The sequence below is a fragment of the Micromonospora maris AB-18-032 genome, from assembly GCF_000204155.1.
Taxonomy (GTDB): Bacteria; Actinomycetota; Actinomycetes; order Mycobacteriales; family Micromonosporaceae; genus Micromonospora; species Micromonospora gifhornensis.
Genome location: NC_015434.1, coordinates 3,718,243 through 4,179,615, shown reverse-complemented (window position 1 = coordinate 4,179,615; position 461,373 = coordinate 3,718,243). Strand labels below are relative to the sequence as shown.

Annotated in this window: 402 protein-coding genes, 1 tRNA gene, 3 pseudogenes and 2 riboswitches (2 of these 408 cut by a window edge); of the genes and pseudogenes, 223 read left to right on the top strand and 183 right to left on the bottom strand. The window is 70.9% G+C overall.

Translation table 11 applies throughout. The features are described 5' to 3' along the window. The 5 genes from VAB18032_RS31850 to VAB18032_RS18505 all read right to left on the bottom strand — a co-directional run. A protein-coding gene (locus tag VAB18032_RS31850) for a hypothetical protein (protein WP_013734414.1) crosses the window boundary here: on the bottom strand, positions 1-171 show its start. It extends 1,998 nt beyond the left edge of the window; 171 of the gene's 2,169 nt are visible here — the first part of the coding sequence; the start codon lies at positions 169-171; its stop codon lies beyond the left edge, outside the window. Continuing rightward, positions 168-986: a hypothetical protein gene (locus VAB18032_RS31845; protein WP_148272307.1), complete on the bottom strand. Its 819-nt coding sequence runs from the start codon at positions 984-986 to the stop codon at positions 168-170. The genes VAB18032_RS31850 and VAB18032_RS31845 overlap by 4 nt, the downstream gene beginning before the upstream one ends. A 106-nt stretch (positions 987-1,092) precedes the next feature. Continuing rightward, positions 1,093-1,917 carry a hypothetical protein gene (locus tag VAB18032_RS31840; protein ID WP_148272306.1) on the bottom strand — a complete coding sequence of 275 codons (825 nt, stop codon included), beginning with the start codon at positions 1,915-1,917 and terminating at the stop codon, positions 1,093-1,095. 151 nt (positions 1,918-2,068) lie between these two features. Beyond that, positions 2,069-2,650, bottom strand: a complete 582-nt coding sequence (locus tag VAB18032_RS18510) for an HD domain-containing protein (RefSeq protein ID WP_013734413.1) — start codon at positions 2,648-2,650, stop codon at positions 2,069-2,071. Continuing rightward, on the bottom strand, positions 2,647-3,774 hold the full coding sequence (locus VAB18032_RS18505; RefSeq protein ID WP_043721219.1) for a helix-turn-helix domain-containing protein: 1,128 nt from the start codon (positions 3,772-3,774) through the stop codon (positions 2,647-2,649). The genes VAB18032_RS18510 and VAB18032_RS18505 overlap by 4 nt, the downstream gene beginning before the upstream one ends. 200 nt (positions 3,775-3,974) lie before the next feature. Here VAB18032_RS18505 and VAB18032_RS32355 point away from each other — a divergent pair, with 200 nt between their 5' ends. Together VAB18032_RS32355 and VAB18032_RS18500 are read left to right on the top strand one after the other, a co-directional pair. Beyond that, positions 3,975-4,148 carry a hypothetical protein gene (locus tag VAB18032_RS32355; RefSeq protein ID WP_013734410.1) on the top strand — a complete coding sequence of 58 codons (174 nt, stop codon included), beginning with the start codon at positions 3,975-3,977 and terminating at the stop codon, positions 4,146-4,148. Continuing rightward, complete coding sequence (locus VAB18032_RS18500; protein WP_013734409.1) at positions 4,132-5,337, top strand: helix-turn-helix domain-containing protein; 1,206 nt, start codon at positions 4,132-4,134, stop codon at positions 5,335-5,337. The genes VAB18032_RS32355 and VAB18032_RS18500 overlap by 17 nt, the downstream gene beginning before the upstream one ends. 40 nt (positions 5,338-5,377) lie before the next feature. Here VAB18032_RS18500 and VAB18032_RS18495 read toward each other — a convergent pair whose 3' ends face one another. Both VAB18032_RS18495 and VAB18032_RS30185 read right to left on the bottom strand, forming a co-directional pair. Beyond that, positions 5,378-6,661, bottom strand: a complete 1,284-nt coding sequence (locus VAB18032_RS18495; RefSeq protein ID WP_081476153.1) for a hypothetical protein — start codon at positions 6,659-6,661, stop codon at positions 5,378-5,380. After that, positions 6,607-7,485 (bottom strand): inositol monophosphatase family protein, encoded by an 879-nt coding sequence (locus tag VAB18032_RS30185; RefSeq protein ID WP_013734407.1) that lies wholly within the window; start codon positions 7,483-7,485, stop codon positions 6,607-6,609. Before VAB18032_RS30185 ends, VAB18032_RS18495 begins: the two co-directional genes overlap by 55 nt. A gap of 334 nt (positions 7,486-7,819) precedes the next feature. Between VAB18032_RS30185 and VAB18032_RS18485 the strand changes: the two genes are divergently transcribed. Next, positions 7,820-8,407 (top strand): hemerythrin domain-containing protein, encoded by a 588-nt coding sequence (locus tag VAB18032_RS18485; RefSeq protein ID WP_013734406.1) that lies wholly within the window; start codon positions 7,820-7,822, stop codon positions 8,405-8,407. A gap of 117 nt (positions 8,408-8,524) precedes the next feature. On the opposite strand, the gene VAB18032_RS18480 is transcribed toward VAB18032_RS18485, so the two are convergent. Continuing rightward, complete coding sequence (locus VAB18032_RS18480) at positions 8,525-9,523, bottom strand: sulfite exporter TauE/SafE family protein (protein WP_013734405.1); 999 nt, start codon at positions 9,521-9,523, stop codon at positions 8,525-8,527. Between the two features lie 179 nt (positions 9,524-9,702). On the opposite strand from VAB18032_RS18480, the gene argG reads away from it, so the two are divergent. Then, positions 9,703-11,154 carry an argininosuccinate synthase gene (argG, locus tag VAB18032_RS18475; RefSeq protein WP_013734404.1) on the top strand — a complete coding sequence of 484 codons (1,452 nt, stop codon included), beginning with the start codon at positions 9,703-9,705 and terminating at the stop codon, positions 11,152-11,154. Positions 11,155-11,231: 77 nt separating this feature from the next. Here argG and VAB18032_RS18470 read toward each other — a convergent pair whose 3' ends face one another. Genes VAB18032_RS18470 through VAB18032_RS18460 form a run of 3 tightly spaced genes read right to left on the bottom strand, consistent with a single transcriptional unit; the run spans position 11,232 to position 12,861 of the window. Next, the gene (locus VAB18032_RS18470; protein ID WP_013734403.1) at positions 11,232-12,209 is read right to left on the bottom strand and encodes an NAD(P)-dependent alcohol dehydrogenase; all 978 of its coding nucleotides are present in this window, start codon (positions 12,207-12,209) and stop codon (positions 11,232-11,234) included. Continuing rightward, entirely contained in the window at positions 12,206-12,439 is a 234-nt protein-coding gene (locus VAB18032_RS18465; RefSeq protein ID WP_013734402.1) for a helix-turn-helix transcriptional regulator, read from the bottom strand. Before VAB18032_RS18465 ends, VAB18032_RS18470 begins: the two co-directional genes overlap by 4 nt. Continuing rightward, positions 12,433-12,861 carry a hypothetical protein gene (locus VAB18032_RS18460; RefSeq protein ID WP_013734401.1) on the bottom strand — a complete coding sequence of 143 codons (429 nt, stop codon included), beginning with the start codon at positions 12,859-12,861 and terminating at the stop codon, positions 12,433-12,435. The genes VAB18032_RS18465 and VAB18032_RS18460 overlap by 7 nt, the downstream gene beginning before the upstream one ends. Before the next feature lie 223 nt (positions 12,862-13,084). Between VAB18032_RS18460 and VAB18032_RS18455 the strand changes: the two genes are divergently transcribed. Genes VAB18032_RS18455 through VAB18032_RS18445 form a run of 3 tightly spaced genes read left to right on the top strand, consistent with a single transcriptional unit; the run spans position 13,085 to position 16,381 of the window. Beyond that, positions 13,085-14,002 (top strand): polyphosphate polymerase domain-containing protein, encoded by a 918-nt coding sequence (locus VAB18032_RS18455; protein WP_013734400.1) that lies wholly within the window; start codon positions 13,085-13,087, stop codon positions 14,000-14,002. A 4-nt stretch (positions 14,003-14,006) separates the two neighbouring features. Continuing rightward, positions 14,007-14,684 carry a DUF4956 domain-containing protein gene (locus VAB18032_RS18450; protein WP_013734399.1) on the top strand — a complete coding sequence of 226 codons (678 nt, stop codon included), beginning with the start codon at positions 14,007-14,009 and terminating at the stop codon, positions 14,682-14,684. Further along, complete coding sequence (locus tag VAB18032_RS18445; RefSeq protein ID WP_013734398.1) at positions 14,684-16,381, top strand: CotH kinase family protein; 1,698 nt, start codon at positions 14,684-14,686, stop codon at positions 16,379-16,381. Before VAB18032_RS18450 ends, VAB18032_RS18445 begins: the two co-directional genes overlap by 1 nt. Before the next feature lie 7 nt (positions 16,382-16,388). Here VAB18032_RS18445 and VAB18032_RS18440 read toward each other — a convergent pair whose 3' ends face one another. Continuing rightward, positions 16,389-16,961, bottom strand: a complete 573-nt coding sequence (locus VAB18032_RS18440) for a TetR/AcrR family transcriptional regulator (protein ID WP_013734397.1) — start codon at positions 16,959-16,961, stop codon at positions 16,389-16,391. 76 nt (positions 16,962-17,037) lie between these two features. Here VAB18032_RS18440 and VAB18032_RS18435 point away from each other — a divergent pair, with 76 nt between their 5' ends. Both VAB18032_RS18435 and bla read left to right on the top strand, forming a co-directional pair. Next, the gene (locus tag VAB18032_RS18435) at positions 17,038-17,529 is read left to right on the top strand and encodes an FBP domain-containing protein (RefSeq protein ID WP_013734396.1); all 492 of its coding nucleotides are present in this window, start codon (positions 17,038-17,040) and stop codon (positions 17,527-17,529) included. Positions 17,530-17,567: 38 nt separating this feature from the next. Beyond that, positions 17,568-18,497, top strand: coding sequence for a class A beta-lactamase (gene bla / locus VAB18032_RS18430; protein WP_013734395.1), 930 nt, complete (start codon positions 17,568-17,570; stop codon positions 18,495-18,497). 8 nt (positions 18,498-18,505) lie between these two features. On the opposite strand, the gene VAB18032_RS33215 is transcribed toward bla, so the two are convergent. Together VAB18032_RS33215 and VAB18032_RS18420 are read right to left on the bottom strand one after the other, a co-directional pair. After that, a complete protein-coding gene (locus VAB18032_RS33215) occupies positions 18,506-19,627 on the bottom strand; it encodes a carboxypeptidase-like regulatory domain-containing protein (protein WP_013734394.1) in 1,122 nt (373 codons plus the stop codon). Between the two features lie 85 nt (positions 19,628-19,712). After that, positions 19,713-21,190 (bottom strand): annotated as a pseudogene (locus VAB18032_RS18420) (glutamate-cysteine ligase family protein). 152 nt (positions 21,191-21,342) lie between these two features. Between VAB18032_RS18420 and VAB18032_RS18415 the strand changes: the two are divergent. Further along, positions 21,343-21,687: a DUF3817 domain-containing protein gene (locus VAB18032_RS18415; RefSeq protein WP_013734393.1), complete on the top strand. Its 345-nt coding sequence runs from the start codon at positions 21,343-21,345 to the stop codon at positions 21,685-21,687. A 28-nt stretch (positions 21,688-21,715) separates the two neighbouring features. Here VAB18032_RS18415 and VAB18032_RS18410 read toward each other — a convergent pair whose 3' ends face one another. Then, on the bottom strand, positions 21,716-22,255 hold the full coding sequence (locus VAB18032_RS18410) for a hypothetical protein (RefSeq protein WP_013734392.1): 540 nt from the start codon (positions 22,253-22,255) through the stop codon (positions 21,716-21,718). A 148-nt stretch (positions 22,256-22,403) separates the two neighbouring features. Between VAB18032_RS18410 and VAB18032_RS18405 the strand changes: the two genes are divergently transcribed. The 4 genes from VAB18032_RS18405 to VAB18032_RS18390 all read left to right on the top strand — a co-directional run bounded on the left by VAB18032_RS18405 (position 22,404) and on the right by VAB18032_RS18390 (position 27,588). Beyond that, complete coding sequence (locus VAB18032_RS18405) at positions 22,404-23,522, top strand: baeRF2 domain-containing protein (RefSeq protein WP_013734391.1); 1,119 nt, start codon at positions 22,404-22,406, stop codon at positions 23,520-23,522. After that, positions 23,515-24,804: a thiamine pyrophosphate-binding protein gene (locus VAB18032_RS18400; RefSeq protein WP_013734390.1), complete on the top strand. Its 1,290-nt coding sequence runs from the start codon at positions 23,515-23,517 to the stop codon at positions 24,802-24,804. Before VAB18032_RS18405 ends, VAB18032_RS18400 begins: the two co-directional genes overlap by 8 nt. 269 nt (positions 24,805-25,073) lie before the next feature. Continuing rightward, positions 25,074-26,486 carry a hypothetical protein gene (locus tag VAB18032_RS18395; RefSeq protein ID WP_013734389.1) on the top strand — a complete coding sequence of 471 codons (1,413 nt, stop codon included), beginning with the start codon at positions 25,074-25,076 and terminating at the stop codon, positions 26,484-26,486. A gap of 223 nt (positions 26,487-26,709) precedes the next feature. Further along, positions 26,710-27,588, top strand: a complete 879-nt coding sequence (locus VAB18032_RS18390; RefSeq protein ID WP_013734388.1) for a SigB/SigF/SigG family RNA polymerase sigma factor — start codon at positions 26,710-26,712, stop codon at positions 27,586-27,588. Between the two features lie 118 nt (positions 27,589-27,706). On the opposite strand, the gene ctaD is transcribed toward VAB18032_RS18390, so the two are convergent. The 3 genes from ctaD to VAB18032_RS18375 all read right to left on the bottom strand — a co-directional run bounded on the left by ctaD (position 27,707) and on the right by VAB18032_RS18375 (position 31,636). Then, positions 27,707-29,713, bottom strand: coding sequence for an aa3-type cytochrome oxidase subunit I (ctaD, locus tag VAB18032_RS18385; RefSeq protein WP_013734387.1), 2,007 nt, complete (start codon positions 29,711-29,713; stop codon positions 27,707-27,709). 86 nt (positions 29,714-29,799) lie between these two features. Further along, positions 29,800-30,528 carry an ATP-binding protein gene (locus VAB18032_RS18380; protein WP_013734386.1) on the bottom strand — a complete coding sequence of 243 codons (729 nt, stop codon included), beginning with the start codon at positions 30,526-30,528 and terminating at the stop codon, positions 29,800-29,802. 79 nt (positions 30,529-30,607) lie between these two features. Further along, positions 30,608-31,636, bottom strand: coding sequence for a glucosyl-3-phosphoglycerate synthase (locus tag VAB18032_RS18375; RefSeq protein WP_193386261.1), 1,029 nt, complete (start codon positions 31,634-31,636; stop codon positions 30,608-30,610). Between the two features lie 289 nt (positions 31,637-31,925). On the opposite strand from VAB18032_RS18375, the gene secA2 reads away from it, so the two are divergent. From secA2 to VAB18032_RS18355, 4 genes are all read left to right on the top strand, one after another. Further along, a complete protein-coding gene (gene secA2, locus VAB18032_RS18370; protein ID WP_013734384.1) occupies positions 31,926-34,220 on the top strand; it encodes an accessory Sec system translocase SecA2 in 2,295 nt (764 codons plus the stop codon). A gap of 206 nt (positions 34,221-34,426) precedes the next feature. Beyond that, positions 34,427-35,167, top strand: a complete 741-nt coding sequence (locus VAB18032_RS18365) for a GAF and ANTAR domain-containing protein (RefSeq protein ID WP_013734383.1) — start codon at positions 34,427-34,429, stop codon at positions 35,165-35,167. A gap of 77 nt (positions 35,168-35,244) precedes the next feature. Beyond that, positions 35,245-35,799, top strand: a complete 555-nt coding sequence (locus VAB18032_RS18360) for a DUF2231 domain-containing protein (RefSeq protein WP_013734382.1) — start codon at positions 35,245-35,247, stop codon at positions 35,797-35,799. A gap of 69 nt (positions 35,800-35,868) precedes the next feature. Continuing rightward, complete coding sequence (locus VAB18032_RS18355) at positions 35,869-36,624, top strand: class I SAM-dependent methyltransferase (RefSeq protein ID WP_013734381.1); 756 nt, start codon at positions 35,869-35,871, stop codon at positions 36,622-36,624. 158 nt (positions 36,625-36,782) lie between these two features. On the opposite strand, the gene VAB18032_RS18350 is transcribed toward VAB18032_RS18355, so the two are convergent. Beyond that, positions 36,783-37,175, bottom strand: a complete 393-nt coding sequence (locus tag VAB18032_RS18350) for an ankyrin repeat domain-containing protein (protein ID WP_013734380.1) — start codon at positions 37,173-37,175, stop codon at positions 36,783-36,785. Positions 37,176-37,522: 347 nt separating this feature from the next. On the opposite strand from VAB18032_RS18350, the gene VAB18032_RS18345 reads away from it, so the two are divergent. From VAB18032_RS18345 to VAB18032_RS18310, 8 genes are all read left to right on the top strand, one after another. After that, a complete protein-coding gene (locus VAB18032_RS18345; RefSeq protein ID WP_013734379.1) occupies positions 37,523-37,987 on the top strand; it encodes a cysteine dioxygenase in 465 nt (154 codons plus the stop codon). A 37-nt stretch (positions 37,988-38,024) separates the two neighbouring features. Then, positions 38,025-38,516, top strand: a complete 492-nt coding sequence (locus tag VAB18032_RS18340; RefSeq protein WP_013734378.1) for a rhodanese-like domain-containing protein — start codon at positions 38,025-38,027, stop codon at positions 38,514-38,516. A gap of 45 nt (positions 38,517-38,561) precedes the next feature. After that, positions 38,562-39,089 carry a winged helix-turn-helix domain-containing protein gene (locus VAB18032_RS18335; RefSeq protein WP_013734377.1) on the top strand — a complete coding sequence of 176 codons (528 nt, stop codon included), beginning with the start codon at positions 38,562-38,564 and terminating at the stop codon, positions 39,087-39,089. A gap of 260 nt (positions 39,090-39,349) precedes the next feature. Beyond that, positions 39,350-39,961: a winged helix-turn-helix domain-containing protein gene (locus VAB18032_RS18330; protein ID WP_013734376.1), complete on the top strand. Its 612-nt coding sequence runs from the start codon at positions 39,350-39,352 to the stop codon at positions 39,959-39,961. Between the two features lie 57 nt (positions 39,962-40,018). Then, the gene (locus VAB18032_RS18325) at positions 40,019-40,660 is read left to right on the top strand and encodes a nucleoside/nucleotide kinase family protein (protein WP_013734375.1); all 642 of its coding nucleotides are present in this window, start codon (positions 40,019-40,021) and stop codon (positions 40,658-40,660) included. Between the two features lie 122 nt (positions 40,661-40,782). After that, entirely contained in the window at positions 40,783-41,181 is a 399-nt protein-coding gene (locus VAB18032_RS18320; RefSeq protein WP_013734374.1) for a TraR/DksA family transcriptional regulator, read from the top strand. Between the two features lie 43 nt (positions 41,182-41,224). Beyond that, complete coding sequence (locus VAB18032_RS18315) at positions 41,225-42,100, top strand: DUF72 domain-containing protein (RefSeq protein ID WP_043721204.1); 876 nt, start codon at positions 41,225-41,227, stop codon at positions 42,098-42,100. 298 nt (positions 42,101-42,398) lie between these two features. Further along, the gene (locus tag VAB18032_RS18310; RefSeq protein ID WP_013734372.1) at positions 42,399-42,827 is read left to right on the top strand and encodes a DUF2267 domain-containing protein; all 429 of its coding nucleotides are present in this window, start codon (positions 42,399-42,401) and stop codon (positions 42,825-42,827) included. 133 nt (positions 42,828-42,960) lie between these two features. Here the strand turns inward: VAB18032_RS18310 and VAB18032_RS18305 are convergent, their stop codons facing one another. Further along, entirely contained in the window at positions 42,961-43,707 is a 747-nt protein-coding gene (locus tag VAB18032_RS18305; RefSeq protein WP_013734371.1) for a PIG-L deacetylase family protein, read from the bottom strand. 252 nt (positions 43,708-43,959) lie between these two features. On the opposite strand from VAB18032_RS18305, the gene VAB18032_RS18300 reads away from it, so the two are divergent. Both VAB18032_RS18300 and VAB18032_RS18295 read left to right on the top strand, forming a co-directional pair. Continuing rightward, positions 43,960-44,265, top strand: coding sequence for a hypothetical protein (locus VAB18032_RS18300; RefSeq protein WP_013734370.1), 306 nt, complete (start codon positions 43,960-43,962; stop codon positions 44,263-44,265). 9 nt (positions 44,266-44,274) lie between these two features. Next, positions 44,275-45,537, top strand: a complete 1,263-nt coding sequence (locus VAB18032_RS18295; protein WP_013734369.1) for a cupin domain-containing protein — start codon at positions 44,275-44,277, stop codon at positions 45,535-45,537. On the opposite strand, the gene VAB18032_RS18290 is transcribed toward VAB18032_RS18295, so the two are convergent. From VAB18032_RS18290 to VAB18032_RS18265, 6 genes are all read right to left on the bottom strand, one after another. After that, on the bottom strand, positions 45,534-46,034 hold the full coding sequence (locus tag VAB18032_RS18290) for a GNAT family N-acetyltransferase (protein ID WP_415878003.1): 501 nt from the start codon (positions 46,032-46,034) through the stop codon (positions 45,534-45,536). The two genes, VAB18032_RS18295 and VAB18032_RS18290, sit on opposite strands and share 4 nt — an antisense overlap. Positions 46,035-46,228: 194 nt before the next feature. After that, positions 46,229-46,891 (bottom strand): hypothetical protein, encoded by a 663-nt coding sequence (locus VAB18032_RS18285; protein WP_013734367.1) that lies wholly within the window; start codon positions 46,889-46,891, stop codon positions 46,229-46,231. Further along, positions 46,888-49,551, bottom strand: coding sequence for an FtsK/SpoIIIE domain-containing protein (locus VAB18032_RS18280; RefSeq protein ID WP_013734366.1), 2,664 nt, complete (start codon positions 49,549-49,551; stop codon positions 46,888-46,890). The genes VAB18032_RS18285 and VAB18032_RS18280 overlap by 4 nt, the downstream gene beginning before the upstream one ends. Next, a complete protein-coding gene (locus VAB18032_RS18275; protein WP_013734365.1) occupies positions 49,544-50,560 on the bottom strand; it encodes a hypothetical protein in 1,017 nt (338 codons plus the stop codon). The genes VAB18032_RS18280 and VAB18032_RS18275 overlap by 8 nt, the downstream gene beginning before the upstream one ends. A gap of 8 nt (positions 50,561-50,568) precedes the next feature. After that, positions 50,569-50,829 (bottom strand): hypothetical protein, encoded by a 261-nt coding sequence (locus VAB18032_RS18270; RefSeq protein ID WP_013734364.1) that lies wholly within the window; start codon positions 50,827-50,829, stop codon positions 50,569-50,571. Positions 50,830-51,069: 240 nt separating this feature from the next. After that, positions 51,070-51,447: a hypothetical protein gene (locus VAB18032_RS18265; RefSeq protein WP_013734363.1), complete on the bottom strand. Its 378-nt coding sequence runs from the start codon at positions 51,445-51,447 to the stop codon at positions 51,070-51,072. Positions 51,448-51,805: 358 nt separating this feature from the next. Between VAB18032_RS18265 and VAB18032_RS18260 the strand changes: the two genes are divergently transcribed. Genes VAB18032_RS18260 through VAB18032_RS18255 form a run of 3 tightly spaced genes read left to right on the top strand, consistent with a single transcriptional unit; the run spans position 51,806 to position 54,906 of the window. Next, positions 51,806-54,361, top strand: a complete 2,556-nt coding sequence (locus VAB18032_RS18260) for an ATP-dependent Clp protease ATP-binding subunit (protein WP_013734362.1) — start codon at positions 51,806-51,808, stop codon at positions 54,359-54,361. A gap of 30 nt (positions 54,362-54,391) precedes the next feature. Further along, on the top strand, positions 54,392-54,556 hold the full coding sequence (locus VAB18032_RS32350) for a hypothetical protein (protein ID WP_013734361.1): 165 nt from the start codon (positions 54,392-54,394) through the stop codon (positions 54,554-54,556). Continuing rightward, the gene (locus tag VAB18032_RS18255; protein WP_013734360.1) at positions 54,556-54,906 is read left to right on the top strand and encodes a DUF3140 domain-containing protein; all 351 of its coding nucleotides are present in this window, start codon (positions 54,556-54,558) and stop codon (positions 54,904-54,906) included. Before VAB18032_RS32350 ends, VAB18032_RS18255 begins: the two co-directional genes overlap by 1 nt. A gap of 58 nt (positions 54,907-54,964) precedes the next feature. Here the strand turns inward: VAB18032_RS18255 and VAB18032_RS18250 are convergent, their stop codons facing one another. From VAB18032_RS18250 to VAB18032_RS18240, 3 genes are all read right to left on the bottom strand, one after another. Continuing rightward, entirely contained in the window at positions 54,965-55,201 is a 237-nt protein-coding gene (locus VAB18032_RS18250) for a hypothetical protein (RefSeq protein WP_013734359.1), read from the bottom strand. 19 nt (positions 55,202-55,220) lie between these two features. After that, entirely contained in the window at positions 55,221-56,219 is a 999-nt protein-coding gene (locus VAB18032_RS18245) for a LysR family transcriptional regulator (RefSeq protein WP_013734358.1), read from the bottom strand. 77 nt (positions 56,220-56,296) lie between these two features. Continuing rightward, entirely contained in the window at positions 56,297-56,896 is a 600-nt protein-coding gene (locus tag VAB18032_RS18240) for a hemerythrin domain-containing protein (protein WP_013734357.1), read from the bottom strand. 153 nt (positions 56,897-57,049) lie between these two features. Between VAB18032_RS18240 and VAB18032_RS18235 the strand changes: the two genes are divergently transcribed. Together VAB18032_RS18235 and VAB18032_RS18230 are read left to right on the top strand one after the other, a co-directional pair. Further along, positions 57,050-58,378, top strand: a complete 1,329-nt coding sequence (locus VAB18032_RS18235) for a M20/M25/M40 family metallo-hydrolase (RefSeq protein ID WP_013734356.1) — start codon at positions 57,050-57,052, stop codon at positions 58,376-58,378. 56 nt (positions 58,379-58,434) lie between these two features. Next, positions 58,435-59,082 carry a hypothetical protein gene (locus VAB18032_RS18230; RefSeq protein ID WP_013734355.1) on the top strand — a complete coding sequence of 216 codons (648 nt, stop codon included), beginning with the start codon at positions 58,435-58,437 and terminating at the stop codon, positions 59,080-59,082. Positions 59,083-59,153: 71 nt separating this feature from the next. On the opposite strand, the gene VAB18032_RS18225 is transcribed toward VAB18032_RS18230, so the two are convergent. Continuing rightward, positions 59,154-59,804 carry a DUF1275 family protein gene (locus VAB18032_RS18225; RefSeq protein ID WP_232510822.1) on the bottom strand — a complete coding sequence of 217 codons (651 nt, stop codon included), beginning with the start codon at positions 59,802-59,804 and terminating at the stop codon, positions 59,154-59,156. Between the two features lie 319 nt (positions 59,805-60,123). Between VAB18032_RS18225 and VAB18032_RS18220 the strand changes: the two genes are divergently transcribed. Together VAB18032_RS18220 and VAB18032_RS18215 are read left to right on the top strand one after the other, a co-directional pair. Then, positions 60,124-60,369 carry a hypothetical protein gene (locus VAB18032_RS18220; protein ID WP_013734353.1) on the top strand — a complete coding sequence of 82 codons (246 nt, stop codon included), beginning with the start codon at positions 60,124-60,126 and terminating at the stop codon, positions 60,367-60,369. Next, positions 60,353-61,498 carry a cupin domain-containing protein gene (locus VAB18032_RS18215; RefSeq protein WP_013734352.1) on the top strand — a complete coding sequence of 382 codons (1,146 nt, stop codon included), beginning with the start codon at positions 60,353-60,355 and terminating at the stop codon, positions 61,496-61,498. The genes VAB18032_RS18220 and VAB18032_RS18215 overlap by 17 nt, the downstream gene beginning before the upstream one ends. 74 nt (positions 61,499-61,572) lie before the next feature. Here the strand turns inward: VAB18032_RS18215 and VAB18032_RS18210 are convergent, their stop codons facing one another. Beyond that, entirely contained in the window at positions 61,573-63,591 is a 2,019-nt protein-coding gene (locus VAB18032_RS18210) for a helix-turn-helix transcriptional regulator (protein WP_013734351.1), read from the bottom strand. Between the two features lie 287 nt (positions 63,592-63,878). Between VAB18032_RS18210 and VAB18032_RS18205 the strand changes: the two genes are divergently transcribed. Beyond that, a complete protein-coding gene (locus VAB18032_RS18205; RefSeq protein WP_013734350.1) occupies positions 63,879-64,604 on the top strand; it encodes a YoaK family protein in 726 nt (241 codons plus the stop codon). Between the two features lie 24 nt (positions 64,605-64,628). On the opposite strand, the gene VAB18032_RS18200 is transcribed toward VAB18032_RS18205, so the two are convergent. After that, positions 64,629-64,820 (bottom strand): DUF5703 family protein, encoded by a 192-nt coding sequence (locus VAB18032_RS18200; RefSeq protein WP_013734349.1) that lies wholly within the window; start codon positions 64,818-64,820, stop codon positions 64,629-64,631. Between the two features lie 69 nt (positions 64,821-64,889). Next, on the bottom strand, positions 64,890-65,861 hold the full coding sequence (locus VAB18032_RS18195; RefSeq protein ID WP_013734348.1) for an aldo/keto reductase: 972 nt from the start codon (positions 65,859-65,861) through the stop codon (positions 64,890-64,892). A gap of 138 nt (positions 65,862-65,999) precedes the next feature. On the opposite strand from VAB18032_RS18195, the gene VAB18032_RS18190 reads away from it, so the two are divergent. After that, the gene (locus VAB18032_RS18190) at positions 66,000-67,052 is read left to right on the top strand and encodes an LLM class F420-dependent oxidoreductase (RefSeq protein WP_013734347.1); all 1,053 of its coding nucleotides are present in this window, start codon (positions 66,000-66,002) and stop codon (positions 67,050-67,052) included. Continuing rightward, the gene (locus VAB18032_RS18185) at positions 67,049-67,885 is read left to right on the top strand and encodes an undecaprenyl-diphosphate phosphatase (RefSeq protein ID WP_013734346.1); all 837 of its coding nucleotides are present in this window, start codon (positions 67,049-67,051) and stop codon (positions 67,883-67,885) included. The genes VAB18032_RS18190 and VAB18032_RS18185 overlap by 4 nt, the downstream gene beginning before the upstream one ends. 105 nt (positions 67,886-67,990) lie before the next feature. Here the strand turns inward: VAB18032_RS18185 and VAB18032_RS18180 are convergent, their stop codons facing one another. Further along, positions 67,991-68,572 carry a hypothetical protein gene (locus tag VAB18032_RS18180; protein ID WP_013734345.1) on the bottom strand — a complete coding sequence of 194 codons (582 nt, stop codon included), beginning with the start codon at positions 68,570-68,572 and terminating at the stop codon, positions 67,991-67,993. 440 nt (positions 68,573-69,012) lie between these two features. On the opposite strand from VAB18032_RS18180, the gene VAB18032_RS18175 reads away from it, so the two are divergent. From VAB18032_RS18175 to mshC, 4 genes are all read left to right on the top strand, one after another. Then, positions 69,013-69,717: a histidine phosphatase family protein gene (locus VAB18032_RS18175; protein WP_013734344.1), complete on the top strand. Its 705-nt coding sequence runs from the start codon at positions 69,013-69,015 to the stop codon at positions 69,715-69,717. Between the two features lie 133 nt (positions 69,718-69,850). Then, positions 69,851-70,426 (top strand): DUF3090 domain-containing protein, encoded by a 576-nt coding sequence (locus tag VAB18032_RS18170; protein ID WP_013734343.1) that lies wholly within the window; start codon positions 69,851-69,853, stop codon positions 70,424-70,426. Positions 70,427-70,467: 41 nt separating this feature from the next. Next, positions 70,468-71,241 (top strand): SCO1664 family protein, encoded by a 774-nt coding sequence (locus VAB18032_RS18165; RefSeq protein WP_081476286.1) that lies wholly within the window; start codon positions 70,468-70,470, stop codon positions 71,239-71,241. Between the two features lie 64 nt (positions 71,242-71,305). After that, positions 71,306-72,553 (top strand): cysteine--1-D-myo-inosityl 2-amino-2-deoxy-alpha-D-glucopyranoside ligase, encoded by a 1,248-nt coding sequence (gene mshC / locus VAB18032_RS18160; RefSeq protein ID WP_043721196.1) that lies wholly within the window; start codon positions 71,306-71,308, stop codon positions 72,551-72,553. Positions 72,554-72,717: 164 nt separating this feature from the next. Here mshC and VAB18032_RS18155 read toward each other — a convergent pair whose 3' ends face one another. Together VAB18032_RS18155 and VAB18032_RS18150 are read right to left on the bottom strand one after the other, a co-directional pair. Continuing rightward, complete coding sequence (locus VAB18032_RS18155) at positions 72,718-73,509, bottom strand: GntR family transcriptional regulator (protein WP_013734340.1); 792 nt, start codon at positions 73,507-73,509, stop codon at positions 72,718-72,720. Positions 73,510-73,660: 151 nt separating this feature from the next. Further along, the gene (locus VAB18032_RS18150) at positions 73,661-74,530 is read right to left on the bottom strand and encodes a PAC2 family protein (RefSeq protein ID WP_013734339.1); all 870 of its coding nucleotides are present in this window, start codon (positions 74,528-74,530) and stop codon (positions 73,661-73,663) included. Between the two features lie 321 nt (positions 74,531-74,851). Here VAB18032_RS18150 and metH point away from each other — a divergent pair, with 321 nt between their 5' ends. After that, entirely contained in the window at positions 74,852-78,367 is a 3,516-nt protein-coding gene (gene metH / locus VAB18032_RS18145) for a methionine synthase (RefSeq protein WP_193386260.1), read from the top strand. A 57-nt stretch (positions 78,368-78,424) separates the two neighbouring features. Here the strand turns inward: metH and VAB18032_RS18140 are convergent, their stop codons facing one another. Continuing rightward, entirely contained in the window at positions 78,425-79,117 is a 693-nt protein-coding gene (locus tag VAB18032_RS18140) for a tyrosine-type recombinase/integrase (RefSeq protein WP_013734337.1), read from the bottom strand. A gap of 16 nt (positions 79,118-79,133) precedes the next feature. Beyond that, the gene (locus VAB18032_RS18135) at positions 79,134-79,892 is read right to left on the bottom strand and encodes a hypothetical protein (protein ID WP_013734336.1); all 759 of its coding nucleotides are present in this window, start codon (positions 79,890-79,892) and stop codon (positions 79,134-79,136) included. Between the two features lie 1,035 nt (positions 79,893-80,927). Here VAB18032_RS18135 and VAB18032_RS18130 point away from each other — a divergent pair. The 4 genes from VAB18032_RS18130 (at position 80,928) to VAB18032_RS18115 (ending at position 84,518) form a co-directional block, all read left to right on the top strand. Further along, complete coding sequence (locus VAB18032_RS18130) at positions 80,928-81,506, top strand: hypothetical protein (RefSeq protein ID WP_148272304.1); 579 nt, start codon at positions 80,928-80,930, stop codon at positions 81,504-81,506. A 228-nt stretch (positions 81,507-81,734) separates the two neighbouring features. Then, positions 81,735-82,832, top strand: a complete 1,098-nt coding sequence (locus VAB18032_RS18125; RefSeq protein WP_013734334.1) for a calcium:cation antiporter — start codon at positions 81,735-81,737, stop codon at positions 82,830-82,832. 203 nt (positions 82,833-83,035) lie between these two features. Then, positions 83,036-83,773 (top strand): neutral zinc metallopeptidase, encoded by a 738-nt coding sequence (locus VAB18032_RS18120; RefSeq protein WP_013734333.1) that lies wholly within the window; start codon positions 83,036-83,038, stop codon positions 83,771-83,773. A gap of 97 nt (positions 83,774-83,870) precedes the next feature. After that, entirely contained in the window at positions 83,871-84,518 is a 648-nt protein-coding gene (locus VAB18032_RS18115) for an HAD family hydrolase (RefSeq protein WP_043721191.1), read from the top strand. Positions 84,519-84,603: 85 nt separating this feature from the next. On the opposite strand, the gene VAB18032_RS18110 is transcribed toward VAB18032_RS18115, so the two are convergent. The 5 genes from VAB18032_RS18110 to VAB18032_RS18090 all read right to left on the bottom strand — a co-directional run bounded on the left by VAB18032_RS18110 (position 84,604) and on the right by VAB18032_RS18090 (position 91,109). Continuing rightward, complete coding sequence (locus VAB18032_RS18110; protein ID WP_013734331.1) at positions 84,604-87,159, bottom strand: ABC transporter permease; 2,556 nt, start codon at positions 87,157-87,159, stop codon at positions 84,604-84,606. Continuing rightward, entirely contained in the window at positions 87,159-87,926 is a 768-nt protein-coding gene (locus VAB18032_RS18105) for an ABC transporter ATP-binding protein (protein ID WP_043721187.1), read from the bottom strand. The genes VAB18032_RS18110 and VAB18032_RS18105 overlap by 1 nt, the downstream gene beginning before the upstream one ends. 285 nt (positions 87,927-88,211) lie before the next feature. After that, positions 88,212-88,901: a response regulator gene (locus VAB18032_RS18100; RefSeq protein WP_013734329.1), complete on the bottom strand. Its 690-nt coding sequence runs from the start codon at positions 88,899-88,901 to the stop codon at positions 88,212-88,214. 14 nt (positions 88,902-88,915) lie between these two features. Further along, a complete protein-coding gene (locus VAB18032_RS18095; protein ID WP_013734328.1) occupies positions 88,916-90,118 on the bottom strand; it encodes a sensor histidine kinase in 1,203 nt (400 codons plus the stop codon). A gap of 76 nt (positions 90,119-90,194) precedes the next feature. Then, positions 90,195-91,109 carry a RecB family exonuclease gene (locus VAB18032_RS18090; protein WP_043721185.1) on the bottom strand — a complete coding sequence of 305 codons (915 nt, stop codon included), beginning with the start codon at positions 91,107-91,109 and terminating at the stop codon, positions 90,195-90,197. Positions 91,110-91,191: 82 nt separating this feature from the next. Between VAB18032_RS18090 and VAB18032_RS18085 the strand changes: the two genes are divergently transcribed. The 3 genes from VAB18032_RS18085 (at position 91,192) to VAB18032_RS18075 (ending at position 93,995) form a co-directional block, all read left to right on the top strand. Then, positions 91,192-92,343: a M50 family metallopeptidase gene (locus VAB18032_RS18085; protein WP_013734326.1), complete on the top strand. Its 1,152-nt coding sequence runs from the start codon at positions 91,192-91,194 to the stop codon at positions 92,341-92,343. Next, positions 92,340-93,350: a tRNA (adenine-N1)-methyltransferase gene (locus VAB18032_RS18080; RefSeq protein ID WP_013734325.1), complete on the top strand. Its 1,011-nt coding sequence runs from the start codon at positions 92,340-92,342 to the stop codon at positions 93,348-93,350. The genes VAB18032_RS18085 and VAB18032_RS18080 overlap by 4 nt, the downstream gene beginning before the upstream one ends. A 72-nt stretch (positions 93,351-93,422) precedes the next feature. After that, complete coding sequence (locus tag VAB18032_RS18075) at positions 93,423-93,995, top strand: hypothetical protein (protein ID WP_013734324.1); 573 nt, start codon at positions 93,423-93,425, stop codon at positions 93,993-93,995. A gap of 38 nt (positions 93,996-94,033) precedes the next feature. Here VAB18032_RS18075 and VAB18032_RS18070 read toward each other — a convergent pair whose 3' ends face one another. After that, the gene (locus tag VAB18032_RS18070) at positions 94,034-94,327 is read right to left on the bottom strand and encodes a ferredoxin (protein WP_013734323.1); all 294 of its coding nucleotides are present in this window, start codon (positions 94,325-94,327) and stop codon (positions 94,034-94,036) included. A 178-nt stretch (positions 94,328-94,505) separates the two neighbouring features. Between VAB18032_RS18070 and arc the strand changes: the two genes are divergently transcribed. The 7 genes from arc to prcA all read left to right on the top strand — a co-directional run bounded on the left by arc (position 94,506) and on the right by prcA (position 102,703). Continuing rightward, positions 94,506-96,287, top strand: a complete 1,782-nt coding sequence (gene arc, locus VAB18032_RS18065) for a proteasome ATPase (RefSeq protein ID WP_013734322.1) — start codon at positions 94,506-94,508, stop codon at positions 96,285-96,287. A gap of 131 nt (positions 96,288-96,418) precedes the next feature. Further along, positions 96,419-98,392, top strand: a complete 1,974-nt coding sequence (locus tag VAB18032_RS18060) for a hypothetical protein (protein WP_013734321.1) — start codon at positions 96,419-96,421, stop codon at positions 98,390-98,392. A 110-nt stretch (positions 98,393-98,502) separates the two neighbouring features. Beyond that, entirely contained in the window at positions 98,503-100,020 is a 1,518-nt protein-coding gene (dop, locus tag VAB18032_RS18055) for a depupylase/deamidase Dop (RefSeq protein WP_013734320.1), read from the top strand. A 106-nt stretch (positions 100,021-100,126) separates the two neighbouring features. Beyond that, positions 100,127-100,342 (top strand): ubiquitin-like protein Pup, encoded by a 216-nt coding sequence (locus tag VAB18032_RS18050; RefSeq protein WP_013734319.1) that lies wholly within the window; start codon positions 100,127-100,129, stop codon positions 100,340-100,342. A 186-nt stretch (positions 100,343-100,528) separates the two neighbouring features. Beyond that, complete coding sequence (locus VAB18032_RS30850; protein WP_232510821.1) at positions 100,529-101,050, top strand: endonuclease VII domain-containing protein; 522 nt, start codon at positions 100,529-100,531, stop codon at positions 101,048-101,050. After that, positions 100,969-101,808 (top strand): proteasome subunit beta, encoded by an 840-nt coding sequence (gene prcB, locus VAB18032_RS18040; protein WP_043721183.1) that lies wholly within the window; start codon positions 100,969-100,971, stop codon positions 101,806-101,808. Before VAB18032_RS30850 ends, prcB begins: the two co-directional genes overlap by 82 nt. 64 nt (positions 101,809-101,872) lie before the next feature. Further along, a complete protein-coding gene (gene prcA / locus VAB18032_RS18035; RefSeq protein WP_013734317.1) occupies positions 101,873-102,703 on the top strand; it encodes a proteasome subunit alpha in 831 nt (276 codons plus the stop codon). A 225-nt stretch (positions 102,704-102,928) separates the two neighbouring features. Here prcA and VAB18032_RS18030 read toward each other — a convergent pair whose 3' ends face one another. Genes VAB18032_RS18030 through rfbB form a run of 6 tightly spaced genes read right to left on the bottom strand, consistent with a single transcriptional unit; the run spans position 102,929 to position 108,208 of the window. After that, the gene (locus tag VAB18032_RS18030; protein ID WP_013734316.1) at positions 102,929-103,957 is read right to left on the bottom strand and encodes a glycosyltransferase family 2 protein; all 1,029 of its coding nucleotides are present in this window, start codon (positions 103,955-103,957) and stop codon (positions 102,929-102,931) included. Next, on the bottom strand, positions 103,954-105,258 hold the full coding sequence (locus VAB18032_RS18025) for a lipopolysaccharide biosynthesis protein (RefSeq protein ID WP_013734315.1): 1,305 nt from the start codon (positions 105,256-105,258) through the stop codon (positions 103,954-103,956). The genes VAB18032_RS18030 and VAB18032_RS18025 overlap by 4 nt, the downstream gene beginning before the upstream one ends. Then, positions 105,255-105,956, bottom strand: a complete 702-nt coding sequence (locus VAB18032_RS18020) for a glycosyltransferase family 2 protein (RefSeq protein WP_013734314.1) — start codon at positions 105,954-105,956, stop codon at positions 105,255-105,257. The genes VAB18032_RS18025 and VAB18032_RS18020 overlap by 4 nt, the downstream gene beginning before the upstream one ends. Next, entirely contained in the window at positions 105,949-106,329 is a 381-nt protein-coding gene (locus VAB18032_RS18015) for a DUF2304 domain-containing protein (RefSeq protein ID WP_013734313.1), read from the bottom strand. Before VAB18032_RS18015 ends, VAB18032_RS18020 begins: the two co-directional genes overlap by 8 nt. After that, complete coding sequence (gene rfbD, locus VAB18032_RS18010; RefSeq protein ID WP_043724851.1) at positions 106,326-107,210, bottom strand: dTDP-4-dehydrorhamnose reductase; 885 nt, start codon at positions 107,208-107,210, stop codon at positions 106,326-106,328. The genes VAB18032_RS18015 and rfbD overlap by 4 nt, the downstream gene beginning before the upstream one ends. Further along, a complete protein-coding gene (gene rfbB / locus VAB18032_RS18005) occupies positions 107,207-108,208 on the bottom strand; it encodes a dTDP-glucose 4,6-dehydratase (RefSeq protein WP_013734311.1) in 1,002 nt (333 codons plus the stop codon). Before rfbB ends, rfbD begins: the two co-directional genes overlap by 4 nt. An 86-nt stretch (positions 108,209-108,294) precedes the next feature. Between rfbB and rfbA the strand changes: the two genes are divergently transcribed. The 4 genes from rfbA to VAB18032_RS17985 all read left to right on the top strand — a co-directional run bounded on the left by rfbA (position 108,295) and on the right by VAB18032_RS17985 (position 111,475). After that, positions 108,295-109,194, top strand: coding sequence for a glucose-1-phosphate thymidylyltransferase RfbA (rfbA, locus tag VAB18032_RS18000; protein ID WP_043721179.1), 900 nt, complete (start codon positions 108,295-108,297; stop codon positions 109,192-109,194). Further along, positions 109,191-109,805: a dTDP-4-dehydrorhamnose 3,5-epimerase family protein gene (locus VAB18032_RS17995; protein WP_013734309.1), complete on the top strand. Its 615-nt coding sequence runs from the start codon at positions 109,191-109,193 to the stop codon at positions 109,803-109,805. The genes rfbA and VAB18032_RS17995 overlap by 4 nt, the downstream gene beginning before the upstream one ends. Positions 109,806-109,876: 71 nt before the next feature. After that, entirely contained in the window at positions 109,877-111,235 is a 1,359-nt protein-coding gene (pafA, locus tag VAB18032_RS17990; protein ID WP_013734308.1) for a Pup--protein ligase, read from the top strand. 54 nt (positions 111,236-111,289) lie between these two features. Beyond that, complete coding sequence (locus VAB18032_RS17985) at positions 111,290-111,475, top strand: hypothetical protein (RefSeq protein WP_013734307.1); 186 nt, start codon at positions 111,290-111,292, stop codon at positions 111,473-111,475. Positions 111,476-111,549: 74 nt separating this feature from the next. Here VAB18032_RS17985 and VAB18032_RS17980 read toward each other — a convergent pair whose 3' ends face one another. Further along, positions 111,550-112,647, bottom strand: coding sequence for a DUF3866 family protein (locus tag VAB18032_RS17980; RefSeq protein WP_043721173.1), 1,098 nt, complete (start codon positions 112,645-112,647; stop codon positions 111,550-111,552). Positions 112,648-112,936: 289 nt separating this feature from the next. Here VAB18032_RS17980 and VAB18032_RS17975 point away from each other — a divergent pair, with 289 nt between their 5' ends. From VAB18032_RS17975 to VAB18032_RS30840, 8 genes are all read left to right on the top strand, one after another. Then, on the top strand, positions 112,937-113,983 hold the full coding sequence (locus VAB18032_RS17975; protein WP_013734305.1) for a helix-turn-helix transcriptional regulator: 1,047 nt from the start codon (positions 112,937-112,939) through the stop codon (positions 113,981-113,983). A 52-nt stretch (positions 113,984-114,035) separates the two neighbouring features. After that, positions 114,036-115,040, top strand: coding sequence for a helix-turn-helix transcriptional regulator (locus VAB18032_RS17970; protein ID WP_013734304.1), 1,005 nt, complete (start codon positions 114,036-114,038; stop codon positions 115,038-115,040). A 9-nt stretch (positions 115,041-115,049) separates the two neighbouring features. Beyond that, positions 115,050-115,298 (top strand): hypothetical protein, encoded by a 249-nt coding sequence (locus VAB18032_RS17965; protein WP_013734303.1) that lies wholly within the window; start codon positions 115,050-115,052, stop codon positions 115,296-115,298. 224 nt (positions 115,299-115,522) lie between these two features. After that, positions 115,523-115,810 carry a Sec-independent protein translocase subunit TatA gene (tatA, locus tag VAB18032_RS17960; protein ID WP_013734302.1) on the top strand — a complete coding sequence of 96 codons (288 nt, stop codon included), beginning with the start codon at positions 115,523-115,525 and terminating at the stop codon, positions 115,808-115,810. 18 nt (positions 115,811-115,828) lie between these two features. After that, on the top strand, positions 115,829-116,779 hold the full coding sequence (gene tatC, locus VAB18032_RS17955) for a twin-arginine translocase subunit TatC (RefSeq protein ID WP_013734301.1): 951 nt from the start codon (positions 115,829-115,831) through the stop codon (positions 116,777-116,779). Between the two features lie 482 nt (positions 116,780-117,261). After that, positions 117,262-117,867 (top strand): response regulator transcription factor, encoded by a 606-nt coding sequence (locus tag VAB18032_RS17950; RefSeq protein ID WP_043721166.1) that lies wholly within the window; start codon positions 117,262-117,264, stop codon positions 117,865-117,867. An 89-nt stretch (positions 117,868-117,956) separates the two neighbouring features. Then, the gene (locus VAB18032_RS17945; protein WP_013734299.1) at positions 117,957-118,535 is read left to right on the top strand and encodes a response regulator transcription factor; all 579 of its coding nucleotides are present in this window, start codon (positions 117,957-117,959) and stop codon (positions 118,533-118,535) included. A 6-nt stretch (positions 118,536-118,541) separates the two neighbouring features. Beyond that, positions 118,542-119,054, top strand: a complete 513-nt coding sequence (locus VAB18032_RS30840; protein ID WP_232510820.1) for a hypothetical protein — start codon at positions 118,542-118,544, stop codon at positions 119,052-119,054. A 117-nt stretch (positions 119,055-119,171) separates the two neighbouring features. Here VAB18032_RS30840 and VAB18032_RS17940 read toward each other — a convergent pair whose 3' ends face one another. From VAB18032_RS17940 to lanKC, 4 genes are all read right to left on the bottom strand, one after another. After that, a complete protein-coding gene (locus VAB18032_RS17940; RefSeq protein WP_013734297.1) occupies positions 119,172-120,980 on the bottom strand; it encodes an ATP-binding cassette domain-containing protein in 1,809 nt (602 codons plus the stop codon). After that, positions 120,977-122,704 carry an ABC transporter ATP-binding protein gene (locus VAB18032_RS17935; protein ID WP_013734296.1) on the bottom strand — a complete coding sequence of 576 codons (1,728 nt, stop codon included), beginning with the start codon at positions 122,702-122,704 and terminating at the stop codon, positions 120,977-120,979. The genes VAB18032_RS17940 and VAB18032_RS17935 overlap by 4 nt, the downstream gene beginning before the upstream one ends. A 74-nt stretch (positions 122,705-122,778) precedes the next feature. Next, a complete protein-coding gene (locus tag VAB18032_RS17930; RefSeq protein WP_013734295.1) occupies positions 122,779-122,898 on the bottom strand; it encodes a SapB/AmfS family lanthipeptide in 120 nt (39 codons plus the stop codon). A 6-nt stretch (positions 122,899-122,904) separates the two neighbouring features. Beyond that, entirely contained in the window at positions 122,905-125,505 is a 2,601-nt protein-coding gene (gene lanKC, locus VAB18032_RS17925; RefSeq protein ID WP_043724847.1) for a class III lanthionine synthetase LanKC, read from the bottom strand. Positions 125,506-125,844: 339 nt separating this feature from the next. Between lanKC and VAB18032_RS17920 the strand changes: the two genes are divergently transcribed. Continuing rightward, on the top strand, positions 125,845-126,771 hold the full coding sequence (locus VAB18032_RS17920) for a diacylglycerol kinase (protein ID WP_043721159.1): 927 nt from the start codon (positions 125,845-125,847) through the stop codon (positions 126,769-126,771). 254 nt (positions 126,772-127,025) lie between these two features. Here the strand turns inward: VAB18032_RS17920 and VAB18032_RS17915 are convergent, their stop codons facing one another. After that, positions 127,026-127,775 (bottom strand): HAD family hydrolase, encoded by a 750-nt coding sequence (locus tag VAB18032_RS17915; protein ID WP_415878002.1) that lies wholly within the window; start codon positions 127,773-127,775, stop codon positions 127,026-127,028. Positions 127,776-127,861: 86 nt separating this feature from the next. On the opposite strand from VAB18032_RS17915, the gene VAB18032_RS17910 reads away from it, so the two are divergent. From VAB18032_RS17910 to VAB18032_RS17890, 5 genes are all read left to right on the top strand, one after another. Continuing rightward, a complete protein-coding gene (locus tag VAB18032_RS17910; protein ID WP_013734291.1) occupies positions 127,862-130,639 on the top strand; it encodes a DEAD/DEAH box helicase in 2,778 nt (925 codons plus the stop codon). A gap of 165 nt (positions 130,640-130,804) precedes the next feature. Next, on the top strand, positions 130,805-131,686 hold the full coding sequence (locus VAB18032_RS17905) for an MHYT domain-containing protein (protein ID WP_013734290.1): 882 nt from the start codon (positions 130,805-130,807) through the stop codon (positions 131,684-131,686). A 75-nt stretch (positions 131,687-131,761) separates the two neighbouring features. Next, positions 131,762-132,172, top strand: a complete 411-nt coding sequence (locus VAB18032_RS17900; RefSeq protein WP_013734289.1) for a type II toxin-antitoxin system Phd/YefM family antitoxin — start codon at positions 131,762-131,764, stop codon at positions 132,170-132,172. 164 nt (positions 132,173-132,336) lie between these two features. After that, on the top strand, positions 132,337-133,392 hold the full coding sequence (locus tag VAB18032_RS17895; RefSeq protein ID WP_013734288.1) for a glutamate ABC transporter substrate-binding protein: 1,056 nt from the start codon (positions 132,337-132,339) through the stop codon (positions 133,390-133,392). After that, entirely contained in the window at positions 133,296-134,366 is a 1,071-nt protein-coding gene (locus tag VAB18032_RS17890) for a hypothetical protein (protein WP_013734287.1), read from the top strand. The genes VAB18032_RS17895 and VAB18032_RS17890 overlap by 97 nt, the downstream gene beginning before the upstream one ends. Here VAB18032_RS17890 and smpB read toward each other — a convergent pair. Together smpB and VAB18032_RS17880 are read right to left on the bottom strand one after the other, a co-directional pair. Next, complete coding sequence (gene smpB / locus VAB18032_RS17885) at positions 134,352-134,843, bottom strand: SsrA-binding protein SmpB (RefSeq protein WP_013734286.1); 492 nt, start codon at positions 134,841-134,843, stop codon at positions 134,352-134,354. The genes VAB18032_RS17890 and smpB overlap by 15 nt on opposite strands. A gap of 51 nt (positions 134,844-134,894) precedes the next feature. Continuing rightward, positions 134,895-137,195, bottom strand: coding sequence for a hypothetical protein (locus tag VAB18032_RS17880; protein ID WP_013734285.1), 2,301 nt, complete (start codon positions 137,193-137,195; stop codon positions 134,895-134,897). Between the two features lie 278 nt (positions 137,196-137,473). On the opposite strand from VAB18032_RS17880, the gene VAB18032_RS32345 reads away from it, so the two are divergent. Together VAB18032_RS32345 and VAB18032_RS17875 are read left to right on the top strand one after the other, a co-directional pair. Further along, positions 137,474-137,617: a hypothetical protein gene (locus VAB18032_RS32345; RefSeq protein WP_013734284.1), complete on the top strand. Its 144-nt coding sequence runs from the start codon at positions 137,474-137,476 to the stop codon at positions 137,615-137,617. Next, positions 137,617-138,768, top strand: a complete 1,152-nt coding sequence (locus tag VAB18032_RS17875; protein WP_013734283.1) for a YeiH family protein — start codon at positions 137,617-137,619, stop codon at positions 138,766-138,768. Before VAB18032_RS32345 ends, VAB18032_RS17875 begins: the two co-directional genes overlap by 1 nt. A gap of 60 nt (positions 138,769-138,828) precedes the next feature. Here VAB18032_RS17875 and VAB18032_RS17870 read toward each other — a convergent pair whose 3' ends face one another. From VAB18032_RS17870 to VAB18032_RS17860, 3 genes are read right to left on the bottom strand one after another with little or no spacing between them, the layout of a single operon-like run. Then, positions 138,829-139,554: an ABC transporter ATP-binding protein gene (locus tag VAB18032_RS17870; protein WP_013734282.1), complete on the bottom strand. Its 726-nt coding sequence runs from the start codon at positions 139,552-139,554 to the stop codon at positions 138,829-138,831. Next, on the bottom strand, positions 139,527-140,363 hold the full coding sequence (locus VAB18032_RS17865) for an ABC transporter permease subunit (RefSeq protein ID WP_013734281.1): 837 nt from the start codon (positions 140,361-140,363) through the stop codon (positions 139,527-139,529). Before VAB18032_RS17865 ends, VAB18032_RS17870 begins: the two co-directional genes overlap by 28 nt. Then, complete coding sequence (locus VAB18032_RS17860; RefSeq protein WP_013734280.1) at positions 140,360-141,328, bottom strand: aliphatic sulfonate ABC transporter substrate-binding protein; 969 nt, start codon at positions 141,326-141,328, stop codon at positions 140,360-140,362. Before VAB18032_RS17860 ends, VAB18032_RS17865 begins: the two co-directional genes overlap by 4 nt. A 169-nt stretch (positions 141,329-141,497) precedes the next feature. Here VAB18032_RS17860 and VAB18032_RS17855 point away from each other — a divergent pair, with 169 nt between their 5' ends. Then, entirely contained in the window at positions 141,498-142,667 is a 1,170-nt protein-coding gene (locus VAB18032_RS17855) for an LLM class flavin-dependent oxidoreductase (protein WP_013734279.1), read from the top strand. 26 nt (positions 142,668-142,693) lie between these two features. Here VAB18032_RS17855 and VAB18032_RS17850 read toward each other — a convergent pair whose 3' ends face one another. From VAB18032_RS17850 to VAB18032_RS31830, 4 genes are all read right to left on the bottom strand, one after another. After that, entirely contained in the window at positions 142,694-143,206 is a 513-nt protein-coding gene (locus VAB18032_RS17850; protein ID WP_043721148.1) for an NUDIX domain-containing protein, read from the bottom strand. Between the two features lie 68 nt (positions 143,207-143,274). Further along, complete coding sequence (locus VAB18032_RS17845) at positions 143,275-145,317, bottom strand: amylo-alpha-1,6-glucosidase (protein WP_013734277.1); 2,043 nt, start codon at positions 145,315-145,317, stop codon at positions 143,275-143,277. Next, the gene (locus VAB18032_RS17840) at positions 145,314-145,703 is read right to left on the bottom strand and encodes an SCP2 sterol-binding domain-containing protein (protein ID WP_013734276.1); all 390 of its coding nucleotides are present in this window, start codon (positions 145,701-145,703) and stop codon (positions 145,314-145,316) included. The genes VAB18032_RS17845 and VAB18032_RS17840 overlap by 4 nt, the downstream gene beginning before the upstream one ends. A gap of 105 nt (positions 145,704-145,808) precedes the next feature. Continuing rightward, entirely contained in the window at positions 145,809-146,021 is a 213-nt protein-coding gene (locus tag VAB18032_RS31830) for a hypothetical protein (protein ID WP_126710831.1), read from the bottom strand. 114 nt (positions 146,022-146,135) lie between these two features. Between VAB18032_RS31830 and VAB18032_RS17835 the strand changes: the two genes are divergently transcribed. Continuing rightward, the gene (locus VAB18032_RS17835; RefSeq protein ID WP_013734275.1) at positions 146,136-146,450 is read left to right on the top strand and encodes a TraR/DksA family transcriptional regulator; all 315 of its coding nucleotides are present in this window, start codon (positions 146,136-146,138) and stop codon (positions 146,448-146,450) included. 24 nt (positions 146,451-146,474) lie between these two features. Here the strand turns inward: VAB18032_RS17835 and VAB18032_RS17830 are convergent, their stop codons facing one another. Further along, positions 146,475-146,981 (bottom strand): ATP-binding protein, encoded by a 507-nt coding sequence (locus VAB18032_RS17830; RefSeq protein WP_013734274.1) that lies wholly within the window; start codon positions 146,979-146,981, stop codon positions 146,475-146,477. 257 nt (positions 146,982-147,238) lie between these two features. Here VAB18032_RS17830 and glpK point away from each other — a divergent pair, with 257 nt between their 5' ends. Then, positions 147,239-148,756, top strand: coding sequence for a glycerol kinase GlpK (gene glpK / locus VAB18032_RS17825; protein WP_013734273.1), 1,518 nt, complete (start codon positions 147,239-147,241; stop codon positions 148,754-148,756). A gap of 127 nt (positions 148,757-148,883) precedes the next feature. Beyond that, a complete protein-coding gene (locus VAB18032_RS17820; RefSeq protein ID WP_013734272.1) occupies positions 148,884-150,215 on the top strand; it encodes a carbohydrate-binding domain-containing protein in 1,332 nt (443 codons plus the stop codon). Positions 150,216-150,237: 22 nt separating this feature from the next. On the opposite strand, the gene VAB18032_RS17815 is transcribed toward VAB18032_RS17820, so the two are convergent. After that, complete coding sequence (locus VAB18032_RS17815) at positions 150,238-151,014, bottom strand: TetR family transcriptional regulator (RefSeq protein ID WP_013734271.1); 777 nt, start codon at positions 151,012-151,014, stop codon at positions 150,238-150,240. Positions 151,015-151,118: 104 nt separating this feature from the next. Here VAB18032_RS17815 and VAB18032_RS17810 point away from each other — a divergent pair, with 104 nt between their 5' ends. The 4 genes from VAB18032_RS17810 to VAB18032_RS17795 all read left to right on the top strand — a co-directional run bounded on the left by VAB18032_RS17810 (position 151,119) and on the right by VAB18032_RS17795 (position 156,534). Continuing rightward, entirely contained in the window at positions 151,119-152,021 is a 903-nt protein-coding gene (locus tag VAB18032_RS17810; protein WP_013734270.1) for an ABC transporter ATP-binding protein, read from the top strand. After that, positions 152,018-153,643 (top strand): ABC transporter permease, encoded by a 1,626-nt coding sequence (locus VAB18032_RS17805; protein ID WP_013734269.1) that lies wholly within the window; start codon positions 152,018-152,020, stop codon positions 153,641-153,643. Before VAB18032_RS17810 ends, VAB18032_RS17805 begins: the two co-directional genes overlap by 4 nt. A gap of 82 nt (positions 153,644-153,725) precedes the next feature. Further along, positions 153,726-155,885, top strand: coding sequence for an ATP-binding protein (locus VAB18032_RS17800; protein ID WP_148272302.1), 2,160 nt, complete (start codon positions 153,726-153,728; stop codon positions 155,883-155,885). Between the two features lie 139 nt (positions 155,886-156,024). Beyond that, positions 156,025-156,534 (top strand): hypothetical protein, encoded by a 510-nt coding sequence (locus VAB18032_RS17795; protein WP_013734267.1) that lies wholly within the window; start codon positions 156,025-156,027, stop codon positions 156,532-156,534. Between the two features lie 64 nt (positions 156,535-156,598). Here VAB18032_RS17795 and VAB18032_RS17790 read toward each other — a convergent pair whose 3' ends face one another. The 3 genes from VAB18032_RS17790 to VAB18032_RS17780 are packed head-to-tail and all read right to left on the bottom strand — an operon-like array spanning position 156,599 to position 159,005. Beyond that, positions 156,599-157,330 carry an amino acid ABC transporter ATP-binding protein gene (locus VAB18032_RS17790; protein ID WP_013734266.1) on the bottom strand — a complete coding sequence of 244 codons (732 nt, stop codon included), beginning with the start codon at positions 157,328-157,330 and terminating at the stop codon, positions 156,599-156,601. Further along, a complete protein-coding gene (locus tag VAB18032_RS17785; protein WP_013734265.1) occupies positions 157,327-158,109 on the bottom strand; it encodes an amino acid ABC transporter permease in 783 nt (260 codons plus the stop codon). The genes VAB18032_RS17790 and VAB18032_RS17785 overlap by 4 nt, the downstream gene beginning before the upstream one ends. A gap of 35 nt (positions 158,110-158,144) precedes the next feature. Further along, positions 158,145-159,005 (bottom strand): ABC transporter substrate-binding protein, encoded by an 861-nt coding sequence (locus VAB18032_RS17780; protein ID WP_013734264.1) that lies wholly within the window; start codon positions 159,003-159,005, stop codon positions 158,145-158,147. A gap of 283 nt (positions 159,006-159,288) precedes the next feature. Next, positions 159,289-159,401: riboswitch (SAM riboswitch) on the bottom strand. 411 nt (positions 159,402-159,812) lie between these two features. On the opposite strand from VAB18032_RS17780, the gene VAB18032_RS17770 reads away from it, so the two are divergent. Genes VAB18032_RS17770 through VAB18032_RS17735 form a run of 8 tightly spaced genes read left to right on the top strand, consistent with a single transcriptional unit; the run spans position 159,813 to position 165,525 of the window. Then, positions 159,813-160,115, top strand: a complete 303-nt coding sequence (locus tag VAB18032_RS17770) for an urease subunit gamma (RefSeq protein WP_013734263.1) — start codon at positions 159,813-159,815, stop codon at positions 160,113-160,115. Continuing rightward, positions 160,112-160,441: an urease subunit beta gene (locus tag VAB18032_RS17765; RefSeq protein ID WP_013734262.1), complete on the top strand. Its 330-nt coding sequence runs from the start codon at positions 160,112-160,114 to the stop codon at positions 160,439-160,441. Before VAB18032_RS17770 ends, VAB18032_RS17765 begins: the two co-directional genes overlap by 4 nt. After that, entirely contained in the window at positions 160,438-162,141 is a 1,704-nt protein-coding gene (locus VAB18032_RS17760; protein WP_013734261.1) for an urease subunit alpha, read from the top strand. Before VAB18032_RS17765 ends, VAB18032_RS17760 begins: the two co-directional genes overlap by 4 nt. After that, complete coding sequence (locus tag VAB18032_RS17755) at positions 162,141-162,845, top strand: urease accessory protein UreF (protein WP_013734260.1); 705 nt, start codon at positions 162,141-162,143, stop codon at positions 162,843-162,845. Before VAB18032_RS17760 ends, VAB18032_RS17755 begins: the two co-directional genes overlap by 1 nt. After that, the gene (gene ureG / locus VAB18032_RS17750) at positions 162,835-163,590 is read left to right on the top strand and encodes an urease accessory protein UreG (RefSeq protein ID WP_013734259.1); all 756 of its coding nucleotides are present in this window, start codon (positions 162,835-162,837) and stop codon (positions 163,588-163,590) included. The genes VAB18032_RS17755 and ureG overlap by 11 nt, the downstream gene beginning before the upstream one ends. Next, a complete protein-coding gene (locus tag VAB18032_RS17745; protein WP_013734258.1) occupies positions 163,590-164,387 on the top strand; it encodes an urease accessory protein UreD in 798 nt (265 codons plus the stop codon). The genes ureG and VAB18032_RS17745 overlap by 1 nt, the downstream gene beginning before the upstream one ends. Then, complete coding sequence (locus VAB18032_RS30175) at positions 164,371-164,718, top strand: DUF6968 family protein (protein ID WP_013734257.1); 348 nt, start codon at positions 164,371-164,373, stop codon at positions 164,716-164,718. The genes VAB18032_RS17745 and VAB18032_RS30175 overlap by 17 nt, the downstream gene beginning before the upstream one ends. A gap of 60 nt (positions 164,719-164,778) precedes the next feature. Next, positions 164,779-165,525 carry an SAM-dependent methyltransferase gene (locus VAB18032_RS17735; protein WP_013734256.1) on the top strand — a complete coding sequence of 249 codons (747 nt, stop codon included), beginning with the start codon at positions 164,779-164,781 and terminating at the stop codon, positions 165,523-165,525. Between the two features lie 112 nt (positions 165,526-165,637). On the opposite strand, the gene VAB18032_RS17730 is transcribed toward VAB18032_RS17735, so the two are convergent. Together VAB18032_RS17730 and VAB18032_RS17725 are read right to left on the bottom strand one after the other, a co-directional pair. Continuing rightward, on the bottom strand, positions 165,638-165,958 hold the full coding sequence (locus VAB18032_RS17730; protein WP_013734255.1) for a hypothetical protein: 321 nt from the start codon (positions 165,956-165,958) through the stop codon (positions 165,638-165,640). 270 nt (positions 165,959-166,228) lie between these two features. Further along, positions 166,229-166,678: a MarR family winged helix-turn-helix transcriptional regulator gene (locus VAB18032_RS17725; protein ID WP_013734254.1), complete on the bottom strand. Its 450-nt coding sequence runs from the start codon at positions 166,676-166,678 to the stop codon at positions 166,229-166,231. Between the two features lie 97 nt (positions 166,679-166,775). Between VAB18032_RS17725 and VAB18032_RS17720 the strand changes: the two genes are divergently transcribed. From VAB18032_RS17720 to VAB18032_RS17690, 7 genes are all read left to right on the top strand, one after another. Next, a complete protein-coding gene (locus tag VAB18032_RS17720; RefSeq protein WP_081476284.1) occupies positions 166,776-167,903 on the top strand; it encodes a substrate-binding domain-containing protein in 1,128 nt (375 codons plus the stop codon). Between the two features lie 480 nt (positions 167,904-168,383). Then, entirely contained in the window at positions 168,384-169,628 is a 1,245-nt protein-coding gene (gene urtA, locus VAB18032_RS17715) for an urea ABC transporter substrate-binding protein (protein WP_013734252.1), read from the top strand. 71 nt (positions 169,629-169,699) lie between these two features. After that, positions 169,700-170,587, top strand: coding sequence for an urea ABC transporter permease subunit UrtB (urtB, locus tag VAB18032_RS17710; RefSeq protein ID WP_013734251.1), 888 nt, complete (start codon positions 169,700-169,702; stop codon positions 170,585-170,587). Continuing rightward, positions 170,584-171,744, top strand: coding sequence for an urea ABC transporter permease subunit UrtC (urtC, locus tag VAB18032_RS17705; RefSeq protein WP_013734250.1), 1,161 nt, complete (start codon positions 170,584-170,586; stop codon positions 171,742-171,744). Before urtB ends, urtC begins: the two co-directional genes overlap by 4 nt. Next, positions 171,741-172,508 (top strand): urea ABC transporter ATP-binding protein UrtD, encoded by a 768-nt coding sequence (gene urtD, locus VAB18032_RS17700; RefSeq protein WP_013734249.1) that lies wholly within the window; start codon positions 171,741-171,743, stop codon positions 172,506-172,508. Before urtC ends, urtD begins: the two co-directional genes overlap by 4 nt. Continuing rightward, on the top strand, positions 172,508-173,200 hold the full coding sequence (gene urtE, locus VAB18032_RS17695; protein ID WP_013734248.1) for an urea ABC transporter ATP-binding subunit UrtE: 693 nt from the start codon (positions 172,508-172,510) through the stop codon (positions 173,198-173,200). Before urtD ends, urtE begins: the two co-directional genes overlap by 1 nt. 166 nt (positions 173,201-173,366) lie before the next feature. Continuing rightward, positions 173,367-175,346, top strand: a complete 1,980-nt coding sequence (locus VAB18032_RS17690) for a cellulase family glycosylhydrolase (protein ID WP_013734247.1) — start codon at positions 173,367-173,369, stop codon at positions 175,344-175,346. Positions 175,347-175,455: 109 nt separating this feature from the next. Here the strand turns inward: VAB18032_RS17690 and VAB18032_RS17685 are convergent, their stop codons facing one another. The 6 genes and pseudogenes from VAB18032_RS17685 to VAB18032_RS17660 all read right to left on the bottom strand — a co-directional run bounded on the left by VAB18032_RS17685 (position 175,456) and on the right by VAB18032_RS17660 (position 179,035). Next, a complete protein-coding gene (locus VAB18032_RS17685) occupies positions 175,456-175,971 on the bottom strand; it encodes a Rieske (2Fe-2S) protein (RefSeq protein WP_013734246.1) in 516 nt (171 codons plus the stop codon). Between the two features lie 25 nt (positions 175,972-175,996). Continuing rightward, positions 175,997-176,509 (bottom strand): DUF6529 family protein, encoded by a 513-nt coding sequence (locus tag VAB18032_RS17680; protein WP_043724824.1) that lies wholly within the window; start codon positions 176,507-176,509, stop codon positions 175,997-175,999. A 113-nt stretch (positions 176,510-176,622) separates the two neighbouring features. Next, entirely contained in the window at positions 176,623-177,396 is a 774-nt protein-coding gene (locus tag VAB18032_RS17675; RefSeq protein WP_013734244.1) for a hypothetical protein, read from the bottom strand. Between the two features lie 259 nt (positions 177,397-177,655). Further along, positions 177,656-178,216, bottom strand: a pseudogene (locus tag VAB18032_RS17670) (STAS domain-containing protein); the annotation flags it as partial. Between the two features lie 86 nt (positions 178,217-178,302). Beyond that, a complete protein-coding gene (locus tag VAB18032_RS17665) occupies positions 178,303-178,572 on the bottom strand; it encodes a hypothetical protein (protein ID WP_013734242.1) in 270 nt (89 codons plus the stop codon). A gap of 37 nt (positions 178,573-178,609) precedes the next feature. After that, positions 178,610-179,035: an STAS domain-containing protein gene (locus VAB18032_RS17660; RefSeq protein WP_013734241.1), complete on the bottom strand. Its 426-nt coding sequence runs from the start codon at positions 179,033-179,035 to the stop codon at positions 178,610-178,612. Positions 179,036-179,188: 153 nt separating this feature from the next. On the opposite strand from VAB18032_RS17660, the gene VAB18032_RS17655 reads away from it, so the two are divergent. The 5 genes from VAB18032_RS17655 to htpG all read left to right on the top strand — a co-directional run bounded on the left by VAB18032_RS17655 (position 179,189) and on the right by htpG (position 184,265). Then, positions 179,189-179,872, top strand: coding sequence for a response regulator transcription factor (locus VAB18032_RS17655; protein WP_013734240.1), 684 nt, complete (start codon positions 179,189-179,191; stop codon positions 179,870-179,872). Continuing rightward, positions 179,869-181,224 carry a sensor histidine kinase gene (locus tag VAB18032_RS17650; protein WP_013734239.1) on the top strand — a complete coding sequence of 452 codons (1,356 nt, stop codon included), beginning with the start codon at positions 179,869-179,871 and terminating at the stop codon, positions 181,222-181,224. Before VAB18032_RS17655 ends, VAB18032_RS17650 begins: the two co-directional genes overlap by 4 nt. Then, on the top strand, positions 181,221-181,799 hold the full coding sequence (locus VAB18032_RS17645; protein WP_013734238.1) for a GerMN domain-containing protein: 579 nt from the start codon (positions 181,221-181,223) through the stop codon (positions 181,797-181,799). The genes VAB18032_RS17650 and VAB18032_RS17645 overlap by 4 nt, the downstream gene beginning before the upstream one ends. Before the next feature lie 136 nt (positions 181,800-181,935). Continuing rightward, positions 181,936-182,202, top strand: a complete 267-nt coding sequence (locus VAB18032_RS17640) for a GlsB/YeaQ/YmgE family stress response membrane protein (RefSeq protein WP_013734237.1) — start codon at positions 181,936-181,938, stop codon at positions 182,200-182,202. Positions 182,203-182,348: 146 nt separating this feature from the next. Next, positions 182,349-184,265 (top strand): molecular chaperone HtpG, encoded by a 1,917-nt coding sequence (gene htpG / locus VAB18032_RS17635; protein ID WP_013734236.1) that lies wholly within the window; start codon positions 182,349-182,351, stop codon positions 184,263-184,265. A gap of 379 nt (positions 184,266-184,644) precedes the next feature. Here htpG and VAB18032_RS32905 read toward each other — a convergent pair whose 3' ends face one another. Beyond that, a complete protein-coding gene (locus VAB18032_RS32905; RefSeq protein WP_232510819.1) occupies positions 184,645-184,887 on the bottom strand; it encodes a hypothetical protein in 243 nt (80 codons plus the stop codon). Between the two features lie 13 nt (positions 184,888-184,900). Between VAB18032_RS32905 and VAB18032_RS17630 the strand changes: the two genes are divergently transcribed. Next, positions 184,901-185,443 carry an RICIN domain-containing protein gene (locus VAB18032_RS17630; RefSeq protein WP_013734235.1) on the top strand — a complete coding sequence of 181 codons (543 nt, stop codon included), beginning with the start codon at positions 184,901-184,903 and terminating at the stop codon, positions 185,441-185,443. 101 nt (positions 185,444-185,544) lie between these two features. On the opposite strand, the gene VAB18032_RS17625 is transcribed toward VAB18032_RS17630, so the two are convergent. Beyond that, a complete protein-coding gene (locus tag VAB18032_RS17625) occupies positions 185,545-186,165 on the bottom strand; it encodes a hypothetical protein (RefSeq protein ID WP_013734234.1) in 621 nt (206 codons plus the stop codon). A gap of 152 nt (positions 186,166-186,317) precedes the next feature. On the opposite strand from VAB18032_RS17625, the gene VAB18032_RS17620 reads away from it, so the two are divergent. After that, entirely contained in the window at positions 186,318-187,157 is an 840-nt protein-coding gene (locus VAB18032_RS17620; RefSeq protein ID WP_050814629.1) for an SAM-dependent methyltransferase, read from the top strand. Between the two features lie 15 nt (positions 187,158-187,172). Here the strand turns inward: VAB18032_RS17620 and VAB18032_RS17615 are convergent, their stop codons facing one another. The 3 genes from VAB18032_RS17615 to VAB18032_RS17605 form a co-directional block, all read right to left on the bottom strand. Further along, on the bottom strand, positions 187,173-188,381 hold the full coding sequence (locus VAB18032_RS17615; protein ID WP_043724819.1) for an MFS transporter: 1,209 nt from the start codon (positions 188,379-188,381) through the stop codon (positions 187,173-187,175). A gap of 77 nt (positions 188,382-188,458) precedes the next feature. Then, the gene (locus tag VAB18032_RS17610; RefSeq protein ID WP_013734231.1) at positions 188,459-188,938 is read right to left on the bottom strand and encodes a hypothetical protein; all 480 of its coding nucleotides are present in this window, start codon (positions 188,936-188,938) and stop codon (positions 188,459-188,461) included. A gap of 105 nt (positions 188,939-189,043) precedes the next feature. Beyond that, positions 189,044-189,361, bottom strand: coding sequence for a hypothetical protein (locus VAB18032_RS17605; protein ID WP_013734230.1), 318 nt, complete (start codon positions 189,359-189,361; stop codon positions 189,044-189,046). Between the two features lie 318 nt (positions 189,362-189,679). On the opposite strand from VAB18032_RS17605, the gene VAB18032_RS17600 reads away from it, so the two are divergent. The 3 genes from VAB18032_RS17600 to pdxY all read left to right on the top strand — a co-directional run bounded on the left by VAB18032_RS17600 (position 189,680) and on the right by pdxY (position 194,084). Continuing rightward, a complete protein-coding gene (locus tag VAB18032_RS17600) occupies positions 189,680-192,436 on the top strand; it encodes a M14 family metallopeptidase (protein WP_013734229.1) in 2,757 nt (918 codons plus the stop codon). Between the two features lie 25 nt (positions 192,437-192,461). Then, a complete protein-coding gene (locus tag VAB18032_RS17595) occupies positions 192,462-193,094 on the top strand; it encodes a hypothetical protein (protein WP_013733488.1) in 633 nt (210 codons plus the stop codon). Positions 193,095-193,232: 138 nt separating this feature from the next. Further along, positions 193,233-194,084, top strand: coding sequence for a pyridoxal kinase PdxY (gene pdxY / locus VAB18032_RS17590; protein ID WP_013734228.1), 852 nt, complete (start codon positions 193,233-193,235; stop codon positions 194,082-194,084). Between the two features lie 167 nt (positions 194,085-194,251). Here pdxY and VAB18032_RS17585 read toward each other — a convergent pair whose 3' ends face one another. From VAB18032_RS17585 to VAB18032_RS17555, 7 genes are all read right to left on the bottom strand, one after another. Continuing rightward, on the bottom strand, positions 194,252-196,633 hold the full coding sequence (locus tag VAB18032_RS17585) for a WD40/YVTN/BNR-like repeat-containing protein (RefSeq protein WP_126710859.1): 2,382 nt from the start codon (positions 196,631-196,633) through the stop codon (positions 194,252-194,254). A gap of 122 nt (positions 196,634-196,755) precedes the next feature. Further along, positions 196,756-197,226: a hypothetical protein gene (locus tag VAB18032_RS17580; RefSeq protein ID WP_013734226.1), complete on the bottom strand. Its 471-nt coding sequence runs from the start codon at positions 197,224-197,226 to the stop codon at positions 196,756-196,758. Positions 197,227-197,243: 17 nt separating this feature from the next. Next, positions 197,244-198,119 (bottom strand): carbohydrate ABC transporter permease, encoded by an 876-nt coding sequence (locus VAB18032_RS17575; protein WP_013734225.1) that lies wholly within the window; start codon positions 198,117-198,119, stop codon positions 197,244-197,246. Beyond that, a complete protein-coding gene (locus VAB18032_RS17570) occupies positions 198,116-199,114 on the bottom strand; it encodes an ABC transporter ATP-binding protein (RefSeq protein ID WP_013734224.1) in 999 nt (332 codons plus the stop codon). Before VAB18032_RS17570 ends, VAB18032_RS17575 begins: the two co-directional genes overlap by 4 nt. After that, on the bottom strand, positions 199,111-200,391 hold the full coding sequence (locus tag VAB18032_RS17565; protein ID WP_013734223.1) for an ABC transporter substrate-binding protein: 1,281 nt from the start codon (positions 200,389-200,391) through the stop codon (positions 199,111-199,113). The genes VAB18032_RS17570 and VAB18032_RS17565 overlap by 4 nt, the downstream gene beginning before the upstream one ends. After that, entirely contained in the window at positions 200,388-201,221 is an 834-nt protein-coding gene (locus VAB18032_RS17560) for a carbohydrate ABC transporter permease (RefSeq protein ID WP_013734222.1), read from the bottom strand. Before VAB18032_RS17560 ends, VAB18032_RS17565 begins: the two co-directional genes overlap by 4 nt. A gap of 116 nt (positions 201,222-201,337) precedes the next feature. Continuing rightward, entirely contained in the window at positions 201,338-202,582 is a 1,245-nt protein-coding gene (locus VAB18032_RS17555) for a PucR family transcriptional regulator (RefSeq protein ID WP_086011286.1), read from the bottom strand. Between the two features lie 151 nt (positions 202,583-202,733). Here VAB18032_RS17555 and VAB18032_RS17550 point away from each other — a divergent pair, with 151 nt between their 5' ends. The 3 genes from VAB18032_RS17550 to VAB18032_RS17540 all read left to right on the top strand — a co-directional run bounded on the left by VAB18032_RS17550 (position 202,734) and on the right by VAB18032_RS17540 (position 204,506). Further along, positions 202,734-203,165, top strand: coding sequence for a helix-turn-helix transcriptional regulator (locus tag VAB18032_RS17550; RefSeq protein WP_043721121.1), 432 nt, complete (start codon positions 202,734-202,736; stop codon positions 203,163-203,165). Between the two features lie 41 nt (positions 203,166-203,206). Next, positions 203,207-203,638 carry a VOC family protein gene (locus tag VAB18032_RS17545; protein ID WP_013734219.1) on the top strand — a complete coding sequence of 144 codons (432 nt, stop codon included), beginning with the start codon at positions 203,207-203,209 and terminating at the stop codon, positions 203,636-203,638. Between the two features lie 130 nt (positions 203,639-203,768). Next, positions 203,769-204,506: a maleylpyruvate isomerase family mycothiol-dependent enzyme gene (locus VAB18032_RS17540; RefSeq protein ID WP_158309507.1), complete on the top strand. Its 738-nt coding sequence runs from the start codon at positions 203,769-203,771 to the stop codon at positions 204,504-204,506. Positions 204,507-204,542: 36 nt separating this feature from the next. Here the strand turns inward: VAB18032_RS17540 and VAB18032_RS17535 are convergent, their stop codons facing one another. Genes VAB18032_RS17535 through VAB18032_RS17525 form a run of 3 tightly spaced genes read right to left on the bottom strand, consistent with a single transcriptional unit; the run spans position 204,543 to position 207,041 of the window. Next, positions 204,543-205,091 (bottom strand): carboxymuconolactone decarboxylase family protein, encoded by a 549-nt coding sequence (locus tag VAB18032_RS17535; RefSeq protein ID WP_013734217.1) that lies wholly within the window; start codon positions 205,089-205,091, stop codon positions 204,543-204,545. 51 nt (positions 205,092-205,142) lie between these two features. Then, positions 205,143-205,697 (bottom strand): carboxymuconolactone decarboxylase family protein, encoded by a 555-nt coding sequence (locus VAB18032_RS17530; protein ID WP_043721114.1) that lies wholly within the window; start codon positions 205,695-205,697, stop codon positions 205,143-205,145. Between the two features lie 39 nt (positions 205,698-205,736). Next, a complete protein-coding gene (locus VAB18032_RS17525) occupies positions 205,737-207,041 on the bottom strand; it encodes a cation:proton antiporter (RefSeq protein WP_013734215.1) in 1,305 nt (434 codons plus the stop codon). Between the two features lie 429 nt (positions 207,042-207,470). Between VAB18032_RS17525 and VAB18032_RS17520 the strand changes: the two genes are divergently transcribed. Further along, positions 207,471-215,549, top strand: coding sequence for a non-ribosomal peptide synthetase (locus VAB18032_RS17520; RefSeq protein ID WP_013734214.1), 8,079 nt, complete (start codon positions 207,471-207,473; stop codon positions 215,547-215,549). A 79-nt stretch (positions 215,550-215,628) separates the two neighbouring features. Here the strand turns inward: VAB18032_RS17520 and VAB18032_RS17515 are convergent, their stop codons facing one another. From VAB18032_RS17515 to VAB18032_RS17505, 3 genes are read right to left on the bottom strand one after another with little or no spacing between them, the layout of a single operon-like run. Beyond that, the gene (locus VAB18032_RS17515; protein ID WP_043724764.1) at positions 215,629-216,000 is read right to left on the bottom strand and encodes an FAS1-like dehydratase domain-containing protein; all 372 of its coding nucleotides are present in this window, start codon (positions 215,998-216,000) and stop codon (positions 215,629-215,631) included. Between the two features lie 29 nt (positions 216,001-216,029). Beyond that, positions 216,030-216,317 carry an acyl carrier protein gene (locus VAB18032_RS17510; RefSeq protein ID WP_013734211.1) on the bottom strand — a complete coding sequence of 96 codons (288 nt, stop codon included), beginning with the start codon at positions 216,315-216,317 and terminating at the stop codon, positions 216,030-216,032. After that, the gene (locus VAB18032_RS17505) at positions 216,314-218,962 is read right to left on the bottom strand and encodes a condensation domain-containing protein (protein WP_013734210.1); all 2,649 of its coding nucleotides are present in this window, start codon (positions 218,960-218,962) and stop codon (positions 216,314-216,316) included. The genes VAB18032_RS17510 and VAB18032_RS17505 overlap by 4 nt, the downstream gene beginning before the upstream one ends. An 84-nt stretch (positions 218,963-219,046) precedes the next feature. Here VAB18032_RS17505 and VAB18032_RS17500 point away from each other — a divergent pair, with 84 nt between their 5' ends. Together VAB18032_RS17500 and VAB18032_RS17495 are read left to right on the top strand one after the other, a co-directional pair. Beyond that, positions 219,047-219,409, top strand: coding sequence for an acyl carrier protein (locus tag VAB18032_RS17500; RefSeq protein ID WP_158309506.1), 363 nt, complete (start codon positions 219,047-219,049; stop codon positions 219,407-219,409). Between the two features lie 14 nt (positions 219,410-219,423). Beyond that, positions 219,424-220,194, top strand: coding sequence for an SDR family NAD(P)-dependent oxidoreductase (locus VAB18032_RS17495; RefSeq protein ID WP_013734208.1), 771 nt, complete (start codon positions 219,424-219,426; stop codon positions 220,192-220,194). A 2-nt stretch (positions 220,195-220,196) separates the two neighbouring features. Here the strand turns inward: VAB18032_RS17495 and VAB18032_RS17490 are convergent, their stop codons facing one another. The 8 genes from VAB18032_RS17490 to VAB18032_RS17455 are packed head-to-tail and all read right to left on the bottom strand — an operon-like array spanning position 220,197 to position 229,699. Continuing rightward, positions 220,197-220,976, bottom strand: a complete 780-nt coding sequence (locus VAB18032_RS17490) for a maleylpyruvate isomerase family mycothiol-dependent enzyme (RefSeq protein ID WP_013734207.1) — start codon at positions 220,974-220,976, stop codon at positions 220,197-220,199. Positions 220,977-220,983: 7 nt separating this feature from the next. Further along, positions 220,984-222,132, bottom strand: coding sequence for an aminotransferase class I/II-fold pyridoxal phosphate-dependent enzyme (locus tag VAB18032_RS17485; RefSeq protein ID WP_013734206.1), 1,149 nt, complete (start codon positions 222,130-222,132; stop codon positions 220,984-220,986). Then, a complete protein-coding gene (locus VAB18032_RS17480) occupies positions 222,129-223,553 on the bottom strand; it encodes an FAD-binding oxidoreductase (protein WP_013734205.1) in 1,425 nt (474 codons plus the stop codon). The genes VAB18032_RS17485 and VAB18032_RS17480 overlap by 4 nt, the downstream gene beginning before the upstream one ends. Continuing rightward, positions 223,550-225,208, bottom strand: coding sequence for a thiamine pyrophosphate-dependent enzyme (locus VAB18032_RS17475; RefSeq protein WP_013734204.1), 1,659 nt, complete (start codon positions 225,206-225,208; stop codon positions 223,550-223,552). Before VAB18032_RS17475 ends, VAB18032_RS17480 begins: the two co-directional genes overlap by 4 nt. Next, entirely contained in the window at positions 225,205-226,440 is a 1,236-nt protein-coding gene (locus VAB18032_RS17470; RefSeq protein WP_013734203.1) for an ABC transporter substrate-binding protein, read from the bottom strand. The genes VAB18032_RS17475 and VAB18032_RS17470 overlap by 4 nt, the downstream gene beginning before the upstream one ends. Before the next feature lie 48 nt (positions 226,441-226,488). Then, positions 226,489-227,613, bottom strand: a complete 1,125-nt coding sequence (locus VAB18032_RS17465) for a sulfotransferase family protein (protein ID WP_013734202.1) — start codon at positions 227,611-227,613, stop codon at positions 226,489-226,491. After that, entirely contained in the window at positions 227,610-228,542 is a 933-nt protein-coding gene (locus tag VAB18032_RS17460; RefSeq protein WP_050814627.1) for an NAD(P)-dependent oxidoreductase, read from the bottom strand. The genes VAB18032_RS17465 and VAB18032_RS17460 overlap by 4 nt, the downstream gene beginning before the upstream one ends. Before the next feature lie 29 nt (positions 228,543-228,571). Then, the gene (locus VAB18032_RS17455) at positions 228,572-229,699 is read right to left on the bottom strand and encodes a Glu/Leu/Phe/Val dehydrogenase dimerization domain-containing protein (protein ID WP_013734200.1); all 1,128 of its coding nucleotides are present in this window, start codon (positions 229,697-229,699) and stop codon (positions 228,572-228,574) included. A gap of 163 nt (positions 229,700-229,862) precedes the next feature. Between VAB18032_RS17455 and hppD the strand changes: the two genes are divergently transcribed. Genes hppD through VAB18032_RS17435 form a run of 4 tightly spaced genes read left to right on the top strand, consistent with a single transcriptional unit; the run spans position 229,863 to position 235,537 of the window. Next, positions 229,863-230,900, top strand: a complete 1,038-nt coding sequence (gene hppD, locus VAB18032_RS17450) for a 4-hydroxyphenylpyruvate dioxygenase (RefSeq protein ID WP_050814760.1) — start codon at positions 229,863-229,865, stop codon at positions 230,898-230,900. Next, positions 230,897-233,296: an aminotransferase class I/II-fold pyridoxal phosphate-dependent enzyme gene (locus tag VAB18032_RS17445; RefSeq protein WP_013734198.1), complete on the top strand. Its 2,400-nt coding sequence runs from the start codon at positions 230,897-230,899 to the stop codon at positions 233,294-233,296. The genes hppD and VAB18032_RS17445 overlap by 4 nt, the downstream gene beginning before the upstream one ends. Then, positions 233,293-234,789 carry an amino acid adenylation domain-containing protein gene (locus VAB18032_RS17440; RefSeq protein ID WP_013734197.1) on the top strand — a complete coding sequence of 499 codons (1,497 nt, stop codon included), beginning with the start codon at positions 233,293-233,295 and terminating at the stop codon, positions 234,787-234,789. Before VAB18032_RS17445 ends, VAB18032_RS17440 begins: the two co-directional genes overlap by 4 nt. A 13-nt stretch (positions 234,790-234,802) precedes the next feature. After that, positions 234,803-235,537 (top strand): thioesterase II family protein, encoded by a 735-nt coding sequence (locus VAB18032_RS17435; RefSeq protein ID WP_013734196.1) that lies wholly within the window; start codon positions 234,803-234,805, stop codon positions 235,535-235,537. A 20-nt stretch (positions 235,538-235,557) separates the two neighbouring features. Here the strand turns inward: VAB18032_RS17435 and VAB18032_RS17430 are convergent, their stop codons facing one another. Genes VAB18032_RS17430 through VAB18032_RS17420 form a run of 3 tightly spaced genes read right to left on the bottom strand, consistent with a single transcriptional unit; the run spans position 235,558 to position 240,045 of the window. Further along, positions 235,558-238,065 carry a non-ribosomal peptide synthetase gene (locus VAB18032_RS17430; protein ID WP_013734195.1) on the bottom strand — a complete coding sequence of 836 codons (2,508 nt, stop codon included), beginning with the start codon at positions 238,063-238,065 and terminating at the stop codon, positions 235,558-235,560. Further along, positions 238,058-239,284 carry a cytochrome P450 gene (locus tag VAB18032_RS17425; RefSeq protein WP_013734194.1) on the bottom strand — a complete coding sequence of 409 codons (1,227 nt, stop codon included), beginning with the start codon at positions 239,282-239,284 and terminating at the stop codon, positions 238,058-238,060. The genes VAB18032_RS17430 and VAB18032_RS17425 overlap by 8 nt, the downstream gene beginning before the upstream one ends. Beyond that, positions 239,281-240,045, bottom strand: a complete 765-nt coding sequence (locus tag VAB18032_RS17420) for an FkbM family methyltransferase (protein WP_043724737.1) — start codon at positions 240,043-240,045, stop codon at positions 239,281-239,283. The genes VAB18032_RS17425 and VAB18032_RS17420 overlap by 4 nt, the downstream gene beginning before the upstream one ends. A 238-nt stretch (positions 240,046-240,283) precedes the next feature. On the opposite strand from VAB18032_RS17420, the gene VAB18032_RS17415 reads away from it, so the two are divergent. The 12 genes from VAB18032_RS17415 (at position 240,284) to VAB18032_RS17360 (ending at position 258,338) form a co-directional block, all read left to right on the top strand. After that, complete coding sequence (locus tag VAB18032_RS17415; protein WP_050814625.1) at positions 240,284-243,112, top strand: amino acid adenylation domain-containing protein; 2,829 nt, start codon at positions 240,284-240,286, stop codon at positions 243,110-243,112. Beyond that, on the top strand, positions 243,109-244,644 hold the full coding sequence (locus VAB18032_RS17410) for an argininosuccinate lyase (RefSeq protein WP_013734191.1): 1,536 nt from the start codon (positions 243,109-243,111) through the stop codon (positions 244,642-244,644). Before VAB18032_RS17415 ends, VAB18032_RS17410 begins: the two co-directional genes overlap by 4 nt. Beyond that, positions 244,641-245,537 (top strand): GHMP family kinase ATP-binding protein, encoded by an 897-nt coding sequence (locus VAB18032_RS17405; protein ID WP_013734190.1) that lies wholly within the window; start codon positions 244,641-244,643, stop codon positions 245,535-245,537. The genes VAB18032_RS17410 and VAB18032_RS17405 overlap by 4 nt, the downstream gene beginning before the upstream one ends. An 8-nt stretch (positions 245,538-245,545) precedes the next feature. Next, the gene (locus tag VAB18032_RS17400; protein WP_013734189.1) at positions 245,546-247,816 is read left to right on the top strand and encodes a pyridoxal-phosphate dependent enzyme; all 2,271 of its coding nucleotides are present in this window, start codon (positions 245,546-245,548) and stop codon (positions 247,814-247,816) included. Then, the gene (locus VAB18032_RS17395; RefSeq protein WP_013734188.1) at positions 247,813-248,844 is read left to right on the top strand and encodes a GntG family PLP-dependent aldolase; all 1,032 of its coding nucleotides are present in this window, start codon (positions 247,813-247,815) and stop codon (positions 248,842-248,844) included. Before VAB18032_RS17400 ends, VAB18032_RS17395 begins: the two co-directional genes overlap by 4 nt. Further along, positions 248,841-249,788, top strand: a complete 948-nt coding sequence (locus VAB18032_RS17390; RefSeq protein ID WP_013734187.1) for a TauD/TfdA family dioxygenase — start codon at positions 248,841-248,843, stop codon at positions 249,786-249,788. Before VAB18032_RS17395 ends, VAB18032_RS17390 begins: the two co-directional genes overlap by 4 nt. Before the next feature lie 74 nt (positions 249,789-249,862). After that, positions 249,863-250,603, top strand: coding sequence for a thioesterase II family protein (locus tag VAB18032_RS17385; protein ID WP_013734186.1), 741 nt, complete (start codon positions 249,863-249,865; stop codon positions 250,601-250,603). Positions 250,604-250,608: 5 nt separating this feature from the next. Continuing rightward, positions 250,609-251,865: a DegT/DnrJ/EryC1/StrS family aminotransferase gene (locus VAB18032_RS30170; protein WP_050814623.1), complete on the top strand. Its 1,257-nt coding sequence runs from the start codon at positions 250,609-250,611 to the stop codon at positions 251,863-251,865. Continuing rightward, entirely contained in the window at positions 251,862-252,920 is a 1,059-nt protein-coding gene (locus tag VAB18032_RS17375) for an ATP-binding protein (protein ID WP_013734184.1), read from the top strand. Before VAB18032_RS30170 ends, VAB18032_RS17375 begins: the two co-directional genes overlap by 4 nt. Then, complete coding sequence (locus VAB18032_RS17370) at positions 252,917-254,227, top strand: MFS transporter (protein ID WP_013734183.1); 1,311 nt, start codon at positions 252,917-252,919, stop codon at positions 254,225-254,227. The genes VAB18032_RS17375 and VAB18032_RS17370 overlap by 4 nt, the downstream gene beginning before the upstream one ends. Further along, positions 254,224-254,862, top strand: coding sequence for a class I SAM-dependent methyltransferase (locus VAB18032_RS17365; protein WP_013734182.1), 639 nt, complete (start codon positions 254,224-254,226; stop codon positions 254,860-254,862). The genes VAB18032_RS17370 and VAB18032_RS17365 overlap by 4 nt, the downstream gene beginning before the upstream one ends. After that, entirely contained in the window at positions 254,859-258,338 is a 3,480-nt protein-coding gene (locus VAB18032_RS17360) for a condensation domain-containing protein (protein ID WP_013734181.1), read from the top strand. The genes VAB18032_RS17365 and VAB18032_RS17360 overlap by 4 nt, the downstream gene beginning before the upstream one ends. Positions 258,339-258,396: 58 nt before the next feature. On the opposite strand, the gene pyrF is transcribed toward VAB18032_RS17360, so the two are convergent. The 3 genes from pyrF to VAB18032_RS17345 are packed head-to-tail and all read right to left on the bottom strand — an operon-like array spanning position 258,397 to position 260,185. Next, positions 258,397-259,254: an orotidine-5'-phosphate decarboxylase gene (pyrF, locus tag VAB18032_RS17355; protein ID WP_013734180.1), complete on the bottom strand. Its 858-nt coding sequence runs from the start codon at positions 259,252-259,254 to the stop codon at positions 258,397-258,399. After that, entirely contained in the window at positions 259,254-259,973 is a 720-nt protein-coding gene (locus VAB18032_RS17350) for an HAD family hydrolase (protein ID WP_013734179.1), read from the bottom strand. Before VAB18032_RS17350 ends, pyrF begins: the two co-directional genes overlap by 1 nt. Then, the gene (locus VAB18032_RS17345) at positions 259,970-260,185 is read right to left on the bottom strand and encodes an MbtH family protein (RefSeq protein ID WP_013734178.1); all 216 of its coding nucleotides are present in this window, start codon (positions 260,183-260,185) and stop codon (positions 259,970-259,972) included. Before VAB18032_RS17345 ends, VAB18032_RS17350 begins: the two co-directional genes overlap by 4 nt. A 174-nt stretch (positions 260,186-260,359) precedes the next feature. Between VAB18032_RS17345 and VAB18032_RS17340 the strand changes: the two genes are divergently transcribed. Both VAB18032_RS17340 and VAB18032_RS17335 read left to right on the top strand, forming a co-directional pair. Then, the gene (locus VAB18032_RS17340) at positions 260,360-262,651 is read left to right on the top strand and encodes a non-ribosomal peptide synthetase (RefSeq protein WP_013734177.1); all 2,292 of its coding nucleotides are present in this window, start codon (positions 260,360-260,362) and stop codon (positions 262,649-262,651) included. A 3-nt stretch (positions 262,652-262,654) separates the two neighbouring features. Further along, the gene (locus tag VAB18032_RS17335) at positions 262,655-263,680 is read left to right on the top strand and encodes a phospho-2-dehydro-3-deoxyheptonate aldolase (protein WP_013734176.1); all 1,026 of its coding nucleotides are present in this window, start codon (positions 262,655-262,657) and stop codon (positions 263,678-263,680) included. Between the two features lie 42 nt (positions 263,681-263,722). On the opposite strand, the gene VAB18032_RS17330 is transcribed toward VAB18032_RS17335, so the two are convergent. The 5 genes from VAB18032_RS17330 to VAB18032_RS17310 all read right to left on the bottom strand — a co-directional run bounded on the left by VAB18032_RS17330 (position 263,723) and on the right by VAB18032_RS17310 (position 269,990). Beyond that, on the bottom strand, positions 263,723-265,510 hold the full coding sequence (locus VAB18032_RS17330) for a condensation domain-containing protein (RefSeq protein WP_013734175.1): 1,788 nt from the start codon (positions 265,508-265,510) through the stop codon (positions 263,723-263,725). Between the two features lie 8 nt (positions 265,511-265,518). Further along, positions 265,519-266,844 (bottom strand): helix-turn-helix domain-containing protein, encoded by a 1,326-nt coding sequence (locus VAB18032_RS17325; RefSeq protein ID WP_013734174.1) that lies wholly within the window; start codon positions 266,842-266,844, stop codon positions 265,519-265,521. Positions 266,845-267,085: 241 nt separating this feature from the next. Next, entirely contained in the window at positions 267,086-268,252 is a 1,167-nt protein-coding gene (locus VAB18032_RS17320; protein WP_043721103.1) for a winged helix DNA-binding domain-containing protein, read from the bottom strand. Between the two features lie 104 nt (positions 268,253-268,356). After that, positions 268,357-269,376 carry a winged helix-turn-helix domain-containing protein gene (locus tag VAB18032_RS17315; RefSeq protein ID WP_013734172.1) on the bottom strand — a complete coding sequence of 340 codons (1,020 nt, stop codon included), beginning with the start codon at positions 269,374-269,376 and terminating at the stop codon, positions 268,357-268,359. Beyond that, positions 269,373-269,990 carry a TOMM precursor leader peptide-binding protein gene (locus VAB18032_RS17310; protein WP_013734171.1) on the bottom strand — a complete coding sequence of 206 codons (618 nt, stop codon included), beginning with the start codon at positions 269,988-269,990 and terminating at the stop codon, positions 269,373-269,375. Before VAB18032_RS17310 ends, VAB18032_RS17315 begins: the two co-directional genes overlap by 4 nt. Before the next feature lie 123 nt (positions 269,991-270,113). Here VAB18032_RS17310 and VAB18032_RS17305 point away from each other — a divergent pair, with 123 nt between their 5' ends. Then, a complete protein-coding gene (locus VAB18032_RS17305; protein WP_013734170.1) occupies positions 270,114-272,939 on the top strand; it encodes an AfsR/SARP family transcriptional regulator in 2,826 nt (941 codons plus the stop codon). Between the two features lies 1 nt (position 272,940). Here the strand turns inward: VAB18032_RS17305 and VAB18032_RS17300 are convergent, their stop codons facing one another. Further along, positions 272,941-273,897 carry a LysR family transcriptional regulator gene (locus tag VAB18032_RS17300; RefSeq protein WP_013734169.1) on the bottom strand — a complete coding sequence of 319 codons (957 nt, stop codon included), beginning with the start codon at positions 273,895-273,897 and terminating at the stop codon, positions 272,941-272,943. Positions 273,898-273,967: 70 nt separating this feature from the next. Between VAB18032_RS17300 and VAB18032_RS17295 the strand changes: the two genes are divergently transcribed. Further along, complete coding sequence (locus tag VAB18032_RS17295; protein ID WP_013734168.1) at positions 273,968-274,978, top strand: YeiH family protein; 1,011 nt, start codon at positions 273,968-273,970, stop codon at positions 274,976-274,978. A gap of 173 nt (positions 274,979-275,151) precedes the next feature. Here the strand turns inward: VAB18032_RS17295 and VAB18032_RS17290 are convergent, their stop codons facing one another. After that, positions 275,152-275,784 carry a DUF998 domain-containing protein gene (locus VAB18032_RS17290; RefSeq protein WP_013734167.1) on the bottom strand — a complete coding sequence of 211 codons (633 nt, stop codon included), beginning with the start codon at positions 275,782-275,784 and terminating at the stop codon, positions 275,152-275,154. 265 nt (positions 275,785-276,049) lie between these two features. Between VAB18032_RS17290 and VAB18032_RS17285 the strand changes: the two genes are divergently transcribed. Continuing rightward, complete coding sequence (locus VAB18032_RS17285; protein WP_013734166.1) at positions 276,050-277,018, top strand: hypothetical protein; 969 nt, start codon at positions 276,050-276,052, stop codon at positions 277,016-277,018. A gap of 87 nt (positions 277,019-277,105) precedes the next feature. Here VAB18032_RS17285 and VAB18032_RS17280 read toward each other — a convergent pair whose 3' ends face one another. After that, on the bottom strand, positions 277,106-277,657 hold the full coding sequence (locus VAB18032_RS17280) for a winged helix-turn-helix transcriptional regulator (protein WP_013734165.1): 552 nt from the start codon (positions 277,655-277,657) through the stop codon (positions 277,106-277,108). Between the two features lie 128 nt (positions 277,658-277,785). Between VAB18032_RS17280 and VAB18032_RS17275 the strand changes: the two genes are divergently transcribed. Continuing rightward, entirely contained in the window at positions 277,786-278,490 is a 705-nt protein-coding gene (locus VAB18032_RS17275) for an SDR family oxidoreductase (RefSeq protein ID WP_013734164.1), read from the top strand. Between the two features lie 15 nt (positions 278,491-278,505). Here VAB18032_RS17275 and VAB18032_RS17270 read toward each other — a convergent pair whose 3' ends face one another. The 3 genes from VAB18032_RS17270 to VAB18032_RS17260 all read right to left on the bottom strand — a co-directional run bounded on the left by VAB18032_RS17270 (position 278,506) and on the right by VAB18032_RS17260 (position 281,618). Further along, on the bottom strand, positions 278,506-278,925 hold the full coding sequence (locus VAB18032_RS17270; RefSeq protein WP_013734163.1) for a DUF4259 domain-containing protein: 420 nt from the start codon (positions 278,923-278,925) through the stop codon (positions 278,506-278,508). A 114-nt stretch (positions 278,926-279,039) separates the two neighbouring features. After that, on the bottom strand, positions 279,040-280,992 hold the full coding sequence (locus VAB18032_RS17265) for an ABC transporter ATP-binding protein (protein ID WP_013734162.1): 1,953 nt from the start codon (positions 280,990-280,992) through the stop codon (positions 279,040-279,042). Positions 280,993-281,255: 263 nt separating this feature from the next. Next, positions 281,256-281,618 (bottom strand): barstar family protein, encoded by a 363-nt coding sequence (locus VAB18032_RS17260; RefSeq protein ID WP_081476142.1) that lies wholly within the window; start codon positions 281,616-281,618, stop codon positions 281,256-281,258. 35 nt (positions 281,619-281,653) lie between these two features. Between VAB18032_RS17260 and VAB18032_RS30830 the strand changes: the two genes are divergently transcribed. Continuing rightward, positions 281,654-281,770 (top strand): DUF4241 domain-containing protein, encoded by a 117-nt coding sequence (locus tag VAB18032_RS30830; protein WP_013734160.1) that lies wholly within the window; start codon positions 281,654-281,656, stop codon positions 281,768-281,770. A 136-nt stretch (positions 281,771-281,906) separates the two neighbouring features. Here the strand turns inward: VAB18032_RS30830 and VAB18032_RS17255 are convergent, their stop codons facing one another. Next, positions 281,907-282,503: an SDR family NAD(P)-dependent oxidoreductase gene (locus tag VAB18032_RS17255; protein ID WP_198408972.1), complete on the bottom strand. Its 597-nt coding sequence runs from the start codon at positions 282,501-282,503 to the stop codon at positions 281,907-281,909. A 336-nt stretch (positions 282,504-282,839) separates the two neighbouring features. Here VAB18032_RS17255 and VAB18032_RS17250 point away from each other — a divergent pair, with 336 nt between their 5' ends. The 5 genes from VAB18032_RS17250 to VAB18032_RS17230 all read left to right on the top strand — a co-directional run bounded on the left by VAB18032_RS17250 (position 282,840) and on the right by VAB18032_RS17230 (position 287,937). Beyond that, positions 282,840-283,742, top strand: a complete 903-nt coding sequence (locus tag VAB18032_RS17250; RefSeq protein WP_043721100.1) for an AraC family transcriptional regulator — start codon at positions 282,840-282,842, stop codon at positions 283,740-283,742. A 123-nt stretch (positions 283,743-283,865) separates the two neighbouring features. Further along, positions 283,866-285,443, top strand: coding sequence for a phenylacetate--CoA ligase family protein (locus VAB18032_RS17245; RefSeq protein WP_013734157.1), 1,578 nt, complete (start codon positions 283,866-283,868; stop codon positions 285,441-285,443). A 2-nt stretch (positions 285,444-285,445) separates the two neighbouring features. Then, positions 285,446-285,886 carry a hypothetical protein gene (locus VAB18032_RS17240; RefSeq protein WP_043721097.1) on the top strand — a complete coding sequence of 147 codons (441 nt, stop codon included), beginning with the start codon at positions 285,446-285,448 and terminating at the stop codon, positions 285,884-285,886. Further along, positions 285,883-286,962 (top strand): GNAT family N-acetyltransferase, encoded by a 1,080-nt coding sequence (locus tag VAB18032_RS17235; protein WP_013734155.1) that lies wholly within the window; start codon positions 285,883-285,885, stop codon positions 286,960-286,962. Before VAB18032_RS17240 ends, VAB18032_RS17235 begins: the two co-directional genes overlap by 4 nt. Continuing rightward, the gene (locus VAB18032_RS17230) at positions 286,963-287,937 is read left to right on the top strand and encodes a nitroreductase family protein (protein WP_013734154.1); all 975 of its coding nucleotides are present in this window, start codon (positions 286,963-286,965) and stop codon (positions 287,935-287,937) included. 34 nt (positions 287,938-287,971) lie between these two features. Here the strand turns inward: VAB18032_RS17230 and VAB18032_RS17225 are convergent, their stop codons facing one another. Both VAB18032_RS17225 and VAB18032_RS17220 read right to left on the bottom strand, forming a co-directional pair. After that, positions 287,972-288,544, bottom strand: a complete 573-nt coding sequence (locus tag VAB18032_RS17225) for a riboflavin biosynthesis intermediates N-glycosidase (protein ID WP_013734153.1) — start codon at positions 288,542-288,544, stop codon at positions 287,972-287,974. Positions 288,545-288,585: 41 nt separating this feature from the next. Beyond that, on the bottom strand, positions 288,586-288,993 hold the full coding sequence (locus tag VAB18032_RS17220) for a MerR family transcriptional regulator (RefSeq protein ID WP_193386259.1): 408 nt from the start codon (positions 288,991-288,993) through the stop codon (positions 288,586-288,588). Between the two features lie 25 nt (positions 288,994-289,018). Between VAB18032_RS17220 and VAB18032_RS17215 the strand changes: the two genes are divergently transcribed. Beyond that, on the top strand, positions 289,019-289,822 hold the full coding sequence (locus VAB18032_RS17215; RefSeq protein ID WP_013734151.1) for an aminotransferase class IV: 804 nt from the start codon (positions 289,019-289,021) through the stop codon (positions 289,820-289,822). A gap of 181 nt (positions 289,823-290,003) precedes the next feature. Beyond that, positions 290,004-290,086, top strand: a riboswitch (ZMP/ZTP riboswitch). Positions 290,087-290,096: 10 nt separating this feature from the next. Beyond that, entirely contained in the window at positions 290,097-290,960 is an 864-nt protein-coding gene (locus VAB18032_RS17210) for a bifunctional 5,10-methylenetetrahydrofolate dehydrogenase/5,10-methenyltetrahydrofolate cyclohydrolase (protein ID WP_013734150.1), read from the top strand. 86 nt (positions 290,961-291,046) lie between these two features. Here VAB18032_RS17210 and VAB18032_RS17205 read toward each other — a convergent pair whose 3' ends face one another. Beyond that, entirely contained in the window at positions 291,047-291,475 is a 429-nt protein-coding gene (locus VAB18032_RS17205) for a hypothetical protein (protein ID WP_013734149.1), read from the bottom strand. Positions 291,476-291,827: 352 nt separating this feature from the next. Between VAB18032_RS17205 and VAB18032_RS17200 the strand changes: the two genes are divergently transcribed. The 4 genes from VAB18032_RS17200 to VAB18032_RS17185 all read left to right on the top strand — a co-directional run bounded on the left by VAB18032_RS17200 (position 291,828) and on the right by VAB18032_RS17185 (position 294,517). After that, the gene (locus tag VAB18032_RS17200) at positions 291,828-292,172 is read left to right on the top strand and encodes a hypothetical protein (protein ID WP_043721092.1); all 345 of its coding nucleotides are present in this window, start codon (positions 291,828-291,830) and stop codon (positions 292,170-292,172) included. 91 nt (positions 292,173-292,263) lie between these two features. Continuing rightward, positions 292,264-292,659, top strand: a complete 396-nt coding sequence (locus tag VAB18032_RS17195; RefSeq protein ID WP_013734147.1) for a GntR family transcriptional regulator — start codon at positions 292,264-292,266, stop codon at positions 292,657-292,659. Then, a complete protein-coding gene (locus VAB18032_RS17190) occupies positions 292,656-293,555 on the top strand; it encodes an ABC transporter ATP-binding protein (protein ID WP_013734146.1) in 900 nt (299 codons plus the stop codon). The genes VAB18032_RS17195 and VAB18032_RS17190 overlap by 4 nt, the downstream gene beginning before the upstream one ends. Then, positions 293,552-294,517, top strand: a complete 966-nt coding sequence (locus VAB18032_RS17185; RefSeq protein ID WP_013734145.1) for an ABC transporter permease subunit — start codon at positions 293,552-293,554, stop codon at positions 294,515-294,517. Before VAB18032_RS17190 ends, VAB18032_RS17185 begins: the two co-directional genes overlap by 4 nt. Positions 294,518-294,538: 21 nt before the next feature. On the opposite strand, the gene VAB18032_RS17180 is transcribed toward VAB18032_RS17185, so the two are convergent. After that, positions 294,539-295,423, bottom strand: coding sequence for an alpha/beta hydrolase family protein (locus VAB18032_RS17180; protein WP_013734144.1), 885 nt, complete (start codon positions 295,421-295,423; stop codon positions 294,539-294,541). 65 nt (positions 295,424-295,488) lie between these two features. Between VAB18032_RS17180 and VAB18032_RS30825 the strand changes: the two genes are divergently transcribed. Then, positions 295,489-296,304: a metallophosphoesterase gene (locus tag VAB18032_RS30825; RefSeq protein ID WP_013734143.1), complete on the top strand. Its 816-nt coding sequence runs from the start codon at positions 295,489-295,491 to the stop codon at positions 296,302-296,304. Between the two features lie 83 nt (positions 296,305-296,387). Continuing rightward, positions 296,388-296,807 (top strand): helix-turn-helix domain-containing protein, encoded by a 420-nt coding sequence (locus VAB18032_RS17170; RefSeq protein ID WP_013734142.1) that lies wholly within the window; start codon positions 296,388-296,390, stop codon positions 296,805-296,807. 9 nt (positions 296,808-296,816) lie between these two features. On the opposite strand, the gene VAB18032_RS17165 is transcribed toward VAB18032_RS17170, so the two are convergent. Then, positions 296,817-297,332 carry a phosphatase PAP2 family protein gene (locus VAB18032_RS17165; RefSeq protein WP_158309505.1) on the bottom strand — a complete coding sequence of 172 codons (516 nt, stop codon included), beginning with the start codon at positions 297,330-297,332 and terminating at the stop codon, positions 296,817-296,819. A gap of 313 nt (positions 297,333-297,645) precedes the next feature. On the opposite strand from VAB18032_RS17165, the gene VAB18032_RS17160 reads away from it, so the two are divergent. Both VAB18032_RS17160 and VAB18032_RS17155 read left to right on the top strand, forming a co-directional pair. Further along, positions 297,646-298,161, top strand: a complete 516-nt coding sequence (locus VAB18032_RS17160; RefSeq protein ID WP_013734140.1) for a hypothetical protein — start codon at positions 297,646-297,648, stop codon at positions 298,159-298,161. 15 nt (positions 298,162-298,176) lie between these two features. Then, positions 298,177-299,415 (top strand): MAB_1171c family putative transporter, encoded by a 1,239-nt coding sequence (locus VAB18032_RS17155; RefSeq protein WP_148272301.1) that lies wholly within the window; start codon positions 298,177-298,179, stop codon positions 299,413-299,415. 216 nt (positions 299,416-299,631) lie between these two features. Here VAB18032_RS17155 and VAB18032_RS30165 read toward each other — a convergent pair whose 3' ends face one another. Further along, on the bottom strand, positions 299,632-300,438 hold the full coding sequence (locus VAB18032_RS30165; RefSeq protein WP_013734138.1) for a MerR family transcriptional regulator: 807 nt from the start codon (positions 300,436-300,438) through the stop codon (positions 299,632-299,634). 42 nt (positions 300,439-300,480) lie between these two features. Between VAB18032_RS30165 and VAB18032_RS17145 the strand changes: the two genes are divergently transcribed. Continuing rightward, positions 300,481-301,146 (top strand): hypothetical protein, encoded by a 666-nt coding sequence (locus tag VAB18032_RS17145; protein ID WP_013734137.1) that lies wholly within the window; start codon positions 300,481-300,483, stop codon positions 301,144-301,146. Positions 301,147-301,220: 74 nt separating this feature from the next. Here VAB18032_RS17145 and VAB18032_RS30820 read toward each other — a convergent pair whose 3' ends face one another. Together VAB18032_RS30820 and VAB18032_RS17135 are read right to left on the bottom strand one after the other, a co-directional pair. After that, on the bottom strand, positions 301,221-303,860 hold the full coding sequence (locus VAB18032_RS30820; protein ID WP_158309504.1) for a S8 family serine peptidase: 2,640 nt from the start codon (positions 303,858-303,860) through the stop codon (positions 301,221-301,223). 287 nt (positions 303,861-304,147) lie between these two features. After that, a complete protein-coding gene (locus tag VAB18032_RS17135; protein ID WP_013734135.1) occupies positions 304,148-305,164 on the bottom strand; it encodes a helix-turn-helix transcriptional regulator in 1,017 nt (338 codons plus the stop codon). A gap of 108 nt (positions 305,165-305,272) precedes the next feature. On the opposite strand from VAB18032_RS17135, the gene VAB18032_RS17130 reads away from it, so the two are divergent. Continuing rightward, positions 305,273-305,740 carry a VOC family protein gene (locus VAB18032_RS17130; protein ID WP_013734134.1) on the top strand — a complete coding sequence of 156 codons (468 nt, stop codon included), beginning with the start codon at positions 305,273-305,275 and terminating at the stop codon, positions 305,738-305,740. Positions 305,741-305,779: 39 nt separating this feature from the next. Here VAB18032_RS17130 and VAB18032_RS17125 read toward each other — a convergent pair whose 3' ends face one another. The 6 genes from VAB18032_RS17125 to kdpF all read right to left on the bottom strand — a co-directional run bounded on the left by VAB18032_RS17125 (position 305,780) and on the right by kdpF (position 313,917). After that, the gene (locus tag VAB18032_RS17125) at positions 305,780-306,472 is read right to left on the bottom strand and encodes a response regulator (protein WP_013734133.1); all 693 of its coding nucleotides are present in this window, start codon (positions 306,470-306,472) and stop codon (positions 305,780-305,782) included. Next, the gene (locus VAB18032_RS17120; protein ID WP_013734132.1) at positions 306,469-309,021 is read right to left on the bottom strand and encodes a sensor histidine kinase; all 2,553 of its coding nucleotides are present in this window, start codon (positions 309,019-309,021) and stop codon (positions 306,469-306,471) included. Before VAB18032_RS17120 ends, VAB18032_RS17125 begins: the two co-directional genes overlap by 4 nt. Before the next feature lie 78 nt (positions 309,022-309,099). Further along, positions 309,100-309,981, bottom strand: coding sequence for a potassium-transporting ATPase subunit C (locus VAB18032_RS17115; RefSeq protein ID WP_013734131.1), 882 nt, complete (start codon positions 309,979-309,981; stop codon positions 309,100-309,102). Continuing rightward, the gene (gene kdpB / locus VAB18032_RS17110) at positions 309,981-312,152 is read right to left on the bottom strand and encodes a potassium-transporting ATPase subunit KdpB (protein ID WP_013734130.1); all 2,172 of its coding nucleotides are present in this window, start codon (positions 312,150-312,152) and stop codon (positions 309,981-309,983) included. Before kdpB ends, VAB18032_RS17115 begins: the two co-directional genes overlap by 1 nt. Before the next feature lie 20 nt (positions 312,153-312,172). Beyond that, positions 312,173-313,828 (bottom strand): potassium-transporting ATPase subunit KdpA, encoded by a 1,656-nt coding sequence (gene kdpA, locus VAB18032_RS17105; RefSeq protein ID WP_013734129.1) that lies wholly within the window; start codon positions 313,826-313,828, stop codon positions 312,173-312,175. Continuing rightward, a complete protein-coding gene (kdpF, locus tag VAB18032_RS30155) occupies positions 313,828-313,917 on the bottom strand; it encodes a K(+)-transporting ATPase subunit F (RefSeq protein WP_050814620.1) in 90 nt (29 codons plus the stop codon). Before kdpF ends, kdpA begins: the two co-directional genes overlap by 1 nt. Before the next feature lie 230 nt (positions 313,918-314,147). On the opposite strand from kdpF, the gene VAB18032_RS17095 reads away from it, so the two are divergent. Both VAB18032_RS17095 and VAB18032_RS17090 read left to right on the top strand, forming a co-directional pair. Further along, a complete protein-coding gene (locus VAB18032_RS17095) occupies positions 314,148-314,630 on the top strand; it encodes a GNAT family N-acetyltransferase (protein WP_013734128.1) in 483 nt (160 codons plus the stop codon). 195 nt (positions 314,631-314,825) lie between these two features. Continuing rightward, positions 314,826-315,491 carry a Type 1 glutamine amidotransferase-like domain-containing protein gene (locus VAB18032_RS17090; protein ID WP_013734127.1) on the top strand — a complete coding sequence of 222 codons (666 nt, stop codon included), beginning with the start codon at positions 314,826-314,828 and terminating at the stop codon, positions 315,489-315,491. An 81-nt stretch (positions 315,492-315,572) separates the two neighbouring features. Here the strand turns inward: VAB18032_RS17090 and VAB18032_RS17085 are convergent, their stop codons facing one another. Further along, positions 315,573-317,162: a DUF6194 family protein gene (locus tag VAB18032_RS17085; RefSeq protein WP_013734126.1), complete on the bottom strand. Its 1,590-nt coding sequence runs from the start codon at positions 317,160-317,162 to the stop codon at positions 315,573-315,575. A 54-nt stretch (positions 317,163-317,216) separates the two neighbouring features. Between VAB18032_RS17085 and VAB18032_RS17080 the strand changes: the two genes are divergently transcribed. From VAB18032_RS17080 to VAB18032_RS17010, 15 genes are all read left to right on the top strand, one after another. Beyond that, entirely contained in the window at positions 317,217-317,969 is a 753-nt protein-coding gene (locus VAB18032_RS17080) for a TioE family transcriptional regulator (protein ID WP_043721082.1), read from the top strand. 74 nt (positions 317,970-318,043) lie between these two features. Next, on the top strand, positions 318,044-318,883 hold the full coding sequence (locus tag VAB18032_RS17075; protein ID WP_013734124.1) for an SDR family NAD(P)-dependent oxidoreductase: 840 nt from the start codon (positions 318,044-318,046) through the stop codon (positions 318,881-318,883). Positions 318,884-318,989: 106 nt separating this feature from the next. Then, a complete protein-coding gene (locus VAB18032_RS17070; RefSeq protein ID WP_013734123.1) occupies positions 318,990-319,808 on the top strand; it encodes a MerR family transcriptional regulator in 819 nt (272 codons plus the stop codon). A 58-nt stretch (positions 319,809-319,866) separates the two neighbouring features. Further along, positions 319,867-320,232 carry a nuclear transport factor 2 family protein gene (locus tag VAB18032_RS17065; protein ID WP_043721079.1) on the top strand — a complete coding sequence of 122 codons (366 nt, stop codon included), beginning with the start codon at positions 319,867-319,869 and terminating at the stop codon, positions 320,230-320,232. A gap of 164 nt (positions 320,233-320,396) precedes the next feature. Continuing rightward, positions 320,397-321,794 carry a hypothetical protein gene (locus VAB18032_RS17060; protein WP_013734121.1) on the top strand — a complete coding sequence of 466 codons (1,398 nt, stop codon included), beginning with the start codon at positions 320,397-320,399 and terminating at the stop codon, positions 321,792-321,794. A gap of 70 nt (positions 321,795-321,864) precedes the next feature. Then, positions 321,865-323,109 (top strand): AAA family ATPase, encoded by a 1,245-nt coding sequence (locus VAB18032_RS17055; protein WP_013734120.1) that lies wholly within the window; start codon positions 321,865-321,867, stop codon positions 323,107-323,109. Continuing rightward, on the top strand, positions 323,106-324,356 hold the full coding sequence (locus VAB18032_RS17050) for a vWA domain-containing protein (protein WP_013734119.1): 1,251 nt from the start codon (positions 323,106-323,108) through the stop codon (positions 324,354-324,356). The genes VAB18032_RS17055 and VAB18032_RS17050 overlap by 4 nt, the downstream gene beginning before the upstream one ends. A gap of 204 nt (positions 324,357-324,560) precedes the next feature. Then, positions 324,561-325,247: a tryptophan 2,3-dioxygenase family protein gene (locus VAB18032_RS17045; protein WP_043721074.1), complete on the top strand. Its 687-nt coding sequence runs from the start codon at positions 324,561-324,563 to the stop codon at positions 325,245-325,247. 68 nt (positions 325,248-325,315) lie between these two features. Further along, positions 325,316-326,578 (top strand): tryptophan 2,3-dioxygenase family protein, encoded by a 1,263-nt coding sequence (locus tag VAB18032_RS17040; RefSeq protein WP_050814619.1) that lies wholly within the window; start codon positions 325,316-325,318, stop codon positions 326,576-326,578. Beyond that, positions 326,575-327,738 (top strand): aminotransferase class V-fold PLP-dependent enzyme, encoded by a 1,164-nt coding sequence (locus VAB18032_RS17035; RefSeq protein WP_148272300.1) that lies wholly within the window; start codon positions 326,575-326,577, stop codon positions 327,736-327,738. Before VAB18032_RS17040 ends, VAB18032_RS17035 begins: the two co-directional genes overlap by 4 nt. Continuing rightward, positions 327,735-328,763 (top strand): methyltransferase, encoded by a 1,029-nt coding sequence (locus VAB18032_RS17030; RefSeq protein ID WP_013734115.1) that lies wholly within the window; start codon positions 327,735-327,737, stop codon positions 328,761-328,763. The genes VAB18032_RS17035 and VAB18032_RS17030 overlap by 4 nt, the downstream gene beginning before the upstream one ends. 204 nt (positions 328,764-328,967) lie before the next feature. Further along, positions 328,968-329,240, top strand: a complete 273-nt coding sequence (locus VAB18032_RS17025; protein ID WP_148272299.1) for a hypothetical protein — start codon at positions 328,968-328,970, stop codon at positions 329,238-329,240. Beyond that, a complete protein-coding gene (locus tag VAB18032_RS17020) occupies positions 329,200-329,820 on the top strand; it encodes an RNA polymerase sigma factor (RefSeq protein ID WP_013734113.1) in 621 nt (206 codons plus the stop codon). Before VAB18032_RS17025 ends, VAB18032_RS17020 begins: the two co-directional genes overlap by 41 nt. A gap of 20 nt (positions 329,821-329,840) precedes the next feature. Then, positions 329,841-331,949 (top strand): tetratricopeptide repeat protein, encoded by a 2,109-nt coding sequence (locus VAB18032_RS17015; protein ID WP_158309503.1) that lies wholly within the window; start codon positions 329,841-329,843, stop codon positions 331,947-331,949. Positions 331,950-331,965: 16 nt separating this feature from the next. After that, complete coding sequence (locus tag VAB18032_RS17010) at positions 331,966-332,817, top strand: AAC(3) family N-acetyltransferase (protein ID WP_050814758.1); 852 nt, start codon at positions 331,966-331,968, stop codon at positions 332,815-332,817. Between the two features lie 203 nt (positions 332,818-333,020). Here the strand turns inward: VAB18032_RS17010 and VAB18032_RS17005 are convergent, their stop codons facing one another. Beyond that, a complete protein-coding gene (locus tag VAB18032_RS17005) occupies positions 333,021-333,524 on the bottom strand; it encodes a MarR family winged helix-turn-helix transcriptional regulator (protein WP_013734110.1) in 504 nt (167 codons plus the stop codon). Between the two features lie 113 nt (positions 333,525-333,637). On the opposite strand from VAB18032_RS17005, the gene VAB18032_RS17000 reads away from it, so the two are divergent. The 3 genes from VAB18032_RS17000 (at position 333,638) to VAB18032_RS16990 (ending at position 337,433) form a co-directional block, all read left to right on the top strand. Further along, positions 333,638-334,315 carry a hypothetical protein gene (locus tag VAB18032_RS17000; RefSeq protein ID WP_013734109.1) on the top strand — a complete coding sequence of 226 codons (678 nt, stop codon included), beginning with the start codon at positions 333,638-333,640 and terminating at the stop codon, positions 334,313-334,315. Between the two features lie 289 nt (positions 334,316-334,604). After that, on the top strand, positions 334,605-335,714 hold the full coding sequence (locus tag VAB18032_RS16995) for a peptidoglycan recognition protein family protein (RefSeq protein ID WP_013734108.1): 1,110 nt from the start codon (positions 334,605-334,607) through the stop codon (positions 335,712-335,714). Positions 335,715-335,861: 147 nt separating this feature from the next. Next, entirely contained in the window at positions 335,862-337,433 is a 1,572-nt protein-coding gene (locus tag VAB18032_RS16990; protein WP_043721064.1) for a nucleotidyl transferase AbiEii/AbiGii toxin family protein, read from the top strand. Positions 337,434-337,470: 37 nt separating this feature from the next. On the opposite strand, the gene VAB18032_RS16985 is transcribed toward VAB18032_RS16990, so the two are convergent. Then, positions 337,471-337,887 (bottom strand): mycothiol transferase, encoded by a 417-nt coding sequence (locus tag VAB18032_RS16985; RefSeq protein WP_013734106.1) that lies wholly within the window; start codon positions 337,885-337,887, stop codon positions 337,471-337,473. An 18-nt stretch (positions 337,888-337,905) separates the two neighbouring features. Beyond that, positions 337,906-338,973 (bottom strand): DUF2855 family protein, encoded by a 1,068-nt coding sequence (locus VAB18032_RS16980; RefSeq protein ID WP_013734105.1) that lies wholly within the window; start codon positions 338,971-338,973, stop codon positions 337,906-337,908. Positions 338,974-339,369: 396 nt separating this feature from the next. On the opposite strand from VAB18032_RS16980, the gene VAB18032_RS30150 reads away from it, so the two are divergent. From VAB18032_RS30150 to VAB18032_RS16965, 3 genes are all read left to right on the top strand, one after another. Next, a complete protein-coding gene (locus VAB18032_RS30150) occupies positions 339,370-340,380 on the top strand; it encodes a peptidoglycan-binding domain-containing protein (protein WP_013734103.1) in 1,011 nt (336 codons plus the stop codon). Positions 340,381-340,490: 110 nt separating this feature from the next. Beyond that, positions 340,491-342,689 carry a sensor histidine kinase gene (locus tag VAB18032_RS16970; RefSeq protein ID WP_148272297.1) on the top strand — a complete coding sequence of 733 codons (2,199 nt, stop codon included), beginning with the start codon at positions 340,491-340,493 and terminating at the stop codon, positions 342,687-342,689. After that, the gene (locus VAB18032_RS16965) at positions 342,686-343,345 is read left to right on the top strand and encodes a response regulator transcription factor (protein WP_013734101.1); all 660 of its coding nucleotides are present in this window, start codon (positions 342,686-342,688) and stop codon (positions 343,343-343,345) included. The genes VAB18032_RS16970 and VAB18032_RS16965 overlap by 4 nt, the downstream gene beginning before the upstream one ends. 109 nt (positions 343,346-343,454) lie before the next feature. Here VAB18032_RS16965 and VAB18032_RS16960 read toward each other — a convergent pair whose 3' ends face one another. The 13 genes from VAB18032_RS16960 to rpsD all read right to left on the bottom strand — a co-directional run bounded on the left by VAB18032_RS16960 (position 343,455) and on the right by rpsD (position 370,748). Next, positions 343,455-346,241 carry a peptidoglycan-binding domain-containing protein gene (locus VAB18032_RS16960; protein WP_013734100.1) on the bottom strand — a complete coding sequence of 929 codons (2,787 nt, stop codon included), beginning with the start codon at positions 346,239-346,241 and terminating at the stop codon, positions 343,455-343,457. Between the two features lie 61 nt (positions 346,242-346,302). After that, entirely contained in the window at positions 346,303-349,416 is a 3,114-nt protein-coding gene (locus tag VAB18032_RS30815; RefSeq protein WP_013734099.1) for a peptidoglycan-binding protein, read from the bottom strand. After that, on the bottom strand, positions 349,413-351,284 hold the full coding sequence (locus VAB18032_RS31815) for a hypothetical protein (RefSeq protein ID WP_013734098.1): 1,872 nt from the start codon (positions 351,282-351,284) through the stop codon (positions 349,413-349,415). The genes VAB18032_RS30815 and VAB18032_RS31815 overlap by 4 nt, the downstream gene beginning before the upstream one ends. A 13-nt stretch (positions 351,285-351,297) precedes the next feature. Next, entirely contained in the window at positions 351,298-356,277 is a 4,980-nt protein-coding gene (locus tag VAB18032_RS16950) for a hypothetical protein (RefSeq protein WP_013734097.1), read from the bottom strand. A 19-nt stretch (positions 356,278-356,296) separates the two neighbouring features. After that, positions 356,297-358,510, bottom strand: a complete 2,214-nt coding sequence (locus VAB18032_RS16945) for a hypothetical protein (RefSeq protein WP_148272296.1) — start codon at positions 358,508-358,510, stop codon at positions 356,297-356,299. A 2-nt stretch (positions 358,511-358,512) separates the two neighbouring features. After that, the gene (locus VAB18032_RS16940; protein ID WP_013734095.1) at positions 358,513-362,121 is read right to left on the bottom strand and encodes a DUF6603 domain-containing protein; all 3,609 of its coding nucleotides are present in this window, start codon (positions 362,119-362,121) and stop codon (positions 358,513-358,515) included. Between the two features lie 1,121 nt (positions 362,122-363,242). After that, on the bottom strand, positions 363,243-363,842 hold the full coding sequence (locus tag VAB18032_RS16935; RefSeq protein ID WP_013734094.1) for a hypothetical protein: 600 nt from the start codon (positions 363,840-363,842) through the stop codon (positions 363,243-363,245). Next, positions 363,839-365,173 carry a hypothetical protein gene (locus VAB18032_RS16930; protein WP_013734093.1) on the bottom strand — a complete coding sequence of 445 codons (1,335 nt, stop codon included), beginning with the start codon at positions 365,171-365,173 and terminating at the stop codon, positions 363,839-363,841. Before VAB18032_RS16930 ends, VAB18032_RS16935 begins: the two co-directional genes overlap by 4 nt. Next, entirely contained in the window at positions 365,170-365,973 is an 804-nt protein-coding gene (locus VAB18032_RS16925) for an ABC transporter ATP-binding protein (protein ID WP_043724659.1), read from the bottom strand. Before VAB18032_RS16925 ends, VAB18032_RS16930 begins: the two co-directional genes overlap by 4 nt. A gap of 51 nt (positions 365,974-366,024) precedes the next feature. Continuing rightward, positions 366,025-366,828: a zf-HC2 domain-containing protein gene (locus VAB18032_RS16920; protein ID WP_013734091.1), complete on the bottom strand. Its 804-nt coding sequence runs from the start codon at positions 366,826-366,828 to the stop codon at positions 366,025-366,027. Then, positions 366,825-367,364 carry an RNA polymerase sigma factor gene (locus VAB18032_RS16915; protein ID WP_013734090.1) on the bottom strand — a complete coding sequence of 180 codons (540 nt, stop codon included), beginning with the start codon at positions 367,362-367,364 and terminating at the stop codon, positions 366,825-366,827. The genes VAB18032_RS16920 and VAB18032_RS16915 overlap by 4 nt, the downstream gene beginning before the upstream one ends. Before the next feature lie 254 nt (positions 367,365-367,618). Next, on the bottom strand, positions 367,619-369,883 hold the full coding sequence (locus VAB18032_RS16910) for a hypothetical protein (protein WP_013734089.1): 2,265 nt from the start codon (positions 369,881-369,883) through the stop codon (positions 367,619-367,621). Positions 369,884-370,139: 256 nt separating this feature from the next. After that, positions 370,140-370,748 (bottom strand): 30S ribosomal protein S4, encoded by a 609-nt coding sequence (rpsD, locus tag VAB18032_RS16905; protein WP_013734088.1) that lies wholly within the window; start codon positions 370,746-370,748, stop codon positions 370,140-370,142. Between the two features lie 72 nt (positions 370,749-370,820). On the opposite strand from rpsD, the gene VAB18032_RS16900 reads away from it, so the two are divergent. Beyond that, entirely contained in the window at positions 370,821-371,552 is a 732-nt protein-coding gene (locus VAB18032_RS16900) for a DUF2470 domain-containing protein (protein WP_013734087.1), read from the top strand. A gap of 125 nt (positions 371,553-371,677) precedes the next feature. Continuing rightward, a complete protein-coding gene (locus tag VAB18032_RS33550) occupies positions 371,678-371,971 on the top strand; it encodes a hypothetical protein (RefSeq protein WP_198408910.1) in 294 nt (97 codons plus the stop codon). Here the strand turns inward: VAB18032_RS33550 and VAB18032_RS32340 are convergent. Beyond that, on the bottom strand, positions 371,958-372,515 hold the full coding sequence (locus tag VAB18032_RS32340; RefSeq protein ID WP_013734086.1) for a hypothetical protein: 558 nt from the start codon (positions 372,513-372,515) through the stop codon (positions 371,958-371,960). The two genes, VAB18032_RS33550 and VAB18032_RS32340, sit on opposite strands and share 14 nt — an antisense overlap. Before the next feature lie 91 nt (positions 372,516-372,606). Next, positions 372,607-372,768, bottom strand: a pseudogene (locus tag VAB18032_RS30800) (helix-turn-helix domain-containing protein); the annotation flags it as partial. A gap of 230 nt (positions 372,769-372,998) precedes the next feature. Here VAB18032_RS30800 and VAB18032_RS16890 point away from each other — a divergent pair. The 16 genes from VAB18032_RS16890 (at position 372,999) to VAB18032_RS16825 (ending at position 389,169) form a co-directional block, all read left to right on the top strand. Continuing rightward, on the top strand, positions 372,999-373,574 hold the full coding sequence (locus VAB18032_RS16890) for a GNAT family N-acetyltransferase (RefSeq protein ID WP_013734085.1): 576 nt from the start codon (positions 372,999-373,001) through the stop codon (positions 373,572-373,574). 109 nt (positions 373,575-373,683) lie between these two features. Then, positions 373,684-374,397 carry a siderophore-interacting protein gene (locus VAB18032_RS16885; protein ID WP_013734084.1) on the top strand — a complete coding sequence of 238 codons (714 nt, stop codon included), beginning with the start codon at positions 373,684-373,686 and terminating at the stop codon, positions 374,395-374,397. Positions 374,398-374,483: 86 nt separating this feature from the next. Further along, positions 374,484-375,260 carry an FGGY-family carbohydrate kinase gene (locus VAB18032_RS16880; RefSeq protein WP_081476139.1) on the top strand — a complete coding sequence of 259 codons (777 nt, stop codon included), beginning with the start codon at positions 374,484-374,486 and terminating at the stop codon, positions 375,258-375,260. Between the two features lie 140 nt (positions 375,261-375,400). Next, positions 375,401-376,528: a hypothetical protein gene (locus VAB18032_RS16875; RefSeq protein ID WP_148272295.1), complete on the top strand. Its 1,128-nt coding sequence runs from the start codon at positions 375,401-375,403 to the stop codon at positions 376,526-376,528. 407 nt (positions 376,529-376,935) lie between these two features. Beyond that, on the top strand, positions 376,936-377,301 hold the full coding sequence (locus VAB18032_RS33360) for a helix-turn-helix domain-containing protein (RefSeq protein ID WP_223165711.1): 366 nt from the start codon (positions 376,936-376,938) through the stop codon (positions 377,299-377,301). Next, positions 377,249-377,554 carry a GNAT family N-acetyltransferase gene (locus tag VAB18032_RS16870; protein WP_013734079.1) on the top strand — a complete coding sequence of 102 codons (306 nt, stop codon included), beginning with the start codon at positions 377,249-377,251 and terminating at the stop codon, positions 377,552-377,554. The genes VAB18032_RS33360 and VAB18032_RS16870 overlap by 53 nt, the downstream gene beginning before the upstream one ends. Before the next feature lie 51 nt (positions 377,555-377,605). Continuing rightward, a tRNA-Ala gene (locus VAB18032_RS31810) sits at positions 377,606-377,678 on the top strand. A gap of 1 nt (position 377,679) precedes the next feature. Next, positions 377,680-379,956 (top strand): hypothetical protein, encoded by a 2,277-nt coding sequence (locus VAB18032_RS16865; RefSeq protein ID WP_013734078.1) that lies wholly within the window; start codon positions 377,680-377,682, stop codon positions 379,954-379,956. Positions 379,957-380,137: 181 nt separating this feature from the next. Further along, on the top strand, positions 380,138-380,920 hold the full coding sequence (locus VAB18032_RS16860; RefSeq protein WP_013734077.1) for a GntR family transcriptional regulator: 783 nt from the start codon (positions 380,138-380,140) through the stop codon (positions 380,918-380,920). Positions 380,921-381,025: 105 nt separating this feature from the next. Then, positions 381,026-382,402 carry an ABC transporter substrate-binding protein gene (locus VAB18032_RS16855; RefSeq protein ID WP_013734076.1) on the top strand — a complete coding sequence of 459 codons (1,377 nt, stop codon included), beginning with the start codon at positions 381,026-381,028 and terminating at the stop codon, positions 382,400-382,402. A 55-nt stretch (positions 382,403-382,457) separates the two neighbouring features. Next, complete coding sequence (locus VAB18032_RS16850) at positions 382,458-383,426, top strand: carbohydrate ABC transporter permease (RefSeq protein ID WP_148272294.1); 969 nt, start codon at positions 382,458-382,460, stop codon at positions 383,424-383,426. After that, a complete protein-coding gene (locus VAB18032_RS16845) occupies positions 383,426-384,250 on the top strand; it encodes a carbohydrate ABC transporter permease (protein ID WP_148272293.1) in 825 nt (274 codons plus the stop codon). The genes VAB18032_RS16850 and VAB18032_RS16845 overlap by 1 nt, the downstream gene beginning before the upstream one ends. Beyond that, complete coding sequence (locus VAB18032_RS16840) at positions 384,247-385,731, top strand: xylulokinase (protein WP_013734073.1); 1,485 nt, start codon at positions 384,247-384,249, stop codon at positions 385,729-385,731. The genes VAB18032_RS16845 and VAB18032_RS16840 overlap by 4 nt, the downstream gene beginning before the upstream one ends. A 26-nt stretch (positions 385,732-385,757) precedes the next feature. Beyond that, entirely contained in the window at positions 385,758-386,807 is a 1,050-nt protein-coding gene (locus VAB18032_RS16835) for a zinc-dependent alcohol dehydrogenase (protein ID WP_013734072.1), read from the top strand. Positions 386,808-386,939: 132 nt separating this feature from the next. Next, positions 386,940-387,650: a deoxyribose-phosphate aldolase gene (gene deoC, locus VAB18032_RS16830; RefSeq protein ID WP_013734071.1), complete on the top strand. Its 711-nt coding sequence runs from the start codon at positions 386,940-386,942 to the stop codon at positions 387,648-387,650. Between the two features lie 229 nt (positions 387,651-387,879). Next, entirely contained in the window at positions 387,880-389,169 is a 1,290-nt protein-coding gene (locus VAB18032_RS16825; RefSeq protein ID WP_013734070.1) for an MFS transporter, read from the top strand. Positions 389,170-389,427: 258 nt separating this feature from the next. Here the strand turns inward: VAB18032_RS16825 and VAB18032_RS16820 are convergent, their stop codons facing one another. Then, a complete protein-coding gene (locus VAB18032_RS16820) occupies positions 389,428-389,820 on the bottom strand; it encodes a nuclear transport factor 2 family protein (protein ID WP_013734069.1) in 393 nt (130 codons plus the stop codon). 135 nt (positions 389,821-389,955) lie between these two features. On the opposite strand from VAB18032_RS16820, the gene VAB18032_RS16815 reads away from it, so the two are divergent. Continuing rightward, positions 389,956-390,744, top strand: coding sequence for a helix-turn-helix transcriptional regulator (locus VAB18032_RS16815; RefSeq protein ID WP_013734068.1), 789 nt, complete (start codon positions 389,956-389,958; stop codon positions 390,742-390,744). Positions 390,745-390,755: 11 nt separating this feature from the next. Here VAB18032_RS16815 and VAB18032_RS16810 read toward each other — a convergent pair whose 3' ends face one another. The 9 genes from VAB18032_RS16810 to VAB18032_RS16770 form a co-directional block, all read right to left on the bottom strand. Beyond that, positions 390,756-391,244 (bottom strand): MarR family transcriptional regulator, encoded by a 489-nt coding sequence (locus VAB18032_RS16810; protein WP_013734067.1) that lies wholly within the window; start codon positions 391,242-391,244, stop codon positions 390,756-390,758. Positions 391,245-391,252: 8 nt separating this feature from the next. After that, positions 391,253-392,500: an FAD-dependent oxidoreductase gene (locus tag VAB18032_RS16805; protein WP_043721035.1), complete on the bottom strand. Its 1,248-nt coding sequence runs from the start codon at positions 392,498-392,500 to the stop codon at positions 391,253-391,255. Between the two features lie 82 nt (positions 392,501-392,582). Further along, on the bottom strand, positions 392,583-393,215 hold the full coding sequence (locus VAB18032_RS16800) for a hypothetical protein (RefSeq protein WP_232510818.1): 633 nt from the start codon (positions 393,213-393,215) through the stop codon (positions 392,583-392,585). 145 nt (positions 393,216-393,360) lie between these two features. After that, complete coding sequence (locus VAB18032_RS16795) at positions 393,361-394,686, bottom strand: TIGR04013 family B12-binding domain/radical SAM domain-containing protein (RefSeq protein WP_043721027.1); 1,326 nt, start codon at positions 394,684-394,686, stop codon at positions 393,361-393,363. 83 nt (positions 394,687-394,769) lie between these two features. Beyond that, positions 394,770-395,777: a sugar phosphate isomerase/epimerase family protein gene (locus tag VAB18032_RS16790; RefSeq protein ID WP_013734063.1), complete on the bottom strand. Its 1,008-nt coding sequence runs from the start codon at positions 395,775-395,777 to the stop codon at positions 394,770-394,772. Between the two features lie 80 nt (positions 395,778-395,857). Beyond that, positions 395,858-397,969 carry a PQQ-dependent sugar dehydrogenase gene (locus VAB18032_RS16785; protein WP_043721025.1) on the bottom strand — a complete coding sequence of 704 codons (2,112 nt, stop codon included), beginning with the start codon at positions 397,967-397,969 and terminating at the stop codon, positions 395,858-395,860. 381 nt (positions 397,970-398,350) lie between these two features. Beyond that, positions 398,351-398,617: a hypothetical protein gene (locus VAB18032_RS16780; RefSeq protein ID WP_013734061.1), complete on the bottom strand. Its 267-nt coding sequence runs from the start codon at positions 398,615-398,617 to the stop codon at positions 398,351-398,353. 36 nt (positions 398,618-398,653) lie between these two features. Beyond that, positions 398,654-399,445, bottom strand: a complete 792-nt coding sequence (locus tag VAB18032_RS16775) for a ribonuclease HI (protein ID WP_013734060.1) — start codon at positions 399,443-399,445, stop codon at positions 398,654-398,656. 104 nt (positions 399,446-399,549) lie between these two features. Next, the gene (locus VAB18032_RS16770) at positions 399,550-400,095 is read right to left on the bottom strand and encodes a DUF4352 domain-containing protein (RefSeq protein WP_013734059.1); all 546 of its coding nucleotides are present in this window, start codon (positions 400,093-400,095) and stop codon (positions 399,550-399,552) included. Between the two features lie 98 nt (positions 400,096-400,193). On the opposite strand from VAB18032_RS16770, the gene VAB18032_RS16765 reads away from it, so the two are divergent. The 5 genes from VAB18032_RS16765 (at position 400,194) to VAB18032_RS16745 (ending at position 411,846) form a co-directional block, all read left to right on the top strand. After that, positions 400,194-402,155, top strand: coding sequence for an HsdM family class I SAM-dependent methyltransferase (locus VAB18032_RS16765; RefSeq protein WP_013734058.1), 1,962 nt, complete (start codon positions 400,194-400,196; stop codon positions 402,153-402,155). 238 nt (positions 402,156-402,393) lie between these two features. Then, positions 402,394-403,494, top strand: a complete 1,101-nt coding sequence (locus VAB18032_RS16760; protein WP_013734057.1) for a serine/threonine-protein kinase — start codon at positions 402,394-402,396, stop codon at positions 403,492-403,494. Between the two features lie 16 nt (positions 403,495-403,510). Continuing rightward, positions 403,511-406,330: an SNF2-related protein gene (locus VAB18032_RS16755; protein WP_013734056.1), complete on the top strand. Its 2,820-nt coding sequence runs from the start codon at positions 403,511-403,513 to the stop codon at positions 406,328-406,330. Continuing rightward, positions 406,327-411,363, top strand: a complete 5,037-nt coding sequence (locus tag VAB18032_RS16750; protein ID WP_013734055.1) for a DNA methyltransferase family protein — start codon at positions 406,327-406,329, stop codon at positions 411,361-411,363. Before VAB18032_RS16755 ends, VAB18032_RS16750 begins: the two co-directional genes overlap by 4 nt. A 39-nt stretch (positions 411,364-411,402) precedes the next feature. Then, positions 411,403-411,846 (top strand): hypothetical protein, encoded by a 444-nt coding sequence (locus VAB18032_RS16745; RefSeq protein ID WP_148272292.1) that lies wholly within the window; start codon positions 411,403-411,405, stop codon positions 411,844-411,846. Positions 411,847-411,903: 57 nt separating this feature from the next. Here the strand turns inward: VAB18032_RS16745 and VAB18032_RS16740 are convergent, their stop codons facing one another. Both VAB18032_RS16740 and VAB18032_RS16735 read right to left on the bottom strand, forming a co-directional pair. Further along, positions 411,904-412,098 carry a DUF397 domain-containing protein gene (locus tag VAB18032_RS16740; protein ID WP_013734054.1) on the bottom strand — a complete coding sequence of 65 codons (195 nt, stop codon included), beginning with the start codon at positions 412,096-412,098 and terminating at the stop codon, positions 411,904-411,906. Then, positions 412,091-412,972: a helix-turn-helix domain-containing protein gene (locus VAB18032_RS16735; RefSeq protein ID WP_013734053.1), complete on the bottom strand. Its 882-nt coding sequence runs from the start codon at positions 412,970-412,972 to the stop codon at positions 412,091-412,093. Before VAB18032_RS16735 ends, VAB18032_RS16740 begins: the two co-directional genes overlap by 8 nt. Positions 412,973-413,394: 422 nt before the next feature. Between VAB18032_RS16735 and VAB18032_RS16730 the strand changes: the two genes are divergently transcribed. Continuing rightward, on the top strand, positions 413,395-413,664 hold the full coding sequence (locus tag VAB18032_RS16730; protein WP_013734052.1) for a hypothetical protein: 270 nt from the start codon (positions 413,395-413,397) through the stop codon (positions 413,662-413,664). Then, entirely contained in the window at positions 413,661-414,032 is a 372-nt protein-coding gene (locus tag VAB18032_RS16725) for a hypothetical protein (RefSeq protein WP_013734051.1), read from the top strand. The genes VAB18032_RS16730 and VAB18032_RS16725 overlap by 4 nt, the downstream gene beginning before the upstream one ends. 34 nt (positions 414,033-414,066) lie before the next feature. On the opposite strand, the gene VAB18032_RS30140 is transcribed toward VAB18032_RS16725, so the two are convergent. The 3 genes from VAB18032_RS30140 to VAB18032_RS16710 form a co-directional block, all read right to left on the bottom strand. Further along, complete coding sequence (locus VAB18032_RS30140) at positions 414,067-414,693, bottom strand: G5 domain-containing protein (protein ID WP_013734050.1); 627 nt, start codon at positions 414,691-414,693, stop codon at positions 414,067-414,069. Positions 414,694-415,134: 441 nt separating this feature from the next. Beyond that, complete coding sequence (locus VAB18032_RS16715) at positions 415,135-416,538, bottom strand: restriction system modified-DNA reader domain-containing protein (RefSeq protein WP_043724624.1); 1,404 nt, start codon at positions 416,536-416,538, stop codon at positions 415,135-415,137. 45 nt (positions 416,539-416,583) lie between these two features. Further along, on the bottom strand, positions 416,584-417,276 hold the full coding sequence (locus VAB18032_RS16710) for a hypothetical protein (RefSeq protein ID WP_043721016.1): 693 nt from the start codon (positions 417,274-417,276) through the stop codon (positions 416,584-416,586). 354 nt (positions 417,277-417,630) lie between these two features. Between VAB18032_RS16710 and VAB18032_RS16705 the strand changes: the two genes are divergently transcribed. From VAB18032_RS16705 to VAB18032_RS16690, 4 genes are all read left to right on the top strand, one after another. Next, positions 417,631-424,056 (top strand): DEAD/DEAH box helicase, encoded by a 6,426-nt coding sequence (locus tag VAB18032_RS16705; protein WP_013734047.1) that lies wholly within the window; start codon positions 417,631-417,633, stop codon positions 424,054-424,056. Then, positions 424,053-426,278 (top strand): UvrD-helicase domain-containing protein, encoded by a 2,226-nt coding sequence (locus VAB18032_RS16700; protein ID WP_043721012.1) that lies wholly within the window; start codon positions 424,053-424,055, stop codon positions 426,276-426,278. The genes VAB18032_RS16705 and VAB18032_RS16700 overlap by 4 nt, the downstream gene beginning before the upstream one ends. A gap of 81 nt (positions 426,279-426,359) precedes the next feature. Beyond that, the gene (locus VAB18032_RS16695; RefSeq protein WP_013734045.1) at positions 426,360-427,628 is read left to right on the top strand and encodes a serine/threonine-protein kinase; all 1,269 of its coding nucleotides are present in this window, start codon (positions 426,360-426,362) and stop codon (positions 427,626-427,628) included. A gap of 318 nt (positions 427,629-427,946) precedes the next feature. Beyond that, positions 427,947-429,236, top strand: a complete 1,290-nt coding sequence (locus tag VAB18032_RS16690; RefSeq protein WP_043721011.1) for a serpin family protein — start codon at positions 427,947-427,949, stop codon at positions 429,234-429,236. Positions 429,237-429,303: 67 nt separating this feature from the next. On the opposite strand, the gene VAB18032_RS16685 is transcribed toward VAB18032_RS16690, so the two are convergent. Next, entirely contained in the window at positions 429,304-429,738 is a 435-nt protein-coding gene (locus VAB18032_RS16685) for a MerR family transcriptional regulator (protein WP_013734043.1), read from the bottom strand. Between VAB18032_RS16685 and VAB18032_RS30790 the strand changes: the two genes are divergently transcribed. Genes VAB18032_RS30790 through VAB18032_RS16670 form a run of 3 tightly spaced genes read left to right on the top strand, consistent with a single transcriptional unit; the run spans position 429,737 to position 431,700 of the window. Next, entirely contained in the window at positions 429,737-429,991 is a 255-nt protein-coding gene (locus tag VAB18032_RS30790; protein ID WP_232510817.1) for a helix-turn-helix domain-containing protein, read from the top strand. The two genes, VAB18032_RS16685 and VAB18032_RS30790, sit on opposite strands and share 2 nt — an antisense overlap. A 37-nt stretch (positions 429,992-430,028) precedes the next feature. Then, entirely contained in the window at positions 430,029-431,078 is a 1,050-nt protein-coding gene (locus VAB18032_RS16675; protein ID WP_013734041.1) for a sigma-70 family RNA polymerase sigma factor, read from the top strand. 58 nt (positions 431,079-431,136) lie between these two features. Then, positions 431,137-431,700 carry a dihydrofolate reductase family protein gene (locus VAB18032_RS16670; protein WP_013734040.1) on the top strand — a complete coding sequence of 188 codons (564 nt, stop codon included), beginning with the start codon at positions 431,137-431,139 and terminating at the stop codon, positions 431,698-431,700. A gap of 58 nt (positions 431,701-431,758) precedes the next feature. Here VAB18032_RS16670 and VAB18032_RS16665 read toward each other — a convergent pair whose 3' ends face one another. Next, positions 431,759-433,033, bottom strand: a complete 1,275-nt coding sequence (locus VAB18032_RS16665) for a hypothetical protein (protein WP_013734039.1) — start codon at positions 433,031-433,033, stop codon at positions 431,759-431,761. Positions 433,034-433,170: 137 nt separating this feature from the next. On the opposite strand from VAB18032_RS16665, the gene VAB18032_RS16660 reads away from it, so the two are divergent. Next, a complete protein-coding gene (locus tag VAB18032_RS16660) occupies positions 433,171-434,721 on the top strand; it encodes an NAD(P)/FAD-dependent oxidoreductase (RefSeq protein WP_013734038.1) in 1,551 nt (516 codons plus the stop codon). Between the two features lie 11 nt (positions 434,722-434,732). Here the strand turns inward: VAB18032_RS16660 and VAB18032_RS16655 are convergent, their stop codons facing one another. Further along, complete coding sequence (locus tag VAB18032_RS16655) at positions 434,733-435,950, bottom strand: MFS transporter (RefSeq protein ID WP_081476136.1); 1,218 nt, start codon at positions 435,948-435,950, stop codon at positions 434,733-434,735. 89 nt (positions 435,951-436,039) lie between these two features. Between VAB18032_RS16655 and VAB18032_RS16650 the strand changes: the two genes are divergently transcribed. Then, positions 436,040-436,660, top strand: a complete 621-nt coding sequence (locus VAB18032_RS16650) for a CGNR zinc finger domain-containing protein (protein ID WP_050814617.1) — start codon at positions 436,040-436,042, stop codon at positions 436,658-436,660. A 104-nt stretch (positions 436,661-436,764) separates the two neighbouring features. Next, complete coding sequence (locus VAB18032_RS16645; protein WP_013734035.1) at positions 436,765-438,381, top strand: flavin monoamine oxidase family protein; 1,617 nt, start codon at positions 436,765-436,767, stop codon at positions 438,379-438,381. 30 nt (positions 438,382-438,411) lie between these two features. Here VAB18032_RS16645 and VAB18032_RS30135 read toward each other — a convergent pair whose 3' ends face one another. From VAB18032_RS30135 to VAB18032_RS16630, 3 genes are read right to left on the bottom strand one after another with little or no spacing between them, the layout of a single operon-like run. Then, complete coding sequence (locus tag VAB18032_RS30135) at positions 438,412-439,197, bottom strand: hypothetical protein (RefSeq protein ID WP_050814616.1); 786 nt, start codon at positions 439,195-439,197, stop codon at positions 438,412-438,414. Positions 439,198-439,232: 35 nt separating this feature from the next. After that, entirely contained in the window at positions 439,233-440,546 is a 1,314-nt protein-coding gene (locus VAB18032_RS16635; protein WP_013734033.1) for an HEXXH motif domain-containing protein, read from the bottom strand. Continuing rightward, a complete protein-coding gene (locus VAB18032_RS16630) occupies positions 440,543-441,742 on the bottom strand; it encodes an FxsB family cyclophane-forming radical SAM/SPASM peptide maturase (RefSeq protein WP_013734032.1) in 1,200 nt (399 codons plus the stop codon). Before VAB18032_RS16630 ends, VAB18032_RS16635 begins: the two co-directional genes overlap by 4 nt. A 274-nt stretch (positions 441,743-442,016) precedes the next feature. Here VAB18032_RS16630 and fxsA point away from each other — a divergent pair, with 274 nt between their 5' ends. The 3 genes from fxsA to VAB18032_RS16615 are packed head-to-tail and all read left to right on the top strand — an operon-like array spanning position 442,017 to position 447,041. After that, the gene (gene fxsA, locus VAB18032_RS16625) at positions 442,017-442,199 is read left to right on the top strand and encodes an FxSxx-COOH cyclophane-containing RiPP peptide (RefSeq protein ID WP_126710996.1); all 183 of its coding nucleotides are present in this window, start codon (positions 442,017-442,019) and stop codon (positions 442,197-442,199) included. Continuing rightward, on the top strand, positions 442,186-446,040 hold the full coding sequence (gene fxsT, locus VAB18032_RS16620; protein ID WP_013734030.1) for an FxSxx-COOH system tetratricopeptide repeat protein: 3,855 nt from the start codon (positions 442,186-442,188) through the stop codon (positions 446,038-446,040). The genes fxsA and fxsT overlap by 14 nt, the downstream gene beginning before the upstream one ends. 11 nt (positions 446,041-446,051) lie before the next feature. Beyond that, on the top strand, positions 446,052-447,041 hold the full coding sequence (locus VAB18032_RS16615) for a hypothetical protein (protein ID WP_013734029.1): 990 nt from the start codon (positions 446,052-446,054) through the stop codon (positions 447,039-447,041). A 51-nt stretch (positions 447,042-447,092) separates the two neighbouring features. Here VAB18032_RS16615 and VAB18032_RS16610 read toward each other — a convergent pair whose 3' ends face one another. Continuing rightward, on the bottom strand, positions 447,093-449,264 hold the full coding sequence (locus VAB18032_RS16610) for an ATP-binding protein (protein ID WP_013734028.1): 2,172 nt from the start codon (positions 449,262-449,264) through the stop codon (positions 447,093-447,095). 314 nt (positions 449,265-449,578) lie between these two features. On the opposite strand from VAB18032_RS16610, the gene VAB18032_RS16605 reads away from it, so the two are divergent. Together VAB18032_RS16605 and VAB18032_RS16600 are read left to right on the top strand one after the other, a co-directional pair. Continuing rightward, on the top strand, positions 449,579-451,381 hold the full coding sequence (locus VAB18032_RS16605; RefSeq protein WP_013734027.1) for a RyR domain-containing protein: 1,803 nt from the start codon (positions 449,579-449,581) through the stop codon (positions 451,379-451,381). Further along, a complete protein-coding gene (locus tag VAB18032_RS16600) occupies positions 451,371-451,868 on the top strand; it encodes a hypothetical protein (protein ID WP_013734026.1) in 498 nt (165 codons plus the stop codon). The genes VAB18032_RS16605 and VAB18032_RS16600 overlap by 11 nt, the downstream gene beginning before the upstream one ends. An 18-nt stretch (positions 451,869-451,886) precedes the next feature. On the opposite strand, the gene VAB18032_RS16595 is transcribed toward VAB18032_RS16600, so the two are convergent. From VAB18032_RS16595 to VAB18032_RS16575, 5 genes are all read right to left on the bottom strand, one after another. Next, entirely contained in the window at positions 451,887-452,513 is a 627-nt protein-coding gene (locus tag VAB18032_RS16595; RefSeq protein WP_013734025.1) for a response regulator transcription factor, read from the bottom strand. Beyond that, positions 452,510-453,694, bottom strand: a complete 1,185-nt coding sequence (locus VAB18032_RS16590) for a sensor histidine kinase (protein WP_043724588.1) — start codon at positions 453,692-453,694, stop codon at positions 452,510-452,512. The genes VAB18032_RS16595 and VAB18032_RS16590 overlap by 4 nt, the downstream gene beginning before the upstream one ends. A gap of 10 nt (positions 453,695-453,704) precedes the next feature. Then, entirely contained in the window at positions 453,705-454,142 is a 438-nt protein-coding gene (locus tag VAB18032_RS16585; protein WP_013734023.1) for an ABA4-like family protein, read from the bottom strand. Positions 454,143-454,203: 61 nt separating this feature from the next. After that, the gene (locus VAB18032_RS16580; protein WP_013734022.1) at positions 454,204-455,088 is read right to left on the bottom strand and encodes a hypothetical protein; all 885 of its coding nucleotides are present in this window, start codon (positions 455,086-455,088) and stop codon (positions 454,204-454,206) included. Positions 455,089-455,238: 150 nt separating this feature from the next. Next, positions 455,239-456,300, bottom strand: a complete 1,062-nt coding sequence (locus VAB18032_RS16575) for an FAD-binding oxidoreductase (RefSeq protein ID WP_013734021.1) — start codon at positions 456,298-456,300, stop codon at positions 455,239-455,241. A 301-nt stretch (positions 456,301-456,601) separates the two neighbouring features. Here VAB18032_RS16575 and VAB18032_RS32605 point away from each other — a divergent pair, with 301 nt between their 5' ends. Together VAB18032_RS32605 and VAB18032_RS16565 are read left to right on the top strand one after the other, a co-directional pair. Continuing rightward, positions 456,602-458,071, top strand: a complete 1,470-nt coding sequence (locus VAB18032_RS32605; protein WP_013734020.1) for a helix-turn-helix domain-containing protein — start codon at positions 456,602-456,604, stop codon at positions 458,069-458,071. Next, positions 458,068-458,508: a GNAT family N-acetyltransferase gene (locus VAB18032_RS16565; RefSeq protein ID WP_013734019.1), complete on the top strand. Its 441-nt coding sequence runs from the start codon at positions 458,068-458,070 to the stop codon at positions 458,506-458,508. Before VAB18032_RS32605 ends, VAB18032_RS16565 begins: the two co-directional genes overlap by 4 nt. Positions 458,509-458,632: 124 nt before the next feature. On the opposite strand, the gene VAB18032_RS16560 is transcribed toward VAB18032_RS16565, so the two are convergent. Beyond that, a complete protein-coding gene (locus tag VAB18032_RS16560) occupies positions 458,633-459,808 on the bottom strand; it encodes an IS701 family transposase (RefSeq protein WP_081476280.1) in 1,176 nt (391 codons plus the stop codon). Between the two features lie 287 nt (positions 459,809-460,095). Between VAB18032_RS16560 and VAB18032_RS16555 the strand changes: the two genes are divergently transcribed. Continuing rightward, a protein-coding gene (locus tag VAB18032_RS16555; protein WP_415877999.1) for an IS701 family transposase crosses the window boundary here: on the top strand, positions 460,096-461,373 show its 5' portion. Its footprint extends 6 nt past the window's final position; only the first 1,278 of its 1,284 coding nucleotides appear in the window; the start codon lies at positions 460,096-460,098; its stop codon lies beyond the right edge, outside the window.

Genomic DNA, 461,373 nt, shown 5'->3' with positions numbered 1-461,373 from the left:
GCCTGCGCTAGGCTTTTCGGTAACCGCGCCATCAAGAAGATAGCGATCTAGTAACAAGGTTGCACGGCGGACAGCATCGGTGGAGATAGTGGGAAAGGAGTCAGCATCGAGCGATGAAAATCGCGCGACAGCCGACGAGGGGAACGGATTGGCGGTACCGGGTTGGCTCATAGAGCACCGTTCCTCAAGTAGTAGGCCGAAAAGTCACTGAATTCGATTGTCGTGCGGGAGTTTTGCTGCGCGTCGGCGAAGACTGCCGCGAGGATCAGATTCAGTTCGCGGATCGTCGTCGTTCCTCGACCTTTGATGCGTTCATCCATGTAGCGCCGTACAGTTTGTTCGTCGATCGTTGGGGCGGTCTCAGTTAGCGTCGCCGCTGCTAGTCGCCTCTCAACGAAGACCCAGCCGTCGTCCACGCTGAGGACCCCCACTTCCAGTTCTACAACTGAGTTAAGACCTGGTGTACCCGGTACACGAAGTGCCCGCCGAAGGTCCTCGCTAGTGCTCTCAGTGTAGAGTTTCATGTAAGGACGGGCCAGGCTCGCGAGTAAAGTAGCCTCATTCAGGAATTCGATTTCAGGGAGGATGACGTGAAGCACCTTCGAGGTACTTTCGAGAAGATCGCCGAGAAACGGCAAGGCGATTCGCGGGTCGCCCTTCCGGTCGGACAAATCCTTCTGTAGCGCGGGTGGCAAGGTGTTTTTGATCCCGAGCCGATCAACTAGTCGTTCGGTCCAGTGCCGTAACCTTGCGTCTGACGCCAGACCAAGACCGGTCTCATCCGTCAAATCGACAATTTGGCTCTCGAGTCCGCAACCCTGCAACTGGGTATGGAGCCAATGTGCACAGCGATGCAACAAGGCAGTCTTGCCGCAGCCCTCACCGCCGGTGGCTATAAGCATCGTCGACCGACTCAATGACGTCTTCGCGCCGCCGACCTTATTGCAGAAGTCTTGAAACGCGTCCTCGGTGTGGTCGACCGGCACGTAGTAGTTGCTGTGCTCAGTATGTTTCCACGGGCACAACGGTCGTCGGTCATCCCAACTCCGCTGTGGCACGACGAAGGGGTTTGCTGGCAAGTTGTTCCTCACCTTAAATTGTCTGCCCGGGCGCTGATTGTCTATTACGCCCAGTTGCGAAGGGAAAATGCCATGGCCACAGGCGCTGAACCAGTGCCGCGACGCGTATAGAATCGGCCTCGACAGTGGTTAACCACTGTGACACCTCTAGTTGCTTGACCTTTTTGCCAACATTGTCATCAGGCCACCGGGCAACAACGTCACTAGCGTTGGTGCTGAAGATTTCTTCGATCAGAGCGGCGCCCAGGGCGGAGTCGCGTATGACTGCCGCCTCGTGGATTTTGCTGGCGAGTTCATCCCTCGCGGTGTAGTAGGCGCGATCATCGGCTTGAGCCATCGGTGCTGACAAGGCCCGTGCGATCGCATTGCCTTCCCTTACGAACGCCGCGGCCGCACCACGCAGCGCCAGCGCGGCCTGCACCTGCCGGTCGCGGCGTGATTTCCACTCGCCCCCGACCATGGTAAGAATTGCTCCGACGAATCCGGAAGTCAGAATCGTCCATAGATTGACGGTTGCGCCAGTCGGCTTGACGGTAGGAGTAGCGGAATCAAGACGGTTGGCCGCAATCAGGGCGTCGCAGGCGCGGTTGAAGTCCTGTGGGTAGTTGTGACGCCAGTCCTCAAATGACATTGAGCCGGCGTCCGGCACAACGAATTCCGGCGTTGGCGCTGGCAACGTCAGCCCTAGAGCTGTCGCAGCTTCACTCAAGGCCTGGCGGTGGGTGAGGAAAGCGCAGTAAACCTTCCGGTCATCGCCGGCAGTAGCTGTTGGCGCTGGGGCGGCGGGTCCAGCAAGTATGGTGAATGATGCCGCAACGCTGGCAACGGTCGTGAACAACGGTCCCCTGGTTGGCTCGGTACGTGTGAGACCTCCTGCTTAGCCAATGTGGACGATCCGAGTCAACTGTCGAACGGAAATTTGTTGGTTCGCGCTGGCAGAACCTCTGGCCTGGAGTTGACGCGGAAATCGACAGGACGCGTCGGGCCGTTCACCGGTGAAGGGGCGGCGGCGTGAGCCAGGCGATAGGTTGACCGGCGAGGGCGGCGTCGGCGAGGCGGTGTGCCGTGGCGGTTTTGAGGGCGGCGCGGGAGCTGTCGATCCACCGCTGGACGGTGTCGATGCCCTGGTGGCGGTACTCGACGGCCTGAACGAGGCATTCGAGTTTGTCGGCGTCGCGGGCCACGATAGCTTCAAGAGTCTCGCCGGCTTCGTACTCGGCGACGGCGGCGTTGATTAGGTCAGCCACGGGGGGCGGGCAGCCAGCGACTTGGTCCGCGGTGACGGTGGTGTTGGGTACAGCGGTAAGGTATCGCTTCGCGATGTGCGGGATATCCGTGATCCGGGTTTCCTGGGTGTCGTGCAGGACGCAGAGCATGGACACCCGGGCTGGGTCGGCCCCCTCCATGGCGGCGAGCATCATCCCAATGAGGGCGGTACGAAACGAGTGCTCGGCGATCGACTCGGGGTGCTTGACTCCGGCGAACCACCAGCCGGTACGGGCTGCGCGCTTGAGGACGCCCGCCTCGAAGATGAAGTTGACGGCACCCGCAGCTTCTTGGTCGTCGCTCATCTACCCGCCCCTGTGCCGGTGATTCCGTCTGCCCTCAGGCTGTAGACGATAGACGTTAGTTCCTGCCGGGACTGCATAGAGATGTCGTCACTGTCGAGCAAGACGGCGGCGCGGGCGACCAGTGCGTGGCCGGTGCCAGGGTCGTCGGCCGAGAGCCCTCGACGGGCGGCGAGCAGAGCCCAGGCGTTGTGGATGTTGAGGTCTATGAACGGATGCCCTGGCCTGAGACGGGCGACCAGGTGGCGGAGCAGGTGTAAGCCCCGCCAGTCGGCCCGGACGGATGGCATGAACGAGTCGTCCCGCTGTCGGTAGGGGATTTCGCCAACCCAGTAGGCCGAGTAGTTCAAAGCTGCGCGCTGGCAGGAGTCGTCGGGGTGAGCGTGGGCTATGAAGTAGCGCAGTGGCTCGGGATCGCCCTGGTTAGCCAGCGAGGTGACCACCGATCGAGCGTTGGGCCACAGCGGTGACCAGGTGTGGAGGCTGGTCATGCGTGCTGTCCGGGTGCTTCCGTGCGTGAGCCAGGAGGCTGATTCCTTCGTAGGGTCTGCTCCGGCGAGGAAGCATGCTTGTCGGTGCAGCAGGAAGTTCGGATTACGTCCGGCGACAGCACGCTCGGCAAGTACATGTAGGTGGGCGAAGAAGGCGCGCCGCTGGTCAACGGACAGAATCGGCCCCGCGGCAACCGGTCCGCGCCGGGTGGGGCTGGCTGGGAGATCCCTGACGAAGCTGGGTGCTCTGTCGACGATCGGCCAGAGAATCAGTTCGCTCAGTCGATGTGTGAGCACCGACCAACCGAGCGGTTGTTCAAGCAGGTCGGCCCGCTCCGCTTGATGATCGAGGATCTTAGTGAGGATGAAGTCTGCTTCGGCGGCGTCGTCAACAGCGGCAAGCAGGCGGGTGTCGGCTCCGAGCCTACCGAGCCTCTGACGAATGGCGAGTGCCTGTCCGAAGGGCACCGCCATGAATGATCGCCGACCGGATTCCCAGCTCTGGACGGTTGTACGGTCCACGCTCAACTCGGCGGAGAGTTGTTCCTGAGTGAGAGGTATCGACTCACGGATGAGCTTCAGCAGATATCCCGTTACGACGCCATGCTGCGTTGATGCCTGCCCGCGTACTGCCATCTGAAATCCCTACGCTGACCGACGGTCGACGTTGCCCGCTGAGAACGTCTCCTGGCACCACATTCGGCCTGCGTACTCGTACTGCGTGTGAGTCCAACGGCCGTCGTCGCGATCGTAGCGTCGCAGTTACCGAACGTACTAGACCTGGCTCCGTGATTCGGACCCGGCGATTCGGTGACGCCTTTGGAGAGGACACAGCGATGAGGGACGGGCACGACGAACCGGCGATGAGTCGGGGTGAGCAGATTCAGGCGGCGGAGCGGGAAGCGGCGAAGCGGCGGCTGTTGGAGCAGGCCGAGGCGGAGCGCGTACCGATGGAGGAGACCACTCGGGCGGTGCCGGATCGGCGGTGGCGGCGTGACCGGCCGCAGTGAGGTGCCGATCGGGCGGCGGGTGGCGCAGTGGCGGATGCGGCGGCGGATGACGCAGCAGTGCCTCGCCGACCGGCTGGGGAAGTCGAAGAGCTGGGTGGACAAGGTGGAGCGGGGTGCCCGTCGACTCGACAGGTTCTCGGTGATCCAGGCTATCGCCGAGGTGCTGCGCATCGACCCGGCGGTGCTGCTCGGCCAGCATCCGCCGCCGGCCGGTGGCGACGTACGCGACGGGTTCGATGGGGTACGCGCGGCGCTCGCGCGGTACGGGGTTTTCGAGGCGTCAGCGCGTCAGGTGCCGGTGGCAGAGCTGCGTCGGCGGGTGGGTCATGCCTGGTTGAGCTTTCAGCATGGGCAGTACGCCCAGGTGGTGCGGGCGCTGCCCGGGCTGCTGGACGCCGTGCAACTGTCGTCGGGGTCGGAGCACGGCGAGTTGCCGGTGCAGGCGTACCGGGTCGCCTCGTCGGTGCTGGTGAAGCTGGGCGAGGCCGACCTCGGGTGGCTGACCGCCGATCGGGCGGTGGCGGCGGCCGGCGAGGACGCGGTGTTGGCGGGTGCGGCGGCCATCTCGATCGGGCAGGCGCTGCGGCTCGCCGGTCGGCAGCGGCTGGCGCTGGCGGCCACCGTTGCCGCCGCGCAGCGGCTGACCGGGGTTGCGGCGCGACCGGCGGGGGATGGGGTGTCGTCGGGTCGGCGGGCGCAGGAGTTGGCGGTGGGTGGGACGCTGCTGCTGCAGGCGGCTCTCGCCGCTGCGAGTTGCGGCGAGCCTGGGCAGGCCGGGGTGCTGCTCGACCAGGCCGCGGACGTGGCGAGCCGGGTCGAGGTCGTTGACGATCCGTACGGTACGAGTTTCGGGCCGGTCGCCGTGGAGTTGGCGCGGGTGGTGGTGGCGGTCGAGCGGGGCGCTGCGGCCGAGGCGGTCGGTCGGCACGAGCTGCTGATCCGGCGGGACGGGTGGCGGCGGTTGCCGGCCGAGTACCGGGGTGCCTACCTGGTGGACGCCGCGCGGGCGTACCTGTTGGCCGGTGACCTGTCCGGGGCGGGGCGGATGCTGGTCGCGGCGGATGGTGTCGCGCCCGCTGAGGTCCGGTTGCGCCCCTCGGCGCGTACCCTCCTCGCCGAGCTTGCCCGTGGCCACCCCGCCCCACCCGGCGTGACCCGCCTGGCCGCCCTCGTCGGCCTGACCCGCTGACCCACCGCTGACCAACGACGCTCGTCGCCCCGATGATGGTTCAGCGGCCGGCGCGTTTCCAGGCGCGGTAGAACTCCTTGTAGAGGAAGCGCTGCACCGGCGTGCCCGTGGTGGTGACCTGCTTGCCGAGCACCCGTGCTCCAATCCACATGCCGGCGACCTTGGGGACACCGGGCACCGATTCGGTCACCGAGGCCACCCCGTTGACCAGTTCCTGCTCTACCGGCGACAGCGCGACCTTGCGCAGGCCGAGGCGTTCGAGTAGCTGTCGTTTCGCGCCGTTGATGTCGCGAGCGAGGCGAAGGTAGTCCTCGTCGGTGACACAGCGGGCCACAGCAGCGCGTAGGTCGGCGGCCTTGTCGCGATATTCGGCGATGCGGGCGACGACAAGGTCGACCCAGGCACGATCGTTCATCTGGCCGATTTCGCCCGCCTGCCAGAGCCGGCCCCCGAGTAGTGGTAGTTCTAGTTCGAGCAGCTGCACTCGGTGGGTGTCGCTGTCATCCGCCGCCGTGACGAGCGACTGATGGATGCCCCGAATGGCCTTGATGACGTCCAACACCACCGTCTCGGTGGCACCCTCGGTGGAGAGGTCAAAGGTCAGCAGGAAGTCGCGTCTGACGGGGTGCGCCTGGTAGGAGAGACGGGTGGCATCCGCGCGCGCCTGATATTTGAGCCCACGCGCCAGGGTTGCCGCGACGTAGACCTCCTCACCGGTGGGCGCCATGGACTGAAGGGGGCCTCGCAGCACGATCGATGCCGCTCGCGCCCAAGCGCCGAAAGGGTCGTCCTCCACCCCGTCGGGTGTGGCGATACGATCCGAGTGGTGGCCGGCCACGCGGACATTGGCCGCCTGGAAAGCGCACCAGCCGTGAATACGCTTCGATAGTGAGTTGCGCTGATCAGGCAGGGCATCGTCGCAGGCGACCGCCTGCTCGATGAACTGGCCGAGGACCTTGTGGCCGCGCCAACTCTGCAACTCGTGCAGCGCCAGGTCCTCGGCGTCGCGCACCCGGCTGCTCTCGTCGACATCCAACTGCAATGGATGCAGCAGCCCAGCGTCGGCCAACGCTCGGAGGAGGTATGGCTTACCACCGAAATCAGCGGCCGAAGGGCGAGCGAGCACCGGGTGGGCCACCCATACCCGTTCCATGAAGATCAGGGACTGGATCAGCTCGACAAATGCCTGACGGGCGAACGGATCGTCAGGCCGGCTGACCCGGTTCTGCGCAACGACGAAGTCCTCGGCACTGATGATCGATGTGACGTCTACGAGGACTTCCGTATTGCGGTGGGGGAGCCCTGCGCCTGCTCTACGAACCACTTGACGGCCTCCGGGCGACCCATCACGGTGCTGGCGAACGTCGGCTCTGGTTGGGCAAGTGTTTCCATGGATACGGGGAGATGCCGAACCCCTTTCGCATCCGTGGACATTAGACCGACGATCTCACCGAGACACAAGCCTGCGAGACCGTCCCAGACCTTCTGTCGAGGACGGTAGAAGAGGTCGAAGCGCGGCGCATCGGCCGCGAAATCGGTGAGATCCACGGCGGTACGCAGCATGTCCAGCGTCTGTGACGTGGTCCGCGTCTTCAGGGTGTAGCCAGCCGCAGCCATAGCGGTTTCGTGTGGTGGGGCTTCGGAACGAGCGCTACGAGTCAGGGATGCGACACGAACCGGTTCGTTGATGTGTCTCGCCGGCCTGCCGTTGACCGTGATCGTGCGCTCAGCGTGGGACGCGACCACCACGATCGGTGTGCGGTCGGTCCCCAACTCGGGTGCGACGATGAGCGTGGCGACCGGTTCCCGTCGTTCTAGCAGGCAGATCACGGAACAGAACTCCGCGCTGCTGGGATTGACGAACTCGGCCGTGCCGTCGATCGGGTCGATCACCCAGATCCGCTCGGGCTCCTCGTCCTCACCGGGCCGCCAGGTACCGCTGCCGGACTCCTCCGCCAGCACCCGAGCAGCTGGATCCAGGGCCCGGATCCGGTTGATAATCAACTCTTCAACCGCGAGATCGGCCTCGGTGAGCAGGGTTCGATCAGCCTTCTCCCGCACGTCCAAGTCGGCCACCCGCGACCGGTACGCCGTGAGTACGCCCAACAGTTCTGTGGCTAGGTCGGTCCACAGCTTGTCAAGATTCATCGGCTCGACTCTCCTCGCGACCAACTCGACGGGGCCACTCGATGGACGGGGTCATCATTTCACCCTGGCACTGATCCGCCGAGTGACAGATGAGGGTCACAGCTCGGGGCGCATTCCCCATCGCGCCGATTGCCTACCGATGCCGGGCTCCCGGAACACGAGCCCCATCGTCGCCTGACCTCGTCACAAGATCGTGCTCGATGTGGGATCGAGTCGCTTGACGCCGCGCTGAGATCACTCGATCCCACATCGAGCGTGACCATGACCGCGTGTGGGCTCGTCCAGGTCGGGTAGGGGTGACGACAAGGACGAGTTCGACAAGCGGAGGTTGATGATGACCGTGACGAAGCCGGACCAGGATGTCATTGATCTGCTCGTCGACCAGCATGAGCAGATCAGGTCGCTGTTCGCGGAGGTCAGGGAGAGCGAGGGGGAGGCCAAGCAGCAGGCCTTCCAGGATCTCGTACGCCTGCTGGCCGTGCACGAGAGCGCCGAGGAGCAGGTGGTGCATCCGGCGGCGCGGGCCGACGCGGGGGACGCGGTGGTCGACGCGCGGCTGCGGGAGGAGAGTGAGGCCAAGCGCGAACTCTCCGAGCTGTACGACATGGGTACCTCGGCGCCGGGGTTCGACGCCCGGTTCGCCGCGTTCGAGCAGGCGGTGCTGGAGCATGCGCGGCACGAGGAGCAGGAGGAGTTTCCGCAGTTGCGGCGCGACACCGATCCGCAGCGGCTGCGTCAGATGGCCGGTGCCGTGCGGGCTGCCGAGGCGATCTCGCCCACCCGGCCGCATCCGGCGGCGGGTGAGTCGCCGGTGAGCAACCTGCTGCTCGGGCCGCCGGTGGCGGTCTTCGACCGGATGCGGGACGCGGTCCGTGACTGGCGCCAGTCCCACGACAGCGAGCATCAGTCGCACGGCAGGTGACCTGAGGGTCGGGCGTGCGGGGGCACGTTCGTGCTCGATCCCGGATCGAGTGGCATCCCTACGGAGGTGAGGCCACTCGATCCGGGATCGAGCGTGATCATGGGGGTGGCCAGGTGGCTAGACCCAGGGAGCCACCGGGTACCAGGGGATGATCTCCCGGCGGGCGAGCAGGCGGACGTCCCAGTAGAGGAACATGAAGGCACCCGCGATGATGAACGCCACCGCGATGGTGGCGGCCAGTCGGGACGGCTTGGCGGCGAACCAGCGCTGGAGTCGGCTGCCGACGAACCAGCTCAGCAGCAGGAACATGATCGCCATGATCACGATGTTGCCGATCGACTGGAGGGTGAACGCGGCCGCACCGTACAGCGGGTTGCCGCTCTCGGCGGCGTCGCGGAACATCTGCCGGAACAGCGGGAACGGCCGTCCGATCAGGAAGCCGGCGATGAGCGCGCCCATGAAGACAAGCGGGGCGTTCGGGTAGCGCTGCGAGATCCGGGCGAACGGGTCCGGCACCACCTTCAACGCGGCAAGTCCCAGGTAGATCATGACCAGGCCGATGATGCCGTAGACGACCATGGACTGGATGCTGCGCGGTGACAGTGAGCCGGGCACGTTCGGCGCGGTGGAGAACTGCGGCATCGCGGTGCCGACCAGGCCGACGATCGCACCGTAGAGGGCGGAGATCGCGATCATGCCGACCGCCATCCAGCCGAGTGGACGCAGCGGTGCCAGGAAGCGGCTCATCCGGCTGTCGGCCGTGCCGGTCAGGGGAGCGAGAGCGCCGAAGGCGGCGATGTTGCAGGCGGTGAAGGTGCCGGCGACCCCGGAGACGAACGCGAAGATCACGCCCGCCACCGCCCCGCTGATCGGCGTTTCCTTCGCGTCGTGGCCCAGCAGGGTGTTGGCGACGTTGTCGCCGATTGTCGAATCGACGAATTCGGCGGACCAGACGACGGTGAGCAGGAACCCGCCCAGCAGGCTGAGCAGGATGATCAACCCGCGTCGGCGGGGGACGTCTCCGGGAGCGAACAGGGAGGTGGCGCGGGAGTCGGACGGTAGCTGGATCTTGTCGGCGGCCTGCGGAGGGCGGGTACGGCGTTCGGCCTGTGTCACGGAAAGACTCCTCAGCATCACAGAGGGTGAGGAATCGATGATGCTGGATTGTTCGAGCGTGCCGTTCTCTTGGATTGCGCTATGTCCTGCCGGGAAGGTCGATGGCGCAGGTCCGCCGAATCGGTGACACCACCCACCCCGGCTTGCATGGGTATGCGCCGTCGTGCATACTCTTCCTTGTGTCCAAGGTTCTGACCTCCCTGCCCATCGGTGAACGTGTCGGCATCGCCTTCTCCGGCGGCCTCGACACCTCGGTCGCGGTCGCGTGGATGCGCGACAAGGGCGCGATTCCCTGCGCCTACACGGCCGACATCGGCCAGTACGACGAGCCCGACATCGCCTCCGTGCCCGGCCGCGCCCTCAACTACGGCGCCGAGCTGGCCCGGCTGGTCGACTGCCGTGCCGCCCTGGTCGAGGAGGGGCTGGCGGCGCTGACCTGCGGCGCCTTCCACATCCGTTCGGGCGGGCGGGCCTACTTCAACACCACTCCGCTGGGCCGGGCGGTCACCGGGACGCTGCTGGTGCGGGCCATGGTCGAGGACGACGTTCAGATCTGGGGTGACGGCTCCACCTTCAAGGGCAACGACATCGAGCGGTTCTACCGCTACGGCCTGCTGGCCAACCCGCAGCTGCGCATCTACAAGCCGTGGCTGGACGCCGACTTCGTCACCGAGCTCGGCGGGCGCAAGGAGATGTCGGAGTGGCTGCTGGAACGCGACCTGCCGTACCGGGACAGCACCGAGAAGGCGTACTCCACCGACGCCAACATCTGGGGCGCCACGCACGAGGCGAAGACCCTGGAACACCTGGACACCGGCATCGAGACGGTCAACCCGATCATGGGCGTCCGGTTCTGGGACCTGTCGGTGGAGATCCCCACCGAGGACGTCACCATCGGCTTCGACCAGGGCCGCCCGGTGACGATCAACGGCAAGGAGTTCGCCAGCGCGGTCGACCTGGTGCTGGAGGCCAACGCCATCGGCGGCCGGCACGGGCTGGGCATGTCCGACCAGATCGAGAACCGGATCATCGAGGCCAAGAGCCGCGGCATCTACGAGGCCCCCGGCATGGCGCTGCTGCACGCCGCGTACGAGCGGCTGGTCAACGCCATCCACAACGAGGACACCCTGGCCAACTACCACAACGAGGGTCGTCGCCTGGGTCGGCTGATGTACGAGGGCCGCTGGCTGGACCCGCAGGCGCTGATGCTGCGCGAGTCGTTGCAGCGGTGGGTCGGCACGGCGATCACCGGTGAGGTGACGCTGCGGCTGCGCCGGGGCGAGGACTACTCGATCCTGGACACCACCGGCCCGTCCTTCAGCTACCACCCAGACAAGCTGTCGATGGAGCGTACCGAGGATTCGGCGTTCGGTCCGCAGGACCGCATCGGTCAGCTCACCATGCGTAACCTGGACATCGCCGACTCGCGGGCCAAGTTGGAGCAGTACGCGAACCTCGGCATGGTCGGCGGCGGATCCCCGCAGCGGATGGTCGGCGCCGCGCAGGCGGCCTCGACCGGGCTGATCGGCGCGATGCCGCAGGGTGGCGCCGAGGCGATCGCCTCCCGGGGCGTGGCCCCGGCGGAGGACGAGGCCCTCGACCGGGCCGCCATGGAGTTCGGCGTCGACTGACCGTCGCCGCCGGGACCGACTCGTCACCGGTCAGCCCTGTCGCGGCTGACCGGTGAAGTCGTCGGTGGACGAGACGGTCAGATGGTGACCACGATCTTGCCCGCCGGGTGCCCGGTGCGCAGATGGCGGATGGCGTCGGCCGCCTCGGCCAGCGGATAGCAGCGGTCGATCGGCGGGGTGAGTGCGCCCGAGGCGATGAGCTCGCGCAGTTCGTCGAGGTCCTCGCTGCGCTCCACGGCACTGACGTTGCGCAGGCGATGGCCGACGAACAGGGACAGCAGCGGTGCGCCGAACATCTGCCGGCCGTACCCGCCGAGCAGCCCACCCCGGGTGTACGTGCCACCGACCAGGGCCAGGGTGCCGCGTGGGGTGAGCGCACGGCGCATCAACGACAGCGGGCGGTCGCCGCCGGTGTCGATGACCACGTCGTACACCGGACCGTCCCGGTCGACCTCCTCGCGGGTGTAGTCGAGCACGTCGTCGGCGCCGAGGGAGCGGACGAGGTCGGCCTTGGCGGGGGCGCAGACGCCGGTGACGGTGGCACCGTACGCCTTGGCGATCTGCACCGCCTGTGATCCGACCCCGCCGGAGGCCCCGATCACCATGACCCGCTGCCCCGGACGCACCTTGCCGCTGTCACGTACGGCGCGCAACGCCGTCAACCCGGAGACCGGGGCCGCGGCGGCCTGGGCGAAGGACAGGTTCGCCGGCTTGTGGGCCAACCGCCGCGCAGAGGTGCTCGCGAACTCGGCGTACGACCCGCGCAGGCAGGTGCCGAACACCTCGTCGCCCGGGCGGAACCGGGTCACCCGGGCGCCGACCTCGGCCACCACGCCGGCCAGGTCCCGGCCGCGTACCGTCACCCGGGGTCGGCGCAGCCCGCTGGCCAGGCGCACCAGGTAGGGCTGACCGACCATGAAGATCCAGACTCCGGGGTCCACCGCCGCCGCGCGTACCTGCACGAGCACCTCGTCGTCGCCGACGCGGGGCCGGTCGACCTCGCCCAGCCGCAGTACGTCGGCCGGGCCGTAGCTGTCCTGAACGATGGCCCTCACGGTGCCACCTCCTCGGTGTCGGGGTACTGGAACACGTCGTCGAGCCGTACGCCGAACACCCGGGCGATCCGGAACGCCATCTCCAGGGAGGGGGAGTAGCGGCCCTGCTCGATGGCGATCACTGTCTGCCGGGTCACTCCGACCCGCTCGGCGAGATCGGCCTGGGTCATCTCGTCGTGGGCGAAGCGCAACGCCCGGATGTTGTTGGTGACGCGTGTCGGTTTCACCACTGCGGAACGCCCCTGCGGTAGACGATCACCTTCGCCAGGGAGCCGATCACGGCCGACAGGACGAAGCAGAGGTAGATGACGTTGGCGATCCAGAACCAGTCCCACTCGGCCATCGCCATGAGCAACGCCGACACCGCGCCGATGACCACGAACGCGTGGCCGACGTGGTCGCCGAGGCGCCCGATCTCCCGGTCGCGGTCATCCTTGACCCGCGAGGCCCGCGGACTGGCCATCCCCATCCCGATCTCGGCCACGATGCTCGCGACCATGGCCCCGCCCACCGTCCAGAGCAGCGCGCCGACATAGGGCACCGCGGTGAGCGACCCGCCGTCGTGCCGGCCCAGCACGACCGCCACATAACCGGCGTACGCGATCACGCTGACCACCAGCATGATCCACGCGCGTTTCTCCTCGTGCGTCACGACGACCTCCCCGAGGTAAAGAATCTTTGACATCCTCAGAGTAAGGCCTTCTTGACATCATGTCTAGAAAGCTTTACATAGCCGATCTTGTGGGCGGGCGAGACGTCGCGGAGGGCTCGGTGGTGCCAGTTCACCGCTGGTTCATCCGGAACGCAAAGCTGATTCATAGCCTCGCCCGCTTGGATGTGCTGGTCCCCGTCGTCACAGAGATCGGCCATGTCGTATGCGTTCGTGGCTCCGCCGGGCTGCGTCCCAGGCCCCAGACCCGCAGTCGTCCTCCCGGCCACAGTCGACCCCGCAGGTCGGGCCGGAGACCGGTGACGACCGGGGCGGGCATGCGCTGCGGGCGCCGAGCAGGTTGCACGCCTTCAACCGGTACGAGATCAAGTATCTGGTGCCGACCGGCGACGTCCCGGCGTTGCGCGAGCACTTCGCCGCCCGGATGGACCGCGACAGTCACGGCGGCGACACCGGGTACGGCGTGTGGAGCGTCTACTACGACACCGCTGAGTTGCGCTTCTACTGGGAGAAGATCGAAGGGCTGAAGTTCCGCCGCAAGCTGCGGGTGCGGCACTACGGCGAGGCGTCCACGGTCACCGACGACAGCATCGTGCACGTCGAGATCAAGCAGCGGGTCAACCGGGTCACCCAGAAACGGCGGGTGGCGTTGCCGTACCACCTGGCCCGTGACCTGTGCGACCGGCGACAGTTGGTCGAGCACACCCCGGAGCAGCGCGCCTTCCTCGACGAGGTGCTGGAACTGCTCTGCGGCCTGGACCTGCGGCCGGTGGCGATGACCGGCTACCAGCGCGAGGCGTTCATCGGCCGGGACGCCGACCTCGGCCTGCGGGTCACCCTCGACCACCGGGTACGCGGCCGGGACCGCGACTTCCACCTCGGCGCGGACGCCGAGAACCGGCTCATCGTGCCGGCGACGTTCTCCGTGCTGGAGATCAAGGCCAACGAGCGGGTGCCGTACTGGCTGACCGACCTGGCCGCCCGGACGAACCTGTCAATCGTCCGCATGTCGAAGTACTGCCAGAGCGTCGAGGCGTTCGGTCGCGCCCCCCGCTCCCTCTTCCACGTCCCCGACGACGCCGACCCGGCTGCCGCCGGCAGCCCGTTGAAAAGTGAGGTCTGAGCCCATGCCGTTCGAGTTCCAGGATCTGTCCGGCACCTTCAGTGTCGGCGACATCGCCCTGGCCCTGTCGCTGTCGTTCCTGCTCAGCGCCATGATCGGTTGGGTCTACCGGTTCACCCACCGCAACGTGTCGTACAGCCAGTCGTACGTGCAGACGCTTGTCATCCTCGGCATGCTCATCTCGCTGATCATGCTTGTCGTCGGCTCCAACATCGCCCGCGCCTTCGCCCTGGTGGGCGCGCTGTCGGTGGTGCGGTTCCGCAACGCCATCAAGGAGACCCGTGACGTCGGGTTCATCTTCCTGGTGATGGGCGTGGGCATGGCCTGTGGCACCCGCTTCTACCTGCTGGCGGTGGTCGCCGCCGTGACGATCAGCCTGATCATCGTGCTGATGTACCGCTTCAACTGGTTCGCCTCGAACGTCCAGCGTCAGGTGGTCAAGGTGCAGGTGCCGCCGACGGGCAGTCACACCACCCACATTCAGGACGTGCTGATCCGCTTCACCAGCGAATTCGAGCTGGTCAGCATGGAGACCATCCGGGGCGGCGCGCTGACCGAGATCATGTACACGGTGCGGTTGAAGAAGGGCACCGAGCCCGCCGACCTGATCAACGCGCTGGCCGAGCGGACCGGCGGCCAGCGGGTGACCGTGCTGACCGGCTACGACCAGACGGATCTGTGATGCGCTGGAAGCACCGGATTCCGGTCCGGATCCGGCACTACTGGAAGTTCCTGGCAGGCTGCCTCGCGTTCGCGCTGGTGCTCGCCGTGACGCTCAGCTCGGTGCCGATCCGCCCGTACGTGACAAGCACCAGCGCCAGCGGCGGTGACCTGGTCACCCAGAACATCGCCGGCACCGTCGACCTCTTCGACGAGACGGTCGCGCACCGCATCGAGCTGGTCTTCCGCGACGCCGACTACGAACGCATGCTGGACGCCTTCTACGCCGAGGGGGAGAAGGAGTACCTGGAGGCCGACCTGGTCATCGACGGCACCGCCATCCCGAGCGTCGGCATCCGACTCAAGGGCAACTCCACCCTGCGCAGCCTGACCCGCAACGGCCAGACTCCGCAACGCGGCGGCGGCCCGGACGGCCCCGAGGGCCCAGGCGGAACGGATGGTCAACGCTGGCCGGGCGGCCAGAACGGACCGCGCGGCCCCGGCTGGCCAGGCGGCCAGGCCGGGCCGGGTCAGTTCGGCCCGCCGGATGGTGTTCAGGGCCCGCCGGGTGGTGCTCAGGTCCCGCCCGGCGGGCAGACCGCGCCCGATGGCCAGGCTGGGCCCGGTGGCCAGGTCGCGCCCGGCGGGCTTTCGCGGACGTCGTTGCGAGCCGAGGAGCCGGAGACCTTGCCCTGGCTGATCCGCTTCGACGAGTACGTCGAGGGCCGCCGGTACCAGGGGCACCGCGAGATCGCGGTGCGCGTCGCCGGGATGGGCGGCGGGACCACCGTGCTCAACGAGGCGGTCACCCTCAACCTGCTCGCCGCCGCCGGCGAGGTGGCCCAGGAGTACGCCTACACCAGCTTCACGGTCAACGACCGGCCGACCACCGCCCGGCTGGTCGTGGAGCATCCCGACGAGCACTTCGCCGAGGACTTCGACACCGCGGGGGTGCTCTACAAGGCGCTGGCCACCAGCGAGTTCGCCGACCAGGGCGACGACCAGACCGCGTACGCCGACGACTTCAAGCAGATCACCATGAAGGGCAGCCAGGACCTGCAACCGGTCATCGACCTGATCAGGTGGGTCGACACGGCCAGCGACTCCGAGTTCGACGAGCAGCTCGCTGACCGGCTCGACGTGACGTCCTTCGCCCGGTACGTGGCCTGGCAGAACCTGCTGCTCAACTTCGACGACATGTCCGGTCCCGGCCGCAACTACTACCTCTGGTACGACCTGGGTGCGAAACGGTTCACGGTGATCGGCTGGGACCACAACCTGGCCTTCAGCGGCAGCGCCGAGCAGGGGCCGCACGAGCAGGGCCGGTTCGGCGGTGGCCGGAGCAACGCGGGCGGTGCCGGCCCTGGCGGTGCTGGCCCTGGCAATGGCGGCCCTGGCGGTGCTGGCCCTGGCGGTGCTGGCCCTGGCAATGGCGGTCCGGGCGGTGCCGGCCCTGGGGGTGGCGGCCACAAGCTCAAGGAACGCTTCCTGGCCAGCGAGAAGTTCACCCAGCTGTACGAGGACACGTACCGCGACCTCTATCAGCGGGTCTACGGCGACGGTGCGGCGTTGGCCGCGGTGGACGCGATCAGCGGGGTGCTGGCCACCGTGGACGGATACGACGCGTCGGCCGCCACCGGCGACGCGCAGCGCCTGCGTACCCTGATCGAGCAGCGCACCGCGAGCCTCGCCACCAACGAGGTGATCACCCGCAGCTGAGTCAGGGTCAGCCGCTTGTCGACCGGGACGACAGCAGCGTGTCGAGGGCGTTGAGCGTCCACGACCAGGATTCCTCGCTGTCGGGAACGCTGTGGCTGAACGCGCCACCCAGGTCCAGGCTGGCGAAGCCGTGGAACACGCTGCCGAGCAGGCGTACCGCATGGGTCTGCTCCGGCTCGCCCAGCCGGTAGCCGCGCAGGACCGCGCGGGCCAGTTGGGAGTGCCGGGGCCCGGCGCTGCCCGCTGCCGTCGCCGGGTCGAGTCGCAGTTGACTGGCGGCGTACCGGCCGGGGTGTTCGCGGGCGTAGTCGCGGTAGACGTTGCCGAGCGCGACCAGGGCGTCCTTGCCGGCCCGGCCGGCCACGGCCTCGGTGGCCCGGTCGGCCAGCTCGTTCAGCGCGAACAGCGCGATGCGCACCTTGAGGTCCTGGGTGCTGCGGATGTGCGCGTACAGGCTGGCCACCTTGACGCCGCAGCGCTGCGCCAGCGCGGAGGCGGTGACCTGGTCGAAGCCGACCTCGTCGGCCAGCTCCGCACCTTCGGCCGCCAGGCGCTGCGGGGTCAGTCCCAGCCGTGCCATGTTCCCTCCAGGGTCCGTGTGTCATGACACTCTTAATGACTTTGCCTAAAGTCTTTAGGAAAAATACCATGGCGTTATGGAAGCACTGACCGAGTCAGAGATCCGTGCCGCTTTCGTCAACTGCAGCAAGGGGGAGGCGAAGCGCCTGTTCGTGCCGCGCGACCTGGCCACTCGGCCCTGGGCCGACCTGGATTATCTGGGCTGGCGTGACCCGAAGGCGGAGGACCGCGCCTATCTGGTCACCGAGCAGGCGGGCCGCCCGACGGCGCTGGTCCTGCGCCGCCCGAGCGCGGCGGCCGGGCGGGGCAGTCGCAACATGTGCTCGATCTGCCTGACCTCCCCGGAGGCCGGGGTCAGCCTGCTCGTCGCTCCCAGGGCCGGTCGAGCCGGCCGGGACGGCGGTTCGGTGGGCACCTACCTGTGCAGCGACCTATCCTGCTCGCTCTACCTGCGCGGCAAGAAGGACGCCGGGGCGGGCGCGCGGCTGCACGAGACGATCAGCCTGGACGAGAAAATTGCCCGTACCACCACCAATTTGGCAGGCTTCATAGCGAAGGTGATGAACTGACCGGTTCGTCGTCACCTGCCGACTGGAAGGATGCGATCTTGTTCAGCACCACCCGCCGTACCCGTGCCGGTGTGCTCGCCGCCGCGGTGACGGCTGCGCTGCTCACCGCCTGCTCGACCGACACCCCGGCCGCGCCCGCGTCACCGGACACCTCGTCGGCCACCCCGCCGGGCACTCCGTCCGCCGCGCCGGTCGCCGTCGACTTCGGCCCACTGGAGCAGGAGTTCGACGCCCGCCTCGGCGTGTACGCCGTCGACACCGGCACCGGCCGCACGATCGAGCACCGGGCCGACGAGCGCTTCGCGTACGCCTCGACGTTCAAGGCCCTGGCCGCCGCCGCGGTGCTGAAGGCGACCACCGCCGAGGAACTGGACCAGGTCGTCCGCTACTCCCGCGACGACCTGGTCACCTACTCGCCGATCACCGAGCAGCACGTGGCGACCGGCATGACGCTGCGCGCGATCGCCGACGCGGCGGTGCGCTACAGCGACAACACCGCCGGCAACCTGCTCTTCGACCGCCTCGGCGGTCCGGCCGGCTTCAAGCAGGCACTGCGCGACATCGGCGACGACGTCACCGAGCCGGCGCGGATCGAGACGGCCCTCAACGCGGCCACTCCGGGCGACGTCCGCGACACCAGCACGCCCCGCGCGCTGGCCACCTCGCTGCGGGCGTACGCGGTCGACGACGCGCTCCCCACCGAGGACCGGGACGTGCTTGTCGACTGGCTCAAGCGCAACACCACCGGGGAGAAGGTGATCCGGGCCGGCACGCCCGACGGCTGGGTGGTCGGCGACAAGACCGGCTCCGGCGGCTACGGCACCCGCAACGACATCGCGGTGATCTGGCCGCCGGACCGGGAGCCCATCGTGCTGGCCGTGCTCTCCAGCCGGGACGCCGAGGACGCCGGCACGGACGACGCCCTTCTCGCCCGTGCCGCCGAACTCACCCTGAACGCCCTGCGCTGAGACGCGGATCAGGGCGCGGCGGGGCCGGTCAGGTCGAAGTGCGCGGTGACCGGCGCGTTGCGCACCCGCAGTGTCCGGGCGTCGTCGATGCCGGCGGCGTTCGGATACCAGCGGCTCGGCGTGTACACGCAGTCGCAGCGCAGCAGCACCCGTTGCCCGGGCAGCAGCCGCAGCAGGTAGTTCTCGGCGGCGTCGGCCACACCCACTACCTCGCCGGTGCGCGCGTGGAAGGCGACGACCTGCGAGTAGAACGGCATCTCGGCGGTGGTGATCGTGCCGCTGACCACCGTGCCAGCGGTGAGGGCCGTATCGGCGGTGACGGTGGCACCGGCGCGTACCCGCACCGTGGTGGCCCGCAGCCGGTCGGCGGTCGCCCCGGACCACTGGCTGGCCAGCCCGTAACCGCTGAAGTACAACGGCCAGCGGTACGGCCCGAGGCCGGTCATCGTGTAGCGGCCGTCGTCGTCGGTGAGCACGCCCTGACTGCCGTACTTGGGGTGCTGGATCTCCGGCAGCAGCAGTACGGCGGCAGCGGACACCGGGGTGCCGTCCGCGACCCGGGTCACTCGGCCGGTCACCGTGCCGGGCGGGTCGAGGCGTACCCGGGGTGTGGTGACGACCCGGCCCGGTCGCACGTGGATGATCGCCGCCCGCTCCCGCTGACCCGTGCCGCCGTGCGGGCCGACCCACTGCGCGCCGTACCGGGCGCTGTCGTAGGGGCGGGCCAGCAGGTGGTAGCGGCCAGGTGCCACGTCAGTGCTGACCACCGGGCCGCCGTCGAGGTCGGAGCAGCCGCCGGACCGGCCCTGCTGCACCTCGCCCAGGCCCACGACGGTGAGCGGGTCACGGTCGGCGGGAACCAGGTTGAGGCAGGCCCGCGCGGCGGCGCCGGTGACGGCGTCCCGGACGACGGTACGCACCTCGCCGGTGCCGGCCGTGCCGGGTTTCCCGGCGGCGACATGTTGACCGCCGAGGCCGGCACTGGCAGGTCGGCTGCCGGGGAGGGCACTGGCAGGTTGGCCGCCGGGGACGGCGCTGGCCGGTTGGGTGGCGGCGGCGGGCAGCGGATGGCCGAGCCCGATGAGGAGCGCGAGGGCGGTGAACGCGACGGCGGGACGTGACAGCGACATCGGCGGATCCTCTCGACCCGGCGGAGGGAAACGCACTCACCGTAATCGTTGTATCCCCACCGTCACGCAGAGTGTCAGGAGTCGGTCAGGGGATCGGCCACTCGTGCACCGGGCGGTTGCTGTGCATCAGCTCCACATAGTGCCGGACGACCTCGCGCAACGCCGTCGGCCGGTCGAGCTGGTCGGTCGACTCCAGCCGGTGCAGGGTGGCGATCTGCCAGGTCGCGCCGTTGCGTCCGGTCAGGCACCGTTGCTCGATGATGCCCAGCAGGCGGTCCCGCTCGTCCGGATCCAGACCCCACCGGTCCAGGCCGTACTGCGCCAGCGGCAACAGCCGCCGCAGCACCAGCTCGGTGACGGGCAGGTAGCCCAGGCCCGGCCAGAAGACGTGCGCGTCGATGCCGTGTCGGGCGCAGGTGTTGAAGTTCTCCTCGGCGGCGCTGAACGACATCTGCGACCACAGTGGCCGGTCGGCCTCGGCCAGTGCCCGGACCAGTCCGAAGTAGAACGCCCCGTTGGCGACCGTGTCCAGCACGGTCGGCCCGGCAGGCAGCACCGGTTCTCCACCCGCAGGTGCGGGCGACCCCGGAACACGTCGTAGACCGGCCGGTTCCACCGGTAGACGGTGCCGTTGTGCAGCCGCAACTCGGCAAGCGTCGGCACGCCACCGCTGGCGAGGGTCTCCGACGGGTCCTCCGCATCGCAGACCGGCAGCAGCGCCGGGAAGTACCGCACGTTCTCCTCGAACAGATCGAACACCGAGGTGATCCACCGTTCACCGAACCACACCCGAGGGCGTACGCCCTGGGTCTTGATCTCCTCGGCGCGGGTGTCGGTGGCCTGCTGGAACAGCGGGATGCGGGTCTCGCGCCACAGCTCCCGGCCGAAGAACAGCGGCGAGTTCGCGCCGAGCGCCACCTGGACCCCGGCGATGGCCTGGGCCGCGTTCCAGTAGTCGGCGAACTGGTTCGGCCCGACCTGGACGTGGAACTGGGTGCTGGTGCAGGCCGCCTCCGGCGTGATGGTGTCGGCGGTGACCGCCAGCCGTTCCACCCCGTTGATGGCGATCCGCAGGTCCTCACCCCGGGCCGCGAAGATCTGCTCGTTGAGCAATGCGTACCGGGGGTTCGCCGACAGGGCGGCCGCGGTCAGATGCTCGGGCAGCACGGTCGGCAGGATGCCGATCATCACCAGGTGCGCGCCGACCGTGCGGGCCCGTTGGTCGGCGGCGTTGAGGGTGGCCCGGAGGTGCTCCTCGAACTCGACCGTGCCGGTGCCGTTCAGCCGGCGGGGCGTCACGTTGATCTCGATGTTGAACTGGCCCAACTCGGTCTGGAAGCTCGGATCGGCGATCGCCTGCAGCACATCGGCGTTGCGCATCGCCGGCATCGAGTTCTCGTCGACCAGGTTCAACTCGATTTCCAGGCCGGTCATCGGTCGTTCGATCTCGAAGCGGGACTCGCGCAGCATCTCGGCGAAGACGTCGAGGCAACGGCGCACCTTGTCCCGGTAGCGAGCCCGATCCTGGCGGCTGAACGTCTGTACGCCGACTTCCTCGCCCATGGTCACCACCTTGTCACCACTGGTACCCCCAACGTCGCATGTCCATGCACTCTGTGAAAAGTCCTGACGTCCGGTTACCCACCATCCGGTACGCGGTGACCCGCGTCGCCTCTGCGCCAGGCAGCCCGAGCCGCACCGCCGCCGGCATTACCATGGCCGTCGTGCGTGACAAGGTGACCCGGTTGTTCGTGGTGGCGGCGATCGCGGAGGCGATCTCCTGGGCCGGCCTGCTCGCCGGCATGGCGGCCAAGTACGGCCCGCCCGGCAACGAACTGGGGGTGCAGATCTTCGGCCCGATCCACGGCGCGCTCTTCGTGATCTACGGGGCGCTGGTGCTCGCGGTGGCCCGGGTACGCCGGTGGAGCCTGCTGGCCGCGGTCGTGGCGCTGGCCTGTGCGGTGCCGCCGTTCGCCACCATCGCCTTCGAGCGCTGGGCCCGTCGGCGCGGCATGCTGGACACCACCGAGCCGGTCCGCGAGCCCGCCCCGGTCGGCTGACCCGGCCGCCTTCGGCGGCAGCGAGGGCTCAGGTGAGCGCGGTGCAGGCGGCCAGCCCGGCGAGCAGCAGCGCACCCAGCACGGCCTGCAACAGCAGTGGCGGCCCGAGATGCGACCACATGGTCGCGGTACGCGGACGCAACAGCTGACCGGTGGTCAGGTTGACGATCCGTTCGATCTTCGGCGGCAGGTCGGGGTCGCCCTGGTCGCGCAGCGTCAACTGGACCAGGTCGGCCGGATGCAGCGCGCTCTGCGGCAGGTGCCCGTGCAGCTCGACCTCGTACAGCCGGCCGTTGTCGTCGCGCAGCCGGATCGGGGTGACCAGGTACTCCGGGCCCTTCTTCAGCTCCTTGAACTTGCGTCGGCCGGTGCCCGAACCGGCGGAGAGCGCGGCGCGCACCAGCTTGGCGAGCAGACCGACCACCCCCGCCGCGGCCAGCACCATCACCAGCACCGGCTGTCCCACCCGTACCTCCCGGGGGTAGCCGTCCATCAGGCGGGCGACCCGGGCGGTGAGGATGCGGCCGGTGGGGTGGAGGCTGCGCCGGGAATACGATGTCACGTCCATTTCCACCACCCTGAGTCCGCATCCGTGCACAGATCGTATCGACCCTTCGGGTTGAACGGCGTGAATGAAATCCGGTCACGCGGTGACAGGCAGGTGACATGCCGGGTGAGGCGGGTAAGCGCGGGGCCGAGCTGGAAAGGGGTCGAGCATGCAGCTGTCCTTCCTGCGCCCGCTCTACGACCGTCCCGGGCCGTGGTGCTCGGTCTATCTGGACGCCTCCCTGGACACGGAGGACGCACACGCGGCGCTCGATCTGCGCTGGCGTGACCTGCAACGCCGACTGGCCGAGCAGGGCGCCGACGAGCCGACCGTCGCCGCGATCGACCGGGTGATCCGGGGTCACGACCCGATGCCCGGCGACTACGGGCTGGCCGTGTTCGGCACCCGGGGCCGGGTGGTGCTCTCCGAGTACCTGTCCGCCCCGCCGCGCCGCGACCTGGCCGCGTACGCGCCACTGCCGCACGTGATGCCGTTGCTGGCCCAGCGCGGCGAGCAGGTGGCCTGGGTACGGGTTGTCGCCGACCGCACGGGTGCCGACGCGATGTCGGTAAGCGCCGGCGGCGTACCGCGTCGGGCCCACGTCGTCGGCCGGGAGAGCCACCAGCTGCGTCGGGTCCAGCCCGGCGGCTGGTCGCAGTCGCGCTACCAGCGGGCGGCGATGGAGGCGTGGCACCACAACGCCGGTGACGTCACCGCGGCGACCGTGGAACTGGCCGAACGGGTCGGTGCCGAAGTGGTCGTGGTGGCCGGCGACGTCCGCGCCACCGGCATGATCGCGGCACAGATGCCCGACCGCTGGCAGGACATGGTGGTGCGTACCGACGCCGGCTCACGGGCCGGGGGTGCCGACCAGACCCTGCTGGACGATCTCACCGTGCAGACCATCGCCGAGGTCGCCGACCAGCGGATCAGCGCGGCGCTGGACCGCTTCGGCATGCAGGAGGACGTCGGGGCCGGACTCGACGCCGTGGTGGCCGCGTTGCAACGCAACCAGGTCGACACCATGCTGATCGTGGACGACCCGTCCGCCGACGGCGAGCTGTGGATCGGCCCCGCCGCCACCGACATCGCCACCGAGCCGGGTCAGCTTCCCGGCGTCGGCGACCTGGAGCGGGTACGCGCCGACGCGGCGCTGGTCCGCGCCCTGGTCGGCACCGACGCCGAGCTGACCGTGCTCGGCCCCGACGAGGCCCCGCAGCTGACCGACGGCGTCGGCGCGGTACTGCGGTACGTCGACCCGTCCACGCCGGGACGGGGCGGTGCCTGACCCGCGTCTGGCACAGACGGCGGTGCCCGATCCGTATCCGGCGGAGACGGCGATACCCGACCCGCATCTGGCGGAGACGGTTGTCGCGCGGCTCGCGGCCTGGCGGGTACCACGGGTGTTCGGCATCGCGGGGGAGCCGGTCGCGGCGCTGGTCGAGGCGTTGCACTCGGCCGGTGGCGAACCCGAATTCGTGCCCGTACGCCACGGTGAGAGCGCGGCGTCCATGGCGATCGGGCATGCCCGGCTCACCGGCGGGGTCGGCGTCTGCCTGAGCCCCGCCGGCCCGGCCGCGTTCGGCCTGCTGGCCGGCCTCGACGCCGCCCGGCGGGCCACGCTGCCCGTCCTGGCGATCATCGACGGGGTCGACGGGGTCAGTGGTGGCGATGGGGCCGGTGGGGTCGACCAGATGCTCGCCGGGCTGTGTCGGCAGGTGTGGCACCTTGATGACCTGCGGCGTGTTCCGGCCCTGGTGGACGCGGCGGTTCGCGGCGCGCTGGCCGGTCACGGCCCCGCCTGCCTGCTGCTCCCCGGCACCTCGGGTCGGCCCTCGGCACTGGCGGAGGTCAGTGCCGAAAGCGTCGCTGTCGATCCGGGCCGACCGCCGGCGGTTCCGCAGGTTGGTGCCGGGATGGTCTTCGTCGAATCGACCCGACCGCTGGCCGCTCCGGATGCCGGGACGGTCTTCGTCGACTCGGTCCCACCGTCGGTCGTTCCGGAGGTCGACGCTGAGCCTGACTTCACCGAATCGGGGCGACCATCCGCCGTTGCGGGGGTCGACATCGGGTTGGTCGTCGACGAGCTTTCCGCCCGTGTACCGCCGGAGGCCGCCGTGACGATGGACGGTGCGCCCGGCCTGAGCCGCCACGCCAGCCGCCTGCCGCCTGGCATCGCCGTACTGGCCTGCGACGCCCACGAGGTCTCCGGGGCCGCGCTGCCGTACGCCGTGGCCGTCAAACTGGTCGACCCGCAGCGGCCGGTGCTCGCACTGCTCACCGACGACGGCATGCGGTCACACGGACTCTCCGAGCTGGTCACCATCGCCCGGGACTGGCCGCACTGGCCCGACCCGAGGCTGGTGGTGCTGGTTCTCAACACCCGGGCCGGCTACCCCGGGCGTCAGGTGGCCGACGACGTGCCGTACGCGGGCTGGGCCCGGCTGCTGGGCCTGCGCGGCGTACGCGTCGACCGCCCGGAGCTGGTCGGCCCAGCCTGGGACGAAGCCCTCGCCGCCGACCGCCCCTGCCTGCTGGACCTGATCGTCACCCCCCACTCCTCTCCCTGACCCCCCCTCCCCTCACACACCCCTCCCCACCCCCGCGCGATCTTGCGCTTGTGGTCGCCTTTTCGCGGCATTCACACCCTTTATCCCGACACCAAGTGCATGATCGCCGCGTAGAGGGGTGTGGGGGAGGGGTGTGGGGAGGGTGTGTCGGGGTTGTCGGGAACGGTCAAGATCAGAGGGTTGATGCCGGTCGGTGGGGTGATGCCCTGTTTAACCGGCAAGTGGGCGGGAAGCCGGGCTGCGTGAGCGAACGGGGCAGGGTGGGGCCGGTGCGTAAGGTGCGTCGGGAAATCACGGCGTCGGGCGCCGGATTGACCGGCGACCGGATCGTCGCGACGGGCAGTACCGCCCGGATCCTCGTCGCGGCCATCGCCCGGGCCCTGCGGGGGGCGGACTGCGCCGACATCAGCCATGTGGGGCCGGCGTCGCGGTTCGTGGGTACGCCCGATCCGGTCCGTCGGGCGGTGGCCATCCGCTCGGCCGGTCGGGTGGCCCTGACCGCCGGACAGGCGGCGGAGCTGGACGCGGGTCAGGTCGCCGAGTGGTTCGTCGGGCAGTATCCGAGCGGCCGCTATCCGGGCGTGTTGCTGGGCTCGCCGCACGGTGCCGCCGCACATCTGGCGGTGGCGCTGGGGGTGCCGTGGCTGCCCGCCGGGTTCGAGATGATCGCGCACTGGCCGAAGGGGTCCGTGGATCGGCCCCTTGCGGCCCTGGACCATGGTGCCGGGCTCGCCGGTCGGATGCTCGCCGGCAACCCCGACCTGCACCTACGGCAGGTGCACTGCCCGGCCAGCCGGGGTGCCCTGGCGGCGGCGACGGTGGCGCTGGCCGGGCGGTGGCACCGGCTACCGCAGGCGTACCGGCGCTTTCTCGCCGACCGGCTGGAACCAGGGGCACCGGTGATGGTGCTGCGTGACACGCGGACCTGGCCGGTGTACGAGGCCGCCGACGGCCACAGCTTCCAGGTGGGCTGCCCGGCCAGTGGACTCGATCCGGTGGACTTCCACCCCGACAGCCACACCCTGCGTCAGGTGCTGCGTTCCGCCGGTGGCGACGGGTCGCACTGGGAACCACCGGAGATCTCCACTCCGCCGGGTGTCGCCGAGCACGGGGTGGAGCCCGGTTTCGACCGTGACGTCGCCCAGTGGACGACCCGCGAGGGACATCCCCTGCGTCAGATTGTCGTCCCCGCGCCGGCCGCGTTGAGCGCGGCCACCGCCGACCTGTACCGCCGCTGGCTGCGGGCCGCCGGCAAGACCGGGAACCGGCTGGTGGTCGAGTGCGGCCGGCTGCTCGACCCCTGGCAGGTGGTACGCGCCGGGCTGGTGCCGTACTGGTGCGAGAACGCGACCCGTCGGTGCGTGGAGCAGGCCGAGTGGTGGTTGGCCGGCAGCGAAGCGTTCAGTTCGGTGGACGTCCTGCCCGAGCCGCCGGGTGTGCGGTCACCGGCGCTCGCCGGGCTGCCGCAATGGCTGGCCGTCGCCGGCTTCGGACGCCGCCGTCGGGCCCTGGACCGTTCGGCGGCCCGGGGGTACCCGGTCACCTCGGTACCCACCCGCCGGGCCACCGAGGTGCTCCGTGCCCAACCGTACGACCTGCCCACTCCGCCGCGGATCGAGGTGACGGACGCCCTCGCCGCGTTGCGGGACAGCGGCGCCCCGCACGGCCTGCTGGTCTGTTGACACCAGGCTGGCGAAACATCCTCGCGAAGCCGCGATCCCGTGATTGAGTACCTACGGAGCGGGAACACCGCCGGCTGCGACAAGCTGATCACCTTGGCGTGGCACGGGGCCGACGCCCGTTTCGATCCCAGTCATGTAACCCACTGAGCCGGCCTGCGCGTGTCCACGCGCGGGGTCCGGTGCCGGCCGAATCCGGGCGGGGTCCTTCCTGAGGGAGGCGCGGATGTTCGGACAGACCACCACAACCACACCACCATCCACCGATCGGGGTCTGGAGGACCTCGACGCGGCGGCGTTGGCGTACGCGGCACGGATCGCGGGAATGCCACCGGAACGCCGCCACGAGGCGCGGGACGACCTGGTGCGTTTCGCCCTGCCGTTCGCCGGCCGCCTGGCGCGCCGCTACCGGGGGCGCGGCGAGCCGCTGGAGGATCTGGAACAGGTGGCCCGGTTGGGTCTGGTCAATGCGGTTGACCGGTACGACCCGGAACGGGGCTCGTTCACCGCGTACGCCGCGATCACCATCGTGGGCGAGATCAAACGGCATTTCCGGGACCGCACCTGGGGTGTGCACGTGCCACGCCGGCTGCGTGACCTGATCCTGGAGGTCGGACAGGCGACCGCGGCGCTGACCAGCGAGCTGTCCCGGGCACCGACGGTCGCCGAGCTGTCGAAGCGGCTGGACACGCCGGAAGAGGAGATCCTCGCCGCGTTGGAGTCCGCCGCCGGCTACAGCCCGGCGTCGCTGAACGCGCCGGTGGGCGGGGAGAGTTCCGCCGAGTTCGGTGACCTGGTGGGGGAGTCGGACATCGCGCTGGAATCGGTCGACGACCGGGTCACGGTCAGCGGGCTGTTGCACCGTCTGCCCTGGCGGGAGCGGCGAATCCTGGCCATGCGGTTCTACGGCAACCAGACCCAGGCCGAGATCGCCGCCCGGTTCGGCATCTCCCAGATGCACGTGTCGCGGTTGCTGTCGCGGGCGTTGACCTGGCTGCGTCAGGCGATGCTCGCCGATGCGCCGCCACCGTGGCAGAACGGGGTCGCCGAGTCCGAGTCGACGACGGCGAACCAGACACGTCCCGCCTCCGCGCGGGCCCGCTGACCACACGGGACGCACGCGTTGACCATGGGGCACACGCGCTGACCACTGGACGCAGCCGGGGCGGCACCGATCGGTGCCGCCCCGGTCGTTCGTAGCCGGATCAGGTCGTACACCCGGATCAGTTCTCCGGGGTGTCGCCTCCGCTGCGCGGATGCCGCCACCGGTCGTCGTCGGTCTCCGAGCGACGCTCGGCGCCCAGCGGGTTGTCCTCCGGTTCGTCGGTGTCGTCGAAGCTGGGCCGGCGCACGTTCTGCGGGTCCGGCACCTCGACCGGTCGGGCCCCGGACTGAGGTGCCGGGTGGTAGGCGGTGGCCTCCGGCGCGCCGTGCGCTCCCTCGGCGCTCGGCGACTCGCGGTGGTGCTTCTCGCGGTGCAGTTCGTCGCGTAAACCCTGCGGGGGTTTCGTGGTCCGCTGCGGCAGGTCCCGACCCAGGTCGGAGACCAGTTCACCGTATTTGGCGTCGAACGCCGGGCGCTCGGAACGGATCCGGGGCATCCGGTCGAAGTTGCGCAGCGGTGGCGGGCAGGTGGTGGCCCATTCCAACGAGTTGCCGAAGCCCCACGGGTCGTCCACCGTGACCAGGGCACCGAATCGCCAGGACTTCCAGGCGTTCCAGATGAAGAACAGGGTGGAGGCGCCGAGCACGAAGGAGAAGATGCTGGAGATCGTGTTCAGCGTGGTGAAGCCGTCGCTGGGCAGATAGTCGGCGTACCGGCGGGGCATGCCCTCGTTGCCCAGCCAGTGCTGCACCAGGAAGGTGCCGTGGAAGCCGATGAACATGGTCCAGAAGTGCAGCTTGCCGAGCCGTTCGTCGAGCAGCCGCCCGGTCATCTTCGGCCACCAGAAATAGAAGCCGCCGAAGAGGGCGAACACCACAGTGCCGAACAGGACGTAGTGGAAGTGCGCCACCACGAAGTAGCTGTCGTGGGTGTGGAAGTCGGCCGGCGGGCTGGCCAGCAGTACGCCGGTGAGTCCACCCAGCAGGAAGGTCACCAGGAAGCCGATGGCGAACAGCATCGGCGTCTCGAAGGTGATCTGTCCTTTCCACATCGTGCCGATCCAGTTGAAGAACTTGACCCCGGTCGGTACGGCGATGAGGTAACTGAGGATGGCGAAGAACGGCAGCAGCACCTGGCCGGTGGTGAACATGTGGTGCGCCCACACCGTCATCGACAACACGGTGATCGCGGCGGTGGCGAGCACCAGACCGGTGTAGCCGAACAGCGGCTTGCGGGAGAAGACCGGGATGATCTCGGTGATGATGCCGAAGAACGGCAACGCGATGATGTAGACCTCGGGATGGCCGAAGAACCAGAAGAGGTGTTGCCACAGCATCGGCCCGGCGGTGGCGGGGCTGTAGACGTGCGCGTCGAGCAGTCGGTCGGCGCTCAACGCCAGCAGCGCGGCGGCCAGCAGCGGGAAGACCAGGATCACCAGCACGCTTGTGAACAGCATGTTCCAGGTGAAGATCGGCATCCGGAACATGGTCATGCCGGGCGCCCGCAGGGTCAGGATCGTGGTGATCAGGTTGACCGCGCCGAGGATGGTGCCCAGACCGGAGACGACCAGGCCGATCACCCACATGTTCGCCCCGACGCCGGGGGAGTGCTGGGCGGTGCTCAGCGGCGTGTACGCGGTCCAGCCGAAGTCGGCGCTGCCCTGCGGGGTGAGGAATCCACCGATGACCATCAGCCCGCCGAACAGGTACAGCCAGTAGGCCAGGGCGTTCAGCCGGGGAAAGGACACGTCCGGCGCGCCGATCTGGATCGGCACGATGTAGTTGCCGAACCCGAACGCCGCCGGGGTGGCGAACAGCAGCAGCATCACTGCGCCGTGCGAGGTGAACAACTGGTTGTACTGCTCGGGGGCGAGGAACTGCATGCCCGGCCGGGCCAGTTCCGCGCGGATCAGCATCGCCTCGATCCCGGCCACCACGAAGAAGCCGAACGAGGTCATCAGGTAGAGCAGGCCGATCTGTTTGTGATCGGTGGTGGCCAGGAACCGGAGCAGCTTGCTGCCAGGCAGCGACTTGTTCAGGGAGCCGGGATAGCCGCCGAACCGGGCCGGCGCGAGGATGGCCGGCCCCCGGTCCTGTCCGGTTTCGGTGGGTACCCGCTTGGGCATCAGTTCTCACCCCGCTGACGACGAAAAGGACGGGCGTAACTACCCGGCCTTCCGACCATGTAACCAGGCGACAGCGGTAATTTCGGTCAATTCGCCGGTAGTGTTGCCCAGACGGCCTTTCCGTCACCAGCCGGCGCGCTGCCCCACCGCGCGGCCAGTTCGCGCACCAGCAGCAGGCCCCGACCGCCCTCGTCGTGCTCACCGGGCCGGCCGGGCTCGGCCGCCGCGGGGCTGCCGTCCACCACGGCCAGGTGCAGCCACGGCCGGCGCAGCGTCACGGTCACCTGCATCGGGGTGCCGGCGTGCCGGACCACGTTGCCGACCAGCTCACTGAGCACCACCGAGGCCGGTTCGACCGCCGCCGGCAGGTCCCACCGCGCGCAGGCGTCGACCACCAGCTCCCGGGCGCGCCGGCAGGCCGCCGCGACCGGTTCGAGCCGGACCCGCATCCGAGCTACGGCCGAGGCGTCGGCCACCCGGGTCGCCTCGTCGCAGTCGTGGCGTACCGGCACCACCCGAGCGGCGGTGGAGGCGGCCAGCGACGTGGCCGGATCCGGATGCGGCGCGCAGATCACCATCGGCACCACCGGCCAGCCCTCGGCCCGGCGCGCCGCCGCGGTGAACACCGCCACGGCCAGTTGGTCGTGCACGGTCAGCCCGGTCAGGTCGACCACGAGCGCGTCGGGCTGGGTGGACAGGCAGCGCTCCAGCACGGCGTACACCTGGCGGGTGGTGGTCAGGTCGAGGCCGCCGGCGACGCGGACGACGGTGACCGGGGTCCCGTCATCCACATCGCAGGTGATCCGGCTCGTCATCTCCGCCCTCTTCCACCGGTGTCGAGAGCTGCCAACTACCCGGCGTCCGGCCGGCCGAAACAGCCGCGCTGCCGGCCGGTCAGGCCGCGGCGACCCGGCGGCGCGGCAGCCGGTGTCGCAGTTCGGCCAGCGGAGGGCGTTCCTCGACGGTCACGTCACTGACCACGATCTCCCGGTCGAGGTTCGGCAGCGCCTCGGAGCCACCCCGGCGGAACTGGGTCAGCAGGGCGCTGGGCAGCACATCGGGGCTGGCCCAGCCCCGGCGCTGCAACCGCGACCAGACGGTGAGCATGATCTGGGCGGACATCCGGCCCAGCGCCGCGGTGTCCTGGTGCCGGTGCTTGCGCTCGCCCAGGTCGACCTGGGCCAGCGCGTCCAGGCCGACGAGTTCGAGCAGATCGATAAGCATGGCGGTCTCGACGCCGTAGCCGGAGACGAACGGCACCTGCGCCAGCACCTCACGGCGACCCGCGTACTCACCGGCGAGCGGCTGGACGAAACCGGCCAGTTCCGGCCAGAACAGGTTGAGCATGGGACGGGCCATCAGCTCCGTCACCCGGCCCCCACCGTCGGCCTCCACCCCGGTCGTGCCGATCAGCGGCCGATGGTAGAAGCCCTTCACGAAGTCGACCGACGGGTCGGTGAGCAGTGGGCCGAGCAGCCCGGTGACGAAGTGCGGGCGGAACTCCCGCAGGTCGGCGTCGACGAAGGCCACCACGTCGCCCTCGGCGGCGGCCAGGCCGGCCCACAGCGCGTCGCCCTTGCCGGTCAGCTGCGGCAGCCCGTGGGTCATCGCATCCTGGCTGACCACCTCCGCGCCCGCGGCCCGGGCCACCTGCGCGGTCCGGTCGGTCGAACGGGAGTCCACCACGATCAACTCGTCCACCAGCGGGACCCGGTCCACCAGGTGCTCGCGGATGGTCGACACGATCGCCCCGACGGTGGCCTCCTCGTTGTGGGCCGGCAACACCACGCTGACCCGGCTGTCCCCCTTTGCCCGCAGCAGCCGTCGGGTCGGCCAGTCGGCGGCGGAGCTGGTCCGATAGGTGGCCCAGGCCTCGACCACCGGCGAGACCACAGATTCGGTGTTCCGCACAGGCACCCCCATCGCGCCGAAGACCGGGAGTGGGATTTCCCGGCACTCGGCTAGCTAACCGGATCGATCCCACCAGCTTGATCACGGCCCTGCGCCGGGCACGTTCCCGGTTGATGAACGTTTGATTGCGGTGCTGCCACCGCGAAGCTTCGGCCCTGTTCATCGAACCATCACGGCGGCCTCGGCAGCCGATCACGGCACCGGTCCGCGGTGCGGCGGGACGGCCCGGCGGACAGCGCGGAACGGAAGGCACGCCGGGGAGGGCGCGAAAGGGGCCGTCGGTCGCGTACCGTTGCCGCTCATGGGTGTGTCGCAACGGTTGAAGACCAGGTTCCGCCGGTTCCTCCAGCGCCCGGGAACCACGGTAGATCTGGCCCCGCTGGAGAAGCTGCTGCCGGCCATCGAGGCCCGCGAGGAGAAGGTTCAGGCCTTCGACGACGCGGAGCTGACCGAGGCGGCAGCCGTGGCATCGACCTACGAGGAGATCTGTGCGCTCGGCCGTGAGGCTGCCCGCCGCGGGCTCGACCAGCGGCCGTACGACGTGCAGCTGCTCGGCGCGATGTCGCTGCTGTCCGGCAAGGTCGCCGAGATGGCCACCGGTGAGGGCAAGACACTGACCGCGGCGATCGCCGCGTACGGGCACGTCCGGCTCGGCAACGGCCCGGTGCACGTGCTGACCGTCAACGACTACCTGGCCCGCCGCGACGCGCAGTGGATGGAGCCGGTGTACACCCTCCTCGGGCTCACCGTCGGCTGGGTCAACGAGGCGTCGACCCCGGCGGAGCGGCGGGCCGCGTACGCCTGCGACGTGACCTACGTGGCGGTCAGCGAGGCCGGTTTCGACTTCCTGCGCGACCAGCTCGTCACCGACGTGGCCGACCGGGTCCAGCCGGCGCTACGCACCGCGATCGTCGACGAGGCGGACTCGATCCTGATCGACGAGGCCCGGGTGCCGATGGTCCTCGCCGGCTCGGTCGCCAGCGAGCAGGACCCGGTGCACGCCGCCGCCGCGCTGGTGCGCGGCCTGCGCAAGGGCAAGCACTACACGGTGGCCGAGGACGGCCGCAGCGTGGCCTTCACCTCCGCCGGCCTGGCCGCCGTCGAGGCCAAGCTCGGCATCGACCTGTACGACGAGGAGAACGTCGAGCAGCTCTCCGCGGTGAACGTGGCGTTGCACGCGCACGCCCTGCTGCACCGCGACGTCGACTACATCGTCCGCGACGGCACCGTCGAGCTGATCGACGAGATGCGCGGCCGGGTGGCCCAGCGCCGCCGCTGGCCCGACGGGCTGCAGGCGGCGGTCGAGGCCAAGGAAGGTCTGGACGCCACCGCCGAAGGTGAGGTGCTGGGCACCATCGCTGTGCAGGCGTACATCGGTCTCTACCCGACCGTGTGCGGGATGACCGCCACCGCCGTGCTGGTCGGCGACCAGCTGCGGGAGTTCTTCGGGCTGGAGGTCGCGGTGATCCCGCCGAACACCCCGTGTGTGCGGGTGGACGAGCCGGACCGCATCTACGCCACCCGGGCGGAGAAGGACGAGGCGCTTGTCGACGAGATCCAGCGCTGCCACGCCGCCGGGCGGCCGGTCCTGGTCGGCACCCTGGACGTCAAGGAATCCGAGCAGCTGGCCGCCGGGCTCAACGCCGTCGGCGTGCCCTGCGTGGTGCTCAACGCCAAGAACGACGACGAGGAGGCGGCGATCATCGCCGAGGCCGGCGCGTACGGCGCGGTGACCGTCTCCACCCAGATGGCCGGCCGGGGCGTGGACATCCGGCTCGGCGGCAGCGAGCAGATCGACCGGGAGCGGGTCGCCGAACTCGGCGGCCTCTACGTGATCGGCAGCGGCCGGCACGACAGCCGCCGGGTCGACGACCAGCTGCGCGGGCGGGCCGGCCGACAGGGCGACCCGGGCGGGTCGGTCTTCTTCGTCAGCCTGGAGGACGACCTGGTCGCCCGGCACGCCGGTGACACCGTCCCGCCGTCGCCCCGGATGAACGCCGACGGTCTGGTCACCGACCCGCAGGTCGACTACGCGGTGGAGCACGCCCAGCGGGTCGCCGAGGGCGTCAACCACGAGATCCACCGCAACACCTGGCGCTACAGCGTGGTGATCGAACAGCAGCGCAAGGCGCTCGCCGAACGCCGGGAACGGCTGCTGACCAGCGACGTCGCGGCGCTGATGCTGCTGGACAAGATGCCGGAGAAGGCCGGCGAGATGGACGAGGACCTGCTCGCCCGGGTGGCCCGGTCGATCGCCCTCTACCACCTCGACCGCCTCTGGGCCGACCACCTGGCCGAGCTGTCGGAGGTCCGCGAGGGCGTACACCTGCGCGCCCTGGGCCGACTCGACCCGCTCGACGAGTTCCACCGGGCGGCGGTGCCCGCGTTCACCGACCTGGTCCCGGAGATCGAGGCGCGCACGCTGGCCACCTTCGCCGAGACCGAGTTCGACGAGGACTGGGAGCCGGACGCGGCGGAGCTGGTGCGGCCGAGCGCCACCTGGACGTACCTGGTGCACGACAACCCGTTCGGCTCCGAGCTGGACCGGCTGATCGCCTCGGTCGGCCGGCGGCTCAGCGGGGGCGGCGGGCGCTGACGCGTACCCACTGATCCGGTCGCGGCCCCTCCCAGCGGTACCCGTACCCTGGGAGGGGCCCCGCTTTGCACCGTTTCGACCGTTGTTGCAGCGGGTAGTAGGGCGGGTCGTCACGTCAGGGCTGCCGTCGGAGCTGCCCTCGTGTCCGGTCGTAGCGAGGAGGAGACCGTGAGGACGCTGGCCAGGCGTACGGGGGCTCGGGCTCGGTGAACCTGGAAACGAGTCCACCGCTGGCGGAGACCCTCGGCGTGTTGGAGACGGCGGCCCTGTTGCGCGAACTGACCGCCGGGTTGATCGCCCTGGACGACTTCGACGAGGCACTGTCCGCCCTGGTCCGGATCACCAGGGACGCCATCGCCGGGGTCAACTGGTGCGGGTTCACCGCCCTGCGGGCCGGTGAGCCGGCCGGAGTGGCCGCCTCCGACGCGCCGATGAGCGGGCTGGACGACCTGCGCTACGGCGCGGACACCCCGGCGATGGACGCGATCCGGCTGCGGGAGATGGTCCGCGCGGAGAACCTCGCCACCGAACGTCGCTGGCCGGACTGGACGGCCCGGGCCGGCGAGCTCGGTGTACTCGGGGTGATCTCCGCACCGGTCGACGTCGACGAGCAGGTGATCGGGGCGATCAACCTCTACGCCGGCCGACCCGACGCGCTGACCACCGGCCACCAACTCACCGCCATGCTCCTCGCCGAACACGCCGGCCTGCTGCTCGCCGCCGTACGGGACCGCCAGCGCCGCAGCGCGCAGGCCGACGCCCAGGACGTCGCGTTGCTCGGTGACGGCGTGATCGGCCAGGCCATCGGCGTGATCATGACGCAGCGCGGCTGCCCGCCGGAGGACGCCCTCGAGGTGCTGCGCAGCGCGGCATCGTCGTTGTCGATCCCGCTGCGCCAGGTGGCCGAGCGGCTGGTCAGCACCGTCTCCCGACCACGGGACAACTGAGCACCGCTCTCGTTTCGCCGCGGTGGCACCCGGGTAGCACCCTGGACTGGTGAGCTGATTCCAATCCAGGGGGACCGATGCAGAGCCGACTGCGGGTGCAGGGGCACCCCATTCAACCGATGCTTGTGACGTTCCCGTACGGGCTCTTCGTCTGTGCGACCATCTTCGACTTCGCCCAGGTGGTCGGCGGCCCCGCGCTGTTCGGCGAGGTCGGCTACTGGACGGTGGTGGCCGCCCTGGTGGCGGCGGGGCTGACCACGATGGCCGGGATGGTCGACCTGTGGGACGTGCCGCCGGACCGGACCCGTCGCACCGCGATCAGCTTCAACCTCGTCAACGCCGGGATGGCGGGGCTGTTCCTGCTCTCCTGCCTGGTACGGGCGGACGCGCCGAACCGGGGCGCCACCGCCGTACTGCTGGTCGTCGAGCTGCTCGCGCTGGCCGTCGGCGGTCTCGGTGTGGCGCTGGGCGCGCGCCTGATGCGCCACTACGAGCCCGGACGGGCTGAACCGACCAGCTTCGACGCCCTCCGCGGCACCGGCACCCCGCGCAGCGCTGTCGCGCCGCGTGGTGCGGCCGTCCTGGGTGGCGTAGACGCCCGGACCGTCGAGATCGTCCGCCCCCGTCCGTAGCGGGCTCGGCCCGGGTCCTCAGGGGAAATGGCGTTGCCACGGTCGAGGCAGGTCGGACACGCTGAGCCCGTGTCAGGGGAAGCGAGCTTCGACGAGTTGGTCGCCGACGGTGCCGCCGCGCCGGTCGAGGGCTGGGCCTTCGACCGGCTCGCCGGGCGGGCCACCGAGGAGCGTCCACCCTGGGGGTACGCCCGCCTGATGGCGGCGCGGATGGCGACCGTCGACGCGGCGCTGGACATCGACACCGGCGGGGGAGAGGTGCTCGCCGAGGTGCCGCACCCGCCCCGGCTGCTGGTGGCGACCGAGGCGTGGCCGCCCAACGTGCCGGTGGCCCGGGCCAGGCTCCGCCCGATCGGGGCGACCGTGGTCGCGGTGAGCCCCGACGCCCCGCTGCCGTTGCGCAGCGCCACCTTCGACCTGGTGGTCAGCCGGCATCCGGTGCGCACCGACTGGCCCGAGGTGGCACGGGTACTGCGGCCCGGTGGCACGTTCCTGTCGCAGCAGATCGGGCCGGGCACCGTCCGTGAACTCAGTGAGGCGATCCTCGGGCCGCTGCCGCCACCGGCCCACCGGCACCCGGAGCAGGCGGTCGCCGCCGCCGAAGCGGCCGGGCTGACCGTCGTCGACCTGCGTACGGCCACCCTGCGCACCGTGTTCCACGACGTCGGCGCCGTGGTGTGGTTCCTGCGCAAGGTGGTCTGGACGGTGCCCGGCTTCACGGTTGCGGCGCACCGGCCGGCGCTGGCTCGCCTGCACGAGCGCATCCGCACCGAAGGCCCGTTCGTCGCCCACGCCCAGCGCTTCCTCATCGAGGCCCGCCGTTAGCCCGGCCCCGATCTGCGGGGTTCGATCCACGCGCGGAGTCGCCCGGTACCGATGGGCGGGGTCGATCTGGGCTCGGTGTCAGCCGGCGCTGACGGGCGGGTCGACAGGCCTTGGTGTCAGCCCGGCACCAGGGCCGGTCGCACTGGCGCGGGCGTCGGTCAGGCGGGACGCAGCAGGGTGAGCATCTCCGACAGGTCGAAGAACTGGGCGGTCTCCACCGCGGACGGGTTGCCGTGGTCGGGGTCCGCGCCGGCGGTGAGCAGGGCGCGTACCGCGTCACCGCTGCTGCGGAACACCGCCGCCGCCAAGGCGGTCTGGCCCCGGTCGTTGGTCCTGGTGTGGTCGGCGCCCCGATCGAGCAGCGCGGCCACCGTCGCCGGGTGGGCGTGGTACGCCGCCAGGATCAGGAGCGTGTCGCCCTTCTCGTTGGTCAGGTTGACCGGCAGCCCCGCATCGACGTACCCGGCCAGTTCGGTGGTCGCACCGTCGCGCGCCAGGTCGAACATCCGGTGCGCGAACTCCAGGGTCTCGGCGTCGAGTTCCTCACTCACCGGCTCAGGCTAGTCGGCGTCGCCACGCCGCTCATCCCGACCGGTCCGACAGCCCTGCCCCGGCACTCCTACCTGGGGCGTCGAGTCGATCGCCCTCGCCCCGGTGCTCGGGCCCTGGCCGCCCGTCACGCCACGAGGTGTCGAATGGGCGTCCAGGGTCGCCCGTAGGCGCAAGATCGCGCTCGAGATCGTATTGAGTGGCTGGGTCGCGCCACCGAGCCACTCGATCCGGGATCGAGCGCGATCATGAGGAAGATGTCCCAGCATGTGAGATTACCTACTAACCCTATAGGGTTTACCGCCTAGTCTGGGTGGAGACCACAGCCGTTGAAACTCGTGAGGAAGCCATGCCTGCTCTGCCTGTCTCCGAGCGGTCGGACCTGCTCGCCGTCGCCCGGCGCTGGGCCGGCGACCCCGGGAGTTGGCCGGTGCCGCTGCGCTTCGACCCGGCCAGCCGGTGGTACGCCCGGCTCGCCGCGGACGACGACCACGAGGTGTGGGCGTTGAGTTGGCTGCCCGGTCAGGGCACCGATCTGCACGACCACGGGGGCTCGTCCGGTGCCTTTCTGGTCTGCTCGGGGGTGCTCACCGAGGAGACGGTCAGCGGCGGGCGGCTGCGTCCGCATCTGCTCGACGCCGGCTCCGGCCGCCGCTTCGGCCCCCGGCACGTGCACGTGGTGACCAACCGGCACGCCGAACCGGCGGTCAGCGTGCACGTCTACCGTCCGGCCCTGCGTCGGATGACCCGCTACCACCTCGACGGGGGTCGGCTGAGGGCCGCCGAGGTGGCCGAGGCCGGCGTGGCATGGTGAACCCCCCTGGCACCAGCCGACACACCTGGAAGGAACGATGATGCCGCAGACCGACCCCGCCGCCCACTGTCAGGTACCGCCGCCGGGCTCCCGGGGGATCGACGAGATCCTCTCCGCCGCCCGGGCCCGGTTGGACCGCCTCGACCCGGAGCAGGCACATCTGGCGTACCGGGCGGGGGCGCTGCTGGTCGACATCCGGCCGGCCGCGCAACGGGCCGCGCACGGGACGGTGCCCGGCGCCCTCGCCGTCGAGCGCAACGTGCTCGAGTGGCGCTTCGATCCGCGTTGCCCGGCCCGGTTGCCGCAGGCGGTCGGTTACGACCTGCCCGTGGTGGTGCTCTGTCAGGAGGGCTACACCTCGTCCCTGGCCGCCGCGTCGTTGCAGGATCTCGGCCTGTTCCGGGCCACCGACGTGATCGGTGGCTTCGCCGCCTGGCGGATCGCCGGCCTGCCGGTGCTGGGTCCCACCCCACCGATCCGCCCGTCCACTCCCGCGCCCCCGGCGACCGCCGGTCGGGTGTCCCACTGATCAGCCACGCCCACCCGGCGTGGCGGAGTCCCCCAGGAGGCCGCCGTGTCCGTCGTCGCCATCAGCCCGCGCCAACACCCGTCCGGCCGTACCAGCCGCAGCCGCCTCGTCCGTCGGCGCGCCAACCCGACCCTGACCATCACCGTCGACCTTGCCGCCGCAGCGGCGAGCCCGCGACTGAACCGGTTGCTGGAACTGCTCGGCGAACTGGCCGCCTCGGGCGAGGGGAGGCTGTCGCGCGACGACGCCGATCACCCGCCGATCGCGGCTGACCCGAGCGTCATCCGTATCCTCACCGGACCCCGCAGCGTCCAGCAGGGCGATCGGGTGGTCCCGCTGACCCGGATCGAGTACGACCTGCTGTTGTTCATGGCCGAGCGGCCCCGGCGGGTCTTCACCCGGATCCAGTTGCTCAACCAGGTCTGGGGTTACGACCACGCGGTGGCGCGTACCGTCGACGTGCACGTCCGTCGGTTGCGCGCCAAGCTCGGTGTCGACACGCCGTTGCTGACCACCGTCCACGGCGTCGGCTACCGCCTGGCCGACGAGGCCCGGGTGAGCGTCGAACGCTGATCTCCGGCGCCGGGGGCTGTGCCACGCCGTCCCGCACGAAAGGTGAACTCCGGTGTCGACCCCCCGTATCGGGTCAAGTTGGCGACTCTGCTGTAATCATCTGGCCTCGTACGCAGAGCGAGCATCCGGCTCCGAAGTGTCGGTCAATTGTCACATTCACACAACGCAGCCGCCCCTTGACCCGCACACCGGCGCCGGGAAGCATCGATAGAGCGGCGTCCCGGGGCCGTGGGGAAAACCCGGACCAGCCTAGGAGGACCATGTCGGTCAGCCCCGCTTCGTCGCGCGCCGGATGGCATACGTCCCAACCAGCGGTCCCCGGTCGGCCACCGGGCGGCCAACGCCGTCCGACCAGCACAGCCGCCCCGGTCATCACCGTCACCCTGTCGATTCCGCTGGCCAGTGAGGAGTCTCTGACACCGGCCGCGCGTCAGCTGCTGGAAGCGGCCCGGGAGCTGCTGGAGCACGGCGAGGGCACGATCATCAGCGGTGGCCCGGTGGTGCCCGAGCGGCGCACCGAGGTCGTGCCGGCGGGGCGGACGCCGGCACGGCCGCTCGCGCCGACCATCCCCAGCCTGCACATTCTGGCCTCCTCACGGTCGGTGCTGCGCGACGGCGAGCCACTGCCGCTGACCCGGCTCGAATTCGACCTGCTGCTGCATCTGGTGGTGCATCCGCGCCGGGTGTTCACCCGGCTCCAGCTGCTCAACGCGGTCTGGGGTTACGAACACGCGGGGGTGCGTACGGTCGACGTGCACGTGCGCCGGCTGCGCGGCAAGGTCGGGGTGGACGTACCCCTGGTCACCACGGTCTACGGCGTCGGCTACCGGCTGGCCGACGAGGCCCGGGTCACCCTCGACCAGACCGGCTGAGCGCTCGCGTCGGGCGGTCGGCGGCGGTGACGGTCGGGCGCCGGGCACGATGGTCGGATGCGTGTGCGTCCCATCTCACCGCAGCGACTGGTCACCGAGCTGGCGCAGCGACTCGCCGACACCAGGTCGGCCGGGCGGCTGCGGGTCGCTGTGGACGGTCCCGCCGCCGCCCACCCCGACGAGTTGGCCGCCGCCCTGGTCGACCCGCTGCGGGCGTACGGCCGACCGGCCCGGCACATCCGCTCCGACGACTTCCTGCGCCCGGCGTCCGTACGCCTGGAACGTGGCCGGACCAACCCGGACGCCTACTACGAAGGCTGGGTCGACGAGGCCGGACTGCGTCGGGAGGTGCTCGACCCGGCGGGGCCGGCGGGTGACGGGCGGATCCTGCCCTCGCTCTGGGACGCTCGGACCGACCGGGCCAGCCGGGCGGCGTACGTCGAGGTGCCGCCCGGCGGGGTGGTCCTGATCAGTGGCGCCTTCCTGCTCGGCGGAGGACTGCCCTTCGACGTCACCGTGCATCTGGAGATGTCCGCCGCCGCGCTGAGTCGGCGTACCGCTGCCGAACTGGCCTGGACCCTGCCCGCGTACGCCCGGTACGCCGAGGAGGTCGCACCGGCCACCTTCGCCGATCTGGTGGTCCGGGTGGACGACCCGCGTCACCCGGCGATCGTGGAATCCGCCGACGACCCGGTTTGATCCCCGGGGTGCGGGGGTAATCGCGGGGCTCACAGCGCCCGGGTGATCACCCGCCTGGGCGGTATGACCGGGTGGGGTGGTCCCACCCGTGATGACGATGATGCCCAGGAAGGCAGGCAGCCATGCTCGTCCACGACACGGTCGGCACGGGCCGATCCCAGGCGGAGATCGACCAGATTCGACTCTCCCTTCAGGCCCGCTACGCCGAACTGTCCGAGGAGTACGAGCAGGCCGTGCAGCAGAGCCAGGTGCTCCGGCTGGTCGAGGTCGGCGACACCGCGGGCGACGACCAGGCCGACAGCGGCACCAAGACCGCCGAGCGGGACACCGCGCAGTCGCTGCTGCGCACCATCCTGGACCGGCGGGCGCAGTTCGAGCATGCGCTGACCCGGCTCGACGAGGGCACCTACGGCTTCTGCGAGGGCTGCTCGGCTCCCATTCCGGTGGAACGGCTGGAGATCTTCCCGTCGGCGACCACCTGTGTGGCGTGCAAGCAGACCCGGGAGCGTCGGGCCGCTTGAGCCACAGCTTGCCGGTCGGTCCGGGACGCGGTGCACTTCACCCATGGGCGAGATCAGAGTGGGTACCGCCTCCTGGACCGACCGTACGCTGCTCGACTCGGGGTGGTACCCGCAGACGGCGGACACGCCGGAGAAGCGGCTGGCCTACTACGCCCGGCAGTTCCCGCTTGTCGAGGTCGACGCCACCTACTACTCGCCGCCGGCCGAACGTACCGCCCGGCTCTGGGCCGAACGCACCCCGCCCGGCTTCACCTTCAACATCAAGGCGTTCAGCCTGCTCACCGGCCACCCGACCAAGGTCAGCGCGATCTACAAGGATCTGCGGCCGGCCACCGACAAACGCAACCTCTACCCGGACGACCTGCCGCCGCAGGCGTACGAGGAGGTCTGGACCCGCTTCCTCAGCGCCCTGGACCCGCTGGTCGAGACGGGCAAGCTCGGCGCGCTGCTGTTCCAGTTCCCGCCCTGGTTCACCATTCGCCGGAACAACAAGCAGTACCTGCTGGAGGTGACCCGGCGCTGTGCGCCGCTGCGTCCGGTCTTCGAGTTCCGGCACGCCTCCTGGTTCGACGGGGACAACGCCACCGAGACCCTCGACTTCCTGCGCGAGCACCAGTTGGCGTACGTCGGCGTGGACATGCCGCAGGGGCACCGCTCGTCCGTACCGCCGGTGCTGGCGGCCACCTCGGATCTCGCGGTGGTCCGCTTCCACGGCCACAGCGACAAGTGGACCAGTCGGGACATTCACGAGAAGTTCGGCTACCGCTACTCCAAGCGTGAACTGGCCGACTGGGCGCCCAGACTGCGCGAACTGGCCGACCAGACGCAGCAGACCCACGTCCTGATGAACAACTGTTACCGGGACTACGCCCAGGTCAACGCCCAGCAACTCCAGGCGCTGCTGACCGAGTCCGACTGAACCGTCCGCGCCGGCGCTGTCATCTCGTCCGCACAGGGTGAGGATGGGTCACCTTCGACCGGCGGAAGGTGGTGGTAGCGGAGATCGTCCGCGTGAGACGACCGGAGGTGAATGGCGATGACGGTGGTACCGCATCGACGGCGCGACGCCGTCCTGCGCGTCGTCGGGGACCGCGACCAGGCTCGGCGGGCACCACGCTTCGGGCGGGCCAGCCCGATCCGGCCACGGCCCGGTCCGGTAGGTCCGCCGCGACGTCACGACGATCGACGCTGGGAGACCGACCTACGGGGGTGGACAGATGGCTGAGCAGTTCCAGTCGGCAATTGAGTCCTCGGTGGACAAGACCAACCTGATCCTCAAGGACATCGAGCAGGCGTACGGCTGGCCGAAGGCACAGCGCAACCAGTCGTACGCGGCGCTGCGCACCGTGCTGCACCTGCTGCGCGACCGGATGCCGGTGCAGGAGAGCGTGGAGTTCTCCGCACAACTGCCGATGCTGGTGCGGGGCATCTACTTCGACGGCTGGCAGCCGGAGAACGTACCGATCAAGCTCAACCGGGACGACTTCCTCTACGAGGTCCGGCAGGGCTTCCCCTACGACGCGGAGGGCGGCCCGCAGCGGGTGGTCCAGGTGGTGCTGGAAACCCTGCGTCGGCACATCACCCAGGGCGAATGGGACGACGTGCGGGCCACGATGCCCGACGACCTCGTCCAGATCATGCCCTGACCGTCGCGGGTTCGCGGCGCGCCGTCCGGCTCATCCGGACGGCGCGCCCGGGCGTCCGCAGCTACCCGACCGATCGGTCGGGTAGCTGCGGCCCCGCCAGTCCCGGCACTGCCAGCCCGAGGTGGGGCCGGCCCTACCAGAGGTCGAAGTGGAACACCTCGAACGAGGTGCCGTAGCGCACGCCCAGCCGGGTGCCGACCAGGCGGGCACCGCCCTCCAGGAACTCCTGCGCGTCGAAGCTGCCGTCACCCAGCCCGGTCAGGTACGCCTCGTGCGCCAGCAACGACGCCACGCCCTTGTCGAACGTCTCGGTGGTGTCGACCCCATGCTTCGATCGGGGCGAGGAAGCCGCCCAGACCTGGCGTACGCCGTTCCACGGCTCGACGCCGTCGATCAGTTGCTCCGGGAAGATCCACCGGTTGCCGGCGTCGCGGACCGCGTCCAGGGTGGCCCGCCCGACCGCGATGTGGTCGGCCTGGTTGAGGGTGAGCCCGCCGTCCCAGGTCTCCCGGAAGTTGTTGGTGATCACGATGTCCGGACGGTGTCGACGGACGACCGCGGCCAACTCCCGGCGCAGGGCCACGCCGTACTCCAGAATCCCGTCGGGCAGGCCCAGGAAGTCGACCGTGTCCACGCCGACCAGCGCGGCGGAGTCGCGTTGCTCCTGCTCGCGTACCTGTCGGGCGCGTGCCGGTGGCATCCCGTCGATGCCCGCCTCGCCGCTGGTGACCAGACAGTAGACCACCTGTTTGCCCTGTCCGGTCCAGCGCGCGACGGCGGCTGCGGCACCGAATTCGAGGTCGTCGGGATGAGCCACGATCGCCAGGGCGCGCTGCCAGTCCTCGGTCACCGGCTCCAGCGGTTCCAGTGCTTCGGTCATCGCCACCTCCGTTTTGATCGGCTCGGTCCCATCTTGTCACCGGGTCAGGCCCGCAGCAGCCCAGCGGCCTGGTGGCGGGAGCCCACCGGGGTGGCATCGCCCGGTAGTGCCGAGCGCGGCGAAGCGGGCGTGTCGCGGGGCACCGGCGTCTACGGTGGGTTGCACTGGTTTAGAGAAGATCGCGCGCGGGGTACCACGCGCGGCACGGCACACCCCACCGATGGCGGGGTCGGGTTCATCCGAGGGAGCACGATGCCACTCAACGACGACGACATCCAGAGCACCAGCGGCGGCGGCCTGGAAGGCCCGGCCGACGGCGGCGCGACCCCCGGCCAGCACGACGGCGGCGCCGATGGCAGCGCCGAGGGTCCGGCCGATGGTGGTGCGACGCCGGGTCAGCACGACGGTGGTGCGGACGGCAGCGCCGAGGGTCCGGCCGATGGTGGTGCGACGCCGGGTCAGCACGACGGTGGTGCGGACGGCAGCGCCGAGGGTCCGGCCGATGGTGGTGCGACGCCGGGTCAGCACGACGGTGGCGCCGACGGTGCCGCCCGGTAGCCGAGCACGATGACGCAACTCGATCCGCCGGGCGGCATGGTCCGCCCGGCGGTGGCGTACCCGTCCGCGCTGGCGCGCTGTGTCAGCGTCGAGCCGGAGAAGTTCGCCGCCGCCCACTGGGGACAGACACCGCTGCTGTCCCGCGCCGCCGAGCTGCCCAATCCGGCCGGCTTCACCGACCTGCTCAGCCCGGACGACGCCGACGAACTGCTCAGCCGGCGTGGTCTGCGTACCCCGTTTCTGCGGGTTGCCAAGGACGGCCAGGTGCTGCCGGCGGCGCGCTACACCGGCGGCGGCGGGGCCGGCGCCGAGATCGGCGACCAGGTCCTCGACGAGAAGATCCTTCAGCTGTACGCCGGCGGCGCCACCCTGGTGCTTCAGGGTCTGCACCGCAACTGGCCACCACTTGTCGACTTCACCCGCGAGTTGAGCCTCGCGGTGGGGCAGCCGTTGCAGGTCAACGCCTACCTCACTCCGCCCGGCAGCCAGGGCTTCGCCACCCACTACGACACCCACGACGTGTTCGTGCTCCAGGTCGACGGGCGCAAACACTGGCGGATCCACCCGCCGGTGCTGCCCGACCCGCTGGAACGCCAACCGTGGGGCGGGCGGGCCGACGAGGTCACCGCCACCGCCCTGGGACCGGCCGCCCTGGACGTGGTGCTCGAACCGGGTGACGCGCTCTACCTGCCGCGCGGCTGGCTGCACAGCGCCCAAGCCCAGGAGTCCAGCTCGCTGCACCTCACCGTCGGCATCCGGGCACTGACCCGGTACGCCCTGGTCGAGGAGTTGCTCGCGCTGGCCACCGAGGACCGCCGGCTGCGGGCCACCCTGCCCTTCGGCATCGACCTGGCCGACCCCGAGGCGATCGAGCCGGAACTCACCGAGACCGTCGAGGCGCTGCGCGACTGGTTGTCGCACGCCGACCCGGCTGCGGTGGCGGGCCGGCTGCGGCAGCGGGCCTGGTCGGCGTCGCGTCCCGCCCCGATCCGTCCCCTGGCGCAGGCCGCCGCGCTGGCCACGTTGACCGTCGACAGTCACGTCACCGTCCGGCCGGGCCTGCGCTGGCAGCTCACCGCCACCGGTGACCAGGCCACCCTGCGCCTGTTCGACCGCACCATCACCCTGCCCGCGTACTGCGAACCCGCCGTACGCGCCCTGCTCACCGGCGAGATCACCCGCGTGGGTGACCTCCCCGCCCTGGACACCGACGCCGACCGCCTCACCCTCGCCCGCCGCCTCCTCCAGGAAGCCGCCCTGATCCCTGGCTAGGGTTCGGTGAGGGTGATCCGCCAATCGTTGCTGCGCATCAGGATGCCGCTGCCCGGCGGGTACTCGAAATCGCAGGGGCCGAGGAGGGTGAAGCCGAGCCGGCGGCAGAGTGCGTTGGAGGCGGTGTTCTCGACCGACGGGAACGCGTGCAGGCTGTCGGGCGCGTCGTGGTGGCGGGCGGCCTCGCGCAGCATGCTGATCAGGGCGGTCCCGGCTGCGGAGGCGGCACCTCGGCCCTGCCAGGGCGGTAGGACGTTCCACCCTGTCTCGTAGATCTGCTCGCCCTGCCAGTCACGCTTGTGGTACCCGATACTGCCGACCATCTCGTCGCCCAGCAGCACGACGAACATCTCACCGCGGCCAGTTGCCGGCATGGCAAGGTACCGCCCGTGCCGGGCAAGCATCTGCTCCTCCGACTCAGCCCCGCCGACATGCCGCCGCATGTCCGCGGTATTGATCCGCCGCAACAGCCCGAGCGCAGCCCCCGACCAAGGCACAAGCCGAACCTCCACACCCCACCCTCCCACCCCACCCTCCCTCTCCCACCCACCCCTCCCCTCCCACCCCTCCCCGGCACATCACACGCGATCTTGCAGTTTCGGTCGCCGACTTGCCCCTGTCTGCCCCTATTGCGGCGACACAAAGTGCAAGATCGACGGGCGCTGCGGCGGGGCGGGGCGGGGGCGGGGGGTTAGAGGGTGAGGAGGAGGAGGAGGGTGGTGGTCAGGCCGGCGGCTATGACCAGGAGGACGGGGCGGGGGGTGAGGGTGGCGTGGCGGCGGTCGGCGATCAGGCGGGCCGGAATCAGGCCCAGCACCGGGCCGAGGAGCGTGATCACCAGGGCCAGCACGGGTAGGCCGACGGCGAGTTCACCGTCGGTGCGGTCGCCGAGGGCGCGGGCGCCGGCCCCCAGGGCGTACGCCAGCACGGCGCCGCCCAGCCCGCACAGCAGCATCAGCGGGTTGACATTGCCCGGCAGCTCGCCCCGCTGACGGGTACGGCGCAGCAGGTCGCGTGCCCCCTCCAGCAGCGGCAACGGGTCGCCGGTGGCGTCGGGTGTCGGTGCCGGGGGTGCGCCCGCCCGTCGTCCGCCACCGCCGAGCCGGGCGTTGAGTTCCTGCCACAGCACGGCGACCTCGGCGTCGACCCGCTCCTGCGTCTCCCGCGCCGCGGCCAACTCCCGCTCGGCCCGGTTGACCTCCTCGGCCGACTCGGCCACCGCCCGGTCGGCCGCCGCGCACTGCTGCTCGTACCAGGCGTGCGCCTCGTCCCGCTGTTGCTGCACCCGCGCGCTCAGTTCGGCGAGCCGCCGCAGCTGGGCCGCGTACGTCTGGCTGGTCACCGGTTCGTTCATCGGGACGGTCCATAGGGGATTATGGTCTGCCCGGTGCGGTGGACCGCCCGGTCGAAGAAGAGCCCGCGCCAGGGCCGGGGATACCAGTCCGGCCCCGTGCCGGGGTACAGCGAGCCCAACTCCCCGCCGTGGGTGTCCAGCGCCACCCAGGCCCCGATCTGGTCGACGCGGGCGGTCGGTCCGCCCAGGTCCGCGCGCATCCGGGCCACCCCCCGCCACCACGCCAGCACATGCGTACGCCGTTCGGGGCCGTCGTGCAGGATCCGGCGCAGGTGTGCCGCCCCGGTCGCCCGTCCGGTGCGGGCGGCCAGCGCGCCGGCCGCCGCGTCGACGGCGAACAGCAGCAGGTAGTGCGGTGCGCTGCTGGATCCCGGCGCGCCCAGCCCGTCGGCGGTCTCGGCCAACAGTTCGGCCACGCTCTCCTCGTCGTACCAGGCGGCGTCGTCGGCGAGGTCCTCGTACAGGGCTCGGGTCGCCGGGTCGGCGTCCTGGTCCAGGCAGGCGATGGAGAACCGGGCGGTACCGGGGCGGTGCTGTCGGGCCAGGGACCGGGCGGCGGCGTCCAGCACCGCGCACGCCTCGTCGACCCGGGTGCCGAGCACGGCCAGGTTCCGCCCGGGAGCGCGGGGCAGTCGCAGCGCCGCCGACCGCGCCTGTACGTCGATGATCTCGCCGAGCAACGCGACCGGGTTGCGGGGTGTGCCGACCTCCGGTGCCGTCAACGCCCGGAAGTCCGGCGCGTCGGCCAACCGGGGGATCGCGTCGCCGTCGAACAGCCGCGCCGGTGCCGCCTCGGCCGGCCGCATCCGCCACAGCCGGTGTTGAAGCTCGCTCCAGGTCTCCCAGTCGCTGGCCGACGGGATCCGGGCCACCTCGTTGCCGTCGGGCAGGCCCGACTCGGCGTTGACCACCGCGTGGAACTTCGGCAGCGACTGCGCGGCGTCGTTGGACTCGGCCAGGATCCGCAGCGCCTTGGGCAGCGCGATGCGCAGCGTGAACTGGGCGACCAACGCGGGGCGGCCCCACAACGCCTCGATGCCGCGTACGTCCTGGGAGGCCAGCACCAGGTGGATGCCCTGGGAACGACCGCGCCGGGCCAGGTCCTCCAGCAGGTCGGCGGCCTCCCGGGCCACCGCGTCCCGCCCGGCCAGCAGCATCTGGAACTCGTCCACCACCGCCACGATCCGGGGCCAGTGGCCGGTCGGGTCCACCGCACGCAGCTCGGCCAGCTTGGTGACCTCGTGCTTCTTCGCCGCGTCGGCGCGTCGGCGCAGCTCCTCGGCGAGGAACCGCAGCAGCGCCAGACCGAACTCCCGGTCGGTGTTGACGTTGATGCCGACCAGCCGCATGTGCGGCAACCAGCTCGGGTCCCGCCGGCCCTGCGCGAACCGGGCGAAGGACACCCCCTCCTTGAAGTCGAGCAGGTAGAACTCCAACTCGGCGGGGGAGTAGCGGGCGGCGAGCGCGCCGATCCAGGCGAAGATCAGATTGGTCTTGCCGGTGCCGGACGGGCCGCCGATCAGCGCGTGCGGTGGATAGTCGCCGAGGGTGACCAGCACCGGCCGCCCGTGCGGCCCCTCGCCGATCGGCGCGGTCAGCCCGGTCGCCGAGTCCTCCTGCCACATCTGCTCCGGCGCGGGCAGCAGGTCGGTGAACGGGGTGGGGGCGGGACCGGCGCTGACCACTGTGGCGATCTGACGGCAGGTCTCGGTGACCAGGGTGGCAGGTGGGGGCGGGTCCAGGCGTACCGGCAGGGTGCCGATCCGGGCCTCGGCCCCGGTGACGCGCACCCGGGTGACCGTCGGATCCTCCGGCAGCGGCACCCCCCGCACGATCAGGTGTACGCCGCACGCGGCACCGGCCCGGACCACCCGGTCGAGTTGCCCGCGTTCGTGCCGGGACAGCTCCTCCCCGCCGAGCAGCACCGCCACCCGCCACGGCTCCGGTCGGCGACCGGTGGCGGCGGCCAACTCGCGCAGTGTGGCGTGCTCCCCGGCGAGCACCGTCTCGTTGATCCGGCGGATCTGCTCCACCAGGTCGTCCAGCAGCCGACCCAGTCCACCCGGCCCGACGAAGGTGAGCAGCCCGGCGGTGCCCAGCGGGGCGAATCCGGCCAGTCCGCCGCCCAGATGATCGGGGTCGTAGCCGACCACCCGCACGTCGCCGGGCGCGGCCCGGCCGAGGCTGCGCAGCAGCAGCGCGGACACCACGGCGGCACACCCCTCGGCGTCCCCGTCGAGGGCGACGTGGCCACCGTCGAGCAGCGCCACCAGCGCCGGTACCGGCTCGGCCTCGGGCAGCAGCACCGTACCGATGCGGGTCGCGCCCGGCGGTTCCCCCCGCCCGGCGGGGCTCCGTCGCCACTGCGTCCACGGGGCCGAACCCGCCCCGGGCGCCTCCCGGGTCGCGGCCTCGGCCGCCTGCCGGGCCAGGGCCGCGAGCCGCGACGTGTGCTGGGCGTCGATCTCGGCGAGCCGCCGGTCGCGTTCGGCACCCACCCGCTGCGGTACGCCCAACGCGGCCCGACGTACCCGCACCGCCCGCTCCCGGGCGGTCGCCACGGCGGTCTGTGCGGCGGCCGACCTGTTCCGGGACGCGCCGAGTGCGTCGGCGAGCAGTTCCCGGACCCGGGCGACCAGCTGGTTGCGCCGGTCAGCCATCGATCCCGTTCCCGGACCGGCCGGCCATCCCGTGCTCGGCGATGGGCCGTCTCGGCGGCCCATCCCACGGTGCCTCGCGCCTGGGCGGACGCTGGCCGGCGGGCCTGGTCGCGTCCGGTGTCGACGGGGTGCCGCCCGTGTTGGTTGTCGGCTGGGTGCTGCCTGCATCCGGCAGGTCACGGCCGAGGCGGTCGAGCAGCACGCCGGTGAGCACACCGGCGGTGACTGCCGGGTCGGCGGCATGCGGCTGGTCGTCGTTGCCGCGACGCGGCGGCGGCATTCGGCAGACCCGGGTCAGCAGGGTGTCCAGCACCGGAGGGGGCAGGCCGGGCAGCAGGTCACGGACCCGGCCGTCCAGCTCGCGGTGCAGCCGAGGCAGATCGTCGCCGCGCGGCGGGTGGCCGAGCAACTGCCCGGCGAGGTCGCGCAGCAGCGGCGGCGCCACCGCGGCCAGGCCCATGCCCACGTCCGCGTGGGCCCCGCGCAGCTCCCGGTGCAGCCGGTCGCGGTCGCCGGCGCGTACCCCACGCACCACCCGGCGCAGCAGTTCCTGGGAGTCGGTGACCCGGTCGTCGGGTTGCTCGGCCGGGCCCTCGCGTCCACCTGTCAGCTCCGCCACCCGTACCGCCCACCAGCGGCGCAGCCGCACGTCGCCGGCGGGCTCCGGCGCGGCGTCGGCCACCGGCCCGGCTGCCCGCGGATCGTCGTGCACGCCTCGACGCTCCGGCGCCCCGGCCGGCGGTGCGGCCCCGTCGGGTGCCAGTCCGATCGCCGCCAGGTACGCGGTCAGCTGCTCCTGGGCGACCCGCAGCGCGTAGCCGGCGGTCTCGGCGTGCTCGGTGGCGGCGGACAGCTCCGGCACCCCCATCGGGTTGGCGGACTCCTGGCGTACCCAGCGCAGCCGCTCGGTGGCCAGCCCGAACTTCTCCAACGCCTGCGTCAGCAGTCCCAGGGGCAGTTCCTCGGCGGCGGCCCGGACCTGCGCGCCGACATCCTCGACGATGGACACGCCGGCCCCTACAGCGTCGCGACGTACTGCTGGGCCTGCTCGACCGCGACGAGCGTCGCGGCGAGGCACTCCTCAAGCTCCTGACTGGCCTGGGTCAGCGACGCCTGCGCCGCCTCGACGGTGGTGTGTCCACTGCCCTCCAACGCGCCGGCGAGCGTCTGCTGCGCCTCGGCCAGTTTCTCGCCGGCAGCCTGCACGGCGCTCTGGCCGTCACCGATCTGTTGGAGCGCTATGTCGATGGCTGCCTTGAGCTCGGCGACGCTCGCCACGCGGGAACCTCCTGGGGGCGGGGAGGACTCCATTAGAGCCTATGCCGGTTGGGAAACGAACATCCGCCCTGTCAGTGTTGCTGCCCAGCTGACCGGTTGTCGACCACGGGAGACGTGAGTCCGATTCGTGGGACCCGGGGTCGGAAGATCACCAACAGTGATCGAGACACGGTCGGCAGCCGGTCCGGGCCGAAGCCACCGCGGGCCGGACTGGCGGGGCCGCAGTCGACGCGGGCCGGGTCAGGGGCGGAGCCAGCGTGGGCCGTACACCTCGGCACCGAGCACGGTGACCCGGTCCCGCAACGCGCGGTCGGCGGTGACCACCAGACGACGGCGGTCGCCGGCTCCGGCAACCAACTCGACCACCGCGTCGTCGCCGGAGCCGGCGGCGGAGACCACCCGCACCCCGTCGACCCCGGGTACCTCGCGGGCCGCACCCTCCACGACCAGCACCACTTCGACCGGCGGGGGTAGTTCCGGCGGCACGCCCTGCCCACCCAGCGGCACCAGGGTGTCGCGCAGTCGGGCGGTCGCCCCGGCGCGGTCCCGCCACCAGCCGTCCGGCCGGGATCCGACCACGTTGGCGGCGTCCACGATGAGCAGCGGAGTCGCGTTCATCGGCTCACCATGCCACCCGGCCGGTCGTCCCGCGCGAGCGCCGCGCCGAGCGACCAACCGGTGCCCGCCGTATCGGCGTGATGGCGGCATCCCGCTCCGGCGGACATCGCCATGGGCGACGACCGGCCGTTGTGCGCCGACAGTTTCGGCGTAGTGGCGGTATCCCGCTGCCGTGGATACCGCCACTACGGCGAAACCGAGTCGATCATGCCCGCTGCCCTGCCCGCCGGCAGCGAGTCGATCAAGACTTCTGCCGGCGGCCTCGCTCGTGCCGGTGGTGCGGGCGGGCGGCGTTTGTCCGGCCGAGGGCCGGGTAGCCGGTGCCGACCCGTCTCGCGCCCGACCGCGGAGGACAGACATGATTGGACCCGGCGACTTCGGTTCGGACCCGTGGGACGAGTTCCTGGCCCGGTACTTCGGCCGGGGCGAGGGCGGGCGGCGGCCCGCGCACCGGGTCGACATCACCCGGCTGATGACCGCCGACGCCCGGGAGATGCTGGCCGACGCCGCACGCCGGGCGGCGCAGAAGAAGAGCAACGACCTGGACACCGACCACCTGCTCTGGGCCGCGCTGCAACGCGAACCGCTGCGGGACCTGGTACGCCGCGCCGGCGCGGACCCGGACACCCTGATCAACGCCCTGGGTGGGCGCGGTGACGGTGCCCCACAGGGTGAGGTGCCGCCGAACCTGTCGTTGACCCCGGCAGCCAAGCGGGCTCTGCTGGACGCCCACCAACTGTCCCGGGCGATGGGTGCGAACTACATCGGCCCCGAGCACATCCTGATGGCGCTGCCGCTGAATCCGGAGTCGCCGGCCGGGCGGATGCTCGCCGCGGGCCGGATCCAGCCGGAGTCGTTGCAGGCCGCCAACGCCGAGCGCGGCCCGATGACCAACCCGCGCCCGGATCGCGGCACCCCCACCCTCGACCAGTACGGCCAGGATCTCACCGAGTTGGCCCGTAACGACCAGATCGACCCGGTCATCGGGCGGGCCGCCGAGATCGAGCAGGCGGTGGAGATCCTGTCCCGGCGGACCAAGAACAACCCGGTGCTCATCGGTGAGGCCGGCGTCGGCAAGACCGCGATCGTGGAGGGCCTGGCCGAGCGGATCTGCGACGGTGACGTGCCGCAGACCCTGCTCGGCAAGCGGGTCATCCAACTCGACCTGGCCGGTCTGGTGGCCGGCACCCGCTACCGGGGCGACTTCGAGGAGCGGCTGAAGAAGGTGATCGACGAGATCCGGGCGCACCGGGAGGAGCTGATCATCTTCCTGGACGAGATCCACACCCTGGTCGGTGCGGGCGGCGCCGGCAGCGAGGGCGGCATGGACGCCTCGAACATGCTCAAACCGGCCCTGGCCCGGGGCGAGTTGCGGGTGATCGGCGCGACCACCCTCGACGAGTACCGGCGCAGCATCGAGAAGGACGCCGCGCTGGCCCGCCGCTTCCAGCCGGTGTTCGTACCCGAGCCCAGCGTCGAGGACACCGTGGCCATCCTGCGCGGCCTGCGCGACCGCTACGAGGCGCACCACCAGGTGCGGTTCACCGACGAGGCGCTGGTCGCCGCCGCCGAACTCTCCGACCGCTACATCACCGACCGGTACCTGCCGGACAAGGCGATCGACCTGATCGACCAGGCCGGCGCCCGGGTGCGGCTGCGCACCCGCACCCCCGCGGCCGACGTCCGCGACCTGGAACAGCAACTCGAAGAGGTACGCCGGGACAAGGAGCAGGCGGTCGCCGACGAGCAGTACGAGCGCGCCTCCGCCCTGCGTGACCGGGTCGCCGAGTTGGAGGAGCAGGTCGGCCGCGCCCGCGGCGACGAAGGCACCGGCAGCCAGGTGCCCGAGGTGGGGCCGGACGAGATCGCCGAGGTGGTCTCCCGGGCCACCGGCATCCCCGCCAGCCAGCTCACCGAGGAGGAACGGGACCGGCTGCTGCGCCTGGAGGGCCACCTGCACGAGAAGGTCATCGGGCAGGACGACGCGGTCAACGCGGTCGCCGAGGCGGTACGCAGGTCGCGTACCGGGTTGGCCGACCCGCACCGTCCGATGGGCAGCTTCCTGTTCCTCGGGCCCACCGGCGTGGGCAAGACCGAACTGGCCCGAGCGTTGGCCGAGGCGTTGTTCGGCGAGGCGGACCGGATGGTCCGGGTGGACATGAGCGAGTTCCAGGAACGCCACACGGTCAGCCGGCTCGTCGGCGCCCCACCCGGCTACGTCGGGTACGAGGAGGCCGGCCAGCTCACCGAGGCGGTGCGCCGCCGCCCGTACGCGGTGGTGCTGCTCGACGAGATCGAGAAGGCGCACCCCGACGTGTTCAACATCCTGTTGCAGGTGCTCGACGACGGGCGGCTCACCGACAGCCAGGGTCGGACGGTCAATTTCAAGAACACCGTCCTGATCATGACGAGCAACCTCGGCTCCGAGCTGATCACCGGTAGTCAGCGGGCCGTCGGCTTCGGTGCCGGCGCGCCCGGCAGCGACCAGGAGAGCGACGAGCTGCGGGAACGCCTGATGCGCCGGTTGCAGGAGAACTTCCGTCCGGAGTTCCTCAACCGCATCGACGAAGTGATCATCTTCCGGCGGTTGGAGGCCGCGCAGCTGCGCCAGATCACCGGGCTGCTGCTGGAGGAGACCCGCCGCCGGTTGCACGCCCAGGACATCGAGGTGGACTTCACCACCGCCGGTGTCGACTGGCTCGCCGAGCACGGCTACCAACCGGAGTTCGGCGCCCGACCGTTGCGCCGGATCATCCAGCGCGAGGTGGACAACCAGCTGTCCCGGATGCTGCTGGAACAGCAACTCTCCCCGGGCCAGAAGGTCACCGTCGACGCCCAGGACGGTCAGCTCAGCTTCGACGTGTCGGCCGGGTCACGCGCCCACACGGCCGCCTCGACCACGCATCCGCGCTGACCGGAATGTCCCTGCACGGGGAGGGAACAGATGACCGAACCGGAGGAGATCCGCGACGACGACCGTGCCGACCCGATCGTGGCGCCGCCGACGGCCAACCCCGCCCGGGTGCAGGTGCCGGCGGAGGGGCCGGACGGGCGGATCGACAAAGGGCACCCGGAGACACCCGGGTTGCCGTCGGCAGAGGAGGGCTGATGGTACGCGAACAGCGACTCGACCCCGAGGTGGAAGTGCTCTGGGAAGACTTCCACGCCGAGGTCAACGTGCCGTCCGAACAGCTTCGGCAGTGGCTGCTGACCCGCGGCTCCGGCGAGGAGGCGTTCGGCCCGAACCCGGACCTGGACCTGCCCGAACCGGGCCGGCAGATCCTCGCCGTGCTGCGCAAACGCAAGGTCGACCTGACGCCGGAGGACATCGAGGTGATGCGCGAGGCGGTGGACCGCATCCGGGATCTGACCGCCGCCAGACCCAGCCGGGGCAACGCCGACGACGAGTGGCGGCACTCCCTGCTCGACCTCGGACACGACGTACTCGTCGAGCGGTAGGCCGACCCACGACACCGCCGTCACGGCCCCGGTTCGGGCCGCGACGGCGGTGTCGGCGCTACTCGGTGCCCAGGCTGGGGAAGTCCAGCCCGGCCGCGTCCGCGGCGGCCTGCCGGTCGGCGCGGGCCTGCTCCTCACGGGTGATCAGGTTGGCGTACTCGGTCAGGTCGGCCGGGTCGGGCACCTCCGGCAACCGGCGGAGGAACGCTTCCACGTCCCGCACCGCGGTGGTGTGCCGCGCGGCCGCCTCGCGCAGGACCTCGCGGTCGTCGGCGGCGGGATAGAGGTCGGTCATGGCCGCCCTTTACCCACCATCAGGCCGTTCGCACCCGCGGGTCGACCACCACCGGCACCGTCGACCGCAAACCGAACGACGGGTTGCGCAACAACCAGGCCAGGTACGCCGGATGCGGGGCGAGCGAGTCGGTGTACGAGGTCAGCGCCGTCTCCAGCACCAGGTCGGCCATCCGGGCGGCGGGAGACTCGGGATGCCAGCCCAGCATCAGCCGCCAACGCAGCGGCGTACCGGCCAACCGCCGGGTCACCAACCCGGCCACCGGCCGGAACGTGGCCTGGCACAACGCCACCGCCTCACCGGCGTCCACCAGGTCGATGCAGCCGCGCACATCGGCCTCGTACACCTTGCGGGGGGTGAAGCCGGCGCGGGCGCAGGCAGCGGCGAAGCAGTCGCCGAAGCAGCCGTCGCCCGGCGCCGCCACCCACTGTTCGTGGCGCAGGTCGGCCAGCGCCACATCGTCCTGCTCGGCCTGCGGATGCGTCTCCGGCAGCAGCACCATGACCGGGTCGACGGCGACCTCCCGCCAGCTCAACCCGTAGTCGGCCGACGGGGTGGAGTCGCCGCACACCCCGGTCAACGCGTAGTCCAACCGCCCACCGGCGACCAGTTGGGCCAACTCGTCCACCGACCAGGACGCGTACGTGGTGATCTGGGCCTGTGGCTGCTCGGCGGCGAGCCGGTGCACCAGCCGTCCCAGGATCGGGCTGTTCACCCCGCCGAAGCGGTAGCGGCGCGGCGCGTCCCCCGCGCCGGCCAGCCGGGCCGCCTCGTCCTGCAGGCCCTTCATCGCCGGCAGCAGCACCCGGGCCCGGGCCAGCACCAGCTCGCCGAGCGCGGTGGGCCGGGCCCCTCGGCGGTCCCGTTCGAACAGCGGCCCGCCCAGGGTCCGCTCGATGCGCTGGAGCTGGGCGGTCAGCGCCGGTTGAGCCAGGCCGAGAGTCGAGGCCGCCTTGGTCACGCTCCCGGTCTCCGCGATCGCGCAGACCACCCGCAGGTGGCGCAACTCCAGATTCATAGCGTGACGGTAGGGCCACGGAGCAGTTGGCGGTAGTGCCTGGACGAATCAACGACCATGAACATGTCCTGGCTCACTCAGCGTGGTGGCAGATCCTTCAACTCGCTCAGCTGTGTGTGTCGACCGGTGACCGCGTCGCGGAGCTTGTCGACAAGCGCCACCGCCGGCTCGACGATGCGGTTCCACGGCGGGGTGTGCGGGACGCCGGGGTGCGGGCGGGTGGGCGCGGCCTCCTCGGCGATCTCCAGCCGGTTGCCGAGCCGAACCAGCTCCTCCTCGGTGGCGGCGTCACACAACCGCTGCACCAGCGCGTCGACCGCCGTCACGTGCGTCTCGACCAGTTGGGCGACCATCGCCAGCCGGTCGTCGGTCAGCCCTCGCAGCGCCATCAGCAGGGCGGTGTCACCGGCCAGCACCTCGGCGACCGGTTCGTCGGCGTCGGGCAGTGCCTGGCGGACGGCGGGCAGCAGGTACTGCTCCTCGGCCGACAGGTGCCGGGACAGGGCGGCGACGAGGATCTCCCGCCCGTGCGCGGGATCCGGGCCGGGCTCGACCAGCCGGTGGGTCAACGCCAGCAGCTGCTGGTGCTCCTCGGCGATGGTGGCGGCGATGCTACGCCCGGCGGGCTGGTAGCCGTCGCCGGGAGTGGGGGGTAGCGGCGGCAGGTGGACGGACACGGTCCCTCCTCGGCGGGCGGGTGGAGCGCCGATGATATTGCAACCTCGGCGCGGGGCAGTACCCGCACCCGTCCGCCCCGAAACGCCTCCCGCCGAGGGGGCGGGCTGGACCGGCGCTGCCTGGGCGTGACCTGCGGCTGGTATGAAGAGGCGATGACGAGTGACGCCCACCCCGCCCTTCCCGCGCCGACCGACGAGGTCGTCGACCTCTGCCGGGACCTGCTGCGTATCGACACCACGAACACGGGCGACAACGCCACCAGCACGGGCGAGCGGCTCGCCGCCGAGTACGTCGCGGAGAAGCTGGCGGAGGTCGGCGTCGAATCGGTGCTGCACGAGTCCGCGCCGGGTCGGGCCAACGTGATCGCCCGGATCCCCGGCACCGATCCCAGTCGGGGAGCGCTGCTCGTGCACGGCCACCTGGACGTCGTGCCGGCCGACCCCGACGAGTGGTCGGTGCACCCCTTCTCCGGCGAGCTGCGCGACGGCTACCTGTGGGGTCGGGGCGCCATCGACATGAAGGACTTCGACGCGATGGTCCTGGCGGTGGTACGCCACTGGCAGCGCACCGGCGTGCGCCCGCCCCGCGACATCGTGCTGGCGTACACCGCCGACGAGGAGGCGGGCAGTGACTACGGCGCGCACTTCCTCGCCAGCCGGCACCGCGAGCTGTTCGACGGCTGCACCGAGGCCATCGGCGAGGTCGGCGGCTTCTCGTACACGGTGGACGAGTCACGGCGGCTGTATCTGATCGAGACCGCCGAGAAGGGCATCGACTGGCTGCGCCTGCACGCCAAGGGGCGGCCCGGGCACGGCTCGATGGTGCACGACGACAACGCGGTCACCGCGCTGGCCGAGGCGGTGGCCCGGATCGGGCGGCACCGCTTCCCGGTGGTGGTCACCGACACCGTCCGGGCTTTCCTGGAAGAGGTGTCCGAGCTGCTCGGCATCGAGCTGGACCCGGAGGACCCGGAGACGGCGATCGCCAAGCTCGGCCCGATCGCCAACATCATCGGCGCGACCATCCGCAACACGGCCAACCCCACCCGGCTCGCCGCCGGGTACAAGGAGAACGTCATCCCCGGCAGCGCCAGCGCCACCATCGACTGCCGTAGCCTGCCCGGGCAGTCCGAGCTGCTGGAGCGGCAGCTGCGGGAGCTGATCGGCCCGGACATCGCGATCGAGTACATCCAACGTCAGCCGGCGCTGGAGACCACCTTCGACGGCGACCTGGTCGAGGCCATGTCGGCCGCGCTGCGCGCCGAGGATCCGGGTGCGCACCCGGTGCCGTACATGCTCTCCGGCGGCACCGATGCCAAGGCGTTCTCGCAACTGGGCATCCGCTGCTTCGGCTTCGCGCCGCTGCGACTGCCGGCCGACCTGAACTTCTCGGCGTTGTTCCATGGCATCGACGAGCGGGTTCCGGTGGACGGACTACAGTTCGGCGTGCGGGTTCTCGACCGGTTCCTGCGTACCTGCTGATGTCACGCCCGGTTGGGGCAGGACATCACGGAAACAGCCTGAAAGGGACGCCTCCTATGACCGACCAGCACGGTGAGCTGGATGCCGCTCTCGAGCGCGTGATCGAAGCGGCCCGTCACCACCTGGCCGCCGTCCGCGCCGCGCAGGGCCGGATCGACGATGACGACGTCTGGCGGGCGTACGTCGCGCTGAACAACGCGTCCTTCGCCTACGACGAGCAACTCATGGACGCCTTCGGTGAGGTCACCCCGTGGGATGTCGAGTCGATCGACCCGGACGAGGTCGACCAGCGCTTCGCCGGGGCCGACGGGGTCGAGCCCACCGACCCGCACCCCCAGGTGATCTCGGTACGGCAGCGGCGTGACTACCGGGTGCCGAGCGTCTCCGCGCTGATCCGCGTCGCCGAGGCGGCCCGGCGCGAGGGCATCCCGGCCGAGGAGGAGGTGCCGCCGGTGGAGGGCGTCGGCGAGGCGGTGCTGGAGCTGTTGCAGAGCGGCGACGGCTCGCTGTCCGCGCTGGACGTGCCCGAGCTGGAGCCGCTCGACGGCGTCGTCATGGTCAGCGAGGTCGGCACCCCGGTCGACCTGGAGTCGTTCGACGACGACGACCCGGTCGGCCCGTTTCAGCCGGCCGCTGACGACCGGCTCGTCGGGCGTCTCGACGAGCACCCGTTCCTCGACGACGAGGCCGAGCACGCGCACTGACACCGATACCGCCGAGCCGGCGTCGTCCGCGAGGACGGCGCCGGCTCGGCGTCGGTGCGGTGTCGCTCGTCTCAGGGCGTTCGCGACTGTCGCTTCAACAGCGCAAGGACGAACATCACCACGATCAGCGCCCAGGCGATCACGTAGGTGACGATCGGGCGTTGCTCGCTGGCCGCGCCGACGTAACCGCCGATCGCGTAGCTCGCCAGACACAGCAGGCCGAGCCCGGCGATCCGTCGGGCACCGCTGGTGTCACCGCGCTCGAAGATCCAGTCGGCGAGACCCCGGGTGGTCCGCAGCACCGTACCGGTCTGGAACGACGTGGCGGTCTGCACCCCGAAGGTACGGGTGACCAGCCCACCGAGGATGCCGACGGGGAAGGCGCACAGGGCGGTCAGGATCGTGCGTTCGGTCAACGAGTCCCGACCCGAGTCGAGCGACCGGTCGACCAGACCCCAGAGGACCAGCAGGGCCAGCAGGGCCAGCAGTTCCCACCCGGGTGGCCGCAGCGGACCGATCGAGGGGAACTTCCGCAACCCGGCACCGAGCAGACCACCCAGGCCGAATGCGACGAGCGACGCCACCGCGGACGGCCACGCCGGAAGGTGCCCGGCCAGACCCATGCCGACGAAGGCCACATTGCCGGTCTGGATCCCGACGAACACCTTGTACCGCAGAAACGCGAAGGCGTCGACCACGCCAGCCAGGCCGGTGCCCAACATCAGGGCGAACAACGGAAACCGAAAGTCGAGTTGCGTGGTGTTCCATCGTTGCGGTGACGGCCGGCCTGATGGTCCGGTTCTGTTCTGGCGACTGGACATTGCGCACACTACCCGACCGGTAATCGCGTAAACGGCGTCGATTCGCCCACGCCCCGCAATGGTCTGCGCGCCAGGTCGCAATCGGCCGAATGGCGCGATCGCGTTATTCCGTATCGGTCGCCTCCGCGTCAGGATCGCAGTTGTGGGCGCTGGTTGGCGTGCCTTGACTCCCGGACGTCTGTCGTTTTCGGCGTTTTCTCCACGACGAAGGAGGTCCGCGATGGATGTGGTTTCCATGGCCGGACTGCGTGTCAAGTTCTATTCGTTCGCCGCTCTGGCCGCTGTCGGAGTCGTCATCGACGCGCCGATCTGGAGCATCGCGGCAGCCGCCTTCCTCTGTGCCGCGATCCCACTCGCGGTCGCGCTCCAGGGCACTGGGCGGGTCCGCGCGCTCTTCGTCCCATCCCGGGTCGCCAAGATGGCTGCCCCTCAACGAGAGGTTGTTCGCGATGCGCAAGTCCGATGAGTTCGGGATGCACTCGAACGGCAACGGGTCACTTGTCGGAACCCTTCCGCGTAACCCGGCAATCGACGACACCCATCCCGACCTGGTCACCCCGCCGTCGACCGACGACGGTCTGCTGCCCAACATGGTGTTCCCGTTCTCGCTGGCCCACACCCGGCGGGAAAGCGGCGGCTGGACCCGGGAGGTCACCGACCGACTCCTGCCGATCGCGCACGACCTGGCGATCATCGACATGAAGCTCGACCCGGGGGCGTACCGGGAACTGCACTGGCACATCCAGTCCGAGTGGTCGATCATCCTCAAGGGCAGCGGCCGCATCGGCGCGGTGGACCAGGAGGGACGCAACTTCCTCGAAGACGTCAAGGAAGGCGACCTCTGGTACTTCCCGGCGGGCATCCCGCACTACATCCAGGCCTTCGAGGAGGGCATGGAGTTCCTCCTGGTCTTCGACGACGGGTGCTACTCCGAGGACGCCACCTTCCAGCTGACCGACTTCCTCGCGCACGTGCCCAGGTCGGTGATCGCGAAGAACTTCGGCTGGACCGAGGAACAGATGCGCAACCTGCCGGAACGCGAGAAGTACATGTTCCACGGGCAGGTGCCTCCGCCGCTGGCCGAGCAGCGGGTCTTCAGCCCCACCGGCGACGTGCCGCGGACCTTCAAGCACGCGTTCCTCGCCCAGACGCCGGAGCGGTTCGAGGGCGGCAGCGTACGCATCGCCGACTCGACCAACTTCGCCGCCGCGACCACCACGACGGTGGCGATGGTGGAGTTGGAGCCGGGCGCGATGCGGGAACTGCACTGGCACCCCAACGGCGCCGAGATGCAGTACGTCATCTCCGGCCAGGGCCGGATGGGGGTCTTCAGCGGCGGCTCCACGGCCCGGACGTTCAACCTGCAACGCGGTGACGTCGGCTACGTGCCGATCTCGCTGGGCCACTACATCGAGAACCTCGGCGACGAGCCGTTCGTCTACCTGGAACTGTTCCGCACCGCGAAGTTCGAGGACATGTCACTGGCACAGTGGCTGGCCAACGTGCCGCCGCAGGTCGTGGCCGACACCCTCAACATGCAGCGGCAGGTCATCGAGGTGCTGCCGAAGGTGAAGAACGCCGTGCAGCGGCACTGAGGACGAGCCGCGTACGCGGACACCACGACCAGCACGCCCGGTCGTGGTGTCCGCGCGTCCGCGTCCGTCGGGGGTCAGGAGGGCGGGCGGGCGTCCCAGAGGCGGGCCAGCTGTACCCGACTCCGGATGCCGAGCTTGGTGTAGATCGCCCGTAGGTGGGTGTCCACGGTGTGGAACGAGATGAAGAGTTCGGCGGCGGCCTGCTGTTTCGTCGCGCCACCGGCGAGCAGTTCGGCGACCCGCGCCTCGGCGGGGGTCAGTGCGGCAGGCCCGTCGGGTCGGACCGCGTTGCGGGTGCGCGTACCGGCGCCGAGCTGCTGGCGGTGCTGCCGTGCCCGGTCGTGGTCGCCGGTGGCGCCGAGCCGCGCGTAGAGGGCGGCGCACTCGTCGAGGACGTCGATCGCCTCCTCCCGCGGTACGCGTGCCGACCGGCCCAACTCGAACAGCGCATCGGCCAGCGCCGGACGTGCCGCCGTGGTACGCAGCCGGGCCACCGCCGTGGCCAGCGCCGCGGGATCACCGGTGATGATCCCGTCGGCATGATGGGCGATGCCCTGCCAGAGCCGGTTGTTCACCGTGCCGGCGACCCGTTTCAGGTGGCTGGAGAGGATCTGGGCGTGCTGCCGGTCGCCGAGCAGCAGGGCGGTGCGGACCAGTCGCGGGCCGTGGTGCGGCACCAGCAGCAGGGGAGCCGCCGACCGGTTCGACATCTCCAGGATCGCCCTGAGCAGGGGAGCGTGCCGTTCGGGTTCGGGGTCTGCGGCCGCGGCGGCGCCCAGGTGGAACCACTGGAGGCCGTCCGGCCAGGCCAATGCCGGCTTCTCCGGCGTCAGCAGGGCCCGGGCCATCGAGACTTCGCCGCGACGCAGCAGGTCCTCCACGACGGTGGCGAGCAGGGTGGCGCGGGCTTCGTCGGTCAGCGCGTCGGCCTGCGGCCCGTCGAGGGCCAGCCGGGCTCGTGCCCCGGCCTCGGCGAACTCGCCCACCGCCAGGCGAGCAACGCAGTCCAGCGCGGTGACCAGCGGTCGAGCCACGCCACCGAGCGTGTCGATCTCGTCGGTGACGGCATCGAGGGCGCTTCGTGCGTCGGTGTACCGGCCGAGGGAGAGCTGGTTGGCGATCCGGTCGACCCGCAGGAAGACCAGTTGGCTGCGGGCTGCTGGCGCGTCGGCGTCGACGTCCTGCAGGATCCGGCTGGCGCTGGGCAGGTCGGCGGCGGCCGTGGCCCGGGCCGCCCGCGCCAGGGCCAGCCGGATCTCGCCGTCGGCGGTGGGAACGGCACGATGTGCCTGCTGCGCCTCGGCCAGCAGATCACCGCTGTCGTCGTAGCCGAACCGGGCGGCCACCGACGCCCGCATGGCGAGCGTCCAGCTGCGCTGCGCGCCGTCCAGGTGTTGGTCCAGCGCCCGTTCCAGGTAGGTCATCGACAGCGAGGGACGCCGGGTGGCGTAGTAGGCGCCGAGCCGGCCCAGCAGCAGGGCGCGCTGGCATGGGCCGTACCGGTCGACGGCCAGTTCGGTGCGCAGCAGGTGCATGGCCTCGGCGAGCCGCCCGGCGAGGAAGAGGTTGTCGGCGGTGGCGACGAGCCAGTCCAGGAGTCGATCGGCCGTGCCGGGTGGCCCGCCCGCGAGCAGCAGGTCCGCCGAGAGGGTCGGACCCACCGCCGGATCGGTCGCCAGTCGGGCGGCCAGTGCGCGGGCGCGCTGCGCCGTCGTCGGCATGGCCCGCAGCAGGTGGCGGGCGGCCTGGGCCGGGCGGCCGGCGTCGGCCAGCGCCTCGGCGGCGCTCTCCCGCAGTCCCCGCTGGGTCGACACCGGAGTCTCGGCCAGCACCGCGTCGCGCAGTCGCGGCGAGGCCAGTCGCAGGCCGGCCGGGCTGTCGACGAGCGTTCCCCGACAGAGCAGGTCTTCCAGCGTGGCGTCCAGCGTCGGCCAGGTCGGTACGCCCGCGTGGGCCAGCAGCCGGTCGAGGAACCAGAGTTCGCAGGGCGCGTCGGCGATGGCGACCACCCGCAGGACGTACCGCTCGATATCGCTTGTCGCCGGTGACCCGCCGGTGGACATCTTGGGACGTTGCACGGATGCCTCGGGCATCGCAATCACCTTTGGTCAGTGCCTCCCCGAATTCGACTCTCGGACCGCCACTGACAGTCGGGAGCCGTTATGGCGAGGCTAACCACACGAGGGTCGGATTCGGACCGGAAACCGAGATGCACGCGAGGAAAATTCGGCCGGTCCGCCGTTTTCGGTACCCCGGCTATTCGGTGGTATCCACCCATTCGGTAACCGTGGTTCGGTAAGTTGCGAAGTCATCGGCACCCGTCGCAACGACGCCGAACCCCACGGGACCGCCCGAACGGACAGCCAGGTGTGGAGAACCGATGTCACGTGCCGAACCGCCTGCTGAGGCGAATCGGTCCGGGCCGGACCTGGAGGACACGTACCGCGAGTTCCGCCATCCGATGGTGGTGCTGGGCGTGACCACGGTGGTCGCCGGTTTCCTGGACGCCTTCGCTTTCCTGCGTTACGGGGCCTTCGTGGGTAACCAGTCCAGCAACGTCCTGTTCCTGGGCGTCGGACCGGCCGGTGGGCATCCGGCCTGGCCGACGGCGGCCGCGTCGATGCTGGCGTTCATCGTCGGAACGGGCCTGACCAGCCGGCTACGCGCGGTGGACAGTCGATGGTCGCCGGTGTCCCGTGGGCTTGCCGTCGCCGTGGCCGCCGTCGCGCTGTGGACGGCGCTCAACGTGGTGTTCGAGTACGGCCGGGACAGTCCGCAGCTCCGGGCGCTGCTGGCGGCTGTCGGCGGGTTCGCGATGGGTGCCCTGGCCACGCTGTTCGTCCGCACCGCCGGGGTGGCCACCACCATCACCTACCAGTCGGGCACGGTGGCGAAGACCGGCGAACGGATCGTGGGCTGGCTGCTCGGCCCACCGACGGGTCGGACCAGGGCCAGGAAGGGCTTCCTGCTCGGTGTGTGGACGCTCGCCGGTTACGCGGTGGGTGGTGCGTTCGGGACTGTGGCACAGCACCGACCGCTGTGGGTGCCGGCCTGGGCGACCGTCGCCCTGCTGGCCGTGGCACCCCTGGTGCGGCACCGGTCGTGACCCACCCGTGGGCCGCGCCCACTCTCAGTACGACAGTCCCGGCTGTGGCTGGTTGACCCGGCGGCGGCGCAGTACCACCTGTCGGGTGCCGTCCCGGTACAGCCGTACCCGGGCCAACTCCCAGCCGGAGAATTCCGCCTGAATCGCCAACTGCGCCGCGGCGGTCAACCGGTCGACGTTCGGCGGCAGCCGCAGCGGCGCGTACTCGTAGTCCATGAGCCCTATGCTGCCCAGCCCGACCCCCATACCGCCACCCTGGGGCTGACCTCGCCTCGGACGTGCGGGTCAGCCGTCGCGCTCGGGGTAGCCGACCTCCACCGCCGAGACGTCGTCCAGCGCCGTGGTGATCTCCTCGGGCAGGGTCATCCGCTCCACCTGCAGCGCACCGAGCAGCTGCCCGCAGGTGCGGGCGCCGAGGATCGGCGCGGTCACCCCGGGCCGGTCCCGGATCCAGGCCAGCGCCACCTCCAACGGCGACACCCCCAGGCCCCCCGCCGCGGTCGCCACCGCCTCCACGATGCTGGAGCAGCGCGGCTCCAGATAGGTGGCGACGAACCGCTCGAAATGGGGCGAGACCGCCCGGGAGTCGGCCGGCCGACCGTGCCGGTACTTACCGGTCAGCACCCCTCGACCCAGCGGCGACCACGGCAGCACACCCAGCCCGAGCGCGTCGCAGGCCGGCAGCACCTCCCGCTCCACCCCCCGCTCCAGCAGCGAGTACTCCACCTGAGCGGCCACCACCGGCGCCCGCCCCGGCCAGGCCGCCTGCCAGGCCGCCGCCCGGGCCGTCTGCCAACCGGAGAAGTTCGACACGCCGACGTAGCGGACCCGACCGCTGGCCACCGCGTGGTCCAGCGCGGCCAGGGTCTCCTCCAGCGGGGTCTGCGGGTCGTAGCCGTGCACCTGGAACAGGTCGACGTAGTCGGTGCCCAGCCGCCGCAGCGAGGCGTCCAGCGTACGCAGCAGATGCCCCCGGGAACCGTCCCGGCGCCGGCTGCCGCCGGGCCGCAGGCCGGCCTTGGTGGCGATGAGCAACTCCTCGCGCGGCACCAGACCGCCCAGCAGCGAGCCGATCACCGACTCGGCGTCACCGTCGCCGTACACGTCTGCGGTGTCGACGAGGTTTCCACCCGCGTCGAGGTAACTCTTCAGTTGGGCGGCCGCGTCGTCGGCGTCGGTGTCCCGACCCCAGGTCATGGTGCCGAGCGCGAGCCGGGAAACCGCCAGCCCGCTTCGGCCGAGCGGTCGCTGCTGCATGGTTGAACCTTATTTCGAACCGGGCCAGACCGATATCCTCGCTCCTGCCGAGTCTGCTCGCGATTCGGGGTGAGCCGGTGATCGTCCCTACCGCCACCATTGCGTAACCTGATGCGACTGCGGATAGGGGAGGACTCTGTGCGACTCGGGCTAAGCCTCGGATACCAGACAGCGTGGAGCACGCCGGCTGATCATCTGGCCCTGGCTCAGGAGGCGGACCGGCTCGGTTACTCCGTGGTGTGGGCGGCGGAGGCGTACGGCTCCGACTCGCCGAGCATGCTCGCCTGGATGGCCGGGCAGACCGAGCGGATCGACATCGGCAGCGCCGTGATGCAGATTCCCGCCCGGACACCGGCGATGACCGCGATGACCGCCGCCACCATCGACACCCTCTCCGGCGGCCGGTTCCGGCTCGGCCTGGGCGTCTCCGGGCCGCAGGTCTCCGAGGGCTGGCACGGCGTACGCTTCGGCAAGCCCCTGGCCCGCACCCGGGAGTACGTCGACATCGTCAAGCTGGCGGTGGCCCGCAAGGAAGTCAGCTACGACGGCCAGTTCTACACCCTGCCGCTGCCCGACGGGCCCGGCAAGGCGCTGCGGCTGGGTTTCCACCCGCCGCGCGAGCACATCCCGATCTACCTGGCCGCGGTCGGGCCGAAGAACCTGGAACTGGCCGGCGAGATCGCCGACGGCTGGCTGGCCATCTTCTATGCCCCCGAGTACGCCCAGGAGCAACTCGCCTCGGTGACCGCCGGTCGGGCCCGCGCCGGTAAGGAACTCGCCGGCTTCGACGTGGTGCCCTCCGTGCCGGTCGTGGTCGGCGACGACGTCGCCTCCTGCGCCGAACTGGTCCGCTGGTACGCCGCCCTGTACGTCGGCGGCATGGGCAGCCGGGAGCAGAACTTCTACAACCAGCTCGCCACCCGGATGGGCTACGGCGACGCCGCCCGCGAGGTCCAGGACCTCTACCTGGCCAAGCGGCAGCGCGACGCCGCCGCCGCGGTGCCGCTGGAGTTCATCGACCGGACGTCGCTGCTCGGGCCGAAGGAGCGCATCGCCGAGCGGATGCGCGAGTACGCCGAGGCCGGCGTGACCACCCTGTCGGTGACGCTCTTCGTGGCCGATCGGGACAGCGGGGTGCAGACGCTGCGTACCGTCGCCGAAGCCCTGGAGCTCTCGGGAGTCGGGGAGTGACCTGGATCGAAGCCATCGTCCTGGGCATCGTCCAGGGCCTGACCGAGTTCCTGCCGGTCAGCTCCTCGGGGCACCTGCGGATCACCTCGGCGATCTTCTTCGACCAGGACGCGGGCGCCTCCTTCACCGCGGTGACCCAGCTGGGCACCGAGGCGGCCGTCCTGCTCTACTTCGCCAAGGACATCTGGCGCATCGGCCGGACCTGGACGGTCGGGATCTGGGACTCGTCGGTCCGTTCCAGCCTCGACTACCGGATGGGCTGGTACGTGATCGTCGGCTCCATCCCGATCGGTCTGTTCGGCTTCCTGTTCAAGGATCAGATCCGGGAGACCGCCCGCAACCTGTGGGTGGTCGCCACCACCCTGATCGTGTTCGCCTTCATCCTGGCCTTCGCCGAGTACTGGGGCCGGCAGACCCGGACCCTGAAGGACTTCCGGATGCGCGACGGCGTGGTCATGGGTTTCGCCCAGGCGCTGGCGCTCATCCCCGGTGTGTCCCGCTCCGGCGCGACGCTGACCTTCGGCCTGTTCCTCAACCTGACCCGGGAGACGGCCGCCAGGTACTCGTTCCTGCTGGCCATCCCGGCAGTGGTGATGTCCGGGATCTTCAGCCTCGGTGACGTCTTCGAGCCCGCCGCCCCGGGTACCTCGGTGCCCAGCGTCGCGCAGATGGTCGTCGCCACGCTCATCGCGTTCGCGGTCGGCTACGCGGCCATCGCCTGGCTGTTGCGCTACGTCGCCCACCACACGTTGTACGTCTTCGTGCTCTACCGGGTGGCGGTCGGCACCCTCGTCCTCGCCCTCCTGATGACCGGGACGATCAGCGCTACCTGACCGGTTCGCGGGTGGTTTGGTGGGAGTGAAGACGCTGATGGCCGGCACCCGGGTGCGGGTGCCGGCCATCGGTCTTGTTCCCCCTGTACGAGGAAGGTCTTCGGGTCAGCTGTTCCAGTGTTCGGCGACGAGGTCGGCGGCCTGCTGTTCCCACTGGGCGTAGTGGAAGGGGTAGGCGGAGACCTGGACGGTCTGGGCGGCTTCGGTCAGGGGCATGTTCTGCCAGCCGTCGACCTGCTGGAGGCCCTTGAGGAAGGCGGTGGTGGAGTATTCGGGGTCGGTGATCTGTTCGACGGTGCCCCAGCCGCTGGACGGGCGCTGCTGGAACAGGCCTTGGGAGTCGTGGTCGTTGCGGTCGCCGAGGTGGCCGAGGTTTTCCAGCTTCGACTCCTGCAGGGCGGTGGCGATGGAGACGACGGCGGCGCGTTCGTCCATGCCGGTCTTCTTGGTGGCGGCGATGATGGCCTTGGTGTTGGCGACCTGTTCGTCGTTGAGGTCGATGTGCGACTGGTTGCCCTGGACGCCGTGGGGGATGAGCTTGGCGGTGTCGGGCTTGGTGGCCTGCGCGACGGTGGCGGTGCTGGTGTTCGTGGTGGTGTCGGTGTGGTTGAGCGGGCCGGCGGCGAGGCCACCGGCGACGGTGAGACCGGCGATGGCGAGGACGCTCTTACGCAGCATGGTGTTCATGATCAAAGCTCCATTCGGGGGTCGGGCGTCACCGACGAGGGATCGGCAAGGTGACACCAGCGCCGTCATGGCGCACAGAGCATGAGAGGAAAGACTTGGGGGATGTCCGGCGGCGGACCTGAGGTCTTTCGCGGCACCGGACCAGGTATAACGACCTACCGGGGCGGGTCATTCCCGCCGGCCGTGCCGCCTGGATGGGGGATCGTGGCTTGCCCGGCCCTGCTCGGTCGGCCACCGATCACAACGCCGGGCACCCCCTCGACATTCCGTCGAGGGGACGCGGGTGAATCCGGCATAACGCCCAACGGTTCGCTTGGGTCCTGACACGGACCGCAGCCAGGCAGACAGACCCCACAACGGCATGGAAGGCGCGAGACGGGTGTCGGCGCCGCGAACGGTGTGCGGACCATCGGGGGGCGTCGGCGGCCTAGGGTGGGTACGTGGCCACACTTCTGCTCCTGCGGCACGGACGTACCACCGCGAACGCCGACGGCGGACTGGCCGGTCGACAACCGGTCGACCTCGACGAGACCGGTCAGGCCCAGGCCACGGCGGTGGGTGAGCGCCTACGTGCGCTGCCCCTGGCCGCGGTGGTGAGCAGCCCGCTGGTCCGCTGCCGGCGCACCCTCGAACTGGCGCTGCCGCAGGCGTCGCCGGTGCCCGACGACGGGCTCATCGAGTGCGGATACGGCACCTGGGAAGGACAACCGCTGAAGAAGCTGGCCAAGGAGCCGCTCTGGCCCGTGGTGCAGCAGCATCCCAGCGCCGCAGTCTTCCCCGAGGGGGAGTCGATGGCACAGATGGCGGCCCGCGCCGTCGCCACGGTACGCGCCTGGGACGCCCGGGTGACCGCCGAGCACGGCCCCGAGGCGGTCTGGCTGGCCTGCAGCCACGGCGATGTGATCAAGGCGATCGTGGCGGACGCGCTCGGCGTACACCTTGATCTTTTTCAGCGGATCGTGGTGGACCCGGCGTCGGTGACCGCGATCCGCTACACCCCGCTGCGCCCGTTCCTGCTGCGCCTCAACGATGTCGGCGGTGACCTGGCCGGGCTGGTCCCGCCGCAGCGTAAGCGGCGTCGGCGGGCCAGCCGGCCCACCGACTCGGACGCCGCGGTGGGCGGTGGGGCCGGAGGGACCCGGTGAGCCGCCCGCCCCGGGCCGACGACAGGCCCCCGAACCGCACGAGCGCAAGGGCGGCGCGGCGGGCCGGGGAGCGTACCGGAAATCGGGTCGGTGGGGTGCGCGGTGCCCGGGGCCGCCGGATAGGGTCGTGGGTATGACGCACCAGGTGCACGCCTTCGAGCCGCCGGAGCGGTTCGTCGCCGGGACCGTCGGGCCGCCGGGGGAGCGCACGTTCTTCCTCCAGGCGCGCGGCGGTGGCCGACTGGTCAGCGTCGCGTTGGAGAAGGTCCAGGTCTCCCTGCTCGCCGAGAAGCTGGAGGAGCTGCTCACCGAGGCCCAGCGACGGTTCGGGGTGGAGTTGCCCGAGGCGCCGGCCTCGGTCGGCGACAACGAGCCGCTGGAGACGCCGGTCGACGAGGAGTTCCGGGTCGGCACGCTGGGCCTGGCCTTCGACGCGGACACCGCGACCGTGGTGATCGAGGCGATCGCGGTCGGCGAAGTCGAGGCCGAGATGGAGTTGGGCGAGTCCGAGGAGGACGAGGCCGACGACGTCGAGCCGGACGAGGACCTCGACCGACTCCGGGTGCGGTTGACCCCCGAGGCGACCCGCGAGTTCATCGAACGGGCCCGGCGCGTGGTCAACGCCGGCCGTCCACCCTGCCCACTCTGCGGCCAGCCGCTCGACCCGGCGGGTCACCTCTGCCCCCGAAACAACGGCTATCACCGGTGACGGCGTCCGGCGTGACCCCCCGACAGGACGGTGTCGCCGCGATGCGCCTGCTGCGCGACGGTGAACTGACCGTGGAGGGTCGGCTGGTCGACGCGTCGAACACCACCCTGCGCGGCATTCTCACCCTCGACGGCACGACTGCCCGCTGCGTGTACAAGCCGGTGCGCGGTGAGCGTCCGTTGTGGGACTTCCCGGACGGGACCCTGGCGGGGCGGGAGGTCGCCGCCTACCTGGTGTCCGCGGCCACCGGCTGGGACCTGGTACCGCCGACCGTGCTGCGGGACGGGCCGTTCGGGCCGGGCTCGTGTCAGCTGTGGATCGACGAGCCCGACGACGCCGAGCCGCTTGTCGGGTTCGTCCCGGCCGACGCCGTACCACCGCGCTGGTTCCCGATCGCCGCCGCCCGCGACGACGACGGCACACCGTACGCCCTGGCCCACGCCGACGACCCCCGGCTGGCCCGGCTCGCGGTGCTCGACGCGGTGATCAACAATGCGGACCGTAAGGGCGGCCACGTCCTGCTCGGCCCCGACGACCGGATCTACGGGGTCGACCACGGCGTCAGCTTCCACGTGGAGGAGAAGCTGCGTACGGTGCTCTGGGGCTGGGCCGGGCGGCCGTTGCCCACCGACGCCCTTGAGGTGCTCGACCGGCTCGCCGGTCAGGTTCGTGGCCCGCTCGGCACCGAACTCGCCGAGCATCTCACGCTCAGTGAGATAACCGAGTTGGCGGCGCGCATCGACCGGCTGTGCCGCCGCGGCCGTTTTCCCCAGCCGTCCCGGGACTGGCCGGCAGTGCCCTGGCCGCCCCTGTGAGCTGAGGCGTTGATCACCCCTGGCTGGCCATGGCCACGCCCCCGGGCTGGTTAGGCTGACGGTCATGGAGTCTTGGGTGGGGCACGAGGTGCCGCGTTTGCCGGGCAGGAGCAAGGCGCTGAGGTTGTACGACTCGGCACGGCAGGCTGTGCACCCGACCGATCCGCCCGGCACGGCGACCATGTACGTCTGCGGCATCACCCCGTACGACGCCACCCACCTCGGCCACGCCGCCACGATGATCACGTTCGACCTGGTGCAGCGGATGTGGCGCGACGCCGGCCACGAGGTGCGGTACGTGCAGAACGTCACCGACATCGACGACCCCCTGCTGGAACGCGCCGAGCGGGACGGCGAGGACTGGAAGGTCCTGGCCATGCGGGAGACCGCGCTGTTCCGGGAGGACATGGAGGCGCTGCGGATCATCCCGCCGGCGCACTACATCGGTGCCGTCGAGTCGATTCCGGAGATCGCCGAGAAGGTGCTGGTGCTGCTCAAGGACGACGCCGCGTACCGGCTGGACGACGGCACCGGCGACGTCTACTTCGACATCTCCGCCGCGCCCCGCTTCGGCTACGAGTCCAACCTGTCCCGCGCCGAGATGCTGGAACTCTTCCCCGAGCGCGGCGGCGACCCGGACCGGGCCGGCAAACGTGACCCGCTCGACCCGCTGCTGTGGCGGGGCGCCCGCGAGGGCGAACCCTCCTGGCCCGGCGGCGAACTGGGCCCGGGCCGGCCCGGCTGGCACATCGAGTGCACCGTCATCGCCCTGGCGCTGCTCGGCAACACCATCGACGTGCAGGGCGGCGGCAACGACCTGATCTTCCCGCACCACGAGTGTTCCGCCGCGCACGCCGAGCGGCTGACCGGCGCGGCACCCTTCGCCGGGCACTACGTGCACGCCGGGATGATCGGCCTGGACGGCGAGAAGATGTCCAAGTCGCTGGGCAACCTGGTCTTCGTCTCCCGGCTGCGCGCCGACAAGGTGGACCCGATGGCGGTACGCCTGGCGTTGCTCTCCGGCCACTACCGCGCCGACCGGTCGTGGACCGACGACCTGCTGGCCACCGCGCACCAGCGCCTGGACCGCTGGCGACGGGCCGCCGCCGCCCCTGCCGGCCCGTCCGGGGAGGCCTTCCTGGCAGCCGTACGCGACCGCCTCAGCGACGACCTCGACTCGCCCGGCGCCCTGCGCCTCGCCGACGAGTGGGCCGACCAGACCCTGACCCCCTCGCCGGACACCCCCACCGACCCCACCGCCCCCGCCCTCTTCTCCCGAACCCTCGACGCCCTCCTCGGCATCCGCCTCTAACAGTTCCCTTCCCTCCCCCCGTGCGCGCCCTCGCCCCGTGCGCGCCCTCGCCCCGTGCGCGCCCTCGCCCCGTCGATCTTGCAGTTTTGGTCGAGGATACGAGGCTTTCGGGGCTTATGTGGCGACAGGAAGTGCAAGATCGACGGGGGAAGGGCGGGCGGGGGTTAGCCGAGGATGAGGCCTGGGTCGGGGTGGGGGTCTGGGGTGGGGGCGGGGATCTTGTATTCCTCGGTGAGGGTGGTGACCGGGCCGGGCCAGGTGGCCTGGGCGACCTCGATGGGCTTGCGGTGGGCGTCGTACGCCACGTGCAGCAGGTGCAGCACGGGAGTGTCGGGACGGATCTGGAGGGTTTCCGCCTCCTCCCGACTGGGCTGGCGGGCGGTGATCGTGTCGGTGGCCGTGGCGTACCGTCGGCCGGTGGCCTCCTCGGCCTCCTGGTAGAGCGGGCGGCCGAAGGCCTCGGCGCGTTCCAGGGTGGTGCCGGCGGTGTCGGCGGGCAGGAACCAGGAGGCGCCCACCTCGACCGGTGAGTCCTCGGTACGGACCAGATGTCGGCGGCAGAGCAACTCGGTGCCGTCCGGTACGCCGAACGCGTCCGCCACCTCGGGTGGGGCGGGGGAGCGGCCGACGGAGACGAGTTGCTGCCGGTAGCGGGCGGCCAGATCGGTGTGGTAGCCGCGGAAGCCGCCGTAGCGCCCCCGGGACAGCCGGTTGAGCCGTCGCCGGGTGCCGCGGACGTACGTACCGGAGCCGGGTTTGGTGATCAGGACGCCCTCGACGCGCAGTTGGTCGACGGCGCGCTGCACGGTCTGCTTCGCCACGCCGAACATCTCGGCGATGGCCGGGATCGAGGGCAGGCGCTCGCCCGGACCCCAGTCGCCGCGCCGGATCTGCGACTTGAGCTGCGCGGCGATCTGTCGGTGCGGGAACTCCGCCGCCCCCGGGTTGATCTGCATCCCGACCCCCTATCAGCTAGGTTCCTAGGATGCCCTACGCGTGGTGATCCGCGCCACCCCGACACTCCAGTGCATCAGGCGCTGGGGGAGAGGTGATCAGAAACAGGCCCCAGGCGATACCGCCTGGGGCCTGCGAAATTTACGAGGGTGACTACCAGGAGCCGGCGGTGGGGCCGGCGGAGCCGCCTCGACGGCGGAGGTACTTCTCGAACTCCTGGGCGATCTCGTCCCCGGTCAACGGGGTGATGCCCGCGTCGCCGACCCGCTCCTCCAGCTCACGGACGTACTCGCCGAGTTCGGCGTCCTGCTCGGCGGCGCTGCGTACCCGCTGCTCCCACTCGGCGGCCTCCTCGGCCAGGTCGGCCATCGGCACCGGCAGGTCGACGACCTCCTCGACCCGGTGCAGCAGGGCCAGGGTCGCCTTCGGGCAGGGCGGGTTGTTGGCGTAGTGCGGCACGTGTACCCAGAACGAGACCGCGTCGACCTCGGCGCGGGTGCAGGCGTCGTGCAGGACACCGACGATGCCGGTCGGCCCGTCGTACCGGGTCGGGGTGAGCTGGTAACGCTTGGCGGCGTCGGCATCGGAGGCGCTGCCGCTGATCGGCAGCGGTCGGGTGTACGGCACATCGGCCAGCAGCGCGCCGAGCAGCACCACCCGCTCGACCTCGAGGCTGTGGCAGATCTCCAGCACCTGTTCGCAGAAGGTGCGCCACCGCATGCTCGGCTCGATGCCCCGGATCAGCACCACGTCCCGCTCGGTGCCGGACGGGCTGGCCACGGTGAACCGGGTGGTGGGCCATTCCACCCGCCGGGTGGCGCCGTCGGACATCGCGATGGTGGGCCGGCTGACCTGAAAGTCGTAGAAGTCCTCCGGGTCGAGCTCGGTGATCGGTCTGGCCTGCCACACCTGTTCCAGGTGTTCGACTGCGGCGGTCGAGGCGTCGGCGGCGTCGTTCCACCCCTCGAAGGCGGCTATGGCCACCGGAGACCGCAGCACCGGCAGCCCGTCGAATTCGGTCACGCCGTCACCTCACCCCGTGCCTCACCGGCGCGACCCAGGCTCGCCCCGGTCGTGCGCCCGTCGTGCATGGTGGTGTCGCTGTAGTCCCTCACATTGGTAGCCTACGTGCCTTGTCCGGACAGGGCCCGCCGGCCGCGCCGGATCGCCACCGACACGCCTCCGGATCGGTACGACACCCCGCCGGACGCCGGGCCGCTCGCTCCGTCCGATCTCCGGGTTGCCGGCCGGCGCAGCACAGTGGGGCAGCTGTCATCGATGGCACGATGTGGGATGGCACGCTGCGATGGCTCAGTTCGCGCCGGAGCGGACTAACCTGACAATGTGCGGACTTCGTTGCTCGATGCGTTGGCAGACCGGATCCTCATCACCGACGGGGCGATGGGGACGATGCTCCAGGCCGCCGACCTGAGCCTGGACGACTTCGATGGCCTTGAGGGCTGCAACGAGATCCTCAACGTCACCCGACCGGACGTGGTGCGCGGAGTCCACGAGGCGTACCTCGCGGCGGGCGCCGACTGCATCGAGACGAACACCTTCGGTGCCAACCTGCCCAACCTCGCCGAGTACGACATCGCCGACCGGATCTGGGAGCTGTCCGAGGCCGGCGCGCGGCTGGCCCGGGAGGCCGCCGACGCGTACGAGACGCCGGAGCGCCCCCGCTGGGTGCTGGGTTCCATCGGACCGGGTACGAAGCTGCCCACCCTGGGGCACGCCTCCTACGCCAGCCTGCGCGACGCGTACCAGCAGAATGCCGGTGGTCTGATCGCCGGTGGGGCGGACGCCCTGATCATCGAGACCTGCCAGGACCTGCTCCAGGTGAAGGCCGCGGTGATCGGGTCGAAGCGGGCGATGGCCGAGGCGGGCCGGCAGGTGCCGATCATCTGTCACGTGGCTGTCGAAACCACCGGAACGATGCTGCTGGGCAGCGAGATCGGGGCGGCGCTCACCGCGATCGAGCCGCTCGGGGTCGACCTGATCGGCCTCAACTGCTCGACCGGCCCGGCCGAGATGGGTGAGCACCTGCGCTACCTGTCCCAGCACTCCACCGTGCCAGTGTCGGTGATGCCCAACGCCGGGCTGCCGGTGCTCACCTCCGACGGCGCGTACTTCCCACTCGGGCCCGAGGACATGGCCGAGGCGCTGGAACGCTTCGTCGTCGACTACGGCGTGGCGCTGGTCGGTGGTTGTTGCGGCACCACCCCCGAACACATCCGGGTGCTCGCCGAACGGCTGCGCGACGTCGCGCCGGTGGCCCGTGAGCCGCGTATCGACGCGGGTGTCTCCTCGATCTACCACCACGTGCCGTTCGCGCAGGACGCGAGTGTGCTGATGGTGGGGGAGCGGACCAACGCCAACGGCTCGAAGGCGTTCCGGGAGGCGATGCTCGCCGCTGACTGGCAGGCGTGCGTGGAGATCGCCCGCAGCCAGGCCCGCGACGGCTCGCACCTGCTGGATCTCTGCGTCGACTACGTCGGTCGCGACGGCACCGTCGACATGCGGGAGTTGGCCGGCCGGTTCGCCACCGCCTCCACCCTGCCGATCATGCTCGACTCGACCGAGCCGGCGGTGATCGAGGCCGGGCTGGAGATGCTCGGCGGCCGGTGCGTGGTCAACTCGGTCAACTTCGAGGACGGCGACGGCCCCGATTCCCGGTACGCGCGGGTGATGCCGGTGGTCGCCGAGCACGGCGCCGCCGTGGTCGCCCTGCTCATCGACGAGGAGGGCCAGGCGCGTACGGCGGAGTGGAAGGTCCGGGTCGCCGAGCGTCTGATCAATGACCTGACCGAGCGGTGGGGGCTGCGCCGCGCGGACATCCTCATCGACGCGCTGACCTTCCCGATCGCCACCGGGCAGGAAGAGACCCGACGCGACGGCATCGAGACCATCGAGGCGATCCGGGAGATCGCCCGCCGCTGGCCCGGGGTCAACTTCACCCTGGGCATCTCGAACGTCTCCTTCGGCCTCAACCCGGCCGCCCGGCAGGTGCTCAACTCGGTCTTCCTGCACGAGTGCGTACAGGCCGGGCTCACCTCGGCGATCGTGCACGCCAGCAAGATCCTGCCGATGGCGAAGATCCCCGAGCAGCAGCGGGAGATCGCCCTCGACCTGATCTACGACCGGCGTCGGGAGGGCTACGACCCGGTGCAGCGGTTCATCGAGGTCTTCGAGGGCGTCGACGCGGCGTCCGCGCGGGCCACCCGGGCCGAGGAACTGGCCGCCCTGCCGCTCAACGAGCGGCTCAAGCGGCGGATCATCGACGGTGAACGCAACGGCCTGGAGGCCGACCTGGACGCCGCGATGGCCGCCGGCACCGCGCCGCTGGCCATCATCAACGACATCCTGCTCGACGGCATGAAGGTCGTCGGTGAGCTGTTCGGCTCCGGGCAGATGCAGTTGCCGTTCGTGCTCCAGTCCGCCGAGGTGATGAAGACCGCGGTGGCGTACCTCGAACCGCACATGGAGAAGGCCGACGACGGTGGCAAGGGCCGCATCGTGCTTGCCACCGTCAAGGGCGACGTGCACGACATCGGCAAGAACCTGGTCGACATCATCCTGTCCAACAACGGCTACGAGGTGGTGAACATCGGCATCAAGCAGCCGATCTCCGCCATCCTCGACGCCGCCGAGCAGCACCGCGCCGACGCCATCGGCATGTCCGGCCTGCTGGTCAAGAGCACGGTCATCATGAAGGAGAACCTGGCCGAGATGGCGTCGCGCGGGGTCGCGGAGCGCTGGCCGGTCCTGCTCGGTGGCGCGGCGCTGACCCGGGCGTACGTCGAGGACGACCTGCGGTCGATGTTCCCCGGCCAGGTGCACTACGCCCGTGACGCCTTCGAGGGACTGTCCCTGATGGACCGGGTGATGACCGCCAAGCGTGGCGGCGCGCCGGTGATCGATCCCGAGCGGGAGGCGGCCCTGGCCGCCCGCCGGGCCCGCCGTGAACGCCAGCGCGCCGTGGTCGCCGAGTCGCTGCCGGAGTTGACGGACACCTCGGTCCGCTCCGACGTGGCCGCCGACGTGCCGGTGCCGACCGCCCCGTTCTACGGCACCCGGGTGGTCAAGGGGGTGCCGCTGGCCGACTATGCGGCGCTGCTGGACGAACGGGCCACCTTCATGGGCCAGTGGGGGCTGCGCGGTGCGCGCGGTGGCAAGGGCCCGTCGTACGTGGAACTGGTGGAGACCGAGGGTCGGCCCCGGCTGCGCTACTGGCTGGACCGCCTGATCGCCGACCAGGTGCTGGAGGCGGCCGTGGTGTACGGCTACTTCCCGGCGTACTCCGAGGGCAACGACTTGGTGGTGCTGGACGAGAACGGGCATGCCGAGCGGGCCCGGTTCACCTTCCCCCGGCAGCGGCAGGAGCGGCGGCTCTGCCTGGCCGACTTCTTCCGCCCCCGCGGCGAAGAACTGGACGTGGTCGCGCTGCAACTGGTCACCGTGGGTCAGCCGGTCAGCGAGTACGCGGCCAAGCTGTTCGCCCGCAACGAGTACCGCGACTACCTGGAGGTGCACGGCCTGTCCGTGCAGCTCACCGAGGCTCTCGCCGAGTACTGGCACAAGCGGGTACGCGCCGAGCTGACCCTGCCCGACGGTCGTACCGTCGCCGACGACGATCCGACCGACCTGGCTGGCCTGCTGCGCACCGACTACCGGGGCTGCCGGTACGCGTTCGGCTACCCGGCCTGCCCCGACCTGGAGGACCGGGCAAAGATCGTGGAACTGCTCGGCGCGGAGCGGATCGGCGTGCAACTGTCCGAGGAGTTCCAGCTCATGCCCGAGCAGGCCACCGACGCCATCGTCGTCCACCACCCCGAGGCCAGCTACTTCAACGCCAAGTGATGACCGCAGGTGCCGTGACCTGCACTTCCGGCACCTGCGGTAGGCGTTGAACCATGATCATGCCGTCCCCAGGCCGTCACTGGGTTCCGGACCGTCATCGTCGGCCTGGTCCTCACCGAACGCCTTGTCGATGGCGCGGCGGGTGCGGTCCTCACTGCTGGGCAGCAGATGGGTGTAGGTCCGCAGGGTGAATCCGGGGTCGGCGTGGCCCAGGTACGTCGACAGGGCCTTGATGCTCTCCCCGGCATCCAGGAGGACCGAGGCGTAGGTGTGCCGCAGGACGTGCATCCCGTTGCGCCGGTCGTCCGGGATGCCGGTGGCCCGGATCGCGTGCTTCCAGACGCCAGGGTTGAACTTCGAGCGGCTGAGCGGCAGGTCGTCCGCGTCGGTCAGGTAGAGCGTGACCGACACCGGGTCACCAGTCGGAGTTGCCCAGGGCAAGGCGACCTCTACCGGCGGGTACTGCTCGGCATGTTCGGCAAGGCGGCGCGACACCGAGGCGGGGAGAGGAACTTCCCGAGTCTTGCCGCCCTTGGGCGGGGCGAAGATCAGCGCCCCGCGTACGAGCTTCACCTGTCGGACCACTTGGAGAACGGGCCGTGTCGGGTCGAGGTCGGTGGGGCTCACGCCGAAGATCTCTCCCTGCCGCAGGCCGCAGCCCGCGCCCAAGTCGACACTGACCCGGTAGCGGTCCGGCATCTTCGCGCGAAACGCGGTGAGTTGGTCGACGGACCACGGCCGTCCCAGCAACTGTTTGACAGTGGGTTTAGTAGGCGTGTCCATGGCCGGGGCCAGTGGGCGAAGATGTCAACGCATGCAAGAGCCGTTGGTACTCGGCTGGTTCGCCGATCGCGGCCCTGTGCTGTGGGTGGTCGACGTAGTGGCGGATCGTGTCGGCGATGAACCAGGGGTGGATGTTGTCGATGCGCAGCCGCCGCCGGCCGTGCGGCAGTATGCCACGGCGGCGTACCAGGTCCGGTTGTGCGTAGGTCAGGGCCATGGTGGATGCCCTGACTGCGGGCTGGGAAGGGCGGCCGGGTGCCAGGGCCTCCCACGGCACCATCAAGGAGCCGGTGAAGTCGCGTTGACAGATACCGTCCGGTCGCAGCTCGACCGAAACACCACGCCAGCCGCCGGCAACGTGTACACCGACGCCGACCAGGAGCAGCAACGGCAACACCATGGACGGGTGGCCCCCGTAAATTTCGTCAAGGTCGCGAGCCCCCAGCGGCAGTGAGGCCAAGAACATGTACGCCACGGCTATATAGACCTGGAACGCGCTCGGTTCAGTGGCGAACGCCCGAACCTCGGGCTTGACCAGAAAGACCGCCTGCCGTGGCCGAAGCAGGGCGAGTATGGCCAGCGACAACGCCAGCATCCCGGCGAGGATGGTCGCGATGCCCAGGATCGAGCCCAACTGATCGGACAGCCGACGGCCCACGGCCAGGACCACAGCCAAAACAAGCGCAATGGTGAGGATCGGCCGCCGGTATCGGACCGTCACGGCGGAGAACGCGGCCAACATGCCAGGAGCGTAGTCGACCTTATCCACAGCTTTGGCCCCTCGATTCCCGGATCTCCCCAAGCATCTGGTGGGACGCCCCGTCAAGCATGTCCCGTGACGGGGCAGGAAGGGAGGCTTCGAGCGGGAGGCTTCGGGAGGCCACTTCGGGAGGCTTCGGGAGGCTTCGAGCGTGTGAGAACTTCTGTACGAGATCAAGGCGGCCCGCTTCGCAGGCCGCCCGCGCCGCCGAACCAGGGCCGGGCCTGCCGGCCCGCCGCGTTGCCTCTGGCCTTCGGCCGCCGGCACGCGGTTACCAGCCCGCCGCCGGCGCGACATACGACGAAGCCCCGGGCCGCCATGGGTGGTGGCAGATCCGGGGCTTCGTGTTGTTCAGTTCAAGGGCAGTGCCTCCGGCGGGGTCCTCAGGCACTCCAGGATGGCTGAAGGCAGCTGGGGTGTGGTGAGTGAAATCGGAGTCAGGACTGTTTAGCCGTCCGGCTCTTCCTCGGCGCCTTGGCGTTGAACCGTTTCGGCGTTTTCAGCTGCTGCCGTCGCTGCTGCCACTGCCGGATCGTCGGTGGACCACCATGCGGGCGGCCAGCCCGGCGTCGGCGGTGAGAGCAACTAGGGGCGGCAAGCTTTGGCAACTGCCGACAACTACCGCCCTGGCCAGGGCTTCGAAGGATCTGATTGATGATGTTCTTTCGACATGCTGGGTGTAAGGGGTTCAGACCCCCTCGAAGTCGGCGGTTTGCCTCACCAAGATCATGCCGTCGCCAGGCCGTGCGAGGTGAACCAGCGGCGACCAATGCTGACCGATGATGACTGCCCGCGTCCGAGGTGGCGCGGCGTGGCGTCCGCCTTTGATCGCCGATGCCTGCCAGCGAGATCAGTACAACGCCAAGTAGGGCGCAAGGGCGTCACGGCGCCCTGTCGAGCTGAGTGCCCAACCGCACCAGGCGGTGTGGTGGGGCGTGGTTGCTGCTGGGCTCCGGGACGTCCGCGCGTCGATCTGCCCCTTCACGCCGTTCGGGGGGTCTGGCACACTCACGCGCCGTGACGATCTTTCCTGCTCGTGTGGCGCTGACCGCGGTGGCCGGCGTTGTGCTACCGGTTCTGTTGCTGGCGGGCTGCGCCAGCGACGGAGCGCCGGATGCGACGGCGTCGTCCGACGCGATTCGTGCCGTGCCGGAGGACTTATGCGACCGCGTCGATTACGCGCTCGCCACGTCAGCCTTCGACGGCGGGCCGATGCCGATACCGCCGGCGGACGACGATCGTGGCCCCAACTTCCGGTGCCACAAGGGCTTCTTCGAGGGGGATGAGTTCCGCGGCGGGTTCGTGTTCCTGAAGGTGCAGAGCTTTGGTGGGGCGGGCGAGGCTCGTACCGGGTTCGAGCGTTCCGTCACCGTGACTTCGGCAGAGCCGTTCGAGGGCGGTTCGGAGATCGTCGCCGATGCAGTCCGCTATCAGCAGCTCCGGGACGATGTCAGGATCGAGATCCTGGACGCCAACGTGATCATGGAGGTCCGGCTGGCAGTGGTGAGTGCGGTGAGCGACGAGCAGGCGGCGGCGATGCGGCCGACAGCGGTCCGGCTGGCGGTGCACGCGCTGGATCTGATCCGTGCCGGCTGATCACCGCCGGGTTGTCTCGCCGAGGCCCGGCTGGCCTAGTCGCGGTGCAATGATCGACTCCGTTTCGGCGAAACGGTGGTATCGGGCGGGGGCGGTAGGCGCCGTTTCGGCGTAACGGTGGCACCGATTGTGCCGGTGGCCGGGCTGGCGCATGGCGCGCCCGCGCGGACGGGGGACTGTGAGGAGGCTTCGCCGTTGATGATCATCATGGCTGGCAGGATGTAGATCATGCTCGCGTTGCGCCGCACCCTGACCACGTGGACTGTGTCCGTACCGATCGCTGCCCTTGTGGTGCTCGCGCTGACCTGGAACCAGAAGCTCGACGGCATCATGGTCGTGATCGTGGGCCTGTTCCTGGCCGGCGCGGTGCTGGCGGCGGTGCATCACGCCGAGGTGGTCGCGCACAAGGTCGGTGAGCCGTACGGGTCACTGGTGCTCGCGGTGGCGGTCACGGTGATCGAGGTGGCCCTGATCGTCACGCTGATGATCAGTGGTGGGGAGAAGACGCAGTCGCTGGCGCGGGACACGGTCTTCGCCGCCGTGATGATCACCTGCAACGGCATCCTCGGCTTGTCGTTGCTGATCGGTGCGCTGCGCCGCCGGTTGGCCGTGTTCAATCCGGAGGGTACGGGTGGCGCGTTGGCGACCGTGGCGACTCTCGCCACGCTCAGTCTGGTGGTGCCGACGTTCACCATAGGCCGCGCCGGTCCGCAGTTCAGCCCGGCCCAGTTGACCTTTGCGGCGGTGGTGTCGCTGGCCCTGTACGCCCTGTTCGTGATGGTGCAGACCGGCCGGCACCGGGACTATTTCCTGCCGGTGGGCAGTGAAGGGGAGACGCTGCCGGAGGAGGTGCACGCCGATCCGCCGTCGACCCGGCAGGCGCTGATCAGCCTCGGGCTGCTGCTTGTCGCGCTGGTGGCGGTGGTCGGTGACGCGAAGTCGGTGTCCCCGGCGATCGAGGCGGGTGTCGCGGCGGTGAACCTGCCGCCGGCGTTCGTCGGGGTGATAATCGCGCTGCTGGTGCTGCTGCCGGAGACCCTGGCGGCGGCCCGCGCCGCCCGCCGTGACCGGGTGCAGATCAGCCTCAACCTGTCGCTCGGTTCGGCGATGGCCAGCATCGGTCTGACCATCCCGGCCATCGCGATCGCCTCGATCTGGCTGGAAGGGCCGCTGCTGCTCGGCCTCGGCGGCACCCAGGTCACCCTGCTCGCGTTGACGGTGATAACCGGCGTGCTGACCGTGGTGCCGGGGCGGGCCACCCTGTTGCAGGGCGGGGTGCACCTGGTGCTGTTCGCCGCCTTCGTCTTCCTCGCCGCCAGCCCGTGACATCCCGCCGGCACCCGCCACACCGGCCCGCCGGCACCACGCCACGTCGGCACACCACGCCGGCACCACAGCGGCCCGTTAACACACGCCAGACCGGTCCCACAGTGAACCGGTGCGGGCGATACGGCGTACCAGACGGCGACGGGCATGCCGGTCGTACCGTGGGGGTATGGAAGCTGGCATCGCCGAGGCGGGAGGATGCGGTGGCGGCAGACGGGCGGGAGCGGCGTCGGGGCAGGTTCGCCGGTCTGGTGGTGGCGCTGGTCGCGGCGACCGCGTGCATGGTCGACCCGGTGGGTCAGCCGGGTGAGCCGACCGAACAGCGGGAACCGGCGTCGCCGAGCGAAGAGGTGACCCGGGCCGACGGCACCGACACGGTCGAGGAGTTCCAGGAGGACGTGGAGGTCGCCCGGCGTACCGCCGAACGCTACTGGGCGGCGCAGTTCGAGGCGTCCGGGAGTTCGTTCCGGCCGATCCGGCAGGTGATCGCCTACCAGCGTGACGGTGAGGTGTCCTGCGGTGGGCAGGAGGTGCCCCGCAACAACGCCGTCTACTGCACGGTCAGCGACTTCATCGCGTACGACATCAACTGGTCGTTCGGGGCGTTCCGGCAGGTGGGGGACGCGTTCGTGTACTACCTGATCGGCCACGAGTACGCCCACGGGATCCAGACCCGCCTCGGGGTCCAGTACGACTTCACCATCCAGCAGGAGTTGCAGGCCGACTGCATGGCCGGGGCGTACCTGGGTGGTTCGGTGGAAGCCGGTTGGCTCACCCTCGACGACGGTGATCTGGACGAGTTCCACGAGGGTCTGCTCGCCGTCGGCGACGACCCGGGTCAGCCCTGGTTCGCCGAGGGCTCGCACGGCACCCCGGAGCAGCGCGCCGAGGCGTTCTTCCGGGGCTACGAGCGGTCGCTGTCGGCCTGCGGGCTCGGTTGAGAAAGGTCACCGACCCGGGCATACGGCGGTGACGGGCTGACAGGATTCACCGGGTACCCGACGCGAGGAGGATCCGGTGACGAGTCACCCCGCGGCCGTGCTGTTCGACATGGACGGCACCCTGGTCGACAGTGAGCGACTGTGGGACGTCGCGTTGGCCGAGCTCGCCGAGGCGTACGGCGGCAGCCTTTCCGCCGAGGCGCGGCGGGCGATCGTCGGCACCGGGATGGCCGACTCGATGCGGATTCTGCACGACGATCTGGGTCAGCCGCACCGGGATCCGGCGGCCAGCGCGGAGTGGATCAACAGACGGATTCTCGAACTGTTCCGTACCGGGCTGCAGTGGCGTCCGGGCGCACTGGCGTTGCTGGCGGCGGTGCGGGCGGCACAGGTCCCGACGGCCCTGGTCACCTCCAGCGGCCGGGCGTTGGTCGAGATCGCTCTGGACACCTTGGGTCGGGACAGCTTCGACGTGGTGGTCTGCGGTGACGAGGTCGAGGCGACCAAGCCGCACCCGGAGCCGTACCTGACGGCTGCCCGGCTGCTCGGCGTACCGATCGACAGGTGTGTGGCGATCGAGGATTCGGCCACCGGGGTGGCCAGCGCGGTCGCCGCCGGAGCGGCGGTGCTGGCCGTGCCGGCGGAGGTGCCGGTCGCGCCGCGCGACGGCGTACACCAGGTGGAGAGCCTGCTCGCGGCGGACCTGGAGTTGTTGGCGGCGCTGCTCGCCCGCTCCGCCGCCTGACGTCTGCACCGACGCTGCCGACGCTTGTGTTAAAAAGGGCCCCCTGTACCGCGCTAGGCGTTAACAGGGGGCCCTTCCTTACAGGTCAGTCGTGGGCGATGGCGCCCAGGACGTTGATGCGGGCGGCGCGGATCGCGGGCAGGACCGCCGCGATCACGCCGATCAGCGCGGCCAGGCCGAGGAAGACCCCCATCTGACCCCACGGCAGCACCAGGTCGGTGATGCCCTCGTCGCGCAGGGCCTCCACCACGGCGGCGCCCAGGCCGGTGCCGACGACCACGCCGAGCAGCGCGCCGAACACCGAGATCACCACCGCCTCCACCGTGATCATGCCCATGGTCTGCGACCGCTTCAGGCCGATGGCGCGCAGCAGGCCCAGCTCGCGGGTCCGCTCCAGCACCGACAGGGCCAGGGTGTTGATGATGCCGAGTACGGCGATCACGATGGCCAGCGCCAGCAGGATGCGGATCATCGTGAGCAGGCTGTCGAGCTGACCGGCCTGCTGCTCGATGTACGCGTCGAGGCTGACCACCGACACCTCGGGGCTGTTGGCCAGCAGCGCCTCGACGCGCGGCTGCACCTGGTCGACCGCCGTGCCGGGCTCCAGCTGGACGAAACCCTGAATGGGCTGCGGGATGGTGAAGTCGGCGGCCGACTGGGTCGGCACCACCATCTGCACCCCGGTGAACAGCGGCGAGTCGTCGAAGATGCCGGTGACGGTGAAGGTCTGCGCCTCACCGCGGGCGAACTGGATCGGCACGGTCGAGCCGACCGACAGACCCCGGTCCTTCGCGGTGTCCGTGCTGACCAGCAGCTCACCGGGGCCCAGCCGGTCGATGTTCCCGGCGGAGGCGGTCAGGCTGTAGACCTGGCGCAGGGCGGCCGGTTCGGTCACCGCTCCGGTGTAGGTGCGCTTGCCGTCGACCAGGGACATGTCGCCGTAGAGGCCGTCGACCAGCCGTACCCCGGGGATCGTCTTCGCCTCGTCCAGCACCGCCGGATCGAAGGTCGGCGGGCGGGGCCCGGACTGCGCACCGGCGATCACCAGTTCCGCCTTGACGGTGTCCTGGGCCAGACCGCTGATGCTGCTCTTGGCCGAGTCCAGGATGACGGTGATGCCGGTGACCAGGGCGATGCCGACCATCAGCGCGGCGGCGGTGATCGCGGTACGGCGCGGGTTGCGGCCGGAGTTGAGCCGGCCCAGCTTGCCCGGCACCCAGCCGGAGAAGATCGCGCCGAGGGCCGCCACCACCGGCTTGCTGATCAGCGGCGTCAGCAGGGCCACCCCGATGAAGGCGAACAGCACGCCACCGAGGATGGTGGCAAGCGTGTTGCTGTCGGCGTAGCCGCCCAGGCCGAGGAAGAGCAGGGTGGCGCCGATCGCGGTGACCACCGCCCCGGCGATGGTGATCTTCGTCAGGGGGCGGTCCGGCGTGGCGACGTCCTGCATCGCCGCGATCGGGGGGATCCGCGCGGCCCGTAGCGCCGGCAGCAGCGCCGCCAGCACGGTGATCACCAGGCCGACACCGAACGCACCGATCACCGCCGACGCGGGCACCGCGATCCCGGCCAGGGTCATCCCACCGGCGAGGTTGCTGAACAGGTACGCCAGCAGCGCGCCGATGCCGATGCCGGCGGCCAGGCCGAACACCGCGGCGATCAGGCCGATGGCGATCGCCTCCATCACCACCGAGCCGATGATCTGCTTGCCGCTGGCACCCACGGCCCGCAGCAACGCCAGTTCCCGGGTGCGCTGCGCCACGATGATCGAGAACGTGTTGAGGATCAGGAAGGTGCCGACCAGCAGCGCTACCGCGGCGAAGCCGAGCAGGATCCGGTTGAAGAAGGACAGGCCCTCCTTCAACCCGGCGGCGGCGTCGGCGGAGAGCTGCTCGCCGGTCTTCACGTCGTAGGCGTCGCCGACCGCGGCGGCCACCGCGTCACGCAACTGCTCGTCCGAGACGCCGGTGGCGGCGGTGGCCACGATGTTGGTGTAGACGTCCGGCTCGCCGAGCATCAGTTCCTGCGCCGCCGGCGTGGTGAACATGATCTCGTTGGCGCCGCCCATGGAGTCCCGGTCGCCGCTGTAGCCGAAGATGCCGACGATGGTGAAGTCCTTGCGCGGCTGGAGGGTGAGCACGCCCACCCGGTCGCCGACGGCCACGTCGGCCGTGGTCGCCAGACCCTTGTTGATCACGATCTCGTCGTCGGTCTGCGGTTCGCGGCCCTCGCGCAGCTGCACCAGGTCGCTCTCGCCGACCCAGTTGCCGCCGAGCTGCGGCGGACCGAACGAGGCGACCACCTTGCCGTTGCTGCCGATCAGTCGGGCACCGTCGGCGGCCACCACACCGGTCGCCTCGGCCACCCCGTCGACCGACTGCACCGTCTGCAGAGCGGCAGCCGGCACCGGCCCGGCGAGCTGCGGGCCCTCGAACTCGTTGCCCTGCACCTTCGGCTTGGCGGCGACGCTGACGTCGACCTCTTCGTAGGCGTCGGCGAAGATCTGGTCGAAGGTGCGACCGAGGGTGTCGGTGAGCACGAACGCACCGGAGACGAACATCACGCCCAGCACCACGGCCAGGCCGGACAACATCAGCCGGACCTTGCGGGCCAGCAGGCTCTTCAGTGTCGCCCGAAACATCAGGGAGCCACCTCGGTCAGGGTGTCCAGCTTCTTCATCGTGTCCAGCACCGTGTCGGCGGTCGGCTCGATCAACTCGGAGACGATCTGCCCGTCGGCCAGGAAGACCACCCGGTCGGCGTACGCGGCGGCGGTCGGGTCGTGGGTGACCATCACGATGGTCTGACCGTGCTCGCGTACCGAGTTGCGCAGGAAGTTCAGCACCTCGGCGCCGGCCCGCGAGTCCAGGTTGCCGGTCGGTTCGTCGGCGAAGATGACCTCGGGGCGGGCCACCAGGGCCCGCGCGCACGCCACCCGCTGCTGCTGGCCGCCGGAGAGCTGCGCCGGCCGGTGGTCGAGCCGGTCGCGCAGCCCGACCGTGTCGATGACGATGTCGTACCAGGCCTGGTCGGGCTTGCGGCCGGCGATGGAGAGCGGCAGCAGGATGTTTTCCTTGGCGGTCAGCGTCGGCAGCAGGTTGAACTGCTGAAAGATGAAGCCGATCTTGTCGCGCCGCAGCTTCGTCAGACCGGCGTCACCGAGACCGGTGACCGTGGTGTCGCCGACGTGCACGGTGCCTCGGGTGACCGTGTCCAACCCGGCCAGGCAGTGCATGAGCGTCGACTTGCCGGAGCCCGAGGGGCCCATGATCGCAGTGAACCGTCCGCGCTCGAACTCGGCGCTCACCCCCTGCAGCGCGATGACCTGAGCCTCGCCGCTGCCGTACACCTTCCACACGTCGCTCGCCCGGGCTGCGGCCTCTGCCGACCGGCCTGTCGTAGCGGTCACGTTATAACCTCTCCGTCGCTGTTCAGATCGTGCCGCCCTCCCGTGGATCTCGGCACGAGTTCCATCATCTGCGCCGTGTGCCGGCGATCCCTACGACTCCTGGGGGAGTGGGTGCGGATTTCCGGCTGCGGGTAGTCCCCCACCCGGGGTCAGGGTTATCCCGGATCAGCGCTGTGAGCAGCGACGAAGCTCGTCACCACACGATAGTCCGCGACTCTGGCCCCCGCGAGAGACAACCGTTCTCGGTGCAGACCGTCACGGTAGGTGACGGATGCAACGGTCACGTTACGCCCCCGGCCGGACCAGACCCGACTCGTACGCCAAGACCACCGCCTGCACCCGGTCGCGCAGCCCGAGCTTGGTCAACACGTTCCCGACGTGGGTTTTGATGGTGGTCTCGCTGACCGACAGGGCGCGGGCGATCTCGGCGTTGGACAACCCGCGGGCCACCTGCCCCAGCACCTCCCGTTCCCGGTCGGTGAGCGTGCTCAGCGCCTTCGGCGGTGACGCTGCGGGATCGGGCAGCACGTCGGCGAAGCGGTCCAGCAGCCGCCGCAGGATGCGGGGGGCCACCACCGCGTCGCCGGCGGCCACGGTACGGATCGCGGTGATCAGATCCTCGGCGGGCACGTCCTTGGACAGGAATCCACTCGCCCCGGCCCGCAGCCCACCCACCACGTACTCGTCGAGTTCGAAGGTGGTCAGGATGAGCACCCGGACCGGCAGCCGGGCGTCGACGATCGCCCGGGTGGCGCTCACCCCGTCCATCCGCGGCATCCGGATGTCCATCAGCACCACGTCGGGCAGCAGCCGGCGGGACAACTCCACCGCCTCCGCGCCGTCGCCGGCCTCCGCCACGATGTCCAGGTCCGGCTCGGCGCCGAGCACCATCCGGAAGCCGGTACGCAGCAACGGCTGGTCGTCGGCGAGCAGGATGCGCACCGGACGGGTCGTCGACGGCGTCGGATCGGTCATCTCATCCTCCGGGGTCAGGGTGCCGCAAAGCGGGTCTCGGGCAGTGGTTCGACCGGAATGCGCGCGTACACCCGGTAGCCGCCGCCGGCGCGGGCCCCGGTCCGCAGGACACCACCGTAGAGGGCGACCCGCTCACGCATCCCCACCAGGCCGTGCCCGACCCGCTGCCGGTCCGGTGACGGCCCTCGACCGGTGTCGGTGATCTCCACCTCGACGGCGTCACCGGGGTAGCTGACGTGCACCTGCGCGGTGGCCCGGCCAGCGTGCTTGAGGGCGTTGGTCAGTGCTTCCTGCACGATCCGGTACACGGTCAACGCCACGCCCTGCTCCACCGGCCCCGGCGTGCCGGTCACCGCGAAGGTTACCGGCAACCCGGCCTCGCGGACCTGTTCGACGAGCATCTCGATGCCGGCGAGACCGGGCTGGGGGGCCAGGTCGGCGGCCGGCTCGGCCTCGGTGCGCAGCACGTCCAGCAGCCGCCGCAGCTCCCGCAGGGTGGCCCGGCTGGTCTCCTCGATGGTGGCGACCGCCTCGTCGGCGGCCTTGGGATCGCGGGGCAGCACCCGCCGGACCCCGGTGGCCAGCACCCCCATCACGCTGACGTGGTGGGCCACCACGTCGTGCAGTTCCCGGGCGATGCGTCGCCGCTCGTCGGCGACCGCCTGCTCGGCGAGGGCGCGCTGGTTGGCCTCGGCGACCCGGGCCCGTTCCCGCAGCGCCGCCGTGGTGGACCGGCGGGCGTGCACCGTACGGCCCACGGAGAACGACACGATCCCGACCAGCAGGTTGTTCGCCACCACGTACGCCGCGCCGACCTGCGGCAGACCCTCGGTGGGCAGCAGGGGCGCCAGCACCGCCACCGGCACCCACAGTGCCACCGCGGTCGCCAGCGCCGGGCGTATCGGCTGGCAGGCGGCCACGGTGTAGGTGAGCACGACCAGGGTGAGGCCCTGGGTGGCCGGCACCACCTCGATCACGACCGGCAGGGCCAGCGACGCCAGCGCGGCCAGCACGGCGGGCCACGGCGCGATCCGCCGCAACAGCACGGGGCTGGCACAGAGCAGGCTCCAGCCCAGCGCCTCCGGCAGCGACCGGGGCCAGAACTCCCGGGGGGACAGCAGGGTGAACAGCGCCTCACCCAGCACCAGCCCGACGGTCAACAACGCGTCGCCGGCCAGCGGGCGTGCCCGTAGCCACTGCCTCAGCTGCCTACCCATGCCACGACGCTAGCCGCCCATGCCGGTGAGAGATCATCTCGGATGGTGAGCTGCCTGTCCTTCCTGAGGAGGAGAGCTACTCGTCCGCGCCCGGGGTGGCGGGGCGGGTGCGGGCGTCGCGCAGCGGATCCGCGCCGGGCAGGTGCTCGGGGAAGGGCGGCGGGGTGCCGCCGTAGCTCGGGCAGAGCGCCTGGTGGCTGCACCAGTCGCAGAGCCGGCTCGGCCGGGGCCGGAAGTCCTGGGCGGCGGTGGCCTGCTCGATCGCCCGCCACAGCGCCACCACCGTGCGTTCGAAGCGCACCAACTCCTCGGCGTCCGGGCTGTAGTCGCACACCTCGGCGTCGCGTAGATAGAGCAGCCGCAGCACCCGGGGCACCACGCCCCGGGTGCGCCAGAGCACCAGCGCGTAGAACTTGAGCTGGAACAACGCCCGCGCCTCGAACGCCTCGCGGGGCGCACCACCGGTCTTGTAGTCCACCACCCGCAGCGCGCCGTCGGGGGCGACGTCGAGCCGGTCGAGGTAGCCGCGGATGAGCAACTCCTCGTCGATCACGGCGGAGATCAGGCTCTCCCGTTCGGCCGGCTCCAGTCGACGCGGATCCTCCACCGAGAAGTAGCCCTCCAGCAGGGTCGCCGCCGAGCGCAGGAACTCGACCGCGTCGACCGTGCCGTCGTCGGTGAACAGTCCGGCCAGTTCCGGCTGCTCGGTGACCAGCCGGTCCCACTGCGGTGCGACGAGGTCACCGGCCGCCTGCGGGGTGCGCCCGGCCGCCGGCAGGTCGAACAACCGCTCCAGCACCGCGTGCACAAGCGTGCCGCGCGCCTGCTCGACGGTGGGCCGCTCGGGCAGCCGGTCGATGCTGCGGAACCGGTAGAGCAGCGGGCAGGTCTTGAAATCCGCGGCGCGTGAGGGTGACAGCGAGGCCCGCACCGTTGGCGGCAACGGGGTCGAAGTCGGAGCCTGCTGGGTGATCACCGGATCCGCGGTCATGCCGTGGAAGACTAGGGCACCGGTACGACAGGGCAGCCGCCGCCGCACCGAAGGTGATCTCCCGCCGCGTAGCATCGGCTCGGTGGAGCAGAGCAGGCAGTCACGGCCGGGCCGGCGTCCCGGCCTGCAGGTCGGTCGGATCTTCGGGGTGCCGCTGTACCTGAACGCCTCGATCCTGCTGCTGGCCGTGTTGATCATCGTGCTCTACGGCGAACTTGCCGGCCAGCGACTGGCGCTCTCGCCGACCCTCGGCTACCTGGTCGGCGCCGGCTTCGTGGTCTCGCTGCTCGGCTCGGTGCTGGCCCACGAGCTCGGCCACGCGCTCACCGCACGACACTTCGGCATCGGTGTGCGGGGGATCACCCTCGAACTGCTCGGCGGGTACACCGAGATGGACCGGGACGCGCCGTCGCCCCGGGTGGACCTGCTGGTGTCGCTGGCCGGGCCGGCGGTCTCCGCGCTGCTCGGCGTGGCCGCCGTCGCCGCGACCGTGGCGCTGCCCGACCGCACCGTGGCCCACCAGCTCGCCTTCCAACTGGCGGTGAGCAACGTCATCGTCGCCGTGTTCAACAGCCTGCCCGGGCTGCCGTTGGACGGCGGGCGGGCGTTGCGGGCGGTCATCTGGGCGGTCACCCGGGACCGGCACCGGGCCACCGAGGTGGCCGGCTGGGTCGGCCGGGTCCTCGCCGTGGCCACCGTGGCGCTTGTCGGTCTGCTCTACGCCGCCGACCTGCTGAGCCTGCTGGCGCTGCCGCTGACCGCCCTGGTCGCGCTCACTATCTGGCACGGCGCCGGACAGTCGATCCGGTTGGCCCGGATCGGCCGGCGACTGCCCCTGATCGACCTGGCCCGGCTGGCCCGGCCGGTGTTCGCCGTACCCACCGCCACCCCGCTGGCCGAGGCCCAGCGCCGGGCCGACGAGTCGGCCCCGGACCGGCCGGTGGCGCTGCTGGTGACCGACGCCGCGGACCGACCGGTGGCGGTGGTCGATCCGGCCGCGGCGGCGGCCGTGCCGCCGCACCGCCGGCCCTGGCTCGCCGTGGACGCGGTCGCCCGCGCGGTCGCCGACCTGCCGCGCATGTCGGTGGCCACGGACGGGGAACGGGTGCTGGAGACGGTGCAGGCCCACCCGGGCGCGCAGTACCTCGTGACGGCAGGCGAAGATGTCGTCGGCATTCTGCACATCGCGGATCTGGCGCACCTGCTCGAACCTCACCGGAAGATGAACACGTGACCGTGACCCACTCCCACCCGGCGACCCCGGGCGACGCCGTGCCCGCCGAGACCCCGGAGCTGCCCCCGGTGCACCGTGGGCCGTTCCGGCCCGGTGACCGGGTGCAGCTGACCGACCCCAAGGGCCGGATGCACACGGTCACCCTGGAGCCGGGCAAGCAGTTCCACACCCACCGGGGCATCCTGGCGCACGACGAGCTGATCGGGCTGCCCGACGGCAGCGTGGTCACCACCTCCGGCGGGGGTACGGCCTTCCTGGCGCTGCGTCCGCTGCTGTCGGACTACGTGCTGTCCATGCCCCGTGGCGCCCAGGTGATCTACCCCAAGGACTCGGCGCAGATCGTCGCCATGGGCGACATCTTCCCCGGCGCCAAGGTGCTCGAGGCCGGCGCCGGCTCCGGCGCGCTGAGCTGCTCGCTGCTGCGCGCGGTCGGCACCAGCGGCGAACTGCACTCCTACGAGCTGCGCGACGACTTCGCCCAGATCGCCCGGCGCAACGTGGAGGCGTTCTTCAACGGGCCGCACCCCGCGTGGCACCTGCACGTCGGTGACGTCGGCGAGTGCACCGAGACGGGTTTCGACCGCATCATCCTGGACATGCTGGCCCCGTGGGAGAACCTCGACATGGTCGAACGGGCGTTGCTGCCCGGCGGGGTCTTCATCGGCTACGTCGCGACCACTCCGCAGCTGTCCGAGCTGGTCGAGGCGCTGCGGGAACGGGGCGGCTGGACCGAGCCGCGGGCCTGGGAGTCGCTGGTGCGCGACTGGCACGCCGAAGGGCTCGCGGTGCGACCCGACCACCGGATGATCGCGCACACCGCGTTCCTCGTCTCCGCGCGTAAGCTCGCCCCCGGAGTGACCGCGCCGCCGCGCCGGCGCAAGCCCAGCAAGGGCACCGAGGCGTACGTGCAGCGCCGGCAGGCGCTACGCGAGGCGGAGGCGGCCCGACAGGCGAGTACGGCGTCGCAGACGCAACCGGACACGACGCAGGAGACGGGCAGGCCGTGACGGCGGAATGGGGCGGCTGGCAGTGAACGGGCTGAACCTGGATGCGGGTTGGCGGTGGCCGGGGGTGGCCGCATGAGTCGGCCCGGGTTCGGCGGCGGCGACCTGCCGGCGGTCTTCCCCGACTGGTCGCCCTACACCGACCTCGAATCGGCGGCGCGGGCGTACCTGCGTGACCCGGACGTCGCGCTGGAGGCGCTCGGCGGTGTGCTGCGGGGGGCCTCGGTGCTCGGCTTCACCCTGGAACGCTTCGTCAACGAGGTAAACGGGGTGTGGCAGGAGGTCGTCGTCTGCGACGGCAGTCGGCTGGTGCTCTGGCACGGCGAGGACGTGCCGCCGGGGGAGGGCCCGCCCGGGTCGATGACCTCGTCGCTGCGGGTGGTGCCGGTCTCCTCGGTCACCGAGGTCGGCTGCCGCCGCCGGCTGTTCCGGCACGACAACGGTGAGATCCGGGTCGACAGCATCGACGTGTACCTGCTGCTGACCTCGCTCGACGAGACCCCGCCCAGCGAGGAGACGGCCGGCGGGCCACGCCACGACGCGCTGCGCTTCGGCAAGACCCTCGACGACGGCGGCGCCGGGCAGATCGCCCGGCTGGAGGAGTTCGCCCGCCTGGTCGCCTCGGTGGTCGGCCGCCCGCTGCTGTGAGTGGTCGGTCGCCCGCTGCGGTACGGCGGGCAGCGGGCTCAGTCCTCGGCGTCGGGGCCGGCCACCTCCACGCCGTCGCTGGCGCGGACGACGTGGATGCACTCGCCCGGGCACTCCCGCGCCGAGTCGATCACCTCGAGGCGCAGGTGCTCCGGTACGCCGACGCGGGCACCCGGGGCCTGCTGGAGCTCACCGTCGGGGCCCTTGACGTACGCCAGGCCGTCGACGTCGAACTCGAATACCTCGGGCGCGTACTGCACGCACAGCCCGTCGCCCGTGCACAGATCCTGGTCCACCCAGACCTGCACCTCGTCGGTCGCGACCTCGGCCACCGGTGCACCCCCCATGTTCTCGCGTCCCACCCCCCGACGGTACCCGAATGCCCGTACCCGCCCGCCAACCCACCCTTGGCGATCAAGCTTCGGTGACGGGCGCGTTGCGGAGGACCGAATCGGGCTCATAGCGGCTAGTGTTAGGTCAGAACGTTCAAGCCCCCCGGGGAGGTGGGACGTGGCACGCAGCGACGACGCGGACTCGCGCGCCGCACGGTGGGAGAAGGAGGCCCACGATCTCTCCACGCAGGTCGCGTTCCTTCAAGAGGAACTCGCTCTGGTGCGGCGCAAGTTGACCGAAAGCCCCCGACACGTGCGGCAGCTCGAAGAGCGACTGTCCGCCACCCAGGCGCAGTTGGCGCGGCTGACCGAGAACAACGAGCGGCTCGTGAGCACCCTCAAGGAGGCTCGCGCGCAGATCGTGACGCTCAAGGAGGAGATCGACCGGCTGGCCCAGCCACCCAGTGGCTACGGCGTCTTCCTGGCCAGACACGACGACGGCACGGTGGATGTCTTCACCGGCGGGCGCAAGCTGCGCGTGGCCGTCTCGCCCTCGCTCGACGTGGGTGAACTCCAGCGCGGCCAGGAGGTCCTGCTCAACGACGCGCTCAACATCGTGGACGCGTTCGGCTACGAGCGGGTCGGCGAGGTGGTCATGCTCAAGGAGATCCTGGCGGGCCCCGAAGGCGCGCCGGGTGACCGGGCACTGGTGGTCTCGCACTCCGACGAGGAACGGATCGTGCACCTCGCCGAGACATTGATCGGCAGCGCGATCCGGGCCGGCGACTCGCTCATGATCGAACCGCGTTCGGCGTACGCGTACGAGCGGATTCCCAAGAGCGAGGTCGAGGAGCTGGTGCTGGAGGAGGTGCCCGACGTCGACTACAGCGACATCGGTGGCCTGCACTCCCAGATCGAGCAGATCCGTGACGCGGTGGAACTGCCGTTCCTGCACGCGGACCTGTTCCGTGAGCACCAGTTGCGTCCGCCGAAGGGCATCCTGCTCTACGGCCCGCCCGGCTGCGGCAAGACGCTGATCGCCAAGGCGGTGGCCAACTCGCTGGCGAAGAAGATCGCCGAGCGGCGGGGCGAGGAGAAGCACACCAGTTTCTTCCTCAACATCAAGGGCCCGGAGCTGCTCAACAAGTACGTCGGCGAGACCGAGCGGCACATCCGGCTGATCTTCCAGCGGGCCCGGGAGAAGGCCGGCGAGGGCACGCCGGTCATCGTCTTCTTCGACGAGATGGACTCGGTCTTCCGGACCCGTGGCTCCGGTGTCTCCTCCGACGTGGAGAACACCATCGTGCCGCAGCTGCTCAGCGAGATCGACGGCGTGGAGGGTCTGGAGAACGTCATCGTCATCGGCGCCTCCAACCGGGAAGACATGATCGACCCGGCGATCCTGCGTCCGGGGCGACTCGACGTCAAGATCAAGATTGAGCGTCCGGACGCCGAGGCGGCCAAGGACATCTTCTCCAAGTACATCCTCTCCGGTCTGCCGCTGCACGCCGACGACCTGGCCGAACACGGCGGAGACGCCCAGGCCACCGTCGCCGCGATGATCGACGCGGTGGTCCTGCGGATGTACTCCGAGACGGAGGAGAACCGCTTCCTGGAAGTCACCTACGCCAACGGTGACAAGGAAGTCCTGTACTTCAAGGACTTCAACTCCGGCGCGATGATCCAGAACATCGTCGACCGGGGCAAGAAGATGGCCATCAAGGAGTTCCTCACCTCCGGCCGCAAGGGGCTGCGTCTGCAGCACCTGCTCGACGCCTGCGTCGACGAGTTCCGCGAGAACGAGGACCTGCCCAACACCACCAACCCCGACGACTGGGCCCGCATCTCCGGCAAGAAGGGCGAGCGGATCGTCTACATCCGTACGCTCGTCTCCGGAGGCAAGGGCACCGAGGCCGGTCGCTCCATCGAGACCGCCAGCAACACCGGCCAGTACCTCTGACCGCTACCCGCAGGGCCCGTGACGGTGTCGTCACGGGCCCTGCGTCTGCGTGCGGCACCGCGCCACGTCCCGCACAAGTCGGGCGGCAGGGCTAGACTCCGGACAACCCTCCTCGTATGCAAGGATTTCGCGTGCCCGCCGAGCAGCACACCGTGGCCCCGCTGATCGTCCCGAGTCTGACCGCCAGCCCTGGCAAGCCGTACCGTCGATGGAACCTCGCCGTGCTGGCCGCGCTGCCGGCGGCCTGGCTGCTGCCGCTCGCCGCGGTCGCCCTCGACGCCCGCTGGGTCTTGCCCCCGCTGGTGCTGCTCGCCACCGCCAGCCTGCTGCGCGGCGGCCGTACCCTGCTCGACCGGCTGTTGCTGGCCACCATCCTGCTGGTCTGCCTCACCACCGCGGCCGGTCTGCTCTTCGCGGTCTGGCCCTGGGGGATGAACCCGGTGGCGGTCAGCGGCACCGCCCTCACCGCCCTCGTGCTGACCGCCCTGATCACCGGGCGGCGTCCCACCCTGCCGCGCCCGGCCTGGCCCGACCTGCTGCCCGTCATCGGCACCACCGGCCTGCTCTGGTATCTCGCCCAACCCCTGCTGCGCGCCGGCGACCTGGGCGGCCGGCTGAGCATCCTCCACCGAGGTGAGGACTACCTGCGGCACCTGAGCCTGGTCGACGTCATCGGTCGGCACGGCGGCTACCTCTTCGTCGACCCCGCCGCCGTCCGCGACGACCTGTTCTCCGCACTCGTGCACTACCCGCAGGGCTGGCACCTGCTCGTCGCCCTGCTCGACAGCCACCGCACCCCGCCCGGCGGTGGGCCGGCCGGCGCAGCCGCCGTGGAGCCGTTCCTCTGGTGGAACTTTGCCACCTTCGGGCTGCTGGTCCTCGTCCTGCTCTGGGCCGCACAGCGGCTCCCCGGCCCGCTGCACCCGCTGAGCCGCCTCGTGCTGACCGTCGTGGTCGGCGCACTCGTGCTCGGCAGCCAGATGCCCCGGATGCTGGTCTCCGGATACCCCACCGAGACGCTCGGACTGACCCTCACCATCGTGCTCGCCGTGCTCGTCGCCCGGCCGGTCGGCGCACCCCGGGAACACTTCCTGCTGCTCGGTGCCCTGCTCGTCGGCATCGGCTACAGCTACTACCTGTTCCTGCCCGCCGCCGCACTCCTCGCCCTCGGGTCGCTGCTGGCGCGGCGTCGCGAAGTACGCCGACTGCGCGGCACCACGCTCGTCGTCGGCCTGGCCACCGCCGTGCTCGCCCCGGTGCCGATCCTGCTCGGCGTGTTCCGTGCCAACCAGACCGAGTCGCTGGCCGCCACCGTCGGGCCGGACCTGACCGAGACCTGGCTCGCCCTCGGCGGCCTCGGCGTGTTCGTGGTGCCCGCCCTGCTGGTGCACGCGGTACGACGCGGGCGGGCCGATCCGGCCTGGCGACGCTGGCTGTTCGCGCTGCTGGTCAGCGTGGTGCTCACGCTGGCCATCGGTCAGGCCAGCATCAGCGTCGGTGGTCAGGCCGGCTACTACTTCAACAAGGCCGGTCACCTCACCACCGTGCTGCTCATCATCGGCACCGCCGCGGTGGTGCGACTGCTGCCGGTGCCGCCCCGGGGCCGTCCGCTGCGCACGGCCGTGGCCGGTCTCACCGCCGTCACGGTCGCCGCCGCCACCGTCTGGTTCGCCGGGGTCACCGGCGGGCAGCGCAGCCTGCTCGTCGTCACCCCGCAGAGCTGGGCGCAGCGCTGGGTCCACCAGGACCTCGACCGACCCGGCCGGGCCACCGCCGTGTGCGAGCAGGTCCTCCAGCGCTACCCGGCCGCCGACGGTGTCACCACGCTCATCCTCGACCGCCGGCCGTACCAGTCCTACCTGGCGAACATCTGCGTCTCCACGCTGCAGGGCACCACCGCCCAGACCGAGGCCGGCATCTACGAGATGGTCTTCGTCGAACCGGGCCGGACCTGGCAGATGCTGCACCGCGTACCCGGTGAGATCCGGCTGGTGGCGGTCACCGACGGGGCCCGGGTACGGACCAACCGGATCCTGCGCGCCGTGCCTGAACTGGCCGCAAGGGTGAGTATGGAGACGATGATCATTGATGATCCGCCGAGCTGATCCCCGCGACTTGCGACGCACCGACCACCACGGCAGGCCCCCGTGCGCTCACATGCCGACTACGCTCGGATGTGACGGGGATCGGTCGGGCAAGCGAAGCGGGTAGGTCGATGAGCGTAAGACGGATCATGGGCACCGAAGTCGAGTACGGCATCTCCGTGCCCGGTCAGGCCGGGGCCAACCCGATGGTCACCTCGTCCCAGGTGGTGAACGCCTACGGCGCCCGCCCGGAACTGAACCGGGGCGGTCGGGCGCGCTGGGACTACGAGGAGGAATCGCCACTGCGCGACGCCCGGGGCTTCACCTACTCCGGTGCGGTGTACGACCCGGCCGAGGCGCTCGCCGACGAGGATCTCGGGCTGGCCAACGTCATTCTCACCAACGGGGCTCGGCTCTACGTGGACCACGCCCACCCCGAATACTCCACTCCGGAGGTCACCAACCCGCGTGACGTGGTCCGCTGGGACAAGGCGGGGGAGCGGGTGATGGCGGAGGCCGCGCGTCGGGCCGCCACCATTCCCGGCACCGCACCGATCCACCTCTACAAGAACAACACCGACAACAAGGGCGCCAGCTACGGCGCGCACGAGAACTACCTGATGCGCCGGCAGACGCCGTTCGCCGACATCGTGGCGTACCTGACCCCGTTCTTCGTGACCCGTCAGATCGTCTGCGGCGCCGGCCGGGTCGGCATCGGGCAGGACGGCGGCCAGAACGGCTTCCAGATCTCCCAGCGAGCCGACTTCTTCGAGGTCGAGGTGGGGCTGGAGACCACCCTGAAGCGGCCGATCATCAACACCCGGGACGAGCCGCACGCCGACGCCGACAAGTACCGCCGGCTGCACGTCATCATCGGCGACGCCAACCTCTCGGAGATCTCCACGTACCTCAAGGTCGGCACCACCGCGCTGATCCTGACGATGATCGAGGAGAAGGCGCTCGGCGCGGACCTCGGCATCGCCGACCCGGTCGGTGAGCTGCGTGCCGTCAGCCACGACCCGTCGCTGACCCACCGGATGCGGTTGCGCGACGGCCGCCGGCTCACCGCGCTGGACGTGCAGTGGGCCTACCTGGAGCGGGTACGCGCCTTCGTCGAGGACCGCTACGGCAGCGACGTCGACGAACAGACCGCCGACGTGCTGGACCGCTGGGAGTCCGTGCTGGACCGTCTCGGCCGCGACGTGATGCTCTGCGCCGACGAACTCGACTGGGTGGCCAAGCTGCGATTGTTGGAGGGCTACCGGGAGCGGGAGAAGCTCGCCTGGGGTTCGCACAAGCTGCAACTGGTCGACCTTCAGTACTCCGACGTGCGCCCGGAGAAGGGGCTCTACCACCGGCTGGTCTCCCGGGGCGCGATGAAGACGCTGCTCAGCGACGAGGAGAGTCGCTCGGCGATGACCGAGCCGCCGGAGGACACCCGCGCCTACTTCCGGGGCCGCTGCCTGGCGCAGTACGCCTCCGAGGTGGTCGCCGCCAGCTGGGACTCGGTCATCTTCGACGTCGGCCGGGAGTCGCTGGTGCGGGTGCCGATGATGGAGCCGGAGCGCGGCACCAGGGCGCATGTCGGGGCGCTGTTCGACAGGTGCGCCAGCGCCAAGGACCTGCTGGAGAGCCTGACCGGCGGCTGAGTGGCCGGTGGTTGTCGCCGTGTGCGGTTTCCGTACCGGCGCGCGTGAGGGATTCGTCGCTCCCGCGAGGTAAGTTCATCGCAGGGAGATCGTGGAGGAGGCAACAGTGGCCACTCGTGACAGCGGCGGTCAGTCGCAGTCGGGCAAGTCCCGCCAGGGCGAAGAGGTCGAGGACGTCACCGTCGAGGCGAACCCGGAGGTCGCCGAGCGGCACGCCGAGATCACCGAGGACGTCGACGACCTGCTCGACGAGATCGACTCCGTCCTTGAGGAGAACGCCGAAGAGTTCGTGAGAGGATACGTGCAAAAAGGAGGCCAGTGATCATACCGGCTTAAATTGGACATGGCGGGAATGCGGTACGACGGAAGCGGTCAGCTTCGCTGCCGTGACTGCGGTCAGTGGAAGGCACCTGAGGAATTCTGCTCGAACAGCAAGCGTCCCAATGGTCGAGGTAGCTACTGCAAGCCATGTTTCAACATCCGGTCGAAGGCCAGTTACGCCAAACGGGTGAAGCTTCAGCATGGCCGGGAAGTGAAGCCAGCCCGAGAGGTGCCTGACGGGCACCGATTCTGCGCGGACTGTGGCAGCGTCAAACCGCTTGCCGCGTTTCCCCGCAACCGCGCCGACAGTTCGGGCTACGCCACCTACTGCAAGCCCTGCCACAACACCCGAACGCATGAGACGAAGCAGCGGCTCTACGGTGGGACCCGCGAGTACCACCTGCGGCGTCGCTACGGCATCGGGCAGGCGGAGTTCGACGAGCTGTTGGCCGAGCAGGGTGGGGTTTGCGGGGTGTGCGGTGACCCCGATCCGGAACATGTGGACCACGATCATGCCACCGGGTGGGTGCGCGGGATACTCTGCTTCAACTGCAACGGTGGTCTTGGCCAGTTCCGTGACAGTCCCATGAGGCTGGCCAGGGCCATCACGTATCTGAGAGGAACCACGTGGCAGCGGGTTTTGATCCATCCGGGCGTCTACCAGATGTGTTCACCAACGCGGGGACGTCCTCCTTCACGTCGTTTCTGAGCAAGGTGGCCCCCGAGATGCTGCCCGGCCGCCGGCCGCTGCCCCCGGGCATGGCCGCCGACCTCGCCCCACACGCCACCACGATCGTGGCCATCTCCGCGGCCGGTGGCGTCGTGATGGCCGGCGACCGGCGGGCCACCATGGGCAACCTGATCGCCCAGCGGGACATCGAGAAGGTGCACCCGGCCGACGCGTACTCGCTGGTGGGTATCGCCGGCACCGCCGGCATCGGCATCGAGCTGATGCGACTGTTCCAGGTGGAGTTGGAGCACTACGAGAAGATCGAGGGCGCCATGCTCTCGCTCGACGGCAAGGCCAATCGTCTCGCCTCGATGATCCGGGGCAACCTCGGCGCCGCGATGCAGGGGCTGGCGGTGATCCCGCTGTTCGCCGGGTTCGACCTGGCCGCCAAGGACCCGGCCCGGGCCGGTCGGATCTTCAGCTTCGACGTCACCGGCGGCCCGTACGAGGAGACCGGCTACGACGCGATCGGCTCGGGTTCGCTGTTCGCCCGGTCGGCGTTGAAGAAGCGGTTCCGGGCCGGCCTGTCGATCGACGACGCGGTGCGGTTGGCGGTGGAGGCGCTCTACGACGCCGCCGACGACGACACCGCCACCGGTGGCCCGGACCTGACCCGGCGGATCTACCCGGTGGTGATGACCGCGACGGCGGAGGGGACGCACCGGCTGACCGACGCGGAGACGTCGGCGATCGCCGAGAGCGTCGTCGCCGGCCGGATGGAAAACCCGGGCGGCTGAGCCGGTCCCGCAATCCCACCTGATCGCAGTTGCCCAGCACAGCGCCTGAAGGAGAGCCGCCGCCGTGGCCATGCAGTTCTACGCCTCGCCCGAACAGATCATGCGCGACCGTTCCGAGCTGGCCCGCAAGGGCATCGCCCGGGGACGCAGCGCGGTGGTCCTGAGCTACGCCGGCGGGGTCCTCTTCGTTGCGGAGAATCTCTCCAGCACCCTGCACAAGGTCAGTGAGATCTACGACCGCATCGGGTTCGCCGCGGTCGGCAAGTACAACGAGTTCGAGAACCTGCGCCGCGCCGGGGTGCGGATGGCCGACCTGAACGGCCTCAGCTACGACCGGCGCGACGTCACCGGCCTGGCCCTGGCCAACGCGTACGCGCAGACCCTCGGCGCCATCTTCACCGAACAGTCCAAGCCGTTCGAGGTGGAGATCTGCGTGGCCGAGGTGGGGGCCACGCCGGAGGAGGACTCGCTGTACCGGCTCACCTACGACGGCTCGGTCAACGACGAGCCCGGCCGGATGGCGATGGGTGGCCAGTCCGAGGCGATCGCCGGGGTGCTGAAGTCGCACCACCAGCCGGACATGTCGCTCGGCGACGCGGTGAAGGTGGCGGTTCAGGCGCTGAGCAGCGTCGGTGGTGAGGGCGGTGCCGCCCGGACGATAGCCGCCAACCAGCTGGAGGTGGCGGTCCTGGACCGCAGCCGGGTGGGGCGTACCTTCCGGCGAATCACCGGCGCGGCGCTGACCGCGCTGCTCGACGGCAGCGCGGCGGGTGAGGCCGCCGACGAGGACCGGGCGAAGACCCCGACGACGCCGACCGAGGAGGCCCACAAGCCGACCACCTCGGCGGGCTCGGCCGACCTGGAGGACAAGCCCGGCAACCCGTCCGAGGCCTGACCCCACCCCGGTCCGGCCGATCCGACTCGGCCCGACCACGCTCTGCGCGGCGCTCGGCAGCTTTCCGCTGCCGAGCGCCGCACCCTTTGTCGGTCCACCTGCCCGGCCCAACACCCACCGAGACCGGGCCGTACGCCCGACCCGACCCTCCACGAACTCGACTCGGCCCTCCGCGCGCTGATGCACGGACTGCGCCGTCTCGAGGGGTGAGCGGGCCGGGGTGGGTCAGGGGCGGGCGAGCAGGGGGCGGACCAGGGTCCACCAGGCGGCGGCGATCGCGTTGAACACGCCCATTCCGGGTGGGGCGTCCACGTTCGACGGTGCCACCCGGGCGGTGATCAGGTGGGCGAGGGTGCCGTCGCCGACTGTGCGTTCGGACTGGAGTTGGCGGCGGCGGGTGCGTACCCAGGTGCGGTGCTGCCACAGCCAGGCCCAGCCGCGTACCTTCTGTCGGCCCCAGCCGCCGGCGAGGGCGGCGGCGAGCATGGCGGCCTCGGTGAGCAGCAGCATCGGTGCCAGCAGCGCCAGGGTCCGTCCCTGGTACGCGGTGAGCAGGGTGACCAGCCGGTTGCGTTCTACCAGGTAGAGCTTGAGGGCGTTGCGGGAGAACTCGTAGTGGTGGCGGACCACCGCGTCGGGCACGTACTCCAGCCGTAGGCCACGGTGCCACAGCCGGAGGCTGAGTTCGGTGTCCTCGTGGTAGGCGAAGTACTCGGTGGCGAAGCCGCCCAACTCCTCCCAGCGTTCCCGGCTGATCACGAAGCAGCAGCCGCTGAGCGACGGTACGGCGGTGCGGCGAGCGTGGGCGGCGGCCGGCTCGCCGTTGCCGCCGGCCCAGGACAGGCCGGTGAAGTGCAGCGGGTTGCCGGAGGTGTTGATCAGCTCGGGGTTGTCGGCGAGGCGGATGGAGGCCATCGCGGCACCCACGCCGGGCTCGGCGGCCACCGCGGTGACCTTGGCGAGCGCGTCGGGGGCGACCACCGCGTCGGAGTTGACGAAGGCCAGCCAGTCGCCGCCGGCCTCGGCGGCGCCGAGGTTGCAGCCGCCGGAGAAGCCGGTGTTCTGCTCCGGGCGGATCACCCGTACGCCGGGCAGGCCCTTGACCACGTCGATGCCGTCGCTGGTGCACCCGTTGTCGACCACGATCAGCTCCACGTCGACTCCGGTGCTGGCCAGCACCGCCTGTGCGGCGTCGACCAGCCAGGGTTCGGGGCCGTAGGCGAGCATCACCGCGGTCACTCGGGCCGGGCTCATCGGACACCTCCGGGGGCGGTCGCGGGCAGCGTCACCGCGACGGGTGGGTTCGGATCGGACTGACGACGGCGGCGCAGCAGGGCGAGCATGACGGCGGCGACCACCACCGAGCCCACGGTGTAGCCGAGTTCGACCCGCAGGGCGACCGACAGCGGGGCCAGGGTCGCGGCGGCCAGCGCGGCGACGCCGAGGGTCCAGGCCACCGCCTGGGCGCGGTGCCGGTCGCGGGCCAGCAGCGCCTGGCCGAGCACCATCGCCCACAGGTACGCCTGGGTGGCCACGGCGAGCCAGGCGAAGTCGCCGTGGCCGAGGATCGCCGGCGCGTCGAAGAGGGCGGTTACGAGCCAGGGCCCGAGCAGCACGGTCAGCACTCCGCCGCCGACGCCCAGGGCGGTGACGACCGCCAGGGCGCGCCGCAGCAGACCGCCGAAGGCCGCCTTGTCGTCGGTGGCGGCGGCGGTGGACAGGCCGGGTAGCAGCGCGGCCTGCATCGAGCCGAAGACGAACAGCGGGATGCGGACCAGCACCAGCGCCGACAGCAGCGCGCCGGCGGTGGCGACGTCGTCCGGGGCCAGCAGCCGTACGTTGATCACACCGACGTTGACCACGACCTGCGACAACAGGCTGGAGACGGTGAGCAGGGCCAGTCCGCGCAGCAGCGGCGGCCAGGGCATCGGCGTCCCGCCCCCGACGGCGCGGGCCACCGGCGGGGCGGTGAGGGCGACCGCCAGCAGCGGCGCGGCGACCAGCACGAGGGCGTACGCCACGGGAGAGTCGACTCCGGCCGCGGCGAGGGCGGTGACCCCGCCGATGCGCAGCCCACCGTCGAGCCCGAGCTGGCTGCCGTACCAGGTGAACTGGCCCAGCCCGGCGAGCACCCCACGGGTGGTGTGCGCCAGCGCCAGCGCGACAAGCGCGCCGACCAGCGTGGCCACCATGGCGCGGTCGCCGTCGAAGAGGCGCTCGGCGAGGGTGTCCGTGGCGGCGGTGACGGCCAGGACGAGCAGGGTGAGCACGGCGGCGGCGACGGTCGCGCCCCGCGCCAGCACCGGGCCCGGTGGCAGGTCACGGGTACGCCGGGCGGCGACCAGCCGGGCGACCTCCTGCTCGACCGGCAGGAACACGCCGATGCCGACGGTGAAGACGATCGACCAGAGCACCGACAGCGACGAGTAGTCGCCGGGGGTGAGGGTGTGCCCGGCCACGGCCAGATGCACGTACGAGGCCACCCCCACCAGGGCCAGCCCGGCCCCGACGGGGACGGTGCCGGGTGGGACGAGGCGGAGCAGTCGGCGGATCACCGGCGGATGAGCGCCAGGGTGAGGACCGCCAGCGCCCGCCCGAGGTAGATCATCGCCTTGGCGGGGGAGTGGCTGGGGGTGCCGGCCATCCGTCGTCGCATCGCCACCGGGACCTGCTGGATGCGGTAGCCGCGGCGGGCGGCGTGCACAAGCGTCTCGACCGTGTCGCCGAGGTACTCCGCCGGGTACCAGCGGGCGAACATCTCGATCATGCGGCGGTTGGCGGCGCGGAACCCGGAGGTGGTGTCGGTCAGCGTGGTGCCGGCCAGGCCGGACAGCACCATCGACAGCATGCCCATCGCCCAGCGGCGCGGTCCGCGTACGGCGTAGTCGCCCTCCCCGGCGAACCGGGCCCCGATGACCAGGTCGTAGTCGTCGAGCAGGTCCACCAGCTTCGGCACGTACCGGGGGTCGTGCTGTCCGTCGGCGTCGATCTGCACCGCGACGTCGTAGTCGTGGTCGTGGGCGTAGCGGTAGCCCAGCCGCATCGCCCCGCCGACCCCGAGGTTGTACGGCAGCCGGGCGACGCGGGCACCGGCGGCGGCGGCGACGGCGGCGGTACGGTCGGCCGATCCGTCGTCGACGACCAGCACGTCCACGCCGGGCAGTTCGCCTCGGATCTCGCGGACCACGTCGGCGATCGAACCGGCCTCGTTCAGCGCCGGGATGATGACGAGCAGTCGTTTGCCGTTAACCATCGCGGCTCACCAGTTCCTGCCGGTCGGCCCGTTCCGCCCGGTCGGCCTCGACCTCGGCGCGGAGCAGGGCGAACTCCTCGGCCAATGTCCGGGTCTCCTCCTCCAGGGCGCTGACCTCCCAGCTGAGGTGGATGCAGACCAGCAGCAGGAAGACGATGCCGAGGAAGAGCACCAGAGAGACGCCGGAGGCCACGCCGACCAGGTCGGCCACGCCGTCGAGCAGCCGGGGGAACAGCGACAGCGGGATCACCACGAACAGCAGCCCGAGCCAGAGCATGCCGTACTTCTCCCGCAGCTGCCGCCGGCGCAACAGCTCGACGATCGTGGCCAGCAGGACGAGTCCGGTCAGGCCGGTGACCAGGGTGAGCTTCATGCGACCTTCCACGGGGAGGGTGGAGCGGCGGGGGTGAACGCTTCGGTCAGCGTGGTGTGCCAGTCCGGCAGGGGGGACAGGCCGGCCTCGGTCCATCGGCCGTGCCGCAGCACACTGTACGCCGGTCGCGCGGCCGGACGCGGAAACCGACTGCTGGTGGTGGGTCGGATCCGGTCGGGGTCGAGCCCGTGCAGGGCGAACACCGCCCGGGCCAGGCCGTACCAGGTGGTCTCGCCGGTGCAGGTGCCGTGCCAGATGCCGGGCCGCGCCCGGCCGTCCCGGGCCGCCTCGGCGAGCCTGACCAACTGCTCCGCCAGCGCGTACGACCAGGTGGGTTGGCCGCGCTGGTCGTCGACGACGTCGAGGAAGTCGCGCTGTTGCGCCAGGCCGAGCATGGTGGTGACGAAGTTGCGGCCGTGGGTGCCGTACAGCCAGGCGGTACGCACCACGTGGCCACGGTCGGGCAGCAACCGGCGCACGGCCTGTTCCCCGACCAGCTTGCTGCGACCGTACGCGTTGACCGGGGCGGTCGGCGCGTCCTCCGGGTAGGGGGTGTCGGCGTCACCGGCGAAGACGTAGTCGGTGGAGACGTGCAGCAGGTATGCGCCGTGGGTGGCGCACGCGGTGGCGAGATGGGCCACGGCGGCGCCGTTGACCGCGGTCGCCGCCGCCTCGTCCTGCTCGGCGCCGTCGACGTCGGTCCACGCGGCGGCGTTGAGCACCACGTCGTGGCCGGCCACCGCGTCGGCGACGGCGGCCGCGTCGGTGACGTCGAGTTGGGTGCGGGTGACGGCCGTCACCGTGTGGTCGGGGTGGCCGGCGAGCACCTCGACGGCGTCCCGCCCGAGCATCCCGCCGGCACCGGTCACCAGGAATCTCATCCGGCCGACGCCTTCCGCAGCGGCTCCCACCAGGAGCGGTTGTCGCGGTACCAGTCGACGGTGTCGGCGAGCCCGTCGTCGAGACCGACGGTGGGCGCGTACCCGAGCTCCTTGTTGATCTTGTTGATGTCCAGCGAGTAGCGGCGATCGTGGCCCTTGCGGTCGGCGACCAGGGTGACCCGGTCCCAGTCCGCGCCGCACGCCTGCAGCAGCCGGCCGGTCAGCTCCTTGTTGGTCAACTCCGTGCCACCGCCGATGTGATAGACCTCGCCGGCCCGCCCGCCCTGCTGGACCATCGCCACGCCCCGACAGTGGTCGTGCACGTGCAGCCAGTCCCGCACGTTGCCGCCGTCGCCGTACAGCGGCACGGTCCGGCCGTCGAGCAGATTTGTCACGAACAGCGGAATGACCTTCTCGGGGTACTGGTAGGGGCCGTAGTTGTTGGAGCAGCGGGTCACCACCACGTCCAGGCCGTGGGTGCGGTGGTAGGCCAGGGCGAGCAGGTCGGAGCCGGCCTTCGAGGCCGAGTACGGCGAGTTCGGCGCCAACGGCCAGTCCTCGGTCCACGAGCCCTCGGCGATCGAGCCGTACACCTCGTCGGTGGAGACGTGCACGAATCGACGCACCCCGTGCCGCAGCGCGGCGTCGAGCAGTGTCTGCGTACCCAGCACGTTGGTGCAGACGAACGGCCCGGCGCCGGAGATCGAACGGTCGACGTGCGACTCGGCGGCGAAATGCACGATGACGTCTTGCCCCGCGACGACCTCGTCGACAACCTCGGCGTGACGGATGTCACCGTGTACGAACCGAAGCCGGGGATCGTCCGCCACCGGTGCCAGGTTGGCCCGGTTGCCCGAGTAGGTGAGCGCGTCGAGCACCGTCACCTGGGACGGCTGGATCGGGGGCACCCCCTCGGCGCTGCCCCCGGGCGCGCCCAGCAGCATGCGCACGTACTCCGAACCGATGAAGCCGGCGCCGCCGGTGACCAGGATCCTCACGGGTCCGGAAGTCTACGCGAAACACCCGCATTCGCCTCCGCTCGCGCCCGCGTGCCGGTTGCGGCACCTGTCGGTACGCTCCCCAGGTGCGTGGAATATTGCTGGCCGGTGGCACCGGATCGCGGCTGTGGCCGATCACCCGGGCGGTGTCGAAGCAGCTGATGCCGGTCTTCGACAAGCCGATGATCTACTACCCGCTCTCCACCCTGGTGATGTCCGGGGTGCGCGAGATCCTGGTGATCACCACGCCGGATGAGCAGGCCCAGTTCCAGCGACTGCTCGGCGACGGCAGCCAGTTCGGGCTGCGGCTGGAGTACGTCGCCCAGCCCCGACCGGAGGGCATCGCCCAGGCGTTCGTGCTCGGCGCGGACTTCATCGGCGACGAGGGGGTGGCGCTGATCCTCGGCGACAACATCTTCCACGGCGTCGGTCTCGGTCGACAGCTCGCCGCCGCCGGTGACCCGGTCGGCGGACGGATCTTCGCCTACCCGGTGGCGAACCCGCAGGCGTACGGGGTGGTGCACTTCGCCCCGGACGGCCGGGTGCTGTCGATCGAGGAGAAGCCGGACCAGCCCCGGTCCCGGTACGCGGTGCCCGGCCTGTACTTCTACGACAACCGGGTGGTGGAGATCGCGCGTGGCCTCACTCCCAGCAGCCGGGGCGAGCTGGAGATCACCGCGGTCAACGAGGCGTACCGCCGCTGGGGTGAGCTGTCGGTGACCGTCCTGGACCGGGGCACCGCGTGGCTGGACACCGGCACCTTCACCTCGCTGATGCAGGCCGCCGAGTTCGTCCGGGTGATCGAGGAACGGCAGGGCATGAAGATCGGCTGTATCGAGGAGGTCGTCTGGCGGGCCGGGCTCATCGACGACGACCAGTTGCGGGCCCTGGCCGAGCCGCTGACCAAGAGCGGGTACGGCGACTACCTGCTCGACCTGCTCGCCGGTGAGCGTCACGAGCTGATCAGCCCGGGAGAGGTGCGATGAAGCTGCGACAGTTGGGCATCGAGGGCGCCTGGGAGATCACGCCACAGCAGCACGGCGACTCCCGGGGGCTGTTCCTGGAGTGGTACCGCTTCGACCGGCTCGCCGAGGAGGTCGGTCATCCGCTGCGGCTGGCCCAGGGCAACCTGTCGGTCTCCGCCCGCCACGTGGTGCGCGGCATCCACTTCGCCGACGTGCCACCCGGCCAGGCGAAGTACGTGACGTGTGTGCGCGGCGCGGTCCTGGACGTGGTGGTGGACCTGCGGGTCGGCTCGCCCACCTTCGGCGAGTGGGAGAGCGTGCGCCTCGACGACGTGGACCGGCGGGCGGTCTACCTCGCCGAAGGGCTCGGCCACGGCTTCTGCGCGCTGACCGACGACGCCACCCTGAGCTACCTCTGCTCGACCACCTACAACCCGACGGCCGAGCATGCGGTGCATCCGCTGGACGAGGAGCTGGGCATCGAGTGGCCGACCGGCACACCGCTGCTGTCCGCCCGCGACGCCGCCGCGCCGAACCTGGCGCAGGTGCGCGCGGCAGGTCTGCTGCCGGAGTACGAGACGTGCCGACGGTACGCCGCCGAGCTGGACGCCGAGGCGCCCGACGGGTGCTGACGTCGCGAACGCGGCAAGCGTACGTGTCACGACAGTGACGAATCGGGGCTCCGTACGGCTAATGTCTCATCATGGAACGGCGAATCTTCGGTCTGGAGACCGAGTACGGCGTCACCTGCACCTACCGCGGACAGCGCAGGCTGTCCCCCGACGAGGTTGCCCGGTACCTCTTCCGCCGGGTCGTGTCCTGGGGCCGGTCGAGCAACGTCTTCCTGCGTAACGGCGCTCGGCTCTACCTGGACGTCGGCTCGCACCCGGAGTACGCCACCCCGGAATGCGACTCGGTGATCGACCTGGTGGCCCACGACCGGGCCGGTGAGCGCATCCTGGAAGGGCTGCTCATCGACGCGGAGAAGCGGCTGCACGACGAGGGCATCGCTGGCGAGATCTACCTGTTCAAGAACAACACCGACTCGGCCGGCAACTCGTACGGCTGCCACGAGAACTACCTGGTCTCCCGGCACGGGGAGTTCGGCCGGCTGGCCGACGTGTTGATCCCGTTCCTGGTCACCCGGCAGTTGATCTGTGGCGCGGGCAAGGTGCTGCAGACTCCACGGGGCGCGGTGTACTGCCTGTCGCAGCGCGCCGAGCACATCTGGGAGGGGGTCTCCTCGGCCACCACCCGCAGCCGTCCGATCATCAACACCCGCGACGAGCCGCACGCCGACGCCGAGCGGTACCGCCGGCTGCACGTCATCGTCGGCGACTCCAACATGAACGAGGTCACCACGCTGCTGAAGGTCGGCAGCGCCGACATCGTGCTGCGGATGATCGAGGCCGGGGTGGTGATGCGCGACCTCACCCTGGAGAACCCGATCCGGGCCATCCGGGAGGTGTCGCACGACATCACCGGCCGGCGGAAGGTGCGGCTGGCCTCGGGCAAGGAGATCAGCGCCCTGGAGATCCAGCAGGAGTACCTGGCCAAGGCGACCGAGTTCGTCGAGCGCCGGGGCGGCGACCAGACCGCCAAGCGGGTGGTCGAGCTGTGGGGCCGGGTGCTGCGGGCGGTGGAGACCGGCGACCTGGAACCGGTCTCCCGGGAGATCGACTGGGTGACCAAGCTGCGGCTGATCGAGCGCTACCAGCGCAAGCACGACCTGCCGCTGTCGCATGCCCGGGTGGCGCAGATGGATCTCGCCTACCACGACCTGCGTCGGGGTCGGGGCCTCTACGCCCTGATGGAGCGGCGCGGCGACGTGGACCGGGTGGCCACCGACCCGGAGATCTTCGAGGCGAAGGAGACGCCGCCCCAAACCACTCGGGCCCGGCTGCGCGGGGAGTTCATCCGGCACGCCCAGGAGAAGCGGCGGGACTTCACCGTCGACTGGGTGCACCTGAAGCTCAACGACCAGGCGCAACGCACCGTGCTCTGCAAGGACCCGTTCCGGGCGTACGACGAGCGGGTCGAGCGGCTGATCGCCAGCATGTGACCGGCTGCACCGGGCCCGTCCGCTCCGGACGGGCCCGGGTAGGCTGGCCGGACCATGTTTCCTTCCGAACCTCCCACCCCCGGCGCCCAGCGGCAGGGCTGGCTCGAACGCCGTCGCGACAAGGTCCGCGCCGAGATCGAGCGCAATCGCCGAGGCGAGTACACCGTCCCGACCTGGGTGCTGGCGGCCGCGCTGGCACTGATCGTCGGCGCCTGGCTCGCCTTGATCATCCTCGCCTGAGGTGTAAGGAAGGGCACCTTATTAACGCCTGCGGTAGAGCAGGGGCCCCCTTTTAACACGTACGCCCGGTCAGCTCAGGCCGTGCCGCTGCCGAGCAGGCGGGCGGCGTGCCGACCGGCCGCGGCGGCGGCCAGGAAGTAGGCGTGATCGGCGTCGAGCCCGCGGCCCATCGTCGACAGCGGCACCGGACTGCGCCGTAGCGCGGCGTCCAGCCCGGCGGTGTCCACCCGCAGCACGGTGTGCCGGTCGACGAGCGGCGTCAGCGCGGCGTCGACCTCGGCGGCCAGCGCCGGGTCCAGACCGTCGGGGACCACCAGCTCCGCGCGGGCCAGCGCCACCCGGCCGTACGCGGTCAGGCTGTGATGCGACACGCCACGGTGCCTCGGCCGAGGGTCGGCGTCGGAGATGCGCAGTGAGCCGACCGGCCGGCCGCCCAGCGTGGCGACCGCGTTGACCGCCTCGCCCACCGCCACGCCGGAGAAGCCCCACCGGGTACCGGTGCCCAGGTTGCCCGGGCCCTGCGCCACCACCGCCACGTCGGCGTGCAGCACGTGCCGGGCGGCGAGCAGACCGCTGTGCAGCGTCGACGCTTCCAGGTCACCGCCGAACGCCTGCCCGACGCTGATCGTGCCGACCAACTCGTCGCGCAGGGCGGACAGCGTCCGGGAGAACCAGGCGGGCAGCGCCCCACCGTCGGTGAGCAGGTACGCCACCCGGGCCTGCGGGGCGTCGGCGCGGATGCCGGCGAGGATGGCCGGCAGCGCCGAGTGCAGGTCGGCGGTCACCACCGGCAGGCCGCCCAGATCCTCGGCGGTGGCCAGCACTTCGTGATGCGGTGACGCCTCCTCGTCGACGCCGAGCAGGATCGGCTGCAGCGGGGTGTACCGGGCCTTCACCAGATGGCCGGCGTCGCGACTGTCGAGTGCCTGCGGCGGATCCGGCGGCAGCCGGTCCGGCACCGCCACGACCAGGGCGTACCCGCCGGTGCCCAACCCCATCAGCAGCGCCCCGGCGTTGAGCAGCACCCGGTCGCCCACCTCCGGCACGCCCACCAGCTCCGGGTACGCCAACGCCCGCATCGACGTCCCGTCGACGAGCGTGACATCCAACTCCACGGCCCCCGCCCACCGCCGCCGTACCCCCGCCACCGTCCCCACCCGCCACCGCACCATGCCCCGCACGCTAACCCACCCCACCCCACCCCTCTGCCCCACCACCCCCACCCCCACGCCCCGCCACGCCCCACGCCCCGCCACCCCCACGCCCCACCACCCCCACGCCCCGCCACCCCCACGCCCGTCCACCGCCCCGTCGATCTTGCACTTATGGTCGGGGCATAACGTGTCAAAAGGGGTGAATCGGCGACCAAAAGTGCAAGATCGGCGGGGTTGGATGAGGGAGGGGGTTGAGGTGTCGGCGGGGGTGCATGGGTGGGGCGGGTTGGCTGCTAGCGTCTACGGGGTGTCGCGCAGCCGCACCGAACGCCTGGTCAACCTGGTGATCTGTCTGCTGTCTACGCGGCGGTTCCTGACCGCCGCGCAGATCGCCGCGACCGTGCCCGGTTACGAGCACGATCCGGACGATGCCCGTGAGCACGAGGCGTTCCAGCGCAAGTTCGAGCGGGACAAGGCCGAGCTGCGGGAGTTGGGCGTGCCGCTGGAGACCGGCACGGCGAGCGCCTTCGACACGGAGCCGGGATATCGGATCGCCCGCAGGGAGTACGCCCTTCCGGAGATTCCGCTCAAACCCGACGAGGCCGCCGCGGTGGGCATCGCCGCCCGGCTGTGGCAGCACGCGGGGTTGGCGGCCGCCGCGTCGTCCGGCCTGGCGAAGCTTCGCGCGGCCGGCGTCGACGTGGACCCCCATGCCACCCTCGGGCTCGAACCGATGGTCAACGTCGATCCGGCGTTCGCGCCGCTGACCGCCGCCGCCCGGGACCGGCGCGAGGTCCGCTTCGACTACCGGGTACCGGACCGGGACGCACCCGATCACCGTCGACTCCAGCCGTGGGGCGTGGTCTGCTGGCGGGGACGCTGGTACGTGGTCGGCCACGACCTGGATCGTGACGCCACCCGCTGTTTCCGGCTGTCCCGGGTGGTCGGCCAGGTGCGCGCCACGGGTACGCCGGGCGCCTATCAGCCGCCCGTCGGTGTCGACCTGATCAGCCACGTGGCCCGCTGGTCCGGCCCGACCGAACACGCCGGACGGGCCACCGTGCTGGTCGCCCCCGGGCGGGCCGCCGGGCTACGTCGGGTGGCTGTCGAGGCGACTCTCGGGCCGGAGGCGGACCGCCTGGTCCTGCCGTACACCGACGTGGACCTGATCGCCGGTCACCTGGTCGGCTACGGACCCGAGGTGCGGGTGCTGGACCCACCGGAGGTGCGCGACGCGGTCATTCAGCGCCTCAAGGAGATCGCCGCCCACCACGACCTCCCGCCCGCCGTCCCGGTACGCGCGAGGAGTGAGCTTGCGAGCCCGGCAGTCGCGAACGGAAGGTTGAGCCGGTGAGCGCGAGGAGTGAGCTTGCGAGCCCCGCAGTCGCGAACGGAAGGTTGAGCCGGTGAGCGCGAAGGCTGGCACGCGGACCTCGGCCGACCGGTTGGCGCGGCTGCTCAACCTGGTGCCGTACCTGCTCGCCCGGCCCGGCATCGAGATCGCCGAGGCGGCCGGCGATCTCGGGGTGACCGAGCGGCAGCTGCGGGAGGACCTGGAGCTGCTCTGGGTGTGCGGTCTGCCGGGCTACGGTCCGGGCGACCTCATCGACATGGCCTTCGACGGCGACCGGGTGACCATCACCTACGACGCGGGTATCGACCGGCCACTGCGGCTCACTCCGGACGAGGCGCTCGCCCTGGTCGTCGCGCTGCGGATGCTGGCCGAGACGCCCGGGGTGGCCAACCGGGAGGCCGTCGAGCGGGCCCTCGCGAAGATCGAGGATGCCGGCGGTGACCTGGTGGCGGCGCCGGTCGAGGTGCGGTTGCCCGGTGACGCCCGCCGGGTCGAGCAGTTGCGGGCCGCGGTGGAGGGTGGGCGCGCGTTGCGCATCACCTACTACACGCGGGCGCGCGACGAGACCACCGAGCGGGTGATCGACCCGCTGCGGATGCTGATGGCCGGTGGTCGGGCGTACGTCGAGGCGTGGTGTCGGCGGGCCGAGGCGGTACGACTGTTCCGGGCCGACCGCATCGACGCGGTCACCGAGTTGAACGAGCCGGCCGTGGTGCCGCCGCAGGCCCGCCCCCAGGATCTCAGCGAGGGCGTGTTCCGCCCCTCGCCGGATCTGCCGTTGATCACGTTGCGGATCGGTCGGGGCGAGCGGTGGATCACCGAGTACTACCCGTGCGAGCGGGTGGAGTCCGACGGCGAGCGGTGGGTGGTCTCGTTGCGGGTCACCGACCTCGGCTGGGCCCGGCGGTTCGTGCTGGGCCTGGGTTCGGAGGTCACCGTGCTGGCTCCGGCGGAGCTGGCCGAGCAGGTCCGGGACACGGCGGTGGCGGCCCTGGAGGCGTACGCGACGCCGGTGCTGCCCGGCGCGGACCCGGCGGCGACGGTGCCGTGGCAGTAGGCTGACGCCGTGCTGAAGTGGATCGTGCTCGCGCTGGTGCTGGTGCCGTTGGTCGTCCTCGCGCTGGCGGTCCGTCCGCTGCTCGCCCGGTTGCCGCAGCTGCGTCGGGCCGCGGTGCGCCTGCAACGGCGGGCCGACGAGGCGACGGCGTTGCGGGTGGCCGCGGAGAGCCTCCAGCAGCGGGCCGAAGGATTGCAGGGGCGGCTGGAGACGACCCAGCGTCGCCTCGCCGTGATCAGGGCCCGCCGAGGCGACTGAGCTGGGGTGCTGTGGATGTGGGCCGCCACGCCGATCGTTCGCGCAGCGGGACCGGCTTTCGGTCCGAAGATCGGAGTCAACTAGTTGACGAGACACTTGCGGGTGGCTGAGACTTCACCCGCCGGAACGGATCCACCACCGCCCCGGTGGGTGGCAACAGCCCGTGTCGCACGTACGATGGGCTGCGGAACCACCCCCGTTGACACAAGCGACTGGAGCTTCACATGGGTGCCCTCAGGCCCTGGCACATCGCCGTACTCGTGGTCGTGATGATCCTGCTCTTCGGCGCGAAGCGGCTCCCGGACGCGGCGCGTTCCCTGGGCCGCTCGCTGCGCATCATCAAGGCCGAGACCAAGAGCCTGGCCGACGACGACGACCGCGACCTGGCCGGTAAGGCCGACGCTCAGGCCGGCTACCAGCCGCTCCCGCCGCAGCCCCCGCAGCAGCAGCCGTACCAGGGCACGGTGCAGCAGCCGGTCGTCGACCCGGTGCAGCGCGTCCGCGACAACTGAGCGACGGGCCCGACCACCGTGGCCTTCGCCCTGCGTAAGCGTGGCCCGAGCCAGTTCGAACGGGCCGCCGACGGCTCGATGACGCTCGTCGAGCACTTCCGCGAGCTGCGTACCCGACTGTTCCGGGCGTCGCTGGCGATCGTGGTCGGGCTGATCGTCGGTTACCTGCTCGCTCAGCCGGCCTTCGACCTGCTGGCCCAGCCGTACTGCCGGCTGCCCGGCATGACTGTCGACGGCGAGTGTCAACAGTTCCTGATGCTCGCGCCCGCCGACGGCTTCATCCTCAAACTCAAGCTGGCGCTCTGGATCGGGCTCATCGTCGGTGCCCCGGTCTGGTTGTTCCAGCTGTGGGCGTTCATCGCGCCCGGCCTGCACCGGCACGAGCGCAAGTGGGCGTACGTCTTCGTCACGATCGCGGCGCCGCTGTTCGCCGCCGGCGCGGTGCTCGCCTACTTCGTGGTCGACAAGGGCCTGGCCTTCCTGATGGAGGCCGGCGTCACCGGCACCGATCAGCAGCTCGAGGTGACCCGCTACATCAGCTTCGTCACCACCATGATCCTGCTGTTCGGGGTGGCCTTCGAGTTCCCGCTCACCCTGCTGATGCTCAACTTCACCGGGGTGGTCAGCGCCAAGCGGCTGCTGAGCTGGTGGCGGGTGGTGGTGTTCATCTGCTTCGCGTTCGCGGCGGTGGCCACGCCCGACCCGGGTCCGTTCGGGATGACGCTGCTGGCGCTCTGCCTCAGCCTGCTCTACTTCATCGCGGTCGGGGTGGCGTTCCTCAACGACCGGCGCAAGGGTCGCGGCAAGGAGGTCTACGCCGGCATCGGCGACGACGAGGCCTCCCCGCTGGAGGTCGACCGCGAGCAGGTGGCGGCGGGACAGCCGGTGGAGGCGGTCAGCCCGATCGAGGCACCGGAGCCGGTCGCCGCACCGAAGCCGATCGAGCGGCGCTACGACGACGTGACCTGACGGTCGTCGAGGTGGCCCGTCCGCGCGAGTGATGCCGCGGGCGGGTCGCCGTGTCGTTGGCGGCCCTCCGCCGCGGCGGGCTCCTAGCGCATGGCGTGTTGGCTGTCAGCGATGGAGTCGGTAATCCGTCATCGGGCCTACTCGGCGCAACGGGCGGGTAATAACGCCTTAACGATGTGTTGTCGCACTTCGACGAGGAAGGTCGTTGCCACGTGCGCCGTACGTTGCGTTATCGCTCGCCGACTTGACCTGCTCGTGCACGGGTGACGCGACCGGCTCGACCGCGTGCGTCCCGGCCGTGTGGTGGTGGGCCCTGGCATGGCGGAGGGTCAGCGTGGCTGCCCGCGCGTCCGTCGGTGCCGCCCGCCTCGTCACGGCGCCCGTGCCCTGCGAAGAATCCGGCCTACCGCTGTGCCGCCCATGGGAGTCCCATCAGCGGGACCCCGATGGCGGCGGGTGTGTTTCCCGATCGGAGCCAGGCATTGATTCGCGTCGTCGTCGCCGAGGAGATGAGTCTGCTGCGCAGCGCGCTCTGCGTCGCGCTGTCGAGCGAGGATGAGATCGAGGTGGTGGCCCAGGTCGCCCGGGCGTTGGAGCTGTCCGACGTCCTGCGACGGCACCGCCCCGACGTCGTACTGGTCGACTTGGCCTCGGAGGTCGCGCCGTCGGTCGAGGTGGTCGCCGAGATCGCGGGTGCGGCACCCGACGCCGCGGTGCTGGCGATGGGCCGCCGGTGGAGTCCGGCGGTGGTCGGGGAGCTGTTGGCGGCCGGCGCGCACGGGCTGATCGGCATGGATGCGCCGGTGGAGGCGCTGGTCGGGGCGGTACGGGAGGTGGCGACGGGCGGACGGGTGATAGACGCGGAGGTCGCGGTGACCGCGCTGCTGCCCCCGGGCAGCCCGCTGACCCGTCGGGAGGCGGAGGTGCTACGGGCCGCCGCCGAAGGGCTGCCGCTCAAGGAGATCGCCCGCCGGCTGTTCCTGGCGCACGGCACGGTGCGTAACCACCTGTCCGCGGTGATGCGCAAGACGGGCACCCGCAACCGGATGGAGGCGGTATGGCAGGCCCGCCGCCACGGCTGGATCTAGGCCCGAGACGCCGTCGCCCCGTACCGGCCGGTACGTGTTTGAATGCTGACGGTTCGTGATCCGCCTGGCGATTTCCGGGAAGGTCCACCGTGATCCGTACCCTGCTTGCCCTCGACGGTGCTCTGGTCCGTGGCGCGCTCTCCCTCGTGCTCACCGCCGAGGCGGACATCAGTGTGGTGGCGGAGGTGGACCGGGGGGACGGCCTGGCTCGGCTGATCAGGGCCCGGCGTCCCGATGTGGCGGTCATCGACCTCGACCTGGTCGGCACGGCCAACGTCGCGGGATGGTGTCCGTTGCTGGTGCTCGTCGACCAACGCCGGGCACGCCGCCTGCACCGGGTGCTGGTGCCGGGGCGTCCCCTCGGCATCCTCGGCAGGGATGTCGCCCCGCACCGGGTGCTGGACGGGCTCCGGCGGCTCGCACGCGGGGAGTCGGTGATCGATGTCGACCTGGTGATGGCGGCGTTGACCCGGGGGAGTCCGCTCACCTCCCGGGAGACCCAGATCCTCGATCTGACCGCAGCGGGCGCTCCGGTCGCGGAGGTCGCCCGGGCGCTCGGCCTCGCGCCGGGCACGGTACGCAATCATCTCGGTCGGATCACCCGCAAGGTCGGTGCCCGCACCAGGGTGGAAGCGGTCCGGGTGGCCCACGAGGCGGGCTGGATCTGACCTCAGGTGACGCTTTACGGCTGGGATGCGAGCGACTACGACGTCGGCCGGGGTCTGACGACCGGCCGGATCCGCGATGCCCGCGCGGCGGGAATCTCCTTCATGACGTACAAGGGCACGGAGCAGTCCGCCGCCGGCACCTTCCACAGCCAGTACTACGGCGTCATGCTGACCGCCGCAAAGGACGCCGGCATTCCCTTCCTCGGCATGTACGTCGTGGTGCACTCCCAGGTCACCGCCGAGGAGCAGGCCACCACGGCCATCGACTACGCCGACGACCACACACCTGGTGGCGCGCGGCCGGTTCTTCTGGCAGATCGACCTGGAACGCTGGCCGACGGACGACGTGCCGTCGACGGTCGGTGTCGCGGTCGCCCGGGAGTTGAGCGCACGCACCGACCGTCGGGTCGTCATGTACGCCTCACGGGGTCAGTACGGCTCGAACGAGTTGGGCAGCTATCCACGGTGGAACGCCAACTACCCCTATCAGGTGGCGGAGGACTTCAAGGCCGCGTATGAGCATGGTGCTGTTCCGGCTTCCCAGCTGACGCCGACCGCCGGGCCGCCAGCCTGCCGCGCCGCTGGGCCAGCAGCTTGCCGGGCTGCCTGGTTGCCGGAGCGACGGGCGGTCGGCGGTCATGTCCGGGTGAGCGGCCGGTGGGCCGGGATCGTCAGTTCCTGCCAGTGGCCGACCAGTTCCCGGTAGGTGGGCGAGCGGCGCAACAGTTCCTCGTGGCTTCCGGCCAGTGGCCGGTCGTCGTCGAACACCAGCACCCGACGGGCGCGGATCGCCGAACTGATCCGGTGTGCGATAACCACCAGGCTGCCGGGGCGGCGGGCGAACGCCTCTTCCACCGTGGCCTCCAGCGTCGGGTCGAGGTGGCACGTCGCCTCGTCGAGGATGACCAACGGTGCCGGGGCGAGGTAGGCCCGGACCGCGGCGATGAGCTGCCGTTCCCCGGCCGAGAGACGGCCGGGCTCGACCTCGGCCGCCAGGCCGCCGAGGCGCTCGACCAGCGGCCCGGCCCCGAGCGCGTCCACAGCGGCCGCCACGGTCGCCTGGTCGGCGTCCGGGCGCAGGTACCGCAGGTTGTCGGCGAGGGTGCCGGAGCGGACGTACGCCTCCTGCGGCACCAGCACCCGCAGCCGGGCCAGTGTCTCCGGCGCGACGGCGGCGACCGGCGTGTCGGCCAGGTGCACGCTGCCGGAATCCGGCGGCACCAGCCCGGCGATCAGCGCGGCCAGGGTGGATTTGCCGGCGCCGCTCGGCCCGACCACGGCCAGGTGCTCACCGCCGGCCACGGTCAGGGTGAAGTCGGCGAGGACCGGCCGGGCGTGCGGACCGTACCGGAAGGTCAGCCCGCGGACCCGCACCGCCGGCACCACACCGCCGTCCGCCGTCGCACCACCCGCCGTGCCGCCACCCGCCGTGCCGCCACCCGCCGTGCCGCCACCCGCCGTGGCGGCGGTTCGACCGGCGGCGGCGCTCGGGTCGGTCGGCGGGCAGCCGCGCAGGATCCGGTCGAGGGTGACGGCGTAGCGCAGGCCGCCGCCCCCTACGCCCTGCACCAGGGCGTGCAGGGCGGGTTGCAGCCCGGTGGTGACGTAGACCAGCGCGCCCAGTACCGCACCCGTGCTGAGGCCGCGCCCCACCAGCCACGGCGCGGCCAGCAGCAGGACCACCACCGGCAGCCAGCCGCCCAGCCCGAGACTGAGGGAGCGCAGCGCCGCCATCCGGGCCAGTGTCCGTTCGGCGTCGGCCTGTGCCACGACCCGCCGGTCGACCGCGGCCACGACCCGCTCCTGCCCACCGCAGGCGGTCACGTCACGATGCCCGGTCAGCGCGGCGGCCGCCGATCGGCCGAGTTCCTCACCGGCCGCCACCTGGGCGCGCTGGTGGGCGACCATCGACGGCAGGGCCGCCGCGAACACGGTCAGCCCGAGCACCAGCGGCGCGGCCACCGCCGCGGCCAGCGGTGGCGACAGGGCGAGCAGGCCGAGCAGCGCCGCGCCGGCGCTGAACAGGAAACCGCGGACCACCAGCAGCAGCCCACCGAAGGTGTCCCGCACCACCTCCACCTGCTGGGTCAGTCGGGCCACGGCGGCGCTGTCCGGGCGACCACCGGCCCGGGTGGCCTCGCGCAGCGCACCGTCGACCACCCGGGCGGCCAACTCGTCGCGGTACGGCTCCACCACGGCACCGAGACTGCGGTACACCCGCCCGGTGGCGACCGCCCCGACCAGTACGGCGACGGCCAGCCCGGCCAGCCACGCCAGGCCGGTACCGAACTCACCGGCCAGGAAACCCCGGTCGACCGCGCGGGCCACGATCAGGCCGCTGAGCAGCGCTGGCAGTGACTCGGCCACCGACCAGGCGGCCAGTCGCCCCAGCGGGCGGCGGCGGGCCCGCAGGGCATCCCAGGTGGTGCGGCGTACGCCGGTCATCGGAGGTCACCGCCGGGGGTGAAGACCGCGCGGTAGTCCGGGTCGGCCCACAGCCGGCGATGCGGCCCCACGGCCCGTACCCGACCGCCGTCGAGCCAGGCGACCAGGTCGGCTGTGGCCGCCGTCGCCGCACGGTGGGTCACCACCAGCCGGGTACGACCGCCGACCCCCTCGGTCACCGCTCGGCTGATCCGGTGCTCGGTGGCGGTGTCCAGGCTGGACGTGGCGTCGTCGAGGATCAGCAGCCGCTGCGCCGGGAACGCGCGGGCCAACCCGAGGCGCTGTGCCTCACCGCCGGACAGCGGCGCGTCGGTCAGCCGGGTGCGGAACCCGTCGGGCAGGCGGGCCACCACGTCGGCCACCTGGGCGGCCCGTGCCACGGCCAGCACCTCGGCGGTCGCCGGGGCGGCACCGGCGGGCGGGCCGGCCGACTCGTCGGGCAGGGCGAGACCGATCGCGTCATGCACCGTCTCGCCGACCAGGACCGGACGGTCGAACGCCTGCCCGATACCCCGGCGCAGCGCTTGCGGGCTCAACCGGTGCAGCGGCACCCCGTCCAGCAACACCTCACCGGCGTCCGGGTCGTGCAGTCGGCCCGCCACGGCGGCCAGGGTCGACTTGCCGACGCCGGAACGCCCGACGACGGCGAGCGTGGCACCGGCCGGCACCAGCAGGTCGATGTCCCGCAGCACCGGCCGCCCGTCCGCGCCGTGTACGCCGACCCCGCGCATTCGCAGTTCGCCCTGGCCGGACGGCAGTGGCTCGTCGCCGTACCGGCGGGTCGGGTGGGCCAGGGGTTCGGCGATCCGGTTGGCCGCCGCCCTCGCGCGTACCAGCCGGTTGAGCGTGGCCAGCACCGCGCCCAGTCCGGCGCCGAGGGCCGCGTACTGCATCGCGGCGACCAGTTGCCCGGGGGTGAGCCAGCCGGCGGTGAGCGCGTACCCGCCGACGGCCACGACGGCCGCCTGCAACAGCGGACCCACGGCTGCGGTACGGGCGCTCGCCCGCGCCAGTAGCCGCCAGCCGAGCAGCCCGTACCCGCGCAGTTCCGGTAGTGCGCTCAGCACCCGGTCGCGTTCCTGGTCGACGGTGGCCGCGGCGGCGATGGTGCGGGCCCCACCGAGCGCCTCCAGCAGCCGCCCGGCGATGGCGCCCAGCACGCGCTGGTATCCGGTCACGGCGGCGGAGGCGTCGGTGACGAAGGCCCGCATGAGCACCGCGAGCACCGCCAGCCCGCCGAGGAGGGTGAGCCCCAGCAGCGGCTCGATCAGGGTGAGCGCCACGACGCTGCCCACCGGGGGCAGCAGCGCGACGACCCCGAACACCACGGCAGTCCCGGCCTGCCCGGCGTCGGTGGCCTGACCGACGAGCCGGCCGACCAGGTCACCCACCGGGTAGCGGCGCACGGTGCGGACGTCGCAGGCGAACAGATGGCGCAGCAGCCGCCGGCGCAGCAGGGCGGTGGCCCGGGCCGCGCCGTAGCCGGCGGCGACGTCACCGAGGATGTCGGTGGTCAGGAGGATCGCGACGAGCGCGCAGGCGACGGCCGGCCACCAGGAGGCCGTACCGCCCACGGCGGCGTCGACGGCGAAGCCGAGGGACGCCGGCAGGGCCAGTTCGGCGGCGGCGCCGATGAGCGCCACCATGGTGAGCAGGACGGTCCAACCGCCGCCGTCACGGACCACCCGGCGCAGCAGCCGGTCGGGGCCGGTCGGTGTCGGCATCGGACCTCCCGCGAGACAGACGTGCGGCCCTGGGCGGGTACATCGCCCCGCCCAGGGCCTCGCGTGGCGACCCGTCAGTTGCAGGTCGTGACGGACAGCGAGCTGTCGCCGCAGAGCAGCAGGCTCGCCCGGCTGCCACCGCCGGTGCGGTCGGCGGGGGCCATCTCCAGGCCCTGGAGGTCGAGAAGCGCCATGTCGTGTCACCTCCTCCCGTGCTTGTCGGGTTGGTCGGTTCCCCTCGCATCGGCGAGGGTGTCGGTGGCGCCCGTCAGGGGCGCGAGGAACGGCAGCGTCACCGCCGTGTCGGGTCGGGCGGCGGCCAGTGCCAGCAGGACGCCGGCGGTGCCGGTGCCGAGGTCCATGGACAGCCGCAACAGCTGCTCACCGGGGAAGGCGATCCCGTCGGCGTACGGCAGGGCGTGCCAGGCGAGGCGTTCCACCTGTGCCGCCAGCTCCGTGGCCAGCTGCGGATCGTCCGGGTACGCCGCGAGGTAGGCGACGATGCCCGCCCGTCCGGCGAAGAGGCCGGACTGCGCGTAGAACGGGGATCGGGCGGCCCGACGGACACCGGCGCTCGCCTCGGCGAGCCGCTCGTCGGCGCGGTGCCGCAGGTACTGGTCGAGCACCAGTCCGATGCCGACACTGCCCTGCCCCAGGTACGGCATGGTGCGCCAGCCCTCGTTGACCTCCAGCGCGCCGTCCGGGCGTACCACACAACGGTGCAGGTCCTGCCGCAGCGCGGTGGCGGCGTGCTCCAGCAACTGGGGATCGCCGGTCAGCTCGTACAGCCGTATCAGCATCAGGGCCGGTCCGGTACGGCCGCGCAGCAGTCCCGCGTACGGGTGCCGGCCGCCGCTGACGTCGGACTCCGGGGCGTCGGCGAGTTGCGCGATCACCCGGTCGGCGGCCCGCCAGGCGGCGTCGCGGAGGGTGGTCTCGCCGGTGCGTCCGGCCAGCTCGGCGAGGTTGAGCGCGATCCCGGACAGGCCACCGGCCAGACTGTGGTCCAGCCCGTCCCACGGTTGCCGTAGGCAGATGTCGAGCACGTCGAGGGCGTCCTGCCGGCGATCCAACAGCTCCAGGGCGTACGCGACGCCGTGCAGGCCGTCGTAGAAACCGCAGCGGGTGCCGGAGGCGGGCGAGGTGGCCTGGCGTACCAGCCACCGTTCGTGTTCCGGCTGGCGTCCGGCGCCGCTGACGTGCAGCGCGTACAGGACTCCGGCGGCGCCGTGGGCGAGGTTGAGCCCGCCGCTGCGGAACTGCTCGATGTCGCCGGGGAAGAGTCGGTCGTCGCGCTCCGGTGTCGCGCTGGCCAGGATCGCCCGGGCCAGTCGGTCGCGGTGCGACGGCCCGACGTCGACGGTGAGGTCGGCTCGGTGTTCCGCCGCTGCCGGGCTCTCGCCGGTGATCTCCTCGACAGCGGCGTCCAGGAGTGCTCCGGGCACCGGGAACCGGGCGGCGATCACGTCCGCGAGGTGTGCGGTCTTGGCCGGTGCCAGCCGGAACAGTTGGGTCAGCGGCAGGAACAGGGCCAGGCGCAGGCAGGCCAGGGCGTAGTGGTCGACAGCGGGACCGCTGCGGTCGCGGGGTGCGGCGAAGCCCTGGTTGCGCAGGCCGGGCCGGCGATGCCCGTCGATCGGGGCGGCGACTTCGAAGTCGACCAGGGCGATCCGGTCGTCCGGGCGGACCATCACGTTGAACAGGTGCAGGTCGCCGTAGACGAGGCCGCGTTCGTGGATGGCCCGGACGACCTCCTCGACCTGCCGGTGGATGTCCAACGCCCAGCGCGTGTAGGCGGCGCGGTCGGTGTCGGTGGCATCGGCGTCGATGAGCGGGTACCTGTCGACGAGCACCTTGTTCAGCGCCCGGCCCTCGATGAACTCCAGGGCCAGGAACCGGTGCTCGCCGAGGGTGAACTCGTCGTGCACCCGGGGCACCTGCGGGAGGTCGGCGAGTCGACGCAGCGCCGCTGCCTCGCGGCTGAGGCGGGCCACCGCGTCGGTGCCGTCGGCGTCCAGACCGGCGTACGGTCGTGCCTCCTTGAGCACCACCTGCGTGTCGGTGCGCAGGTCCCGGCCGATGTAGAGGCCACCGCCGTTGGAGAAGTGGATGACCTTCTCGATCCGGTACGGCACCTCGTCGGTGCTTGTGGCGTTGCGGGCGGCCAGGTGCGGCGCGAGGAAGTCGGGCAGCGTCACCCAGGACGGTACGTGGAAGACCGGGTCGCGGCGGTCGGGCACCAGGGCGCCGTTGTCGTCCTCGATCGCCGGGACGACCTGGCCGTCAGCGGAGTGGCAGTAGCGGGCGGCGAAGCCGCCGTAGCGTACGTACACCGGGCCTGAGCCGTAGCGCAGATCGCTCAGGATGTACGGACCGGACTCGCCGGCGAGCAGCTCGTCGAGTTCCTTGCAGACCAGTTCCAGTTCGGCGTCGTCGTGCGGGTAGACGGTGACGAACTTGCCGCTGGCCGCCCGGGAGGCGTACTTGGAGTTGCGCAGCAGCAGGGTGCGAGGGCCGCGGAGGAACTTGAACGACAGGCCACGCGGGACGCAGTAGTCCCAGATCGCGTCCAGCACCCGTTCGGCGTTGTCCAGGGTCGCCGACACGTGGATCTTCCAGCCCTGCTGCGGCAACGAGCCGCCGTCCGGGGCGTAGATCAGCCAGTCGTCGAGCGGCTCGGTGCGCCAACCGTCGGGCAGGGGCCGCCGGGCCGCCGCGAAGGTGGGCTCTGCGGTGGCGTTGCCCAGCGAGTCGTAGAAGTGCCGGTCGGCGGCGCAGTAGCTGTCGTAGCGATCGTCCACCGTGACCACTCCCTCCGCTGATCGGCTGAGCCCTCGGTCTTGCTGGCTGATATGAGTTTGTCTATTCGGCCTATGGCGCTTCCAGTGTGATCAGTCATGACGTGAGGTGTGTGCCACACTCTTGGCCGTGACAAATGTCAGGCAGGTCCCGGGCGGCGGCGGTTGGCGCGACCGCCCGCGGTGCGGGCCGACGCGACCGAGCGCCCGGGTCGTGCGCGCCGGCGGCGAAGAGGCCGCCGACCTGCGTCTGACGGCGAGGGCCCAGCCGCAGCCGGTACGGGTACGGCGTACGCCGTGACACCTGACGATCCCCCCGCAGCCGCCGATCAGCCAGCCGCTGTGACACCTGGCGATCACCGCCCAGCCGCAGGTCGGCCGGTCGCCGTACTGGCCAACCCCACCGCTGGTCGAGGACGGCACCGGCGACTGCTACCCGAGGTGCTGGACCGCCTGTCGGCGGGTGGACGCCCGGTGCGAGTGCTGGACGCGTACACCCGTGGCCAGGCCGAGGCGGTCTGCCACGAGGCGGTGGCCGACGGGGCGGCGGCGCTGGTCGCGGTGGGTGGCGACGGCACCGTGCACGTGGCCCTGCAGGCGGTGGCCGGCACCCGGGTGCCGTTCGGCGCGGTCCCGGCCGGCACCGGCAACGACTTCGCCGTCGAGACCGGCTTCCCGGCCGATCCCCTGACGGCCGTGGACACCATCGCGGCTGCGCTGCGGGACGGCCGTTCCCGCCCCGTCGACCTCGCCCGGATCACCACGGCGACCGGCGAACACCGTTGGTTCGGCGCCGTGCTCGCGGCCGGCTTCGACGCGATCGTCAACGAACGGGCCAACCGGATGCGCTGGCCGCGCGGCCCGCGCCGGTACGACCTGGCGATCCTGGTGGAGTTGGCCCGGTTGCGCCCGCGCCGCTACACGCTGCGCCTCGACGGGGAAACCCACGAGTTGGACGCCGCGCTGGTGGCCGTCGGCAACTGTGCGTCCTACGGCGGCGGCATGCGAATCTGCCCGGACGCCGACCCGACCGACGGACTGCTCGACATCGTCGTGGGCGGGCGGTTCAACCGGCGCATGCTGATCCGCGAGAAGCCGAACATCTACCACGGCACCCACATCCACCATCCGCTGGTACGCAGCTACCGAGCGCGCACCGTCGAGCTCGCCGCACCCGACATCACCACCTACGCCGACGGCGAGCGCTGCCTCCCCCTCCCGATCACCATCACCGCCACCCCCGCCGCCCTCCACCTCCTCCTCCCCTAACCACCCACCCCACCCCCGCCGCAGCCCACCCACCCTCCCCACCCGCGCGCCCCTCCCAGCCCTGCCCCGCGATCTTGCACTTTCGGTCGGGGAATAACGGGCGTATGCCCTATATCGGCGACCGAAAGTGCAAGATCGCGGGGGCGGTCCAAGGTCGCGGGGGCGGTCCAAGGTCGCGGGGGCGGTCCAAGGTCGCGGGGGCGGTGCAAGGTCGTGGGAGCGGTGGGAGCGGTGGGGGTGGTGGGGGTGGGGGGTTACAGGGTGGTGAGGGAGAGGATGGAGCCTAGGCCGTTGGGGCGGCCTACGTCGGCGGCCGGGAGTACCAGCGCGGCGCAGCCGGCTGCCACGGCTCCCGCGTCGGCGGGGGTGTCGCCGACCATGAGGGCGTGCTCCGGGTCGACGCCGAGCATGCCGCAGGCGCGCCAGAAGATCGCCGGGTCCGGCTTGCAGCGACCCACCTCGTACGAGAGGACGAAGGCGTCGACCAGGTCGGCGAGGCCCCAGGCGGCGAAGTGGGGGCGGATGTCGAAGCCGATGTTGCTGACCACGGCCACCCGTACGCCGGCCGCCCGCAGGGCCGCCAGGGTGGGAGCGGTGTCCGGGTACGGTACCCAGCCTTCGGGCGTCAGTACCCGCTCGTAGAGGGCGTCGGCGAAGCCGTCGATGCCCGCGTCGACCGTGGCGGCCAGCCCGGTGTACGCGCCCCGGTGGGCGTGCTCGTAGAGATCCCGGTCGGCCCACAGCTCGGCCAGTTGCGGTGGCACCCGGGCGGGCAGTGGCCCGCCGGCCCGACCTGCGGTGAGCAGCCGGTCGGCCAGCGAGGTGGCCCGGACCCGGTCAAGATCCACGCCACACGTGGCAGCGGCGGCCAGGACCCACTCGCGCGGCTCCTCCACCTGGGCGAGCGTGCCGTGGAAGTCGAGCAGCACCGCCTCCACCGGACGGCGGGACGGGGTCGGCTGGACGTCGCGTACGGAGTCGGTCGGTTCGGCATGATCCGGCACGTGCTGCACCCTACCGACCCCCTCCGACCCGGCTGCCGGTCGGCCTTGCCGGGTACCTGTCAGGCGTACGGACTAATCTTGAGAACATGTCGAGCCCCGCCGAGCGGTACGCCGCGGCGCGCCGCCGGGCCGCCCAGGCCTCACAGTTCCCGGCGCTGGAAGAATTCACCTCTGACATCGGGTTCGATCTTGACGATTTCCAGCGTGAGGCGTGTCAGGCGCTGGAGCGGGGCAGTGGCGTGCTGGTGTGCGCGCCCACCGGCGCCGGCAAGACCGTGGTCGGCGAGTTCGCCGTACACCTGGCGTTGCGCGGCACGCCCGGGCAGCCGGTGCCGACCGACGGCGCGCGACGCAAGTGTTTCTACACCACGCCGATCAAGGCGCTGTCCAACCAGAAGTACCACGATCTGGTCGACCGCTACGGTGCCGCGCAGGTCGGACTGCTCACCGGCGACAACGCCATCAACGGCGACGCCCCGGTGGTGGTGATGACCACCGAGGTGCTGCGCAACATGCTCTACGCCGGCTCGGCCACCCTCGAGGGCCTGGCGTACGTGGTGATGGACGAGGTCCACTACCTCGCCGACCGGTTCCGGGGCGGGGTGTGGGAGGAGGTCATCATCCACCTGCCCGCCTCGGTCACCCTGGTGTCGCTGTCGGCGACCGTGTCCAACGCGGAGGAGTTCGCCGACTGGCTGATCACCGTGCGGGGCGAGACCACGGTGGTGGTCAGTGAACACCGGCCGGTGCCGCTGTGGCAGCACATGCTGGTCGGCAAGCGGATGTTCGACCTGTTCCACGACGCGGCGGCGGCCCGTAAGCACGATGTGCACCCGGAGTTGCTGCGCTACACCCGGGAGACGGTCCGCCGTCTCGACCTGGGCGAAGGGCGCGCCGCCGGCTGGGGTGGGCGTCGCGGGCCGCGCTGGCGTGGGCCGTCGCGGCCGGACATCGTCGAGCGGCTGGACCGCGAAGGGCTGCTGCCGGCGATCCTGTTCATCTTCAGCCGGGCCGGTTGCGCCGCGGCCGTGCAGCAGTGCCTGGCCGCCGGGCTGCGACTCACCTCGCCCGAGGAACGGGCCGAGATCCGTCGGGTGGTGGAGTCCCGGGTGACCGCCATCCCCGGCGAGGACCTGTCGGTGCTGGGCTACTGGGAATGGCTCGACGGCCTGGAGCGTGGGCTGGCCAGCCACCACGCCGGGATGCTGCCGGTGTTCAAGGAGGTCGTCGAGGAGCTGTTCGTCCGAGGGCTGGTCAAGGCGGTCTTCGCCACCGAGACCCTGGCCCTGGGCATCAACATGCCGGCCCGCTGCGTGGTGCTGGAGCGCCTGGTCAAGTACAACGGCGAGGCGCACGTCGACCTGACGCCGGGGGAGTACACCCAGCTCACCGGGCGGGCCGGGCGGCGGGGCATCGACGTGGAAGGGCACGCCGTCGTGGTGTGGTCCCCGGAAACCGACCCCCGGCACGTGGCGGGTCTGGCGTCGACCCGCACGTACCCGCTGCGGTCCAGCTTCCGGCCCTCGTACAACATGGCGGTCAACCTCGTCGGCAGCGTCGGCGCCGACCCGGCCCGCGCGTTGCTGGAGTCCTCGTTCGCCCAGTTCCAGGCGGACCGGTCGGTGGTCGGCCTGGCCCGGCAGGTGCAGCGCAACACCGAAACCATCGAGGCGTACGGCGTGGAGGCGGAGTGCCACCACGGTGACTTCGACGAGTACTTCGCGCTGCGGGTGTCCATCGCCGACCGGGAGCGGGCGCTCGCCCGGCAGGGCCAGAGCCAGCGCCGGGCGGCGGCGGTGGCCGCGTTGGAGCGGCTGCGTGTCGGTGACGTGATCCGGGTGCCGTCGGGTCGGCGCGCCGGCCTGGCCGTGGTGCTCGACCCGGCCGCCGGTGGGTTCAGCGAGCCGCGTCCGCTGGTGCTGACCCAGGATCGCTGGGCCGGGCGGATCAGCCCCGGCGATTTCACCACGCCGGCCGAGGTGCTGGCCCGCATCCGGGTGCCCAAGCACTTCAACCCCCGCAACCCGGCGGCCCGTCGTGACCTGGCGGCGCAGGTCAGCGGCACCGGCCTGGACCGGCACAGCCGTCGAGGCGCCCGGGGCCGGCAGTCGGGCGAGGACCACCAGCTCACCCAGTTGCGGGCCGAGTTGCGGCGACACCCCTGTCACGCCTGCCCGGAGCGGGAGGAGCACGCCCGTTGGGCGGAGCGTCGCCGCCGGCTGGAGCGTGACACCGAGGAGTTGCGTGAGCGGGTGGCCGGTCGGACGGGATCGCTGGCGCGTACCTTCGACCGGATCGTCGCCCTGCTCACCACCCGGGGCTATCTCACCGCCGAGGGCGAGGTGACCGACGCCGGGCGGATGCTGGGTCGGATCTGGACCGAGGCCGACCTGCTGGTGGCGGAGTGCCTACGTCGGGGGGTCTGGGACGGGCTGTCGCCGGCCGAACTGGCCGCCGCGGTCTCGGTGGTGGTCTTCGAGGCCCGGCGTGACGTCGACGAACGGGCGTCCCTGCCGCGCGGTCCGGTCGCCGAGGCGGTCGACGCGACGTTGAAGCTGTGGAGCGAGATCGAGGCCGACGAGGCCGCCCGTGGTCTGACCGTCACCCGCGAGCCGGATCTGGGTTTCGCCTGGCCGATCTACCGGTGGGCCCGGGGTGAGGCGCTGGCCAAGGTGCTGGCCAGTGGACACGAACTCGACGGCGAGATGCCGGCCGGTGACTTCGTCCGCTGGGCTCGTCAGGTGGTGGACCTGCTCGGTCAGGTCGCCGACTCCGGTGGTGCCTCGGCGGAGCTTCGGGCCACCGCCCGGCAGGCGATCGGTGTCGTCAACCGGGGTGTGCTCGCCTACCACGCGCCGGCCTGATCCGCTTCGTCACTCACCGTAATGTCGAGTCGGGCTGGCGGTGAGGTCACCGAACGGCAACGGTTCGCATCCGACAACTGTTCCTATTGTGCCTGGTGAACGCTTCCCTGATCATTCTACCGGCGCGTAAGCCGCGTGCCGGTGGAAGCTCTGGGGGGAGCCGTCGTGGCGGAAATCAATCACTTTGAGTACGGATGGATCACACCCGCCCTCAGCTACGCGCTGTCGGTTCTGGGGTCCGTTCTCGGGCTGATCTGTGCGGGCCGGATCCGTACCGCGTCGAGTGCCGGCCAGCGGGCCTGGTGGGGAATTCTCGCGGCCTGGGCCATCGGCGGCACCGCCATCTGGACGATGCACTTCATGGCGATGCTCGGCTTCGCCGTGAGCGGCTCCCGGATCAGGTACGACGTGCCGGTCACCGTTGTCAGCGCGTTGCTCGCGGTGGTGGCGGTGGGTATCGGGCTGGCCATCGTCGGCACCGGTCGGCTGTCGGCGGTACGGGTGCTCGCCGGTGGGCTGTTCACCGGTGCCGGGGTGGCGGCGATGCACTACACCGGCATGGCCGCGATGCGGCTCAACGGCGAACTCGGGTACGACCCCACCCGGGTCGCGCTCTCCGTGCTGATCGCCGTGGTCGCCGCCACCGCCGCGCTGTGGCTCGCGATGACGGTACGTCGCGGCGTGGCGATCTTCGCGTCGGCGCTGGTGATGGGCGTGGCGGTCAACGGTATGCACTTCACCGGGATGAGCGCCCTGTCGGTGCACCTGCACGAGCGGCGGGGGGAGGTCGCCGGCGCGGAGGCGGGCAGCCTGCTGATCCCGATCGTACTGCTCGTGATCTTCGGCGTGGTGGGGTTGGTCTACGCGCTGCTCGCGGCGCCCACCGACGAGGACCGGGCCGCCGCGGCCTACCTGGCCGCCCGCCGGGCCCCGGCAGCCGACCCGGTCGGCGTCGACTCGCCGGACCCGGTCGGGTTGCGTGCCCGCTCGACCCTGGCCCGCCCCGGTGCCCAGTTCCCGTCCCGCCGGGACCACCCGCCGCGCTGACCCGCGCGCACCGATCTGCGCGGTCCCTCATGGACGGTGGCGGAAAGTGTCGTACCCGGTACCCATCATGTATTCATGGCTGTCCCCGCCCTCACCCCGCGCAACACCCCACCGCGCTCGCTGCCGCTGCGCGAGGCGCGCACCCGACTGAGTCAGCTCGTCGCGATGGCGGAGCTGACCGACACCGTCACCGTGGTCACCCGCGACGGTGACTCCCGGCCGGTCGCCGCGATCGTGCCGGCCGACGCTGCCCGCAGCGCCGCGCAGGCTCGTGCCGACGCCGGCCGGCTCGCCGAGGTCACCGCGGGTTGGTCCCGTCGCCTCGAAGCGCAGCGTGAGCAGGCCGGTCGCCGACACGCCGCCGAGCTGTGCGCGATGCGGGCGGCGCTGGCCGAGGTGTGGGCCGCGTTGGAGCGCCGGGCCGCGCCGGGCGACGCCGAGCTGGCCCGGCTGCGCGCCGGACACGCCGACCTGCTCGACGGCTGATCGTCCTGCGTCGCCTCGACACGCATCTCGCTTGGGTAACTGTGGGTCACCCGGTGGTGCTGGTCGGCCACAATAGACCCTCACGATGGGCGTAGCCGGGGGTGACGATGAGCGGATCCGAAGCATCGAGCGGCGCGCCCGCGAGCTCCGGTCCCACGCCCCGGATGCGGTGGCTGCGCCTCGCCGCGCTGCTCGTGCTGCTGGTGGTGGCCGCGGTCACGGTGGTGCGGGTGGTCAGTGTGACCGGCCCGCCCAGTCGTGACCAGTTGCGGGAACGAGCCGGGCTCACCGGCAAGCAGGAGCTGCTGATCGGGGTCAAGGACGATCAGCCGGGCGTGTCGCAGCTGCTGGAGAACGGCGCGTTCGTGGGCTTCGACATCGAGATCGCCTACATGATCGCCGAGGATCTCGGTTTCGACGCGCCACGGGTGCGGTTTCTGCCCATCGAGAGCGAGGACCGGGCCCGTCGGCAGGCCCGCACTCCGGACGGCCGCTTCGTCACCGTCGATCTGGTCATCGCCTCGTACAGCATCACCGAGGATCGCCGACGCCAGGGTGTGGTCTTCTCCGCGCCCTACCTGCAGACCGAGCAGTCGGTGGTCACCCGCGCCGACAGCAAGCTGGCACCGACCACGTTCGCCGATCTCGCCGGCCGCAAGGTCTGCACGTTGGCGACCTCGACGGCCGAGCAGAACCTGGCCGCGGCCGGTGCGCAGGCCCACGGCCGCAACCGGATCAGCCAGTGCATCCAGGAGCTGTACGACGGCACGATCGACGCGGTCACCACCGACGCGGCGGTGCTGGCCGGATTCGTGGCTCCGCCCCTCGCCGAGCAGGCACCGCCGGTCAAGAAGCTGACGAACCCCAAGCCGTTGCGTCACTTCGACATCGGTGCCGACGGTGATGAACTGTGGGGGGTCAACACCGGCCCCGATCCGGCCATGCGTGACCTGGTCAATCTCTCTCTGGAAGAGGCGCGCAACGGCCGTAACGGCAAGCGGTGGCGGACGGCCTTCGACCGCTACTTCGGCTACTCCCAGAAGTACAACGATCAGCAGCAGGTTGCGGTTGACCAGCAGCCACCGCCCGGCCCGGCGGACAAGGTGGAGGTGCGGCAGTGGCCATGGGAGAGGTCCGCCTGGCGGCACCCGAACCAACCACGGCCGGGCCTGTCGGCCGCCGCCGTCCGGGTGCGCGCCAGACGCAGCAGTGGCTGCTGACCCTGCTGCCGGCATTCCCGGTACTGCTGCTGGTGCTGCGGTTGTGGCGGCTCAGTCGACAGGACATGTCGACAATGCTGCTGCTGGTGCAGTACGTCAGTCCGCTCGGGCTGCTCAGCGCACTGCTCATCGCGCTGGTCTGGGCGGTACCGCTGGTGGTGCTGGTGCCGGTCGTGCTCGGTCGACTGTTGCAGGTCAGCGCCCCGCAGCGGTTCGACCCGGAGCGCTCGCTGCTGGCGTACGCCGCCGCGCGTACGCCGGGTTGGGTGCTGGTCGTGGCGGCGGCGCTCGCCGCCCTCACCTGGCAGCTGCGGTTCCTGCCCGGGCTGGTGATGATGCTGGTCTGGCTGGTCGCCCTGCACACCCGCAGCCGCTACCCGGATCGACCGCGACTGCTGCTGGCCACCGGCCTGATCCTGCCGGTCGTCGTGGCGGCGGCCAGCTACGCCTGGCTCGCACCGGCCATCCGGTCGGCCGTCGGACACGGCGAGCTGGCCACGGCCCTGCTGCTGGCGCTCCCGCCCGCCGGTGCGCTGGTGTTGACCGGCCCGGTGCCGGCGCGGATGGCCCCGGCGGTGACCCGGACGGTCATCTACGCCGTCGGCGGGCTGCTGCCGTTGCTGACGGGAGCGGTGTTCCTGCGCGTCCCGTTGCTGCCTGCGGTGGCCGTCGAGGTCGGTGAGCCGCAGACCCAGGAGGTGGTGCTGGGCGAGGCGGTGACGGTGACCGACCGGATGACAATCGTGCTGAGCCGCTCCGGCGAGGTCCGCTTCCTGCCCAACGACGAGGTGCGGGCGCAGGTGCTCTGCCCGGACGCCGACCGGGTGCCGAGCAGCCGGGTCACCGTCGCCCGATGGCCGGTGGAGGACACCGCGCTGGAATGGCTCATGCCGCGTCGACCGGTGGGCCCGCCCGATCCGCGCTGCGGCGGTCTGGTGCCGTTGCCGGCGCCCTCGCCGTCAGCTGGGCCGTGACCGCCCCTTGAGACGACGGCCCAACTCGCGGGCGATCTCCCGGTCCGCGTCGCGGGCGGCGAGCGCCTGACGCTTGTCGTACGATTTGCGGCCCTTGGCCACGGCGAGTTCGACCTTGGCCCAGCCGTCGGAGAAGTACATCGACAGTGGCACCAGGGTGAACCCGCCCTCCCGGATCTGCGCCAGGATCCGGTCGATCTCCACTCGGCGCAGCAGCAGCTTGCGGGTCCGGCGGGGAGCGTGGTTGGTCCAACTGCCGTAGCCGTACTCGGCGATGTGCAGGCCGTACAGCATGATCTCCCCGTCGCGTTCCTGGGCGAAGGCGTCGACAAGCGAGACGCGGCCGGCCCGCAGCGACTTGACCTCCGTGCCGGCCAGCACGATCCCGGCCTCGTACGTCTTGAGGATGGTGTAGTCGTGCCGGGCCTTGCGGTTCGATGCGACAAAGGTCCGCTCGCCACTGCGGGAGGTGCTCACCCGGCGAAGGATATCCGCCGTCGGTGGAACCGACGTCGCCGAGCGCCCTGCTCAGGGCAGTCGGTTGCGCAGCCGGTCGGCCAGATCCGTCACCGCGGCCCGGAACCGGGGATCGGCCTCGCCTGGCCAGTGCCCGATGATCTGTGGTGGCACGCTGTCGCCGGGCGGGGGAACCACGTCGACCGGGTCACGGAGGCGTCGATCGACGGTGCCCGGTGGCCCGGGCAGCACCGGATCCCGGCCCGGGCGGTGCGGTGAGAAGACCCAACCGCCGATCGGGTCGGTGTCGCGCCACAGGTTCAGCCACCGCCAGTTCACCCGCCTGCCCACATCGAGCAGCACCTGCTCGTTGACGTACGCGGGGAACAGTCGCCCGTACAGCCGGCGCAGTGGGGACCCGTACGTGAGCAGGGCCAGGTGGCCGCAGACCTCACGGGGCAGTTGCAGCACCGTGGCGGCGAGCAGCACCGCGCCGTGGCTGTGCCCGGTCAGCAGGACGCCGTGACCCTGCTCGGTGAGGTAGGTGATCCGTCGGCTCAGCTCCGGCACCGCCCGTTCGGCGTAGCAGGGCGGAGCGAACGGGTGTGCCGCCCGGGGCCAGAAGGTGCCCAGGTCCCACAGCACCCCGACGTACCGGCGGAACTCTGCCGTGCGGTAGGCGAAGATGCCGCCGATGAGCAGGGCGAGCACCACGGCCGCGATGAGGAAGCTGCCCACCTGGATGCCGAAGTTGGTCGCCGCCTCCGGTATCCCGGTCAGTTGCTCGACGACGTGGCCGGGGGCGAGTTGCAACATTCCGAGCAGGATGGTGGGTAACCCCGCGCCGACCACACCGGCGTAGATCACCGCGAGGGTCTCCAGACGTTCGGTGAACCGTGCTCGGGCGATGGTGTGTTCGACCTGCTGTAGCCGGTGCCGGGCTGCGGCGGGGGCATGGGGGAAGTCGCGGGCCACGGTGGCCCGGGCGCTGTTGATCCGTACGGACCGACTCGCCAGGTTCAGCACCACCGCGCCCACCAGGACGGTCACCGCCGCCAGCAGGAACACGAAGATCGCCCATTTGAAGCCGAGCGGCGCGGAGACGGTGCGTTCGTCGTCGGCCCGGGCACGGCGGTTGAGCAGATCCGCGACCCGGAAGACGAGGTCTGCGGTGAGGGCGAGCGCCAGACCGGTCGCGGTGGCGGCGATGACCGGTGCGCCGAGCCCCTGCAACGGTCCCGATCCGAGCCCGTCACAGCCGAATCCACGCCGCGACTCCTCCGGGTCGATGCCCCCGCCGCGCGCCCGGCCCGCCACGCTCACCTTGTCGCGTAGTTGACCACGGGTGGCGAGGGCCGCCACGCCGAGGGTGAACAGCAGGGCCGTCTGCGCGAGGATGACCAGGCCGACCATCACGCTGTATCCGGGCAACCCCACCGCCGATCGCCAGGGTGTCGGGTCGACCGCCACCACGACCAGGACCATTACGGTGAGCACGCAGGCAGCGGTGCGCAGAAAGGAACAGAACCGGTCAGCCCGTCCGCTGTCCGGGGCGTCGATCCACCGCTGGACGCAGAGCATCGTGACGCAGGCACCGAGTATCGCGGTCGCCACGACGGTGAGAGCGACACTCGGCGCCGACGTGCCGGCGAAGCAACGGGCGATGAGCAGGCCGATGCTCAGGGTGGCGAAGCCGGCGGCGACGTGCAGCGAACGCAGGCGACCCACCAGCGGCGCGCCGTCCCACTGACCCACCGCGCTGAGTGCGTGGGGCTTCGACTCGTTGGTCGCCCGGTGGAAGGCGTCGAAGTTGTGCCCCGGTCGTGTGCCGAGCCGCCAGACGAGCCCGAGGGCGGCGGCCGGTGCCAGGGCGAGCACCGACAGGCGTAGGCCGGTGGGTCGTCCGCTGAGCCAGGACAACCACGGCCGGTTCGCCGTGCAGAACGGGTTCGACATGCACCGGACGGCGATCAGGTCCAGTGCCACCCCCATCGTGGCGAGCACGTACAGCATGGTGAGGGTGAGGGCGAGCAGCCGGCAGGTCGCCTTGATCCCCGCGCCCGAGGTGCCCTGGGTCGCCGGTCGCATCCAGATGGCGACGTTGCAGAGCATGAACGGCAACAGGAACATCAGCGACAAGGTCCGGACCGTCGTCCCGGAAGGCAGATCGCTCCACCGGTACGCCTCCAGGGTCACCCCGGCCGGGCCCTTGGCATCCGGATAGTCCGGATGCGGCCGGTAGAAGCCCCCGCTGCCGTCCCCGGCGACCTGGTAGCTGTGCGGACGGTTCAGGATCTGCTCGGCCCCGGCGCCGGACACACCATGGACCCGCAGTTCCACGACATCGACGTGGGCCTGCGGTCCGCTTGTCATTCGTCCCCCGGGGTCGTCTCCGCCGGCCGGGCGTGGCGGAACCCGACCGAACCGCTGCGGGTGCGGCGTCGCCGTCTACCCGCGCCGTCGCCGGTCACGCCTGCGGCATGGGTGGACCTTGTGCCGGGCGGGATTGCCGGTGATGCGGCGGGCTCCGACGAACGGGTACGGACAAGGGCTTGAAAACCTAGTTTCCCGGTAGGAATATAGGCCTACTTCATCGGTGCTTCCGCCGTCGGCGGGCGGTCCGCCCCGTCGATCTGTCGAAAGAGACGATCATGACCAAGCTGGAACCCCAACCGTCACCCACCGCACCCGAAAGCCGGTTCTCCATCAACGAGGACTGGGCCGCCACCATCCTGGGTCTCGCTCTGCTCTGCCTGGTCCTGGCCGGTGCGATCCCCGCTGGGCTGGTGCCCTGATGGCCACCGAGGCAACCCGAGGTGCCGCGCAGACCGCGCCGCAGGCCGGGCTCCTCGCCCCGCCGCCGCGAGACCGCAGGTTCTGGGCCTGGACGGCCGCCGGCCTGCTGGTGGTCGTGCTCCTCGCCGCGCTCACCCGCTATCTCGAACAGCAGGTGCCCGAGTGGGCGGCCGGCACGGCGCTGGAGGATGTCGCGGCGGCGATCGAATATCCCGTCTACGCCATCGTGCTCGGTCTGCTCGGCAATCTGGTGGTCACGCTGACCGGGTTACACGACCGCATCGCCGCCGCATTCCGTACCGAGTTCTTCATCAAGACCGGCCTGGTGCTGCTCGGTGCCTCGATCAATCTGGCGGTGATCGCCAGTGCCGCCGGGCCCGCCATCGCCCAGGCGCTCCTGTTGATCTCCGGCGTGTTCCTGTTCACCTGGTGGCTGGCCGGGCGGCTCGGCCTGGACGACAAGCTGCGCGCCCTGCTCGCCTCCGCGGTGTCGATCTGCGGAGTCAGCGCCGCCATCGCCGCCGCCGGGGCGGTCCGCGCCCGTCGTGAACAACTCGCCTATACGGCGAGCCTGGTGATCGTCTTTGCCCTTCCGTCGATCTTCCTGCTGCCCTGGTTGGCCGACGTGCTCGGGCTGTCACCGGCGGTGGCCGGTGCCTGGATCGGCGGCAACATCGACACCACCGCGGCGGTCACCGCGGCCGGGGCGCTGGCCGGCGAGGACGCGCTCCAGATCGCCAGCATCGTCAAGGTCACCCAGAACGCGTTGATGGGCGTGGTGGCGGTGGCGCTTACCGCGTACTTCGCCCTGCACGTCGAACGGCGGCCCGGGTCGGCCCGGCCAGGGCTGGGTGAACTGTGGCGCCGCTTTCCGAAGTTCGTCCTCGGCTTCGTCGCGGCGTCGGTGATCGCCACCTGGTACCTGAAGGCGGTCGGCGCCGACGGCAAGGCCACCATCGCGATCGTCAACGACCTGCGGACCTGGTTCTTCATCCTGGCGTTCGTCAGCATCGGCCTGGAGGTCCGGGTGGCGGCGCTGCGGCAGGCCGGCTGGCGTCCCATCGCGGTGTTCGGTGCTGCCACCGTGTTCAACCTGGTTCTCGCGCTCGGCCTGGCCTCGCTGTTGTTCGCCGGGTTCACCCTCAGCTGAGAGGCGGCACCGGCGCGCGGCCGGGGGACCGGACGACGGTTCCCGGCCGCGCGCCGGTCCTCACAGGGCGGGTACGCCGAGGCGGTCGAGCAGCCGGCGGCGCAGCGCGCCGAAGGCCGGATCGTCGGGGGAGCGGGTGGGCCCGAGGTCAACCGGCAGTTCCTCGGCGATGACACCGGCTTCCAGGACGAGCAGGCGGTCGGCGAGCAGCAGTGCCTCCTCCACGTCGTGCGTGACCAACAGCGCGGCGAAGCCGTGTTCGGCCCGCAGCCGGCGCAGCAGGCCCTGCATCCGCAGCCGGGTGAGCGCGTCGAGCGCGCCGAACGGCTCGTCGAGCAGCAGCAGGTCCGGCTCGCGGACCAGCGCCCGCGCGACCGCCACCCGCTGCGCCTGCCCGCCGGAGAGTTCGGCGGGCCAGGCCCGGTGCCGCTCGGCGAGGCCGACCTCGGCCAGCGCCCGGGCGACCCGCTCGGCCACGTCCGGACCGCTCAGACCGAGCGCGACGTTGTCCGCCACCCGTTTCCATGGCAGCAGACGGTGTTCCTGGAACACCACCGCCGCCTGGCCGCGCAACGTGATCTCGCCGGTGGCCTCGTCGTCGAGGCCGGCGAGCACCCGCAGCAGGGTGCTCTTGCCGGAGCCGCTGCCGCCGAGCAGGGCGACCACTTCCCCCGGTGCGATGCGCAGATCCACGCCGGTCAGCACCGTGGTGGCACCGAACCGGCGGCGTACGCCGGTCGCGGTGAGCAGTGGCCCGGTCAGCTGGCTCGAAGTCCGCGACGCCATGTCAGCGTCCTCCTCTCCACGATCCGGATCGCGACGTCGGACAGCAGGCCGAGCAGGGCGTACACGAGCAGGCCGAGGACCACCACGTCGGTCTGACTGAATTCACGGGCCTCCATCATCAGGAAGCCGATGCCGGTCTGGGCGTTGACCTGCTCGCCGACCACGAGGCTGAGCCAGGCCGCGCCGATGGCCAGCCGCAGGCCGAGGAAGAGCGCGGGCAGCGCGCCCGGCAGCACCACGTGTCGCAGCCGGGCGAGCGCTCCCAGCCCGCAGGTGCGGGCCGCCTCGACCAGCCGTTCGTCGATGTCCCGGATGCCGGCGTAGGTGTTGAAGTAGAGCGGAAAGAACGCGCCCAGGGCGACCAGACTGATCTTCAGCGACTCGCCGATGCCGACCCAGATGATCAGCAGCGGCACCAACCCGAGGTGGGGCAGCATCCGGGCCATCTGCACCGGCGGGTCGACCAGGTCGTCGCCGATGCGCAGCAGTCCGGCGAGCGCGCCGAGCAGGACGGCGAGTCCGCCGCCGATGAGCAACCCGACGCCGGCCCGGGTGAGCGAGTCGAGCAGGTGGGTCAGCAGGGTGCCGTCGCGGGTCAGTCGCCAACCGGTGGCCAGCACCGCGCTGGGTGCGGGCAGCTTCTCCGCGGCCAGCACCCCGGACCGGGCCGCCAGTTCCCACCCGAGGACCAGCAGCAGCGGGGTGGTCGACCGACGCCAGGCCAGGCCGCGTCCGGGCCGTGCGGGCCCGCCCGGTGCGGCGGGCGGGGCGGTGACAGGTGCGGGCCGTACGGCGGTCGCCCGGGTCACTCGAACACCTCGCTGAATCGCCCGTCGATCCGGGCCCGGATGTCCACGGTGCCGGGGATCAGGTCGAGGGTGGTGAACCCGTCGGCAATGGCCTGCAACTCGTCGCCGACGGCCGGGGTGACCGGTGCCAGCGCGCGGGCGCTGCGGGCCAGCGCCCGGCTGGTGACGTCCTCGGGGATCTTCAGTTCCGGGGCGAGCACCGCGGCGCGTTCGGTGGGGTTGGCGATACCCCAGTCGGTGACCGTGCGGTAGGTGCGCAGGAACGCCTCGATCTGCGGGGACTTGTTCGTCAACGCGTCCGGGTGGGCCAGCACGTACTCGCGGTTGCTGGCCAGGCCGGTGGCGTCGGCGACGATCCGTACCCCGGGTCGTTCGGCGAGGGCGAAGTAGGGGTCCCAGATGATCCAGGCGTCGACCTGCCCGTTGTCGAAGGCGGGCCGGGCCTCGGCGGGCTTGAGGTACTTGACGTTGATGTCCGACAACGTCAGGTTGTTGGCCTCCAGCAGGCGGACCAGCAGCCAGTGCACGTTGGAGCCCTTGTTGAGCGCCACCGTACGGCCCTTGAGGTCGGCGAAGGTGCGCAGGCCGGAGTCCTCCTTGACGAGTACGGCCTCGCCCTGCGGGACCGGTTCCGAGGTCCCGATGATCTGGAACGGGATCCGGCCGGCGGCGGCGAAGATCGGCGGTGCCTCTCCGGTCTGGCCGATGTCGATGGAGCCGGCCTTGAGCGCCTCGGTCAGCGCCGGTCCGCTCTCGAACAGCGACCACTCGGCGTCCGGCGCTTCACCTCGGGCCTTGACCAGGCTCAGCCCGCCGAAACGCTGGTAGCCGATGCGCAGTCGGGGCGTGTCGTCGCTGCCGGCCGGATCGTCGGCGCAGCCGGTCAGCGCCCCGACGGCGACCAGGGTGAGCACCGTCAGGGCGGCGGTGACGACGCGGGAACGGCGCGGGGCAGGGGTACGCATGAGCACTCCTCGACGGCGAAAAGGGGTCCCGTGGACATCGATGAGGTCCAGCGGCGACAGCAGCCTACTAACTCGATAGGTTTTATGGGTAGTCTGTTCGCGTGGTCGTTCCCGAGCGCGTCGAGGACGGCCGGTCGGAGCAGCCAACCCGCGCCCGGAGGATCGAGCCATGTTGACCTTCCACTGGTTCCTGCCCACGTACGGCGACAGCCGGGACATCGTGGGCGGCGGTCACGGCGTGCCGGTGGGCAGAGCCGGCGGCTCCCGTCCGCCGACCGTCGCCTATCTGGGCCAGATCGCCCGTACGGCCGAGCAGTTGGGCTTCGTCGGCGCCCTCACGCCCACCGGCGCCTGGTGCGAGGACGCCTGGCTGAGCACCGCCATGCTGACCGAGGTCACCGAGCGGCTGAAGTTCCTGGTGGCCTTCCGCCCGGGCCTGCTCTCACCGACCCTGGCGGCGCAGATGGGCGCCACCTTCCAGCGCCTCTCCGGTGGGCGGCTGCTGGTCAACGTGGTCACCGGTGGCGAGGCCCACGAGCAGCGCGCCTACGGCGACTTCCTGGACAAGGACGCCCGGTACGCCCGTACCGACGAGTTCCTGACGGTGGTGCGGGCGCTGTGGGGCGGTGCGACGGTCGACCACGACGGACCGTACGTCCGGGTCGAACGGGCGCGACTGGCCCGGCTGCCCGACCCGGTGCCGCCGGTCTACTTCGGAGGATCGTCGGCCGCTGCCGGTCCGGTCGCCGCCCGGCACAGCGACGTCTACCTCACCTGGGGTGAGCCGCCCGCGCAGGTGGCCGCGAAGCTCGACTGGATCCGAGGGCTGGCCGCCGAAGCCGGACGCGACGTCCGGTTCGGCATCCGGCTGCACGTCATCGCCCGCGACACCAGCGAGGACGCGTGGGCGCAGGCCCGCCGGCTGCTCGACGGCATCGCCGACGCCGACATCCGGGCCGCCCAGGAAGGGCTGCGTCGCAGCGAGTCGGAGGGGCAGCGCCGGATGCTCGACCTGCACGGCGGGTCCCGCGACGGCCTGGAGGTCTCGCCGAACCTCTGGGCCGGCGTCGGGCTGGTCCGCGGCGGCGCGGGCACCGCCCTGGTGGGCAGCCACACCGAGGTGGCCGACCGGATCGCCGAGTACCACGCCCTCGGCATCGACGAGTTCGTCCTGTCCGGACAGCCGCATCTGGAGGAGGCGTACTGGTTCGGCGAGGGAGTGCTGCCGGTGCTGGGTGAGCGTGGCCTGTGGCGGCACCCGGCCCGACCGGCGGTGAGCGTGCCCGAACCCACCGGCATCCCGTTCGCCACCCCACCGGTGCCGGCGGGGCGCGGCTAGGGAGTCGTCACGCGGAACCGGGCGGGTCAGCCGGCGTGGCGGGCGAAGAAGTCGGCAAGCACCTCGGTGTGCGTGGAGAAGGCCAACTCGGTCGGCCGGGTCAGCACCAACCATTCGGTGGCCTCCGCCGTGGGCGCCGAGGCGGGCAGCTCCTCGATCGGGCGCGCCGGCAGTTCACCGAAGACGAGCAGGGTGCCGCCCGCCGGCGCGTTCTGCACCGCGACGAGGTCGACCTGGTCCGGGTCGGCGACCAGCCCGGTCTCCTCCCGCAGTTCGCGCACCAGCGCCTGCGCCCACCGCTCGCCGTACTCGATGAAGCCGCCGGGTAGGGCGAGCAGCCCACGGGCGGGCTCGATGGCACGCCGCACGGCCACCACACCGATACCGTCCGGGGTGAGCACCGGCAGCAGTGCCACCGCGACGGGCAGCGGATTGCGCCACACCGTCTGACCGCAGTTCGCGCAGAGCCGGGGCCAACCGGCCTCCGCGGGATATGCCGTGCCGCAGTACGAGCAGTGCGAGTGGGCTACTCCGGTCATGTCGATGCACGTTACGCCCCGCCCGCCCGTGGTCGCCGGCCCGGGTCGGGGTCGACCGTCCAGTGTGGTCAGGTGGTGATGCGGGCGTTGCCGATCGCGTCCATCCGCCCCCACCGTCCGGGGATGTCGAGCAACTCGATCCGGCCGAAACGCTGCGGGATGGCGGGGTGGACCACCAGGTGTTCGCCGTACGGTTCGAGGCCGAGCAGGGTGCGCAGCAGCAGGAAGGTCGAGCCGGTCGCGGAGGCCTGCGGGCTGTTCGCCGCCGGATACGGCACGGGATAGCGGGTCAGAGCCCGTTCGTAGCCGGCGAACGACTCCGGCATCCGCCCGCCGAAGTGCTGGGCGGCGTCGATGACGCCCTCGGCGATGATCCCGGCCTCGGCGACGAAGCCGTACCGGCGCAGCCCGGCGGCGATCAACGCGTTGTCGAACGGCCACACCGTGCCCAGGTGATAGCCGAGCGGGTTGTACCTGGCCTGTCCGGTGCCCAGCGTCCGCACTCCCCAGCCGGAGAACATCTGGGGCCCGAGCAGGTGTCGGGCCACCGCCGGGGCCCGGGACTCGTCGACGATGCCACTCCACAGCAGGTGGCCCATGTTCGAGGCGAGGGCGTCGACGTGGTCGCCGTCCGGGCCGAGCGCCAGCGCGAAGTACTCGCCCTGCTCGATCCAGAAGTCCCGGTTGAACCGCTGCTTGAGCTCCTCGGCCTGCCGTTCCAGGCGGTCGGCGTACGCCGGGTCACCCCAGAACTCACGGGCCAGCCGGGCCCCGCGACGTCGGGCGTCGTACGCGTAACCCTGCAGTTCGCAGGTGGCGCGGGGCAGTCCCGGCAGCCGGCCGTCGCGGTAGCAGATCGCCTCCGGCGAGTCCTTCCAGCAGTGGTTCATGGCACCGCTGTTCTCGTTGCGCCGCCGGTACCAGAGGTAGCCGTCGCCGCGGATGTCGCCGTACTCGTCGATCCAGTGCAGGGCCGCGCGGGCGGCCTCCTCCAGGTCGCGGACCAGTTGGCCGTCGCCGGTCCACCGCTCGTACTCGTCGAGCAGTACGACGAACAGCGGCGTGACGTCCGCGCCGCCGAAGTACGGGGACTGGGGTCGCTCCTCGAAGGCCGCCAACTCCCCGTACCGGAACTCGTTGAGGATCTTCCCGGGTTCCTCGTCCCGGAAGTCGTCGAGCACCGTGCCCTGGTCCAGGGCGAGCAGCCGGAGCGTGGTGGCGGCCGTGCGGGGGACGAAGGGCAGGGTCTGGTAGCAGGTGAGGATGGCGTCGCGGCCCACGATGGTGGCCGACCAGGGCAGGCCGGCGGTGAGCATCGTCTCGTGCGGCATCGCGAGCGGGGCGAATCGCAGGCCGGCCAGGTCGGTCAGGCCGCGTCGATAGGTCGTGGTCAGCGGTTGCCAGTCACAGTGCAGTCGGGGCGCGTCGGCCAGCCACCGGCTCAGGTCGTGGCGCAACTGGGTGCCGACCTGGCCGTGCGTGTGCCCCAACTGTTCGCGTACGTCGGCACCGTCCGGGCGGAGGACCAGGCTCCGGACGGTCAGGGTCGTGCTCCACCGCCCCTGTCGGTCGACCTGTATCCGGTAGGTCATCCCCTGGTTGTCGACAGCTGCCGGTTCGGTGGTCGAGACCTCGGTGGCGCGGTGGAACCGTTCCCGCCGGTAGCCGAGCCGCAACCGGTCCTCGGACACCTCCCGATATCCGCGCAACCGCGTCGCCCGCGGCCAGACCACGTTGTAGATCGGCGCGAAGTCGCTGTCGATGTCGATGCGTAACACGTACTCGGCCGGCTCGCAGGTGTGGTTGAGCACGGTGAGGCGTTCGGTGAAGCTGCTGTCGGAGATCCACCGGTCCCGGATGATCGAGACCTTCGCGTCGACGTAGTGCGTCGGGTTGCCGGGGACCAGGAACAAGCGGATCTCGTAGTAGCTCGGCTCGTGGATCGCCAGCGGGTGCAACTGCTCGCCGTCGAGGGTCAGCCGCCAGGTGGACAGGAAGCGGGTGTCGAAGACGAAGAACCCGCTCGGGCTGGGCGGGTCGAAGGTCATGTCCCCGTTGTCCTCGCTGAGCGCGAAGATGTTGCCGTCGAGGATGCGTACCATCCGCTTCATGCGGGTTCCCGATCGTCCGCCGACGGCAGCATCGCCGCGACCCGCGGATGGCGGGCCCCCTTCGGCGGGGCGAAGAGGCGCTCCAACATGATCACGAAACGGAACTCGCCGTCCGCGGTGAAGTCGTTGCGCAGCCAGGCGGACAAGGGCTTGATCTCCCCGTGCGCCATCCGGAGGAACAACGTCTCGTCGGCGCCGATCACCGTGTCGGCTTCCACCGCGCCGCCCTGGGACACGGTGATCCGGCCCTGGTCGATGGTGACCAGCCAGTGATCCACTCCGCGGGGGTGGGCGAGATCGAAGCGCACGCTGCCGGAGACCTTCCGGAGCATCCGACCACCGCTGTGGGTGAGGTCGTCGAAAAACGCCCGAACCGACTCCGACATCGCACCAACTCCAAGGGTCCCGTCCGGCGACGATCGGCAGCGAAGGACCGAATCCGCGCGAACGGTCGGTCGGGTGGAGCGCAGACCCCGCCGCTGTTTGTCACTTTAGCGGCTTTGATCCTGGTACGAGCCCTCCTCGGCCGGGCCGTCGGCTCCGGCGGCCAGGTCCTCGATATTGCCGTTGGTTTGCCCTGCGAATGCGTCTATGGTGGTTCGATGTACCCCGTCGCGCTGATGAACCGCGTCGCCGTCGTCACGGCGACGCCGGTGCTGGCTGCGGCGGTTCGCACGGTCTGGGTTTCCGGGCAGGTTGGTCACGGCCAGCCGAGCCCCGCAGGCCGGAGCCCTCCGGGAATCGTCCAACCCACCGGACGACCAAGGGCGAAGCCAAAGGCTTCGGCCCTTTTCTATTTTCCAGGAGAGGGATCCGACATGAGCACCGACACGTTCGACCAGAAGTGGCTGACCGACCTCAGGACGACGTTGACGCACGAGTTCGAAGCGCAGACCGCGCGGCTGACCGAGTTGACCGCTGACACCGGCGACCCGGCCGAGGCACACACCAACGCCGCGTTGATCGCCGCCACCCGCCAGAGCCTGGCCCAGATCACCGACGCGCTGCGACGGATGAGCAGCGGAAGCTACGGCGACTGCGAGAAGTGTGGCACGGCCATCCCGCGTGAGCGCTTGGAGATCCTGCCGCAGGCCCGCTTCTGCGTGCCCTGCCAGCAGAAGCAGAACGGCTGACCCGGCACGGGCTGCCGGACCGGATCACCGGTGCGGCAGCCCGCCGTCGCCAGTTGCGGTGCCCTCCGCCCGGGTGGGGTCGGTCGGGCCCGAGATCAGTGGGGCGGTGACCGTGGCGGTCATGCCATCGCTGCGGTGGGTGAGGGTCAACGCTCCGGTCAGCTGATGAGCCAACCAGAGCCCGCGACCGCCCGGGGTGTCGGTGGCCGGCCGTTGCACGGTCAGGCCGAGCCCGCCGGGCCCGTGGTCGCTCACCTCGCAGACCAGGCGGTCGGGGTACCGGAGCAGTTCGAGACGGCCCCGGCCGCCCCCGTGCAGCACGGCGTTGGTGACCAGTTCGTGGACGGCCAGGACGAGATCCTCGGCCGCGTCGCCGCGCAGACCGGCGGCGGCGATCCGCGCGGCGAGCAGGTGTCGCAGCGCGGTCACCGTCTGCCCGGTGAACGACAGCGAGAGTAATGAGTCGACCTCGTCACCGCCGGATGAGGCGCCGTCCGGGCCGCTGGCATCCGGTCGGTCGAGGTTGCTCATGCTGGCAGATTACGTCGTCCGGCGACATCCGCACCCGTTGCCCGACGGCAAGCTCCTGCGAGCGGACGGTTCGGCGACGCTTCGCGGCCCGATGCGCCGGTCGGGTGCGGCGGGCGTCGCGGTGGCCGCCGTGCCCTGGTCGTGCTTTGCTCTGCTTCAATCCGTTGCCACGCTCCGCCACCACAGTCGGATGCGGCGTGGCCGGACCGCGCCCGTAGTGGCCAGGGGCGCGACGAGCATGACAAGGAGATCCGGACATGGCTGACTTCGTCGGCGCCGTCGACCAGGGCACCACCAGCACCCGCTTCATGATCTTCGACCATGGCGGCAACGAGGTGGGTCGCCACCAGCTGGAACACCAGCAGATCCTGCCGCGGGCCGGCTGGGTGGAGCACAACCCGCTGGAGATCTGGGAACGGACCCAGACGGTGGTGCGTACCGCGTTGAACACGCACAGCCTGGCCGCCTCCGACCTGGTCGCGCTCGGCGTGACGAACCAGCGGGAGACCACGGTGGTGTGGAACCGGCGCACCGGCCGGCCGTACTACAACGCCATCGTCTGGCAGGACACCCGTACCGACCGGATCGCCGCGGCCCTGGACCGCGACGGTCGCGGTGAGATCATCCGGCGCAAGGCCGGGCTGCCACCGGCGACCTACTTCTCCGGCGGGAAGATCCAGTGGATCCTGGAGAACGTCGACGGGGTGCGGGCCGCCGCCGAACGCGGCGAGGCGATCTTCGGCAACACCGACACCTGGCTGCTGTGGCATCTCACCGGCGGCACCGACGGCGGTGTGCACCTCACCGACCCCACGAACGCCAGCCGCACCATGTTGATGAACCTGGAGACCCTCGACTGGGACGACGAGCTGCTGTCGTTCTTCGACATCCCCCGCGCGATGCTGCCCCGGATCGTCGCGTCGTCGGACCCACACGCCTACGGCACCACCGCGTCGGGCGGTCCGTTCGCCGGCACGGTCCGGATCACCGGCGACCTGGGTGATCAGCAGGCCGCCACCGTCGGGCAGGTCTGCTTCGCGCCGGGCGAGGCCAAGAACACCTACGGTACGGGCAACTTCATGCTGCTCAACACCGGTACGGAGATCGTCCGCTCGGAGTCGGGACTGCTCACCACCGTCTGCTACCAGTTCGCCGGCGAACAGCCGGTGTACGCGCTGGAGGGCAGCATCGCCGTCACCGGTTCCGCCGTGCAGTGGCTGCGCGATCAGTTGAAGATCATCAGGACCGCCGCGCAGAGCGAGGACCTCGCCCGGCAGGTCGACGACAACGGCGGGGTCTACTTCGTACCGGCCTTCTCCGGCCTGTTCGCCCCGCACTGGCGCGCCGACGCCCGAGGGGCCATCGTCGGGCTGTCCCGCTACAACACCGACGCCCACCTCGCCCGGGCCGCGCTGGAGGCGATCTGCTACCAGAGCCGGGACGTGGCCGAGGCCATGGCGCAGGACTCCGGGGTGGCCGTGGAGTGTCTCAAGGTCGACGGTGGGGTCACCGTGAACGAGTTGTGCATGCAGTTGCAGGCGGACATCCTCGGTGTGCCGGTCAGCCGGCCGGTGGTCGCCGAGACGACGGCGCTGGGCGCCGCGTACGCCGCCGGGCTGGCCGTCGGCTTCTGGAAGGACACCGACGAGTTGCGGGACAACTGGAACGAGAGCCGCCGGTGGCACCCGTCCTGGTCGGCGCAGCAACGCGCGGCCGGGTACGCGGGCTGGCAGAAGGCGGTCGGGCGCACGCTCGACTGGGTGGACGTGGAGTGACCTCACCTCCCGGTGCCGGTCGCCGGCGGGGCGCGCCCACTGACGGGCCGTTGCCGGGCATATCCGGCCGATGTGGCTTAACATCCCCGATGTCGGGCACGGGGGCCAGGCGTGGAGAGGGGCAGCCATGCGGGTCACGCGCGCGATCGTGGCGATCGTCGTCGTACTGTCGGCCGGGGTGTTGGCGGGATCGGCGAACGCGGCCGCGTCGTCACCGTTCACCGTGGTCAACGGATCCATCCAGCCGGCCACCGGGACACCGGAGCCGGCGTCGGGCACCCATGCCACCCTGTGGCGCAACACCAGCTACGCGCTGACCACAGTGCAGGGCGCAGGGACGCTGGTGGTGGGCGCGATCGGCGACCACTGCGAGGGGTGGCCCACGATCCGGGTGAGCGTGGGCGGCACCCCGGTCGGCGAGGTGGACGTGGTCAGCGCCACCGACTACGGCGCCTACCAGGTCGGCGCGCCGCTGCCCGCGGGGCAGCACACCGTCCGGATCGACCTGGTCAACGACCGCTACACCGGCGCGTGCGACCGTAACGTCCACCTGGCGTACGTCCGGACCGAGGCGACGCCGCCGACCGACACCAGGTTCAGCTTCGCGGTCGTCCCCGACACCCAGGAGGAGGTGCTGGACGCTGCGGACAACCGGTTTCGGCAGCGGATCGACTGGCTGGTGGCGCAGCGCAACGCGCTGGATCTGCGCTTCGTCACGCACTCCGGGGATGTGATCAACTACGACACCTCGGACCACGTCCAGTACGTGCGGGCGAGCAACGCGCTGCGCCCGCTGGAGCAGGCCGGGGTGCCGTACACGTTGGCCATCGGCAACCACGACGGGCAGGTCTTCGGCCCGGACGGCAAGCCACGCAGCCCGGCCGGGCCGCTGCTGCGCGACACCGCCGTGTTCAACAGGTACTTCACCGCCGCGCGTTTCGGGTCGGTGCAGGGCCAGTTCGAGGCGGGCAAGGTCGACAACGCGTACGCCACCTACACGGCCGGGGGAGTGCACTGGCTGGTGCTGACCCTGGAGTTGTGGCCCCGGCGGGCGGCGGTCACCTGGGCGCAGCAGGTGGTCGCCGCGCACCCGCGCCACAACGTCGTCCTGGTCACCCACCACTACCTGGAAAGCGACGCGAGCATCGGGCAGAGCGCCGGATTCGGTGCCAGCAGCCCGCAGTACGTCTTCGACAACCTGGTGCGGCGCTATCCCAACATCCGGTTCGTCTTCTCCGGGCACACCGGCACGGCGGCGTCGCGGGTGGACACCGGTGTGAACGGCAACCGGATCTACTCGTTCCTCCAGACCTTCCACTCCAAGCGGACCAATCCGGTCCGGCTGGTCGAGATCGACACGGCGGCGGACTCGCTGCGCACCTGGATCTACGCGCCGCACACCACCGAGAACTTCCCGGCGCACGAGCGCCGGTACACCGGTCTCGGTCTGGTGCGCTGATCCCGCGACCCGCGTCGCAAAACTATCTCGATACTGTCTCGTTATTGTCCGACGAATTGAGATGCCGGTAGAGGGTCGCCCGGGACACGCCGCAGGCGGCGGCGATCTCGTCGATGGAATGCGTACCTGCCGCATGCATCCGGCGGGCCGCCAGCAGCTGCTCCGGGCCCATCGAGCGGGGTCGGCCGGGCCGCCGCCGGCCCACCGCCCGGACCGCCGGCTCGTCGTCGTCGCCCCGGGAATCGGCGGCGGCGGGTTCGTCGGCGAGCAGACGGCGTACGTTGTCGAGCATGTCCGCGCGCAGCACCGGCGCGGGCACCTCCATGAGGAACACCACCGGGTCGCTGCACATCGCGATCGCCTGCACCGCGCGGACCCGGTCCCGTCGGCTCGGGTCGGGGCCGGCGAGGATCTGGTTGGCCCGCATCGCGATGCGCAGCAGCCGCTGGTAGGTGCTGCCCTGATCGACAAGCGCGAGGTCGTGCAGGAGCAGACCGAGACGGCCGCGGTGTTCCAGCATGGTGTCCACCCAGCCCTCCAGCAGCGTCCACCTCGCCGGCCCGGGCGGCAGCGACTCGGCGGCGTCGACAAGCCTCTCCAGGTCGCCGACCATCGGTTCGGCCAGGGCGGTGAGCAGGTGCCCCTTGCTGGGAAAGTGGTAGAGGATCGCGGCCTTGGTCAGCCCGAGCCGTTCGGCGATGCGGCGCAACGAGGTGCGCTGGTAGCCGTGCACGGTGAACAGGTCGAACGCGGCGCGCAGGATCCTCTCGCGGGTGCCGTCGGTCTCCGCCAAGGTCATGCCGTCGAGGGTAGCCGCTCCTGACCGGCGGTCGGACAGACTCGCATCGAGCCCTTACCATCGGTCAGTGCAGTGAGTCGTGTTCGGTGCGGCGGGAGGCCCCCATGTCCGTGATAGCCATCGACAACCTGGTCAAGACCTTCGGCAGCGTACGCGCCCTCGACGGGCTGGATCTGCGGGTGGAACCGGGGGAGGTGCACGGCTTCCTCGGCCCCAACGGCTCCGGCAAGTCCACCACCATCCGGATCCTGCTCGGCCTGCTGCGTCGCGACTCCGGGCAGGTACGGGTCCTCGACGGCGACCCGTGGCGCGACGCGGTGGCGCTGCACCGGCGGCTGGCGTACGTGCCCGGCGACGTCAACCTCTGGCCCAACCTTTCCGGCGGCGAGGCGATCGACCTGTTCGGCGCCCTGCGCGGCGGCCTCGACGAACGCCGCCGCGACGAGCTGCTGCACCGCTTCGAACTGGACCCCACGAAGAAGTGCCGTACCTACTCCAAGGGCAACCGGCAGAAGGTCGCCATCGTCGCCGCCTTCGCCTCCGACGTCGAGCTGTACGTCCTGGACGAACCGACCTCCGGCCTCGACCCGCTGATGGAGGCGGTGTTCCAGGAGGAGGTCCGCGAACTCACCGCCGGCGGTGCCAGCGTGCTGCTCTCCAGTCACGTGCTGGCCGAGGTCGAGGCGCTCTGCGACCGGGTCAGCATCATCCGGGAGGGGCGGATCGTGGAGTCCGGCAGCCTCACCGAGCTGCGGCACCTGGCCCGCACCACGGTCACCGTCGAGACCGTACGCCCGCTGACCGGGGTGGCCGAGCTGCCGGGGGTGCACGAGGTTCGCGCCGTCGACGGGCGGGTCCGGTTGGAGGTCGAGCCGGCGCACCTCGACACGCTGCTGGCTCACCTGCTCCGCTTCCAGGTCCGGGCCCTGACCAGCGCGCCGCCCACCCTGGAGGAGCTGTTCCTGCGCCACTACGGCGACACCGTCACCGACGGCGGTGCCCGATGAGCACCCTCACCGGCACCGGTCGGCTGGCCCGGCTCGCCGTGCGCCGCGACCGGGTCCGGCTGGGCATCTGGGTGCTCGGCACCCCCCTGATCGGGTACGCCATCGCCGAGAGCGTCGCCGGGCTCTACCCCGATGCGCAGACCCGCCTCGGCTACGCCGAGACCGCGATCACCAGCGTGGTCGCCCGGGCCTTCAACGGTCCGATCGCCGGCACGGACATCGGTGCCGTGGTGGTCACCGAGTCGTACCTGACCCTGGCTCTGCTCGCCGCCCTGCTCAGCACCTTCGCGGTGACCCGGCACACCCGGCAGAACGAGGAGACCGGGCGGGCGGAACTGCTCGGTGCCGCGCCGGTCGGGCGGTACGCCCTGCTCACCGCCGCCCTGGTCGTGGTGGTGGGTGCCAACGTGCTGGCCGCCGGGCTGCTCGCCCTGGCTCTGGTCGGCACCGGCCTGCCGGTCGCCGGGTCGGTGGCCGCCGCGGCGGCGGTCGGCGGGGTGGGTGTCGCCTTCACCGGCGTCGCCGCCGTCACCGCCCAGCTCACCGTCACCTCGCGCGGCGCGAACGCCCTCGCCGCCGCCACGGTCGGTGTCGCGTTCCTGCTGCGTGCCGCCGGTGACGTGCTCGGTGAGCGGGCCGCCGCCGCGACCCGCCTGGACAGCGCGTGGCCGGTGTGGCTGTCCCCGCTGGGCTGGGGCACCCAGGTCCGGGCCTTCGGTCCGGAACGCTTGTGGGCGCTGGCCCTGCCGGTGGCCCTGCTGGTCGCCTGCGTCGCCGTGGCCTACCTGCTGGCCGAGCGTCGGGACGTCGGCGCGGGCCTGCTCGCCGCCCGTCGTGGGCCGGCCCGGGCCGCGTCCGGGCTGCTCAGCCCCGCCGGGTTGACCTGGCGGCTGCACCGGGGGGCGTTGGCCGGTTGGGCGGTCGCGGTGACGATTCTCGGTCTCGCGATGGGCGCGGCCGGGCACGAGGTCGACGCCATGATCGCGGAGAACCCGCAGGCGGCCGAGGTGATCGCCCAGCTCGGCGGCGGTGCCGAACTGGTCGACGCGTACCTGGCCGCGATGCTCGGGATCTTCGCACTGACCATCGGCGCGTACGTGGTGCAGGCGCTGCTGCGGACCCGCACCGACGAGTCCGACGGCATCCTGGAGGCGCTGCTCGCCACGGCGGTCAGCCGTACCCGATGGCTCGGCACGCAGGTCCTCGGCGCGGCCCTCGGCGCGTCGGTGCTGGTGCTGCTGGCCGGGATCACCACCGGCCTCGGGTACGGCGTGGCCGACGGTGATCCGGTCGGCTGGACGGTCGACCTGGCCGGGGCGGCGCTGCTGCGGCTACCGGCGCTGCTGGTGGTCGCCGGGGTGGTCACCGCGCTGTTCGGCACGCTGCCGCGCTTGTCGGTCGGGCTGAGCTGGGCGTCGCTGATCGTCTTCCTGCTGCTCGGCCAGCTCGGTACGGTGCTCGACCTGCCGCAGGCCGCCCTCAACCTGTCCCCGTACACGCACGTGCCGTCCGTACCCGCCGCCGACGCGACCGTACCGCCGCTGCTCGCCCTCACCGCCGTGGCGGTGGTGCTGCTGGCCGTCGGACTGGCCGCCTTCCGCCACCGCGACACCCCACGGTGACCAGGTCTTCTCGTGTGCGCTCCCGCCGACGCCCACCGCGCGTCGGCGGGTCGGTGCGGCGAGGCTCACTAGACTCGATGAGGTGGGACGAGGACGCTCAGGCCACGGCACGGGCGGTCCGGGCATGCGCGACCTGCTCACCCCGATCGAGACGGCCGTCCACCAGGGACACCAGGACGAGGCCCTGCGTCGGCTGGCGGCCGTCCCGGCGGACCTGCCGCTACCCGCGGGGTTGGCCTGGCGGCTCGGTGTGCTGCTGCACCAGCAGGGCCGGTTCGACGCGGCCGACGCCTGCTATCGCCGCGTCGACCTCGACCTCGACGACCAGGACCCGTCGACGCTCGCCGACCGCGCCCAGGTCCTCGCCGGCTGGGCCGCGACCCGCTGGGCTCAGGGCGACCAGGCGCGTACCCGGCAGTTGGCCACCGATGCGGTCGCCGTCGCCGAACGCAGCGCCGACGACGCGGCGGTGGCGGCGGCCTACCTGGCACAGGCGCTGGCCGCGTTCGGCGACGGCGACCGCGCGGGAAACGAGCACGCGTACGCCCAGGCCCTGGCGGCAGCCGAACGCGCCGGCGACTTCGGGCAGCAACTGCGGATCCGGTGCAATGTCGGGTCGCGGCTGGTCGAGGAGGGACACTACCGACCGGCCATCGAGGAACTCGACGAGGCGGTCCGGCTCGGCGAACTGCTCGGCCAGCAGATGCTGCTCGCGTTGGCGCTGCACAACCGCGCGGAAGCGTGGCTCGGCCTGGGTGACCTGCATCGCGCCCGCAGCGACGCGGACAAGGCGCTGGCCCGGTGGCAGCGGGCCGGCTCCCCGCTGGCTGCCTTCGGGCTGACGCTCACCGCCCGAGTGCACCGGGTCCGGGGGGCGAACCACCAGGCGGTGGCCGCCTACCGGGCGGCGCTGGCCATGGGAGAACCGGACGGCAACGCGCAGGTGCTGGTGGAGGCGTGCGCCGGGCTCGCCCGGCTCAGCTACGCCGACGACCCGCAGGCGGCGGCCCGCCACACCGAGCGGGCCCTGTCGCTGCCCAGTTCCGCCGGCCCCACCGTCGCCGAACTGGCCGCCGGCTGGGTCGCCCTCTGCTCCGGAGACCCGCACACCGCCCTGCGGTACGGCGAACAGGTCCGCGCCGAGACCGGTCGCCGGCGGGACACGGCGGGCCTGGCCGAGGCCATGGAACTCGTCACCCTCGCCGCCCACCGCGCCAACCCCGAGGCGACCTCGCCCCGGACGGTACGCCGGCTGCTCGCCGACCTGGTCGAGGCGGCGACGATCTGGGCCGAGCTCGGCAACGAGTTCGCGCTCGCCACCAACGCCCTGCTCCAGGCCCGGCTCACCGGTGACCTGGTCGCGGAGCGGATCGCGTACGAGCGGCTGCGCCGCATCGGCGTACAGGAAGGTGGCTGGCATGTCGCCGGACCGTTGGCGGCGATCGGGCCGGCACCGGTGCCCGAGGTGGAGGTGCAGATCCTGGGCCAGTTCGCGGTGCGGCTGGCCGGCGTGGCGGTGTCGGTCGGCAGCTGGCAGTCCCGCAAGGCGCGCGATCTGCTGCACATGGTGGCCGCGCAGCTCGGCAGACCGGTGGCCCGCGACGCGCTGGCCGCCGCGCTGTGGCCGCAGGCCCGCGCCGAGGTGGCGCTGCGCCGCCTGTCGGTGCTGATCTCGACCGTACGGGGTGTGCTCGACCCGGGTCGGCGACATCCGGCGGACCGTTACCTGATCACCGACTCGGCCACCGTGCAGCTGAGGACGGCACATGTGGTGGTGGACGCGTGGCGTTTCCACGACGCGGCCCGGGCGGCAGTCGTCGCCGACACCGCGAGCCCGCCACCGACCGGCACCGCCGCCGACGACCGGTTGCTGAGCCAACTGGAGACGGTGGTGGCCATGTACGCCGGTGATCTCCGCACCGACGACGAGGTCGTCGGTGCGGCGGTCCAGCGGCCCCGGGCGCTGCTGTCCGCACTGCACCGCGAGGTGACCCGCCGGCTGGCGAGGCGGTATCTGCACCTGGACCGGCCCGACGCGGCGATCGGCTGGTACCTGCGGCTGGTCGGCGAGGACGGTTACGACGAGCCGGCCCACCTCGGCCTGATCGCCGCGCTGTCGGCCGCCGGACGGCACGGTGAGGCCAACCGGCGCCATCAGGAGTACGTCGTGCGGATGGCCGAGATCGGTGTCGAGCCGGCCGCGGCCGCGCTACCGGATCGGGCTCGCCTGAACAATTCCTGAACCGCCCCCGAAGACCGCCGATCAGACTGCTCGGTGTCCGGACACGACCGTGGTGGACCCGACGTGGCGGGTGCCGCGACCGTGGCGATGCCGGAGGCAGACGGGGGTGGTCGGCGTGTTCAGGTCGAAGGAGAAGACGATGGGACGGGTTCGAGGGCTGCTTGTCGTGCTCGCGGCCGGGCTCATGCTGACCGGCTGTGCCGGCGGAACGGACGACGGCACCGCCTCGGGTGGGGCAGCCGCGACCAGCGAGGCCGACGGCGGGCAGGCGCCGGACCAGGGCAGCGGCGGAAAGGACACCGGGTCGGGTGACGGGGACCGCTGGTGCGACGCGGTGCAGGCGTTCAGCACCTCGATGGACCCGCTGTTCACCGAGAGCGCGGGCAAGGCCGAGCTGGATCAGGCCCGTACCCGGCTGAAGGAGTTGAAGGCGGCGGCACCAGCCGAGATCAAGTCCGACGTGACGACGCTCGGCGAGTTCTACGCCGCGGTCATCGACGCCTCCGGCAAGAGCATGCCCGAGGACCCGGCGGCGTGGGCCCGCGTCGGCCAGACCACCGAGGGGCTCAAGACGGCGATGCCGCCGGTGTCGGACTACACCATGAAGCGTTGCCCTGAGTTCGACGGGCAGCTGCCGACGGGGCAGTGACGACGGCCCCCGGGCTGCTCAGAGCACCTTGGGATCAGAGCACCTGGGATCAGAGCACTTGGGATCAGAGCACCTGGGAGAGGAAGCGGCGCAGGCGCGGGTGCTGCGCCGCTTCGAAGATCGCGGCCGGCGGTCCGGCCTCCAGCACCACCCCGGCGTCCATGAACGCGACCGTGTCGGCGACCTCCCGGGCGAAACCCATCTCGTGGGTCACCACGACCATGGTCATGCCCTGCGCCGACAGGTCCGCCATCAACGCCAGGACACCCTTGACCAGCTCCGGATCCAGCGCCGAGGTGGCCTCGTCGAAGAGCATCACCTGCGGCTGCATGGCCAGTGCGCGGGCGATGGCGACACGTTGCTGCTGGCCACCGGACAGGTGTGCCGGGCGGGCGTCGGCCTTGGCGGCCAGCCCCACCCGGTCCAGGTGTTCGCGGGCCACCGCTGCCGCCTCGTCCTCGCCGAGCTTGCGGATGCGCCGCAGCGCGAGGGTGATGTTGCGGAGCACGCTCATGTGCGGGAAGAGGTTGAACTGCTGGAAGACCATGCCGACCCGCTGCCGCAGGGCGTCCGGGTCGTCGCGCAGCACACTGCGTCCGTCCAGCAGCACGTCGCCGCGGTCCGGTTCGAGCAGCCGGTTGACGGTCCGCAGCAGGGTGGACTTGCCCGACCCGGAGGGGCCGATCACGCAGGCGGTCGCCCCCCGGGCCACGTCCAGGTCCACCCCGCGCAGCACCTGGTGACGCCCGAAGGCCAGGTGCACGTCGCGCAGGCTCAGGCTGACCGAGTCGCTCATCGTTGGTTCCCTCCGGCGGCGCCGGGCAGCGCCAGGTCTAGGTCGTCGGGGTCGTCGTCGGCCGGGCCGGTGGCCGGTCGGCCGTGCCGCAGTCGCCTGTCGATCCAGTTGACGACGTGGGTCAGCGGGACCGTCAGCGCCAGGTAGAAGAGCCCGGCCAGCAGCAGCGCCGACTGGTTGCCGGTGTTGGCGGCGTAGTCCTGCCCGATCCGGAACAGTTCCCGCTGGCTGGCCAGCAGGCCGAGGAAGTAGACCAGGCTGGAGTCCTTGATCAGGGCGATCAGCTGGTTCACCCAGGCCGGCAGGATCCGCCGGATGCCCTGCGGAATGATCACCCGGCGCATCGCCTCGCCCCAGGAGAAGCCGAGCGCGCGGGCCGCCTCCAGCTGGGTGGCCTCCACCGACTGGATGCCGGAGCGGAAGATCTCCCCGATGTACGCCGACGCGATCAGCGACAGCGCCAGGATGCCCAGCGGGTACGGGTTGGGCCCCCACACCTGCATGCCGAGCGGGGCCAGGCCGACCCCGATCAGCAGGATCGTCGCCGCGGCCGGCAGGCCCCGGAAGACGTCGGTGTAGACCCGTGCCGGCCACCGCAGCCAGCGGGTTCGCGAGATGCCCGCGACGGCCAGCACGATGCCCAGCGCCGAGCCGAGCAGGGCGGCGGTGACCGCCAGGATCAGCGTGTTCGGCAACCCGACAGTGATCATTTCGGGTAGCGCCTCGCGCATCGACTCCCAGTCGAAGAACGTCTCCCACAGGGTGCGCAACGGATCCACGGGTCAACCTCCGCCCTGCTAGCTGGTCGTACCGGTCAGGAAGCGGCCGAGGGGGCCGCCGACGGGACGGTCACGGTGCCGCTGCCGGGAGCGAAGTCGGCCGGGATCGCCCGACCCGGGTAGTACTGCTCGTTGAGCCGGGTCCAGGTGCCGTCGGCGATGACCTCGTCGAGGGCCTTGTTCAGCGCCTCGCGCAGCGCGTCGTTGCCCTTGGCGAAGGCGTACGCCGTCGGGGCCGGGCTGAGTTCCTTCGCCGCCACGGTGATCTTGCCGCCGCTGTCGGCGGCGGTCTTCTCACCGATCTCGGCCGGGGAGATCCAGGCGTCCGCGGTGCCCGCCTTGAGCTGGTTGAGCGCGCTGTTGTAGTCGGGCACCCGTACCGGGTCGAGGCCCTTGGTGGTGGCGTAGTCGTCCTGGACGGTGCCCTGCACGACCACCACCCGCTTGCCGGCCAGCTCGTCGAAGCTGCTCAGGGTCGAGCCGGCGGGCACGTTGAGACCGAGGTAGCCGAAGTCGTAGCCGTTGCCGAAGTCGACTGTCTTCTTCCGCGCCTCGGTGATGGTGATCGAGGAACTGCCGATGTCGAACTTGCGGTTGTTGACCTGGGCGAGCAGGCCGGAGAAGTCGGTGCCGACGAACTCGACCTTCAGCCCGAGCTTGTCGGCGGCGGCGACCAGCAGATCGTTGTCGAAGCCGGTGAACTTGCCGTCCTTGAGGTACACGTTCGGCGGCGCGTCGGTGAGCGTGCCGGCCCGCAGCACCCCCGGCTGGAGCAGGTTGTACGGGTTGTCGGCCTCGCCGGCCGAGTCCGAACCGCAGGCGGTAAGCGTGACGGCGGTGAGGACTGCGGCGACGCCGACAGCGGCGGCCCGGGTCAGGGCAGGAACGATTCGCACAGGTGTCTCCTGGATGAACGACGGCGGGCACGGACGTGCCGCACCGACGGTCCGTCGTGCGACGGACCGCTGGGATGAACCGATGGCAGAGGGGGAGTTGATCAGGTCACCCGAGGCCCGCAGGCTCGGCGACCGGCAGCGACGCGGTCAGCTACACGCGGCGCTGCAGACCCGCATCATGTCGACGTGGCGACGTTGGGTCAGATCGAGGCAGGCCGCCACGGGAGCGGATCGACTGCGGTACGACATGGGTCTCCCTCAAGGTCGTGATGACCTGGAAACCAGGCCACGCTTGCACCGGTGGTTGCACCGGTGCCTGGTCCTCACCCGGGGCACCCCTGCGCGGACGAGGGTTGCCGGCCAGCAAGCCGGGGCTTCACGCTGGCACTCATGACCTGCGGCCGAGGCTAGCAGCAGGGGACGGGTCGGCGTCCACTCGATATGACGGCCCTCACGCTCTGGTCATCTCCGGTGGTGCGGCAGGTAGGCGCACCGTGACGTGGAGCCCGCCGGTGGGGCGGCGGCTGACGTACGGGCCAGGGCCGGTCGACACGAGCAGCCTGGGCCGCGATGTGGGCCGCCCATTGCCACCATCCGCGTGATCCCTTACGGTCGGCTCAGCGGTGGGCGGTGCGGTCCGCATCCGAGAAGACACCGTCGGTGCCTCGCCAGGTGGGCCGGGAGGGTGGAACTCCCGAGGCCCGCACACGTGGCGGGACCCGACGGGCGAGCCCCGAACCGTGGGACGGCGCGTCGAGGCGTCGCAGCCGGCGGTCGACGGGCGCGGACACCCACCGGGAGCCACCCTTGTATCTCACTCCCCATGAGCAGGATCGTCTGCTCGTCCACGTGGCGGCCGACGTCGCCCGGCGCCGCCGCGAACGCGGCCTGCGCCTGAACTATCCCGAAGCCGTCGCGGTGATCACCGCCTTCCTGCTCGAAGGTGCCCGCGACGGGCGCTCCGTGGTCGACCTGATGTCCGCCGGCCGTACCGTGCTGACCCGCGAGGACGTCCAGGACGGCATCCCCGAGCTGCTGGGGGAGGTGCAGGTGGAGGCGACGTTCCCGGACGGCACCAAGTTGGTGACGGTGCACCACCCGATCCCGTGATCCCGGGGGAGATCCTGCTGGCCGCCGACCCGGTGGAGATCAACGCCGGGCGGCCGGTGACCACGCTGCTGGTGGTCAACACCGGCGACCGGCCGGTGCAGGTCGGCTCGCACTACCACTTCGCCGAGGCCAACCCCGCGCTGGACTTCGACCGGGACATCGCCTGGGGGCAGCGGCTGGCCGTACCGGCGGGCACCTCGGTGCGTTTCGAACCGGGGGTGAGCCGCAGTGTCGACCTGGTGCCGTTGGCCGGTGCCCGGATCGTGCCCGGCCTGCGCGGCGAGTGCGGCGGGGCACTGGACGCCGAGCCGGGAGGAGCGGCATGAGCATCGTCGAGCGGAACCGCTACGCCGCGCTGTACGGGCCGACCACGGGTGACCGGATCCGGTTGGCCGACACGAACCTGCTCATCCAGGTCGAACACGACCACTGCGTCGGCGGCGACGAGGCGGTCTTCGGTGGCGGCAAGGTGATCCGCGAGTCGATGGGTCAGTCCCGGGCCACCCGGGCCGAGGGCGCGCTGGACACCGTCATCACCGGTGCTGTGGTGCTCGACCACTGGGGTGTGGTCAAGGCCGATGTGGGGCTGCGCGACGGACGGATCGTGGCGCTGGGCCGGGCCGGCAACCCGGACACCATGGACGGGGTGCACCCCGACCTGGTGATCGGCCCGGCCACCGAGGTCATCGCCGGCAACGGCCGCATCCTCACCGCCGGGGCGGTCGACACCCACGTGCACTTCATCTGCCCGCAGATCGTCACCGAGGCCCTCGCCGGCGGGGTCACCACCCTGGTCGGCGGTGGCACCGGGCCGGCCGAGGGCACCCGCGCCACCACCGTCACCCCGAACGCCTGGCACCTGGCCCGGATGCACGAGGCCCTCGACACGTTCCCGGTCAACGTGCTGCTGCTCGGCAAGGGCAACACGGTCTCCACCGAGGCGCTGTGGGAGCAGCTGCGGGCCGGGGCTGGCGGGTTCAAGCTGCACGAGGACTGGGGCACCACCCCGGCCGCCATCGACGCCTGCCTGCGGGTCGCGGACGCCTCGGGCGTGCAGGTGTCCATCCACACCGACACCCTCAACGAGGCCGGGTTCGTCGCGGACACGCTGCGGGCGATCGGCGGGCGGGCCATCCACTCGTACCACACCGAGGGGGCCGGGGGTGGGCACGCGCCGGACATCATCACCGTCGCCGGGGAACCGAACGTGCTGCCGTCGTCGACCAACCCGACCCGCCCGTACACCCGCAACACCCTCGCCGAGCACCTCGACATGCTGATGGTCTGTCACCACCTGAACCCGGCCGTACCGGAGGACCTGGCCTTCGCCGAGAGCCGGATCCGGCCGTCCACCATGGCCGCCGAGGACCTGCTGCACGACCTCGGGGCGATCTCCATCATCGGCTCGGACTCGCAGGCCATGGGCCGGGTCGGGGAGGTCGTGCTGCGCACCTGGCAGAGCGCGCACGTGATGAAGGCCCGGGTGGGGGCGCTGCCGGGTGACGGCGCCGCCGACAACCACCGGGCCCGGCGGTACGTGGCGAAGTACACCATCTGCGCGGCGATGGCCAACGGCCTCGACCACGAGATCGGGTCGGTGGAGCCGGGAAAGCTCGCCGACCTGGTGCTCTGGGAGCCGGCCTTCTTCGGCGTACGACCGCACCTGGTCATCAAGGGCGGCATGATCGCGTACGCCCAGATGGGCGATGCGAACGCCTCGATCCCGACTCCGCAGCCGATGCTGCCGCGGCCGATGTTCGGCGCCCACGGCGGTGCGGCGGCGGTGACCAGCCTGGCGTTCGTGGCCCCGGCGGCGCTGGAGGCCGGGCTGCGTCTCGACGTACGCCGCCGGGTGGTGCCGGTGGCCGACGTGCGTTCGCGTGGCAAGGCGGACCTGCCGGAGAACAACGCCCTGCCGCGCATCGAGGTCGACCCGGACACCTTCACCGTCCGCATCGACGGCGAGGTGGTCGAGCCGGATCCGGTGACCGAACTGCCCATGGCCCAGCGGTACTTCCTGTTCTGATGGCCGCAACGACGATTGCGCTGCTGGTCGCCGACGGGCGGTTCCCGGCCGGGGCGCACGCCCACTCGTCCGGTCTGGAGGCGGCCGTCGCGGCCGGACGGGTGACCGACCTGGCCACGCTTGACGAGTACCTGCGCGGCCGGCTGACCACCGCCGGCCTGGTCGCGGCGGCATTCGCGGCAGCCGCCCGCCAGGCGGCCGGCCTGCCGCCGAGATCGGATGGTGTCCACGATCGACGGTTGACGCTCGCCCAGCTCGACGCGGAACTGGATGCCCGTACGGCCTCGCCGGCGCAGCGGGCGGTGTCCCGTCGGCAGGGCCGTGCGCTGCTGCGGGCCGGTCGGGAGATCTGGCCCGCCGCGACCTTCGACGACCTGCCCGCCACACCGGGCGGCCCGCACCAACCGCTCGCGCTCGGTCTGGTCGGGGCCGCCGCCGGCCTCGATGCGGCACAGGTCGCCACGGTCGCCGTGCACGCCACGGTGACCGGGTCGGCAAGCGCCGCCGTACGCCTGCTCGGGCTCGATCCGTACCAGGTGCAGGCCCTGCTGGTGCGGCTCGCCGACGCCTGCGACGCGACCGCGACCCGCGCGGCGCGGGCCGCCGAACTACCACCGCGGCGGCTGCCCGCCGCCGCCGCGCCACTGGCCGACATCCACGCCGAAGCTCATGCCACCTGGGAGGTGCGTCTCTTTGCGTCCTGACATCACGCACGACGAGTCTGTTCCCCACACCCACCCCGAACCGGGGGTCGACCCGCACGCCCCGCTGCCCACCGCCGTCCGGGCGCTGCGGGTCGGCATCGGTGGCCCGGTCGGCTCGGGCAAGACCGCCCTGGTCGCCGCGCTGTGCCGGGCGTTCGCCGACGAACTGCGTCTCGGTGTGGTGACCAACGACATCTACACCACCGAGGACGCCGACTTCCTCAAGCGGGCCGGGGTGCTCGACCCGGCCCGGATCCGGGCGGTGGAGACCGGCTGCTGCCCGCACACCGCCATCCGTGACGACATCGGCGCGAACCTCGACGCGGTCGACGAACTGGCCGAGGCGCTGGGCCCGCTGGACCTGGTGCTTGTCGAGAGCGGCGGCGACAACCTGACCGCGACCTTCAGCCGCGGGCTGGTCGACCGGCAGATCTTCGTGGTCGACGTGGCCGGCGGGGACAAGGTGCCACGCAAGGGTGGTCCGGGGGTGACCGCCGCCGACCTGTTGGTGATCAACAAGACGGATCTGGCGCCGATGGTCGGCGCGGACCTGTCCGTGATGGACCGCGACGCCCGGGCCCGGCGCGGCAGCCTGCCCACGGTGTTCCAGTCCATCACCGAGGATCCCCTCGCCACCCAGGTCGCCGCGTGGATCCGGCACGAACTGGCCCACCACCGCGCCACCGGCCTCGAATCCGGGCCCAGCGCCGGCACCCGGGCGGCGGTTCCCGCCGGGCAGGCCTGATGCGGGCCACCGCCTGGCTGGTGGCCCGTGCCGACCGGCACGGCCGCACCACCCTGGCCGAGCTGCGCGGCGAGAGCCCTCTGCTGCTGCGCCAGGTCCCCGGCCCGGGCGGTGGCGTCACGGTGTACGTCGTCGGCGGTGCGGCCGGTCCGCTCGCCGGCGACGACCTGCGGCTCGACGTCGAGGTCGGCCCGGGTGCGGTGGTACGCGTCCAGACGGTCGCCGCCTCCATCGCGCTGCCGGGCCGCCCCGGCGCGGTCTCCCGGATGCTGCTGCGGGCGACCGTCGCGGCGGAGGCCGTCCTGCACTGGCTGCCGGAGCAACTGGTCGCCGCGGCCGGCTGCGCGCACATCGCCGACGCCCAGGTGGAGGTCGCCGAAGGCGGCACCCTGCACTGGCGGGACGAGTTGATCTGCGGCCGGCACCGCGAGCAGCCGGGTCACGCCGAGATCAACACCTGGGTGGACCTGGCAGGTCGGCCGCTGTTGCGCCAGTCGTTGACGGTCGGCCCCCAGGCACCCGGCTGGGCCGGCCCGGCGGTCCTCGGTGGCGCACCGGCAACCGGCTCGCTGCTGGTTCTCGACCCCACCCGACCCCCCGAGTCGCCGGTGGTACGCGGCACCCTGGCCCGGCTGCCGCTGGCCGGCGGACCGGCGACCCTGTGGACCGCCACCGCGCCCGACGCACACACTTTGCGGTCGTATCTTGAGCCGGACAATCCTGCGAATAGCCTCACTGCTACGGCCGGGCGGGATTCGGCCGGGGGAGGGGAGCGCGAGGTTGTCCGGACTGGGTGAGGTCGTCGCCGAGCGACGCATCGTGGTCATCGACCCCGAAGGTGTCACTTCGGAGCTGGTGGTCCGCCTCGGGAAGCCGGATCCGGATCCGTTGTCGCACCACGGCGACTGGGGCTGCCCGTTCCAGGTCGAAGGGCTGGGTGAGGATTCGGTGCAGACCGCATACGGAGTGGACTCCCTCCAAGCGCTGCTGCTGGCCGCGTACCGGGTCCGGCTGCTGCTGGCCGAACATGCCGAGCAGACCTCGGCCCGGCTGGACTGGCTGGGACAGCCGGACTTCGGCCTGCGTGTCGACCCAGGCCCGGCCGGGCCGCCCGCCAGCCCGGGTTGACCGGCCGGTCCCCGGTAATCCGGTTGGCCCCGATGCCGCCGGTGGCTAGCGTGCCGGTGCATGGACCTGCCGCGACAATTCGTCATCCGCGAGGGTGACCTGCGCATCCTCAACCCCTTCGACGCGGAGAAGCTGGCCACCCTGGGGCGGGCGCTGAAACTCGCCCCGGGCACCTCGATCCTCGACCTGTGCAGCGGAAAGGGTGAGCTGCTCTGCACCTGGGCCCGCGACCACGGGGTGGTCGGCACCGGCGTGGACATCAGCACCGCCTTCACCGCCGCCGCCCGGCAGCGAGCCACCGAACTGGGGGTGGCGGAACAGGTCCGCTTCGTGCACGGAGACGCCGCCGCGTACGAGGGCGAGGCACTGGTCGACGTGGCGGCCTGTGTCGGTGCCACCTGGATCGGCGACGGTGTTCCCGGCACCCTGGAGATCCTGGCCCGGCGGCTACGGCCCGGCGGGATGGCGCTGGTCGGTGAGCCGTACTGGCGGATCGAGCCACCGGACCAGGCGACCGTCGAGGGCTGCGACATCACCAACCGGGACGACTTCCAGGACCTGCCCGGCCTGGTCGGGCTCTTCGGTGAGCAGGGCTGGGACCTGGTCGAGATGGTGCTGGCCGACCAGGACAGCTGGGACCGCTACGCGGCGGCCCACTGGCTCAACCTGCGCCGCTGGCTGGACGACAACCCGGACGACCCGCTCGCCGGCGAACTGCGGCAGGAGTTGACCGAGGATCCGTTGCGCCACGTGCGCTATCGCCGCGACCATCTGGGCTGGGGCGTCTTCGCCCTGATCCGCCGCTGATCCGCCGTGACTGCGGCGATCGCTGCCACGGCGGCATCAGGTGCCGGCACCGACCGCCAGCCCGGCTTCGTCGTCGGTGGCAAGCCACCGACGCCTTCGTCTGACGGTCACCTCACCCAGGCGGCTGGCCGGGGACCGAGGGAGACGAACGGTGCCGTCGCGTGCGCAGCCAGCTCCTGATCCCGTACACGCATGCAACGGTCAGAAGGAGGAGGGCCGGCCAGATCAGGTGCACCCAGATGCCGCCGAGCAGGAACGCGGCACCGAGCAGGGCCTGACCGCCACTCTCCATCAGCACCAGCCGGCTGTCCCTGCCGCTGTGATCACGGGCCTCTGAACCACCGCGAAGCAGCAAGGTGGCGCCGCGCCACAGGCCGAGCCCTCCGGACATCAGGAGTAGCCAGCCTCCCAGCAACGTCAGCCAGCTTGGCATCCGTGGCTCCCTCGTCGTTCCTGCCGCCCCGACAGCGGGCAACGAATCGCCCCCCCCACCCCCACCCCCACCCACCCCCGCCCTCGCCCGCCCCACCCCCGCCCCCGCGATCTTGCACTTTTGGTCCCGACGAAAGCCTCATAAGGCCGCATATCGGCGACCGTAAGTGCAAGATCGCGGGGGCGGGGCGCGGGTGGGGGTGAGGGCGGGGCGCGGGCGAGGGCGGGGGCGGGGTGGGGATCGCCTGGCGGGGCGGGTGGGGTGGGTGGGTTAGGCGGGGGCGGGGGTGGGGTGGGGGTGGGGGGTCAGGCGGGTGATGAGGGCGGTCAGGTGGGTGGCGAGGGTGATGTCGTCCACTGTGCTGAGTGCGGCCAGGTTGGTCTGGATCAGCATGGAGAGGCGTTCGTGCTCGCGGCGGCCTCGGGCGGTCAGGTAGGCCCGGATACGGCGGCGGTCGATCGGGTCGACCCGACGGAAGACCAGGTTGCGGTCGACGAGTTGGTCGACCAGCTTGGTCAGGGTGCCCGGCGGCAGGGACGCCTCGGCGGCCACTTCGCTCATCGGATGGCCCAGGCCGTCGGCCAGCAGGCAGAGCACCCGCCAGGCCTCAATGCTGAGCGCCTCGTCGGCCAGCAGCCCGCCGACCCGGCGGGAGAGCAGCCGTTCGGCGCGGGTGAGCAGGGGCAGCAGGTCGGCTGCGGAGCCGGGATGGTCTGACATGGCACTCCCGCCTTGGGGTTGCCGCGTCATCGTACCGAGACGTCCCGCTTGTTGGGGAGCTCTGGTCACCAGGATCGGCGGCGGTCACCATGTGTTCATGTCCGGGCCGGCGGCGGGGATCGGGAGTCCGCGGGCGGCGCAGAGCGTCGCCGCCGGGACGTCCTGGCTCACCGTCGACCGAGGCGTGGTCAGTATCGCGTTGGTGTACCCGATGCGCGGGCCGGCCGGCATGTTCGGCCCGAGCTGCGAGCTCTGCGCCCAACTCGCCGTCGAGGAGGTCAACGGCCGTGGCGGGGTGCTCGGTCGGGAGCTGCGACTGGTGCCGGTGGACGGTGGGGCGCCGCCGGCCGAGGTGGCCGCCGAGGTCGAGGCGCTGGTGTCGGTCGGTGCGGTGCAGGGCGTCACCGGTTGGCACATCTCCTCGGTCCGTCAGGCGGTGGCACCGCGCATCGCGCACCGGGTGCCGTACGTCTACACCGCCCTGTACGAGGGCGGTGAGCGTACCGAAGGGGTCTTCCTGACCAGCGAGACCCCGGATGCCCAGCTGTTGCCGGCGATGCGGGTGCTCGCCACCGACGTGGGGGTGCGGCGCTGGTTCGTGGTCGGCAACGACTACGTCTGGCCCCGGCGGACCACGCAGGCCGCCTACCGGTACGCGCAGCGCACTGGCGGCCGGGTGGTCGGGCATCATTTCCTGCCGCTGGAGACCCACGACTACGCCGAGGTGTTGCGGCGCATCGAGCGCAGCGACGCCGACGCGGTGCTGATGCTGCTGGTCGGTGCGGACGCGGTGCGCTTCAACCGGGCGTTCGCCCGTTCCGGGCTGGATCAGCGCTGTCTGCGGCTGAGCACGCTGATGGACGAGAACATGCTGCTGGCCAGCGGGGTGGCCGGCACCCGAGGGCTGTTCAGCACGGCCGGTTTCTTCGCCGGCCTGGTCACTCCGGAGAACCTGGACTTCCACGGCGCGTTCGCCCGCCGCTTCGGGTTGGAGGCGCCGCCGCTGGGCAGCCTCGGCGAGTCCTGTTACGAGGGGGTCATGCTGCTGGCCGCGCTCATCGCCAAGGCCGGCACGTTGGACGTACGGGCGGTGGAGGCGTCCGCGGACGTGGTGTCGTACGACGGACCGCGTGGCGAGTTGCGGCTGCGGCGGCGGCACGTGCGGCAGCGCATCTACCTGGCCGAGGCCGACGGTCTGGATTTCACAGTCGTCGCCGAACTCTGACCCGCGGCAGCGTGATCGGGCCGAATCGATCACGGCGTGACCCGACCGTGCCTTGACACGCCCGGGAAGCGGCCACATAAGATACTTCCTGCGTGAAGTATCCGGTGTCGAGCCGGAAGTCGCCAACCGCTCGACGGCAGTCTGATAATTTCCGTCCACTGCGGCCGATAATCGTATGCCGGTCGCCTGTACGCCCTTTTAGGGCGGCAGGTGCCGGCATTTTCCGTGTCCGCGACACCGGCCGTTACGCGGCAGCGGAAACAGTCTATTGAGGATCGGGAAACATCCGCGCAATGAAGCGGATCGAAGCTTTCCCTGCCCGATATCCGAGTCGGTGCCCGGTCGGCGTCCACCCGCCCGTCGGGCGCCGCGATGTTCCACCGGACCGCACCGCAATCGCAGCTCGACACCTTCGCTCGGGACCGGCGTTCGTTTCCGGGCTACTGACTCGACGCTTCACGTGCGACGCAGGGAGATTTGATGACACTGTTCCGGGGACGACGCATCCTGGCGGGTGCCATGACCCTGGTCGCCGCGGCCGCGCTGGCCGCGTGCGGCAGCAAGACCACCGACGAGAAGACCTCCGCCGGCGTCACCGCCGACACCTCCGGCGACACCGTCAAGGTGGGCCTGCTCAACTCCCTGTCCGGCACGATGGCCATCAGTGAGGTGACCGTCCGCGACTCGATCATGCTGGCGATCGAGGAGATCAACGCGGCCGGCGGGGTACTCGGCAAGAAGATCCAACCCGTGGGTGAGGACGGTGCCTCCGACTGGCCGACCTTCGCCGAAAAGGCCGAGAAACTGATCCGCGAGGACCGGGTGGCCGCCGTCTTCGGCTGCTGGACCTCGGCCAGCCGAAAGGCCGTCAAGCCGGTGTTCGAGAAGCACAAGGCGCTGCTGTTCTACCCGGTGCAGTACGAAGGGCTGGAGCAGTCGCCGTACATCTTCTACACCGGGGCGACGACCAACCAGCAGATCGTTCCCGGCCTGGACTACCTCAAGGCACAGGGCGCCAAGTCGCTCTACCTGGTCGGTTCCGACTACGTCTTCCCGCGTACCGCGAACAAAATCATCAAGGCGTACGCCGAGGCCAATGGAATGACTGTGCTGGGGGAGGACTACGCCCCGCTCGGCTCCACCGAGTTCGGCACGATCACCAACAAGGTGAAGTCCTCCGGTGCGGACGCGGTCTTCAACACCCTCAACGGTGACAGCAATGTCGCCTTCTTCAAGGAGTACAAGTCCGCCGGGCTGACCGCCACCAGCATGCCGGTGGTGTCGGTGTCGATCGCCGAGGAGGAGGTCAAGAGCATCGGCACCCAGTACCTGGAGGGGCAGCTGACCGCCTGGAACTACTACCAGACCACCCCGGGTGCGGCGAACGAGAAGTTCGTCGCCGCGTACAAGGCCAAGTACGGGGCGGACAAGCCGACGAGCGACCCGATGGAGGCCGCCTACGTCTCGGTCTACCTCTGGAAGGCGATGGTGGAGAAGGCCGGCACCTTCGAGGTGGAGCAGGTCCGCAAGGCCTCCGACGGCATCACCTTCGAGGCGCCCGAGGGCCTGGTCACCGTGGACGGCGCGACCCAGCACATCGCCAAGACCGCCCGCGTCGGCAAGGTCGGCCCGGACGGCCTGATCACCGAGGTGTGGAACTCGGGCAAGCCGATCACCCCGGACCCGTACCTCAAGAGCTACCCGTGGGCCGGTGGCCTGAGCTAGCCGGCACTCCGGTTCGGGCGGGACTCACGGTTCCGCCCGAACCGCCCCACCAGCAGTACGGAGTACCCACCGTGACAGTTCTCATCGGCCAACTCTTCACCGGCGTCAGCATCGGAGCGGTGCTGCTGCTCATCGCGCTCGGCCTGGCCCTCACGTTCGGCCAGATGGGCGTGATCAACATGGCGCACGGCGAGTTCATCATGGCCGGCGCGTACACCACCTTTGTTCTGCAACAGGTCATCACGGCGGCCGGCTGGTCACTGCTGATCGCCCTGCCGGTGGCCTTCGTGGTGGCCGGCGCGATGGGTGTGCTGCTGGAGTTCCTGCTGATCCGCCGCCTCTACGCCCGCCCCCTGGACACCCTGCTGGTCACCTGGGGGGTGTCGCTGATCCTGCAACAGTTGGCCCGCGACATCTTCGGCAGCCCCAACGTGCAGACCCGGGCCCCCGAACTGCTCACCGGCAACATTGCGCTGCCCGGCGGGATCACCGTCGCCAACAACCGGCTGTTCATCCTGGCACTGGCCGGCGGCGCCGTCGTCGCGCTGACCGTCGCGTTGCGCATCACTCCGCTGGGCCGCCGGATCCGGGCCGTGGTGCAGAACCGTGACCTGGCCGCCGTCTCCGGCATCGCCACCGCCCGGGTCGACCGGATGACCTTCTTCATCGGCTCCGGCCTGGCCGGCATCGCCGGTGTCGCCCTCACCCTGCTCGGCCCGATCGGCCCCACCATGGGCACCAACCTGATCATCGATGCCTTCCTGGTGGTGGTGGTCGGCGGGATCGGTCAGCTCAAGGGCACCGTGATCGTCGCCTTCGCCCTGGGCGTGCTCCAGGCCACCGGCGAGTACCTGACCACCCTCAGCGTCGCCAAGGTGATGGTCTTCGTCGCCATCGTCGCGTTCCTCCAGTGGCGGCCCCAGGGCATGTTCACCCTGCGAACCCGGAGCCTGGCATGACCACCGTCGCCCGTGATTCCCGTACCGTCGTCGACCCCGCGCCGCCACCGGCCAAGCCGGCGGCCGGGCCGTCGCGGCACCGCTTCCGCGCCGTTGCCGGCTTCGCCTTCGGCGCCGCGCTGTTGTTCGCCGTGGCGCCGCTGGTGCTGTCGGACTTCCGGCTCTCCCTGCTGGCCAAGTACCTCTGCGTGGCGATGGTCGCGGTCGGTATCGGCCTGGCCTGGGGTCGCGGCGGCATGCTCGCCCTCGGCCAGGGCGTCTTCTTCGGCCTCGGCGGCTACGCGATGGCCATGCACCTCAAGCTCGCCGACGCGGGACCGGGCAACATGCCCGACTTCATGCTGCTGTACGGGCAACTCGACGAGTTGCCACTGTGGTGGCGACCCTTCGCCAGCCCCTGGTTCGCCCTGCCCGCCACGGTGCTGCTGCCGATGGCGGTGGCGTTCGTGCTCGGCTCGCTGGTGTTCCGCCGTCGGGTCCGCGGTGCGTACTTCGCCATCCTGAGTCAGGCCCTCGCCGCCGCCATGGTGATCCTGCTGATCGGCCAGCAGGGCACCACCGGCGGCACCAACGGCCTCACCGACATCCAGGGCTTCTTCGGCTACGACCTGGACGACCCGGTCAACCAGCGGATGGTCTACTTCATCATCGCCGGCACCCTGCTGGCGCTGCTGGTCCTGGCCCGGCACCTGATGCAGTGCCGCTACGGCGAACTGCTGGTGGCCGTACGCGACGGCGAGGAGAGGGTCCGTTTCCTCGGGTACGACCCGGCAGCAGTGAAACTCGTCGCGTACGTGGTGGCCGCCGGCATGGCCGGGCTGGCCGGTGCGCTGTTCGTGCCCGCGGTCGGCATCATCTCCCCGGCCCTGATCGGGATCGTCCCGTCCATCGAGTTCGTCATCGGGGTGGCCGTCGGTGGACGGGCCACCCTGCTCGGGCCGGTGCTCGGCGCGGTGGCGGTGGCCTGGGCGCGTACCGCCCTGTCGGAACGGTTTCCGGGCGGCTGGACGTACCTGCAGGGGCTGTTGTTCGTGGTGGTGGTGGCGTTCCTGCCCGGCGGCCTGGCCTCGCTGATCGGCCTGGCCCGCCGCGGCGACGGTGAGCGGTGGTTCGGCCGGCTGCGGCGGACCCGCCGCACGGAAGGGCAGGCGTCGTGACGGAACAACTACCCGGACTCTACGTACGGGATCTGCGGGTCAGCTTCGACGGCTTCACCGCGGTCGACGGGGTGAGCCTCGACGTGGCGCCGGGGGACATCCGGTTCCTGATCGGCCCCAACGGTGCCGGTAAGACCACCCTGGTCGACGCGGTGACCGGGCTGGTCAAGGCCACCGGCTCGGTACGCTTCGACGACCGGGAACTGCTCGGCCGCCCGGTGCACCGGATCAGTCGCCTCGGGGTGGGGCGTACCTTCCAGACCTCCACGGTCTTCGAGGAACTCACCGTCCTGCAGAACCTCGACATCGCGGCCGGCGCCCGGCGCGGCTGGGCGACCCTGCTGCGTCGCCGGCACGGCATCCCCGACGAGGTGGCCGAGGCTCTGGAGGTGATCGGCCTGGCGGGCCGGGCCGACCAGCTCGCCGGCACCCTCGCCCACGGTCAGAAGCAGTGGCTGGAGATCGGCATGCTGCTCGTGCAGGACGCCCGGCTGCTGCTGCTCGACGAGCCGGTGGCCGGGATGAGCCACGAGGAACGCGACGCCACCGGTGAGCTGTTGGAGCAGGTCAGCCGGGACCGGACGGTGGTGGTCATCGAGCACGACATGGACTTCCTGCGCCGGTTCGCGCGGACGGTCACCGTGCTGCACGCCGGCCGGGTGCTCAGCGAGGGCAGCGTCGCCCAGGTGCAGGCCGACCCCCGCGTGCAGGAGGTCTACCTCGGTCACCCGGTCGACGCCGGTCCGACCCCTCTGGAGGCATGATGTTCAGTCTGCGTGGCGTGCACGCCGGCTACGGTCGCAGCCGGGTGCTGCACGGCGTCGACGTCCAGGTGCCCGGCGACGGGGTCGCCACGGTGCTCGGGCACAACGGCGCCGGCAAGTCCACCCTGCTGCGGGTCGCCGCCGGGCTGCTGCGGCCCACCGCCGGTCAGGTCGAGTGGGACGGCGAGGACATCACCCGGCTCGCCCCGCACCAGCGGGTCGCCCGGGGCATCGCGTACGTGCCGCAGGGGCAGCAGTGTTTCCCGCACCTGACGGCGGCGGAGAACCTGCGCCTGGTCGCCGACGGTCGCCGCGACGGTGCGGCGGCCACCGCCGAGGTGCTGGACCTGTTCCCGGCACTGCAACCGCTGCTGCGTCGGCGGGCCGGGCTGCTCTCCGGCGGGCAACGCCAGCAACTGGCCATCGCCCGGGCGCTGATCACCCGACCCCGGTTGCTGATGCTCGACGAGCCGACCGAGGGCATCCAACCGTCGGTGGTGGCCGAGATCCAGGACCGGATCGTGGCGTTGATCGCGCAGACCGGGTTCAGCGTGTTGCTGGTCGAGCAGCATCTCGGGTTCGCGTTGCGGGTCGCCGACCGCTACCACGTGCTGGAGTCCGGCCGGGTCACCTCCGCGGGCGAGGGTGGCGGCGACGCGGAGCTCACCGTCCGGGAGGCGCTCGCCGTGTAGCGGCGGCGGTTGATCGACTCCGTGTCGGTGGTGTCACCGCCGAAACGGCGTGCCTCCACTTCCGCTGCTGGCGACGACCGCATAAGGTGTCGATGGAAGCGCTCCCACGGCCTCGGGCAGGGCCGTTGTGTCGACGTTCCTCATCACCCACCACAGAGGAAGTCGCATGTCCGCACGGAGAAAAATCCAGGCCGTCGCCACCGCGGCTGCGGTGCTGCTCGGCCTGGCTGCCGCCGCGCCCGCCGCAACGGCGGCACCCACGGCTGACGCCGTGACGAGCGCCGCCGTCCCGGCCAACGACTGGCTGCGTACCGACGGCAACAAGATCGTCGACGAGGCCGGCAACCAGGTCTGGCTGACCGGCGCCAACTGGTTCGGCTTCAACGCCACCGAACGGGTCTTCCACGGTCTGTGGTCGGCCAACATCGAGAACATCACCCGCCAGATGGCCCAGCGCGGCATCAACATCGTCCGGGTGCCCATCTCCACTCAGCTGCTGCTGGAGTGGAAGGCCGGCCAGGCGATCCGGCCGAACGTCAACACGTACGTCAACCCGGAGCTGGAGGGCATGAACAACCTCCAGGTCTTCGACTACTGGCTCCAACTGTGCGAGAAGTACGGCCTCAAGGTCATGCTCGACGTGCACAGCGCCGAGGCCGACAACTCCGGGCACACCTACCCCGTGTGGTGGAAGGGCACCGTCACCTCGGAGCTGTTCTACCAGGGCTGGGAATGGGTCACCACCCGCTACCGCACCAACGACACCATCGTCGCGATGGACATCAAGAACGAGCCGCACGGCACCCCCAACGACCCGCAGCGGGCCAAGTGGGACTCCAGCACCGACCAGGACAACTTCAAGTACGCCTGCGAGACGGCGGGCAAGCGGATCCTGGCCATCAACCCGAACCTGCTGATCCTCTGCGAAGGCATCGAGGTCTACCCGCGTCCCGGCGCCACCTGGAACTCGCCCAACACCAACCCGGACCGCAGCCCCAACTACTTCTACAACTGGTGGGGCGGCAACCTGCGCGGCGTCGCCGAGCACCCGGTCGACCTGGGCGCGCACCAGGACCAGCTGGTCTACTCGCCGCACGACTACGGGCCGCTGGTGTTCGAGCAGCCCTGGTTCGCCGGTGACTTCGACAAGGAGTCGCTGACCAACGACGTGTGGCGACCGAACTGGTTCTACATCCACGAACAGAACATCGCCCCGCTGCTGATCGGTGAATGGGGCGGACGACTGGGCCAGGACGCCCGGCAGGACCGCTGGATGGCCGCGCTGCGCGACCTGATGATCGACAACGGCATCCACCACACCTTCTGGTGCCTCAACCCCAACTCCGGTGACACCGGTGGTCTGCTGCTCGACGACTGGACCAGCTGGGACGAGACGAAGTACAACCAGATGCTCAAGCCGGCGCTGTGGCAGCACAACGGCAAGTTCGTCGGCCTGGACCACCAGGTACGCCTCGGTGGCGCCGGCGCCACCACCGGCATCAGCCTCGCCGAGCGCTACGCCGACGGCACCGACCCGGTGGACACCACCGCGCCGACCGCCCCGGGCCAGCCCACGGCCACCGAGGTGACCGCCACCGCCGCCACGCTGAACTGGGCCGCCGCCACCGACAACGTGGGTGTCACCGCGTACGAGGTGCTGCGGACCACCAGCGGCTCCGGTGGGGCCAGCGTGGTCACGGTCTCCGGCACCAGCTACCGGGCCACCAACCTGACCGCCTCGACCAGCTACACCTTCACGGTGCGGGCACGCGATGCGGCAGGCAACATCTCGGCGGCCTCACCGCCGTTGACCCTGACCACACCGGCCGACAACGGCGGTGGTGGCGATCAGGGCTGCGCCGCGACGTACCGGGTGGTCAACTCCTGGCAGGGCGGCTACCAGGCGGAGGTGACCGTACGCAATTCCGGCACCGCGGCGATCGGCGGCTGGACGGTCAACTGGACCGCCCCGGCCGGCACCACCATCTCGTCACTGTGGAACGGCAGGTTGACCACGTCCGGTACCTCGGTGACGGTGCGAAACGAGCCGTACAACGGGCAACTGGCCGCCTCGGCCAGCACCACCTTCGGGCTGACCGGCAACGGATCGGGCGTGCCGACCGGGCTGAGCTGCGTCGCGTCCTGACGCGACCGGCGCGCACCCCTGCCCCATCCGCCCGGCGGGTGGGGCAGGGGCCGTCCGGATCACGTGATCCGGACGGCCCCGCGCGGCCCGGGCCTGGGATGGGCCGCGTCTAGGCCAGCCGGATGGCGTCACCGTCGACTGTGACGTTCGCGGCCGGCAGCGGGGCACGTGCCGGTCCACTGCGTACCGAGCCGTCGGCGATGTCGAAGACGCTGTTGTGGCAGGCGCAGGTGATGGCGCCGTTGTCGACCGAGGTGACCGTGCAGCCCTGGTGGGTGCAGGTGGCCGAGAACGCCTTGATGGTGCCCTCGGTGGGCTGGGTGACCACCACCCCGGCCGAGGCGAAGATCGCTCCACCGCCGACCGGAATGTCGGCGAGCGTGGCCAGCGCCGGTGGGCCCGGCTCGTCGTCCGGCGCACCGGATCCGCCGGGAGCGGGACTGCCCCCGCCGGGGGCGGCGCTACCCCCGGCCGGGGCGGTGTTGCCGCCCGGTGCGGCGGGTGGCGGGGCGGCCGCCGGCTGGCCGTACGTCGCGCAGCCGGTCAGCGCGGCCACTCCCGCCGCGCCGGTGCCGGCCAACAGGGCCCGTCGCGACCGGCAACAGCCGGCCTGCTCGTGGTTCATCGTGGCTGCTCCGCCCTCTCGAAGATCAGAACTGGATGCCGAAGGTGGTGAAGTACCACACCGACGAGGTCAGGAAGATGCCGATCAGGGCGACGAAGACCACCCCACCGAGCACCGGCAGCACCCAGCCGGCGAGACCGCGTTTGGGCAGGGTGAGCATCTTGGTGGCGAACGCGCCGAAGAAGAAGCAACCCAGCACGGAGTGCAGCAGCGTACGGGTGTCGTAGCCGTCGAAGCCGAGCGCGTACAGACAGTGCACCGCGACCGGTACGGTCAGCAGGAAGGCGATCCGCCCCGACCAGCGGTGCGCGGCACCGGCCCAGGACGGGGAGAACCCGCCGAGCCGGCCCCACATGGACAGCGCGGACAGCAGCTGGATGACGGCGAAGAACGCCGCCCCGGTGCCCAGCCACACCTTCACCGTCAGCGGTGACGAGAAGCCGGCCACGTTGACCGCGATGCCGGTCGGGGTGTGGTTGCGGCCGTAGACGCCCAGCGCCACCGCCACGCCCGCCCCGACCAGCAGCGGCACCATCATCGACGGCCGCCGTCGCGGCGCCGGTGCCGCGCCGAACTCGCGGATCACCTCGACGTCGGGCTCCGGCGGGCGGCGGGGCACCGTACGCACGTTGCCCTGCCGGTGCTGGGACATCACCGCGCTCCGGGGATGACCGGCTCGGCGACGATGGTGACTCCGTTGACCACTGTGCTGTTGAAGGCCGGGTCCAGCGGCGGCGCGGGGATCGGCTTGCCGTTCCAGGTGACGATGCCGATCTGCGTACCGTCGGGCAGCATGATCCAGCCGCCGTCGATGCCGGCCTTGCGGACCTCGTCGGTCGCGCGGTAGATCGCCGGGTCGGTGCCCGCGCCGGACTTGGTCTCCGCCTCGTCGACCGTCTCGCTGTCCGGCCGGGCGGTGAACTTCCAGCGCCGTACGCCGACGATCATCTCGCCGCTGGCGCTGTCACCCCGGATGATGCCGGTCAGCTTGGCGTCCTTGCCGGTCAGTTCGATCTTTCCGTCGCGGACCGTGCCGGACAGCCACACCTCCATGCTCCGGCCGTCGCAGACGTACGCCTCGGCCTTGCCGCCGGAGACCGTGATGGCGATGGTGGCGCCGTTCTCCAGCTGGCCGATCCAGTTCTGCTCGACCGAGGAGACGTCGACGCCGTCCGGCGACTCCTCCGGCTCGTCGGGCGGGGAGACTCCCGGCTGGCGGCTGTCCTCCGGATCGGGTTGCTCGTCGTCCACCGGAGCCTCGTCGTCGACGTCCGCCTCGTCCTGCGGCGGCGCGGCGACTGCCGGTGGGGCGTTCTCGCCGGTGGGCTGGGTGCGCGGCGGTGATGCCTGCGCACTCATCGTGAACAGCACGGCAGCCGTCACCGCCCCCGACAGGAGGGTGAGCAACGGGGTCAGGCGCTTCATGGGCCACTCCCTTCGCCATCAGGTACGGCATCGGAAGTGGATCGGTTCAACACCGGCTGGAAAACCTCTTCGCCGTGCGGCGGTACCCCGGGCCGGGCCGCCCCACCCGACCGGTGGCCAGGGCTCAGACGGTGAGCCGGGTGGCCGGGCGGCGGCCGGCGGTGGCGTTTCGGGGCGCCCTGGTCCGCACCCGGCCGGCCTCGGCCGGCGTCACGTCGACCCGTACCGGGTCGCCGGTGGCGGTGGTCTGGGCACGCAGCTGGGTGAGGGCCTCGTCGAGGCTGGCGAAGATCGGGAAGACGCCGTCGAGCTTCATCGTGTGCAGCACGGTACGGATGAAGCGCGACGGGGCGGCCAGGCAGAGCCGCTCGCCGCGCTCGCGGACCTCCCGGTGCGCGCGGACCAGCAGGCCCAGCCCGACCGAGTCGATGACCTGGACCCGTGCCAGGTCCACCACGACAGTCCCGGCCAGGCTGGCGGCCGCGCGCAACGCGGCACGCAGCGCCTCGCCGGACTCCGCGCCGATGACGGCGTCGCTGCTGAGCACCGTGACCTCGTGACCCTGCCCGTCGGCGCCGGCCGCGGGCTCGCCGGCACCGAGCCGGTCGGGGCCGCCGTTCGTGGTGGCGCCCGGCGGCAGGGTGCTGCACCGTGGGCAGCGGTGCGGACCGGTGGCGAACGGGGAGCCGCTCCAGCCGTGATCGGAAACCAGCGTCCAGACGACCTCGGCATCGGGCAGCACGCAGGCCATGCCGGTGGTGGTCTCGCCGCACGTGTCGCAGATCAGGGTCATCAGGTTGTCGTCCGGTACGACGGTCATCCTGTTTCCTCTCCGGTGCTGGCGGTGCGGGGGCGGAACGGGACGGGACTCGGGGCGGACGGCCGCTGAGCCGTCGCCGGGTCGGCTCAGCGGGAGTCTGAGTGTTCCTTGCTGGCGGTGGCGAGCACGATCACCACGCCGATCGTGGCCAGACCGGCTTGCACGATCAGCGCCAGCAGATTGAGCTCACGTGCGCCGACGAGCCAGGCGCTGATGGCGCCGAGCAGCGCGGCGGCGGCGCCGATGGTCATGGTGAGCCACAGCGGGACACCGGGACGGCCGGGAACGACGAGCCGGCCGAGCGCCCCGACGGTGAGACCGACGGCGACGGCTGCGGCGATCCCGGGAATGGTCATGCTGCTCCTCGTCCTGGCGGTGGCGGTGTTCGCCGGGTCAGCTGCGTACGGTGACGGCCGCCCGGCCGTACACCGTCGGATGACCGGCGGCACTCACGGCCGCGTCACTGGATACAGCCCCAGGGGCGGTGGTCACGGCCGACGGTGCCGCGCCGTCGACGTGCACCGGCAGGATCTGGTCCAGCCGGGCGGTCTGCAGAATGCGGGCGATGCGCGGATTGGGATTGCGTACCGACAGCACTCCGCCGATGCGCAGCATCCGGCGGTGCACGTCGAGCAGCAGCCCGATGCCCGCCGCGTCGATGTGCCGACAGTCGGAAAGATCGACCACGACCTGGCCGGGGTGCAGGGTGAGCAGTCGGTCGAACACCGTGCCGGTCTCCGGCAGGCAGGCCAGGTCGAACTCGGTGATGGCCACCTCCACCAGCGGCACGGTGCACTCGGGGCGTCGTGGCGTGGTCACGTCGCTGCCCCCTCTCCGGCGGTCCCCAGGTGGCTCTCACCCTGCCCAGCGGGGTTGGCAGGCACTGCGCGGACGTATGACAGTTGCGTGACAAAACACCCTGGAGGCGGTGGTGGTTGGCCGGTCGGCGGGCGCTTGGGGATGATTCCCGGTATGACAGCGGTACTGGTGATCGAGGACGACGACCGCATCCGACTGGCGCTGTTGCTCGCTCTGGAGGACGAGGGTTACGAGGCGCACGGTGCGGCCACCGCCGAGGAGGGCCTGCGGGCGCAGCGCCGTAGCCCGGCCGACTACGTCCTGGTCGACCTGATGCTGCCCGGAATCGACGGCTTCGAGTGCATCCGTCAGCTGCGGCGCGACGACGATGTGCCGATCGTGGTGGTCAGCGCCCGCGACGACACCCACGACATCGTCGCCGCGCTGGAGGCCGGCGCCGACGACTACGTGGTCAAACCGGTGGCGATAAAGGAGCTGACGGCTCGGCTGCGGGCCCTGCGGCGGCGGGCCCGCACGGTGACCCCGGTGGAGGAGCCGGTGCCCGTGCTCGTCTTCGGCGAGCTGGAGGTCAGCCCCGAGGCCGGGGAGGTACGCCGGGCGGGTGCGCCGGTGGCGGTCACCCGTACCGAGTTCCGGCTGCTCTGCGAGTTGGCCGAGCACGCCGGGCGGGTGCTGTCCCGCCAGCAGCTGCTCAGCCGGGTCTGGGGATACGACAGCGGCGACGAGCGGCTGGTCGACGTGCACGTGGGCCGGCTGCGGCAGAAGATCGAAGCCGACCCGGCCAACCCGAAACACCTGGTCACCCTGCGCGGGCTCGGCTACAAGTTGCAACGATGAGACGGCTCGGACTTCGTGCCCGGGTCACCGCGGCCTTCGCCGTCGGTGCCCTGCTGCTGTCGGCCTCGATGGCCCTGGTGTCCTACGAGCTGACCCGCCGTACGTTGCTCGACGAGCGGGAACGCACCGTGCTGCGGGCCGCCTACTACGACGCGGCCGTGGTGCGCGCCGGACTCGACACCGAGAACCCGGACGCGGGGGAGGCCCTGCGTACGCTGGACACCGGGACCGGCCGGCGGGCGGTGCTGCATCTCAACGGCGACTGGTACGGCCGGGCCGCCGACAACGGCCTGACCGCCGCGATCCCGGCGCGACTGCGGGAACTGGTCAGCGCGGGGGAGCCGGCGGTGCAACGCATCCGCGTCGACGACCAGCCGGTCCTGCTGGTCGGCGTGCCGCTGTCGGAGTCGGCGTCGTTCTACGAGATCGCCTCGCTGCGGGAGCTGGAGCAGACCTTCCAGGTCCTGGCGCTGGCCCTGACCGCCGTCGCGATCATGGTGGCCGGCTCGGGTGCCGCGCTGGGCTGGTACGCCACCCGGCACGGGCTGCGCCCGCTCACCGCCGTCGCGGACGCCGCCGAGCGGATCGCCGCCGGTGACTTCACCACCCGGCTGGCACCCGACACCGATCCGGACCTGACCCGGCTGTCGACCTCCTTCAACCGGATGGTCGACGAGTTGGCCCAGCGCATCGACCGGGACCGGCGCTTCGCCGCCGACGTCAGCCACGAGCTGCGGTCACCGCTGCAGACGCTCGCCGCGGCGGCCAGCGTGCTGTCCCGGCGTCGGGACAACCAGGACGAGCGGACCGCCACCGCGGCCCGGCTGGTGGCCGACGAGATCGACCGTTTCCAGCAGCTGGTCAACGACCTGCTGGATCTGGCCCGCAGCGACCAGTCGGTGCACCGGCAACCGGTGGACGTGGCCGAGCTGGCCCGACAGGTCTGCCGGGACCGGGACCTGCCGGAGACGATGGTGCGGCTGACCGAGGACACCCCCGCGACCTGGCGGGTGGACCGGCGTCGGGTGGCGCAGGTGCTGACCAACCTGCTCGACAACGCCGAACGCTACGGCGCGGGGCCGGTCGCGGTGCTGCTGTCGCGTACCGGCGACACCGGGGTCATCGAGGTGGACGACGACGGACCGGGGGTGCCGGTGGAGGACCGTGAGGCGATCTTCGACCGTTTCGTCCGTGGCCGGGCGGCCCACTACCGGGGCGGCGGTGACGGCACCGGCCTCGGGCTCGCCCTGGTCGCCCAGCACGCGGCCGCCCACGGTGGCAGCGCCTCGGTCAGCGACCGCCCGGAGGGCGGCGCCCGGTTCCGGATCACCCTGCCCGGGAGCGTGTCATGATCGGCGCCCGACGCGTCCCGGTCGTCGTGGCGGCTGTCGTACTCGCCCTGGTCGCGGCGTGCGGGGTGCCGGGCGAGGACCGACCCCGTGCGGTCACCCCACCGCCCGGCCCGTTCCCGCCGACCGCGACCGCCGCGCCGACCACCGCCGAGACCGGCGCGGTGACCGAGGTGCTCTACTTCTCCCGCGAGGACCGGTTGGTGCCGGTGATCCGTCGGATAGACGAGGTGCCCACCGTCGACGTGCAGATGCGGGACCTGCTGGCCGGGCCGACCCACACCGAACGCGACGACGGGCTGACCAACGCCCTGACCGGCGCGCTCAGCAACGCCGAGGTGGAACTCGTCGACGGGCAGGCCCGGGTCACGGTCACGCCGACGGTCGCCGACACCGGTCGTACCGACGAGATGCTCGCCTACGGGCAGATCGTCTGTACGCTCACCGCCCGCGCCGACGTCGACGCGGTGATCTTCCTACGCGACGGCGCGCCGTTGAGCGTCCCCCGGGGAGACCACTCGCTGTCGTCGGACCCGCTCACCGCCGCCGACTACGCGGTCCTGATCACTCTTCGGTGACCGGTCCATGACGGACGTCACGCGGAAGCGTGACGGTTGCGACACAAACCGTCGGTGACGGGGCTCCGGCGTTTGCCCTTCGGGTCGGCCGGGGCACCACATCCGGCGAGGTAATCGTTCGGAAGGACAGGCTCTCGTGGAAATCACCGGCTTCTTCACCGCCATCATCATCGGTCTGATCATCGGTGCGCTCGGCCGCCTCGTCGTGCCGGGACGTCAGCGCATCCCGATCCTGTTGACCCTGGCGATCGGCGTCGTCGCCGCGCTCCTCGGCACACTCGTCGCCGGCGTGCTCGGCGTGGACGACACCCGTGGCATCGACTGGATCGAGCTGTTCATCCAGATCGCCTTCGCTGCGGTCGGTGTCTCGCTGCTCGCCAGGACGTACGGCCGCCGTCGCTGACCCGTTCGTCTGCCGGCCCGTCCCCGCTGTCGCAGGGGCGGGCCGGTGTCGTGCCCGCGGAGGCGGACCGGCCCCGCACGCGGACAGCGACGGCTCGTATTCTTTCCGCGAGTCGTCGTGGCTGACGAGCGAAGAAGGGGAAAGGTGTGAACGACCGGACTGAGACGTTGGAGTTCCAGGCCGAGGCCCGTCAGCTGCTCCAGCTGATGGTCCACTCGATCTACTCGAACAAGGACGTGTTTCTTCGCGAGCTGATCTCGAACGCCTCCGACGCGTTGGACAAACTGCGGCTGGCGGCGCTGCGCGACAAGGATCTCGCCGTCGACACCGATGACCTGCACATCACCATCGAGGTCGACCGGGACGCCCGCACCCTCACCGTGCGGGACAACGGCATCGGGATGACCCGTGACGAGGTCGTCTCCGTCATCGGCACGATCGCCAAGTCCGGCACCGCCGAGCTGCTGCGCCAACTGCGCGAGGCCCAGGACGCGGGCGCCTCCCAGGAGCTGATCGGGCAGTTCGGGGTCGGCTTCTACGCGGCGTTCATGGTCGCCGACTCCGTCGAGTTGACCACCCGGCGGGCCGGCGAGAGCGGTGGCACCCGGTGGGAGTCCAGCGGCGAGGGCACGTACACCATCGCCGCGCTCGACGACGCGCCGCAGGGTACGGCGGTGACGCTGCACCTCAAGCCGGCCGACGCCGAGGACAACCTGCACGACTACACCGCCGAGTGGACGATCCGCGAGATCGTCAAGCGGTACTCCGACTTCATCGCCCACCCGATCCGGATGGACGTCGAGCGTCCCGGCACCGACGGCGCCGAGGCCACCACCGAGACGGTGACGCTCAACTCGATGAAGGCGTTGTGGGCGCGTCCCCGGGGCGAGGTCGAGCCGGCCGAGTACCACGAGTTCTACAAGCACATCGGCCACGACTGGGCCGACCCGCTGGAAACCATCCACATGCGCGGTGAGGGCACCTTCGAGTACGAAGCCCTGCTGTTCATCCCGTCGCACGCGCCGATCGACCTGTTCTCCCCGCAGGGCCGTCGCGGCGTGCAGTTGTACGTCAAGCGCGTCTTCATCATGGACGACTGCGACGCGCTGATGCCCAACTACCTGCGCTTCGTCAAGGGTGTGGTGGACGCCCACGACCTGTCGCTGAACATCTCCCGGGAGATCCTTCAGCAGGACCGGCAGATCCGGGCCGTACGCCGTCGGCTGGTCAAGAAGGTGCTGGCCACCGTCAAGGACCTCAAGACCGAGCACCCCGAGCGGTACCGCACCTTCTGGACCGAGTTCGGCGCCGCCGTCAAGGAAGGCCTGATCGACGACACCGACAACCGGGACACCCTGCTGGAGGTCCTGTCGGCGGCCTCCACCCACGACCCGGCGGAGCTGACCGACCTGGCCGGCTATGTCAGCCGGATGAAGGACGGACAGAGCGACATCTACTACGCCACCGGCGAGAACCGGGCCACCATCGAGAACTCCCCGCACATGGAGGCGTTCCGGGCCAAGGGCTACGAGGTGCTGCTGCTCACCGATCCGGTCGACGAGGTCTGGGTGGAGCGGGTCGGCAGCTACGACGGCAGGACGCTGCGCTCGATCGCCAAGGGCGAGGTGGACCTGGACACCGAGGAGGAGCGCACCGAGGCCGAGGCGGAGCGGGAACGCCAGCGCACCGAGTACGCCGACCTGCTCACCTGGATGGGCGGCGTGCTCGCCGACTCGGTCCGGGAGGTACGCCTGTCGTCGCGGTTGACCACCTCGCCGGCCTGCGTGGTCGGTGACGCCCACGACCTGACTCCGACGCTGGAGAAGATGTACCGGGCGATGGGTCAGGAGCTGCCGAAGGTCAAGCGGATCCTGGAGATCAACCCGGGGCATCCGCTGGTGACCGGGCTGCGCAAGGCGTACGAGCAGGACGGTGCCAACGACTCCCTGGCGGAGACCGCCGAGCTGCTGTACGGCACGGCGCTGCTCGCCGAGGGCGGTGACCTGGCCGACCCGTCGCGGTTCGCCCGGATCCTCGCCGACCGCCTCGCCCGCACCCTGTAGCCGCCGGGTTTTCTGCGGACTGAGCGTCCGGTTCGGGGTCGGGTGGCCACGGTGTGGCGGTACACCTACCCGACCCCGAACCGGATGGCCTGCGGGCGGCGATGGACCGCCGGCCTCGACTCGGTTCGGCCCGTGGCGGCACTTCCACTGTGAACTACGCGTAAGTCGTCCGTCCACTATGGACCTTTTACCTGCTTCACCCTGCGATTTCCAGCCGACCGGTGAATAGGTCGTCACCGGTTAGCGTCCACACAGGACTGAGAAACGAACCGGTACGCCCCGACGGGCGCGACTTTGCCGTCCGCTTGCCCGTTGTCGGCGACATTGGCACACACGTACGGTTACGACGCCAGCCGCCCGGGTGACCAGTCAGACGAAGTCAGGGCAGTCGCAGCAGGGCTGGCGGAACCGAAATCCATGCCATGTAGTAACGAAAGTTGGGCAATATGAGGCGTTTTGTGGCGGTATTGGCGGTCTTCGCGATTGCCGCAACGGGATGTGCGCAGGACGAGACGTCCAGCTCGCCGGCGTCCACGCCGACCGCATCGACGAGTTCGGCATCCCCCGCCGCGGCATCCCCCACCGCTGCCTCATCCGCGGCGGCGGCGATCGACACGTCCATCAACGAGAAGCCGGTGGACGGCTCCGATCCCGCTGCCGTGAAGACGGTCGACGTCAAGGCGCAGCCGGCGGCGCAGCTCCCCGCCGCCGCATCGGGGTACTACAAGCTCAAGACGGTGTTCCGCGGCGAGGACGAGTGCCTGGAAGGCAACCGGATCGACGGCAACTCGACCCTCGCCGGCGCCGCGTTCCAGGACACCTGTCAGGACGTGGACGGGCAGGCGTGGAGCTTCACCAAGCGCCCGGACGGCTACTACACGCTGCGGACGAAGTTCCTCGGCGAGGAGAAGTGCCTGGAAGGTAACCAGGTCGCCGGCAAGGTTCTCGGCGGGGCCGCCTTCCTCGACACCTGTCAAGAGGTCACCGGCCAGCAGTGGAAGCTGGTCAAGGCCGGTGACAACCTCTTCCGGCTCCAGACGAAGTTCCGGGAGAAGGAAGGCGAATGCCTGGAAGGCAACCGGCTCGCGCCGGAGTCCGTCCTGAAGGGCGCGGCGTTCATGGACAAGTGCCAGAACGTCACCGGCCAACTCTGGTACGTCACCGCGATCCCGGCCTGACGCCATTGCCTTGACCGGCGGAGCCCGGACCGCGGTCCGGGCTCCGCCGCGCTGTGATGCCGGCCGGCGCCGCACGGTCCGGGCCGCGCAGGCGGGGCCGTTCAGGTGGGCGTGATCCGTCGGGCCTCGGCCGAGACCTCCGCAGGGTACGGCGGGTCGGCGTCGAGGATGCGGTGGGCGATGCCGGTCCGCAGCGCGGCCAGCGTGATGCCGCCCGTGCCGTCCGCGACGACGTGGTCGGGGTCGACCTCGGCGAGGGCGGCCACCACGATCGCGTAGATCTCCCGTACGGCATCCTGGGGTGGGGTCTGCAGCGCCATCGTCAGCTCGCCGGAGGTGATCCGGCTGCGCAGACGGGTGTCCCAGAGGTGGACGAAGTGTGCGATGTCGGCGACGAGGGCGAGGTCACCGAGTTGTCGAGCCTCGGCGGTGACGACGGCCAGCCAGCGCCAGGGCCGATCGATGCCAAGGTCGCCGGTCTGGTGGATCAGGCGGACGTTGCGCATCAGTTGATCGAGATCGGCGACGCCCCCACCGGCCTGGACCACCGCCGTACCGGCCGTGCACATCCGGTCGTCGTCGCCGAGGCCGGCGAGGAAGGCGCGGACCACCTGCCGCGCGGCCGCCAGGTCGCCCGGTGCCAGGGTGGGTGGTGGTGGCGGATACGGCAGGTCCGGCGGTGGTTGCTGCGGCAACTGCCTGCGCCGTCTGAAGATGCCCATGTGACCACTCCGTCTCGTCTCCGGTCTGCCGCCCACTCGTGGTGGGAACAGGAAGTCTGACGGCGGGTGCCGGTCTGGACACCCACCGTTCTGTCGATAGTCAGTGGATCATCGGATGCTCCCTAGTCGATCTCCGGGTGCTACCGTCCCAGATGGACGAAGCCGTGCCACCGCACCATCGGAGAGCCCAGGTGACCGACGCATCCCCGCTCAGCGCAGCCATCCGGAGCGACATACCCCACTCCGCTCGACTGTGGAACTACCTGCTCGGCGGCAAGGACAACTTCGCCGCCGACCGGGAGGCCGCCCAGCAGGTGCTGGCCTACATGCCGGAGCTGGTGCAGTCGGCCCGGTTCAACCGTGAGTTCCTCGGCCGGGCGGTGCGACACCTCGTCGCGGAGGCAGGCGTACGGCAGTTCCTCGACATCGGCACCGGCCTGCCCACCGCGAACAACACCCACGAGGTGGCCCAGTCGGTCGCCCCGGAGACGCGGGTCGTCTACGTCGACAACGACCCGATGGTGCTGGTGCACGCGCGTGCCCTGCTCACCAGCGACCCGCAGGGCGCGACCGACTACATCGACGCCGACGTGCGCCAGCCCGACCACATCCTCACCGAGGCCCGGCGCACCCTGGACTTCACCCGGCCGGTGGCGGTCATGCTGCTCGGCATCCTGAACTTCGTGGTCGACGACGCCGAGGCCACCCGGATCGTGCGACGCCTGGTCGAGGCGTTGCCCGTCGGCGGGTACCTGGTCATCTCCCACCCCACCCGGGAGGTCAACCCCGAGGCGGTGGATCGGGCGATGGACTCGTGGCGGGCCGGCGGCGGTGCGGCGATGGCCGTGCGTACCCCGGCGGAGATCGCCGCTTTCGTCGACGGTCTGGAGATCCTCGAACCCGGCCTGGTCACCTGCTCCCAGTGGCGGCCGGACGGTAACGACACCACGCCCGTCTCCGAGTACGCCGTGGTCGCCCGCAAGACCAACTGAATTCCGCCGTACGACTCAGGCCCCGGTCGGCGCCGGCTGCGGTGACCGCGTGCCGGCCCGACCGGACCGGGGCCGACCCGGCCGGGAGCGGCGGCCGATGGCCACGGCGGCAGTGAGGCAGACGGCGGCGGCGAGGACGAGCGGCGGGCGGGCACCCAGCAGTACGGCGGCGGCACCGAGCGGCGTGGCCAGCGCGATCGGCCCGAACATGATCGTGTTGGCGGTCGCGGAGGCGCGGCCCAGCAGGTCGTCGGGGCTGTGTGTCTGGACCGCGGTGACGGCGGCGACGAGCGTCCAGGGCAGGCCGACACCGGCCACCACCGAGGCGGCGAGCACCGCAGGCCACCACGGTACGCAGCGGCCCAGGCAGCTCGCCGCGAACAGGGCCGTGCCGACGACGGCCACGGTGGTCGGGCTGAACCGGGTGATCAGCCGACCGACGACCAGCCCGCCGGCGACCGAACCGGCGCCCTGCGCGCTGAGCAGCACGCCGAGGAAGGTCGCCGGTAGGCCCAGTTCGACGGTGACGATCTCGTACCCGGCGGCGGTGGTGAGGGCCTGCATGCCGATCGCGGTCGCGGCGAGGCCCACCGTACGCCGGATCGACGCCGAGCCGGTCAGGACAGCGAGACCGGCGCGAGCGGCACCACGTCGCCTCGCGGTTGTCGCCTCGGTCGCGCTCAGGCGTAACGCCGCGTACCCGACCGCCACCAGCAGGGGCAGGACGGCGGCGAGCAGCGCGACGAGGTGTCCACCCCGCCAGGCGTACAGGCCGGCCCCGGCCAGCGGGGCGACGAGTTTGACCCCCTCCTGGGCGCTGGACCGCCAACCGTTGACGTGCCCGAGTTCGGCGGGGGAGAGGGCGGCCGGCAGGATGGCGCTTTCGCCGGCGTCGATGACGACGTACGCGATGCCGTACACCGCGCAGACGGTGAACAGCAGCCACAACTGCGCGGGACCGTGCACCGCCAACAAGGTGGGCAGCACGGCGGCCAGGGTCAGGTTCGTCGCGATCAGCAGCCCTCGGCGGGGCAGCCGGTCGACCAGGGCGCCCAGCCACGGTCCGGCGAGCGTGGGGGCGTACACGCAGAGCCCGGCGAGCGCGGCGAGCCCGCTGGACCCGGTCAGGTCGAGAATCCAGATGCCGGCGACCAGCGCCATCGCGCTGCCGCCGAAACCGGACAACACGGAGATGGTCACGAACAGGGCCGCGTTGCGCCGCACCACGCCTCCAGGGTTGAGTCAACCTGACTCACAGCCTCGATTCTGAGTCGAGTGGAGGCAAGACTGCTGCCACCCTGTCAATGCAACATTGACAGGGTGGCACGCAGTTCGGCGGTGATGAGGCAGACCGGTCCGGGCAGTTCATGCCCGGCGGCGGTGAGATCGGCGGCGACGTGCCGGGCCAGATCATGGAGCGCACCGGGTTCGGCGTCCAGGGCGAGCAGGACGGTGTGCCGGGTCAGGTTGGCGCCGGGAAACCTGCCGTCCCACCGGCGGTCCGCCTCGATCCAGCGGTGCAGCCCGGCGAGCGCGGTGCGTAACCCGGTGACGTCGCCCGGCCAGCGCCGGTCGGCGGCCGCGCGGCGAGCCCGGCGGCCGGCGGCGAGCCGCTGACGCCGTTGCTCGGCGGCCTGGCGGCTGCTCAGGCCGAGCGCCCCGGCTACCTGGTGCCAGGTCGCTCCGGCCTGCCGGGCCTGGTCGATGAGATCCAGTTCCGCCTCGTCCAGGCGGTCGCGGGCCGCCGGCATCCCGGCGAGACGGTCCAGCGGGTCAGGCACCCGTCAACGCTACATTGACAACGCCGGACCCTTCGCGCCCCGGGAGCGGCGCTGTCGGCGGTGGGGCGCCGCCCCCGTGAGCGGCGCATCCGGGGTTAAGAAAGGTCAGGCGGCGGCGGAGTCGCCGCGTGACTGCTCGCCCTGCCAGCCCGGCAGCGTGAACGGCGCGGGGTAGGTGGTCCGCTCGGCAGTCCGGGTCTGCTGCGTCGAGCCGCCCTGTGCCAGGCTGAGCGCCCGCTGTGCCTGCTCCCAGGGCCCGCAGGGCCAGTCCTGTCCGGCGCAGAGCAGGTGGGCGCAGCCGCCGTCCTCCGCCGGAGCGTGCGCCTCGGCGACGTCCAGGGCGAGCCGCCACAGCAGTGGATCGGTCACCTCTTCCGGGCGGTCATAGGTGTGGCTGGGCCGATTGCCGGCATTGTCGGACACGGGTGGTCCCCCCTTGCACTCAAGCTTCCTTGCTCTTGCCTCTCCAGTCTGCACGCAGGTCAAACACTTGACCCTGGACGGTTGGCCGAGGTGGGGGTGATCACCCGCCCATACTTCGGGACGATTGACAGATGACCTTCGGAGCGTGAAAGTTGTGCGCAACCTGATCACTCCTAACGGTCCGGTGTGTGACGTTGCGTAGTCGGTGATGCGGGCAGCGTCTACATCGGATGCCTCGCCGCGCTGCCCGCACGAGTAGAGCGCGGCCGAGGCGCATGCCTAACCCCCACCGCACACCGAGAAGGGGCTACGAGCCTCATGTCCGAATTCCGTACCAGTGCCCGGTGGCGACGCCGGGTACCCATGGCGGCCGCGCTGGCGGCCGGCACCGCGGTGCTGCTGCTGGTCAACCCGGCAGCCGCCGTTGTGTCACAGACCGCCACCACCGGAGTCAGCGAAGTGCCTGAGGACCTCGGCCGGCTGGCCGACGAGCAGGCCAACGTGGTCGAGGTGCTGCTGGCCGACAAGGACGAGTTGGATGCGCTGGTGGCCACCGGCGTCGACCTCGACCACCACGTCCACCAGAGCGAGGACGGCATCGTCGTCCACGCGGTGGTGACCGGTAACGAGGTGGCCGCTCTGACCGCCGCCGGATTCACCTTCGGCGAGGTGCTGCACACCCCGTCCGACTCCGCGGCGCGAATCGCCGAGCGCGAGGCGACCATCGCCGCGCACCTGGCCGAGAACGAGGAGTTCATGGAGGGCGCCGGGTTTGCCGCTCGCGCCGCCGCCTCCGACGTCAAGATCATCCGTGCTGACTACTACACCAACGGCACCAGCCAGGTGCTGTCGGTGGAGGCGAAGTGGGCGCAGGGGCAGAACGCCAACAACGCCCTCACCGTCCAGCGGGACAGCGGGCCGGGCACCGAGATGGGCTCCGGCGGTACGCAGAACATCACCCGCTTCGTCGACGCCGGGGTCTACATGTACCACCGGGGCGCGTCGAACGTGACGAGCAAGCCGGAGTACGTGCAGATCACCAGCCCCACCGGTGACATCGCGGTGGCCAAGGTCAAGGAGTGGCTGCCGATCTCCGGTGACGCTCCCGAGGGCCCGGGCTACCAGAAGGACTTCGTCAACAGCTACCTGACCCCCACGGAGCTGTACGACCGGATCCACACCCTGGCCGCGCAGTACCCGGCCATCTCCGAGATCGTCGAGCTGCCGCACAAGACCAACGGCTACCGGCGCAAGGCACAGGCCGTGCTCGGCAGCGCCAACGCCAACCGGGTCGGCGTCGACTCGCTGGCCTGGGGCCACGAGGGTGGCAACGACATCTCGGTCGAACTGGTCAACCCCGGTGCCGCCGACTCGGCGCTGACGGTGACCGTCACCGGCAACGACGTGCGGGTCAGCCTGGCCACCGACGCCTCCGGCGCGGTCACCAGCACCGCCGCGCAGGTCGCCGCCGCGCTCAACGCGGAGGCGGGCACGCTGCTCAAGGCGTACACCTATCGGGGTAACGAGGGCGCCGGTGTGGTCGCGCCGGCCGCGCCGACCAAGCTGTCGGACGGCCTCTCCGCGCCGGAGTCGGTCTCCCGCGAGCCGCACTCCGTCTACGCCATCCGGATCGGCAAGCACCGCGACGGCTCCAAGCTCGGCGTCCTGGCCTACGCCCAGGAACACGCCCGTGAGTGGGTGCCGCCGCTGGTGACCATCGAGACCGCCGAGCGGCTGCTGCGCAACTACGAGAACGACGCCAACACCCGCGATCTGATCGACAACCTGGACATCTGGATCGCGCCGTCGATCAACCCGGACGGCGGGCACTACTCGTTCTACGACTTCAACTCGCAGCGTAAGAACATGACCAACCACTGCACGCCGGAGACGAACGGGGACTTCCTCGGCCGTACCTCCTGGGGTGTGGACAACAACCGCAACTACACCGAGTACAGCCTCTTCGACGGCTACTCGGGCGCCTCGGCCAGCTGCACCAGCGGCACGTACGCCGGGCCGAGCGAGCTGTCGGAGCCGGAGAACAAGAACGTCGACTGGCTGGCCTCTCGGGGCAACATCAAGTTCTCGATGAACCTGCACTCCTCGGGCAACTACTTCATGTGGTCGCCCGGCGCCTACGCGACCCCGGGCCGGATCTCGGCGCCGCGGCCGACGCTGGCCGAGGAGTCGCTGTTCTGGGGTGCCTCGTCGCGGATCCTCACCGCCATCAAGCGGCACCGCAACCTGGCCGTCACCCCGGCGCGGACCGGCCCGATCGCCGACGTGCTCTACTCGGCGGCCGGCAACTCCGGTGACATGCTCTGGTACAAGTACGGCATCTACGCCTGGAACTTCGAGGTCGGCACGTCCTTCCAGCCGGCGTGGGCATCGGCCAAGGAAGAGACCATGGAGTTCTCCAACGGTCTGGTCGAGATGCTGCGGGTCGCCCGCGACTACGACACCGACACGGCGGCACCGACCAGCACGATCACCGTCGAGCCGAGCGCCACGCCCGGCATGGTCGACGTCACCTTCGACACCAGCGAGCCGGCGGCGGTCTTCTACACCGTCGACGGCAGCCGGCCCACTCTGGAGTCGACCCTCTACGGCTCGGCCGGCGTCCGGGAGGGCGGGGAGACCCTGACCCTGCCGAACGGCACCACCGTGAACTGGTTCTCGGTGGACTCGAAGGGCAACGTCGAGAACGGCTACGTGCCCGACGGCACCGGCACCAACCACAACACGACGAAGGCCTGGGACCCGGAGGCACTGCGGGTCACGGTGACCACCCAGGTGCGGTGTGTGGCCGGCAAGGCGTACGTCGCGGTGCAGGCGCACAACCAGAACGACGCGGCGGTCAGCATCTCCCTGGAGAGCACCTACGGCACCAAGGCCGCCGTCAACGTCGCGCCGGGCGCGAGCACCTTCCAGCAGTTCAACACCCGGGCCGGCACGGTCTCGGCCGGCTCCGCCTCGGCTCACGCCACCGGCACGCTCGGCGGCGAGACGGTGACCACCACCGTCACCGGGGAGTACGCGGCCGTCAACTGCGCCGACCCGCGGCCCGCCCAGTAACTGACAAGCGACGACGGAGAAATTGATGAACACATGGAGTCGTAAGCGGCTGCTGGCCGCCGGTGCGTCCGGTGCCCTGCTGGCCGGGGTGGTGGCGGTGGGTTCGCCTGCCTTCGCTGAGCCGGGTGACGAGGCCGGGGTGGAGGTGACCGTCGAGATCGAGGAGATTCGGGAGCCGGGTGTCCTGGCGATGACGGTGGCCGCCGATTCGGTGTTGTTGTCGGAGGACGGGTCGACGTTGCTGGTCCGCCAGTTCACGGGCACTCTGCCGACGGTGACGGTCACCGACACCCGTACGGCCGACGAGGTGCCGGCGGGTGCCGCGTGGGCGGTGCTGGGTAGCGCGACCGATTTCGTCGGTGACGCGGATCAGGCGCCGATCGGTGCCGGTCACCTGGGTTGGAAGCCGAAGCTGATCGATGGTGGGGACACCGGTCTGGTCAGTGAGGGTGAAGAGGTCGTCACGGTGTTGGACGAGCCGACGCAGCCGGGTAACAACGTGGGTCTGGTGGACCAGGAACTGCTGGTCTCGACCTTCGATTCGGGTGCGGTGACTCCTGGCGAGTACACGGTTGATGCGGATCTGTTCCTGCGGACTCCGGCGGATGTCGAGGCTGGTGCGTACACCTCGACGCTGACCCTGTCCCTGTTCGAGTAAGAAACCGACGGTGCGGGCCACCCCGACGGGTGGCCCGCACCCCGGTGCTGCGACACCGCCGGTGCCGTACGGCCGACATCGAGACAGCTTCGCCCGGGTCCCGACGCGGCCCGCAGCAGCGCCCGCCATGATGAGACGGTGAAAATCCTGTCCATCCAGTCCTCGGTCGCCTACGGCTACGTCGGCAACTCCGCCGCCGTGTTTCCGCTGCAACGACTCGGGCACGAGGTCTGGCCGGTACTGACCGTGCACTTCTCCAACCACACCGGGTACGGCGCGTGGCGCGGGCCGCTGCTGGCCCCGGCCGACGTCGCCGAGGTGATCGCCGGCATCGCCGACCGGGGCGTCCTCGGCGACGCCGACGCGATCCTCTCCGGCTACCAGGGCGACCCGGCGATGGGCGCGGTGATCCTCGACGCGGTGAGCCTGGTCAAGACCGCCAACCCGGACGCCGTCTACTGCTGCGACCCGGTCATGGGTGACGTGGGCCGGGGCATGTTCGTCCGGCCGGGCATCCCGGAGTACCTGCGCGACGTGGTGGTGCCCCGAGCCGACATCGTCACCCCGAACCAGTTCGAGTTGGAGTTCCTCGCCGGCCGTCGGACCGACTCGGTGGTGGATCTGCTGGCCGCCGTCGACATCGTCCGGGCGAGCGGGCCACGGCACGTCCTGGTCACCAGCGTGCTGCACGGTGCCGTACCGGCGGGATCGCTGGACGTGGTGGCGGTCTCCGACGAGGGCGCCTGGGCGGTGACCACCCCGCTGCTGCCGATCAACCCGAACGGCGGCGGCGACGTCACCGCCGCGCTCTACCTCGCGCACCTTCGGATCAGCGGCTCGCCGGCCATCGCGCTGGAACGGACCACCGCCTCGATCTTCGCCGTGCTGGAGGCGACCCTGGCCGCCGGCACCCGCGAACTCCAGCTGATCGCCGCCCAGGAGGCGATCGCCCACCCGCCGAACCGGTTCCCGGCCCGCCGCCTGCGCTAGACCGGCCGCGCCGCACAGGTCGCACCGGCGCTGCTCACGCCGGAGGCCACCTCCAGGGATGGGAGGTGGCCTCCGAACGATCAAGCGGGCGGACCGCCACCGCCCGACCCAGCCGGGTGGTGGTCACCCCGGCGGAACAGGTCCGGTCGGTGGCGGCCGATCAACACCTAGCGGCAGGAGTTCAGCACGCCCACCACGCCGACACCCGGGTTCTTCAGCGGCAGCTTGGTCGACGAGGCCGGGCAACGCGGCACGGTCACGTCGTAGATGCCGCGGCCGAAGGTGGCGGCGGTCAGCTGCCGGCTCGGCTCGTGGTAACGCAGGTACATCACCGGAGCCTGCGGCAGGTTCTTGCCGAGGGCGGCCCACTCCCCGCCGTTCCAGGCGGAGAGGAAGACACCGACGTCGGTGCCGACCACCAGCAGACCGTCGGCGGTCGGGACGATCGAGTTGACCGGCGCATCGGGCAGGCCCTGCCCGATGTTGATCCAGGTCTGCCCACCGTCGCGGGTCATCAGCACGTGTGCCCGGTTGCTACCCGAACGGAAGGCGGAGAAGGTCGCGTACGCGATGTTGGCGTCCTTCGGGTTGACCGCGATCCGGGTGACCCAGGTGCCCGGCAGCTTGGCCTGGTCGACCTCGTTCCAGGTGGCGCCGAGGTCACGGGTCCACCAGACCTTGCCCTCGTCGGTGCCCACGTACAGGGTGTTGCTGTCACTGGGCGCGACGGCGACCGTGGTGATCGTGCCCCACGGGTAGCCGGACGGGTCGTTCGGGCCACCGTTGGTCAGGTCGGGGCTGATCGGGGTCCAGGTACGACCGTTGTCCGTCGACCGGTTCACGATGTTGCCGGCGTAGTACATGACGTTCGGGTCGTTCGGGTCGAACAGCAGCGGGGTGAGCCAGTTGCGCCGCTGCGAGGTGGTCTGGCCGGTACCGATGTTCTGCCGCGGCGTGCCGCCGGCGTTCTCCGAGCGGTAGCAGGCACCGTACTGGCTGCACCCGAAGACGATGTTCGGGTTCTCCGGGTGGATGATGGTCTGCAGACCGTCACCACAGCCGATGGCGTTCCACGGGCCGAGGCGGCCGTTGTAGCCGCGGTTGCAGCCGTTGTCCTGGGCGCCGGCGACCTTGAGGGTCGGGTCGGTCTCCGCCACATCGACCGTGTAGAACTGCGTGTACCGCTCGTCGGTGGCCTTCACCCAGGCGCGGGCACCGTTCTCCTCGGAACGGTAGAGGCCACCGTCGTTGCCGAGGTAGACCCGGCCCGGCACCTTCGAGTCCCAGCGCATGACGTGCTGGTCGGCGTGCACGCCGCCCACGGACGAGAAGCTCTGCGCGCCGTTGGTGGAGCGCATCAGGTTCACACCCATCAGGAACAGGTGGTCGGCGTTGGCCGGGTCGACCCAGATCTTGCCGAACCACCAGCTGAACGTCGACTGCGACGCCTGGTTGGTGCTGATCGGCATCTGCGTCCAGGTGTCGCCGCCGTTGTCCGAGCGGTAGAAGGCCCGGAACGGGCCGATGGCGGTGCCCACGTACGCGTAGAGGCGCTGCGGGTTGTTGGGCGCCACGGCCAGGCCCCAGCGGCCCTGGTCGGCGTCGGTGGGCAGCCCGTTGGTCATCCGCTGCCAGGTCTCGCCGCCGTCGTCGGAGCGCCAGAGGCTGGAACCGGGGCCACCGTAGGTGCGCTGGTGCGGCTCCCGCAGGTGGTCCCACATCGCGGCGTACACCCGGTCGGGGTTGCTCGGGTCGATGATGACCTCGGTGGCGCCGGTTCTGGGGTTCGGCGGGGCGAGCACCTGCCGCCAGCTGTCACCGCCGTTCTCGCTGAGGTAGACGCCGCGCTCGCCGCCGGGGACGAAGAGGTTGCCGCTGGCCGCCGCGAAGATTCGGTCCTCGTTGGTCGGGTCGATGGCGAGCCGGCCGATGGCGTGGCTGTCGGTCAGACCGACCCGCTTCCAGGACTCACCGCGGTCGGTGGAGCGGTAGATGCCGTCACCGCCGAAGGTGATCGAACCGCCGCCGGGCTGCGCCTCACCGCTGCCGGCGAACAGGACGCCGTCGCTGGTCATGGCCAGCGCACCGATGGGCTGGGCCCAGTCGTCCGGCCAGGCCGGGGTGAAGACGTTGCCGGCGTCGCTGGACTTCCACACGCCACCGGAGGCGGCGGCGATGAACAGCTGGTCCGGCACCTGCGGGTCGATGGCGATGTCGACGACCCGGCCACCGATGTTCAGCGGCCCGAAGAAGTCCCACTTCTGGTCGCCGAGCTTGCGGTAGCTGTTCTTGGTGCGGACGGCGAGCTGGTTGGCCTGGCTCCGGGCGTTTGCGTACTTGGTGACCGACAGGCTGGTGCTGCCGTCACTCAACCGCTGGGCGGTCATCCACTCGTCCGGCACCTCCATCGGGCCGGTGGGCAGGTTGGTGGCCAGCGACGGCGCAGCGGGGGGTGGGCTGGACGACGCGGCCAACGCGACCGTGGCGAGCAGCCCGACCACAGCTGTCGCCGCCAGTCCGCGATAGCGTCTCGCAGACGTAAGTCTCATGGGGGTTTCTCCTGATCCGGACGCGAACGGTCCTTCCTGCGCACGCTAGATCGCTGGTCGATGCACGTCACCGAGCATCTGTCGGGAGAACACCCCGTCCGGTTAGGACAGATGTAGGGACGTCATCCGCCGCTGCGGAACTCGGGCAGACCGGCGTCCTCGGAGTCCGGCCCCACCACGACGGTCAGGCTGGAGCCGTCGGCACACAGAGCCGAGGCACGCAGGTACATCCGCCGGGCCTCGGTCCGGGCCAACACCTCGGTCTCGAAGATCTCGTCCTCCACGCGCAGCACGTCGATGTCCGTGCGCTGCTCGTAGTGCGCGCGAACGTCCAGTGGAGACATCCGCAGAGTCGCCTCCACGGTGGTCAGCACGCCCTGCTGCACCACGGCGGTGACCCGCGAACCCTCGGGCAGGGCCAGACCCGGCACGTCGGCGTCGACCTCCGGGTCGTCGTCGATCGGCACCCGGTCGCAGCTGGGCAGATTCGCCAACAGGTCACGCCCGCCGCCGGACGGTGCCGCCGAGCCGTCACCACAGGCGGCCAGCAGCGGGAGGACGACGACGGTGGCGGCCAGTACCCGCAATCTCATCGCAGCAGGATGCCAGCTCATCGCAGCACCCGCCAGCGTCGTACGGCCAGCAGCAGCACGATGATGATCACGGCAGTGATCAGCATCAACAGGATGGTGACGAGTGAGCCGTACGCGAAGCCGGAGAACTCGAAGACCTGGTCGAAGATGTACACCGGCAGGTACAGGGTGGCGTTTGCGGGTCGACCGTCGGTGAGCACGTACGCCGGCACGAAGTTGACCTGGAGGGTGAGGATGATGTCCCGTACCGCCAGCAGCACCAGCACCGGGGCGAGCAACGGCAGGGTGAGCCGCCGCAGCTGACCGAACGGGCCGCAGCCCTCCAACGCCGCCGCCTCGTACAGCCGGCCGTTGAGCAGCCGGCGGGCGGCGAGCACCACCACGAAGCCCTCACCGATGGGGAAGGCCAGCATCAACACCACCCCGATGCGGGCGGTGGTCGGGTCGGCGAGCCAGTTGTAGCCCTGGTGACCGAACAGCCCGAGAAGCTGGTTCAGCGGCCCGTACAACGGGTTGAGCACCCACAGGAACAGCACCGCCAGGGCCACGTCGGGGATGACGGTGGGCAGGTAGACGGCGGTGCGGAACCAGCGTCCGCCCGGACGGGGAGCGGCGAGCAGCAGACCGAGCCCCACCGCGGCGACGAACCGTACCGGCACGGCGAGCGCCACGTGGAACAGGGAGGCTTCCAGGCTGTCGAGCAGGAACCGGTCGTCGAGCATCCGGCGGATGTTGTCCAGCCCGATGAACTGCGGGTCCCGGGTCAGGCCCGTGTGGTCGGTGAACGCGTATCCGAGGTTGAGCAGCGCCGGCACCGCGACCAGCAGCGCCACCGCGATGGCGTACGGGGCGAGGAACGCCCAACCGGTCAGGGGCCGCCGGGGACGGCTCATCGTCGCCGGCCGGTGGTCGCGTCGAACCGGTGCAGCCGATCGGCGCGCAGCCGCACCTCGTCTCCGAGGGCGACGCCGGGGCGCGGGCCGGTGCGCACGATCAGCCGGGTGCCGTCCGGGCAGCGGGTCGACAGGTTCGCCTCGCTGCCCAGCGACTCCACCGCCTCGACGGTGGCGGTGACCGGCCCGGCGTCGTCGAGGGCCAGGTCCTCCGGCCGTACGCCGATGGTCAGGGTGGCGTCGCCGCCGAGGACCCCGCCGCCGGGCACCAGGTTCATCGGCGGGCTGCCGAGGAACCCGGCGACGAACGTGTCGGCCGGCTCGTCGTACACCTGCTGGGGTGGGCCGACCTGGCGGATCTGCCCGTCGGCCAGCACCACCACCCGGTCGCCGAGGGTCATCGCCTCGTGCTGGTCGTGGGTGACGTGGATGGTGGTCGTGCGCAGTTCCCGGTGCAGGGCCAGCAGGTCGGTGCGGGTGGCGAAGCGCAGCGGACCGTCCAGGCTGGCCAGCGGCTCGTCGAGCAGGTAGACGCTCGGGTCGCGCAACAACGCCCGGGCCAGCGCCACCCGTTGACGCTGGCCGCCGGACATCTGGTCGGGGTAGCGGTCCAGCAGGCCGTCGATGCCGAGCCGCTGCGCGGCGGCCCGGGCCCGCTGCTCCGCCTCGGCCCGGCGCACCTTGCGCACCCGCAGGCCGAAGGTGAGGTTGCCCAGCACAGTCAGGTGTGGAAAGAGCGCGTAATCCTGGAAGACCATCGCCACCGCGCGCCGGGGTGGCGGGACCGTCGCGACGTCGACGTCGTCGACCAGGATCCGGCCGCTGTCGGGCCGGTCCAGCCCGGCGATCAGCCGCAGGATCGTCGACTTGCCGGACCCGGAAGGGCCGACCAGCGTGATCAACTCACCGGCCGCCACCTCCAGGTCCACGCCGTCGACGGCGGGCCTGCCGCCGTACGAGCGGGTCAGTGCCTCCAGCCGGATGACGCCTCTCACTTGCCCACCGAGAACAGCGGACGGACCCGGTCCTCCAACTGGCGCAGCCCGTCCTCCCGGTCGATGCGGCCGTAGAAGACCTCGGCCAGCAGGCTGTTGCCCTCCTTCTCCACCCGCGACCAGCTGCCGGTGCGCGGGGTGGCCCGCAGGTACGGTTCCGCGTCGAGGAACACCTGCGAGGACCGGGGCGCCTTGGTCGGGTCGAGGAAGGCGGGGGAGTTCGCCACCTCCAGCCGCGACGGCACCGTACGACCCGACTCGGCGAGGGTGCGCTGCCCGGCGTCGCCCATCGCGTACTCGATGAAGCGCCACGCCGGGCCGTGGTCGGCCAGGCCGGCGCTCATGCAGTACGCGTCGCTGTGCAGGATCGACGCCGGCCTCCCGCCCGGTGCCACCGGCAGCGGCGCGACGTCCCAGGTGAAGTCGGTGATGGTGCGCAGGGTGGGCACGGCGACCCGGCTGTTGAGGTACATGCCGAGGGTGCCGCGCAGGAACCGGGCCTCACTGGACTCGCTCTGCTCCTCGGCGTCCGGCGGCACCACCCCGTGGCGCGACTGGAGGTCGAGGAACCAGTCGACGGCCGCCCGGGAGGACGGGTTGTCGGTGAGGGTCAACCGGTTCGGCTTGTCCGGATCGTCGACCAGCTCACCACCGTTGGACCAGACGAACGGGGCGAGCCGGGGCAGCGACGGGTCGACACCGACGCCGTACCGGCCGTCGCGGGTCAACGCCTTCGCCGCGGCGAGGAAGTCGTCCCAGGTCCAACCCGCGGTCGGGGCGGGAATGCCGGCGGCGGTGAACAGGTCGACGTTGTAGTAGACGACGAGCGAGGACAGGTTCTGCGGCAGGCAGGTCAACTCCCGACCGTCGAACCGGAAGGCGTCCAGGGCCCGCGGGCTGAAGTCGCTCTCCCGGATCTCCTCGCTGGAGTCCAGGTACGACTGCACCGGCTCGATCACCCCCTGCGCGGCGAACTGGCCGTAGCGGCGGTAGTTGAGCAGGAACACGTCCGGCGGCTGGCCCCCGGCGAACGAGGTGGTCAACCGCGCCATCAGTTCGTCCTGGGTGGCCACGGGGGAGAGGGTGACCGGGATGTCGGGGTGGGCGGTGGTGAAGCCGGCGACCAGGTCCCGATAGCCGGCGATCTCCTCGGCGTCACCGAACAGCACCACGGTGATGCCGTCGTCGTCCGTCGCCTTGTCACCGGACGAGCATCCGGTGCCGACCAGCAGCACCGTCAGCAGGGTGGCGCAGGCGCGCCGCCAGAGGGAGGTCATCGGCTTCCTTTCGAGCGAAGCGCCGCCAGTGGATCGTCGGCCAGCAGGACCCGCTGGGCGAGCAGAAACACCAGTACGCACGGCGCGGTGGCGATCACGCTGCCGGCCATCAGCAGCGGCCAGTCCGTCGGGTTGAGCAGCAGCAGGAACCGCAGCCCCAACGGCCAGGTGTAGCGGTCGCCGCTGGTCAGATAGAGCAGCGGGTCGATGAAGTTGGACCAGTGGAAGGTGAAGGCGAGCACCGCCACGGCCAGCGTCGCCGGTTTGACCTGCGGCATCGCCAGCCGTCGCCAGATGGTCAGCCACCCGGCGCCCTCCAGCCGGGCGGCCTGCAACTGGCTGTCCGGGATGCCGCCGAAGCTCCAGGCGTACAGCAGGATCAGGAACGGGCTGACGGCCAGCGCCGCCGGCGCCAGCAGCGGGAGGTACGTGTCGACCGCGCCGAAGAGCCGGAACACCTCGAACCGGGTGGCCCACACGGCGGTGACCGGCACCAGCAGCACGACCAGCAGCGCGAGCAGTGCCCGGCGGCGCGCGGTCCCGGACAGCAGCCGCAGCCCGAATCCGGTCAGCGCGGCCACCAGCACGGTCAGCGGTACGGCCAGCGCCACCACCAGCGCCGAGTTGGCCAGGTACCGGGCCAGCGGCACCAGTTCCGGCAACCGGGTGTACGCGGCGGTGGTGGGATCGGCCGGCCACAGTTCCAGGGTGCGTGGCGGTGGGGAACCGGCCGGTCGCAGCGAGCCGACCAGCATGAACCACAGTGGTGCGACGAAGATCGCCGCGAAGATGGCGGGCACGACGAACCGCCCGAGCCATCGCCCGATCACCGCGCCACCCCCTGCTTTCCGGACCCCTCGGCCGAACCTAGGGATCGGCCCGCCATCGGTCATCGGGCACCTGTCGAAGATCTCGGAGCGGGGTTGCTACGTGTGTCGCAGATGGTCTACTCCTCGGGCCGATGCTGCCCGGTCAGGCGGGCCAGCTTGAGCCCCAGATGCAGGCAGAGCCGCTCGTCGCCGTCCTTGAGGTCGGTGTCGGCGAGTTCCTCGATCCGTTGCAGTCGGTAGTAGAGGGTGGTGCGGTGCAGCCGCAGCCGGGCGGCCGTGGCGTGCGCGTTGCCGGCTTGGTCCAGGTACCGCTCGAGTGTGGTCAGCAGGACCTGACTGCCCGGGGTGGCCAGCAGCCGGGCCAGGCCGGGATGCACGTCGGCCACCGTGAGCTGCTGGTCGCCGAGTCGGGCCAGCGCCCGGTAGCTGCCCAGGCCGGACCAGAAGACGACCCGGCCCAGCGCCGGCAGTTGCGCACCGACCCGTGCCGCGTGCAGAGCCTCGACGTACGACTCGGCGGCGTCAGCCAGCCGCGCCCGCGTCTGACCGACACCGACCACGGTACGTTCCACCGAGCCGAGTGCGCGGGTGACGTGTTGCAGGTCCTCGTCGAGTTGGCGGGCGGCGATCTCGGGCGCGGGCCGTCCGGCGACCGGCTCGGCCGGTAGCAGCAGTATGCCGTGGTCGTGGCGGATCAGATGCAGGGCCTCCCTGATGCCGGCCCGTCGGCGGGCGGCCACCAGCGCCTGTTCCAGCGCGATCCGGGCCAACTCGTCCGGCTGCCGCTGCGCGGGTGCGACAAGCCGTGCCACAAGCGCCGTCCGGGGCCCGTCGGCGGCGATCATCCCCGCCTCCAGCAGGGCACGGGCCGCCTGGTCACGGGTCTCCGGGCTGTCGGCGAGCAGCGTACGGGCCGCCTCGGTCTCCCGTTGCGCGGCCAGTTCGCCGAGCAGGTTCTCCCGGTACAGCGCCAGGGAGAGTTCCTTGAGCAGCCCCGTGGCGGTCAGGTCGACGTCGGTCATGGTGCCGTCGGGATCGATGAACCAGACGTAGCCGAGCAGCAGTTCGTGGTGCCGTACCGGCACGCACAACCGGGGCAGCATGCCGAGGTCCGGCCGGGCAGGAGTGCGTACCGGCCCGCGTGCGTCGGCCAGGCCGAGGTCACGTACCCAGGCGACGACCTCCGGGCTGCTCTGCCGGCGCAGGATCGATGCCCGGCGGACCTCGTCGGTCAGCCCGTTCTGCTCGCTGTACACGACGACCCGTTGCCGACGGTCCTCGATCAGTGCGGGACGTCCGGCGTGGGCGGCGACGGCGTCGACGATGCGTTGCAGTTCGCCCCGCACCAGCCCCCCTCTCATGTTGTGGATCCCTGGCGGGCGGCAGAACCGCCCCGCGCGCCGCCGCCATGATCGGAATCCTGTCTACACCCGGGATAGGCGTACGACCAGGCTGGTTCGTTACAGTCATGCGGATCATTCTCGCGTTGCCTGTCACATAAGCTGGCCCGTGATGAGCCGACCACCGAGCCGTGCTCCCGGCGACCTGCGGGTTCACCTGCGACGGGCACGCGATCACATGGACCGCCACTACACCGAGGCGTTGGACCTCGCCGCCGTCGCGGCCGTCGCCGGCATCAGCAAATATCACTTCCATCGACTGTTCACCATCACGTACGGGCTCTCGCCGGCCGCGTACCTGTCGCAACGGCGCATCGAGCGGGCCCAGGACCTGTTGCGGGCCACCAACCTCACCGTGACCGAGGTCTGTTACGCGGTCGGCTTCGCCAGCCTCGGCTCGTTCAGCAGCCGGTTCCGCGAACTCGTCGGCGAGTCACCAAGCGAGTTTCAGCGCCGTTGGGCGCAGGCCGGCACCCCGCACATCCCGGGCTGTTTCGTGTTCATGTGGGGGCTCGCCGAGCGACGCGACGACGCCGCAAGCTAGGAGAAGCCGCCCCGGCGCCGACCGGGCCTAGCCTGGCTCCCATGATTACGAACGTCTCGCTGACCAGCGTTTTCGTCAAGGACATCGACGCCGCCAAGGCGTTCTACATCGACGTGCTCGGCTTCGTCGAGCGCACCGACATCACCATCGGCGACGGCTCCTACCGCTGGTGCACCGTCGGCCACCCCGGCCAACCGGAGTTGGAGGTGCACCTGCAACTTCCCGGGCCACCGCTGTCGCCGGAGGTGGCCGAGTTGTTCGCCCGGGCGCGCGACGAGGGGAGTCTGTTCGCCCTCGGGCTGGCCGTCGACGACTGCCGCAAGACCTACGACGACCTGCGGGCCAAGGGCGTGGAGTTCCTCCAGGAGCCGGCGGACCGCCCGTACGGGGTGGAGGCCGTGGCCCGCGACAACTCCGGCAACTGGCTGGTCCTGGTCGAGCACAAGGAGTTCAGCCCGGCCGACTTCGACTGACCGGCGCCCGTCGCCTGCCGCCTTGCTGCCTCGCCCGGCGATCCGTGCCGTCGGGCGGGGTGGGTCGCCACCGGTCAGGACGGCACGCGCGCGGATGCCGAGCGCGGTCGACCTCAATACGCTGTCCGACATGCGGGTGTTCGACATGATCGTCGACGAGCGGCACCGGGCCGCCGACCTCCTGGACGGGCTGACGGCCGAACAACTGAGCCAGCCGAGTCTCTGTGCTGGCTGGACGGTCCACGACGTCGCCGCCCACCTCACCACCTACCTGCGCTTCGGCCAACTGAAGATCTACGCCGCGATCGTCACCACCGGCGCCGATTTCGACAGGTTCAACCTCCGGTTGACCCGTCGTGCCGCCCGCCTACCGGTCGAGGAGATCGTGGCGACGCTGCGGCGGCACGCCGCCTCCCGTACCACCATCCCGCGCTCCGGCTACGACCCGGTCCTGACCGACGTGCTGCTGCACGACCTGGACATGCGGGTTCCCCTGAACATTGCCCGCGACATCCCGGAGGAACGGCTCCGGGTGGCGTTCCGTCACCTGACCGACCGGCCGTCACCCGGGTACACGATGGGCGACCGGCTGCACGGTCTGCGACTGGAGGCGACCGACACCGGATGGACGCACGGCAGCGGACCGGTGGTACGCGGTCGCGCCGAAGCCCTGTTGCTCGGCATCGGTGGCCGGCCGTGGGCCTTCGACCACCTGGAGGGCGACGGGCTGGCGCTGCTGCGCACGCGGGTGCGGGACCGGACCCGGCCGGGGACGATCCGTCGCCTGATGGCACCACTGCGGGTGCTCGCCAGCCCGCCACCACGAGACCGACGATCCCGCGACGCCGGGGTGCCCGGAGCGCGGTGAGCAGCGCCGTCGGCTGACCTCAGCGGACGGTGAAAGTCAGACGGTGTTGCGGTAGCCGACGCTGATGACCCGGCGGGCCGTCTCGTCGTAGAACTTCGGATCACTCGGGGCGAAGGTGCCGAGACCGTCGACGTACCGGTTGACCATGCAGAAGGCCGCCGCGATCAGGACGGTGTCGTGGATCTCTTCGTCGGTGGCACCCTCGGTGCGGGCCGCATCGACCAGTTCGGTGGTCACGTCGCGTCCGCTGCGCTGCACCGCCCCGGCGATGTGCAGCAGGGCGCGCAGCTTGGCGGAGATCGGTGCCGTGGCCGGGTCGGCGCGTACCTGGTCGACCAGGGACATGCCCTCGTCGAGCAGCGCGGCGGCGAACGCCGAATGGGCCGAGCAGCAGTAGGTGCACTCGTTGAGGCCCGAGACGTACGCGGCGATCAACTCGCGGTCGGCCGTCGGCAGGCTGAGTGGCCCACGCAGCAGGGTCTCCGCCAGTTCCAGCATCGGCTTGCCGGTGACCGGGCGGTACTTCAACGGCCCCCGTACCCCGGGAAATTCGGTCTCGTCCACGCCCAGGTCGATGTGTGCCATGACGTCACGCCCTCATTCGGTCGGCGAGTTGACAGCGATGACCGGTACGGCTCAGCGGTCCAGCACCGGTAGGTAGCCGTGGGTGGCGATCCGTTCGGACGCCTGCGCGTACCACCCTGGGTCGGCTGCCGGTAGGGTGCCGAGGCCGTCGACGTACCTGTTGAACATGCAGAAGGCCGCCGCGATCAGGACCGTGTCGTGGATCTCGAGGTCGGTGGCACCTTCCGTGCGCGCGGCCTGGACCAGGTCGGCGGTGACGTCGCGTCCGCTGACCTGAACGGCGGCGGCGATACGCAGCAGGGCACGCAGCTTCGCGGAGATCGGAGCGCGGTCCGGGTCGGCGTGAACCTGGTCGACAAGGGGCATGCCCTCGTCGAGTTGTGCCGCCGCGTAAGCCGAGTGCGCCGAGCAGCAGTAGGTGCACTCGTTGCGGCCGGAGACGTACGCGGCGATCAGTTCCCGTTCCCCTGCGGTGAGGGAGTGTGGTCCGCGCAGCAGCACCTCGACCAGGTCGAGCAACGGTCGGCCGGTCTCCGGTCGGAAGCGCAGCGGCCCACGGATGCCGGGGAACTCGGACTCCTGCACCCCCAGATCGATGTGTGCGATCTTGTCACTCTCCTCGATGTCGAAGGTGATCCATAGAATCTAGTGAATTGCCTTCGGCCCCTCAAGGGGCTGACTGTCCGCTGTCGGAAGTTCTCCACCGTGGACTTCGCGGTGCTGGCGGCGGTCCACCAGTCGCAGCGACCAGCCCGTCATGGCGGTGGTGACGAGGGCCATCACGACAAGCGCGAGGTACAGTTGCCCGGTCACGATGCCGGCGGCGTGTCCGGCTTGCAGCAGCGCGATCTCGGTGAGGCCGCGGGCGTTGAGCAGCACCCCGATCCGCTGCGCGGTGTGTGGCGTCTCGCCGGCCAGGCGGGCGCCGACGTAGCTGCCGACGGTCTTGCCGATCACGGCGAGGGCGGTCGCCACGGTGATCGCCAACCACGGGACGGCCGTGGCCCCGGTGGACCAGACGGTGAGGCCGGTGGCGACGAAGAACGCCGGCAGCAGCGCGGTGCCGAGACGGTTGATCCGGGTGACAGCGGCCGCCGTCCAGGGTTGCTTTGCCGGCAGGCACAGCCCGACGAGGAAGGCGCCGGAGATCGCGGTCAGTCCGCCGGACTCGGTGGCGTGTGCGGCGACCAGGGCGACCATGGCGATCACCGCGGCGACGGGGTATGGGTGTCGGGCGAGCGCCGGCGGCACGGTACGGGTGGCGAGCAGACGGCGGAGCAGGAGCGAGGCACCGAGCCCGCCGACGAGCACCAGGATGGCGGTCAGCGCCGCATGGGTGCCGGTGCCGGCGAGACCGACTGCGGTGCCGAGCAGTAGCCAGGCGATCGCGTCGACGACCACCGCGGAGGACAGGGACAGTCTGGCGGCGCGGGTGCCGGTCAGGCGGTGGTCGGCGATGATGCGGGCGAGGACGGGCACCGCCGAGACGGTGAGCGCGATGGTGATGAAGATGAGGAACGCCGGTCGGGGAGCGCTGCCGCGCAGGTCCGGGTCGTTCTGCCAGAGCAGCCACCCGGCCAGTGCGGCGCCGGCCGCCAGCGACGGGAACAGCGTCCCGGCCGTCACCCAGGCGATCACCCGACCACGTAGGGACACTGTGGAGGCGGTGAGTTCGGTGGCGGTGGCGACGAGGAAGAGGACGAGGCCGACGTGACCGCAGAGGTGCAGGACGGTCAGGACGTCGGCGGGAAGTAGGGCCTGGCGGGCGTCCTCGCCGCCGAGCGTCAGGATGAGCGGGCCTGCGAGCAGTCCCAGCGTGATCTCCCCGACCACCCCCGGTTGGCCGACGAACCGGGCGAGCCGGCGGAAGAGGTGAGCGGCGGTGAGGACGATGGTGAGCGCAGCGACGCTGTGCAGCCCGCTGACCGTGTAGCTGACCGCGCCGTTCACAACTGTGACAACTGGTGGGCGGTCGGACCGGACGAGTGGGTGCCGCTCCGGCGTGCTGGCCGGGGCTCGTGCGGGCCGTTGGAACGCGGCCCGCACGGCACCGGATGGGTGGGTTTACCAGGGCCAGTCGATGAGGTGAGGGGTAAGCACCGGACAACCTCCCAACCGTGTGTTGGCGATCCACTACCTGATGCATCGTTACTGATCGCCGTAACTCTTGTAAATATGCGCCGGGTGGGATTCTCGGTAAACCTCGTCCGGTGGGCGGCGCGCGTCCTCGTTGGAGGGTCGAGGGGGATTCGTTGACGCTGCATGCAGTTGACATTACTGTGGTCACGGCTTGAAGACTACAGTCATGCAACAGGCGGGGTGGTTATGGATAGCTTCGGCGATCGGGTCCGTTCACTTCCGGCTGACGAGCGGGACAAGGTGCTCAGGAGGCTCACCGGCAGCCTCGCCGAACCGGAGCAGGACCTGATCAGGCGACGTCCTGACGGCACCCATCCGCTGCCGCTGTCCTACCTGCAGGAGCACCTCTGGTTCCTGGACCGGCTGAACCCGGGAACCAGCACCTACAACCTCGGTGCCACCTTCCGACTGCGCGGACGCTTGGAGATCGGCGCACTCTGCGCCAGCCTGCGCGACCTCGTCGCCCGTCACGAGGCACTGCGTACCACTGTTGTCGACCAGGACGGTCGGCCCGTCCAGGTGGTCCACGACGCCGGGGCCGCCGTGACAGTCGTCGACCTGTCCGGTACCCCGGACGACGAACGCGACAGCACGGTCGCCCGCTGGGCCCGCGAGGCCGTCGACAGGCCTTTCGACCTCGACCGGGAGACCCTGTTCCGGGCCACGATCGCCGTTCTCGGCCCGCAGGACTACCTGCTCGCCCTCACCATGCACCACATCTGCGTCGACGGCTGGTCGTCGCAGACTCTGCTCGCCGAGTTGACCGAGCTGTACCGGGCCGCGGTGACCGGCACCGAACCGGCGCTGGGCGTACCGCAGGTGCACTACCCCGACTTCGCGGTCTGGCAGCGCAGCCGAGGCGACGAACTGCTGACCGGGCAGCTGGACTACTGGCAGCGGACGCTGCGGGACCTGCCGACGTTGGCGATGCCCACCGACTTCCCCCGGCCGGTCGTACCCTCCGACCGCAGCGAGAGCGTGACGACGGTCCTTCGCGGCGCGGTGGTACCGGCCCTGCGCGAGCTGTCCCGTCGGCGCGGCGCGACGCTGTTCATGACCCTCGTCGCGGCCTTCGACGCGGTCCTGTCCCGCTACACCGGTCAGGACGACATCGTCATCGGCACCACCACCACCGGCCGACACCGTCCGCAGCTGCCGGAGATGATCGGCCACTTCGTGAACATGGTCGTGCTCCGCACCGATCTCGGCGGCAACCCCACCTTCGACGAACTGCTCGACCGGGTACAGCAGACGGTGCTGGGTGCCTGGCGCAACCAGGACGTACCGTTCGAGAAGGTCGTCGCCGCGGTGCGTCCGGACCGGGAAGCCGGGCGCAACCCGCTGTTCCAGGTGGGGTTGCAACTGCTGCCCGGTGCCGCTGCCGGTGCCGCGCTGGACCTGCCCGAGGTGCGCGCCGCACTTGTCGACGCCGGACTGGACCGGCATCCGTTCGACCTGTCCCTGACCGTTCGGGAGGACGACGAGGCGCTGCACATCACCGCCGACTTCCGCACCGACCTGTTCGCCGTACCCCGCATCGAACGACTCGTGGGGCATCTGTGCACCGTGCTGGAGGCGGTGGCGGCGAACAGCGGCACCGTACTGGGCGAGCTGCCGATGCTCACCCCGATCGAGCGTGAGCGGGTCCTGGAGGCCTGGCAGGGTGCCCGCCGGCCGTACCTGCGGGAACCGGTGCACCTGCAGATCGCCGCCCAGGCCGCGCGGACGCCGCGCACCGTCGCGCTGCGCCACGGCGACGAGCAACTGACCTACCGTGGGTTGATCGAGCGTGCCGACCGCCTCGCCGGGTACCTGCGGGGTCGCGGAGTCGGACACGAGGACATCGTCGGGGTCGCCCTGGAACGTGGCATCGACACAGTCGTCGCCTTCCTCGCCACGATGAACGCGGGCGCCGCGTTCCTCCCACTGGATCTCGCCCACCCCCGCAACCGGCTCGCCTACCAGCTCGACGACGCGGGCGCCAAGGTGGTGATCAGCCACTCCCGGGTACGGGATCGCCTCCCCGACAGCACCGGCTGGGAGCCGGTCTGGTTGGACCTCGACGCCGCCGCGATCGACGCCGCGCCGGCATCCGCCGATCCCTCGCCCGTCACCGAGTCCTCGCTGGTCTACGTCCTCTACACCTCCGGTTCGACCGGACGGCCCAAGGGCGTGCTCATCGAACACCGGGCACTGTCCAACTTCGTCTCCTGGATGACCGGGGTGTTCGAACTCGGACCCGGCGATCAGATGTTGCAGTACGCCGCGGTCAACTTCGACCTCGCCGAGGGGGAGATCTTCTCCGCGCTCACCTCCGGAGCGACCCTGGTGCTCGCGCCGGAGCAGCTGCGCAGCGACCCCGGTTCGCTGTCCGGGGTGATCGAGGCCGAGGGCATCACCTATCTGGGCGCTCCGCCGGCGGTGCTGAGCCTCATCCCGTCGGCGGATTACCCACTGCTGCGCAAGATCCTCGTCGGTGGTGAGGCGTTGCCCGGGGACCTGGTGAACCGGTGGCGGGCCCCGGGCCGTCGCTTCGTCAACGGGTACGGCCCCACCGAGGTCACCATCGGGTGCAGCTACTACGTCTGCGAGCACCGGGAATGGCGGGGACAGCCGCCGATCGGTCGGGCCATGCCGAACCGCTTCGTCTACGTGCTCGACCGTTTCGACAAGCCCAGCCCGGTCGGGGTGCCCGGCGAGATCACCGTCGGCGGTGTGGGGCTGGCTCGCGGCTACCTCAACGCCCCGGAGCTGACCGCCGCCCGGTTCGTACCGAACCCGTTCCGTCCCGGTGAGCTGATGTACCGCACCGGAGACCTCGGCATGTGGAGCGAGACCGGCCAGTTGCAGTTCCTCGGGCGCATCGACACCCAGGTCAAGTTGCGCGGCGTACGGATCGAGCTGACCGAGATCGAGGCCTGTCTGGCCAGCCATCCGGAGGTACGCCAGGCCGCCGTCCTGCTCCGTACGGACCTGCCCGGCGGTCCCCGGCTCGTCGCGTACCTGGTTCCCGGGTCCCGGGTGCCGGGGGAGGCCGAACTGCGCGCACACCTGACCCGGGAACTGCCCGCCGGCGTCGTACCCGGCAGCTACGTCGTACTTGACGAACTGCCCCTGACCACGGTGGGGAAGATCGACCAGGCGGCACTACCCGCGCCGCAGCTCACCGAGGGACGCGTGCCGCGTACCGAGACGGAGCGGGTGCTCTGCGAACTCTTCGCCGAGGTGCTCGGGGTAAACACGGTCACCATCGACGACAGCTTCTTCGACCTGGGCGGGTACTCGCTGCTCGTGGTGCGGCTGGTGAACCGGGTACGCGAGCGGCTCGGTGCCGAACTGGAGATCCGGACCATCTTCGACACGCCGACCGTGGCAGGGATGGCGCACACGTTGGACGGCGGCAGCGGCGCGGACGACCGGGATCTCGCGGCACCGACCGAACAGCCGCAGGTCGAGGCGCCGGTCGAGCAGCCGCAGGTCGCGGCACCGGCCGGGCAGCCGCAGGTCGCGGACGCCGGTGCGGTCCCGGCTGGCGAGCCGGGACGCCCGGAGCGGGTGCCGCTCTCCTACGCCCAACGGCGGCTGTGGTTCCTGGCCCAGATGGAAGGCCCCAGCGCCACCTACAACGTGCCGATGGCGTTGCGGCTGACCGGGCCGCTGGACCCGGACGCCCTGCAGGTGGCGCTCGACGACGTGGTGGGCCGGCACGAGGTGCTGCGTACCGTCTACCCGCAGTTCGACGGCGAACCGACGCAGCACGTCGTGGCCGACGCCCACGTACCGCTGATCCGCCCGGACGTCACGCCGGGACAGCTGCCGCACCTTCTCGCCGACGCTGCCGCAACCGTCTTCGACCTCGCCGTCGACCTGCCGGTCCGGGCGTGGCTGCTGCCCACCGGGCCGCAGGAGCACGTGCTCATGATCGTCCTGCACCACATCGCCAGCGACGGGCTCTCCCTGCTGCCGCTGCTGACCGATCTGGGCACCGCCTATGCGGCTCGCCGCGACGGGTCGGCGCCGACCTGGCCACCCCTGCCGATGCAGTACGCCGACTACACCCTGCGCCAGCGGGCGCAACTCGGCGAGGTCACCGACCCCGACAGCCCGCTGGGCCGGCAGCTCGCCTACTGGAAGCGTACGCTGGCGCAGCTGCCGGCGGCGTTGCAACTGCCCGCCGACCGGCCCCGGCCCCCGGTCGCCAGCTACCGGGGTGACCTGCTCACCTTCCCGATCGACGCCGAGCTGCACGCCCGCCTGCTCGACCTGACCCGACGCCACCGCGTCAGCATGTTCATGCTCTTGCAGGCCGCGTTCGCCGCCCTGCTGACCCGCCTCGGCGCGGGCACCGACATTCCCGTGGGCGCACCCACCGCCGGGCGGGCCGAGGCCGACCTCGACGCCCTTGTCGGCTTCTTCGTCAACACCCTGGTGTTGCGCACCGACACCGCCGGCAACCCCACCTTCGCCGAACTGCTGACCCGGGTACGCGACACCGACCTCGCCGCCTTCGCCCACCAGGATCTGCCCTTCGAGCTGCTCGCCGAGGCGCTCAACCCGCCGCGTGCCGCCGGGCACCACCCCCTGTTCCAGGTGGTGCTCCAGGTCAACAGCGGTGGGGCGGGTGGCCTGCCGCCGCTGGGCGACGTCACCGTGACCGCGGAGCTGGTCGACCTGCACGTGGCCAAGTTCGACCTGGTGCTCGGCGCGGAGGAGAGCTACACCGAGGCGCGACCCGCCGGCATCCTCGGCTCGTTCGAGTACGCCACCGATCTGTTCGACCGGGACACCGTGGCGCGGCTGGGGGCGCGGCTGGTCCATCTTCTCGACGCGGTCAGCCGCGATCCGGCGCAGCCGCTGGACGCCATCGACCTGTTCCTGCCGGGTGAACGCGAGCGGGTGCTCGACGAGTTCAACCGCACCGACCGACCCGTACCCGACACGGTGCTGCCCGATCTGTTCGAGGCGCAGGTGCGGCGCAGCCCTGAGGCCACCGCCGTCATCGCCGACACGGGTGCCGTCAGCTACGCGACGCTCGACGAGGCGGCGAACCGGCTGGCGCATCATCTTCTCGCCCACGGGGTCACGCCCGGGGGGATCGTCGCGGTGGCGATCCCCCGACGGGTCGAGCTGATCGTCGCCCTCTACGCCGTGCACAAGGCCGGTGCGGCGTACCTGCCGTTGGAGACCGACCACCCGGCCGAGCGACTGCGGTACGCGGTACGGCACAGTCGACCGACCCTCGTGCTGACCACCGGCGACACCGAACTCCCCGACCTCGGCGTACCGGTCGTGGTCCTGGACGATCCCCGGACCCGCACCGAGCTGGCCACCCGGCCCGCCACCCCGCCGGCGCGCGACCTGCACCCCCGACACCCCGCGTACGTGATCTACACCTCCGGGTCGACCGGGCGGCCGAAGGCGGTCGTGGTGTCACACCACGCGATCGTCAACCGGCTCGCCTGGATGCTGCACCACTATCCGCTCGACGCCACCGACCGGGTGTTGCAGAAGACCCCGGCCGGGTTCGACGTGTCCGTGCCGGAGTTCTTCGGGCCGCACCAGGTGGGTGCCACGCTCGTGCTCGCCGCACCGGGGGAGCAGGCCGACCCTGGTCGCCTCGCCGCGCGCATCCGCGACGACGCGGTCACCGTCGTGCACTTCGTACCGTCGATGCTGCGGACGTTCCTGGCCGAGCCCGCCGCGGCGACCTGCACCGGCCTGCGGCGGGTCTTCGTCAGCGGGGAGGAGCTTCCGACTGCGGTCCAGCGGCGCTTCCAGCAGCTGTTCGACGCGGAACTGCACAACCTGTACGGGCCCACGGAGGCGGCCGTCGAGGTCAGTGCCTGGCAGTGCCGTGCCGACGAGCCGGGACCGGTGCCGATCGGACGACCGGTCTGGAACACCCGCCTCTACGTCCTCGACGACCAGCTGAACCCGCTGCCCATCGGTGTCACCGGCGAGCTGTATCTGGCCGGTCGCCAGCTTGCCGACGGCTACCAGCACCAGCCGGGCCTTACCGCCCAGCGGTTCCTGCCCGACCCGTACGGTCCGCCGGGTGCCCGGATGTACCGCAGCGGTGACCTCGCCCGGTGGCGGGCCGACGGCGCGCTGGAGTTCCTGGGGCGGGTCGACGACCAGATGAAGATCCGTGGCCTGCGCATCGAGCCGCAGGAGGTGGAGGAGGCCCTCACCCGGCACACCGGCGTGGCGTCCGCCGCGGTCGCTGCCCATCCCGCCCCGGACGGCGGCGCCCAACTCGTCGGTCACCTGGTGCCGGACCCGACGGCGGAACCGTTGCTGCACCGCCTGGCGGCGCTGCGCGCGACCGAGTCACTGCCGTGGCAGACCCTCCCGGACGGCACCGCGGTGGTGGCCCCGGACCGGGCCACCACCCAGTTCCTGTACCGGGAGCTGTTCGAGGACGGCCCGGTGTCACCGGCACGTCTGGAGCTGCCCGCCGACGCGTGCGTGTTCGACGTCGGCGCACACGTCGGCATGTTCAGCCTCGCCCTGCACCGCGCCCACCCGGATGTGGTGACGTACGCCTTCGAGCCGGTGCCCGCCCTGCACCGGATGCTGGCGGCCAACACCGCCCTGTACGGACTGACGGCGCAGACCTTCGCCCACGGCCTCGGCGACACCGAGGGCGAGGTCGACTTCACCTACTACCCGCACCTGTCGATCATGTCGGGCCGGTACGCCGACACCGCAGCCGACGCCCGCGTCGTCCAGGGGTACGAAGGGGTGTCGGCGGACAGCCCGCACTGGGCTGAGCTGCGCGACGAGCGACTGCGACCGGAACGTGTGACAGTCGCGCTGCGCACCCTGTCCGCCGTCATCGACGAGACCGCCGTGTCGCGCATCGATCTGCTCAAGGTCGACGTCGAACGCAGCGAACTCGACGTGCTGCGCGGCATCCGCGACGAGCACTGGCCGCTGATCCGGCAGGTGCTCGTGGAGACCGACAACGCCCGCTCCGACGAGGTCGGCGACCTGCTGGCCCGGCACGGTTTCGCGGTCACCCGGCACACGCCGGAACTGCTCGCGGGCACCGGGTTGGTCAGCCTGCACGCCGTCCGTCCCGACCACCCGTCGCGGTCCGCGCCCCCGGCGCAGGTCGGGTGTCCCCGTACGGAGGCGGAGTTCGTCGCCGAGGTGCGCGACGAGGCCCGCCACGTGCTACCGGCGCATCTGGTGCCGCAACGCCTCGTCCTGCTCGACCGGCTTCCGCTGTCGGCGAGCGGCAAACTCGACAGGTCCCGGCTGCCCGCACCCGGCCGGGACGGAGGTCGGGGACGAGCACCGCGTACCCGTGACGAGGAGATCGCCTGCGGGATCGTCGCCGAACTGCTGCACCGGGACCAGGTCACCATCGACGACAACTTCTTCGACCTGGGTGGGCACTCCCTGCTGACGGTCCAACTGGTCAACCGGATCGCCGCGGCCACCGGACGGCAGCTCGGCGTCCGGTCGGTGTTCGTCACCCCGACCGTCGCCGGGCTGCTCTCCGACGCCTCCGAGCACGGCGGCCTCGACGTCCTGCTGCCGCTGCGAACCACAGGTGACCGTGCGCCGCTGTTCTGCGTACACCCGTTCACCGGGCTCAGCTGGGGCTATGCGGGACTCGCCCGGCACCTGGAGTCCGACCGACCGTTGTACGGCCTCCAGTCGCCGCTGCTGACCGATCCGGACTCGGCCGAAGCTGACGTCGCGGCCCTCGCGGAGCGGTACCTCGAACGGATCCGCGCGGTCGCGCCCCAGGGGCCGTACCACCTGCTCGGGTGGTCCTTCGGAGGCCTGGTGGCCCACGAGATCGCGGTCCGGCTGCGGGAGCGGGGCGAGCAGGTCGGAGTGCTGGCACTGCTGGACGCCTACCCGGTGCCGCAGCAGGGCCCGGCGGCCCAGCCGCCCACGCCGGCCGAGGTGCTCGGTGTGCTCACCGGTGACCCCGAGCTGCGCCGTACCGATCACGGCCTGTCCGTACTGCCCGACGACGAGGAACTCGCCCGGCTGGTACGGGAGGCGAACCCGGCGCTGGCCCAGTTGCGGACCGCGGAGATCGCCGGGATCGCCCGCGCCGCCGCCGGGCACGTCGAGGCGATGCGCCACCACCTGCCCCGCCGGTACGACGGCGACCTGCTCTTCGTCACCGCCACCGAGGACCGGCCCGAGCAGGCGCCCACCGCGGACGTGTGGGAGCCGTACGTGGGCGGTCAGGTGACCCGGGTCGACGTGGCGGCGAACCACTGGTCGATGACCGAACCCGCGCCGCTCGCGCGCATCGGGGCGGCGCTGCGGCAGCGACTGGACGAGGCGTAGCGCACCACGACGTCGGGCACCTCCACCCCTCGGGGGCGGAGGTGCCCGACGATCGTGCGTGAGGTGCGCAGGTGAGCGGTCAGCCCGCCGGGGGGACCACCACTGTGGCCTCGGCGGTGACCGCGACGACCGGCGGTTGCAGCGGCTGCGCCGCGGTGACCCCCCGCTCGGGGGTGGCCCGGCAGAGCACCGAACAGGTCAGGGCGACGGTACGGGACCGGGTACGCACCCGGGTCACCGTGGCCGTGAACTCGACGACGTCACCGGCCCGGATCGGGGCGTGGAACTCGACGGCCCGGTAGCCGGCGAGCAGCCCTTCGTCGCCGTCGGTCCGGATGGCGAGTTCGGTGACCGCGTCGCCGAACCCGGCCAGGGCGTACGCGCCGTTGACGAGGTCGCCCGCGTAGCGGACGTCGGCGCGGGAGACATAGCGCCGGTGGGCCACGCTCATGCCGAGCCGCGGGTCGGTGTCGGGGCTGCTCACTGTGCGGCTCCCGGGCCGGTTCCGCCCTGCAACTGGTCCACCACCAGGCGGGTCAGCACGTCGCTCGTGGGTTGCTGGAAGAAGGCGGCGGCGTCCACCTCGACCTCGAAGACCCGGTTGGCGCGGTTCACCAGCCGGATCAGGGCGAGGCTGTCGGCACCTGACTCGAACAGGTTCGCGGTGGGCTGCACGTCGAGTCCGGGCAGGACGGCGGCGAGGACCTCGTCGCGCAGGATGGCCGCCACCGGCTCGTGCAACCCGGTCGGCTCGGGCAACCCGGTCATGCCGGCTCCTCGGCCAGGCCGAGTTCGGTGACGAGCTGCGCCTGCTGGGCCACCGTCGGATGCTCCAGCAACTCGATCAGCGGCACCGTGCCGCCGAAGGCCTCCGAGAGGCGGGCCGACAGTTGCTGCAACATCAGCGAGTGCCCACCGAGGTCGAAGAAGTTGTCGTCGACCTGCGTGGGCGCCCGACCCAGCAGGTCGCGCCACGCGTCGACGACGACCTGCTCGACGGGTCCGGACGGGGCCCGGCCGCCGGTGCGCCCGTCGGCGGTGGGTGCGGGCAGCGCCGCCCGGTCGACGTACCCGTCGGCGGTGTACGGCAGTGCGGGCAGCACGGTCAGCCCGGGTACGGCGAAGCCCGGTAGTCGCTGCGCCAACCGTTGCCGTACCTGCGACGCGTCGGTCGTACCGTCCAGCACCAGGTACGCGTGCAGGGTGCCGTCCGCGGTGGTGAGCGTCGTGGCGTCGCGTACGCCGGGACACTCGACCAGCAGGTCGGTGATCTCGCCCGGGTGCAGGGGCACCCCGCGCAGGACGGTCCGCTCGTCGGCCGGGCCGACGAGTTCGACGCGGCCGTCGGCGCGGATCCGGGCGTACCAGCGGGTGGGCTCGCCAGCCTCCGCAGCGTCGGTGGTTCCCAGGTGCAGGGTGCCGAAGGCGCCCTGCGGCAGCGGGCGGCCCGACGGGTGGGCCGTCCACGCCCGCAGCGGGGCGAGCGGTCGGCCGGCGTCGACGCGGTGCGGGCCGACCGACAGCCGACCCACCGTGGCCAGGCCGCCGGCGGTGCGCAGGCAGCCGTACCAGACCACGTCGGCGCGCTCGGCGAGCCGCGCGGCGGCGGCGCGGTGCAGGTCACCGACGGCCAGCAGGGCGCAGCCCTGCGGGGCCCGCCAGCCCGCGGGAAGTCGCGCCAACAGGGGCACGGTGGCGCTGAGCAGACCGGGCCGCAGCCGGTCCACGAGCGCGGTCAGGTCGCTGCCGTCGTCGGGGACGCGGATCAGCTCGGCGCCGGTGGCCTCGGCCAGCGCGGCGTCCACGTCGGCCAGGGCGCTGCCGGGGGGTACGGTGCTGAGCAGCCGACCGATCGGCCCGAGGGCGGCGGCGGCCGCCGGGACCGTCGAGAGCGGGGAGTCGATCGGGGTACGCCGAGCGCCGTCACCGGCTGCGGTGGTCGGGGCGGTGGGGGCCTCGTGGACCACCGGCAGCGCGGTGACCGGGGTGTCGACGGCGTCGACCACGGCGGCGACGAGCGCCCAGAACTGCCCGGCGAGGGTGACGATCGTCGACTCGTCGAAGATGTCGTCGTTGTACGGCCACTGTGCGCCGAGCTGCGCCCCGTGCAGGACGTTCACGCCGAGGTCGTACTCGGTGCCCTCGGACCGCAGCGGGAACGGCTCGCCACGCAGGCCGGTGGGGGCCAGCGGCAACCCGGTGCCGTCGTCGGCCAGGTAGGAGTAGGAGACCTGGTACAGCGGCGGGACACCGGCCTCGCGGACCGGGTTGACGTCACGCACCACCCGCTCGTACGGCAGCTCCTGCCGGGCGTACGCGGCGAGGGCGTGGGCGTGCTCGCGCGCGATGACCTGCCGGGCGGTGTCGGTGTCGCGTACCTGGGAGCGCAGCGGCAGCACGTTGACGAAGTAGCCGATGAGGTGCTCGGTCTCCGGGTGGGCCCGCTCGCTCTTGGGGACGCCGATGACGATGTCCTCCTGGCTGCTGTACTGCCACAGCAGGAGGCGGTAGCAGGCGAGCAGGAGCACCGACGGGGTGGTGCGCCACGCCCGCGCGGCCTCGTGGACCCGCTCACCCAGCCCGTCGGGGGCGGTGTCGTAGTAGAACCGTCCGGCGCCCTCGTGCCGGGCGGGGCGGGGCCGGTCGGTGGGGATGGCCAGCTTGTGCGGCGCGTCGCGCAGGTGCTGCTGCCAGTAGTCGAGCAGCCGGTCCAGTCGTTGGCCGTCGAGGCGGTCGCGTTGCCAGACGGCGAAGTCGGCGTACTGGATCGGCAGGGTGGGCAGGGGCGGCGCGGTGCCGTACGCGGCGGCTTCGTACCGGTTCCACAGGTCGCGCAGCAGGATCGCCCGGGACGGCATGTCGGCGACGGCGACGTGTTGGTTGACGACCAGGACGTGGTCGTCGTCGGCGAGCCGGTAGAGGCGGATCCGCAGTGGCGGCTGCGTCGCGAGGTCGAAGCCGGCGAGCGCGTCGGCGCTGGCCCGCTCGGCACAGGTGGCGGGGTCGGTGCCGGTGAGGTCGACGAGCGCGAAGTCCACAGTGCCCACGGGCAGGATCTGTTGGGCGGGCCTGCCGTCGATCGTGGTGACGATGGTGCGCAGCGAGTCGTGTCGGGCGGCGAGGTCGGCGCAGGCGCTGCGCAGCGCGGCCAGGTCGAGCGGCCCGTGCAGGCGGCTGGCGGTGGGGAAGGCGAAGATGTCGCGCCGCTGGTAGAGCTGTTCGAGATACCAGAGCCGCTCCTGTGCGTACGACAGCGGTGCCGGCGCGTCCGGGTCGGGCCGGGGGGCCAGCGGCGCGGTCGACCGGGGCGGCTCGGCGCGGGCGCGCAGCACCCGTTCCAGCGCCCTGCGCCGGTCGGGCGGCAGGTGGTCGAGTCGCCGCCGGAGGGCTTCCGTATCGGACTCCATGGTCATGCGTCGCCTCCGAACTTGAGCCTTGACTCACGATATAACTGTAGTCAATAGTCTAGTTGTTGCTTGGTTGATCAGGGGGTGCGGGTGGACACCGAAAACCGGACCGGCGACACCGGAGACGACCAGGTCCTGCGCCGACTGCGCGACGAGTGCTACGCCGTCGTGCTGCCGGGCGTACCGGTGACCGCCGACGACGACCTGTTCGAGGTCGGTGGCGACAGCGTCATGCTGATCCGGCTGGTCGCCATGGCCCAGCTCGCCTTCGGCGTCGAGATCGACGCCCTGCGCTACTTCCAGCGCCCCACGCTCGCCACGCTCGCCGCCGAGGTGCGGCAGGGCCTGGCCCCGCAGGCCGTCGACGATCGGCTGCTCGACGACGTGCTGGCGCGGGTGGAGTCGATGACCGACGACGAGGTGCAGCGCCTGCTCGACGGCGCGGGATCGTGACGAGGGAGGCACCCATGCGGCTGTCCGGCAAGGTCTGCCTGATCAGCGGCGGTACCGCAGGCATCGGCCTGACCACCGCCGAGCTGTTCGCCCGGCACGACGCGCAGGCCGTCGTGGTGACCGGCCGCGACCCCGAGCGGGGCGCCGAGGCGGTCGAACGGCTCGGTGGGAACGCCTGGTACCTGCCTCAGGACGTGGTCGACGAAGACCGCTGGGACGCGGTCGTCGACGCGGTCGTCGCCCGGTACGGACGCCTCGACATCCTGGTCAACAACGCCGGCTGGATCGGCGACGAGCAGGCCCAGGACATCGAGGAGGTGGAACTGGAGCAGTGGCGGCGCATCCTCGCGGTCAACCTGGACAGCGTCATGCTCGGCTGCCGCGCCGCGGTACGCGTGATGGGGGCCAACGGCGGCGGCAGCATCGTCAACGTCTCCAGCACCGCCGGGCTGATGTCCACCCCGCTGTTCACCGCGTACGGCGCGGCGAAGGCCGCCATCACCCAGCTCACCAAGTCCGTGGCGGTGCACTGCGCCTGGCGCCGGTACGGCATCCGGTGCAACTCGGTGCACCCTGGACTCATCGAGACCGACCTGGGTGACCGGGTGCTCGCCCTGTTCGATCCGGACGTGGACCGGGCCCGCACCGCGTACCTGGCCCGGGTGCCGATGGGTGAACTCGGCACCCCCGACGACGCGGCGGCGGCGATCCTCTATCTCGCCAGTGACGAGTCCCGGCACGTGACCGGGACCCAACTGGTGGTCAGCGGTGGCCTCGGGGTCTGAGGCTACGGCGTGATCTGACTCTTCAGCAGCCGCTGCACCAGGTCGGTGTCACCGCTGACCAGGTGTGTCCCGTCCGGGAACGGCAACCGCTGCCAGAGCAGCAACAGCACCTGCTCGGCCGGTCCGCGTACCACCGCCACCGGCTCGTCCACCGCAGCAGCCCTCGGGCCGCTGACCGCCGGAACCCGGTTGCCCGACGGGGTCAGCACCCACCGGTGCCCGGTGTCGGACAGCTCCACGTTCACCGGGCCGGTGAGCGTGGTGACCGGCTTGCCGTCCCAACGGTGTCCGACCGCCAGCATCACCCGCAGCACCTCGTCCACGCCGTCGGCGGCCAGCAGTTGCGGCACCGGTCGCAGTTCGCCCAGGGCCAGGTCGGCGTCGCGTCCGTGGATCAGGGTCTCGTGGAACTGCCGCCGGAACCAGAAACCGGCGGCCCGGGGCACGGTGCTGAAATTCCAGCAGGGCGCGTCCGGGTCGGTCCGGGCCAGCTCGTCGAGCAGCAGATCCGCTCCGGCGCGGTACCAGTCCGCCAGGTCGGCGTCGTCGTCCGGCTTCGGCACCTGCCGGGCCCGCTTGCCGGTACGGATGTTCTCCACCGCCCACCGGTGGATGCCGCCGAGATGGGCCACCAGATCCCGCAGTTGCCAGTAGCGGCTCACCTGCGCCGGCATCGGCACCGACAGGTCGGCCTTGCGGGCGATCGCCTCGAACGCGGCCATCTCCGCCGCAAGTGGATCGAGGTAGTCCCGTGCCGCCAGGGGCAGCGCAGTCGGTTCCATCGTCAGATCACCCTCCCGCGGTCAGACGGTCACCCGCCAGCCGCAGCGTATCGAGACGTTTGCAGAATGCGAAGCGGACGAGTCCTCGGCCCCGCTGCGGGTCGGCGTAGAACCGGGAGGCCGGGATCGCCGCCACCCCCCGGCTGTGGATCAGCTCCGTGCAGTACTCGACGTCGTCGTCGGCGCACCTGCCGAGCAGGAAGAAGGTCCCCTCGTTGTCGGCCAGGGTCAGCGGGGTGCGTTGCAGGTAGTCCCGCAGCACCGCCCGCCGCTGGGCGTACTGGGCGCGCAACAGCTCGTAGTAGCCGCTGGCCGGGGCCTCGTTCACCATCACGGCGGTGGCCAGTTGCAGGGGAGTGGCCGGCGCGAACGTCACGAACTGCTTGACCGCGCGCAGCGCCGCCGTCAGTGCCGGTGGGGCCACCGCCCAACCGACCCGCCATCCGGTCGCCGAGAAGGTCTTCGACACCGACGAGATCGTCACGGTACGGTCCCGGCACGCCGCGACCTCGGCGACCGGAAGGTGCGCCACCCCGTCGAAGGTCAGGTGCTCGTACGTCTCGTCCGCGACCAGGTACGCGTCGTACTTCTCGGCGAGTTCGCCGATGAGCGTCAGCTCCGGCTCGCGGAGCACCCGACCGGCCGGGTTCCACGGCGTGTTGAGGAAGACCAGTCGGGTGCGCGGATTGAACGCCTCGACCAGCCGCTCGGGGTCCAGCCGGAACTCGGGGAAGTCACAGGGGACGTAGCGCACCGTCGCCCCGGCCGCGGTCACGGTGGGTGGGTACTGCTCGTAGCAGGGTTCCAGGACGATCGCCTCGTCGCCCGGTTCGAGCAGCCCGAGCGCGGCGCACCAGATCGCCTCGCTGGCACCGGCGGTCACCGTGACCTCGGTCTCCGGGTCGACCTGACGTCGATAGCGGCGCAGCAGGTCGGCGGCGACCGCCTGACGCAGTGCGGGCACCCCGATGCTCATGCTGTACTGGTGCCCGCCCCTGCGTACCGCCTCGTCGGCGGCGGCCAACAGGGCGGCCGGTGGACCGAAGTCCGGTGCCCCCTGGGCCAGGTTCACCGCCTGCTGCCGGGCCGCCTGCTGGCTCATCGCGGTGAAGATCGAGGTCCCGTACGGGCGCAGGGAACTGCGGAGCAGGGTCATGCCGGCACCTCCGACTCGATCCGCACCCGGTCGGCGCCGGTGGCGAAGATCCGCCCGCCGTTGAGGATGCCGTGCGGGTCGAGGGCCTGCTTGAGCAGGCGCATCGTCGCGATCTCCGCCGGGCGTCGGGAGTAGGCCAGGTACGGCTCCTTCTCGAAGCCGATACCGTGCTCGGCGGAGATCGACCCGTGGTAGCGCTCCACGTTGCGGTAGACGATGTGCTCGACCTCCGCCTTGCGTCGACGGGTGGTCTCGCCGGTGATCACCGCGATGTGCACGTTGCCGTCGCCCAGGTGCCCGAACACCTGCAACGACACCTGCGGCCACAGCTCGCGCAACTCACGGTCGACAGTGGCGAGGTAGGCCTCCAGGCACGTCGCGGGCAGGCTCACGTCGAAGCCGAACAACGGCCCCTCGCCCCCGAGGATGAGCGACGGGATTCGTTCCCGTACCGCCCACAGGGCCGCCACCTCGGCGGGCTCCAGCCCGACGGCGGACTCGGTGATCAGGTCGTCGCAGCCGTTGAGCGCCGAGACGAACCGCTCGGTGTCGCCGACCGGGTCCGAGCCCTGGATCTCCACCAGCGCGTAGACCGGGTACCGGCCGACGAGCGGCGTCCGCACCGTGTCGCGCAGCGGCAGGATCAACTGGTACGCCTCGTCCCAGATCGCCTCGAATGCGCTCACCGAGCCCGGCAACGCCGCGCGGAGCCGGCCCAGCAACGCCAGTGCCGCGTCCACACCGGGCAGCCCGCAGAAGGCCACATAACGGGTACGGGGCAGGGGCTGAAGGCGCAGCACCGCCCGGGTGATCACCCCGAGTGTTCCCTCGGAGCCGATGAACAGATGCTTGAGGTCGTACCCGGCGTTGTTCTTGACCAGCTTGTGCAGCCCGGGCAGCGTGGTCCCGTCGGCGAGCACCGCCTCGACGCCGAGCACCAGGTCACGTGTCATGCCGTAGCGCAGCACCCGGTTACCGCCCGCGTTGGTGGCCAGGCAGCCGCCGATCGTGCACGACCCGCGTGAGGCCAGGTCCAGCGGGAACATCAGCCCGTGTCGTTCGGCGGCCTCCTGCACCTGTTGCAGCGTCGCACCCGCCTGGACCGTCATCGTCGCGCCGACCACGTCGATCTCCTCGATCGCGGTCATCCGTTCCAGCGAGAGCACCACCTCGTGGGCGTCCGGGACGCCACCGCCCACCAGCCCGGTCATCCCGCCCTGCACCACCACCGGCTGACGCCGCCGATGGCACTCCGCCAGCACGGCCGCGACCTCACCGGTGTCCGCCGGGCGGACCACCACCGTCGGCGTACCGACCCGGTCGCTGCCCCACAGATCCTGTGCGTACCGGGCGCCGATCGCGTCACCGAGCAGCACGTGGTCGGCACCGACGAGACCGGTCAGTCGCTGCACGAGGTTCATCGGACCCTCCCGGGGGCGGTGAGGCGCTGGTAGGCGGAGATGTGCGTGAGGCTGGTGCGTACGTGCACCACGACCGGGCCGGGGTGGGCGAGCGCCTTCGACAGCACCGGCTCCACCTCGGCGTCGGTGCCGATGGTGAGACCCAACGCCCCGTACGCGTGGGCGAGCAGGGCGAAGTCGGGATTGGTCAGGTCGGTGCCGACGACCCGCCCCGGACAGCGGCGCTCCTGGTGTTGGCGGATCGTGCCGTAGCTGCCGTTGTCGGCGACGACGATGACCACTCGGGCGTGGCGCTGGACCGCGGTGGCCAGTTCGCTGCCGGTCATCAGGAAACCCCCGTCGCCGACGAAGACGACCGTGGGCTGCTCCGGGTGACGCAGTGCGGCCGCCACACCCGCCGGTACGCCGAAACCCATCGCGCTCGACCCGATGCCCAGCAGCCGGCCTTCCTCGACCACCCGGTGGTACCGGTGCACCCAGGAGGTGAAGTTGCCCGCGTCGATGGTGACCACGCCACGCCCCGAGGTCAGGTCGCTCAGCACCGCGACGACCCGACCGAACACCACCCCGTCGCCGGCGGTGACAGGAGCCCACCGTGCCTGTTCGGCCTCGTGGTCGGCGAGTTGCCGGACCCAGTCGTCGTCGACGATGGCACGCGGCGGTGCGGCGGCGAGCTGCTCCAGGAAGGCGATCGGGGAGCAGGCGTACGCCAGCCGGGGCCGGTAGGCACCACCGGGCACCGTCGCGTCGGGGTACACGTGCACCAGGGCGGTGCCCGGGTCGGGCAGCGTGTACCGCTGGGTGCTGACGGCGTCGAGCCGGGTGCCGACGGCCAGCACCAGGTCGGCGCGCCCGACCAGGTCGCGCTGGTGTGCCGGGGTCGCCAGGTGCAGGTGCCCGGCGTACAACGGGTCGGTGTTGTCGAACAGGTCCTGCCGCTTGTTCGTCACCAGCACCGGCAGGCGGTGTCGGTGGGCGGCCTCTTTCAGCGCGCGTCGGCCCTGCGGGGCGTCCACCTGGGAACCGGCGACCAGGACCGGCCGTCGGCTCCCGGACAACAGGGCCAGGGCCCGGTCGATCGCGTCGGCCGGCGCAGGGGCGACCTCGGTCGCCACCGGTGCCCCGGAGACGATCGTCGGCACCGGTGCGGTGAGCACGTCCTCCGGTACGACGAGCACCGCCGGTCCGGGCACCCCACCGCGTGCGGCGGCGAGAGCGCGGGCGGTGAACTCGGCGACGTGATGGGGATGTCCGACGGTGAACACCCCGCGCGACATGCCGGCGAAGGTGCCCTGGTGGTCGAGTTCCTGAAAGGAGCGTCGCCCGCGCTCGACGGTGGGCACGTCGCCGACGATCAGCAGCAGCCCGGTGGCGTCGAGGTCCGCCGAGTGCACCGCGATCGCGGCGTTCGTCGCACCCGGGCCACGGTTGACGAGCACCACCCCCGGTGTGCCGGTGAGTTTGGCGTCCGCCAGCGCCATGAAGGCGGCCCCACCCTCGTGGCGGCAGGTGACCAGGTCGATGCCGGCGTCGGCGAGCCCGTCCAGCACCGGCAGGAAACTCTCGCCCGGTACGCAGAAGACGCGGTCCACGCCGTGCGCGCGCAGCGTGGCGACGAGCCGGGCGGCGGCCGTCGTACCTGCGTGATCTGTCACCGGACGACCTGCGCGTCGTGGTCGGGGCGGGTCAGCGTGCCGGTACGGGCCTCGGGCGGGTAGACGATCGTCGCCTCGTCGAAGGTCTGTCCGACCTGCTGGTACTGCATCAGGACGATAGGTGGCGGGCTGTGATGCCAGTGCTGGTCGTCCCGCTGGAACCGCACCGGGCCCCGCCAGGTGTCGAACTCGTGGGTCTCCAGCGCCTCGATCAGCGCCTCGCGGCTCAGTTCGCTCGCGGCGTCGGCGGCCTGGCCGAGGATCGTGACGTCGGTGAAGGCGTTCAGCGCGTTGTCCGGTGGGAACGAACCGAAGCGTTCGGCGTAGCGCTCGGTGAACCAGCGACCGATCTCCGTCAGGCCCGGCCAGGACGGCCGGTACAGCAGCGCGGGCCAGATGACGTGGTTGCCGACCTCGCCGGCGAGACGCCAGTAGTCCTGCGAGCGCATCGGGAAGGGGAAGAGGACCACGAGCATCGGTCCGGGCAGCAGTCCGACTTCCGCGGCCTGTTGGATGATCATGTAGTTGGTGCGGACCACGCCGCCGTTGATGAGGACGTCCGGTGCGAAGTCCTTGACCGCCCGGAGCTGGTCGCGGACGTCGTCGGTGGTGTCCTGCGGGAAGTCGAAGCGGAGCACCTCGACGCCGCGGGCGGTCAACTCGTCGGCGATGGTGTCGGCGTTCATCAGACCGAAGACGGTGTCCGCCGCGAGGATCCCCGCCTTGCGGACCCCCTGTTCGACGAGCAGGTCGGCGATCATCGGGGCCCGGTCGGCGATGGTGAAGTAGGTGCGGAAGAGGGTGCGGCGACGTTGCTGGGTGAGCGTGCTGTGCCCGTTCTCCACGAACAGCGGCACGCCGAACAGTTCGGCGGCCGCCGACACCCCGGGTGCGGTCCGCAGATGCCACTGCCCGATGACCGCGTGCACCTGGTCCACCAGGGCGAGCTTCGCCAGCCCGCCGACGGCGCTGCGCTGCATGATCTCGCCCTCCTCCTGGGGCTGGTCGTTCTGCAGCACCAGCCGCACCGGCAGCCCGCCGCGTACGCCGCCGCGTTCGTTGAGGTACTCCGCGCCGAGGCAGGCCGCCCGCACGATGAGTTCACCGGCGGTGGCGTCACCGGGACCGGTGACCGGCGTCAACAAGCCGATGGTGAGCGCCTCGCCCGCCCCGACCGTGGCGTCGTTGGTGGCCGCGATCAGCGCGGCGGCGCGAGATTGGGGTGTGGTCACGGGGGTCCTCCCTGATGCGGCGGTGCTGCTGCTGGTCGCGGTGCGGAGTCACGGACGGTGGAACGCGGCGAACTCCCGGGCCAGGCGGGCCGGATCGAGTCCGTAGTCTTCGGCCCGGTACCGGTAGGCACCGGTGCTGTACTGCGGGTGGTTCGCGAGGTAGCGGCGCATGGCCGCCTCGGCCGGTGCCGCCAGCCCGATGCCGAGCTGGTCGCAGATGTCGCGCAGGACGGCGATCGGATCGCGGAGCAGGGCGGGGTAGTCCGCCTCGATCAGTTGCACCGTCGGGGGCAGGGTGCCGCGGTCGCGCGCGTAGCGGCGCAGTCCGGTGCCGACCGCCGTCGACCACTGCCGACCTATCTCGTGCCGGTCGATGGTCGCGGTGCGGGCGCCGCGTACCGTCTCGCAGAGCAGACAGGTGGAGGCCACGGTGACGGCGGGATCGCGGTGCAGCACCACGATCCGCGCGTCGGGGTAGACCTGGACCAGGTCGCGCAGATGCCACAGGTGGAACGGGCACTTGAGGACCACCTGACGGCCGGGGCGACGCCACAGGATCGCCTGGAGTTGGCGTCGGTGGTCCCGGTACGCCTGCACCATGCCGGTCTCGTCGAGCCAACGGTCGTACGACGGCACCCGGTAGCGCATTCCGTAGACCATGCTGGCGAAGGCGTTGCCGGTCAGCCGGTGGCACTCGTCGGGGCGGTTCGCGTCGAGGAAGTGCATCGACCGCAACAGCGGGGCGACCCGGTAGTACTCGTCGACGTACCCCTGGGCCCGGTCGGCGAGCGTCCGCGCGTCCGCGCCGGGTTCGCTGACCGGCAGCATCAGCTCCCACAACGCGGGCGCCCGCAGCGCGGGGTGTTCGGTGAGCAGGTTCTGCACGAGGGTGGTGCCGCTTCTCAGCAGCCCGGTCACGAAGATCGGCCGGCGCACCGGGACGGCGCCGACCTGCGGTACCTGCGCGTGCAGCCGGTCCACCGCGGTCCGCGTCCGGAGGGCCGCGACCAGACCGGCGTGTACGGCGGCCGCACCCTGCGGGTGCAGTCGGGCCTCCCTGCGGAGGGCGTCGGCGAGCCGGTGCAGGCCCTGCTGGTAGTGGGCGTCCGGGTCGACCGGGTGGTCCGCCTCGGCGAGCATGGCGGTGGTGTCGAGGGTGACCTGGGTGGTCATGCGATCTCCGTCCGGGCCAGGTAGGGGCAGCCGGCAGCACCCTGGTCGGCCGGTGCCACCGCGGCCGACCAGGCCGCGAACTCGGCGAGGAAGACCTTCGCCACAGCGTGTTCCTCCTCGGGGAAGCGGTACGCCCCGTGCGGCGTGACGAACAACCGGGGCACGCTCCACAGCGGGCTGTTCGGTGGCAGCGGCTCCTCGTCGTGCACGTCCAGTACCGCGCCGCGCAACCGCCCGGCCCGCAGCCTGTCGACCAGGGCGGCGGTGTCCACGGTGTCGGCGCGGCCGACGTTGACCACGACCGCGTCGTCCGGCAGTGCCTCGATCACCTGCCGGTCGACCAGACCGCGGGTGCCCGGGTTGCTCGGCAGGGTGTTGACGAGGTGGTCCGTGTCCGCGGCGGCGGCCCGCAGGACGTGCGGCGGCAGGACCGTGCCGGCCAGTGGTGACGGTCGGGCGGTGCGGGTGATCGCGGTGACCCGTACCCCGAACGCGGCGGCCAGTTCGGCCACCGCCGAACCGATGCGGCCCAGGCCGAGCAGCAGCAGTCGGGAGCCGGCGACCAGCCGCGCGTCGGGTAGCTGCCAGCGCTGCTCGTGCTGCTGGTCACGGAGTCGGGGCAGGTCCTTGGCCAACGCCAGGACCGCCGTCCAGGCGAACTCGGCGACGGCCCGGACGGGGACGGTGGCGGAGGTGGTGACCCGCAGTCCGGGCGGCGCACCGGCGGCGGCGAGATGATCCGTGCCGGTTCCGGTCAGGTGCAGCCAGGACAGCCGGGTGCACCGACTCAGCAGGCCGTCCGGCAGCCGGTTGGCGACCAGTACGTCGATCGTCTCCGGCTGCGGCGGGTCGGTCCGCAGGTCGGACGCGACGTCGACGCGTACCCCTGGGTGGGCTGCCTGGAGTGCCCGGGTGATGGCCGGGCCCATGCTCGGGTGGTACACACAGACGCGCGGGTTCATACGCTCAGCGGTTCCGCGGCGGTGGCGCGTGCGTGGACGCGCTGGGCGGCGAGGGAGTCGGCGACGACGCTCAGCGGGCGGTCGGTGCCGTGGGCCTGGGTGATGACTTCTGCCGTGTTGCCCCGGATGATCGTGGCGACGGTCTCGAACAGGGCGGCGACCAGGCTGTCCGGGTCGGTGTACGTGCCGACCGAGTTGGTCAGCAGCATTCCTGTCACCGCCGCCGCCCCGACGTTGACCACCGGGCCGGGCAGGGTGTGCGCGCCGCGCTGGATGAGCAGCTTCTCGGCGGCGGGGGTGCAGGTCAGGTTGCCGGCCTCGACGAGCAGGTGCGGGATGACCCGGTCCACGTTCGTCTCGTTGACGGCGCCGCTGCCGGCGGCGAGGACCAGGACGTCGGCGGGGACGTCGAGCCAGGCGTCCGGCGTGTCGGTCAACTCGAGTCCGGTGGGCAGGCGGCGTCGGTCGATGGTGCCGGTGCTGTCGGTGGCGTCCAGCAGCGCGCTGACCGGGAGTCCGCCGGTGGCGCTGATGGTGCCGAGCCGGTCGGCGACGGCGACGATCGGATAGCCGCGGGCGGCGAGCCCGGAGGCGACCGCCCGGCCGACGACACCGAAGCCCTGGATGACGATGGAACGCACCGCCTCCGGTCCGAGGAGTTGGTCGGCGGCGGTGTCGACCGCCTCGCAGACCCCGAGCCCGGTCACCTCGCGGCAGCGCTGCCACAGTTCCCCCCAACTGCACGGCAGCCAGGGGAGTTGACGCCGGGGATCGAAGCCGGCGGCGGAAAAGAACAGATCCCGGTCGTCGTGCGTGATGCCCTGGTCCGAGCCGAGGTACAGGCCGCCGCGCAGCAGCGGGGTGATCTGCCGGCCGAACGTCGTCAGGACCTTGTCGCGGTGCGGCCCCGGTGGCAGACCGCAGCGGATGCCGGCCTTCGCGCCGCCGATCGGCACCCCGGCCAGAGCCAGTTTTCTCGTCATCGCCGAGGCGAGGCCGGCGACCTCGTCGACGGTGACGTCGGTGGTCATCCGGGTTCCGCCCATCGCCCGGCCGGCGACGAGTGAGTCGACGACGACGAACGCCTCGACGTCGTTCTTCTCGTCGCGGATAAGGATCCTCATCTGACTGGTCATGCGACTCCGATCAGGGAAAAGCCGCCGGTCACACCGACGTCGGCTGCCGTGGCGGTCCGCGTCCCGCGCGCCGTTGACGAGGCGATACTAAACAACTAACGTGACAAGAGTAAAGCAGACATAACAACAGTCAACAGTGGTGGGAGTCGAAGTGTTCCGTGACATCCCGTACCTGGACCTGGTCACCGACGATCCGCAGAGCGTCATCGGCTACCTGTCCGACCAACTCGCCTTCGCTCCGGCGGCCCGCGCCGTCGACGCCGATCGGCAGGCGTTGGCGTTGCGAAACGGCCCGGTGACCATCGTCGTGTCGTCCCCGGTAGGCGCCCACGGGCCGTACGCGAAGCACCTCGACCGGCACGGCGCGGGCATCATCGACGTCCCGATGACGAGCACCGACCTCGACGCGGACGTCCGCCGGCTCGTACGGTCCGCGACGCCGATGCTGCCCGCGCCGGCCGGCGCCGCCCGCGCCGCGGGGTTCGGACCCGTCGTGCACACCCTGCTCCCCGTCGGAGCCGATCCTCTGCCGCCCGGCCTGTCCTGGACCTACCTGCCCGAACAGCCCGTCTCCCGGGGCGCGCTCGACATCCAGGCCCTCGACCACATCGCCGTCTGCCTGCCCGGGGGGACCCTGCAACAGACCGCCGACCACTACGCCGACGCCTTCGGCCTGCCCCGCTACTCCAGCGAGTACATCGAGGTCGGGGCACAGGCGATGGACTCGGTGGTGGTCCGCAGCCCGTCCGGCGCCATCACCTTCACCCTCATCGAGCCCGACCTGTCGCACGCGCCCGGACAGATCGACGAGTTCCTCGACCGGCACGCCGGAGCGGGCGTGCAGCACCTGGCCTTCCTCGTCGACGACATCGTCACCGCCGTCCGGCAGGGGCGCGACGCCGGGGTCAGCTTCCTCACCCCACCGGGCGTCTACTACGAGACGTTGCTGGAACGGGTCACCTCGCTGCGCGACCGCATCGCGGACCTGCGCGACACCGGGGTGCTCGCCGACTGCGACGAGTGGGGCTACCTGCTCCAGATCTTCACCCGCTCGCCGTACCCGCGTCGGACCCTCTTCTACGAGCTGATCCAGCGCAACGACGCCCGTGGCTTCGGCAGCGCCAACATCCGCGCCCTCTACGAGGCGGTGGAACGCGAGCGCCAACGCGAGAGCACGCGGACCCGATGACGGCGTACCTCACCCTCGACGACCTCGCCGCCACCGCCCGCAGCAAGCTACCCGTCGAGGTCTGGGACTTCGTCGAGGGCGGCGCCGGCCGGGAACGGACCCTCGCGGCCAACCGGGACGCGTTCGCGCGGATCAGGCTCCGGCCCCGGGTGCTGACCGGGGTGACCGAGGTCGACCCGAGGGTCAACGTCCTCGGTGGCGTCTGGGCCGTCCCGGTCGGCATCGCGCCGCTGGCGTACCACACCCTGGTCCATCCGGACGGCGAACTGGCCACCGCGCGGGCCGCCGGTGCCTGTGGCGTACCGCTCGTCGTCAGCACCATGGCCGGTCGCGCGTTCGACGAGATCCGCGCAGAGACCACCGCGCCGCTGTGGTTGCAGCTGTACCCACTGCGTGATCCCGCCGCGACGGCACATCTGGTGCGTACGGCCGAGCGGGCGGGGTTCGACGCGCTGGTGCTCACCGTCGACGCTCCCCGTCTCGGTCGCCGCCTGCGTGACCTGCGCAACGGCTTCCGGCTGCCGGATGGCGTCGTACCGGTCAACCTGCCCGCGTCCTGGCGCACCGGGGCCGCCCGTCCCGCCGGGCACGCGGAGAGCCACTTCGCGACCGGGCTCACCTGGGACGCCGTCGCCCGGTTGTGCGCCTCGACCACGCTCCCCGTGATCGTCAAGGGGGTGCTGACCGCCGAGGACGCCCGACTGGCCGTCGCGGCGGGCGTCGCCGGTGTCGTCGTCTCCAACCACGGTGGACGGCAGCTCGACGGCGCGCCCGCGTCCCTCGACGCCCTGCCCGAGGTGGCCCGCGCCGTCGACGGCGCCGCCGTGGTCCTGCTCGACGGCGGCGTACGCACCGGCGCCGACGTCCTCGGCGCGCTGGCTCTCGGCGCCACGGCCGTGCTCGTCGGACGGCCGGTGCTGCACGGGCTGGCCGTCGACGGGGAACAGGGGGTCGGCGAGGTCCTCCGCATCCTGACCGAGGAGTTCGTCGAGAGCATGTTCCTGACCGGTCTGGCCACCGTCGCCGCCATCGGTCCGGCGACGGTCACCGCCCCCGTCACCGCCCCGGCCACCGGTCCACCCGAGCGGACCGGCGGCGCGCTGCCGACCGGCCTGCATCTCACCGACCTGCATGCGAGCCTGCGTCATCCGGTGCTGCGCACCATGACCTTCCTCAACGAGATCGTCGCCCGCTATCCCGACGCGGTGTCGTTCGCACCCGGTCGTCCCTTCGAGGACGGGTACGACCTGGCGGAGCTGTCCGGGCACCTGGGCGCCTACCTCGAACACCGACAGGCCGGCGGGCAGACCGGGAACGCCCTGACCCGTGAGCTGTTCCAGTACGGCCCGACCGCCGGCACGATCCGCGACATCGTCGCCCGGACGGTCGCCCAGGACGAGGGAATCCACGTCGCCCCCGAGGCGTACGTGATCACGGTCGGGGCGCAGGAAGGGCTGTTGATCACCGTCCGGGCATTCTGTGCCGGCCCCGACGACGTGCTGCTGGTTCCCGATCCCTGCTACACCGGCGTCACCGGCGTGGCGAGTCTGCTCGGCGTGCGTGTCGAGGCGGTCCCGGAGACCACCGACGGTCCCGACCTGGCGTATCTGGACCGCCTGCTGGCCCGGCTGCACGCCGAGAAGCGACGGGCCCGACTGCTGTACCTGGTCCCGGACGCCGCCAATCCCTCCGGCACCACGATGAGCCGCCACGCCCGCGAGCAGCTGCTGCGGGTGCTGCGGCCGTACGGCACGGTGGTGCTCGAAGACACCCCGTACCGTCTGCTCGGCCCCGCCGACCGTCCACCCACGCTCAAGGCGCTCGATCGACACGGGCAGGTCGTCCACGTGGGATCGTTCGCCAAGTCGGCGTTTCCCGGTGCCCGCGTGGGCTATGTCATCGCCGACCAGACCGTGTACCGGCCCGACGGCACCGGCCTGCTGGCCGACGAACTCAGCAAGATCAAGAGCATGGTCACGGTGAACACCTCACCGGTCAGCCAGGCACTCATCGGTGGACTGCTGCTGCGCGCCGGTCACCGGCTCGGCGAGGCCACCGCACCGGCCGCCCGCCGATACTCGGCGATGATGCGCCTGCTCCGCGCCGAGCTGGACCGCCGATTCCCGCAGCCGGTACGCGACCGGCTCGGGATCAGCTGGAACGACCCGGACAGCGGCTTCTTCCTGAGCCTGACCGTGCCGTTCGTCGCCGGCGACGAGCAACTCGACGACTGCGCCCGCAGGTACGGGGTGCTGTGGACGCCGATGAGCTACTTCCACGTGCACCCCGACGCCGGGCAGCACGCCGTACGTCTGTCCGTCAGCTACCTCACCGAGCAGGAGATCGTCGACGGCGTCGGACGGCTGGCCCGCTTCATCACGGAGACCGTGTCATGACGGCGGCCGGTACGACCCTCGCCGTACCCCAGATGGTGCGTCGGTGGACGCAGCGTGCTCCGCACGCCCCGGCCGTACGTCAGGGGTCCCACACCCGCGACTACCAGGCCGTCGCCGGTCTGGCCCGGGCCGTGGCCGACCGGCTCACCGCCGCCGGAATCCGGGCCGAGGACCGGGTCGCGGTCCTGGCCGACCGCAGCGCGGACCTGCCCGCGGTGCTGCTGGGCATCGCCGCGGCCGGTGCGGTCTGCGTACCGATGGACGCCACCCACCCGGCGGACCGGCTCCGCTACGTCGCCACCGACGCCCAGGCCCGCCTCCTGCTCACCGACGGGACGCAACAGGTGCCGCCCACCCTGGCCGGGCTGCCGGTGCTGCGCCTGGACACGCTCGCCCCGGTGTCCGGGGAGGTCGACTTCGACGGCCATCCGCAGCAGCTCGCCTGCCTGCTCTACACCTCCGGCTCCACCGGGCGCCCCAAGGGAGTCGGCGTCACCCACGGCGCGCTGGCCAACTGCCTCACCGCGACCGCCGAGGCGCTGACCTACGTTTCTGGCGAACGCCTCCTCGCAGTCACCCCGCTCACCTTCGACATCGCCATGCTGGAACTGCTGATGCCGCTCACCACGGGCGGACAGGTCGAGATCGCCGGCCGTGAGCAGGCGCGCAGCGGCCCCGACCTGGCGCAGCTGCTGGCCACCACCACGCCGCGCTACCTGCACGCCACCCCCTTGACCTGGCAGATGCTGTTCACCGCTGGCTGGACCGGGGACGGCGGGCTGGTTGCCCTGATCGGCGGCGACCGGGTGCCACCGGCCCTCGGCGGTCGACTGGCGGAGCGCGTCGAGCGGGTGCACCACCTGTACGGCCCCACCGAGGCGACCATGTACGCGGTCAGCGACATCGTGCCGCCCGGGCCACAACCCGGCGTGCTGCCGATCGGTACCGCGATTCCCGGCACCCGGGCGGTGGTCCTGGACCGCGCGCTGCGACCGGTGCCTCCCGGTACCGTCGGCGAACTCTGCCTCGGTGGTGTCTGCCTGGCCCGTGGCTATCTCGGCCGGCCCGCGCTGACCGCCGAGCGCTTCGTACCCGACCCCGATCATCCCGGCGAGCGGCTCTACCGCACCGGCGACCGGGCGCTGGTGCTGCCCGACGGGCGGCTCGAACTGCGGGGCCGCGACGACGACCAGGTGAAGATCCGTGGCCACCGGATAGAGCTCGGCGAGATCGAGAACGTGATGAGCGAGCACCCCGACGTCGCGGTGGCCGCCGCCGTGGCCGTACCGGTCGGCGCGGACCAGCGTCTCGTCGGGTACGTGCAGCTGCGCCCGGCCGCGTCGGCGTCGGCGCTCGACACGCTTCGCGCGTACCTGCGCGACAAGCTGCCCGGACACATGCGACCCACCGCGATCGGTGCGCTGCGCACCATGCCCACCACGACGACCGGGAAGGTGGATCGCGCCGCGCTCGCGCGGATCCGTCTGCCCTGATGAGGGAGGACCCGTGACGGTAGACGCCGCACGCGCGAACGGATGGTTGCTACGCCCGGTCTCCGGTGATCCGGTCGCTCGCCTGTTCTGCCTGCCGTACCTCGGTGCCGGCGCGTCGATGTATCACCGCTGGCCGCGCCGCATCGGCGAGGTCGAGGTCTGCCTGCTGCAACCACCGGGTCGGGAGAACCGGCTGCTGGAACCGGCCCACCAGGCGTACGAGCCGTTCGCGGAGGATCTCCTGGCCGCCGTCGAGCCGCTGTTGGATCGGCCGTACGCCCTCTTCGCGCACTGCAACAGCGTCTTCGCCGCGTACGTGGTGGCGCTGCGGCTGGCCGCGGCCGGCCACCGGCCACGGCGCTTCTTCGCCTCCTCGATGGTCGCCCCCGACCAGGTCCCGTTCGGCAGCCTGCTCGACGTGCCCGCCGACCGCCTGCCCGAGGTCGTCGCCGACCTGATGCGGGCGCGCGGCACCGAGCCCTCACCGGAGATCGTCGAGCTGGCGATGGAGGCGGTCGAGTCGGATCTGCGCGCCTACCGTGACTTCGGTGGTGCTGCCCCCGCACCGATGCCCTGCCCGGTCACCGTGCTCTCGTGGCGCGACGACCGGACGGTCCCGCCGAGCCTGACCACCGGCTGGACCCGGTTCGGTCAGGATCGGGCGGTCAGTCTCGACGGTGACCACTGGGCGTTCCTGGACCCCTCGCCGGCCCTCCTGCGGATCATCGCCGAGGATCTGGCCGGCTGAGGGGTCCACCGCACCGGGTACTACAGCCGGGCGACCGCTGCGGCGAAGTCGGCAAGCACCGGCTTCTCGAACAGCAGTCGCATCGGCAACCGGTTGAGCTGGTACGCCTGCCGCACCGAGCCGATCATCTGGGCCGCCACCAGCGAGTGTCCACCCAGCTCGAAGAAGCTGTCGGTACGCCGTACCTGGGCGACTCCCAGCGCGTCCCGCCACAGGCCGGCGATGCGCTGCTCGTCCGGGGTCTGCCACTGCTCGACCGGCCCGGCGGGCGCCTCGCCCGACGACTCCGGCAGGGCGGCACGGTCGATCTTGCCGCTGCTGTTCAGCGGCATCGCGTCCAGCACCACGTAGGCGGCCGGGAGCATGTACTCGGGCAGCGCCCGGCTCAACGCCGCGCGCAGCGCTCCGCGTAGCGCCACCGGGTCGGTGCGCGCCTCGTCGACGGTCAGGTACGCGACCAGCCGGTCGTGATCACCGTCGCGGCGCATCACCACCGCCGCGTCGCGCACCATGGGCTGAGCCATCAGATGATGCTCGATCTCGCCCAGTTCGACCCGGAAACCGCGCAGCTTCACCTGATGATCCACCCGCCCGAGGTGGTACAGCCGGCCGTCGTTGCCGAATCGGCCGAGGTCACCGGTGCGGTACATGCGCGAGCCGGCCGGGCCGTGCGGGTCGGGCAGGAAGGCTGCCGCGGTCAGCGCGGGCTGGCGGCGGTATCCGCGGGCCAGGCCCACTCCGGCCACGAAGATCTCGCCGGGCGCGCCGACCGGTACCGGCCGCAACCGATGATCGAGCAGGTGGACCGCGAGGTTCGGCAGGGCGGTGCCGATCGCAGGCGCGTCGGTGACCGGGGCGGCGACGTCGGTGAACGTGGCACAGACCGTCGTCTCCGTCGGGCCGTACGCGTTGACGAACCGGCGGCCCGGCGCCCAGGCGGCGGCGAGGTCGGTGTCGCACTGTTCCCCGGCGGAGACGACCAGGCGCGGGTCGCCGAGGTCGTCCGGGGTGAGCGCCCGGAGCAGGGTCGGGGGGTACGTGCCGACCGTCAGACCCAGCTCCCGGATCTCGGCCGCGATCTCGGCCGGGGCCGCCTCGGCGGTGGTGAGGACGCCGAGGGTCGCCCCACCGGCGAAGGCCATCGTCATCTCCCAGACGGAGGCGTCGAAGGCCGCCGAGGAGAACAACGACACCCGGTCCTGCGGACCGACCGCGAACTCCTCCCGCAGGGTCACCGCCAGGTTGGCCAGCCCGGCCTGGGTGACCTCGACACCCTTGGGTCGCCCGGTCGACCCGGAGGTGTAGATGAGGTAGGCCAGTTCCGCCGGATCCGGCAGGTCGGTGACCGGGGTGTCGGGCTGGGCGGCGATCGCGGCCTCGTCCCGGTCGAGCAGCAGCAGCGGGCCGGTGTGCGCCGCGACCGCGACGGCCTCGCTCGCGGTGCTGACGACGAGTGTCGCGTCGGCGGCGTCGAGGATGTCCCGGAGCCGTTCGGCCGGGTGGCGGGGATCGAGCGGCAGGTACACCGCCCCGCTCTTGAGCACGGCGAGGAAGCTCAGTGGCAGGTCGATGCCGCGTCCGACGCAGACGCCGACCACGCTGCCCGGCCCCGCGCCCGCCTGCCGCAGGTGATGTGCCAGCTTCGTGGCCCGGACGTCGAGGTCCCGGTAGCTGATCGAGGTGTTCCGGGTCCGGACCGCGGTGGCGTCCGGGTGGGTCGCGGCGACCTCGGCGAACAGCTGCGCCGGTACGGCCGTGACCGGCGTCGCGCCCGGTCGGGGCAGACGGTCCAGCAGCTCCTGGTCGGCCGGGCTGAGCATCGGCAGGTCGGACAGGCGCGTGCTGTCCTGCGCCGCGGCGCCCGCCAGCAGCAGGGTGAGCTGGTGCAGCAGCCGCTGCGCGGTGGTGGCGGTGAACCAGGGCGACCGGTAGTGCAGCGCGGCACGGCTGCCGTCGTCGGCCCACCACAGCTGCAACTGTGCGCCGTCGACCATCGCGGGCGGCGTGTCGGAGACCGAGACCACCAGCTGGGGCGGCCCGGCGATCGCCGACAGCGTCGACGCGTCGAGGTTGCGGTGGGCCAGCGCGTCGAGCAGTACCTCCCGGGTACGGCGCAGCACGTCGGTGAACGTGGGCTCGCCGGAGCAGTCGAGACGTACCGTCACGGGCAGGACGTGCTCCGGGTGCCGGGCCCTCGCCAGGGGCGTGGTGACCAGGATGTCGTCCTGCCCGGTCAGCCGCGACGCCCAGGCGGCCATGGCGGCGGTCACCACCATCAGAGTGCTCGCCCGCTCGCGTCGGGCCAGCACGGCGACCGCCCGGCCGACGGTCGGTGGCAGGGTCAGCTCGCAGGAGGCGGGGGAGGCGGGCGGTGCGGACACCGGCGGGCGGTCGTACGGCAGGCCGAGCCGGGGCGGCGCGCCCCGCAGGTGCCGCCGCCAGTACTCGACGTGTCGCGGGTCGTCGCTCAGCTCGGCCGGCGTGCCGGGCCTGCTCGTCGGTCCTGCGGAGGTCAGCGCCTCAGTCACGATCGTCCTCCAGGTGAATGCGTACGGGAAGCTGGTCCAGACCCCACATCAGGTTCGACCTGAGCCGGCGGACCGGTCCGGTCAGCTCGAAACGCGCCACCTGACTGGCCAGCGCGTCGAGGGCGACGCGCAGTTCGAGCCGGGCCAGGGCGGCGCCGATGCAGAAGTGCTGCCCCATGCCGAAGGTGACGTGCCGGTTGGGCCACCGGGTGATGTCGAAGCGGGACGCGTGGGGGAACGCCGCCTCGTCGCGGTTGACCGCCGGGTTCCAGATGGTCACCTGTTCACCGGCCTCGACGAGTTGCGGGCCGACCACCACGTCGGTGAGTGCGGTACGCATGACGTGCAGGCTCGGCGCGGTCCAGCGCAGGATCTCCTCGACGGCGGTCGCCATGACCGCTTCCGTGTCGTGTCGCATCCGCTGCCACTGCGTGGGGTTGTCGATGAACGCCAGTACCCCGCCGGCCGTGGCGTGCCGGGTGGTCTCGTTACCGCCGGTCAGGATCCCGTTGATGTTGACCTGGATGTCCTCGTCGGACATCCGGTAGCCGGCCGACTGTCCGGTCACCATGGCGCTGACCAGATCATCGCCGGGTCGACGTCGGCGTTCGGCGATCAGGTCCGAGGAGTACAGGAAGATGTCGGCGTGCGCCTGCTCCTGGAGCTCCGCGCTGATCGGGTCGCCGCCGTCCTCGGTGACCGAGCCGAACGCGGTACGGGTCAGCTCGATCATCAGGTCCCAGTCGTTGCGGGGTACGCCCAGCAGTTGACAGGTGACGTAGAGCGGCAGCCGTCCGGCGATGCGGTCGACGAAGTCGAACGAGTCGAGATCGCGTACCTCGTGGAGGAGCTGCCGGACGATGGCCCGCATGCTCTCCTCGAGCCGTCGTACGGATCGTGGGGTGAAGGCCGGGTTGAGCACGTCCCGCATCCGTCGGTGCCGGGTGCCGTCGGTGACGATGAGCATCTTGCCGGCGGAGGCCCGTCCGGCGGCGCCTTCCCCTCCGATGCGCATGCCGCGCTCGGAGGTGAAGGACTGCCGGTCCTCGTAGACGGCGGTGGCGAGCCGATGGGTGGTGATCGCCCAGAACTCGGAGCCGTCCGGTCGCCGGTTGCGGTACATCGGGGCGTGCTCGCGCAGGTGGTCCCAGACCTGGTACGGGTTGCCGCTGACGTACAGCTCGGGGTCGCCGAGGTCCACGTCGGTCAGTTGGTTCACCGCGCACCTCCGGTGGGGCGTACCGCGAACAGTTCGAAGATGTCGGTGCCGGTCAGCAGCGGATCCTGGGCCACACCCACCCGGTATCCGCGTTCGGTGAGTTCCTGCCGCAGCTCGTGCAGCCGTCCGCCGATGTCGTGCAGCTGCACGACGACCTGCCGGATCGTGGGCCAGTGCCGCTCGGCGATCCCGCGCAGCACCTCGACCTCCGCCTTCTCCACGTTGATCTTCAGCAGGTCGATCGGCTCGCCGTCCAACTCGTCGGCGACCTCGGAGAAGGTGCGCAGCTCGCAGGTGAGCGTCTCGCTGTCGTGCCGGTCGGCCACCATCTCCTCGATGTCGTCGGTGTCGAACCCGCTGTTGGCCAGGAAGGCCCGGGTGAGCTGTTCGTCGTACCCGCGATCGGCGTGGAAGCTGGTCATCGCGGTGATCTGCGGATAGTTGGTCAGCACCGCCCTGCCGGGCCGGTCGGACAACGCGAACGGGTAGGCGGCGCCCCGGATGCGATGTTCGGCGAAGTTGGCGGCGAGTGCCTGGTAGCACCGGGGTGCGGGTTCGAAGGCGAAGACGCGGCTTGCGGCCTCCCAGTGGAAGAAGAGTGAGGCCACACCGACGTTCGCCCCCACGTCGAAGACGGTCCCACCTGGCGTCAGGGTGACGCCGTGTTGCAGGTAGGCGCGTCCGGTCACGATGTTGCGGTACATCAGGCTCGTCTCGCCAGCATTGAGTTGCATGACGTCGTAGCCGTTGGGCAGGCGCATCCGTTCCACGCGCCGTACCTCCGTTTCGGTCGACCCTTCGTAGCCAGCCATTTCAGTCACTTAATATTGACTGTAGTTGTGCAGAGATTACAGTAGTTGTCGGACGCTGACTACGGATCGGTGCTGGGGGAGGGGCGAGTACGTGACAGAGTCACTACCGGAATTGGTCGACCACCATCGATGGGAGCTGTCCGAGGCCGCGGCTACGGCCGTGACGAGGGCGGCCCGCAGCGCGCAGGTGCCAACCCGACAGGTGGTCGCGGCGGCCTGGGCCAAGGTCAGGTCGGTCCTGACCGGTGACCCCGAGCTGCCGCCCGGACCCTGGCGCGGCCTGCTCGGCACCGACACCGGCGAGGCCACGCCCACCGGCGAACCGCCCACCGCCGTCTGCCTGGAACACCCCGCCGACCTGCTGCGCGGCGTCGACGCGTCGCGAACCGGCGAGTACCTGGACGGGGTGCTGCGGGCCATCGCCGCGGACCTGGACGCGCCGCACGAGAAGCACTCGTTGCTCACCGGCAAGGACGTCTGGCGGCAACTGCACGTGTTCCACGGCGAGCTGCGCGAGCTGCCCGACCGCCGGGCCCACGAGCTGATCGGCGAGCAGGCCCGGCGTACCCCCCATGCGGTCGCCGCCGTCCGCGGCGAACTGCGCTGGACGTACGCCGAACTGGACCAGCGCGCCAACGCGGTGGCGAACCGGCTCCTTGCGGCCGGCGCCCGCCCCGGCGACGTGGTCGCCGTGCTCAGCGACCGGACCCTGCCCTGGGTGGCCGCGATCCTCGGCATCCTCAAGGCCGGCCTGGTCTACCTCCCGGTCGACCCGGCCTACCCGCACTCCCGGATCGCCGGCATCCTGCGGCGCAGCGGCACGAAGCTGCTGCTGGCCGAGGTGCCGACCGAACCGATCGCCGACGTGCCGGTGCTGCCGCTGGAGGCCGCCGGACCGACAATCGACCCACAGGTGTCCGTACCGGCCGACGCCCCCGCGTACATCTACTTCACCTCCGGCTCCACCGGTGAGCCCAAGGGCGCGGTCTGCGCCCACGCCGGCATGCTCAACCACCTGAGCGCCAAGATCGACGACCTTGGCCTCACCGAGCAGGACGCCGTCTGCCAGAACGCACCGCAGTGCTTCGACATCTCCCTGTGGCAGGTGCTGGCGCCACTGCTCGTCGGTGGGCGGACCGTGCTCGTGCCGCCGCAGGTGATCCTCGACGTCGAGGCGTTCGTGTCCACTCTCGACCGGGAGCGGATCACCGTCCTTCAGGTCGTCCCCTCGTACCTCGAAGTCCTGCTCGGTCACCTCGACCTGAGTCCGCATCAGCGTCCGACGCCACGGATCGTCTGCGTCACCGGCGAGGCGATCTCCCGCAGTCTCGTCGCCCGCTGGTTCGGGTGCTTCCCCGACGTTCCGCTCGTCAACGCCTACGGTGCGACAGAGGTCTCGGACGACACCACCCACGAGATCATGCGTGCGCTGCCCGCCACCGAACTGGTGCCGGTCGGCCGCCCCGTGCAGAACGTCTCGGTGTACATCCTGGACAGTCAACTCGCCCTGGTGCCGTTCGGCGCACCCGGACAGATCGCCTTCGCGGGCATCTGCGTCGGCCCCGGCTACATCAACGACCCGGACAAAACCGCGGCAGCCTTCGTGCCCGACCCGTTCCGACCCGACCAGCGGATGTACCTCACCGGCGACTACGGTCGATGGCTGCCCAACGGGCATCTGGAGTTCCTCGGCCGGCGCGACGAACAAGTCAAGATCAGCGGGATGCGGGTCGAGGTCGGCGAGGTCGAGAACACCCTGCTGCGGGTGCCCGGGGTGCGCTCGGCCTGCCTGGTGGTGGTGCCGATCGGGACGAGCAAACGGCTGGCCGCCTTCTTCACCGCCGACGAACCGGTGCCGGACCTCAAACGGCGGTTGGCGGACCTGCTGCCGGCCCACATGGTCCCCTCCACGGTGCACCAGCTCGACGCGTTGCCGCTGACCGAGAACGGCAAGGTCGACAAGGCCGCACTCGTCGCCGCGGCGCTGCGGGCCGGCGCTCAGGCAACCGTGTCCCAGGAGCGTGAACAGGCGACCAACCCGCTGGAGCGCCGGCTCGCGGCCGCCTGGGCCGAGGTTCTCAACCGTCCGCTCGATGACATCTACCGCACCGACAACTTCTTCGCCCTCGGCGGTGACTCGCTCTCGGCGGTCCGGCTGGTCGTGAAGCTCAAGCACCTCATCACCCTCACCACCCTGACCAGCAACCCGGTGCTGGCCGACCTGGCCGAGGCCGCGAGTCGTACCGGTCAGGCACAGCTGCTCCAGGCCCTGGCCACGCCGCAGGAACCGGTGGCGACTGTGGTGACCGTGCCCGACGCGGCCGGCACCGCCCTCAACTTCCAACCGCTCGCCGCCGGCCTCGCGGCGACGAACTGCGCTCTGCTCGCCACCGAACTGCCCGGGCACGACCTCGCCCGCCCCGAGGAGCCACTCGCGGACGTGGCACAGGTCGCCACCCGGCTGGCGGACGAGATCGCCGCGCGGGTCGACACCCCACTGATCCTCTGGGGCCAGGGCAGCGGCGCGGCCGTCGCGGTGCAATGCGCCCGCCTGCTGCACGACCGGGGTCGACCCGCAGCCCAACTGGTCCTCGCCGCGGCCACCGCCGACCCGCATCAGCTCGCCGCGGATCTCGCCGAGGTGCAGGCGATGGGGGAGGGGGAGATCCGCCGTCACATGGCCGCCCAGGCGACCTACACCGAACTCGACGAACTCAAGAGCGAGCGGGAGGCGCTCATCGAGCGGGCGTACCGCCACGACACCCTCGGCGCCGCGCGTTTCCTCCAGCACGCGCGCGACGGGTGGCCGGCACTCACGGTGCCGACCTGGGTCGTCGTCGGCGACGACGACATGCGACTGGCCACCGAACCCCGTCCCGAGCTGGCCTGGCGGCACTTCGCCCCGACCGCCGAGCAGGTCGTCCTGCCCGGTGCGGGACGGCACTTCCTGCGCACCCACGCCGACGAGGTGGTCACCCTCCTCCGGTCGATCGTGACCACCCGGACCGGCGCGTGAACGGGCAGCCCGTCGTGGAGCCGACCGCGATGCCGCTCACCGGGCGGCTCGGCCGTGCCCCGTCCGCCGTCCTGCACGAGCACGTCCTGGCACCTCAGTTCCAGTTCGAGGCCGACCACCTGCTCGGGTGGTACCGGGTCGTCGAGCGGGTGCTGCTGGCCGAGTACGCCCGGATGGGGCTGGTCACCGAGCCCGAGGCGGCCGCCATCGCCGCACTTCTCGACACGGCCACCGCCGACCGGATCACCGCCGACCCGGCCGCCAACCTCTCCGACATCTGTCTGGCGCTGGAGCGGCACGTGCTGGCCGGGTTGGCGACGGTGCCGTCGGCCTGGCACGTGGACCGCAGCCGCAACGACATCCAGGCCACCGCCCAACTCCTGTACGCCCGCAGCGAGCTGCTCGACATCGCCGAGGCGCTGGTGGAGGTCACCCGGGTCGCCCGGCGCCGGGCCGCTGCCGTGACGCACCTGCCGATGCCCGGGTACACCCACCTGCAGGCCGCCCAGGTCAGCACGCCGGGCTTCTTCCTCAGCGCCCTCGTCGAGCATTGTCTGCGGACGCTACGGCGACTCCTGGCCACCTACGACGAGATCAACCTGAGCCCGCTCGGCGCGGGTGCGCTCACCGGTCAGGAACTGCCCTGGGACCGGGACCGGATGGCCCTGCTGCTCGGCTGCGCCGGTCCGTATCCGCACGCACTGACCGCCGTCGCGTCCCGGGCCTGGGCGTTGGAGATCGCCGGCGAGCTGTCCCATTTCGGGGTGGGGACGAGCCGGTTCGTCACGGACCTGATGGCCTGGGCGAGCAGCGCGTACGGCTTCGTCGAGCTGCCCGACGAACTCGCCGGCATCTCCGCGGCCATGCCGCAGAAGAAGAACTATCCGGTGCTGGAACGGATCCGGGGTCGTACCGCCCACCTGACCTCCCTCGCCCTCGACCTGGCCACCGCGCAACGGGCCACCCCGTACAGCAACATGGTCGAGGTCTCCAAGGAGGGCGGGGCGCACCTGCACGACCTGTTCCGATCGGCGCGCGGGGTGCTCGCCCTGCTGCGGACGGTGCTGGAGAACCTGGACTGGCGTCCCGAGGCGATGCGGGCCGCCTGTGACCGGGAGTTCCTCGGCGGCTTCACCCTCGCCAACCGGCTCACCCTCGACGAGAAGGTCCCGTGGCGGACCGCGCAGGTGATCGTCGGGCGGTACGTCCGCGCCAAGCTGGCCGCCGGTGACCCCCTGGACCGACCGGACGCGTCGTTGCTGGCGGGTCTGGCCGAAGCGGCGGGGTACCGGTTGACCGACCCGGCGGCGCGGCTGCGTGGGCTCGACAGCGGGGGTCAGTTGGCCGTCAAGTGCTCGGCGGGGTCCGCCCGTCCCGACCACGTCCGTGACCTGCTGGACCGCCAGGGTGTCGCGCTCGACGCGCTGGCCGGGCAGTTGGGGCGTCGTCGGGCCACCGTCGAGGCCGCGCTCCGGGAGGTCCACGGCCTCTTCGCGGTCGGCTCGCCCACCGGGGCACGAGGACCGGCGTGAGCACCGGACAGGCGCACCGGTCCCGGACCGCCACCGGTGTCAGCTCCGCCTTCGGCACCTTCGGCGAGCTGCTCCAAGGGGTGCTGCCGGATCAGGTCGACTTCCTGGTCACCATGCCGATCGCCCGATGGGCCACCGCGACCTTCGAGCTGGCCGCCTCGGGCGGGGTCAGCGTCACCCCCGCCCACAAGACCAAGGCCCGACGACTCGCCGAGTCGATCCTCGCCGTCCATGCGCCCGGCGCCGGGGGACGACTGACGCTCGACGGCACCATCCCCGAAGGCAAGGGCCTGGCCAGTTCCTCCGCCGACCTGGTGGCGACCGCCCGCGCGGTCGCCAACGCCCTCGGGGTCCACCTGCCGGACACCGACATCGAGGACTTCCTGCGGGAGATCGAACCCACCGACGGCGTCATGTACCCGGAGGTGGTGGCCTTCGACCACCGGGCGGTACGGCTGCGCGCCCGGCTCGGCGTACTGCCGCCGCTGACCGTGGTCGGCATCGACGAGGGCGGCACGGTGGACACCGTCGCCTTCAACCGCATCCCGAAGCCGTTCCCCGCCGCCACCCGCGCCGAGTACGCCCGTCTGCTGGACACCATCACCACCGCCATCGCCGTGGGTGACCTGGCGACCGTCGGGCGGGTGGCCACCCGCAGCGCGGAACTCAACCAGCAGCTGCGGCCCAAGCGGTCCCTGACCGCGATGCTCGCGATCTGTGCCGAGGCGGGCGGGGTCGGTGTCGTGGTGGCACACAGCGGTACGGCCATCGGCGTACTCCTGCCCCACCAGGCGCTCGGGTACGAGCGCCGCCTCGATCTGACCCTGCGCCGCTGTGCCGAACTCAGCGACCAGGTCCTGCTCTACCACGCCCTGTGCGTGGACTACCGATAGGAGCTGCGGTGCGTTTCGACTCCATGGTGGACGCCATCGGGCACACACCCCTGGTCCGGCTGCGGACCTCCGGGGACGTGCAGCTGTTCGCCAAGCTCGAACTACAGAACCCGTACGGGATGAAGGACCGGGTCGCCCGTGAGGTGGTGCTCGCGGCGCGGGAGTCCGGCGAGCTGGCCCCGGGGGCGCCGATCGTGGAGAGTTCCTCCGGGACGTTGGCGCTCGGGCTGGCGCTGGTCGGAACCGTGCTGGGTCACCCGGTGCACATCGTCACCGACCCCCGCATCGACCCGATCACCCTGGCCAAGCTCCGCTCGCTCGGCTGTGTCGTGCACGTGGTGCCCGCGATGGCGCGCCACGGCTGGCAGAGCGCCCGCCTGGAGCGCCTCGCCGACCTGCGCCGGGAACTGCCCGGCGCGTACTGGCCGCAGCAGTACGGCAATCCGCTGAACCCGCGTGCGTACCAGGCGCTGGCCCGGGAGATCGTCGCCGACCTGGGACCGGTCGACGTGCTCGTCGGCTCGGTGGGCAGCGGTGGATCGCTGTGTGGTGCCGCCCGCGCGTTGCGCGCGTACCGGCCGCAGTTGCGGGTCGTCGCGGTCGACTGCGTCGGCAGCGTCCTGTTCGGTCAGCCCGATCTGCCCCGCCGTCGGCAGAGCGGGCTGGGCAACAGCCTGCATCCGGAGAACCTCGACCACACGGTCATCGACGAGGTGCACTGGCTCAACGACCGGGAGGCCTTCGCCGCCACCCGCGACCTCGCCCGGGAACAGGGCATCTTCGCCGGCAACTCGGCCGGATCGGTGTACCAGGTGATGAAGGGGCTGACCGGGCTGCTCGCCCCGGGCACCCGGGTGGTCGGCATCCTGCCCGACCGGGGCGACCGCTACGCCGAGAACCTCTACGACGACGGGTACTGGGTCGAGCAGAAGCTCGACGACCTTCCGCTGGCCCGCGAGCCGGTGCAGGTGCCGTACGGCAGCCGCGTCACCTCGTGGTCGTACGCGCCGGTGCCGCCCCGGGAGTTGGTCTTCGTCGAGTCCAACACCACCGGCACCGGCATGCTCGCCCTGCACCAGGCGGTACGACTGGGGCTGCGCCCGGTCCTGCTGACCCATCGTCCGGGACGGTATCGCGGGCTGCCCGAGACCCCGGCGGAGGTCGTCGAGTGCGACACCAACGATGTCGACGCCCTGCGCGCGCTGCTGTCCCGGCGGCGATCCCTGGCCGGGGTCACCACCACGAGCGAGTTCTACCTGGAGACCGCGGCCACCCTGGCGGGCGGCCTCGGCCTGCCCGGTAGCAGCGCGGACGCGGTGGCGGTGTGTCGGGACAAGGCCCGTACCCGGGACCTGTTGAGCCGGGCGGGGTTGCCGCAGCCGCGGTACTCGGTGGTCCGTGCGCCGCACGAGGTCGCGGCTGCGGTGGCGCGGGCCGGGCTGCCCTGCGTGGTCAAGCCGACGAGCGACTCCGCCTCGACCGGGGTGCGGCTGTGTCGCACCGAGGCGGAGGCGCAGGCCCAGGTGGCGACGCTGCTCGCGGTCACCGTGAACGTCCGTGGCCAGGCCACTTATGCGGCAGTGCTGGTCGAGCAGTACCTCGCCGGTGCGGAGGTGAGTGTGGAGACCTTCGCCGCCGACGGGCGCGTGGAGATCGTCGGCATCACCGACAAGACGATCGGTCCCGAGCCGTACTTCGTGGAGACCGGCCACATCTTCCCGGCGCCGCACCGACCGGAGAGCGAGGCGATCCGACAGACCGCCCGCTCGGCGCTCGCCGCGGTCGGGCTCGCGCACGGCGCGGCGCACGTCGAGATGCGGCTGACCGAGGCCGGACCGGTCGTCGTCGAGATCAACGCTCGGCTGGCCGGCGGCATGATCCCCGAACTGATCCGCCTCGCCACCGGGCTGAACCTGGTGGAGCGGCAGCTGAGGGCGGCGAGCGGACTGCCGCTGGAGCCGCTGGCACCGGCGACCCGGTACGCCGGGATCCGCTTCCTGACCACCGCGACCACCGGGGTGTTGCATGCCGTCGACGGCGCCGAGGAGGCCGCCGCGCTGCCGGGCGTGCACGACGTGACGGTCACCGCACGTGTCGGTGCCGCCGTCGGCCCGGCCACCGACGCCTACGGGCGACTCGGCTGGGTGATCGCCGACGGCGACAGCCCTGAGCAGGTACGGGCCCGCCTCGACCAGGCCCTGGGCCGGATGGCACTGGACGTGACTCCCGCGTCGGACGGTACCGCCGCGGCTGACGAGAAAGTGACGGTACCCGCATGATCGAGATGCGCAGTGACACCTTCACCCTGCCGACGGAGCAGATGCTCGCCGCGATGACGAGCGCCCCGCTCGGTGACGACGTCTACGGCGAGGACCCGACCGTCCGTGCGCTGGAGGAGACGAGCGCGCAGCTGACCGGTAAGGAGGCGGCCTGCTTCCTGCCGAGCGGCACGATGGCCAACCTGTGCGCGATCATGGCCCAGGTGCCACGCGGCGCGAAGGTCATCGTCGGCGACGAGTCCGACATCTACCTGTACGAGGCCGCCGGGGCGAGCGTCTGTGCCGGGGCGGCCTACGAGCCGGTCCGCACCGACGAGGAGGGGCGTCTTCCGCTCGACGGGCTTGCCGCGGCCTTTCCCGCCGACCCGGACGACCCGCAGTTCGCGCTGCCCGCGTTGATCTGCCTGGAGAACACCCACAACAGGGCCGGCGGCGTCGTGCTCGACGAGGCGTACCTGCGCGCGGTGCGGGACTTCGCCGACGAGCGGGGAGTTCCCGTCCACCTCGACGGGGCGCGCCTGTTCAACGCCGCACTGGCGGCCGGCACCACCGTCGAGGCCGTCGCGCGGCACGCCGACACCGTGCAGTTCTGTCTGTCGAAGGGGCTCAGCGCTCCGGTCGGTTCGATGCTCACCGGCCCCGCCGAGGTCATCGGCCGGGCCCGCCGGGTGCGCAAGTTGCTGGGCGGTGGGATGCGGCAGGCGGGTGTGCTGGCGGCGGCGGGGTTGATCGCCGTGACCCGGATGCCGCAGCGACTCGCCGAGGACCACGCGAACGCGCTGCGCTTTGCCGAAGGGCTGGCGCAGGTGCCCGGGGTGACGGTCGATCCGAAACGGGTGCAGACCAACATCGTCCTGTTCCGGCTCGCCGACATGCCGTGGGAGCGGTTCGTCGCCGAGACGGCCGACCTCGGACTGCGGGTGGCGGAGTTCGGGCACGGTCGGATCCGTGCCGTGACCCATCGTGGTGTCAGCCGTGCCGACGTCGACCGGGCCGTGGAGATCGTCGGGCGGGTGGTGGCGCGGTGACCGCGGTCGCGAGCGGCGGTCGGGTCGTCGAGCCGTGGCCGGTCCGCGCCGACGCCGACGACTGGCTGTACGACAACCGCGTCGAGCTTCGTCAGCGGCTCACCGAGACCGGTGTGGTGCACCTGCGTGGGCTCGGGCTGGATGCCCCCGAGCGGTTCGCGTCGGCCGTCGAGGCACTGGTGCGGCCCTGCCCGCGCCGGGAACCGTTCGCACCACGGCCGCACCTGGGCGGGCCGGTGTACGGGCCGCCTGCCTGGCCGTCGTACCGGGACATGTGCCCGCACAACGAGCAGAGCCACGCGCTGGTGTTTCCCGGCACGCTGCTGCTGGCACACCCGCCGGGGGCGGCGACGAGCGGGCGGACCCTGCTCGCCGACGGGGTCGAAGCGCTGTCCCGGCTGCCGTCGAGAGTGCGGGACGCGTTCGTCACGCGGGGGTGGATGCTGGTCCGCAACTTCCGGCCGTACGTGGGCATGGGTTGGCGACAGGCGTTCGGGGTGGAGACCGTCGCCGAGGTCGAGGCGTACTGCGCCGGACAGTCGATCGGGTACGAGTGGCTGCCCGACGGCACGCTGCGTACCCGGCAGGCTCGGGCGTCGACGTTCGTGCATCCCGTGACGGGTGCGACGGCGTGGTTCAACCAGATCGCCTTCCTCAGCGAATGGAGTCTCCAGCCCGAGGAACGCGAGGTGCTGGTGGGGGCGTACGGCCGTACGGGGCTGCCGTTCAACACCTTCTTCGGTGACGGGGAACCGGTGCCGGCCGAGGACCTGGCGGCGGTGCAGGAGGCGATCGACGCCTCGACGTTCGACCTGTCGTGGACCCCGGGGGACCTGGTGCTCGTCGACAACGTGCGGATGGGGCACGGGCGTAGCGCCCACGACGGTACGTGGCCGCTGTGGGAGGCGCAGGGCGACCCGATTCCGGCTGTTGACTTTGCATGACTCCTGTCATGACTTGAGACGTTAACTCTGGTAAGTTTCGTTGTCATCGGCAGTCAAGACGAGTTGAGGTGCTGATGGACAAGTGGGTGAGCATCGCCACGCCGAACCCAGCCGCTCCCACGCGGTTGTTCTGCTTCCCGTACGCCGGCGGCGGTGCCTCGGCGTACCGGGAGTGGCATCGCTGGCTGCCGCAGGTCGAGGTGGCCGCCGTGCAGTTGCCCGGACGGGAGAACCGGCTCGGGGAACGACCCGTCGCCGCCATGGACCGCCTGCTCGATCTGCTGGTCGAGGCCCTCGACCCGCTGCTGCGGCAACGCCCCTTCGCCTTCTTCGGCCACAGCATGGGAGCCCGGATCGCGTACGCGCTGACCCGCCGTCTCGAACAGGACGGCGCGCCCCTGCCCAGCTGGCTGTTCGCCTCCGGCAGCCCCGCACCGTGGCTGCGGATCCCCGAAGCGGCCTGGGCCGAACCCGACGACCGGCTGCTGGCCTGGCTGGCCGACCTCGGCGGTACGCCCCCGGAGGTGCTCGACAGCCCGGACCTGATGCAGCTGGCGCTGCCCGTCATCCGCGCCGACCTGACCCTCGGCGCCACCTGGCAGTACCCGTACACCACCCCGTCGTCGGTGCCGGTACACGCCTTCGCCGCCACCGACGACGACTACGCCACCCCGGAGCGGGCTCGGGCCTGGGAGCGCGAGACCACCGGCCCGTGCCGGGTGAGCGTCTTCCCGGGCGGGCACTTCTTCCTGCACGAACACACCGCACAGATACTCCGGTTGATCGACGAAGACCTGCTCAGCGTGGCGCGGTGACGGCCATGACCTCCACCGGACTCGCCGCCACCGCGCCCGCCACCGACCACCCGCAGCAGTGGCCGGTCTACGACGGCCAGGCCGTCGCACGAGCCACCGACCTGATCCGCGCCGGCCGCACCTTCGACTACCGGCACGGTCCCGAGATCGCCGAGATCGAGCAGTTGTTCTCCGACCACCTGGACGGTCGACACGTCCTCGCGGTCAACTCCGGCACCAGCGCGCTGCTCGCCGCGTACTACGTCCTCGGGCTCGGCCCCGGTGACGAGGTGCTGGTGCCGTCCCTGACCTTCCTCGCCACCGCCTCGCCGCTGTTCGTGCTCGGCGCCACCCCGGTGCTCTGCGACAGCGGATCGGCCAACGGCAACGTCACCGTCGCCAGCCTGGCCGAGCGGATCACCAGTCGGACCCGGGCCATCGCGGTCACCCATCTGTTCGGCCATCCCTGCCCGATGGCGGAGATCGCACAACTCGCCCGCGAACGGTCACTGGCACTGATCGAGGACTGCTCGCACGCCCACGGATCGACCATCGACGGCGTCCCGGTGGGCACCTTCGGCGACCTCGCCGTCTTCAGCATCGGCGGACTCAAACTCGTCAGCGGTGGGATGGGCGGCGTCCTCGCCTGCCGTGACACCCGCCACTACGACCTGGCCTGCCTGCTGAGCAGCTTCCGGCAACGCAGCAACCTCACCGTCCACGATCCGGCGCTGCGTCGCCTCGCCGACGTCGGCTTGGGCGGCAACCTGCGGATCAGCCCCGTCGCGGCCGTCCTGGCCAGCAGCCACATGCGACGGCTCGACGCGCTGGTACGCGCCAAACACCACAACGCCACCGCACTCGTCACCGCACTCAGCACCCACCCGGGCATCGAAGGACTGGGCGTCGCGGCCGGACACACCATGGGCGGCTGGTACGACATCGTGCTGCGCGTCGACCCGCTGCGCGCCGGCTTCGACCGCGACGACCTGGTCGCCGCGCTGAAGCGGCACGGCGTACGGGCCGGTGTGCCGCAGACCGCCCCGCTGCACCGTACGTCGGTCTTCACCGGCGCCCGGCCACCGACCTGGCACGCGTACTCACCGGCCACGCTGCGTCGATGCTTCACGTACGCCCCGGAGGACCTTCCGGTGAGCGCTCGTCTGCACGACGAGTGGATCAGCCTGCCGGCGACCTACTTCAACGAGCCGCAGGAGGACCTGCTCGGCGCATACCGGCGAGCTGCCGAGCGGGCGCTGTCCGACCTGGCGGCGACCCGATGAGCCAGGTCTCGGTCTACCTCGTCGGCGTGCAGAGCCTCGCCAGCTGGTTCACCCACTTCGTCCAGTGGCGACCGGGCGATCGGCACCTGCATCTGGGCGAGGGGCCGGTCGACACCGAGGCGCTCCAGCGCAGCTTCCAGGGCCTCGACGTCGCGACCGCCGTCTTCCTCACCAGCCACGACACGCTGCTGCGGGACCGGGAACTCGCCGCCGGGCTGCGCCTCGCCGGCCACCGGGTCATCGTCCAGTCCGCGAACGCGGCGAGCCTCGGCCTCGACAAGGTGGCGATGAAGCGCTTCTTCGACCGGCACGGCATCCCCACCGCGCCGTGGCGGTACCAGGACGAGGGCACCCTCGACGGCGCCGGCGACGACCTGCTGGTGGTGAAGGGCCGCAACAGCACCCAGAGCATCGGGATCCGGATGGCCACCGAGGTGACGTCGTCCCCGCAGTACTTCACCGAGCGGTACGCCGACGGGGTGGAGTACTCGGTCGTGGCGCACCGTACCGCCGGGCGCACCATCACCCTCCCGCCGGTGTGGAAGGGACCCACCTCGCCGATGCTGGTCCCACCGTGGCGCCGGCTGCGGCTGTGCCCCGCCCCCGGCCTGACCCCGGCGCTCGACACCTGGCTGCGCGACACCACCGAAACCATCGCCCGGGCCGCCGACATCGACGGCTACCTGGAGGTGGAGTTCCTGGTCCGGGCCGACGGCACCGGACTGGTCCTGGAGATCAACCCGCGGATCTGCGGCACACTGCGCATCGCCGCGCTGGCCGCCGAGGTTCCCGTCTTCTCACTGCACCACCTGACGTCGTCGGCGGCGCTGCCGGCCCTCCGGTACGCCGCCGAGGTCCCGTACACCGGGGCGTCGTTCAACGATCCGGCACAGCAGGTGTACGCCACCTCGCGGCTCACCGTCGCCGCGCCGGACCCGACGACCGTCATCACCGCGCTTCGCCGGCACGCCGGTGACCGCGCACTGCTCTACGACCCCTGGACCACCGGCAACGCGCCGACCCTGCTCGGAGCCCGAGAGGAAACCCCGTTATGAGCACCGAAACCGTCCGCGATGGAGCACCGTCGGATGACGGAGCTCCACCACCCTCGCTGAACCGGCACCGCGACTTCAACAAGCTCTGGCTCGGGCAGGGGATCTCCGCCTTCGGCACCGAGATCACCACCCTGGCGTTGCCGCTCACCGCGATCCTCATCCTGGATGCGAGCGCCACCCAGATCGGCGTCATGTCGGCGTTGCGGGAGCTGGCCTTCCTGGGCCCTCTGCTGTTCTTCGGCGTGCTCGTCGACCGGATGCGCCGACGTCCGTTGATGATCGGTACCGACCTGGCCCGTGCCTTCGTGATCGGTCTCGTGCCGGTGCTGGCCTTCCTCGACTCGCTGACCATGATGGTGATGTACCTCGTCGCCTTCACGGTCGGTTGTCTCTCGGTCATCTTCGACCTGGCCTACCGCTCCTACCTGCCCAGCATCGTCTCCCGCGAGCAGTTGATGGCCGGCAACAGTCGGCTGCAGGCCACCGACTCGCTGTCCCAGATCGCCGGTCCCGGCCTGGCCGGTCTGCTCGTGCAGGCATTGCGAGCACCGTTCGCGCTGGTCATCGACGCGATCTCGTTCGTCGCCTCGGCGATCGCCATCGCGATGGTGAAGACCCCGGAGCCCCCGGTCGAGCGGTCCGCCGAGGACATCGGTCGCGGCTGGCGGGGAGTCTTCAGCGACATCGGCAACGGCATGCGGATCACCGTCCGGCACCCGGTGGTCCGGGCGCTGGCCGGCAACAGCGCCACCTTCAACTTCTTCTCGATGCTGATGCTCACCCTCTTCGTGCTGTACGCGACCCGCGAGTTCGGCATCACCCCGGCCGCGCTCGGCTTCATCTTCGCCGCCTTCGGCGTCGGCGGTCTGATCGGCGCGGTGACCATGGGACGGCTGCTGAAGGTGTTGGGCTACGGACGGCTGCTGATCGTCGCCTACCTGCTGGCGGTCGTGCCGATCGTGGCCATACCGTTCGTCGACGGTTCGCCGACCACTGCCGCGATCCTCTTCGGCGTCATCCATTTCGTGGTCGGCTACGGCATCGTCTCGTCGAACATCGCCGAGATGACCATGCGTCAGATGGTGATTCCGCAGCACATCCTGGGTCGCGTCAACGCCAGCTTCCGGTTCCTCATCGGTGGCCTGGTGCCGATCTCCGCTTTGGTGGCGGGCCTGCTCGGGGACTCCATCGGGTTGCGGGCGACGCTGTTCATCACCGCCGTGGGCATCCCGCTGTCGCTGCTGTGGCTGATCTTCTCGCCGATTCCGAAGTTGCGCACCGTGCAGGACGTGGAGGCGACGGCATGAGTGGTCCGACGTTGGACGGTGGCTGCGACCGCGGGTACGCGATGAGCCCCTGCCTGTGGGGACGTGAGCCGGAACCGGTCGTCGAGAGCCTGGCCCGGCGCACCTCGCTGGAGGGCCTCCGGGTGCTGGACGCGGGCTGCGGCGAGGGGCGCAACGCCGCGTTCCTGGCCCGACAGGGTGCGCTCGTCGACGCGACCGACGTGTCCGAGCTGGCGTTGCGCAACGCTCGGGGGGCCTGGCCAAACGAACCGGGGATCACCTGGTCGGTGCGGGACGTGCTCACCCAACCGTTGCCGCCCGCCGGCTACGACGTGGTGGTCTTCGACAGTGTGGCGCACTGGCTCGCCGACGAGGCGTCCGTCGCCGCCGCGGTCACCGCCCTGCAACAGGCCACCCGGGTCGGCGGCTGGCACGTCCTGTGCGCCTTCAACGACCGCGCCCAGGAACTGGACAACCACGTCAACCCGCCCCGCTGCATCCTGCCGCACGGCACTCTCGTCGGCTACTACCTCAAGCCGGACTGGGAACTTGTCGAGGTACACGACGACGACGTCATCTCCTCCCACGCCGACCAGCCCATCCCGCACCGGCACTCGGCCACCCGGCTCCTGGCGCGGCGGTGGGGGACAGGGTGACCGGCATCGAGATCCCGCGTGGCCGACTGGCGCCGTTGTCGTTCCCGCAGGAGCAACTGTGGCTCATGGAGAGCCTCGCTCCGGGCACCTACAACGAGGTCTGGGTGCTGCGGATCGAGGGCGACCTGCGGGTGCCGCTGCTGCAACGAAGCCTCGACCTGATCCTGAGCCGGCACGAGGTGCTGCGCTCCACCTTCGACGCCGTCGACGGTACGCCGGTCTGCCGCATCCGGCCCGAACTCACCATCGACCTGGGGCAGCCGACGGATCTGGCGTACGTACCGGTGGCGCTGCGCGATCAGATGGTCGCCGATCTCGCCGCGCTGGTCGCGGACCCTCCGTACGACCTGCGTAACGGTCCGCTGGTCCGCGCCGCGCTGCTGCGGCTCGACGACGCCGAGCACATCCTCGTCCTCGCCACCCACCACATCGTGGCCGACGGCTGGTCGCTGCGCGTGGTGCTGCACGAGCTGCTCGCCGCCTACGAGGCGTTCGCTGCCGGGCGGGCACCTGAGCTGCCACCGCTGCCGTGCCAGTACCGGCACTTCGCCGAGGAACAGCGTCGGCTGCTCGACGGTCGGGAACTCGCCGAGGAACAGCGGTACTGGCGTACGCAACTCGACGGCGCCGTTCCCGTGCTCCCACTGCGTACCGGCGGTCTGCGTCCACCGGTCAAGTCCCCGCACGGGCGACGCATCCAGGTGACCTTCCCGGCGAGCCTGGCCCGGTCGCTCCACCGGCACGCCACCGGCTGCCGCAGCACCCCCGCCGCCGTACTGCTCGCCGCCTTCACCGCGGTCGTGCACCGTTACACCGGTCGGCGGGACCTGCTCATCGGCACTGCCAGTGCGGCCCGTCCGGACGAGCAGTGGGAGCCACTCGTGGGCTTCTTCGCCACGACGGTGCCGCTGCGTCTGCGACCCCGCCCCGACCAGTCGTTCCATGAGCTCGTACGGCATGTGATGGAGGTCAGCCTCGACGCGCTCGACCACGACCGGCTGCCCTTCTCCCACCTTGTCGACCTGGTCCGACCCGACCGGGACCCGAGCTACCATCCGCTGATCCAGGTGGTCTTCTCGCATGCCGACGTCCGCGACGCGGAGCTGACCGGCGAGACCCTGCGCCTGCGGTACGAGCACGTTCCCCGTTCCCGGTCCCGCTTCGATCTGATCGTGGAGGCCCAGACCAGCCCGACCAGCATCGGTTTCTGGCTGGAGTTCGACGAGCAACTGCTTCCCGAGCCGTTCGTGCGGGCTCTCTTCGACCACCTGCGGACCCTGCTGGCCGCGGCGATCGAGGCGCCCGGGATGGCGCTGACCGATCTGCCGATGCTCTCCGCCGCGGAGCGGGCCGTGGCCATCGCCGAGGTCCCACCGGTGGGTGTCCCGGTCCCCGCGGCGGAGCAGGTGGTGCAGGGCCTGGACACGCTCGCACCGCAGGGCGTGGTCGGCCGGATCGTCGCGGTCGACCCGCAGCACGTCCGACTGGTCGGCGACCGTCTCCTACCGGTGCACGGGCAGACCCTCACCGACACCGGCGACCTCGGATACGTCGACAGGCGGGGTGAGATCGTGCGCCTCGGCCCCCGGGACCAGCATCCGGTGATCAACGGGTTGACCGTGCCGTTGGACGAGGTGGCCGCCACGCTCTCGGTGCATCCCGGCGTCCGTGCCGCCGAGGTCGGCTACGACGGCACTCCGCCGGTGCTGCGTGCCCGGGTGACGTGCGCCGGCGACCCGGTCCCGACCGCTCGGCAGCTGGCCGAGTTCCTCGCCACCCGGCTGCCCCGGTACGCGATTCCCGACGTGATCGACGTGGACCGCCCGGCGGCCGAGAGCACCGGCGACAGCGCGATCCTCGACCCGGTACGCCAGAGCTGGCGGCAGGTGATGGGCCGCGACGACCTCGACGACGACGATGACTTCTTCGCCCTCGGCGGGCACTCCATCCTGGCGGCGGAACTGGCGTCGCGGCTGCGTACCGAGCTCGGCCGACAGGTGCCGATCCGGTGGATCTTCGAGGCCCCGACGGTGCGCTCCCTGGCCCGCCGGATCGAACGGGAGGACACCGCCGGCCCTGCGCGGGCGCACGTCGCCGCCCCGACCGGCACCCCGACCCTCGGATCGGGCAGCCGGGCAGCGCCCGGGCCGGGGGCCGAGCCGGCCGGTGCCGCGCCGCTGACGGCGGCGCAGACCCAGATCTGGGTGCTGGACCGACTCGCTCCCGGTCGGGCCACCTATCACAGCCCGCTGCGGGTCGACATCGACGGCACACTCGACGTGGCCGCGCTACGGCAGGCGTTCGCGCAGGTGGTCGAGCGGCACGAGATGCTGCGCAGCGTGATCCGGTTCGTCGTCGACCGGCCGGTGCAGGTGCCGCAGCCGCAGGGTCCGCAGCTGTCGGTCACCGACCTGAGCGCGCTGCCACCGCAGGCGCAGGCGGCCGAGATCGACCGGCTCGCGCAGGCGCAGGCGCTGCGACCGTTCGACCTCGCCCGGGAGCCGGGCATCCGGGCAACCCTGGTCGTGGGTGCCGACGCACGGCACGTGCTGCTGCTCACCGTGCATCACATCGCCATGGACGGGGTGGGCTTCCAGGTGTTCTGTCGGGACCTGAGCGCCTGCTACAACGCCCTCGTCGGCGGAGAGAACCCGCCGGCGACGGCAGGCGGGCTGACCTGGCAGCAGTACGCCTGCTGGGAGGACGAGTGGCTGGGCGGCCCCGAGCCGGCCAGGCTGTGGGCGTACTGGGAGCAGGCCCTGGCGGGGTTGCCCGTGCTGGCGGTGCCGACGCCGCTGCCCCGGCCGCCCCTGCCCACCTTCGACGGTGACCAGCTCACGATCCTGCTCGACCAGGAGCAGACCGCAGAGGTGCTGCGGTTGGCCACCACCCGGCGGGTCAGCCCGTTCATCCTGGTCACCGCCGCGCAGGCGGCCTTGCTGCACCACCTTTCCGGCAGCGACGACGTGCCGATCGGCACGGTGGGGGAGAACCGCCGCCTGCCGGGCGCCCAGGAACTGCTCGGCTGCACCATCGCGACGCTGGTGCTGCGGGTGGACTGCGCCGGTGATCCGTCCTTCGCGCAGCTGCTGACCCGGGTACGGGACACGGTGCTGGGCGCGTACGACCATCAGGGCCTGCCGTTTCCTCAGCTGGTGCGGGCCGCCGCGATGCCGCGGCACCTGGACCGGCTGCCCCTGTTCCAGGTGGCGGTGGAGTGGCAGGAGCCCGACCGTAGTGGGTGGAACCTGGCGGGCTGCACGGTCGACTGGCACTTCACCCGGCTCGACACGGCCCGCAACGACCTGTACTTCACCGCCGCCCTCCGGGCCGACCGGTTGGAACTCAGTGTCGAGTTCAACACCAACCTGTGGGACGCGCCGACCGCGCGCGGACTGCTGACCCGCTGGCGCGACCTCCTGGTGGCGGCGACGCGTCGACCCGACCAGCGGTTGTCCGAGCTGGCCGGGTCGTGAGCAGGCAGCCGGGATGTCGGTGCCCTCGATACGGCGGGGCATCGACATCCCGACCTGTCTAGCGGTGTCGCGCGATCTCCTCGTGCCACCACCGGATCCCGGCGCGCAGCGCCGTCGGCGCGGGACCGTGCCGCAGCACCCCGGTCGTCACCGTGAGCATCGCCCGGTCGGTCGCGTCCCGGACCGGGGCGAGGACCTCCTCGGTACGGCGGTCGGCCCGACCCAGCCCGGGGATCTCCAGGACACTGTGCGGCAGGCGGTCGACCAGCTGCGCCGACTCGGGTGGCCGGGCACCCACCACCGCCGCCGCTGGTCCGGGCTGGTCGGTGCCGCAATGCTCGGTGTGCCATCCGGTGAGCGCGTCCGCGATCGCCTCGGCCGTGCTGGTGCCGCCGGCGGTACGGCTGCCCTGGACCTCTCCGGCGCCGTGGTTCGACGTACGGACCAACGTGAAGACCGCGGTGCCGCTGTCCTGCGCGATCCGCAACAAGGGGTGCAGTGTCGCCGTACCCATGAATGCGCAGGTGGTGACCGCGTCCCCGCCGAGTTGGCTGTCCGGCCCGAGGTAGAGATCCGCGTAGGCGGCCATCGTGTCGTCGGCGTCGCCGACCTTGGCGTCGAGGAGCACCAGCGCGTCCCGCTCGTGCGCGCCGTCGACGAAACGGCGCAACGCCGCCAGCCCGGCGGTGCCGTGACGCAGATAGAACGGAACCTGGACCTTGTAGCCGGCCACCCCGTCGCCGGCCGCCTCCAGGATGATGTCGCCGTAGCGGTCCAGCGACTCGCTGGTGTCGTCCAACTCCCACCGACGCAGCCAGGACGCCGACGGGGCGACCCCGAGGCAGAGGCTGCCCCGTTGGGCGCTCAGCCTCGACCATGTCCCGGCAAAGCTGGTCCCTTCTCGGGTCAGCGGCATCAGGATCCCTTCCGCACCGTCCGGGCAGGCAGCAGCCGGACGAGCTGATCGAGTGTGGTGATGGTGGGTACGTCGGCCTGCCCGTCACCGGTACGGTCCAGCCATACCCCGGTCAGCCCGGCCGCGATGGCGGCGCGGGCGTCGGAGTCGAGTCGGTCTCCCACGTAGACCGTCTCGGCGGGTGCGAGTCCGAGCCGGTCGCAGACGGCGTGGAAGATCCGCGGGTCCGGTTTGGCCACCCCGTCGACGTCGTCACAGCAGACCAGCGCCTCCAGCCGGTCCCGGATGCCCAGTGCGGTCAGCTTGCGGTGCTGGTACGCCCGGTCGCTGTTGCTCATCGCGGCGAGGCGTACCTGCGCGTGCCGCAGGGTGTCGAGCGCGGGCAGCACGTCGGGGAAGAGCGTGAACGCCTCGTCGCAGTGTTCCAGGTACCGGGCCACCCAGGCGTCGGTCTCGCTCTCCTCGGGGCCCAGCGGGAACCCGGCCGTCGCACAGAACTCCCGTGCCCGGCGTCGACGTTGTTCGGTGAAGGTGCACTCACCGCGCAGATACGCGGTGAAGTGGATCTGCTCCAGGTGCCGCCAGAGGGCGAGGTACTGCTCGGCATCGGTGGGTCTCACCGCCCTCGTCGTGGCCAGGTGGGCCAGCAGACCGCGGCCGGTCGCCCCGGAGAAGTCGACAAGGGTGTCGTCGATGTCGAAGACGACGGCGCGGATCACCGCGTCGACGACCGGGCCGCGAACTCGCGCAGGCTGCGCGGTCGCATGTCGGTCCAGACCTGTTCGATGTAGGCGAGGCACTCCTCGCGGCTGCCCCGCTTGCCGGCCTCGCGCCAGCCGTTGGGCAGGTTACGTCCGGTCAACCAGAGAGAGAACTGCTCCTCGTCGTTGGAGACCACCACGTATTCGGCGTCGTCGTCCGCCACGCTCATAAGTCCTCCTCGGTCGTGCGCTTCCGGAAGCATAACTGGAGACAACTACAGTCTCAAATCTACCGACAAGGCGCTGACTCTAGTTATGCTTGGCGATCCGAGGGTTGTCGTGACGTGCGCGAGGAGGCAGCTGTGACGGCATCTGCGCCGCAGTCCAGATTGACGATATCCGCAATGGACCGGGTATCGACAGAGCTCACCGCGCCGACGACAGCGCGAGACGCCGTCGCGCCGCACTGGTCGACCTACGCCGCCGCCCTGCTCGTGCTGCTGCGTCACTGCGGCCCACACGCACCACGCCGGGTCGCCCTGCGTGTCGAAGGGGCATCGGCGACGGTGTCCGTACCGTCCGATCCGACGACGATGGCGCAACTCGTCGACACCATCGCCGGTACCCCCCTGAGCAGCGGCGAGGTCTCGGCGCCGGCGGCGTTCCACTGGCGCCATCCGCACCCCGACACCGACGCCCAACTCGTCCTCACCGGCGACGAGACGGGGATCTCCTGGCGACTCGCCCAGGGCTGGTCCGCCCCGATGCTCGCCACCGAACTGGACCGCAACCTCGCCGCCCTGCTGGCCCAGGTGGCCGACGCCCCGCACCGGCCGATCGGGACGCTCGCCGTACCGGACCGGACGGCCCAGGACTGGTTGGCGCGCCACGGACGGCCCGCCGACACCGCGCTCGTCGGCGGACTCGTACCCGACCTGGTGGCCCACCAGGCGCAGCAGCACCCCAGGCGTCTCGCCTTCGGATCCGGTCCCGCGAGCCTCACCTACGGCGAGCTCGACTCCCGGGCCAATCAGTTGGCCCGGGTGCTGCGGGAACTCGGCGCCCAACGGGACGGTTGCGTGGGGCTGATGATGGATCGTGGCAGCGAGATGCTCGTCTCCTTCCTCGCCATCCTCAGAAGTGGTGCGGCGGCGATCCTGCTTGACCCGGCCCATCCGGCGCAGCGGATCGCCGAGGTGCTCGACGTGGCCCGCCCACGCGCGGTGCTCACCCTGGCGCGCCTCGGTGCCGTCCTGCCGCCCGGCGCGGGCACCGTGGTGGCCGTCGACACCGAGTGGCCGCGCATCCACCGGCTCCCCACCGACGATCCGGGCATCGCCGTACATCCCGAGGACGTCGCCTACGTGGTGCACACGTCCGGCTCGACAGGTACGCCCAAACGGGTCGCGGTCCTGCACCGGTCGGTGGCCCACTCGGTCGCCACCCATCAGGAGGGTCACCGCATCACCGCGCAGGACCGGGCCGCCTGGCTGGCACCACCCGGTTCCTCGGTGTCGGTCGGCGAACTGTGGCCCTACCTCTGCGCCGGGGCCAGTGTGCACACCGCACCACCGGAGATCGTCGGCGCCGCGCCCCTGCTGCGCGACTGGCTGGTGGCCGAGAAGATCACCAAGGCGTACGTCAGCATGCCCCTCGCCGAGCAGCTCTACCAACTGCCCTGGCCCGCGCAGACGGCCCTGCAACTGTTGACCGTCGGCAGCGACAAGGTGCGGCGGTGGGCGGCACCGGATCTGCCCTTCGAGGTCGCCGTCGCCTGTGGCTCGTCCGAGGCCAACGGCATCAGCAGTTGTCTGGTGCCGTGGGAGGACCGCCTCACCAGTGCGACCGCCACCAGCAGCGACCGGGCCGCGCCACCGCCGATCGGCAGGCCGTGGCCGGGCGTACGGGTCGAACTCCTCGACACCGCGATGCGCCGCCTGTTGCCCGGCGCGGTCGGCGAGATGTACCTCGGCGGGCCCGAACTCGCCCGGGGATACCTCGGCGACCCGGCGCAGACCGCGGACCGGTTCCGACCGGACCCGTACGGGCCACCCGGTGCCCGCCTCTACCGCACCGGCGACCTCGCCTGCTTCGACGAACGGGGACGGTTGCACCACCGGGGTCGCGTCGACCGGGAAGTCAAGATCCGGGGCTTTCGGGTCGACCCCGCGGAGGTGGAGCGGGCGCTGCTCGCCCAGCCCGGTGTGCAGGACGCGGTCGTGGTGGCCCTCGCCGACGAGGACGGCGAGAGCCAGCTCTGCGCCTATCTGGTGGCCCCGGAGGCCGACCCGCACCGGGTCCGGGCCGCGCTCGTCGACCTGCTGCCCGGGCATGCCGTGCCGGCCTCGTTCACCCTGTTGGACCGGCTGCCGGTGACCGCCAACGGCAAGGTGGACCGCAACGCGCTGCCCGCACCCGACTGGACCACCCTCCGCAAGCCCTACCGGGCACCCCGCGACGAGGTGGAGCGTGACCTGGCGCAGCTCTGGGCGGATCTGCTGCCGGTGGCGCAGATCGGCCTGGACGATCACTTCTTCCACCTGGGCGGCGACTCGATGTCGGCCAACCGGCTCGCCGCACGCCTGAGTCGCCGGCTGCGGGTACGGATCACCGTGCGCGCGGTGCTGGAGCACCCCACCCTGGTCGAGCTCGCGGAGTTCGTCAGGTCCCAGGTGCGTATCGCCACGCGGAGCTGACCCGTGCTCGTCGAGCTCGCCCCGCACAGCAGCGACGCCGAGCTGGCCTCGTTGGCCACCCGGATCGCACGACACGAGGACGTCACCGCCTGGCCGCTGCGCCTGGCCGGCAGGTGCTTTCTCGTCGTCGCGGGAGACGAACGGTTGGTGCACCGGGTGTCCTCCGCCGCGATCCGCGCCTGGCACAGCACCGCCGAGCGGGGCTACTGGCTGGTGGATCGGGCGAACGCGGTGCTGCCGCGACGGGTGCCGCTCGGGAGCGGCCACGTCGGCGGCGGTGACCTGTGGTGCGGGGCCGGACCGTGCGCGCTGGAGTCGGTGTCGGACACGGTGCGGACCGCCACGATGGTGCGCCGCGCCGGGGCCGACGCGGTGCGGGCCAGCCTGTTCAAGGTCAGGAGTGGTCCCTACCATTTCCCCGGCAAGGGACGCGGTGGCCTGTCGGCGTTGGCCGAGGTCCGCGCGGGGGGCGGGCTGCCGGTCATCACCGAGGTGGCCGACCCGCGGGACGTCGGAGCGGTCGCGCAGGTCGCCGACTGCCTACAGGTCGATCCGCGCAACATGACCAACCGGGCGCTGCTGGCCGAGCTCGGCGGCAGTGGTCGGCCGGTGCTGCTGATGCGGGGCGTACGCGCCACCGTCGCGGAGTGGCTCAAGGCCGCGGAGTACGTCGTCAGCCACGGCAACCCGCACGTCATCATGTGCGCCCGGGGCGTCGTGTCGTTCGACCGGTCGCTGGCGTACCAACTGGACTACGGCGCTGTCGCGGCGGTACGGCGACACACCGACCTGCCCGTCATCTTCGACCCGAGCCACAGCACCGGCAGCGCCGCGGCGGTCGCACCGGCCGCGTTGGCGGCCGCCGTCTTCGGCGTGGACGGGCTGCTCATCGAGACGCATCCCGCGCCGGAGCGGATGTACCGGCCCGGCGACGCGGCACAGATGTATCCGGTGGATCGACTCGCCGCGCTGCTGGCCGCCTGCCGGCAGGTCCGGGACCTCGCCGCGGGCCTCGACGCCTTCGCGTGAGGCCCGCGGCCTGAGCATGCTGCCCGCAGCCGGCGGTGCCGATCAGGGCTGCCCGTCGAGCAGCTGCTCCCGTTCGTCCGGCGACAACTGTGCCGCCCGCTCCAGCAGCAGGCGCTCGACGTACTCGGCCTGGGCGGCCACCGTCTGATACTCGAACAGCTCGGCGACCCCGACGTGGGCGCGGAACGTGTCACTCAACCGGAACGAGAGCTGCGCGACGGTGAGCGAGTGCCCGCCCAGGTCGAACAGGGCGTCGTGGGCGCCGGGGGAGACGCCGAGCAGCGACTGCCAGGCGGCGGCGATGGTCTCCTGGAGATAGCCCTGCGGCTCGACCCGGTCCGCGGTGCCGGCCCACGCGAGGACCTCGACGGTGGACCGGTCGTCCTGGCTCGGGTCCGGCGGCACGTCGCCGAGTCCCGGGATGTCGCGTACCCGGCGGTCGGGGTCGCTGGTGACCGCGTCGACGAGCGCCCAGAACTGGTGCGCCCACTCGGTGATCCGGGTCGCGTCGATGATCGCGTCGTCGAAGTCCCACCGGGCGGTCAGTTCCACGTCGCGGACCACCTTCACCATCAGGTCGTACTGTGCCCGGCCGCCGGTCAGCACGATCTCCTCGCAGCTCGCTCCGAGGTAACTGCCGCTCATGCCGGGCTGTCCCTCGACGGAGAAGACGGTCTGCACCAGTGGGGTGGAGCCCATCTCCCGTGGCGGGCGCAGCTGCGTGACCAGCTGTTCGAACGGCAGGTCCTGGTGCGCGTACGCGGACATCGCCGAGGCGTGTTCGGTGGCGATGAGGTCACGCAGCGACGCGTCGGCGTCAGCCGTGCCGCGCAGCACCACCATGTTCAGGAAGTAGCCGACCATGTTCTCGGTCTCCGCCAGTGGCCGGGCGCTGACCGGCGTACCGACCAACGTGTCGCGCTGCGCGGTGAGGCGCCACAGGAGCAGCCGGAACGCGGTCAGCAGCACGACGAAGGGTGTCGTGGCGTGCTGGCGGGCCGCGGTAGCCACCCGGTCGGCCAGCCCGGTGGGGGCGGTGAAGTCCAGGTAGGCGCCGCCGCGTCGGGCCGAGCGGGGATTGTCCAGCGGCAGGAGCAGCCGACCGGACGTCTGGGCCAGCCGATCCGTCCAGTACCGGGTCAGCGCGGTCAGCCGCTCACCGGCCAGGAAGCCGCGCTGCCACTGGGCGAAGTCGCCGTACTGGACCCGCAGCGGTGCGAGCGCGGCGGGCCGGCCTTCGCGTCGGGCCTGGTAGAGCGTCTCCAGATCGACCAGGAGTACGCCCTGGGAGACCCCGTCGGTCACCATGTGGTGGGAGGCGAGCACCAGGACGTGGTCGTCGGGTGCGAGGCGGTACAGCCGCAGCCGCGCCAGCGAACCCTGTTCCAGATCGAACGGCACCGCGAGGTCGCTTGTGGCGGCCGCGGTCGCTGCGGCGATTCCCTGCCCGGTCAGGTCGGTGACGCTCACGTCCACCGGGGCGGATCCGGATACGAGCATCGGGATCTCGCCCTGACGGATCAGTCGGCTGCGGAGCGGCTCGTGCCGTGCGACGAGGTCTTCGAACGCGGTGTGCAGCGCGGCGAGATCGAGGGGGCCGTGGAGCCGGAACGCGACGTGGTCGACGAGACTTCCCGGTTCCCCGGTCATCAGGTCGGTCAGCCAGACCTGTTCCTGTCCGCTGGACAGACGTACCGGCGCGCTCGGATCGACGCGCGGCCGCAACGTGCCGGCCTCGGTGTCGCGTCCCAGCAGCCGAAGCGCCGCCTCCCGCCGGTTCGCCGGCAGGCTCGCCAGCCGTTCTAGCAGATCAGTCGTCTCGTCGGCCATCGCGTCTCCTATGGTTGGTCGTCGGCCAGCACCGTGTCGCGTTCCCGGGTCAGTTCGTCGATCTGTCGCCACACCTGGGCGGCGAGTTGGTACGAGCCGCCCTTCTCGCACAGTTCGACCGCGGAGCGCAGCATCGCTATCGCCTTGTCGAGCTCGCGGGTCTGGTGCAGCGCGTTGGCGTGGCTGAGGTAGCTGTAGATCAGATCCAGCCCGGCCAGCGGGGTGTCCGGGCCGGTCAGCGGCTCGTACAGGCGCAGCGCCTCCTGGGGGTTGCCGGTGCTGAGCTCGTAGCGGGCCCGCAGTGCGGAGACGATGGCCTGCTCCTGGGCGAGGCCGAGCATCCGCGACGTGGTCTCCGCGTCCCGGATCCACTGCCGTGCGCTGTCCAGGTCGTCGCCGATGTCGAGCAGCACCGACGCCGCCGACCGGCAGAACCGCAGCCAGTCGATGAGCGACATGCTGGGAAAGGCCAGCGCGTCCCGGGCCAGCCCGAAGTGCTCCCGCGCCTCCTCGGGGCGGCCCAACTGCGCGTACGCCATGCTTGCCACCCAGTGGGCCCGCCCGACGAAGCCCGGCCAGTCCAGCTTGCCCGCGACCTCCAGCATCTCGGTGATCAGCGGTTCCACCTGGTCCAGCTCACCGGCCTCGCAGAGCACCGAGATCAGCACGCCCAGCAGCCGTACGTGCACGCTCGTGCCGCCGATCCCGGGCTGACGCAGGTGGGTCAGTGCGCCGTACGCCGTACGCCGGGCCTCGCGCAGTTGCCCGAGGTCGCGGAGCACGGACGCGAGGTGGGTCTTGACGACCAACAGCAGTTCCGGGGCGGACTGGACGAGGGGAACCTCGGCCAGCTCCTCCAGCAGCCGGAGCCGGGCCTGGTGCTCGCTGAGCATCCGCAGGGTGTCCTGGAGTTCCAGGCTGACGTCGACCACGCGCTCGGGCAGTCCGTCGGACCTCGCGCTGGCCAGCGCGTTCTCCAGGAACCGGCGGGCCTGGGCGTGGTCACCGACCTCGCTCGCGCTGCGCGCCAGGACCTGTTCGAAGACGATCGGGCGACGGCTGGCTTCGCTCGGCAGCAGGGGAGCCACGTCGACGTCGAGCAGTTCCTCCAGGCTGCAGTCGAGCATGCGGCCCAGGTACACCACCACGTCCAGGGTCGGGACCCGGCTGCCCGCTTCCAGCAGGGAGATGTAGCTCGGGGTGACGAAGTCACCGGCGAGTTCGCGCTGCGACATGCGCAGCGCCGTGCGCCGCGCCTTCAATCGCTGACCGAACTCCGGCTGGGTCACGGCGATCTCGCCCTGCGGAAGCCAACCCAGTTGCCCTTTCGCCATCTTCCCACGACTCCTGTTATTGTCTCTGATATGACTCTAGTTGAATAGCGCCGCAGAGCCTACCCCATCAACACGGTCGTGTTTAAGCACCCGGGGTACGAAAAGTCCGTGTCTCTGGCCGAGAGCGCACGTTGGAAGTCGGATCAAGCCACTGCCGGAATGGCCAGCACATGCCCCTCTGCCTGCTCGTTCACGCCCGGCAGCGGCACTGACTGAAGTTAGCCACCCGGGTTTGCGAGAGCTAGGCGTGTCCGCCGACGGTGACGGGGCCAATTCGCACCGAGACTTTCGCCCCGAAGAACGCGGCCAGCCGATCCGCCTCTTCATCGAGGGCGCGGCGCTGCGCGGCGGACAACTCGTCAAGCGGTTCCACCGTCACGTCGATCCGGCGTCCGGATTTGCGTTGATGCCATACGCCGGCGACCCGCCCGTCGACGAGAAGCACGGGGAACGTGCCCGCCTGACCGTTGGCGAGGGCGCGCTGGGCCGCTCGACCGGCGAACAGCCGGTCCCGGGGATGGCACCCGATGACGTACGCGTCGAAGTAGGGCAGCAGACGTAGCCCGGACGGCGGCTCCTGGTCGAACACGCGGTCGTCCGCGATCACCCAGGCCCGCTCACCTTCCAGATCGACCGGCTCCAACCGGTCCGCCGCCATCTCGAACATGTCGGTTGCGAATGGACGCGGAATCGACAACCACTGCGCCACGTGTGCGGGCGTCGCGGGTCCGTACGCCCAGAGATAGTGCACGAGCAGGTCGGTCAGCGCGACGTCACTCGCGGCCGGCGTGAAGCCCGGCAGCAGCCGCGCCGGACTCGTATAGGTCACCTTCCGGCCGCGTAACGGACCGAAACACATCACACCTCGGTTGGTCACCTGATGTTCGATCTGCCGCCACCGCGGCCATCGATCACCGAACGCCTCCATCACCCGGTCGGCCGACCAGTCCCCGACCCGTGCGGCGATGGCCACGGTCAGCTCGTCAACCGTCAGATCGGCGTCCCGCAGCGCATCGTCGATCGCCTCGATCACTGCTTCGACCTGGAGCTTCGTCATCCGTACCGCAGCGGGCTGGTGGTCCTGACCGGTGGGGAGCGCGCCCAGCGCACCCGCCCACATCGGCAGGTCGTCGGCGGCGAGCAGATGCACCGTGCCACGTGGCCCACGGGTCTTCACCAGACGGTGATCCCGCCAGAGCGCATCCTGCACCGACTGCCGGGACACCTCGTCGAGCCGCGCGCCGAGCGACCACTCGGCGGCCGACATCACCTGCGCGTGTACGCCGCACTGCGCCCTCGCGACCCGGGCGACAGCCGCCTCACCGCCGTTGCGGGGCCCGGTCAGACCGGCGCGCTCCAGACGTCGCGCGTTGGCCTGATCCCATGTGCACCGAGCCGCGACCGTCATGCAGGAGAGTGTGCCGCAGCCGGCCCTGATGTGCAGCCGCGCCGGCGCCCTGAACCGGACCGTCGGTCATCCCGTTACCGACGGTCCGGTCCAGGACGCCGGGGTCACCCGCCGACGTGCGGCACCGGGTCGCCGGGCAGGTGGACCGCCGGCGATGGCACCGGGGCGGGCGGGGACGGCAGATGCCGCAGCGGCCCGGAGGAGGCCGGGCTCGCCTGCGCGTACCGGCCGTCGGGGGTGCCGTTCGGGCCGCAGTCGGGGCAGTCGCGGCGCCGGGGGAGAGGCCGGACGGTGGCGGTCGGCACCCCGTCGGGACAGGAGATCTCCAGGCAGGTGTCCGCAGTGGTGGGATCCACGCCGCGGATCAGGGTGTCGGCGACCTTTCCGGCCGTCAGTGCCGCGATCACGTCGACGATCGTCGCGGTCGGGCCGGCCGGGTCCGGGCGGGTCAGCGGCAGCTGGCACCCGCAGGAGCCGGGCCGCAGCAGCGGCCCCACCCACCCGCCGCTCGCGTCGACCCGCGCGCCGAGCCACCACTGACCCGCCCGCAGGGTCGTGGCCAGGGCGGTGGGTGGGCCGTCGGCGAGCACCTCCACCACCACGACCGAGTTCCGTCCGTCGACGGTGACCGGCGGCAGCCCGACCAGCAGGTCAGGGTCGTACGGCCACATGGCGACCCCGCTGCGGTCCAGCTCGGCGGTGATCGTCGCGGCCAGCCACCCGCGCCCTGCCACCAGTGCCCGGCCGTGGCGCAGGTTGGCCAGCATCTGGGCAGTGTCGGTCGGGTGATCGAGTCGGCCGGCGGTACGGGACAGGAAGTCGGCCGCCGGTGTCGGCGGATCGGTTCCCGACCAGACTGCGTCGTCCGCGGTGACGGCGTGCGCGAGCCCGTGTCGTACGAGCAGGGCTATCCGGTCGGTGACCTCCGACATCGGTACGCCCAGCAACCGCGCGATCTGCGATACACAGTGATTGCCGTCGAGCAGTTCGCAGAGCTGCGGCAGGACATCCGTCGCGCCGGGTCCGGCCACGACGGCACGTGCCGGCCCGCCCTCCAGGACGTACGAGTCGCCGAAGGCGAAGCGGACCAGCCCGGTGCTGAGGCGGTACACCGGCCCGGTCACGCCACAACCCCCGTTCTGTCGGGCTGGCCCGCTCGGTCTCCGGACCCGTCGGGTAGCTGCTGCGCCACCGCCGCGCGCTTCCCCCGGGGACAACCGTCCACCGGCACGAATGCGTCGGTGCGTACGGTGCCGTCGAGCAGGTCGTAGCGGAGAATGCGCTGGCTGGCCGGACCCTGCTGCCTGATCAGCATCGTGGCGAGGGACGCCGCGACGCTGACGTGATGCTCCAGGTAGCCGAGCGGGCCCGACCACCTGTCCTGGTCGTACAGGTCCCACAGCGCCCTGGTGACGTGCGGCTGCTCATCAGTGGCGAGCACCTGCCCCAGCAGACAGTCGTAGCAGCCGGGCAGTTGCCCGCCGAGAACGGGGCCCACACGAATCTGCGGATGTGTCAGGATGACTGGCAGCCACCACGGCACCGCCTCGTTGGCGTCGATGCTCCGGGCGATGGCGCGGGCCTCCCGCCAGGACGCCAGGACGATCGGTCGCAGGGGAGAGGTCGCCGCCGGGACGCTCTCCGTCACCTGCGTTCCGGCGATTCTGGACACCAGGCGGCCGGCCACCGCGCGACCGAAGTCGCCGACAGCAACGACGGTGATCGGGGGCTGCTGCATGGCGGACCTCCAGGACAGCCACAGCTGAAAAGATGATCGCTTCGGTGGCCGATGGTACGGTGGCCGGCGTACAACCTGCGCACAATCGAGGTACATCTGGTCAGCCTCAGGCTGAGGTGAACGATGCCGATCCACTTCGACCTGCTCGGCCCGTTGTCGCTGGTCCGGGACGGCCGGCCGGTCGATCTCGGCTCGGTGAAGCAACGGCTGGTGCTGGCCTGTCTGCTGTTCCGGCCCAATGAGGCGGTCTCCAAGGAGCGACTGGTCACCGCCCTCTGGGACGACCAGCCACCGGCGTCCGCCAACGCCAACATCCGCACCTACGTCCGCGGGCTGCGGCAAGCCCTCCACGACGAGGCCGACGACCAGCCGCGGATCGTGACCACCCACGGTGGATACCTGCTGCGGGTCGAGCCGGACGAACGCGACCTCGATCGCTTCGACGCCGCGACCGCGCGGGGACGGGAAGCCCTGACCAGCGGTGACGCCGAGCGGGCCGAGGCCGAGCTGGTCGCAGCACTGGGCCTGTGGCGCGGCCGGGCGCTGGCCGAGCTGCCGCTTCCCCCGCAGCTGTCCCGCTGGGTCGAGCAGTTGATGGAACGGCGGCTGCTGGCCGAGGAGGACCACGCCGAGGCGAAGCTCGCCCTCGGTGCGCCGGCCGAGGTGATCCCCCGGCTGCGCGCCCTGCTCGACCGGCACCCGTTACGGCAGCGTGCCTGGGTGCACCTCATGTCGGCGCTCTACGCCAGCGGCGACGTGGCCGGCGCGTTGGCGGCCTTCCGGCAGGTCCGACGGGTGCTGGCCGAGGAGACCGGGATGGATCCCGGGCCCGAGCTGACCCGCCTGCACGACGACATTCTGCACCACCGGCGGCACCCGGACGGTTCGTCGGCGACAGTCGAACGGGTGGCTGTGAGCTCGGTCCGGGTGCGCCCGGAGCAGCTACCGCTCGTCCCACCCGGGTTCGTCGGTCGGGAGCTGCACCTGAGTCGCCTCGACGCGGCGGTCGGCGACCGGGCCAGTGGGCCGACCACTGTGGTCATCTCCGCTGTCTGCGGCATGGCCGGCATCGGCAAGACCGCGCTGGCGCTGCACTGGGCGCACCGGGTGGCCGACCGCTTTCCCGACGGACAACTCCACGTCAATCTCCGCGGGTACGACGACGGGGAGCGGGTCGCGCCCGCCGACGCGCTGCTCGGCTTCCTCGAGGCGCTCGGCGTACCACTGGCCCGCATACCGAGCAGTCTGGATGCTCGGATCGGTCTGTACCGTAGCCTGCTCGCCTCCCGCGAGATGCTCATCGTGCTCGACAACGCCCGCGACGCCGAGCAGGTACGGCCCCTGCTGCCCGGCGCGGGCCGGTGCGTCGTCGTGGTGACCAGTCGGGACCAGCTGCACAGCCTGGTCGCCGCGGAGGGCGCCCGCCTGCTGGCCCTCGACCTGCTGACCGCCACGGAGTCGAGGAACCTGCTGCGTAGCCGGATCGGTGGCGACCGGCTCGACGACGAACCGGACGCGGTGGCCGACATGATCGAGGCATCCGGGCGCCTGCCGCTCGCCCTGTCGATCGTGGCGGCGCGGGTGGCGACCCGGCCCACCTTTCCGCTGGAGGCGATCGCCGCGGAACTGCGCCCACCCGAGGCACGGTTGGAAGTTCTGGCGGACGGCGACGTACGTCGGGTGTTCTCCTGGTCGTACCGGGCCCTGAGCCCTGTCGCGGCCCGCCTGTTCCGCCTGATCGGGCTGCATCCGGGACCGGAACTGACAAGTGCCGCCGCCGCCGCGCTGCTGGGCTGTTCCGCCGCCGCGGTCGGCCCGGTGCTCAAGGAACTGACCCGACTGCACCTGTTGACCGAGCACCGGCCGGACCGGTACGCCTGCCACGACCTGCTGCGCTCGTACGCCGCCGAGTTGACGCAGGGCGCTGAGCAGGGCGCCGAGCGGCACGACGCCCGGCACCGGCTGTACGACCACTACCTGCACAGCGCCTATCCGGCGGCCCGGCTGGTCCAGCCGCAGTGGACACCCATCACCCCCGTGCCGGCACTGGGTGACGTCATCCACGTGCCGATGGCAGACCAGGATGCCGCCCTGGCCTGGTTCTCGACGGAACGCCGGGTGCTCCTGCGGGTGATCCGGCAGGCCGCCACCACCGGGTTCGAGGCGTACGCCTGGCAGCTCGCCTGGGCGTTGACCACCTTTCTCGCGCCCCGTGGGCTCTGGCACGACCAGTTCGCCGCCCAGCAGGTCGCGCTCCAGGCGGCGGAGTGCCTTGGCGACCTCAATGCGCAGGCCACGGCCAGCCGACTGCTGGGCCGGGCCGCCGCGCGACTCGGCCAGCACGACACCGCCGGTGACCGCCTGGAATGGGCGATCAAGCTGTACGAGCAGCTCGACGACGAGGATGGTCTGGCGCAGACCCTGCACAACTACACCGAGCACTGTTTCGTGCTCGGCCGCGTGGACGAGGCGCTGACCCACGGCCACGAGGCCCTGCGCCTGTACCGGCGGACCGGCAACCGGGCCGGCGAAGGGCGGGCCCTCAACGCGGTCGGGTACATGCACGCCGTTCGCGGCGACTACCGGCAGGCGATCGTCGACTGTACGGCGGCGCTGACCCAGCAGCGCCTGATCGACGACCACAACGGCCAGGCGGCGACGCTGGACAGCCTCGGGTTCGCCTACCACGCACTCGGCGATCATGCCCGCGCGGTGTCCTGCTACGAGCGGTCCGTCGAACTCTTCCGCGCCTCCGCCGACCGGTATCACCAGGCGGAGACGCTCGTTCGTCTCGGCGAGACCCACGCCGCGATGGGCAACGCCGAGGCAGCCGCGCAAGCCTGGCGGCTGGCCTCTGCCATCTACGACGACCTGGGTGATCCCACTGTCGATGACGCGCGCCGCCGACTCGCGGGGCTCGGCCAGGCCGTTGGCGGCCCACCGTGCTGACCTAGCGTCGACCCGGTGGGTGCTGGTCCTTGCTGATCTTCGTGGGTCGGGCCGGGGGTGTCGTGGGGGAGGTGTCGATCGCCTGCAGCAGTGCGGTGGCCGACCCGGTGAGCCGCCGACCGCGCGGCCACACCGCGCGCAGGTCCCGCCGGAGCGGCAGGTCGTCCACCGGCACGGTGACCAGGTGACCGGTGGCGAGTTCCGTCTCGACGGCGTGCCTGCTGAGCACCGCGGGCGCGGTGCCGGTCATCGCCGCGCCCTTGACGGCGGCGTTCGAGCCGAGGGACAGGTGCGGCGGCGCGGGGTCGAGGTCGCGCAGGGCCAGTTCCAGGGTCTCCCGGGTACCTGATCCCTGCTCTCGCACCACGAGCCGGGTGGCCGCCAGTTCCGCCGGACGCAGCGGGCGACGACGACGGGCCCAGTCATGCTGTGGCGCCACGACGACGACCAGGTGATCGTGCCCGACGATCATGTGATCGAGTCCGTCGGGCACGTTCGGCCCTTCGATGAACCCGATGTCGACGCTGTCGTCGGTCACCAGCATCCGCGCGACTTCCGTGGAGTTGACGACGGTCAGGCCGACCTGCACATCGGGTTCGCGCTGCGCAAGGCGGTGCAACCACCGGGGGAGCAGGGCCTCGGCGACGGTCATGCTCGCCGCCACGCGCAGGCGCGCCGCCCGCGCGTGGCGCATGGCGGTGAGGCTGTTGTCGAACTCGTCGGCGACGGTGAGCAGCCGCAGCGCCCACGTCACCACAACCTGCCCGTCGTCGGTCAGCACCGAACCGCGCGGGGTCCGGGTCAGCAGCGGAAGTCGTACCTGCCGTTCCAGCGCGGCGAGGCGCTTGCTGGCCGACGGCTGGGACATCCCCATCGTGCGCGCGGCCCGGCCGACACTGCCCAGCTCCGCCACCCCGACCAGCAGGCGCAGCGACACCAGGTCGGGAAGCACACTCATAACCCCAGGCTATGACCTGTACCCCGGTGGACGGCTACTGGAGGGGGCCAGATCACGTGAAGCTGTCCCTATGACGATCAAGGAGGCGACCAGTGTCGTTCCCGCCGCCGGTCGGGGCGGCCCCCGCCTGCTGCCGGGACTGCTCGTCGCCGCCGGTGCCGCCGCCGTCGGATATCTGGTGAATCTCCGGTTCGGCGCCGCCAGCCCGCTGGTGGTGGCGATCGTGCTGGGCATAATGCTGACCGCCTGCGGCGGCAACCGCCCGTGGTTGCAGTCGGGCCTGCGGTTCGCCGCCACCACCCTGCTGCGGATCGGCATCGTGCTGCTCGGCCTGCAACTGGTGCTGGCCGATGTCGTCGGGTTGGGTGTCGGGCCGATACTCGTCGTGACGCTGGGGGTGGCCGCCAGCTTCGTCGCCACCCGCCGGGTGGGCCGACGCCTCGGCCTCACCGCCGACCGCTCGTTGCTCGTCGCCACCGGAGTGGCCATCTGCGGCGCGTCGGCCGTGGCCGCGATGAACCAGGTCGGTGACGGCGAGGAGGAGGACGTCGTCACCGCGGTCGCGGTCGTCACCGTGCTCGGTACGGTGTCCATGATCGCCCTGCCCGCCCTCGGTGTGCTGTTCGGCCTGGACGAGGTGCTGCTGGGCATGTGGGTGGGGGCGAGCGTGCACGAGGTGGGCCAGGTCGTCGCGGTCGGCGGCGCGGTCGGTGCCACGGCCCTGTCGGCGGCCGTTGTCGTCAAGCTGTTCCGGGTGCTGCTGCTCGCCCCACTCGTCGCCCTGGTGGCCCTGGACCGCCGGACCTCCGGTCACGTGCGCAAGCCTCCGATGCTGCCGTGGTTCGTCGTCGGCTTCGTCGCGGCGGCGATGCTACGCGCGACCGGCGGGCTGCCGACAGGTGTCCTCGACATCGGGTCGGTGGCAGGCACACTTCTGCTGGCGGCTGCCATGTTCGCCCTCGGTGCCGCGGTCGACCTGCGGTCGGTCGCCCACGGCGGCCGCACCGCGTTGGCTGCCGGGACGGTCGGCACCGTCGTCCTGTCCACCGTCACGCTGGCCGGCCTGGCCCTGACCACCTGAGACCGGATGGGCGATTTCTACGCATGGTTCGTCTTCAATCCGGCTGCGCGGTTGCGCCTTCGGGTGTTCACCGAAACGGAGGGTGACGATCAATGAAGGTCAGCCGTCTTCCGGCGCCAACGCTGCCGAGTGGGGCCAACTGATCTGTGTTCTCGATGGCGAGTAGTTCCCTGTCACGCGGTGGGCGGGCGGGCAGCGGTGCCGCGTTGCCGTCGTCGGCCGGAGGCGGTGCGCAGCCCGGCGACCACCAGCAGGGGTGCGAGCGCTTCCGCTCCGGCCGCGACCCGTTCGGCCAGGCCGATCCGCTCACCGCCGGTAGCCAACTCGGCCACGAACCAGGCCACCGGCAGCGCCAACCCGACCGTCAGTGCCGCCCAGGGTGCGTGCCGTCGGGCGCGTCCTCTCGTGGTCGTGGTGCGCGGCGCGGCGAGGGCGGGCCAGAGCGCCAGTGCGCCGAAGGCCACGGTGGCGGCGAGTGTGTGTGGCACCGAGTCCCCACCGCCGGCCGGCAGCGGGAACGCGGCCACCGCCAGGGTTCCCACCCCGCCGAGGGCGAGCAGCGCCCGTCCGGCAGGTGCGAGGGGACGTAGCCCGGCGGCGGTCACGCAGTGACACAGTCCGAGTCCGGCCAGGCCGAGCGTCATGATCCACCGGTCGGTCGCGTCGACTGCGGCGAGCGCGCTGATCGTCTCGGTGACCGGGTCGAATCCGCCGGGCTGGCGGGCCGCAGCGAGGGTCCAGCCACCGATCAGGAGGATGGGCGCTGCCACGGCGGAGGCCAGCGCCCATCGGGGTACGACTCGCATTCCCGCACCGTACGTGTTGACCGGCCGAGCTGTCGATGATCAACGGGGCAGGCGGGCTGCCCGATCAGACCGGGCGCGCGTTCGATCTGGTGACGAGTACGGCGGCGGTATGGTCCCGTGTGCGCCGAGCAACGGCATCGGCGGGGAGTATCCGCCGACGCGTGTCGCGGATGGGCCTACGTCGACGGGGAGCTTGAGCATGCCGATGCTGCGGCGTGGCGAATGTGGTGCCCCGCGACGAGGTCGGGGTTGGCGTCGAACTGTCGTGGCGATCGCCGTTGCCTCTGTCGTCATGCTCAGCGGCTGCGGGACCGACGCCGAGATCGCCCCAGAGCGGCTGGCGACGGCGCAGGATGGCCACATCGTGAGTGTCGCCTGGCTACCGAGCGGCCAGCTCTACGTTCTCCGCTATGTCGACTCTGCCAGTCTCACGAGACTTGCCATGATCACAAGTAGCGGTCGAGGCGAAACGGTGGTCGTTTCGTCCACGGGGTTCTGCGGTGCTCCCGAAATCGTCACCATCTCCATCTTGCCGGACGGCAGGCTGGGCGCTGTCGTCGACTGCGAAGCCACTACGACTCATGTCAGTTCACGAATTGCCGCCGCCCTTGACGACGGGAAGTTGGTCAAGCTGGCGACGTTGGGTGCTCAGTGGCTGGTGTCGTGGGATGACGACCTGTCGAACGGGTGGGTGGAGTACGCCGCCGGTGACTGTCGGAGTATCGCCCGGTACGTGAGGGGTCACGTCGTTCCCTTTCCGAAGTACGGACCGGCTCAACTCGTACCCTTCGGCCTGGATCAGGATTTCTTCGACCCATCCGGTTGTTCGACACCGGGGCGAGCGGGATTTCTCGCCGTGGCACGGTCCGGTGAGGTCTTCTTTCTTGTCTCCGACGAGGCCGAGAGCCTTTTCGACGAGCGCGCACGATGGCGTGCGATGACCTTCGATCCCGCGTCAGGTCTCATCCGGCAGACAGGGCCGGAACTCACTGACCCCTCCGACGTGGCGGTGTCGCCGGACGGAGCTGCCCTGTTGGTGTCCGGTCGTCACGACAACAGGTCAGGTGTCTGGCGAATCGATACCACCAGCGGAGAGTTCTCGCGCGTGTTGCCCGGGCGATTCGGCGCGATAGGCGTAAGCGCCGACAGTCGACGGGCCGCCATCGCCCGTCGGACGGAGACGGGAGACGACCTGGTGCCGCTGGACCTTGTCCAGACGACACCCGGACCTTAGCCGATCATGAGCTGATCAGTTGCCCGGCTCGTGCCAACCCCACCGTCAGCGCCGCCGGACCGACCGTTTGATCATCGAACCGCAGCGTCAGTCGGAGCCGTGCGGCTGCCGGCGCGCCGCAGCCGCGTAGGCCTCGTCCTTCAGCCGCGCGGCAGCCTCTCCGAGTGGCACGTCGTGCCCCTTGGCGCATCTGACGTGGGCGGAGAGTGGGGCCTCGCAGCCACGGTGAACGAGTTCGACGCCGGTGCGGTGGTCGTCGCCGAGCAGTTCACCCCACTGCACGAGGGCAACGATGATCGGGAAGAGTGCGCGCCCGCGATCGGTGAGCAGGTACTCGTCGCGGGTGCGCTTGCCGGGCTCCTGGTAGGGGCGCCTGTCGACGATGCCGTCGGCGTACAGCTGCTTGAGTCGTCCGGCGACGACGGCCTCGCTCAAACCCGTACGTCGAGCCAACTCGTCGAACCTGGTGCCCCCGTAGAAGAGTTCACGGACTATCAGCATCGCCGAGCGCGTGCCGATCAGACCGAGTGAGCGTTCGATGCGGCACCAACCCGTCGCCGTCCAGTCGTCGCGCGCGGCGAACGCGCCCAGACGCTCGAGGGCGTCGGTGGGCTCGACAGGTCCCTCGTCGTGATTCATGACACCCATCCTACGCTGACTTTGATCCCCCAAAGCCAGGCAGGCTAGATTGCTGGCTATGGCAGACACTAGTCAGCCGGATCGCGAAGGCGGCAGCCACGCCGTCACCCACCACGGAGGGATCTGACATGCCCAGCCTCAACGGAGCCGTCGTGCTCGTCACCGGAGCCAACGGTGGCCTCGGCACCCACTTCGTTCACCAGGCCCTCGACCGGGGAGCGGTCAAGGTGTACGCCGCCGCCCGCAACCCACGGGACTGGAACGACGACCGCATCGTCCCCCTCGTCCTGGACGTGACGTCGCCGGAGTCCATCGCGGCCGCAGCCGACATCGCCGACGACGTGACCATTCTGATCAACAACGCCGGGGCGTTGAACGGCGCCAGCGTGCTCGGCGACCTGGCGGCGGCACGGGAGCTGTTCGAGACCAACTTCTGGGGCGCCCTCGCGGTGACCAACGCGTTCACTCCGGCGCTGAAGACGTCGCGGGGCACGGTGCTCAACGTGCTGTCCGTCCTGAGTTGGCTCGGCATCGGCGATGCCTACAGCGCCACCAAGGCGGCACTCTGGCAGGCGACGAACACGCAGCGCATCACGCTCGCCCCCGAGGGCGTGCACGTCGCTTCGTTGCACCTCGGCTACGCCGACACCCCGATGACCAAGGACGTCGAGGCCCCCAAGCTCGACCCGGCCGACGTCGTCCGCTCGGCGTACGACGGGATCGAAGCCGGCAGCTACGAGATCCTCGCCGATGAGCTCAGCGGCCGGGTGAAGGCCGGACTCGCGGGGCCGGTCGAAGGGCTCTACCCGCAGCTCGCCGCAGCCCGCCCCTGACCCGGGCGCGCCCGGCTACCGGGCTGTCAGGACTTTCCGCAGGTCGTGGACGTCGTCGAAGGCCCGATTGCTGGGTCCCGCGGCGTCCTGCCACAGAAAATGCCACTCCGAGTCGGCGGCCATGATCCGGTCGAGGGCCCGCGCCGCGAGCGGGACCAGGTCGTCGGGCAGATCGAGCCGACCACCGTCGAGCAGGAAATCCGGTGCGTACGAGGAGGTGATCGCCGGCCCGCCGGGCCGCTGCGCGGCGACGATCGCGGCTGCGGCGATCGCCTCGCAGGCGACATCGGCGTCGAGGTAGCCGGCCTCGCCGGCGGCCCGGCTCAGCGCCTCACGGACCAGCATCGGGCGCTTGCCCACGTCGGCGTCGTTGAGATCACCACACCAGTCGGCGGCGGTGTCGTTGTCGAACGGCCCGCTGTCCCACGTCCCCATGCCATCTCCCAGAATCGGTTGACCGGCATTCTCACATCGACCACCGACAAGATTCCCCGAACAGGGCGGCGGCCGTCGTGCAGCGCGGAGATGCAGCCGGCCGGATGCCGTGCGTCAGCCGGAGGCGGTGGGCTGGCGGGGCAGCGGTGACGTGGCCGGGGTGGTGCGGTAGCCGGCGGCCTGGAGGGTGAACAGGTCGGCGTACCGGCCGCCTGCGGCCATGAGCTGGTCGTGGGTGCCGGTTTCGACGAGCCGGCCGTGGTGCAGAACGTAGATGCGGTCGGCGTGCCGGACGTTGGCGAGCCGGTGGGTGATCAGGATGGTGATGCCACGTCCCTGCCGGTCGCGAATGGCCTGGAACAGGGCGTCCTCGGCGCGGGGATCGAGGGCGGACGAGGGTTCGTCCATGATGAGCAGGTCGGCGTCGCGCAGGAACCCACGGGCGGCGGTGATGCGTTGCCACTGCCCGCCGGAGAGGTCCTGGCCACCGGCGAAGGTACGGTCGAGCAGCGTTTCGTAGCCGTACGGCAGATCGGTGATCATGTCGTGGGCGACGGCGCGGGCGGCGGCGGTCTCGATGCGGGCCCGTTCCGGGACGGTGGTGATGTCGCCGATGGCGATGTTCGTGGCGGCCGTGAACGGCCAGTTGTGGTACTCCTGCGTGACGACGGCGATCCGGGCGCGCAGCGCGTCGTTGTCCCAGTCGGCCGCCGGGCGGCCGTTGAAGCGGATGGTGCCGCCCGTCGGGGTGCGCAGGAGGGCGATCATCGTGGCGAGGGTCGACTTGCCGGAGCCGTTCTCGCCGACGAAGGCCACCGTCTGCCCGGCCTGGATGCGCAGGCTCACCCCGTCGACGGCGGCGGTCTCGCGGTCGGGATAGCGCAGCCGGACGTCGTCCACCACGATCTCCCGCAGCTGGTCAGGTGCGTCCGCCGCGGGGGCGGCGGGCGGGGGCAGATAGTCGGCGGCGCGGGTCATGAAGCCCGTGTAGTCGCGAAAGTGCTGCCCCTCGGTGTAGATCCGGTCGGTCTGGAAGGTGACCACGGCCAGCGACCGCTGCGCGGACTGGACGGCGATCACGCAGGTCGCGGCGGCCGCGAGGGGGATCTGCCCGTCGATGAGCAGCAGACCGAGCAGGACGTACACCACCGCGGTCGCGATGCCGCCGATCATCGCCCCGACGGTGGTGGTCGTGGTCACCCGGCGGGCCAGAGCGAGTTGGATGTCGGTCTCGACGCCCATGACCCGGTCGTACTGGTCGAGCAGGAAACCACGCAGGCCGTAGGAGCGTAGTTCGGGGGCGGAGTCACGTTCGGCCATCAGGCGGTGCAGCAGCCACATCCGTCGTCGCCGCACCGACCCGGCGGCGTAGGTCCGGTAGCGCAGATGTCCGGCCCGCAGCGACGCCCACCCGTTCGGCACGGTGGCCACCAGCAGGGCGAGCAGCAGCAGCGGGTGGATCACCACGACGGCGATCGCGACGGCGAGCACCCCGGCCAGGCCGGCGAGCAGATTCATCGACGCCTGCACCAGGTCGGTGGTGGAGGTCGAGCCGCGGGTGGCCCGTTCCATGTCGTCGGCGAACGCGTCGGCGTCGAACGCCTCCAGCCGTACCGCGGTGGTCATCTCGAACAGCCGTCGCTCGACCTCCCGGTCGACCTTCGGGGTGAGGCCGTTCTGCGCGTACCCCATTGCGGCTGTCATGCTCGCTCGCAGCGCGGTCACCGCCGCCAGCGCGATCAGGGCGGGTAGCGCCGCGATCACCTTGTCGGCGGTCGGCCCGCCGGCGAACAGTTCCACGAGCACCCGCTGTGCCGCGAGCAGCCCGAACGCCGACATCACCCCGGCGCCGACGGTGGTCACCGCCACGACCGAGGTACGCAGCCGGTCGGCCCGCCAGCTGACGACGATGGCGGCCCAGACCAGGCGGGGCAACTCGGAGAAGACCGCGAACAGGCTGGCCTCGGCCCGCGCCCGTACCCCGGTCTCCCACCACAGCTCCCGCAGCTCCGGCAGTACGGAATCCTGCCGTGACGACGTACGGGTGCCGTGCTCTGTTGTGGACATGGAAGTACCTCCCGGAAACGAGCAGGATCGGCGGCGGTGGCGGCGCGGACTGGCGTTGGCGGAGGTGCCCCGACGGTTACGTCGGCGGACGTTGTGGACTGCACTCATCAGCTCGCGCGTGCCACGCCGAGATCCGGGACGACGTCAGATCGCAGCGTGTAGCAGTCCACTCCCGCAGAGTAGTGGCGTGTTGTGTCGGGAGGATGCCACCCAGCGCAGTTCCGACACACGCTTGCCCGGGTGGCCCCGATCGGGTGGCGTGGTCAGCGGAGGTCGACCTCGACCTGGTGCGCCGCGAGGATGTCCAGCAGATCGTCCAGAGTGGTCGCCGGTGCCAGCCGACGTCCGTCACAGCCGGCGACGAGGTGCGCGCGGGCGACTGCCGAGTCGTGCCACACCAGGCGGAACGGTGTCCGTGCGCCGAAGCCTCCGCGCAGACAGTCGTGGAGCGCGTCGAGGTTCCAGCCGAAGTACCCGCCGGGCCCGTTGATCGCCTCGCCGATCGCGCAGTAGAACCCTTCGATGTCGGTGACGTACCGCCCGTCGAGGTCATAGGTGGTGCCGGGTGGCCGGTCGGCGGCATCGATCCGGTGGGCGAGTGCCACTCCGGCCCAGTGGTGACGCAACTCGCGGTGGTGGTGGAGGAGCGGACCGGGCCAACGTGTACGTGGTCGGTTCGAGTTGGGGCGACGGCGTGTACGCGACCTACATCGGCCGCACCGCCGAAGGGGACATCGCCAGCTTCGTCACCGATTTCCGCGTCGTGCCGCTCGATTAGCCAGCCGGCGGCTCATTTCTGCGGCAGGTCGAGGCGTCGACGCCAGTTCGAGGTGCCGAAGGTCCGACGCTCATGCTGACCGTGCCGCGTCCGCCCGCACGCCCGTTGCCGGGCGGCGGGCGGACACCGTGGGCGCTCAGAGGTCGTAGCCGCCGGAGACCTCGATGTTCTGCGCGGTGATCCATCCACCCGTGTCGTCGAGCAGGGCGGCGATGACCTTGCCGATGTCGTCGGGTTCCCCGAGGCGGCCGAGCGCGGTCTTGGCGGCGAGCATCGGGATCACCTCCGGGTACGCCTCGAAGCCCACGACGCCCGAGGCGTCGGCAAGCCGGGTCCGGGTCGGCCCCGGTGAGACGGCGTTGACCCGGATGCCACGAGCGGCGAACTCCTTGGCCATGTAGCGGGTCAGCACGTTCAGGCCACCCTTCATGGTGGCGTACGCGGAGTAGCCGGCGTCGACGAGGCCGGTGGGCAACGCCGAGTTGCTGCTGACGTTGACGATGGCGCCACCGTCGGCGAGCAGCGGCAGCAGCGCCTGGGTGAGGAAGTAGGGGCCCTTGAGCAGCACCCGCATGAACCGGTCGAACAGTTCCTCGGTGGTGTCCTCGAACATCGCCATTCCACCGAAGCCGGCGTTGTTGACCAGGTGGTCGAAGGTGTCCCGCTGCCAGGTGTCGCGCAGCGCGGTGACGACGTCGTCGCGGAAGGCCGGGAAGGTGTCGCTGCGGCCGATGTCGAGCCGGAGCGCGACGGCGGTGCCGCCCCTCCTTCTCCACGGCCGTCACCGTGTCCTGCGCGCCGGCCGGGTTGCCGCTGTAGGTCAGGATGACGCCCGTGCCGCGCTTGGCGAGTTGGATTGCCGTGCTCTGGCCGATGCCGGAACTGGCACCGATGACGATTGCGACCCGCATGCTGTCCACCTGTTCATTCGTGGAGCTGCTGTCAGCTCCCGGCGATTCAGATGAGTCCATCTGATCAGCCTGAACAGGTGATCTGTTAGAAGGATGTTCCCGACCTCTTGCCTGATCCTCTCATGCGGTGGAGGCGGCGTCCGTGCTTGAATTGTCCGGTGTCGCTTGACGAATTGAGGGGATTGCTGGCCCGTCACGCCCGCCCTGACGGCAGCACCGCCATCGACGGGGTGCTGATCGGCCGGGCCGATCAGGCGCACCTGCCCTCGGCGTCGATGTCCGGCACGGTGCTGGCGCTCATCGCCCAGGGCGCGAAGACCCTCGCCCTCGGCGACCGGGTGTACGAGTACCGCGCCGGCCAGTACCTGATCGCCTCGGTCGACCTGCCGGTCACCGGCCACTACACCGAGGCCAGCCGCGAGCGCCCGGCCCTCGGGTTCGGCCTCGTCCTGGAGCCGGCGGCGATCGCCGAACTGCTGCTCGACACGCCACCGGGAAGCCTGCCCCGGACCCACGGCGCACCGTCCGCGCTCGCCGTCAGCGACGCCCCGGTCGAGCTGGTCGACGCCGCGGTACGGATGCTGCGGTTGCTGGAGACGCCCCGCGACATCCCGGTGCTCGCCCCCATGATCAAGCGGGAGATCCTGTGGCGTCTCGTCACGGGGGAGCAGGGCGAGACGGTCCGCCAGGTCGGCCTGGCCGACAGCAACATCGCGCACGTCAGCCGCGCGGTGCGCTGGATCCGCGACAACTACCGGGAAGCGTTCCGGGTGGAGGAGGTCGCCCAACTGTCGGGCATGAGCCTGTCCGCGTTCTACCGCAACTTCCAGGCCGTCACCGCGATGAGCCCCATCCAGTTCCAGAAGCAGATCCGTCTCCAGCAGGCCCGGCTGCTGCTGGCCACCCACCCCGACGACGTCACAGGTGTCGGGCACGCGGTGGGGTACGACAGCCCGTCACAGTTCAGCCGCGAGTACCGCCGCCACTTCGGCGCCCCACCCAGCCAGGACGCCACCCGTCTCCGCCGTACCGCGCTCACCCCCGTGCCCGCCATGCCGTAGCGGTCGATCCGGTCGGCACTGCCGGCCCCGGGGAAGCGTCACCGTCGACTGAGTAGGGATGCTCAGCCCGGACACCGTTCGCGGTCTCAGGTGTCGGCCCGTCGGCATCGCGAGGATCATGGCATGGCCGATCTGCCGCACCGACACCTCGCTCTGCATACCACTTCTTCACCGCTGCCTGCCCTGGCCGCGCGTGGCCGGCAGGCCGTGCTGGCCCCCCTCGGGCGCGCGGTCGCCGCGTTGAGCCGGCTCGTCGGCCGCCACCCCGCCGGATGGCGGTGGATGGCGCGGCGACACCACCCGGCCCTGGACGCGCTGGCCGCGGCGCACGCGCGGGCCGTCTGCGTACGGGCCGCCCGGCAGGTGCCCGCCTACCGGGCCTTCCTGCGCGCCCGTCCGGGCGGTGTGCGTCGTCGGCTGACGGATTTCCCGGAGACCGACAAGCTCGGCTACGTGGTGGCCCACGACGCCGCCGCCCGCTGCTGGCACGGGCGGTTTCCCACCCGAGGGGTGGTGGTCGACGAGTCGGCCGGCTCGTCGGGGCGGCCGTTCAACTGGCCGCGAGGGGACCGGGAACTGCGGGCGGTGCACCGGGACATCGTCGGCTACACCGGGCTGGTCTTTCCGATGCGTCGACCGTTCGTGATCAACGCGTACTCGATGGGGGCCTGGGCGACCGGGACGACGACAGGTGCCGCGATGGCCCGGATCGCCGTGGTGAAGAACACCGGGCCGGACCTCGGGAAGATCGTCGACACGCTGCGCGAGTTCGGCCCCGACTTCGACTACCTGGTGACCGCGTACCCGCCGTTTCTCAAGCATCTGCGCGACCGGCTCGACGCCGAGGAGTTCCCCTGGTCGCGGTACCGCATCTACGCCAGTTGCGGCGGTGAGGGGATGACCGAGGCGCTGCGCGACTACCTGGAGCAGCGGTTCGCGCTGGTCCGCTCGGCGTACGGGGCGTCGGACCTGACCATCGGCATCGGCGCGGAGACCCGGTTCACGGTGTGGCTGCGGCGGCGGCTGCAGAACGACCGGGCGCTGCGGGCCGAGTTGCTCGGCGCCGACGAGCAGCGGCTGCCGATGGTGTTCCAGTACAACCCGTTCGCCACCTACCTGGAGACCAATGAGCACCGGGAGTTGATCTGCACGGTCACCGGTGACGTGCTCCAGCCCCGGCTGCGCTACAACATCGGCGACGAGGCGCTGCTCGTGCCGTACCGGCGGATCGTCGAGCTGGCGCACGCCGACCCGGTACGCCGGGCCGAGTTCCGCACCGCCGTCTCCGCGGAACGGATGACCCTGCCGGTGTTGCTGCTGTTCGGCCGGCGCGACTCCACGGTGTCCTACCTGGGGGCCAACCTCTACCCCCAGGACGTCGAGTACGGCCTCTACACCGGCAACCCGTACGCCGCCGAGATCAGCCGCTTCTGCCTGGCGCTGGTCGAGGACGCGGCGCTGGAGACCCGGCCGGTGATCCACATCGAACTGCGCCGCCCGCTGCCCGCGTCGCAACGCGAGGCCCTCGCCGCCGCCTGCCGCAGCGGGGTACGTCGGCACCTCACCTCGGTCTCCCGGGACTTCGCCCAGTCGCTGTTGGAGGACCCGACCGCCGGTGACCTGCGGGTGGAACTGCACGATCCCGGCAGCGGCCCGTTCGTCGGCGATCAGAAGATCAAGAACGTCTATCTGGTGAGGTGACCATGCGTACAAGTGACTTCTCCCGCGCTCCCGCGCAGGCCCGCGCCGGGGCCATGTTCATCGGCGCGACCCGTTACAGCAACCCGTTGGTCCTGCTGCGGCTGGCACCGGCCTGGTTCCGGGTGGTCCGCGACATGCGACGGATGTCCGGCTACTGCTGGCACACCGTCTACTGGCAGTTCCCGCTGACCCTCGGCACGATCGCCTTCTTCACCGACCGCGACGCGATGCTGCGCTTCGCCCGGACCCGCGAGCACCGCCGGTTGATGGTCTGGTTGACCGACGGCACCCGCAACGCGACCGCCGGCTTCATCCGGCTCTACACCGCCGCCCCCGACGGATACTCCAACGGCACGTGGCGCGCCGAAGGCCCGGAGATGGGACACATCGCCACCTTCACCCCCATCGGCGCGGAGCGCACCGGGCCGGAGGTCGTGCGGTGAGAACCCGGTTCGAACGGGTCACCGGCCGCCGGGACCTGCGGGACTTCTGCACCCTCACCGACCGGCTGTACGCCGGCGAACCGTGTCACGTGCCCACCCCACGGCAGCAGATCCGGCGGTGGTGGCGCGACGGCGTGCCGATGTACCTGCTGCGCGACGCCACCGGCACGGTGATCGGACGCACCACCCTGCACACCGACGCGGCCTTCGACGCCAAACTCGGCCGCCGCTGCCAACTCTTCGGGCTCACTGAGTTCACCGAGCCGGCCGCCGGTCCGCTGTTCGACGCGATCACCGCCCACGCCGCCGCCGACCGGGAGCTGCTCTTCGGCCCGGTGGCGCTGCTACCCAACCAGGCCGGTGGGGTGATCACCTCCGGGTACGCCGACCGGGGTTTCGTCGACAGCGCCTGGAACCCGCCGCACTACCCGATCGCCTACGAGGCGTACGGGTTCCACCGCCGCTTCGAAGCCGACACCTGGATCTGCCCGGTGCCCACACCGCCGCAGCCGAAGCCGTCGACATACATAAAATCCGATGGCGTACGCCTCGAGGTGCACCGAGGTGACCTGCGCCGGCTCGACGAGCAGCTCGACCTGCTGCGCGGGATGCTCAACGACTCCTTCGCCCAGCTCGGCTACTACACCCCGATCTCCGCCGAGCAGCTGCGGCGGCAGACCGACGGGCTGGCGTACCTGCTGGACGAGTCGCTGCTGCTCTACCTGACCCGCGACGGCGCGGCGGTGGCGTTCGTGCTCTGCGTACCGGACATCAGCGAGTTCCTGGCCGGGGTGCGCGGCAACCTGCACCCGGTCAACCAGCTGCGGTTGCTGGCCAGCCGCCGCCGCTACCGGCGGGAGGCGGTGCTGATCATCAAGGGTGTCGTGCCGCGGTACCAGGGACACGGTTACCAGCGGCTGCTCTCCGCCCACCTGCACCACAACCTGTACGCCGCCGGCTACACCACCCTGCGCAGCACCTACGTCGAGCGGGACAACCCGGCCTCGGCCGCCCAGTACCGACGCCTCGGCGGTCGCCCGCTGCACGGGTACACCTTCTACGCGAAGGAGCGGTAGGTGGACCTCGCCGCGTTCCGTGCGCTCGCACCGCTGTGCTGGCGGGCCCCGAGCGCCCACAACACCCAACCGTGGCGGCTGCGGTACGAGCCCGCAGCGATCCGCGTCGGATGGGACGCTGTCCACACGCTGCCGGCGGCCGACCCCACCGGCCGCGACCTGCGGCTGTCCCTCGGCGCGTTCGTCGAGACCTGCCTGATCGTCGCGGCCGACGCCGACCTGCACCTGGAGTACGTCGCCGACCACGACGACCGGTGGGTGGGTCGGCTGCGGCCCACCACACACCGCTACTCGACCCCCTTCCGCGCCATCGACGTGTGGGAACGCCGTACCGACCGGGGTCACTTCGCCGCCGGTCCGGGACCGGACGTGCTCGCGGCGGTGGACCGGGTCGCCCGACGAGCCGGCGGCAGCGTACGGGTCGTGCCGCACGCCGGCCGGCTCGGTGCCCTCCTGCGCACCGCCGACCGGCACCTGTACGCGGACCCGGCGATCACCGCCGAACTGCGCCGCTGGCTACGGCTCGACCCGGCGCACCCGAACTACCACACCGACGGGCTCACCGACCGCTGCCTCGCCCTGTCCCGGCCCGCCGCGGTGGGCCTACGCGCGACGCTGGCCGCGTACCCGGTGCTGCGCCCACTCGGCCTGCCCCGGCTGCTCGCCGCCGCCGACAACCCGCTCGCCCGAGGCGGCACCGTGCTGGCCCTGGTCGCCCCCGACAGCCTCGACCAGGCCGGGCAGGTCGAGTTCGGACGGGTGCTGATGCGGTGCTGGTTGACGCTGCACACGGCCGGGCTGGCAGCCCACCCGCTCAGCCAACTGATCGACGTCGCCGCCACCCGTACCGCCCTCGCCGCGCTGCTGGACGTGGCACCCGAGCGGCTGTTGCACGTCGTACGGGTGGGCCTGCCCACCCGGGCCGCGCCTCGCTCGGCCCGCCGGGTCGGCGGCGGCCCTCCCACCACCTCCTGATCACGACAGCCCGGTCCCCACTTCACGGCCTCGATCAGCGGGCGGTTTCCTGTCCGGTCAGGATGTCGCGGGCCTGCATGAGTGCGAAGCCGAGCAGGTTCAGCCCGCGCCAGCGTGCCGGGTCGGTGGCGTGCGGATGGTCGGCGGCCAGGCCGATGCCCCAGATCCGGTCGAGCGGGCTGGCCTCCACGAGGACCCGCTCACCGGTGCCGATCAGGTACGTGCGCAGCGCAGGATGCTCGTCGAACTTCGCGACGGTGCCGGTCAGCACGATGTCGTAGCGGTGCTGCTCCCACACGTGCTGGTCGAAACCGGTGACCTGCCGGCCCAGCATCTTCGCCGCGTGCGGGTGCGCCGCCGCCAGGACCCGGGCGGCGGTGGCGTGGTCGTCGAAGAGGGTGGCCTTGCGCCACATCATGTAGTGCTCGGCGGTGGCGAAACGCAGCCCGTCGATGGTGAACGGCGCCGACCACCACTGGCTCAGGCAGCCCGCCCCGACGCTGCCGTCGCGCTGTGGCTGGTGGCCCCAGAAGAACAGGAACTTCACCCGGGCACCCGAGCGCATCGCCGCGGTCAGGTCGGCGACGCTGTGTACTGACGTGACCATGTGAGCGAGTCTCCGGCAGCAGGCGTTGCGCCGCACCGCCATTATCGCGGCGCGCCCGCCCCGAGCTGTCCCTGCGTCGGGCTCGACGAGTCGATGAGTCCTTGCAGGGCGGTGCGGGTGCTCAGTAGAGCGGCGATGCGTTCGTCGTACGCCTGCAGGTGTTCGACGAGGGTGGGCACCGCGCAGGGTTCGAGTCGGCCGGGTTCGTGGATGCACCCCAACAGTTCGGCGATCACACGAGTCGGCAGGCCGGCGTCGAGCAGGAGGCGGATGGAGCGGACCTGCTCCACCGCCGAGACGTCGAAGAGCCGCTGCCCGGTCGTGGACCGCTCGGCGGGCAGCAGGCCCTGGTTGTCGTAGTAGCGCAGCATCCGCGGGCTGACCCCGGTGCGCAGGGCCAACTCACCGATGCGCAGCAACTGCCTTCGCTGGCCGTTTGCCTGTGACACTGATGTCAGCTCCTACCGTCCTGGCATGGCTGTCTCGCTCACTCATCTCAACGGTAAGCCCGCCACCGCCGCCGACCTCGCGCCGTTGGCGTTCGCCGGCTACGCCCACTTCACCGCGATGCAGGTCCGCGACCGGGCCGTCCGGGGCCTGGATCTGCACCTGGAGCGGCTGCGTCGGGCCAGCGAGGTGCTGTTCGGCCAGCACCTGTCCACCAGCCGGGTCCGCGAGTACCTGCGCCTGGCCGTCGACGAGGGCGGGCCGGACGCGTCGGTGGCCTGCTTCGTCACCTCCCGGCCGGGGGAGTTCATGGTCGACGACACCGACCCGGCCCTGGACGTGCTGATCAAGCTCACCGACCCGGCCCAGCCGCCGACCGGGCCGATGGCCCTGGACGTCGTGAGCCACCAGCGGCACCTGGCGGGCATCAAGCACGTCGGCGAGGTCGCCAAGACCTGGTACCTCCGGCAGGCCCGAGCCCGCGGCGTCGACGACGCCGTCTTCGAGGACGGTACGGGCCGGCTCAGCGAAGCGACCATCTGGGATCTGGCCTTCTGGGACGGCGAGACGGTGATCTGGCCGCAGGCCGACCTTCTGCCCGGAGTCACCATGCAGATCCTCACCCGTCAGCTTGCCCACCTCGGCGTCGCTCAGCAGACCCGCGACATCCGCCGGGCCGACCTGACCGAGAACCTGGCATGCGTCCTCATGAACTCGTGGACCCCCGCCATTGCCGTCTCCCACCTGGGCGACCGGCAACTCGCCGACGGCACCACCTTCGCGCACCTCCTGCACGAGGCGTACCGGAACGAACCCCCGACCCGGCCCTGACACCTCAGCGCCTGCGGCAAGGTCACGCTCGATCGTGGATCGAGTGGTCATCTCGCGGCTCCGATGCCACTCGATCCCTGATCGAGCGCGATCTCGCGTGTGGAAGGGACGCTGCGCTCTCCACGTGGCGAGGCACGTGCACCTGGGCGTACGCGATGATCGATGTTCGAGCCGGGTATCGTGCGGGGAGGGCGACTGGCGGCACGGGGATGGGTCGGACCATCGGGGAGCCTGTCACGGGAGTCGACCGCCTGGGCTGCCGTTCGGAGGAACCATGCCCAAGACCGCTCGACTTCTCCCCGGCGTACCGGTGGCCGAGGCCGTGTTCGCCGACATCACCCGGCGGGTCGCCGCTCTACGCGAACGAGGCGTCACGCCCAGCCTCGCCACGATCCTGGTCGGTGACGACGATGCAAGCGCCGGATACATCCGGATCAAGCAGCGGCAGGCCCGCCAGCTGGGCTTCGACTCACCCCACCGGCACCTGCCCGCGTACACCACCCAGCACGACCTGCTCGACGTGATCGCCGGTCTCAATGCCGACCCCGACGTGCACGGGGTCCTGCTCCAATACCCGATCCCCGACCACCTGGACTACGACGCCGCCCTCCTGGCATTGCACCCGGACAAGGACGTCGACGGTTTGCACCCGCTGAACATGGGCCGGCTGGCCCTCGGCCTACCCGGTCCGCTGCCGTGCACCCCCGCCGGAATCGAGGCGTTGCTGACACACCATCAGATCTCCGTCGCCGGCCGCGAGGTGGTGATCCTCGGCCGCGGCGCGACGATCGGACGACCACTGGCGATCCTGCTGGCCCAGAAACGCCCCACCGCCAACGCCGCGGTCACCGTCGTCCACACCGGCGTCCCGGACTGGTCGCGCCACACCCGGCGCGCCGACATCCTCGTTGCCGCGGCCGGCGTCCCCGACATCATCCAACCCGAGCACGTCCGCCCGGGCGCGGTGGTGATCGGCGCCGGAGTCCGGTACGCCGGCCGCCGCCTCCTGCCCGACGTCGACGAGGCCTGCGCCACGGTCGCCTCCGCGATCACTCCGCGCGTCGGCGGAGTCGGCCCCACCACCGTCGCCATGCTGTTCCGCAACGCCGTCACCGCTGCCGAACACGCCACCACCTGACGTACACCACCGGACGTTGCGGATGGGGCTGACTCGCGACAGCTCCAGCCACGTTGTCGAGCTTGTCGAGTAGGGAACTGCCCCCGTCACGGATTGCGGCGAGCCGTTCCGCCGTAGAGGTGCACGCGGTGGTCGACATCGCGGTCCGGCTGTCGGTGTACGAAGTGTCCAGGAGTCACCTGGCCGTAGCTGACGTGCACCAGCCAATCCTCGTAGTACCAGCTCGGGCTGCAGGCGCAGCCGGTGAACCGGAAGTTCGCCCGGTAACGGCCGACCTGACCTGTGGTCAGCGTGAACAGGCGAGTGGAGGCGTACGGTCGCGGATAGGCTGCCGCACCGGGCAGCCGGTCGACGGTGAGGGTCTGTCCGGTGCGGCCCAGCCAGAGGCCGATGTCGCGGGCCTGCTTCACGCCGCCGTGCAGCACCTTTTCCTGGCGTTCGTAGTCGACCGCCTGGTCAGCCAGGACCTCGTGGACGACCACATAGCCGTCCGGCAGCGACCGGGGCAAGGCCACGGCCCGGTCGAGGCCACGGCGTGCGTTCGCGGCTGTCGCGCCGCGTGCATCAGCCGTCCACCGCACGCGAACCCGCTGAACAACGATCACACCTGAGCTTCGCTCAGCCCGCGCCCCACCCGCCAGCCGGTATCTTCGAACACCGTCGCGGGGCGTACGTCGATCGCCATGACGCCTACCCTGCCATCGTCCACCGACACCGCACGGCGATCCCGGCAGGACCATCGGCTGGGATACCCGGGCCGAAGCGATGGCATCGGCCCGCACGCAGAGCAGGAGCGCCGGCCGCTCGGCAAAGCCGGCGCCGGGTACGAGTCGACAGGCTGTTCGCTGCAGTCGCTAGTCTCGCCGCGTGCGTGATGATCAATGCGACGTGTGGACGCTGCACCGGCGGGACGATGGCGGCCTGCTTGCTGAACTCGTGGTGACCGGTGGTGACTTCCCGTGGCTCAACGCTCATGTCCGTCCGACGGAAGGCTTCCCGGAGGTCCGGCCGCTCTTCGCCGAGGAACTGCGGTTGCTCGACCACATCGACCAGAACGGTGAGTCCTGGGAGCGCGCGTACGACGCGGTCCGCAATGCCGTGACGCTGCGGTACCCGCAGGGCCGGGAGGTGCCCGAGTTCCTGCTGCACATCGAGGGCGATGAGGCCTGGTGGCGGTGGAGCGACGAACCGTTCGACAAGGAGGACAGCTAGTCCCCTGAGCGCAGACGAGCGGGCACGTCGGCTCTCTTGACCAGTGATTCACTGCTTTACTATGGTCCTAGTAAAGCAGTAAGGAGTCATCGTGTTCGTCTTCCGGCTCGACACCCGCTCCGGGGTGCCGCCGTACCTGCAACTCGTCCAGCAGGTCCGCCAGGCGGTGCTGCTGGGTTTTCTCCAACCCGGTGACCGCCTCCCGCTCATTCGCGAGGTGGTCGAGGACCTGGCGATCAATCCGAACACCGTCGCCAAGGCGTACCGCCAGATGGAGCAGGAGAACCTGGTCACCGGTCGGCCCGGCCAGGGCACGTTCGTCAACGCACAGCAGTCGGCCGCGATGTCGGCATCGACGTACACCTCGCTGCGCCGCGGCCTGGCGACCTGGCTGCGCCGCGCCTACGCGGCCGGCCTCGACGAACAGGCGGTCAACGCGCTCTTCACCTCCGTCCACCAGCAGACGAGGAACGAGGACGTGGCGTGACAGGGACCGAGTTCGCGCTGCGCACGGACGGTGTGGGCAAGCGGTATCGGAAGGGTTGGGCGCTGCGTGACTGCACCCTGGCCCTGCCGGCGGGCGGCGTGATCGCCCTGGTCGGGCCGAACGGCGCGGGCAAGACCACGCTGCTGCGCCTGGTCGTCGGGTTGCTGGCCCCGAGCACCGGCACGGTGGAGGTCCTCGGCCACGACGTCACCGCCAGCACCCCGCAAACCTTGTCCCGTGTCGGGTTCCTGGCCCAGGACCACCCGCTGTACAAGCGCTTCACCGTCGCCGAGATGCTCCGCTTCGGCCGGGCCTGCAACCTGCGGTTCGACCAGGGGCTGGCCGAGCGCCGGCTGGCGAAGCTGGGCATCCCGCTCGACCGCCGGGCCGGCACGCTCTCCGGCGGGCAGCAGGCCCAGGTCGCGCTGGCTCTGGCGCTGGCGAAGCGGCCGGACCTGCTCGTCCTCGATGAGCCGGTGGCCAGCCTCGATCCGCTGGCTCGGCACGAGTTTCTCCAGGTCCTCATGGGTGCGGTGGCCGAAGGCGGGGTGACCGTCCTGTTCTCCTCGCACGTCGTGCACGAGCTGGAGCGTGTCTGCGACCACCTGGTCGTGCTCAACCAGGGTCGGGTCACGCTCACCGGTGACATCGACACCCTCCTCGCCGAGCACCGGCTGCTCGTCGGCCCGCGTACGGCCACCGACCTCGACCGGGCCGGCACCGTCGTGCAGGCCGTCCACAGCGACCGGCAGACGACCCTGCTGGTACGCGACGGTGGGCTTCCGGCCGCGCCCGGCTGGCAGGCCCAGCCGGTCGCGCTGGAGGAGCTGGTGCTGGCGTATCTGCGCCGGTCGTCCGAGCCGAGCGGCACGGTCTGGTCGGAGGTGGCGGTATGAGGTGGTTGATCTGGCGTCAGCACCGCACCGAGGTCTGCGTCCTGGGTCTGCTCGTCGGCCTGTTCGGCGTCGCCCTGCTCGTGCTCGGGACACAGGCCCACGACCTGTTCCCCGGTGGTCCCGCCCGCTGTGCGGGCGAGGCGGGTGTCGACGAGGCCTGCACGGCCGCGTTCCGCCGGCTCGACGAGGAGTACGGGTACCTGGAGAACCTCCTGGCGGCCTTCTACCTGGTCCCCGTCGTCATCGGTGCGTTCCTCGGTGCGCCGCTGCTCGCGCGCGAACTGGAGGACGGCACCTGGCAGCTCGCCTGGACGCAGGCCGTGCCGCGGATGCGCTGGCTGGCGGCCAAGCTCGTGGCACTGGCCGGCGTCACCGTCGCGCTCACCGGGATGTTCACCGTGGTGCTCACCTGGTTCCGTCAGCCGTTCGACGCGTGGGAAGGGCGGTTCCAGTACGACGCCTTCGACCTGGAGGGACTCGTTCCGATGGCGTACGCGCTGTTCGCGTTCGGCGTCGCCACCGCCGCAGGGGCGATCCTGCGACGCAGCCTGCCCGCGTTCGGCGTCGCGTTCGGGGCGTTCGTCGCCGCCCGGATGTCGGTGGCGCTGCTGGCCCGCCCCGCGTACGCCACGCCGCTCACCACAATGGCCCCGGTTCCCGTCGGTGGCGCGAAGGACCAGGCGGGGCACAGCGTCGCCGACTGGACGATCGAACGTGGCTACGCGGACGCCACCGGGCGCAGGCTGAGCTCGACCGAGTACTACGAGCTGGAGGAGGCCGCCAACCAGGCCGGCACCAACCTCAACCAGTTCCTGCACGCCCGAGGCGTCCAGCAGTTCGGGGTCCACCACCCGGCCGACCGGTTCTGGACGTTCCAGCTCATCGAGGCGGCCCTGTTCATCGCCGTCGCGGCGATCCTGATCGGCGTGGTGGTGTGGCGGGTACGACGTCGTCTGATCTAGGCCTGTGCTGACGCTGGCGGGTCAACGGCGCATTCGTTGCTGGACCCAGGTGAGCATCGTGCTGTGGTAGTCGGAGCTGATCGATTCGAGCGCTTCGGCCCCGCCTGCGGTCGGCAGGTGGGTGCAGCCGGCGAGCCGGTGCACGGTCAGGTCGTCGGTGGCGGCGGCGCGCCGCCACACGGCGATGCTGTCGTCGGCGGGAGTCCACTCGTCGGCCTCACCGTAGAACAGCAACGTCGGGCAGCGCACCTGCGCGATGACCGGCTCCGGGTCGTGGTCCATGTCCGCCCAGGTGCCGGGATGGTCGTCCAGATCGCGTGGGATGTGGGCGAGGGAGAACCACGGCCGGTCGGCGTACCCGTCGATGACCGCCTGCGCGGTCGTACGGTCGATGTGCCCGCGCACGACGTTCTCCAGGGTTTCTCGCAGGCGGGTCAGGTCGGCGAGTTCAGCGCTTGCGTAGCCGTTCAGGAGCAACTGCTGCGCGGTCCCGTACCGCATCTGGGCAGCCGGGCTCACCCCGCTACCGGCGACCAGCACGAGGAACGAGATCAGCTCGGGCCGACGGGCCGCGACCGCGGACGCGGGCCAGGCGCCCTGGCTCCACGCCCACAACCCCACGGGGACGTCGCCGACGTGACGACGCACCTGGGCGACGGCCGCCAGGGCGTCGTCGGCCTGGACGGCGTACGGCACGTCGCCCCGTTCACGCGGACGGCGGTCGAAGCGCAGCACCGCCACGCCGGCCGCCGGGAACACCCGCGCCAGGTGCTCGTAGAGGAAGTACGAGCGTCGCGGCTCGCCGGAGCCGTGCAGGACGACGATCGCGCCGCGCGCCGGCCCGTCCACCGGCACGTCCAGCGTGGCCGGCAGGGACACGTCGCCGGCATCGACAACCAGCTCCATGGGGTGAGTCAATCAGGAACCGGCGGCACCGCTGACAGCCGGGGTATCAGGCGTACGGAGGGCACATGACGAAGGTCATGATCATTGGTGATGTCGGCGGATGTGCCGACCAGCTGTCTCAGGCGGTGGCGTCCGCGCAGGCCGACCCGGATGCCGTGATGATCCAGGTCGGCGACCTGATCGACCGTGGACCGGACAGTCCCGGCGTGCTGACCTTCGTTCGGCAACGCCTAAAGGATCCGCGGCGGTGGATCCAGCTCGTCGGCAACCACGAATCGCAGTACCTGGGCGCGGAGATGTTCTGGCCGCAGCGGCTGCCCGACGAGGACGCCGCACTGCTGAAGAGCTGGTGGCTGCGGGATCGCCTGCGGGTGGCCGCCGCAGTGCGCACCGTCGACGGAGAAGAACTCCTGGTCACGCACGCCGGTCTGACCGTCGACGCGTGGCGGAGGCTGGGTGAGCCGGTGACCGCTGCCACCACAGTGGTCATGGTGCCAGATGGCGCTCGGCATGCGCCGCGCCGCCGTGCGATCCGGTTTCGCAGGCGGATTCCCGAAAGCCGACCGGTTGTGGTGGCCCCGGGCCGTCAAGGCCCGGGGCCACGGTTGCCGATTCGCGTCGGGTCACGATCCCCCCTGATGCGCTGCGGCCGTACCGGCTCTCAACCCCTCGCGCCGGTGCCAGAGTGCTGTGGTGCGGACTCTGGGCGGGCTTGCGCATCCCCCGTTTCGTCCCCTCCGCGATCGGCGTTCACCGCCCCGACTGTGCGGTATGTGACGTCGACATACCTGATGTCGGGTTCACCTGTTGCTTCACTTTGGTTGTCCGCTACGGTGTCACTGCCACAACAGTGGTCGGGTGCGGCCAAGTCAAACACGTGAGCAGCGCCTATCGCAACTATTGTGGATAATGCGCACGCACTTGACCACAATGGTGGTGTGCGGGGTTTGACCAGGAGGGGGCCATGGCCGACTGTGCCAACGGGTCGTTCGCCGCCCGGCTACGGCACCTGTTCGACACCCGTCGCAAGCCCGGCACAGGCAAGCCGTACACACCGGACGAGGTGGCGAAGGGGACAGGGCTGTCGACCAGTTATGTCAACTACCTCCTCAATGGGGAGAGAGACAATCCCACGCGGTCGGCTATTCAGCAGTTGGCGAACTTCTTCCGAGTACAGCCGAACTATTTCTTCGAGTCGGTCGCACCGGACGTTGTCAGCGCGAACGTCGAGGTGGAAGCCGATCCTGACCTTGAGACCATCACGGTGCTCGCCCGACGGATGCCTGCCGGGCCGTCTCGGGCGAGCCTGCGTGCGATAGTCGAACAGGTCGCCGCACTGGAGGCGCAGAGCAAGGCATCGGGCCGGCGAAACCAGCCAGAATAGGCCGCCGGCCTAGCGCAGCAGACCGAACGTCGGCACTGCGACGAGCAGACCGACGATGGTGCCGGCGAGGACCTGACCGGTGGTGTGCTCGCCCAACCGGACCCGTGACCAGCCGACGAGCGCCACTACGGGCACCGACACGAGGAGCGTCGGACCGAACTCGATCACAAGTACTGCGGCGGAGCCCGCGGCTACCGCCGCGTGAATGCTGAGCTTCCAGAAAAGGTTGACGACGGTGACTGCCACGCCGATGGCGAGCATCACGACAACCATGGCGAGGAGTCGTCGGGGAGCGTCGAAGCTGACCATCAGGGCGATGCCGGCGATGACCGACAACAATCCGTAGACCAGCGGGGTTCGCCGCTGCTCGCGGACCCGAATGTGATGGTCCGTCAGCCGACCACGACGTACGCCCCACCAGATCAAGCTGTTCGGGATGACGGCGCAGAAAAGTGCTCCGGTCAGTGCCCATGGCAGGCCTTCGCGGATCGACGGAGCGCTGGCGGTTCCGACCACAATAGGCATGACGGCGGCCAGGAGGGCAGGCGCGAACACTTCGGTCGCGATGCGAGCCACACGGTGGGCCGGTCGTCGAGCCTGACTGCTGATGGCTACGGTCACATCTGCATTCTGCTCCCAGCGGTGGAACCTCCACGACCCATCGCTCGACGGAACTCCCCGGAACCGGCTCCGTCTAGCTAAGCTGCCAGCTTGCGTCTGCCACTGTTGTGGTTGTGCGCTCGGCTGAACAGTCGAGCGCCCTACCAGGACATCCTGAACAGTCGGCAAGACGGTGTTCCGGTGCGGGCTCTCTACGCGGGGGGAGTGGCAGTAGGCGATGTGGCACCAACAACGTCGGACACATCGCCTCCTGCGCCAGCTTGAGTTCGACCTGCCGATGCCGCTGACGGTACAGGCACTGGTGGCGGCCCTGGAGGCGGTACGGCATCGTCGCATTCAGTTCGTCGCCATGAGCGTTGAGCAGACGGGACCGTGTGGACTGTGGGTGGCCACGGGCGAAACCGACTACGTCCTCTACGGCCGCGACTCGCCGCCGATTCTCCGGCTTCAGACGATCCTGCACGAGCTGATGCACATCGCACTGCGGCATGCCGGCCATGCAGCTCTCTCGTGGGGGACGGGCCAGGTCGCCGGCTTGGATGACACGCCGACGGAAGTCGTGCTCGCGCGTTCGACGTCGGCCTTCGGCGAGCAGCAGGAACACGACGCGGAGCTGTTGGCAACCTACCTGGGTGCCCGGCTCGACGGCGGGGATCAGGTAGGCGCCTTCGAGGACCTCGCGGATGCAACGGCAGCGGTGATGTACCGCATTGCTGCCGTCCTGGCGGAGTAGACGGGGAGAAGGCTCGTGGTGGTAGCAGCCGGACATGTAGTGGCGGCCGTGGTCGCCGCGGTTGCTCTGATCGTGAAGCTCTGGGCGTTGCATCGAGATCCAGGTAACCGGACGATCCTGGCGAAGGCGGGTATCTGTCTGGGATGCGGGATCGCGGTGACGGCCGGCTGGGCTCCCGTCCACAGCCTGATCGACAGGGTCTCGGGTGTGGCGAACCTGGCGAAGCCGATCGAGCACGGGTCAGCGCTGATAGCGGCCACCGCGATTCAGTTCCTGTTCCTCCATCTGGGTGACCCGGAGAAGGCGCGCAGGTTGATGCCACGGCGGCTGGTGTTCCTGGGCGCCGTGCTGGCTGTCATGATCGCGATGTTCCACGCCGCAGACTTCCCTGAGTCGGAGCCGCTGCACTTCGCCGAACGCTACGGGGACATGCCGCAGGTCTCGATCTACATGCTCGCGTTCCTGCTCTACCTCGGGGTGACCGTTGTGGACATCCTGCGGATGTCGCTCGGATACGCGCGCTACGCCGGTACCCGGTTGAAGATCATTATGGGGCTGCTCAGCGCTGGTGCGGCGTTCGGCGCGGCGTTCGTTGCGCACAAGGCGCTGTTCCTCGGACTGAAGTTGGCCGACCTCGCACCTCCGTGGCCAGAGCCGGTGGTGACTCAGACGCTTGTCACGTTCTCGGTGGTGTTGATCTGTTCGAGCTTCGTTCTGGCGACGTTGTGGAAGGCGGTGGACGGCGTTCGAGCCTGGCCTCGTCGAAGCGCAATGTACCGGGACCTGCATGCGCTGTGGTATCTGCTGTACCAGGCGGTTCCGGACATCGTGCTGGTGACGCCGCGGCGGCCCAAGCGTGATCCATGGTGGGTGTTCGGCGTGGAGCAGCGGCTGTACCGGCGATGTGTGGAGATCGGTGATGGCATCCAGGCCCTGGGGCCGCAGGACGCCCAGGTCAGGACCGTCGCTTCAGGTCGGGCGGCTGAACTCGGCTGGGACCAGGCCCGGGCGGCAGCGGCTGGTGAGGCGGCGGCGATTCTGGTTGCCGTACGGCGCCTTGAACAAGGTCGTGTCGTGCGGCGTGAGGTTGAACCTGACCTTGAGCCGCAGCCGGCGAAGGTTGCACGTGTCGACGTCGAGGCCGACGCCCGTAGGCTGGCGTTGATATCGATCTCGTTGTCTGAGCCATTGGTACGTGAAACCGTCGCCCGCTTTGCCAGTGAGCCCGCCTCCGGAGAGAGGGCGAGGCCCTGACGTTGCCGGAACGGGTGAGTTCCCCCGGGGCTTCGACCAGCGGTCGGGTGGAGGTTTCCCATTGCTGGCGGTACCGGCTGCCGTCCCGAGCCCGAGCTGACGCCCTGGGTTATCATTGCCGCCCAGGCGCTGCCCGTTCCCCCGTGCGGGCAGCGCCTGCTACTGGTTCTGCTTGCCGCGGCACTCTTCTCCGTCATAGCCGCTGCCGTCACCGGCTCATGAGTGTTCCATCCGCTCCTGCGGGGTTGTTTCCCGAGCTTTGTCGGGTGTGCTGAGCGGGTCCTTCGGGCGTCCAGTGGGGGTGGCGGCTGGTCGGGTGGTGTCAATGGGCACCTCCAGCACTGTGACGTGGTCGCCGTCGGCGTCGCTGAGGTGGTCTTCGACGGTGGGGCCTGCGATGGCCAGGTGATGACGGTGTAGCCAGGCGAAGAGGTGCTGCCCGGCGTCGATGATGCCGGTGGCGGGCGGGATGACGGCGCGTACCACCGTGCGGGCCGGCAGCGTGAGCCGCTCACCGGTGCCTCCGGTGTCGACAGCGGCGTTGAAGCCGCCGTGGGGGAGTGCCCGTAGCCAGGTCAACAGCGTGCTGGTGGGGTACGCGGCGCAGACGGCCGCGAGCTCGCCGGGGTGGGTGACTTCGAGGTGACGGACGCGCAGATGACGGGTGCCGACGGTGGCCTGTTGGGGTAGGAGCGGCGCGGGTGTGTCGAGGTAGTCCTCGGCGCGGTCCGCTGTCTGGTCCAGGGCCGTGATGCGTCGGCGGATGTCTGCCACTGTTTCGCGTACTGCTTGCCGCACCTGTACCTCGGGTGCGTCGATCAGGTCGGCTATGTCGCGCAGGGACAGGCCGAGGCGTTGAAGTCCGCGGATTCGTTCCAGTCGGGACAGTGCCGCGACGCCGTACCAGCGGTAGCCGGACGTGCGGTCGATGGCCGTCGGCACCAGGAGCCCGATCTTGTCGTAATGGCGCAGGGCTCGTTCGGTTGCGCCGGTCATCCGGGCGAGTTCCCCGATTCGCCACATGCTTGACCTTCTCCCTGGGGCAGAGTTCTAGCGTCGCCCACCATGACACTGGCTGACAATGACCCGGGTGCCCGGCTTGCCGGCATGCTCCTGCTGATCTCGTTGGTGGCGATCCTGACCGCAGCGGCGATTGTGGTGCCATCGGGGCTGACCCTGAATCCGGCCGATCCGGCCACCACACTGACTGCCGTACACGATCACGTCGGGCTGCATCTGACCGAACTCGCGTTCGACGTACTCGGCTGGCTGGCGTTGACCGCGGCGGGACTGGTGCTGGCCGGCAAGCCCGACGTGATGGTCAGGCCGCACCTTGCCGTACTCGCGGGTGGGTTGCTGGCTGCCGCGGGGCTGGCGGGCCTGCTCCACGACGCCGGCAACCTCGCGGTGACCCAGCTCGCCGCGACGCCGGCGGACACCGTCGCCGATGTGGCCGGCGCGGTGTTGCTCACCGCGAAGTGGACGGTCAACCTCGCCGGGCTGCTCTGGGCGGCCGCCGCAGCGGTGACCGCGATCGGCGTCGATCTACCGGACCGGCTCCGCCGCGCCGGAGGGCTCGCCGCGCTGGCCGGCCTCGCCGCCGTCGCCGTTCCGTGGACCACCGGGACCAACGGCATGTCACCAACCCTGGAACAACTCGGCTACGCCCTCCAGCTACCCGTCATGATCTGGTACGGGTTGCTGGGCTGGCGGCTCGTACGGCGCCGGTGACCAGCCATCCTCGTCCTGCGTCCGGGTGAACCCGTCGGTGCGCGGGACGAGGATGGCTCGGCAGTTGTGGTATCTCAGCTTCCGGTGCAGGTGGCGGTGGTTCCGTTGCCGTTACCGGCGCCCTGGAATCCGAAACTGGTGGTCTGGCCCGCGGTCAGTCCTCCGTTGTACTGCTCGTTCATGACGGTGACGGTGCCGCTCGTACCGCTGCGGACGCCGTTCCAGACGTTGACCACCGACGCACCGCTCGGCAGGGTGAGGGTGACTCGCCAGCCGTTGAGGGCGGTGGTTCCCGCGGTGACGGTCACGGTGGCGACGAATCCGCCGTTCCACTGGTCCTGGACTGTGTAGACCGCGGTGCAGGACGCACCCGGCGGTGGGGTGGTGGGCGGCGGTGTCGTGGGCGGTGGGGTGGTCGGCGGCGGGGTGGTCGGCGGTGGCGTGGTGGGCGGTGGGGTGGTGGGCGGCGGCGTGGTCGGGGGAGGTGTGGTGGGCGGCGGGGTGGTGGCCGGCGGACCGCCGTCGAGCGTCAGCTTCCAACCGTCAAGCATCCCTGCGTACGAGGCCACATTCTCGACCCGTAGCTTCCAGGTGCCGGGTGTCGGCTTGCTCGACAGATCGAGGATGAAGGCTTCGCGGGAGTTTGCCCGATACGACCCGACGAGGCTCTCCTTGAGCAGGAAGGCCTGTCCGTCCGGTGCGACGAGGGACAGTCGCAGGTCTCGGTTGTACTGGTGAGCGATGTTGGTTTCGACGTAGCTGGTGGTGGACGGTGCCCGGCCGCAGTCGGCCACGTTGATCGGCGATTCGATCGTGCCGTTCTCCGGGATCCGTACGTCGGCGGTGGCGATACCGCCGCAGGCCGGCGGCGGGAGGTCGACGCCCGCCAGGTTGAGCGTCCACGAGTCGAGGAACCCGGTGCCCTGGTACATGTTGTCACTGACGTAGAGCTGCCAGGTGCCGTTCGCTGTCTCCGACGACAGGTCGTAGGTGAGCGTGTAGTCGACGCGCTTGGCGCCTGCGCCGGTGTGATCCAACAGGTAGTACCAGGTGCCGGCGGGCGAGATCAGCCGTACGTCGAGTTCGCTGATGTTGGCATGGCCGATGTGCAGCTCGATCGTGCTGTTGCGGGCGGCGCGACCGGCGCAATCGGTGATGGTGATGGGGGCGTACAGGTTCTGGCCCTCGCTGATCACCCGGTCGGTGCCGTCCGAGGCGACGCAGCCGGGCGGGTTGTCGATGCCCAGCTGGTACGCCACCGGCCGGATCGCGTCGGTTCCGGTGCCGATCACCGAGATGGTGTAGCTGCCGGCCAGCATCGTCGCCGCGGTGCTGATCGTGAGTGTGGTGCTTGCGTTCGAGGAGATGCTGGCCGGCTGGAAGGTAGCCGTCACCCCCTCGGGCAGGCCGCTGACCGCGAGGGAGACCGGCTGGGCGACACCCCGGGTGACGGTGCCGGTGATCGTGGTCGAGACGGTGCCACCGGGCGTGACGGTGCCGCTGGCCGGGGTGGCGGTCAGGGTGAAGTCGTTGGCCGGCACGGTGGAGTTGACGTGGAGCAGTCGGTTCGGTGAGCCGATGCCCGGGTCGGTCACCACGCCGGGGGTGGCGTTGTCCAGGAGTGCCTGGGTCACCTGCGCCGGGGTGTAGGTGGGGTTGTTGGCCAGGACGAGCGCAGCGGCCCCGGCGACGTGCGGGGCGGCCATCGACGTTCCGGAGGCGGTCCGGGTGGAGGTGTTGCCGTCGATGTAGGCCGAGGTGATGTCGACGCCCGGCGCGAACAGATCCACACACGTACCGATGTTGGAGAAGGCTGCGCGTGCATCGTTGGGACCGGTGGCGGCCACCGTGATCGCCTCGGGGACGGAGGCCGGGGTGGTCGTGCACGCGTCGGCGCCGTCCTCGTTGCCCGCCGACACCACGTAGGTGACGCCGTCGGCGATCGAGCGTTGTACGGCGTCGACCATGGGTTGGTACGCCGGGCCGCCGAGGCTCATGTTCGCCACCGCCAGCTCTCCGGGATCGTGGTCGCCGGTCACCCAGTCGACCCCGGCGATCACCTGCGCGGTGGTGCCCCGGCCGTTGCAGTTGAACACGCGTACGCCCACCAGTTGCACGTCCTTGGCCACCCCGTAGGTGGTGCCGCCGAGCGTGCCGGCCACGTGGGTGCCGTGGCCGTGGCAGTCGTTGGCGTCGGCGTCCCCCTCCATGAAGTCCCAGCCGGACACGGCCCGCCCGCCGAAGTCCGTGTGCGCCACGTTGATGCCGGAGTCGATGACGTACGCCCGCACGGCCGGTGTGACCCGGGGGTAGGTGAACGAGTTGTCCAGCGGCAACGCGCGCTGGTCGATGCGGTCCAGACCCCAGGACGGGGTGGGGCTCTGCACGTCCGACACGGAGACCGTGTGGTTCTGCGTCACCGAGGCCACCGCCGGGTTGGCGGCGAGCCGGCGGGCACCGCGTTCGGTGAGCCGGGCCTCGAAGCCCCGCAGGGCGTGCCGGTAGACCTGGCCGACGTTGCCGCCCTGCCGTTCGGCGAGGGTACGGGCGGTCGTGTCCACGGACTTGGTCCCGACGGCGGCATCCCGCAACACGACGATGTAGGAGCCGGTCACGGCGCTCGGGCCGCCCGCGGCGAGGATCTGCCCCTCGGCCGGGGTTGTCACCGCGGGCGCGGCGGCCGCGGTGAGGGCCAGCACGATCGCTGCGGCCACGATGCCTGAGCGGAGCAGGGAGCGCCTGCGTTGTCCAGCCGGTGTCATGTCTACCTTCCCTGGCGAGGGCCACGCGCCCAGAACCGACCGCGTGGGGATCGCCCGGCGCTCGTCGGCGAACGACCACCGGAGACGTTGGTCGGTGGGCCCCGGTGTGAGAGGGGGGTGCCCCTTCGGCCGACTGTGGCTCAGCACGGTCGCGAAGTGACCTGCGTCGATATCACAATCCTTCATGATTGTTTTGCTGTCAACGAAAGATTCTGTGGGTGAGACCAACGACGAAGCGGTCAGCGGCTACGAGCGCGAACCTGATCGACAGGCCCCACCGGGGGCGGGCCGGCGGCCGTCCTGGCGAAGCGGCGGGCCAGATGGTCGAAGGCATCGGTGAGCTCGGCGGGGCCGACGACCTCGATCTCGGTGTCGAAGCGGGCGAAGGCGGCGGCGAGGCTGGGCCAGGACCAGGAGCCGAGCGTGAGCCGGCAGCGGCCCGGGCCGACCTCCTCGACGATCCCCTCTCGGGTGTAGCGGGCCACCGTGGCGGCGGGCAGGTCGAGGATCGCGGTGCCCTGGCAGGGCCAACCGGTGACGCCGTCGGCTGCGCCGCGGAACCTGCCGGTGACGAAGGTGCCCACATCACCGCCGGGTAGCTGCCTGGGCGTGAAGCGGGGCCCGTTGGGGGTGCGCAGGCTGATCCCGTCGACGCGAAAGGTGCGCCAGTCCGACCGGTCGAGGTCCCACGCGACGAGGTACCACCGCCCGTCCCAGGTGACGACGTGGTGTGGCTCGACGCGGCGCGGCGGCTGCTCGGCGGTTTCGGGGCCGTAGTCGAAGCGGAGGATCTCGCGCGCGTGCACGGCGGAGCTGATCGCCAGGAGCACGCCGGTGCCGATCGGGGCGGCTGGTCGGGTGACAGGCCGGTCGACGGCGGTGATCTGGAGAGCCTTGACGCGGTGCCGGAGCCGGGACGGCATGACCTGCCGGACGGTGGTCAACGCCCGGGCTGCCGCTTCCCCGGTGCGGTCGCCCAGCGTGGTGGCGGCGATCTGCAACGCGACGGTGAGGGCGACGGCCTGCTCGTCGTCGAAGAGCAGCGGCGGGAGTTCGCTGCCTGCGCTGAGCCGGTAGCCGCCATCGGGGCCCTTGACGGCGGCGATGGGGTAGCCGAGCTCGCGTAGCCGGTCGACGTCGCGGCGCACCGTCCGCAGGCTGATGTCGAGCCGCTCGGCCAGCAGCGCGCCCGGCCAGTCGCGGCGCGTCTGCAGCAGCGACAACAGCGCCAGCAGTCGCGCGGAGGTCTTCGGCATGGGTGCGAACCCTAACCGCAGTAGGTGACACAACCTGTCACCACAGTCGTCGAATCTTGGGGACGACGCCGGTCGGACGCTCCGATCGGGATACTCACCAGGAGTCTCATGAGCATCACCACGACCGCCCACCTCAACTTCCGGGGCAACGCTCGGGAGGCGTTGGAGTTCTACCACTCGGTGTTCGGCGGCGACATCGCGATCATCACGTACGGCGATTTCGGGATGCCGAAGGAACTGCCCGACGCCGGCAAGGTCGTCTGGGGCCAGGTCGCGGCCGCCGACGGCTTCCGCGTCATGGCGTACGACGTGCCCGGCCAGACTGTCGCCGGCGGCGCGCCGCAGCCCTCGACCCGGCGTGAGAACGGCATGACGCTGACGGGCGAGCCGTTCTTCCTGTCCGTCCGCGGCGAGACCGTCGAGGAGGTCGGCGCGCTGTGGGAGAGACTGGCGGATGGCGCCACTGTGATCGAGGCGTACGGCCCGGCGCAGTGGGCGCCGGCATTCGGGATGTTGACCGACCGCTTCGGCATTACCTGGATCCTCGACGTAGCCGCTCCGTACGCCCACGCCTGATCATCGTCGAGCAGATGCTGCTACCGCTATCGCCGCACGTCAGGGGCGGTAGCGGTAGCCCATGCCGGGTTCGGTGATGAGGTGCCGTGGCCGGGCGGGGTCGGTTTCCAGCTTGCGGCGAAGCTGGGCCATGTACTGGCGCAGGTAGCCGGTCTCGTTCTGGTACTCCGGTCCCCACACGTCCTGCAGCAGTTGACGTTGGGTGATCAGCTTGCCGGGGTGGCGCAGCAGTCGTTCGAGGACACCCCACTGGGTGGGGGTGAGTCGGACCTCGGTGCCGTCGTCGCGGGTGACGATCCGTTCGGCGAGGTCGACCGTGTGCCGCCCCACGCGTGCCTGGCTGCCCGCCCGGCCGTCGGCGGTGTCGGCGGTGGTGTGGCGGCGGGTGACGGCGCGGATGCGGGCGAGCAGTTCGTCGACGCCGAACGGCTTGGTCACGTAGTCGTCGGCACCGGCGTCGAGGGCGGTGACCTTGTCGTCGCTGCCGGCCCGGCCGGAGAGCACGATGATCGGTACGCCGGTCCAACCGCGCAGCCCTCGGATGACCTCGACGCCGTCGAGGTCGGGCAGGCCGAGGTCGAGGACGACCAGGTCGGGCGGATGGCGGGCGGCGGCCTTGAGGGCGTCGGTGCCGGTGGCGGCGACCTGCACGTCGTAGCCACGGGCGCGCAGGTTGATGCCGAGGGCGCGCAGGATCTGCGGTTCGTCGTCGACGACGAGAATCCGGTTCATGCCGGCGGTTCCTCCATGGCGGTCACCGATGCGGCGGCGGGCAGCCGCAGCACCATGGTCAGTCCACCACCCGGGGTGGTCTCGGGGGTGATGCTGCCGCCCATGGCTTCGGCAAGCCCGCGGGACAGGGCGAGGCCGAGGCCGACTCCTGCGGTGTTGTCCCGGTCGCCGAGGCGCTGGAACGGTTGGAAGACGTGTTCCCACTGGTCGGCGGGAATGCCGGGCCCGTGATCGATGATCCGCAGCTCGACCAGGCCGGCGTGGGCGCTGGCGGTGACCAGTGGCGGCCGGTGCGGTGGACTGTGTCGCAGGGCGTTGGCGACGATGTTGACCAGGACCCGTTCCAGCAGGCCGGGATCGGCGGTCGCGGCCGGCAGGTCGGCGGGGATGTCGGTGCGGACACCGGCGGCGGGTGGCCCGAGTTCGTCCAACGCCCGGGGTACGACGTCCTCCACACCGATGGCGACGGCGTGTACGCCGAGGGCCCCGGCCTGTAGGCGGCTCATGTCGAGCAGGTTGGCGACGAGGCGGCCGAGCCGATCGAGGGATTCGTCTGCGGTGGCGAGCAACTCGTCTCGGTCGGCGGCGTCGAACTCGACGTCGTGACTGCGCAGGCTGGACACGGCCGCCTTGGCCGAGGCGAGCGGCGTACGCAGGTCGTGGCTGACCGCGGCGAGCAGCGCGGTGCGCATCCGGTCCGCCGCTGCCAGCGGCCGGGCGGCGGCGGCCTGCGCGGCCAGGCGTTGTTGACGCAGCGCGACGGCGGCCTGGGCGGCGAAGGCCTCGACGACGCGCCGATCGGAGGCCGCCAGCCGGCGGCCGCAGAGCACGACGGTGAGTCGGTCGTCCACCGGCACGGCGGTCTCGCCCGCACCGGGGCTGGTCGCCGGCGCGTCGCCGACGCTGGCGACCAACCGCCAGGCCGCCTCCTCGCGAGCCCGGTCGGGTCGGCCGTCGGCCGCGTCCACCAACTCCAGCACGCTGACCGCACGTAGCGCGAACGTCTCGCGGAGCCGGTCCAGCAGGGCGGTCAGCGGGCGCTGGCCGCGCAGCACGCTCCCGGCCACGGTGGCCAGGGTCTGCGCCTCGGCGGAGGCCCGGGCCGCGTCCCGGGTGCGGCGGGCGGCCATGTCGACGACCCCGCTGACGGCGACGGCGACGCCGACGAAGACCGCCAACGCGAGCAGGTTGTCGGCCCCGGCGATGGTCAACGTGGCGAAGGGTGGCGTGAAGAACCAGTTCAGCAGCAGGGAACCACCGAGCGCGGCGAGCAGCGCCGGCCACAGTCCGCCGACGAGCGCGACACCGACGACGGCGGCGAGGAAGAGCAGGATGTCGCTGGTGAGGGTGAGATCCGGCAGCGCTTTGAGCGACGCGGTCAGCACCGGCATGCCGAGCACGGCGAGTGTGAAGCCGAGCAGCCGGCGGCGTCGGGACAACGCCGGGACCCCGGCGGTACGCCGGCCCCGTCCGGCCTCGGGGTGGGTGACCAGGTGGACGTCGATGGGCCCGGACAGTGCGGTGGTGGTGACCCCGACCCCACGGGAGAGCACCTGGGCGAAGCGGCCCCGCCGGCTGGCGCCGAGGACGAGTTGGGTGGCGTTGACGCCGCGGGCGAAATCGAGCAGCGCGGCCGGGATGTCACTGCCGAGGACCTGGTGGTAGGTGCCGCCGAGGCTCTCGACCAGCACCCGTTGCCGGGCCAGGTGGGCGGGGTCGGCTCCGGCGAGGCCGTCGTTGCGGGCCACGTGTACGGCGAGCAGATCGGTGCCCTTGCTGCGGGCGGCGATGCGCGCGGCCCGGCGGATCAACGTGGCGCCCTCCGGGCCGCCGGTGAGCGCGACGACGACCCGTTCGCGGGCTTCCCAGGTGGCCGAGATGCCCTGCTGGGCGCGGTACGCGTCGAGTTGCTCGTCGACGGTGCCGGCGAGCCAGAGCAGGGCCAGCTCCCGTAGCGCGGTGAGGTTGCCGACCCGGAAGTAGTTCCCGAGCGCCGCGTCGATCTTGTCCGGCGGGTAGATGTTGCCGTGCGCCATCCGCCGCCGCAGCGCCTCGGGGGTCATGTCGACCAGTTCGACCTGCGCGGCGGCCCGCACGATCTGGTCGGGCACGGTCTCGCGTTGGGTGGTGCCGGTGATCTGGGCGACGACGTCGTTGAGCGACTCCAGGTGCTGGATGTTGACCGTGGACAGCACGCTGATCCCGGCGTCGAGCAGTTCCTGGATGTCCTGCCACCGCTTCGCGTGGCGCGACCCGGGCACGTTGGTGTGGGCCAATTCGTCGACGACGGCGACCGCGGGGTGACGGGCGAGGACCGCGTCGAGATCCATCTCCTGGAAGGTGCCGCCCCGGTAGGTGGCGGTGCGGCGAGCGATCACCTCCAGGTCACCGATCATGGCGGCGGTGTGCGGGCGGCCGTGGGTCTCGACCAGGGCGATCACCACGTCGATGCCACGTTCGGCGCGTCGCTGGGCCTCTTCGAGCATGGCGTACGTCTTCCCGACGCCGGGTGCGGCACCGAGGTAGATGCGCAGTTCCCCTCGCGGCACAGCAGTGGTCCTCTCCACGCGGTCGGCGGCCGGGGTGCGGGTGCCGGGCCGGGACACTGCGGTCCCGGCTCGCTGGCGTCAGCGTGGCGGGAACGTCTCGTCGAGGGCGAGGTTGAGTTCCAGCACGTTCACCCCGGGCGCGCCCATGAAGCCGAGCGTACGGCCGGTGGTGTGCTCGTCGACGAGACGTTCGACCGCGGCCGGGTCCGCGCCGCGCTCGCGGGCCACCCGCGGGACCTGGAGTCGCGCGTATGCCGGACTGATGTGCGGGTCGAGGCCGCTGCCGCTGGCGGTGACCGCGTCGGCCGGTACGGCGGGCACGGCGGGTGCGTCACCTCGGACGGGGACGATGGTCGCCCCCGCCGCCCGGTAGTCCTGCCCCGGCTGGGCCAACTCCACCGGCACGCCCGCGTAGCCGGGGAGGAACGGGGTGGCCGGCGCGGTCTGGTTGACGCTGACCACCCGGAGGACCGGGCCGGTCAGCCCGTCGGCACGGAAGACGGCCAGCACCGCCCCCACTCCGTCGGTGGTGCAGTACGGCCGGCGACCGTCGACGCCGTCGAGTTCGCCGACTGCCCTGCTGCGGGCGCAGACCTGGGTGAGCAGACTCTGCCTGCTCTCGTCGGGGTCGGTGGCGATGACGTCGACGACGTCCTCCGGGCCGAGGTTTGTGGCGCCGGTGGAGGTGGGGTCGTAGCCGTCGCCGGCCGCCGACGGACGGGACTGGAAGTAGCGCGGTACGGCCTTGCCGTCCGCGTCGGTGAAGGACTGCCCGATCAGGGCGCTGCCGGCGGCGTGGCCGTCGACCTCGATGATCGAGCCGTCGGCGCGGTCGGTGAGGCCGGGGAGGCGGCCGACGGCGACCATGGTGAGGGGGTAGGCGATTCCGGCGAGCGCGGTGAAGACCAGCAGTGCGCGCAGGGCGGCGAGATGGTGGGCGAGCCAGGTGGGTAGGCGCATCAGGAGATCCCCGGGACGAACTGGACGAGCAGGTCGATGAGCTTGATGCCGAGGAACGGCACGATGATGCCGCCGAGGCCGTAGATCAGCAGGTTGCGGCGCAGCAGACTCGACGCGGCGGCGGGCCGGTACCGCACGCCGCGCAGCGCGAGCGGGATCAGCGCGACAATGACGATCGCGTTGAAGATGACCGCCGACAGGATCGCCGACTCCGGACCCGACAGGCGCATGATGTTGAGTACGTCCAGACTCGGGTAGAGCCCGGCGAACATCGCCGGGATGATCGCGAAGTACTTCGCGATGTCGTTGGCGATGGAGATGGTGGTCAACGCCCCTCTGGTGATCAACAGTTGTTTGCCGATCTCCACGATCTCGATCAGCTTGGTCGGGTCGGAATCGAGGTCGATCATGTTGCCGGCCTCCTTCGCGGCGGAGGTGCCGGTGTTCATGGCGACGCCCACGTCGGCCTGGGCGAGCGCGGGGGCGTCGTTGGTGCCGTCGCCGGTCATCGCGACCAGTCGGCCGCCCGCCTGTTCCGTGCGGATCAGGGCGAGCTTGTCCTCCGGCGTGGCCTCGGCGAGGAAGTCGTCCACCCCGGCCTCGTCGGCGATCGCCTGCGCGGTACGCGGATTGTCGCCGGTGATCATGACGGTGCGGATGCCCATCCGGCGCATCTCGTCGAAGCGCTCCCGCATGCCGGCCTTGACCACGTCCTTGAGGTGGATGATGCCCAGGGCGCGGGCCGGCTGATCGTCGACGTGCTCGGCCACCACGAGGGGCGTGCCGCCCATGCCGCTGATCTCGTCCACCACCTGGCCGACCTGTTCGGTGGGGTGGCCGCCGTGCTGGCGTACCCATTGCATCACCGCGGCGGCGGCGCCCTTGCGGATGCGTCGGGCCGGCCCACCGTCGCCGGGTGTCAGGTCCACACCGCTCATCCGCGTCTGCGCGGTGAACGGCACGAACGTGGCGTGCGGCATGAGGCCCGGTTCGCGCTGCCGCAGCCCGAATGCGTTCTTCGCGAGCACCACGACCGACCGGCCCTCCGGGGTCTCGTCGGCGAGGCTGGACAACTGGGCCGCGTCGGCCACCTGGCCGGCGGTGACGCCCTCGACCGGCAGGAACTCGGCGGCCTGCCGGTTGCCGAGCGTGATTGTGCCGGTCTTGTCCAACAGCAGTGTGTTGACGTCGCCGGCGGCCTCCACGGCCCGCCCGCTCATGGCGAGCACGTTGCGCTGCACGAGGCGGTCCATGCCGGCGATGCCGATCGCCGACAGCAGCGCGCCGATGGTGGTCGGGATGAGGCAGACCAGCAGCGCGACCAGCACGATGCCGGTCACGCCATCGTCGGTGATCGCCGGGCTGTCCGCGGCGGCGGCCTGGAATTCCTTGGAGAAGATGGCGAGGGGCTGGAGGGTGACGACCGCCAGCAGGAAGATGATCGTGAGCGCGGCGAGCAGGATGTTCAGCGCGATCTCGTTCGGGGTCTTCTGCCGGTTGGCGCCCTCCACCAGGGCGATCATGCGATCGATGAAGCTTTCGCCCGGCTTCTGGGTGATCCTGACGATGATCCGGTCGGAGAGCACCTTCGTGCCGCCGGTGACGGCGCTGCGGTCGCCGCCGGACTCCCGGATCACCGGCGCGGACTCACCGGTGATCGCGGACTCGTCGACGCTGGCGATGCCGTCGACCACGTCCCCGTCACCGGGGATGGTCTCGCCGGCCTCGACCACCACGATGTCACCCTGCCTCAGGTGCGGGGCCGGGACGCTCTCGGTGCGGTAGGAGCCGGGGGCGGTGCCCGCGGTCCAGTCGAGCAGGCGGGTGGCGACGGTGTCGGCCCGCGCCGTACGCAGCGCGGCGGCCTGCGCCCTGCCCCGGCCCTCGGCGACGGCCTCGGCGAGGTTGGCGAAGACGACGGTCAGCCACAGCCACGCCGTGATCGCCCAGGCGAACACCGACGGTTGCGCCACCGCGAGGACGGTGGTGAAGGCCGCGCCGATCTCGACGATCAGCATGACCGGGTTGCGCCACAGCGAACGAGGGTCGAGTTTGCCCAGCGCGTCGGGCAGCGAACGGAGGAGTTGCCTCGGGTCGAGCAGGCCGCCGCCCCGGTTGCCGTGGGTGGCCGGTGAGCCGGGGGTGCAGGCGTGGGGCGTGGCGACGGTCATGTCCTTCTCTCTCATGCTGATCACAGCCCCTCGGCCAGGGGGCCGAGCGCCAGCGCGGGCAGGAACGTCAGCGCGACCAGGACCACCGTGACGCCGACGACCATCCCGACGAACAACGGGCGATGGGTGGGGAGGGTGCCGGGGGAGGCGGGGGTGGGTTGCTGCCGCGCGAGGGCACCGGCCAACGCCAGCACCAGGATGATCGGCGCGAATCGACCGACCAGCATGCACAGCCCGAGTGCCGTGTTCCACCACGGCGTGTTCACCGTCAGACCGGCGAACGCCGAACCGTTGTTGTTGCTCGCCGAGGTGAACGCGTAGAGCACCTCGGACAGCCCGTGCGGGCCGGCGTTCAGCGCGGTGAGGTGGTTGCCGGTGGCGAACGCCGCCGCGGTGCCGATCAACACCAGCGCCGGGGGGATCAGGAAGTACAGCGAGGCCAGTTTGATCTCACGTGGTCCGATCTTCTTACCCACGTACTCCGGCGTTCGGCCGACCATCAGCCCGGCGACGAAGACCGTGATCACGGCGAGGATGAGCAGCCCGTACAGGCCCGCGCCGACACCGCCGGGCGCGACCTCGCCGAGCATCATGTTGACCAGCAGCACCCCACCCCCGAGCGCGGTGTACGAGTCGTGGAACGAGTTCACCGAACCGGTGGAGGTCAGCGTGGTCGCGGCGGCGAAGGTCGCCGAGTTCGACACGTCGAACCGCACCTCCTTGCCCTCCAGGGCCGCCCCGATCGCCTGCGGCACCGTGCCGTGACCGGACACCTCGAACGCGGTGGTCAGCGCGACGCTGGCCAGCGCCAGGGTCGCCATCACCGCGACGATCGCGTAGCCCTGCCGAACCTGACCGACCATCCGGCCGAACACCCGCGGCAGACTGAACGGGATCACCAACAGCAGGAAGATCTCCCACCAGTTCGTCCAGGCGGTCGGGTTCTCGAACGGGTGGGCGCTGTTGACGTTGTAGAAGCCACCACCGTTGGTGCCGAGATTCTTGATCGCCTCCTGGCTGGCCACCGGCCCACCCGTGATGCGCTGGCCGCCCCCGGTCAACGTGGTGATCTCCGTACCGGCGGAGAGGTTCTGCACCGCGCCACCGATCATCAGGACCAGCGCCGCGAGCACGGAGAGCGGCAGCAGCACCCGCAGCGTGATCCGGGTCAGGTCGACCCAGAAGTTGCCCAACTGCCCGGCGCGGCTGCGGGCGAAGCCGCGTACCAGTGCGACCGCGACCGCGATGCCCACCGCGGCGGAGACGAAGTTCTGCACCGCCAGTCCGGCCATCTGCACCAGATGGCCCATCGTCGACTCGCCCGAATACCACTGCCAGTTCGTGTTCGTCACGAACGACACCGCCGTGTTCCAGGCCCCGTGCGCGACCACCGGGTCGAAGCCGAGCGACAGCCACAGGTGGTTCTGCAGCCGCAGGAAGGCGTAGAGGAACAGCACCGAAACGGCGGAGAACGCCAGGACGGCGCGGGCGTACACACCCCAGGACTGTTCGGCGGCCGGGTTCACCCCGATCAGCCGGTAGATCCCGCGCTCGACCCGGGAATGCCGCTCGGCGCACACCACGCGGTACAGATAGTCGCCCAACGGCCGGTGTACGACGGCCAGGGCCACCACCAACGAAAGAACGAACAACACACCGGTGCTCGTGCCGGTCATCAGAACCGTTCCGGAAACAGCAGGGCGATCACCAGGAAAACCGCCAGGCCGACCGCCAGCACCACACCGGCGACGTTTACGACGCTCACAGCTTCTCCACACCCCTCACCATCAGGGCGAGCAGCGCGAACAGCGCCACCGTCAACACGACGAACACCACGTCAGACACGACCGACTCCTCAATCCCGACCTCGGGGTGTCGCGGCCCGCTTCTGTCGGCCGCGCCGGGCAATCACAGCGCCGACCAGTCGGGAATGACAGGTGCTATAACGCGATCATCACGACGAATGCGCAATTCTTCACGCCTTTTTCACGCGAAGTGGCCTGCTGCATCCGGCGAGGCGAACCGACGCAGCCGGTCGACGACGACAACTGGCGAGCGGTGGCGGACGTCGTACCTCGCGACGACCAACGGGACTTCGTCGCCCCGTCGGCCGCGCGATATCTGCTGCTCAGTCTGCGTGAAGGGATGTGGCACTCGCTGGCGGTCTGCGCCGACGACGAGGTCGTCGGTCACGTCATGTGGGGTTGGGACGACGACGACCAGAGCTACTGGATCGGTGGGATGGTCATCGACGCGTCGCGGCAGGGTGCCGGGCTGGGCCGGGCCACCGTACTGACCCTGGTGCGCTGGCTGATGGAGCGGCCCGACTGTCAGGGCGTGCGGCTGTCCGTACACACGTCGAACGACCTGGCCCGGGGTCTCTACGGCTCGATCGGCTTCCAGGAGTTGAAGCCGGACGAGGACGGCGAGATCGTCGCGGAGCTCACCCGCCAGCGGTTCGCTGACCGGGTGGCCTGACCCGGCACCTCAAGACCGCCCTCGAACAGGGATCACGTGGTGATGGTGCCGCGCCGATGCCACTCGATCATGTATCGAGCGTGATCTTTGGGGGGGGGCCATCTTCGGGATCGTGGCGGAGCGTGGCCAGGCCTACGATGGGCTGGCTCCCTGGCCCTGAGGTGCATCGTCCTTCCGCTCGATCTTGGAGATGTCGTGAAGCTGTTGCTGACGTCCGGCGGTGTGACGAACCCGAGCATCCATACCGCGCTCCGGGAGCTTCTCGGTAAGCCGGTCTCCGAGTCCCGCGCCCTCTGCATCCCGACGGCACAGTGGGGCCACCCGATGTGCGGGCCGGCGTCGGTGCGGGGTCTGGTGGCCGCCGACCCCGGGTCCGACTGGCGGTACCTGTCCGGCCTGGGTTGGGGTTCGCTCGGTGTCCTGGAGTTGACCGCGCTGCCCAGCATCGGCGCTCAGCGGTGGGTGCCCTGGGTTCGGGAGACCGATGTGCTGCTGGTCGACGGTGGCGATGCGACGTACCTGTGTCACTGGATGCGAGAGTCCGGGCTGGCCGATCTGCTGCCCTCGCTGCCCGACCTCGTCTGGGTGGGGGTGAGTGCGGGAAGCATGGTGATGACGCCGCGGATCGGGGCGTACTTCGTCGAGTGGGCGTCGGCGCCGGACGACCGAACTCTGGGCGTCGTCGACTTCTCGATCTTCCCGCACCTGAACCTCTTTCCCACGAACACGCCGGCCGATGCGCAGCGGTGGGCGGCTGACATCGGCGGCCCGGCCTACGCCATCGACGAACAGACGGCCATCAAGGTCGTCGACGGCGCCGTCGACGTGGTGTCCGAGGGGCAGTGGACGAGGTTCGGCTGAATCGCCACCCATGGCCTCGATGCTCAGGCTCGTTGCGAGGCCCGGCCGGCGCCAAGCGAGGCGCCGGTACCGCTCGCGGCCTCACTCCTGCTGGCCCGCCGCCCGGCGTACGGCGCGTTCGTGGCGGTCGACCGCTCGGGCGTGCGCGACGGCGAGGAGCTGGTCGACCTCGGGCAGCAGGTGCGGGCCGGGCATGACGATGCTGGCGAAGCCGTGCAGGGCGTAGCCCGGGTGCGGCACGACGGTGTCCAGCCGGGCGAAGTCGAACTCGTGCCGGTGTTCCTCGAAGTCCTTGGGTGGGAAGCCGAACCGGCGCTCGAACTCGGCGCGGCCGAGGTCGAGGTTGAGGCGGAAGACGCCGGGACGGTCGAGTTGGGACGCTTCGTCGAAGCCGGGCACGTCGTGTTCGACGATGGTGGCGAACGGTTGGCGACGGTCCGCGCCGACGTGGAAGAACCGGTCGCCCCAGGCGACCTCGGGTGATCCGTTCTCCTGGCTCGCCACGACCTGCTCGACGCCGGGCAGCGCGAGGATCCGCTCGGCGAGCGTGGCCGCGCCGACGCCGGTCGGGATGTGCAGCACCGCGTCGGCGTGGGCGACGGTGGCGTCATCGAGGGGGAAGTAGCGGTAGTCGTGCGTTCTGCGCTCGGCCGGTTCGATGTCGGACGCCCGGACGTACCGGGGAAGCCCGGTGTCCTGCTGGAGTCTGCCTTCGTAGGTCGACAGGGCGGGCGCTTCGATGCCGAGTGCGGGGCTCGCGCCGAGGCTTCCGACGATCACCGCGTACCGGTCGCCCAGCAGCGAGGAAACGATCGCGCCGGCACCGGCCCACGACAGGTCCGTTCCGGCCATCGTCATCGTGCTCAACTGGCGCTGAAGGTGCGTGTTGTGCGCGAAGACCACTGTGGGTCCGCGGTGTGCCTCCACCGACCGGATCGCGAGCAGGTTCTCGGCCATCAGCGCGTCCCGGACTCCGGCCAGGCGGGCGAAGCGTGCCTCCTGGGTCAGTGGTGCGGCGGCTGCGGCGTGGTAGCGCAGCACCGCGACGGCGGACATGGCGTGGACGAACGCCGCCTGCCAGCCCTCAGGTCGACGGGGTGCCTGCAGGTACAACTCGGTCAGCAGGTCGTCGGCGATCACCCGCAGGCGCTGGGCGTCGGCCGAACCCCCGATCGACCTGCCCGGCTCCCAGATCGCTGCCGGGTCGCTCCAGCGCGCCTCGTCGCCGACCAGGTCGTCGATCTCCGCCGATCGGTCCAGGTCGAGGAACTCACACACCCGGACCAGGTGACGCCGTGGACTGGGGGCACCCTCCAGTTCCAACGGGGCGTCGAAGCCGTGGAACGTCAGGCGTTCGGCAGCCGGCCGCCCGGCGTTCCATTCGCGCATCCGCAGCAGCAGGTCACGGTTGGCCGGGGCGGCACCGAACCCGTGACTGAACCCCTCGGCGAGCGCACGGTCGAGCGGGACGGCGGCGGAGCCCTGCACGAAGTCGTCGGCGATCAGCCCGGCAGCCCGGTCGCTCTCCAACGCGATCGACCGGTAGCCGTGCTCGGCCAGCGAGAGGAAGACCTCGTTGCGGATCTGGAGGAAGGCGGATTCGCCGTGCGTCGGCTCACCGAGCGCGAGCAGGGACGGCGGTACGGCAAACAGGTCGAGAAGCGACGTCATTGCATCAACCGTATCGTTGAACCACCGATTGAGGCTTTCAACCGATGGAGCACGGTGACCGTCCCGAAACCCTCCAACCCGGGTGTACGCCGACCGGTCGACCTCGCCCGCCGTCACGGGCTGTCCGCGCAGGCGGTACGCAACTACGAACGAGATGGCGTCCTGCCGCCGGCCGAGCGCAGCCCGACCGGCTACCGCCGGTTCACCGAGGTGCACGCCACCGCGCTGAGCGCCTACCTCGCGCTGATCCCCGGCCACGGCTACGCGGCCAGCGGCGACATCATGCGGGCCGTCAACCGTGGCGACATCGACGCGGCACTGCGCACCATCGACCACAGCCATGAGCTGCTGCAACGCGACCGGGACACCCTCGACGCGGTCGAGGCGGCCGTCGCCGTGCTCACCGGCTCGCCGCCGCAACCGCAGCGCCGCACCGCCGTACCGATCAGTGTGCTGGCCCACCGGCTCGGCGTACGACCGGCGACCCTGCGCAAGTGGGAGCGGGCCGGCATTCTGCAGCCGGTGCGCGACGTGGCCACCGGCTACCGCGTCTACTCAGCAGACGATGTCCGCGACGCCGAACTCGCGCACCTGCTGCGTCGCGGCGGCTACCGGCTCGACCACATCGCCGACGTGCTGCGTCGGGTACGCGAAGCCGGTGGTGCCGAACCGCTCGCCGCGTCGCTGCGCCAGTGGCGGGACCAACTCACCGCGCGCGGCCGTGCCCTGCTCACCGGGGCCGCCCGGCTCGCGGACCACATCGAAACCCTGGACCCTCCCGCACGGGGAGCGTTCAGGATCGGGTGAACGCGCGAGTTCACCAGGCAATCTGACGCCGACCAGCCAGCGTCCGATGCCGTCAACGGGGGAGTGGAATGAGCATGAAGACGTGGTTTGTCACCGGAGGCACCCCAGGCGGGTTCGGCATCGCGTACGCAGAGGCCGCCCTCGACAACGGCGATCAGGTGGCGGTGACGACGAGGCGGCCCGACGAGCTGCACTCGTGGGCCCGGCGATACGGCGACCGCGTCCTGATCCTGCCCATGGACGTCACCGATACCGAGGCCGTCGAGCAGGCCGTGCGTGCTGCCGAAGAACGTTTCGGTGGCATCGATGTGCTTGTCAACAATGCCGGACGCGGCTGGTTCGGGTCGATCGAGGGCATGGCGGACGCCGACGTCCGACGCATGTTCGAGTTGAACTTCTTTGCCGTGCTCTCGGTCATCCGGGCGGCCCTGCCCGGAATGCGCGCCCGAGGCAGTGGGTGGATCATCACCATGTCCTCGGTGGCCGGGCTGCGCGGTATCGAGGGATTCGGGTACTACAGCGCCGCCAAGTTCGCGCTCGAAGCCATCACCGAGGTGCTGCGCGGGGAGGTCGCGCCGCTGGGCATCCAGGTGCTGGCGGTGGAACCGGGTGCCTTCCGTACCCGCGCCTATGCCGGCTTCGCCGACGAAGCCGTCGCGGAGACCATCCCGGCGTACCTGCCGATGTTGGAGCAGGTACGCGCCGCCATGATCGATCAGGACGGTAAGCAGCCCGGTGACCCGCAACGCGGAGTGCAGGCGGTGATCGCCGCGATGGCCCAGGCCACGCCCCCGCACCGACTCGTGCTCGGCAGCGACGGATTCGACACGGCCGTCGCCACGCTCGAACGCAATCTCGACGACATCCGCGCCTGCGAAGCGCTGTCCCGGGGAGCCGACTTCCCGGCCGCCTGACCGGCCGTCGGGGTACGGCGACTGCTGCCCGGTCGGCGACCGCGCGGGAGACCGTCGAAACGCCGAATGTCGACCCTCTCCCCGGGGGAGGCGCGAGGATGACACCGTGACGTTGCGCAAGGGCTTGACCATCGGCGAGTTCGCCACCGTGACGCGGCTGAGCGTACGGACCCTGCGGCGCTATCACGAGTCCGGGCTGCTGGTGCCGGCGACTGTGGATCCGCACACGAACTATCGGTACTACCTGCCCGACCAGATCGCGACGGCGCAGGTCATCCATCGGCTCCGTGAGCTCGACGTGCCGCTTGCCGAAGTCAGGTCGATCATCACGACCGGCGATCCGCACCAGCGCGCCGAGCTCATCGCGGGTCACCTGCGCCGGCTCGAGGCCGAGCTCGACCGTACGCGCGCGGCGGTGGTGTCCCTGCGCCAGCTGCTGCAACCGGACGCCGCGACACTCGACGTCGAGCTGCGTTCCGTGCCTGCGCGGACCGTGGTCGCCATCAGCGCGACGGTCCGGATCGAGGATTCGCTCGCCTGGTTCGACACGGCCATGGACGAGCTGGATGCCGCCTTCCCGCCGGCCGAACGCGCCGGGCCGTCCGGTGGCCGGTACGCCAACGAACTGTTCACCGACGGCGTCGGCGTCATGACCGTCTTCCGACCGGTCCGCAGCCCGCACGACGGCGGCCGGATGGAGGTTGTCGAGTTCCCGGCGACCGACCTGGCCGTGGCCGTGCACGCGGGCCCGCACGACGACATCGACGTCACCTACGGCCGGCTGGGGGACTGGGTCGTCTCACATGCCCTGGGTATCGACGGGCCCGTCCACGAGACGTACCTGGCGGGTCCCCGCGACACCGGGGACGCCCGGCGGTGGCGTACCGAGATCGGGTGGCCGGTGTTCCGACTCACTTCCGGCTGACGCCAGCCGCAGCGGCGCACTTGACCTTCTCGCCGGGGGAGACCCCACCGTTGGGAGTATGACCATGACACCAGACCGAGAAACCGCCCTCACCTGGGCCGAGTTGCCGACCGTGATCACCGCGTACCTTCGCGCCCACGAAGCCCGGAACACCGAGACCGCCGTGCGCGCGTTCGCCGCAGACGCGGTGGTGACGGACGAGGGCCACACCTACCGGGGCCGCGACGAGATCAGGAGCTGGCTGAGCAACGCCGGCAGCCAGTACACATACACCACGGAATTCGTCGGCGCTCACCGGATCGGTGCAGCACAGTTCGATGTGTTGCAGCATCTGGAGGGGAACTTCCCGGGCGGCTCGGCGGACCTGCACTACCTGTTCACCCTGGAGGGTGACTCGATCACCCGCCTCACGATCGCACCGTAGGCGACGCCGTCCCGACAGGAGAGCGACGGGTGTGCGGCGGGCGGGTCGGGCAGCAGTGCCCGGATCGACATCGGGTCTTGGCGTAGCCCGCGGCGGACGTTATGCTCCGCCGCGATGAAACCTTCTCTCAGATTGGGGGCCCGGTTCGCACAAGGTGAGTGCTGATGCGCTCCCCGACCGCGAACGCGGATTCCCGTCTCTCCCTCTGGCGGCGCGTACGTGAGTACGCCGTACCGCCGTCCATGATCGAAGCCGCGACTGCGCGTCGTCACGTCGGTGACTGGGCCGGGGCGTGCGCCGCCGCCCGCGTCGATGTCGACCTGGACCTGCGCGCCGTTGCCCGTATTCACGGCCGGGAACTGGCCACCCGGCTGCGGACCGATCTCCGTCACCTCGCGCCGGACCTGCTGCGCTGGCACATGCCGAGGATCGCCCCTGACGGACTGCTGCGCCCGGGCGTGACCATCTCGCTGACCCGGTACGGCCCGGCGGAACACGACGGTGCCGAGGCGGTGCACCTGGTCGCCCGGACTCCACCGGCCTGGGCGGATGCGGGCCAGCGGATCAGCCTGGCGTTGTGGGCCGCCGGATTCCCCGACAGGACCGACAGCTCGCATCCGCATCCGCGCCCGGACCGTCGCTTCCGTCTGGACCTGCATCGTCACCTGTGGGATGCGCGGAGAACCGACGAGTTGCGCGCCCGTTCGGGCCTGCTGCCGTCGGCCTCCCACAACACGGTGCGCCCCGACCCGCCGTGGGACGCGTTGCGGGAACGTGGTTACGCGGTGGACCGGTGGGCGGCCGAGGCGACGTTGCTGCTCCGACAGGAGGGCCGCACCAACGGCTCGGTGGTGGTGCGGCTCGGCCCTCGGCGTCGTCTGGTCGTGGACGTCGCTGCGGCGAGCACGGACGTACACCCGCCTGCGGCGCGCCTCGGCAGGGCCGCACGGGCCGGTGGTGTCCCCGGCGTGCCGGTGCTGCCCGACGCGGCGACCTGGACGCCACCTGATGTGGAACTGCTGCGTCATGGGTTGATCGAGGTCGACCGGCTGCACCCGCTGGTGGCCGCCGCGCTCGCGCCCGGTCACCGACCGAGGGTCACGCCGACGTCTCCGGGCCCGGAAGCAGCGCCCCGTCTCGTGGCCTGCCGGGGCGTCTGGCACCGCATCGGCCTGGTGGACGGTGTGCTCACACCCCTTGACCACGACCCGGCGGAGATCCGCCGGGAGGAGTTGCTGGCCGCGCTGACCGGCACCCCGCTGGCCTGCCTGCAGGCAATCGACGAGGCGCACCGCAGCCCGCAGTGTCTCCCCGACATCCGTGCCCGACTGGACCACGGCGACACGGCCGGCGCGCTGGCCGCCGTCGAGGCCCTCCTCGGACCCGATGCGCTGCTGCGCCACGGGGAGCTGCGGAAGGAACTGGAGAACGCCGCGTCGCGGCGGATCACGTACGGGCTGTTCCGCGCCGGATTGATCGGGTCGGGACCTGCCACCTGCTCCCGGGACTGGCAGCCCAAGCGGGCCCGCCGCTCGCACCCACGTCACGCGATCGCCCGCTGACCGGCGGGACCGCTTTTCCTCCTCACTCGGCCCAGGGCCGAGCCATGACGACCTGACAAGGTGATCACACATGTCTTCCACCCGTACCTCGATCGACCCCACCCCGATGCCGCAACTCGACGTCGCCGCCGACCTGCTCACGCTGCTGGCCGACACCAGCACCGAGATCCGCTGCGACCCGCAGCTGGAGGCGCTGACCCTGGCTGTGGCCGCCGACCTGCCGGTGCTGCTGTGGGGCGAGCCGGGAATCGGCAAGACCGCCGCGCTGACCCAGCTCGCCGCATCCCTGGACCTGCCGCTCACGACGGTGATCGCCAGTGTCCACGAGCCGTCCGACTTCGCGGGGCTGCCCGTCGTCGGCGATGACCCGGCGCACCAGGGCGTGCCGATGGCACCACCGGACTGGGCGGTGCGCCTGGTTCGCGCCGGCCGAGGACTGTTGTTCCTGGACGAACTGTCGACCGCCCCGCCGGCGGTGCAGGCAGCCCTGCTCCGTCTGGTGCTGGAACGCCGGATCGGCAGCTTGCGCCTGCCGGCCGGAGTCCGCATCGTGGCGGCGGCCAATCCGCGATCCTCGGCCGCCGACGGCTGGGAGCTGAGCCCGCCGCTGGCGAACCGCTTCGTCCATCTGCAGTGGACCCACGACCACGAGACCGTCGTACGCGGGCTGGGCGGGACCTGGCCCCGGGCCGTGCTGCCCCGGCTCGATCCGCAGCGGCTGCCGGAGGCCGTCACCTTCGCACGCCGTGCCGTGTGCGGGCTGCTGTCGGCACGCCCGGCGCTCGTGCACCGGCTGCCCACCGGTGAGGCCGGTCGGGGCGGCCCGTGGCCGTCACCGCGCAGCTGGGAGATGACGCTGCGCCTGATCGCCTTCGCGACCGCAGCCGGCTCCTCTCGGGAGGTGCTGTCGTTGCTGGTCCGAGGTGCCGTCGGTGACGGTCCCGGACTGGAGCTGCTGGCCAGCCTGGATCGGATGAACCTTCCCGACCCCGAGGTGCTGCTCGCCGACCCGGACGCCGCCGTGCTGCCCGAGCGGGGCGACCTGCGTCAGGCCGTGCTCGACGCCGTGGTGGAGGCGGTACGCCGACGTCCGGAGCGGGCCCGCTGGGACGCGGCCTGGGACGTGCTGGTCCGCGCGCTGCAGACAGGTGCCCCGGATCTGGTGGTGGTGCCCGCGTCCACGCTCGCCCGGCTGCGTCAGGAAGGCTGGGACGTGCCCGCGTCGATCGAGCAACTCGCCGGGGCGGTCTCGGTGTCCCGGCGGGCCGACCGGACGGCGGCCCGGGTCGCGGCGGTCGCGGGGACCGGCCGATGAGCACCGGCCAGGCCGGGACACTGGACCGGGACAAGCTCTTCACCGCCCGGCTGCACGCCGCCCGGGTCCGGCCGTACCTGGCGACGGCATTGTTCGCCCTGCACGTGGTCGAGTCCCGGTGGGTGCCGACGATGGCGGTGGATCCGCACTGGCGGTGCTACGTCTCGCCGAGGTTCGTGGACCGGACACCCGTGGAGGAACTCGCCGGAGTGTGGGTGCACGAGGTCTCGCATCTGCTGCGTGACCACCACGGGCGCAGCGATCGGGTGGCACGGGAACAGGGGCTGACCGGGCCGGGGGAGCGGCTGAGGATGAACATCGCCGCGGACTGCGAGATCAACGACGACATCTTCGGCGACGGGCTCGCCCGCCCGGAAGGCGCCGTCGAGCCCGGTGACCTGCTGCTGCCCGCGGGCCAGTTGATGGAGGCCTATCTGCGGCAGTTCCGGCTCGGGCCGCGCCTCCAGCATCTGGCCTGGCTGGACTGCGGCAGCGGCGCCGACGGACTGCACCGGCAGTGGGACCTCGGGCCGGACGGCGCGCACGCCCTGAGCCCGCAGGAACGGGACGCGGTGCGGTTCCGGGTGGCCGAGGGCATCACCGGTCGACCCGGAAACGTCCCCCAGGGCTGGCGACGGTGGGCGGAACGGGCGTTCCACCCACCGCAGCCGTGGCGGGAACTCCTGGGAGCCGCGGTCCGCTCGGCGGTATCCGCGCCCGGTGTGGGGGAGGACTACACCTACGGGCGGCCGTCGCGGCGCTCCGCCGGCACACCCGGCGTGGTCCTGCCGGCGCTGCGACGCCGGCCACCACGGGTATGCGTCGTCATCGACACCTCCGGCTCGGTCAGCGACGCCGAACTCGGCAGCGCTCTGCTCGAGGTCGCCGCGATCTCCCGGGCCGTGGGTGGCCGCCGCGACCTGGTCAGCGTGCTGCCCTGTGACGCGGCACCCCAGGTCGTACGCGCAACGTGTCAAGCCGAGGACATCCCCCTGATCGGTGGTGGCGGGACCGACCTGCGCGCCGGTTTCGCCAGGGCACTGCGCGACAGGCCGGGCCCGGATGTCATCGTCGTACTGACCGACGGGCAGACACCCTGGCCGACGTCACGCCCGCCGTGTCGGACCGTGGTGGGGCTGTTTCCGCGGGCCAGGCGGTGGGACGAGGACGACCCCGACCACGTGCCGGACTCACCGCCGCAGTGGGCGCGCGTGGTCACCATCGGATCCGCTCCCGCCGCAAGGTGAGCCAGAGCGGCAACGCCATCGCATCGACGCACGTCAGCGGTATCACGTGGGTGCCGACGGGGTGGGTGGCGCAAATCACGGTGAGTTGATTGATCCGAAACTCATCGCAACCAAGGGGCTGGTGCATTGCCGTTCGTCGTTGGATGATGACCGCCGGTACACGACGTTGATCTCGGCGCCAGCGCCCAGACGGAGGGCTATTCCGTGAAGCACGACCATTCGCCTGTCCTGCCAGGTCAGGGCGCTACGGACTATGCGCGCTACATGCGTATCGACGCGCTGCTCGGTTTGCAGCGGTCGCCGGACGAGGTCATACATCGCGACGAACTGCTTTTCCAGGTGGTGCATCAGTCGACCGAGTTGTGGCTCAAACTGGCGGCGGCGGAGTTGGCGGAGGCGACCGCACAGGTGGCTGCGGGGCGGCTGGCGGCGGCGGAGGCGTTCCTGGTCCGGGCGACGCTCGCCGTCCGCTTGATCACCGACCAGTTGGAGATGTTGCGATACCTGTCACCAGTGGATTTCCAGGCGATGCAACCAGCGCTGGGCAACGGCTCCGGTGCAGAATCACCTGGTTGGCGCGACGTCCAGGGGGCCAGCCGAAAGCTCGGTCGGGCGTTCGACGAGCAGCTCGCCACCCGCGGCATCACGGCCACGGCACTGTGCCCGACCGATCCGGCGGAACCGCTGCACCGGCTCGCCGAGGCGATGGTGGAGTGGGACGAACGGGTGTCGGTGTGGCGGGTCCGCCACTACCAGGTGGCACTGCGAATTGGCGGCCATCGGCCCGCCGGCAGCCCCGGCAGCGCGGCGAACATGCTGGCGAAACTCGCCGGACACCGATTCTTTCCCGAGTTGTGGCAGGCGCGGACGAGCCTCACCACCAACGAATAACCCTGCTCAACTCAGCATCTGCGGTCGACGGCAGCGTATTCGTATTTTCACGTTTTGAGGGGTGGCATGTGCGTGCGTTGACTTCCTGGTTGTCCGGCCCGAGTGAACCGCACAGTTTTCCCTACTCGCCGGTGCTTGCCGAATTTCACCGGCTCGGTAAACACTTTGTCGAAAAGGATTGCCTCGCCCTGCTCGACAGCGCCCGGCAAGCAGTGGCCGGCCGGGCCACCACCACCGGCGACGCCGCGACCCGGCAGCTGACCGACTTCCTGGACATCGCACTCGACAAGTGGGACGGCCGCTACGACTATCGCAGCTACCTGGCTCTGCGGCTGCTTCGACTACCGGATTCCGCCGACCATCCGCCCACAGTGGAGGCCGGTGACGGGCGGCGGGCCCGGGACCGGCTCCTCGTCCGCCTGGTCGCCGACACGCTGGCTTTCGAGTTGGCCGCCGCCGCGCACACCACCGGGCTGCTTCCCCAGGAGAGGCCCGGGCCGGTGCTGGTGGCCAAACGGTGCCGGCTAGGGGTGCGAGCCGTCGCCCCTGCGCTGGCTCGTCTCGGGGTGGTCGAGGCGGTCGGCGCGGGCACCCCGGCCGCTGCCACGGCCCGCCTGCTCGCCGTCGCCCGTGAGCTGGTCTCCCCGGGAGACCCGTCAATGCGGCTGAGCATGCTGCCGGTGCATGTGACGCACGACGAGTACCTGTTCATCCGGGTGCTCCAGGCGTACGAGTGCATCTTCGCCGGCGTCGCCGAGGAACTTCGCGCGGCAGTGACGGCCCTGGCGGGAAACACGCCGGCCACCGCCGCCGACCGGCTCGGCTACGCGGGTGACCTGCTGCGCACCGCAGGGCCCCTCTTCTCCCTGCTGGCCACCATGCAACCGGAATCGTTCCGCACCTTCCGGCAGTACACCGAGGGCGCCAGCGCGATCCAGTCCCGCTCCTACAAGCTGGTCGAGTCGCTGTGTCGTACGCCCGAGGTGGGCCGGCTGGACTCGGTCGCCTACCAGTCGGTGCCGGAGGTGCAGGCCCGGGTCCGCGACGGCCAGCCGACGGTGGACCAGACGTACCGGCGGGCGGTTGCCGACGGCCGGCTCACCGGGGCGGACGCCGTCCTGGTGGCACGGCGGATGGCCACGTTCGCCGGTGCCCTGACGCAGTGGCGTCGTACCCATCTGCGGGTCGCGGTGCGGATGCTCGGTGCCCGGTCCGGCACGGGCTACACCGAGGGCACGCCCTACCTGGCGGCGGTCAGCACCGCACCGGTCTTCGCCGCCGTGACCACCGACGCCGCCACGCCCGAGCAGAACGAGAGGCGGTGCGCGTGAGCCAGCCCGAGCAGAGCCCCCGGTGTCTCGACGCCGCCGCACACGCCGCCCTGCGCGCGGAGTTCCCCCTGCTCGCGAGCTGCGTCTACCTGAACAGCAACTCCACCGGCGTCGTGCCGAGAGGCGTGGAGACGGTACTGCACGACTACTGGGAGACCCTACGCACCTGGCGCGACGACGTCTGGCAGGACTGGCACATCGGCCTCGACCGGTACGCCGACTCGGTGGCCACCCTGCTGGGCGCGCCGCCGGGCAGCGTGCTCACCGACGCGAACCTGAGCACCTTCCTGGCCCGGGTGGCGTCCTGTTTCGACTACCGCCCGCCCCGCAACCGGGTGGTGATCACGGATCTCGACTACCCGACGGTGCCGTTCATCTTCCGGGCGTACGGCCGATACGGCGCGCAGCTCGACGTGGTCGGCACCGGCGGCCCCCACCTCGACCAGGACGCGCTGGAAGCCCGGATCGACGAGCGGACGCTGCTGGTGTGCGTGCCGCACGCCAGCTTCACCTCCGGCGCCACCGTCGACCTGTCCCGGCTGGTGACCCGAGCCCACCAGGTCGGTGCGCTGGTGGTGGTGGACGCCTTCCAGACCGTCGGGGTGGTGCCGTTGGACGTCACCGCGCTCGGCGTCGACGTCGTCCTGGGCGGATCCCACAAGTGGCTGTGCGGCGCCGGCACCGCGTTCCTCTACGTCCGGCCGGACCTGGTGCCGCTGCTGACTCCGGCGGCCACCGGCTGGCAGGCCGGCGACCGCGCGTTGACGTTCCGACCGTCGCCCGGCTGGGCGCCCGGCATCCGTCGCTTCGCCGGCGGCACACCGTACCCACTGACCTCCCTGATCTCCCAGGTCGGCCTGGACCTGCTGCTCGACGTGGGAGCCGACGCCATCCGGCGGCACTCGCTGGCGCTCACCGGGCGGCTGCTGGACCGGGCCGACGCCGCCGGCATCACGGTGGTCAGCCCCACCGACAGCGCGCGGCGAGGCGGCGTGGTGTGCCTGGACGTCCCCGACGGTGAGGCCGTCAAGCAGCGGCTGGCCGCCCGGGACGTGATCTGCAGCTGGCGCGGCTACCTGCGGGTCGGCCCGCATGTCTACAACACCCTCGACGAGATCGACCTGTTCATGGATGCGCTGGAAGAGGAGCTGCACCGGTGACCGTCACCCTCTCGCCCCGGGCGTTGATGAGCCTGCTCGTCAACGGCCCCAAGGCCACGGACGTGCTGCACACGGCACTCGACCTGGGACTGCTCGACGCGCTGGAGGCCGGACCGGTCCGCCTCGACGCGTTGGCCACCCGGTTCGGGGTGCTTCCGCTACGGCTGTACAAATTCCTCGACTGCATCGAGAGCCTCGGCCTGCTGACCCGCGACGAGCCCGACGACGACATCGGCGCGACCAGCTACCGCGCCGTACCGGGACTGCGGGACGCGGTCAACGCGGTGGTCGGTCCCGACGCCACCGAGCGGGACAGAGACCGCTACCCGTGGCGGCAGTTGCACGGCCGACTGGCCGAGAGCCTGCGCGGTGAGGTCAGCATCGACGACGGGTTCGCCTGGCCACCGAAGACAGCCGAACAGACCGCCGAGTTTGAGCGCAGCATGGCCCTCGGGCTGGGACCGGCGATCGAGACGGTACGCCGGCACTCGGATCGACTCTGGTCGGACCGCCACCGGCTGCTGGACGTCGGCGGCGGTGACGGAACCCTCGCCGCACACATCCTCGACACCGCGCCGGACCTGCGGGCCGACGTGTACAACCTGCCGGCGGTGGCACCACTGGTGGCCGCCACCCGCGACGCCCGTGGCCACGCCGACCGGCTCGGCTTCGTCGGCGGCGACTTTTTCGTCGAACCCCTACCGCGCGGTTACGATGCGCTGTCCTTCGTCCGGGTCCTGCACGACTGGCCGAACGCGGTGGCCCGCGAACTGGTCCAGCAGGCGTACGCGGCATTGGACCCGGGCGGGCTGATCCTGATCTGCGAGGAGTTCCGCACCCCGGACCGGCTGGCCATGCAGTTCTTCTGGAGCTACTTCCTGATCGGCGTCGACAGCAGCGTCAGTCGACTCCGCGAGGCGGACTTCTACACCAAGCTGCTCACCGAGGTCGGCTTCCAGGACGTGGCAGTGCTGCCGGGCACCTGGGAACTCGTCATCGCGTACAAGCCGTCCGGGCGGGAGTGAGCGCCGTGTCCGGCGCGTCGACAAGGCGAGTCACATCCTGACCGAGGGAGCCCTTCCAGTCCTCGGCGCCACCTGGTAGGCCACGACCCGCGACGCTGGCAACGCTGTCGGTCGATCCCTGTGGCCACCGATGCGAAGGCATCGGTGGTTCTCGTGGGGACGACCAAACGCGAACGGGGTCCCGCACGACAGTGGGTTGTGATGATGACATTGCCCAAGCACGGAGCATGGGCGGTACTGACCGCCCTGACTGCGGGCCCCCTGCCCTGGCAGTCGACCACCCTGATGGCGGGCATGCTGGCCGTCTGCACCGCGATGAGCATGCTCGCCGAGTGGCAGGCGCGAGGCAGCCTGGTCACCCCGACCCGCGCCGCTCTCACAGTCCGGCTCGAGTGCTGGAACGCGACGGGCGTGCAGACTGTCCGGCTGATCTGGAATGCCGCGGCAGATCGGCACCGACAGCAACCAGGGACGTGATGTGGGGTCCGTCGAGTCCCGGCCAAAGCTCACCAGAGCCCAGGTCGAGCAGATCGAACAGCTCTACCTGCATGAGGCCGAGGACCTGTACCGGTATGCCCACTCGCGTTCGTGGATCCGGGCCGGCGATGCACATGATCTGGTCCAGACCACGTTCCACGAAGCCATCCGCGCCTGGGAGAAGGTCGAGCCGCTCGGTGTCGACGAGCGCAGACGATGGCTACGTCAGGTGCTCAGGAACAAAGCAGTCGATGTTTGGAGAAAGCAGAACCGGGTCGATCTGGCCGTCGATGTCTCCGAGTTGCCCCCTACGTCCGACGACGAGACAGCCGAGCACGTGGCGCTGACGATCGCCCTGGCCAACTGCTGGAGGGCGATCGAACAGATGCCACCGCGTCGGCGGATGGTCGCGTTCCTGGTCTGGGGTCAGGCATGGGATGTCAAGCGCGCCGCCGAGCACCTCGGGCTGGCGGCGAGCACCGTTCGCGTCCATCTGCGAGAGGCACGTCTGCAGCTGAGAGCCAGCGTCGGCCACCTGGTGCCGTTCATCGAAGACGAGAAAGACTGGGAGTCTGCGTAATGACCGACAACGAGGAGCGAATGCCGCTCACGTTCGCAGAGGTCTACCGACGCGCCCGTGCCGCCGGGGGAGAGGCGATCCCACCGTATGACCTCAGGCGCGGCCTGGACGAACTGAGGGCCTGGATCGACCGGGAAGTCGACGTCGTGGAGGAGACGGGAGAACACCGCGCCTCTGCTGGGGTGCGACGCTCACAGATGGAACTGCGGGGACGCCATGACCTGCTAAAAGAGTTGCTGACCCTGGCACGCCGACCCGCAGCGGGCGGTCCGGCCGTGCTCGTCGGGGCAGGCGGTTCGGGAAAGTCCACGTTGGCTGCTGCCCTGACGGAACGGGCGCGAAGCTGGGACCGCCAGCTGTGGTGGGTCTCCGCCGCCGATCCGGCTGGCTTCTTCGAGGGTTTGACCAGGGTGATGAGCGACCTCGGCGGCTCCACCACAGACCTGGAATCGATCGCCAACGGGGCGTCTGACGGCCCCGACCGGCTCTGGCGTCTGCTGGAACGCTCACCCAGAAGATGGCTGCTCGTCATCGACAACGCCGACGATCCCTGGATCCTTGCCGCGGCGGACTCGCCGGCGGGTATCCAGGACGGCCAAGGCTGGGTGCGGGCGTCGCAGCGAGGCCTGGTCGTGGTGACAAGCCGGGAAACCGACGCACGCATGTGGGTGGGTGCCCGACTCTTCGCGGTCGGTCAGCTGAGTGAGGTCGACGCCGCGCAGGTCCTCCGCGATCTCGCGCCGCAGGCCGGGGACGAGACCGAGGCCCTGGCCCTGGCGCGACGTATCGGTGGTCTGCCGCTCGCCCTTCACCTGGCCGGGACCTACCTGGGCTCCGGGATCGCGCAGTCGCACACCTTCGCCGCCTACGAACGGGCCCTCGGCAGCCGGGAGGGAACCATGGTGGACCGTACTGCGGAGATCTCGCTGGACGGGCTGGCTCAACAGGGCATCCCCCAGGCCCGGACGCTACTGCGGCTGGCCAGCTGCTACGCACCCGAGTCGATTCCGACCCGCATGCTGTCCATGAGTGGCCTGCAAGAGGCGCTCGACGGGTTGACAGGTGTGGGTCTGATCCAGAGCGGCGCCGCCGCGATCACCCTGCATCCCGTCGTCACCGCCACCCACCGCGCCCGCCTCGCGGGACCAGAGGTCTGGCAGACCGCAGTCGCGCATCTGGTCGACGCACTGCGGGAGCTCAGCCACAGCCAGCCGGAATGCTGGCCGGAGTATCGGCGGCTCAGCCAACACCTGCTGGCCCTGCTCGATGCCGTCGCCGAACACGGAGACCACGAGCACCTCGCCCTGCTGGCCGACGCCACCGCCGATGTCGCCAGGGCCTTCAACCACAGCGGCGCGTTCGGGGCCGCCGGCATGCTGTGCCGGATCGCTCTCGACCGCTGTGCAGCACTGGGTGAGGAACACCCGGCGGTGCTGGGCGTCCGGCACCAGTTCGCCTGGACCGTCGCCAACAGGGGCGATCTGTCCCAAGCGGAGAGCATCTACCAGGAGGTGCTCAGCATCCGAGGGCGGGTCCTCGGCGACTACCACCCCGACACCCTCCGCAGCCGCCACGAATCCGGGTGGATCGCCAGTCTGCTCGGCAGATGGGGCGAGGCTGAACAACGCTATCGGGACACCCTTCACGACTGCCTGCTCCACCTCGGGCCGGACTCGCGGGACACCCTGACCACGCGCCACGAGCTGGCGTACGCGATCGCCCGGCAGGGCCGCCTCGACGAAGCCCAACCGATCTTCGAGGACGTCCTGCGCGACCGGCGACGTGTCCTTTCCGATCTCGCTCCACAAACCCTCCAGACCCAGCACGCGCTCGCGTGGATCACCGCCAGCCAGGGCAGATGGGCAGCGGCCGAGGCCCTCTACCGCCAGCTTCTCGACCTGCGTCAGGTGCTCGAGGCCGACCACCCCCACGTCCTGCTCACCCTGCACGAACTCGCCTGGACGATCGCACGTCAGGGCCGCCGAAGCGAGGCGGAGACCATCTACCGACAAGTCCTGGAGCGACGCGACCGCACCCTGGGCACCGATCACCCCGAAACCGAGACCACCCGATGGGCGCTGAACGAGCTCCTGCACGGGCGGATTGTCGACGCCGTACACCCGGCCTGACCGTTCGGAGACCCACATGATCTTCGAGGAACACCTCGCCACCGCCCTGGCAGGCCTGCACCTGACCGAGCGCCCCGTCATGCTGCACACCTCACTGCGGTCCTTCCGGACAGTGATCGACGGCGGTGCCGACGCCATACTCGACGCACTGCTCAACCGTGGTTGCACCGTGATGGTGCCCGCCTTCACGGAACCCCAGTTCGCAGTGGCTGCCCCCACCGACATGCGTCCGGCACGCAACGGCGTCGACTACGCCGCCCCGCCGGTCGAGGACACCCTGCTGGAACCCAGCCCCTACCGTGTCGACTGCGGACTGATCAACCCTGCGCTCGGCCTGCTTCCGGCTGTGCTCGTCGGGCGCCCCGACGCCGTACGCGGCCGGCATCCACTCAACTCCTTCGCCGCGGTCGGCCCGGAGGCCGCCCACATCATCGACGCCCAGAGCCCCGATGATGTGTACGGGCCGATTCGCGAGCTTGCCGACCGCGACGGCGTGATCCTGCTCATCGGTGTGGGCCTCAACCGCATGACCGCCCTGCACCTGGCCGAACAGTGGTCCGGCCGCCGCATGTTTCGCAGGTGGGCAAAAGACATCGACGGTGCCGTCCGCATGGTCGAGGTCGGCTCCTGCTCCGCAGGGTTCCCGAAGCTGGAGCCGGTCCTCGGTTCGCTTGACCAGAACATCATGGTCGGCGCCTCGCGCTGGCGCGCCTTCCCCGCCCGGCAGACCCTCGCCGCCGCGACGGCCGCCATCGCCGCCCAGCAGGACATCACCCGTTGTCCTGACACCGAATGCATGCTCTGTCGAGACGCCGTCGCCGGAGGCCCGACGACTTGCCACACACGTCGGCCCGCCTTCCGAACGTGAACAAGTCCGCATGGTCGACCTGGCATCTACGTACCAAGCCAGCAGGCCCACCGTCGCACCGGAACCGAGCCGACCATGCCTGTGGCGCCATTCGCGTCCTGGACTCGACGATTGCGGCTGACGTCGGCTCGCGGGCGCGATCACTGGCCGGCCGCCGGGTTCGATCTTGCTGAAGTATTCCTTTGTCCCGCCTGCCGCCGGGGTCACTGCGTCGTTGATCTCGCACTGTTCTGTAGACCCGGGTGGACGCCGGCCGGGTGTCCGGTGTGCTCGGCGAGTCGTTGCAGGACGGCGATGAGATGTCCGCGTTCGTTGGCATCGAGCGGAGTGAGGATCTCATCCTCGTGCTGGTCGGCGATCCTGCGGGCGCGGGGTAGCAGGGCGCGTGCGGCGTCAGTCAGGTGAATGGCGTGGGCGCGGCGGTCGGTGGGGTGTCGCCGACGTTCGACAAGGCCGCGATGCTGAAGGTCGTCGAGGAGTCCGACCATGACCTTGCGGTGGATGCCCAGCACGTCGGCGAGCTGTTGCTGGGTGCTCCCTTCGCCGCGCTCAAGGTGCATGAGCAGCCCGAAGTGATTCGGCCCGATGCCCAGCGGCGCCAGTCGCGTCGCGAAGGTCTGCGCGGTGTGGAACCCGAGCTGGGAGAGCAGGAAGTTGGCCCGGCCGGCCAGCGGCCGGTCCGTGCCGGGTGCGAGATCATCGGACACCCCATTATTGTACGCCTTCCGTACTGTCGTTTACGGTAACAGTTACCATTGCTCCGCAGTTGGGGATCGGATGAGGCTCACCGCACTGTCCCCTCTACGCCGAAGGATGCCGGATGTCCTACCCGCTGCCCCAGTTCGTCGAGCCGGAACCACACGGATTCATCTATCTGGGCTTCCAGGTCGAGCCCCCGCGACAGGCACCCGTCTACACCCACACCCCGCGCCGGCAACGGGCGGCGGCGCGGCTCGTCCAGGCCGTCCCCGCACTCCTGCGCCGCCCGGACGTGGCGTCCGTACGCATCTTCCGTGCGGTGTTCATCCCGCCACTGCCCGGCGCGCCCCGCTACGACCTGGCGACGCTCATCCGGACGAAGCACGTGGACGACCTGAAAGCGGTGCGCACCTGCGGCGAGGTCGCGGCCCTCGACGGCGAGCAGATCCTGGCCGGCGTCAACGTGGCCCGGATAGGTGACACCGAGGCCCGCACCGACGGTGTCTTCCTGCTCAACCACTTCACCGCCGCGCCCGGCACCGACGCCGAAGCCGTCTGGCGCTCAGTCACCGGCTGGTACACCACCAAGACCGCAGTGGACAACTCCACTGCCCTGCGGCCCACCGAGCCTTCGCCGTTCGCCTTGGTGAACTATGCGCGGCTGCCGGCCGGGCCGATCCGTTTCCTGGTCGGGCAACTCACGCGTCCGAGCTTCCACCGCTTCGTGCGGGCCCGCCTCGACGCCCACGGGATGCGGGCGCTACCCGCCTTCCACCGGCTCGTGCACACGTCGGCGTGACGTCGAACGGAGGTCGACCCTCATGCGTTTTTCTCGTCCTGCCGGGGTGGCCAGGACCTCGACAGCGTCAGGTTGCGGCGAGTGCGGGTGGGGTGATTCTGCGTAGGAATGTCCGCGAGGGGTTTGCGTGACTGTCCGATGCGGAATAGCCTCGGCTCACTCTTCTGGATACCGGGTATTCAGATGAAACCGGGCGATGGAGTCGGGCGTGTGTAGTACTGGCAGGGCTGGCCCAGCGTGACCGACCTGCGCCGCGAACAGCAAGTCACCCACTCGAAGGAGTCCGTCGATGGTAACCAGACGAAATGCCCTTGCGGCCGGCGCGTTCGCCGCTGCCGCGCTTCCGCTGACCGCAGTGATGACGCGTGGTTCGGCCTCGGCCGAGTCGACGCCGACCGGCGGGCAGACCGCCCCGCGTACGTTGTCGCGACGGGCAGGCCGGGTGCGCGCGGGCGCCCGGGTGAGCGGCACCTCGTTCCCGGTCAGCCACCTCGGAGTGCGCTGGGCGAGTGACAATCCTCTGCGGATCCGCTTCCGGACGACTTCCGGCTGGGCGTCCTGGCAGATGGTGAACGGCTGCGACGGCGGTCATGACGATGCCGAGGTAGGCGGCCACGCCGCTCTGATCTCCGCCCCGCTGGCGACCAGCTACGAACTCGACGCGGGTAGCGCCGACGCGGTGCAGATCATCGAGCTGAACACCGTGGACGGGCCGCGGGACCTGCGACTCGCGGGTGCGCGCCGAGGAATGCCGATCGGTGACCGGGTCGTGCCGGTGCGATACCTCAGTCGGGCAGCCTGGGGGGCCGACGAGTCGTTGCGGTTCAACCCGGACGGTACTCCGAAATTCGGTGCCGACCAGTTCTTCCCCGTGCAGACCGTGACGGTGCACCACACCGCAGGCCAGAACGACGATCCGGACCCGGCCGGGTTCGTCCGAGGGCTGTACCAGTTCGACCTCGACCGCTACGGGGACCTCGGCTATCACCTGATGATCGACGAGGCGGGCACCGTCTACGAGGGCCGCGCGTCCGGCAGTGACTCGCAGCCGATGTTCGGACCGGCCGGTGCCGACGGCCGTCCGCTGATGATCAGCGCCGCCCATGTCGGCGGCATGAACAGCGGCAACCTCGGCATCGCGCTACTCGGCGACTTCACCAGTCGGCAGCCGACCGCAGCGGCCCGGTCGGCGCTGACCAAGGTCCTGGCCGGCATCTGTGCCGTACAGCGGCTCGACCCACGGGCCGCCACCACCTTCGTCAACCCGGTCAGCGGTGCCCAACTGGCGGTCGACACCATCTCCGGTCACCGGGACTGGATGGCCACCGAATGCCCCGGCAACGCCTTCTACCCCAAGCTGCCCGCGCTGCGGAAAAAGGTGGCAAGCCTCCTGCGCTGACCCTTCTCACAGACTCCGAGACGGGGTCGGTGGCCGGCAACCGCGGCAACGATGAGGCGGCGCTGATGAGCAACTCGCATCCGCCGCCTCACTGCGCTCCCCGGTAATCGCGTTCTGCTGCCTGTGGCCGTGCCATAGACTCCGCCGGTGCCTGAGGTGTCGGGGGACTTCGAAATCCACATCACGGTTCACGCTGGCAAGGCCGAAGAACTGCGGACGTTCGCCGGCGAGCGTGGCGTGAAGTTCGTCCACATCGTGCTCGACCGTGGCGCGTACGCCTCTCAACCGATGCTCACCCTGAGCGGGCGAGGCACCCTGACCGAGCAGCGGGACACGGTGCAGCGTTGGGAACGCGAACTGCGCGGGGTGGGGATATACCCATGCCGCTCGAAGATCGAGGCGGCCCCATGGTGCGTCGGCGTACCGCAGTCGGACGAGCAGGTGGTAGCCGAGCCGGGTGGCCGGTACTTCGAGCATCACGTCAAACTGCTGTTACCCACCACGGCGGTTGCGGATCTGGTGGCTCTCACCGATCTGGTCGCGCCGCACGGGGCGCGGCTGTCTCGCAACGCCCGCCGGGAGTTCGCGGACGGCGCGCAGGAACGCTTCGTCAACCAGCGCTGTCACGGTGTCGGGCTCGCCACGGCCCGGCATCGGCTGGACAAGCTCGTCGAAACCCTTCGAGCCGCAGGCCACGAGCCGACCACAGTGGAGCAGGAGTACGTCGTCTTCGACAGCGCCCTGCACCACGACCATGGCTGGCTGGACTCGCCGGAGCCGGCCGCGAGCGGTTACCAGCGGAAGCGCGAGAACAGGATGAGGTCCGCGCCGGCCGACTCCCCGGACTACCCGCCGACCTACCGGCCACTACCCGCCGGCCCGACCGTACGCCAGCGGGCGGCCTTCGACCCCGCCCTCAAGCAGTACCCGAACGCCTACCGCGCCGGCGAACCCGACTTCCTGGTGCCGGCCACCGGCCAGCGGTGGACCGACGCCCGACGTACCGCCATGAATCACATCCTGGCGGCCGCCGCCGCAACCACCTGGCATCAACATCTGGTCCTGCGCGGCAGCGTCACCATGGCGGCCTGGGTCGGCGACGCCGCCCGCGAGCCGGGCGACCTCGACTTCGTCGTCACGCCGCACACCATCACCAGCGACAGCACCGACGCCCGCACGCTGCTCGATGACATCAAGACCGCCGTCCGCACCGCGACCGGCGGCGGTCTGCAACCGGACCGCATCACCGAATCCGCCATCTGGACGTACGAACGCGCTGACGGACGCCGCCTGCTCGTGCCGTTTCGCACCCCGGAGGCGCCGGACGGTCACGTACAGATCGACATCGTCTTCGGTGAGCGACTGCCCCTCCCGCCAGAGGTGGTGATCCTGCCCGGCGTCGATGAGCCGTTGCTGGCCGCGCCCGCCTCGCTGGCGCTGGCGTGGAAGCTGCTGTGGCTGGCCACCGACATGTATCCGCAGGGCAAGGACCTCTACGACGCGGTCCTGCTCGCCGAACACACAAGCGTCGACCAGGCGCTCGTCCGCGAACTCATGCGACCGGAACTCGGCGTCGAAGCCGACACCTTCACCGCCGAGACCGTGCTGTCCTGGCAGGTCGACTGGTCCAACTTCACCGACGAGTACCCCGGTATCTCGGGCACCGCCGAGCAGTGGACCAAGCGGCTGGCACTGGCCCTCGACCAGGCCTGGAACTGACCGAACCGGAACAGGTCGGCGGCAGGGACCGCCCGGCTCAGCGTGGTCCCAGCCCGGTGCGCCCGTCGATCAGCTCGCGCACGACATCGAGGTGACCGGCGTGCCGAGCGGTCTCCTCGATGACGTGTAGCACGATCCGTCGCAGATCGGTGGTCTGCGACGCCAGCGGCTCGTCCGGATGTCGGCCGGCGGGTGTCGCCGTCAACGGGGCCGCCGCGATGATCGCGTCGGAGATCTCGCACTGGTCGCGATAGAAACCGAAGACCTGGGACGGCGATCGAGTCGTGACGAGCGGGGTGTGCTCGTCGGGCCAGGGCAACGGCTCCGCCGCGCCACGGAAGACCTCCTGGAACCGGTGGCGCTCGGCATGCCCGAGATGCCCACCAGGCCGAGCGGCGACCTTCCGGCGGGCAGGACGGGCACCGCGCGTCTGGTCGTGGAGGCGCAGGGCCACTGGTCCGCAACGCCGGGCTCACAGTTGGACGACGTGGCCCACCCGTGGCGGCGTGCGGCCCGCGAGGACGTCGAGCCAGGCGTGTCGCAGTGCCTCGGGACCATTGCCGACCTGCACGGCGAGCCACTTGTTCAGCACGGGGACGAATCGCTGCCACGCAGCGGTGAACCGTTCGTCGAGGCCGTCGCGGCCCCAGTCGCGGCTGCGCTTGCGCATCTGCACCGGCGCGAAGAAGACCTGCCCGGCGGCGTCGGCGTTGGGAGTCTGCTGGGTGAGCCCGACGGCGATGTCCCGGACGAGTCGGTCGCCGAGATGGTCGCGCAGGGCGCGTCGGGTGGCGGGTGCTCCGGCCAGGTCGAGGTAGACGGTCGGGACCGGGTCGAGGGCGCTGATGTCGTCGTAGGTGAGGACCGTGTCGTAGCAGCCGAGTGACCGGGTGAACGCCAGATTGCCGGGGGAGGTGAGCCCGATCAGGCGCGGTCCGCGGCCGTGCAGTTCACAGGCGGCAGCGTACGCCGTCTTGCTCGACGCCGACGACAGCACGAGCGACTGCGCACCGTAGTGGTCGTTGTCGATGATCTGGTCGGCGAGCATGAACGAGGTGAAGAACAACGGCCGGAACAGGATCAGCAGGTCCTCCTGCTCCGCCCGGTGGGCGGGGTCCCCGCTGGTCGACCGGTACGCGTTGTACGGCGAGGGCAGATCGGCCCGGTGCCCGCTGGCGTCCCGGAACCCGGACGCGTCCACCCGATCGGGGCGTACCACCAGATGCCCCGCGGGCGGCAGGTAGCCGTAGACCCGCTGACCCGCCTCGACGCCGGCCACGGTGGACGCGATCACCTCGGCGAAGCCCCACAGCGGCGGAAGCCCCCACTGCCGGTCGAGCCCGCGGGGCTCAGGCGGAAAGAACTCCCAGTAACGCATCGCCTCGCCGAGCACCGCGTACGTCACGTTGTTGGCGGTCAGACCGACCCGGTCCACGCGCAGCAGCGCCTCCCCGTCGGCGACAGCGGGCATCGGGCTGTCGACGAGTGTGGTGCGAGCGCGGTCGTCACGGGCCACGGCGAAGGTCCACGAGTCAGCCATGCTGTGACGTTAGGCAGACGCGGACCCGGAGACAAGTGCACTAAGAGTGCAAAATCCCACTCGTGGCGGGCAGGGGAGACGCGTCACCACGAGGACCTGTCGGGATATCGGCGAGGAGGCGGTCTCTTAATGACCACCGACCAGGTCGCCGCTGCCCTGTTCCCGTCCCTGGACTTCGCCCAACGCCGGCTCCTGCCGTCGACGGCTCACGGTAGCCCTGCGACGAGCTGACCGGTGTCCCCAGCGAGAGGACCGAGCCACCGCCCTGCCCGACGCGGTGGCTCGGTGGACGACGCCACGGTCCTGATCCCGTCCCGGTCACCCGGGACAGTCGTCCCTGGTGCCTGGGTCTGTGACCCGCACAGACTCACCAGCCGGAGCCGACAGGAGGAACCGGTGGAGAGCGCACGTCACGAACCCGTCGCAGGCACGCTGCTGGAGGACGAGGACCCGGAAAGTCATGTCGGGGAGGCGGTCGACTTCGACCTCTTCGACCACGAGGACCAGGCGGAGCCGGAGCCCGCTGCGGAGGACCCGGCAGGGTTGCGGGCGGCGTACCACCTCGCGCCGACGCTCAGGGTACTGCGCGACGAGGTGGACCGGCGCTGGCCGAAGCGGGACCGGACCTCGGACGGCTGGATCGGTGACGCCGCGCACCGGGGCACCCGGTCCGACCACAACCCCGACGCGGACAACGGGTCGGTCAACGCCCTGGACATCGACCGGGACGGCATCGACCCGATGCTGGTGGTCCGCCGGTGCATCGTCCATCCCTCGACCCAGTACGTCATCTTCGACCGGACCATTTGGAGTCGGACCCGCAACTTCGCCGCCGCCCGGTACACCGGCAGCAACCCCCACGACCGGCATCTGCACGTCAGTGTCAGCCACGACCGGGCGTTAGAGGCCAGTACCCGGAGCTGGGGGATCGCCGACGCGGTCGTCCCGAAACTCGGCGACCGGGTGCTGCGCCGCGGCAGTACCGGCAGCGACGTGCGGGAACTACAGACCCTCGCGGGCCGGCTCGGCGGCGACCTCGCCGTCGACGGTGACTTCGGGCCCCGGACCGAGACCTGGGTCCGCGACTTCCAGAAGGCGCAGCGGCTCACCGTCGACGGTGTGGTCGGTGCCCAGACCCTCGCCGCACTGCGGGCGGCGACCGCACCCGCCCCGCCCTCGGCCGGTCGCCGGCCCGGTTCGCGGACCGTACGTCGGGGCAGCACCGGCGAGGACGTGGCCTTCGTGCAGCGATTCGTCGGCGAGCGGCGGTGTGGGCCGGCGACCGGCTCGTTCGACGCGAAGACCGAATCGGGCGTGCGGTGGTATCAGGGGATGCGTGGGATCACCGTGGACGGTGTGGTCGGCCCGCTGACGTGGCGACAGATGGGTGTCCGGGTGACCTACTGACCCTCGCCCCGGCCGGGCCGACGGTGACCGGGGGCTGCAGGGCGGCGGTGGGACCGAATGGGCGCGGTGGTGTCGCAACGGTGGATCGTCGGTGCCGGGAGGTCGGACGGGTGAGGCATGATGCGTGCGGCGTGACCGACCCGGCCGGATCCGGACCGGACCCGGCCGGCGGCCCGGCTGTGGAGGACGCGATGGCGATGGCCGATCCCGATCGGGGCCGTCCGGTCGTGGCGTGGCTGGTGCTCGCCCTCACCGGCGGGCTCACCCTTGGCGCGGCGGTAGCCGGGACGGTCGCCGCACCCCCTTGGCGGTCGGACCTGCTCTGGTGGCTGGTCGACCTGACCGTCGGCACCGGTTTCGGGCTGGTCGCCTGGCTGACCCTGCTGCGCCGGTCGCACCCGGCGGCCGGGCTCGCCGCGCTGGTCGGGGTGGGTGCCGCGGCTTCGGCGGCGGCCGCCGGGTGGGCGGCCTCGGCCCACCGCTGGCCGTACCTCTGGGCACCGGAGATACCCCCTGCCGGGGCCGGGTTCGTACCGGCCTGGTCGGCCCTGATCGTGGTGCTGCCGTGGCTGCTCCCGGTGCGGCCGGTGGGCCGGTCGGTCCGGATCGTCGTGGGAGCCGCCGTCGCGGCGCAGGTGTTCCTGTCGACCGTGCGGTACGGGTGGGTACCGGATGAGCTCGTCGGGTCGGTCCGCGACACGCTGGCATTGGCGCTCGGACCCGGGCTGCCGGCCGTTCTCGCGGTGCTCGGCTTCGCCGCCGCCGCCGGGGTGCTGGCCCGCCGCCGTGCCCTTCTCCCGTGGCAGCGGCACGGCCTGGGGTGGCTCGCCGTCGGCACCCTGCTGCACGCGCTGGCCCTGCTGGGGTCCACCCTCGACCCGGTCCTGCCGCGCGGGGTTCCGGTCGCGCCGCTGCTGATGCTCGCCGCGCAGGCGTTCCTCCCGGCGTCGGTGCTGGTGCTGGTGCTGCGCCAGCGGCTGTGGGGGCTTGCGCACACCGTCCGGCAGACCCTGGTGTGGGCGCTGACCACCGGCCTGCTGATCGGCGGGTACGCCCTCGGGGTGGTGACGCTCGGCAGCCTGCTGCCGGCCACCTCGGTGCTGCCCGAGGTGCTGACGACCGCAGCGTTGGCGGCGGTGTTCCACCCGGTTCGCCAGTGGGTGCAGCGCCGGGTGGACCGGCTGGTGCACGGTGGCGGCGGGCAACCGTTGATCCGCCAGGTCGCCGACCGGCTGCGTGATGTCGACGGGGGGATGCAGATGCTCGACGCGGTGGCCGACGGGATCGCGGACTCGTTGGGGCTGGCAACCGTGACGATCACGGTGACCGGGAACCCTGGCGGGTGGCTTCCCGCGCAGTGGCTGAGCGGTGCGTGTCCGTCCCCACCGTCCACCGGACCCGGACCGGCCGTGCCGGCCACCGGGCCGACCCCGTCCACCTCGGCCACCGGGCCGGGCCGGGCCCACGGGTCGACGACGTCGGGCACGGTGCCGCCGCTGACGATCCGCCTGGTCGCCGGCGACCGGTTGGTGGGGGTGCTGCGGGCGTGGCCACGTACCGGGGAGCGGGTGGCCGGCCGGGCGGCCTCGGTCCTGGCCGACCTGGCTCCGGTGCTGGCGGCGCTCGCCGAACTGGCGGTCGCCCAGCAGGCCCTGCAGCGGTCGCGGCTGCAACTGGCCAGGGGTCGCGACGAGGAGCGCCGCAAGCTGCGTCGGGACCTGCACGACGACCTGGGGCCGGTGCTGAGCGGGGTGTCGCTGGGGCTCGCCGCTGGACGCAACATGCTGCGTCCGCACCGGCACCTGCCGGCGGTCGCGGCGGCCGACGATCTGCTGGAACGGCTGGTCGCCGAGGTCGACCGGCAGACGGTGGCGGTGCGTGACAACGCCAGGGACCTGTTGCCCCCGTTGCTCGACGACGGCGCGTTGCGGCCGGCGCTGGAGCGGTTACGGCAGCGCTACGCCGACGCGGGGCTGCTCCTGCGGGTCCGCTCACCGGAGGTGAACCTCCCCGAGCCGGTGGCGACGGCGGTGTACGGCATCGTGGCCGAGGCGGTCCGCAACGTACACCGGCACGCCGATGTGGACTCCTGCACGGTCGAGGTGACGAACGGGCCGGAGGGGTTGGAGGTGTCTGTGGTGGACGAGGGCAGGGGCATTGCGCCCGGGGCGGCGGTGGGGGTCGGCACCCGCTCCATGCAGGAGCGGGCGGAGGGGATCAGCGCGGACCTGAGCATCGGTCCCCTGCACGCCCGGCCGGTCCGCCCGGGTACCCGTGTGCGGCTGCTGCTGCCCGGGAGCCTCCGGTGAGCCGGGAGCAGCCGGAGCGACCGATCCGGGTCGCCGTCGTGGACGACCATCCGGTGTTCCGGCTCGGCATGACCGCGCTGCTCGGCACCCTGATCGGCATCGAGTGCGTCGGTGAGGCGGTCGACGTGGACTCGGCGCTGGACCTTGTCGCCGGTCATCTCCCGGACGTCGTCCTGATGGACCTGCATTTGGGGGATCGCTCCGGGGTGGAGGCCACCCGGTTGATCCGGGCCCGGCATCCCGAGGTCGCCGTGCTGGTGGTCACGATGTTCGACGACGACGACTCGCTGTTCGGGGCGCTGCGGGCCGGCGCGTCGGGGTACCTGCTCAAGGGGGCGGCCCCGCAGCAGGTGGAGCGGGGTGTCCGGGCGGTGGCCAACGGCGAGTTGCTGCTCGGTCCGGAGATCGGCGCCCGGGCGGTCGGCTTCTTCGTCCGGGGCGCCGCCCCGGTGCCTTTCCCGCAGCTCACCGACCGGGAACGGGAGATCCTCGACCACGTGGCGCAGGGGCTGGACAACGCGACCATCGCGCACCGGCTCGCGCTCAGCCCGAAGACCGTGCGCAACCACCTGTCCAACATCCTGGTCAAGATCGGTGTCGGCGACCGGGCCCAGGCCATCGTGCGGGCCCGGGAACAGGGCCTCGGCCGGCGCTGAGACGGACGGCTCCGGCGTGGCGTGGGCGGCCCGCCCGGCCGCTCTGCGGATCACGGACGGCACCGCCCCGACCGCCCGTCCGGATGCCGGACGGACGGCCAGGCCCGGGTCAGTGCCCGGTCGACCCGCCCGCAGTGGCCCCGGGGGTGGACTCGTCGGTGTCCGGAGGCCAGAGGAGCGCGAGCTGGAAGGAGCCGGCGACCGGCGAGAGACCGGCGTAGCCCGCCGCCACGGCCACGCTGGCACCGAACCCGGGCGGGTCCGCCGGAGCGAGATCGACGAGAGCGGCCGTGAGGGCGGCCTGGGCCCAGTCCGCCTCGGGGCCGGTGCGCGGGTCCAGCAGGCGCGGCCCGGGGCCGTACACCGTATGGAAGACCGCCCGGAGCCCGTCTGCGGCCCCGTGCTCGCCCAGCACCTGCTCCGGTAGCACGGTGTGCCACCGCAGCAGCGCCGCCACGGCCTGCTCGCTGGTGAAGACCTCGCCGAGGGTGGCGTCCCGGGACGAGTCCGTCCCGTGGCGCACCACCGGGCCGGTCGGTGTGCTGCTGCCCGGGTGGCGCCAGCTCCGCTGCCGCAGCCGGTTGATCCGTCGGACGGCGAACCGCCACATCGCCCGACGCAGCCCGTCGGTGGTGCGCAGCGTCATCACCAGGCGGTGCACCGCGTGCCACCCCTGCAGGTGGTCGAAGCCCTCGCCGTCGGTGGGCCCCAGCGGCAGCAGGTCGTGCGGGTGCACCCGGCCCTCGGCGTCCCGCAGTCCGTACAGGGCGAGTCGGCCCGCCTCGCGGGCGTGGTGGCCGGCCGCACCGTCCGACCAGACATCGCGCGCCCACCACGGCTGCGCCGGCCAGATTCCGTACCGGCCGAGGTCGCGCCGGTAGCCCGTGGGGTCGATGAACTGGTAGTAGGCGAGCAGGGCGGCCAGGTCGCCGAAGCCGTCGACGCCGAGCGACCAGCGCAGCGGTCCCAGCCGTAACCGGTCGGCGCCGCTGGCGTCGACTGCGTCGAAGTGCGTCCCCCCGCCGGCCTCGGCCACCGCCCGGATCACCCGGTACGTGCTCAGATCGGCCCGCGGCAGCGGCGGTGTGTCGTTGTACTCCGGCGGGATCAGTGACTGCGGGGTGAGCGCCGCCTCCGGCCAGAGCGCGGCGCCGGCCACCACGGGACCGCCGGGTGTGCCGGTGCCCGGATCTGGTGCGGCGTACCGCCCGAGCGCAACCCGGCCGGGCCCGCCCGGCAGCCGCCGGGCCGCCGGGATCGGATGACGTTCCAGGTGGTCGGTGGCGTACACGCCGAGGGTCGGGTCGGTTTCGTCGGCCGGGTGCCAGAGGCTCGCTGTGACGACCTCGCCGGGCACGTCTGCCTGCATCCGGTACGCGTCGACGGTGGCGGCGTTGCGGGTCTGGAGGCCCTTCGCGTCGGGGGTGAGCCAGGTCTTCAGCAGGGTGGCGGTGTCCGGGTTCAGGCACCCGTTGATCCGACCGTGGTAGCGGCGCACCGCCGGTAGCACGGCGGGGTCCACCGGGTTGCCGGCCTCGTCGAGCCGGAGCTTGTGGACCCGCGCGAACCGGGCCGAGATCTGGAACTCGCGCAGCGCCGACGCGGTGCGCGGACCGAAGCTCCCGACCGGGTCCGGCGAGGTCGGGAAGCCGAGTTGGGTGAGGTGCTGCTGGAGGAGGCGCACGTGGGTCCCGGGTTCGCCGTGGGCGATGCCGCCGTACCGGCCGTCTGCGTCGCTGTCGCCGAGCCGCAGCGGATGCGCGCCGTAGGTGTCGAGCGCCCGGGGGGCCACCGGCCACGAGCCGATGGTCCAGCCGTCGGCGGCGAGCCCGTCGCGCAGGAACTGTGCGAACCGGATGGCGATCACGTCCATCATCGCCTTACCCCATGGGCTGGCGAGGCCGTCGTCGAAGAACTCCCTGCCGGCCAACTGCAGCGCCTCGGCAGCACTGCGCACGTGCGCGGCGATCGTGATCTCGGCATACTCGGTCAGGGTGACGGTGCCGGTGGTCACGTCGTAGGTGTGCGGGATCGCCGGGCGGGCCCGCCGGACGAAGAGGTGGAAGCGGTTGTCGGAGTGCAGCACCCGCCGGTCGGGTGCGGTGCCGGTGGCGGCCGGGCTGGGGCCGTAGTAGCCGCGCAGTAGGTCGGTCAGTGGGGTGGAAAGGCTCGGGTCGAGCGCCTCGAATTCGGGCATGAGCAGGATGCCGTCCATGTCGCCGAGCATGTCGTCGGTGGCGCAGTTGCCGGCGGCGGCGTCCAGCCAGCCGAGCGGTACCGCCAGGGAGGCCGGGTCCGTCGGTTCGGTCCACTCCCGCCCCGCCCTCCTGGCCTCATCCTTCGCCTTCTTCCGAGCCCGGTTGTACCCCCGCCACCAGGAGGCGAGGTCGCCGGTCCAGCTCATCGCGCCGTACGGATCGGTCCGGACGGAGAGGGCTACTGCGGCTGTCGCCAGCCCGTTGAGGGCCGCGTCGGCGCAGACCCAGACGTGGGACAACTCCACCGCGGGGCGGGGTCGGGTGCCGAGTTCGCCGTGCCAGGTACTCACCGAGCCGGCGCCGACCAGACCGTCGAGGGTCTCCTGCGACGCGTGCTCCCAGGACAGTGGTGCGTGCAGTCGCGACGAGTGGGAGTTGAGGATGGTGTCGAAGGCCGGGAAGCTGCCGTGCCGACCGTAGTGCAGCATGCGGATGCGCTGCGCCGTCTCGCCGCTGTCGCGGATCCTCGACTCGACCTCGGCCACCCAGTCCAGGTACTGCTCCAGGTCGGGGCTGAAGGCCTTGTACTCGCCGCCGAGGGTGACCGGGCCACCCGGCCAGCGGCGGCCCTGCTCCGGTAGCGTCCGCACCGCCGTGGCGAGGACGGCGGCGACCGGGTCGGCGGTTTCGGTGCTCATGGTGCTCCCTCGGCCGGTAGCGGCCCTGGTGGTGATGGACGTCGGGGAAGGGGCCGGCGGCTCACGGCGCGCCCGGCCCGGCGGGGCGTTCGTCCGGGCGCACCAGCCACAGCCGGGCGGCGATCTTGTTCTCCCACTGGGCTGCGGAGAGATGCGGCGGCGGCGGGGTCACCGGGTTGGTGCTGCTGCGGGTCCACAGGGCCCGGGAGTCGGCGCGCCCCAGTGGGGCCAGGTCGGCCAGCGGCGGGTCGGGGGCCAGCCCCAGCAGGGCCCGCTCCTGCTGGTGCAGCCCGATCAGAGTCCCTCGGAGTTCGAAGTAGGCGGGAGAGACGATGCACCCCGCCGACCCGGTGCTGGCCGCCACGTCGTCCCCGGTGTTGGTGTGCCCGTCGTGGAACCGGATGTAGACCTTGCCGTCGAGGTCGTCGGCCACGTGCAGCAGCGGCGGGAACGGCTGCCAGGTCTGGGGGGCACCGGGCAACGGCCGGGGGTTGCTGATGTCGTCCAGGTAGTAGCGGCCGTGGGCGACGTGGTCGTCCTCCCCGGCGGTGACCACCTTCAACGAGTAGTTCTTGAAGGCGTCACCGGACCGGAAGGACCGGCACTCGTAGTGGGTGTTGCCCCGGATCGCCGACCGGTTGCCGCCCTGGTACCGCCACGCCGAGAAGCTGGTGAACGCGTACGCCGCGTGCTGTCGGCCGCCGTGCACGACGACGGCCACCCCACCGTAGTGGTCGGTGCCCCGGCGGTCGGGCCGGAACCCGGTCGGGATCGGGTCGAACCGTCCGCCGACGCCGGCCGGGATCTGCCAGGACGAGGACTCGCCGTCGAGGGCCGGCTCGCCGTCGAGGGTCAGGGTCCGGGTCGCCAGGTCACACCCGACGATCCGGTACGTCCCCGAGGGGCGGGCCACGTCGGCGGGCAGGTGGATGGTGTCGAGGTTGAGCACGAGGAGGGTGAGCCCGGCGTCGCCGTCGAGGACCACCTGGTTCGCCGCCGCACCGGGCCGGGCACCGGTGCCGACCAGGTGCGGTCGTTCGCCGACCGGGTCCACCACCACGATCTGCGGGCGGCGGCGCAGCAGCCAGGACTGGTCCGGGCCGACCAGCTGCGGGCTGCCGTGGACGGTGACGGTCCGGGTGGCCGCCTCGACGGCCGCGACCCGGAACCACCGCTGGGCGGCCGGCGCGGTGCCGGCCAGGAAGAGCAGGTCCCGGTGGGAGGTGGCGGGGGTCTGGCCGTCCGTCCGCCACACCTCGGTCAGATCGGCGTCGCCGTCGAGGCGCAGCCGGAACTGGTTCGGCGGATGCGGCGGCAGGGGGGTCGCGGCGACCCCGCTCGGGTCGAGCAGGTCCACCCGGTGGTACCCCGGGTCCTCCGGTGGGCGGGGCACGTTGCGCCCCACCTGATCCCCGGCGGTGCGGGGCAGCCAGGGGTCGTTCAGGTTCAGGTAGAACTCGGTGACCGCCGCCAGGTGGAACAGGTTCCCGTCGGCCACGTCCAGCACGTACGGGGGCTCACCCCCCTCGTCGACGGCGAACCCGGCCCGCACCATCAGCCGCCGCCGCCACAGGTCCTTCTGCGCGTCGCCGACCTGCCGCCACTGCGCCGGGGTCAGCGGGGTCCCGTCCCGGGCCGCCGTCAGGGTGGCCCACGGGTACAGCTCCCTGGTGGTCCGGGACAGCACGGTGGCGGCGGGTAGCCCGGCCAGCGCGGGCCGGACGATCCGCGTCGCGTCGGGCATCCCGTGGTGGCCGGGTCGCCGCCACAGGTCGATGGTGCCCGCGGTCTCGTCGTCCAGCCGGCCGTGCGGCAGGCCCAGGTGCCGCCGGTGCGCCGGACGTCGAGAGTCTCCGGCGACCCCGGCGCGGGTCGCCGTGACCTCCCGGTGGGAGGCCACGAGTTGCAGCTCGCGCAGGGCACTTTCGGTGGACGCGTCGAACCGCCCGGTCTCGGCGACGGTGAACCCGAGTTCGGTGAGGTCCCGTTGGAGCAGGGCCACCGGGGTCTGCGGTGGGCCGGCGGCCCGCACCTGCCCGCCGAAGCGGCGTTCGGCGTCGCTGTCGCCGTGGCGCAGGTGCCAGCCGCCGTACCGGCCCAGGGCGGCCGGCGCGGCCGGCCAGTCACCGGCGCTCCAGCCGTCGCCCGCGGCGCCGGCCAGCAGCGCCCCGGCGAACCGGTCGACGAGTTCGGTGAGCATGGCCATCCCCCAGGTCCCGTGCAGCGCCTCAAGGGCGTCCGGCACCGTCCAGGCGTGCCGGTGCCGCCCCAGGTGCTGCCGGATCACCAGGAACATCGCCGCGCTCGTCACCGGAGGGCGCAGGGCGGCGGCGAGCCGGGCCGGGTCGGACTCGCGGGGGATCGGTGGGGTGGCCGCGTCGTACAGCAGGCGGAACCGGTTGTGTGCGTGCCGTTCGGTCGGGTCCGTGGTGGCCGGACCGGTCGGGTCGTAGTAGCGGGCCAGCATCGTGCTGACCGGGGTGGCCGGATCCCAGGCCGCGGCGAGGTTCAGCCCGTCGACCACCGCGAGCAGCCGCTCGATACCGGCCCGTTCGGCGATCGCCTCGGCCAGCCACTGCCGGGGGCGGGCCAGGTCGGCCGGGTCCTCGACCCATATGTCACCGGCCTCGCGGACCGCCTGCTCGGCGGCGCGGCGGCGCAGCTCGTAGCCGAGCCACGCCTCGGCCAGCAGCCCCGGCCAGCCGAGCAGTGCGGCCCCGTCGTACAGCGCACCCTGCGGGGTCGGCTCGCCGAGGCGCTGGTCCAGCAGGCACCAGATCGGGTACGCGTCGACGAGCCGGGGCGTACCGGTCGGTCCGACCCCGATCTGGAGCCGTCGGGTGCGGTACAGCCCGTTCAGGGCCGCCCGGGGGGCGTCGGCGACTGTCAGCGGGGTGCGCGCCCACGGGTGCGGGTGGGCGATCAGCTCGTCCGGCTGCCAGGTCTCCGGTGGTTCGCCGCCGCAGATGAGCAGCCGGATCCGGCGGACCACCTCCTGGGGCTGCCAGGGCGGCTGGTGCGGGCCCGCCTCGACGGCCGCCAGCCATGACCGGTAGCTGCGCCAGCCGGCCAGGTGGGCGCGTTGCTCGCCGGTCAGAGCGGTGGGGCCGAAGGGCCAGCGTTCGTCGGGGCGCGCGCGCAGTGCCTCGACCGCCTCGATGACGGGGGCGGTCACGACTGCTCCGCCGGAGGTCGGTTCGGTGGGAGGCCGGGCCCTGCGGGTCGCGGTGCGGCCGGCGGACCGCCCGGCTCGGGTGCGCCGGGCAGACCCGACGCGGTGACCGGGCCGGGCCAGAGCACGTCGTGGTACCGGCCGCTGGCACCGCCGCCGCGGCCGACCCGGGTGCGCCGGCCCAGCCACAGGTGTTGGCGGCCGTCGGTCCAGCGGGCGTACTGCCAGGCGCGGGTGAGGTGGGTGCCGGCCCGGGTCACCTCCTCCCGGTGCAGCCGGTGCTGGCGGAGTTCGGCCAGCAACCGGCCCCAGGGCAGCGGGGCGGGCGTGCCGTCCAGCGGCGGGACCGCCCCGAGGTCGAGCATCTGGGCGGCCTGCGGCGACGGGTCCAGCGGGAACCAGTGGCCCGGGGTGTCGGTCCGTAGCCGGTAACGCAGCGGCAGGTCCGGGTCGGCGGAGGGGGTGACGGTGCCGCCGGCGACGTGGCCGGCGGCGTGGCGTTCCGCCCGGTCCACCGGTCGTCCGTCGGGACCGCAGGCGGTCGCTTCCACCGCCCACACCTGGTTGGCGCTCTCGTCGCGCAGCAGCCAGACCTCCTCGACGGGGGCCGAGTCGTGGCTGTCGTCCAGAGTGGGCAGCAGGGTGAAGGTGCTGTCCCGCAGCGAGAGGGGCCCGGTGCCGCCACTGAGTGGGTCGTACGCGCTGTGCTCGTAGATGGCGAACTCGGCGCCCCGCACCGCCGACCGGGTGGGCGGTACCAGCATCCGCTGCCCGAAGGTGTCGTGCACGACGAGCGAGGAGACCCGGCACACCGAGCCGACCTCCATCGCCACCGGGAACAGGAAGAAGTCGTTGCTGTAGACGGTGGCGTACTCGACGAGCAGCATGGTGGCGATGCTGTCCCCGGCGGCCCGGACGCTGCCGAAGTCGACCGCCGCGTTTTCGAACTCCCACCACCGGGCGGCGGGCATGCCCCGGAAGGTGACCGGGGTCGGGATGCCCGAGGCGAGGAACGGGCGGCCCGTCCCACCGGGGTCGCTGGCGACGGCCCCCAGCGACCCGCCGGGCACGTGGTCGAAGGCGTACCAGTCCAGGCTGCCGGAGGCGTACTCGTCGGTGGTGAGGACGAACTCCGGTTCGCCGCCGACGGCGGGGGCGGCCAGCGACACCTGGTACTCCAGCCGCTGCGGCGACCAGGTGGGCAGTTCCGGCAGGGCCCGCCCGGTCACCCCGTCGTACCAGGCGAGGAAGCGCAACGCCGCGGCCCGGACGGGCCGCGCGGCCGCGCTGGTCAGGGGCGGCTGCGCGGGCAGCGTCGGACGCCCCCCGTCGGGCGGGCGCAGCCCCGAGTCGAGGGCGGCGAAGAGCGCCACCCCGTCCGGCACCCGGGCCGCCAGCAGCCGGTCCCCGGCCGGCAGGCCCTCGGTGGGGACGGGATGCGTGGCCAGCAGCCCGGCGACGTAGCCGGCCTGGCTCTCGGCGGGCAGCATGGTGCCCTCCCATTCCTCGGCCAGCAGGGTCAGGAAGTACCCACCGGCCCGCAAGGCCAGGTCCCGGGTGCCCTCGGTGCCGACCACCGCCGGTTCCGACTCGACCAGGGCCTCCAGGGGCACGGTACCGACGTCGTACCGCAGCCCCGTGGCACCCGGGCCGGTGGGGGGTGGCCCGGGACGTAGCCGGGTCAGGCCGGTGACCGTGCCGCGCAACCGGGCCCAGACCGGGGTACCGGCGTCCGTAGCGGCGAACTCACCGAGCTGCCACTGCCGGGTCAGCAGCCACAGGGGATCGGCGATGCCCGCCTGGAGGCCCTCCTCCCCGGTCCGTTCCCGGACCGTCGGCTCCAGCCGGGCCCAACCGTTCTGCATGCTCATGACTTCTCCCCGCTCACACGTCGGCGTTGGTCCAGGACATGACCTCGTACGTGAAAGCCCCGACGAGCTCGTGGTACGCCTCGGTCGACGGCTCGTCGTGCTCCCACGCCCCCTGCACGGCCAGGGTCGCGGGCACCGGCGTCCAGTGCTTGGTCTTGATGATCGGTTTGCCGCGGTCGTTGTATTCGACCGGCGGTTTCGGGCGACCGGGCACCCGCAGGGTCACCGCCGCCCTGCCCGGCACGGCGGCCGGTACCACCCCGGTCACGGGCAGGTCGAGTCCGAGCACCCGGAAGGTGATCGGTGGATCCCTGTGCGGGATCGGCACTGTCGGCAGCAGGTGGCCGTCGACCTCGAGCACCACGGTGGCGTCGTACTGGTCCTGGCGCACGACGGCGGGGGTGACGGCGGTGATGGTGACCCGGGGGGTGACGCGGACCAGCCAGGTGGCGATGCCACCCCGGGTGACCAGCCGCAGTTCGTACGTGTCGACCGCGGGGTAGTCGGTGCCGGTGCGGGCCGCGCTCAGTTCCAGTTCGGTCTGGTCCGGCGACTGGGCGAGCACCCGGAGCCGCAGCCCGGGCTTGTCGACGCTCCACGTGCTGGTCTCCTGCGGGATGTGCAGGTTCTCGCCGGTGACGATGACCTGCACGGTGCGCCCCTGCCGGATTCCGGCGAGCGCTGTCTGCGTTCCCTTCAGGACGACGGAGCCGATCCGGGGCTGCCCGGCGACCTTCGGCACCCCGAAGGTCGCCGGCACCGATGCCAGCCGGCTCACCTCCACCGCGCCGGGGGCGGTCGTCGGCCACAGCGGCAGGTACGCCAGCGAGCTGAGCAGGTGCTCGGGGATGAGGTCGGTGCGGTCCACGGATCGGAGCTTGACCAGGTCGATGGTCTCGTTGACGGTCGCGGCCAGGTCGTCGAGGGTCCAGCTGCTGCCGGCCGGCCGGGGCGAGACGGCCAGCAGCACGGCCTGCGGTGCCTGCGCCCCGGGCGCGTCGTAGTGGTACGCGACCGCCGTCGTCTCCCGGCGGGCCGGCACCACCTCGCCCCACTCGTCGAGCAGCAGCCCGGCCAGCGAGCCGGTGGCGGCCGGGCCGGCGCCGACCGCGACGAGCGAGGTCACCCCGGTCGGCACGGTGTCGGCCGGGTCCAGCGGCGGCAGACCGACCCAGCGCCGGGCCGGTTCCCCGGCGGCCGGCGCGGGCACCTGACCGACCCTCAGGTCCAGACCCCACCCGGTCGCCAGCGCCTGACCGAACCGGCAGACGGTCTCGACCGCCGCGACGGCCGGCCGGATCCGGGCCGTCCGGGCGAACCAGGCCAGCGGCTCCTGACCGGCCGGCGCGCCACTGACCGAGGTGCCGGCGAACGCGCGGGCGAGCTGGCCCGGGTCGGCCGGGGTGAACCGGGGTACCACCAGGAAACCCGGCCCGAAGACGGCCCGGAGCAGGTCGACCCAGTCCGGTGCCCGGCTGGCCCGCGCCGCGATCTCGTCCGCCGCCATGCTGCGGCGCCGCACCTCGGCGTAGCCGGCGAGGACCTGGGTGGTGAGGGTGGCCACGGCGGCGGCGGTCACCTCGGCCGCGGGCCCACCGTCAGCTGCGGTGGCGTCGAGGATGTGCCGGGCCACCGGCACCACGTTCGGCACCCCGAAGGCGGTGGCGGTGAGCAGGTGCGCCGCCGCCGTGCTCAGGTCGGCGACGCCCTCAGGGTGCCCGTGGTCCTCGATGTCCCCGACGGCGTCGCGCAGCGCCGCCCGCAGGGTGGTCAGGCCCAGGTGGGCCACCGTCGCCCGCTGCCGCAACTCCTCCAGGAGCACCCCGTCCGGCTCGTCCTCGTCGCCCGCCGTGCCACCGGCGACCAGGTCGGTGCGGGTCAGCGGACGGGCGGTGGAGAGCACCGCCGCGATCGAGCGCACCACTTCCAGCAGGTCGGTGAGGTAGACCTGGCCGGCGCTGAGCGGACCGGCCGGGTCCGGCAGGAGCCGCACGGTGGCGTCCGGTCCGACGTCGGTCGGGCGGCGCGCCGGGTCCAGGTGATGCCAGGCGAGCCGGCTCTCGATCCCGGCCGGGTCGTCGGCGTACCCGAGCAGGTCCAGTGGGTACGGCAGCGCGTCGTCGAGGGTGACCCGGCGGTTCGGAGCCAGGGCCGCGCCGGTCGCCGGGTCGACGAAGGTGAGGTCGGCGACCACCCGCTCGGCGGGGCCCAGCACCGCCGCCACCCAGGCGGCGAGGGCGGGCTCGGCGGTCTCCCGGGGGCCGGTCTGCCACCCGCCCGGCCCGGTGTCGGGCGGGGGCGCGTCCAGCATCAGCAGGAGCCGATGGGTGATCCCGGCGCCGGTGCGGGGGGTACGGACCACCTCCAGCTCCGGTGGGGCGACCCCGTCGACCTTGCCGATCGCCAGCGCCGCGCTGGCCCGCTGGTAGTTGCCCTGCAACGTGTGGTGCAGCCCTTCGGCGACGGAGAGGTCACCGACCGCGTCGAGGGCTTCCCGGGCCACCTCGATCGCCGGTCGGACGGCGGCCAGCGGGGGCAGCCCGCCGACCCCCCAGCGCAGCTGCCCGGCGGTGTGTGCGGTGAGCAGCGCGACTCCGTCGACCACCTCCTGCTCACCGGTCTGACCGGCCAGCGCGGCGACCGCCCGACGCAGCGCGGGGATGCCCGCCGCCTGCCCGGTGTCGTGCAGGGCCCGTTCGATGCGGTACCCGATCAGCGCCGCCAGGGTCTGCCCCTGGCGCAGCCCATCGACGACGGCGGTGCCGAGCCGGACCCGGCGGGAGGAGAGGTCGAGGGCGAAGGGGCTGGTCCCGGTGGCGCCGGCCTCCTCGGCGTGGTTGAGGTGACCGGCCCGCAGCACGGCGGCGGTCGCCGCCTGGGCCACGCTCGGCGCGTGCAGGTAGCCGGCGTCGCTGGCGCGGCGCAGCAGGCCGGGCGCCTCACCCGGCGGAATCTGGTCGGCCGGTACGGCGAGGTCCTGGCTGCCAGGGGTCAGGTTCTCGACGAAGCCGTATCCGCCGAGGGCGAGCCCGGCGTGCGGGTCGGCGCGCAGCCGGGCGAGCCGCCGGGTGGCCACCGAGGTGGCCCAGGCGTCGAACCGGAACCCGGCCAGGTCCAGCGACTCCCGGGTGGCCAGATCGACCACCCGGGCGGGCCGGGTGGCCAGGTCGTCGAGGGCGGCCAGCAGTTCCTCGTACCGGTTCAGCGGCGGCGGTTCGGCGGCGGGGTCGCCGAAGTGGCCCCGGGTCGGGTAACCCCGCACGTCCGGGGCCGGACCGGTGGCGACCAGCCGGGCCGCGTGCCGCAGCAGCAGGTACAGCACCGAGTCGGCCGGCTTGCCCGGCCAGCCACCGGCCTCGACGTCGGCGGGCAGGGTGGCCAGCATCCGGGCCCGCAGGGCGGCGAGCCACGGCACGGTCGGCGCCGTCAGGTCGGCCGCGACCGTCGGCAGGTGCCCGTCGTGGAGGGTCGCGCCGGTGAACGCCTTCACGGCGTCGAACGCCGTGAACGGCGGCACCCCCAACGCCGCGCTGATCCGCTGGTGCATGAGCTGGGCCCCGACGACCCGCCCGGCCAGTTGGGACCGGTCGAGCCCCTCCGGTCCCCCCTCGAAGCCGAGGGCCCGGTCGAACCACTCGTGCGCGCCGAAGACACCCCGCATGGCGTAGCCGTCGGAGACCGGGCGGCGCTTGAGGATCTCCAGCACCGGTTTCGTCTCCGGTCGGCTGGTGGTGAGGGCGGTCAGCCAGGTCGGGCGCAGGCGGCGGACGAGGTCGGCCACCCGGGCGCCGGTCGGGTCGGTCGGGTCGGCCTGGTAGCGGTCCAGGGAGACGACCGGGAGCACGCCGTACGGCTGGTTGCCGATCCGCAGTGTGGCCAGGGGGCCCCGGGCCCGGACCCAGTCCACGAAGTGCCGCCGGTACGGCTCCAGCCGGGTGGGACCGACGGTGGTCAGGAACCGTTCCAGCAGGTACCCCCAGGTGGCGGGCCAGAGGGCGGCGTTCATCGCCTGGGCGTCGCGCGACTCCCGTCCCTCGGCCCCCTCGACCCGGCCGAACACCTTGCGGGGTACGCCGAGCGCGGCGGCCAGCCGGGCCCCGTCGGAGCCGTCGTCGGCGGCATCGGGGAGGAGTTCCCGGCGGCTGGTGGTGGCGGCGAGGCCCGCCTCGTCGAGGCCGGAGGGGCCGCGTTCGGTGTTGTTCGTCGGGGTGCCCTGGGCGACCAGGGCGAGTCCGTCGGTGTAGCGGTGCGAGGTGAGCAGCGCGGCGAGGTCGGCGGCGCCACGCACCCCGGCGGTGCCGTCGGGGTCACCCGGGCGGGCCTCGACCCGGACCCCGAGGACGACGAGCCGGTCCAGAACCAGTTGGGTGGGGCTGAGCGGGACCCGCAGCAGCATGCCGTTCGCCTCGCCCTCGGCGGGGTCGATCATCCAGGTCATGCCCGGCGGCGCGTCGAGGGGGTCCGGCCGGTGCCCGGAGGCATCCGGTGCCGGCGGCGGCGCAGGCGTGACGGCCTCGCCCGGCGGCGGGCTGACCGCGAGGTCACGGGGGATCGGCGCGGTCTCACGCTGGAACACCAGCTGGCCGGCGCGGTACCCGAGCACCACGAAGCGGTCCGGCAGGGCGCGGGCGCGCACCGGCTGCGACCACATGGCCGGACGGTCGCCCAAAGGCTCCCCGTCGGTGGGTCGCCGGGCGAGCCAGGCGGCGCGGGTCTCGCCGAACTGTTCGACGAGCCGGGCCCACGCGGAGACCACGTCGGGCGCGTCCGGGTCGGGATCGCGCCCACCGGCGGCGAGGAACTCCTTGCGGGCCTGCGTCTCGACCGGGGTCAGCCCCGGCTCGTGGGAGTCGAAGTGGATCTGGTCGGGGTAGACCCGGACCAGCAGGTCGGCGCCGGGCTGGCCGCCGGACCGGGGTAGGTACCGGGTCTCGATCCGGTACGGCAGCAGGGCGATCGGCGTGCCGGTGGGCACGGTGGTGATGTCGGGCATGGTGTCTCGTTCTCCGGCCTCAGTCGGCGGTGAGCAGGTCGGCGGCGTGGATCAGCACCCGCAGTGGCAGCCGCAGGGTGCGGCGGGCGACCTCGGCGGCGGTCACCCCGGCGCCGGCGAGGGGGTCGCCGGTGGGGGGCGGGCCGAACCGGGTCTCGGTGGGTTGTTCGGCGAAGACGAAGAACCAGCCCGGGGGGTCGGTCAGCCCGGTCGCCTGCTCCTCGGTCAGGTCGAAGCCGAAGTAGCGCAGGTCCGCGCCGAGGGTGCCGCCGAAGATCGGGTACGCCACGTTGCCGGTGCCGGCCTCGTCCGCCGGGGCGGTCCGTGAGGCGGCGCGGACCGCGTAGACGGCCGTACGCGGGTGACGGCGCAGCAGTTCACCACGGACCGCCAGGACCAGACGGGCGGCGTCGCCGGTGACCACCTGGTCGAGCCGTCGGTCGGCCGGCCACTTGTCGATCGGCGGCACGTCGGCGGTGCCGTCGCCGCCCTGGCCGCGCTGGTCCCAGAAATGCCGGAACAGGGTGGCCCGTTCGGCCAGGGGAAAATCTCGCCACCGCAGCTCGCTGGCGAGTTCGGTGGTCAGCCCGGCGAGGAAGGCGGCGACGAAGCGGGGGTTGGTCTCCAACGCGACCACGCTTTCCGGCGGGATCCGGTCCGCGCCGGGCAGCAGGAACTGCGGTGCGAGCCGGGCCAGTTCGCCGACCATCGGGGTCGGGAAGGTCGGTGCCACCCGGATCCGGTCCGGCTGGTCGGCGCCGGTGGCCCCGTTGAGCCGGCTGTCCACCCGCTGCTTGACGGTCCGGGCCGGTTCGAGGGCGCGGGTCAGGGCTGCCACGTCGGCCGGCGCGACGGTGACCGGGGCCGGTGCGGCGACCCGTCGGGCGATGGGGCCGCGCCGCCGGCTGACCCGCCGGTACGCGGTCGTGGTCACCACCGCTGCCCCGGCGGTGCGTCCCAGCGGCGCCGCCAGTTGGGTCAGGGTCAGCCCGTCGGCTGGCAGGCCGGTGAGCCGGCGGGCGTGCAGACTGCCGTTGACGGTGTTCGCCACGTCGCTGGTGGCCAGCAGCCGGTTGACCGGCCCGACGTCGCCGGCCTGCTGCCAGGCTGCCGCGACCAGGTCCTCCTGACGCTCCCGGACGACCGCGGCGGCCAGCCCCGCGACGCCCCGGTACCGGGGGTCGAGGTTCAGCTCGGCCAGCCAGCCGGTGTCGCCGACCGATACCGTCCGCCGGTCGAGGTGCTCGCCGCCGTACAGGGGAGCGGCGCTGCCCGACCCGGTGCCGACGAGCGGGGCGAGGGCCTGCCGTACCCAGTCCGGTGGGGCGGTGTGGCCGCTGCCGAGGCGTACCAGCGCGCCGTCGAACGGGGGCAGCGGCGCCGCCCCGGTCGGGGCGGTGAGCCCGCTGCCGGCCAGGTCGAAGGGGCGCCGGCCGACACCCTCGGGAGCCGATCGGAACCGCAGCGCCCGGACCAGGTCGGCGAAGCTGTGACCGGTGCCGGTGCTGAACTCCCAGTGGTGGTAGACCGGCAGGGTCACCTCCTGGTCGGTGGCGTGCCAGGCCGGTCCGGTCCCCTCGGGCAGCGGCAGGTTCAGCCCGGCCGCCCGGCCGATGGCGAAGGTCGGCACGAGGCAGGCGTGGTAGCGGGCGTCGGGTCGTAGCGGGGTGGGGCAGATCAGCCGGGAGACGGTCCGCTCCGGCGCCTGGCGCAGCACCTGGGCGGCGGACTCGCCGGTGGCGAGGGCGCCGACCAGTTGCACGTGTGCCCAGGCCCAGGAGTGGGTGAGGTCGGGTAGTTCCCGCCGGGCGTCGGCGGGCGCGCGGATCTCCAGCACGGTGGTGTTGCGCACCCCGTCCGTGCGCAGCCGGACTCCGGGCTGTTGGCGGACCGCCACCAGGCAGAGCCACGGCGGGAGCCGGTCGCCGGTCGGGGGCAGCGGGGTGAACAGCCAGGGCAGGGTCGGCGAGTCGAGGTCCAGGGTGGGGTAGTGGTCCGGCTCGAAGCCGAGGGTGTCGGGCGGCGGGTCGGTGCGGAGGATCTGGTGCGGGGCGAGCCCCGTGACGTCGCCGGGGCCGAGGGTGGCGACGGCGATGTCGCCGAGGGACTCCTCGTTCAGGGTCGCGGTGACGGTGACGTGGCCGCGGCGCGGGTCCTCACGGGGGCCCGGCGCGCGGAGCCGGTTGGCCAGGCCCTCCCTGGCCCAGGGCAGGAAATGGTAGGTCGAGGACACGGTCACTCCCGGGGGACGTCGTCGTTTTCGATGAGCTTGCGGACCCCGCCGGCCCCCTGGGCGGCGAGCGCCTCCCGGGCCTGGGCGAACCGGGCCGGTGGTCGGGCCGGGGTGAGCACCGCCAGCGCGCCGTCGGTGGGCGGGGTGGCGGTGACCACCGCGTACAGCGGCTCGGCCAGGCTGATGTCGCCGGCGGGTCCGGCGAACGCTCGGACGCCCTGCGCGCCGGCTCCGTTGACGGCCGCCGCGCCGGCCCCGGCCTGCACCTTCATCCGGTCGTCCGGGATCGGCCGGGTCACGGTCTGCCCGGTGCTGCCGCTGTCGGGAGTACGGGTCACCACCTCGTCCTCGGTCCGGGCGGCGACCAGGCGCCAGGCCGGCTCCGGGGGCAGGGTCAGCGCCGAGTCGTCGACGCGGAAGCCGGACGGCCACCGCTCGAACGAGGGCGCGGACAGCTTCTCCATGTCGTCCAGGTCGAGGTACTCCGCCGGGGGGAACAGGTCGTCGACCGGCGTCGACCGGGCCGGGACACCGTCGAGGGTGACGGCGCCGAGAGTGAACCGCCGTACGTCTCCGGCGAGGGCCGCCGTGCCGTACCGGTCGACGGTCACCTCCAGCGGGGCCACCTTCTGCCGGACCGTCAGCGACCCGAGCGGGTGCACCAGGACCTCGGTGCCGGCAATGGCCGACTCGGCGAGGGTGACAAGCGGCCCGGTCCCGGTGGGGGGCTCGGCCGTCCAGTTCGCCGGATCGGCCAGGGCCGCGCGGATCCGCTCCGCGAGGTTCACCCGCAGCGGCGGGGGATTGACGGCGCGTCTGCCGACGGTGACGTCGAAGCGGATGGAGTGCCGGCCGAGGAAGGTGAAACTGGCCCGTCCCACCGCCCGCCAGGGGCGGGGCCCGGTGAGGCTGCCGGCGAGTTCCACCGCGAGGACCGGGTCACCGTTCCAGGTGAGCGCGACCATCGCGTAGATGTCGATGGCGAAGGAGAGCGGTTCGAGCACGATCAGCGCGTCGAAGCTGAGCACCGCGGCGATGGCGAAGGTCCCGACGAGCGGGACCGAGATCCCGGCGTACAGGTCGAGGCGGGCCCCGAACTGGACGGTGTTCGAGGTGATCGCCAGGTACGACGCCAGCCGCAGCCGGGGGTTGCCGTCGCCCAGCGACAGGGTCAGCCGGGACAGCACCGGCACGGTGTCCGGCTGCGGATAACGCGGGTGGAACCCGCCGATCGAGACCAGGAAGGACGGTCGGTCTCCCCAGTTGGCGCGGACGGCCATCCGCCCGGTGAGGGTGAACCCGGCCAGCCGGGAGTCGCGCAGCACCCCGTCGATCGCCACCGTCCGCTGGCCGAAGTCGAGCGTACCCACCAGATCCACCTGGATCAGCGCCACCGGTTCGGTGCGCCCGGGCGGCAGCGCGATCCGTAGTTGACCGGCGAGCACGACCCGCACCGGCGTCGGGAACTGCACGAAGAGGCCCAGCCGGGCAGTGAGCAGGCCCTGCGCGCCCCAGGTGAGTTCGACCGTCGGCCCGACCACGTGCTGGCCGACGGTGGTGGGGAAGAACCGGTCGAGGTCCCGGATCAGGCGGGGGGCGTTGCCGATCGGGTCGGCGGGAAAGAGCAGGCCGTCCAGCCCGCCGTCGGCGAGCCCGTCACGCATCGCCTGTGCCCGGACCGCCCGGTTGACCCCGATCAGACCGCCGACCCCGGTGAGCGCGAAACCGAACCCGAGCTGGACCGGGGGAAACCGCACCGAGATGAGGACGAGCAGGGAGAAGCCGGGGGAGCCGTCCGGCATCCGGGTGTCGAGCAGACCGACCGCGGACAGCGCCTGGTCGAGGAAGTTGAGCTGGACGACGCCGCCGTAGCGGCCGTCGTCCTGGGCGAGCAGGAACCCGCCGCCGGTGACGATTCCGGCGTCGACCGCGATCCCGATCCCGGACGGCCGCAGGAACGCCAGGTCCACGTCGATCGGGCCGAGGCTGCCGGCACCGTCGGCGGGGGTCAGCGCAGCCCGCACCCCGAGACCGGTGGCCGAGGCGGTGACCGGCCCGAGCCGTACCGTGAGGTCGGTGGTCAACCGCACCTCGGCCCCGGCGGTGGAGACGGGGCCGGTGGTGCCGCCGCCGGGCAGCCCGGTGCTGCCGGCCCGCACCCCGGCGGTGACGTGCTCCACGTGCAGCGGGCCGAAGCTGGCACCGACCGGCAGGGCCAGCTCCAGCCCACCACCGGCGGTGAGGGTCAGGCCGTGCTCCGGTGACCAGCGCAGCCCGGCGTCCAGGTCGATCCGGATCGGGTAGGGCGGCAGGACCGCGGCGAGGAACCCGTCGTCGCCTGGTGCGATCAGCAGGCGGGCGCCGTCCAGGCTGAGGACGAGGTCACCGGTGGGTCCGGTGGCGGTGAGCCGGCCCTGCGCGGTGAACCGAAGCTGGTCGACCTCCAGTCGGGTCGCGTCCGGGGCACCGAGGCGCAGGGCCGGCTCGCCGGGGGTGGGGCTGGCGTACCGCAGCTCGACCGAGCCGGTCAGCTCGGCCCCGGCGGGCGGGGTGGACCCGTCGGCGGGCCGGAACCGCACGCCGTCCCGGGTGACCACGACCGGGGTGACCAGGCCGGTGAGTCGACTCTGCAGGGTCCACTGGCCGTACTCGACCGTGGCGTCGAGGGTTCCCTGGGGTGCGAGCACGAGGGCCAGCGGCGGGTCGAGCGGGTCCTGCGCGGTGTCCCGGGCCAGTCCCGCGGCCAGGTGCAGGGTGGCCTGTCCCAGCGGGTCACCGACCGGGTCGGTGCCCGTCTCGTCGGGTGCGCCGACCGGCGCCGACCAGGACAGGTGCAGCAGACGCCGGGCGGCGTCGCGCTGCGCCGGGCTGAGCCCGGACTCGGCCGCGTCGACGCCCGGGGTGCCGTACGAGGCAGGCACGCCGACGCCGGTCAGCCACCGAACCAGCGGTTCGCCGAGGGCGTCGGCGATCTCGGCGGGCAGCGTGGGTGGGCCCTCGGGTCCGAACAACCGGTCCCGGAGCACACCCACCGGGTCGACCAGCAGCCGGCCCACCGGGTCGACCGTGAAGTAGGGCCGTTCCCGCCGGTCCCGGGCCTGCCTTCCGCCGATCGTGACGGGCGCCGTGGCGGTGACCAGCCGGCGCACACCGAGCACGTCGAGCGCGACCCGCAGGTTCGGGGCGTAGAGCGCCAGGTGCGCGTCGAGCAGATAACCGAACAGGTCGGTGAGGAAGAGCCGGTACGGGTCGGCGTCCTGGTGTGGGGGAGCGGGTCGGCCCGGCGCACCCGGGGCGGGTGGGGGCCGCCAGCCGTCGAACAGGTCCACGACGGCCGTGACGGCGGTCCGGATCTCGGTGAGACACCACGCCGCATCACCGAGGTCGTCGAGGCCCGCGTCGATCCGGGCGGCGACCCGGGCCACGGTGTCCCGGCAGCGGACCAGGGCGTCGACGAACGCGGGAAGGTCGAAGCCGGCGAGGGTGGAGAGGTCCCAGCCCATGCCGCGCAACAGCCGGTCGCGGGCCTGGGTGTCGCCGGCCGCGTCGGTGAGGGGGCGCAGCAGTGCGACCGCGTGTTGGACGAGGATCGCCTGTACCGGTCGGGTCATGGGTGGCACCGACCGGCGCGGTGCGACGGGACGTCCGAGGTGGACCCGGTGGCTGCGGTGGGACCCCGGCCCGGTGGGCGGGTGCTGTCGGGCATGACGACGGCACACCTCTGCGGCATGGTGGAACTCCTGTCGGTGGCTGGCCGGACGGTGCTGGGCGAGTCTGTTCGTGCAGCGGACCCAGACACCAGGGACCGTTGTCCCGTCCACTCGGGACACGACCGGGCCATCCGAAGGGGTGCGGGATCCGACCTGTCGGACGACAACCACCCGGGAGCTTCGGCGCATCGTTAGATCCGGCGGCCGTCGACCCGGGTGACGTATGGTTCGAACGCGGTCCGCACGGAACCTCCACGCACGCTCACACCACGGTGATGTCGTGGTCGCGTCCCGGACGGTCGTGCCGTGCTCCTGCGACGACGAGGCCCTGCGCATCACGACGAGTGGTACGCGAGCAACCGATCGAGGCTGAGAGACCGTCGATCGGACGGGCTCGGCCTTGCGATATCGTCAGGGTGCCCACCCCGGCGTCGAGCAGTCCGCGTCCGTCGGCTGTCGATGGACCGCAGGGCGCCCCACCAATCCAGGGAGAACCCGATGCCGGAGCCTGAGCCCGTCCAGGACGACCACGCGGCGGATACCGAATCCTCCACCACGGCCGAGACCGACCAGCCTGCCGTTCCCGCAAATCGGGCTGCCAGGCGCGCGAAAGGCAAGGTCGCCTCGCCTCAACCATTTGGAAAGGGCCAGCACATCAGCGGTCGGGGCTCGGTCCAGAGCCCGCGCCAGTGGGGTAACCGCCGAAGCGGCTGATCCGTTGGTGGAGCCCGTTATCAGCACCCATCAACGATCAACACAAGCCGCAGGGTAACAACAGCCCTGATCATGTAGTCGAGGTTCAGCTCGCCCCTCGGACACGTACTGTCATTCCACAGTAATCAGCGTCAGGCTTAGTGCTTGGGTTGGTAAATCCTTCGGGGGTTATGCGGCCAAGGCCAATGCGGCAGGTTGGTGATCGCAGCCGGGAGGTTGTTGAGGGTTGAGTTCTTCTGTTCGTGCCGCTCGATCCGGGCCATCAGGTCTCGGGTTGGGAGCACACGGACCGGCTCGGGGAGGGCTGCTCACCTGACGTACTCGGCGGCTTCCCTGCGGGCCGGCCCGGCGAGCGAGTAGGCGATCAGTCCGCCGACGGCGAGTGCCGTGGCTGTCAACGCGGCGGGTCTGTTGCCGGGCAGTTGACCCTGCCAGGTCGCCGCTGCTGCCCAGGTGCCTTCCTGGGAGTACATGACCGAGATGGTGGTCCAGCCCAGCGGCAGGAACCAGGACCGGTCGGCGCCGACCACCGCCGTGCACAGGGCGGTCAGCCCCATCAGACCGGCGGCGTCGCGGAGCACCAGGGCGGCCGGGCCGAACCGGGCTCCGGTGTGCAGGGTAGCGATCTGGACTATCACGATCACCCCCAGGCCGGCGAGCAGGTGCAGGGCGCGCCGCCAGGGCCAGCGCAGCGAGGCGGTCCGGTCCAGGTTCTCGTCCGGCCCGGCGAGGGTGGCCGACAGCACCGCGGCCATCAGCAGGATGGTCATGGCGACCACGTACGTGGGGATGTCCGGCTTCGCGGCGAAGGCCAGCCACAGCGTCCAGATCACCGCTGCGCCGCCGAGGGCCACGGCCAGGGCCAGGGGTACGCGCCGGGAGCGCAGATACAGGATCGCGAAGGTCACCGGGCACCCCCGGACAGCAGCCCGCTGACGTCCGTGCAGGCCCGAAGGGCGTCGCGGACCGCCGTGATCCGGGCCAGCGCCTCGGCGTCGGGTAGCTCACGCAGGCCCTGCCACAGGGTGACGGCTTCGGCGTTGATCTCAGGCTCCTCGAAGATCATTCCGGGAACCAGTCCGACGTCCGACCGCGGCTTGCGCCCCATCAGCCAGTAGGCCGCCGCACGCTCGACCGCCTCATCACCCTGACGACAGTTTCCGTCGTACTCGACCCCCAGCCGCCTGAGAATCCCGGGAACCACGGCGGCCGGATGCGCGAGCCCGCCCCGTCCGTCGATCCCGATCTCGATCGTGACGACGCCATCCTGGGTCGACCGGACGTCGCCGAGAACGTGCGAGAAGGTGTCCTCATGTACGGCCGTCGGCGCGTCCGGCAGTTTCGCCAGCATCGTCAGACCTTCCCGGGCCAGCGGGGTCAGGGTGTCGAGCACGTTGGCGTGGACCCGGCTGACGCACACGGTCGGGGTGTCGTCAGTACACACCAGTTGCCGCGCGACCGGGTCGACCGGCCAGTTGAGCACGTCCTGGTCCCTCGGGACGACCGCGATCGCCGCGGTGATCCCGAGCACCGCCGGCAGCAACGCCGCCGTACGGCCACGCCAACCGCCCGCCCCGAACAGCAGCAGGCCGGTGAGGGCGAGCGCGGTCATCGAGATCGCAAGCGTGCCACTGACCCGGTTGTCGATCGTCTGGTACGCATGGAACGGGCTCGAACCGTGCGCCGGGGAGACCGCCGCAGCCAGCCAGTCCGGAAACCGGACGACGCTGAAGAAGATGAGCAGGACGCCGGCCACCCCCAACGCCGGGGCGGTCGCCAGGGCGGGCAGCATGCGCCCGATCCCCAGGCCGAGCCACGCCGCGGCGACCAGGGACAGCGCACCGACAGCGGTGACGACGATGAAGTTCAGCAGCGGCCGGTGCTGGGCGGTGGTGATGATCCAGGCGATGCCCGCTGCGGTCACCAGCAGGTACGCGAGCCCGAGTGCGACGGCCATCGCGCCGAGAATCGGCAGCATCCGTTGGGCGCGGGGCCGGGCGGTGCTGGCGAACAGCTCGCCGACTCTCGCCCGGTGCTCCCGGCGGCCCTGCCAGGCGCCGGCGGCCAGCGCCAGTGGCCACAACAGGAGCAGGTACTCCCGCATGGTCATGGCCAGCGCCATCCAACCACTCGACCACCGGCCGGTCGCCGCATAAAGTGCGCCGGCCCCGATCATCACCGTGATCAGTGCGGCACCGGGCGCGGCAGAACGACGCAGTTCCAGACCGAGGATGTTCATCGGGCGGCCTCCATCCGCTGCCGGCGCAGGAGAGCGGAGTAGCCGCGCTCGGCCGGGCTGTCGCCGGCGTCACCTTTAGCGCCCTGTGCTGCGAGCGCATCGGGAGTGCCCTGCCACACCAGCCGGCCCTCGTTGACCACCACGACGTCGGTGCAGGCCGCCACCACGTCCTCGACCAGGTGGGTGGAGACCAGGACACAGCTGTCGGTGCCGAGGTCACGCAGCAGTTCCCGGAAGTCGAGGCGCTGTTCCGGGTCGAGACCGACGGTCGGCTCGTCGAGCAGCAGGAGCTGCGGATCATTCACGATGGCCTGGGCGATACCGGCGCGGCGCAGCATGCCGCCGGAGAGGGTCTTCATCCGGGCGTCAGCCTTCGCGGTCAGCCCGACCCGGTCGACGGCTCGCTGCACCGCCGCCGGGATGTCGGCCTTGTGCATCTCCTTCAGCCAGGCCATGTACCCGACGAACTCGCGTACGGTGAAGCGCGGGTAGAAGCCGAAATGCTGCGGCAGGTAACCCAGGGCGCGGCGCACCGATCGCAGGTCGGAGCGACCACCGACCGAGCGCCCGAGCAGCGTCAGCTGCCCACCGGCCGGAGCCAGGACAGTTGCCAGGGCGCGGATCAGCGTGGTCTTTCCGGCACCGTTCGGGCCGAGCAGCCCGTGCACTCCGGTGGACAGGGCCAGGTCGAGGCCGTTGACGGCCAGGTGCCGCCCGGCCCGGACCCGCAACGCCTCCGCATGGATCGCCCAGGGATGGACGGTGGCGGCTGTTTCGGCCGCACTCACGGCACGCATCATCATCAACTCTTTCGGTGGTCGTCGGTGGCAAATGAGCAGAAGCGTTCTTCGTTAGCCGTGTTGGGAGAGACGCCGGAATCCGTCGGCCCGGAAGAAGGCCGCGACGGTCAGCACAACCGCGGCCGCCGCCCAGATGCCGGCGCTCTCCATTGCCAGCACTGCCGGAATCCGGGCGATGGCGAGGCTCGGTGCGATCACGACGATCGTCCAGGCCGCGACCAGGCCGAGCGCGGCCCGGCGTACGCCGATCAGGGTGCCCAGCAGCAGCGTGGCGGCGGTGAAGGCCAGGCACGGCGCCAGCATCAGGGCCAACGACACCCCGGTGCGGGCACCGGCCACCGCGAGCGCCGGAATGACGAAGGCCAACACCCCTGCCGTTCGCCGCAGCAGCGTGGTCAGACCGGCGGCGGGCGTGGCGGCGATCAGTTCCCAGGCCGGATCGGCCCGACGGTGCCAGGCGACCGCGACGCCGGGTAACGGAGCCAGTGGTGCGATCAGCAGCACCAGCGAGGGCATCCCGACCCACAGCTCGCCGAGCAGCACGGCGCAGGCCAGCACCGCGGCGGTCATCGCCAGCCACGGCAGCAGCGTGCCCACGAACCAGCGCTGCCGCAACACCGACCAGGACCGGATGCGGCCGGCGGGGACCGGCGACAGCGCAAGCTCACGGTCCAGGTTCATCGCGACCCGGTCGATCAGGGAGCGGGCATCGGCGGTGGTGCTGGCGGCCAGCCTGGCACGGCAGTCGGCGCAGTCCTCAAGGTGCACCTCGACCGCCCAGACCTCGGCCTCGTCGAGGCCGGGATCCCCGGCGGCGTACCCGTCGATCTGGGTCAGGCTGGGGTGGGTGTTCATGACAGCGCCTCCCGTAGGGCGATCCGGGCTCGGCGTACGCGAGACTTGACGGTGTTCTCCGGCACGCCCAGCAGCACCGACGCCTCCCGCGCGGAGAGCCCGTCGAGAACCGTGGCGCGCAGGGCGGCCCGGACCTCGGGCGGCAGCACGAGCAGGGCCTGCTCCAACTCCTGCCCCACCCGGGCGGCCATCACCTCATCCTCGGCGGCCGGGGCCGTACTCGGCGTGAGCTGCACCTGCGGCACCCGCGCCTTCCGCGCGCGGCGACGGAACGCGTCGACCAGACGGTGGGCGGCGATGGTCCACAGCCACCCCACCGCGCTTCCCCTGGGCTGGGCACCGGCGAAGCTGCCCGCCGCTCGCCAGACCGCGAGGTAGGTGTCCTGAAGCACCTCGGCGACCAGGTCCGGGTCCGCGCACCGGCGGCGCAACCGCACCTCCAGCCACGGTGCCGTACGCCGGTACAGCTCGTCGAACGCCTGCCGATCTCCGCGGGCGACACGGCGTACGAGTTCCCCCTCGTCGGCGGCATCCATGCTTGCTCTCACAACCGGTATGACGACGGGCTTACCCGAATCGGGTCCCGATTCGGTGCGACAGTCGTCACACTCGCCATCCGCCTGGCCCTGGGCGACGGGAAACCGGCTACAACTCCCGGTCGATCAACGCCCGACCGGCCGGGCTGGCGTAGGCCAGGAACACCGCGAGCGTCGTCGCGGCGGTCAGCCAGGGGCGGCACGCCGAATCGCACCGACCAGAGGGCACGGCAGCTTAATATGTGCTTGTTTGGTCAATGTTCGTTGCCCGGGTGGCATTGGCCTGGGTTGAGACGGTCTGCCAGTTCGCGTACGGCCGCTTCATAGGTGCGGTCGGTGTGGTAGGGCCAGTGCCGCGCGATCGGTGGTGGGACGGTGTCGTCTGGGGCGGCGACGACCGCGTGTGGATCGCGTAGCCTCCGGTCGACCGTGCCGGCTGGCCCCGGCAGTGGCGGCTCGCCGGGCCGGTGCGCCGAGAAGATGGGTCCGCCGATCGGGTCGGTGTCGCGCCACAGGTTCACCCACCGCCAGCCGATCCGGCTTCCCAACTCGTACAAGGTCGGGTCACCGAGGAAGGCAGGGCAGAGCCGGGCGTAGAGCCGGTGCAGAGGGCTGCCGTGGGTCAACAGCGCCACGCGGGACCGCACGTCGGCTGGTAGCTGAAGCAGCGTGGCGGCGGCGAGGACCGAGCCGTGGCTGTGCCCGGACAGGATCACCGCACCCCGGGTGGTCAGCGCGGTGATCCGCTTCGCGAGTTCTGGTACCGCCCGCTCGGCGTAGCAGGGCGGCGCGAAGGGATGCACGGTACGCGGCCAGAACGTCCCCAGGTCCCAGATCACCGCCACCGTGCGCCGGGTGCCTTCGGACCGGTAGGACAGCAGCCCGAGGACCAGGATGCCGAGCCCGATCAGGCCGATGACGTACATTCCGACATCGGTTGCGAGCGCCAGCGCAGTAGCAGCAGCGCTGCCGGTGTGGGCGAACCTGGCGCTCAGGTCGGACGGGCCCAGACCGGCGACGTCGAGGGCGGTCGTCGTGACGCCGAGCAGCGACAGCACGAGGAAGACGATGACAGCTGGGTTGAGCTGTTCGGGTATCGCGGCTCGGGCGACGGCCGTCCGGACGTCGTCGCGGCGGGGCAGCGCCTCCGGCGGCACATCGGGGAAATCCCGCCGGACGATGGCCTCGGCCATCCGCGCGCGTCGGCGCCGGGTCGCCAGCAGCTGCCAGAAAATCGTGGCCGCGACGACCAGGACCGCGACCAGCCCGGCCAGTGCCGCCCAACGGTAGGAGACGGGTGGCTCCAGCAGAGGCGCACCGGGCTTGCTGGGTCGGACCGGATTCGGGATGTCACCCCGGTCGAGGAAGTCGGCGACCCGGTAGACCAGGGCGGCGGAGAAGCCGTACGCGGCGGCGACCGCTGCGGCGGCGAGGACCGGGGAGGCCAGTCCGCTGAGCCAGGGCGAGGCGATGTGGTGAGCGCGTCGCCGCTGCGCGAGCGTGGCGGCGGTGAGTACGGCCAGCAAGGCAGCCTGTACCGCGACCAGGGCGGCGACAGCACCTTCGTACCCCGGCAGTTGGCCCTGCGGCAGCTGTGAGGACTGAGGTACGGCGGTGTAGGCGATCGCCAGCACCGTGAGGGTGGTGGCCGCGATCTGCAGTGTGCGGATGCCGCGCAGGTCGGCCGGCCCTCGTTGCGACCCGTCCTCGCTGCGGCGAGCCGGTCGGACGAGTAGGACGGCGCAGGCGGCCAGCAGGCCCCAGGCTGCGATGAACAGGACGTACGCGATGGGGTGGGAGTAGCGTTGGATCTTCGCCCCTAACAGCATGACGTCGAGGGTGCCGAGGCCGACCGCGACGTGGATGACCCGTAGTCGCCGTACGACGAGGGCGTCGTCCCAGAAGCCGGGCCGGTCGATCCGCTCCTCGCCATGATCCTGCCCGCGTGCGGCAGGGAACGCCTCGAACACCCGGGCCGAACGTTTCCCGAGCCACCAGAGCAATCGCAGGGCGGCGACCGGCAGTAACGCCAGCAGCGCCAGACGCGGCCCCAGCGGCAACTCTGCCAGCCACGCCAGGTAGCCACGGCCCCGCAGGCAGGATTCGTAGGGAGTGCACTGCCACCCCACGATGTCGACGGTCGCCCCGACGACCGACAGGACGAAAGCGGCGGTCAGGGTGGCGGCGATCAACCGGCAGACCGGCCCGATGATCCCACCATCGCCGCCAGTCGGCGGTCGTGCCCACACAGCGAGATTGATCAACATAAAAGGGAGGAGAAACAGCAGTGACAGGGTGCGCACCGCGCTGCCCGCAGTCAGCGCACCCCAGCGATACGCCTCCACCCGCAGGCACTCCGGGCGGTCGCTGATCCCGAACCTCGGGCGGGGCCGATAGAAGCCGGCGTGGTCGTCGCCTGCCACCCGGGTCACCACAGGATGATCCAGCAGCGCCTCGGCGGAGGTGCCGGAGACCCCATGCACCCGCAGCTCGACCACCTCGTGCGCCAACGCCCCCATACCCCCCCGGAGCTGCCGATCTCGGTTAACGGTAGTGATCTGAGCTGCCGTGTAAGGGCGAATAGGGCAGAACCGCCGGCCGGCACACTCACTCCGAACGGCGGCTTCAAGCCCCGCTCCTCGACTCACAACCTCGAAGGACGACGAACCCGGGTCGGATCGGACCGTGGTGGGCGGGCTTGTCGCACTGCCGTCGTCACCCTCAAGGGCGGCAACGTCCTAACCGGGCTCCGCTGCCGCCCAAGGGCTCATCCCGTCAGCGGGAGTAGTACTCCACCACGAGCTGCTCGTCGCAGACCACCGGCACCTCGCGGCGGGCCGGCTCACGCAGCAGCGTGGCGCGCAGCCCGCTGAGGTCCACGGACAGGTACGGCCGGGGCTGCTCCTCGGCGTGGGCGCCGGCGGCGGCGAGTTGAAACGGTGGCAGGGCTTGGCTGCGCTGGCGCACCGCGACTACCTGGCCCGGCCGCAGCCGGTAGGACGGGCGGTCGACCTTGCGCCCGTCGACGGTGAAGTGGCCGTGCCCGACAAGTTGGCGTGCCTGGTAGATGCTGCGGGCCATTCCGGCCCGCAGCACCACCGCATCGAGGCGCTGTTCCAGGAGCGTGACCAGTGACTCGCCGGTCTTCCCTGTGCGGCGGGCGGCCTCGTCGAACGTCCGGCGCAGCTGGGCCTCGCTGACGTTGTACTGGTGGCGCAACCGCTGCTTCTCCAGCAGCCGCACCTGGTAGTCGGAGGTCTTGCGCCGGCTGCGCCCGTGCACGCCCGGCGGGTAGGGACGCCGCTCGACGTACCGCACGCACTTGCGGGTCAGTGGGATGCCGAGGGCGCGGGAGAGTCGGGCCTTGGGGCGTGGGTGGTTCACGTCGACGTCTCCGATCGGATGGTCTAGCCTGTTACTTAGGTAAGCCTAACCTATCTTGAGGAGGTCGGGGTTATGCGGCCCAGCCCGGCGGAGATCGTGCGCACCCTTGTCGCGGGCCAGCTGCCCGCCCTCGTCCACCTGGCCCGGCACGCCGGCCCGCACCAGGTCCGACACGCCACCGACCCCGACGGGCGAGTGCTGCTGCTGGTGCCGGTCGTCAGCGACCTCGCCATGGCGCTGGTGCCGCCGGCCGGGGACACCGACGTCGCCACCGTGCTCGACGTCCTCGACCTGCCGCCGGCCGCCGGCGCGCCCTCGCTCGGCCGGGCCTGGATCTCTGGTTGGGCCCAGCGGCTCGACGGGGAGGAGGCGCGCCGCGCCGCCATCGACTTCGCGACCACCCAGCCGACCACCGACCTGCTCGACGTCGGCGTCCGGTTCCACCTGCATCGGTTCGAGGTGGCCGAGGCACGCTGGGAACGTGGCGGCGAGGTCCGCCGAATCGACCCCGAGGCGTACGCGGAGGCTGAGCCCGACCCACTGCATCCGGTCGAGGCGGAGTTGCTGGCCGATCTCACCGACCACCACACCGAGCAGGTAGCCGGATACCTACGACGGCGCCTGACACTGACCGGGGGCGAGTCACCCCGGGTGGTCCGGATCGACCGGTACGGACTGCTGGTGGCGTACGGCAAACCCGGCGCGACCAGGCGTACACGGCTCGCCTTCGACCGGCCCGTGGCCGATGTGGCCGAGCTGTCCCGGCTGCTGCACCCCATGATCTGCCCCCGGGCCGCAGCTTGATTTCCGCCACCACGACTGCGCGTAGCTCGCGCCACACGTACCGCATGCCATGGCCGCTCGGACGATGAATCGCCACCAGGAGGACGACGGCGCGACGAAGTCGCCTTTGGCTCCCCCAGCCGCGGTTGATCCCAACCCCGCCTGCTCCGGGCGGCACCATCCCCCACCCCCTTCACTGCGGCGACCACAGTGGCACGGCATCCGGTAAGCAACCGCCGCCGACGGCACCCAGATCCACACCCACCCTCGTCGCCGACGTCACCAGCATCGAGGCGTCTCGGTCGACGATGGAGGTTCTCGACGACCTCTCCGATCGGCTACGGCCGGGTGCCGGCCCTGGGGTGTGGGACATCCACTCGCCCCGGGTGCCGTCTGGGGTGGCGCGACCGGGTCAGGCGTTGGGTGTCACTCGCGGGTGAGTCCCGGTGGCAGCGCGTCTTCGTTGGGTCGGACCCGGCGGGCGTTGGCCAGGGGGTCGCGGTGGAGGGCGTTGATCAGCGGTTCCGGGCCGCCGACGCAGGTCCAGGTGTCGTCCCAGAGTGCGGAGACCAGCCATGATCGATCGGCGGGGAAGAACAGGTCGGGTAGCGATCCGCGGCCGTGGCGCATGTGACCGGTCCGCCAGGTGAGGGCCTGCTCGGGTCCGGCCTCGACCAGCACGTAAGACCAGTTCCAGTAGAGCGACACCCTGGGGGCGCGGGGAAAGACGATGTCGTGGGCGCCGGTGTCGAGGTAAGCCAGCCACCAGGGCTGGTCGGGGGTCTGCGTGATGAGGCCCTCGACCAAGGCGTGTTCATAGGCGGCGACGGTGACGTCGTCGGCCTGGTGGGTGGTGGCGTAGGCGTCGAAAATCGGCGGGATGGCGGTGGTGATCGAGATGCCGGCAGTGGTGTGACCGGCGATCCACTCCACGTCGGCGGCGGTGCCGATCCGCCAGTTCCGTCCGTCCTTGCTGACCTGCACACCGCTATTCAAGTCGCTGCGGTGACGGTTGGCGCGAAATAGGGTGTCCTCGGCGTGGCCGGCGGCGCAGCCGGCCGCCTCCGGGACAGCCGCGGATCCGGGTCATGGCCACGGTGAGGTCGTCGGCGGTCGCGGCCAGCAACGTGATTGCCTCGCGGACGTAGCGCCAGGCGGTGGCGACACCGACACCGATACCGAAGCCGGAGGCGAGGCGGGTGAAGGTGTCGCCGTTGGGCAGGTGGGATTGAGGCAGGGTAAGACAGCAACGAGGCTCCCGGTGGGGGCATCCTTCTTGGCCGCTGTCCTACCGGGAGCCTCAACCCGACCCAACAGCGGGGCGCCCGAGCCCACCCTCTCCCAACGCAAACCCAGTTGGGAAACGCTCAATGACGTCCTGATCGTGATTAGTGAACTGGTGCGCAGATCTTGCCAGGCACCCGAAGCGTTGTTAGGTTAGCCTAACCAAACTTGTGCGGAGGTCGGATGTCGTCGCGTGCTGCGATCACGACGATCGACGGTGTCGGTAGCACCGTCGACATCACCAACCAGGTCAAGGTCGAGACCCTCGCCGAGGTCTACCGCCGAGTGCACGCCCACGACCTACACCTGGTCGACCATCGTGCGCCGACGGTGGAGGAGCGCCTCCAGTGGACCGTTGACGCTCCCGGTTTCGAGGCCGCTCTCGGGTACGTCGACGGTTACCTCGTCGGGGCGGTTGCGGGTTGCCCATTACCACCGGAGACCCTGTGGTGGCGCGACCTGACCGCAGCCGACGACCCTGACCTCGCAGTGGAGTGGCCCGGCCGTACCTTCGCCGTGTGCGAGGCGTTCGTGCTGCCCGAATTCCGCCGGCACCGCCTCGGTATCCGGATGACCACGGAGTTGCTGACGCGGCGAGGTGAGGAACGAGTCTGCCTCGCGGTCGCCGAGACCAACACCCGGGTATGGCACGCGCTGCAACGGACCGGATTCCGCCACGTCGGTGACCTCGTCCCGTTCCCCGGCTGGCGTCCGCACCGGATGCTGGTGCGGGCGCTACCGCTGACCCGCACGCCATGAGTCTGCCCCTGGAGCCTCGGCCCGCGCGAATGGTCGCCCGATCCCGACCGGTACGGGTGTCGCCGGTCGCCACCATCGTCATTCGACCGCATCGACAGGGGAGAACCACGTGAAGCGGAACTGGGAAGCGCTCGTACTGAAGGCGTTCGGGGGCCGAAGCTTCCAGCTCACCGTCCTGGACAACGAGCCGGTCGGTGACCACTACCAACGACTGCTCATCGACGGAGGTGACCTGCTGCAGACCTGCGGCGTGCACCCCACGATGTGGATCCGCCTGTGGTTCAACAACGAGGGCCGCTCGCACCAGCGGGCGTACACACTGGTCGATCCGGACGCGGACAGCGGACACTTCTATCTCGTATTCGCCCTGCACGACGGCTGCGCGGCCCGCTGGGCGATGTCGGCCCGGCCGGGAGACACCATCGAGGCGACCGTGCAGGGTAGCTCGTTCACCCTCCCCGATCCGGCGCCCGCCCGCCTCTACCTGGTCGGCGACGCGGCATCACTGCCGGCGATCAACAGCCTGCTCGACGCCGCCGGACCCGCGTCGGCCACGGCCTGGCTCGAGTACGCCCACGAAGGCGAGCAGGTCCTGTCGCTGCATACCCGCCCGCACGACGAGGCGGTCTGGGTGCCGCGACGCGACAACGGCAGCCACCTGGTGGACACCGTCACCGCGGCCCTCAGTGCCGCCGACGACGAAGCCCTGTACTGGGTGACCTGCGAGGCGGCCAGCACCCGCAGCATCGTCAAGCACCTGAGACGACGGCTCGGCGTCGACAAGGAGAAGGTGGAGGCGCTCGCCTACTGGCGTGCCCGCTGACAACACCGTGACCATCCCGAGCGGTACGCGGCAGTCCGGATCCTCGACCGCCGTCACAGGGCGAAGCCCAGGTCGGTCCTCGTCGGTTGCCGTCCCACCTCGCACGCGCGTCCGGTAGCCGGTGCCTCGTCCTTCTGCAGCTGGCCCGGGCGGTCCGCCCGGAACATCTCCGCCAGCGAGGCCCTCAGTATCCGGGCAGCTTCTGCGTGGCGGGTGGCACCGCCACCTCGGGTGCAGTGGTCGAGTGGCTACGCGAGCTGGTCGGCGGCACCAGCTACGAGCAGCTAGCCGCCGAGGCCGCCGTCGTCCCCGCCGGCGCCGACGCCCTGGTGGTACTGCCGTACTTCGCCGGTGAACGGACCCCGTTGTTCGACGAAAAGGCACGCGGTCTCGTCGCCGGACTGACCCTCGACCACGGCCGTGGGCACCTCTATCGAGCGGTGCTGGAAGGGACCGCGTACGCGATACGCCACCACCTCGACGAGATGAGCGGTGCGTTGACACCACCGCAGCGGGTCATCGCGGTCGGCGGCGGAGCCCGCCCACTGTGGACCCGGATCGTCTCCGATGTCACCGGCCAAACACAGCTGATCCCCGAGCAGACGATCGGAGCCAGCTACGGTGACGCATACCTTGCCGGCCTCGCCGTCGGGCTGGTTGATCGTGCTGACGACTGGACACGGTGGGCCGCAAGGGTCGAACCAGACCCATCCACTGCCGCCGCCTACCATCGCGGCTATACAGCCTACCGCTCCCTGTATCCGGCGACTCGGACGATCATCCACGACATGGTCAACGGCTGGCGATCATCGTCTGGCCACACGACATCCACGACAGCCCCGACCGCGAACGGAAGTCCCTGACGTATGTCTCGCAACTCGGTGAAGGTGTTGCCGGACAACGGTGCTGGCGTCACCTCGCGAGGGATGATGTTGTGGAGATGGGCGCTGCCCCGGCGCTTGCGGGGCCGGGCAGCCCGACCCATCGTCGATAGCATGCCGCCGTGATTCGTGAGATGCGCTTCGTCGTGTCGGTGCCGGATGAGGTTTCGGCCTACGCCGTCGCCGAGAAGCTGGCCGAGCGCGGCCACCTGCTGGTCGCGGTACGGGAGGTGCCGACCGACCCGCTGGAGGATCGCTTCGCCGGCTGGTGGCGAGCCCACTCGCTGGCTGTGGACCCGCCCTACGAGGGTCTGCTGGAGGTCTCACCGGCCGAGAAGAAGGCTGTTGCGGCCATTGCCCGGAAGTACGGCGGGCAGGTCAACTCGGCGTGCGGCCAGTTTCCGGACAAGGCGATCGAGCGCTTCTCCCGGGAGGGCCTCGCGTACGAGCTCGACCGGGCCGAGGCCGACCGGATCCGCGCGGAGCTCGTCGGCGGGCAGACGGCCGCCGCGCCGTCTCTGCCCGCGCCTCCTGGACTCAGGTGCGGTGGTTTCCGTCGTCCTGCCGCCGATCTTCGTGCGGCCGTCGAGGTGGTGCCCTTCGAGGGCCGGACCTTCGACGGTGTGGGCGACCTGATCGCGGCGATCGCGAACGACGCGTTCCCGCAGGGCTCGGTGGTGCCCGCCACCCCGGGCGCTGTGCCGCTGCTGGCCGCGCTGGCGGGTGCCGACGGGGTGAGCGACTTCTACCGGGCGATGACGCTCATGGTGCTGTTCCAGATGAGCACCGCGGGTCGGCGGCGGTTGGCCTACCAGGCGGACGCCCCGGAAGACGGCGGCGCCGAGACGCCTGCGGAGACAGCGACCCGGGCCGCGGTCGCGGCGGTGCTGCCCGGTCTCGCCGTGGGCCGCAGCGAACTGGTCGAGTTCCTCCTCGCCGGGCTGTCCGCGGCCACGCGGGAGGCGGGGGCCGGAATGCCGGCCGGCCTGGAGCGGATCGCCGGGCGGTACGCGGGCACCGCCCGCAGTCCGGTGGTGGACCTGATCCGGGCCGTGGCCGACGGGGCCGAAGAGCCCATCCGGACCGCCACCGCAGCGGTGGTGGCGGCCCTGCCCGAGGTGGTCGACGGCGTGCAGAGCACGAAGGCCACGGTCGAGGGGCGGGCACTCGACACGCTCGATACCGTGCTGCAGTGGGAGCTGGACAACGCGCGGCTGCCCAAGCTGGGTACGGTCTTCGGCCCCCGCTGATGACTGCCGGCCCACCGCCGTTGGGACCGCTGGACAACGCTGGCGACCGCGAGGCCGCCCGCTCAGCCGCCTACGACACGTCCCACGTCGCCGTGGACGACGCGGTCGCGGTCACCCCCGTTACCCTCTTGATCGTCCCAGCCGGGGACTCCTCGGTCGTCCGGCCCGGCATGACGGCAGGAAACCGGGCGTAGACGGCTGGTCCGGGTGAGCGTCGACGGCAGCGGGGCACGGCGCCTACGTGTACGGCGACAACCCGTGCGCCCTGACCGTGACCACGGCCTTTCTGGTGACCCGGCACGCCCGACCGGGCGTGCCGCGCAAGGCGTTGAAGCTCCGCCGAGCCGGCCCACATCACCTCCGTCATCGCCGCCCTGCACGCGGGCAGACGCTAGATCGACCCGGACGTGTCCGCACGCGCCGTCACCGAGGACAACCCGCTCACCGACCGCGAAGCCGACGTGCTGCAAGTCACCGGCGAGGGCTACTCGCTCACCGACATCGCCGCGCGGCTGCACCTCGCACCGGGCACCGTACGCAACTATCTCTCCAACGCCATGCGCAAGACCCGACCCGGACCCGACACGAAGCGGCGCGCTACGCCCGCGAACACGACTGGCTGTGAACATGGCGATCAGGGGCCGCGGCCACCATCATGGACATTCGCGCCGAGGCTCGCCCGGAAGACAACTCGCTCGGAAGACAACAGGAGGAACCGTGATGGTCGTAGTGACGGACGTTCCCGAGGCCAAGCGGTACGAGGCCCGGCTTGATGGAGAGTCCGAGGTCGCGGGCATCGCGGAGTACATCCGTACCGCGGAACTCGTCGCGTTCGTCCACACCGAGGTGTCGCCGAAGTACGAGGGCAGGGGAGTCGGGGCGGCCCTGGCCCGCGCGGCCCTGAACGAGGCGCGTGCCGCGAACCTGCGGGTTCTGGCCACCTGTCCGTTCATCGCGGGGTGGATCGACCGCCACCCCGAGTACCAGGACCTGCTGTACCAGGCCCGCAGCAGAGTCAGCGACTGAACAGATCTCGGGTGCGGACGCGGCGGTGAACTCCGTAGAGTGTCGCGGCATCAGCGTGTAGCTCAGTGAGCAGAGCACCGGGCTTGCCTCCCGGAGGGCGCGGGGGCGGGGCCCGCCACGCTGGCGTGAGCGACAACGACATCCGCGTCGGCGTGGGCTTTCCCCTGGGCCAGCTCGCACGTGCCCTGACCACCGCCGGGACGCACGAGGATCCGGCCACCCGGCAGCGGGCGGAACGGCGGGTACGCCGCTGGCAGCAGGTCGTGGACGGGATGGCCGCAGGGACGCTGGACATCGGTTCGCGTACCCCGGTGCGGGACCTGCCGGTGTGGGTGACGCCGGAGGTCATCCACGGCGGCTTCGCGACCGGGACGCCGGCCGCCGGCGGCGCGCTGCGCCCGGACGAGACCGACCGGGCCCGGCGCCTCGGCCTGCCGGCCGAGCGTCGGGTCCTGTTCTGGTCCTGGCTGACCGACGCAGGCCTGGTGGAACTGGGGGAGCTGCTCGACAGCGGCCGCTACCGGGTGGAGTACGCGGAGGAGGCGGCGCTGCCGGTGGTGGCGTGGTTGCTGCGCGCCGGCGAGCGCGACGCCGCCGTGAACCTGCTGGAGGAGATCGCACCGTACGCCGACCGGCTGCGGTTCACCCCGGGCCCGAACGATCAGCCTGCCGTCGACCCGGACGTCGTCTACCGGCAGACGGCCGGCGAGGTGCGCCGGCTGCTGGAGCAGCGGCAACCGAACGCGCAGATCGAGACGATGCGCGAGGCGCTGACGGTGTGGAACCCGTTCGCCGACGAGTTGCTGACGCGGTGGTGCGAGACCGTCGTCGACGGCCGGGTCGACGCGGTGACGCCGGACGACTGGCTGCCGCGCGCCGCCCAGCTGCTGGCCCGCTACCGGCACCTCGCCGCCGCGCATCCGCGCTGCGGCAGGCATCGCCACCGCAAGGGCAGCATCGGTGTGCTGCGCACCGCGCTGGAACGACGGGTGGCCGGAGCCCAGCTGACGCCGCGCGAGCGTGGCCTGGTCCAGAGCGTGGTGGAGGCGATGCTGCGCAAGCGCGGCCGTCCGGGCAGCCCCGAGCACACGGCGTTGCGTGAGCAGCAGGCCCGCGAGGCGGCGCTGCCCCGCCATCACCAGCTCGCGCAGCTGGTGGCCGCCCGGCTGGCCGCTCTGCCGCAGGACGTCGGGATTCACGACGTCGACCACGTGCTGCGCCCGGTCGACGCCGACGAATCCCACCTGGCGGGTGTGGTGGCGGGCTGGCCGGCACCGGCGCCGGTCGCGCGGGTGGTGGCCCGCGCGACCGCCGCAACCCTGGAGCAGTTGATCGCCCGTGGCGTGATCGCCTCGGCGGAGGAGTTGGCCCGGCTCACCCCGCGGTTGGCGGCGGCGACCGCGGCTTCGGCGTACCCCGATCCGGCCCTGCGCATTCTGATGGACGCCACCTACCGGGCCTTCCGCGCTCGCCGTTCGCTGTTGCTGCTGAACCTGGAGCATCAGGTACGCCTGGCCGAACTGCCGTGGGTGCGGGCGGTGGTGTCGGCCCGGATCGACACCAGCGACACCCGTGATCAGGCCCGTCGCACCCTGGCCCGACTGGGGTCGGCGGCGGTGACCGGATTCCCGGCCACGGTGCTGCCCAACCCGCTTGTCAAGGAGCTGTCGACGCTGTCGACGCAGGCGAGCCTGCCGCTGCCGTGGGTCGAGGAACTCGCCGCCGACATCTTCATGGGCACGTTCTCGGCCAAGTTCCTCCAGGCCGCCACGCTCGCCGGCCGGCGGCTCGCGGGCAGCCTGTACGCGCGGTACTACGACATCGACTACCCGGCGATCGCCGCGATCGACGACACTCGTCGGCGGCTGATCCGGCGTGCCCGGACCTCGAACACCTTCGACGAACTCTGCCGCGACCGGGCCGGTGCCTCCCGCAGGCGGTCGTGGTTTCAGGTGGCGGCCAACGGGACGATCATCGAACAGGCGCAGATCCTGACCACACACAACCTGGCCACGATCGTCGAACTCGGCATCGACCTGCCCGCGATCGACCTCGCGAAGCAGTGCCTGGACACCGTGCTGCGGCTGACCGCACGCCTTCACCACAACCCTCGGCCGCTGGGCACCGTCAAGAACACCGCGTACGCGTGGCGGCAGATGGTGTTCTTCCTGTCGCTGTCGACGGGTGAGGAGCAGACGGCCTTCCTGTCCCACGCCGCGCAGCGACTGGCCGCCCAGCCCGACCACGTACGGACCCGGCTCGCGCCGGCCGTGATCGGGCTCGGGCACATCGTCGGCGGCGGGACGTTCGATCAGGACGGTCGGGCCGGTACGGGCCGACGACTGCTCGGCTGGACCACACGAGCGCACTGGATGCTGGACCCGTCTCTCGAGGTCGGGTAACCGCAGCCACCGCGTGATGGTGTCCGTGGTTATTGGCCTGATCCGTCGCATTTGCCTACCGCCACCGGCTACGCCGCCAAGTTTCACCAGGTCAGCCCCTTGACCATCACCAGACCCGCGCCTATGTTCAGTGATGTCTACAGACCAACGAAGACATCACTGGACAAGCGAGGAGTGGGCGGTGGCCACGGCTCAGGAACTCACCCCTGCCGCGATCAGGGCGCTCACCCGAGAGGTCTCCGCGGCCGAGGCCGAGGCCCTGCACGAGCAGATCTCGCAGCTGATGCGGCAGCGCATCGAGTCGGGCGAGTGGCCGGAGCATCTGAAGTTGCCGGCGGAGCCGGAGCTGGCGGGCGCGCTGAACGTCTCGCGGGGCACCGTCCGTCGGGCGATCCGGACCCTGATCGAAGCCGGCCTGCTCAAGCAGACCCGCGGCAAGGGCACCTTCGTACGCGGACAGATGCTGGAGCAGGAGTTCGCCCAGGAGCTGATCTCCACGGCGCAGAGCCTGGACCGGGAGGGCGTGGAGTACCAGACCCAGGTGCTGTCCGCCCGGGTCATCCAGGCGCCGAGCCACATCGCCGCCCACCTCGGCCTGCCCGCTGACGACCTCAGCGTGCTGGCCATCCGGCGGACCCGATCGGTCGCCGGTGAGGTGGTCTACCTGCTGGACAACTACCTACCCACCGTCCTGTGCCCGGATCTGTCCCCGCAGGTCCTACAGGACCGGTCGCTGTTCGGCGTGCTCGAACACGACTACGGCGTGACCGTCGAATCCGTCCGGCGGACCTTCTCCGCCATCCTCCCCGACGACGACGTCAGTGCCGCGATGTCGCTGCGCCCCGGCGTGCCCCTCCTCTACCTCGAACAGATCTCGTACCAGGCCAACGGGAACTCCGTCGAATACTCCGACGTGTGGGTACGCGGAGACCGCGTACGAATCTCCTCCTGGATCAAGCGGTAGGCCCCCGCCTGCCACCTTCCCCTCCCGCTCCACACCCCCCCACCCCCACGCGTACCGACGGTGGCCGACCACCGCCGTCGATACGTGCTGCCAACAGGAGACATCATGCGACACGAGGCTTCATTCAGGCTGTCCCGCCGTGGCTTGTTGACCAGCGCCCTCGGCGTCGGCGGCGCGCTGGCCCTCGGTGCCTGCGCCTCCCGCGAGGGCGACACAGGCACCCCGAGCGCCACCACAGGCACCCCGACACTCGGCGCGTCCGGCATGCAATGGGACCGCTTCAAGGGCGAGACCCTCAACCTCCTGCTCTGCGAGCACTGGTGGACCTCCGCGGTCAGCAAGCGATTCCCGGAATTCGAGGCACTGACCGGGATGAAGATCAAGGCCAACACCTTGTCCGAGGACAGCTACTACCAGCAGGCCCTGGTGGCACTCTCCTCCGGCGCCACCACGTACGACGCGCTGATGGTCGGCAACCTGCAGGCCGGGCAGTACATGAACGCCGGATGGCTGGAACCGCTGGACAGCTACTTCGGCGGCAGTGGCCTGGTCAACGCCGACTGGTTCGACACCAACGACTTCTTCGCGCCGGCCCGCAAGGCCAGCAGCCTCAACGGCGAGCTGATGGCGCTGCCGCTGTCCGCGGAGGCCGGTGTGGTCATCTACCGCAAGGACCTCGCGGCCCAGGCCGGCGTCACCGCATTCCCCACCCAGGAGAGCCTGGTCGACGCCAGCGCCAAACTCTCCGCCGCCATGGAACGCCCCTTCGCCGGCCGGGGCCGCCGCGGACTCGACATCGTGTGGACCTGGACGAACTTCTTCCTCACCCAGGGCGGCGAGTTCTACAACGGCAACACCCCGACGGTGGACAGCCCCGAGGCGGTCGCCGCCACCGAGCTGTACGTGCAGCAGTTGCTCACCAAGTACGGCCCCAAGGGCGCGTCCAACATGAGCTGGCTGGAGGCCACCGGCAGCGTCAACGAGGGCCGGGCGGCCCTCTACACCGACGCCAGCGGCCTGCTGTCGGTCGTACTCGACAAGAACAGCAGCAAGCACACCGACCAGATCGCCGTGTCCCGGTGGCCCGACAGCGCCACCGCCAAGGCCGCCCCGAACTACTGGTACTGGATGGCCGGCATCCCCAAGGCGTCCCGCAAGAAGGAGCAGGCCGCCCTCTTCTACGCGTGGGCGATGAGCAAGGAGACCGCCACCTCGGTCAGCGCCGAGTCGGGCAGCCCGTCGGCCCGCGAGTCGGTGTGGTCGAACGACGACTTCCTCTCCTTCTACCCCGGCGACATGTCGACCGAGATCGTCGCCAACCTCCAGGCCGTACAGCCGGACCGGGTCCCGTACGCCCGGCCCACCTTCCCGAGCGAGGCCGACGCCCTCTCCCTCGAACTGATCAAGGTGCTGGTGGACGGCAAGGACCCGAAGCGTGCCATGGCCGACGCGGCTGCCGCGATGGCCCGAGCGGGCCGATGAGTCCCCGTTTCGCCGGCCCGACCGGCCGGCGTCGTCCACGCCGAACGAGGTTGTGATGTCCGCAGACCGAACAGCTGTGCTGTCGCGGCAGGCCGCCGGCTCCCCGCCGGCGGCACCGCCGGGCACCACCGGGCGTACGCCCCGACCGGACGACAGGCGCAGCAGAAGACTGTTCCTCATCGGCATGCTCGCCCCGATGACCGTGCTGCTGCTGGCGTTCACGGTCTACCCGTTCGTGTCGGTGCTGGTCAACTCGCTGCGGCACAACAACCTCACCCGTCCCGACGAGCAGGGCTTCGCCGGGCTGACCAACTTCGCCAACACCATTGGGGAACCGGGCCTGCTCCGGGCGCTGCTGCTCACCGTCGGCATGGTCCTGGTCGCCGTGGTCGCCGAGTTCGCCCTGGGCACGCTCGCCGCCGCACTGCTGTGGCGACCGCTGCGCGGCAGCCGCCTCTACCTGGCCCTGCTCGTGTTGCCGTTCGGCGCCACCCCGGTCGCGGCGTACCTGTCCTGGCGGCTGATGCTCAACCCGGACGGCGGACAGATCAACGCCGCCCTGGCCGCCGTCGGACTCCCCACACCGGGCTGGACGTCGGAACCCATGCTGGCCGTGGTCGCCCTCGTGGTGGTCGACATCTGGCAGTGGGCGCCGTTCATCACCCTGGTCATGCTCGCCGGCCTGAAATCCCTGCCGGACGAGACGTTCGAAGCGGCCGCACTCGACGGCGCGAGCGCCCTGCAACGGCTGGTCCGTATCGCGCTGCCGATGCTCAAGCCACTTGTGGCCTTCGTGGTCACGATCCGCGCGATCGACGCGGTCCGCACCTTCGACTCCATCTGGATCATCACCGGGGGAGGACCGGGCGCGGCGACGGAAACCCTCGTCGTACGCATCTACCGGACCGCCTTCAACGACCTGCACATCGGTGAGGCGTCCGCGCTCGGCCTGTTGCTGCTCGTCGTCCTGTTCATCGTCGGGAAACGGTTCGCCGCACCCGCGCTGCAACGGTTGGAGCACTAGTGCACGAGACTCGAAAAGGGCGGGTGCTGCGGACCGCGGCGATCTGGGCCCTCATCTGCTGGTCGATCCTGCCGTTCGCCTTCATGCTCCGCGTCGGCTTCGCCGCGCCCAGCGACATCCGCGGCGGTGCGCCGGACTGGCTCGCCCCGCTGTACGTGTTCAACTTCGTCGACCTGTTCGGCGATGCCGAGTTCATGGGGGCGATCGGGCGGTCGATTCTCGTCGCGGTGGTGTCCTCCGCGATCGCCATCGCCGCCGCCACACCCGCCGCGTACGCCTGCGCCCGGATGCAGTTCAAGGGGCGGTCGGACTTCGAGTTCTGGGTGCTGTCCACCCGGATGCTCCCGGCGGTCGTCGTGGTCATCCCGTACTTCGTCCTGTTCCGCCAGATCGGCGGCATCGACACGGTGTGGGCGCTGACCGTGATGCACACGGTGGTCAACCTCGCGGTGACCTTCTTCCTGCTGCGCAGCTTCTTCGCGGACCTGCCGGCCGCGGTCTTCGAGGCCGCCGACCTCGACGGCTGCTCGGAGACGAAGAAGTTCATGAGCGTGGCGTGGCCGATGGTCCGCAACGGTGTGGCCGCTGCGGCCGTGCTGAACTTCATCTTCTCCTGGAACGAGTTCGTCTTCGCCCTCACGCTGGCCAGCGGTGAAGCGAAGACCGTCTCGGTGGCGATGCTGGGGTTCATGCAGTTCCAGTCGGTGGCGGTCGGCCCGATGATGGCCGCCGGAACCCTGGCCGTGCTTCCCGTCGCCGTCGTGCTCTTCCTCGCGCAGAAGCAACTGGTCACCGGCATGAGCTTCGGGGCGGTGAAGGGATGACCGACGTCGTGTGCGTCGTGGACGCCGGCACCACCGGCATCCGCTGCGCCCTGGTCGACGATCAGGGCGAGGTGCACGCGCAGCGTAGCCACGAACTGGTCATCGACCATCCCCACCCGGGTCACGCCGAGCAGTCACTGTCGGCGATGTGGGAGGTGACCGTACGACTGCTCCGGGACATCCAGGTCCTCGCCGCACAGGCCGGGCATCGCATCGTCGCGCTCACCCTGGCCACCCAGCGGGCCTCCGTCGCCGGACTCGACAAGGACCTGCGACCGGTCACCCCACTGGTGCTCTGGATGGACCAGCGCGGTGACAGCGAACTGGCGGCCATGGGCCGGTCGGTGGACGCACACACCTACAGCCGAATCTCCGGCATGCCGTTGAGCACCATGCCGGCCCTGGCCACCCTGGTCTGGCTGCGCCACCACACCCCGCAGGCGTACGCCGACTGCGCGTACTTCGTCGGGGTCCAGGAGTGGCTGCTGCACAGGTTGGCCGGCGGCCCGCCGCAGGTCGACCGCAGCTGCGCCTCCTGGTTCGGACTGCTCGACCTGCACGCCGGGCGCTGGAGCACCGACCTGCTCGACGCGTTCGACATCGGCGAGGACCGGCTGCCCACGCTGCGCGCCTGCACCGACGTCGCCGGTCGACTTCTCGACGAGGTGGCCGACGCCACGGGTCTGCCCGGCGGGCTGCCCGTGCACGTCGGCGGCGGCGACCAGCAGTGCTCGGCGGCCGGAGGCGGTGGTGTGCGTGCCGGTGCCGCCACCGTCAACCTGGGCACCTCGGCGACGATGGTCTTCCCGGCCGCCGTCGGCGACGCCCCCGACGTCGCGGGATTCGTCCGCGCCGCGCACGTCGTCGAAGGCCACGTGTCGGTCGAGGGGACCATCCCCGCCTGCGGATCGGTGCTCCGCTGGCTGCGAGCACTGCTGCGCTACGGCGACGCCGACGCCGCGTACGAGCGGATGTCCGCCGACGCCGACGCGGTCGAACCCGGCGCCCGGGGTCTGCTGTTCGCACCGACCATGGCGGGCATCGGAACCCCGCACTGGACGGCCGCGAACGGCCGGATGAGCGGCCTCGACTTCGCCCACGGACCCGGTTCTCTCGTCCGTGCCGCCATGGAAGGCATCGCCCTGCAGGTCCGTGACGTGCTGCAGCACCTGCCACCGACACTGGCCGGGCCGACGCTGACCGCGATCGGCGGCGGCGCGCGGTCCGCGGTGTTCTGCCAGATCCTGGCCGACGTCACCGGCACCGCCGTCGAGGTGCCGGCGGGTGACCCGCAGGCGGCGCCGCTGCGCGGCGCGGCCATGTCGGCCTGGGTGGGACTCGACCGCTACGACGACCTCGCCCACGCCGCCGGCCCGCTGCTCGGCGCTGCCCGACGCCACCGGCCCGACCCCACCACCGCCCCTGTTTACGACGCGCTGTACAGCCGGTACCTCGACCTGTCGAGCCTGGCCGCGGCGTGACGCGCACGAGCAAGGAGAACACGAGAATGGAAGCCCACCCTGCCGACGAAGAGTCGATGCGGGCGTTGATGCTGACCGGTGACCGCCACTCGGAGGTGCGCCAGGTGCCGCGCCCGGTGCCGGCCCACGACGAGGTGCTGGTCCGGGTGACCGTGTCCGCGGTGTGCGGCAGCGACCTGCCGCACTACCGTAAGTCGGCGCAGGATCTCGGCCATCGGCTGCACACGGTCCCCGGCCACGAGGCGGTGGGAGTGATCGCCCAGGCCGCCGCCAGCGGCGACGGACCGGCCGAAGGCACCCGGGTCATCGTCTACCAGCACTCGGGCTGCGGCGACTGCACCTTCTGCCTCAGCGGTGAGCCGATGTTCTGCGCCGACCGGCGCACCCTGGGCAACCACCGCAGCGGAGCGGACGGCGAATACCTCACCGCGCCCGCCACCGGAGTCCTGCCCGTACCCGCCGACGTCAGCGACGCCATGGCGGCCCTGATCGCCTGCAACTTCGGCACCGCGTACTCGGCGTTCCGCAAGTCCGGGGTCGCGGTGGGTGACCGGGTGGCGGTGTTCGGCCTCGGGCCGGTGGGTTGCTGCGTGGTGGCCCTCGCGGCGGCCGCCGGAGCAGAGGTCTTCGCCGTCGATCCGATCGAGGGGCGGCGGGACCTGGCCAAGACCCTCGGCGCCGGTACGGTCATCGACCCGATCGCGCAGGACCCGGTCGCCGCCGTCGCGGCCGTGACCGAGGGGCGCGGACCCGAGGTCATCTTCGAATGCTCCGCCAACCCGGCCGCACAGACCCAGGTGATGAAGCTGGCCCGGCCGCACGGCACCGTCGTCCTGCTCGGCGCCAACAACAGCATGGAGATCGACCCGGGGGTCGACGTGATTCGCAAGGAACTGCGGGTCATCGGCAGTTGGGTCTTCACGCAGCCGGAGTTCCCGGCGGTCCTGCGGGCGGCCCGCAGCCTCCCCGCGCTGCAGCACCTGATCACCGACCCCTTCCCCGCGCACCGGGCTCCCGAAGCGTTGGCCGCCGCTGACGCCGGGCACATCGGCAAGGTGCTGATCGACTGGTCCTGACCCGATCAGGCGCACCTCCCGCTCCGGCAATTCCCTTTCCATCACCCTCCCGGTTCGACCCCCATCCGTGCGGTTGCCGGCGAACTCACGCCGACCGCAGGGTGCCGCACGCCCGCAGAAGGAGATTCCGCAATGACTTCCGCCACCACGGCCCTGCCGGCCGACCTGACTCCGGCCGCCCTCGCGCCGTACATCCAGCACACACTCATCGAGGTCGGCACCACCCGGGACCGCATGATCAAGCACGCCGAGGAAGCCGTGAAGTACGGCTTCAACGCCGCGATGGTGCCCGGTTCCTGGGTGTCGGTCGTCGCCGACGTGCTGCGCGGCAGCGGCGTCCAGGTCGCCTCCGCGCTCGACTTCCCGACCGTCGGGGTCACCACCAGCGCCGGCAAGGCGTACGAGGCGGAGAGCCTGGTGCGCGCCGGTGCCCAGCAGATCGACATCGGAGTCCAGATCGGCTGGCTGAAGAGCGGCATGTACGACGAGTTCCGCGAGGACATCGCCGGCGTGGTCCGCGCGTCCGGCGTCCCGATCAAGGTGATGCTCGAACTGCCGCTGCTCACCGAGGCGGAGCGCGAGACCGCCGTCGAACTGTCCATCGAGGCCGGTGCCGCGTACCTGAAGAACGCGAGCAGCGGTGCGATCGAGGTCGCCAACCCGGCCAGCATCGGCTACCTGGTGGACCGTGCCGGCGGCCGGACCAGGGTCAAGGCGTCGGGCAGCATCAAGTCCTACCCCCAGGCCGTCGGACTCCTGCGTGCCGGTGCCGAACTGCTCGGCACCAGCGCCGGCATCGCGATCGTGACCGACTCGGCCAACGAGGAGACGGTCAGCTACTGACCGGGTGGACCGCACCCCGGGGGTGTCGGTTGCCGGGCGTCGTCGGGTCCACCGACGTCGTCAGCAACGGCGACCGGCGTCCCGGGGTTGCGTCCTGGTGCTCTCTGTCCAGGGCATTGGCAACAGAGGATCTGCACGGGCTTCACCCTCCCGGCACAAGGCATAGGATCTGGCGTCGGGGCTGTGGTGATCGAGCCGACGCAACGCCCCAGAAAGCCGGGGAAACACCGTGCCTCGATCGCCTCGTTTCGGTCTGCTCCGCGAGCCCGACTTCCGCCGCTTCTTCGGTGCGACAGTGGCCGGTCAACTCTCCGACCGGTTCGTGTTTCTCGCGCTGCCGCTGGTGGCGATCGTCTGGCTCGATGCGGATGAGTTCGAGGTCGGCGTCCTGACCGCGATGACGACGGCAGGATCACTGCTGATAGGGCTGCCGGCAGGGGCCTGGATCGACCGCTGGCGCAAGCGCCCGGTCATGGTCAACACGGATCTGGTGCGAGCGGCGCTGTTGCTGCTCGTGCCGCTGGCCTGGTGGACGGACACGCTGACGATCTGGCTGCTGTTCGCGGTCGCGCTTGCCCACGGCCTCCTGACCGTGCTGTTCGAAGTCGGCTACACCAGTTACCTGCCGGCGCTGGTTGGCCGCGAGCACCTCGTCGAGGGCAACGCGAAGGTCGCCGCAGCCCGTTCTGCGGTGAGTATCAGCGGCCCTGGCCTGGCCGGGCCGCTGGTCGCCTGGCTGGGCGCGCCGTTGACGTTGGTCGCGAGTTCCGCCGGAATGCTGCTGTCCGCGCTGGGAGTGCTGCGCATCCGTACGCCGGAGCCGCAGCCACCGGCTGCCGCCGGCCGGCACCTGGCGCGTGAGGTCGCCGAAGGGCTGCGATTCGTGCTCGGCCATCCGCTGCTGCGACCGACGCTGTTCACAGACGGCATCTTCAGCCTCTTCCTCGTCACCTACCAGACGATGCTGCTGGTGTTTCTGTCTCGGCACCTGGGCCTGGGGTCCTTCGGTATCGGGCTGGTGCTGTCCGCGATGGCCTGCGGCGGGTTCGCCGGCGCGCTGCTGGCCCGCCGCGTGGTCGCCCGGATCGGTCCCGGCCCGGCCGTCTGGCTGGCTCCGCTGTGTACGGCGCCGGCCGCCGGCCTGATGCCGGCGGCGCGGCCCGGCTGGCTGCTCTGGCTCGCTGTGGCCGGTCTGGCCCTGCTCTCCCTGGGCGGCGTGATCCGACTGATCGCGCAGGTGGGCCTGCAACAGCACGTCACGCCGGACCGGCTGCTCGGCCGGATGAGCGCCACCGTTCGCTTCGTCCAGTGGGGCAGCATGCCGATCGCGGGCCTGCTCGGCGGCCTGCTCGGTAGTCTGCTCGGCGCGCCGGCAGTGCTCTGGATCGGCGCGGCCGGGATGACCGCCGCGTTTCTGCCCGCACTGCTGTCGCCGCTGCGGGCAACGCGCGAGTTGCCGGTGATGGACGAAGGGCTCACCCCAGCATCACCGACGGCAGGTTCTGGTCACCGCAGCTGAGCCGGCATCGGCTGAACCGATTCCGGTCGGGGTCCGTGTGGATGCGCCCTAGTGGCCGTTGTTGCCCTCATGGCTGCAGGCGTCGGGTTGGCGGCGTGTAGTACCACCCCCGAGGCGCCCGCGCCGGCGAGGGCGGACGGTTCGAGGTCGCCCGCCCGCGGTGACCACGACGGTACGCCGAGGACCCGCGCCGCCCGGTGGGGGACCGGCTCACCCGGGCCCCCGATGCGGTGCAGCCCATCCCGGGTGAGCCGGTCGTCAGTGCTCGGCGTGCGGGTCGAAGCCCTCCGGCGCGCGGTCCAGGAACGTGGTGACCGAGCTGATCCGCCCGTCCGCGTCGAACACCAGCACGTCGGTGCCGGCGGCGAACGACCGACCGCCGTCGAGTTCGATCTCCCACATCAGCCGGGCCCGGTCATGGTGGATCTGCGGCGCCGCGCGCCGCTGGAACACGGCGACACCGACATGCTGGGTGAACTGCCCGCGAAAGTCGATCAACGCCTGCACTCCGGTGAGCACGCCGACAAGCGCGTGGCAGCTGACCTCCTCGGTGAAGGTGTCCGCCGCCAGCCGGCGCTGCTCCTCAGGCTGCCCGGTGTTCCAGAACCGGACGTACCGCTCGACGGTGTCCTCGTACGCTTCGGACGTCATGGGGTCGTTCCTCTCCCGGTCGACAGGTCGGGTACGGCGAGCGCCGCGTAACCACCGTGCGCCGACGGCCCGCAGCATGTCGATTACCTGCGAGGTCATTGCCGCCCGGCGGTGACCTGCGTCAGGCTGTGGTCCATGACCAGGGGTGAGCCGGTGGGGGTGCTGATCCGGCGCTGGCGTGAGCGGCGCGGCCGCTCACAACTCGACCTGTCGTCGTCGACCGAGGTGTCCACGCGCCACCTGAGCTTCGTCGAGACCGGCCGGGCCACCCCAAGCCGGGCGATGATCGAGCGGCTCTGCGACGAACTCGACGTGCCGCTGCGCGAACGCAACACCCTGTACCTGGCCGCCGGCTTCGCGCCGGTGCACCCGGAGAGCGCGTACGTCGACCTCGGCGCGGCCCGGGCCGCCGTGGCGGCGGTGCTCGCCGGCCACGAACCGAACCCGGCGCTCGCCGTCAACGTCCGCTGGGAACTGCTGGCCGCCAACAACGCCATGACCGTGTTCCTGGCCGGTGTCCCGGAATTCCTGCGTACGCCGCCGGTCAACGTGCTGCGCGCCACCCTGCACCCGGACGGGCTGTCCGGGCGGATCCGGAACCTGGCCCAGTGGCGTGCGCACGTGCTGCGGCGCGTACGCCGCCAACTCGACCGCACCGCCGCGGAAGGCCTGGCCGACCTGCTGACCGAACTGGAAAGCTACCCGGCACCGACGGCCGCGCACGCCGACACCGGTCCGGGGGAGGACCTGGTGATCCCGCTGCGGCTGTCCACTGAGTACGGAGAGCTGGCCTTGTGCTATGCGACAACGGTGTTCGGCGCACCACGCGACGTCACACTCGACGAGATCTCCATCGAGACGTTCTTCCCGGCCGACGCCGCCACGGCGCAGCTGCTACGCGCCATGGCCTCCGCCACCCCGTAGCCTGCCGACGCTCACCCGACGCCTGCCTCAGGCAGACCGTCGCGGAGGCGGTCCAACTCGGCGAGGTACATCGCCTGCATGCGGTCGTAGTGTCGGACCAGCAGCATGACCTCCTCGACGCTGTAGCCCTCGATGAGTTGCTTCGCCCGCTTGGCGAACCCCTCGTACGGTCGCTCCAACTCGGCGGTCCGCTCCGGCCGCAGGGTCACGATCACCCGCCGCCGGTCCGCCGGATCGCGCTCGGCCGTGACGTAGCCCGCCTGCTGGAGTCGGCGGAGCATGCTGGTCACCGCACCGGTGGTGAGGTTGGTCCGCTCGGCGATCTGCCCGGCGGTGGCCGACTCGACGTCCGCCAGGTAGTCCAGGCACTCCAGGTCGCTCACGGTGAGACCCAGTTGTTCCGCGATGGCGTACCGGAACACCATGGACAGCCGTGACATCTCCCGCCCGGCGCGCATGAGGTCGGCGATCGCGGACGCACGGGTGGGCTCGTGGGACATGCCCGCAATCATGCCTCCGGTACGGTGACCCGGTGCAGCCGAGGTAACACGCGGGTCAGCACCCAGTGCGGTGCGGTCGCGCCCCCGGTGAGGCGGCGCATCAGAGCGGCGGCGGTGTCGACGGCGCGGAAGGCGTACGGCACCATCTCGTCCTGGTAGCGGGCGATCGCCCGCTCCACCGGGGCGCCGCTCGCGCGGGCCTCGACAAGCCTGCGGCCGAGCAGGGCGGCGTCGCGCAGCGCGGTGTTGCCGCCGTGCGCGCCGAACGGCGGCATGACGTGTACGGCGTCGCCCATCATCGTCGCCCGGGGCAGCGCCCACCGGTGCGGGCGTTGGCCGGTGGCGAAGAGGTTGAGCACCATGGCGTCCAGTTCGGCATTGTCGACAAGTCGCCGCACGAGCGGGTGGAAAACCATACTCATGTGGCTGGCCAGGTCCTGCAGTGCCAGCAGGTTCCGGCGGATGGTGGTGGGCACCTCCTCCTGCCGCAGCAGCAGCCCCCACATGACGTAGTCGTCGCCGGTGGGTGCGTAGCTGCCCGGGGCCAGGCGCGCGAATGCCTCGCGCGGGTTCTCGCCGAACCGCATCGAGGTGAAGAAGAAGGCGCGGCCCGGCCGGTCGTCGATGGCCAGGACCCCGCTGGTACGCAGCGGTTCCGGGATGATGCTCTCGCCGTTTCGTCGCAGCGGCGTCCGGCCGTAGATGCCGGCCATCGGGGTGTTCGCCGGTGCCGCGTCCGGCATGATCTGGGCGCGCAGCGCGGAGCCGACGCCGTCCGCGCCCACGATGACGCTCGCCGGCACGGACCCGCCGTCGGAGAAGACGAGCCGCAGTCGTGCCGGGTCGCTGCTGTCCACCCCGGCGGCGGCCTTGCCGTAGTGGATGCGCCCGTCCAGCCCGGACTGCAGGATCGACCGCAGGGTCAGCCGGTCGACCTGGCGGGTCGCGTGGGTCTTGTCCTTGAAGGTGATGGTGAAGGCGTCGCGTAGCCGCCGGTCGGTGAAGCGCAGCTGCCCGCCGGGTTCGTCGCCGGTGGCCAGCGCCAGGTGGTACAGCGGGCGGGGCAGGCTCGTACGCAGTGCCTCCAGCCCGTACTGGTCGAGAATGATCCGGTAGCCCTGCTGCCTGACGAAGGGGCCCGGGTCCCGCTCGTAGACGTGCACGTCGATGCCGGCGCGCATCAGGTACTGGGCGAGGCAGAGGCCGGAGAGGCCGGCACCGGCGATCGCCACCGAGAAGTCAGTCGATGTATCCATGCAGTTATCTTAATGACTAAGATGATTTGGCCAAGGGCTGTCGGTACACCACAAGGCCCGTTCCTTCTTCGGGTCAGCTCGGTCAGGCCGAGGTGATCACTGCTACCGGCGAGCCGAAGGTGGCGGAGCCGGGGCCGTGCCCGAGGCAGATCAGGGCCCGGTTGCCGAGCGGAGCGGCCAGGCGCACGACCACCTCGCGTTCCTCTGCATAGGCCAGCCGGACGCCGTCCGGCCCGTCAAGGGGGACTTCCACCGGCTTGACGAGTACCGCGGTTTCCGTCTCGAACACCTCGGCGCAGGGATAGTCGGCATATTGCCGGGGTGTACCCGTGAACCGGTAGGTCAGAGTGCGGTGGTCGTCCCCGAGCACGGATTCCGGGTGACCGGTAGCGGTCAGGCCCGGCGGGCACCACGTCATCCGACGTTGGAAGTCTGGATCCAGGGCGATGAACGGCCATCTCCGCTTGGCGGGATACATCATCCACGCCGGAAGCTCCCGCAGGCCGCGGTCGGTGGCGAAGGGTCCGTCCGCCCGAACGAGGCGGGCCAATGGTTTCGGTTCCCCGGTCTGTACGTTACGGCAGTAGTCGATGGCGGCCGGAAGGATCTCCGGCGGCAACTCGGATTCCGCAACGCCAGGGCCATCGAACAACGTTCGCCACCTGGCGTCCGCCTTGAGTCGGTCGAGTGCGATGACGCTCATCGTCGTCAGCACGATCGGGCGTGGCTGACGGTGAACCGGAAAAGCGTCCCATCTCGCCAACGCCTGCCGGACCTGCTCATCGATCGACATGCTCGCCAGGCTAGCGACCCGACGCCCGTTGAGGTGCTCCGGCTGTTCTCCGCAGAGGCATCCGGTACTACGGTGCTTCGCCTCTCGGCAGCTGCGGCAGGATGGTCCGGCTGCGTCCGGGGCGGGGGTACGCCTCGGCGGCGGCCGCGAGCCGCGCCGCGTGTTCGCGTTGCTTCTGCCAGTGCCCGTAGAGTGCGCCGCGTTGGGAGAGGCGGTCGACCTGCCGGATGGTCTCGGGGTCCACATCGCCGGGCGGGGCGTCGCGCCACGGGGTGCCGGGCAGCGGCATGAAGGTGTGGGCGTGGATGCGGGCGCCGACCTCGGCGAGTTCACCGGCCAGGCGGAGGGAGTCGGCGACGTCCTGCTCGCTCTCGCCGGGCATGCCGAAGATCATGTCGACGTTGATCCGGAAGCCTTCTTCGATGCCGAGGCGGGCGGCCCGTTTGACCTCCTCCACGCCGTGGCCGCGTTTCGCGGCGTCGAGAACCCGGTCCGAGCCGGACTGGGCGCCGACGATGATGTTGTTGTTCGCGCAGTACTTCTTGACCAGCCGCAGCGCCGCCCGGCTGACATGCTCGGGTCGGATCTCGCTGGGGAAGGAGCCGAAGAAGACCCGCCCGTTCGGCCCGATGCCCTCCTTGCAACTGGCCAGCAGTTCCTCGACCGCGTCGAGGTTCGGTTCCTCGGCCTGGCTGCCGTAGCTCAACGCGGTCGGCGTGATGAACCGGACGTCGCGCAGCCCACGAGCCCGCATCCGGTCGACGTGCCACCGCACGTTCGCCACGCTGCGGTGCCGGAACTTCGCCGAGAACATGAACGGGGTCTGGCAGAAGCGGCACGAGAAGACACAGCCTCGGGTGACCTCCAGGGCGTTGAAACGGTCCCACCGCAGCGAGAAGCCCCGGAAGTCGTCGAGCGGTCGCCGCTGCGGTCGGCCCGTACGCACCACGGCGCCGGTGTCGTCGCGGTACACCAGCCCGGTGATCCCGGCCGGGTCACCGACGGCGTCGACGAGGTGCAGCAGCGTCGTCTCGCCCTCGCCGACCGCCGCGATGTCCCACCCGGCGTCGAGGGTCTGCACCGGCTCGGCGGTCGCGTGCACGCCGCCGGCGATGTGGGTCACGTTCGGGGCGTCGGCCAGGGCCCGGATCTCGGCCAGCTCCTGGGCCAGGGCGTGCGCGTCGGGGGAGTAGAACGACCACAACACCAGCACCCGGGTCGCGGTGGTGGCGGCGTCGCGGATGTGCGCGGCGGTCGTCTCCGGGGTGTCGCCGAAACGCACCTCGTACCGGGTGGAGGTCTGGTGGGTCTCCAGCGCGCCGAGCAGGACGTGCAGCCCGTACGTCACCGCCTTGCGGTAGCGCAGCACCAGCACCAGCTCGGCAGCTTCCATGGCCGCGATTGTGTCAGGGGGACCGGCCGTGATGTCGACGGGCACCGGGCCGACCGTGCGGCCAGGTGCCCGTCGGCGTCCGGTCAGTACCGCAGCTTGCGCAGGTAGCGGTAGCCGACCTCGGCGGTCTGCTGGGGCGTCACGTCGGGGGTGTCGTTCTCGACGATGTACTCCTGCACGGCGTGGCCCCGGAAGATCCGCGCGAAGTCGATCATCCCGGTGCCCAGGTCGGCCATGTCTCCGTCGGCGGCGTGCCGGTCCTTCACGTGGTACTGCAGGACCTGCTGCGGCGCGCGACGGATCACGTCAAGCGTGAAGCCCTCCGGATCGGCCGCGCCGGCACCGGACTCGATGCCACCGGTGACCGCCCAGTAGATGTCGATCTCCAGGTGGACGAGCTTGGGGTCGAGCTCCGCGGTCAGGATGTCCCAGGGCGTACGCCCACCGCCGAGGTCGATGGTGAACTCGTGCGCGTGGTTGTGATACCCGTACCGCAGACCTGCCCTGCGTGCCGCGGCGGCCTCGACGTTCATCTGCTCCGCCCAGCGCTTCCACTCGTCGGCGCTCTCGGAGTAGAGGTACGGCACGACCATGTACTTCTGGCCCAGGGTGACCGCGTCCTGGATCTTCTGCCGCAGTGCGGCGGCGTCGGCGCTGATCCCGTCGTGGCTGGAGCTGGCCTTGATCCCGATGCTGTCGAGGAGCCGGCGCAGCTGCCCGGCGCTACGACCGAAGTAGCCGAGTGCCAACTCCACCTTCGGATAGCCGATGCGGGCGAGGTGTTTGAGGGTGGCGTCGTAGCCCGGCGAGCCGTTCAGCGCGTCGCGTACCGTCCACAGCTGGATGCTGATCAGACCCGGCGGCACGTGGTGTCGCCCGGCGTGACCGGGCCCATGACCGTGGCCCGGTCCGTGACCGTGGCCGTGACCCGGACCGTGACCGTGGCCGGGACCGGCGGTCGCGGCGGTCGCACCGATCCCGGACGCGACCAGCCCCACACCGGCGGCGGCTGCCAACGAACCGCGCAACAGGCCCCGCCGGTCGATGACGGACCGCCGCAGCGCGGCCTCGCCGTCGTACCCGTAACACATGTGGCACTCCTCTCGTGGTGCGTGGACCCGGACCGAGGTCCCCGGCCGACCGGTGTCGACCAGGGACCTCGGTCGGGGACTTACTGGGTGGGGACCAGGACGACCTCGGTCGTGCCGGTCAGCGGCGGCAGGCCGTCACCACCCGGATCGGTGTACGACGCGACGAACACCGCGGACAGGTTGTCGGTCGCCGGATCGTGCCCGGAGGGCACCGTGGTGGTGATCGTGCCGGTGCAGCCGTTGGCCGTGGTGATCGGGTGGCCGTGGTCGTCGTGACCCAGGATGTACGTCACGCTGACCCGGGCGCAGTCCACCGGCTGGTCGTCGGTGACCCGCACCTCGAACTGCACCACGTCACCGAAGGTGAACGGCTGCCCGACGACCGGGCTGACCAGTTCCACCACCGGCGTGGCGTTGCCGACCACCACCCGCACGGAGGCCGACGCCGACCGTCCCTTCTGGTCGGTGACCTTCAGCGTCGCCTCGTAGCTGCCGTTGCGGCGGTACGTGAACGTCGGGTTCGCCTCACGGGAGTCGACCTTGTCGTCGTCGTCGAGGTACCACTCGTACCGGAGTCGGTCACCGTCCGGGTCGGCGGTGCCGGCGCTGGAGAACTCCACAGTCAGCGGCGCGAGCCCGGCCGTCTGGGTGGCCGACACCTGCGGCACCGGGCTGTGGTTGCCGTCCCAGCCGATGTGGTCGACGCGGGCCAACTGGGCGTCCGGGTTTTCGCTGAAGTAGCCGTCACCGTATTCGAGCACGTAGAGCGCGCCGTCCGGACCGAACTCCAGATCCATCGGGTTGTCGAAGACCACCGACGGCAGCACCGACTCGATGCCGCGCAGCTCACCGCGCCGATCCAGCTCGAAGGCCTTCACGTAGTCGCGGGTCCACTCGTAGAACAGCGGCTTGCCGTCGTAGTACGCAGGCCAGCCGGACGGGTTGCGGCCGCGGGTGGTGGAGCGGTCGAACCGGTACGCCGGACCGGCCATCGGCCCGATGCCGCCGGTACCCAGCTCCGGGAACTGCGGGGACAGGCCGAAGCCGTACCAGACCTGCGGCTGCTGCACCGGCGGCAGGTTACGCAGACCGGTGTTGTGCGGCGAGTCGTTCACCGGTGCGGCGCAGTTGAACGGCGCCCCCGGCTGGTCGGTGGCGAAGTCGTAGTCGAGGTACGGCTGGTCCGGCGTGATGCAGTACGGCCAGCCGTGGTTGCCGGGCTCGCGGGCGGCGAGCCACTTGCCCTGCCCCGCCGGTCCGCGATCCGGGTTGGGTTGGCGGGCGTCCGGCGAGTAGTCACCGACGAACAGCGTGTCGGACGTGCGGTCCAGTTCGATGCGGAACGGGTTGCGCAGCCCCATCAGGTAGATCTCGGGCCGGGTGTTCGGCGTCCCCTTCTTGAACAGGTTGCCCTTCGGGACGGTGTAGCCGCCCTTGGCGCCCACCTTGATCCGCAGGATCTTGCCACGCAGGTCGTTGGTGTTGGCCGAACTACGCTGCGCGTCGTACGCCGGATGGCGGCCGGGACGCTCGTCGATCGGCGCGTACCCGCCGGACTCGAACGGGTTGGTGTCGTCACCGGTGGACAGGTACAGGTTGCCCTTGCTGTCGAAGACGATGTCCCCGCCCACGTGGCAACAGATGCCCCGGTCGACCGGCACGTCGATGATCTGCTGTTCGGACTTCAGATCCAGCTTGTCCTTGACGAGGCGGAACCGGGACAGCCGGATCACCCCGCGGAAGGGCGCGAAGTCCTCCTCGGTGCCCCAGGCCGGCGCATCGCCCTCATTGACATCCGGAGTGGACGGATCGTCGACCGGGGTGTCCATCGGGGGCGAGTAGTACAGGTAGACCCAGTTGTTGCCGCCCTTGCCGAAGCCCGGGTCGATCGCGACGTTCTGCAGACCCTCCTCGTCGTGCTGGTACACGTCGAGGGTCGCGGCGATCGTGTTACGGCCGGTGGCGGGGTTGTGCAACCAGACCTGACCGGCGCGGGTCACGTGCAGCACCCGACGGTCGGGGAGCACGGCGAGGTCCATCGGCTCGCCCGGTCGGTCGTTGAGGGTGACTTTCTGGAAGGCCGAGTCCGGGGGAGCGCTGGTGGGCGCCGGTGCGGCCATCGTCGGGGTCGGCGTCGCGGTGAGCGCGATGGCGGTCAGACCGGCCACAGCGAGCGCGAGTCGTCTCTTCAACTGCCTCTCCTTCGGTGAGGGATTGGTCGGGCAGGTCGTAGACGTGAGGGCTGGTTCCTCCTCGTGGGATGGGGGCAGCACGGAATCGCCCGTCAGCACCGCTTGCGCGGCAGTCTGGGCGTGTTCTGATGGACAGGGACGCAGATGTGGTCAATGGCGAGGTCACGTCCGTGGAGCGGCGCCTGTATCGATTTACCTCGACGTAACATCTCGCCTGAAGCTAACAAAGTGATGCAGATGTGTCTATGGCTTTCGCCGATCTTCGTGGAACTTTCCGTCAGGGCAGCGAAAGAGTTGTCCATGCAGGACGAATCCCAGCTCGACGGGAGCTCCTCCGGTCCGGTTCCAGCAACATCCGCCGGCACCCCGCGTCCGTACGGGTCAGCGCTGCGCGGCGCGTAGGTGCCGGATCAGGACATCCACCGGAATGCCCAGCACGCCGGCCAGCAGGACCATCGGCTCCGGATGACCCCGCGCGTTCAACTCCTCGTAGATCGCCAGCAGGCCGCGTAGCCGAGCCTCGGCCTCCTCGGGTCGGTGCGGCAACTCGGCCAGCCGTTGCTGGACGAACCGGCGCGCCATGGTCTGGTTCGCGTCGACGGCGGGGACTTTCTCGTCGCGCGGCTGCGGATTCCGTTCGCTCGACACGGCGATGTCCTTCCTGTCAGGGCGGGCAGAGGGCGGTCAATGTGCGACGGTGGCGTGCCAGTCCCGCAGGAAGGCGTCGACCAGGTCGTGGGCGCGCCGACGTACGTCGAAGGACTCGCCGATTCGCCGACGGGCCATGTGGGACAAAGCGTCGGCGGCCTCGTTGAGCGGATGGCCGCTGTGCCCCTTGACATGCTCGAACGACAGCTCCGGCCGTTGCTGCACGAGCTGGGCGAGCCGGACGAGGGTGGGCTGATCGGACCACTGGCGGGGCCGCAGGCTGTAGCCCGCCGGCATGGCGGTCGTCTCGCCGGCCTGCCACTGGTGCAGATAGCGCAACGCGGCGAGGCTGTCCAGCAGCACGACCATCCCCACCGGCGGCACGTCGTGGGCGCCCAGCAGGAAGTCGACCGCGCGTAGTTCGTTGATCAGGACCCGGGAGCACCCGGTGGTGTCCATCCGCACGCTGCACCGGCCACGCAGGCCGTAGTGGCCGTCGCTGACCACGTACCCGATGCCGCCGGCCCGGTCCTTCCAACTGGCGTCGGTCGCGGCGACCATGGCCCCGGACGCGCTCGCCCACCGCGCCACCCGGCCGCGCCCCCGGCGCCGGTCCGGCTTGGTGCGGCAGGCCGCACCGTGCTCAACGGCCTGCTGCTGTGCGGTGTCGAGCAGGTGGCGGGCGGAGGAGAACTCGTCGTATCGCGCGGCGGTCAGGCACAGCCGCAACCCGTCACCGATCAGCTCGCACTTGGCACAGTGGGTCGGCCGGACGTAGGTCTGCAACGCGAGGGCGGACTCGCGCAGGTCGGCAGGAAGCAGCTGCACGGCGCGTAGAAACTCGTCAGGACGCACGACGTTCTCCCTCCGCTCGGAAGTGGAATGTGGTGGGGCGGGTCCTGGCGCAACCCGCCCCGGTCGATGCGCGCGGGTCAGTTCAGGGCGACGGTGACTCCGCCGGAGAACGGCGAGTCGTGCAGCTCAAGCTTGGTGAGCTTGACGCCCTTGGGGATGTCGAAGACGACGACGCCGGTGACCTGGTTGCCGGGGTTGATGTCGTTGAGGAAGGTCTCGGCGTTCTCGTTGGCGTAGATGGCGGCAGCTCCGTCGGCGGAGTACTCGGTGCCGTCGGCCGCGTACGCCTTCTGGCTGCTGCCGTCGAACATCTGCGACTTCTTGCCGATGTTCTTGACCTTCAGCGTGACCAGGCAGAACTGGCCTTGTGCCTTGGCGCCGAGCAGGTCGCTGCCGACCTTGCGGACGCCGCACTTGGTCGACTTGACGGTGAATTCGAACTTGCCGTCGCGGGCCGGGTCGCCGACCTTCGCCACCTTCTCGGCCTTCTCGGCCTTCTTGTCCTCGCTCTTGGCGGCGACGTCGCCGCCACTCGCGTCGCCGGCTTCGTCGGTGGCTCCGGCACCGCAGCCCAGGCCGATGAGAGCGGTGGCGAGCAAAGCGATCAGCGTGGTCTTACGCATAGTTGTCCTCCAGTCATCATTGTGCGGCGTCAATGAGAACACTGCCCGTGAACACTGTCAACAGACATGTTGCTTGACAGGTGTGGCACACTCCGAACGTGCAGGTGAAACCGACAATTACGGCGGCCGAAATCGCCCGGCTCGCCGGGGTCGGACGGGCCGCCGTCAGCAACTGGCGCAAGCGGCACGCCGACTTCCCCGCCCCGGTCGGCGGAACGGCGGCCAGTCCCGAGTTCGACCTCATCCAGGTCGAACAATGGCTGTGCGTCCAGGGCAAGCTTGCCGAGCAGGCCACCGCCGACCGGCTCTGGCGGCGGATCGCACCCACAAGCGAATCCCCCGCCGCGGCGCTGGCCGCCGTCGGCACCCTGCTCCTGGCCCGACAGCGCGGCCAACGCCCCCGCCGCCCCGTCGACCCACATCTGAAACCGCTGCTGCCCGACCTCGAAGCCCTCGCCGACGAACTCGGCCCCCAGGGCGCCTTCGACGAACTGTGGCAACGCTTCTCCGCACCCGGTCCCGGGCGGTCCTTCGCCACCCCCGACGATCTCGCCGACCTGATGGTCGGGCTGGCCGGCGTCGATGGCTGCACCGTCCTCGACCCGGCCGCCGGCTCCGGAGCCGTGCTGCGCGCCGCCGTCCGCGCCGGCTGCACCACCGCCTACGGGCAGGAACTCGACGAGGGCCTGGCCCGACTCGCCGAACTCTGGCTCGCGTTGCGCGAGGTGCCCGGCGACATGAACGTCGGCGACTCGCTACGCGCCGACGCGTACGCCGGGCACACCTACGACACCGTGGTCTGCCACCCACCCTTCGGCGCCACCAACTGGGGCGACGAGGAACTCAGCCACGACCCACGCTGGATCGTCGGCACCACCCCGCGTACCGAACCGGAACTGGCCTGGGTCCAACACGCCCTGGCCCACCTGCGGGCCGGCGGGCACGCCGTCCTGCTGATGCCCCCCACGGTCGCCAGCCGCCGCGCCGGCCGACGCATCCGCGCCGAGCTGTTGCGCCGCGGCGCCCTGCGCGCCGTGATCGCCCTGCCGCCCGGGGCAGCCGCGCCGCACGGCGTACCGCTGCACCTGTGGGTGCTGCGGCGGCCCGCGCCCGACACGCCACCACCGGCGCGGACACTGCTCGTCGACGCTGCCGGCGTCGACCTGACCACGAACGGGCCACGGATCCTGGCCGCCTGGCAGGCCTTCGACACCGACCCCGAGGCCGAGGAGCCCGGCTTCGCCCGCGCGGTACCGGTGATCGAACTGCTCGACGAGGAGGTCGACCTCACCCCCGCGCGTCGCCAACCCGCCGTCGCGGGCGAGGCCACCGGAGAACAGGTGGTCCGCACCAGAGAACGTCTCGCCGCCCTCGTCGGCGACCTGCCGGCGCTGATGCCGCAGGTCACGCCCGCGCAGAAGGGGCCGGACGGCGAATTCCTGACGGTGGGGGAGCTGATCCGCTCCGGTGCCCTACAGCTGATCGGCCCCATCCGCGCCACCCCTGCCTCCGAAGCCTCATCCGGGGCTGCTCCGGCCGACGGCGGCTCGTCCGGCACCGCCTCAACCGCAGCGGGTGAGGCGGCGGACGGTCCACGTGTGTTGACCGTGCATGACGTCCTCGACGGGAAGCCGCCGTCCGGCCACGACGACGGCCGGCTCGGCCAGCAGATCTGCCTCGCCGTCGGCGACGTGGTGGTGCCGATGGTCGCCCGACAGCTCACCGCCCGGGTGATGGCCGCCGAGGGTGCGCTGCTCGGACGCAACCTCTACCTGCTGAGACCCAACCCGGCGGCACTGGATTCGTGGTTCCTGGCGGGGCAGCTACGCACCTCGACCAACGAGAAGCAGGCGTCGAGCCTGTCCGGAACGCTGCGCTTCGACATCCGCCGCGCCCAGGTCCGGCGGATGTCGCTGGAGGACCAACGGGTGCAGGGGGCGGCGTTTCGCCGGCTGGACGCCTTCGAGTCGGCCATCCGGCAGGCTGCGACGCTTGGTGCGGAACTGGTCCAGCTGACGGCCGACGGCCTGGCCAGCGGGTCACTACAAGAAGGTCTTTGACCGCGCGGGGTCCTGGCCATCGACGACCGGCCGGGCCCCGTCCAGCAGCTCACTCCGCGACGCAAGCAGAATCCGCGCGACGCAAGCACGATCGGCTGTCGATTGTGGTCCGTCAGGGCGACGTTCCGCGCCAGAGGGCCGGTGGCTTCCCATTGACGGGCGTTGTACGGTCATGCCTCCATGCAGCCCGAAGCGCACCAACGCGTCGGGTATGGGCCATTGTGGAGGGGGAGAACCAATGGCACTCGGCAACGTCGGCGGGTACACGCTGGTGGAGCCGCTCGGGTGCGGCGGTATGGGGGACGTCTACTTCGCGATCTCCCCGATCGCACAGCGGGTCGCCCTCAAGGTGATCAAGAAGCATCTCATCGCGGCGCCGACGATCCGGGAACGCTTCGCGTCCGAGGTGGAGAGCCTCAAGCTGGTCTTCGGCTCGCGGGTAGCTCGGCTGGAGGACGCCGACGCCACCGGCGACCCGGCCTGGCTGGCGGTCGAGTACGTACCCGGCGCCACCCTGCGCGAGTACGTCGACGCCCGAGGCCCGCTGCCGCTGCCGCTGGCGGCCATGGCCGGAGCGATGCTGGCCGAGGGGTTGGCCAAGGTGCACCAGGCCGGTCTGCTGCACCGGGACCTGAAACCGCAGAACATCATCCTCGGCCCGGACGGCCCGAAGCTCATCGACTTCGGCCTGGCCGTGCTCATCGACCGCAGCGACTACCTGACCGCACCCGGCGCAATGGTCGGCACCCCGGCCTACATGTCGCCCGAGCAGGTCCGGGGCGAGCGCAAGCTGACCCCCGCGGTGGACATCTACGGCCTGGCGGCGGTGCTGGTCTTCGCGCTGACCGGTCACGCTCTCTACCCACCGACCAACTCGTGGAACCTGCTGCTGCGGATCACCGAACCGAGCGACCTGCCCGACCTGTCCGGTGTGCCGGCGGAGTTGGTGCCACTGCTCGGCGCGATGCTCGCCTTCGACCCGTCCGCCCGGCCCGCGCTCGCCGACGTCCAGGCCCGCCTGCTGGCCGTGGCCACCGCGACCAGTGGCAGGACGGTCCATGACCTGCGGCAGGAGGTCGCCGCGCGCACCTACGACAGTGCGACCGAACTGCTGGTCCCGCCCGACCTGCAAGACCCGAAGCAGGATCCCGAGGACCCGCCCGTGGTGGCGAGCGAGCGGGCGGACGACCGCGCTGTCGAGGAGAGAAGCACCGTCGCGGTGCCGGAGCCGGCCCCCACGAAGGTCGATCCCGAGCGCGTCGGGAGCGGCCCGCCGGTCGACGTGACCTGGCTGGTCGAGAAGCTGCGCCGCCAGTACGCCCGCCGAACCACCCTGTAGGAAGGCCGCACCACCGATGACCACCGCCCAGGAGGCGACCTTCGCCCCCGGTTCCCGCATCATCGTCCGCGACGAGGAGTGGCTGGTACGCAGCGTCAAGACCGGCACCGCCGACGGCACCATGATCAAGGCTGTCGGTGTCTCCGAGTTCGTCCAGGACGTCGAGGCGACCTTCTTCACCGCCCTCGACGCCATCGCGCCGATGCGGCCCGAGGAGACCCAACTGGTCCGGGACACCTCCTCCCGGTTCCGGCAGAGCCGACTGTTCCTGGAGGCGGTGCTGCGGCGTACGCCCCTGCCCCGCACCGAACGCGGCCTGGCCCTGGCCGACCGGTTCCTGCTCGACCCGCTGACCTACCAGCAGCGTCCGGTCGAACTGGCCCTGTCCGGCCTGCGACCGCGGATCCTGCTGGCCGACGTGGTCGGCCTGGGCAAGACCCTGGAGATCGGACTGATCCTGGCCGAGCTGATCCGCCGGGGGCGCGGCGACCGCATCCTGGTCGTCTCACCGCAGCAGGTGCTCGAACAGTTCCAGCGGGAACTGTGGACCCGGTTCGCCATCCCGCTGGTACGCCTGGACTCCACCGGCATCCAGCGCATCCAGCAGGAAATCCCGGCCGGGCGTAACCCGTTCACGCACTTCAAGCGGGCCATCATCTCCGTCGACACGCTCAAGGACGCCGGGCAGTTCGGCCACCACCTCGACGCCACCACCTGGGACGCCGTGGTCATCGACGAGTCACACAACCTGATCAACAAGGGCACCAAGCGCAACGAGCTGGCCCGCCGGCTGGCCGCGAAGACCGACGCCCTGCTGCTGGCCAGCGCCACCCCGCACAACGGCGACAAGGAGTCCTTCGCCCAGCTCATCTCACTGCTCGACCCGGCGGCCATCGCCAACCCGAAGGACTACCAGGCCAGCGACATCGCCCACCTCTACCTGCGCCGCACGAAGATCAGCCCGGAGGTACGCGACCAGATCGGCGACCGCTGGGCCGACCGCGGCCCGTCCCAGCCCCTCCACTGCCAGGCCACCCCCATCGAGGAGCAGATCTTCGACGAGCTGACCGACGTGTGGCTGGCCGGCAAGTGGAGCGACGAGGCGGTCACCGGCCAGCACCGGCTGTTCCCGTACACCCTGTTGAAGTCGTTCCTTTCCTCGCACCGGGCGCTGCACGAGACGGTGACCAACCGGAGCAAGAAGGCCACCGGCACCGAACGCGCGGCGCTGTACCGGCTCGCGGAGCTGACCTCGGCGATGACCGACAGCGACTCCAGCAAACTACGCCGCCTGGTCGAGGAGCTGAAGGAGATCGGGGTCGGCAAGGGCAGCGACACCCGGGCGGTGGTCTTCTCCGAGCGGGTACCGACCATCAAATGGCTCGCCGACACCGTCCCCGGCCTGCTCGGTCTCAAGCCCGACGCGGTGAGAGTGCTGCACGGCGGCGTGGCCGACTCCGACGAGCAGCAGATCCTCCAGGAGTTCGAGCTGGCCGGCAGCGGCGTGCGGCTGCTGTTCACCGGCGATGTCGCCTCCGAGGGCGTCAACCTGCACCAGCAGTGCCACCACCTGATCCACTACGACATCCCGTGGAGCCTGATCCGGATCGAGCAGCGCAACGGCCGCATCGACCGGTACGGGCAACGCCACCAGCCGCAGTTCCGGGCGCTGCTGCTCACCTCCGCCCGCGAGGACGCCAAGGACGACCGTACGGTCTCCGAGGTGCTGCTGCGGCGTGAGGAGACCGCCCACCGCACCCTCGGCAGCGTGGAGGCCGCGACCGGCCACTACGACGCGAAAGCCGAGGAGGACCGCCTGGTACGCGACCTGCTCCACGGCAAGACCGTCGACGAGTCGTACGCGCAGGCCCACACCGAGATCGACGTGCTTGCCGACCTGTTCGGCGACGTCGGCAGCGCCCCGGTCGTCGAAGAGGTGCCGCAGGCCCGGGTGCCGAAGCTGTTCGACTCCACCCGCGACTTTGTCGACGCCGCCCTGCACGAGATCTACGACGACCGACCCGAGGACCGCATCGACCTGCGCCGCGAGGACGAACTGCTGACCTTCCGCGCCCCCGACGACCTGGTGTACCGGCTCACCGACCTGCCGCGCTCCTACCTGCGTACCCACCGCGAGGGCGAGGACCTGCGGCTGAAGGTCACCTTCGACCGCAGGCTCGCCCAACGCAAGCTCGACCAGGCGCGGCAGAGCAAGACGCCGATGTGGCCGGAGATCGCCTTCCTCAGCGACGTCCACCCGATGGTCGACTGGCTTGTCGACAAGGTGCTGATCCGGCTGGGCCGCCAGCAGGCCCCGGTGCTCACCGCCGACGTGAGCACCCCGACCTTCCTCATCCAGGGCGTCTACGCCAACCGGCTCGGCCAACCCACCGTGGTGCAGTGGATGGCCGTGGCCGGTCTGCCGACCGAGCCGACCATCGCGCCGATGGACGAGGTGCTGCGGTCGGCCGGGGTCGGCCCCGACATGGTCAACCGGGCCGAGACCATCGACACCGGCGCGCTGACCGCGCTGCTGCCACGGGCCGTGGCCGCCGCCCGCGACCAGCTGGAAGACAAACGCGCCGAGTTCGACGCGGCCAACGCCGAGCCGCTGCGCCGCCACCGGGAACGGCTGGTCACCTTCCAACAGGCCAGCCTGGTCGACGAGCTGCCGGGCGCGCACCGCGAGCGCCGCCGCCAGCGCGTCGACGCCACCGTCGCCGAGCAGCACGACCTGCTCGACCGCCTGGAAACCGACGGCGAACCGCTGCTGCGGGTGCTCGCCGTCCTCGTCCCCTCGCCGGAATCCGCCCCTGAGCACGGAGTGCCAGCATGAGTTTCGAGTCGCTGACCAACCGTGGCGAGTACCTCTCCGCGCACTACCTCGCCGAGATCCTGCCCACCACCCTCAAAGCTGGCCTGGTCAAGCAGTGGACCGAGCGGGAGAAGGCCAACCAGCAGACCCCGCGCAGCGGCCTGCGGGGTCTGCGCCGCCCCTACTTCGACGCCAAGACCGAGTTGGCCGACGACGAGTTCTTCGACCCGGAGCGGCTCCGCAAACTGCACCAGGAACTGCTGAAGGCGCTCGGCTTCGAGCCCGCCCCGCAGACCATCACCGTCGAACGCGCCGGCCACCAGCATGAGATCACGGTCGCGCACGCCGAGCTGGGCACCGCGCACGGCATCGTCGCGCTGGACTGCGGCTGGGCCGTGGACACCGAGGCCGCCCAGGACCCGGACGCCGCCGGCCGACTGCTCGCCCCGGTGACCCTGCCCGGCAACGAGACTGTCACCACCGGCGCGAAGCTCGCCTCCTGGCTGTTCGCCGCCGAGCAGCCACCCCGCTACGTGCTGATCCTCAGCGGCGGCGTGGTCACCCTCGCTGACCGGGCCGCCTGGGGTGAGGGCCGCTACCTGGCTGTCAGCCTGGACACCGCGTACGCCCGCAACGACGACCGGGAGTACGACGTCGTCGCCGCCCTCTTCGGCGCCGACTCGCTGCGCCCGCCCGCCGAGGGCGGCACCGAACCCCTCGCCGACCTGGTCGCCGGCTCCCGCCAACACGCCGTCGGGGTTTCCAGCGAACTCCGCGAGGGCCTGAAGGTCTCCGTCGAACTCATCGCCAACGAGGTGCTGGACCGCATCCGCGCCGCCGGCTACCAGCCGGGGCAGGTGATGGTGCTCGACGAGCTGGCCAAGGAACTCGGCCGCGAGGCGCTGCGCTACCTCTACCGCATCCTGTTCCTGCTCTACGCCGAGGCCCGACCCGAGCTGGGCGTGCTGCCGGTCAACGACCCCCAGTACGTCGAGGGCTACAGCCTGGCCCGCATCGGCGACCTGGTCGCGCGTCGCCTGCCCCCGTCCGCCGAGGACGGCACCCACCTGTACGAGTCGCTGGACCTGCTGTTCCGCATGGTCAACGACGGCCACCGCCCGCGCGGCGGCACCGAGATCGAGGCAACGGCCAGCGAGGGCGAGGGCCTGCGCTTCGAGCCCATGAAGTCTGACCTGTTCCTGCCGGAGAAGACCAAGCTCATCGGCCGACTCATCCCGGTCCCCGGCAGCGACGAGGACGACCCCGACGGCCCGACCATCGACACCCGCCTGCGCAACAAGGTCCTCTACGAGGTGCTGCGCCGACTGATGCTCACCAAGGGCGGCAAGCGGCGACGCGGCGGCTTCATCTCGTACGCCCAGCTCGGCATCAACCAGCTCGGCGCGGTCTACGAGGGCCTGATGTCGTACACCGGTTTCGTCGCCACCGAGCAGCTCTACGAGGTCGCCAAGAACGGCGACCCGAAGGACGGCTCGTGGATGATCCCCGCCTCCAAGGCCGACGAGTACGACGACAACGTCTTCGTCTACCGCGAGAACGCCTACACCGGCATCCGCAGCCGCGTCGTCTACGAGGCCGGTCAGTTCGTCTACCGGCTCGCCGGCCGGGACCGGCAGACCAGCGCCTCCTACTACACCCCGCAGTCACTCACCGAGGTCACCGTCCAACTCGCCCTGAAGTACCGCCTCGACCAGGACGACACGATCACGCTCGCCCGCGAACTGCTGGACTGGACGATCTGCGAACCGGCGCTCGGCTCCGGCGCGTTCCTCAACGAGGCCATCAACCAGGTCGCCGCCGAATACCTGCGCCGTCGCCAAAAGGAACTCGACACCACCCTCGACCCGGAGGACTACCACCTCGAACTCCAGCGGGTAAAGGCGTACATCGCCCTGCACAACTCCTACGGCGTCGACCTCAACCGCACCGCCGTCGAGTTGGCCGAGGTCTCCCTCTGGCTCAACGTCATGCACGCCGGCCTGCAAGCCCCCTGGTTCGGCCTGCACCTGCAACGCGGCAACTCGCTCATCGGCTGCGGACGCAAGACCTACGAGGCGAAGCAACTCGCCGACAAGTCCTGGCTCACCACCGCCCCGGCCGAGAAACCCTTCCGCGACGGCCCGATCGACCCGGACACCATCCACCACTTCCTGCTCCCCGCCGACGGCTGGGGCGCGGTAGCGGGGGAGAAGGAAGCCCGCGAACTGGCCCCGGCCGAAACCGCAAAGCTGAAAGCTTGGCGTACGGCGATGAAGCGCACGCCATCCGCCAAGGGCAAAAACTCCCAGGTCAAACGCCTGCAAGCGCTCGGTCGCCGGGTTGAGTTCCTGTGGGGGCTGGTGCAGCAGCGGCTCGCCATCTCCGAGCGCGAGATCCGCCGCGACATCAAGGTCTGGGGCGCCGACGACCTGCCCGAGGTGCGCGAAGCGGTAGCCCGCGAAGACATCCTCGCCGACCTGACCGCCCCCGGCACCCCGTACTGGCGACTCAAGACCCTGATGGACGTCTGGTGCGCCCTCTGGTTCTGGCCGCTGGACAAGGTCGGCCTCCTCGACGGCTCCGACCCCGCCTACCCGACCACCCCCGTCCAGGTCGAGCACGTCAAAGACATCCCCGCGTACGAGGACCCAGCCGTCTACGAGGCCGCGGACCTCTTCGGCAACGTGCAGCCGCAGCAGATGAAGCTACCAACGAAGGCGACCGGCACCCGCCGCACGACCGTCGCCGAACAACTCCGCAAGCAGGTGCCCCTGACCAACCTGGACGACTGGCTGACCTTCGCGGAGGCCCTGATCGGCCGCACCGAGGTGGACGAGAACACCGAGCGCTTCTTCGCCCGAGACTTCACCAACCTCGACGAGATGAGCGAGTTCGAGCAGAAGCTCGAAGGCGTGATCGGCGTCGACTCCCCGTGGACGTTGGCTGACCGCTTCCCCTGGCTCCTAACCGCCGAACACATCGCCGACCAACAGGGCTTCTTCCACTGGGAACTAACGTTCGCGCAGGGGTTTGCTAAGGGCGGCTTCGATCTCCAAGTCGGCAACCCGCCATGGGTTCGGCCTGACTGGGAGCGAGACTTAGTGTTCGCAGAAATCGACCCGTGGTTTGGGATCGGCAGTGCTGCCGAAGGAGTGCGTGCGACCCGCGTCAAGGCCGTTCTTCTTCATGAGCCCCAGGCTAGGTATGTGGTGAATGAGTATGTATCGAATGTGGGTATTGCTACCTTCCTGAGCTCTGCTGCGACGTTTCCCTTGCTGAATGGCACCCGTCCCGACTTGTATCGTCCCTTTATGTGCCTAGTGTGGCTCAATTCAACAGCTTCCGGGATTGCGGGTCTAATTCATCCGGACACGCATTTTGGAGGTGTGCGGGAGGGTGTGCTTCGGTCTGAGTCTTACGTGCGGCTGCGATTGCATGCGCATTTCCAAAATCGGCGCCTAATTTTTAGTGAAGTTGATAATAATAAGCAGTTTGGTATCCATGTTTATGGTAAAAGGTCGGCTGTTGATTTCGATCATCTGAGCTGGATATTCGATCCGGCCACGTTGTTGTGGTCGCTCAGCCATGATGGGACTGGCCCGATTCCGGCCATCAAGCATGACGGTGCATGGGATGTGCGCCCGCACAAGGAAAGAATAATCAGGGTAACCGGGGAGGTCTTGGTCAAGTGGCATAGGCTTGCTGGGGACAGCGATTTGCCGCTGACACAGACGAAGCTCTTGTATCCGGTATCGAGTCGGGAGCAGGAGGTCATTGCTGCACTGATCGAGGCCAAGCCCCGACTGCATGAAGTTGAGCCGAGAATTGCAGTGGGACTTCTTGAAACGGATGCCAAAAGGCTTGGAATAATAGTCGAGGAGCTTTGCTCGCCAACTTCGTGGCAAGATGTTGTTTTGAAAGGCCCGCAGTTTTCGGTTGCAACGCCATTTGCAAAGTCTCCACCTATTCCAAAGCGCGGAGGCAAGCCGGTCGATCTAGTTGCCCTGTCTAGCGACGAAATTCCCCGATCAGAATATAGACTCGCTGAAGGTCGCCACCTATATGAAGATAGGGCGGCTGAGCGTTGGATCGACTACAGAGAGCTTGATCGTCTGCGGGCTCAGCCTGCATCGGTGCAAGAGGTGCGAGAATCCCTGGCACGACAGCGGGGCGAGGTTCCGGCGGCTGTGCCGGAAGAAGCAATCGAGGAAGCTCTTAAAGATCTTTCCAAGCGGAGGTCTTTTGACTTTTTCAGGGTTGTTTGGCGGGAGATGGTGCCAGCTTCGACCGAACGAAGTCTGTTCCCAGCGCTTGTTCCGCCCGGCCCAAAGCACATTCACGCCGTGAGGAGTATGGCCCTAAAGACTAACCTGGAAACTGTTATGGTTGCTGGCTTCTGGGCTTCGCTGCCGCTGGACTATACCGTGCGAGTCGCCGGAAGAGGTCACCTTGACGTCGCTGACGCCCGTGGAATGCCGGTGCCAGCTACGAATCATCCGCTGACCCATGCATTGGTTCTTCGGACAATGCGCCTCAACTGTCTAACATCGGCCTATGCTCCAATTTGGAGAGAGCTGTTCTCTCGCGAATGGGTGGATGAGGATTGGGCTTTGGATTGGCCTTCAGTTGCACCTTTGGGTCGCGTTTCGACAGAGTGGGATTCCTGTTCCCCTCTTCGTGCCGAACGGGAGCGGCGAGCTGCACTTGTAGAGTTGGATGCGCTCGTGGCTGTCTACCTTGGGATGGATGTCGAGGGGTTGATTACTATTTACCAATCGCGTTTTCCGCAGCTAGCGGCGTATGAAAGTGCTATGTACTTCGATTCTGGTGGTAAGAAGATCGCCTCTGCTTTCGATGCCTATGGAGCTGGGCAAACTAAGGATCATTACACGGCTTTGCTGAAATACTTGGACGATCAGCAGCGAAACCCGGTGCCGGAGGGGTATATGGCGCCGTTCTATAAGGCGGATCGGGAGAACGAGTATCGGCAGGCGCACGCCGTTTTCAGTAGGCGACTTCAGGATGCGATCGATGCGGGTTGGCGGTCGTCGTAGTCAGTACTTCCCATCCCTTCTTCGAAGAGGAGAATAAGGATGACACCAAACAGTCACCGGCGGCACCAGGCTGGTCGACACCTCGTGGTGGCCGAAGCCCTGCTGCAGGGCTACCCGGCGAGCATTGTGGGTTCTTGGACGCATGTGAAGATCAACCGCCGCTTGGCGGCGGTTCAGCTCGCTGCTCAGCGTAGCTGGAGGATTGCCGACGTCAACAGAACTGTGACTGCATCGATTGGTCTTTATGTCTTGGTGGATGTAACTTATGGGCGGCGGGATTTCTATGTCATACCGGGCGACGAGCTGCGCAGGGACCTGGCTGAGCGGTATCCGGAATTCATGTCGATAGTCGGCGGCGAGCGGCCGCACAACCCCACCAGTCGTCAGGCGGCGATCTACCCTGGACAAGTGGAGGCGTGGCGGAACCGTTGGGCGTTGTTCGGCGAGGCGGCTCAGCCTGCGGAAGGAGACGCAGACGCTTGAGCGGGAACGGGAACGGCCTCCGGCATCTCTGCCGTTTACGCTTCCGTCTGACGACGTTTAGTGCCTGGTCTTCGTGGCCTGGAGGAAGCTAGCCCACATGGTGGGGGCGAAGATCAGGGCAGGCCCGCCCGGATCCTTGCTGTCACGGACTGCGACGAGGCCAGGCAAGTTGCCAGCAACCTCCACGCAGTCGCCGCCGTTACTGCCGCTGCGGGTGCTTTTGCGCCACTTGGCGCCCGTCAGATCAGCCACGGTGGACCTCCCCGGTGATCTTGTTGATGAGTTGTCTTGATTGTGCCTCATCAAGGGTCAAGTCATCGAGGCTCGCCCACACCTGCTCGTAGGCCGCGTACTCCTCGGGCCGGTCCAGGTAGAGCGCCCCTGTCCACGACTCGCAGTAGACCACCGACGGCTCCGGCGTGGTCCGCTTGCCGGGTGGGAAGTCGAGGATGACGAAGGTTCCGGCTTCCGCGCCTCGATGGATGCCAGCGGTCAAGGGAAGCACCCGCACGGCGACGTTGGGCAGTTCCCCGACCTCCAGCAGGTGACGAAGCTGGTCAGCCATTGTCGCTGCATCGCCGACCGTGCGGAGCAGCGCTGCCTCAGCCAGGATCACTTCCAGCTTTGGCGCACGGGGAAGTCTGCGATGAAGGAGTGCTTGCCGTTGCAGACGTACCTCAACCAGGCGCTCACGTTCTTCTTCCGTCACCTTGTGTCGGTGCTGGTAGACCGCCAGGGCGTAGGCGCGTGATTGAAGAATTCCGGGGATCAGTGTCTCATCGTAGCGGCGGATCGATGACGCGGCGGATTCGAGGCCGACGTACAGCTCGAACCAGTCGGGGATGGCGTCGCCGTAGGAGTGCCACCAGCCCTTGGCCTTGGTTTCCTGGGCCAGGGCGGTGAGGGCGGCGGTCAGCTCGGGGGTGGCGGCGTACAGCTCGCACATGGCCTTGACGTCGACGGCGCGGGTGGGGCCGAGGCCGGTCTCGATGCGCCACATCTTCTGGCGGCTGCACTGCATGGCCTCGGCCGCGCCGTCGAGGGTCATGCGCGCTTCGGTGCGCAGGTCGCGCAGTGCTCGCCCGAGCTGTCGCCTGGGGACTGTCGATCCCATGTCGTCGGCCATCGGCCACCCCTCTCGTGTTGCGTTTTGTTACATCCGGACGCTATCGGTGAAACGTGGAACTGTTGCCTGGGAACCGATTCTTCCCAGCGTCGACTGCGGGGTAAGGCATTACCTTCCTGACCCTACAAGACATCCCTGACATCGGTCATCACGCGCAATTCCCATGCGCTGCAACTCGTGTGCCGGAGCGCCGGCTGCTGGGCGGTGAGCTGGTGCGGGTCGGTCGGCTGTCCTGCAACATCGCGCGATCCAACGGTGCAACACATGGGGATTGCGAAAAAGAAAGTCAGCGAAACCCCGCGCAATTATGCTGTCGGGCATTGCATTTTCGCCGCGTACTGTCATTTGATTGCCGCAGCGCGGCGGCCGGGTCTTCCCCCGAGCCGGCCGCCGCGTTTTTCCGGCAACGAGAGGTGCGGGACATGGGCAGGCGATGGAAGTGGTTCCTGCGGCCCGGAAAGGTCGCGCTGGATTTGACCGGGCAGGCGGTTCCGGACGGTGACGTGCCGGGGCGGTTCCGACGGCTGGTCGTCGAGGATGTCGTACCAGAGCTGCGAGTGACCTCGCGCTGCGACGACGCGGTCGTCTACGAACGGCCCGAGGAACGGCCGGTGTCCACCGACCACAGTCAGCGCGCGGACGACCACCACCCGGGAGTGTTGCGGCGCCTGCTGCGGGCGTACCGGCGATGAACGCCTTCGACCTCTCGCCCGCCCAGATCCGTAACCGGCTGATCCTGCGCGCCCGGCAGGCGGCGCTGGCCGCCACCGGACGACAGTTTCCATGGTCGCGCGGCCGGGGCCAGGCGACGCGGACCCGGCCGCCGGTCGTGCCCCGCGTGACCGTCACCGCCGGGCAGGTGGTCCAACTGGGCGAAACCGATTACCGGTACGCCACCGGCGCGCTGCGCCTGCGGATCCTCCGGGTACGGCTCGATATCAGCCAGTGGTACGACGGCGAGTGGGTGTGGCTCGAAGGTGTCGAGATCGGGCCGGACGGCAAACCCGGCGCGTTCCGCCCGGTCCTGGCCCGCGTCGCGGCGCTGCGGCCGGCTACCTGAAACTCTCGGCAGTGGCTGGCCTAGCGCGAATGCATCAACGGTCGCAGCCGATGCCGTCGCCATCCCGGTCGAGGTCGTAGATGTCATCGCCGATCACCCGCACGGGTCCCTCGACGTAGGCCGGGCCATTGCCGCTGCCACCGGCACAGTCGACATCGCTGGCGATGGGTACGCAGGCACCGGCATAGTTCGGGTCACATCGCGGAGCCTCCTTGGTGCCGATCCGGACGACCCGGGTGACCGGCTGCTTCGTGATCTCCGACTTGATCAGTTCCTTCGCGGTCTCTTCCCCGTCGATCACGGTCACCTCGTACGTCAAAGTCTTGACGCCCGGCACGCCAGGGGTACGCACCTTCTTGGTGCCCTTGGCCAGGGACGAGTCGTTGACCGTCCTGGTCTTGTACGGGACCTTCTTCGTCACGGTGATGGTGCGTTTTATCGCCACCGGCGTCGGGGACTGCGTCGGGGTCGCCTGCTGCGACGGCGTGGGCGCTGCCGCCGTGGTCGGTGATGAAGGGTCGTCAGTCCGGGCGGACGGGACCGCCTCGGCGGCGAGATCCTGCTGTTTCGGAGACTCACCCGGCTGCGCGATGAGCGCCGAAATCGTAACCCCTCCGCAGCACAGGAGCACGAGGGCGACGGCACCGATCAGGACGAACATCAGCGGGTTCGTCCGCTTCGGTGGCTGCGCGACCCAACCGCCGGCCGCTGCCGGGAAGACCCCGGTCGGGTACGGCGCCCTACTGCCATGGCCGGGCGGCGGGACGTGCGGGGGAGGGGCCGGCGGCGAGGGCCGCCACTGCCTCGGGTCCTGCGGAGGCTGGTTGGTCACCCTGCGAGTCTGCTGAGCAGAGCCCGATTCCTCACCGGCCGGTCGGGCACGATATGTGTCGATCAACTGACGGGTTCACCGTATGATCGTCAGCCATTATCCGCCGCTCCACACCGGACAATGAACGACCGTCCGCCCGTGCTCTCCGATGAACGTCGCAGACGTAACCAGAAAGAGGGACAGGCATCGGTCCGAGGGGTGGCCAGTGTGGCAGCTCAGGTGCGGACGGCGATCAGACGCTGAGCCTTGTCCGCTTCGCTCGTAAAGTCGTCAGCCTCGGTAGGCCTGGATGAGGCGAAGGAAGTTGCGCAGCTTCGCCATCTCGGAGGCCCTGACAGGATCCGGGTTGAAGTGCATGACGTTGTTCCGAATCCTGCGAATTTCGTCGAGCCGTTCGATGAACAGGCCACGGCTCAGCGGCCAACCCAACTGCTCCCAGCAGTTGGCGTTGTTCAACACCGCCTGATACTGGGCCATTGTCATCGTCTCCAGCGACTTGAAGCTGAGATGCGCTCCGCCGCAGGCCTGCCTGACCGTTTCCTCGTCGAAGGTGTTCACGATCAGGTGACGTAGTTCCTGGTCGATCTCCCCGATGAGGAAGAACGGCGTGGCCGTCTCGTCGTACTTGCGGACCACGTCGGCGGCCGTGACGATGCCACTGATCTTTCGCTGGTCGTCGCGCACGAAGATGAAACCATGCTGCTGAAGAGTGCTGAGTACATCCAGCAGTCGGGTGTCGTAGTCGAACACCCGGTCACGCGCTCGCCGGTCGATGGCATCACCGAAACTCGCCCCCGGATCGCGGTGCTTTGCGGCCGCGATCGACTCCCATGAGACGGAGCCGTAGAGAGTGTGGGAATTCGCCAGCACGGCGACCTGGGAGTAGTCGTTGAGTTCCATGGCGGTGATGGCCTCTTCGAAGGTCGCCGTCGGAGCCACCGACACCAGAGACATCCGGTGTGGAAACAGATTGTCCAGCGTCAGACCGATGTCGACGCTCTCCTCGCCCAATTCGCCGATGTTCGGGCTAGACGTTTCAGCGGTGTCGTCCGCGTCGCTTTCGCTCGCCTCATGGTCCTGCAGCAGCACAACCTGGATGACTCGATCAAGGTTGACAGCTCGGAAGTCGGGACTGGTGGTCAGGCCGTGGTTGGCGAGATCGGCCTCTACCTGCGCGGTCGCCATCCGGTCGCGGTCCTCAAGCCCCCACAGCCCAATGAACTCTCGAACGGTCAAGGAGCGTGGTTGCCCTGACTCGGCCTCAGCACGCGCTGCTTCCAGTGTCTCGAAGCGGCGTCGGACCGCCCACGTCTCCTCCTCGGATGTCTCCTGGTCCGTGTCGACCTCTCTGGCGACAGCCTGAAGCAATTCCAACCGGAGACGATGCAAGGAGGAACCCGTTCGCCTCACTTGCCAGGCCGACCATCCGGCGACCGCCCTTCGTCTCGCCGCGGTGGCGCCCGCCCGCGATGGCGTAGTGAACTCACGACCGTCGGGAAGCCGCAGGCGGCCTCGTTCGGTGACGACGGCCTCGTGTGGGGGTTCGCCGATGCGCTGTTGGAAGAAGAGTTCGTCTCCGGGCCTGAGTAGCCCGGCGTCGATCAGGTCGGTGAGCCGCACGCGTCGGCCGTTGAGTAGGTGCTTACGGCGAGGGCGGGAAGGTCCGTTCGACATGCTGTGTTGTTCCATCCTGCGGGGGTGATTTCGACAGGCCAGGCGCTATGGCTGTGGCCAGGATGTCGGGGGTGGGCCAAAAGCGCGACGGGCGGCTTTTACCGCCAGAGTGGCCATCGCGGCGTTGGCGCCACCACCGATCACAGCTCCGATACCGAACGGTGCGACTCGACCGAGAACGACGATCCCCTGCTTTGCGCCGTACTTCGTGATGAAGTGTCTCCCCAGGATCTTGTTGATCTGACGCAACGTCTCGGCGGGCACCTTGGCGACAACCTGACGACCCCAGTGTTGCCCCGTACGCTCGGCGACCTTGGTGATCGTTGCAGAGCCGGACCCGCCCAGCATGATCCCCATCACGATCGTCCGGCGGCGTTCGATTTCATCGATGGGAACTCCGTGGACCTCGGCGATCGAGAGCGCGAAGAGAGCGCTCAACTCAAGGGAAGAGAGAGCCTCGCCCGCCGACAGCGCCAGTGCGACTGCGGTGCCGACGCCGGGCGCGGCCGCAGTACCGCCGACCGCAGCACCCGTCCCGGCCAGGGCGCTGACGTACATCCGCTCCAAATTGCGGATCACCTCTGAGGGGGTCGCCTCGGGGTTTCGCTGGCGGGCCCGGGCGATGTTCTTACGCACCAGAGGACCCTGGAGTTCGATCGCTTTGTTCAGGAGGTCGAGGACTCGCTGACCAGGTGCTGATGCTGCCGGAACCGGTCCGTCGAGGGCATCGGTTGCCATGCCTGGAACTCCTTGGTTGAGGCGCTTGCAGGGGAGTGGTTCGAACGGCGGCCATCTCGGTCTGGACGGCCTGCCTCGCGAGTGCCGCGCTACGTCTGTCCGCTCCGGTTAGGAAGAATTCACACCGCTGCTGCTGTAGTGCGAAGTGTCGCCGTCGCGGCGGATCACCACCCGCATTCCTCCGCGCTGTTGACGTTCGCCAAGGCAACCCGTCCGTTGAAAGAGTTCGGGTCGCCGGAGCGTATGTCAGACCCTGGCCATCGAGGTGTCGCGTATCCGACCGAAATTCCAATGTGGCTGATCAAGCGGTCAACCACAGTGGATATTGACGTAGCATCCCCGGGTGATCCCGTCATGAGGCCGACCATCGCCGCCGATACCCTGCGCCGGACCCTCACGCAATATCTGACCACCACCTTCGGGTTGACAGAGGAAGGCGTACGTCACGGTCTGGAGGGTTTTCTCTCCCACCCTGAGCAGGGCATCTTCCGTGGGCCGTACCTGCGCATCCGCACCCCCTTCCGCTCGGCGGAGGGCGACTGGCGGGCGAGCCTGGACTGGGCGCCGGGAGCCTTCACCCCCTACCGACACCAGGCGAAGGCCTTCGCCCGCCTGTCGACCAGGGGCAAGGCCGCCGAGCCGACGCTGATCACCACCGGCACCGGCTCCGGCAAGACCGAGTCGTTTCTGATTCCGATCCTGGACCACTGTCGGCGACGTAGGCAGCAGGGACAGGGCGGCATCAAGGCGATCCTGCTCTACCCGATGAACGCCCTGGCCACCGACCAGACTCACCGCATCAACGAGATGCTCACCGACCCGGCCCTGGCCGGGGTGACCGCCGGCCTCTACATCGGTGACGTTGCGGAGATCGAATACCTGCACGTGTTCACCAAACGGTCGGAGATGCGCCGCACCCCGCCGGACATCCTGATCACCAATTACAAGATGCTGGACCTGCTGCTCCAGCGCGCCGACGACCTGCCGCTGTGGGAGGGGGCCGAGCCGGCGTACGTGGTGCTCGACGAGTTCCACACCTACGACGGCGCGCAGGGCACCGACGTGGCGATGCTGCTGCGCCGGCTGTCCGCCGCGCTCGGCCTGGCCGAGCCGGGCCGCCCGCTGGGGCCGATCTGCCCGGTGGCCACCTCCGCCACCCTCGGCGAGGGTGGCGGCCGGGACGGCCGGACCGCGATCCGGGAGGTCGCCGAGCAGGTCTTCGGCATCGCGTTCGACGCGGACTCGCTGGTGGGGGAGGAACGCTACGAGCCCGGCGAGTTCATGGCCGGTCAGGATTTCAACCTGCCGCTACCCAGCCCTGAGCAGCTCGCCGCCGTGGACGGCCGGGACCCGGCGAGGATGATGGCTGAGATCGCCGAACTCGTGCTCGGCGAGGACTGCCTGGACAACCCGAAACAACTCGGCAAGCTGCTGCTCAGACATCCGCTGACCAAGGCGGTGCTCGACTCGCTCGGCCCGGCGCCGCGCACCTTCGACGAGATCATCGACGTGTTGCCGCGTAAGAACGCCACCGGCTGGGGCAGCGCGATGAAGAGCCGGCCCGAGATCACCGCGAAGGCCCTGGCCCGATTCGTCGGGCTGCTGTCCATGGCCCGCAACCCGCACGACAACCGCCGCCCGCTGCTCAACATCGAAACCCACCTGTGGGTACGCGCTGTCTCCCGGCTCCTGCGCGGCACCTCCCACCAGGCCACCTTCGGCTGGTACGGCGAGGCCCCGCGCGAGCTGGACCCCTACGCCACCGAGCGGGACGCGGTCATCGCCGACAATCGTCACCTGCGGCTACCGGCCGTCTACTGCCGGCACTGTGGCCGCTCCGGCTGGACGGCGTTGTCGCCGGAGAAGGATCCGCAGGAGCTGGAGACCGACCCGGACAAGATCTACCGGGCCAGCGTCGGCCGCGACAAACGCCGGGTACGCGCACTGATCGCCGCCACCGACGACGAGATCCGCCAGCGCGCCGCCGGTCTGCTGGTGCTCGAACACGGCCGGCGGGTGCGCCCCTACGACGAGCAGCGCGACCGGGCGTTGGGCGACGACGAGATCGCCGTGCTCGGTGACCTGACCGCCGTCGACGCGGCCGAGAAGGACCGCTGCCCGTCCTGCCAGTTGGACCACGGCATCCGGTTCCTCGGCGCCGGCCTGGCCACCCTCGCCTCGGTGGCCATCACCCAACTCTTCACCGGCGGAGAGCTGACCGAGGCGGAACGCAAGACGTTGCTGTTCAACGATTCCGTCCAGGACGCGGCACACCGGGCCGGTTTCGTGGCCAACCGGTCGTACACGTTCTCCCTGCGCTCCCTGCTGGCCGACCAGCTCACCCCCGGCGAGGCTGTCGGACTCGACGATCTGGTCACGAAGATGGTCGCGGCGGCGGCCCGGCCGGAGATCCTCTCCACCGTCGTGCCGCCGGACCTGCACGGCCAACCGGGCGTGGACGGCCTGCTCGCCGGGGACGAGACCGGCAGCCGACAGACCTGGTCGCTGATCGGTGAACGGCTGGTCTTCGCCACCGTGATGGAGGCCGGGTTGCGCTCCCGGCAGGGCCGCACCCTGGAGTTGACCCGGGCCGTCGCCGTCGAGGTGGCGCTCGACGACCCGGCCGCAGCGGTGGCGCTCTGCCGCGACGTGCAGCTGACCGGCGCCGGCCAGCTCGGCGTTGCCGCACCCGACGACGCGAGCTACCTCGCCTTCCTGCGCGGGCTGCTGGAACGGCTGCGTACCCGGGGCGCGGTCTACCACGAGTGGCTGGTGCCGTACCTGCGGCGCGGCGGCACCCGGTGGCAGGTGTGGGGCGGCCGTCCCGCCGGCATGCCCGCCTTCCCCCGGGGCGTCTCCGCGCCCGCCTTCCTGCTGGCCACGTCGAAGTCCCGATCCGAGTTCGACGCGATCACCGCACGCGGCAACTGGTACCAGGACTGGACCGCCCGCTGTCTCGGCCTGGATCTGGGCGAGGCCGCCGGCTACCTGAGCCGACTGCTGCCGGCCCTGGCCGCCGCCGGGATCGTCGCCGCCGGGGACACCGAGGACGGCAACACCGTGTACGGGTTGCTCCCCGGCCATCTGCGCGTCACCCGACTCGACGACACCGCCGCCGTGGCGGCCGGGGTGGGTTGCGACACCTGCCACTGGCAGCAGACCGAACACCCCGACCGGGTCGCCGACTGGGTCGGCCAGCCGTGCCGGCAGTACCGCTGCCGTGGTCGGCTCCGACCCGCACCCGACGACACCACGCCGGACGACTACTACCGGCGGCTCTACCTGGAAAGCCCCGTGTTCCGGGTGGTGACCGGCGAGCACACCGGCATGCTCACCCGCGCCCAGCGGGAAACCGTCGAGCAGCAGTTCCGCGACGGCGAGCGCTACACCGACCCGAACGTGCTCTCCTGCACACCGACGTTGGAGATGGGCATCGACATCGGGGCGCTCTCGGCGGTGGTGCTGGCGTCGCTGCCGCACGGGCCCGCCAACTACGTGCAGCGGGCCGGTCGCGCCGGTCGCCGCAGCGGCAACGCCCTCGTGCTCACCCTGGTAGGGCGCACCGAACGGGACCGCTACTACCTGACCCAGCCGCGCGACATGATCGCCGGACAGATCGTGCCACCCGGCTGCTTCCTGTCCGCCGTGGAGATCCTGCGCCGGCAGTACCTCGCCCATCTGATCGACCTGGCCGCCCGCGGTCGGCTGTCCGGTGTGCTGCCCATGCCCCGCCGGGCGCACGTCCTCTTCGGCCCGAGCGGCTGGCTGGCCCACCTCGCCGAGATCGGCCGCCGTGAAGGCCAACACCTGGTCGAGAACTTCCTGGCCCTCTTCGGCGACAGGATTCTGCGGGCTGCGGCCGACGAACTGCGGGAGTTCGCCGTCGACGGCATCGCCCACCGGGTCAAGGAGGCCGATGAACGGTGGGAGCTGCGCCTGGCCGACCTGCGGCGCCGACTCCAGGAGATCGCCGCCGCCCGTGCGAAGCTGGTGACCAGCGACCCCGACCACGCCCGTGAGCTGCGGATGCTCAAGGCGGAAGAGGCGGCCGTACGACGTCGGCTGCGGGAGATCAGCGCCGCCGCCGCGCACGGCACCCTGGTGGAGTTCGGCCTGCTGCCCAACTACGCCCTCATCGACACCCGCACCGACCTGGAGGCCACCCTCACCTGGGAGGAGCAGGTCGACGGTGACCGCCAGTTCCACACCGAGTTGCGCGAGTACGCCCGTCCCGCCCGTGCGGCACTGGTGGAGATCGCCCCCGGTAACAGCTACTACGTGCGCGGCTACCAGCATGAAATCTCCGGCTTGGAGGTCGGCCCGGCCGACCGGCCCGCGTACGAGCAGTGGCGGATCTGCGGGCAGTGCGGATACGTCCGCACTCACCTGGCGCAGGAGGACACCAGCGTCTGTCCACGCTGCGCCGACCGGGGCATCGCCGACCACGGCCGACTGTTCCAGGTGCTCCAACCGACCCGGGTCTACAGCCGGGACAAGCGCGACGACGCCCGTATCCGCGACGACAGCGACGACCGGAAGCGACGCTTCTACGCCACCACCGCCGCGGTCGACATCGACCCGGCCAAGGTCGACTCCTCCTGGCGGCACACCCACGAGACCTTCGGGGTCGACTACACCCGACACGCCATGATCCGGCACTTCAACCTGGGCGCCCAACGCTTCGACCGGGCCGCCGAGACCTTCGCCGGTGAGGAGGTGCGGATCAACAAATTCCACACCTGCACCTCCTGCGGCGGCACCACTGTCGACGGGGCCCCGGTGGCCAGCCAGCAGCTCGCCGCGCAGGCCTCCGGGGCGACCGTCATCCAGGGTGCCGAACACCACCGGCCCTGGTGTCCGTACCGCCGGTCGCCGGCCGCGCCGGACACCCACGTCGACCTGATCCTTGCCCACGAGCTGGAGACCGAGGCGCTGCGCATCCTGATCCCGGCGGCGACCGCGCTGGTGGCCGAGCGGGTCGTGTCCTTCGCCGCGGCGATCCGGCTCGGCATCGCCGCCCAGTACGGCGGCGACCCCGCCCACCTCCAGGCGGTCGTGGCCACCATGCCCGACGGGCAGAGCGACGGCACCCGCAACTTCGTCGTCGTCTTCGACACCCAGCCACGGGGCACCGGCTACCTGCACCGGCTCGCCGAGCCGCAGGAGTTCCGCCGGGTGCTGGAACTGGCCCGACAGCGCATCACCACCTGCGAGTGCCGCCTCCAGGCCAAGCCCGTCTGCCACCGCTGCCTGCTGCGCTACGCACGCAACGAACAGTTCACCCTGATGAGCCGGGACGAGGCGCTGGGCATGCTGGACAAGCTGCTGGAGCGCTGGAACGTGGAGGAGGGCACCCGCACCGACGAGATCTCGCTCATCGGCCAGGTGGAGAGCGAACTGGAGATGCGTTTCCTCACCAAACTGCTGGCGCTCGGCGCCACGCCGCACTCCGGATTACGAGTCGAGAAGCGTACGGATCACGACGGCGCCCGCATCGCCGACCTCCGCTTCGTCACCGACGGCGGGCAGAACGTCACCCACTGGCAGATGAAACTCCAGAACACCGTCCAAGGCACCCGGCCCGACGTCCACTTCAAGCGCCTGGACGCCCCGTCGCCCGAGGTCGCCGTCTACCTCGACGGCTTCAAGTACCACGCCTCCAGCCAGTACAACCGGCTCGCCGACGACGCGGAGAAGCGAGCCCGGCTGCGTGCCCACGGCTACCTGGTCTTCGCCGCCACCTGGGACGACGTGGCGACCTGGGGCAACGCGGAGAGCCCGGGGCGCTGGCTGCCGTACGGCGGCATCAGCCGACAGACCGCCCGGGAGCGGTACCGCAAGTTCCTGCCGGGCGCCGACCCGGAGGAAATGGAAACGACGATCTGGACCAACCCGATCGAGCAACTGCTGCGTTTCCTCGCCGAGCCGGACCTGCGCCGCTGGCAACGGCGGGCCGAAGCCGCCCTCGCCGGTCTGCTTCCCCAGGCCCGGGAGAACAGCCGATGCGACTCCAGCGGGGTGGCCGACCGGCTGCTGGCGGCGCTGCGCGGCGAGCCGCTTCCGCCGCCCGCCGCCCAAGGGAAGATCATGGTCCTGCGGGCCCGGGACTCCGCCGACTGCGCCCTGACCCTGCTGGTCGACGGCCGCAGCCAACCCCTGCCGACCTGGTCGGCGCTCACCGTGCTCGACGACCTGCCTGCGGCGATCGTCGCCGACGGGCACAAACAACGCTGGTCGAGCTGGTTGACCTGGGCGAACGTCATCCAGTTCCTCGCCGAGGGCGGTGGCGACGCCGGACAGCTCGTGGTCTCCGACCTCGACAGCTTCGAGCCCGCGTCGATGGCCGTCGCCGAAGGCACGGGACTGTCTCTGACCCGACGCGCCCTGCCGCTGGACGAGGAGACCTCGACCTGGCTCGGTGCGGTCAACCCGCTGACCCCGACCCAGCCGGTGCAGGACGGATCACCGTGGCGCGACGTCCTGCGCTACGTGGACCCCGACGAGGGCACTCTGGAGGGCCTGGTCCAGCAGTTGGCCGCTTGGAACCTGCCTCTGCCGGTGGTCGGCTACGAACTCGGGGACCAGGGGTGGCAGGCGGAGTTGGCCTGGCCCGAGCGGCGGGTCGCCGTCGTGCTCAGCGGATCGCCGGGCGATCCGGAGGTCGAGGACCGGGACCGGGCGTACACCGAGGCAGGCTGGCGGGTGCGGACCGCAGGGCAGTGGTCGGCGGAGGAGTTGGCGGCGCAGCTTGCCGCGACCAGTGGGGGAGAGGGCCGATGAATACCGGAGCGATGCTGCGGATGCTCGATCGGGCCGACAAGGAGGTCATGAAGCTGAGCCGCGCCGACAAGGGGGCGGTCTACGAGTTCACCCACAAGTTCCGCAACAACCCGGACAATCCCGGCCTCCAACTCAAGTCCCTGCACGGCAACTCGCGGCTGATGTCCGCACGGATCAACCGGGACTACCGGGCACTGCTACTGCACATCGCCGAACGGGACTTTCTCCTCGTCGCGGTCAAGCACCGCAGCGAGGTGTACGACGACCTGAGCCGGTACGCGTACCGCATCAACCGGGTCACCGGCGGCATCGAGGTCATCGACCTGACACCCGTCGGCGACAGCATCGTCGGCCGGGTCGTCTCCGCGGATTCGTCCGTGGCCGTCCCCTCGGTGACTGATCCCGCGGTGGCCGACCCGTCGGTGGCCGACCCACAGCCGACGCCGAAGCCGATCTTCGACCGCTACTCCGACACTGAGCTGGTGGAACTGGGGGTCGCCGAGCCGCTGCTGCCGCAGATCCGCGACCTGACCACCGAGGCGGAACTGCTGGAACTGCTCGACCGGGCCCCGCAGCTCACCACCGACGTGCTCTTCGCCCTCTTCGACGGCAAGACCTACGACGAGGTACGCGCCCAGGTCACCGACCCGGTCCGGGCCGAGGAACCGATCGACCCCGAGGACTTCGAGGCCGCGGTGGCCCGGCCGGCGACCCAGGTCACCTCCGACGACGAGGCTTTGCAGGCGATGCTCGTCGAGTCCTTCGGACGGTGGCAGATCTTCCTGCACCCCACCCAGCGCAAGCTGGTGGAGCGGCAGTACAACGGTCCCGCCCGGGTCGGTGGGGGACCGGGCACCGGAAAGACCATCGTGGCTCTGCACCGCGTGGCGTACCTCGCCCGGCAGCTACCGCCCGGTGTGGACAAACCCATCCTGCTCACCACCTTCAACCGCAACCTGGCGGCCGATCTGCGTACCCGGCTGATGGCCCTCGGCGGTGAGGAACTCGTCGCCCGAGTCGACATCGTCAACATCGACCGGCTGGCCAGCCGGGTCGTCGCCGAGGCCCGCGCCGGTGGTGGCCGACGGACGGTCAGCGACAACGAGGTGCCGCAGCTGTGGGCCGACTTCCTGATCGAGACCGGCGAAACCGGCTGGGAGCCCGAATTCCTGGCCGCGGAATGGACCCAGGTGATCCTCGGCCAGGTACTCAACTCCCGAATCGACTACTTCAAGGCCCGCCGCCCGAACCGTGGCCGCAGTCTCAACCGGATGGAACGCGACCAGATTTGGCGGCTCACCGAGCGGTTCACCACCTGGCTGGAAGGGCAGGGGATCTGGACGTGGCGACAGGTCGCCGAACGGGCCGCTCGACTGGAGATGGACCGTGCCGCCGCCAGCTCGACCGAGTCCTCCGGCAGTCTCCACCGGCCCCGGTACCGGCATGTCGTGGTCGACGAGGCCCAGGACCTCAGCGCAGCCCACTGGAAGATGCTGCGGGCGATGGTGGCCTCCGGCCCGGACGACATGTTCCTCACCGGCGACACCCACCAGCGGATCTACGACAACCATGTGACCCTCGGCAGCCTCGGCATCAACATCCGGGGTCGCTCCTCCCGGCTGACCCTGAGCTACCGCACCACCAGGCAGATCCTCGCCGACGCCCTACAGATCATGACCGGTGAGGTGTACGACGACCTCGACGGCGGCGAGGAGGACCTGGCCGGATACCGTTCGCTGCTGCGCGGTGAGCGACCCTCCTTCCGGGGCGCGGCGACCTGGGCGCAGGAACGCGATCTCATCGCCGAACAGGTGCACGCCTGGGGTGACCCGACCGACGGGTCGGTGGCTGTCTGCGTGCCGACCAGGGAGTTCGCGGCCGACGTGATCGCGCGACTGGAGGCCGACGGCCTGCCGGCCGTGGAGATTGGCCCCGATGGCCCCAAACAGCCCGACGGTGTCCACGTCGGCACCATGCACCGGTTCAAGGGCCTCGAATACCAGCGGATGATCATCGCCGGGGTCAGCGACGGACTGATACCCCGACAGGCGATCAGCCGTTATCGGGATACCGACCCCAAGCGCTACCAGCGCGAACGCCAGAGGGACCGGTCCCTGCTCTTCGTCGCCGCGACCCGCCCCCGCGACGAACTGGTGGTGCTCTGGCACGGCACGCCCAGCCCTTTCCTCACCAGCCGCCTCGTGCAGCGCCAGCTACCGTGAGAGCCGACCTGGGGCGGGGCTCGACACCCTGCCCGGGTCGGGTGGCGCCGTAGGGCCGGCGGGCAGCAGGGGAGGCCAGGGGTGCAGGCACGGGACCGCATCGGCGACCGGTACGAGTTGACGTATCCGATCGGACGCGGCGGGATGGGGCAGGTCTGGGCGGGCTACGACGAACGGCTCGACCGGCCGGTGGCCATCAAATTCCTCCGCCAGTCGGAGGTGCCGGAGGACGAGCGTGCGGTCGCGGCCAAACGATTCCGGCGGGAGGCCCGCGCCACCGCCCGGCTCGACCACCCCGGGGTCCCGGCCGTGTACGACCTCGGCGAGCACGGTGAAGACCTCTACCTGGTCATGCAACTCGTCCGTGGAATCGTCCTCGCAGACCACATCGCCGAGCAGGAGCGGCTACCCGTGCACGAGGCGGCGTCGATCGCCGCGCAGATCTGTTCCGTGCTCGACGCCGCCCACCGCGCGTCCCTCGTGCACCGGGACCTGAAGCCTCAGAACCTCGTGCTCACCCCCACCGGGGCGGTGAAGGTCCTGGACTTCGGGGTTGCCGCACTGCTCGGGCCGGCCGAGGCGTCCCGCCTCACCACCACCGGCCGTACCCTCGGCACCCCCGCCTACATCGCTCCCGAGCAGGCCGCCGGCAGCCGGGTAGGACCGGTGGCCGACCTCTACGCCCTGGGCTGCATCCTCTACGAGATGCTCGCCGGTCGGCCGCCCTACCAGGCGACCAACGCGCCGGAGATGCTGCGTCTGCACATGGGCGCCCCGATCCCGATCGTCACCGAGCACCGGTCGGACGTGCCGGATGACCTGGCGCACCTGCTGTTCTGTCTGCTCGCCAAGGACCCGGCGGAGCGGCCACCATCGGCCGCCGAGGTCGAGAAGCTGCTGGCACCCTTCCTCGGGGGCCGGCCCGCACACCCGTCAGCACCCCCGCCGCGCACATCCGACCCGGTCGGGTCGACGCCGACGGCTGACGCGGCGTTCGTGCCGCCCTCGCGGCAGGACTTCACTGTGGTGCGTGCGCGGGCGCAACAACTCGCCGAGCACGAACGGTTCGTCCAGGCAGCCGAGTTGTTGGAGGGATTCCTTCGCACCTGCGATGTGCACCCCGGTGCATGGCAGGTCGTCGCCCTGCGGATGGACATCGCCAATCTGCACATGCTCGCCGGTGACCTCCGGCGCGCAGGTCAGCAGTTCGAGGCCCTGGCCGACGATCTCGAACAGGCAGCGACCGATCTCGACCTCGCCGAGAATTGTCGGCGCCGCGCCGCGACCTGCCGGCAGGAACTGGCCGGGCCCGCCAGTTCGATCACATCTGGCATTGACACGATGGCGTGAAAGCTCTGATGGGCTTGTCCGCGCTGCCGTCGTGACCCCGACGGACCTTCGCCTGCCAGCCACCTCGCCGACACCGAGAGAGACCAGGTTCATTCGGCCCAGAGACCGGGTCGGAGCAACCCGGACGGCAGCGTACGGACGGTCTCCGGCGGCCTGCCGGGCCTCAACAAGCGCCGCCGGTGAAGCAGACGGCTGACGCCCCCGTCACCACGCGGTTCCGGTGCCCGACGGACAAGCGGCTGCAACATATCGCAGAACTTCGATGTATTTTCGGTGTTGACCTGGTGTTCCGGCGTGGGGCTGCATTACCGTCGAGATATGGTCTCGCGTCGATCGGTATTGCGGACCGTGCCCCTCGCGGCCGCCGCACTCACCGCCACCCCAGGTCAACTCCGCCGTCTCGACGAATCGTCCACATCGACCGATCCGATACGCGTACCCCCCGATCCTGCCACGCTGGCCGCCGCCGCGACCGCCGTGCGCGGCTTCTCGGCCGACCTCTACCGCGAACTGGCCTCGACCCGTCCCGGCGACAACGTGGTCTGTGCGCCGTACTCGGTCGGGCTCGCCCTGGCGATGACCCGGGCGGGCGCCGGTTCGGCCACGGCGGCCGAGATGGACGCCGTGCTGCACGCGCCGCATCCCCGACCCGGCGCGCTCGACAGCGGCCTCAACACCATCGAACAGACCCTCGCCACCCGCTACCAGGACGGCGACGGGACAGCCCGGCCCCTGCTGAGGACGGCCAACGCTCTGTGGACCCGGCTCGGCCTGGGCCTGCGACCCGGCTTCCAGGACACGCTGGCCGGCTACTACGGTGCCGCGCCGCACCCGGTCGACTTCGCCGGCGCGCCGGAAGCGGCCCGTCAGGAGATCAACACCTGGGTCTCCGACCGGACCAACGCGAAGATCCCCGAGCTGTTGCCGATCGGTGCGGTGAGCCCCGGCACCAAGCTGATTCTCACAAACACGACCTACCTCAAGGCCGCCTGGAGATACCAGTTCCTTCCGGCGTTGACCGCGACCGAGTCGTTCACCCGGGACGACGGCAGCGTGGTCGGCGTACCGATGATGCGGGGGCCGTTCGCCGGGATGGGCTACCAGGTCGGCGACGGGTGGCGGGCGGTCGACGTGCCGTTCGCGGGGGACCGGCTGGGTATGGCCATCGTCATGCCGACCGGGGACGATCTCGCCGCGATCGAGGCGAACCTCGACGGGGCGTGGCTGAGCGCGTTGCTGACCGGGTTCGGCGGCGCCACCGTCCAGCTGCGGCTGCCCCGGTGGACGTTCCGCCTGCCGGCGCAGCTGGCTGTCGCGCTGAGCAACCTCGGCATGCCCACGGCGTTCACGCCGCAGGCCGATCTCAGTGGCATGAGCACCGATTCGGCCCTGTACATCGACGACGTGCTGCACGAGACGTTCATCGCGGTGGACGAGAAGGGCACCGAGGCGGCAGCCGCGTCGGCTGTCATCATCCCGCCGCCGTCGATCCCGCAGGGGCCGCAGTTCTTCGTGAACCGGCCGTTCCTGTACGTGATCCACGACTGGTACACCGGCGTGCCGCTGTTCCTCGGCCGAGTCCACGACCCACTGGTCAGCACCCCGTAGGAATCGGACACCCCGCCACGACGACACCGAAGCGACCCCAAGCACGTGCCGCTCCTGGCGTACGGGATCAGGCGGTGACCGGCACGGCGGCGGCCGTGGTCGCCGCGTCGGCGTGGTATGCCGTCCACGGAGGTTCACGCAGGGCGGGGCAGTGTTCGGAGGTCGGATGGTGCGCGATGTCGATCATGCGGTCGAGGGTGTCGCGTGCGGCGGTAAGGCCGGCGATGGCGGCGCTGATGCGTTCGCGCTCGGCGGCCATCAACTCGACGGCCTCGGGGGAGCCGTGCCCGGTGTCGATGTGGGGCATCAGCGCAAGGATGGTCCGGCTGGGTAGGCCGGCGGTGAAGAGCAGCTGGATCAGCCGAACACGTTCGACGGCTGATGCGGGGTAGATGCGCTGGCCGGTGGGGGAGCGCTCGGAGGTGAGCAGACCCTGCTCTTCGTAGTACCGCAGCGCGCGGGCGCTGACGCCGGCCTGTCGCGCGATGTCACCGATCCGCATGCGTGTCCTCCTCCGGGTTGCTGTCCGACCTGCCCTTGACGTCAACGTCAGCTTTTACGGTAGTCGACGCCGGGCCTACCTGACCGAATGGCGGATGACCCTCGCCGCCGACATGCTGGCTGACACCACCGCGACCGTCGCTGCCGTGGCGCGCCGCATCGGCTACGCGGACGCCTTCGGCTTCAGCGCAGCATTCAAACGCGTCAACGGGGTCAGCCCGAGCCAGCACCGCAAACTCGCCCGAGCCCGGTGACCGGCTGAAACCGCCTCCGGTTCGGTACGGTCGCCCGGTGAGCGACGACGACTTCGCCTCCCGGATCGAGCAGCACCGGCGTGAGCTGCGCGTCCACTGCTACCGGATGGTCGGCTCCTTCGACGAGGCGGAGGACCTCGTGCAGGAGGTCTTCCTGAAGGCGTGGCGGGCGCGGGACGGGTTCGAAGGTCGGTCATCGCTGCGCAGCTGGCTCTACCGCATCGCCACAAACGTCTGCCTCGACGCCCTCGACGGGCGCAAGCGGCGGTTGCTGCCCGATCAGGCCAACCCGGACTATGCGCCGGGGCAGCCCGTGGCGACCCTGGTCACCGGCCCGTGGCTGCAACCGTTTCCCGACGCGCTGCGCGAACCGTACGCCCTGCGGGAAGCACGCCCGCTGCGGGAGCCACGTACGGTGCGGGAGCCGGTCGCGCCGCGCCAGGACGAGCCGGAGGCGGCCGTCGTGGCGCGGGAGACCCTGGAACTGGCGTTCCTGGCGGCGATGCAGCACCTGCCGCCCCGGCAGCGCGCGGCGGTGATCCTCTGCGACGTGCTGGGCTGGCCGGCGCGGCAGACCGCCCAGGTGCTCGACGGCAGCGTCGCCTCGGTAAACAGCGCGTTGCAACGGGCCCGCGTGACGTTGCGGGAGCACCTCCCGCCGGGCCGGTCGGACTGGGCTCCGGCCGCGCCACCGACCGAACCGCAGCGGCAGGTGCTGCGGCGATACCTGGACGCGGTCGAGCGCGGCGATCTCGACGAGGTGGCCGAACTGCTGGCCAAGGATGTGCGGGCGACCATGCCGCCGTTGCCGGAGTGGTTCGCAGATCGTGAGTCCGTCCTCGCGGCGCTGGCCGCGACCTGGGACCCGACCTCCGCCGAGTACATCGGCGCGTTGCGGATGATTCCGACGAGCGCCAACGGACAGCTCGCCGCGGCGAGCTACCGCCGACCGCCGGGCCAGCAGGTCTTCGAGCCGTTCGGGATCGGAGTGTTGCAGGTACGCGACGGGCTGATCACCGAGATCGTCGCGTTCCACGAGCCGGCGCTCTTCCCGGCGTTCGGCCTCCCGCCGACGCTGGACCGATGAGTTTTCGTCGCGGCTGCCGTCTCTTCTTCGGTACGACCGATCGCACCAGGAGGACAGCATGAGCGACTTCGCACCACAGACCGCCGGCGGCAAGGTTCTGTGGCATTTCACCATGTCACTGGACGGATTCGTGGCGGGACCGGATCACGACATGACGTGGATGCAGACCGGCATCTCCGAGCGGCCCGGCTTCATCCAGCAGTACGTCGAGACGACAGGCGCCATCCTCGGCGGCCGCCGTGGCTGGGACATGTTCCCCGACGCCGGCAATGTCTACGGCGGCGACTGGACCGGCCCGGTCTTCGTGCTGACCCACCATCCCGAGGACGCGAAACCCGCTGACCGGGTGACGTTCCTCAACTGCGATGTGGCGGAGGCGGTGCGGATCGCGTTGGCGGCCGCCGACGGCAGGAACGTGGAGGTGCTGTCGCCGGACATCGGCCGCCAACTCCTCGAACGTGGCCTGATCGACGAGATCGACCTGCACATCGCGCCGGTGTTGCTGGGTGACGGCATCCGGCTCTACGAGCACCTCGGCGGCCGTCCGATCTACCTGCACCGCGTCGGTGCCGACGACCCGACTGCCGAGGTGGACGTCCGCTACCGGCCGGCGGCAGCCTAGCGCCCCGGGGTCCGGACCAGCCCGCACGCTGGTCCGGACCTCGACCAGCCCCGCTGTCTCAGATGATGAAGTGGGTCCAGTAGGCGAGCCAGATGACGAACAGAGCGCCCTGCAACACCGCGAGCACGGCGGTCAGCCAGACGTCGAGCTGGGGTCGTCGTGCCCAGCCGGCCAGCACCAGGGCCACCGGGAACACCGCGAGCAGATAGCGCAGCAGGCTCTTGTAGACGGGGGTGCCCATCGACAGCGGCACCAGCACCATCATCACCCCGTACACCAGGTAGGGCAGGCCCAGGCGGCGGGCGCCGGCGACGAGGACGGCGAGGAACAGGACGGCGATCCAGACCCGTACGGCGTCCGGTGCCGCTCCGGTCAGGCCGTGCCAGAGGACGCCGAGCGGGTTCTGCACCCGGATGTTCCAACCCTGCTCCTGCGCGTGCTTGTAGGCGAACCAGTCGCCGCTCTGCCACCAGCAGAACGCCATGAAGCTGAGCCAGCCTGCGGGCAACAGCAGCAGCGGCCACCCGGCTCGGAGATATCCCCACAGGGCCCGCGGACGCAGCCGATAGCCGCCCTGGCGCAGCAACACCAGGACCAGCGGTAGCGCCACGAAGAACCCGGCCGACCGGCTCAACGCGAGGAAGAAGCCGATGACGCCGACCAGCAGCCAGCGTCGTTTCTCCGCGTAGTAGAAGGTGGCCAGCGTCAGGCAGAGGAAGAGGGACTCGGTCAGCGCCGCGTGGAACAGGAAGGCGGTGGGCAGCAGCACCAGGTACCGCACGAACCGCCGCGCCGCCCGGCCACCGTCACCCGACCCGCCGGCAGCGCCCGACCCGCCGATGCGGCTGGTGGCAGCGTCCGGCCCGTCGGCACGGTCGGTGGCAGGGCCCCGATCGTCGGTCAGCAGGCGCTCGCCGAGGCGGACGCCGTAGTAGAGCACACCGACGAAGGCCACGTTGGCGATGACCAGCAGGGCCAGCGCGGTGTCGCCGCCCAGCAGCGGTGCCAGCGGCCGGGCGAGGAACGGATACAGCAGCGGGAAGGCGAAATCCGTCCACGGTTCGTCGAGCGGCAGCCGGGCCAGGTGGTGGTAGAGGAACGAGTCCCAGGCGAACCAGAGCGACAGCCACCCGTGGGGCGAGACTTCCCGCTGCTGCTGGCGCATCTGCGCCTCGTCGGGCGGGGGCGCCCACTCGGTGCCGTCGAAGGCGGCGAGCGTGAGCACTCCGACCAGCGTGAAGACGATCTTCGTGCCGAGGAAGACCGCGAGCACGTACGGCCAGGGTGCCGGCACCCGCGCGAGCGCCCGGCCCACCCGGCCCGTCCCGACCATGCGTCCCCCGACCGTCGCGCACGAATCGGGTCGGCGTACCCGCTCCGGCGGCGACCACACCCGCAGCAGGCAGGTGACATCGCCGCGAAGGCGGGTAACCGGCCGGGTCGGTCGGGGGACGTGAGGTGGCGAGGGTCATGGGCGACGAGCACGGCACTGTGGTGATCGGTGCGGGTCCGGCGGGACTGACTGCGGCGTACGAACTGCTCCGCCACGGCGCGCCGGTGCGGGTCTTCGAGGCCGACGGGGTGGTCGGTGGCATCAGCCGGACGGTGGAACGCGACGGCTGGCGTTTCGACATCGGCGGGCACCGCTTCTTCACGAAGGTGTCCCGGGTCGAGGACTTCTGGCACGAGATCCTGCCGGACGAGGACTTCCTGCTCCGCCCCCGGATGAGCCGGATCTACTACCGGGGGGCGCTCTACGACTACCCGCTCAACGCCGGCAACGCGCTGCGCAACCTCGGCCTGTGGGAAGCGGCCAGGTGCATGGCGTCGTACGCCCGTGCCCGGTTGCGGCCACCGAGGGACCAGTCGCACTTCGAGGGGTGGGTGTCGGCCCGCTTCGGTTGGCGGCTGTATTCGATCTTCTTCAAGACGTACACCGAGAAGGTCTGGGGCATGCCTGCCGACCAGCTGCAGGCGGACTGGGCGGCGCAGCGGATCAAGAACCTGTCGCTGGCCAAGGCGGTCCGCAACGCGGTGCTGCCGAAACGCAACCGCACCGACGTGACAAGCCTGATCGAGGAGTTCCAGTACCCGAAGCTGGGGCCGGGCATGATGTGGGAACGCTGCGCCGAGCAGGTACGGCGACACGGCGGCACGGTGCAGACCGGCACCTGGGTCACCGCCGTGCACCGCGACCCTCAGCAGCGGCGGGCGACCTCGGTCACCGTCGACGGCGTGGACGGCCGACGCACCGAGCCGGCCGACCACGTCATCTCCTCGATGCCCATCTCGGAACTGGTGGCGGCGCTGCGTCCGGCCCCGCCGCCGCAGGTCCTCGCCGCCGCCGAGGATCTGCGCTACCGGGACTTCCTCACCGTGGCGCTCGTCGTACCGGCGGAGTTCTCCTTCCCCGACAACTGGATCTACGTGCACGACCCGGACGTGAAGGCGGGCCGCATCCAGAACTTCGGCTCCTGGTCGCCGTACCTGGTCAAGGACGGTCGGACCTGCCTCGGGCTGGAGTACTTCGTGTCGGTGGGCGACGAGACCTGGCGTACGCCCGACGCCGACCTGATCGTCGCCGCGATCCGGGAGTTGGAGACGCTGGGACTGGTCCGGCCCGGGGTGGTCGAGGCCGGCTACGTGGTGCGGATGCCGAAGGCGTACCCGGTCTACGACGAGCGCTACCAGCGCAACGTCGACGTGATCCGGCAGTGGCTGGCCCGCGAGGTGCCGAACGTGCACCCCGTCGGGCGCAACGGCATGCACCGCTACAACAACCAGGACCACTCGATGCTGACGGCGATGCTGACCGTCGAGAACATCGTGCGCGACGCCGGCCACGACGTCTGGTCGGTGAACGTGGAGCAGGACTACCACGAGGAGACCTCGCGCGGCGACGGGCGGCACGGCACCGGCCGTGACGCGCCACTGATGCCGGCCCCGCCGCTGCCCGCCGCGACCACCCTCGCCGTCGAGATCCCCGCGGACGTCCACCGCAACACGGGTGTGCCGCGCTGATCCGAGGGGCCTCAGGACACGCGCTCGGATTGCGCCGCTGAGCCGGAGGGCTTCTCGTCGTACCGTCGGTGCTCTGTCCTGGCGACGGGTCGGAGGCGTCGTTCGCCGACAGCCAGCATCGCGGCGGCGACGCCGAGCAGGGCGCCGATCAGCACCGTGCTGCGTACGCCGTGGTTCGGCAGGGCGAGACCGCCGATCAGGGCTCCGGCGGTGATGCCGACGTTGACCGCGGCGGAGACGGTGGCGGCGGCCAGGTCGGACCGCCCGGGGGCCACCTGGAGCACCAGGCCGCCGAGGGCGGCGGTGAACGCGGCGAAAGCGAGCCCGGCCACCGCGATCAGGGCGACGGCCACCCCCGGTCGGTGGCCGAAGGCGTAGAGGCCGAGCAGTGCCCCCGACTGCAACGCGACGGTCGCGGCCAGCACCGACCACGGGCCACGGTCCACCACTGCGGCGACGGCGAGGATGCCGAGGACGCTGGCGATTCCGCGTACCAGCAGGATGGCCCCGACGGATGTGGCGGAGAAGCCGGCCACCTCGGTGACGAAGAGGGCGACATAGGTGTAGGCGGCGATGGCGCCGGCGGTCGCGAGGACGGCCACGGCGACCAACAACCAGAAGCGCCGGGCGTCGGGCGTCGCACCGCGAGCGGCATGCCCCTGGTCGGGCCGCGTCGAGGGCAGCAGCGAGGCCACCGTGGCGAGCACGGCCGCACCGAGCGCGGCGACCGCCAGGAACGAGGCCCGCCAGCCGGCCCGCTCACCCAGCCAGGTTCCCGCGGGTACGCCGAGCGCCAGCGCGACGGTGCCGCCGGCGAAGACGACCGCGACCACCCGCCCGCGCAGTCGAGGTGGGAACAGTTCGGCCGCTGCCGGCACCACGACCGCCCAGAACAACGCGTGCGTGGCGGCGGTCGCCATCCTGGCCGCCAGGAGCAGTGTGAGATCGTCCGCCACCACCGTGATGGCGGTGCTGAGGACGAAGCCGGCCAGCAGGGTCGACAGCAACCGTCGGCGGGGGACCGTGCGGACCAACGCCGTCAACGGGACCGAGGCGATCATCACCACCGCGCCGTACGCGGTGACGAGCAGGCCGACCTGCGGCGGTGTGACGGCCAGGTCGGCGGCCATGGGCAGTAACAGTCCGATGGGCAGCGCCTCGGCGGTGGTGTAGAGGAACGTCCCCCCGGACAGGCCGATCAACGCTCCCACTGCCCGACTGCGCCTCATCCGACCCCTCCCCGCTGTTACTCCCTAAACCTGTTACGGAGGAAACTAAGTGTCGCTCGTCGATGGGTCAACTGGTAAAGTGGATTTCGATGGAAACGCCCGAGGACGTCACGCGGATGCGCCTGGTGGGCGGCAACCTCGCCCTGGACTTCGTCAACACCCGCTCCGGTCCACCCGCCGGAGCGCCGGACGACGACACCCTCACCAGCTATTCCGACCTGGTCGCCTGGGGCGTGTACGCGGGCGCGCTCACCCCGGCGCAGGCCGCAGCGCTACGCCGAGGCTCTCGTGACGATCCGGGTGGTGCCGAGGCCGCCTTCGGGCAGGCGCTGCGCATCCGCGACGACCTCGACGAGGCGTTCCGGGCGCTGGCCACCGGCCGGGACCCGAGCGCATCCGTGCTGGCCCGGCTGCGAGACGACGAAGCAGAAGCGCTGCGCCACGCACGACTCGAACGCGACCTCACCTACGGGTGGACCTGGCACGCCGACGGCACCCTCGCCCGGCCACTGCGACCGGTCGTACACGCGGCCGTCGGCCTGCTCACCACGGGCCAACTGGACCGGATCAAGGGCTGCGGCGGATGCCGGTTCCTCTTCTACGACGAGAGCAAGAACCGCAGCCGCCGCTGGTGCAGCATGGACGACTGCGGCACCGCCGAGAAGATCCGCCGCTACGTCACCGCCCGCCGCAGTCGCGCCGCCCGGTGAGATCGCCGTCCGGTCGGGCGGTGATGCCCGTGTTACCGGGCTGACCCGCCGGTGAAACCCGCCGCTGAGATCGTCACGCATCGATCTTCAGCGAGGAGGCGGCGATGACCAGTCCCACGACGCGGCGTCAGTTCCTGCAGGCCGTCGGAGTCTCCGGCGGAGCGGGCGTCCTCTACAGCACGATGGTTGCCCTCGGCCTGGCACCGGCCGCCCAGGCGGCACCCGCGTTTCGGGCGCCGAACCGATCGGACTTCACCCTGACCGGCCGGTCCGCCAAATCCGTCCTGATCCTCGGCGCCGGCGTGGCCGGCCTGGCCACCGCGTACGAACTTGCCAAGGCCGGCTACCGGGTGCAGATCCTGGAGGCGCGCAACCGACCCGGCGGTCGCAACTGGACGGTACGGGGCGGCACCGTCGAAACCGACCTGGACGGGCAGACCCAACGGGCCCGGTTCAGCGGCGGACAGTACCTCAACGCCGGGCCGGCGCGGATCGCACAGCACATGGTGACCCTCGACTACTGCCGTGAGCTGGGCGTGCCGGTCGAGGTCTTCGGCAACCAGAACGCCGACAGCTACTACTTCAACGACAACGTCGGTGCGCTGTCCGGGCAGCCGATCCGGCACCGTGAGGCCAAGGCCGACGTCTACGGGTACGTCTCCGAACTGCTCGCCAAGGCCACCGACCAGGGTGCCCTGGACACCCACCTCACCGGCGAGGACAAGGAACGGCTGCTGGAGTTCCTGCGCTCCTTCGGCGCCATCGGCCCCCGGGTGGCCGGCGACCCGGCGGCCAGCTGGCGGTACACCGGCACCAACCGGCGCGGCTACGAGGTGGAACCGGGCGCCGGCTTCCAGGCGGGCACCCCGAAGCTCACCCCCTACCCGTTGTCCGACGTGCTGGCCAGCGGCGTCGGCCGGTACTTCTCCTTCGAGTTCGGCTACGACCAGGCGATGCTGATGTTCCAGCCCGTCGGCGGAATGGACCGCATCGCGTACGCCCTGGAAGAGGCCGTCGGGCGACGCCACATCACCTACGACGCGGAGGTCCGCTCCATCTCGAACACCGGTGCCGGGGTGTCCGTGGTCTACACCGGACCGGGTGGGCGGACGCGCACCGCCACCGCCGACTTCTGCGTCTGCACCATCCCGCCGCAGGTGCTGGCGAAGATCCCGTCGAACCTCACCGAGCCGGTCAGGACCGCCCTGGCGTACGCGGTGCCGAACGCCACCGGCAAGATCGGTCTGCAGTACCGCCGACGGTGGTGGGAGCAGGACGAGAAGATCTACTCCGGCATCACCAACACCAACCTGGATCTCTCCGCGATCTGGTACCCGTCGTACGGCTACCACGGCGCGAAGGGCGTTGTCGTCGGGTACTACAACAACGGCGCGAACGCCCGGGCGTACGCCGCACTGTCACCTGCCGACCGGGAGGCCCGCGCCGTCGCCCAGGGGGTACGCATCCACGGCGAGAAGTACCGCACCGAGCTGGAGACCTCCTTCTCGGTGGCCTGGGAACGCACCCGCTACTCCGAGGGCGGCTGGGTGTCGTGGCCCTCGCGCACCACCGGCGGACACTACGGTCGCCTGCTGGAGCCCGACGGCCGGGTGTACTTCGCCGGTGACCACCTCAGCCACTACATCGCCTGGCAGGCCGGTGCCTTCGAGTCGGCCCGCAAGGTCGTCACCGACCTGCACACCCGGGTCATGTCGAGTTGACAGGCGCGGACCGACCGACCCGGCGGAGGCTCAGCCGGGCCGGTGGTTGGTGGTCCGGCCGACCCGCTGGATGAGGGCCTCGACCCAGCGTTCGAAGCGGCCGTTGCCGCCGCCGAGCAGCCCGCTGAGCTCGTCGGCGGTGACCGCGCCCCGGGTGGCCAGCGAGTCGACCAGGGTGCGCAGCCGGCGGTTGTCGTCGTCGGCCGGCCCCTCGCTGAAACCGCCGGTGCCCAGGTGGCGCTGCACGTCCTGGAGGATGTCCATCATCTGCGGCAGCGTTTCGACGATCTGCGACAGGCCGGCCTCGCGTGGGCTGGTCGAGCCGCGCAACTCCTGAAGGGCGAGGGCGATCGATATCGGGGTGACGATGTCGTCGCCCTCGCCGAAGGCGTCGATGGCCCGACCGAGCTGCTTCTTGGCCTGGTGCACGCTGTCCAGGTCGGTGTGGTCGACGCTGATCACCCGCATGCCGTGCACGTCGAAGGGCAGCTGCTGGTCCTTCGCCAGCAACTGCACGAACGGCTTGCGCAGCGCGTGCCGGACGGCCAACTCGTAGAAGACGTTGGGATTCTGGTCGGTGAGGTCAGCGATGACCAGGTCGTTCAGGATGATCCGGTCCAGCACCTGCGAGGTGATCATGCCGGAGCGTTCGATCTCGTCGCCACGTACCGCGACGTAGCCGCGCTCCTCGACCACCGGGCGGATGACGTGATTGAGGATCTGGTCGCTGCGTTTGCGAGTGTCCGAGCCCTCCGGGCCGATCGGTGCGATCACGAAGCACTCACGGCTCGCCGGCCTGTCGTTACCCTCCCCCATGGACACAGCGTAGTGGAGTTCAGCGATACGCGTTGTCAGCCGGTCGGTGCACGACGTCGGCCCCACCGCTCGCGATGCTCGGCGAGCAGCCGGTGGGCCCGCTGCGCGGCCGGCGGGCTGACCGGCTCCGCCGCCCAGTCGGCCAGCACGGCGGCCATCCCGTCGACCAGGTGCCGGCCCACCGGGGTCAGTCGCCGCTGCGCGGCCAGCACCCGTACGGTGTCGTCGGCGGCCCGGCTCCACCGGGCGAACTCGACCTCGGCGCGGTACCGGGCCGCACCGTCGACCGTCACCCGCGCCTGCCGACGCCAGAACCCCGCCACCCCCAGATGGGCGTACACCCCGTGCAGCAGGCCCTCCAACGGCCGGGGGTCGGTGCGCCACGGCGTGTAGAACAGCTCGGGTGGGCCCGGTTCCAGCAGGGCGAACATGTCGTTGAGCGCGGCCAGTTTGGCGTGCTGGATCTCGTGGGCCAGCACGACGGCGGCGGACGGGGCGTCCGGTGGCAGCGACATGGCCACCGCCCCGAAGGCGTGGTGGAAGGTGCCGCTGCGGCTGCCGGCGCCGGGCGAGGGGACCGGCACCAGCGCGCGTAACGCGCCGGACAACTCCTCGGCGACCGGGCGATGGTGCTCGACCAGCAGACGCCACGCCTCGTCCAGGCGCGACCGCCACGCGTCGGTCAGTCCGCCGCTGATGCGGTGACCGGTGCCGATTCCCGGCACATGCTGCCAACTGCGAGTGTCCAGCAGCAGGGACAACCGCAGCCCGTGGTGGGCCAGATCCAGCCGGGGCACCGGCCGCCAGCGCCTGTCGGTCGAGCCGGCACCGATCTCGACCCGCTCGCCCGCGCCGTACGCCCAGGCGTGTCCACGGCTGGCCCGGACCCGGGCGTGGGTGGCGGCGTCCGGCAACGTCGCCGTGCCCAGGCCGGGCAGATCCAACCGGCCGGCCGCGCCGACCGCGAGCGGCACGTCGAGGTCGGCCTCCAGTCCCGCGCGTACGGCGGCGGTGGCCGCCACCGCCGCCAGCAGCCCGGGGTACGCCTGCGCCGTGCCGTCCCCGTCGAGCAGCGCCGCGGTGCCGAACGCCCAGGCGGCGACCGGTGGATGCCCGAGCGCCGTGGCCCGCTGCTCGGGCCGCAGCCCGGCCAGCAGCCGATAGGCCGCCTCGATCGCGGCCCGGTCGGGATGCCCCCGCTCGCGCAGCAGCGCGATGATCGCGCGGACCAGCAGCATCGACTTGCTGTGCTGGGCGGCCCGTAACCAGGCCACCCCGTCCGCGCCGCCGCGCCCGGCGGCCAACTCGTCGAGGACCACCCGGGGCAGCCGATGCTCGCCGGGGATCACCGGGCCGCCCCGGACAGCACCGCGAGATCCCGTCGTATCGTGCGCCCGATGTGGCCGATCAGGGCGTACAGGTCGGGGCAGTAGACCGACGGATTGTCGAAGCCGGTGTCGGCTCGCCAACGGTGGGTACGCAACCCGCCGCCGCACACCCGGCGCCTGTCGCAGGCCTGGCAGGTGGCACAGAGGGACGCCGACCCGGCCTGCTGCGCGCGGACCGCCGGCAGGTCGAGCGCGTCGTCGAACCGGTCCCGCAGCACGTGCAGCCCGGTGCGGGCGGCGCCGCTGTGCGCGGCGGCGAGCGTGTCGTCCATCTCGATGGCCCCGTCGGTCTGCACCACCGCGACCGCGGCGGGGCTGGTGCCCACCCCGGCGAGTCGGGAGTGGCCGCCGAGCAGCACCTGGATGATCTCGTCGAAGAGACGGATCCGCACCGGTGGTCCGGCGGCGTGGTACCACTGCTCGAAGACCGTGATCAGCCAGTCCGCGTACGGGGTAGGGCGCGGTTTCGGCACCCGCCCGGGTGGGGGAGTGCTCCAGGTGCCGTGCGGCAGCAGGAAGTCCATCGTCGGCGGCCGGTGCGCCAGCAGGCTGCGGTACGTGGTCACCGGATCGTTGCGCAGGTCGACGGTGCACAGCAGACCGTTGAACAGGTGCGGATAGCCGGTGGTGAGCCGGCGGATCGCCGCGTCGACCCGGTCGTGGCTGCCGCGCCCGTCGGGCCCGCGCCGATGCCGGTCGTGGGCGGCCCGGTCACCGTCGAGACTGAGGCTGATTCGCACGTCGAGCCGGTCGAACAGCCGCAGGTACGCCTCGTCCAGCCGGATGCCGTTGGTCTGCACCGTGAGCCGGGTCGGCACCGGCGCGACGCCCTGTCGGATGGCCGACACGGCGCTCTCGATCCGCGCCGGCCCGGCCAGCAGCGGTTCGCCACCGTGCAGGATCACCGAGACGGTGTCGAGTCGGTGGGCGCGGGCATGTTCGCCGATGCGGCGTGCGGTCGCGTCGAGCACCCGGGGCGACATGATCCGGGGCAGGTCCCGCCACCGCTGGTCGGCCATCGTGTAGACGTAGCAGTGGTCGCAGGCCAGGTCGCAGCGACTGTGCAACTTGAGCACGAACTGGCGGAAGGCTACCGGCGGGGCGCGGCGGACGGCCGAATCACCGGCTGTCCGGTGCCCGTCGTCTGATTCGGGCATCAGGGGCTCCAAAACAGGCGGCGGCCGGAGGGCCGCCGTCGATGCCACCAGCATACATTGATGAGCGGCGCTGACCGGGTTGCCAGCGGATCGACAGACAGTGAAGGATGTCGTCCGAGACGGTCCGCCGCCGGCCTCGGGTGGCGCAGCGGTCACCCCTGGTCTCGACGCCGTACCGTTATCATGGGCGTACGCAGCGGATCTGGCCAACGATCTATGTCCGGCTTCGAGGCGACACGATCATTGTGCGATACGCAGACAGGCGGTGATCGGGTTGGACACCGGGGAGGACGTGTTGCGCTCCGATCTGATCGATCTCACCGAAGTGGACCTGGCCGCGCTGGAGGGCATGCCCTCTCAGGTGCTGCTGGCCGCGCTGCATCGCCTGCAACGCCGCAGCGCCGCCGCCGGCGACCAGTACGCAGGCTGGAACAGTGCGATCGATGACGACGACTGAGCAACAGGGCGGCCCGACCGCCGCCGTGGGCGCGGGGGAGCCGGTCGCCCACTGCACCATCGTGTCCTTCGTGTCGCCCACCAGCGGCAACTCCGGGCGCAGCAGCGCGGTGGCCAACATCGCCTGGATCCTGGCCTCGAACGGCAAGCGGGTCCTCGCGGTCGACTGGTGCACCAAGACCCCCCGGGTCTACGACTACCTGCGTTCCTTCAGGATCGACGCCCTCGGCAGCGCCGGGGTGCTCGGCGCGGAGCTGGCCGCGTTGACCAGCCCGCACCCGGACGCGCCGGCCCACCGCACCTCGGCGCTGAGCGGGCCGACCGCACCGGAGCAGGGGGTCCTCTACCGGTACGCCATTCCCGGCACGAGCTTCGGTTTCGCCCTGGTCGGGGTGAGCCTGGAGGTCGACGGCCTGCCCAAGGTCGACCCGGTACGGGCCCGGCTGCTGCTGCGGCAGGCCGGCTACGACTACGTCCTGATCGACACCCCGGTGGATCTCACCATGCCGGGGGTCAGCTACGCCGCCATGCTCAGCGACGTCGCGGTGGTCTCGATTCCGCCCCGCCGTCCCGCCCTGCAGCAGGCCGCCGACCTCGCCGACCAGTTGCAACGGCAGGCCACCGGCGGCATCCGCATCCTCGCCGCGCCCACCCTGCGCGACGTCAGTCAACCGTGGTACGGCGAGGCCCGCGACTCGGCCCGCAAGGCGTTCGCGAAGCTGCTCGACGAGTCGGCCAACGCACCGAACTCCTCCGTCGAGATCGTGGAGGTGCCCGAGCCGACCTACGACACCTACGACGACGTGCTGGCCGTGCTGGCCGACAGCCCCGGCGAGCAGAGCAGCCTGCTGTCGGCGTACGAACAGATGGCCTCCTGGATCAGCGGTGGCGCGGTGACCCGGGTGGCCGAGGTGCCCGACCGGATCCGCCGCCGCTACCGCCGGGGTGTGTTGCTGGAACGGGCGGAGAGCGCGGACGAGATCCACGTACTGTACGAGCCGCCCGAGCGGCCGTACGCCGACTGGATCGCCGGGCAGCTGCAGCGGGCCGACGTCCATGTTCACCCGCACGCCCTGCGTGGTGGCGCCGCGCCGACGTTCGAGGCGGACGCCACCGTGCTGGCCCTGCTCTCCCCAGGGGTGGTCAAAGCGCTCGGTGCCGGCCTGACGGCCGCACCCGGCACCGACATCGAGGTGTTCGGGGTACTGACCGAGGGTCAGCCACCGAACCAACTGGATCCCAGCCGGATCATCGACCTGCGCGAGGTCGACGCCGCCCGCGCCCAGCCTCTGCTGCTGAGCCAGTTGGGTCTCATCGCACCCACCCAACCCCCCGGCGACCTGCGCTCGGCCCCGCGCTACCCGGCCGAGACGGAACGTCGTCTGCGCTCGAATCTGCCGACCCGCAACGGGTCCTTCGTCGGCCGCAGCGATTACCTGGAACGACTGCGCGACCAGCTGACCGACGGTGGTGGGCCGGTGACCCTCAGCGGCGGGGCCGGCGTCGGCAAGAGCGAGATCGCCCGGGAGTTCGCCCACCGCTTCGCCTACGACTACGACGTGGTCTGGTGGATACCGGCGCAGGACCGGGAGACGGTGCAGACGGCCCTGGGCGAGCTGGCTCAGGAGATCAACGTGGTGGACAGCGTCGGTGCGGCGGAGGCGGCCGTGGCCGCCCTGTCGGAGCCGAGGAGCACCATCGCCCGCTGGCTGTTGATCTACGACAACGCCGACGACGCCGAGGTGCTGGCCGGCCTGCTGCCCCGCCCCGGTACCGGGCACATTCTGTTCACCTCCCGCGACGACGGCTCCTCGAACCTGCCTTCCCCGCTGGAAGTGGCGGCGTTCAGCGGCGACGAGAGCGTCACCATGCTGCGCCGCATGCTCGGCATCAGCTCTGCCGACGCCCGGTCCATCGCCGCTGCGGTCGACCACCTGCCGTTGGCCCTGCGGCTGGCCACCGCCTGGATCCGGGAGCGCACCCGGATACTGGAACGCGAGGGCGTGCCCAACCTGGTGGCGGTCAGCCGATCCGTTGAGGAACTGCTGTCCAGCCTGCGCCAACCGGGCGTGGAGGAGCCGACCGAACGCATCCCCGGATCGCGTACCTCCACGGTCGCCCGGGTGCTGGACAACACCCTGGCCACCCTGCGGGACACCGAGTTCGGGGCGTTGGCCATCCGGGTGGCCGAGATCGCTGCGTTCCTCTCCCCGGAAGGCATCGGCCTACCACTGCTGCGCTCGACGCCGATGCTGGTACAACTCGCCGCGGCAGCCGAGACCGATCCGGAAGAGTTGCTGCTCGCCGCCGGAGAGATCGACCTGGTGCTGGCCGTGGGCGCGCGCTTCGCCCTGTTCGACATCGACTGGGGACGGGGTGCGGCGCTGCGGATGCACCGGGCCATCCAGTTCCTGATCCGCGAGTCGATACCCGAGCCGCAGCGGCGCGAACGACACCGTCAGGTCCTGCACGGCCTGGCCGGTTACGCGCCGTCCGACCCGGAGGCCGACGACCGCCGCTACCTGCCGATCTTCGAGGAACTGCAGCGTCATCTCGTGCCATCCGGGGCATTGACCGCCGACGACGCCCGGGTACGGCACTGGGTGGTCAAACAGGTCCGTTACCTGTTCTACTTCGGCGACAGCGACGCCTGGCAGTCCGCGGTGCGCCTGGCGCAGCAGGCCTGTGACCGGTGGGCGGCCGGCGGCGACTTCGACCAGCTCACCATGCGCCTGTTCGTGCAGACCGCGAACCTGCACCGGGTGCTGGGCCGGCCGCAGGAGGCGCTGCGCCTCGACGAGCAGGTGCTCAGCGAGCAGCGCCGCCGCTGCGGGCTGCGGCACTTCCGGACCCTCATCGCGGGCCGGGGCAGGGGCGGTGACCTGCGTGGCCTCGGCCGATTCGAGGACGCCCTGGTGGAAGACCAGGCCACCCTCGCCGGCTACCACGAAGTGCTCGGCGGCGACCATCCGAACACCCGGATGGCGATCAACAACCTCGCCATCTCCTTCCAGCTGACCGGCGACGCTCGGGAAGCACTGCGCCTGGCGCACCAACTGTTCGACAGGTGGATGAGCCTGTTCGGCCCGGACGAGCCGGCGACCTGGCGGGCGGCATGCCTGGTCGGCACCCTGGAGCGGGAGGTCGGCGAGTACGAGCTGTCGCTGACCACCCTGCGGGGCACCCTGGAACGGGTGCACGAGCTGCGGTCGGCCTCCCAACTTGACGAACTGCAGGTCAACCGCAGCCTCGCGGTCACCGAGCGCCGTCTGGGGCTGACCCTCGCCGCGAAGAAGCGCAGCATCGAGACCTTCCGTGGCTACCGGGACCGCTTCGGGGAAGATCATCCGCTGACTCGGTCCAGCCTGCTCAGCATGGCCGTCGACTACTACCGGGCCGGAGACGCCGGCGCCGCCGTCGAACATGCCATGCGCTGCCTGCGGGGCTACGAGCGGACGCTGGAGACCGGCCACCCGTTCACCGCGGTCTGCTCGGTCAACCTCGGCATCTGCCACCGGGGCACCGGCGAGTACGACCACGCCATCCGTGACGGGGAGCGGGGCATGCGCACCCTGCGGGCCCGGCTCGGCGACGCCCACCCGTGGACGCTGACCGCGGCGACGGCCCAGGCCGGTCACCTGGCCGCCCGCGGTGACCTGGCCGACGCCGTACGTCTGCAGCAGGAGACGCACCTGACCAGTCTGCGTTTCCTCGGTCGGCGGCACCCCTGCACCGGCGACGCCGCCGCCAACCTCGCTGCGATCGTCGCCCGGCGCGACGGCACGGACGACGGCGGTGTGGCGGCGTTGACCGACACGGACATCGACGTGCCGAGAAGCTGAGGAGTGACCAGGTGAGCGACCCGCAGCTGATCGATGCGGTGGTGGAGGACTCCGCCGAGCAGGACGTGCCGGGGTTCCGGAAGAAGCGGAACCTGTGCCGGCAGTTGCTTCTCGACGACCCGGCGGTCTACCACATCGCGCACTACACCGGCGGCGTGCTCGACTTCTCGCTGGACCTGCTGGCCCACGACTCGGCACCGGCCGGTCGACCCGACACCGACCCGACCCAGCGCCGTGAGGCGTACCGCCGGGTGGGCGCCCAGTTGGCCTACCGGGCCGCCGAACTCAGCCGCCGGGTTTGGCACCTACAGCATGGTGGGCTGGTGCGGTTGGCCGCGCAGACCCGGGTCGACTACGTCTTCTGCAACACCACGGTCGGCGGGGAACACGTGGTGGGTTTCGCGCGCACCGCCGCGGCCACCGACTCCGTCGTCGACCCGGCGGCGGCCAGTCAGACCGACCAGGGGGCTGCGAAACTCGCCACCGACCTGCGCGGTCTGGTCCGACAGCCGTCACAGAATCCCGGCGGCTGGCAGACCGAGACGTACGACCCGTCGTCCTCGGACGGCGACATCACGCCCTACCTGGCCGAGGTCGGCGACAGCGAGGCGATCCTCACCCGGGCCCTGCGCCCCGCGGGCCTGCACTATCTCAGTCATCACCGGCTGGGGGAGCAGGTCTCGGCGGTCGACATCCTCGTGCACCCGGATCTCGAACAGTTCTTCAACCGGGGCGCCACCGTGGTCGACCGGCGTACCGGCTACCAGCGGCTGTCGCGGGACCTGTCCCTGCTGGCGCTGCAGGTCAGCCGGGACCTCCGCCGGGCAATCACGGGCGAGGTGGAGCGGTTGGTGCTCGACCTGGAGATCGGCGCCGTCTACTACTACCTGCTCGCGCCGGACGAATACCTCTTCGGGGTGTGTCTCGACCAGGACTGGGTCAGCCACGCCGACCAGGCCATGTGGAAGGTGGGCGGGCAACTCTCCCGCGCCCGCCCCTGACATCTCACGCGCTGTCCGAGGCCCCCCGCAGACCCGGGGTGGAACAGCTCGTCAGCTGTCGATCACCTGTCGGCGAACCTGGCCGCTGAGCCCGTCGAACATCGACCGCGCCTCCGACCAGCTCAGCGACCGGTCGACCGGTTCGGCCTGGGCGCCGCCGTCGGGCGGGGCCAGATCGTCGAGCAGATCCAGTTGGAACAGTGGCAGGTATTCGGCAATCCCGTCGTAGGTTTCGCAGAGCCGGTCCAGCCGTTGCAGGTCGGCCGGATGGGGGGCGTGACGGTGATTGACGTACCACTGCTCGACGCCTTCGCGGAACGCCTCGATCAGCCGGCGCAGCACCAGGGCGGTGCCCAGCGCCCGCTGCACGTCCCGCGAACGCAGGCCCGAGCGCAGCAGCGGTGCCGCCTCGCCGGTTCGGCGGGCGGGCTCCGGTCGGGACGGGGTGAACGCGTCACGCAGGTGGCGTTCGAAGCCGGTGAGCTGGTCCAGCGCCTGCACCGCCTCGACGAAGACCCGGGCCACCCGGCCCGGCAGGGCAGTGGCGAGCCCGGTCTCGGTCTGGTGCGTCGACGACACGGTGTCGCGTCGGGTCGACGTCCGCGCGTCCGGGCGCAGGTCGCCCCGGATCTCGTCCAGCTGGTACGACAGCCGTTCCAGCGAACGCTGGGCGTTGGTCTGTTGCCGCTGGATCCGCTCGACCCGCTGCCGTACCGAGGTCAACGCGTCCGCGCCGAGAGTCTGCTCCAGCCGACGCATCGACGCCTTGACGCTGCCGGACAGGTCCTCGGCGAAGGTCTGCGGATCGTGGACGATCGGCTCCACACTGAACGTCTCGGTGAGGTCGGCGGCGAACTCCGCCGGCAGATGCCCGACGACGACCAGGATCACCTCGCTGTCCGGCACGGCCGCCCGGATCGCCACGACCCGACGGTTGAGCTCGTCGACCTCCTCGGCCTTGAGCACCGACTCGGTCAGCAGCACGCAGCAGCCGGCGCCCTGCTCGTCCAGCGGCACCCAGAAGTCGACCGGTAGGTCCCGCAGCGAACCGATCAGGTGGTCCCGTTGGTACGACCAGCCTTCCTGGGTCAGCACCCGCCGTACGTCGGCGGCGACATCCTGCCGGCTGGCCAGATCGAACTGGACCCGTACCGCCTCCCGGACCATGCGGTGGGTGACCTGCGTGCCGTCCTGCATCGCCCGCTGGTAGAGGTGGTAGCACAGCCGGATCAGTCGACGCGGCACCCCGTCGGTCAGGTTGGTCAGGTATTCGGTGGTCTCCACCGTGAAGGGTGTCAGTCTGGCCTGGCCGAAGGCCCGCAGCTGGCTCTGCCGGATGAAGTCGCGGACGTCCTGCGCGGTGAGCGCGGACATCCGCACGATCGGCCCGATCCGCTGGCGCACCTGCGGGGTCAGCAGGTGCAGCAACTCGGGCAGCCCGGCGATCACCAGCAGCGCGCCCGCCGAGGCGAAGACGCCGATCAGGCGGGAGAACCGGGCCGAGGTCTCGTCGCCCGGCCGTCCGGCGGTGGACAGGATCTTGTCCAGTTCGTCCAGCACCAGGACGAAACGGTCGTGTCGGCGCGCGAGCAGCAGCGCCAGCACCCCCATCGTCTCCACCGCGCCGGACTCCACGTCCGCCCGTGCCGTGACGCCGGCATTGACCAGTGCCGGCCCCGGTGGATAACCCATCAGCCAGTCCCAGGCTGCCGCCTCGGTGGCCGGATCGACGAGCATCGCCAGCACCGTGCCGACGGCGGGATCGGCGCTGACCTCGGCCAGTTCGACCCGCAGCCGCTCGGCGAGCACCTGGGTACGCTCACCGGCTGGTGTCGGCGCCTCGGTCGACTCCGCTCGGTAGTCGTCGACCAGGGCGCGTACCGCCTCACGGGACAGTCGACCCAGGAACCGTCGGCTCAGCGACAGGAATGTGTCGGCGGGCGCGTCGAGGTACACGGCCTGCACCGTCCCGGTGGTGCCGCGCCGGGCGTGGGCCAGCAGCTCGGCCGCGAGGTGTGTCTTGCCGGTGCCGTAGTCACCCACCACCGCCACCGTCCCACCGTTGCCGGTGGTCAGGTAGTTGTCCAGGTGTGCGAGGGCGTCACGGATGGCCACCGTGACCACGGTGGTGGCCAGCGCGCCGCCCTCGGTCACTCGGGCCACTGCCGTCGGGGAGAACGGATTGACCGGGTCGACCGCCGGCGGATCCTCGATTGCGTCCATTGCCCTGATCCTCCGGTAGCTCTGCTCTGGGCACCAGGCAGTCCCACGCCGGAGGTCGGATTTCCCCGTACACCGCCACCGGAACGTCTTCAAATCGTAGCCCTCGGTAGCCATCCAGGCGGACCCTCAAACGAGCTCAGAAGGGGCTCACCTGCAAAAAAGAGCCGATCGGCGGGTCTGCCGAACGCTCTGGCGATCGACTGCGTCAAATACCATTGGCCCATGGGCTCAGTCCGCTGGTCGGGATGCCGACCGTGGCCGCCCCACCTCACCGGTTCCGGCACGTACGGCCCTCCTGAGGAGGGCACCCTCCGATGACGTACCCGTCCTCCGGTTTCGGCCGGCCCTCCGCCTGGTGGCTGCGGGTCGTGTTCGGAATCATCGGCGTGGTCGCCCTGGTCCTCGGCGGGATCGGGTTCGACCGGCTGCGCACGGAACGCCCGGACGCCATCCACGATTCCTACGACGTGCTCTACTACACGCTGCAACTGTTCGTCCTCAGCGCCGAGCCCTTCGAAAACCCCGGCCCCTACCCGTGGCAGTTGCAGGTCGCCCGCTTCGTCGCCCCGCTGTTCACCCTGCTCGCCGTCGCCGAGGCGGCCCGACTGCTGCTGGCCGCCGAGATCCGCCGGCTGCGGGCCCGCCGGGCCAGCGGCCACGCCCTGGTCTGCGGCGACTCCCAGTTCGCCCACATGCTCGCCGACCGGCTCTACGCCGACGGTGAGCGGGTGGTCGTGGTGCGCTCCGAAGCGTTCGGGCCGCTGGAATACCGCCGACGCCGCTACCTCGGGGTGATCGGCGACCCCACAAGCGTCGAGGTGCTGCGCGGCGCCGGTCTGCCCCGGGCCCACACCATCTACGCCTGCACCCACGACGACGACCTCAACCACGCGATCGCCAACGCCGCCAGCCGGCTGATCCAGGACCGGCGCAACCCGCCCCGGGTCTACGTCCAGGTCCACGATCCGGAGATGTGCCTGTCGTTGCAGGCCCGGCGGCTCGGTGCCGCCGGCTCCAGCCGGCTGCGACTGGACTACTTCCACGTCGACGACATCGCCGCCCGCGCGCTGCACCGCCACCATCCGCTGCGTCCGACCCGGGACCGCACCGCCACGGTCCTCATCGCCGGCAACGGCAGCTTCCGTCGCGCCCTGCTGGTGGAGACGGCCCGGCACTGGCGGGCCCAGCGCACCCGCTCGAACCTGGCCGCCGCGCCGCTGCGGGTGGACCTGGTGGCCCCGGACGCCCGCGCCGAGTTCGCGCTCGTGGCCGCCCGCTACCCGTTCCTACGCACCGTCTGCCAGGTGTCGACGTACGACCGGCAGGTCGAGGAGCTGACCGGGCTGGCCCAGTTCACCGCCGGTGGCTACGACCGCATCTACATCTGCCTGCCGGACGAGGACAGCGGCCTGCAGTTCGCACTCGACACTCCCGCGCTCTGGCAGGGCACCCGCAGCACCGTCTTCGTGCCGGTCTACCGGCAGGCCGCGCTGGCCGCCGCCTTCCACGGCGACTCCCGTCACGACCTGCTCGACGAGGTGCACGGCAAACTGTGCCTCTACCCGGTGCTGACCCACGCCTGCGAGGCCGAACTCATCGCCGAGGACCTCACCGAACGGCTGGCCCAGCAGATCCACGAACGCTACCTGCACGCCCGGCAGCAAGCCGGCGTACGCCTCGGCGACGCCCCCGCGATGGTGCACTGGTCCCGGCTGCCCGAGTCGCTGCGCCGCGCCAACCGCAGCCACGTCCAGGACATCGCCGCCAAGCTGCTCAACCTCGGCTGCGTCGTCGCGCCCCGGCACGGACACACCGGCGACGCCTCGGCCGCCGGGCAGGCCATCGCCGAACGCGTCGAGCAGTTGGCGCGTCTCGAACACGAACGGTGGTGCCAGGAACGGCGCACGGAAGGCTGGACGTACGGTGAGCCCCGTGACGATCTGCGCCAACGGCATCCCGAACTTCGACCGTGGGACGAGTTGAGCCCCGCCGTGCAGGAACAGAACCGCGAGGAGATCCGGGCCCTGCCGGATGTGCTGTCCGACAGTGGATTCGAGCTGATCCGGCTGACCACCCCGGTGCCCGCCCCACGACCGGGAGCAGCCGATGGTCGGTGAGCACGGCCCGCTGCGCGTCGGCGTCGCGGGCCACATCCACCTGACTCCCGGCAGCGTCCGGCCGATCGCCGACGCGCTACGGGCCGAACTGCACCGGCTCAGCGACCGCCCGGTGCACGGCGTCACCTGCCTGGCCGACGGCACCGACCAGATCTTCGCGCGGGTGGTCCTGGCCACCGGCGGCACGTACGAGGTGATCCTGCCCGCCGCCGACTACCGGGACACGATCACCGCCGCCCGCCGGGCCGAGTTCGACGAGTTGCTGGCGCGGGCCAGCACGGTCATCCACACCGGGCACCAGCACTCCGGCACCGCCGCCTACCTGGCCGCCAACCAGGAGTTGTTGAGTCGGGTGCAGTGTCTGGTCGCGGTCTGGGACGGCTCACCGGGCTGCCACGCGGCCGCCACGGACCGGACGGTCGACGCGGCCCGGCAGCGCGGCATCCCCACCACCGTCCTGTGGCCCGCGCAGGCCCGCCGCGCCTGACGGCCGGCACGCCGCTGCTCACACGCCGTGGGCGAGCAGCGCCAGGCGTACCCGGTTCGGGCTGCCGGTCTTGGTCATCAGGCTGGTGATGTGCGTCTTGACGGTGGTGACGCCGATGTGGAGCCGCTCGGCGATCTCCGCGTTGGACAGCCCTTCGGCGACCAACCTCAGCACCTCCTGTTCGCGGGCGGAGAGCCCACCGACCGGCTCCGGCGACCCGGTGCGGGCGTGCACCGCCCGGTGCACCAGCCGCCGCAGCACCTCCTGGCTGAACGGACTGTCCCCGGCCGCGGCCCGACGGATGCCGTCGAGCAGGTCGGTGGGGGGTGCGTCCTTGAGCAGGAAGCCGCAGGCGCCGGCGGTCAACGCCGGATAGAGGTGGTCGTCGTCGCCGAACGTGGTCAACACCAGCACCCGGGTGGCGGGCCGGTCGGCGAGGATGCGGCTGGTCGCGGTGATCCCGTCCACCCCCGGCATCCGCAGATCCATCACCACCACGTCGGGGCGCAGCCGGGTGGCCAGGGAGATCGCCTCGCGGCCGTTGTCGGCCTCGCCGACCACCTCGATGTCCGGTGCGGACTCGCAGAGCATCCGCAGGCCGGCGCGGATGAGATGCTGATCGTCGACGAGCAGGACCCGGATCATGACACCCCTTCCGTCACGGCGGGCAGGACGGTCTGCACCCGCCAGCCCGTACCCTCGACCGGTCCGGCCGCCAACCGGCCGCCGAGCACCTCGACCCGCTCCCGCATCCCCGGGATGCCGTGGCCGCCGCCGGCCGGCACCGGTGCCGGCACCGGGCCACGCCCGTCGTCCACCACCTCCCAGTGGACGGCCCCGTCACGCATCCGTACGGTCAGCCGGGCCACGGCCGACGGGCCGGCGTGCCGGGCCACGTTGGTCAGCGCCTCCTGGGTCAGGCGCAGCACCGCCAGGCCCCGCACCGCGTCGATCGCGCCGATCGCCGGGTCGATGTCGGCCTCCACGGTGATCCCCGCCTGGCGGGCCCGGTCCACCGCCGCGCCCAGGGCCGCCGGCAGCGCCGACGGCTCGATCGCGGTCAGCGCCGCGTCGCCGCGTACCGCATCGGGGTCGCGCAGCACCGCGACCAGCCGGCGCAGGTCCGCCAGGGCCGCGGTGCCGGTGGCGTGCACGTCACCGAAGACCGCGTCCACCCGCGGATCCAGGTCGGTGATGACGTGCCGGGCCACGCCGACCCGCAGCACCATCGACGCCACGTGATGCGCGACCACGTCGTGCAGTTCGCGGGCGATGGCGCTGCGTTCGTCAGCGCGGGCGGCCCGGGCCTCCGACTCCCGGCGGCGCTGCTCCTCCGCCGCCCGCTGCTGCGCCTGCGTGGTCAACTCGCGGGTCGTGCGCACCACCAGGCCGAGCAGCAGCGGAACGCCGACCTCCAGCAGCAGCCCGACCACACCGGCGAGGAACCGGGGCAGTGGTTCGCCGATCGAGTCGGTCAGCGCGACCGCCGCCAACCCGGCGGCGGTCAGCCAGATCGTTCGGGTCGCCTCGGCCCGCATGGTCAGTTCGAGCAGCGCCCAACTGGCCCCGACCTGGTTGATCGTGATGTCGTCGAGCAGGGGGATCGCCACGGCCAGCAGCGCGGTCTGCACCACCAGGTTGACCAGGGGCCGGCGGTGCAACACCAGGCCGAGGGAGAACGCGATCACCGCGAGGACCCACTGGGTGACCCCCGGTCGGTCGCCACCCAGCGGACCGAAGATCAGGTAGCCGAGGCCCGCGAGATCGAGCAGGACCATCCGCGCGAAGCTGTCCCGCGCGTCGAACAGCCGTCCCACCCACCCCACGCGGGTCACCCTAGCCCTCCGCGCCGGCCGGGCGTGGCGTCCACCTGCCCCGGATGATCAGGTACGCGGCCAGGCCGAGCGGCCCGAGCAGGATCGTCAACAGCAGCACCGGCGCCATCACCAGCGACGGCACCCGACGCTCCCGACTGTCCAGCCACGCCCACCGACCGACGAACAGATCGAACACGATCATGTGCGCCCAGCCCGCCGCCGCGCCGTCCGCCTCACCTAGCAGCTCGCGTACCCCATCCAGGGACGGCGATGCCACCGCCGGCAGCACTTCGCCGAGCGCGGGCAGCACCAGCACCGCGTAGATCACCAGGCCGGGAAGCACGATCCACGGCGAGGCGATGACCCGGGCGGTCACCGACCACTTCGGTGCCAGGATCATCAACGCCCAGAACGGCGCGGCCACCGCGAACGTCAGCGTGAACAGCACCTCGGTCATGTCTGCGCCCCTTCCTCCCAGACGCCTTCCCGGCGCCCGCCGCACCTGATGCTGCGCCCGCTCACGCCGCCAACGCCACTTCGGGTTTGCGACCACGGGCCATCAGCAGGCCGGCGGCAGCCACGGTTGCGACGAGGAGTGCCGCCGCGACGCCCAGGGTCAGCGCGTCCGGCCGCAGCAGCGGCTGCCCTCGCAACGCCTGCCAGGTCAACAGCAGCGTCAACCCGCCGTACGCGCCACCCGCCACGACCAGCAGCCGCGCCCGGGTACGCCCGTCGAGACGGCCACCGCCGAACCGGCCGAGCAGCACCGCCACGATCGGCAGCACCTGCATCGCGTGCAACCCCACGAAATGGCCGATCCGCAGGTCCCCGCCGGTGCTGCTCCAACCGACCAGGGGCAGGCCGGGACCGCCGTCGACCACCCCCACGCTGTGCGCCCCGGCGATCCCCTCGGCGGCCGACCCGTCACCGGCCATCACCATCGGGATCGCCACCAGCATGCCGAGCAGCGCCAACCCCAACCCCAACCCGATCGCGTACCGGCCGGCCCGGTCGGCGATCGGTTGCCGCAGCACCGCCACCGCGAGGACGAGGTGTGCCACGGCCAGCATCATGATCGCCACACCCATCAGCATCCACAGCATCGCGTTCAACGGGCTGCTCACGTTGTAGTGGCTGGTCGTACCGCGCAGCACCTGTCCGACGATGATGGCCATCTCCACCACTCCCAGCGCCACGATGAGGGTGGCCGTCCACTCCGCGACCCGGCTGCGTCGGCGCAGCAGGGAGAGCAGCCAGGCCAGGGTCACCCCGTACAACACGAAGGACACCGCGAACTTCAACGGCTTGAGCCAGATCGGCACACCGGTCAACACCCGCCCGTCGACGACGACGCCAACGGCGGAGACGACGGCGAGACCCGCCATCGCCCAGACGAAAACCATAAGCGGACGATGCCAGGACGTCCCCTGGCGCGAATAGGTAGCAGTCATGTCTCCGATGCTGTTCGGCGTGCTGCCGCAGCGCGCCCGACCACAGGCCCCAACCGCGACCACAGGTCTGGCCGCCACCTCCTACCCAGGTAGGAGAGGCGGTCAGCGCCACGGGATCTGCTCGGGCAGGTGAATCCGGTCGGCGGGCACCCCGGCGGCGAGCAGCCGCAGCAGGGAACCGGCGAGCATCGCGGGTGGCCCACAGACGTACACCCGCTGGTCGGGGCGGAGCTGATCCAGCGCGACCGTGAGGGCGTCACCCTGCTCGCCGGGCTCGGCGCGTGGATCGTGGGAGAGGGCGGGCACGATCCGCAGCCAGGGGTGGGCCTGGGCCAGCTTGTCCAGGGCGATCGCGTCGTACAGGTCGACGAAGGTCCGGGCCCCGACGACCAGGGTGATCGCCGGTTGAGCTGCGGCCTCGGCGATCTGCTCGACCAGGGCGCGCAGCGGTGCCAGCCCGGTGCCACCGGCCACCAGCAGCAGGGGAGTCGGGGAGTCGGGCAGGGCCAGGCCGGTGGGGGTCGGTGGACCGAGCCGCAGCAGGTCGCCGGGGCGTACCTGATGGGCCAGCCGGTGTGAGACGTCGCCGCCGGGCACGGCACGGACATGCAGCTCCATGGTGCCGTCGGCGCGCGGGGCATTGGCCGGGCAGTACCAGCGCCACCGCCCCGGATGCTGCGGCACGTTCACCGGCATCGCGTCACCGGGCCGGAACGGCAGGCGCCGCCAGGGGCGTACGGTCAGGATGGTGATGGTGTCCCCGGCCCGGTCCCGGCCGAGGACCTCGACCGGCCAGGACGCCGGCCCGTCACCCACCCGGGCCGCAGCGCGCTCGACCAACCGCCAGGCCCGCCGCCAGGTCGCGGCCTCCGGTGGCATCGACGGTACGGCGACAGTCAGCGCCGCACCGACCAGGGCCGCATGATCGGGGCGCAGCCGGTGCTCCCGGTACACCCGGCCCAGAACCGTCAGCAGGGCCAACCGTCCCGGCCGGTCGTCACCGCCCCCCACCAGCCGCAACAGCCCGGCGAGGATCAGCGGCGCATCCCCCTCCGGCAGCAGCCCCGGGCAGCCCTCCTGCACGGTGTCCCAGAACCGGGCGGCAGCGCGACCGAAGACCGCCTCGGCGATGCCGCCGACCTCCGCAGCAGGGTGGTCGCGCATGGGAGCCTCCGGTGCGATGGTCGACTGAGACGGCACCGAGGCGGGCGGGAGCGGTGACAGATCGTACGGGGGAAGGCCGATCCACCACCGGAGCCGGCACCCGTCCCGGGCCGTGTCTCCACCCTGGACCCGGCCGCTCCACCCCGATATGCCGGAATGATGGTCAGCGGAATTCGCGCACCGTATGCAGCCGGTGGCCGAATGTGGCCGGGTCGATATGCGTGGCGTGCATACCGGCATCGCCGGAAACGGCTTGAATGGACGGGCTCGACCCAGTCGCCCACGAGCGGCGAGGTTGCCGGTGACACCTGCCAACTGCCCCCGCTGCGGGGGACGCCTGGCTCGCGACAACCACAGCGGACGCTGTGCCCCCTGCCAGGCCGCCGAACGCGACCGGCTCACCGCACCCCCGGCCGTGCCGCCACCGTTCTGGGACCACCAGCCGGTACGCGCCGCACTGGCCCGACGCCACCTCGGGCACCTCATCCGGGCCTACCGGCACCACCCCTACCACGGTCGGCTCCCGCTCACCCAGTCCGTGGTGGCCGGCTGGCTCGGCATCACCCAGGCCCAACTCAGCCGGATCGAGAACGGTCCCCCACCGATCCACCTGGACCGCCTCACCCACTGGGCCACCCTGCTGCGCATCCCCGAGCGACTGCTCTGGTTCCGGCTGCCCCGCCTTCCGCTCGCCGAGATGTCCACCGACACGTCTGAGCGGGGCGCTCACGCCGACTCGCCGACTAGTCTGGAGACGGCTCCTGTCGAAGGAGGTGGCACCACGAACCGCCGCCGATTCAACGCCTTGGCAGCGCTCGCTGGCCTTGGTGGAAGCAACCTCATCGACGCCCTGCTCGCCGCCGATGATCGGGCCGAAAACCTCGGCATGGAACACGTACGCATCGCCGGGTCGCTGGTGGAGCGTTTTCGGCAGGCTGACGCCGCTGTCGGTGCGGACGAGTTGTGCGATGCGGCGATGACCGTTCACACCCGCCTGTCAGCCTGGGCCAGCAAAGCGCGCGTCAGCCGTCACCTGGAAGCGACCCTCCAGACGGCACTGGCCGACCTCGCAAACCAGGCAGCCTGGCTGGCGATCGACGCCGAACGCCGACCCCAAGCGCGTCCCTACCTCAACGATGCCATCACCCGGGCCCGGATCTCCGACAACCCGCGTGAGGAGGTACGGGCGCTCGCCTGCCTCTCCCTGCTCACCCGGGAGGACCAACCCACCGAATCCGTGCACTGCGCCGAAGCCGCACTCCGCGCCTCCCAAGGCTGGTCGACCCCTCGCCTCAGGACACTCCTGCGACTGCGGATGGCCCACGCATACGCCAACCTTGGAGACGCCAGCGGCTTCAACCGCGAAATGGCCAGCGGCTTCCGCGAGTTCGACCGTGGCCCCCAGGAGGATGACCCGCCCTTTCTGCAATTCGTCACCTCCCACGAACTGACCGGCATACAGGGACTGGCCTTCCTCGCCCTCGACCGCCCCGCTCGCGCCGTCAAGTCCCTCGCGGTCAGCAGCACCACCCGCACCGAACACCAGCGCAACCGGGTGCTGTCCACCGTGCGGCTCGCCGAAGCCGAATATCGACTCGGCGATGTCAACCAGGCCGCCCGGACGGCGTTGCGGGTGCTGCCCGAGGTGAAACAACTGAACTCAGGACGGACCACCCGCAACCTCGCTCAGGTCGGAGCCCACCTGAGCCGAGAGAAGACCACTGCGGTGCGCGATTTCATCGATGCCTACCGGGCGGAGTTCGGGCCATGAAAGACAACCTGATCCTCGACCGGCATCGGGCCGACGAGGTCAATGACATCCTCGATGATCTGGTTGAGGTCTATCTCGACGCCCACTCCGGGGATGGAGAGTTCTACAACGAGTCCCGATACCGCCAACAGTTGGCCGGGCACATGAAGGTCGCCGGATGGGAGTTGGTCACCGCCAGGATCGATGGTCGCCTGGCCGGTTACGCCTACGGTTTTCCGCTACCGGCCGGAACCCGATGGTGGAGCGGCATCGAGGAACCGTATCCGGCGGGCTTCACCGAGGAGGACGGACGGCGCACCTTCGCCCTCAGCGAGCTGCTGGTGCGCCCCGCCTGGCAGCGTCAGGGGATCGCGCGGGCGCTGCATGACGAACTGGTCGACGCGCGCCCCGAGTCCCGAATGACCCTGCTCGCCCGGCACGACAACGCCCCCGCCTAGTACTCCAGCCGCACCTGATGAAGTTGGTGTCTTCGCTGGTAGTGGGCTGTTCTGGCGCGGTATTGGTGTCGGCGGCGCCATCGTGACCATCGATGGATGTGGTCGAAGGGTCGGGTGGTGGTGATCACGTGTGCCAGGAGACGGCGGACCTCGCCGAGGGTGAGAGGGATGAGGCCGTCATCGGATTCGGTGCCCCCTTTTTGGCGTGGGTGGCGGTGACGGCGAGGTAGGCGTGGGCGCACAGAACGAGGGTTATGTGGCGGTACCAGGCGTCGTAGCGGCGAACTTGGTAGTGGTCCAGGCCGACCTCGGTCTTGGCGGTCTGGAAGCACTCCTCGACCGCCCACCGGGTGCCGGCGATGCGGATCAGGTCTTCGTCGGGGGTGTCGGCGGGGCCGAAGCACAGGTAGTAGGCCAGGTCGGTGGGGTCGGTGATGCTGCGGCGGATCAGCAGCCAGTGGCCGTGTCCGTCGGTGGTGCCGGGCAGGGATGCCACGGCCCAGTCGTAGAGTCGTGGCCCTTTGGCGCCGTTGCCGCAACTGCGCCGCTTCCAGGCCAGGGCCGGCGCGTTGGCCGCGAGGACGTCGGGTCGGGAGTTGCCGACTTTGGTGGGGACCCGCTGGTTGCAGGGCACGGCGAGGACGTAGCCGATGCGCTGCTGCTGCAGCCACGTCCGGAACTTGGAGTCCTGCCCATATGCCTCGTCCGCGGTGACCCACCTTGCCGGCAGGCCGGCGGTGATGGCGCGTTCGACCATCCGCAGGCCCAGCGCGGGTTTCGTGGCGAACTCGATGTTCGCAGCGATGCCGGCTTCGGCGCGACGGGCGGCGTCGTCGCACCAACTGCGGGGCAGATACAACTCGCGGTCAATCAGCGTGCGCCCGTGCGGGCTGGCGTAGGCCAGGAACACCCCGAGCTGGCAGTTCTCCGTCCGCCCGGCCGTGCCCGAGTACTGACGCTGCACCCCCGCCGACTTGATCCCCTTCTTCAGAAAGCCGGTCTCATCGACGATCAGCACCCCATCGTCGTCACCGAGATGCTCGCTCACGTAGGCGAACAGGTCATCGCGGACCGCGTCCGGGTCCCACGCAGACCTGTTGAGCAGCCGCTGCATCCGATCCGGCGTCGCGTCGCCGGCGGCCTCGGCCAAGGTCCAGCCGTTCTTGGTCGCCAAGGGCGACAACAACCCGACCAGGTAAGTCAGCGCCTGCCGACGCGGCTCCGCCCGCCCGAAACGGTGTGCGAACCGCGCCAGCAGATCATCCAACCCCGCCCGCCAGCCCACAATTTCATCGATCAACACAAACGCGAGAGCCTGCCTGCCTCACAAGTGACCACAACAGACAGACAGTGCGATCCCCTGACCCACCACACGAATAGCATCGACGTGCGCAGCTACACGGCCCGGTGCAACCAGGCGTCGATCAAGCCGACGAGCTGCCAAGACTCAAGGCCAGACAAGTGCGGCTGGAGTACTAGTACTCCAACGTCACTTGGGTTCGGCGTTGGGCGTGGCGCGGGTATGAAGACGGCCACCGCGTTGATCATCGATGGTTTGTGAGGACAATCGAAGATCGTGCGGTGGCCGTGTGCCACAGCGTAGACCCTGCCGGATGGCGGGTGATCCTGGACGAGGCGGTAACGCGTGTCGCTGACCGGTTCGTGCGGGCTGAGCCCCGTCGAACTGCCGGGCAGTTCGTGGAAGGACTGCTGTCGGGCGTGGAACGCAAGACGTGCTGGTCCCTGGCGGAGCGGGCGGGTCACGACGATCCGCAGGCGATGCAGCGGCTGCTGCGCACGGCGGTGTGGGACGCCGACTCCGTCCGCGACGACGTTCGGGCTTGGCTGATCGAACAGCTCGGGCACCCCGACGCGGTGCTGGCCTGCGACGAGACCGGCTTCCTGAAGAAGGGCCTGTCCTCGGTCGGGGTGCAGCGGCAGTACACCGGCACCGCCGGTCGGATCGAGAACAGCCAGGTCGGGGTGTTCCTGGCCTACATCGCCCCGCACGGGCGGGCGATGATCGACCGTCGGCTCTACCTACCCGAGACGACCTGGTGTCAGCAGCCCGACCGCCTCACCGCCGCCGGCGTCCCCGACCAGGTCGGGTTCGCCACGAAGCCTGCGCTGGCCCGGCAGATGATCGCCGCCGCCCTGGACGCCGGAGTCCCGTTCGGGTGGGTTACCGGCGACGAGGTCTACGGCGCCGACCCCGGACTGCGCGCTGACCTCGAACACCGCGGGATCGGCTACGTCCTGGCCGTCGGCTGCGACCGACGCGTGGACGTCAACGACGGCCGCACCCTCATCCGCGTCGACGACCTCGCCGCCCGGATCCCCAGCCGCGAGTGGCAGCAGCACAGCTGCGGACCCGGGGCGAAAGGACCACGCGAGTACCTGTGGGCCTGGATCACCACCGCCACCAGCCCCGGTGAGCATCGATGTCTGCTGATCCGCCGCAACCGCAGTACCGGTGAGCTGGCCTTCTATCTGTGCTGGTCACCCCGCCCGGCGCCGCTACACACCCTCGTCACCGTCGCTGGTTCCCGCTGGAGCATTGAGGAGCTGTTCCAGACCGGCAAAGGCCAAGTCGGCCTGGACCACTACCAGGTCCGAGGCTGGACCGGCTGGCACCGCCACATCACCTTGGCCATGCTCGCCCTCGCCGTCCTGACCATTCTCGCCGCGCGGCAGCCCGACACCGACCCAGAGATCATTCCGCTGACCGTCGCCGAGATCCGCCACCTCTTCAACGCCTTCGTCCTCGCCGTGACGCTCCCACCAGAGCACATCCTGCACTGGTCGGTCTGGCGACGAACATCCCAAGCCCGAGCCCGCCGATCCCACTACCAGCGCAGACAGGCG

What these genes read in the sequence shown, in the direction of transcription:
- VAB18032_RS18510 (WP_013734413.1), bottom strand. Translation starts at nt 2,650, where the DNA reads ATGAGCGACGACCAAGAAGCTGCGGGTGCCGTCAACTTCATCTTCGAG.
- VAB18032_RS18505 (WP_043721219.1), bottom strand. Translation starts at nt 3,774, where the DNA reads ATGGCAGTACGCGGGCAGGCATCAACGCAGCATGGCGTCGTAACGGGA.
- VAB18032_RS32355 (WP_013734410.1), top strand. Translation starts at nt 3,975, where the DNA reads ATGAGGGACGGGCACGACGAACCGGCGATGAGTCGGGGTGAGCAGATT.
- VAB18032_RS30185 (WP_013734407.1), bottom strand. Translation starts at nt 7,485, where the DNA reads ATGAATCTTGACAAGCTGTGGACCGACCTAGCCACAGAACTGTTGGGC.
- VAB18032_RS18485 (WP_013734406.1), top strand. Translation starts at nt 7,820, where the DNA reads ATGACCGTGACGAAGCCGGACCAGGATGTCATTGATCTGCTCGTCGAC.
- VAB18032_RS18455 (WP_013734400.1), top strand. Translation starts at nt 13,085, where the DNA reads ATGCGTTCGTGGCTCCGCCGGGCTGCGTCCCAGGCCCCAGACCCGCAG.
- VAB18032_RS18450 (WP_013734399.1), top strand. Translation starts at nt 14,007, where the DNA reads ATGCCGTTCGAGTTCCAGGATCTGTCCGGCACCTTCAGTGTCGGCGAC.
- VAB18032_RS18445 (WP_013734398.1), top strand. Translation starts at nt 14,684, where the DNA reads ATGCGCTGGAAGCACCGGATTCCGGTCCGGATCCGGCACTACTGGAAG.
- VAB18032_RS18440 (WP_013734397.1), bottom strand. Translation starts at nt 16,961, where the DNA reads ATGGCACGGCTGGGACTGACCCCGCAGCGCCTGGCGGCCGAAGGTGCG.
- VAB18032_RS18435 (WP_013734396.1), top strand. Translation starts at nt 17,038, where the DNA reads ATGGAAGCACTGACCGAGTCAGAGATCCGTGCCGCTTTCGTCAACTGC.
- VAB18032_RS33215 (WP_013734394.1), bottom strand. Translation starts at nt 19,627, where the DNA reads ATGTCGCTGTCACGTCCCGCCGTCGCGTTCACCGCCCTCGCGCTCCTC.
- VAB18032_RS18415 (WP_013734393.1), top strand. Translation starts at nt 21,343, where the DNA reads ATGGCCGTCGTGCGTGACAAGGTGACCCGGTTGTTCGTGGTGGCGGCG.
- VAB18032_RS18410 (WP_013734392.1), bottom strand. Translation starts at nt 22,255, where the DNA reads ATGGACGTGACATCGTATTCCCGGCGCAGCCTCCACCCCACCGGCCGC.
- VAB18032_RS18405 (WP_013734391.1), top strand. Translation starts at nt 22,404, where the DNA reads ATGCAGCTGTCCTTCCTGCGCCCGCTCTACGACCGTCCCGGGCCGTGG.
- VAB18032_RS18390 (WP_013734388.1), top strand. Translation starts at nt 26,710, where the DNA reads ATGTTCGGACAGACCACCACAACCACACCACCATCCACCGATCGGGGT.
- ctaD (WP_013734387.1), bottom strand. Translation starts at nt 29,713, where the DNA reads ATGCCCAAGCGGGTACCCACCGAAACCGGACAGGACCGGGGGCCGGCC.
- VAB18032_RS18380 (WP_013734386.1), bottom strand. Translation starts at nt 30,528, where the DNA reads ATGACGAGCCGGATCACCTGCGATGTGGATGACGGGACCCCGGTCACC.
- VAB18032_RS18375 (WP_193386261.1), bottom strand. Translation starts at nt 31,636, where the DNA reads ATGGGGGTGCCTGTGCGGAACACCGAATCTGTGGTCTCGCCGGTGGTC.
- secA2 (WP_013734384.1), top strand. Translation starts at nt 31,926, where the DNA reads ATGGGTGTGTCGCAACGGTTGAAGACCAGGTTCCGCCGGTTCCTCCAG.
- VAB18032_RS18360 (WP_013734382.1), top strand. Translation starts at nt 35,245, where the DNA reads ATGCAGAGCCGACTGCGGGTGCAGGGGCACCCCATTCAACCGATGCTT.
- VAB18032_RS18345 (WP_013734379.1), top strand. Translation starts at nt 37,523, where the DNA reads ATGCCTGCTCTGCCTGTCTCCGAGCGGTCGGACCTGCTCGCCGTCGCC.
- VAB18032_RS18340 (WP_013734378.1), top strand. Translation starts at nt 38,025, where the DNA reads ATGATGCCGCAGACCGACCCCGCCGCCCACTGTCAGGTACCGCCGCCG.
- VAB18032_RS18330 (WP_013734376.1), top strand. Translation starts at nt 39,350, where the DNA reads ATGTCGGTCAGCCCCGCTTCGTCGCGCGCCGGATGGCATACGTCCCAA.
- VAB18032_RS18325 (WP_013734375.1), top strand. Translation starts at nt 40,019, where the DNA reads ATGCGTGTGCGTCCCATCTCACCGCAGCGACTGGTCACCGAGCTGGCG.
- VAB18032_RS18320 (WP_013734374.1), top strand. Translation starts at nt 40,783, where the DNA reads ATGCTCGTCCACGACACGGTCGGCACGGGCCGATCCCAGGCGGAGATC.
- VAB18032_RS18315 (WP_043721204.1), top strand. Translation starts at nt 41,225, where the DNA reads ATGGGCGAGATCAGAGTGGGTACCGCCTCCTGGACCGACCGTACGCTG.
- VAB18032_RS18310 (WP_013734372.1), top strand. Translation starts at nt 42,399, where the DNA reads ATGGCTGAGCAGTTCCAGTCGGCAATTGAGTCCTCGGTGGACAAGACC.
- VAB18032_RS18305 (WP_013734371.1), bottom strand. Translation starts at nt 43,707, where the DNA reads ATGACCGAAGCACTGGAACCGCTGGAGCCGGTGACCGAGGACTGGCAG.
- VAB18032_RS18300 (WP_013734370.1), top strand. Translation starts at nt 43,960, where the DNA reads ATGCCACTCAACGACGACGACATCCAGAGCACCAGCGGCGGCGGCCTG.
- VAB18032_RS18295 (WP_013734369.1), top strand. Translation starts at nt 44,275, where the DNA reads ATGACGCAACTCGATCCGCCGGGCGGCATGGTCCGCCCGGCGGTGGCG.
- VAB18032_RS18285 (WP_013734367.1), bottom strand. Translation starts at nt 46,891, where the DNA reads ATGAACGAACCGGTGACCAGCCAGACGTACGCGGCCCAGCTGCGGCGG.
- VAB18032_RS18280 (WP_013734366.1), bottom strand. Translation starts at nt 49,551, where the DNA reads ATGGCTGACCGGCGCAACCAGCTGGTCGCCCGGGTCCGGGAACTGCTC.
- VAB18032_RS18265 (WP_013734363.1), bottom strand. Translation starts at nt 51,447, where the DNA reads ATGAACGCGACTCCGCTGCTCATCGTGGACGCCGCCAACGTGGTCGGA.
- VAB18032_RS18260 (WP_013734362.1), top strand. Translation starts at nt 51,806, where the DNA reads ATGATTGGACCCGGCGACTTCGGTTCGGACCCGTGGGACGAGTTCCTG.
- VAB18032_RS32350 (WP_013734361.1), top strand. Translation starts at nt 54,392, where the DNA reads ATGACCGAACCGGAGGAGATCCGCGACGACGACCGTGCCGACCCGATC.
- VAB18032_RS18255 (WP_013734360.1), top strand. Translation starts at nt 54,556, where the DNA reads ATGGTACGCGAACAGCGACTCGACCCCGAGGTGGAAGTGCTCTGGGAA.
- VAB18032_RS18250 (WP_013734359.1), bottom strand. Translation starts at nt 55,201, where the DNA reads ATGACCGACCTCTATCCCGCCGCCGACGACCGCGAGGTCCTGCGCGAG.
- VAB18032_RS18245 (WP_013734358.1), bottom strand. Translation starts at nt 56,219, where the DNA reads ATGAATCTGGAGTTGCGCCACCTGCGGGTGGTCTGCGCGATCGCGGAG.
- VAB18032_RS18235 (WP_013734356.1), top strand. Translation starts at nt 57,050, where the DNA reads ATGACGAGTGACGCCCACCCCGCCCTTCCCGCGCCGACCGACGAGGTC.
- VAB18032_RS18230 (WP_013734355.1), top strand. Translation starts at nt 58,435, where the DNA reads ATGACCGACCAGCACGGTGAGCTGGATGCCGCTCTCGAGCGCGTGATC.
- VAB18032_RS18225 (WP_232510822.1), bottom strand. Translation starts at nt 59,804, where the DNA reads ATGTTGGGCACCGGCCTGGCTGGCGTGGTCGACGCCTTCGCGTTTCTG.
- VAB18032_RS18220 (WP_013734353.1), top strand. Translation starts at nt 60,124, where the DNA reads ATGGATGTGGTTTCCATGGCCGGACTGCGTGTCAAGTTCTATTCGTTC.
- VAB18032_RS18215 (WP_013734352.1), top strand. Translation starts at nt 60,353, where the DNA reads ATGCGCAAGTCCGATGAGTTCGGGATGCACTCGAACGGCAACGGGTCA.
- VAB18032_RS18210 (WP_013734351.1), bottom strand. Translation starts at nt 63,591, where the DNA reads ATGCCCGAGGCATCCGTGCAACGTCCCAAGATGTCCACCGGCGGGTCA.
- VAB18032_RS18205 (WP_013734350.1), top strand. Translation starts at nt 63,879, where the DNA reads ATGTCACGTGCCGAACCGCCTGCTGAGGCGAATCGGTCCGGGCCGGAC.
- VAB18032_RS18200 (WP_013734349.1), bottom strand. Translation starts at nt 64,820, where the DNA reads ATGGACTACGAGTACGCGCCGCTGCGGCTGCCGCCGAACGTCGACCGG.
- VAB18032_RS18195 (WP_013734348.1), bottom strand. Translation starts at nt 65,861, where the DNA reads ATGCAGCAGCGACCGCTCGGCCGAAGCGGGCTGGCGGTTTCCCGGCTC.
- VAB18032_RS18180 (WP_013734345.1), bottom strand. Translation starts at nt 68,572, where the DNA reads ATGAACACCATGCTGCGTAAGAGCGTCCTCGCCATCGCCGGTCTCACC.
- VAB18032_RS18170 (WP_013734343.1), top strand. Translation starts at nt 69,851, where the DNA reads ATGACGCACCAGGTGCACGCCTTCGAGCCGCCGGAGCGGTTCGTCGCC.
- VAB18032_RS18165 (WP_081476286.1), top strand. Translation starts at nt 70,468, where the DNA reads ATGCGCCTGCTGCGCGACGGTGAACTGACCGTGGAGGGTCGGCTGGTC.
- mshC (WP_043721196.1), top strand. Translation starts at nt 71,306, where the DNA reads ATGGAGTCTTGGGTGGGGCACGAGGTGCCGCGTTTGCCGGGCAGGAGC.
- VAB18032_RS18155 (WP_013734340.1), bottom strand. Translation starts at nt 73,509, where the DNA reads ATGCAGATCAACCCGGGGGCGGCGGAGTTCCCGCACCGACAGATCGCC.
- VAB18032_RS18135 (WP_013734336.1), bottom strand. Translation starts at nt 79,892, where the DNA reads ATGTTGGCCGCGTTCTCCGCCGTGACGGTCCGATACCGGCGGCCGATC.
- VAB18032_RS18125 (WP_013734334.1), top strand. Translation starts at nt 81,735, where the DNA reads ATGCTCGCGTTGCGCCGCACCCTGACCACGTGGACTGTGTCCGTACCG.
- VAB18032_RS18110 (WP_013734331.1), bottom strand. Translation starts at nt 87,159, where the DNA reads ATGTTTCGGGCGACACTGAAGAGCCTGCTGGCCCGCAAGGTCCGGCTG.
- VAB18032_RS18100 (WP_013734329.1), bottom strand. Translation starts at nt 88,901, where the DNA reads ATGACCGATCCGACGCCGTCGACGACCCGTCCGGTGCGCATCCTGCTC.
- VAB18032_RS18095 (WP_013734328.1), bottom strand. Translation starts at nt 90,118, where the DNA reads ATGGGTAGGCAGCTGAGGCAGTGGCTACGGGCACGCCCGCTGGCCGGC.
- VAB18032_RS18090 (WP_043721185.1), bottom strand. Translation starts at nt 91,109, where the DNA reads ATGACCGCGGATCCGGTGATCACCCAGCAGGCTCCGACTTCGACCCCG.
- VAB18032_RS18075 (WP_013734324.1), top strand. Translation starts at nt 93,423, where the DNA reads ATGAGTCGGCCCGGGTTCGGCGGCGGCGACCTGCCGGCGGTCTTCCCC.
- dop (WP_013734320.1), top strand. Translation starts at nt 98,503, where the DNA reads ATGAGCGTAAGACGGATCATGGGCACCGAAGTCGAGTACGGCATCTCC.
- VAB18032_RS18030 (WP_013734316.1), bottom strand. Translation starts at nt 103,957, where the DNA reads ATGAGCCCGGCCCGAGTGACCGCGGTGATGCTCGCCTACGGCCCCGAA.
- VAB18032_RS18020 (WP_013734314.1), bottom strand. Translation starts at nt 105,956, where the DNA reads ATGGTTAACGGCAAACGACTGCTCGTCATCATCCCGGCGCTGAACGAG.
- VAB18032_RS18015 (WP_013734313.1), bottom strand. Translation starts at nt 106,329, where the DNA reads ATGAAGCTCACCCTGGTCACCGGCCTGACCGGACTCGTCCTGCTGGCC.
- rfbD (WP_043724851.1), bottom strand. Translation starts at nt 107,210, where the DNA reads ATGAGATTCCTGGTGACCGGTGCCGGCGGGATGCTCGGGCGGGACGCC.
- VAB18032_RS17995 (WP_013734309.1), top strand. Translation starts at nt 109,191, where the DNA reads ATGAAGCTGCGACAGTTGGGCATCGAGGGCGCCTGGGAGATCACGCCA.
- pafA (WP_013734308.1), top strand. Translation starts at nt 109,877, where the DNA reads ATGGAACGGCGAATCTTCGGTCTGGAGACCGAGTACGGCGTCACCTGC.
- VAB18032_RS17985 (WP_013734307.1), top strand. Translation starts at nt 111,290, where the DNA reads ATGTTTCCTTCCGAACCTCCCACCCCCGGCGCCCAGCGGCAGGGCTGG.
- VAB18032_RS17980 (WP_043721173.1), bottom strand. Translation starts at nt 112,647, where the DNA reads ATGGTGCGGTGGCGGGTGGGGACGGTGGCGGGGGTACGGCGGCGGTGG.
- tatA (WP_013734302.1), top strand. Translation starts at nt 115,523, where the DNA reads ATGGGTGCCCTCAGGCCCTGGCACATCGCCGTACTCGTGGTCGTGATG.
- VAB18032_RS17940 (WP_013734297.1), bottom strand. Translation starts at nt 120,980, where the DNA reads ATGACCGGCGTACGCCGCACCACCTGGGATGCCCTGCGGGCCCGCCGC.
- VAB18032_RS17935 (WP_013734296.1), bottom strand. Translation starts at nt 122,704, where the DNA reads ATGCCGACACCGACCGGCCCCGACCGGCTGCTGCGCCGGGTGGTCCGT.
- VAB18032_RS17930 (WP_013734295.1), bottom strand. Translation starts at nt 122,898, where the DNA reads ATGGCGCTTCTCGACCTCCAGGGCCTGGAGATGGCCCCCGCCGACCGC.
- VAB18032_RS17910 (WP_013734291.1), top strand. Translation starts at nt 127,862, where the DNA reads ATGTCGAGCCCCGCCGAGCGGTACGCCGCGGCGCGCCGCCGGGCCGCC.
- VAB18032_RS17900 (WP_013734289.1), top strand. Translation starts at nt 131,762, where the DNA reads ATGGCTGTCCCCGCCCTCACCCCGCGCAACACCCCACCGCGCTCGCTG.
- VAB18032_RS17895 (WP_013734288.1), top strand. Translation starts at nt 132,337, where the DNA reads ATGCGGTGGCTGCGCCTCGCCGCGCTGCTCGTGCTGCTGGTGGTGGCC.
- VAB18032_RS17890 (WP_013734287.1), top strand. Translation starts at nt 133,296, where the DNA reads ATGGGAGAGGTCCGCCTGGCGGCACCCGAACCAACCACGGCCGGGCCT.
- VAB18032_RS17880 (WP_013734285.1), bottom strand. Translation starts at nt 137,195, where the DNA reads ATGACAAGCGGACCGCAGGCCCACGTCGATGTCGTGGAACTGCGGGTC.
- VAB18032_RS32345 (WP_013734284.1), top strand. Translation starts at nt 137,474, where the DNA reads ATGACCAAGCTGGAACCCCAACCGTCACCCACCGCACCCGAAAGCCGG.
- VAB18032_RS17875 (WP_013734283.1), top strand. Translation starts at nt 137,617, where the DNA reads ATGGCCACCGAGGCAACCCGAGGTGCCGCGCAGACCGCGCCGCAGGCC.
- VAB18032_RS17870 (WP_013734282.1), bottom strand. Translation starts at nt 139,554, where the DNA reads ATGGCGTCGCGGACTTCGAGCCAGCTGACCGGGCCACTGCTCACCGCG.
- VAB18032_RS17860 (WP_013734280.1), bottom strand. Translation starts at nt 141,328, where the DNA reads ATGCGTACCCCTGCCCCGCGCCGTTCCCGCGTCGTCACCGCCGCCCTG.
- VAB18032_RS17855 (WP_013734279.1), top strand. Translation starts at nt 141,498, where the DNA reads ATGTTGACCTTCCACTGGTTCCTGCCCACGTACGGCGACAGCCGGGAC.
- VAB18032_RS17850 (WP_043721148.1), bottom strand. Translation starts at nt 143,206, where the DNA reads ATGACCGGAGTAGCCCACTCGCACTGCTCGTACTGCGGCACGGCATAT.
- VAB18032_RS17845 (WP_013734277.1), bottom strand. Translation starts at nt 145,317, where the DNA reads ATGAAGCGGATGGTACGCATCCTCGACGGCAACATCTTCGCGCTCAGC.
- VAB18032_RS17840 (WP_013734276.1), bottom strand. Translation starts at nt 145,703, where the DNA reads ATGTCGGAGTCGGTTCGGGCGTTTTTCGACGACCTCACCCACAGCGGT.
- VAB18032_RS17835 (WP_013734275.1), top strand. Translation starts at nt 146,136, where the DNA reads ATGAGCACCGACACGTTCGACCAGAAGTGGCTGACCGACCTCAGGACG.
- VAB18032_RS17830 (WP_013734274.1), bottom strand. Translation starts at nt 146,981, where the DNA reads ATGAGCAACCTCGACCGACCGGATGCCAGCGGCCCGGACGGCGCCTCA.
- glpK (WP_013734273.1), top strand. Translation starts at nt 147,239, where the DNA reads ATGGCTGACTTCGTCGGCGCCGTCGACCAGGGCACCACCAGCACCCGC.
- VAB18032_RS17820 (WP_013734272.1), top strand. Translation starts at nt 148,884, where the DNA reads ATGCGGGTCACGCGCGCGATCGTGGCGATCGTCGTCGTACTGTCGGCC.
- VAB18032_RS17815 (WP_013734271.1), bottom strand. Translation starts at nt 151,014, where the DNA reads ATGACCTTGGCGGAGACCGACGGCACCCGCGAGAGGATCCTGCGCGCC.
- VAB18032_RS17810 (WP_013734270.1), top strand. Translation starts at nt 151,119, where the DNA reads ATGTCCGTGATAGCCATCGACAACCTGGTCAAGACCTTCGGCAGCGTA.
- VAB18032_RS17805 (WP_013734269.1), top strand. Translation starts at nt 152,018, where the DNA reads ATGAGCACCCTCACCGGCACCGGTCGGCTGGCCCGGCTCGCCGTGCGC.
- VAB18032_RS17795 (WP_013734267.1), top strand. Translation starts at nt 156,025, where the DNA reads ATGGGACGGGTTCGAGGGCTGCTTGTCGTGCTCGCGGCCGGGCTCATG.
- VAB18032_RS17790 (WP_013734266.1), bottom strand. Translation starts at nt 157,330, where the DNA reads ATGAGCGACTCGGTCAGCCTGAGCCTGCGCGACGTGCACCTGGCCTTC.
- VAB18032_RS17760 (WP_013734261.1), top strand. Translation starts at nt 160,438, where the DNA reads ATGAGCATCGTCGAGCGGAACCGCTACGCCGCGCTGTACGGGCCGACC.
- VAB18032_RS17755 (WP_013734260.1), top strand. Translation starts at nt 162,141, where the DNA reads ATGGCCGCAACGACGATTGCGCTGCTGGTCGCCGACGGGCGGTTCCCG.
- VAB18032_RS17745 (WP_013734258.1), top strand. Translation starts at nt 163,590, where the DNA reads ATGCGGGCCACCGCCTGGCTGGTGGCCCGTGCCGACCGGCACGGCCGC.
- VAB18032_RS17735 (WP_013734256.1), top strand. Translation starts at nt 164,779, where the DNA reads ATGGACCTGCCGCGACAATTCGTCATCCGCGAGGGTGACCTGCGCATC.
- VAB18032_RS17730 (WP_013734255.1), bottom strand. Translation starts at nt 165,958, where the DNA reads ATGCCAAGCTGGCTGACGTTGCTGGGAGGCTGGCTACTCCTGATGTCC.
- VAB18032_RS17725 (WP_013734254.1), bottom strand. Translation starts at nt 166,678, where the DNA reads ATGTCAGACCATCCCGGCTCCGCAGCCGACCTGCTGCCCCTGCTCACC.
- VAB18032_RS17720 (WP_081476284.1), top strand. Translation starts at nt 166,776, where the DNA reads ATGTCCGGGCCGGCGGCGGGGATCGGGAGTCCGCGGGCGGCGCAGAGC.
- urtA (WP_013734252.1), top strand. Translation starts at nt 168,384, where the DNA reads ATGACACTGTTCCGGGGACGACGCATCCTGGCGGGTGCCATGACCCTG.
- urtC (WP_013734250.1), top strand. Translation starts at nt 170,584, where the DNA reads ATGACCACCGTCGCCCGTGATTCCCGTACCGTCGTCGACCCCGCGCCG.
- urtE (WP_013734248.1), top strand. Translation starts at nt 172,508, where the DNA reads ATGTTCAGTCTGCGTGGCGTGCACGCCGGCTACGGTCGCAGCCGGGTG.
- VAB18032_RS17690 (WP_013734247.1), top strand. Translation starts at nt 173,367, where the DNA reads ATGTCCGCACGGAGAAAAATCCAGGCCGTCGCCACCGCGGCTGCGGTG.
- VAB18032_RS17685 (WP_013734246.1), bottom strand. Translation starts at nt 175,971, where the DNA reads ATGAACCACGAGCAGGCCGGCTGTTGCCGGTCGCGACGGGCCCTGTTG.
- VAB18032_RS17680 (WP_043724824.1), bottom strand. Translation starts at nt 176,509, where the DNA reads ATGATGGTGCCGCTGCTGGTCGGGGCGGGCGTGGCGGTGGCGCTGGGC.
- VAB18032_RS17675 (WP_013734244.1), bottom strand. Translation starts at nt 177,396, where the DNA reads ATGAAGCGCCTGACCCCGTTGCTCACCCTCCTGTCGGGGGCGGTGACG.
- VAB18032_RS17665 (WP_013734242.1), bottom strand. Translation starts at nt 178,572, where the DNA reads ATGACCATTCCCGGGATCGCCGCAGCCGTCGCCGTCGGTCTCACCGTC.
- VAB18032_RS17655 (WP_013734240.1), top strand. Translation starts at nt 179,189, where the DNA reads ATGACAGCGGTACTGGTGATCGAGGACGACGACCGCATCCGACTGGCG.
- VAB18032_RS17650 (WP_013734239.1), top strand. Translation starts at nt 179,869, where the DNA reads ATGAGACGGCTCGGACTTCGTGCCCGGGTCACCGCGGCCTTCGCCGTC.
- VAB18032_RS17645 (WP_013734238.1), top strand. Translation starts at nt 181,221, where the DNA reads ATGATCGGCGCCCGACGCGTCCCGGTCGTCGTGGCGGCTGTCGTACTC.
- VAB18032_RS32905 (WP_232510819.1), bottom strand. Translation starts at nt 184,887, where the DNA reads ATGGACGTGTCGATCGCCGCCGCCGCGGATGAGGCAGCGGTGGGGGAT.
- VAB18032_RS17625 (WP_013734234.1), bottom strand. Translation starts at nt 186,165, where the DNA reads ATGGGCATCTTCAGACGGCGCAGGCAGTTGCCGCAGCAACCACCGCCG.
- VAB18032_RS17620 (WP_050814629.1), top strand. Translation starts at nt 186,318, where the DNA reads ATGGACGAAGCCGTGCCACCGCACCATCGGAGAGCCCAGGTGACCGAC.
- VAB18032_RS17600 (WP_013734229.1), top strand. Translation starts at nt 189,680, where the DNA reads ATGTCCGAATTCCGTACCAGTGCCCGGTGGCGACGCCGGGTACCCATG.
- VAB18032_RS17595 (WP_013733488.1), top strand. Translation starts at nt 192,462, where the DNA reads ATGAACACATGGAGTCGTAAGCGGCTGCTGGCCGCCGGTGCGTCCGGT.
- VAB18032_RS17585 (WP_126710859.1), bottom strand. Translation starts at nt 196,633, where the DNA reads ATGAGACTTACGTCTGCGAGACGCTATCGCGGACTGGCGGCGACAGCT.
- VAB18032_RS17580 (WP_013734226.1), bottom strand. Translation starts at nt 197,226, where the DNA reads ATGAGATTGCGGGTACTGGCCGCCACCGTCGTCGTCCTCCCGCTGCTG.
- VAB18032_RS17575 (WP_013734225.1), bottom strand. Translation starts at nt 198,119, where the DNA reads ATGAGCCGTCCCCGGCGGCCCCTGACCGGTTGGGCGTTCCTCGCCCCG.
- VAB18032_RS17565 (WP_013734223.1), bottom strand. Translation starts at nt 200,391, where the DNA reads ATGACCTCCCTCTGGCGGCGCGCCTGCGCCACCCTGCTGACGGTGCTG.
- VAB18032_RS17555 (WP_086011286.1), bottom strand. Translation starts at nt 202,582, where the DNA reads ATGAGAGGGGGGCTGGTGCGGGGCGAACTGCAACGCATCGTCGACGCC.
- VAB18032_RS17550 (WP_043721121.1), top strand. Translation starts at nt 202,734, where the DNA reads ATGAGCCGACCACCGAGCCGTGCTCCCGGCGACCTGCGGGTTCACCTG.
- VAB18032_RS17545 (WP_013734219.1), top strand. Translation starts at nt 203,207, where the DNA reads ATGATTACGAACGTCTCGCTGACCAGCGTTTTCGTCAAGGACATCGAC.
- VAB18032_RS17540 (WP_158309507.1), top strand. Translation starts at nt 203,769, where the DNA reads ATGCGGGTGTTCGACATGATCGTCGACGAGCGGCACCGGGCCGCCGAC.
- VAB18032_RS17535 (WP_013734217.1), bottom strand. Translation starts at nt 205,091, where the DNA reads ATGGCACACATCGACCTGGGCGTGGACGAGACCGAATTTCCCGGGGTA.
- VAB18032_RS17515 (WP_043724764.1), bottom strand. Translation starts at nt 216,000, where the DNA reads ATGAGCGTGGCCCACCGGCGCTATGTCTCCCGCGCCGACGTCCGCTAC.
- VAB18032_RS17510 (WP_013734211.1), bottom strand. Translation starts at nt 216,317, where the DNA reads ATGACCGGGTTGCCCGAGCCGACCGGGTTGCACGAGCCGGTGGCGGCC.
- VAB18032_RS17505 (WP_013734210.1), bottom strand. Translation starts at nt 218,962, where the DNA reads ATGACCATGGAGTCCGATACGGAAGCCCTCCGGCGGCGACTCGACCAC.
- VAB18032_RS17495 (WP_013734208.1), top strand. Translation starts at nt 219,424, where the DNA reads ATGCGGCTGTCCGGCAAGGTCTGCCTGATCAGCGGCGGTACCGCAGGC.
- VAB18032_RS17490 (WP_013734207.1), bottom strand. Translation starts at nt 220,976, where the DNA reads ATGGAACCGACTGCGCTGCCCCTGGCGGCACGGGACTACCTCGATCCA.
- VAB18032_RS17485 (WP_013734206.1), bottom strand. Translation starts at nt 222,132, where the DNA reads ATGACCCTGCTCCGCAGTTCCCTGCGCCCGTACGGGACCTCGATCTTC.
- VAB18032_RS17480 (WP_013734205.1), bottom strand. Translation starts at nt 223,553, where the DNA reads ATGAACCTCGTGCAGCGACTGACCGGTCTCGTCGGTGCCGACCACGTG.
- VAB18032_RS17465 (WP_013734202.1), bottom strand. Translation starts at nt 227,613, where the DNA reads ATGACCACCCAGGTCACCCTCGACACCACCGCCATGCTCGCCGAGGCG.
- VAB18032_RS17460 (WP_050814627.1), bottom strand. Translation starts at nt 228,542, where the DNA reads ATGGGCCCGGCCATCACCCGGGCACTCCAGGCAGCCCACCCAGGGGTA.
- VAB18032_RS17455 (WP_013734200.1), bottom strand. Translation starts at nt 229,699, where the DNA reads ATGAGGATCCTTATCCGCGACGAGAAGAACGACGTCGAGGCGTTCGTC.
- VAB18032_RS17445 (WP_013734198.1), top strand. Translation starts at nt 230,897, where the DNA reads ATGACGGCGTACCTCACCCTCGACGACCTCGCCGCCACCGCCCGCAGC.
- VAB18032_RS17440 (WP_013734197.1), top strand. Translation starts at nt 233,293, where the DNA reads ATGACGGCGGCCGGTACGACCCTCGCCGTACCCCAGATGGTGCGTCGG.
- VAB18032_RS17420 (WP_043724737.1), bottom strand. Translation starts at nt 240,045, where the DNA reads ATGCGCCTGCCCAACGGCTACGACGTCATGCAACTCAATGCTGGCGAG.
- VAB18032_RS17395 (WP_013734188.1), top strand. Translation starts at nt 247,813, where the DNA reads ATGATCGAGATGCGCAGTGACACCTTCACCCTGCCGACGGAGCAGATG.
- VAB18032_RS17385 (WP_013734186.1), top strand. Translation starts at nt 249,863, where the DNA reads ATGGACAAGTGGGTGAGCATCGCCACGCCGAACCCAGCCGCTCCCACG.
- VAB18032_RS30170 (WP_050814623.1), top strand. Translation starts at nt 250,609, where the DNA reads ATGACCTCCACCGGACTCGCCGCCACCGCGCCCGCCACCGACCACCCG.
- VAB18032_RS17375 (WP_013734184.1), top strand. Translation starts at nt 251,862, where the DNA reads ATGAGCCAGGTCTCGGTCTACCTCGTCGGCGTGCAGAGCCTCGCCAGC.
- VAB18032_RS17370 (WP_013734183.1), top strand. Translation starts at nt 252,917, where the DNA reads ATGAGCACCGAAACCGTCCGCGATGGAGCACCGTCGGATGACGGAGCT.
- VAB18032_RS17365 (WP_013734182.1), top strand. Translation starts at nt 254,224, where the DNA reads ATGAGTGGTCCGACGTTGGACGGTGGCTGCGACCGCGGGTACGCGATG.
- pyrF (WP_013734180.1), bottom strand. Translation starts at nt 259,254, where the DNA reads ATGCCGCTGACCCGAGAAGGGACCAGCTTTGCCGGGACATGGTCGAGG.
- VAB18032_RS17345 (WP_013734178.1), bottom strand. Translation starts at nt 260,185, where the DNA reads ATGAGCGTGGCGGACGACGACGCCGAATACGTGGTGGTCTCCAACGAC.
- VAB18032_RS17340 (WP_013734177.1), top strand. Translation starts at nt 260,360, where the DNA reads ATGGACCGGGTATCGACAGAGCTCACCGCGCCGACGACAGCGCGAGAC.
- VAB18032_RS17330 (WP_013734175.1), bottom strand. Translation starts at nt 265,510, where the DNA reads ATGGCCGACGAGACGACTGATCTGCTAGAACGGCTGGCGAGCCTGCCG.
- VAB18032_RS17325 (WP_013734174.1), bottom strand. Translation starts at nt 266,844, where the DNA reads ATGGCGAAAGGGCAACTGGGTTGGCTTCCGCAGGGCGAGATCGCCGTG.
- VAB18032_RS17320 (WP_043721103.1), bottom strand. Translation starts at nt 268,252, where the DNA reads ATGACGGTCGCGGCTCGGTGCACATGGGATCAGGCCAACGCGCGACGT.
- VAB18032_RS17310 (WP_013734171.1), bottom strand. Translation starts at nt 269,990, where the DNA reads ATGCAGCAGCCCCCGATCACCGTCGTTGCTGTCGGCGACTTCGGTCGC.
- VAB18032_RS17305 (WP_013734170.1), top strand. Translation starts at nt 270,114, where the DNA reads ATGCCGATCCACTTCGACCTGCTCGGCCCGTTGTCGCTGGTCCGGGAC.
- VAB18032_RS17300 (WP_013734169.1), bottom strand. Translation starts at nt 273,897, where the DNA reads ATGAGTGTGCTTCCCGACCTGGTGTCGCTGCGCCTGCTGGTCGGGGTG.
- VAB18032_RS17295 (WP_013734168.1), top strand. Translation starts at nt 273,968, where the DNA reads ATGACGATCAAGGAGGCGACCAGTGTCGTTCCCGCCGCCGGTCGGGGC.
- VAB18032_RS17290 (WP_013734167.1), bottom strand. Translation starts at nt 275,784, where the DNA reads ATGCGAGTCGTACCCCGATGGGCGCTGGCCTCCGCCGTGGCAGCGCCC.
- VAB18032_RS17280 (WP_013734165.1), bottom strand. Translation starts at nt 277,657, where the DNA reads ATGAATCACGACGAGGGACCTGTCGAGCCCACCGACGCCCTCGAGCGT.
- VAB18032_RS17275 (WP_013734164.1), top strand. Translation starts at nt 277,786, where the DNA reads ATGCCCAGCCTCAACGGAGCCGTCGTGCTCGTCACCGGAGCCAACGGT.
- VAB18032_RS17270 (WP_013734163.1), bottom strand. Translation starts at nt 278,925, where the DNA reads ATGGGGACGTGGGACAGCGGGCCGTTCGACAACGACACCGCCGCCGAC.
- VAB18032_RS17265 (WP_013734162.1), bottom strand. Translation starts at nt 280,992, where the DNA reads ATGTCCACAACAGAGCACGGCACCCGTACGTCGTCACGGCAGGATTCC.
- VAB18032_RS17245 (WP_013734157.1), top strand. Translation starts at nt 283,866, where the DNA reads ATGGCCGATCTGCCGCACCGACACCTCGCTCTGCATACCACTTCTTCA.
- VAB18032_RS17240 (WP_043721097.1), top strand. Translation starts at nt 285,446, where the DNA reads ATGCGTACAAGTGACTTCTCCCGCGCTCCCGCGCAGGCCCGCGCCGGG.
- VAB18032_RS17225 (WP_013734153.1), bottom strand. Translation starts at nt 288,544, where the DNA reads ATGGTCACGTCAGTACACAGCGTCGCCGACCTGACCGCGGCGATGCGC.
- VAB18032_RS17215 (WP_013734151.1), top strand. Translation starts at nt 289,019, where the DNA reads ATGGCTGTCTCGCTCACTCATCTCAACGGTAAGCCCGCCACCGCCGCC.
- VAB18032_RS17210 (WP_013734150.1), top strand. Translation starts at nt 290,097, where the DNA reads ATGCCCAAGACCGCTCGACTTCTCCCCGGCGTACCGGTGGCCGAGGCC.
- VAB18032_RS17185 (WP_013734145.1), top strand. Translation starts at nt 293,552, where the DNA reads ATGAGGTGGTTGATCTGGCGTCAGCACCGCACCGAGGTCTGCGTCCTG.
- VAB18032_RS17180 (WP_013734144.1), bottom strand. Translation starts at nt 295,423, where the DNA reads ATGGAGCTGGTTGTCGATGCCGGCGACGTGTCCCTGCCGGCCACGCTG.
- VAB18032_RS30825 (WP_013734143.1), top strand. Translation starts at nt 295,489, where the DNA reads ATGACGAAGGTCATGATCATTGGTGATGTCGGCGGATGTGCCGACCAG.
- VAB18032_RS17170 (WP_013734142.1), top strand. Translation starts at nt 296,388, where the DNA reads ATGGCCGACTGTGCCAACGGGTCGTTCGCCGCCCGGCTACGGCACCTG.
- VAB18032_RS17165 (WP_158309505.1), bottom strand. Translation starts at nt 297,332, where the DNA reads ATGCCTATTGTGGTCGGAACCGCCAGCGCTCCGTCGATCCGCGAAGGC.
- VAB18032_RS17160 (WP_013734140.1), top strand. Translation starts at nt 297,646, where the DNA reads ATGTGGCACCAACAACGTCGGACACATCGCCTCCTGCGCCAGCTTGAG.
- VAB18032_RS30165 (WP_013734138.1), bottom strand. Translation starts at nt 300,438, where the DNA reads ATGTGGCGAATCGGGGAACTCGCCCGGATGACCGGCGCAACCGAACGA.
- VAB18032_RS17145 (WP_013734137.1), top strand. Translation starts at nt 300,481, where the DNA reads ATGACACTGGCTGACAATGACCCGGGTGCCCGGCTTGCCGGCATGCTC.
- VAB18032_RS17135 (WP_013734135.1), bottom strand. Translation starts at nt 305,164, where the DNA reads ATGCCGAAGACCTCCGCGCGACTGCTGGCGCTGTTGTCGCTGCTGCAG.
- VAB18032_RS17130 (WP_013734134.1), top strand. Translation starts at nt 305,273, where the DNA reads ATGAGCATCACCACGACCGCCCACCTCAACTTCCGGGGCAACGCTCGG.
- VAB18032_RS17125 (WP_013734133.1), bottom strand. Translation starts at nt 306,472, where the DNA reads ATGAACCGGATTCTCGTCGTCGACGACGAACCGCAGATCCTGCGCGCC.
- VAB18032_RS17115 (WP_013734131.1), bottom strand. Translation starts at nt 309,981, where the DNA reads ATGCGCCTACCCACCTGGCTCGCCCACCATCTCGCCGCCCTGCGCGCA.
- kdpB (WP_013734130.1), bottom strand. Translation starts at nt 312,152, where the DNA reads ATGACCGTCGCCACGCCCCACGCCTGCACCCCCGGCTCACCGGCCACC.
- kdpA (WP_013734129.1), bottom strand. Translation starts at nt 313,828, where the DNA reads ATGACCGGCACGAGCACCGGTGTGTTGTTCGTTCTTTCGTTGGTGGTG.
- VAB18032_RS17085 (WP_013734126.1), bottom strand. Translation starts at nt 317,162, where the DNA reads ATGACGTCGCTTCTCGACCTGTTTGCCGTACCGCCGTCCCTGCTCGCG.
- VAB18032_RS17075 (WP_013734124.1), top strand. Translation starts at nt 318,044, where the DNA reads ATGAAGACGTGGTTTGTCACCGGAGGCACCCCAGGCGGGTTCGGCATC.
- VAB18032_RS17065 (WP_043721079.1), top strand. Translation starts at nt 319,867, where the DNA reads ATGACCATGACACCAGACCGAGAAACCGCCCTCACCTGGGCCGAGTTG.
- VAB18032_RS17060 (WP_013734121.1), top strand. Translation starts at nt 320,397, where the DNA reads ATGCGCTCCCCGACCGCGAACGCGGATTCCCGTCTCTCCCTCTGGCGG.
- VAB18032_RS17055 (WP_013734120.1), top strand. Translation starts at nt 321,865, where the DNA reads ATGTCTTCCACCCGTACCTCGATCGACCCCACCCCGATGCCGCAACTC.
- VAB18032_RS17050 (WP_013734119.1), top strand. Translation starts at nt 323,106, where the DNA reads ATGAGCACCGGCCAGGCCGGGACACTGGACCGGGACAAGCTCTTCACC.
- VAB18032_RS17025 (WP_148272299.1), top strand. Translation starts at nt 328,968, where the DNA reads ATGACATTGCCCAAGCACGGAGCATGGGCGGTACTGACCGCCCTGACT.
- VAB18032_RS17020 (WP_013734113.1), top strand. Translation starts at nt 329,200, where the DNA reads ATGCCGCGGCAGATCGGCACCGACAGCAACCAGGGACGTGATGTGGGG.
- VAB18032_RS17015 (WP_158309503.1), top strand. Translation starts at nt 329,841, where the DNA reads ATGCCGCTCACGTTCGCAGAGGTCTACCGACGCGCCCGTGCCGCCGGG.
- VAB18032_RS17010 (WP_050814758.1), top strand. Translation starts at nt 331,966, where the DNA reads ATGATCTTCGAGGAACACCTCGCCACCGCCCTGGCAGGCCTGCACCTG.
- VAB18032_RS17000 (WP_013734109.1), top strand. Translation starts at nt 333,638, where the DNA reads ATGTCCTACCCGCTGCCCCAGTTCGTCGAGCCGGAACCACACGGATTC.
- VAB18032_RS16995 (WP_013734108.1), top strand. Translation starts at nt 334,605, where the DNA reads ATGGTAACCAGACGAAATGCCCTTGCGGCCGGCGCGTTCGCCGCTGCC.
- VAB18032_RS16980 (WP_013734105.1), bottom strand. Translation starts at nt 338,973, where the DNA reads ATGGCTGACTCGTGGACCTTCGCCGTGGCCCGTGACGACCGCGCTCGC.
- VAB18032_RS16960 (WP_013734100.1), bottom strand. Translation starts at nt 346,241, where the DNA reads ATGAGCACCGAAACCGCCGACCCGGTCGCCGCCGTCCTCGCCACGGCG.
- VAB18032_RS31815 (WP_013734098.1), bottom strand. Translation starts at nt 351,284, where the DNA reads ATGAGCATGCAGAACGGTTGGGCCCGGCTGGAGCCGACGGTCCGGGAA.
- VAB18032_RS16950 (WP_013734097.1), bottom strand. Translation starts at nt 356,277, where the DNA reads ATGCCCGACATCACCACCGTGCCCACCGGCACGCCGATCGCCCTGCTG.
- VAB18032_RS16940 (WP_013734095.1), bottom strand. Translation starts at nt 362,121, where the DNA reads ATGACCCGACCGGTACAGGCGATCCTCGTCCAACACGCGGTCGCACTG.
- VAB18032_RS16930 (WP_013734093.1), bottom strand. Translation starts at nt 365,173, where the DNA reads ATGAACATCCTCGGTCTGGAACTGCGTCGTTCTGCCGCGCCCGGTGCC.
- VAB18032_RS16925 (WP_043724659.1), bottom strand. Translation starts at nt 365,973, where the DNA reads ATGATGCGTGCCGTGAGTGCGGCCGAAACAGCCGCCACCGTCCATCCC.
- VAB18032_RS16920 (WP_013734091.1), bottom strand. Translation starts at nt 366,828, where the DNA reads ATGAACACCCACCCCAGCCTGACCCAGATCGACGGGTACGCCGCCGGG.
- VAB18032_RS16915 (WP_013734090.1), bottom strand. Translation starts at nt 367,364, where the DNA reads ATGGATGCCGCCGACGAGGGGGAACTCGTACGCCGTGTCGCCCGCGGA.
- VAB18032_RS16910 (WP_013734089.1), bottom strand. Translation starts at nt 369,883, where the DNA reads ATGGGGGCGTTGGCGCACGAGGTGGTCGAGCTGCGGGTGCATGGGGTC.
- VAB18032_RS16900 (WP_013734087.1), top strand. Translation starts at nt 370,821, where the DNA reads ATGCGGCCCAGCCCGGCGGAGATCGTGCGCACCCTTGTCGCGGGCCAG.
- VAB18032_RS16890 (WP_013734085.1), top strand. Translation starts at nt 372,999, where the DNA reads ATGTCGTCGCGTGCTGCGATCACGACGATCGACGGTGTCGGTAGCACC.
- VAB18032_RS16870 (WP_013734079.1), top strand. Translation starts at nt 377,249, where the DNA reads ATGGTCGTAGTGACGGACGTTCCCGAGGCCAAGCGGTACGAGGCCCGG.
- VAB18032_RS16855 (WP_013734076.1), top strand. Translation starts at nt 381,026, where the DNA reads ATGCGACACGAGGCTTCATTCAGGCTGTCCCGCCGTGGCTTGTTGACC.
- VAB18032_RS16850 (WP_148272294.1), top strand. Translation starts at nt 382,458, where the DNA reads ATGTCCGCAGACCGAACAGCTGTGCTGTCGCGGCAGGCCGCCGGCTCC.
- VAB18032_RS16840 (WP_013734073.1), top strand. Translation starts at nt 384,247, where the DNA reads ATGACCGACGTCGTGTGCGTCGTGGACGCCGGCACCACCGGCATCCGC.
- VAB18032_RS16835 (WP_013734072.1), top strand. Translation starts at nt 385,758, where the DNA reads ATGGAAGCCCACCCTGCCGACGAAGAGTCGATGCGGGCGTTGATGCTG.
- deoC (WP_013734071.1), top strand. Translation starts at nt 386,940, where the DNA reads ATGACTTCCGCCACCACGGCCCTGCCGGCCGACCTGACTCCGGCCGCC.
- VAB18032_RS16820 (WP_013734069.1), bottom strand. Translation starts at nt 389,820, where the DNA reads ATGACGTCCGAAGCGTACGAGGACACCGTCGAGCGGTACGTCCGGTTC.
- VAB18032_RS16815 (WP_013734068.1), top strand. Translation starts at nt 389,956, where the DNA reads ATGACCAGGGGTGAGCCGGTGGGGGTGCTGATCCGGCGCTGGCGTGAG.
- VAB18032_RS16810 (WP_013734067.1), bottom strand. Translation starts at nt 391,244, where the DNA reads ATGTCCCACGAGCCCACCCGTGCGTCCGCGATCGCCGACCTCATGCGC.
- VAB18032_RS16805 (WP_043721035.1), bottom strand. Translation starts at nt 392,500, where the DNA reads ATGGATACATCGACTGACTTCTCGGTGGCGATCGCCGGTGCCGGCCTC.
- VAB18032_RS16795 (WP_043721027.1), bottom strand. Translation starts at nt 394,686, where the DNA reads ATGGAAGCTGCCGAGCTGGTGCTGGTGCTGCGCTACCGCAAGGCGGTG.
- VAB18032_RS16790 (WP_013734063.1), bottom strand. Translation starts at nt 395,777, where the DNA reads ATGTGTTACGGGTACGACGGCGAGGCCGCGCTGCGGCGGTCCGTCATC.
- VAB18032_RS16770 (WP_013734059.1), bottom strand. Translation starts at nt 400,095, where the DNA reads ATGCGTAAGACCACGCTGATCGCTTTGCTCGCCACCGCTCTCATCGGC.
- VAB18032_RS16760 (WP_013734057.1), top strand. Translation starts at nt 402,394, where the DNA reads ATGGCACTCGGCAACGTCGGCGGGTACACGCTGGTGGAGCCGCTCGGG.
- VAB18032_RS16755 (WP_013734056.1), top strand. Translation starts at nt 403,511, where the DNA reads ATGACCACCGCCCAGGAGGCGACCTTCGCCCCCGGTTCCCGCATCATC.
- VAB18032_RS16750 (WP_013734055.1), top strand. Translation starts at nt 406,327, where the DNA reads ATGAGTTTCGAGTCGCTGACCAACCGTGGCGAGTACCTCTCCGCGCAC.
- VAB18032_RS16745 (WP_148272292.1), top strand. Translation starts at nt 411,403, where the DNA reads ATGACACCAAACAGTCACCGGCGGCACCAGGCTGGTCGACACCTCGTG.
- VAB18032_RS16735 (WP_013734053.1), bottom strand. Translation starts at nt 412,972, where the DNA reads ATGGCCGACGACATGGGATCGACAGTCCCCAGGCGACAGCTCGGGCGA.
- VAB18032_RS16730 (WP_013734052.1), top strand. Translation starts at nt 413,395, where the DNA reads ATGGGCAGGCGATGGAAGTGGTTCCTGCGGCCCGGAAAGGTCGCGCTG.
- VAB18032_RS16725 (WP_013734051.1), top strand. Translation starts at nt 413,661, where the DNA reads ATGAACGCCTTCGACCTCTCGCCCGCCCAGATCCGTAACCGGCTGATC.
- VAB18032_RS30140 (WP_013734050.1), bottom strand. Translation starts at nt 414,693, where the DNA reads ATGTTCGTCCTGATCGGTGCCGTCGCCCTCGTGCTCCTGTGCTGCGGA.
- VAB18032_RS16715 (WP_043724624.1), bottom strand. Translation starts at nt 416,538, where the DNA reads ATGTCGAACGGACCTTCCCGCCCTCGCCGTAAGCACCTACTCAACGGC.
- VAB18032_RS16710 (WP_043721016.1), bottom strand. Translation starts at nt 417,276, where the DNA reads ATGGCAACCGATGCCCTCGACGGACCGGTTCCGGCAGCATCAGCACCT.
- VAB18032_RS16705 (WP_013734047.1), top strand. Translation starts at nt 417,631, where the DNA reads ATGAGGCCGACCATCGCCGCCGATACCCTGCGCCGGACCCTCACGCAA.
- VAB18032_RS16700 (WP_043721012.1), top strand. Translation starts at nt 424,053, where the DNA reads ATGAATACCGGAGCGATGCTGCGGATGCTCGATCGGGCCGACAAGGAG.
- VAB18032_RS16690 (WP_043721011.1), top strand. Translation starts at nt 427,947, where the DNA reads ATGGTCTCGCGTCGATCGGTATTGCGGACCGTGCCCCTCGCGGCCGCC.
- VAB18032_RS30790 (WP_232510817.1), top strand. Translation starts at nt 429,737, where the DNA reads ATGCGTGTCCTCCTCCGGGTTGCTGTCCGACCTGCCCTTGACGTCAAC.
- VAB18032_RS16685 (WP_013734043.1), bottom strand. Translation starts at nt 429,738, where the DNA reads ATGCGGATCGGTGACATCGCGCGACAGGCCGGCGTCAGCGCCCGCGCG.
- VAB18032_RS16670 (WP_013734040.1), top strand. Translation starts at nt 431,137, where the DNA reads ATGAGCGACTTCGCACCACAGACCGCCGGCGGCAAGGTTCTGTGGCAT.
- VAB18032_RS16665 (WP_013734039.1), bottom strand. Translation starts at nt 433,033, where the DNA reads ATGGTCGGGACGGGCCGGGTGGGCCGGGCGCTCGCGCGGGTGCCGGCA.
- VAB18032_RS16660 (WP_013734038.1), top strand. Translation starts at nt 433,171, where the DNA reads ATGGGCGACGAGCACGGCACTGTGGTGATCGGTGCGGGTCCGGCGGGA.
- VAB18032_RS16655 (WP_081476136.1), bottom strand. Translation starts at nt 435,950, where the DNA reads ATGAGGCGCAGTCGGGCAGTGGGAGCGTTGATCGGCCTGTCCGGGGGG.
- VAB18032_RS16650 (WP_050814617.1), top strand. Translation starts at nt 436,040, where the DNA reads ATGGAAACGCCCGAGGACGTCACGCGGATGCGCCTGGTGGGCGGCAAC.
- VAB18032_RS16645 (WP_013734035.1), top strand. Translation starts at nt 436,765, where the DNA reads ATGACCAGTCCCACGACGCGGCGTCAGTTCCTGCAGGCCGTCGGAGTC.
- VAB18032_RS30135 (WP_050814616.1), bottom strand. Translation starts at nt 439,197, where the DNA reads ATGGGGGAGGGTAACGACAGGCCGGCGAGCCGTGAGTGCTTCGTGATC.
- VAB18032_RS16630 (WP_013734032.1), bottom strand. Translation starts at nt 441,742, where the DNA reads ATGCCCGAATCAGACGACGGGCACCGGACAGCCGGTGATTCGGCCGTC.
- fxsT (WP_013734030.1), top strand. Translation starts at nt 442,186, where the DNA reads ATGACGACGACTGAGCAACAGGGCGGCCCGACCGCCGCCGTGGGCGCG.
- VAB18032_RS16610 (WP_013734028.1), bottom strand. Translation starts at nt 449,264, where the DNA reads ATGGACGCAATCGAGGATCCGCCGGCGGTCGACCCGGTCAATCCGTTC.
- VAB18032_RS16605 (WP_013734027.1), top strand. Translation starts at nt 449,579, where the DNA reads ATGACGTACCCGTCCTCCGGTTTCGGCCGGCCCTCCGCCTGGTGGCTG.
- VAB18032_RS16600 (WP_013734026.1), top strand. Translation starts at nt 451,371, where the DNA reads ATGGTCGGTGAGCACGGCCCGCTGCGCGTCGGCGTCGCGGGCCACATC.
- VAB18032_RS16595 (WP_013734025.1), bottom strand. Translation starts at nt 452,513, where the DNA reads ATGATCCGGGTCCTGCTCGTCGACGATCAGCATCTCATCCGCGCCGGC.
- VAB18032_RS16585 (WP_013734023.1), bottom strand. Translation starts at nt 454,142, where the DNA reads ATGACCGAGGTGCTGTTCACGCTGACGTTCGCGGTGGCCGCGCCGTTC.
- VAB18032_RS16580 (WP_013734022.1), bottom strand. Translation starts at nt 455,088, where the DNA reads ATGGTTTTCGTCTGGGCGATGGCGGGTCTCGCCGTCGTCTCCGCCGTT.
- VAB18032_RS16575 (WP_013734021.1), bottom strand. Translation starts at nt 456,300, where the DNA reads ATGCGCGACCACCCTGCTGCGGAGGTCGGCGGCATCGCCGAGGCGGTC.
- VAB18032_RS16565 (WP_013734019.1), top strand. Translation starts at nt 458,068, where the DNA reads ATGAAAGACAACCTGATCCTCGACCGGCATCGGGCCGACGAGGTCAAT.